The organism is Schaalia dentiphila ATCC 17982 (assembly GCF_000154225.1).
Classification (GTDB): Bacteria; Actinomycetota; Actinomycetes; order Actinomycetales; family Actinomycetaceae; genus Pauljensenia; species Pauljensenia dentiphila.
On the sequence record NZ_DS264586.1, the window covers coordinates 779,408 to 1,240,780 of the forward strand.

General features: G+C 66.1%; 387 protein-coding genes, 7 tRNA genes, 1 other RNA gene and 1 pseudogene (2 of these 396 only partly in view). 224 read left to right on the forward strand and 172 right to left on the reverse strand.

Annotated features, from left to right (window positions below; all coding sequences use genetic code 11):
* From ACTODO_RS03260 to rpmH, 7 genes are all read right to left on the reverse strand, one after another.
* A protein-coding gene (locus tag ACTODO_RS03260; RefSeq protein ID WP_003791360.1) for a ParA family protein crosses the window boundary here: on the reverse strand, positions 1-142 show its 5' portion. It extends 695 nt beyond the left edge of the window; only the first 142 of its 837 coding nucleotides appear in the window; it begins with the start codon at positions 140-142; its stop codon lies off the left edge, out of view.
* A gap of 329 nt (positions 143-471) precedes the next feature.
* A complete protein-coding gene (gene rsmG / locus ACTODO_RS03265) occupies positions 472-1,134 on the reverse strand; it encodes a 16S rRNA (guanine(527)-N(7))-methyltransferase RsmG (protein WP_003791362.1) in 663 nt (220 codons plus the stop codon).
* A gap of 13 nt (positions 1,135-1,147) precedes the next feature.
* Positions 1,148-1,651 carry a Jag family protein gene (locus ACTODO_RS03270; RefSeq protein WP_003791364.1) on the reverse strand — a complete coding sequence of 168 codons (504 nt, stop codon included), beginning with the start codon at positions 1,649-1,651 and terminating at the stop codon, positions 1,148-1,150.
* Positions 1,652-1,734: 83 nt separating this feature from the next.
* Positions 1,735-3,075, reverse strand: a complete 1,341-nt coding sequence (yidC, locus tag ACTODO_RS03275) for a membrane protein insertase YidC (protein ID WP_003791366.1) — start codon at positions 3,073-3,075, stop codon at positions 1,735-1,737.
* Positions 3,076-3,123: 48 nt separating this feature from the next.
* Positions 3,124-3,489, reverse strand: coding sequence for a membrane protein insertion efficiency factor YidD (gene yidD / locus ACTODO_RS03280; protein ID WP_003791368.1), 366 nt, complete (start codon positions 3,487-3,489; stop codon positions 3,124-3,126).
* Positions 3,486-3,839 (reverse strand): ribonuclease P protein component, encoded by a 354-nt coding sequence (rnpA, locus tag ACTODO_RS03285; protein ID WP_034511940.1) that lies wholly within the window; start codon positions 3,837-3,839, stop codon positions 3,486-3,488. The genes yidD and rnpA overlap by 4 nt, the downstream gene beginning before the upstream one ends.
* 9 nt (positions 3,840-3,848) lie before the next feature.
* A complete protein-coding gene (rpmH, locus tag ACTODO_RS03290) occupies positions 3,849-3,989 on the reverse strand; it encodes a 50S ribosomal protein L34 (RefSeq protein ID WP_003791379.1) in 141 nt (46 codons plus the stop codon).
* 449 nt (positions 3,990-4,438) lie between these two features.
* Between rpmH and dnaA the strand changes: the two genes are divergently transcribed.
* The 8 genes from dnaA (at position 4,439) to ACTODO_RS03330 (ending at position 15,924) form a co-directional block, all read left to right on the forward strand.
* The gene (gene dnaA / locus ACTODO_RS03295; RefSeq protein WP_003791382.1) at positions 4,439-5,869 is read left to right on the forward strand and encodes a chromosomal replication initiator protein DnaA; all 1,431 of its coding nucleotides are present in this window, start codon (positions 4,439-4,441) and stop codon (positions 5,867-5,869) included.
* Positions 5,870-6,278: 409 nt separating this feature from the next.
* Positions 6,279-7,415, forward strand: coding sequence for a DNA polymerase III subunit beta (dnaN, locus tag ACTODO_RS03300; protein ID WP_003791385.1), 1,137 nt, complete (start codon positions 6,279-6,281; stop codon positions 7,413-7,415).
* 1 nt (position 7,416) lies between these two features.
* On the forward strand, positions 7,417-8,613 hold the full coding sequence (gene recF / locus ACTODO_RS03305) for a DNA replication/repair protein RecF (RefSeq protein WP_003791387.1): 1,197 nt from the start codon (positions 7,417-7,419) through the stop codon (positions 8,611-8,613).
* The gene (locus tag ACTODO_RS03310; protein ID WP_003791389.1) at positions 8,606-9,394 is read left to right on the forward strand and encodes a DciA family protein; all 789 of its coding nucleotides are present in this window, start codon (positions 8,606-8,608) and stop codon (positions 9,392-9,394) included. Before recF ends, ACTODO_RS03310 begins: the two co-directional genes overlap by 8 nt.
* Before the next feature lie 99 nt (positions 9,395-9,493).
* On the forward strand, positions 9,494-10,393 hold the full coding sequence (locus ACTODO_RS10305) for a hypothetical protein (RefSeq protein WP_003791391.1): 900 nt from the start codon (positions 9,494-9,496) through the stop codon (positions 10,391-10,393).
* Positions 10,394-10,700: 307 nt separating this feature from the next.
* Entirely contained in the window at positions 10,701-12,725 is a 2,025-nt protein-coding gene (gyrB, locus tag ACTODO_RS03320; RefSeq protein WP_003791396.1) for a DNA topoisomerase (ATP-hydrolyzing) subunit B, read from the forward strand.
* 75 nt (positions 12,726-12,800) lie between these two features.
* Entirely contained in the window at positions 12,801-15,404 is a 2,604-nt protein-coding gene (gene gyrA / locus ACTODO_RS03325; RefSeq protein WP_003791397.1) for a DNA gyrase subunit A, read from the forward strand.
* A 127-nt stretch (positions 15,405-15,531) separates the two neighbouring features.
* Positions 15,532-15,924 (forward strand): DUF3566 domain-containing protein, encoded by a 393-nt coding sequence (locus ACTODO_RS03330; RefSeq protein ID WP_003791401.1) that lies wholly within the window; start codon positions 15,532-15,534, stop codon positions 15,922-15,924.
* 1,343 nt (positions 15,925-17,267) lie between these two features.
* Here the strand turns inward: ACTODO_RS03330 and ACTODO_RS03340 are convergent.
* Entirely contained in the window at positions 17,268-18,146 is an 879-nt protein-coding gene (locus ACTODO_RS03340; RefSeq protein ID WP_003791403.1) for an Mbeg1-like protein, read from the reverse strand.
* Between the two features lie 123 nt (positions 18,147-18,269).
* On the opposite strand from ACTODO_RS03340, the gene ACTODO_RS03345 reads away from it, so the two are divergent.
* The 3 genes from ACTODO_RS03345 (at position 18,270) to ACTODO_RS03350 (ending at position 18,595) form a co-directional block, all read left to right on the forward strand.
* Positions 18,270-18,346: transfer RNA gene (locus tag ACTODO_RS03345), tRNA-Ile, on the forward strand.
* Between the two features lie 30 nt (positions 18,347-18,376).
* Complete coding sequence (locus ACTODO_RS10930; RefSeq protein WP_003791404.1) at positions 18,377-18,511, forward strand: DLW-39 family protein; 135 nt, start codon at positions 18,377-18,379, stop codon at positions 18,509-18,511.
* 11 nt (positions 18,512-18,522) lie between these two features.
* Positions 18,523-18,595, forward strand: a tRNA-Ala gene (locus ACTODO_RS03350).
* A gap of 134 nt (positions 18,596-18,729) precedes the next feature.
* Here the strand turns inward: ACTODO_RS03350 and ACTODO_RS03355 are convergent.
* Positions 18,730-20,157 (reverse strand): cryptochrome/photolyase family protein, encoded by a 1,428-nt coding sequence (locus ACTODO_RS03355; RefSeq protein ID WP_003791407.1) that lies wholly within the window; start codon positions 20,155-20,157, stop codon positions 18,730-18,732.
* Positions 20,158-20,816: 659 nt separating this feature from the next.
* Between ACTODO_RS03355 and ACTODO_RS03360 the strand changes: the two genes are divergently transcribed.
* Positions 20,817-26,678 carry an SdrD B-like domain-containing protein gene (locus ACTODO_RS03360; RefSeq protein ID WP_003791411.1) on the forward strand — a complete coding sequence of 1,954 codons (5,862 nt, stop codon included), beginning with the start codon at positions 20,817-20,819 and terminating at the stop codon, positions 26,676-26,678.
* Between the two features lie 575 nt (positions 26,679-27,253).
* Here the strand turns inward: ACTODO_RS03360 and ACTODO_RS03365 are convergent.
* The 6 genes from ACTODO_RS03365 to ACTODO_RS03390 are packed head-to-tail and all read right to left on the reverse strand — an operon-like array spanning position 27,254 to position 35,327.
* Entirely contained in the window at positions 27,254-27,895 is a 642-nt protein-coding gene (locus ACTODO_RS03365; protein WP_003791416.1) for a phosphatase PAP2 family protein, read from the reverse strand.
* 20 nt (positions 27,896-27,915) lie between these two features.
* On the reverse strand, positions 27,916-28,347 hold the full coding sequence (locus ACTODO_RS03370) for a YchJ family protein (RefSeq protein WP_034511947.1): 432 nt from the start codon (positions 28,345-28,347) through the stop codon (positions 27,916-27,918).
* Complete coding sequence (trxB, locus tag ACTODO_RS03375; protein WP_003791419.1) at positions 28,344-29,381, reverse strand: thioredoxin-disulfide reductase; 1,038 nt, start codon at positions 29,379-29,381, stop codon at positions 28,344-28,346. The genes ACTODO_RS03370 and trxB overlap by 4 nt, the downstream gene beginning before the upstream one ends.
* 18 nt (positions 29,382-29,399) lie before the next feature.
* The gene (murJ, locus tag ACTODO_RS03380) at positions 29,400-32,459 is read right to left on the reverse strand and encodes a murein biosynthesis integral membrane protein MurJ (protein WP_003791420.1); all 3,060 of its coding nucleotides are present in this window, start codon (positions 32,457-32,459) and stop codon (positions 29,400-29,402) included.
* Positions 32,456-34,870, reverse strand: a complete 2,415-nt coding sequence (locus tag ACTODO_RS03385; protein ID WP_003791422.1) for a DUF6049 family protein — start codon at positions 34,868-34,870, stop codon at positions 32,456-32,458. Before ACTODO_RS03385 ends, murJ begins: the two co-directional genes overlap by 4 nt.
* The gene (locus tag ACTODO_RS03390; protein ID WP_003791425.1) at positions 34,857-35,327 is read right to left on the reverse strand and encodes an NUDIX hydrolase; all 471 of its coding nucleotides are present in this window, start codon (positions 35,325-35,327) and stop codon (positions 34,857-34,859) included. The genes ACTODO_RS03385 and ACTODO_RS03390 overlap by 14 nt, the downstream gene beginning before the upstream one ends.
* 210 nt (positions 35,328-35,537) lie before the next feature.
* On the opposite strand from ACTODO_RS03390, the gene ACTODO_RS03395 reads away from it, so the two are divergent.
* The 3 genes from ACTODO_RS03395 (at position 35,538) to ACTODO_RS03405 (ending at position 41,132) form a co-directional block, all read left to right on the forward strand.
* Positions 35,538-37,067, forward strand: a complete 1,530-nt coding sequence (locus ACTODO_RS03395) for a CCA tRNA nucleotidyltransferase (RefSeq protein ID WP_003791427.1) — start codon at positions 35,538-35,540, stop codon at positions 37,065-37,067.
* Between the two features lie 103 nt (positions 37,068-37,170).
* Positions 37,171-38,637 (forward strand): NADP-dependent phosphogluconate dehydrogenase, encoded by a 1,467-nt coding sequence (gene gndA, locus ACTODO_RS03400; RefSeq protein ID WP_003791428.1) that lies wholly within the window; start codon positions 37,171-37,173, stop codon positions 38,635-38,637.
* Positions 38,638-38,774: 137 nt separating this feature from the next.
* Positions 38,775-41,132 carry a transglycosylase domain-containing protein gene (locus ACTODO_RS03405; RefSeq protein WP_003791431.1) on the forward strand — a complete coding sequence of 786 codons (2,358 nt, stop codon included), beginning with the start codon at positions 38,775-38,777 and terminating at the stop codon, positions 41,130-41,132.
* A gap of 350 nt (positions 41,133-41,482) precedes the next feature.
* Here ACTODO_RS03405 and rplI read toward each other — a convergent pair whose 3' ends face one another.
* The 5 genes from rplI to ACTODO_RS03430 form a co-directional block, all read right to left on the reverse strand.
* Positions 41,483-41,941, reverse strand: a complete 459-nt coding sequence (rplI, locus tag ACTODO_RS03410; protein WP_003791433.1) for a 50S ribosomal protein L9 — start codon at positions 41,939-41,941, stop codon at positions 41,483-41,485.
* 21 nt (positions 41,942-41,962) lie between these two features.
* On the reverse strand, positions 41,963-42,205 hold the full coding sequence (gene rpsR / locus ACTODO_RS03415; protein ID WP_003791435.1) for a 30S ribosomal protein S18: 243 nt from the start codon (positions 42,203-42,205) through the stop codon (positions 41,963-41,965).
* Positions 42,206-42,299: 94 nt separating this feature from the next.
* Positions 42,300-42,866 carry a single-stranded DNA-binding protein gene (locus tag ACTODO_RS03420; RefSeq protein WP_003791437.1) on the reverse strand — a complete coding sequence of 189 codons (567 nt, stop codon included), beginning with the start codon at positions 42,864-42,866 and terminating at the stop codon, positions 42,300-42,302.
* A 35-nt stretch (positions 42,867-42,901) separates the two neighbouring features.
* The gene (gene rpsF / locus ACTODO_RS03425; protein WP_007589137.1) at positions 42,902-43,192 is read right to left on the reverse strand and encodes a 30S ribosomal protein S6; all 291 of its coding nucleotides are present in this window, start codon (positions 43,190-43,192) and stop codon (positions 42,902-42,904) included.
* A 265-nt stretch (positions 43,193-43,457) separates the two neighbouring features.
* The gene (locus ACTODO_RS03430; protein ID WP_003791440.1) at positions 43,458-44,831 is read right to left on the reverse strand and encodes an MATE family efflux transporter; all 1,374 of its coding nucleotides are present in this window, start codon (positions 44,829-44,831) and stop codon (positions 43,458-43,460) included.
* A 338-nt stretch (positions 44,832-45,169) separates the two neighbouring features.
* On the opposite strand from ACTODO_RS03430, the gene dnaB reads away from it, so the two are divergent.
* A complete protein-coding gene (gene dnaB / locus ACTODO_RS03435) occupies positions 45,170-46,522 on the forward strand; it encodes a replicative DNA helicase (protein ID WP_003791442.1) in 1,353 nt (450 codons plus the stop codon).
* A gap of 921 nt (positions 46,523-47,443) precedes the next feature.
* Here the strand turns inward: dnaB and rarD are convergent.
* Complete coding sequence (gene rarD / locus ACTODO_RS03440) at positions 47,444-48,394, reverse strand: EamA family transporter RarD (RefSeq protein ID WP_003791445.1); 951 nt, start codon at positions 48,392-48,394, stop codon at positions 47,444-47,446.
* Positions 48,391-49,713: a glutamyl-tRNA reductase gene (locus tag ACTODO_RS03445; RefSeq protein ID WP_034511951.1), complete on the reverse strand. Its 1,323-nt coding sequence runs from the start codon at positions 49,711-49,713 to the stop codon at positions 48,391-48,393. The genes rarD and ACTODO_RS03445 overlap by 4 nt, the downstream gene beginning before the upstream one ends.
* A gap of 241 nt (positions 49,714-49,954) precedes the next feature.
* On the opposite strand from ACTODO_RS03445, the gene hemE reads away from it, so the two are divergent.
* Genes hemE through hemL form a run of 6 tightly spaced genes read left to right on the forward strand, consistent with a single transcriptional unit; the run spans position 49,955 to position 56,840 of the window.
* Positions 49,955-51,052: a uroporphyrinogen decarboxylase gene (hemE, locus tag ACTODO_RS03450; RefSeq protein WP_003791448.1), complete on the forward strand. Its 1,098-nt coding sequence runs from the start codon at positions 49,955-49,957 to the stop codon at positions 51,050-51,052.
* Positions 51,049-52,515: a protoporphyrinogen/coproporphyrinogen oxidase gene (locus ACTODO_RS03455; RefSeq protein WP_003791450.1), complete on the forward strand. Its 1,467-nt coding sequence runs from the start codon at positions 51,049-51,051 to the stop codon at positions 52,513-52,515. Before hemE ends, ACTODO_RS03455 begins: the two co-directional genes overlap by 4 nt.
* The gene (gene hemC / locus ACTODO_RS03460; protein WP_003791452.1) at positions 52,512-53,546 is read left to right on the forward strand and encodes a hydroxymethylbilane synthase; all 1,035 of its coding nucleotides are present in this window, start codon (positions 52,512-52,514) and stop codon (positions 53,544-53,546) included. Before ACTODO_RS03455 ends, hemC begins: the two co-directional genes overlap by 4 nt.
* Positions 53,543-54,379 carry a uroporphyrinogen-III synthase gene (locus ACTODO_RS03465; RefSeq protein ID WP_003791455.1) on the forward strand — a complete coding sequence of 279 codons (837 nt, stop codon included), beginning with the start codon at positions 53,543-53,545 and terminating at the stop codon, positions 54,377-54,379. Before hemC ends, ACTODO_RS03465 begins: the two co-directional genes overlap by 4 nt.
* A complete protein-coding gene (gene hemB / locus ACTODO_RS03470) occupies positions 54,376-55,407 on the forward strand; it encodes a porphobilinogen synthase (protein WP_003791456.1) in 1,032 nt (343 codons plus the stop codon). Before ACTODO_RS03465 ends, hemB begins: the two co-directional genes overlap by 4 nt.
* A gap of 35 nt (positions 55,408-55,442) precedes the next feature.
* A complete protein-coding gene (gene hemL, locus ACTODO_RS03475) occupies positions 55,443-56,840 on the forward strand; it encodes a glutamate-1-semialdehyde 2,1-aminomutase (RefSeq protein WP_003791458.1) in 1,398 nt (465 codons plus the stop codon).
* A gap of 123 nt (positions 56,841-56,963) precedes the next feature.
* Here the strand turns inward: hemL and ACTODO_RS03480 are convergent, their stop codons facing one another.
* The 11 genes from ACTODO_RS03480 to ACTODO_RS03530 all read right to left on the reverse strand — a co-directional run bounded on the left by ACTODO_RS03480 (position 56,964) and on the right by ACTODO_RS03530 (position 65,197).
* The gene (locus ACTODO_RS03480) at positions 56,964-57,458 is read right to left on the reverse strand and encodes a hypothetical protein (protein WP_003791460.1); all 495 of its coding nucleotides are present in this window, start codon (positions 57,456-57,458) and stop codon (positions 56,964-56,966) included.
* A 39-nt stretch (positions 57,459-57,497) separates the two neighbouring features.
* A complete protein-coding gene (locus tag ACTODO_RS03485) occupies positions 57,498-57,971 on the reverse strand; it encodes an ATP-binding protein (protein ID WP_003791462.1) in 474 nt (157 codons plus the stop codon).
* A 31-nt stretch (positions 57,972-58,002) separates the two neighbouring features.
* Positions 58,003-58,488, reverse strand: coding sequence for an ATP-binding protein (locus ACTODO_RS03490; RefSeq protein ID WP_003791465.1), 486 nt, complete (start codon positions 58,486-58,488; stop codon positions 58,003-58,005).
* A 43-nt stretch (positions 58,489-58,531) separates the two neighbouring features.
* Positions 58,532-59,002, reverse strand: coding sequence for a hypothetical protein (locus ACTODO_RS03495; RefSeq protein WP_003791468.1), 471 nt, complete (start codon positions 59,000-59,002; stop codon positions 58,532-58,534).
* Positions 58,999-60,321, reverse strand: coding sequence for a hypothetical protein (locus tag ACTODO_RS03500; RefSeq protein ID WP_003791470.1), 1,323 nt, complete (start codon positions 60,319-60,321; stop codon positions 58,999-59,001). Before ACTODO_RS03500 ends, ACTODO_RS03495 begins: the two co-directional genes overlap by 4 nt.
* A 13-nt stretch (positions 60,322-60,334) precedes the next feature.
* Positions 60,335-60,634, reverse strand: a complete 300-nt coding sequence (locus ACTODO_RS03505) for a DUF6317 family protein (RefSeq protein ID WP_003791472.1) — start codon at positions 60,632-60,634, stop codon at positions 60,335-60,337.
* A 552-nt stretch (positions 60,635-61,186) separates the two neighbouring features.
* Positions 61,187-61,405: a hypothetical protein gene (locus ACTODO_RS03510; RefSeq protein ID WP_034511958.1), complete on the reverse strand. Its 219-nt coding sequence runs from the start codon at positions 61,403-61,405 to the stop codon at positions 61,187-61,189.
* 334 nt (positions 61,406-61,739) lie between these two features.
* Positions 61,740-61,949, reverse strand: a complete 210-nt coding sequence (locus ACTODO_RS03515) for a cold-shock protein (RefSeq protein ID WP_003791482.1) — start codon at positions 61,947-61,949, stop codon at positions 61,740-61,742.
* Positions 61,950-62,147: 198 nt separating this feature from the next.
* Entirely contained in the window at positions 62,148-62,948 is an 801-nt protein-coding gene (locus ACTODO_RS03520) for an ABC transporter ATP-binding protein (RefSeq protein WP_003791485.1), read from the reverse strand.
* Positions 62,945-63,973, reverse strand: coding sequence for a FecCD family ABC transporter permease (locus ACTODO_RS03525; protein ID WP_034511961.1), 1,029 nt, complete (start codon positions 63,971-63,973; stop codon positions 62,945-62,947). The genes ACTODO_RS03520 and ACTODO_RS03525 overlap by 4 nt, the downstream gene beginning before the upstream one ends.
* 87 nt (positions 63,974-64,060) lie before the next feature.
* A complete protein-coding gene (locus ACTODO_RS03530; RefSeq protein WP_003791489.1) occupies positions 64,061-65,197 on the reverse strand; it encodes an ABC transporter substrate-binding protein in 1,137 nt (378 codons plus the stop codon).
* 165 nt (positions 65,198-65,362) lie between these two features.
* Here ACTODO_RS03530 and ACTODO_RS03535 point away from each other — a divergent pair, with 165 nt between their 5' ends.
* The 8 genes and pseudogenes from ACTODO_RS03535 to ACTODO_RS03565 all read left to right on the forward strand — a co-directional run.
* Entirely contained in the window at positions 65,363-66,652 is a 1,290-nt protein-coding gene (locus tag ACTODO_RS03535) for an MFS transporter (RefSeq protein ID WP_244262507.1), read from the forward strand.
* A gap of 100 nt (positions 66,653-66,752) precedes the next feature.
* Positions 66,753-67,685: a 5'-nucleotidase gene (locus ACTODO_RS03540; RefSeq protein WP_003791493.1), complete on the forward strand. Its 933-nt coding sequence runs from the start codon at positions 66,753-66,755 to the stop codon at positions 67,683-67,685.
* A 100-nt stretch (positions 67,686-67,785) separates the two neighbouring features.
* Positions 67,786-69,921 (forward strand): ABC transporter ATP-binding protein, encoded by a 2,136-nt coding sequence (locus ACTODO_RS03545; RefSeq protein ID WP_003791495.1) that lies wholly within the window; start codon positions 67,786-67,788, stop codon positions 69,919-69,921.
* Complete coding sequence (locus ACTODO_RS03550; protein ID WP_208853681.1) at positions 69,918-70,793, forward strand: energy-coupling factor transporter transmembrane component T family protein; 876 nt, start codon at positions 69,918-69,920, stop codon at positions 70,791-70,793. The genes ACTODO_RS03545 and ACTODO_RS03550 overlap by 4 nt, the downstream gene beginning before the upstream one ends.
* Before the next feature lie 124 nt (positions 70,794-70,917).
* Positions 70,918-71,001: transfer RNA gene (locus ACTODO_RS03555), tRNA-Leu, on the forward strand.
* A gap of 223 nt (positions 71,002-71,224) precedes the next feature.
* A complete protein-coding gene (locus ACTODO_RS03560; protein ID WP_034511965.1) occupies positions 71,225-72,346 on the forward strand; it encodes an IS256-like element ISAod1 family transposase in 1,122 nt (373 codons plus the stop codon).
* Positions 72,347-73,031: 685 nt separating this feature from the next.
* Positions 73,032-73,358, forward strand: a complete 327-nt coding sequence (locus tag ACTODO_RS10850) for a hypothetical protein (RefSeq protein WP_165478142.1) — start codon at positions 73,032-73,034, stop codon at positions 73,356-73,358.
* A 428-nt stretch (positions 73,359-73,786) separates the two neighbouring features.
* Positions 73,787-74,032: pseudogene (locus ACTODO_RS03565) on the forward strand (LLM class flavin-dependent oxidoreductase); the annotation flags it as partial.
* A 36-nt stretch (positions 74,033-74,068) separates the two neighbouring features.
* Here ACTODO_RS03565 and ACTODO_RS03570 read toward each other — a convergent pair.
* The 6 genes from ACTODO_RS03570 to ACTODO_RS03585 form a co-directional block, all read right to left on the reverse strand.
* Positions 74,069-75,973 carry a heavy metal translocating P-type ATPase gene (locus tag ACTODO_RS03570; RefSeq protein WP_003791503.1) on the reverse strand — a complete coding sequence of 635 codons (1,905 nt, stop codon included), beginning with the start codon at positions 75,971-75,973 and terminating at the stop codon, positions 74,069-74,071.
* On the reverse strand, positions 75,970-76,338 hold the full coding sequence (cmtR, locus tag ACTODO_RS03575) for a Cd(II)/Pb(II)-sensing metalloregulatory transcriptional regulator CmtR (protein ID WP_003791506.1): 369 nt from the start codon (positions 76,336-76,338) through the stop codon (positions 75,970-75,972). The genes ACTODO_RS03570 and cmtR overlap by 4 nt, the downstream gene beginning before the upstream one ends.
* 88 nt (positions 76,339-76,426) lie before the next feature.
* On the reverse strand, positions 76,427-76,591 hold the full coding sequence (locus ACTODO_RS10970; RefSeq protein WP_003791507.1) for a hypothetical protein: 165 nt from the start codon (positions 76,589-76,591) through the stop codon (positions 76,427-76,429).
* A 9-nt stretch (positions 76,592-76,600) separates the two neighbouring features.
* A complete protein-coding gene (locus ACTODO_RS10975; RefSeq protein ID WP_003791508.1) occupies positions 76,601-76,882 on the reverse strand; it encodes a hypothetical protein in 282 nt (93 codons plus the stop codon).
* A 3-nt stretch (positions 76,883-76,885) separates the two neighbouring features.
* Positions 76,886-77,356 carry a hypothetical protein gene (locus tag ACTODO_RS10485; protein ID WP_003791510.1) on the reverse strand — a complete coding sequence of 157 codons (471 nt, stop codon included), beginning with the start codon at positions 77,354-77,356 and terminating at the stop codon, positions 76,886-76,888.
* A 181-nt stretch (positions 77,357-77,537) separates the two neighbouring features.
* On the reverse strand, positions 77,538-78,416 hold the full coding sequence (locus ACTODO_RS03585; RefSeq protein ID WP_003791513.1) for a recombinase family protein: 879 nt from the start codon (positions 78,414-78,416) through the stop codon (positions 77,538-77,540).
* 353 nt (positions 78,417-78,769) lie between these two features.
* Here ACTODO_RS03585 and ACTODO_RS03590 point away from each other — a divergent pair, with 353 nt between their 5' ends.
* From ACTODO_RS03590 to ACTODO_RS03605, 4 genes are all read left to right on the forward strand, one after another.
* Positions 78,770-79,849 carry an LLM class flavin-dependent oxidoreductase gene (locus tag ACTODO_RS03590; RefSeq protein WP_003791516.1) on the forward strand — a complete coding sequence of 360 codons (1,080 nt, stop codon included), beginning with the start codon at positions 78,770-78,772 and terminating at the stop codon, positions 79,847-79,849.
* A 196-nt stretch (positions 79,850-80,045) separates the two neighbouring features.
* The gene (locus tag ACTODO_RS03595) at positions 80,046-81,458 is read left to right on the forward strand and encodes an SLC13 family permease (protein ID WP_003791519.1); all 1,413 of its coding nucleotides are present in this window, start codon (positions 80,046-80,048) and stop codon (positions 81,456-81,458) included.
* A 1-nt stretch (position 81,459) separates the two neighbouring features.
* Positions 81,460-83,565, forward strand: a complete 2,106-nt coding sequence (locus ACTODO_RS03600; protein ID WP_003791521.1) for a sensor histidine kinase — start codon at positions 81,460-81,462, stop codon at positions 83,563-83,565.
* Complete coding sequence (locus ACTODO_RS03605; protein WP_003791523.1) at positions 83,562-84,032, forward strand: response regulator; 471 nt, start codon at positions 83,562-83,564, stop codon at positions 84,030-84,032. The genes ACTODO_RS03600 and ACTODO_RS03605 overlap by 4 nt, the downstream gene beginning before the upstream one ends.
* Positions 84,033-84,104: 72 nt before the next feature.
* Here the strand turns inward: ACTODO_RS03605 and ACTODO_RS03610 are convergent, their stop codons facing one another.
* From ACTODO_RS03610 to ACTODO_RS03620, 3 genes are all read right to left on the reverse strand, one after another.
* Entirely contained in the window at positions 84,105-85,037 is a 933-nt protein-coding gene (locus ACTODO_RS03610) for an Abi family protein (protein WP_003791525.1), read from the reverse strand.
* A gap of 243 nt (positions 85,038-85,280) precedes the next feature.
* A complete protein-coding gene (locus ACTODO_RS03615; RefSeq protein WP_034511974.1) occupies positions 85,281-85,928 on the reverse strand; it encodes a hypothetical protein in 648 nt (215 codons plus the stop codon).
* A 102-nt stretch (positions 85,929-86,030) separates the two neighbouring features.
* A complete protein-coding gene (locus ACTODO_RS03620) occupies positions 86,031-86,780 on the reverse strand; it encodes an NADPH-dependent oxidoreductase (protein ID WP_003791528.1) in 750 nt (249 codons plus the stop codon).
* 23 nt (positions 86,781-86,803) lie between these two features.
* On the opposite strand from ACTODO_RS03620, the gene ACTODO_RS03625 reads away from it, so the two are divergent.
* Together ACTODO_RS03625 and ACTODO_RS03630 are read left to right on the forward strand one after the other, a co-directional pair.
* A complete protein-coding gene (locus tag ACTODO_RS03625; RefSeq protein WP_034511980.1) occupies positions 86,804-87,739 on the forward strand; it encodes an alpha/beta fold hydrolase in 936 nt (311 codons plus the stop codon).
* A gap of 59 nt (positions 87,740-87,798) precedes the next feature.
* Positions 87,799-88,218, forward strand: coding sequence for a hypothetical protein (locus tag ACTODO_RS03630; RefSeq protein ID WP_003791532.1), 420 nt, complete (start codon positions 87,799-87,801; stop codon positions 88,216-88,218).
* Between the two features lie 82 nt (positions 88,219-88,300).
* Here the strand turns inward: ACTODO_RS03630 and ACTODO_RS03635 are convergent, their stop codons facing one another.
* The 9 genes from ACTODO_RS03635 to ACTODO_RS03675 form a co-directional block, all read right to left on the reverse strand.
* The gene (locus ACTODO_RS03635) at positions 88,301-88,819 is read right to left on the reverse strand and encodes a GNAT family N-acetyltransferase (RefSeq protein ID WP_003791534.1); all 519 of its coding nucleotides are present in this window, start codon (positions 88,817-88,819) and stop codon (positions 88,301-88,303) included.
* Positions 88,819-89,127, reverse strand: coding sequence for a type II toxin-antitoxin system TacA family antitoxin (locus tag ACTODO_RS03640; RefSeq protein ID WP_003791535.1), 309 nt, complete (start codon positions 89,125-89,127; stop codon positions 88,819-88,821). The genes ACTODO_RS03635 and ACTODO_RS03640 overlap by 1 nt, the downstream gene beginning before the upstream one ends.
* A 215-nt stretch (positions 89,128-89,342) precedes the next feature.
* Positions 89,343-90,122 (reverse strand): amino acid ABC transporter ATP-binding protein, encoded by a 780-nt coding sequence (locus tag ACTODO_RS03645; RefSeq protein ID WP_003791536.1) that lies wholly within the window; start codon positions 90,120-90,122, stop codon positions 89,343-89,345.
* Entirely contained in the window at positions 90,122-90,994 is an 873-nt protein-coding gene (locus tag ACTODO_RS03650) for an amino acid ABC transporter permease (RefSeq protein ID WP_003791537.1), read from the reverse strand. Before ACTODO_RS03650 ends, ACTODO_RS03645 begins: the two co-directional genes overlap by 1 nt.
* 12 nt (positions 90,995-91,006) lie before the next feature.
* Positions 91,007-91,870 (reverse strand): ABC transporter substrate-binding protein, encoded by an 864-nt coding sequence (locus ACTODO_RS03655; protein ID WP_003791539.1) that lies wholly within the window; start codon positions 91,868-91,870, stop codon positions 91,007-91,009.
* 232 nt (positions 91,871-92,102) lie between these two features.
* A complete protein-coding gene (locus ACTODO_RS10855; RefSeq protein ID WP_003791541.1) occupies positions 92,103-92,255 on the reverse strand; it encodes a hypothetical protein in 153 nt (50 codons plus the stop codon).
* A 144-nt stretch (positions 92,256-92,399) separates the two neighbouring features.
* Positions 92,400-92,849 (reverse strand): cupin domain-containing protein, encoded by a 450-nt coding sequence (locus ACTODO_RS03665; RefSeq protein ID WP_003791543.1) that lies wholly within the window; start codon positions 92,847-92,849, stop codon positions 92,400-92,402.
* Positions 92,850-92,901: 52 nt separating this feature from the next.
* Entirely contained in the window at positions 92,902-94,194 is a 1,293-nt protein-coding gene (locus tag ACTODO_RS03670; protein ID WP_003791545.1) for an amidohydrolase family protein, read from the reverse strand.
* A gap of 83 nt (positions 94,195-94,277) precedes the next feature.
* Positions 94,278-95,744 carry an adenosylhomocysteinase gene (locus ACTODO_RS03675; protein ID WP_003791547.1) on the reverse strand — a complete coding sequence of 489 codons (1,467 nt, stop codon included), beginning with the start codon at positions 95,742-95,744 and terminating at the stop codon, positions 94,278-94,280.
* Positions 95,745-95,848: 104 nt separating this feature from the next.
* On the opposite strand from ACTODO_RS03675, the gene ACTODO_RS03680 reads away from it, so the two are divergent.
* Positions 95,849-96,574, forward strand: coding sequence for an ABC transporter ATP-binding protein (locus tag ACTODO_RS03680; protein ID WP_003791550.1), 726 nt, complete (start codon positions 95,849-95,851; stop codon positions 96,572-96,574).
* Entirely contained in the window at positions 96,571-97,938 is a 1,368-nt protein-coding gene (locus tag ACTODO_RS03685; protein ID WP_003791551.1) for an FtsX-like permease family protein, read from the forward strand. The genes ACTODO_RS03680 and ACTODO_RS03685 overlap by 4 nt, the downstream gene beginning before the upstream one ends.
* A 114-nt stretch (positions 97,939-98,052) precedes the next feature.
* Here the strand turns inward: ACTODO_RS03685 and ACTODO_RS03690 are convergent, their stop codons facing one another.
* The gene (locus ACTODO_RS03690; RefSeq protein WP_034512614.1) at positions 98,053-98,298 is read right to left on the reverse strand and encodes a YtxH domain-containing protein; all 246 of its coding nucleotides are present in this window, start codon (positions 98,296-98,298) and stop codon (positions 98,053-98,055) included.
* A 219-nt stretch (positions 98,299-98,517) separates the two neighbouring features.
* Here ACTODO_RS03690 and ACTODO_RS10490 point away from each other — a divergent pair, with 219 nt between their 5' ends.
* The 10 genes from ACTODO_RS10490 (at position 98,518) to ACTODO_RS03735 (ending at position 103,939) form a co-directional block, all read left to right on the forward strand.
* On the forward strand, positions 98,518-98,709 hold the full coding sequence (locus ACTODO_RS10490) for a hypothetical protein (RefSeq protein WP_003791555.1): 192 nt from the start codon (positions 98,518-98,520) through the stop codon (positions 98,707-98,709).
* 132 nt (positions 98,710-98,841) lie between these two features.
* Positions 98,842-99,129, forward strand: a complete 288-nt coding sequence (locus ACTODO_RS03695; protein WP_003791561.1) for a hypothetical protein — start codon at positions 98,842-98,844, stop codon at positions 99,127-99,129.
* Positions 99,130-99,222: 93 nt separating this feature from the next.
* Positions 99,223-100,086, forward strand: a complete 864-nt coding sequence (locus ACTODO_RS03700) for an HAD-IIB family hydrolase (RefSeq protein ID WP_003791563.1) — start codon at positions 99,223-99,225, stop codon at positions 100,084-100,086.
* A 186-nt stretch (positions 100,087-100,272) separates the two neighbouring features.
* Positions 100,273-100,575, forward strand: coding sequence for a hypothetical protein (locus tag ACTODO_RS03705; RefSeq protein WP_003791565.1), 303 nt, complete (start codon positions 100,273-100,275; stop codon positions 100,573-100,575).
* Positions 100,576-100,603: 28 nt separating this feature from the next.
* Positions 100,604-101,416: a hypothetical protein gene (locus ACTODO_RS03710; RefSeq protein ID WP_244262508.1), complete on the forward strand. Its 813-nt coding sequence runs from the start codon at positions 100,604-100,606 to the stop codon at positions 101,414-101,416.
* Positions 101,417-101,701: 285 nt separating this feature from the next.
* Positions 101,702-101,911 (forward strand): hypothetical protein, encoded by a 210-nt coding sequence (locus ACTODO_RS03715; protein ID WP_003791568.1) that lies wholly within the window; start codon positions 101,702-101,704, stop codon positions 101,909-101,911.
* A gap of 52 nt (positions 101,912-101,963) precedes the next feature.
* Entirely contained in the window at positions 101,964-102,302 is a 339-nt protein-coding gene (locus ACTODO_RS03720) for a hypothetical protein (protein WP_003791570.1), read from the forward strand.
* A 135-nt stretch (positions 102,303-102,437) separates the two neighbouring features.
* Entirely contained in the window at positions 102,438-102,926 is a 489-nt protein-coding gene (locus ACTODO_RS03725; protein WP_034511988.1) for a hypothetical protein, read from the forward strand.
* Positions 102,927-103,152: 226 nt separating this feature from the next.
* Entirely contained in the window at positions 103,153-103,422 is a 270-nt protein-coding gene (locus ACTODO_RS03730; RefSeq protein ID WP_244262509.1) for an inner-membrane translocator, read from the forward strand.
* Positions 103,423-103,477: 55 nt separating this feature from the next.
* Positions 103,478-103,939 (forward strand): iron transporter, encoded by a 462-nt coding sequence (locus tag ACTODO_RS03735; RefSeq protein WP_244262510.1) that lies wholly within the window; start codon positions 103,478-103,480, stop codon positions 103,937-103,939.
* Positions 103,940-104,003: 64 nt separating this feature from the next.
* Here ACTODO_RS03735 and ACTODO_RS03740 read toward each other — a convergent pair whose 3' ends face one another.
* From ACTODO_RS03740 to ACTODO_RS03755, 4 genes are all read right to left on the reverse strand, one after another.
* Positions 104,004-105,149 (reverse strand): S8 family peptidase, encoded by a 1,146-nt coding sequence (locus ACTODO_RS03740; RefSeq protein WP_003791578.1) that lies wholly within the window; start codon positions 105,147-105,149, stop codon positions 104,004-104,006.
* 56 nt (positions 105,150-105,205) lie between these two features.
* A complete protein-coding gene (locus tag ACTODO_RS03745; RefSeq protein ID WP_003791582.1) occupies positions 105,206-106,825 on the reverse strand; it encodes a hypothetical protein in 1,620 nt (539 codons plus the stop codon).
* A gap of 20 nt (positions 106,826-106,845) precedes the next feature.
* Positions 106,846-107,319, reverse strand: coding sequence for a hypothetical protein (locus ACTODO_RS03750; protein ID WP_208853683.1), 474 nt, complete (start codon positions 107,317-107,319; stop codon positions 106,846-106,848).
* Between the two features lie 232 nt (positions 107,320-107,551).
* Positions 107,552-108,154, reverse strand: coding sequence for a hypothetical protein (locus tag ACTODO_RS03755; RefSeq protein ID WP_208853684.1), 603 nt, complete (start codon positions 108,152-108,154; stop codon positions 107,552-107,554).
* 151 nt (positions 108,155-108,305) lie between these two features.
* On the opposite strand from ACTODO_RS03755, the gene ACTODO_RS03760 reads away from it, so the two are divergent.
* From ACTODO_RS03760 to ACTODO_RS03770, 3 genes are all read left to right on the forward strand, one after another.
* Complete coding sequence (locus tag ACTODO_RS03760) at positions 108,306-108,827, forward strand: peptidylprolyl isomerase (RefSeq protein WP_003791590.1); 522 nt, start codon at positions 108,306-108,308, stop codon at positions 108,825-108,827.
* 109 nt (positions 108,828-108,936) lie between these two features.
* A complete protein-coding gene (locus ACTODO_RS03765) occupies positions 108,937-109,815 on the forward strand; it encodes a rhomboid family intramembrane serine protease (protein WP_034511994.1) in 879 nt (292 codons plus the stop codon).
* A 103-nt stretch (positions 109,816-109,918) separates the two neighbouring features.
* Complete coding sequence (locus ACTODO_RS03770) at positions 109,919-110,680, forward strand: Rossmann-like domain-containing protein (protein ID WP_003791597.1); 762 nt, start codon at positions 109,919-109,921, stop codon at positions 110,678-110,680.
* A gap of 135 nt (positions 110,681-110,815) precedes the next feature.
* Here ACTODO_RS03770 and ACTODO_RS03775 read toward each other — a convergent pair whose 3' ends face one another.
* Positions 110,816-111,079 carry a cell division protein CrgA gene (locus ACTODO_RS03775; protein WP_003791600.1) on the reverse strand — a complete coding sequence of 88 codons (264 nt, stop codon included), beginning with the start codon at positions 111,077-111,079 and terminating at the stop codon, positions 110,816-110,818.
* A gap of 123 nt (positions 111,080-111,202) precedes the next feature.
* On the opposite strand from ACTODO_RS03775, the gene ACTODO_RS03780 reads away from it, so the two are divergent.
* The 4 genes from ACTODO_RS03780 (at position 111,203) to ACTODO_RS03795 (ending at position 113,655) form a co-directional block, all read left to right on the forward strand.
* Positions 111,203-111,901, forward strand: a complete 699-nt coding sequence (locus ACTODO_RS03780) for a DUF881 domain-containing protein (RefSeq protein WP_003791602.1) — start codon at positions 111,203-111,205, stop codon at positions 111,899-111,901.
* Complete coding sequence (locus ACTODO_RS03785; RefSeq protein ID WP_003791605.1) at positions 111,894-112,655, forward strand: class E sortase; 762 nt, start codon at positions 111,894-111,896, stop codon at positions 112,653-112,655. Before ACTODO_RS03780 ends, ACTODO_RS03785 begins: the two co-directional genes overlap by 8 nt.
* A 10-nt stretch (positions 112,656-112,665) precedes the next feature.
* On the forward strand, positions 112,666-112,827 hold the full coding sequence (locus ACTODO_RS10860) for a hypothetical protein (protein WP_003791609.1): 162 nt from the start codon (positions 112,666-112,668) through the stop codon (positions 112,825-112,827).
* A 141-nt stretch (positions 112,828-112,968) separates the two neighbouring features.
* On the forward strand, positions 112,969-113,655 hold the full coding sequence (locus ACTODO_RS03795; RefSeq protein WP_003791611.1) for a glutamine amidotransferase-related protein: 687 nt from the start codon (positions 112,969-112,971) through the stop codon (positions 113,653-113,655).
* Here ACTODO_RS03795 and ACTODO_RS03800 read toward each other — a convergent pair.
* From ACTODO_RS03800 to nrdF, 10 genes are all read right to left on the reverse strand, one after another.
* Positions 113,645-115,183, reverse strand: a complete 1,539-nt coding sequence (locus ACTODO_RS03800; RefSeq protein ID WP_003791613.1) for a hypothetical protein — start codon at positions 115,181-115,183, stop codon at positions 113,645-113,647. The two genes, ACTODO_RS03795 and ACTODO_RS03800, sit on opposite strands and share 11 nt — an antisense overlap.
* A gap of 38 nt (positions 115,184-115,221) precedes the next feature.
* Complete coding sequence (locus ACTODO_RS03805) at positions 115,222-115,413, reverse strand: hypothetical protein (protein WP_003791616.1); 192 nt, start codon at positions 115,411-115,413, stop codon at positions 115,222-115,224.
* A 1,036-nt stretch (positions 115,414-116,449) separates the two neighbouring features.
* Positions 116,450-118,477, reverse strand: a complete 2,028-nt coding sequence (pknB, locus tag ACTODO_RS03810) for a Stk1 family PASTA domain-containing Ser/Thr kinase (RefSeq protein WP_003791618.1) — start codon at positions 118,475-118,477, stop codon at positions 116,450-116,452.
* Entirely contained in the window at positions 118,450-120,576 is a 2,127-nt protein-coding gene (locus ACTODO_RS03815; RefSeq protein ID WP_003791619.1) for a serine/threonine-protein kinase, read from the reverse strand. The genes pknB and ACTODO_RS03815 overlap by 28 nt, the downstream gene beginning before the upstream one ends.
* 11 nt (positions 120,577-120,587) lie before the next feature.
* Positions 120,588-122,039, reverse strand: a complete 1,452-nt coding sequence (locus ACTODO_RS03820; RefSeq protein WP_003791621.1) for a peptidoglycan D,D-transpeptidase FtsI family protein — start codon at positions 122,037-122,039, stop codon at positions 120,588-120,590.
* A 3-nt stretch (positions 122,040-122,042) separates the two neighbouring features.
* Positions 122,043-123,422, reverse strand: coding sequence for an FtsW/RodA/SpoVE family cell cycle protein (locus ACTODO_RS03825; protein ID WP_003791623.1), 1,380 nt, complete (start codon positions 123,420-123,422; stop codon positions 122,043-122,045).
* Positions 123,422-124,720, reverse strand: coding sequence for a PP2C family protein-serine/threonine phosphatase (locus ACTODO_RS03830; RefSeq protein ID WP_003791626.1), 1,299 nt, complete (start codon positions 124,718-124,720; stop codon positions 123,422-123,424). Before ACTODO_RS03830 ends, ACTODO_RS03825 begins: the two co-directional genes overlap by 1 nt.
* Position 124,721: 1 nt before the next feature.
* Positions 124,722-125,225, reverse strand: coding sequence for an FHA domain-containing protein FhaB/FipA (locus tag ACTODO_RS03835; RefSeq protein WP_003791628.1), 504 nt, complete (start codon positions 125,223-125,225; stop codon positions 124,722-124,724).
* A 4-nt stretch (positions 125,226-125,229) separates the two neighbouring features.
* Positions 125,230-125,931 carry an FHA domain-containing protein gene (locus ACTODO_RS03840; protein WP_003791630.1) on the reverse strand — a complete coding sequence of 234 codons (702 nt, stop codon included), beginning with the start codon at positions 125,929-125,931 and terminating at the stop codon, positions 125,230-125,232.
* Positions 125,932-126,348: 417 nt separating this feature from the next.
* A complete protein-coding gene (gene nrdF / locus ACTODO_RS03845; protein ID WP_003796962.1) occupies positions 126,349-127,311 on the reverse strand; it encodes a class 1b ribonucleoside-diphosphate reductase subunit beta in 963 nt (320 codons plus the stop codon).
* Positions 127,312-127,652: 341 nt separating this feature from the next.
* Between nrdF and ACTODO_RS03850 the strand changes: the two genes are divergently transcribed.
* Together ACTODO_RS03850 and ACTODO_RS03855 are read left to right on the forward strand one after the other, a co-directional pair.
* On the forward strand, positions 127,653-128,021 hold the full coding sequence (locus tag ACTODO_RS03850) for an ABC transporter permease (RefSeq protein WP_244262512.1): 369 nt from the start codon (positions 127,653-127,655) through the stop codon (positions 128,019-128,021).
* A 185-nt stretch (positions 128,022-128,206) separates the two neighbouring features.
* A complete protein-coding gene (locus ACTODO_RS03855) occupies positions 128,207-128,782 on the forward strand; it encodes a hypothetical protein (RefSeq protein ID WP_003791637.1) in 576 nt (191 codons plus the stop codon).
* Between the two features lie 82 nt (positions 128,783-128,864).
* Here the strand turns inward: ACTODO_RS03855 and ACTODO_RS03860 are convergent, their stop codons facing one another.
* Together ACTODO_RS03860 and ACTODO_RS03865 are read right to left on the reverse strand one after the other, a co-directional pair.
* Complete coding sequence (locus ACTODO_RS03860; RefSeq protein ID WP_034512002.1) at positions 128,865-129,383, reverse strand: hypothetical protein; 519 nt, start codon at positions 129,381-129,383, stop codon at positions 128,865-128,867.
* Positions 129,384-129,413: 30 nt separating this feature from the next.
* Entirely contained in the window at positions 129,414-130,724 is a 1,311-nt protein-coding gene (locus tag ACTODO_RS03865) for an alpha/beta fold hydrolase (RefSeq protein WP_003791641.1), read from the reverse strand.
* Between the two features lie 239 nt (positions 130,725-130,963).
* Here ACTODO_RS03865 and ACTODO_RS03870 point away from each other — a divergent pair, with 239 nt between their 5' ends.
* Positions 130,964-131,557 carry a hypothetical protein gene (locus ACTODO_RS03870; RefSeq protein WP_244262513.1) on the forward strand — a complete coding sequence of 198 codons (594 nt, stop codon included), beginning with the start codon at positions 130,964-130,966 and terminating at the stop codon, positions 131,555-131,557.
* 5 nt (positions 131,558-131,562) lie between these two features.
* A complete protein-coding gene (locus tag ACTODO_RS03875) occupies positions 131,563-132,096 on the forward strand; it encodes an OmpA family protein (protein ID WP_003791645.1) in 534 nt (177 codons plus the stop codon).
* A gap of 115 nt (positions 132,097-132,211) precedes the next feature.
* Here ACTODO_RS03875 and ACTODO_RS03880 read toward each other — a convergent pair whose 3' ends face one another.
* From ACTODO_RS03880 to ACTODO_RS03895, 4 genes are all read right to left on the reverse strand, one after another.
* Positions 132,212-133,135, reverse strand: coding sequence for a sensor histidine kinase (locus tag ACTODO_RS03880; protein ID WP_034512006.1), 924 nt, complete (start codon positions 133,133-133,135; stop codon positions 132,212-132,214).
* On the reverse strand, positions 133,132-133,875 hold the full coding sequence (locus tag ACTODO_RS03885) for a response regulator transcription factor (RefSeq protein WP_003791649.1): 744 nt from the start codon (positions 133,873-133,875) through the stop codon (positions 133,132-133,134). Before ACTODO_RS03885 ends, ACTODO_RS03880 begins: the two co-directional genes overlap by 4 nt.
* 168 nt (positions 133,876-134,043) lie before the next feature.
* Entirely contained in the window at positions 134,044-134,367 is a 324-nt protein-coding gene (locus ACTODO_RS03890; RefSeq protein ID WP_003791651.1) for a branched-chain amino acid transporter permease, read from the reverse strand.
* The gene (locus ACTODO_RS03895) at positions 134,364-135,122 is read right to left on the reverse strand and encodes an AzlC family ABC transporter permease (protein ID WP_003791653.1); all 759 of its coding nucleotides are present in this window, start codon (positions 135,120-135,122) and stop codon (positions 134,364-134,366) included. The genes ACTODO_RS03890 and ACTODO_RS03895 overlap by 4 nt, the downstream gene beginning before the upstream one ends.
* Positions 135,123-135,378: 256 nt before the next feature.
* Between ACTODO_RS03895 and ACTODO_RS03900 the strand changes: the two genes are divergently transcribed.
* From ACTODO_RS03900 to ACTODO_RS03915, 4 genes are all read left to right on the forward strand, one after another.
* The gene (locus ACTODO_RS03900; RefSeq protein WP_003791655.1) at positions 135,379-136,281 is read left to right on the forward strand and encodes a cysteine ABC transporter substrate-binding protein; all 903 of its coding nucleotides are present in this window, start codon (positions 135,379-135,381) and stop codon (positions 136,279-136,281) included.
* 88 nt (positions 136,282-136,369) lie between these two features.
* Positions 136,370-137,029, forward strand: a complete 660-nt coding sequence (locus ACTODO_RS03905) for an amino acid ABC transporter permease (RefSeq protein WP_003791656.1) — start codon at positions 136,370-136,372, stop codon at positions 137,027-137,029.
* On the forward strand, positions 137,010-137,687 hold the full coding sequence (locus tag ACTODO_RS03910; protein WP_003791658.1) for an amino acid ABC transporter permease: 678 nt from the start codon (positions 137,010-137,012) through the stop codon (positions 137,685-137,687). The genes ACTODO_RS03905 and ACTODO_RS03910 overlap by 20 nt, the downstream gene beginning before the upstream one ends.
* On the forward strand, positions 137,675-138,442 hold the full coding sequence (locus tag ACTODO_RS03915; RefSeq protein WP_003791661.1) for an amino acid ABC transporter ATP-binding protein: 768 nt from the start codon (positions 137,675-137,677) through the stop codon (positions 138,440-138,442). The genes ACTODO_RS03910 and ACTODO_RS03915 overlap by 13 nt, the downstream gene beginning before the upstream one ends.
* Positions 138,443-138,965: 523 nt before the next feature.
* On the opposite strand, the gene ACTODO_RS03920 is transcribed toward ACTODO_RS03915, so the two are convergent.
* A complete protein-coding gene (locus tag ACTODO_RS03920) occupies positions 138,966-140,033 on the reverse strand; it encodes a ribonuclease H family protein (RefSeq protein WP_003791662.1) in 1,068 nt (355 codons plus the stop codon).
* Positions 140,034-140,167: 134 nt separating this feature from the next.
* Here ACTODO_RS03920 and ACTODO_RS03925 point away from each other — a divergent pair, with 134 nt between their 5' ends.
* Positions 140,168-141,553 carry a hypothetical protein gene (locus ACTODO_RS03925; protein WP_208853685.1) on the forward strand — a complete coding sequence of 462 codons (1,386 nt, stop codon included), beginning with the start codon at positions 140,168-140,170 and terminating at the stop codon, positions 141,551-141,553.
* A 120-nt stretch (positions 141,554-141,673) separates the two neighbouring features.
* Here the strand turns inward: ACTODO_RS03925 and ACTODO_RS03930 are convergent, their stop codons facing one another.
* The gene (locus ACTODO_RS03930; protein ID WP_003791666.1) at positions 141,674-144,019 is read right to left on the reverse strand and encodes a S9 family peptidase; all 2,346 of its coding nucleotides are present in this window, start codon (positions 144,017-144,019) and stop codon (positions 141,674-141,676) included.
* A 65-nt stretch (positions 144,020-144,084) separates the two neighbouring features.
* Between ACTODO_RS03930 and ACTODO_RS03935 the strand changes: the two genes are divergently transcribed.
* The 12 genes from ACTODO_RS03935 (at position 144,085) to ACTODO_RS03990 (ending at position 158,299) form a co-directional block, all read left to right on the forward strand.
* Positions 144,085-144,660 carry a GtrA family protein gene (locus tag ACTODO_RS03935; RefSeq protein ID WP_003791671.1) on the forward strand — a complete coding sequence of 192 codons (576 nt, stop codon included), beginning with the start codon at positions 144,085-144,087 and terminating at the stop codon, positions 144,658-144,660.
* A 28-nt stretch (positions 144,661-144,688) separates the two neighbouring features.
* Positions 144,689-145,621 (forward strand): patatin-like phospholipase family protein, encoded by a 933-nt coding sequence (locus tag ACTODO_RS03940; RefSeq protein ID WP_003791673.1) that lies wholly within the window; start codon positions 144,689-144,691, stop codon positions 145,619-145,621.
* Between the two features lie 1,591 nt (positions 145,622-147,212).
* Positions 147,213-147,464, forward strand: coding sequence for a glutaredoxin-like protein NrdH (gene nrdH / locus ACTODO_RS03945; RefSeq protein WP_016460788.1), 252 nt, complete (start codon positions 147,213-147,215; stop codon positions 147,462-147,464).
* A 279-nt stretch (positions 147,465-147,743) separates the two neighbouring features.
* Positions 147,744-148,160 carry a class Ib ribonucleoside-diphosphate reductase assembly flavoprotein NrdI gene (gene nrdI / locus ACTODO_RS03950; RefSeq protein WP_003791680.1) on the forward strand — a complete coding sequence of 139 codons (417 nt, stop codon included), beginning with the start codon at positions 147,744-147,746 and terminating at the stop codon, positions 148,158-148,160.
* Positions 148,130-150,286, forward strand: coding sequence for a class 1b ribonucleoside-diphosphate reductase subunit alpha (gene nrdE, locus ACTODO_RS03955; RefSeq protein ID WP_003791682.1), 2,157 nt, complete (start codon positions 148,130-148,132; stop codon positions 150,284-150,286). Before nrdI ends, nrdE begins: the two co-directional genes overlap by 31 nt.
* A gap of 226 nt (positions 150,287-150,512) precedes the next feature.
* Positions 150,513-150,983 (forward strand): hypothetical protein, encoded by a 471-nt coding sequence (locus ACTODO_RS03960; protein ID WP_003791685.1) that lies wholly within the window; start codon positions 150,513-150,515, stop codon positions 150,981-150,983.
* 12 nt (positions 150,984-150,995) lie between these two features.
* Complete coding sequence (locus tag ACTODO_RS03965) at positions 150,996-151,715, forward strand: hypothetical protein (RefSeq protein WP_003791687.1); 720 nt, start codon at positions 150,996-150,998, stop codon at positions 151,713-151,715.
* A 119-nt stretch (positions 151,716-151,834) separates the two neighbouring features.
* A complete protein-coding gene (locus ACTODO_RS03970) occupies positions 151,835-152,317 on the forward strand; it encodes a hypothetical protein (RefSeq protein ID WP_003791689.1) in 483 nt (160 codons plus the stop codon).
* A 123-nt stretch (positions 152,318-152,440) separates the two neighbouring features.
* Positions 152,441-152,914 carry a hypothetical protein gene (locus ACTODO_RS03975; RefSeq protein WP_003791690.1) on the forward strand — a complete coding sequence of 158 codons (474 nt, stop codon included), beginning with the start codon at positions 152,441-152,443 and terminating at the stop codon, positions 152,912-152,914.
* 122 nt (positions 152,915-153,036) lie between these two features.
* Entirely contained in the window at positions 153,037-154,788 is a 1,752-nt protein-coding gene (locus ACTODO_RS03980; RefSeq protein WP_003791693.1) for an ABC-ATPase domain-containing protein, read from the forward strand.
* 179 nt (positions 154,789-154,967) lie between these two features.
* Positions 154,968-155,735, forward strand: coding sequence for an ABC transporter ATP-binding protein (locus tag ACTODO_RS03985; RefSeq protein ID WP_003791695.1), 768 nt, complete (start codon positions 154,968-154,970; stop codon positions 155,733-155,735).
* Positions 155,736-155,764: 29 nt separating this feature from the next.
* Positions 155,765-158,299: an FtsX-like permease family protein gene (locus ACTODO_RS03990; protein ID WP_003791697.1), complete on the forward strand. Its 2,535-nt coding sequence runs from the start codon at positions 155,765-155,767 to the stop codon at positions 158,297-158,299.
* A 269-nt stretch (positions 158,300-158,568) separates the two neighbouring features.
* Here ACTODO_RS03990 and ACTODO_RS03995 read toward each other — a convergent pair whose 3' ends face one another.
* A complete protein-coding gene (locus ACTODO_RS03995; RefSeq protein ID WP_003791699.1) occupies positions 158,569-160,290 on the reverse strand; it encodes an L-serine ammonia-lyase, iron-sulfur-dependent, subunit alpha in 1,722 nt (573 codons plus the stop codon).
* A 658-nt stretch (positions 160,291-160,948) separates the two neighbouring features.
* Between ACTODO_RS03995 and ACTODO_RS04000 the strand changes: the two genes are divergently transcribed.
* The 5 genes from ACTODO_RS04000 to ACTODO_RS04020 all read left to right on the forward strand — a co-directional run bounded on the left by ACTODO_RS04000 (position 160,949) and on the right by ACTODO_RS04020 (position 167,733).
* Complete coding sequence (locus ACTODO_RS04000) at positions 160,949-162,589, forward strand: SpaH/EbpB family LPXTG-anchored major pilin (RefSeq protein ID WP_165478143.1); 1,641 nt, start codon at positions 160,949-160,951, stop codon at positions 162,587-162,589.
* A gap of 121 nt (positions 162,590-162,710) precedes the next feature.
* Positions 162,711-163,673 (forward strand): class C sortase, encoded by a 963-nt coding sequence (locus tag ACTODO_RS04005; protein WP_003791703.1) that lies wholly within the window; start codon positions 162,711-162,713, stop codon positions 163,671-163,673.
* A gap of 70 nt (positions 163,674-163,743) precedes the next feature.
* Entirely contained in the window at positions 163,744-166,374 is a 2,631-nt protein-coding gene (locus ACTODO_RS04010; protein WP_003791705.1) for a SpaA isopeptide-forming pilin-related protein, read from the forward strand.
* A 103-nt stretch (positions 166,375-166,477) separates the two neighbouring features.
* Entirely contained in the window at positions 166,478-167,221 is a 744-nt protein-coding gene (gene mtnN, locus ACTODO_RS04015; protein WP_003791707.1) for a 5'-methylthioadenosine/S-adenosylhomocysteine nucleosidase, read from the forward strand.
* Positions 167,218-167,733 carry a low molecular weight protein-tyrosine-phosphatase gene (locus ACTODO_RS04020; protein WP_003791709.1) on the forward strand — a complete coding sequence of 172 codons (516 nt, stop codon included), beginning with the start codon at positions 167,218-167,220 and terminating at the stop codon, positions 167,731-167,733. The genes mtnN and ACTODO_RS04020 overlap by 4 nt, the downstream gene beginning before the upstream one ends.
* A gap of 81 nt (positions 167,734-167,814) precedes the next feature.
* Here ACTODO_RS04020 and ACTODO_RS04025 read toward each other — a convergent pair whose 3' ends face one another.
* The 8 genes from ACTODO_RS04025 to ACTODO_RS04060 form a co-directional block, all read right to left on the reverse strand.
* On the reverse strand, positions 167,815-169,143 hold the full coding sequence (locus ACTODO_RS04025) for a cytochrome c biogenesis protein/redoxin (RefSeq protein ID WP_003791711.1): 1,329 nt from the start codon (positions 169,141-169,143) through the stop codon (positions 167,815-167,817).
* 87 nt (positions 169,144-169,230) lie between these two features.
* Positions 169,231-169,920, reverse strand: a complete 690-nt coding sequence (locus tag ACTODO_RS04030) for an AAA family ATPase (protein ID WP_003791713.1) — start codon at positions 169,918-169,920, stop codon at positions 169,231-169,233.
* The gene (locus ACTODO_RS04035; RefSeq protein WP_003791715.1) at positions 169,917-170,450 is read right to left on the reverse strand and encodes a phosphoribosyltransferase; all 534 of its coding nucleotides are present in this window, start codon (positions 170,448-170,450) and stop codon (positions 169,917-169,919) included. Before ACTODO_RS04035 ends, ACTODO_RS04030 begins: the two co-directional genes overlap by 4 nt.
* A 132-nt stretch (positions 170,451-170,582) precedes the next feature.
* Entirely contained in the window at positions 170,583-171,092 is a 510-nt protein-coding gene (locus ACTODO_RS04040; RefSeq protein ID WP_003791717.1) for a SprT-like domain-containing protein, read from the reverse strand.
* Positions 171,089-176,023, reverse strand: coding sequence for a DUF3418 domain-containing protein (locus ACTODO_RS10765; RefSeq protein ID WP_131332765.1), 4,935 nt, complete (start codon positions 176,021-176,023; stop codon positions 171,089-171,091). Before ACTODO_RS10765 ends, ACTODO_RS04040 begins: the two co-directional genes overlap by 4 nt.
* A 40-nt stretch (positions 176,024-176,063) precedes the next feature.
* Positions 176,064-177,035 carry an ADP-ribosylglycohydrolase family protein gene (locus tag ACTODO_RS04050; RefSeq protein WP_003791721.1) on the reverse strand — a complete coding sequence of 324 codons (972 nt, stop codon included), beginning with the start codon at positions 177,033-177,035 and terminating at the stop codon, positions 176,064-176,066.
* A gap of 123 nt (positions 177,036-177,158) precedes the next feature.
* Positions 177,159-178,310 (reverse strand): VIT1/CCC1 transporter family protein, encoded by a 1,152-nt coding sequence (locus ACTODO_RS04055; RefSeq protein WP_003791723.1) that lies wholly within the window; start codon positions 178,308-178,310, stop codon positions 177,159-177,161.
* A complete protein-coding gene (locus ACTODO_RS04060; RefSeq protein ID WP_003791725.1) occupies positions 178,307-178,603 on the reverse strand; it encodes a hypothetical protein in 297 nt (98 codons plus the stop codon). Before ACTODO_RS04060 ends, ACTODO_RS04055 begins: the two co-directional genes overlap by 4 nt.
* Before the next feature lie 249 nt (positions 178,604-178,852).
* Between ACTODO_RS04060 and ACTODO_RS04065 the strand changes: the two genes are divergently transcribed.
* Positions 178,853-179,695 (forward strand): alpha/beta hydrolase, encoded by an 843-nt coding sequence (locus ACTODO_RS04065; RefSeq protein WP_034512017.1) that lies wholly within the window; start codon positions 178,853-178,855, stop codon positions 179,693-179,695.
* A 368-nt stretch (positions 179,696-180,063) separates the two neighbouring features.
* A complete protein-coding gene (locus ACTODO_RS10865) occupies positions 180,064-180,327 on the forward strand; it encodes a hypothetical protein (protein ID WP_165478144.1) in 264 nt (87 codons plus the stop codon).
* Between the two features lie 205 nt (positions 180,328-180,532).
* Here the strand turns inward: ACTODO_RS10865 and ACTODO_RS04070 are convergent, their stop codons facing one another.
* Positions 180,533-181,546 carry a PfkB family carbohydrate kinase gene (locus ACTODO_RS04070; RefSeq protein WP_244262514.1) on the reverse strand — a complete coding sequence of 338 codons (1,014 nt, stop codon included), beginning with the start codon at positions 181,544-181,546 and terminating at the stop codon, positions 180,533-180,535.
* Between the two features lie 116 nt (positions 181,547-181,662).
* Between ACTODO_RS04070 and ACTODO_RS04075 the strand changes: the two genes are divergently transcribed.
* The 4 genes from ACTODO_RS04075 (at position 181,663) to ACTODO_RS04090 (ending at position 185,756) form a co-directional block, all read left to right on the forward strand.
* Positions 181,663-182,361, forward strand: coding sequence for a trimeric intracellular cation channel family protein (locus tag ACTODO_RS04075; RefSeq protein ID WP_034512020.1), 699 nt, complete (start codon positions 181,663-181,665; stop codon positions 182,359-182,361).
* A gap of 9 nt (positions 182,362-182,370) precedes the next feature.
* On the forward strand, positions 182,371-183,870 hold the full coding sequence (locus ACTODO_RS04080; protein ID WP_081445772.1) for an amino acid permease: 1,500 nt from the start codon (positions 182,371-182,373) through the stop codon (positions 183,868-183,870).
* 118 nt (positions 183,871-183,988) lie between these two features.
* Positions 183,989-184,726: an HNH endonuclease family protein gene (locus tag ACTODO_RS04085; protein WP_003791737.1), complete on the forward strand. Its 738-nt coding sequence runs from the start codon at positions 183,989-183,991 to the stop codon at positions 184,724-184,726.
* 175 nt (positions 184,727-184,901) lie between these two features.
* The gene (locus ACTODO_RS04090; RefSeq protein WP_003791740.1) at positions 184,902-185,756 is read left to right on the forward strand and encodes a VanZ family protein; all 855 of its coding nucleotides are present in this window, start codon (positions 184,902-184,904) and stop codon (positions 185,754-185,756) included.
* A 4-nt stretch (positions 185,757-185,760) separates the two neighbouring features.
* Here ACTODO_RS04090 and ACTODO_RS04095 read toward each other — a convergent pair whose 3' ends face one another.
* The 13 genes from ACTODO_RS04095 to ACTODO_RS04155 form a co-directional block, all read right to left on the reverse strand.
* The gene (locus ACTODO_RS04095; RefSeq protein WP_003791741.1) at positions 185,761-186,402 is read right to left on the reverse strand and encodes a response regulator transcription factor; all 642 of its coding nucleotides are present in this window, start codon (positions 186,400-186,402) and stop codon (positions 185,761-185,763) included.
* A 74-nt stretch (positions 186,403-186,476) separates the two neighbouring features.
* Positions 186,477-187,580, reverse strand: coding sequence for a sensor histidine kinase (locus ACTODO_RS04100; RefSeq protein WP_003791743.1), 1,104 nt, complete (start codon positions 187,578-187,580; stop codon positions 186,477-186,479).
* Positions 187,581-187,589: 9 nt separating this feature from the next.
* Positions 187,590-188,378 (reverse strand): ABC transporter permease, encoded by a 789-nt coding sequence (locus tag ACTODO_RS04105; protein ID WP_003791744.1) that lies wholly within the window; start codon positions 188,376-188,378, stop codon positions 187,590-187,592.
* 104 nt (positions 188,379-188,482) lie between these two features.
* On the reverse strand, positions 188,483-189,205 hold the full coding sequence (locus tag ACTODO_RS04110; protein ID WP_003791747.1) for an ABC transporter ATP-binding protein: 723 nt from the start codon (positions 189,203-189,205) through the stop codon (positions 188,483-188,485).
* An 869-nt stretch (positions 189,206-190,074) separates the two neighbouring features.
* The gene (locus ACTODO_RS04115) at positions 190,075-191,988 is read right to left on the reverse strand and encodes a dipeptide ABC transporter ATP-binding protein (RefSeq protein WP_003791750.1); all 1,914 of its coding nucleotides are present in this window, start codon (positions 191,986-191,988) and stop codon (positions 190,075-190,077) included.
* Positions 191,985-192,953 carry an ABC transporter permease gene (locus ACTODO_RS04120; protein ID WP_003791753.1) on the reverse strand — a complete coding sequence of 323 codons (969 nt, stop codon included), beginning with the start codon at positions 192,951-192,953 and terminating at the stop codon, positions 191,985-191,987. The genes ACTODO_RS04115 and ACTODO_RS04120 overlap by 4 nt, the downstream gene beginning before the upstream one ends.
* On the reverse strand, positions 192,946-193,872 hold the full coding sequence (locus ACTODO_RS04125; RefSeq protein WP_003791755.1) for an ABC transporter permease: 927 nt from the start codon (positions 193,870-193,872) through the stop codon (positions 192,946-192,948). The genes ACTODO_RS04120 and ACTODO_RS04125 overlap by 8 nt, the downstream gene beginning before the upstream one ends.
* Before the next feature lie 301 nt (positions 193,873-194,173).
* Entirely contained in the window at positions 194,174-195,769 is a 1,596-nt protein-coding gene (locus ACTODO_RS04130) for a peptide ABC transporter substrate-binding protein (RefSeq protein ID WP_003791757.1), read from the reverse strand.
* Positions 195,770-196,029: 260 nt separating this feature from the next.
* Positions 196,030-196,947 (reverse strand): ABC transporter substrate-binding protein, encoded by a 918-nt coding sequence (locus ACTODO_RS04135; protein ID WP_003791759.1) that lies wholly within the window; start codon positions 196,945-196,947, stop codon positions 196,030-196,032.
* Entirely contained in the window at positions 196,944-197,639 is a 696-nt protein-coding gene (locus ACTODO_RS04140; protein ID WP_034512027.1) for an ABC transporter permease, read from the reverse strand. Before ACTODO_RS04140 ends, ACTODO_RS04135 begins: the two co-directional genes overlap by 4 nt.
* Entirely contained in the window at positions 197,636-198,274 is a 639-nt protein-coding gene (locus ACTODO_RS04145) for an ABC transporter permease (RefSeq protein WP_003791764.1), read from the reverse strand. Before ACTODO_RS04145 ends, ACTODO_RS04140 begins: the two co-directional genes overlap by 4 nt.
* Positions 198,271-199,098, reverse strand: coding sequence for an ABC transporter ATP-binding protein (locus ACTODO_RS04150; RefSeq protein ID WP_003791766.1), 828 nt, complete (start codon positions 199,096-199,098; stop codon positions 198,271-198,273). The genes ACTODO_RS04145 and ACTODO_RS04150 overlap by 4 nt, the downstream gene beginning before the upstream one ends.
* Entirely contained in the window at positions 199,095-199,532 is a 438-nt protein-coding gene (locus ACTODO_RS04155; protein WP_034512031.1) for a MarR family winged helix-turn-helix transcriptional regulator, read from the reverse strand. Before ACTODO_RS04155 ends, ACTODO_RS04150 begins: the two co-directional genes overlap by 4 nt.
* Before the next feature lie 265 nt (positions 199,533-199,797).
* On the opposite strand from ACTODO_RS04155, the gene ACTODO_RS04160 reads away from it, so the two are divergent.
* On the forward strand, positions 199,798-200,502 hold the full coding sequence (locus ACTODO_RS04160) for an ion transporter (protein ID WP_034512036.1): 705 nt from the start codon (positions 199,798-199,800) through the stop codon (positions 200,500-200,502).
* 148 nt (positions 200,503-200,650) lie between these two features.
* Positions 200,651-200,797: a hypothetical protein gene (locus ACTODO_RS10870; protein ID WP_165478138.1), complete on the forward strand. Its 147-nt coding sequence runs from the start codon at positions 200,651-200,653 to the stop codon at positions 200,795-200,797.
* Between the two features lie 205 nt (positions 200,798-201,002).
* Here ACTODO_RS10870 and ACTODO_RS04165 read toward each other — a convergent pair whose 3' ends face one another.
* Positions 201,003-202,376 (reverse strand): uracil-xanthine permease family protein, encoded by a 1,374-nt coding sequence (locus ACTODO_RS04165; protein WP_003791773.1) that lies wholly within the window; start codon positions 202,374-202,376, stop codon positions 201,003-201,005.
* 159 nt (positions 202,377-202,535) lie between these two features.
* Here ACTODO_RS04165 and ACTODO_RS04170 point away from each other — a divergent pair, with 159 nt between their 5' ends.
* Together ACTODO_RS04170 and ACTODO_RS04175 are read left to right on the forward strand one after the other, a co-directional pair.
* On the forward strand, positions 202,536-202,982 hold the full coding sequence (locus tag ACTODO_RS04170; RefSeq protein ID WP_003791775.1) for a hypothetical protein: 447 nt from the start codon (positions 202,536-202,538) through the stop codon (positions 202,980-202,982).
* 90 nt (positions 202,983-203,072) lie between these two features.
* Positions 203,073-203,160 (forward strand) — tRNA-Ser (locus tag ACTODO_RS04175).
* Between the two features lie 319 nt (positions 203,161-203,479).
* Here ACTODO_RS04175 and ACTODO_RS04180 read toward each other — a convergent pair.
* Entirely contained in the window at positions 203,480-204,043 is a 564-nt protein-coding gene (locus tag ACTODO_RS04180; RefSeq protein WP_003791777.1) for a YbaK/EbsC family protein, read from the reverse strand.
* A gap of 163 nt (positions 204,044-204,206) precedes the next feature.
* On the opposite strand from ACTODO_RS04180, the gene ffs reads away from it, so the two are divergent.
* Positions 204,207-204,302, forward strand: an RNA gene (gene ffs / locus ACTODO_RS10515) — signal recognition particle sRNA small type.
* Positions 204,303-204,419: 117 nt separating this feature from the next.
* Positions 204,420-204,492, forward strand: a tRNA-Arg gene (locus ACTODO_RS04185).
* Positions 204,493-205,323: 831 nt separating this feature from the next.
* Here ACTODO_RS04185 and gluQRS read toward each other — a convergent pair.
* Positions 205,324-206,238, reverse strand: coding sequence for a tRNA glutamyl-Q(34) synthetase GluQRS (gene gluQRS / locus ACTODO_RS04190; RefSeq protein WP_034512041.1), 915 nt, complete (start codon positions 206,236-206,238; stop codon positions 205,324-205,326).
* A gap of 79 nt (positions 206,239-206,317) precedes the next feature.
* Between gluQRS and ACTODO_RS04195 the strand changes: the two genes are divergently transcribed.
* The 5 genes from ACTODO_RS04195 (at position 206,318) to ACTODO_RS04215 (ending at position 209,956) form a co-directional block, all read left to right on the forward strand.
* Positions 206,318-206,782, forward strand: a complete 465-nt coding sequence (locus ACTODO_RS04195) for a fluoride efflux transporter FluC (protein ID WP_003791781.1) — start codon at positions 206,318-206,320, stop codon at positions 206,780-206,782.
* Positions 206,779-207,150 (forward strand): fluoride efflux transporter FluC, encoded by a 372-nt coding sequence (locus ACTODO_RS04200; protein WP_003791783.1) that lies wholly within the window; start codon positions 206,779-206,781, stop codon positions 207,148-207,150. Before ACTODO_RS04195 ends, ACTODO_RS04200 begins: the two co-directional genes overlap by 4 nt.
* 150 nt (positions 207,151-207,300) lie before the next feature.
* Positions 207,301-208,323, forward strand: coding sequence for a methionine ABC transporter ATP-binding protein (locus ACTODO_RS04205; protein ID WP_034512044.1), 1,023 nt, complete (start codon positions 207,301-207,303; stop codon positions 208,321-208,323).
* Positions 208,320-209,051 (forward strand): methionine ABC transporter permease, encoded by a 732-nt coding sequence (locus tag ACTODO_RS04210; RefSeq protein ID WP_003791786.1) that lies wholly within the window; start codon positions 208,320-208,322, stop codon positions 209,049-209,051. Before ACTODO_RS04205 ends, ACTODO_RS04210 begins: the two co-directional genes overlap by 4 nt.
* 71 nt (positions 209,052-209,122) lie before the next feature.
* A complete protein-coding gene (locus ACTODO_RS04215; RefSeq protein WP_003791789.1) occupies positions 209,123-209,956 on the forward strand; it encodes a MetQ/NlpA family ABC transporter substrate-binding protein in 834 nt (277 codons plus the stop codon).
* Between the two features lie 90 nt (positions 209,957-210,046).
* On the opposite strand, the gene ACTODO_RS04220 is transcribed toward ACTODO_RS04215, so the two are convergent.
* The 3 genes from ACTODO_RS04220 to ACTODO_RS11050 form a co-directional block, all read right to left on the reverse strand.
* Positions 210,047-210,601: a YagU family protein gene (locus tag ACTODO_RS04220; protein WP_003791790.1), complete on the reverse strand. Its 555-nt coding sequence runs from the start codon at positions 210,599-210,601 to the stop codon at positions 210,047-210,049.
* A gap of 240 nt (positions 210,602-210,841) precedes the next feature.
* The gene (gene upp, locus ACTODO_RS04225) at positions 210,842-211,480 is read right to left on the reverse strand and encodes a uracil phosphoribosyltransferase (protein WP_003791792.1); all 639 of its coding nucleotides are present in this window, start codon (positions 211,478-211,480) and stop codon (positions 210,842-210,844) included.
* Positions 211,481-211,489: 9 nt separating this feature from the next.
* Positions 211,490-211,621, reverse strand: coding sequence for a hypothetical protein (locus tag ACTODO_RS11050; protein WP_279625064.1), 132 nt, complete (start codon positions 211,619-211,621; stop codon positions 211,490-211,492).
* 72 nt (positions 211,622-211,693) lie between these two features.
* Here ACTODO_RS11050 and tadA point away from each other — a divergent pair, with 72 nt between their 5' ends.
* A complete protein-coding gene (gene tadA, locus ACTODO_RS04230; RefSeq protein ID WP_081445773.1) occupies positions 211,694-213,025 on the forward strand; it encodes a tRNA adenosine(34) deaminase TadA in 1,332 nt (443 codons plus the stop codon).
* A 1-nt stretch (position 213,026) separates the two neighbouring features.
* Complete coding sequence (locus ACTODO_RS04235; RefSeq protein ID WP_003791801.1) at positions 213,027-213,518, forward strand: MogA/MoaB family molybdenum cofactor biosynthesis protein; 492 nt, start codon at positions 213,027-213,029, stop codon at positions 213,516-213,518.
* A gap of 70 nt (positions 213,519-213,588) precedes the next feature.
* On the opposite strand, the gene moaC is transcribed toward ACTODO_RS04235, so the two are convergent.
* From moaC to ACTODO_RS04255, 4 genes are all read right to left on the reverse strand, one after another.
* A complete protein-coding gene (moaC, locus tag ACTODO_RS04240; RefSeq protein WP_003791807.1) occupies positions 213,589-214,071 on the reverse strand; it encodes a cyclic pyranopterin monophosphate synthase MoaC in 483 nt (160 codons plus the stop codon).
* A gap of 36 nt (positions 214,072-214,107) precedes the next feature.
* Positions 214,108-215,385 (reverse strand): molybdopterin molybdotransferase MoeA, encoded by a 1,278-nt coding sequence (locus tag ACTODO_RS04245; protein WP_003791809.1) that lies wholly within the window; start codon positions 215,383-215,385, stop codon positions 214,108-214,110.
* A gap of 357 nt (positions 215,386-215,742) precedes the next feature.
* A complete protein-coding gene (locus tag ACTODO_RS04250; protein ID WP_003791810.1) occupies positions 215,743-216,759 on the reverse strand; it encodes an endonuclease domain-containing protein in 1,017 nt (338 codons plus the stop codon).
* A 438-nt stretch (positions 216,760-217,197) separates the two neighbouring features.
* The gene (locus ACTODO_RS04255) at positions 217,198-218,238 is read right to left on the reverse strand and encodes a zinc-binding dehydrogenase (RefSeq protein WP_034512048.1); all 1,041 of its coding nucleotides are present in this window, start codon (positions 218,236-218,238) and stop codon (positions 217,198-217,200) included.
* Positions 218,239-218,415: 177 nt separating this feature from the next.
* On the opposite strand from ACTODO_RS04255, the gene moaA reads away from it, so the two are divergent.
* The 13 genes from moaA to ACTODO_RS04320 all read left to right on the forward strand — a co-directional run bounded on the left by moaA (position 218,416) and on the right by ACTODO_RS04320 (position 234,750).
* On the forward strand, positions 218,416-219,480 hold the full coding sequence (moaA, locus tag ACTODO_RS04260) for a GTP 3',8-cyclase MoaA (RefSeq protein WP_003791813.1): 1,065 nt from the start codon (positions 218,416-218,418) through the stop codon (positions 219,478-219,480).
* A gap of 224 nt (positions 219,481-219,704) precedes the next feature.
* Complete coding sequence (locus ACTODO_RS04265) at positions 219,705-221,057, forward strand: MFS transporter (protein ID WP_003791816.1); 1,353 nt, start codon at positions 219,705-219,707, stop codon at positions 221,055-221,057.
* 68 nt (positions 221,058-221,125) lie between these two features.
* Positions 221,126-224,896, forward strand: coding sequence for a nitrate reductase subunit alpha (locus ACTODO_RS04270; RefSeq protein ID WP_003791817.1), 3,771 nt, complete (start codon positions 221,126-221,128; stop codon positions 224,894-224,896).
* A complete protein-coding gene (narH, locus tag ACTODO_RS04275; RefSeq protein ID WP_003791820.1) occupies positions 224,896-226,446 on the forward strand; it encodes a nitrate reductase subunit beta in 1,551 nt (516 codons plus the stop codon). The genes ACTODO_RS04270 and narH overlap by 1 nt, the downstream gene beginning before the upstream one ends.
* Positions 226,443-227,132 carry a nitrate reductase molybdenum cofactor assembly chaperone gene (gene narJ, locus ACTODO_RS04280; protein WP_003791821.1) on the forward strand — a complete coding sequence of 230 codons (690 nt, stop codon included), beginning with the start codon at positions 226,443-226,445 and terminating at the stop codon, positions 227,130-227,132. Before narH ends, narJ begins: the two co-directional genes overlap by 4 nt.
* 5 nt (positions 227,133-227,137) lie before the next feature.
* The gene (gene narI, locus ACTODO_RS04285; RefSeq protein WP_003791823.1) at positions 227,138-227,914 is read left to right on the forward strand and encodes a respiratory nitrate reductase subunit gamma; all 777 of its coding nucleotides are present in this window, start codon (positions 227,138-227,140) and stop codon (positions 227,912-227,914) included.
* 302 nt (positions 227,915-228,216) lie between these two features.
* Positions 228,217-229,212 (forward strand): MoaD/ThiS family protein, encoded by a 996-nt coding sequence (locus tag ACTODO_RS04290; protein ID WP_003791825.1) that lies wholly within the window; start codon positions 228,217-228,219, stop codon positions 229,210-229,212.
* A gap of 101 nt (positions 229,213-229,313) precedes the next feature.
* Positions 229,314-229,733 carry a molybdenum cofactor biosynthesis protein MoaE gene (locus ACTODO_RS04295; RefSeq protein ID WP_034512051.1) on the forward strand — a complete coding sequence of 140 codons (420 nt, stop codon included), beginning with the start codon at positions 229,314-229,316 and terminating at the stop codon, positions 229,731-229,733.
* 1 nt (position 229,734) lies between these two features.
* Positions 229,735-230,559: a HesA/MoeB/ThiF family protein gene (locus ACTODO_RS04300; protein WP_003791827.1), complete on the forward strand. Its 825-nt coding sequence runs from the start codon at positions 229,735-229,737 to the stop codon at positions 230,557-230,559.
* Entirely contained in the window at positions 230,550-231,182 is a 633-nt protein-coding gene (mobA, locus tag ACTODO_RS04305) for a molybdenum cofactor guanylyltransferase (protein ID WP_003791829.1), read from the forward strand. The genes ACTODO_RS04300 and mobA overlap by 10 nt, the downstream gene beginning before the upstream one ends.
* Before the next feature lie 75 nt (positions 231,183-231,257).
* Positions 231,258-233,132 carry a cell wall-binding protein gene (locus tag ACTODO_RS04310; protein WP_050749178.1) on the forward strand — a complete coding sequence of 625 codons (1,875 nt, stop codon included), beginning with the start codon at positions 231,258-231,260 and terminating at the stop codon, positions 233,130-233,132.
* Positions 233,133-233,244: 112 nt separating this feature from the next.
* Complete coding sequence (locus ACTODO_RS10935; protein ID WP_003791833.1) at positions 233,245-233,517, forward strand: hypothetical protein; 273 nt, start codon at positions 233,245-233,247, stop codon at positions 233,515-233,517.
* Positions 233,518-233,586: 69 nt separating this feature from the next.
* The gene (locus ACTODO_RS04320; protein WP_244262572.1) at positions 233,587-234,750 is read left to right on the forward strand and encodes an MBL fold metallo-hydrolase; all 1,164 of its coding nucleotides are present in this window, start codon (positions 233,587-233,589) and stop codon (positions 234,748-234,750) included.
* 61 nt (positions 234,751-234,811) lie between these two features.
* Here ACTODO_RS04320 and ACTODO_RS04325 read toward each other — a convergent pair whose 3' ends face one another.
* Positions 234,812-235,324 carry a molybdopterin-binding protein gene (locus ACTODO_RS04325; RefSeq protein WP_003791836.1) on the reverse strand — a complete coding sequence of 171 codons (513 nt, stop codon included), beginning with the start codon at positions 235,322-235,324 and terminating at the stop codon, positions 234,812-234,814.
* 342 nt (positions 235,325-235,666) lie between these two features.
* Between ACTODO_RS04325 and modA the strand changes: the two genes are divergently transcribed.
* The 5 genes from modA to ACTODO_RS04350 all read left to right on the forward strand — a co-directional run bounded on the left by modA (position 235,667) and on the right by ACTODO_RS04350 (position 244,877).
* Positions 235,667-236,467 (forward strand): molybdate ABC transporter substrate-binding protein, encoded by an 801-nt coding sequence (gene modA / locus ACTODO_RS04330; RefSeq protein WP_003791840.1) that lies wholly within the window; start codon positions 235,667-235,669, stop codon positions 236,465-236,467.
* Positions 236,468-236,476: 9 nt separating this feature from the next.
* On the forward strand, positions 236,477-238,537 hold the full coding sequence (locus ACTODO_RS04335; RefSeq protein ID WP_003791842.1) for an ABC transporter permease: 2,061 nt from the start codon (positions 236,477-236,479) through the stop codon (positions 238,535-238,537).
* Between the two features lie 218 nt (positions 238,538-238,755).
* Complete coding sequence (locus tag ACTODO_RS04340; RefSeq protein ID WP_003791846.1) at positions 238,756-243,324, forward strand: acyl-CoA dehydratase activase-related protein; 4,569 nt, start codon at positions 238,756-238,758, stop codon at positions 243,322-243,324.
* A 117-nt stretch (positions 243,325-243,441) separates the two neighbouring features.
* A complete protein-coding gene (locus ACTODO_RS04345; protein ID WP_003791847.1) occupies positions 243,442-243,771 on the forward strand; it encodes a PadR family transcriptional regulator in 330 nt (109 codons plus the stop codon).
* Positions 243,768-244,877, forward strand: coding sequence for a permease prefix domain 1-containing protein (locus ACTODO_RS04350; RefSeq protein WP_003791850.1), 1,110 nt, complete (start codon positions 243,768-243,770; stop codon positions 244,875-244,877). The genes ACTODO_RS04345 and ACTODO_RS04350 overlap by 4 nt, the downstream gene beginning before the upstream one ends.
* Positions 244,878-244,928: 51 nt before the next feature.
* On the opposite strand, the gene ACTODO_RS04355 is transcribed toward ACTODO_RS04350, so the two are convergent.
* On the reverse strand, positions 244,929-246,557 hold the full coding sequence (locus ACTODO_RS04355) for a glycoside hydrolase family 2 TIM barrel-domain containing protein (RefSeq protein ID WP_050749179.1): 1,629 nt from the start codon (positions 246,555-246,557) through the stop codon (positions 244,929-244,931).
* 299 nt (positions 246,558-246,856) lie between these two features.
* Positions 246,857-248,857 carry an OPT family oligopeptide transporter gene (locus ACTODO_RS04360; protein WP_003791856.1) on the reverse strand — a complete coding sequence of 667 codons (2,001 nt, stop codon included), beginning with the start codon at positions 248,855-248,857 and terminating at the stop codon, positions 246,857-246,859.
* Positions 248,858-249,081: 224 nt separating this feature from the next.
* Here ACTODO_RS04360 and ACTODO_RS04365 point away from each other — a divergent pair.
* Positions 249,082-249,171: transfer RNA gene (locus ACTODO_RS04365), tRNA-Ser, on the forward strand.
* 454 nt (positions 249,172-249,625) lie between these two features.
* Here ACTODO_RS04365 and ACTODO_RS04370 read toward each other — a convergent pair.
* On the reverse strand, positions 249,626-250,531 hold the full coding sequence (locus ACTODO_RS04370; protein WP_050749180.1) for a LysR family transcriptional regulator: 906 nt from the start codon (positions 250,529-250,531) through the stop codon (positions 249,626-249,628).
* An 88-nt stretch (positions 250,532-250,619) separates the two neighbouring features.
* On the opposite strand from ACTODO_RS04370, the gene ACTODO_RS04375 reads away from it, so the two are divergent.
* Positions 250,620-251,681, forward strand: coding sequence for a YeiH family protein (locus tag ACTODO_RS04375; protein ID WP_003791859.1), 1,062 nt, complete (start codon positions 250,620-250,622; stop codon positions 251,679-251,681).
* A 1,296-nt stretch (positions 251,682-252,977) separates the two neighbouring features.
* On the opposite strand, the gene ACTODO_RS04380 is transcribed toward ACTODO_RS04375, so the two are convergent.
* Entirely contained in the window at positions 252,978-253,661 is a 684-nt protein-coding gene (locus ACTODO_RS04380; RefSeq protein WP_003791861.1) for a superoxide dismutase, read from the reverse strand.
* 162 nt (positions 253,662-253,823) lie between these two features.
* Positions 253,824-254,792 (reverse strand): DUF808 domain-containing protein, encoded by a 969-nt coding sequence (locus tag ACTODO_RS04385; protein ID WP_003791863.1) that lies wholly within the window; start codon positions 254,790-254,792, stop codon positions 253,824-253,826.
* A gap of 78 nt (positions 254,793-254,870) precedes the next feature.
* Here ACTODO_RS04385 and ACTODO_RS04390 point away from each other — a divergent pair, with 78 nt between their 5' ends.
* Positions 254,871-256,562 (forward strand): methyltransferase, encoded by a 1,692-nt coding sequence (locus tag ACTODO_RS04390; protein ID WP_003791866.1) that lies wholly within the window; start codon positions 254,871-254,873, stop codon positions 256,560-256,562.
* A gap of 108 nt (positions 256,563-256,670) precedes the next feature.
* Here ACTODO_RS04390 and ACTODO_RS04395 read toward each other — a convergent pair whose 3' ends face one another.
* The 3 genes from ACTODO_RS04395 to ACTODO_RS04405 form a co-directional block, all read right to left on the reverse strand.
* Positions 256,671-256,934, reverse strand: a complete 264-nt coding sequence (locus ACTODO_RS04395; protein ID WP_003791867.1) for a Txe/YoeB family addiction module toxin — start codon at positions 256,932-256,934, stop codon at positions 256,671-256,673.
* Between the two features lie 2 nt (positions 256,935-256,936).
* Positions 256,937-257,206 carry a type II toxin-antitoxin system Phd/YefM family antitoxin gene (locus ACTODO_RS04400; protein ID WP_003791869.1) on the reverse strand — a complete coding sequence of 90 codons (270 nt, stop codon included), beginning with the start codon at positions 257,204-257,206 and terminating at the stop codon, positions 256,937-256,939.
* 494 nt (positions 257,207-257,700) lie between these two features.
* Entirely contained in the window at positions 257,701-258,126 is a 426-nt protein-coding gene (locus tag ACTODO_RS04405; protein WP_003791871.1) for a YjdF family protein, read from the reverse strand.
* A 260-nt stretch (positions 258,127-258,386) separates the two neighbouring features.
* Here ACTODO_RS04405 and ACTODO_RS10875 point away from each other — a divergent pair, with 260 nt between their 5' ends.
* Positions 258,387-258,563 carry a hypothetical protein gene (locus tag ACTODO_RS10875; protein ID WP_165478145.1) on the forward strand — a complete coding sequence of 59 codons (177 nt, stop codon included), beginning with the start codon at positions 258,387-258,389 and terminating at the stop codon, positions 258,561-258,563.
* Here the strand turns inward: ACTODO_RS10875 and ACTODO_RS04415 are convergent.
* From ACTODO_RS04415 to ACTODO_RS04430, 4 genes are all read right to left on the reverse strand, one after another.
* On the reverse strand, positions 258,517-260,226 hold the full coding sequence (locus ACTODO_RS04415; protein ID WP_003791873.1) for an ATP-binding cassette domain-containing protein: 1,710 nt from the start codon (positions 260,224-260,226) through the stop codon (positions 258,517-258,519). The genes ACTODO_RS10875 and ACTODO_RS04415 overlap by 47 nt on opposite strands.
* Before the next feature lie 396 nt (positions 260,227-260,622).
* On the reverse strand, positions 260,623-260,955 hold the full coding sequence (locus tag ACTODO_RS04420) for a DsrE family protein (RefSeq protein ID WP_003791875.1): 333 nt from the start codon (positions 260,953-260,955) through the stop codon (positions 260,623-260,625).
* Positions 260,956-261,040: 85 nt separating this feature from the next.
* Positions 261,041-261,469 (reverse strand): YjdF family protein, encoded by a 429-nt coding sequence (locus ACTODO_RS04425; RefSeq protein WP_003791877.1) that lies wholly within the window; start codon positions 261,467-261,469, stop codon positions 261,041-261,043.
* Between the two features lie 196 nt (positions 261,470-261,665).
* A complete protein-coding gene (locus tag ACTODO_RS04430) occupies positions 261,666-262,691 on the reverse strand; it encodes a DUF1266 domain-containing protein (protein WP_034512060.1) in 1,026 nt (341 codons plus the stop codon).
* Positions 262,692-263,008: 317 nt separating this feature from the next.
* Here ACTODO_RS04430 and topA point away from each other — a divergent pair, with 317 nt between their 5' ends.
* The 8 genes from topA (at position 263,009) to ACTODO_RS04470 (ending at position 274,096) form a co-directional block, all read left to right on the forward strand.
* Positions 263,009-265,753, forward strand: coding sequence for a type I DNA topoisomerase (gene topA, locus ACTODO_RS04435; protein WP_003791882.1), 2,745 nt, complete (start codon positions 263,009-263,011; stop codon positions 265,751-265,753).
* Entirely contained in the window at positions 265,753-266,565 is an 813-nt protein-coding gene (gene tmk / locus ACTODO_RS04440; protein WP_003791884.1) for a dTMP kinase, read from the forward strand. The genes topA and tmk overlap by 1 nt, the downstream gene beginning before the upstream one ends.
* Positions 266,562-267,755, forward strand: a complete 1,194-nt coding sequence (locus ACTODO_RS04445; RefSeq protein ID WP_003791886.1) for a DNA polymerase III subunit delta' — start codon at positions 266,562-266,564, stop codon at positions 267,753-267,755. Before tmk ends, ACTODO_RS04445 begins: the two co-directional genes overlap by 4 nt.
* Before the next feature lie 36 nt (positions 267,756-267,791).
* Positions 267,792-269,408 (forward strand): alpha/beta hydrolase, encoded by a 1,617-nt coding sequence (locus ACTODO_RS04450; protein ID WP_003791887.1) that lies wholly within the window; start codon positions 267,792-267,794, stop codon positions 269,406-269,408.
* 115 nt (positions 269,409-269,523) lie between these two features.
* Positions 269,524-269,596: transfer RNA gene (locus ACTODO_RS04455), tRNA-Thr, on the forward strand.
* Positions 269,597-271,117: 1,521 nt separating this feature from the next.
* Positions 271,118-271,588, forward strand: coding sequence for a Dps family protein (locus ACTODO_RS04460; protein ID WP_034512064.1), 471 nt, complete (start codon positions 271,118-271,120; stop codon positions 271,586-271,588).
* Between the two features lie 188 nt (positions 271,589-271,776).
* Positions 271,777-272,820, forward strand: coding sequence for a ferrochelatase (gene hemH / locus ACTODO_RS04465; protein WP_003791892.1), 1,044 nt, complete (start codon positions 271,777-271,779; stop codon positions 272,818-272,820).
* 73 nt (positions 272,821-272,893) lie between these two features.
* Positions 272,894-274,096 (forward strand): PLP-dependent transferase, encoded by a 1,203-nt coding sequence (locus tag ACTODO_RS04470; RefSeq protein WP_003791894.1) that lies wholly within the window; start codon positions 272,894-272,896, stop codon positions 274,094-274,096.
* A gap of 71 nt (positions 274,097-274,167) precedes the next feature.
* On the opposite strand, the gene ACTODO_RS04475 is transcribed toward ACTODO_RS04470, so the two are convergent.
* Positions 274,168-275,415, reverse strand: a complete 1,248-nt coding sequence (locus ACTODO_RS04475) for a chloride channel protein (protein WP_003791896.1) — start codon at positions 275,413-275,415, stop codon at positions 274,168-274,170.
* Positions 275,406-275,867 (reverse strand): MarR family winged helix-turn-helix transcriptional regulator, encoded by a 462-nt coding sequence (locus tag ACTODO_RS04480; protein ID WP_003791897.1) that lies wholly within the window; start codon positions 275,865-275,867, stop codon positions 275,406-275,408. The genes ACTODO_RS04475 and ACTODO_RS04480 overlap by 10 nt, the downstream gene beginning before the upstream one ends.
* 227 nt (positions 275,868-276,094) lie before the next feature.
* Between ACTODO_RS04480 and ACTODO_RS04485 the strand changes: the two genes are divergently transcribed.
* Positions 276,095-276,424, forward strand: a complete 330-nt coding sequence (locus tag ACTODO_RS04485) for a histone-like nucleoid-structuring protein Lsr2 (protein ID WP_003791899.1) — start codon at positions 276,095-276,097, stop codon at positions 276,422-276,424.
* Between the two features lie 105 nt (positions 276,425-276,529).
* Here ACTODO_RS04485 and ACTODO_RS04490 read toward each other — a convergent pair whose 3' ends face one another.
* Both ACTODO_RS04490 and ACTODO_RS04495 read right to left on the reverse strand, forming a co-directional pair.
* On the reverse strand, positions 276,530-276,994 hold the full coding sequence (locus ACTODO_RS04490) for a DUF3060 domain-containing protein (protein WP_244262515.1): 465 nt from the start codon (positions 276,992-276,994) through the stop codon (positions 276,530-276,532).
* Positions 276,995-277,044: 50 nt separating this feature from the next.
* Entirely contained in the window at positions 277,045-278,256 is a 1,212-nt protein-coding gene (locus ACTODO_RS04495; protein WP_003791903.1) for an OmpA family protein, read from the reverse strand.
* A gap of 272 nt (positions 278,257-278,528) precedes the next feature.
* Between ACTODO_RS04495 and ACTODO_RS04500 the strand changes: the two genes are divergently transcribed.
* From ACTODO_RS04500 to ispD, 3 genes are all read left to right on the forward strand, one after another.
* Positions 278,529-279,266, forward strand: a complete 738-nt coding sequence (locus ACTODO_RS04500; protein WP_034512068.1) for a phosphoglyceromutase — start codon at positions 278,529-278,531, stop codon at positions 279,264-279,266.
* A 274-nt stretch (positions 279,267-279,540) separates the two neighbouring features.
* Complete coding sequence (locus tag ACTODO_RS04505) at positions 279,541-280,059, forward strand: CarD family transcriptional regulator (RefSeq protein WP_003791906.1); 519 nt, start codon at positions 279,541-279,543, stop codon at positions 280,057-280,059.
* Complete coding sequence (ispD, locus tag ACTODO_RS04510) at positions 280,043-280,759, forward strand: 2-C-methyl-D-erythritol 4-phosphate cytidylyltransferase (RefSeq protein WP_003791908.1); 717 nt, start codon at positions 280,043-280,045, stop codon at positions 280,757-280,759. Before ACTODO_RS04505 ends, ispD begins: the two co-directional genes overlap by 17 nt.
* A gap of 261 nt (positions 280,760-281,020) precedes the next feature.
* Here the strand turns inward: ispD and ACTODO_RS04515 are convergent, their stop codons facing one another.
* The 3 genes from ACTODO_RS04515 to ACTODO_RS04525 form a co-directional block, all read right to left on the reverse strand.
* A complete protein-coding gene (locus ACTODO_RS04515; protein WP_131332769.1) occupies positions 281,021-281,620 on the reverse strand; it encodes a hypothetical protein in 600 nt (199 codons plus the stop codon).
* Between the two features lie 111 nt (positions 281,621-281,731).
* Positions 281,732-282,556 carry a hypothetical protein gene (locus ACTODO_RS04520; protein ID WP_003791913.1) on the reverse strand — a complete coding sequence of 275 codons (825 nt, stop codon included), beginning with the start codon at positions 282,554-282,556 and terminating at the stop codon, positions 281,732-281,734.
* A 4-nt stretch (positions 282,557-282,560) separates the two neighbouring features.
* On the reverse strand, positions 282,561-283,313 hold the full coding sequence (locus ACTODO_RS04525; RefSeq protein ID WP_208853686.1) for a hypothetical protein: 753 nt from the start codon (positions 283,311-283,313) through the stop codon (positions 282,561-282,563).
* Positions 283,314-283,668: 355 nt separating this feature from the next.
* Between ACTODO_RS04525 and ACTODO_RS04530 the strand changes: the two genes are divergently transcribed.
* Entirely contained in the window at positions 283,669-285,018 is a 1,350-nt protein-coding gene (locus ACTODO_RS04530; RefSeq protein WP_003791919.1) for an MFS transporter, read from the forward strand.
* A gap of 112 nt (positions 285,019-285,130) precedes the next feature.
* Here ACTODO_RS04530 and ispF read toward each other — a convergent pair whose 3' ends face one another.
* The 3 genes from ispF to ACTODO_RS04545 are packed head-to-tail and all read right to left on the reverse strand — an operon-like array spanning position 285,131 to position 288,692.
* Positions 285,131-285,622, reverse strand: a complete 492-nt coding sequence (ispF, locus tag ACTODO_RS04535; RefSeq protein ID WP_003791921.1) for a 2-C-methyl-D-erythritol 2,4-cyclodiphosphate synthase — start codon at positions 285,620-285,622, stop codon at positions 285,131-285,133.
* 15 nt (positions 285,623-285,637) lie between these two features.
* Positions 285,638-287,191, reverse strand: a complete 1,554-nt coding sequence (locus ACTODO_RS04540) for a hypothetical protein (protein ID WP_003791923.1) — start codon at positions 287,189-287,191, stop codon at positions 285,638-285,640.
* Positions 287,192-287,201: 10 nt separating this feature from the next.
* Complete coding sequence (locus ACTODO_RS04545) at positions 287,202-288,692, reverse strand: hypothetical protein (RefSeq protein WP_003791926.1); 1,491 nt, start codon at positions 288,690-288,692, stop codon at positions 287,202-287,204.
* A 124-nt stretch (positions 288,693-288,816) separates the two neighbouring features.
* Between ACTODO_RS04545 and thrC the strand changes: the two genes are divergently transcribed.
* From thrC to rlmB, 4 genes are all read left to right on the forward strand, one after another.
* Positions 288,817-290,274 (forward strand): threonine synthase, encoded by a 1,458-nt coding sequence (gene thrC, locus ACTODO_RS04550; protein WP_003791927.1) that lies wholly within the window; start codon positions 288,817-288,819, stop codon positions 290,272-290,274.
* Between the two features lie 140 nt (positions 290,275-290,414).
* Positions 290,415-291,872, forward strand: a complete 1,458-nt coding sequence (gene cysS / locus ACTODO_RS04555) for a cysteine--tRNA ligase (RefSeq protein ID WP_003791929.1) — start codon at positions 290,415-290,417, stop codon at positions 291,870-291,872.
* Positions 291,873-293,069: 1,197 nt separating this feature from the next.
* Positions 293,070-293,612, forward strand: a complete 543-nt coding sequence (locus tag ACTODO_RS04560) for a DUF1697 domain-containing protein (protein ID WP_003791930.1) — start codon at positions 293,070-293,072, stop codon at positions 293,610-293,612.
* Positions 293,613-293,721: 109 nt separating this feature from the next.
* Entirely contained in the window at positions 293,722-294,699 is a 978-nt protein-coding gene (gene rlmB, locus ACTODO_RS04565; RefSeq protein WP_003791933.1) for a 23S rRNA (guanosine(2251)-2'-O)-methyltransferase RlmB, read from the forward strand.
* Between the two features lie 425 nt (positions 294,700-295,124).
* On the opposite strand, the gene ACTODO_RS11055 is transcribed toward rlmB, so the two are convergent.
* Both ACTODO_RS11055 and ACTODO_RS04575 read right to left on the reverse strand, forming a co-directional pair.
* A complete protein-coding gene (locus tag ACTODO_RS11055; RefSeq protein WP_003791936.1) occupies positions 295,125-295,250 on the reverse strand; it encodes a hypothetical protein in 126 nt (41 codons plus the stop codon).
* Positions 295,247-295,897, reverse strand: a complete 651-nt coding sequence (locus tag ACTODO_RS04575) for a hypothetical protein (protein ID WP_003791937.1) — start codon at positions 295,895-295,897, stop codon at positions 295,247-295,249. Before ACTODO_RS04575 ends, ACTODO_RS11055 begins: the two co-directional genes overlap by 4 nt.
* An 85-nt stretch (positions 295,898-295,982) precedes the next feature.
* Between ACTODO_RS04575 and ACTODO_RS04580 the strand changes: the two genes are divergently transcribed.
* The 15 genes from ACTODO_RS04580 (at position 295,983) to ppdK (ending at position 322,485) form a co-directional block, all read left to right on the forward strand.
* Positions 295,983-296,477 (forward strand): DUF456 domain-containing protein, encoded by a 495-nt coding sequence (locus ACTODO_RS04580; protein ID WP_003791939.1) that lies wholly within the window; start codon positions 295,983-295,985, stop codon positions 296,475-296,477.
* Positions 296,478-296,573: 96 nt separating this feature from the next.
* Complete coding sequence (locus ACTODO_RS04585; protein WP_003791942.1) at positions 296,574-297,854, forward strand: adenylosuccinate synthase; 1,281 nt, start codon at positions 296,574-296,576, stop codon at positions 297,852-297,854.
* Positions 297,855-298,520: 666 nt separating this feature from the next.
* Positions 298,521-299,441 (forward strand): hypothetical protein, encoded by a 921-nt coding sequence (locus ACTODO_RS04590; protein ID WP_244262516.1) that lies wholly within the window; start codon positions 298,521-298,523, stop codon positions 299,439-299,441.
* Positions 299,442-299,558: 117 nt separating this feature from the next.
* On the forward strand, positions 299,559-300,221 hold the full coding sequence (locus ACTODO_RS04595) for a heme-binding beta-barrel domain-containing protein (protein ID WP_003791945.1): 663 nt from the start codon (positions 299,559-299,561) through the stop codon (positions 300,219-300,221).
* The gene (gene ygfZ / locus ACTODO_RS04600) at positions 300,214-301,383 is read left to right on the forward strand and encodes a CAF17-like 4Fe-4S cluster assembly/insertion protein YgfZ (protein ID WP_003791947.1); all 1,170 of its coding nucleotides are present in this window, start codon (positions 300,214-300,216) and stop codon (positions 301,381-301,383) included. The genes ACTODO_RS04595 and ygfZ overlap by 8 nt, the downstream gene beginning before the upstream one ends.
* Positions 301,383-301,910: a D-aminoacyl-tRNA deacylase gene (gene dtd / locus ACTODO_RS04605; RefSeq protein ID WP_003791949.1), complete on the forward strand. Its 528-nt coding sequence runs from the start codon at positions 301,383-301,385 to the stop codon at positions 301,908-301,910. Before ygfZ ends, dtd begins: the two co-directional genes overlap by 1 nt.
* Before the next feature lie 287 nt (positions 301,911-302,197).
* Positions 302,198-304,666 carry an ATP-dependent Clp protease ATP-binding subunit gene (locus ACTODO_RS04610; RefSeq protein ID WP_034512074.1) on the forward strand — a complete coding sequence of 823 codons (2,469 nt, stop codon included), beginning with the start codon at positions 302,198-302,200 and terminating at the stop codon, positions 304,664-304,666.
* 248 nt (positions 304,667-304,914) lie between these two features.
* Positions 304,915-310,710 (forward strand): Ig-like domain-containing protein, encoded by a 5,796-nt coding sequence (locus tag ACTODO_RS04615; RefSeq protein WP_003791954.1) that lies wholly within the window; start codon positions 304,915-304,917, stop codon positions 310,708-310,710.
* A 77-nt stretch (positions 310,711-310,787) separates the two neighbouring features.
* Positions 310,788-311,753 carry an AAA family ATPase gene (locus tag ACTODO_RS04620; protein ID WP_003791956.1) on the forward strand — a complete coding sequence of 322 codons (966 nt, stop codon included), beginning with the start codon at positions 310,788-310,790 and terminating at the stop codon, positions 311,751-311,753.
* A 20-nt stretch (positions 311,754-311,773) separates the two neighbouring features.
* Entirely contained in the window at positions 311,774-313,000 is a 1,227-nt protein-coding gene (locus ACTODO_RS04625) for a DUF58 domain-containing protein (protein ID WP_003791959.1), read from the forward strand.
* Positions 312,997-315,672, forward strand: coding sequence for a transglutaminase TgpA family protein (locus ACTODO_RS04630; protein WP_244262517.1), 2,676 nt, complete (start codon positions 312,997-312,999; stop codon positions 315,670-315,672). Before ACTODO_RS04625 ends, ACTODO_RS04630 begins: the two co-directional genes overlap by 4 nt.
* Before the next feature lie 17 nt (positions 315,673-315,689).
* On the forward strand, positions 315,690-317,201 hold the full coding sequence (locus tag ACTODO_RS04635) for a serine/threonine-protein kinase (protein ID WP_003791962.1): 1,512 nt from the start codon (positions 315,690-315,692) through the stop codon (positions 317,199-317,201).
* Between the two features lie 136 nt (positions 317,202-317,337).
* A complete protein-coding gene (locus ACTODO_RS04640; protein WP_003791964.1) occupies positions 317,338-318,210 on the forward strand; it encodes a PP2C family protein-serine/threonine phosphatase in 873 nt (290 codons plus the stop codon).
* A complete protein-coding gene (locus ACTODO_RS04645) occupies positions 318,210-319,535 on the forward strand; it encodes an FHA domain-containing protein (protein WP_003791965.1) in 1,326 nt (441 codons plus the stop codon). Before ACTODO_RS04640 ends, ACTODO_RS04645 begins: the two co-directional genes overlap by 1 nt.
* A 232-nt stretch (positions 319,536-319,767) precedes the next feature.
* Positions 319,768-322,485, forward strand: coding sequence for a pyruvate, phosphate dikinase (ppdK, locus tag ACTODO_RS04650; RefSeq protein WP_003791967.1), 2,718 nt, complete (start codon positions 319,768-319,770; stop codon positions 322,483-322,485).
* A 935-nt stretch (positions 322,486-323,420) separates the two neighbouring features.
* Here the strand turns inward: ppdK and ACTODO_RS04655 are convergent.
* On the reverse strand, positions 323,421-324,230 hold the full coding sequence (locus ACTODO_RS04655) for a CPBP family intramembrane glutamic endopeptidase (protein WP_244262518.1): 810 nt from the start codon (positions 324,228-324,230) through the stop codon (positions 323,421-323,423).
* Positions 324,231-324,580: 350 nt separating this feature from the next.
* Here ACTODO_RS04655 and ACTODO_RS04660 point away from each other — a divergent pair, with 350 nt between their 5' ends.
* From ACTODO_RS04660 to ACTODO_RS04700, 9 genes are all read left to right on the forward strand, one after another.
* Complete coding sequence (locus ACTODO_RS04660; protein WP_034512077.1) at positions 324,581-326,239, forward strand: FTR1 family iron permease; 1,659 nt, start codon at positions 324,581-324,583, stop codon at positions 326,237-326,239.
* Between the two features lie 55 nt (positions 326,240-326,294).
* Positions 326,295-326,927, forward strand: coding sequence for an iron transporter (locus ACTODO_RS04665; RefSeq protein ID WP_003791972.1), 633 nt, complete (start codon positions 326,295-326,297; stop codon positions 326,925-326,927).
* 135 nt (positions 326,928-327,062) lie between these two features.
* Positions 327,063-328,382: a DUF2318 domain-containing protein gene (locus ACTODO_RS04670; protein WP_003791974.1), complete on the forward strand. Its 1,320-nt coding sequence runs from the start codon at positions 327,063-327,065 to the stop codon at positions 328,380-328,382.
* A gap of 21 nt (positions 328,383-328,403) precedes the next feature.
* On the forward strand, positions 328,404-329,669 hold the full coding sequence (locus ACTODO_RS04675; RefSeq protein ID WP_003791975.1) for an ABC transporter permease: 1,266 nt from the start codon (positions 328,404-328,406) through the stop codon (positions 329,667-329,669).
* Positions 329,670-329,674: 5 nt separating this feature from the next.
* Positions 329,675-330,862: an ABC transporter permease gene (locus ACTODO_RS04680; RefSeq protein WP_050749191.1), complete on the forward strand. Its 1,188-nt coding sequence runs from the start codon at positions 329,675-329,677 to the stop codon at positions 330,860-330,862.
* A gap of 8 nt (positions 330,863-330,870) precedes the next feature.
* Entirely contained in the window at positions 330,871-331,656 is a 786-nt protein-coding gene (locus ACTODO_RS04685; protein ID WP_176748711.1) for an ABC transporter ATP-binding protein, read from the forward strand.
* Entirely contained in the window at positions 331,653-332,228 is a 576-nt protein-coding gene (locus ACTODO_RS04690) for a hypothetical protein (protein WP_003791980.1), read from the forward strand. The genes ACTODO_RS04685 and ACTODO_RS04690 overlap by 4 nt, the downstream gene beginning before the upstream one ends.
* A 37-nt stretch (positions 332,229-332,265) precedes the next feature.
* Positions 332,266-333,447 (forward strand): FAD:protein FMN transferase, encoded by a 1,182-nt coding sequence (locus tag ACTODO_RS04695; protein ID WP_244262520.1) that lies wholly within the window; start codon positions 332,266-332,268, stop codon positions 333,445-333,447.
* 1,122 nt (positions 333,448-334,569) lie between these two features.
* Positions 334,570-335,187 (forward strand): hypothetical protein, encoded by a 618-nt coding sequence (locus ACTODO_RS04700; protein WP_003791985.1) that lies wholly within the window; start codon positions 334,570-334,572, stop codon positions 335,185-335,187.
* Positions 335,188-335,381: 194 nt separating this feature from the next.
* Here the strand turns inward: ACTODO_RS04700 and ACTODO_RS04705 are convergent, their stop codons facing one another.
* From ACTODO_RS04705 to ACTODO_RS04715, 3 genes are all read right to left on the reverse strand, one after another.
* The gene (locus ACTODO_RS04705; RefSeq protein ID WP_003791987.1) at positions 335,382-338,408 is read right to left on the reverse strand and encodes an FAD-binding and (Fe-S)-binding domain-containing protein; all 3,027 of its coding nucleotides are present in this window, start codon (positions 338,406-338,408) and stop codon (positions 335,382-335,384) included.
* 711 nt (positions 338,409-339,119) lie between these two features.
* Positions 339,120-340,982, reverse strand: coding sequence for an alpha/beta hydrolase (locus ACTODO_RS04710; protein WP_003791992.1), 1,863 nt, complete (start codon positions 340,980-340,982; stop codon positions 339,120-339,122).
* Between the two features lie 3 nt (positions 340,983-340,985).
* Positions 340,986-341,330: a type VII secretion target gene (locus tag ACTODO_RS04715; protein WP_003791994.1), complete on the reverse strand. Its 345-nt coding sequence runs from the start codon at positions 341,328-341,330 to the stop codon at positions 340,986-340,988.
* A gap of 226 nt (positions 341,331-341,556) precedes the next feature.
* Here ACTODO_RS04715 and ACTODO_RS04720 point away from each other — a divergent pair, with 226 nt between their 5' ends.
* Positions 341,557-343,236: a hypothetical protein gene (locus ACTODO_RS04720; RefSeq protein ID WP_003791999.1), complete on the forward strand. Its 1,680-nt coding sequence runs from the start codon at positions 341,557-341,559 to the stop codon at positions 343,234-343,236.
* 92 nt (positions 343,237-343,328) lie between these two features.
* On the opposite strand, the gene ACTODO_RS04725 is transcribed toward ACTODO_RS04720, so the two are convergent.
* The 3 genes from ACTODO_RS04725 to ACTODO_RS04735 all read right to left on the reverse strand — a co-directional run bounded on the left by ACTODO_RS04725 (position 343,329) and on the right by ACTODO_RS04735 (position 347,151).
* Positions 343,329-344,474, reverse strand: a complete 1,146-nt coding sequence (locus ACTODO_RS04725; protein ID WP_003792001.1) for an alpha/beta hydrolase — start codon at positions 344,472-344,474, stop codon at positions 343,329-343,331.
* An 84-nt stretch (positions 344,475-344,558) separates the two neighbouring features.
* Complete coding sequence (gene metX, locus ACTODO_RS04730; RefSeq protein WP_003792004.1) at positions 344,559-345,716, reverse strand: homoserine O-acetyltransferase MetX; 1,158 nt, start codon at positions 345,714-345,716, stop codon at positions 344,559-344,561.
* Between the two features lie 109 nt (positions 345,717-345,825).
* The gene (locus tag ACTODO_RS04735) at positions 345,826-347,151 is read right to left on the reverse strand and encodes an O-acetylhomoserine aminocarboxypropyltransferase/cysteine synthase family protein (RefSeq protein ID WP_003792007.1); all 1,326 of its coding nucleotides are present in this window, start codon (positions 347,149-347,151) and stop codon (positions 345,826-345,828) included.
* A 458-nt stretch (positions 347,152-347,609) separates the two neighbouring features.
* On the opposite strand from ACTODO_RS04735, the gene ACTODO_RS04740 reads away from it, so the two are divergent.
* Positions 347,610-348,935 (forward strand): C40 family peptidase, encoded by a 1,326-nt coding sequence (locus ACTODO_RS04740; RefSeq protein ID WP_034512087.1) that lies wholly within the window; start codon positions 347,610-347,612, stop codon positions 348,933-348,935.
* Positions 348,936-349,000: 65 nt separating this feature from the next.
* Here the strand turns inward: ACTODO_RS04740 and ACTODO_RS04745 are convergent, their stop codons facing one another.
* Complete coding sequence (locus ACTODO_RS04745; RefSeq protein ID WP_003792012.1) at positions 349,001-349,702, reverse strand: 2'-5' RNA ligase family protein; 702 nt, start codon at positions 349,700-349,702, stop codon at positions 349,001-349,003.
* 67 nt (positions 349,703-349,769) lie between these two features.
* Entirely contained in the window at positions 349,770-350,264 is a 495-nt protein-coding gene (locus tag ACTODO_RS04750) for an inorganic diphosphatase (RefSeq protein ID WP_003792014.1), read from the reverse strand.
* Between the two features lie 102 nt (positions 350,265-350,366).
* Between ACTODO_RS04750 and dacB the strand changes: the two genes are divergently transcribed.
* The 10 genes from dacB (at position 350,367) to ACTODO_RS04800 (ending at position 361,448) form a co-directional block, all read left to right on the forward strand.
* A complete protein-coding gene (gene dacB / locus ACTODO_RS04755) occupies positions 350,367-351,722 on the forward strand; it encodes a D-alanyl-D-alanine carboxypeptidase/D-alanyl-D-alanine endopeptidase (RefSeq protein WP_034512090.1) in 1,356 nt (451 codons plus the stop codon).
* A gap of 4 nt (positions 351,723-351,726) precedes the next feature.
* Positions 351,727-352,569 carry a zinc-dependent metalloprotease gene (locus ACTODO_RS04760; RefSeq protein ID WP_003792017.1) on the forward strand — a complete coding sequence of 281 codons (843 nt, stop codon included), beginning with the start codon at positions 351,727-351,729 and terminating at the stop codon, positions 352,567-352,569.
* Positions 352,559-353,668, forward strand: coding sequence for a tRNA lysidine(34) synthetase TilS (gene tilS, locus ACTODO_RS04765; protein ID WP_003792018.1), 1,110 nt, complete (start codon positions 352,559-352,561; stop codon positions 353,666-353,668). Before ACTODO_RS04760 ends, tilS begins: the two co-directional genes overlap by 11 nt.
* Before the next feature lie 172 nt (positions 353,669-353,840).
* Positions 353,841-354,395: a hypoxanthine phosphoribosyltransferase gene (gene hpt / locus ACTODO_RS04770; RefSeq protein ID WP_034512094.1), complete on the forward strand. Its 555-nt coding sequence runs from the start codon at positions 353,841-353,843 to the stop codon at positions 354,393-354,395.
* A gap of 25 nt (positions 354,396-354,420) precedes the next feature.
* Positions 354,421-356,457, forward strand: coding sequence for an ATP-dependent zinc metalloprotease FtsH (ftsH, locus tag ACTODO_RS04775; RefSeq protein WP_003792021.1), 2,037 nt, complete (start codon positions 354,421-354,423; stop codon positions 356,455-356,457).
* Positions 356,454-357,023 carry a GTP cyclohydrolase I FolE gene (gene folE / locus ACTODO_RS04780; protein WP_003792023.1) on the forward strand — a complete coding sequence of 190 codons (570 nt, stop codon included), beginning with the start codon at positions 356,454-356,456 and terminating at the stop codon, positions 357,021-357,023. The genes ftsH and folE overlap by 4 nt, the downstream gene beginning before the upstream one ends.
* A 1-nt stretch (position 357,024) precedes the next feature.
* On the forward strand, positions 357,025-357,891 hold the full coding sequence (folP, locus tag ACTODO_RS04785) for a dihydropteroate synthase (RefSeq protein WP_034512097.1): 867 nt from the start codon (positions 357,025-357,027) through the stop codon (positions 357,889-357,891).
* On the forward strand, positions 357,884-359,956 hold the full coding sequence (gene folK, locus ACTODO_RS04790) for a 2-amino-4-hydroxy-6-hydroxymethyldihydropteridine diphosphokinase (protein ID WP_003792027.1): 2,073 nt from the start codon (positions 357,884-357,886) through the stop codon (positions 359,954-359,956). Before folP ends, folK begins: the two co-directional genes overlap by 8 nt.
* Positions 359,957-360,436, forward strand: coding sequence for a DUF3180 domain-containing protein (locus ACTODO_RS04795; RefSeq protein WP_003792029.1), 480 nt, complete (start codon positions 359,957-359,959; stop codon positions 360,434-360,436).
* 91 nt (positions 360,437-360,527) lie between these two features.
* Complete coding sequence (locus tag ACTODO_RS04800; RefSeq protein ID WP_131332773.1) at positions 360,528-361,448, forward strand: hypothetical protein; 921 nt, start codon at positions 360,528-360,530, stop codon at positions 361,446-361,448.
* A gap of 21 nt (positions 361,449-361,469) precedes the next feature.
* Here ACTODO_RS04800 and disA read toward each other — a convergent pair whose 3' ends face one another.
* Entirely contained in the window at positions 361,470-362,540 is a 1,071-nt protein-coding gene (gene disA / locus ACTODO_RS04805; RefSeq protein ID WP_003792031.1) for a DNA integrity scanning diadenylate cyclase DisA, read from the reverse strand.
* A 36-nt stretch (positions 362,541-362,576) separates the two neighbouring features.
* Positions 362,577-363,962, reverse strand: coding sequence for a DNA repair protein RadA (gene radA, locus ACTODO_RS04810; protein WP_034512624.1), 1,386 nt, complete (start codon positions 363,960-363,962; stop codon positions 362,577-362,579).
* 404 nt (positions 363,963-364,366) lie between these two features.
* Here radA and ACTODO_RS04815 point away from each other — a divergent pair, with 404 nt between their 5' ends.
* The 5 genes from ACTODO_RS04815 to ACTODO_RS04835 all read left to right on the forward strand — a co-directional run bounded on the left by ACTODO_RS04815 (position 364,367) and on the right by ACTODO_RS04835 (position 376,954).
* The gene (locus ACTODO_RS04815) at positions 364,367-370,408 is read left to right on the forward strand and encodes an Ig-like domain-containing protein (RefSeq protein WP_034512101.1); all 6,042 of its coding nucleotides are present in this window, start codon (positions 364,367-364,369) and stop codon (positions 370,406-370,408) included.
* A 4-nt stretch (positions 370,409-370,412) separates the two neighbouring features.
* Positions 370,413-371,648: a DUF58 domain-containing protein gene (locus ACTODO_RS04820; protein ID WP_034512105.1), complete on the forward strand. Its 1,236-nt coding sequence runs from the start codon at positions 370,413-370,415 to the stop codon at positions 371,646-371,648.
* Between the two features lie 77 nt (positions 371,649-371,725).
* Positions 371,726-374,200 carry a transglutaminase-like domain-containing protein gene (locus ACTODO_RS04825; protein WP_003792039.1) on the forward strand — a complete coding sequence of 825 codons (2,475 nt, stop codon included), beginning with the start codon at positions 371,726-371,728 and terminating at the stop codon, positions 374,198-374,200.
* A complete protein-coding gene (locus tag ACTODO_RS04830; RefSeq protein ID WP_003792040.1) occupies positions 374,200-375,717 on the forward strand; it encodes a serine/threonine-protein kinase in 1,518 nt (505 codons plus the stop codon). Before ACTODO_RS04825 ends, ACTODO_RS04830 begins: the two co-directional genes overlap by 1 nt.
* Positions 375,718-375,736: 19 nt before the next feature.
* Positions 375,737-376,954 carry a S8 family peptidase gene (locus tag ACTODO_RS04835; protein WP_131332775.1) on the forward strand — a complete coding sequence of 406 codons (1,218 nt, stop codon included), beginning with the start codon at positions 375,737-375,739 and terminating at the stop codon, positions 376,952-376,954.
* 80 nt (positions 376,955-377,034) lie between these two features.
* On the opposite strand, the gene ACTODO_RS04840 is transcribed toward ACTODO_RS04835, so the two are convergent.
* From ACTODO_RS04840 to ACTODO_RS04870, 7 genes are all read right to left on the reverse strand, one after another.
* A complete protein-coding gene (locus ACTODO_RS04840) occupies positions 377,035-378,267 on the reverse strand; it encodes a S8 family peptidase (protein ID WP_034512108.1) in 1,233 nt (410 codons plus the stop codon).
* Positions 378,268-378,269: 2 nt separating this feature from the next.
* Positions 378,270-379,502 carry a S8 family serine peptidase gene (locus ACTODO_RS04845; RefSeq protein ID WP_034512627.1) on the reverse strand — a complete coding sequence of 411 codons (1,233 nt, stop codon included), beginning with the start codon at positions 379,500-379,502 and terminating at the stop codon, positions 378,270-378,272.
* Positions 379,503-379,504: 2 nt separating this feature from the next.
* Entirely contained in the window at positions 379,505-380,746 is a 1,242-nt protein-coding gene (locus ACTODO_RS04850) for a S8 family peptidase (protein WP_003792046.1), read from the reverse strand.
* Entirely contained in the window at positions 380,725-382,341 is a 1,617-nt protein-coding gene (locus tag ACTODO_RS04855) for a hypothetical protein (protein WP_034512111.1), read from the reverse strand. The genes ACTODO_RS04850 and ACTODO_RS04855 overlap by 22 nt, the downstream gene beginning before the upstream one ends.
* 31 nt (positions 382,342-382,372) lie before the next feature.
* Entirely contained in the window at positions 382,373-382,879 is a 507-nt protein-coding gene (locus ACTODO_RS04860; RefSeq protein WP_003792051.1) for a hypothetical protein, read from the reverse strand.
* 56 nt (positions 382,880-382,935) lie between these two features.
* Positions 382,936-383,478 carry a hypothetical protein gene (locus ACTODO_RS04865; RefSeq protein WP_003792053.1) on the reverse strand — a complete coding sequence of 181 codons (543 nt, stop codon included), beginning with the start codon at positions 383,476-383,478 and terminating at the stop codon, positions 382,936-382,938.
* Positions 383,479-383,543: 65 nt separating this feature from the next.
* Complete coding sequence (locus ACTODO_RS04870) at positions 383,544-387,590, reverse strand: type VII secretion protein EccC (protein WP_003792054.1); 4,047 nt, start codon at positions 387,588-387,590, stop codon at positions 383,544-383,546.
* 138 nt (positions 387,591-387,728) lie between these two features.
* Here ACTODO_RS04870 and ACTODO_RS04875 point away from each other — a divergent pair, with 138 nt between their 5' ends.
* Together ACTODO_RS04875 and ACTODO_RS04880 are read left to right on the forward strand one after the other, a co-directional pair.
* The gene (locus tag ACTODO_RS04875; protein WP_003792056.1) at positions 387,729-389,165 is read left to right on the forward strand and encodes a hypothetical protein; all 1,437 of its coding nucleotides are present in this window, start codon (positions 387,729-387,731) and stop codon (positions 389,163-389,165) included.
* Positions 389,165-390,610 carry an FHA domain-containing protein gene (locus tag ACTODO_RS04880; RefSeq protein WP_003792058.1) on the forward strand — a complete coding sequence of 482 codons (1,446 nt, stop codon included), beginning with the start codon at positions 389,165-389,167 and terminating at the stop codon, positions 390,608-390,610. The genes ACTODO_RS04875 and ACTODO_RS04880 overlap by 1 nt, the downstream gene beginning before the upstream one ends.
* A gap of 320 nt (positions 390,611-390,930) precedes the next feature.
* Here ACTODO_RS04880 and ACTODO_RS04885 read toward each other — a convergent pair whose 3' ends face one another.
* Together ACTODO_RS04885 and ACTODO_RS04890 are read right to left on the reverse strand one after the other, a co-directional pair.
* Complete coding sequence (locus ACTODO_RS04885) at positions 390,931-391,212, reverse strand: WXG100 family type VII secretion target (RefSeq protein ID WP_003792060.1); 282 nt, start codon at positions 391,210-391,212, stop codon at positions 390,931-390,933.
* A 22-nt stretch (positions 391,213-391,234) separates the two neighbouring features.
* On the reverse strand, positions 391,235-391,540 hold the full coding sequence (locus tag ACTODO_RS04890; RefSeq protein ID WP_034465071.1) for a WXG100 family type VII secretion target: 306 nt from the start codon (positions 391,538-391,540) through the stop codon (positions 391,235-391,237).
* Positions 391,541-391,735: 195 nt separating this feature from the next.
* On the opposite strand from ACTODO_RS04890, the gene eccD reads away from it, so the two are divergent.
* The 8 genes from eccD to ACTODO_RS04930 all read left to right on the forward strand — a co-directional run bounded on the left by eccD (position 391,736) and on the right by ACTODO_RS04930 (position 401,391).
* Complete coding sequence (gene eccD, locus ACTODO_RS04895) at positions 391,736-393,097, forward strand: type VII secretion integral membrane protein EccD (RefSeq protein ID WP_034512116.1); 1,362 nt, start codon at positions 391,736-391,738, stop codon at positions 393,095-393,097.
* Positions 393,098-393,100: 3 nt separating this feature from the next.
* Positions 393,101-394,555, forward strand: a complete 1,455-nt coding sequence (locus ACTODO_RS04900) for a type VII secretion protein EccB (protein ID WP_003792065.1) — start codon at positions 393,101-393,103, stop codon at positions 394,553-394,555.
* Positions 394,552-395,970 carry a S8 family serine peptidase gene (locus tag ACTODO_RS04905; RefSeq protein WP_244262522.1) on the forward strand — a complete coding sequence of 473 codons (1,419 nt, stop codon included), beginning with the start codon at positions 394,552-394,554 and terminating at the stop codon, positions 395,968-395,970. The genes ACTODO_RS04900 and ACTODO_RS04905 overlap by 4 nt, the downstream gene beginning before the upstream one ends.
* Positions 395,967-397,154 carry a S8 family peptidase gene (locus tag ACTODO_RS04910; RefSeq protein WP_244262523.1) on the forward strand — a complete coding sequence of 396 codons (1,188 nt, stop codon included), beginning with the start codon at positions 395,967-395,969 and terminating at the stop codon, positions 397,152-397,154. Before ACTODO_RS04905 ends, ACTODO_RS04910 begins: the two co-directional genes overlap by 4 nt.
* Positions 397,155-397,335: 181 nt before the next feature.
* Positions 397,336-398,424 (forward strand): S8 family peptidase, encoded by a 1,089-nt coding sequence (locus ACTODO_RS04915; protein ID WP_244262524.1) that lies wholly within the window; start codon positions 397,336-397,338, stop codon positions 398,422-398,424.
* A 134-nt stretch (positions 398,425-398,558) separates the two neighbouring features.
* Positions 398,559-398,954 carry a YbaB/EbfC family nucleoid-associated protein gene (locus ACTODO_RS04920; RefSeq protein ID WP_003792073.1) on the forward strand — a complete coding sequence of 132 codons (396 nt, stop codon included), beginning with the start codon at positions 398,559-398,561 and terminating at the stop codon, positions 398,952-398,954.
* On the forward strand, positions 398,951-400,180 hold the full coding sequence (locus tag ACTODO_RS10770) for a hemophore-related protein (RefSeq protein ID WP_003792076.1): 1,230 nt from the start codon (positions 398,951-398,953) through the stop codon (positions 400,178-400,180). Before ACTODO_RS04920 ends, ACTODO_RS10770 begins: the two co-directional genes overlap by 4 nt.
* On the forward strand, positions 400,177-401,391 hold the full coding sequence (locus ACTODO_RS04930) for a hypothetical protein (RefSeq protein WP_003792077.1): 1,215 nt from the start codon (positions 400,177-400,179) through the stop codon (positions 401,389-401,391). Before ACTODO_RS10770 ends, ACTODO_RS04930 begins: the two co-directional genes overlap by 4 nt.
* A 175-nt stretch (positions 401,392-401,566) precedes the next feature.
* Here the strand turns inward: ACTODO_RS04930 and ACTODO_RS04935 are convergent, their stop codons facing one another.
* The 3 genes from ACTODO_RS04935 to ACTODO_RS04945 all read right to left on the reverse strand — a co-directional run bounded on the left by ACTODO_RS04935 (position 401,567) and on the right by ACTODO_RS04945 (position 406,319).
* Positions 401,567-402,244 (reverse strand): potassium channel family protein, encoded by a 678-nt coding sequence (locus ACTODO_RS04935; RefSeq protein ID WP_003792081.1) that lies wholly within the window; start codon positions 402,242-402,244, stop codon positions 401,567-401,569.
* A gap of 899 nt (positions 402,245-403,143) precedes the next feature.
* Positions 403,144-404,046 (reverse strand): DUF559 domain-containing protein, encoded by a 903-nt coding sequence (locus tag ACTODO_RS11080; protein WP_347876180.1) that lies wholly within the window; start codon positions 404,044-404,046, stop codon positions 403,144-403,146.
* A gap of 710 nt (positions 404,047-404,756) precedes the next feature.
* Positions 404,757-406,319 (reverse strand): TrkH family potassium uptake protein, encoded by a 1,563-nt coding sequence (locus ACTODO_RS04945; RefSeq protein ID WP_034512122.1) that lies wholly within the window; start codon positions 406,317-406,319, stop codon positions 404,757-404,759.
* Between the two features lie 142 nt (positions 406,320-406,461).
* On the opposite strand from ACTODO_RS04945, the gene ACTODO_RS04950 reads away from it, so the two are divergent.
* The 3 genes from ACTODO_RS04950 (at position 406,462) to ACTODO_RS04955 (ending at position 407,596) form a co-directional block, all read left to right on the forward strand.
* Positions 406,462-406,680, forward strand: a complete 219-nt coding sequence (locus tag ACTODO_RS04950) for a helix-turn-helix domain-containing protein (protein ID WP_003792089.1) — start codon at positions 406,462-406,464, stop codon at positions 406,678-406,680.
* Between the two features lie 84 nt (positions 406,681-406,764).
* Complete coding sequence (locus ACTODO_RS10575) at positions 406,765-406,863, forward strand: 30S ribosomal protein bS22 (protein ID WP_003792170.1); 99 nt, start codon at positions 406,765-406,767, stop codon at positions 406,861-406,863.
* A 64-nt stretch (positions 406,864-406,927) separates the two neighbouring features.
* Positions 406,928-407,596, forward strand: a complete 669-nt coding sequence (locus ACTODO_RS04955; protein WP_003792171.1) for a histidine phosphatase family protein — start codon at positions 406,928-406,930, stop codon at positions 407,594-407,596.
* Positions 407,597-407,683: 87 nt separating this feature from the next.
* On the opposite strand, the gene ACTODO_RS04960 is transcribed toward ACTODO_RS04955, so the two are convergent.
* Both ACTODO_RS04960 and ACTODO_RS04965 read right to left on the reverse strand, forming a co-directional pair.
* Positions 407,684-408,076 carry a PLD nuclease N-terminal domain-containing protein gene (locus ACTODO_RS04960; RefSeq protein ID WP_003792172.1) on the reverse strand — a complete coding sequence of 131 codons (393 nt, stop codon included), beginning with the start codon at positions 408,074-408,076 and terminating at the stop codon, positions 407,684-407,686.
* 76 nt (positions 408,077-408,152) lie between these two features.
* Positions 408,153-409,058 carry a ribokinase gene (locus ACTODO_RS04965; RefSeq protein WP_003792173.1) on the reverse strand — a complete coding sequence of 302 codons (906 nt, stop codon included), beginning with the start codon at positions 409,056-409,058 and terminating at the stop codon, positions 408,153-408,155.
* Between the two features lie 185 nt (positions 409,059-409,243).
* On the opposite strand from ACTODO_RS04965, the gene ACTODO_RS04970 reads away from it, so the two are divergent.
* Positions 409,244-410,677, forward strand: coding sequence for an MFS transporter (locus ACTODO_RS04970; protein ID WP_034512125.1), 1,434 nt, complete (start codon positions 409,244-409,246; stop codon positions 410,675-410,677).
* Between the two features lie 77 nt (positions 410,678-410,754).
* On the opposite strand, the gene ACTODO_RS04975 is transcribed toward ACTODO_RS04970, so the two are convergent.
* From ACTODO_RS04975 to ACTODO_RS04995, 5 genes are all read right to left on the reverse strand, one after another.
* Positions 410,755-411,222, reverse strand: coding sequence for a DUF4853 domain-containing protein (locus tag ACTODO_RS04975; RefSeq protein WP_244262525.1), 468 nt, complete (start codon positions 411,220-411,222; stop codon positions 410,755-410,757).
* 152 nt (positions 411,223-411,374) lie between these two features.
* Positions 411,375-411,959, reverse strand: a complete 585-nt coding sequence (locus tag ACTODO_RS04980; RefSeq protein WP_003792176.1) for a DUF4853 domain-containing protein — start codon at positions 411,957-411,959, stop codon at positions 411,375-411,377.
* Positions 411,956-413,545, reverse strand: a complete 1,590-nt coding sequence (locus ACTODO_RS04985; protein WP_244262526.1) for an alpha/beta hydrolase — start codon at positions 413,543-413,545, stop codon at positions 411,956-411,958. Before ACTODO_RS04985 ends, ACTODO_RS04980 begins: the two co-directional genes overlap by 4 nt.
* A gap of 237 nt (positions 413,546-413,782) precedes the next feature.
* Positions 413,783-414,676, reverse strand: a complete 894-nt coding sequence (locus ACTODO_RS04990; RefSeq protein WP_003792179.1) for a 1,4-dihydroxy-2-naphthoate polyprenyltransferase — start codon at positions 414,674-414,676, stop codon at positions 413,783-413,785.
* A 43-nt stretch (positions 414,677-414,719) separates the two neighbouring features.
* Complete coding sequence (locus tag ACTODO_RS04995; protein ID WP_208853687.1) at positions 414,720-416,042, reverse strand: AMP-binding protein; 1,323 nt, start codon at positions 416,040-416,042, stop codon at positions 414,720-414,722.
* Positions 416,043-416,248: 206 nt separating this feature from the next.
* Here ACTODO_RS04995 and ACTODO_RS05000 point away from each other — a divergent pair, with 206 nt between their 5' ends.
* On the forward strand, positions 416,249-417,691 hold the full coding sequence (locus ACTODO_RS05000) for a L,D-transpeptidase family protein (protein ID WP_003792181.1): 1,443 nt from the start codon (positions 416,249-416,251) through the stop codon (positions 417,689-417,691).
* A 732-nt stretch (positions 417,692-418,423) separates the two neighbouring features.
* Here the strand turns inward: ACTODO_RS05000 and ACTODO_RS10780 are convergent.
* The 3 genes from ACTODO_RS10780 to ACTODO_RS05020 all read right to left on the reverse strand — a co-directional run bounded on the left by ACTODO_RS10780 (position 418,424) and on the right by ACTODO_RS05020 (position 421,381).
* The gene (locus tag ACTODO_RS10780) at positions 418,424-419,236 is read right to left on the reverse strand and encodes an IS3 family transposase (protein ID WP_131332746.1); all 813 of its coding nucleotides are present in this window, start codon (positions 419,234-419,236) and stop codon (positions 418,424-418,426) included.
* A 32-nt stretch (positions 419,237-419,268) separates the two neighbouring features.
* On the reverse strand, positions 419,269-419,550 hold the full coding sequence (locus ACTODO_RS05010; RefSeq protein WP_016460308.1) for a transposase: 282 nt from the start codon (positions 419,548-419,550) through the stop codon (positions 419,269-419,271).
* Positions 419,551-420,250: 700 nt separating this feature from the next.
* Positions 420,251-421,381, reverse strand: coding sequence for an ROK family transcriptional regulator (locus ACTODO_RS05020; protein WP_244262527.1), 1,131 nt, complete (start codon positions 421,379-421,381; stop codon positions 420,251-420,253).
* A 138-nt stretch (positions 421,382-421,519) separates the two neighbouring features.
* Here ACTODO_RS05020 and ACTODO_RS05025 point away from each other — a divergent pair, with 138 nt between their 5' ends.
* The 5 genes from ACTODO_RS05025 (at position 421,520) to ACTODO_RS05045 (ending at position 427,959) form a co-directional block, all read left to right on the forward strand.
* On the forward strand, positions 421,520-422,824 hold the full coding sequence (locus ACTODO_RS05025; protein WP_003792184.1) for an extracellular solute-binding protein: 1,305 nt from the start codon (positions 421,520-421,522) through the stop codon (positions 422,822-422,824).
* A 69-nt stretch (positions 422,825-422,893) separates the two neighbouring features.
* Complete coding sequence (locus tag ACTODO_RS05030; RefSeq protein WP_003792185.1) at positions 422,894-423,829, forward strand: carbohydrate ABC transporter permease; 936 nt, start codon at positions 422,894-422,896, stop codon at positions 423,827-423,829.
* A complete protein-coding gene (locus ACTODO_RS05035) occupies positions 423,826-424,671 on the forward strand; it encodes a carbohydrate ABC transporter permease (RefSeq protein WP_003792187.1) in 846 nt (281 codons plus the stop codon). The genes ACTODO_RS05030 and ACTODO_RS05035 overlap by 4 nt, the downstream gene beginning before the upstream one ends.
* Positions 424,668-426,239: a glycoside hydrolase family 66 protein gene (locus ACTODO_RS05040; RefSeq protein ID WP_003792188.1), complete on the forward strand. Its 1,572-nt coding sequence runs from the start codon at positions 424,668-424,670 to the stop codon at positions 426,237-426,239. The genes ACTODO_RS05035 and ACTODO_RS05040 overlap by 4 nt, the downstream gene beginning before the upstream one ends.
* A complete protein-coding gene (locus tag ACTODO_RS05045) occupies positions 426,226-427,959 on the forward strand; it encodes an alpha-glucosidase (protein WP_003792190.1) in 1,734 nt (577 codons plus the stop codon). Before ACTODO_RS05040 ends, ACTODO_RS05045 begins: the two co-directional genes overlap by 14 nt.
* A 69-nt stretch (positions 427,960-428,028) precedes the next feature.
* On the opposite strand, the gene ACTODO_RS05050 is transcribed toward ACTODO_RS05045, so the two are convergent.
* A complete protein-coding gene (locus ACTODO_RS05050) occupies positions 428,029-429,009 on the reverse strand; it encodes a 1,4-dihydroxy-2-naphthoyl-CoA synthase (protein WP_003792192.1) in 981 nt (326 codons plus the stop codon).
* 374 nt (positions 429,010-429,383) lie between these two features.
* On the opposite strand from ACTODO_RS05050, the gene ACTODO_RS05055 reads away from it, so the two are divergent.
* The 3 genes from ACTODO_RS05055 (at position 429,384) to ACTODO_RS05065 (ending at position 433,705) form a co-directional block, all read left to right on the forward strand.
* Positions 429,384-430,415: an o-succinylbenzoate synthase gene (locus tag ACTODO_RS05055; RefSeq protein ID WP_003792193.1), complete on the forward strand. Its 1,032-nt coding sequence runs from the start codon at positions 429,384-429,386 to the stop codon at positions 430,413-430,415.
* Between the two features lie 9 nt (positions 430,416-430,424).
* Positions 430,425-432,086, forward strand: a complete 1,662-nt coding sequence (menD, locus tag ACTODO_RS05060) for a 2-succinyl-5-enolpyruvyl-6-hydroxy-3-cyclohexene-1-carboxylic-acid synthase (protein ID WP_003792194.1) — start codon at positions 430,425-430,427, stop codon at positions 432,084-432,086.
* Between the two features lie 122 nt (positions 432,087-432,208).
* A complete protein-coding gene (locus ACTODO_RS05065) occupies positions 432,209-433,705 on the forward strand; it encodes a S1C family serine protease (RefSeq protein WP_003792196.1) in 1,497 nt (498 codons plus the stop codon).
* A 69-nt stretch (positions 433,706-433,774) separates the two neighbouring features.
* On the opposite strand, the gene ACTODO_RS05070 is transcribed toward ACTODO_RS05065, so the two are convergent.
* Positions 433,775-435,061: an isochorismate synthase gene (locus ACTODO_RS05070; protein ID WP_003792197.1), complete on the reverse strand. Its 1,287-nt coding sequence runs from the start codon at positions 435,059-435,061 to the stop codon at positions 433,775-433,777.
* Here ACTODO_RS05070 and ACTODO_RS05075 point away from each other — a divergent pair.
* The 4 genes from ACTODO_RS05075 (at position 435,060) to ACTODO_RS10585 (ending at position 439,085) form a co-directional block, all read left to right on the forward strand.
* Entirely contained in the window at positions 435,060-435,767 is a 708-nt protein-coding gene (locus ACTODO_RS05075; RefSeq protein WP_003792198.1) for a class I SAM-dependent methyltransferase, read from the forward strand. The two genes, ACTODO_RS05070 and ACTODO_RS05075, sit on opposite strands and share 2 nt — an antisense overlap.
* 158 nt (positions 435,768-435,925) lie before the next feature.
* A complete protein-coding gene (locus ACTODO_RS05080; protein ID WP_131332777.1) occupies positions 435,926-436,369 on the forward strand; it encodes a hypothetical protein in 444 nt (147 codons plus the stop codon).
* Between the two features lie 17 nt (positions 436,370-436,386).
* Positions 436,387-437,907, forward strand: coding sequence for a TrbL/VirB6 family protein (locus tag ACTODO_RS10580; protein WP_034512129.1), 1,521 nt, complete (start codon positions 436,387-436,389; stop codon positions 437,905-437,907).
* Positions 437,901-439,085 carry a S8 family peptidase gene (locus tag ACTODO_RS10585; protein ID WP_081445776.1) on the forward strand — a complete coding sequence of 395 codons (1,185 nt, stop codon included), beginning with the start codon at positions 437,901-437,903 and terminating at the stop codon, positions 439,083-439,085. Before ACTODO_RS10580 ends, ACTODO_RS10585 begins: the two co-directional genes overlap by 7 nt.
* Before the next feature lie 151 nt (positions 439,086-439,236).
* Here ACTODO_RS10585 and ACTODO_RS11060 read toward each other — a convergent pair whose 3' ends face one another.
* Both ACTODO_RS11060 and ACTODO_RS05095 read right to left on the reverse strand, forming a co-directional pair.
* Positions 439,237-439,371, reverse strand: coding sequence for a hypothetical protein (locus ACTODO_RS11060; RefSeq protein ID WP_003792209.1), 135 nt, complete (start codon positions 439,369-439,371; stop codon positions 439,237-439,239).
* Between the two features lie 39 nt (positions 439,372-439,410).
* A complete protein-coding gene (locus ACTODO_RS05095) occupies positions 439,411-440,121 on the reverse strand; it encodes a hypothetical protein (protein ID WP_244262528.1) in 711 nt (236 codons plus the stop codon).
* A gap of 494 nt (positions 440,122-440,615) precedes the next feature.
* Between ACTODO_RS05095 and ACTODO_RS05100 the strand changes: the two genes are divergently transcribed.
* The 5 genes from ACTODO_RS05100 to ACTODO_RS05120 are packed head-to-tail and all read left to right on the forward strand — an operon-like array spanning position 440,616 to position 445,419.
* Positions 440,616-441,791: a Gfo/Idh/MocA family protein gene (locus tag ACTODO_RS05100; RefSeq protein WP_081445532.1), complete on the forward strand. Its 1,176-nt coding sequence runs from the start codon at positions 440,616-440,618 to the stop codon at positions 441,789-441,791.
* A 42-nt stretch (positions 441,792-441,833) separates the two neighbouring features.
* Positions 441,834-442,706, forward strand: coding sequence for an SIS domain-containing protein (locus tag ACTODO_RS05105; protein WP_003792215.1), 873 nt, complete (start codon positions 441,834-441,836; stop codon positions 442,704-442,706).
* On the forward strand, positions 442,703-443,596 hold the full coding sequence (locus ACTODO_RS05110; protein ID WP_003792216.1) for an ROK family protein: 894 nt from the start codon (positions 442,703-442,705) through the stop codon (positions 443,594-443,596). Before ACTODO_RS05105 ends, ACTODO_RS05110 begins: the two co-directional genes overlap by 4 nt.
* On the forward strand, positions 443,593-444,534 hold the full coding sequence (locus ACTODO_RS05115; RefSeq protein WP_003792217.1) for a 1-phosphofructokinase family hexose kinase: 942 nt from the start codon (positions 443,593-443,595) through the stop codon (positions 444,532-444,534). The genes ACTODO_RS05110 and ACTODO_RS05115 overlap by 4 nt, the downstream gene beginning before the upstream one ends.
* Positions 444,535-444,570: 36 nt before the next feature.
* Positions 444,571-445,419 (forward strand): class II fructose-bisphosphate aldolase, encoded by an 849-nt coding sequence (locus tag ACTODO_RS05120; RefSeq protein ID WP_003792218.1) that lies wholly within the window; start codon positions 444,571-444,573, stop codon positions 445,417-445,419.
* Between the two features lie 55 nt (positions 445,420-445,474).
* Here the strand turns inward: ACTODO_RS05120 and ACTODO_RS05125 are convergent, their stop codons facing one another.
* Together ACTODO_RS05125 and ACTODO_RS05130 are read right to left on the reverse strand one after the other, a co-directional pair.
* Positions 445,475-446,635 (reverse strand): ROK family transcriptional regulator, encoded by a 1,161-nt coding sequence (locus tag ACTODO_RS05125; RefSeq protein ID WP_003792219.1) that lies wholly within the window; start codon positions 446,633-446,635, stop codon positions 445,475-445,477.
* Positions 446,636-446,731: 96 nt separating this feature from the next.
* Positions 446,732-448,417, reverse strand: a complete 1,686-nt coding sequence (locus tag ACTODO_RS05130; RefSeq protein ID WP_003792220.1) for a DUF4832 domain-containing protein — start codon at positions 448,415-448,417, stop codon at positions 446,732-446,734.
* A 297-nt stretch (positions 448,418-448,714) separates the two neighbouring features.
* Here ACTODO_RS05130 and ACTODO_RS05135 point away from each other — a divergent pair, with 297 nt between their 5' ends.
* The 12 genes from ACTODO_RS05135 to ACTODO_RS05195 form a co-directional block, all read left to right on the forward strand.
* Complete coding sequence (locus tag ACTODO_RS05135; RefSeq protein WP_003792226.1) at positions 448,715-449,578, forward strand: carbohydrate ABC transporter permease; 864 nt, start codon at positions 448,715-448,717, stop codon at positions 449,576-449,578.
* 10 nt (positions 449,579-449,588) lie between these two features.
* Positions 449,589-450,467, forward strand: coding sequence for a carbohydrate ABC transporter permease (locus tag ACTODO_RS05140; protein WP_003792228.1), 879 nt, complete (start codon positions 449,589-449,591; stop codon positions 450,465-450,467).
* A gap of 33 nt (positions 450,468-450,500) precedes the next feature.
* Complete coding sequence (locus ACTODO_RS05145; RefSeq protein ID WP_003792229.1) at positions 450,501-451,859, forward strand: ABC transporter substrate-binding protein; 1,359 nt, start codon at positions 450,501-450,503, stop codon at positions 451,857-451,859.
* Between the two features lie 109 nt (positions 451,860-451,968).
* Positions 451,969-453,465: a glycoside hydrolase family 36 protein gene (locus ACTODO_RS05150; protein WP_003792230.1), complete on the forward strand. Its 1,497-nt coding sequence runs from the start codon at positions 451,969-451,971 to the stop codon at positions 453,463-453,465.
* 318 nt (positions 453,466-453,783) lie between these two features.
* A complete protein-coding gene (locus ACTODO_RS05160) occupies positions 453,784-455,052 on the forward strand; it encodes a geranylgeranyl reductase family protein (RefSeq protein ID WP_003792232.1) in 1,269 nt (422 codons plus the stop codon).
* Between the two features lie 28 nt (positions 455,053-455,080).
* A complete protein-coding gene (locus ACTODO_RS05165) occupies positions 455,081-455,440 on the forward strand; it encodes an NADH-quinone oxidoreductase subunit A (RefSeq protein ID WP_003792234.1) in 360 nt (119 codons plus the stop codon).
* Positions 455,441-455,462: 22 nt separating this feature from the next.
* Complete coding sequence (locus ACTODO_RS05170; protein WP_003792236.1) at positions 455,463-456,017, forward strand: NADH-quinone oxidoreductase subunit B; 555 nt, start codon at positions 455,463-455,465, stop codon at positions 456,015-456,017.
* Positions 456,014-456,751 (forward strand): NADH-quinone oxidoreductase subunit C, encoded by a 738-nt coding sequence (locus tag ACTODO_RS05175; RefSeq protein WP_003792237.1) that lies wholly within the window; start codon positions 456,014-456,016, stop codon positions 456,749-456,751. The genes ACTODO_RS05170 and ACTODO_RS05175 overlap by 4 nt, the downstream gene beginning before the upstream one ends.
* A complete protein-coding gene (locus ACTODO_RS05180) occupies positions 456,751-458,097 on the forward strand; it encodes an NADH-quinone oxidoreductase subunit D (protein WP_003792238.1) in 1,347 nt (448 codons plus the stop codon). The genes ACTODO_RS05175 and ACTODO_RS05180 overlap by 1 nt, the downstream gene beginning before the upstream one ends.
* On the forward strand, positions 458,094-458,804 hold the full coding sequence (gene nuoE / locus ACTODO_RS05185) for an NADH-quinone oxidoreductase subunit NuoE (protein ID WP_003792239.1): 711 nt from the start codon (positions 458,094-458,096) through the stop codon (positions 458,802-458,804). The genes ACTODO_RS05180 and nuoE overlap by 4 nt, the downstream gene beginning before the upstream one ends.
* Positions 458,801-460,105 carry an NADH-quinone oxidoreductase subunit NuoF gene (gene nuoF, locus ACTODO_RS05190; RefSeq protein WP_003792240.1) on the forward strand — a complete coding sequence of 435 codons (1,305 nt, stop codon included), beginning with the start codon at positions 458,801-458,803 and terminating at the stop codon, positions 460,103-460,105. The genes nuoE and nuoF overlap by 4 nt, the downstream gene beginning before the upstream one ends.
* Positions 460,102-461,373: the beginning of an NADH-quinone oxidoreductase subunit G gene (locus tag ACTODO_RS05195; RefSeq protein ID WP_003792241.1), read on the forward strand. Its footprint extends 1,290 nt past the window's final position; only the first 1,272 of its 2,562 coding nucleotides appear in the window; its start codon is at positions 460,102-460,104; its stop codon lies off the right edge, out of view. Before nuoF ends, ACTODO_RS05195 begins: the two co-directional genes overlap by 4 nt.

A 461,373-nucleotide genomic window follows, 5' to 3' on the forward strand; every position in this document is an offset into this window, starting at 1 on the left:
AGCCACCCATCGCGAGGCCGGCCGCGAGGTTAACGGCCGACGTCGTCTTACCTACGCCACCCTTCTGGTTCGCGACGGCGATGATGCGCGTGTGCTGAGGGCGCGGGAACGTTGCGCGTTCGAGCATGGCCAGATCGCGCATGTTGCGCTCGATCTGATTCGACAAAGGGGTGTTGTTGGTACTCACGTGACACCTTCCTAGATACTGCCCCTAGTTTACGGGCAGACGCCCACACTTCCAGCACGAAAGGCCCGGGATGCATCCAGGCGCACACAATCTCAGCGCACCGCCGTGAAACAAAGAAAATTTCGTTCTGTAGGATCGATTCTCCCAGCGAAGAGCGATAGCGCGACAAACCGTCAATCGAGGGAATCGATCTGACACAACACCACACATATGTGGTGCGCGTCACTATGTGAGAGGAGCGCCGCAGCAACCGCCACGACGCTCCTCTCCCCACTGGGGACGCGTTACTTGATCCGATTGCAGACGACCACGTACGTCGACTCGTCCTCCATGATGGAGGGCACCTCGTGGATCTCAGCGCGCAGGTGGTGACGACGGAGCTCCGCCGAGGCCTCGTCCACCTCGATGGGTGCGCGGCGGCCCTTGAGGGCCACGAGCGTGCCGCCGGGGGCGATCAGCTTCGACGTCATGCGCACGAGCTTGCTCATGTTCGCCACGGCGCGGGCGGTGACCACGTCGGCCTTGCCCTTGCCGCGCAGCTCCTCGGCGCGCGCCTGGTGGATGGTGACGTTGTCGAGACCCAGGTCTTCCACGACGTCCATGAGCCACTCGACGCGGCGCGCCATGGGCTCAGCCAGGTGCACGTCGAGCTCGGGGCGGCAGGCAGCGATCACGATGCCGGGCAGACCGGAACCGGAGCCGACATCAAGGACCTGACGACCGTCCTTACGGGGCATGAAGTCCAGGACGGCAGCGGAGTTGACGATGTGGCGCGACCAGATGCGCTCCATGTCGCGCGGGCCGAGGAGGCCGCGAATCTCGCCTTCCTCCTCGAGCATGCGCGCGTATTCGGCGACCTCGGCGAAGGCCGGTCCGAAGAAGTCGCGGACGGCCTGCGTGGGCTCTTCTGGGACGAAGGGGTCGCCAACCTGGCGACCCCTTCCCATCCCGTTCGGGTTCTCACTCACCGTCGGTGTCCTCGGGGAGGATCACCACGCGGCGGTGGGGCTCGGCGCCCTCGGACTCGGAGGTGAGGCCCTCGTCGGCGACCACGTCGTGGCACACCTTGCGCTCAAACGGGTTCATGGCGTCAAGCTTGACGGCCTCGCCGGTGGCGCGCACGCGGGCGATCGCCTCACGGGTAATGTCCTGCAGCTCTTCCTTGCGCTCGGCGCGGAAGCCGGCGATGTCGAGCATGAGGCGCGAGCGCTCGCCGGTCTCGGTCTGGACGGCCAGACGGGTCAGCTCCTGGAGGGCGTCCAGGACCTCGCCGTCGTCGCCCACGAGGCGGTCGAGGGCGTCGGGGTCGTCGGCGACGATCTCGACCGAGGCGCGGCCGTTTTCGACGTCGATCTCGATGTCGCCGTCAAGGTCGGCGATGTCAAGCAGCTCTTCCAGGTAGTCGGCGGCAATTTCGCCTTCTTCTTCGAGGCGGGTCAGCTTGTCTGCGTTGTCGTCACTCATGACGTGTCCTCCGTAGTGGGGAATGGGGTCTTGCTGGTGTCCAGGTTACCGGCTGGGGGCCTGGAACCGTGAATCTATGGTGGTCAGCGCTTGTTGCCGCGGCGGCGGGCCTTGCGGCGCTCGATGCGGCGACGCTCGATCTCCTCGGCGCTCAGCGAGCTGTGGCCGGAGGTCGATTCGCTGGCCTCGGACGCATCCTTAGACGAGGCCTTGGCGGACTCACGCTCGAGGGTGCGGCGGTCGCGGACCTGCTTCTGGAGCTCGGCGCGCTGGGCGGAAGCTTCCTGCTTGGCCAGGCGCTTCTCGACGGCCAGGGTGAGGCCGTGCATCCACTGCTCGTCGGGCAGGGTCGTCCACTTCTGGGTGGCCAGGTTGCGGTAGACGGTGATGATTTCGCCGGCGCTCATGGAGGCCGGGAAGTCGGAGGCGACGCGCTGCTTCTTGGCCTTAGAGCGCAGCTCGGCGAGGGTGCGCTCGTTGAGTTCGTCGATGCGCGGGTCGGAGCCGGCAACGCCCAGGGCGGCGCGCTCACGGTCGTAGTTCTGGAAGTAGGGCTTGGCCCATTCCTGGTAGGCGGCCTCGCGGGAGGCGAGGAGGTCGGCGTAGGCCGGGGAGCCGGGGGTCGGCATGACCTTGATGGTCCAGAGGGACTGGGCGAGGGCCCAGAAGGAGGCGGTCACGGTGTAGATGACGACGCCCATCTGGAAGAACGCGCCGGAGAAGATGAACATCAGCGGCATCACGTACATCATGGAGCGCTGCGACTGAGCCATCGGGTTGTCGCCCATGTCGGGCATGTTGCGCGAGAAGGACAGTCGCATGGAGACGAACTGCAGGACGACCATGAGGACGATCGCGGCGATGAAGACGGCAACGATCGTGGGCTGGCCCCAGGATTCGCGCAGGGTGTGAGAGAGCGGAACGCCCAAGACGGTGGAGTTCACGATCTCGGTAGACACGGACTCGGTGAGCGGGCCGAGGTGATCGGTGGCCTCACCGCGGTAGGTGTAGGTGCCGTTGGAGATGGAGGAGACCGCGATGATGGCTCGGTACATGCCGAAGAGGACGGGCATCTGTACGAGCATGGGCAAGCAGGAGGCGAAGGGCGAGACCTTGTGCTTGCGCTGGAGGGCCTGGGTCTCTTCCATCATCTTCTGACGGCTGACCTGGTCCTTCTTGCCCTTGTACTTCTCCTGGATCTTGCGCATCTCAGGCTGGATGGCCTGCATGGCGCGCGAGGAGCGGATCTGCTTGAGGAACAGCGGGATGATGGCGATACGCACCAGGATGGTGAGCAGCACGATAGACAGGACCCATGCCATGCCCGATCCGGAGGACATTCCGAGCAGCACGAGGAGGTCGTGGATCCAGACCCACACGTAGGAGATCGCCCACGCGAAGGGGTGGAGGATTGCGTCGAACATAGTTTTCGCTTTCGCCGTGGCGCGGGAGCGCCGCTGTTTCGTTGTTCCTTAGAGTCCCGAGGCCGTGTCCGGCTCGGTCAGGTCGTGCTCCGGGTCGAGTCCCATGGGGTCGGGGCGTACCCAGTTGTCGTGCCCAGCCCAATCCTCGGGTGGAATCCAGGGGTCGGGCTTCCAGCGTCCACGCTCTGGTACGTGGTCCACTCCCCCGTGGCTCCAGGGGTTGCATCTGAGCAACCGCCAAGTCCCGAGGATGAGTCCCTTGATGGGTCCGTGGACGCGAATGGCCTGGAGAGCGTAGGTGGAGCAGCTGGGTGCGTATCGACACCGGGGGCCGAGGGCCGGGGAGATGTAGCGCTGATAGGCGACGATGGGTGCGGACACGAAAGCGCGAAGCGCCCGGCCCGCCATGTTCATCGTGCGTCCCACTTACGCCACGCTCGCGCCATCACGCGGTCAAGGTGTTCGCCGAGTTCCTTGGAGGGGACGCCGAGAGCCTTGGACGAGGCCCTCACGACGACCCGGGCTCCTTTGGGGAGGTCGGCGATCCGTTCGCGCATGAGGTGGCGCAGCTGCCGCTTGACGCGATTGCGTCCGTTGGCGCGCTTGATTTCCCGCTTGGGTACGACGAAACCGACGAGGCGACTGTTGCGTTCCTCGTCGGCTCGGACGTGGACGACGACCAGCGGATCCCCTGCTCGCGTTCCCTGTCGGATCGCGGCGGTGAAGTCCGCTGGGTCAACCATGCGGTGCGCGCGCGGCAGCACCGGGGTGTCTCAGGCGGACAGCTTGGCGCGGCCCTTGCGGCGGCGGGCAGCCAGAATGGCGCGGCCGGCGCGGGTCGACATGCGCAGACGGAAGCCGTGCGTCTTGGAACGACGACGGTTGTTGGGCTGGAAGGTCCGCTTGGTGGTCACGGCAATTCTCCTCGGCGGGGAGTGGTTTCCCACTCGGTATCGGTTGGGCTATCAACACGTAAGCACGCGCGATAGCGGGGACGCACGCCCGAAATGGGCGCAAACAAAGACCAAGACTAAGCGGATTGGGGCCACACGTCAACGCGGCGGCGTTACCCACCGCGTCACACACAGTATCCACAGCTGTGCAAATCACTGTGGATCTCATCCGTCCACAGAGCGTGGATGACAACAGTTATCCACAGGCTATGCGTATTTTTGCTTTCCGCATGCTGCTGCGGACCCAAAGTTGTAACTACAAAGCTGTGATTCTGTGATAGTTCTCCACAGGTTCATCCCCAGTCTGTGCATAACATGTGCGCGGACTACACTTCGATAATGTACGAGCGTCACGCACATCACCGATTAGTCGTGACCGAACTCACCTGAATTTGTGACCGGAGGTTGCCGTGGAGTCGGATTCCCTCACACGCGCGTGGGCTGCGGCCCTGGACGCAGTCCCCACCGACGAGCTGGGGCCCGTCGCCACGTCGATGCTGCGCTCGGCCCGTCCCCTCGGCGACATCGAAGGCACGATCCTCCTCGCCGTCCCCAACGATTTCACCAAGCAGTGGATTGAAGACAAGGCGCAATCGAAGCTGACGACCGCCCTGTCCGTGCACCTGGGCCGCACCGTCCGCATCGCCATCACCGTCGACCCCACGCTCGTGGTCGTCACGGAAGAAGAGGAACCCACCCCCGCCGCGCCTGCGGACGCCCCGACCTCGTCGACCGATGAGGACGAGGAACACCACTCCCCCGCCCTCGTGACCGCGCCCACGGACTCCGGCCCGACCCACCTCAACCCGAAGTTCACCTTCGACACCTTCGTCATCGGCCCGTCGAACCGTTTCGCGCACGCCGCCGCGCTGGCAGCCTCTGAAACCCCGGGCACCGCCTTCAATCCCCTCTTTATCTACGGCGATTCCGGACTGGGCAAGACGCACCTGCTCCAAGCCATCGGCCACAACGCGCTGTCGATGATGCCCCACCTGAAGGTCCGCTACGTCAACTCCGAAGAGTTCACGAACGAGTTCATCAACGCGATTCGACTCAATAAGACGGATAACTCCCAGGTCGAGGCCTTCCACCGCCGCTACCGCGAGCTCGACATTCTCCTCATCGACGACATCCAGTTCATCGGCGACAAGGAACAGACGGTCGAAGGCTTCTTCCATACCTTTAATGCGCTGCACAGCGCCAACAAGCAAATCGTCCTGACCTCCGACCTGCCCCCCGCCCAGCTCAAAGGCTTCGAGGACCGCATGCGGTCGCGCTTCTCCTCGGGCCTGCTCGTCGACGTTCAGCCACCGGACCTGGAGACCCGCATCGCGATCCTACATAAGAAGGCGGACGCCGAGGGCCTCGAGGTGACCCCTGAAGTCTTCGAATACGTGGCCTCGCGTATCTCCTCGAATATCCGTGAGCTGGAGGGCGCGCTCGTGCGCATCGGCGCATGGGCGTCGCTGTATCAGGAGCGCATCGACCTGAACCTCGCGCAGATGATGCTCAAGGATTTCGTGTCCAACCCAGACGACAACGAGATCACCGTCAGCCTCATCATGAGCCAGTGCGCCGTCTACTTCGGCGTCACAATCGAGCAGATGGGTTCGTCGGAGCGCAGCCACAACGTCGTCGAGGCCCGCCAGATCGCCATGTACCTGTGCCGCGAGCTCACCGACCTGTCGCTGCCAAAGATCGGGCAGGCCTTCGGCCGCGACCATACGACGGTCATGCACGCGAACAAGAAGATCTCGAAGCTCATGAAGGAGAAGCGCGAGACCTTCAACCACGTGTCGGAGCTTACAAATAGGATTAAGCAGAAGGCCAGGGAGTCGTGAAAATGGCGCGGGCGCTGACGAAAATCGGCGCCCGCACGAGATTCACAGGAGTTGTGCACAGCTGGTGGACGAATACGCGTCGGCTGTGGAGAAAAGGGCCTTGCCTGTGGATCTCAAAAAGTTGTCATTTGCTTCGTGCACAGGTGGTCGTGACACATCCACAGCCTCGTCCCGGAATGACATCACAGAGATTTGACTGAAATTCCAACGCATAAGGGAGTTATCCACAGAACTCACAGACCTTATGATGGAGGGGACAGTCACATGACAAATTTTTTTCACAGGCCTCCGCACAACAACGTCGCCACCGACGCAACGCGATGGCGCACGCAAGGCAAATTTCCTGCCCCACGTGGGCACACTTGTGGGTAAAGTAGTGTCCGATCCGTTTTGTGTTTTGGAGGCAGCTATGAAGTTCACCGTCGCCCGCGATGTTCTGGCCGAAGCCGTATCGTGGACCGCCCGCGCGCTCCCCGTGCGTCCGGCCTCGCCGATCCTGGCCGGCGTGCGCATCAAGGCCGAAGGCGACGAGCTGACCCTGTCCTCCTTCGATTACGAGGTCTCCGCGAACTCGCACATTCCCGCGACCGTCGACGAGGCCGGCGAGGTCCTGGTCTCCGGTCGTCTGCTCGCCGACATCTCCAAGTCGCTGCCCTCCAAGCCCGTCTCCGTCGAGCTCGATGGCCAGAAGGTGAACCTGGTCTGCGGCTCCTCGCACTTCACGCTCGCGGTCATGCCCCTCGACGAGTACCCGCTGCTGCCCTCGCAGCCCACGGGAGTCGGCGCGATCGATTCCTCGACACTGTCGCAGGCCGTGTCCCAGGTGTCGATCGCCGCGTCGCGCGACGACACGCTGCCCCTGCTGACGGGCGTGCGCATCGAGATCAACGGCCCTGCGATCACGCTTCTGGCTACCGACCGCTACCGTCTCGCCATGCGCGAGCTCGACTGGGAGCCCACCGACACCTCGATCGAGGAGGTCGCCCTGGTCAAGGCCCGCATCCTTCAGGACGTCGCTAAGTCGATGACTTCTGGTGCCAAGGTCGAGGTCGGCCTGTCCGGCGAGTCCCAGCCCGGCGCCTCGTCCCTCATCGGCTTCACCGCCCAGGGCCGCCGCACGACCTCGACCCTCATGGACGGCGACTACCCCGCCGTGCGCCGACTCTTCCCCGATACGACGCCGATCCAGGCCGTCGTCGATCGCCACGCCCTGCTCGAGGCTGTTAAGCGTATGTCGCTGGTCGCCGAGCGCAAGACCTCCGTGCGCCTGGCCTTCACCGAGGGCCAGCTGGTCCTCGAGGCCGGCCAGGGCGACAACGCCCAGGCCTCCGAAGCCATCGAGGCGACCCTGAACGGTGACGACATCTCGACCGCGTTCAACCCGCAGTTCCTCATCGACGGCTTGCAGGTCCTGGACACCGACTACGTGCGCTTCGGCTTCACGCACCCCACAAAGCCGGCCGTCATCACGGGCCAGAAGAAGGCCGACGAGGGCGAGGTCACGCAGTTCCGCTACCTGCTGATGCCCATCCGCTTCGGCATCTGACGTGCGCGTCTCCCACCTGGCCCTCGACGACTTCCGCTCCTGGAAGCACGGGGTCGTTGAGCTGCCCGAGGGCCCCACGGTCCTCGTGGGTGCGAACGGCCAGGGAAAGACGAACCTCGTCGAGGCGCTCGCCTACCTGTCCACGTTTTCGTCGCACAGGGTCGGCGCGGAGGGTGCCCTCGTGCGCATCCCCATCGACGAGGCCGAGGCCGCCCCGGGTGGTGCCGTCATCCGCGCGCGGGTCGTGACCTTCGGTCGCGAGCAAGTCATCGAGCTGGAAATCGTGCGCGGGAAGGCCAATCGCGCGCGCATCAACCGCGCGCAGGTCAAGCCCCGCGAGATTCTGGGCATCGTGCGCACGGTCGTATTCGCCCCCGAGGATCTGTCACTCGTGCGCGGCGACCCGTCGGTGCGCCGATCCTTCCTGGACGACCTAGCCACGCAGCTCTCCCCCATTCACGCCTCCGTGCGCTCCGACTTCGATCGGGTCGCGCGCCAGCGTGCGGCGCTCATGAAGGCCGCCCAGGCCTCGCTCCGCCGCGGCCAGTCCCCCGACCTGTCGACCCTCGAGATCTGGGACCAGCAGTTCGCCGCCCTCTCCGCGCGCATCACGGCGACGCGAGCATCCATCGTATCGCGCCTGGAAGAGCCGGCCGCGCGCTCCTACGACGACGTCGCCGACTCCCCGCGCCACCTGCACCTCGCCTTCGATGCCTCGGTCGACCGCGTCATCGGCACCGACCCCGACAACCCGGCCAGCGCCGACCTCACCGACGTGGACGCTCAGACCGAGCGCATGCTCGCGGCCCTCGCGTCAGTACGAGAGAAGGAAACCGAACGCGGCGTTAACCTCGCCGGCGCACACCGCGACGACCTGGCCCTCAGCCTCGGCGCGATGCCCGTCAAGGGCTACGCCTCGCACGGCGAATCATGGTCGGTCGCCCTCGCGCTGCGCCTCGGAGCCTTCGAGCTGCTCAGCGACGACGGCGACACTCCGATCCTTATCCTCGACGACGTCTTCGCCGAACTCGACTCCTCGCGCCGTGAGGGCCTCGCCGCCCTCGCCTCGAAGGCAGAGCAGATCATCGTCACCTGCGCGGTCGCCGGCGATCTGCCCGCCTCCCTCGACCACCACGCCCTGCACGTGCGCCTCGACCCCGAGCGCGGCACCGTCATCGACGAGGCCGACGATGAGTGAGCGCGAGGACATGGCCGCCGACGAGCTGAGCGGAGCTGTGGCCCCCGGCGAAGAAACTGACGCCGACGAGTTCGTCGTCCGCGCCCTCGAGCGAGCCCAGAGCGTCGCCCGCACGCACGGCTATACGAGGTCCACCCTGCCCTCGTGGGGCCTCGACGAAACACGTCCCCGCCGCAGCCTCGACGGATCCAGCGAATACGCGGCCATCGAAACCGACGGATTCGGCCGCCTTGCAGACGAGAAGAGCGTCGCTGCGCGCGCCGCAGCCCGAGCCGCCGCCTACCGCCACGGAGGCGGGATCGAAGCCCCGGCCTCGTCGACAGAAGAAGACCCCGAGGGCGACCTCGCGGCCCTGCGCCAGGCCCTGGAGGGAACCGGCGCCTCGTGGAGCCGCGCCCCCGGCCTGGCAGCCATGCGCCCGCGCTACCGCAGGGCCAACTCCCTGGGCGCCATCCTGGCGCGCACGATCAAAACCCGAGAATGGGACACCCCCACCAAGATGGGGTCAATCATGGCGAAATGGCGCGACATCGTCGGCCCACAAGTCGCCGAACACGCCCGCATCGAGACCTTTGAGGGGCACCGCCTGGTCGTGCGCACCGACTCCACCGCCTGGGCCAAACAGCTCCAGCTGCTCCTACCCACCATCGAGCGGCGCATCGCCGAAGAGGTAGGATCAGGCGTCGTCGAGCAGGTCATCATCCGAGGACCCGTCGCCCCCTCGTGGCGCAAAGGCCCCTACGTCGTGCGCGGCCGAGGCCCGCGCGCCGACTACGGGTGACAGCGCCGGGAACGTCTGCGTCCAAATGTGTTTCTGACCGCGCGGTCTCTGATACGCTGTTCCGTTAGCCCGCGTGTGAGGGCTTGTTAAGGAGACATCATGAGCAATCCATTCGCCAGGAACGAAGGAAGTACCCCGGGATTTGGCCAGCAGGGCGGATACCCCGGCGGAGCCCAGGGCGGATACCAGCAGGGATACGGCCAGCAGGGTGGGTACGCCCCCGGCCAGTACCAGGGTGGATTCCCTCAGGGTGCACCCCAGCAGGGATACGGCCAGTGGAACCCGCAGGGTGGCTACGGCGAGCAGGGTGGCTTCCCCCAGGGCGCGCCCCAGCAGGGCAGCAAGTCCAAGACGCCGCTCATCATCGGCATCATCGCGGCTGTCGTCGTCATTGCGATCGTCGTCGGTGTCGTCATCTGGGCGATGTCGGGATCTGACTCCGATGATTCTTCGAACACCTCCACCCCGGCACCCGGCACCTCCGCCCCGGCGAACCCGGGGAATGGCAGCGCAAACCCGGCAAACCCCGCGCCCGGCAACCCACAGGCGCCGAACAACACCAACCCGTCCGCCGCACCCACGCAGGGAAACGGAACGGGAGCCAACGGCTTGCTCAGCATGTTTACGCAAGACACCAATTGCCTCTACGAGATGACCGACATCTCCTACGGGCCCAAGGCCGACAACAACGAGCAGACTCTCAAATACACCTTCAATGTCACCAACAAGGGAAGCGCCTCGAGATCCTGCAGTCTGATGCCGCTGCCCTACCAGAACAACGATCAGCTCGGCACGCCTAACTTCTTCATGACTCAGAAGCCCGACGACTTTGAGTATGTGCCTGGCGCTAGCGGGGTTCCCGCCGGACAGACGCAACAAGTCGTCGTCTACCGGGTCATTGAGAATAAGAGGGACCCCATCGAGTTCCGCGACCCGAGCTGGCCCCTCCTTCAGGGCCAGGGCAAGGATTACCAAAAGTGGACCTGGCAGCCGAAGTAATCCACTGATCAGGCGTCGCGCACGCATCCGCTCAGAGCTCTGTATCAGCATCGTACGGGGCATCCTGGCGCGCGAATCGTCGCTGCTGAAGAGTGAGTGACGGGGCCGCCCTCCCAGCCGGGAGGGCGGCCCCGTGCATCCCAGCCGCAACCACAATCGGCATGTGACTGATCACAGTCGACTTTTCGTTGGAATCACGCAGTTTGTAAAGTAACCCTGCGATCCTGTCAATCCCGGGAACAAGCGCCACTTTTGGTAGAATCTACAAGGTTAAACATCTATTTTCGCGCACTGCGAGGGGAGCCACGTGGCTGACAACGAGAAGAACGCCGAAGGCGAGCAGTCCTACGGCGCATCGGACATCACCGTCCTCGAGGGCTTGGAAGCCGTCCGCAAGCGCCCGGGCATGTACATCGGATCCACCGGCGAACGCGGCCTACACCACCTGGTGTACGAGGTCGTTGACAACTCCGTCGACGAGGCCCTGGCCGGCTATGCCGACCACATCGAGGTCACGATCCAGGAAGACGGCGGCATCAAGGTCGTTGACAACGGTCGAGGCATCCCGGTCGACGAGCACCCCACCGAGCACAAGCCCACTGTCGAGGTCGTCATGACGATCCTGCACGCCGGCGGCAAGTTCGGCGGCGGCGGCTACGCCGTCTCGGGCGGCCTGCACGGCGTCGGCATTTCTGTCGTCAACGCCCTGTCCACCCGCGTGAACACCGAGATCCGCCGGCAGGGCTACGTGTGGCGCATGTCGTTCGCAAACGGCGGCACCCCCATCACCCCCCTTGAGCGCGGCGAAGAAACCGACGAGACCGGCACCACCCAGGTCTTCTACCCGGACCCCGAGATCTTCGAGACCGTCGAATTCGACTTCGAGACCCTGCGTCAGCGCTTCCAGCAGATGGCCTTCCTCAACAAGGGCCTGCGCATCACCCTGACCGACGAACGCGAGTTCGCCACCGCCGAAGGCGACGAGATCGCCGGCGGCGAGGAGGCCTTGGACAAGAAGACCAAGGGCCACCGCACCGTCTCCTACTGCTACGAGCACGGCCTGCGTGACTACGTCGAATACCTCGACTCCGCCAAGAAGTCCGAGACGATCAACAACGAGATCATTGACTTCGAAGCAGAAAACGACGAAGGCACCATGAGCGTGGAAATCGCCATGCAGTGGACCACCGCCTACTCCTCGTCCGTCCACACCTTCGCCAACACCATCAACACGACCGAAGGTGGCATGCACGAGGAGGGCTTCCGCACCGCGCTGACCTCCCTCGTCAACCGCTACGGCCGCGAAAAGGGCATCATCCGCGACAAGGACGACAACCTCACCGGTGACGACGTCCGCGAAGGCCTGACCGCCGTCATCTCGATCAAGCTCACCGAGCCCCAGTTCGAGGGCCAGACGAAGACGAAGCTCGGCAACACCGAAGCCCGCACCTTCGTTGCCCAGCAGGTCTACTCCAAGCTCACCGACTGGTTCGACGCCCACCCCGCTGACGCCAAGGCCATCATCAACAAGGGCCAGGCCGCCCAGGCCGCCCGCGTCGCCGCCCGCAAGGCCCGCGAGGCCACCCGCCGCAAGGGCGTCCTCGAGTCGGCTTCGATGCCCGGCAAGCTGCGCGACTGCTCCTCGCGCACTCCCTCCGAGTGCGAAATCTTCATCGTCGAGGGCGACTCCGCTGGCGGCTCCGCCGTCGGCGGCCGCGACCCCGAGCGTCAGGCGATCCTGCCGATCCGCGGCAAGATCCTCAACGTCGAAAAGGCGCGCCTGGACCGAGCCCTGTCCTCGGACACCATCCGCTCCCTCATCACCGCCTTCGGCACCGGCATCGGCGAAGACTTCGACATCTCGAAGCTGCGCTACGGCAAGATCGTCATCATGGCGGACGCCGACGTCGACGGCCAGCACATCGCCACGCTGCTGCTGACCCTCCTCTTCCGCTATATGCGACCCCTCATCGAGGGCGGCCACACCTTCATCGCCATGCCCCCGCTGTACCGAATCAAGTGGACCAACGCCGAGCACGAATTCGCATACTCCGACAAGGAACGCGACGAACTGCTTGCCGCCGGCTCCGCCGCGAACCGCCGCCTTCCCAAGGAAGGCGGCATCCAGCGCTACAAGGGTCTGGGCGAGATGAACGACCACGAACTGTGGGAGACCACCATGGATCCGGCCAGCCGAATCCTCAAGCAGGTCACCCTTGACGAGGCCGCAGACGCCGACGAGACCTTCACGATCCTCATGGGCGACGACGTCGACCGACGCCGCACGTTCATCCAGCGCAACGCCACCGACGTGCGCTTCCTCGACATCTGACATCACCCACGACCAGCCCAGCCCCAGCCTCGTACCGGGCGGGCCTGATCGAGCAGAAACAACGTAAGGAAAAACGTGAGCGACGAGCAGACAACTAACGCGCGGCACATCTCGGACACCGAGCGCATCCGCCAGGTCGACCTGCAAAAGGAGATGCAGCGCTCCTACCTCGACTACGCCATGAGCGTCATCGTCGGGCGCGCCCTGCCCGACGTGCGCGACGGCCTCAAGCCCGTCCACCGTCGCGTCCTGTACGCCATGTACGACGGCGGATACCGCCCCACCTCCTCGTTCTCCAAGTCCTCCCGCGTCGTCGGCGAGGTCATGGGTAACTACCACCCCCACGGCGATGCCGCGATCTACGACGCCCTCGCGCGCCTCGTGCAGCCCTGGTCGCTGCGCTACCCCCTCGTCGCCGGCCAGGGTAACTTCGGTACCCCCGGCAACCTGGGCCCCGCCGCACCCCGTTACACCGAGTGCAAGATGGCGCCCCTGGCCATGGAAGTGGTCCGCGACATCGACGAAGAATGCGTCGATTTCCAGGACAACTACGACGGCCGCAACCAGGAACCCACCATCCTGCCCGCGCGCTTCCCGAACCTCCTGGCCAACGGCTCCGAAGGCATCGCCGTCGGCATGGCCACCCGCATCCCGCCGCACAACCTGCGCGAACTCGCGCGCGGCGTCGAATGGGCCCTCGAGCACCCCGACGCGTCCCGCGAAGAGCTCCTCGAAGCGCTCATCAAGCTGATCCCCGGACCCGACTTCCCCACCGGCGCCACCATCCTGGGCCACAAGGGCATCGAAGACGCCTACCGCACCGGCCGCGGCTCCATCACGCAGCGCGCCGTCGTCAACGTCGAGGAAATCCAGGGCCGCCAGTGCCTCGTCGTCACCGAGCTGCCCTACCAGGTCAACCCCGACAACCTGGCCGACAAAATCGCCCAGCTTGTGCGCGACGGAGCGATCGGCGGCATCGCCGACATCCGCGACGAGACCTCCGGGCGCACCGGCCAGCGCCTCGTCATCGTCCTCAAGCGCGACGCCGTCGCCAAGGTCGTCCTCAACAACCTCTACAAGCGCACCAGCCTGCAGGAGAACTTCTCCGCCAACATGCTCGCGCTCGTCGACGGCGTGCCCCGCACCCTGTCGATCGACGGCTTTATCCGCCACTGGATCAACCACCAGATCGACGTCATCGTGCGCCGCACGAAGTTCCGCCTGCGCAAGGCCCTCGAGCGCCTGCACATCCTCGAAGGCTACCTGAAGGCCCTCGACGCCCTCGACGAGGTCATCGCCCTCATCCGCCGCTCCCCCACGGTCGATGAGGCCCGCGCCGGCCTCATCGAGCTGCTCGACGTGGACGCCATCCAAGCCGACGCGATCCTGGCCCTCCAGCTGCGCCGCCTGGCCGCCCTCGAGCGCCAGAAGATCATGGACGAGCACGCCGAACTCAAGGCCCGCGTCGACGACCTCAACGACATCCTCGCCAAGCCCGAGCGTCAGCGCGCCATCATCTCCGCCGAACTCGGCGAAATCGTCGACAAGTTCGGCGACGAGCGCCGCACCCGCATCCTCCCCTTCGACGGGGAAATGTCGATGGAAGACCTCATCCCCGAAGAGGACGTCGTCGTCACCATCACCCGCGACGGCTTCGCCAAGCGCACCCGCACGGACAACTACCGCTCGCAGAAGCGCGGCGGCAAGGGCGTGCGCGGCACCCAGCTGCGCGGCGACGACGTGGTCGAACACTTCTTCGTCACGACCACGCACAACTGGCTGCTCTTCTTCACCAACCTCGGCCGCGTCTACCGCGCCAAGGCCTACGAGATCCCCGAAGGCGGTCGCGACGCCAAGGGCCAGCACGTCGCCAACCTGCTGGCCTTCCAGCCCGACGAGCACATCGCACAGGTCCTCGCGATCCGCACCTACGAGGACGCAGACTTCCTGGTCCTGGCCACCAAGCGCGGCCTCGTCAAGAAGACCCCGCTGAGCCTGTACAACTCGCCCCGCTCCGGCGGCATCATCGCCATCAACCTGCGCGAGGACGAGGACGGCAAGCCCGACGAGCTCGTCTCCGCCCAGACCATCATGGCCGACGAAGACCTCATCCTCGTCTCCCGCGACGGCCAGGCCGTGCGCTTCACCGCCACCGAAGACCAGCTGCGCTCCATGGGCCGCTCCACGTCCGGCGTGCGCGGCATGAAGTTCCGCGGCGACGACGAGCTGCTCAGCATGGAGGTCCCGCGTGATAACACCGACCTGCTGATCGTCACCGAGTCCGGCTACGCCAAGCGCACCCCCGTCGATGAATACCCGACCAAGTCGCGCGGCACCCTCGGCGTGCGCGTCGGCAAGCTCGTCGACGAACGCGGCGGCCTCGTCGGTGCCCTCGTCGTGCGACCCGATGAAGACGTCATGGTCATCACCGAGTCCGGCAAGCTCGTCCAGGTCAACGCCTCCGACGTGCGACCCACCGCCCGCAACACCATGGGCGTCATCTTCGCCCGCCCCGACGAGGGCGACCGCATTATCGCGATCACTCGCAACCCCGATTCGGGTGACGAGGACGAGACCGACGAGTCCGAGAACACCGAGTCTATGGAAGGGACCGACGCCCCCGCGGACGAGGCTTCGGCCCCCGCAGGTGGCGACGACACCGCAGACGCTGACAAGTGACGCATGATCACGGGACGAGGCCCCCGCCTCGTCCCGTGATCAATCTGCCAAAGCGGCGCGGAACCAGCGCCGGTGCCAGGCGATGCGGTAGCCTGGCAGGTAGGAAGTGCGACCTGGAAGGAAACCCATGAGCGACCACGTCTCGAGCACCCGCAGCGACGCTCCCCGCCGAGTTGACCTGGCCATCGCGCGCATCGACGCGTGGACCGTCATGAAGGTGGCGTTCCTGCTGTCCGTCGCCCTGGGTATCGCAATGGTCGTCGCCACGATCGTCCTGTGGCTCATGGTCGACGCCATGCACGTCTTCAGCCAGCTTGAGGAATTCCTCAAGACCATGGGCGCCGGCCGCTACGCGGACCTCCTGGACTATGCTCGCCTGCCGCGGGTCATCTCCTACGCGACCATCGTCGCGGTCATCAACGTCGTTCTGCTCACCGCCCTGTCGACGCTGGGAGCCATGCTCTACAACGTCGTCGCCTCGCTGGTGGGTGGCGTCAAGGTGTCCCTCATGGATGAGTGAGGGCACTCGCCCAAAGGGGTCGGCTGATGCCGGCTCCTTTTGCTATGCCCTGCGTCGGTTATCGCGCTGCTTTGTGGGGCCCGGCCGCTGTGTGTGCCGGTGGGCGGCGGCCCGCCCGCGAGATCGCCACACGCGAGCCTGACGGCTCGGAGTGGTCGATCTCGAGGCCCGCCCTGGCCCTGCCGCCACCCACCGGCACCGCGGCCAGGCCCCCGCCGCCCACGGCCGCCGCAGCCTGGCTCATTTCATATCCGGGCCACTGCACCCTCATTGGCGAGTCCACACCCAATTTCGCACGTAATTCCCCTGGGGCTGTTTTAGGTTTTGAATCATGATCGTTGGTATTTCAACGTTTCTGGGTGCAGTTGAGGGATAGCTTCGATCGAATTACGTGCGAGTTATCTGAGGAGCGGGCATGTGGCTGCGCGCGGAGCGGATGTCTGAAACCGGCATCGCCTTTGTGGGCCGTTGAGGTGGGCCCGTTGAAACCGTCATCGCCTTTGTGGGCCGTTGAGGTGGGCCCGTTGAAACCGTCATCGCCTTTGCGGGTGAGAAATCGGTGTTTTTAGCGTGTTTTTCGGTTGCAGAGGTGTTGTCGGTTTCAATGGCTGCTGTTGAGGGCTGAGCAGTGGTGATGGCGGTTTCACGTTGGTCTGCATCAGCGGTCGCAGAGGTGATGGTGGTTTCACAGTTGCCACGTGGCTGTGTCCTGTGTGCGAAAAAGTTCTCCCTGCTCGGCCTGATGGTGGGCGTGAGCGCGATAGAGTTCGCCCTGCGTACGAAAAATGGCCCGAAATCGGCGTTTTATTGCGTGCTGGGCGAATTTTGTCGCGGGTTGAATAGGGGAGAGGGGCTGCGTTGGGCGAATTTTGTCGCGCATGCCGGCACCGCGGTCTGGCCTTGTGGTCCGTCCGGTGCCCTCCACGCCGATGGTGGTGGGGGTTTTGCAGCATTAGAGGCTGCCTGTCGGCGTGTCGTGGTTCTAATGACGCCATTTCCCCCGTTTGGTGGGTGAGTGTGAGGGGTGTGGTGCCCAAAGTGCAGACCACCTCGGCGAAAAACGCTGAAAACGGGAGGTTGTGGGCGAGGTGGTCTGCGTTTTGGGCGCAGTGGTGTCTGGCGCGGTGTGCGTGCTCGCAGGTGAGGCCATTATTCTGAGTGCTCACCCGATAGATCGCACGTTAATCCGCTGGCCTGCACGTTAACCTTTTGATACGCACATAAACCCCTCAACATGCGCTTGGGCGGCGTTGCCCACGCGCATCTCATCGGGTTAACGTGCGGGGGAAGGGGCCCACGTGCGCATCAAAGGGCCCAGGTATCCATCTCAAATGCCGGTGTTGCTAGTTGGTGCCAATCCGCGTCGGGCGCGCCCGCAAGACCGACGCAAGGATGTTGCGCAAGATGACTCCGGACCGCGATTGCCGCCGGTGATCGGGAGCAAGCAAAGGACCCTCCGGGCACCACGCATACGGGTTGTGGCTGAGTGGCCCCGGCCATCTCGACGCAACGACGGTGGCCGGCGCGGGCAAGGGGAGCAGCGGACTCACCCAGGATCCCGCCGTCACGTAGATGTGCATCAGCCCGTCGATGCTCGCGAAGAATCCACCGTCAACAACCGGCGCTGGAAAACCCACGGGATCAAACGCATAGACGCGCGCGAGTGCCGGGGGAGTGGTGGCCGCCGCCGCGTACAGCGCGAGATTCGCACCCTTTGAATGGCCGACCACGGTGAGTGGCCCATCGGCCCGCGCCGCCGCAAACGCCAGGTAGTTGGCGGCCCACAGCTGTGAATCCGTCGGGAAATCAAGGCCGAAGCGGGCATCCTCCGCCCACCCGACCGCGCTTGCATCCGTCCCGCGCAAGACCACGTAGGTCGCCCCGGCCTCGTCGACGAAGGTGACGGCGCCGAACTGAGCAAGCGGCCGCGACGTCAGCCGTGTGACCGCATCGCGCACGCGCAGACCCCCGAAGCGCGCGCTCGCACCGGCGGACTCGAGGAGGGGACGATCGGCGTGGGACGCCAACGAATAGCGATACAGAGACGGGATTGACGAGGCCTGGGCGACTTCTCGGAGCAGGCAACCGTGCGGGGAACGAGGCCCGGGCAGCGCGTGAAAATCCACGTAGACCAGGCACGAGAGAACGAGAGCATCGGCGGGGGAAAGGTCCGCTCGCAGCGGTGTGCGCGCGTCTCGGGCGTGCTTGATGACGGTGGTCACGAGGCCTCCTCCTCTCCGTCGATGGCCGGACAATCGCGGTCGTGTTGGACGTCACCAACGCTCGATTTTGCCGGATGGCCCTGTGCTGTGTACTATATCCGAGTGCCCGAAAGGGTGCCGGTTGGGCCTATAGCTCAGTAGGTTAGAGCGCAGTCCTGATAAGACTGAGGTCGGTGGTTCGAGCCCACCTAGGCCCACCATCCGCAGGCGAGCGAAAGCGGAGGATCATCATGAAGAAATGGGTCACCTGTTGTGTGGCTGTCGGATCCGTCGTGGCCGTCGGCATCGCCGTCCGACAAATTCTCGTTGATCTTTCCGATAACGCTGACCTGTGGACGTCCGTCACGGACGCCGTGGAGGACTGAGTTCCTCCTACGGGGCTATGGCGCAATTGGTAGCGCACCTGCTTTGCAAGCAGGGGGTTACGGGTTCGAGTCCCGTTAGCTCCACTCTACGTACAAGGCTCGAATCCTTGCCATCTTGGATGGTTTCGGTTCGGGCCTTTTTGCTGTCTTAGGCCCGGCCCGGGCAAGGGCGTTGGTGAGGTGGCTTTGGCGTCGGCGTCATCCCGAGGACACTCACCTTAACCACGTTGAGGCTTGGCATGGGAGCCGGATAACCCGTGTACTTGCTCGTAAGCGGCGAGCGCCTCGCGTCGCGACTCGGCCAGGTCGACGACGGGCACGACAGGCCGAGCGAGTCCCTCCGGGATCCAGCGCCTGACATAGCGGCTGCGCGGATCGAAGCGGGTGCGCTGGAGGTCAGGGTTGAAGATGCGGAAGTAGGGCGCAGCGTCTGCGCCGCAGCCGGCCACCCACTGCCACGAGATAGGATTGTTGGCCTCGTCTGCGTCCACGAGAGTCTCCCAGAACCACTGCTCGCCGTCTTGCCAGGGCTGGAGCATGTTCTTGGTGAACAGCGATGCCGCGACCATGCGCACCCGGTTGTGCATCCAGCCTGTCTGCCATAGTTGCCGCATTCCAGCGTCGACGAGGTCGATGCCGGTGCGGCCCTGTCGCCAGGCCCGCGCCAGGTGGTCGTCGGGATAGTAGGGGAATTCCGCGAAAGCTGGACGCATGGGGGTGTCCTCTAGATGTTCGCGGTGGTGGAGCAGGTGCCAGCTGAACTCGCGCCAGTAGAGTTGCCTGGTCCAAGCGACGATATCCTCGCCCGAGGCCGTGCTGGTACGGGCTGCGGCTACGGCTTGGCGCGGCGATAGTTCCCCGCACCGCAACCTCGGCGAGATTCTACTGGTGGATGTTTCCTCCCCGGGCAGGTCACGGCGTGTGGCATAGCCGGGTAACCAGCTGTCGATGGCGTCCAGTTGCTGCCGGGCTGCCAGTTCACCGGGCTCCCAGTGCTGTGCGAGAGTCTCTTCCCACCAGGCGGGGCCCTCGTCGAGCAAGCCAATGTCCTCTAAGTTCTGCAGGACACCGTCCTCCCGCAACGTGGCGAGGGCTGTGTCCGCACCGCCCCGCTCGCCGATCGGTGAGGGCTCGGGCAGGAGGGGACCGAGGGGCAGGTCGGCTACGGCGTGGCTGAACGGTGTGAAAACTTGGTAGTGGGAGCCGTTGACCGTCTGCATCAGCCACGGTTCGGCGAGAAGGCTGCCGGGGTGGCTGTGCACCTCGGTGCGGGATTTCAACTCTTGCTTGATGGCGGCGTCCAATCGGCAGGCTGCCGGGGCGTAGCGTCGTGTCCAGTGAACGACGGTAGGTTGCAAGGCGTCCACGACTTGGCGCATGACGTTAGCGGCGTCACCCCGGGCGAAGACGAGTGGAATGCCAAGGTCAGCAAGCCGCGGTGCCAGCTGTTGCAGGCTGCGGTGGTACCACCACCGGGTGGCCGCACCGAGCGGGCGTGGGCCGTGCCGATTGTTGTCCTCATCGGTCCTGCGGGTTTCGTGGATCCACAGTGCCACCACGGGTCCATCTGCTGCTGAGCAGGCGGCTGTCAGCGCCGGGTGGTCAGCTAGACGGAGGTCGTCGCGAAGCCAGATCAGTGTTGTCATGGAGGATCCTTGGGAGGGTTCAGTGCAGGAATTGGCCGGCGATCGTGTCGGCGAAGGCTGTGAGGGGCATCGGCTGCTGCTCCCGATCAAGGAAGTGGTCCACCCAAACCCAGGTGTAGAGTGCTGGGGTCATGCACGTTATCGTCGCTGGTCATCGTACTTGATAGGCGACTGGCGCCACAAGACACGTCGGAGGTCTGTGGACGGCGCGTGGCCGAGCCAAAGTTCTCCGCCTGTCTACGGAGATCCACGTGTCACCCGCAACCTGGCGGTTGCGGGTTTTCTGTTTGTGAGCTTCGACAATTTGAGCAGGTCAGCGGCACCGCTGACGCCATATTGTGCGCTTGGATAAAAGTTGTCCGACCACCTGGTTATAGGTGGTGAATCAGGGTGCCCCGTCACAAAAATTGTGCAAAGTGGTCCGTCAGCTGCAGTGAAACACCGTAGTTGTCCACAGTACTATGCACAGTTGTGTATAAACCGTATGGATGGTTGTTTGTTGGCGCATCACCATTGTTTGAAAACTGACCTGTACAGGTGAAGTTGGAAGGCTTCTCATCTCGGAAATCAGCGTCTTCACACTTGTTGAGGAACTCGTAGAATCGGTTTGAAATGCACGCTTTTCGCACATTCAGGAGTAGGCTGTGCACACCAATCACATGTGGTCGAAGGCTTCCAAGCCCGCCCAGCTGCTTGCCATGCTGGTCACGACCGCCCTCGTCATGCTTGGCGTCACGACGCTGCCCACATATGCGGCGGCTCCGAGGCTCAAACTCGCTATCACACCCGACGAGACCTCGTACCTATCCGGTGTTGAGCAGCGCTACGTCGTCGAGTTCGCCTGTGCCTCCACCACGGAGGACTGCGTTGACTCGGTCGTCACCATCACGCTGCCCCACACGGTGACCCCCGCGGGTGACCCGAACCCCGACTCGGCGCCCTACGGCGTCAACGCCACGGCCACCGCCGGCAAGAAGGTCGTCACCCCCACGATCAAGGCTCCGACCGCCAACGCTGACGGCCTCGTCACCTACAACCTCGGAACAGTCGCCGCCGGCTCCTCGTTCCAGACGGTCCTGACCTTCACCGCCCTGCGCGGCGTGACCCCCGGCGGCTCCACCGTCACCCCGGTCGCGACCTTCACCTCGGGCGAGAGCAAGGAAACCTCCCAGGCGACCGTCACGATCAAGTCCGAGCCGACGCCCCTCCTGAGCAAGACCGGCCCGGTTGCCAGCCCCAAGAACGTCGACGTGACCTACCAGATCACGCCGAAGTACGACACCAACGTGGACGGCCTCAACGGCAAGTCCAACATGACCGATGTCGTCATCACCGACCCGCTGCCCAAGTGCGCGACGTACGTGTCCTCCTCGGCCTCGGGTAACACCAAGACGATCACGGCCGCGACCGTCGAGAGCTCCTACGACGCCGCGACCCACACCGTCACCTGGAACGTCGGCGACGTCAACCCCGCGTTCATGAACCTCGTCCTGTCCGTCACCGTCCACTACGACGACACCTGCACGGATGACACCGTCACCAACACCGCGAAGCTCACCGGCAAGGAGATGAACAACGAGACCAACGTTGTCACCGCCGATGCTTCCTTCACGCACCGCTTCGACAGCGAGATCCGCTACGGCGGCGGCTTCAACAAGCGCGCCATGAGCCAGTTCGAGCGCGGCAAGCAGGGCAACTGGCTGTACAGCTACTCCAACAACTCCAACGTCCCGGTCGTCATGGAGTACACCGACTACCTGACCTGTGGCCTCGTGTCCCCGACCGACGGCTCCAAGGACTGCGACAAGCCCCTCATGAGCGTCAAGACGATCGACACCCAGACCACGACGCCCATCGAGATCACCTACTGGACCAACAAGGGCAATACCGGCACTCAGACCGTCTACCACGGCAAGGCATTTGACTTCTCCTCCTTCGCCGCCGACGAGTACCTGACCGTCTTCCACTACAAGCAGACGATCCCCGCCGGTGAGTCCTCCATCCTCAACGTTGCCGGCCCCGTCGGCGCAGGGACCCCCACGACCGAGGACGGCACGACCTACGTCGAGGCCGACACCAACTCCGCCGCATGGAAGGCCGGCAAGTCCGACCAGTATGTGCGCGTCCAGAACTGTGTCACCGACTGGTCCATGAAGTCCCTTGACGGCTCCCGATCCATCCAGATCCCCGCCGACGACTACTGCGACATCCTCACCCTGGGCACCGCGCTGCCCAAGTACTACAACGTCAAGTCCACCATCAAGGGCAACCTGGCGTCCACCGGCTCCGAGGTCACCTTTAGCGTCACCGCGAATAACACATCGACCGTCGTTGACTCCCAGCCCGTCATCTCCGACCTGCTGCCCTGCGGCATGACCTTCGTCGAGGACTCCGTCACCGGTGGTCCCGCAGGTAAGGAAAAGACCGTCACGGTCCGCGATGTCACCGACGCCACCGGCTGCACCCGCCAGCTCGTCCAGGTCACCTGGCCCGGCTACCAGACCAAGGGTGGCACCACCATCCAGCTGCGGGGCAAGGTCGGCCCCTCGATGAGCGCCGGCACGCACAGGAACGAGGCCTACATCTCCGCGGCCGAGCCCGAGTACGCTCTGACCTCCAAGTCGACCACGATCTGCTTCTACGGCTCTACCGATGACACCTACGATGTCAACAGTGATGGCTCCACCGCTGACCAGGTCTGCCCCGTCTCCTCGACCTTCACGGTCTCCGAGCAGGCCGGTGCCGACGTCGTCCTTGAGGGCCTTGGCTCCGTGGAAGGCTCGACCTACAAGAAGTACGTCGACGGCGTGTCCATGATCCGCCAGGGTGAAGACGGCAAGTACCGCATCACCCCCACCAACTCCGGTAACGCGGACCTGTCCGACATGACCGTCTACGGCATCCTGCCCCACGTTGGCGACACCTCGATCCAGGGTTCTGATCCTCGTGGCTCCGAGTGGGCACCCATCCTCACCGGCCCCCTTCAGGTCGGCGCAGGATCGGGCATCGACCCCTCGCAGGTCACCATCGAGTACTCCACCTCCTACAACCCCTGCCGCGGCGAAGTCATGAAGCAGGGTGACGCGATGGCAGCCGGCCCCGCAGGATGCGACAACAACTGGACCACTACCCCGGTCTCGTGGGCCGACGTGAAGTCCTACCGCATCTACATCAACGGCAAGGCCACCCCGATCAAGGCCGGCGCATCGATCCCGATCATCGCGCCCATCAGGGCCCCCGATAACGCGACCGGCATCGCCTACGAGTCCGTCGCGATCGCGGCCACCCAGGCCTCGAACAACCGCGCCATCCTGCCCGCCGAGCCGATCAAGGTCGCCATGACCCTCGGGCTCGACGTCGCCCTCAACAAGACCGTCGTCTCCGACGCTTCCAACCTGAAGCCCGGAGACCAGGTCACCTACCGCATCGACGCCGGCAACATCGGCCAGAGCAAGGCCCCCGACCTCAAGGTCAAGGAAGACTTCCCCGCAGGCACCACCTTCGTGTCCGCCGAGACGCACAAGTGCGCCTCCGGCTACACGACCGGCCTACCGCAGGAATGCAAGGGCACCGACGAGGCCGGCACCTTCGACGGCACCACGTGGACGATCGGCGACATGCTCGCCGGCGAATACGCCTCGCTCTTCGTGACGGTCACGCTGAACGCCGACACCGACGGCAAGATCCTGAACAACACGGCTGCCTTCGTGAACCCGCCCGAGTACGACCTCGTGCCCGGCAACAACTCCTCCTCGGCGTCCATCACCGTCAAGCACCGCCTCTCCGGCAAGGTGTACTACGACGCGAACGAGTCCTCCTCGTCCGACAACGGTGAGGACCCCTTCAAGGACATCACGATCGAGCTGGTCGGTGCCGACGGTAACGTCGTCGCCACCACCAAGACCGACGCGGACGGCAACTACTCCTTCACCGGCCTCGACGCCGGAACCTACACGGTCAAGGTCACCAAGGCCGGCGACATCGCCGAGCTGACCCAGACCGAGGATCCGGACGGCACGAAGGACAACGCCTCCGGCGTGATCACGCTCAATGCCGACAACCCGGTCCGCGAGAACGTCAACTTCGGCTACATCAAAAAGCACGCGATCTCCGGCAACGTCTACCTCGACCAGAACCGCGATAAGACGAAGAACACGGCCGATATCGACCTGTCCGGCATCACCGTGAAGCTGCTCGATAAGGACGGCAACGTCGTGGGTACCACCAAGACCGACGTGGACGGCAACTACTCCTTCACCGACCTTAACGACGGCACCTACACCGTCCAGGTGGACAAGACCGGCCCGCTGGTGGACAAGGAGCAGACCGAGGACCCCTCCGGTCAGGCGGACTCGCGCTCGCAGGCCATCACCTTCACGCGCACCGACCCGGACGTCACCAACGTCAACTTCGGCTACGCCGAGGACTACACCGTCTCCGGCACCGTCTACTACGACAAGGACCGCTCCGAGACCCTCAACAACTCTGAGCCCGGCTTCGACGGCATCACCGTGACCCTGCTCGGCGAGGACGGTGCGGTCGTCGCGACGACCACGACGAAGGCAGACGGCACGTACTCCTTCTCCAAGCTGCCCGCCGGCAAGTACACCGTCAAGGCGGAGCCCTCCGACCTCCTCAAGAAGCTTGAGCAGACCGAGGATCCGGACGGCACCAAGGATCACACCTCCGGCGTCATCCAGGTGGGCCACGACAATCCTTCCGTGAAGAACGTGAACTTCGGTTACGCCACGAACTACACGATCAAGGGAACCGTCTACCGTGACGCTGACCGCTCCGAGTCCCTCGAGGACGGCGAGAAGCTCTACCAGGGTGTGACCGTCGATCTCCTCGACGCGGACGGTAACGTCGTGGCCACCACGACCACCGACGCCAAGGGCGCCTACGCGTTCACCAACCTTGAGGAAGGCACCTACAAGGTCCGCGTCCACAAGGAAGGCCCCATCGCCGACCTCGTCCAGACCGAGGACCCCGACGCCACCAAGGACAACACCTCCGGTGACATCACCCTCGAGCTGAACGACCCGATCAGGGAGAACGTCAACTTCGGGTACATCTCGAACAACTCGATCTCCGGCACGGTCTACCGCGACGACAACCGCTCCAACTCCCTCAACGGGGGAGAGGCCGGCTACCCCGAGCAGACGGTCCAGCTTCTCGATAAGGACGGCCAGGTCATCGCGACCACCAAGACCGACGCCAACGGCAAGTACTCCTTCTCCAAGCTGCCCGACGGCACCTACTCCGTCAAGGTCGTCAAGGACGGCGAGCTCGCCGACACCGACCAGACCGAGGACCCGGACGGCACCAAGGACAATGCCTCCGAACTCGTGACCCTGGGCGAGGACAACCACACCAAGGACAACATCGACTTTGGATACGTCCCCGACTACTCGATCCACGGCCTCGTCTACCGCGACGGTGACCGCGACGAGACGCACGGCGCAACCGAGAAGGGCTACGCCAACCAGGCCGTCGAACTGCGCGACAAGGACGGCAAGGTCGTCGCGACCACCACGACGGACGAGAACGGCGCATACTCCTTCGAGAAGCTGCCCGCCGGCGACTACACCGTCAAGGTCATCAAGGACGGTGCCCTCACCGACCTCGACCAGATGGAGGATCCGGACTCCACCAAGGACTCCACCTCCGGCATCATCTCGCTGAGCAACGACCACCGAACCGAAACGGACGTCAACTTCGGCTACATCGCCAACAACTCCATCAACGGCACCATCTACCGCGACGGTGACCGCGATGGAAAGAAGGGCGACACCGAAGGACGCTACTCCGGCGTGACGGTCCAGCTCCTCGACAAGGACGGCAAGGTCACCGCCACCACGACGACCGACAAGGACGGAAAGTACTCCTTCGAGCACCTGCCCGACGGCACCTACTCCGTCAAGGTCGTCAAGGACGGTGCCCTCACCGACACCGATCAGACCGGCGACCCCGACAACAAGCTGGACAACGCATCCGAGCCGATCACCCTCAACGAGAAGAACCCCACCAAGGGTGACGTCGACTTCGGCTACGTTCCGGACTACTCGATCGCCGGTCGCGTCTACCGCGACTCCGACAAGTCCGGCTCCTACACCGACGGTGAAGAGGCTTTCTCTGGCGTGACGGTCGACCTGCTCGACAAGGACGGCAACGTCGTGGCCACCACGACGACCGACAAGGAGGGCAAGTACTCCTTCTCCAAGCTGCCCGCGGGCACCTACCGCGTCAAGGTCCACCCGGACGGCGACCTCGCCGGCCTGGACCAGATCGAGGACCCGGACGGCATCGCCGACTCCATGTCCGGTGAGATCACGATCGGCTTCGACAACCAGAAGGTCACCGGCGTGAACTTCGGTTACGTCGCACCCGACGTCCCGGTCACCAAGCCGAAGCAGGGCCTCGCCCGCACCGGCTTCGACGGCCTGATCGGCGGAGCGGGCCTGGGAGCGGCCGTCGTTGGCGGCATGTTCCTGTGGATGCGTCGCCGTCGCCAGGACTGAGGATCAGTCGGCCTGAGCATCGACGAGGCAATGGCTGAGTGAGCCGACAAGGGGCGGGTACTTCGGTACCCGCCCCTTTGGCGTACCCGCCCCCACGGCGTTCCCGGGTGGGCTTGAGGTTCTTCCTTGTGGCGCCGCTGGTGTTTCGGGCGCCGGAGGGCACGGCCGCCCGCGAGATTGCCACACGCGAGCCTGACGTGGGTGTGAGCGCGAAAAAGTTCGCCTAGCGTACGAAAAATTGCTCAACAATGCCGTTCTATGCCGTGCTGGGCGAGTTTTCTCGCGGAAATGCCGCAAACAGCCTCACGTTGGGCGAGCTTTATCGCGGGTGTGAGTACGAAGGCCTCGTGTTGGGCGGCACATGCACGGTCTTGCCCCAGTGTGTAAGCCTCGGCGCGACCGCGTGCGACGGGTGCCGCGGGTACCTGAAGGAGGCATCACAGGCAGAGGATGAACCTGTTACACACGCAAACCTTCGCGCACCACTGGAAGCCCCGCACGGCCATACACAGCGCACGCACAAGCGCCCGGGGCCATGGCCCCGGGCGCTCCCTGCAACAATTGAGTTCCGATAACTAGCGGAACAACTTCAGGGCGTTAGGTCCAATCATGAACGGCGCCAAGATCATCGACGAGCCCAGACCCACGCTGAAGCCGCCAATCACGTCGGTCACCCAGTGGACGCCCAGGTACAGGCGCGTCACGCAGATAAACACGATGAACGTCAGCGCCGCGGCCCATAGTAGGTAGCGCAGACGGCGACCGACGCGCGTGGTCGTCAGCACCAGGACCAGCGACACGAACAGCGCGGTCACGGCCGTCGCGTGACCCGACGGGAACGAGTAGCCGTCCTCGGTGATCAGGCGCAGCGCCTCCTCGGGGCGAGGACGCTCGTACACGTGCTTGATGATGAAGCTGTTTGCGGCCGAGAACACCACGGAACACAGGATGTACAGGGCGTTCATGACCTTCTTGATGAACCACCACACGGCGACCGCCACGGCCAGCGCCACGACGACCGCGCGCTTGGGGTCGAACAGCCACGAGGCGCCCGTCATAAACGAGTTCATCGCCGGCGTGCGCGACGCGACGAAGTCAGACCACACCGTGGTGTCGATCGATAGGGGACTCGTAATGAATCCGCCCGCGACGGCGACAGCCGCGACGAGGAGAAACCCGATGATCACGGGGGGAGTCAGAAGACGACGAGCAATCATAGTGAAATCCTACCGTAGTGTCAGTCGTTGGCGCCGTACTCGTACATCCAGCGCCCGGCCCGGCGTGAGAAGCGCGAATGCTCCCGCATCTGCCCGGATTCGCCAGTCGATGTGTCCCGCCACGAGGCCACAAACGTCACCGTGCCCTCCTCGTCGGAAGGACCCCCGGCCTCGGCCTCCAGGATCTGCAGACCCGTCCACTGCGTCCCCTCCACCCAGTACGGGGGAGCGGGGCGCGTGCGCGGGTGCCACGTGCGGAACAGGTAGTCCTCGTCGCGCAGCGCAAACGCCGTGTAGCGCGAACGCATGAGCGCCTCGACGGTCGGAGCCACCTCGCCGTCCATGTAGCGCCCGCAGCACTGCGCCAGCAACGCCCCCGACCCGCACGGGCAGGTACGAGGCCGGGGCACGCCAGCGCTCGCAGCGCCGGGAGCAGCGGGGGAAGAGGTCACGCCTGGTCGCCCAGGGAGGCCAGCCAGCGCTCCGCATCCAGGGCCGCACGGCAGCCGGAGCCGGCCGCCGTGATGGCCTGGCGGTACGTGTGGTCCACGGCGTCACCGCAGGCGAAGACGCCCGCGACGGACGTGCGCGTCGACGGTTCGTCGACCGTGATGTAGCCGGCCTCGTCGAGGGCGACCTGGCCGCGCAGGAAGCCCGTGCGGGGAAGGTGACCGATCGCGACGAACACGCCGTCCACGGCGATCTCGCGCGTGGAGCCATCCACCGTGGAGACCAGGCGCAGGCCGGTCACGGCATCGTCGCCCAGGACCTCGTCGACGGTCGCGTTCCACTCGAAGGAGATCTTAGGGTTGTTCAGGGCGCGCTCGGCCATGACGCGCGAGGCGCGCAGGGCGTCGCGGCGGTGCACGACAACGACCTCGGACGCGAAGTTCGTCAGGAAGGTGGCCTCCTCCATCGCGGAGTCGCCGCCACCAATGACGGCCAGGCGACGATCCTTGAAGAAGAAGCCGTCGCAGGTCGCGCAGTAGGAAACGCCGCGGCCGGAGAACTCGTCCTCGCCGGGCACGTTCATGTGACGGTACTCCGAGCCGGTCGCCAGGATAACGGCGCGCGCGTAGAAGACCTCGTCCTCGGTCGCCACGGCCTTCACGTTGCCCTCGAGGTTGACGGCGACGACGTCCTCGTAGCGAACGTCCGCGCCGAACTTCTCGGCCTGCTCGCGCATGTTGTCCATGAGCTCGGGGCCCTGAATGCCCTCCGGGAAACCGGGGAAGTTCTCGACCTCGGTCGTGTTCATCAGCGCGCCACCCGCGGCCAGCTGACCGGCCAGCACGATGGGGGCGAGGCCGGCGCGGGCCGTGTAGACCGCAGCCGTGTAGCCGGCCGGACCCGAGCCGACGATGACGACGTCGTGGACGGTGGCGCCCTCGGGCACCTCGGCCGACGGGATCTGCACCTCGGCGGTCTCAGCGGTGGTATCGGTGGATTCGGCCGTCACCAGGCCAGGAATCGTCATGAAAGACATGCGTACCCTCCTTCAGGGTTACTGAACTGTAAGTTCGGAGATCCACGCCCAGTTGCGTCCGTCCTGGCCCTTGGGCATGGAGCGGAACTGCAGCGCGATCGAGTCGGTGTCGACGGCCGCGGGCAGCTGAATCGTCGTCGACGGAGACAACGCCGACATGGCCAGCTCTGTTCCACCGCGCGGGTTCGCCGGGTCCGTGACGTTACGCACGACGACCTCACCGCCGGACGTCGCCGGATCCATGGTGAGCGTCACCGAGGACACGGTGGCCTTCTGCTGGAGCTTCACGACGATCGTCACGGAAGTCTCGTCGCGGAACTGGTTGTTGTCGAACCAGCGCGAGGACCAGGATGTCGCCGGGTTTGAGTCGATCATGTTGATCGCACGGTCCGGGTGGTCGCCGTCGTCATTGTTCCACGATAGGACCTGCACGGAGGAGATCACGGGGGTTGTGGTCGGAGCCGGCGGGGGCGTCGTGGTGAGCGCGGGGCTGGGCTCCTCGTTGGACTGCTGATGGGAGACGCCGGCGCGCAGGGACTGGGTCAGATCCAGGTCGGTGACCGGTCGGGTGGCCATCCACGGACCCCAGATCGCGCCAAAGAGCACCAGGACGACACCGAAGATCAGCGCGGGCTTCGTCGGGTCGACGAGCGTGCCGGAGCGCTTGGAGGAGCCCTCCTCGTTCGACGAGGCCGGGGCGTCCTGCACGGGAGCGGCAGGTATCGGGGGGACGGGGTCCATGACCTCGGTGGCATCTTCGACCGGGGGAGCGGGCACCGCCTCGGATGCCTGCACGCGCGGAATCTGATGCGTCGAGGGGCCGTCCATCAGGGGAGCGGGATGGGGGTAGTCCTCGGGATTGACCTCAGCGTCGCGCTCGTATCCGCTGGCGGCGGGGGCCGGCGGCGGGGGAGCGAGGGGGAACGCGGGGGCCTCGACCTGCGCGGCGTCCACCTCATCCGTCACGGGCTCGATGCCGTACTCCGCGAGGGACTCGGGAATTGCCTGTGCCTGCGCGGCCTCCGTGGCCTCGGCGATGTCGTCGACGATGGGCGCGGCCACGGCCTCGGCGACCAGCGGGTTTTCGACGGGTGCCTGCGTCGCGGGGCCGAGGGTCGGGACCTCGGCGGGCGCGGGGGCCGGTGGCATGTCGACGAGCTCCTCGGCCGCATTGTCGGCCAGTTCCTTAGCCTCATCGGCTGCGGGGGCCGTGGGAGGCTCGGGGGGCGCGGGGATCGGCGAGGTGGAGAGCACCTCGTCAAACGACGGCAGCTTCTCGTCGTCGCCGCTGCGTTCGGGCGTGGGAGCCATCGGTTCCTCCGTCTCGTCGGGTGTGTGTCCCGTCATTATCTCAGCTGGTGCGGGGGTGGGCGTGGAGGACGCTGCCAGGATGTTCACCACAGCACCCGGAACGCGCAGGCGGGTGAGCAGCGGGCGCATCATGACGGCGGATTCGCCGGGCGCAGCGAAGCGCAGGACCAGGAGGTACACGAGTCCGGTCATCGCGGACACGAGCGAGAGCTTCACGCCGGCCAGTGCCATGCGGCCCAGCGTCGACGAAATCTCGGTGTGGATGCCCATGAGCCACAGGAGGCCGAAGCCCACGATGCTAGCGACGATCGCCGCGGCCAGGTAGGACGCGTAAGAGCGCAGCAGGCCCGCGCGGTCGACGTAGCGGTTCTCGCGCGAGACCCACACGACCGCGATAATGCCCTGGGTCAGGCGGCACATGGTCTCGCCGAGTGCGGCCGCGACGACCCACCAGCGGGCGCCGGTCAGGGCGTACATCGACCAGCCGACAATCACCTGGAGGATCGTGGGACCAATGCCCATGAGGAAGACGGGCTTGACGTCCTCGTAGGCGAAGAAGACGCGCTGGCTCATGAGGACCATGCCGGTCGAGGCGACGCCGGGCATGAGCGAGGCGAGGACGAGGGCGTAGCCGGTCACGGCCTCGGGATCCCCGCCCTTGGCCGCCATCGCGATCTCCATCATGGGGACGGAACCGGCTATCAGCATGGCTGCGGCGACGAGGGTCAGCGACGTAATAGTGCGCACGCCCAGGTGGTAGTTGTCGGCCACCGCGCGGTCGTCGCCGTCAGCAACGGCACCGGCCATGCGGGTGAAGATCGCGGTCGTCAGCGACACCGTGATGAGCGACTGGGGAACCATGAAGATCATGAACGCCGTCGAGTAGGCGAGGATGCCGACGACGCCGCCCTGAGTGCCGTTGCGGCCGATGAAACCGTCGGCCATGGCAGCGAGGTTGTTCGTGGACAGGACGCCGACCTGGGACACGCTCAGGGTTGCGAACGTCCATCCGGCCACGCGCGGCATTGACCCGAAAGAGGTTCCGCGGAAGTGGAAGTCCGGCTTGAAGGAGACTCCCGCCCGGCGCATCGGCCACAGCAGGCACAGGGCCTGGCAGATGACGCCGAGGGTCGCGGATCCGGCGAGGACCCAGAACTGTGCGCCCGTCAGATCGCCCGCGGGAATGCCGCCGTCCGGTGCGCCGCCCCAGATGGCGAGGAAAGCGCCGAGGCCCGCGATGCCTACGACGTTGTTGACGACAGGCGCCCACATGTATGGCCCGAAGATCTCGCGCGCGTTGAGTAGCTCGCCGAGCAGGTTATACAGGCCGTAGAAGAAGAGCTGCGGCAGACACAGGAGGGCAAAGAGAATCGCGAGGTTGCGAATGTCCTCGGTGTAGCCGGCCGCTGTGATCATCACCAGGACGGGGGCGAGCACCATCGTCGCGAAGGTGACGAGGAAGAGCAGGGTTCCCGCGAGGGTCAGCAGGCGGTTGACGTAGGTGTCACCGTCGTGGCGGCGCTTGATGGCGCCGACGATCTGCGGGACTAGGACGGCGTCGAAGATGCCGGAGGCCAGCAGGTTGAAGACCGTGTTGGGCAGCGTGTTCGCGGTCTGGAAGGCGGCGCCGACACCGCCGGCCGTCGCGCCGACCGCGGCGATAAGCATCGCGTTGCGCACGAAGCCGAGGATGCGCGACACCATGGTGCCCGACGCCATGAGCGCCGATGCCATCAGGATCGATCGGCGAGGCGTGTTCGAGCTCATGGGGTCTCCTTCGTCGTTGCTGTCTCGGTTTCAGTGGTGATGTCTGTCGTGTCGGCGTCGCCGGATGCAGCCTGCGCCTTGCGTGCCGCCCTCTTGCGTAGCGAACGCGTGATGCCGGCCAGGAAGAGCAGGCCGAAGAGCGAGGCGATGACGGCCGTGATCGCATCCTCCCACCCGGCGCGCATGCGCACGGTCACGGTCTGGGAGTCGTCGAGGACAACGCCGTTGGGCGTGGTGACCTTGTACGTGACCTTGATGTCGCCACTGCCGATTGCACCCACGGGTACCTCGACCGTCGTTGCGCCCTGCGCGGCGAGCGTCTGGGATTGGGCGGGGATGGCGCGCAGACGCGGGTCGTCGGGCACGAGGGTCACGTCGACGCGCACCGGCCAGGGCAGGTTATTGCGTACGAGAACGGGGAAGTTTGCGGACTTGTTAATGAGGTTGATGGCCGAGGAGGGCTCGACGGTCACGGCGGAGAGCATCGTCGTGACCTGCGAGGTGACGGCAGTCGCCGCGTCGAGCTGCTCGGAGGGGGTGAGCTGCGCGGACAGGGCCGGGAGAATCTGGGGGGTGACCGAGGCATACACCGCGTCGGCGTCGTCCGTCGCATTCGCAAGTGGTGTGAGCATGGTCAGGGACGAGGCCATGGCCGAGATCGCGGTCTCCGTGTCGGTAGCGAGGACACCGGCCCCGACGGTCTGGCGGTCGACGTCGGTGGGTTCACTGGCGGCCATCTCGCTGAAGGACATGGCGCTCACCCAGCGGGGTGAGAACAGCGCCTTCGTGCGACTGGTGAGCCGCTCGTTGATGACGGTTCCGCGCTGGGCCGCAGCGAAAATGGTGCGCGAAGAGGCGGGGCGCTCGCGGGTGATGATCGCGGTGATTGCGGTGAGGGCCTGTTCGGCGTCGAGTTCGTCGCCGCCGGACGCGTTCCACGACAGGAGCGCCGCGATGTCGCTCTGCTGGGCGAGGGTGTGCGCGCCCGTCCCATCCGTTGAGGTCTCGCCGGTGGCAGGGTTGACGTTGACGCGCGCGTAGGAGGTGAAGGGAACGTCCTCGGCAGGGGTCAGGGCGCCCACCGGGGCGATTGTGATCTGGTTCGAGGAGGAGAATCCGGACAGGAACGACGTGCCGAAGGTCGTGTCCGCAGGCCAGGCGACGTTACGCAGGATCGAGGGCCCGGAGTCGGGCGAGAAGGTCGTCGTGGCGGACTGGCCGGCGGTACTCGTGGATGCGCTCGGCGTGGGCGTGGCCTCGGGTGTCCCGGAAGGGGAGGGGGTGGCCGAGGCCGAGGGGCTCGGGCTGGCCGGAGAGTTGGCGGGTGCGACCCACCCGGCCTTGCGCAGCGTGTCGGGGAAGTCGGCCATCGAGCGCGAGGCGCGGTCCCAGAAGCCGGTGTTGCCCGACAGCGACAGGGCACCGAGGTCGGCGTCTCCCTCGGGTAGGGCGATGATCTCGGTCGCGTTCGACAGGAGCGCCGCGACGAAGGCCTCGGACTGGAGGTCACGCGCGCGCTGCGCCGGGTCCGTGGCCGTGGGGGCGGGCGTCGGGGTGGGGGACGCGCTCGGCGAGGCCGTGGGGGCGTCGGACTGACCCGATTCCGCGTCGGACTGGCCGGACTGGGCAGGGTCAGATCCGGATTGGCCAGCGTCGGCCGAGGGGGAAGTCGAAGGGGAAGCCGAGGGGGTCGGTGTGGCCGTGGGCTGCGGGCCGCGCGGGATCAGCAGCGGGTCGACGGCCAGGGTGACGCCGCTGGCGGAGGCGAGGCTGAGGACCGCCGAGCGTTCACCCTGGTCCTGGGTGGTGCTCGTCGAGGTCCAGGGGATCACGGTGCTCACGCGCGAGGCGGAGACCTGCGCGCCCGAGTCCCACACGATGATCGATCGGTCCTTGCCCGAGTATTCGCCGGAGGTCGCAGTCACGGTTGTGACGCGCGGGCCCCACTCCTCGGCGTCGGTGAGGGGCAGTGAGGACGTGGGAATGCGGATCTCGAAGGAAGTCGTGGCTCCTCGGGCGACGTCCGTGAGTGATGAGGAGGCCGCGTGGGTGGCGTCCGGCTCGTCGTCGGAGAGGGCGGTCGTCAGCGCGGGGACTGAGATCGGGGTCTCGTTGGCGACGAACACCTCGAGGGAGATATTCGCGAGCGTCGTCGGTGAATCGTTACGGACCGTTCCTGTGATAACGAGTTCGTTTTCATCTGTGATGATTCGAGGCGACAGCGAGTTAATGGAAACGGAAAGCCCAGAATCTTCTGAGACTGTGCCCATGACGGTGGGGCGCGACTCGTCCGACTGCGAGGTCGCGGTGGGCAGCGGGGCGGCCCCGGCCTCGCTTAGACCGAGGCCGAAGGGAAGAGCCATCGCCGCGCACAGGACGCCAGCCGTCAGCGCGCGCCTAGTCACGGCCATCCCGATACAGCAGGTCCAGGGCGATGCGCACGATGCGGCGCTCGTTGGGGTAGGCCAGCTGGCGCGACACGTCGCGCAGCGGCACCCACGCGGCCTCCTCAGCCTCGTGATCCGGATCCCCATCGACGGAGATCGTGCCCGACTCATACCCCATCAGGTAGTGGTGGACGACCTTGTGAACGCGGCGGTCGTTGCCGGAGAACCAGTAGTCGATCGATGCGAGGTGGCGGATGATGCGCCCGTGGATGCCAGTTTCCTCGGCGACCTCGCGCAGCGCGGCCTGCTGGGGAGTCTCGGAACCCTCGAGGTGGCCCTTGGGCAGGCACCACTCGATGCGACCCGCTCGATTGCGTCGCGCGATCAACGCCGCATAGGGAATTCCGTCACGCACGTCCACGACGATGCCACCCGCGCTGGTTTCCGCGGAAATCGGCAGGTGAGAGCGGCCAGCGCGCACAGAAGCGGACCGACGCGGGGGTCGGGGCACCCCGCCTCGGCGGTCAACTGGACGTGCAGGCATGACTCCACTGTAGCCGGTACGCGGCCCCCGGTAGTCGGCCAGGGTGCTTTCCTGGCATGCTTAAGGGCGATGAGTACCCAGTCAGCTTCCCCGAATAACGGCCCCGTGACCGCGCAAAACGCCGGAACAACGGACATTCCTACCCTCATGGCGAACGCCACGAGGACCTTCGCCGCGCTCCCGCCCGCGATTATGGAACTCGGCACGATTTTTGACGAGGCCGGGGAGGAGCTCGCGCTCGTCGGCGGGCCCGTGCGCGACGCGTTCCTGGGAGTGACTCCGCACGACTTCGACATGACGACCTCCGCGCGCCCCGAGCGCACCGAGGAGCTCCTGGCGCAGTGGGGCAACGCGACCTGGGACATCGGCAAGGAGTTTGGCACGATCGGCGGGCGCCGCGGCGACCTGGTCGTCGAGGTGACGACCTACCGTACCGACGAGTACGAGATTGGCTCGCGCAAGCCCGAGGTGACCTTCGGCGACACGCTCGAAGGTGACCTGACGCGCCGCGACTTCACGGTCAACGCGATGGCGATGCGCCTGCCGCAGATGGCCCTCGTCGACCCGTGCGGCGGCCTCGCCGACCTCGCGGACGGCAACCTGCGTACCCCCGTGTCCGCCGAGCAGTCCTTCGACGACGACCCGCTGCGCATCATGCGCGCCGCGCGTTTCTCCGCGCAGCTGGGCCTCGACGTCGACATGGACGTCATGAACGCGATGGAGACCATGGCCTCGCGCCTGGAGATTGTCTCCGCTGAGCGCATCCGCGCCGAGCTCGAGCGCCTCATCATTTCGCCCTACCCGCGCCGCGGCATCGAGCTGATGGTGCACACGGGTGTCGCCGACATCGTGCTGCCCGAGGTTGCCGGCCTCGTCTCCACGGTGGACGAGCATAAGCGCCACAAGGACGTCTACGAGCACACCCTCACCGTCGTCGAGCAGGCGATGGACCTGGAGACCGGCCCGGATGGTGCCGTGCCCGCACCCGATTTCATCCTGCGTTTCGCCGCCCTCATGCACGACGTCGGCAAGCCGGCGACCCGCCGCTTCGAGCCGAACGGCACCGTGTCCTTCCACCACCATGAGATCGTGGGTGCGAAGATGACGCGCAAGCGCATGAAGGCCCTGCACTTCGACAAGGCGACGATCGAGGCCGTCTCCAACCTGGTCGCGCTGCACCTGCGCTTCCACGGCTACGGCGAGGCCGCCTGGTCCGACTCCGCGGTGCGCCGCTACGTGGCCGACGCGGGCGACCTCCTCGAGCGCCTCCACCGCCTGACGCGCGCGGACTGCACGACCCGCAACCGCCGTAAGGCCAACTACCTGTCCGCCGCCTACGACGACCTCGAGACGCGCATCGCCGCCCTGCGCGAGCAGGAGGAGCTGGACGCGATTCGCCCCGACCTTGACGGCGATCAGATCATGGAGATCCTCGGGCTGCGCCCCTCGCGCGCCGTGAAGATCGCCCGCGACTACCTGCTTGAGCTGCGCATGGAGCGCGGGCCGCTGGGCGAGGAGGCTGCCCGTCAGGCGCTTCTCGACTGGTGGGCATCGGACGACGTGCGCGCCCTCGCCGAGGAGTACCAGGCTCAGCAGGCCCATTGGGAGGCCAAGGTCGCGGAAAAGAAGGCTCGCAAGGCCGCCGCGAAGGCCGCCCGCGAGGCCCAGGGACAGTGAGACGGGGCGCGGGGCGACAATCGTCACGCCCGCGCATGGTGCACTCCCGGTCATGCCGCCGTACCCTGGGAATTATTCAACTTTTTGTTAGGAGTGTTATCGCATGAGCACGTTCACCCCCGAGAAGGCGTCGGCCGACATCGGCGTGTACGGCCTGGGAGTCATGGGCGCAAATCTGGCCCGCAACCTGGCCCGCAACGGCTACGCGACCGCCGTCTTCAACAGGACCCCGGCTCGCACCGAGAAGCTCATGGCGGAGCACGGCGACGAAGCGACCTTCGTTCCCGCGTCCACGCTGGAAGACTTCGTCGCATCGCTGCGCGCACCCCGCGTCGCGATCATGATGGTCCAGGCCGGCCCCTCGACGGACGCCGTCATGGAGCAACTCGCCGATCTCATGGACGAGGGCGACATCATCGTCGACTGCGGTAACTCCCTGTTCACCGACACGATCCGCCGCGAGAAGTGGGCCGCCGAGCGCGGCCTGCACTTCGTGGGCGCGGGCGTCTCCGGCGGCGAGGAGGGCGCCCTGTGGGGTCCCTCCATCATGCCCGGCGGCACCCCGGCCTCGTACGACCGCCTCGGCCCGATGTTCGAGGCCATCGCCGGCACCTACGACGGCGTCCCCTGCTGCACGTACATCGGCGCGAACGGCGCCGGCCACTTCGTGAAGATGGTGCACAACGGCATCGAGTACGCCGACATGCAGGTCATCGCCGAGGCCTACACCCTCCTGCGTGAGGGCCTGGGCGCGACCCCGGCCGAGATTGCCGACATCTTCGCCGCCTGGAACGAGGGCGAGCTCAACTCCTACCTCATGGAGATCACCGTCGAGGTCCTGCGCCAGGTGGACGCCGAGACGGGCAAGCCCCTCGTCGACCTCATCGTGGACGCCGCCTCGCAGAAGGGCACCGGCAAATGGACGGTCCAGACCGCCCTCGACCTGGCCGTCCCCGTCACAGCGATCGGCGAGGCGACCTTCGCGCGCGGTGCGTCCTCCGAGCCCGCCCAGCGCGCGGCCGGCCAGGCGCTCGTGGGCAACGCCACCGCCCTCGTCATCGAGTCGGACGAGGCCCGGGCCGCGTTCATCGAGGACGTGCGCCAGGCGCTCTTCGCCTCCAAAATCGTCGCATACTCGCAGGGCTTCGACGAGATCGAGGCCGGCGCGAAGGAATACGAGTGGGGCATTGACAAGGGTGCCCTGGCTCGCATCTGGCGCGCGGGCTGCATCATCCGCGCGGCCTTCCTCGACGACATCACCCGCGCCTACGAGGCCGACCCCAACCTGCCGCTGCTGCTGGCCGCTGAGCCGTTCGCGACGCGCTTCCAGGAGTGCACGCCCGCGCTGCGTCGCGTCGTGGCCCAGGCGGCCCTCGCAGGCGTTCCGATTCCGGTGTTCGCCTCGTCCCTGGCCTACTTCGACCAGATCCGCGCGAAGCGCCTGCCGGCCGCCCTCATCCAGGGCCAGCGTGACTTCTTCGGCTCCCACACCTATCACCGGGTAGACAAGGAGGGTGTCTTCCACACCCTGTGGGCGGTCGATGGTCGTCCCGAGGAACAGTGGTCCTGATCTGAGACTGCGGCGGAAGCCGCACGAGGGGGTGGGTGCTCGGCACCCACCCCTTTGTGTTGCAGCCCATACTTTGGGGTTCTTTCGGGAAACCCGGTTAATCTAGGGGTACACCAATCCGCTGAAAGGGCGAATACGTGGCTACTAACAACGGACAGTCTGACTGGAACGACATCATTGAGCCTGGCGGCTCCGGTACGTCAGGGCGGGACTCGCTGCCCTCGCGACGTGCGGCGCGCGCCGCGGCGGGATCGCATGCATCCCGGAAGGCTGCCAAGGCGTCGTCGGCCGGTAAGAACGGCCCGGCGAAGAAGAAGCACCGGTGGGCCAAGCGCATCGGCTACTCAATTCTGACCGTCTTCCTGGGCGTGTTTATCGCGGGCATGGCGGTGTTCCTGTACCTCTACAACACGCTGACCGTGCCCGCGCCGGATGACCTGGCGCTCGCGCAGAAGACCACGGTCTACTACGCCGACGGCACGACCGAGATGGGCACCCTGGGTGACATCAACCGTCAGATCATCGACACGACGACGCTTCCCGACTACGTGTCGAAGACGATCGTGGCCTCCGAGGACCGCACGTTCTACACGAACTCGGGTGTTGACCTGAAGGGCATCTTCCGTGCCCTCGTGAACAACCTGCGCGGCGGCGCCCGCCAGGGTGGCTCGACGCTGACCCAGCAGTACGTGGAGCGCTACTACATCGGCGAGACCACGTCCTACACGGGCAAGCTCAAGGAAGCCGTCCTGGCCATCAAGATCAACCGTGAGAAGTCCAAGGACGAGGTTATCGGCGCCTACATGAACACGATCTACTTCGGTCGTGGCGCGTACGGCATCGACGCGGCCGCCCAGGCGTACTTCGGCCACGGTGCCTCTCAGCTGACCCTGTCCGAGTCGGCGCTCCTTGCGGCCGTCATTCCCGCGCCCTCCGCATGGGACCCCGCCGTCAACCCCGACAAGGCGAAGGAGCGCTGGGAGCGCGACCTGAACCTCATGGTTGAGGACGGCTGGATCACACAGGCCGACAAGGATGCCGCGGTGTTCCCCGAGACGATCGACCCCGACACGCTCAATAGCGCGACGATGACCGGCACGAACGGCTACCTGATGGCCCAGGTCAAGCAGGAGCTCCTCGCGTCCAACCAGTTCGATGAGGACAAGATCAGCCAGGGTGGTCTGCGCATCACCTCCACGATCGTCAAGGAGCACCAGGAGCAGGCGGTCGCGGCCGCCGAGGGCATGAACGAGGTCAAGGGCTGGGATCCCACCCACCAGCACGTGGCCCTGTCCTCCATGGACCCGGCCACGGGCGAGATCCTCGCCGAGTACGCGGGCGCGGATTACGAGAAGCGCCAGCAGAACGCCGTCACGCAGGACATCGCGATGGCCGGCTCGGCCTTTAAGCCGTTCGCCCTGCTGGCGAACGCGCGCCTGGGTGGCACGGTCTACGACACGTACTCGGGTAAGTCCCCCCAGTATTTCCGAGGCATGGGCACCCCGGTCTCGAACGACGGCGGCTACTCCTTCGGTAACGTCACCCTCGTGAAGGCGACCGCGTACTCTATGAACACGGTGTTCGTGGGCCTGAACGACGACGTTGAGCCGGAGAATACGCTCAAGGCCGCCATCGACGCGGGTATTCCCGAGGACACGGTCGGCCTGAACGACGAGCTGCTCAACGTCTTGGGCCCCTCCTCGCCGCACAACATCGACCTGACGACCGCCTACTCGACGATCGCGAACGGTGGCGAGCGCGTCACCGCCCACATCGTTAAGAAGGTCGAGGACTCGAACGGCAAGCTGCTCTACAGCGGCGACGTGGCCCCCAAGCGCGTCTTCGACGTCGAGGAAGTTTCCTCGATCATGCCGGCCCTCGAGGCTGTCACGAAGGGCGAGGGCACGGCCGCCAACGTTGATCCCGCGATCGCGCGACTGACGACGGCCGGCAAGACCGGTACCTCCTCGGACCAGCTCTCCGCCCAGTTCGTGGGCTTCGTGCCCGGCATGGTGACCGCCGTGTCGATGTACCAGTCCGACGATGCCGGTAACTCGGTGCCCCTGGATGACGTGGGCGGCCTCGCTCAGTTCCACGGCGGCGACTGGCCGGTCGACGTGTGGATCGACTACATGAAGCCGGCGACCGCAAACCTGCCGGGCGACGACTTCCCCTGGAAGGTCGAGTCCAACCGCAAGGTGCACAACAACGCGCCCACGCCCGCGCCGAGCGCGACGACCGACGCCCCGCAGTCCGCTGCCGAGCCCACCGAGACGCCTACCCCCACCGAGACGCCCTCCGCCGAGCCCACCGAGAATTCGGAGAACGGCGGCAATGGGAATAACGGCAACGGCGGGAACAATAACGGCGGCAACGGTCCCAACAACGGCAACGGCGGCAATAACAACGGCGGCAACGGTCCCAACAACGGCAACGGCGGGAACAATAACGGCGGCAATAACAACGGCAACAACAATGGCGGCCGAAGAAACTAGCTGCGCGTCCTAGCGCCGATGTTGCGGGCCCCGAGGAGCATCCTCGGGGCCCGCGGTGTGTTCACAGGGGTGTATGCGTACGCGGATAGGAAACGACGATCCGGATAGGTTATGAACATCCGGATAGGTTAATAACCTATCCACAAGCGAATAACCTATCCGGATGCGCACAACCTATCCAGATGTGAGCGTATGTGCTCCCATCATGTGCCCTCTGTTGCCGCGCCCCAGAGGGGACAAGCAATGACGTGTCGTAGCCGAGCGTCAGATCTTGCAGGCAGCAAAAGGGGTGGCCCCCGCTCGCATGAGCGGGGGCCACCCCTTCAGCATTCAACCGATGCGTGAAGCCTTCACTTCGCGGCGGAAACGCGGACCTTGAGGTTCGCGGACACCTCGGGGTGCAGGCCGACGGTCACCGTGTAGTCGCCAACGGCCTTGATGGGCGAGGCGATGATGACGCGACGACGATCGATGGTCTGGCCCAGCTGCTCCTTGACCGCGTCAGCGATCGCAGCAGCGGAGACGGCGCCGAACAGGCGGCCGGAGTTGCCAACCTTGCCGGAGATCTCGACAACGGCACCCTGGAGGGCGTCGCGCACGGCGCGAGCGTCGTCGATCGTGGCGATCTCGTGGCGGCGACGAGCAGCGGCGATCTGATCGATCTGCTTCTGCGCGCCGGCGGTCCACTTGGCGGCGTAGCCGCGGGGGACCAGGTAGTTGCGGGCGTAGCCAGCCTTGACCTCGACGACCTCGCCGGCGTGGCCGAGGTTGGGGACGTCGTGGGTGAGGATCAGTTTCGTGGTAGCCATATCAGCTGTGTCCTTCCCTTATCAGCGGCCGGTCGTGGAGTAGGGCAGCAGAGCCATCTCACGCGCGTTCTTGACGGCGCGAGCGATCTTGCGCTGCTCCTGGGTGGAAACACCGGTCACGCGGCGGGCGCGGATCTTGCCGCGGTCCGAGATGAACTTACGCAGCAGAGCGGTGTCCTTGTAGTCGATCTTTTCGATCTTGGCCGACTTTAGCGGGTTGGCCTTCTTCTTGATGGGCTTGTTGCGAAGTTGGGGCTTCGCCATGATGGTCTCCTAGTGAATCCGGGCGGACTGTGCCGCCCCAAGCGTGTTGTCTTCGACGTGGCGCTTTCCGGCGTAGGTGCCGGGGCGCGCGACTTTAGAACGGGGGCTCGTCGCCGAAGGAGGTGGCGCCGCCAGCGGGGGCGGAGCGCCACGGGTCCTCGGGGGAGCCGCCGGTCGGTGCGCCGTAGTTGGCGCCACCCTGGCCATATCCACCCTGGCCGCCGCCGTAACCGCCGCCCTGCTGGGGCGCGCCCTGCTGGCCGCGGTTGTCGGACTGGTAGCCGCCGCCACCGGAAGGGGCGGTGCGGGTGACCTGCGCGCGTGCGCGGCGCAGGGAGGGGCCGACCTCGTCGACCTGCAGCTCAACGACCGTGCGACGTTCACCCTGCTGGGTGTCGTACGAGCGCTGGGTGAGGCGACCCTGAACGATGACGCGCATGCCCTTGCGCAGCGACTCGGCGACGTTCTCAGCGGTCTCGCGCCACACGGAGCAGCGCATGAAGAGGGTGTCACCGTCGCGCCACTCACCGGCGTTACGGTCGTAGGTTCGGGGGGTGGAGGCCACCGTGAAATCGGCGACCGCGGCGCCGGACTGCGTCCAACGCAGTTCGGGGTCAGCGGTCAGGTTACCGATGACAGTGATGACGGTATCTCCGGCCATGTCGGCTCCTCGGGCTTAGAGGGTGTGGTGTCGGCTCAGTGAGCGTCGGGGCGCAGGAGCTTCGTACGGAGAATGGTCTCGTCGATGCCCATGCGGCGGTTGATCTCGAGAGCGACCTCGGGGGTCGTGGTCATGTCGATGACGACGTAGATGCCCTCAGAACGCTTGAGGATGTCGTAAGCAAGGCGGCGCTTGCCCCAGACGTCAACGTTCTCGACGGATCCGCCGTTGGCAGCCACGGGTGCCAGGTACTTCTCCATCATGGGGGCGACGGTGCGCTCGTCGATCGAAGGATCGAGGATCACCATCAGTTCGTAGTTACGCACGTTGGTTCCCACCTCCTATGGTCTTTACGGTCACGGACGGTCCGTGACAGGAGGGCGTTGCGTATGGCCCGTGAGGGCCTGCTGGACCGGCCGCGGGTGCGGATAGTCCAGCTACCCACTTTACACGGGTGGCAGCGTCTTCGCTAGGGCGTTTCCGGTCACGATTGGGCTCCTCGGGACGAGGCCTGGGCCCGCCCTGCCGGGAGGTCGAACCCCGCGCGACACCGGGGGTGCGCACGAGGCCGGCCCCGGCCTCGTCGATCGGCTACAGCGAGCGGGCGCCGAGCCCGTTGGTGAGGGCCCGCATGCCTGTGTAGACGGCCGAGTAGGTGAGCCAGACCATCGCGAGCGCCAGGGAGGGGCGAGCGGTGAGGGTGGACGAGTGGGCGATGATCCACAGGAGCGGGGCGTAGACGACCAGGTTGACGATGCCGGCGACGGCCAGGTAGCGGCCTCGTCCCGCGCCGATGAGGACGCCGTCGAGGAGGAAGACGTAGCCGGCGATGGGCTGGAAGAGCGCGCCGACGATGATGGCGATGGTCGCGTAGTCGATGACGGTCTGGTCGGTCGTGAAGATGCGGGTAATCCAGGGCGCGGTGATCGCCAGAGCGACGCCGACGGCGACGCCGAAGCCGATGCCCCAGCGCGAGAGGGTGCGCAGGAGGGGGCGCATGGCGCCGCGCTCTCCGGTGCCGGTCGTGAATCCGGCGAGCGCCTGGGCGGCGATTGCGAGCGCGTCGAGCACGTAGGCGGCGAACGTCCACAGGGTCCACACGATCTGGTGGGCGGCCAGGGCTTGGGTGGAGATCGCCGTGACCGCGCTCAGGGTCGCGAGGAGGGCGACGCGCAGCGCGAGGGTGCGCACGAGTAGCGGCGCTCCCTCGAGTGCCGCGCCGAACAGGCCGTACGTGGAGGGGCGCAGGCTCACACCCTCGCGCCGGGCCGCGCGCACGATCATCCACCCGAGGAAGGCCGCCATGAGGGTCTGCGTCATCGCGGTGCCCAGGCCGGAACCCGCCACCCCCAGGTTGAGGGGGTACATGAGCATCCAGTTGGCCACCGCGTTGAAGGCCGCGCCCACGGACGCCGCGACCAGCGGGGTGCGCGTGTCCTGCAACCCGCGCAGGGTGCCCGTGGCCGCCAGGACGACGAACATGCCGACGAGGCCGGGCGCAGAGGCATGCAGGTAGGCCAGGGCGTGCGGCATCGTCGCAGCGTCTGCCCCCAACCAGGTGAGCAGGGGAGAGGCGAAGAAGGCCAGAAGAATCGCTGCGAGGGCGCCGAGGCCTCCCGCTAGCCACATGGCCTCGACCCCCGAGCGGATCGCACGGTCGCGCCGCCCGGCCCCCAGGTGGCGGCCCGCCAGGGACGTCGTGGAGTAGGCCAGGAAGATGAAGAGCCCGACCGCCGTGTTCAGCACGGTCGACGCGATGCCCAGGCCAGCTAGCTGCGGGGTGCCCAGATGGCCGACCATCGTGGAGTCGATGACGGTGAACAGCGGCTCCGCGATGAGGGCCCCCAGGGAGGGCAGCGCGAGGGAGAGGATCATCCGCGTGGTGATCGTCGGGGTCGACGAGGCCGGGGCCTCCCCACGCTTCGCGGGTGAGGTCGGGTCGCTGGGTCCCTGTGTGCTCGTCATGACACTCCGATTCTTTTCCACAATGTGTGCACAGGCCTGTGGAAAGCCGTGCATTAGGAAATTCTAGATGGCCCAATGAATGACAATGATGTGACTGTGATGAGGATATCTGCCCTGACAGATCGGTCGTTTCGCGTTGTGCACAGGCGTCGTCGGCGTTGTGCACAGGTTATCCACAATATGTGCACATGCCCGTGCACAGCGTCGTTCGCGCAATCGCCTACAACGCGTTAGTCTTCGCCTGAAGGCTCTCTATCCACAGGGCTTCAGGCCGCGCTCGCGGCACTCAGCCCAGCCCCGGCCTCGTCCCAGAAAGCCCCGCACCCGAGAGGATCACGATGTCCGACGACCAGTTCGACCGCGTCCCGCCGCAGGACATCGACGCGGAGATGAGCGTCCTTGGATCGATGATGCTGACGACCGAGGCCGCCAACATCGTCTCCGAGATGCTGCGCGGGCAGGACTTCTACCAGCCCAGCCACGAGACGATCTTCGACACCATCGTCGAACTCAACGGCCGCGCGGAACCCGCCGACGCTATCACCGTCGCCGGCGAACTCAAGCGCGCGGGCGTCCTGTCGAAGGTGGGCGGCGCCGCCTACCTGCACACCCTCATCGCCTCCGTGCCCACCGCCGCGAACGCCGCCTACTACGCGCGCATCGTGCGCGAGCGAGCCATCATGCGCCGACTCGTCACCGCGGGCACGCGCGTCGTCCAGCTCGGCTACGCGGACGCGGGCGGCGACGTCGACGAGATCGTCGATCAGGCCCAGGCCGAGGTCTACGCCGTCTCCGACGGGCGCGAAACCACCGACTACGTCTCCATGACGCAGATGAGCTCGGACATCCTCAACGCCCTCGAAGACATCGAGAAGAACCAGGGCAAGCTCAACGGCGTACCCACCGGCTTCACCGACCTCGACGAACTCACCCAGGGCCTGCACGGAGGCCAGATGATCATCGTCGCCGCCCGACCCGCCATGGGTAAGTCCACTCTCGCCCTGGATTTCTGCCGTTCCGCGTCCATGAAGCACGGCATCACCTCGCTGATTTTTTCGCTGGAAATGAGCTCGCAGGAGATCGCGATGCGTATGCTCTCCGCCGAGTCCGGCGTGCGCCTGTCCAAGATGCAGGCCGGCAAAATGAGCGACGTCGACTGGCGCAAGGTCGCCGAAACCACCTCGCGCATGAGCGAGGCTCCCCTGTACGTCGACGACTCCGCGAACATCACCATCTCCGAGATTCGCTCGAAGTGCCGCCGTCTCAAGCAGCAGGAAAACCTGGGACTCGTCGTCATTGACTACCTCCAGCTCATGACGAGCGGCCGCCAGGTTGAGTCGCGTCAGCAGGAAGTCTCCGCGATGTCGCGAAATCTCAAGCTTCTGGCCAAGGACCTCGACATCCCGGTCATTGCAGTCGCACAGCTGAACCGTAACTCCGAGGGCCGCACCGACCGCAAGCCCATGATGAGCGACCTGCGTGAGTCCGGCTCGCTCGAGCAGGATGCCGACATCATTATCCTGCTGCACCGCCCCGACTACTACGACAAGGAAGATCGCCCCGGCGAGGCCGACATCATCGTCGCCAAGCACCGCGCCGGCGCGACCGCGACCGTCACCGCCCTCTTCCAGGGCGACATGGCGCGCTTCGTCAACTACACGGGACGCCCGGAGCCCGGCGGCGGAGAGTAAGGGCTGTTTGCCTGGGCCCCGCCTGATCTCCGGCCGCCGCGTGGCCTGCCCGCCCGCGAGCCGTTGGCGCTGCATGTTGTTGCTGTGTGACACCGCTGGTGTTCCGGGCGCCGTCGGGCCCGGCCGACCGCGAGATCGCCACACGCGAGCCTGGCGGCTCGGAGTGGTCGATCTCGAAGCCCGCCCGTGCCCTCCGGACCCTCCGGCACCCTCCACACCGGCGGCGCTGTGTCGCTGTGCGTGGCTAGCACGCTCACCGCTCGCCCCTAGCAATTTTGCACGTAATTCCCCTCAGACTATTTCAGAATTTGAATTGCATTCGTTGGTATTTCAATGTTTCTGAGTGTTGTTGAGGGGCTGGTCCGATCGAATGACGTGCGGGTTTTCTGAGGAGCGGGTATGTGTCTGAGCGCGGCGCGGTTGTTTGAAACCGTCATCGCCTTTGCGGGCCGGTAAGGTGCGCCAGTTGAAACCGTCATCGCCTTTGCGGGTGAGAAACGGGCGATTTTGGTGCGGTTTTCGGTCGCAGTGGTGTTGTTGGTTTCAATGGTTGCTGTTCAGGGGCGCGCAGTGGTGATGGGGGTTTCATGCTGGCCTGCAGCGGCGGTCGCAGTGGTGGCGGTGGTTGCACCATCGCGACGTCACCGCCTCTTGTGCGCGAACAAGTTCGCCCTGCTTGGTCTGATGGTGGGAGAATGCGTGAATAGGTTCGCCCAGCGCACGAGAGAAGGCCTAGAATCGGTGTTTTGTGGCGTGCTGGGCGAGTTTTTTGCGAAAACACCGTAGTAGGGGCTGCGCTGGGCGAACTTTGTCGCGGGTGAGCCTGTGAAGGCCCCGTGTTGGGCGAATTTTGTCGCGGTGCGGTGGTTGTGGGCGCTCCTCGCAGGCTCGACGTGCCCGACGTAACGGACGTGCCCGGCCTCAGTCCTGGTGACCCGCGCGCGCCAGGCGCTTGGCGCGCACGGAGGAAAGCAGCCAGTCGGCGCTCAGACAGCTCAGCGCCACCCACACGACGCCCATCGCGATCCAGCGGAATGTCGGAACGGTCTCGTGGAAAATGAACACTGCGACGAGGAGCTGCAGGGTGGGCCCCAGGTACTGCAGGAAGCCCATCGTCCCCAGGGTCAGGCCCCTCGCCGCCGAGGCGAACATGATGAGTGGGATCATCGTCAGAGCACCTGCGCCCAGCAGGAGCGCCAGGTGAATCACCCAGGAGACCTCAGAGCTGTCGGAAGAAGCGATCGTGTGGAAAGACGTCGAGGATGTCGCAGCCAGGTAGGCGTAGTAGCCGAGCAGGATGGGCGAGACCGCGGCCGTCTCGATCGCCATGCCCGCGAGCGGGTCGACGCGTGCGGCCACGTCCTTCTTCACGAGGGAATACAAGCCGAACGTCAGAGCGAGCGTCAGCGAGACGATGGGGACTGAACGCTGGCCGATCACGAGGATGACGACGGCGACGACGCCGAGGGCCAGGGCCACCTTCTGGATCGGGGTGACGTGCTCGTGCAGCACGATGAGGCCCAGCGCGATCGTCACGAGGGGGTTGATGAAGTATCCAACCGCCGCATCAGTAGTGTGGCCGGCGAGGACTGCGTACACGTACACCGACCAGTTGATGACGACGAGCCCGCCCGCGACCGCGAGGCGCCACAGGGCTCCCCGGTCGGCGATCAGCGCGCGGATCTTTCCCAGTGAACCCGTCACAGCGAGCGCAACAACACAGAAGAACAGGCCCCACACCGCGCGGTGGACGATCACCTCGACGGCGCCGGCGGGGGAGAGCAGCGAGAAGTAAAGGGGGAAGAATCCCCAGATCACGTAGCAGGAAACGCCGAGGGCGAGTGCGCGTGGTTCGTTCTTCTGGGTGCTCATGCACCCAGTGTATGAACATCGTGTGGGCAGACGCCGCCGCGGGAACGGCCGTGATCACCTGGCGAGAAAGAGTGAGGGGCCGCGTCGTCCCCCGAAATCAGGGTGGTCTCGTCGATGCCGAGGACCACGCCCAGGGCCTCCAGGTAGCGTTCCTGCTGGCTCTCCTCGCCCGCCCTGCGCGCCATGACGGTCGGGTTGTGGATGAGGCGCGCGGCCAGGTGACGCAGTGCTCGGGCCACGTCGTCGGTCGAGAGGGGATCCTCGCCGAGGCGATCGATCTCCTCCTCAACTATGCGGAAAACGCGTGAGCGCAGGTGCCGCACGACCGGGTCCATGGATCGGGCGCCGAGGCCGCGCTCGAAGGAGGAGACCTCCTCGTCGATGATGGCGCGGGCGCGCGTCAGTGCGTCAGCATCGACGGCTGGGACCGACGCCTGGATGGTCGGCAGATCGATGAGAGTGATGTTCGGGAGTGAGGCAACAGAGCTTTCGGTGTCGCGCATGAGCGCGAGGTCCAGGACCACGGTACGCCCGGCCTGGGCGGCCATGTCGCGAGTCAGGATGGGGCTTCCCAGCCCTCGGCACGTCACCACGAGGTGGGCGCGTTCCAGAGCAGAGGGCAGGCCTGCGGCATCAACCCAGCCGATGCCTCGCCCCTCGGCGAATTCGCGTGCGCGCCCGGACGTCGAGTAGACGGCCACGTCCGATGCGCCGAGCGCGTGCAGGGCGCTGACGGTCGCCCCCGCGTAGGCGCCCGTGCCGACGATGAGCACGCGCGCGCCCTCCCACGGTCGCAGGTGAGCCGCAGCCATGTCGAGGCCGACGGCGACGACGGATCGTCCAGCCCCGGCCAGTCCGGTCTCGGTGGCGACGCGGCGGGAGGTCGCAGAGGCCCGTTCGGCGGCGCGCCCCAGGTCGCAGCTGAGGGTCCCGTCCTCCCAGGCTGTGTGCGCGGCGCGGCGCATCTGCCCGGCGATTTCGCGCTCGCCAATGACCATGGACTCCAGTCCCGCCGCCGTTGAAAATAGATCGACGAGGCCGTCGCGACCCCACTGGTGCCGCAGGTGCACGTCCTCGCGCTGCGCGTGCGAGGCCTGGGCTAGCTCGCGCTCGACCGCGTCCTTGAGCGCGTGGGGGTTGGCCGAGGCCGGAGCATCGACGTAGACGGTGACGCGATTGCAGGTGCGCAAGACCATGACTCCGCGGGCCTTTGGCAGCGAGCGCATGAGGGTAGGACCCAGGTCGTTCGCGCCGGAGAGCCGGGCGATGTCATCAAGGGGGGTGTAGCGGTGGTCCGCGGAGAGCACATGAATAGTCACAACGCGTCCATTTAAGGGCACGCGGATAGCGCGGGCAGAGGAGCGAAGCTATTTTTGTTGGTGACGCCGTGTCATTTCGGAATGTTGACGAAATAAATGGTGCTCTCCTGCGGATAAATGGACATAAAGGCACGTAAAATCAAGCATTTGCGACGTGTGAGAAATTGTCTTGAACTAGACTGGAAAACGACGGAAATGCGCGAATTAACGCATGAATACATCATTAAATTAAGGGAGACACATGACAACGCCCCCGCTGATCGCCGCCCTGACCGGGCAACGCGGGCCCACCCCCGTGTGGTTCATGCGTCAGGCCGGACGCTCCCTGCCTGAGTACCGCGAGCTGCGCGCCGACGTCGGCCTGCCCATGCTCGAGGCCTGCCTGCGCCCCGACGTGGCCGCCGAGGCAACGGTGCAGCCCGTGCGGCGCCACGGCGTGGACGCGGGTATCTTCTTTTCGGATATCATGGTCCCCCTGCGCCTGGCCGGGGTGGGTGTCGAGATTGAGCCGGGGGTTGGCCCGGTCCTTGATCATCCCTATCGCACGCGCGAGAGCATCGATGAGCTGCTGAGTCATCGTTACGGGGAGGGGTCCTGGACCGATTCCACCGGTCGCGCGCGTGACTGCGCCGAGGGAGCCCAGTCCGTGCGCGACGGCGTCGCAACGGCGGTGCGCGAGCTGGGCTCCACGTCGCTCATTGGATTCGGCGGCGCCCCCTTCACCCTGGCCGCATACATGGTCGAGGGGCGTCCTTCGCGCGATCACATGGCCGCGCGGTCGCTCGCGGCGTCCGACCCGGGCGCGTGGGATGCTCTCATGAACTGGTGTGCGTGGGTGAGCGCCGACTTTATTACCGCTCAGATCGAGGCCGGCGCCAGCGCCGCGCAGCTCTTCGACTCGTGGGTGGGGTCTCTCTCGCCTCGTACCTATAGGGAATCCGTCGCGCCGTATTCGCGCTTGGTTGCGCAGCGCGTCGCGGGTGCCGTCAGCCCGGTGACCGGTGAGCGCGCTCCGCTCATCCACTTCGGGACGGGCAGCGCGCCGATCCTGGCCGACATGGCCGAGGTCGGTGTCGACTGCGTGGGCGTGGACTGGAAGACGGACCTGTCGTGGGCCGTCACTCAGGTGCCTGGGAAGGCCGTGCAGGGGAATTTGGATCCTGCGCTGCTTCAGGCTCCGTGGCACGTTATCGAACAGGCTGTTCGAGATATTCTCGACGCCGGACGCTCCGCCCCCGGCCATGTCTTCAACCTCGGGCACGGCGTGCCACCCACGACCGACCCGGACGTGCTGACGCGCATCGTGGAGCTGGTGCATGAGCTGGGTGACGAACGATGAACCCCCTGGAGGCCATCCCCAGCCACCCCGGCGCGGTCGTCGTCGGCGGTGGCATCGCCGGCCTCGTGAGCGCGTGGGAATTGGCTCGCGCGGGCGTGCGTCCCCTCCTCGTCGAGGCGCGCGGCTACCTGGGCGGTCTCATCGCTCGGGGCACGGTCGGCGGAGCGAACGTGGACCTGGGCGCGGAGACATACGTCGTGCGTGGCACCGACACCTCCTCGATTGTGGAGGCCCTGGGGCTGACCTCGGTCGAGCCTGCCGGATCGGGCGCCCGCCTCTACGCCCCCGCCCTGCGCGGCGGCTGGGAGCTGCGTCCCTTCCTGCGCGATTCGTTCCTGGGAATCCCGGCCCACCCGGACGCGCCCGACTGCGCCCATGTGCTCGGCGAGGCCGGGGTGCGCCGCGCGCTCGAGGATCGCTCGATGGGTGGCGGCATCGGCATGGACGAGGCCGGGGAGACTCTGGCCGGTTTCGTGGCCGCGCGCATGGGGGAGGCCGTGCTGGAGCGCTCGGTGCGGCCGATCATCGCGGGCATCTACACTGCCGATCCTTCCGTGCTGGCAACCGACACGGTCGCTCCCGGCCTGCGCGCCGACACTGCCCGTCACGGATCCCTGGCCGCTGCGGTCGCTGCGCGTCTGGCCGCCGCCGGATCGCGCCGCACCCCCGAAGCCTGCGTCGAGGGCGGCATGTTCGTCCTCGTCGACGCGCTGAGGGCTGCCATCGAAGAGGCCGGGGGAACCGTCCTGACCCGCGTGGGCGCGTTCTCACTGAGGCGGGAGGCCGCGGGATGGACCCTCGAGTGCGGGCCGACCAAGCCCGGGTCCACCCCCGGAGCTGAACCCGTGCCGAGCGGGCCGGGGGTGAGCGTTACGACGGAGCGCCTCGTCCTCGCCTGCAGCGCCAACGCCGCCCTGCGCTTGCTGACCGAGGCGCGCATCCCCGGCCTCGTGCCCGATATGAGCGTTCCCGAGGGTGCGCCCATCGCGCGCCTCACCCTGGCCGTGCGCGCCCCCGAGCTGGACGACGCGCCCGTCTCCCAGGGCCTCCTGGTTGCGCCCGCCCCCGCCGACGAGCGGCCGGTGGCGGCAAAGGCGCTGTCCCACCTCAACGTCAAGTGGCCCTGGCTCGCCGACCAACTCCCGCCCCACACGCACCTGCTGCGCCTGTCCTACGGGCGCCTCGGCGAGGCCGAACCCGCCGTCACCGTCGAGGGGACCCTGCGCGACATCCGCACGCTCACCGGCGTCACCATCGCCGCCGAGGCCGTCACCGACCACCTCCTCGCCCGCTGGAACGGCACGCTCCCACCCCTGCCGCCAGAGTATCGCGGCTGCGTGAGAGCGCTCGAGGAACAGGTGCGTCCCCTGGGGGGAGTGGCGCTCACGGGCGCCTGGGTCGCGGGAACCGGCATCGCCTCCGTTGTCACACACGCCCGCGCGGGTGCGAAAGGACTGCTATGACCACGCGGACATTCGTTCTGGGAACCAGGGGATCGCGCCTGGCGCTCGCCCAATCCACCACCGTCGCGCGGGCGATCGAAGAGGCCGGGGCCCGCCTCGGCGAGGAGGTGCGCGTCAATCTGGAGGTCGTGCGCACGCACGGCGACGTATCAGCGGCACCCCTGGCAGCGCTTGGAGGCGTCGGTGTGTTCGCCGCGCAGCTGCGGCTCGCCCTCCTCGGAGGAGAATGCGATCTGGCCGTCCACTCCTTCAAAGACCTGCCCACCGCCCCCACGCCGGGCCTGCGCATCGCGGCCGTCCCGCAGCGCGAAGACCCCCGCGACGCCCTGTGCGCAGCCGACGGGGCGACTCTGGCATCCCTGCCGGAGGGCGCGCTCGTCGGCACGGGCTCACCCAGGCGCGCCGCCCAGGTGCTCGCCGCGCGCCCCGACCTGTTTGTCTGCGACCTGCGCGGCAACGTCCCCACGAGGCTCTCGCGCGTGCGCGGCCTCGACCTGGGTGCCGACGCGGGCACCGCGCCCTCCGCCCTCGGTACGGGTGAGCGCCTCGACGCGGTCGTCCTCGCGCTTGCCGGGCTGCGGCGCATCGGTCTTGACGCCCACGCCACCGACGTGCTCGACCCAGCGATCATGATGCCCGCCGCCTCGCAGGGCGCCCTCGCCATCGAAACGCGCGACGAGGACGACCCCCTCCTGCGCGCCCTCCTGGGCACCCTCAACCATCGGCCGACTGCGCTCGCGGCCAGCGCCGAGCGGGCCGTCCTCTCCGCCCTGGGTGCGGGGTGCGCGGCGCCGGTGGGTGCGTTCGCTCGCGTGGACGAGGCCTCCTCGGTCCTCTTGCTCGACGCGCGCGTGATGAGCGTCGACGGGCGCGAGCGGGTCGAGGCGAGTGGCTCGCTCGCGCTCACGGACTCGGTTGGTCTGGACGAGGCCGCCCGCCTCGGCGAGGACGTGGTGCGCCAGCTGCTCGCGGGAGGCGCCGCCGAGGTTACCGACTTGGGAGCGACGAAAGCGCCGAGGCAATCCTCGTGAACGAGCCCCACGCGAGCGCACCCCACGCGAGCGCACCCCACGCGAGCGCACCCCTGACCGGGCGGCGGATCCTCCTGACCCGCGCCAAGTCCGATGACGCCATCGCGCGCGCTCTGCGGACGGCCGGGGCTCAGGTGGATGCTCTCGCCCTCACTGTGTCGACGCCGCTCGACTCCGCGCAGCTCAATGCGGCCCGTGACCGGCTCGCTGACGGCGGATTCGCGTGGGTTGTGTTCTCCTCCTGGAGGGCCGCGCGGGCCGTCGTTTCTGGCCTTCCACAAGCGCGCTCGCTCGGCACGCGCATCGCCGCCGTCGGCGAGGCCACGGCCCGATGGATCAGCGACCACGCGGGTGTGAGTGCGGACGTGACCGGAGCCGGATCCGCCGCCGCGCTGCTCGAATGCTTCCCTGCCCCGGCCTCCGGTGCGCGCCCGATCCTCATCCCCCGGTCGGCGGCAGCGCCCGACACGCTGCCAGACGGGCTACGCGCTCTCGGCTGGAGCGTCGAGGCCGTCGACGCCTACACCACCACTCACGCTGACGCCGCCGATATTCCCGACGATATCGCGGGGAATTTCCGCGCGGGGCACTACGACGCGGCGGTCCTCACCGCCTCCTCCCAGGCGCGCGCCCTCCCCCCGCTTCTCGGCCTGCCGCCCCCCACAACCCGGGTTGTGACCATCGGCGCACCCACCGCAGCCACCGCCAGTCGGCAGGGGATCGCGGTCGCGGCCCAGGCCTCGTCCCCCACACCCGATGCCATCGTCCGCGCCCTCATCGACGCCCTCGACCGCCCCGCCCACGCCGACGCACCTGAAGAAAGAGACTCATGACCACCGTCCCCGAATCCGTTACCTCCTACCTCGCCGAGGCCGGGGTGGACTCCTCCCCGATCCCGACGATTCGCCCGCGCCGCCTGCGCTCGACCCCCGCGATGCGCGCCCTCGTGCGCGAAACCCACGTCGACCCCGCCAAGCTCATCTGGCCCGTCTTCGTGCGCGACGACATCGATGAGCCCCGCGAGATCGCCGCAATGCCGGGCCAGTACCAGCACACGATCGACTCGCTGCGCCGGGCCGCAGCCGAGGCCGCCGAAGCGGGCGTGGGTGCCATCGACCTGTTCGGCGTGCCCGCCCGCCGCGACGCGATCGGCTCCCAGGCGTGGGCGGAGGACGGGATCCTCAACCGCGGCCTCGCAGCAGTGCGCGCCGAGGTCGGCGACGCGCTCGTCGTGTGCGCGGACACCTGCCTGGACGAGTTCACCGACCACGGGCACTGCGGCCTCCTCGATTCCGAAGGGGGTGTCGACAACGACGCGACCCTGCCGCTCTACCAGGCGATGGCGATTTCCCAGGCGCGCGCGGGCGCACACATGGTGTCGCCCTCGGGCATGATGGACGGCCAGGTCGCCGCGATCCGCGCCGCCCTCGACCAGGCGGGACACGCGGACGTCGCCATCCTCGCCTACTCCGCGAAGTATGCGTCCGCCTACTTCGGGCCCTTCCGCGAGGCCGTCGGTTCCACGCTCAAGGGCAACCGACGCACCTACCAGCAGGACCCCGCGAACCGACGCGAGGGTCTCTTCGAGGCGCTGCTCGACGCGGCCGAGGGCGCCGACATGCTGATGGTCAAGCCCGCCGGCCCCTACCTGGACGTGCTGGCCAACGTGGCCGCCGCCTCCGACATTCCCGTCGCCGCCTACCAGGTATCCGGCGAGTATGCGATGGTCGAGGCCGCCGCCGCCAACGGGTGGATCGACCGCACCCGCGTCATCGACGAATCCCTGACCGGCATCTTCCGCGCGGGAGCCGACTCCGTCCTCACCTACTGGGCCCTCGAGGTCGCCCGCCGGACCCGCTGAGCGCGCGTACGCGTGCCGCTATCCCTCTTACCCTGATGAAGGTAGCCGTGACTACTAACGAAACCGCATTCTCCCAAGCAAAATCCGTGATCCCTGGCGGCGTCGACTCGCCCGTGCGCGCCTTCGGTGGCGTCGGCGGCACCCCGCGCTTCATCGCGAGCGCGAGCGGCGCACGCGTCACCGACGTCGAGGGACGCTCCTATGTGGACCTTGTTGGCTCGTGGGGCCCGGCGCTGCTTGGCCACGCGCACCCCGAGGTGGTGGCAGCCGTCCAGGAGGCCGCCTCGCGTGGCCTGTCCTTCGGCGCACCCACCGAAACTGAGACGCTGCTGGCCAGCGCCGTGCGCGAGCGCGTGCCCTTCGCGGAGCGTGTCCGCTTCGTGTCCACGGGCACCGAGGCGACGATGACGGCGATCCGCCTGGCGCGCGGCGCCACCGGGCGTGACCTTATCGTGAAATTCGCCGGCAATTACCACGGCCATTCCGACGGTCTGCTCGCTGCCGCCGGGTCGGGCGTCGCTACGGGTGGCCTGCCCGGTTCTGCCGGTGTCCCCGAGGCCATCACCGCCCAGACGATCGTCCTGCCCTACAACGATGTTGAGGCCCTGCGCGCGTGCTTCGAGCAGGTGGGTGACAGTATCGCCGCCGTTATCTTCGAGGGTGCCCCCGCCAACATGGGCACGGTCCCGCCCCACCCCGGGTGGAACCGCGAGATCCGCCGGCTGTGCACCGCGCACGGCGCGCTCATGATCCTCGACGAGGTCCTCACCGGCTTCCGCGTTGACCCCGCCGGTTGGTGGGGCCTCGAGGCCGTGGCCGGGTGGGTCGACGGCGCGCCCTCGGGCCGCTACAGCGCAGGCTTCGTCGACGCGTCCTGCGTGGAGGGCGCCGACTGGGTGCCCGACCTGGTGACCTTCGGCAAGGTCGTGGGCGGCGGCATGCCCCTGGCGGCCGTTGCCGGGCGTGCGGACGTCATGGACCTGTTGGCTCCCCTGGGCCCTGTTTACCAGGCGGGCACGCTCTCGGGCAACCCCCTGGCCACGGTGGCCGGCCTGCGTACCCTCGAACTGGCTGATCAGGGCGTGTACGACCGCGTGAACGCCTCGGCCCAGGAGATCAGCACGATCGTGTCGGACGCGCTCAGCGCTGCCGGCGTCGCGCACCGTCTCCAGCGCACGGGATCCCTGTTCTCCGTCATGTTTGGCGAGGCCGCGGCCTCCTCGGGCGTGTACGACTACGACCAGGCGCGCGCCCAGGAGGCGTGGCGCTACGCCCCCTTCTTCCACTCCTTCCTGTCCTCGGGTGTGGCCCTGCCGCCCTCGGTGTACGAGGTGTGGTTCGTGTCCGGCGCTCACGGCGAGGCGGAGCTGGATGCTATTGCCGCCGCGGCTCCGGCGGCCGCGCAGGCGGCCGCTGCGGCTCAGCCCGAGTGATCGATCGCGTCGCGTCATCTGTGGCGTGAACGGCTCAGGGGTGGGGATCCTGGTGGGTCCCCACCCCTCGTCTCTACCGTTGGTGGGTGGATTGCGGGTGCTCCGCTGGTGCGGTTGTTGTCGTCAGTGGCCTTGTTGTGCGAAGTTGTTCATCGTGAATGAGGGGTCTGGGTCAAAGCAGAATGTTGCTTTTCCTGGGTTGGGGGTGAACCAGACGATGTCTGAGTGGGCTTCCTTCAGGGTGAAGGTGCCGACCCCCTCGATGGTGGTAGTGTCGCCGAGGTGTAAATCCTCAGCACCCCCGAGGAAGTTGTAGGGTTCGTTGTCGCTGGCAGCGGCGATACTGAAAGAGGCGGTGTCGCGCCCCATGGAGACTTCCCCCCTGCTGCTCATTCGAACCTTTCGCCCGTCGGAGAGAATGCCGAGGAAAATGGATCGTTGCTTGTCGTATGGGGTGAGGTAGTATCGGCCGGTGCAGGCCTCACCTGTGGATTGTTCTTTCCAGGGCCAGGCGTAGGCGATGTGTGCGTAGGTCCAGGGGATGACGAACGCCAGGACGAGGATGGCCACGACGACGGCGCGGATGCGTGCGCGTGCGCGTGCAGGTGTGGTGCTCATGGGTGTGCTTCGGTGGTGATGGTGGTTGCCAGCATGCTGTCAGAAGTAGGGGTTTACGGTAAATGTCGGGTCCGGTGTGAAGCAGAATGTCGCTCCACCGGGATTGGGAGTGAACCAGACGATGCCGGAGTGGGCTTCCTTGAGGGTGAAGGTACCTACCCCCGCGACGGTGGTGGACTCCCCGAGCTGCAGTTCTGGTACGTGAGCGATGTCGTTCACGTGGTTGCCTTCAATCGTGAATAGGGTGAAGCCTGCAGTCTCAGCACCCATACTGATTTCTCCCCAGGCGTCAAGCCTGACCAACGAGTCGTTGGTCAGTGTTCCTAGGCGCGTCGCGTTCTGGTTAGGTTCTGCTCCTACCAGGTACTGGCCCTGGCAGGTGATGCGGGTGCCCGTTTGGAATCGTTTCCAGGGCCAGGCGTAGGCGATGTGGGCGTAGGTCCAGGGGATGATGAATGCCAGGACGAGGACGGCTACGACGATGGCGCGGATGCGTGCGGGTCTGATGCTCATGGGTCGTGCTCCCTGGTGGAGATGGCCGGTGTTAGTGGCCTTGTTGTGCGTAGTCGTAGACGGTGAAGGTGGGGTCTGGGTCGAAACAGAATGTCGCTCCGCCGGGGTTGGGGGTGAACCAGACGGTGCCGGAGTGGGCTTCCTTGAGGGTGAAGGTGCCGACCCCCTCGATGGTTGTAGATTCTCCTAGGTGGAGTTGTGGGGAGTGGGCAAAGTTGTCGATTTCATTCCCCCTCTGTGTAGCCAGGCCGAAGTCACCAGTTTCTACTCCCATGTTGATCTCACCTCCAGCAATAAAATCAACCGGTGCCCCGTCTGATAGATGCCCTAACAGTTCTGGTGGCTTGTTGGGAAAACCTCCCACCACGTATTGGCCGTCGCAGGAAATGAGGGTGCCTGTTTGGAATCGTTTCCAGGGCCAGGCGTAGGCGATGTGTGCGTAGGTCCAGGGGATGACGAACGCCAGGACGAGGATGGCCACGACGATGGCGTGGACGCGTGCGGGTCTGATGCTCATGGGTGTGCTTCGGTGGTGATGGTGGTTGTCGTCCGTGAGTTTGTTATGGGAAGTCACGGAACGTGAATGTGGGATCTGGGTCAAAGCAGAATGTTGCTTTTCCTGGGTTGGGGGTGAACCAGACGATGTCGGAGTGTGCTTCCTTGAGGGTGAAGGTGCCGACCCCCTCGATGGTGGTAGTGTCGCCGAGGTGTAAATCCTCAGCACCCCCGAGGAAGTCGAAGTGGTCGTTGTCGTCGCGTGCCGATAGGCCGAAGGAGCCGATCTGGCGTCCCATGGAGACTTTTCCGGAAATACCGATGTAGACGAGGCGTCCGTCGGAGATGGTTCCCAGTTTCATGGATCGTTGCTTGTCGTATGGGGTGAGGTAGTATCGGCCGGTGCAGGCCTCACCTGTGGATTGTTCTTTCCAGGGCCAGGCGTAGGCGATGTGTGCGTAGGTCCAGGGGATGACGAACGCCAGGACGAGGATGGCCACGACGACGGCGCGGACGCGTGCGGGTCTGATGCTCATGGGATTGTCCCAATCGTGATATCGCCGAAATTGGCGTAGAACTGCTCCCAGCTCATCGTGAAGGTTGCTCCCGTGCTCTTGCCAGTGTTACCGCTGCGATCGTTGTGTCCCCACGGGTTGATGAGGGTGACGCCGTTCTCGTCTGCCGCGGCCACCGTGTAGACGTGGCTGGAAGCGATCGTAATATTCTCTTGACTACCGTCGGCGGTGACATTCGCGTCTCCGGCGAATGGGCTGGACTCGGCGACAATGGGATGTCCCCACTTGATTGCATCAATGGTCCTATATCTGAGGTCTCCATGATTGAGACCAATGTTTGGGATGATGTTTCCCGGAGTGCCGGAGATGTTCTGCATAGTGATTGTGGATAAGCTCGCCGACGCTCCTCCGTGGGTGAGCCTGCCTTTCGTTCCCCCAGGGTGGGACTGAATGAAGGCTTTCTCGAAGATCGAAGCGAGATCTGCCTGGGGCGATTTCCCAGCTGTGTCGCCATACGCCATGACATCCTGGACGAACACGCGCTTTTCGTTTCGCTCGTATCCCGGGAAATCCACGAAGTATCCGTCGATCTTTCCTTGCGCGTTGTAGTGCGGAGTAACCAGGCTCGCCAGGTATTTGCGGCCCTCCTCGGTCTGGTTATAGGCGTTCAGGGTGGACAGTAGGTGGCAGTCGCCGATGTGTCCCTGCTCAATGTTAAACAGTGGCTTCGACGGATCCTGCAGGCGCTTGTGGATGTCCTCGAGCTCCTGCTGCGACATCATGCGCGTGTCCCCAAGGTCAACATCGTCCAGTTTTCCATCGCCATCAATGTCGATGTGGTTGCGATCCTTGGGAGTGAAGTAGAGGGCTTCTCTTAAAGAGGCAGCGGTATTGAGGGCTTCGTCTGAGAGAGTAGCTGTAGCGTCGTCGTAACTAGCCTTCAGCTCCCTTAATTTCGCCTCGTAATCTTCCCGGTGAGCGATGCGATCGAGGAAGGGGAGTGCCCAAAATTCATCCCACAGGTCGTCTGCCTGCCCACGGATGGAATCGACCTTCTGCTTCGCTTCTTCGAGCTTGAAGTAGTAACTCTTCAACGCATCTGCCGCTTGGAGGGTTCCGTCCTCCCAGTTGGCGAGTTCGGTCAGCTCATCGTTCTTGCTCCGTATGAAAGCCCTCTTTGCTTCCCCCTTCCAAGCTGTCAGGGTGGAGGCTAATTGGGAGATGTCGTTCCGGAGCGATCGGACATCGCGTGATTGGTTGCGTAGTTCGTTCTGGCACGACCAGATAGATCCGAGATCGCCAGGAGGCTGAGGGAAGAGTACAGCGAATGGTGAATGCATGGCAGACTCGTTTCTAGAGCTTGGAGAAAATGGACTTGAAGGTCTCGGCGATTTCGTCGTCCATGTCCTCGGTCGCCTGCGCCGTGTCGTGCAGCGCTCCCGAGGTCTTGTCCAGCCAACGTTGCGCCGCATCTATGTGTGCGTTGTACATGCCGGTGAAATAGATAAGTGCGGTGCCGACGGCAGCGTCGCCAGTGTCGACGGCGAAAGGGCTTGCCTTCTTGAGTTTGAACTCGGACATGTTGGCTGAGAGCTGGTGTACCGTGTCCGCTGCGGAGCGCACTCTTTCCGTGTCCATTTGAAAATCGCTCATGGCATCCTCCTTGATGTCGTGCTTAACAGATGGACTTTAGTGGGGGAGAGCACAAAATGCAAATCTCGGGTAAAGGGACGATGGGTGTTGCTGCGCTGCCCAGCTGGACATCAGACCGTGGCGCCTCCTGTTGATCCGTTCAGCGTGCGCGCTGTGCTCAGGACGTTACCTTCGGTCCTTCCGTAGCCCTAGGTGTCAGAGCCTCACTGTTAAACGCCGTGGTGACCGACGCCGGGGGTGGTGTGGGGGTTTTGCGCCATTAGAAGCGCTGTGTCGGCGTGTCGCCGGCGTGTCGCACCCTTGCATGGCGCAATTCCCCCCGTCGAGGGACCTGTCTGTGTTTTGGCCAATCCCGGGGGATGTGAGCTGCTGAAGCCGAGAGCAGGGGGTGGTGCCGCAAGGATGGGAGCACGGGAAACGGCGCTACAGGGATAAGAGAAACAAAGAAGCCAAGACGCAAAGAAGCTAAGAAAGCAACGAAAAAGCGTGACACCTCTGCGGTGTCACGCTGGCGGGGGTGGGGCGCGTGTCGTTCACGCGCCCCGCATAGGCTCAGGCGCGAGTGTGAGCGATCGAGAGAAGAGCGGGGGAAACGATCAGGGCGGTCAGAGCGATGACGATCGCGAAGACGACCGACGCGACGGAAGCAACCTGAAGGGCAGCGAACACGCCGAGGCCCGCGAGGACAACGATCAGGGCGATGAGAACGGAAGCCGAGGCGGTGGCCTGGGACATGGTGGGGGCGGTTTCAGCCTTGACGATCTGGTTCATGGGGTTCTCCTTATGAGTGTCTCCGCGCGGAAGCACGAAGCGCGCCCCGCACGCCAGCGTGTTTGTGAACCTGTTGGTCCGTGCCGCCCGGGTGGGCGACGGCATCAAAAAAGGGGGCTGACTCGTGGTCGCCCCCATTGGTGCAGCACCAATTCTACGCGGATTCCACCGCTCGGTCTATACCGCACAAGCCCTTGTAAGGCATGGCACAGCCATTGCAAAAAGCTATTAAAGCATTGTTTTATCAACGAAAAAGACATGCATGAAGATCAGTGGAGAACATGTTACTTCGTGCAAGTGTGCCCGAGTGGGGACTCCACCCGGGCACACAGTGTCACTCGGCTCGTGCCACATTCATAGCTTGGAGGCCCTTTGGTCCTTCAATCGCCTCATATTCGACCTTCTCGCCCTCTAGAAGAGTACGGCGCCCAGATTGGCCGATGATGTTTGAATAGTGCACGAAGACGTCGCCGGATTCGTCATCAGGAGTGATGAATCCGAAGCCTTTGGCGTCGTTGAACCACTTGATGGTCCCGGTAGCCATGGGCCCTCCTTCGTGTTCGCCCCAACGCTGGGGCACCGTTCGGCCCCGTCTGCGGAGTCGACATGGTCCCGTTGCCCCTGCCCGGCATCGATGCCCCCGGACTGGGCGTGCGGAATCACAGTCATACGGTACCGCACTCGCGGCGAAAATGTGGCTGACCTGCACAATCGTGACGAAGTAGTTTTCCGCGTGACGGCGCTACTTATCTCCACTCAGTCGAACTGGGACGATCGCCTGCACGTCCTCTCCCTCGAAGGCGACGCTCCCGATCGCCACGTCCACGCCAAAGACGCGCGCGAGGGTGTCCGCATTCATGACGGAGGATGCCGGGCCGACCACGGCCTCGTGAGTGGAGGAGAAGAGCGCGACCTGGTCCGCGACGCGCAGGGCGTGTGCCGGGTAGTGCGTGTTCATGATGACGGCGAGGCCTCGGTCCCTCACAAGGCGCTCGAGGAGCCCCAGGACGATCAGCTGGTTGCGGAAATCGAGGCCGGTCTCCGGCTCGTCAAGTACGAGGACGCGCGGGTCGGCGACGAGGGCGCGGGCGATGAGGATCATCTGAAACTGGCCGCCCGACATGGTCGCGCAGGGCATCTCGGCCAGGTGGGAGGCACCCACCTCGTCGAGGACGTCGCGGGCCATGCGTTCCTCGCGCGCTCCGGGCTGTGTGAGGGTGCGCATGTGCGGGGCGCGCCCGACCGTCACCATCTCGAGGCCGGTGAGCGCCACGTTCGATGCGTTGCGGGCCTGCGGCACGTAGGACAGGACGCGGCCCAGCGCGCGGGTCGACATCGACGAAATGGGGGTGCCGTCGATGAGTGTGCGCCCGCTGTCCCACTTCTGCAGGCCGATCATGGTGCGCAGCAGCGTCGTCTTGCCGGCGCCGTTCGGACCCAGGATGGCCAGGAGCGAGCGCTCGGGCACCTCGAAGGACACGTTCGTCAGGATTGGGGAGGGTGCGCCCGGATAGGTGAAGGTCGCGTTTTCGATGCTGATCATCGCGCTCCTCCCGTTCGGCGCAGCAGCACGATAAAGAAGGGGGCACCGATGATGGCCGTCAGGATCGAAATGGGGATCTCCGAGGCCGACAGGGAACGCGCGAGCGTGTCGATGACGATCATGAGCGCCGACCCGAGTAGCAGCGACACGGGGATCACCGCGCGGTTGTTCTGTCCGCACAGCATGCGCGCGCAGTGCGGTACGAGCAGGCCGACCCAGCCGACCTGGCCGCACATCGAAATGACCGAGGCCGTGATGACTGTCGACGCGACGATGAGGATCGCGCGCATGAGGGAGACGTTGACGCCGGCGGAGCGGGCCTCGTCCTCTGAGAGGGAGAGGATGTTGAGCTGCCAGCGCAGCGCCACGATGACGATGACGCCCGCGATGATGAAGGGGGCGCCCAGCGCGATCTGGTGGTAGGTGACCGCGGCGAGCGAGCCCATCAGCCAGTAGGTGATCTCGGGAAGCTGGCTCGTCGGGTCGGCCGTCAGCTTGAGGAGCGAGAGGACAGCGTTCGCCAGGGCGGAGACGATGACGCCGCCGAGCACGAGCGTGATGACGTTGAAGGCGCCCGTGCGAGTGCGTGAAATCGCCGTCGTGAATGCCATCGTCGCCAGTCCCGCGACGAGCGCCGCGGCCTGCACTCCGATCAGGTTCCAGTCCAGCAACAGGGCGATGACCGCGCCGACGCACGTGCCCGCCGCGACGCCCAGGGTGTCCGGTGTGGCCAGGGGGTTGGAGAAGAGCGACTGGAACGAGGCGCCGGCAACCGACAGGCCCCCGCCGATCAGGATCGCCACGATGATGCGCGGCGCTCGCAGGTCAAACACGACCGAGTTGACGCGCGGGGGCACCGCCGGGCCACCCCAGAACCGCGCGCGCACCGCCGCGACCACGTCCTCCAGGGACACGGAAAAACGGCCGATGAGCATGGCTGCCGCCGCGCACACGACGATGAGGGCGATCAGCGTGGGGACCACCCACACACGCAGCCGCCCGTTCCTGGTCAGCACAGACTTCATGATGTCCTCTCCCCGACGCGCGCCGGGAGTAAAGCGCATAAGGGACCCCGGCCTCGTCGATAGGGGAGACGAGGCCGGGGCCGGGTATCAGGACGCGGAGTCCGGGTTGATGATGCGCTGAGCCTGCTCGTCCGTGAGCGTGAAGTTGTACATCTTCTGGTAGTAGTCCTTCGTCATCGACACGAGGTCAACGTCGGAGAACTGCTCCGGGTACAGGGAGGCGCCGATCCAGTTCGCCACGATCGGGGAATCCGGGTTGGGGGTGAACCAGTTCCACATGCCCAGGCCGGTGGAGTAGACGCGGCCGGACTTCACGGAGCTAAGGGTAGACAGGTCCACGCCCTCGACCGAGTTCGTCAGGACAGTGTTCGCCGTCATGTTCGACATGCCCTTGCCGGTGACGAGGAGGACCTGGGGATCCCACGTGAGGACCTGCTCAAAGGTGACGGGCGTGTGCGAGGTGTCGGTGTCGCGCGTGACGTTCGTGTAGTTCAGCGAGTCGGCCCACTCGTTGGTGAACCAGCCGTCCTTGCCGCCCGCGACCGCGAGCTGGCCGTCGGCAGCGCCCATGAGCACCATCGTCGAGACCTTCTGGTCGGCAGGAACCTTCGCGGTGCGGGCTCGGGCGTCGGCGACCAGGTCCTTGCCGAGCGCGATCTTGTCGGCCATGTGGCCGTCCTCGTTGAAGACGTCCTCGAGGAGCTCCATCCACTCCGCGTAGGTCTCCGAGGGGTTGCCCAGCGTCGTGAAGCCGACGGCCGGGATGCCGGCCTTGCGGAACATTTCGCCGTGTTCCTTGTTGAAGGCGTTGTAGAAGACGACGTCGACGTTCAGGTTCAGGAGGGCCTCGGCGTTGAGTTCACCCTTGTCGTAGTAGCTGGTGTCCACCTGCATCATTTCGGGCGCCATCTCGGCGGCGATCGTCTGGCTCATGGCCTTGACGCGGGCGGCGCTCATGCCCACCAGGTAGGGGGCCTTGCCGTCGAAGTAGGCCAGGTAGGTGGATTCGATCGGGATCTGGTCGATGGCGACGCGAGTGACCTTCTCGGGCAGGGTGACTTCGTTGCCCGCGTGGTCGGTGATGGTGCGTGTCGAGGCGGCCGGGGCCTCCTGGGTGGTCGCCCCCGATTGGCTGGTGGCGGAGCCGGAGCCGCCTGCGCAGGCGGTGAGGGCAAGGGTGGCGGTGGCCAGGATAGCGGTCAGGGTGGCGAGGCGTGTTTTCATTGCGTCCTCTCGTGTTTAGGGATTGCGAGGGATATGCTACACAAAATTAGGTGTTCCTCACAAGGGTGAGTGTGGCATTATGACACGGTGTTATATCCCGTCGGCACGACGGTCGGCTCACGTCGTCTGTTGACTGGCTACAAATGCCCGGCTACCCTCGTGGAAATGACTCGAGACACCTCCTCATCCGCGCTGGTTAGCGCCTCCGGACGCACCCTCACGTCGAACTGGTGGCGAGTGGTCGCGATGATCTGGAGCGGTCAGGCGTTTTCCATCATCACCAGCGGCGCGTCGGGATGGGCGATCGTCTGGCACGTCACCACAACCGAAGGATCTGCCCTCAAGCTCGCCATCGTCATGGCCCTCTCTCAGCTGCCCCTCGGCCTTCTGGCACCGCTGGGCGGGGTCGCCGCTGACCGCTATAACCGCCGCACCGTCATGATTATCTCGGACCTGGGTGCGGGTGGAATGTCGCTCGCGCTGGGGGCGCTGGCCTGGCTGGGACACGGGAGCTTCGCACTCATATGCCTCTTTGCTGCTCTGCGCAGCTGCTTCCAGGCCTTCCACTTCCCCGCGATGAGTGCGGCCATGCCGATGCTGGTCCCCGAGAAGCACCTCATGCGAGTCAACACCTTCGACCAGGCCGTGGGGTCCATCGCCAACATCGGTTCCCCCGCCATAGGCATCGCCCTGTACACCGCCTTCGGGCTTCCCTACACCCTGGGTCTGGAGTTCGTCGGAGCGCTCCTGGCGGTCGCCGGCCTGGCGCTTGCGACGATTCCCTCCGTCGAGGCTGAGATGCCCCCAACCATCATGGGGCAGATTCGCGAGGGCTGGCGCGCGCTCAGTGTCAACGTTGGTCTCGTCTACCTCATCGTCGCCCTCACGGCCGGCATGATGGTGTTTGAAGCGCTCGCGGTGGTCTACCCGCTCATGGCGCAGCAATACTTCGGAGCCGACGGGGCAATGGTGTCCGTCGCCGAGGCGATCACCGGGACGTGCATGCTGGTCGGCGCGGTCTTCATGATGGCGTGGGGCGGGGGCAAACGCCTCGCGCTGCTCATCAGCGCCACGACCGTCGTCGTCGGCCTCCCCTTCGCCGCCGTCGGCCTGCTCCCGCGCGGCGGCTTCTGGGCCTTCGTCGCCCTCATGGGATTCGGCTGTATCTTCCTGGCGTGGTTCCACGCCCCCCTGATGACCCTCATCCAGAGGCATGTCGGGGAGGATAAGGTTGGTCGCGCGCTCGGGTTCTTCCAGCTGATGCTCGGGCTCGCGATGCCCGTCGGTATGGTCCTGGGCGGTGCCTTCGCCGAGAAGATGGGAGGCCCCGTGCTCTTCACCGCCTCCGGCGTCTTCTTCTGCGTACTCGGTGCCGCTATGTATGCCATCCCCCGCATCCGCGACCTCGACACCCCCGTGCCCGCCGCTCTTCCTCTCGACGACGAGGACGCGTAGACCCCGCGCGCGCCCCTTTCCCCAGAGCCGCAGGTGTGCACGGCCAGCTATACCCTGTCTCTCAAGGGAAGGAGTATCTGTGAGCGGAAGGAGAGATGCGATGCCCGGCAGTCTTGATCTGGAGCGCGCCCTCGTTATTGGTGTTGCCTCCAGCGCCCTCTTCGACCTGTCGGAGTCGGACGCCGTATTCCGCAACGAGGGCGAGGAGAAGTACCGCGCGTATCAGCGCGAGAACCTCGATGAGATCCTAGAACCGGGGGTTGCCTTCCCCTTCATCCGGCGCCTCCTAGACCTCAACGACCTCTCCGAGGACGAGCGCCTGGTCGAGGTGGTCATCCTGTCGCGCAACGACCCCGAGACGGGGCTGCGGGTCATGCGATCGGTCAAGCATCACGGGCTGGACATCACGCGCGCTATCTTCATGCAGGGGCGAGCACCGTACCAGTTTATGGGGCCGCTGCACATGTCCCTGTTCCTCTCGGCCAACGAAAACGACGTACGTGAGGCTATCTCCTTGGGGTTCGCTGCCGGACGCGTTGTGGGGCGCGCGGTGGCCGACGATGGGGGCACCGACCTGCGCATCGCCTTCGACTTCGACGGAGTGCTGGCCGACGATTCGGCCGAGCGCGTGTATCAAAGCGGCGGTCTGGCAAGGTATCAGGAAAGCGAGAGTGCCCTGGCCAAGGTGCCGCTCTCGCGCGGCCCAATGGCAGATTTCCTGCAGAAGATCAACCGGATTCAAGGGCTAGAGGACGTCAGAAGAGCCGATGATCCGGAGGGCTACAAGCGTCGGGTGCGCGTCGCGGTCGTCACTGCCCGCAGCGCCCCCGCCCACGAGCGGGCGATCAACTCGATCCGAGGGTGGGGCTTGAGCGTCAATGATGCGTTCTTCCTGGGAGGCATCGACAAGGGCCCGATTCTCGAGGTGCTACAGCCGCACATTTTCTTCGATGACCAGCGCCGCAACGTGGATGGGGCGGCTCGCGTTACCCCGAGTGTCCACATCCCCTTCGGGGAGCTGAATGGGGCGTGAGAGGTCGAAGCGCACGCGGTATGTTCAGACTAGTCAAGCAACGCGAGGGGTGTCCGGCCCGGCGGTCGCAGATGTGGGCGGGGCCTGGGAGACTAGACACATGAGCTCATCCGCGCGCGATGCCCGCCGCCTCACCCCCGTTGAGGTGGCGACCGCTGGCGCGCTCTCGGGCCTGGCCGTCACCTTCGGCCTCATCGCCGCGGTCACCCCCGTCTTTCAGCTGTTCTTTCAGGTCGCGACGGCCGTCCCTCTCGCCATGGTCTCCCTTAAACTGCGGCCCCGAGCCGCGTTCGCGGCCTTCGCCTCGACGATCCTCCTGGCCATCGCCGTCGGTGGCGTCGCCACGGCAGGCCGCTCCTTCCAGGCAGCCCTCGTCGGCCTCATCATCGGATTCCTCCACAAGAAGCGCGCCTCCTGGCTCCCCGTCTCCGGGGTCGCCGCCGGCCTCGGCGTCGTGTGGGGCATCGGTACCGGCATCGCCTTTTGGATCCTGTCCGACCTGCGCACCCTCGGCCTTGAAAGCATCCAGAAAACACTCAATGGCTTCCTCATACTCGTTGGCCGTATCCCCTATTCGGGTGCCGTTGTCGATGCCGGCCATCTGCTCGGCCAGTGGTTCGTCGACTGGTGGTGGATCTGGATCCCCATCACCCGCTTCATCGGTGTGGGCTTCCTGGTCCTCGCGGCCCGGTGGCTCCTCGGCGCTATCCTCAGCCGCATCTCCCTCGATGCGGGCTGGGACCCGCTCCTGGACGCAGCCGCCAGCTCGGCGGACCCGCGTGAAGGGGCCGAGGCCTCGTCCCCCCTGCCCCTCACCCTCACCGACGTCGACTTCACCTACCCGGGCGCCGACCACCCCGCCCTGCGCGGCGTCACGCTGAGCCTCGAGCGGCCTGAATTCACGGTCATCGTCGGGCATAACGGCTCGGGCAAGTCCACCCTGGCCCTCCTCCTCGCGGGTGCTGAACCCGGTTCTGGGACGCGCGAGGGTGGCGGCGTCCTTGGGGCTGTCGGTGGGACCGCACTCGTGGGACAGCGCTCTGAACTCCTTGTTCTCGGACAGAGTGTCTCCGAAGATGTCACCTGGGGCATGAACGCCGAGCATATCGCCGGCCTCGACCTCGATGAGCTGCTCGAGCGCGTCGGCCTCGCGGGCCTCGCCGATGCGGACCCGCGCTCTCTGTCCGGCGGGCAGCTTCAGCGCCTCGCGCTCGCGGGTGCCCTCGCGCGCTCCCCGCGCCTGCTCATCTCCGATGAATCCACCGCCATGATCGACCGCGCGGGCCGCGCCGAGATGCTTGACCTCCTCGCCTCCCTGCCCGCGCGCGGCATCGCCGTCGTCCACATCACCCACGACCCCGCCGAAAGCGCGCGCGCCGACCGCGTCGTCACGATCGACGGTGGGCGCATCCTCTCCGACCGCCGCGCGGGGGAGGGGAGCGCCGCCGCGGACGGGCTTCGCATCGACGGGGCCGGGGATCCTCCAGTTTCCCCCGCCCCCGATGCGCCGACTGTGTCTTCTGTGGCGGGCGCGCCCACCCTCATTAAGGCCGCCCACCTGTGGGCCGACCGTGTCGCCCACACCTACGACCTCGGCACCCCCTGGGAGAAGCCGGTCCTGCGCGACGTCAGCCTCATCCTCGACCCCGGCCAGGCCATGCTCATCACCGGGGACAATGGTTCGGGTAAGACGACGCTCTCACGCGTCCTCACCGGCCTGCTCGTCCCCACCTGGGGTCGCGTTACCCTCGGCGGGCGTCCCATGGAGCGCTGCGTCGGCGATGTTGCGCTCTCCATGCAGTTCGCGCGCCTCCAGCTTCAGCGCCCCTCCGTGCGCTCCGACATCCTCGCCGCCGCCGGTCATGGGCCGCGCATCGGCACCGGATCTGTGCATCGCAAGGGTGCCATCAGCCGCGAGGAAGGCGACCGCATCGTCGCTGAGGCCATGGAACTGGTCGGCCTTGACCCGGCCCTGGCGACGCGCGGCATCGACGACCTCTCCGGCGGGCAGATGCGCCGCGTCGCCCTCGCCGGGCTGCTTGCTTCCCACCCGAGCGTCCTCATCCTCGACGAGCCCATGGCCGGTCTCGACGCGGCCTCGCGCGACCTGCTCATCTCCGTCCTGGACGAGCGCCGGCGCGCCGGCCTGTCCATCCTCGTCATCTCCCACGACCTCGAAGGCATGGACTCCCTGTGCGACACCCACGGACGCCTTGCCGAGGGGGTGCTCTCATGATGGAACCCCACTCCGCCTGCGGGGCGACCGGCCCCGGCGGCGGCGCCAGCGAGGGTCGATTCTCGAGGACCCCTCCCGGCCTCGGCGAAGTACCCCCGCGCCCGAAGCCCCGGCGAAGCGCGGGCTTCCCCCTGCCTCGGCCACTGCCCTGGCCGACGCCACTGTCGCGCGCCTGGCCCGGCACCCTTATCGCCTGCTGGACCGTGCTCACCACGTGCGTGATCCTGTCGCCGCGCTGGTCGACGCTCGCGATCGTGGGAGGCCTCCTCCTCGTTGCCTCGCTAGTCGTCCGTCTCCCCCTCAGCGTCGCCCCGCGTCCGCCCATGTGGTTCGTCTCCGGTTTTATCGGCGGCTGTCTCGGTGCTTGGCTGGGGGATGGCCTCGAGCTCTTCCTGCGTGTCTCCACCCTGGCGCTCGTCGTCCTGTGGGGATCTGGGCTCATCGCTTGGGTGACGCCGACCGCCTCGCTCGCGGACGCTCTGCGTTTCTTCCTGCGGCCCTTGCGGCTGCTGGGGGCGCCGGTCGATCAGTGGTCGCTCGTCATGGCCTCCGCCCTGCGAGGCCTGCCGATGCTGCGAGATCAGGCGCAGGCGGTGCTCGATACCGCCAAGCTGCGCCTCGGACAGGACATGGCGGCGCTGTCGCTGCGCGGTTCCGCTCGCTTGAGCGTCGACGTCATTACTGCGATCCTGTCGGCCACCTCCCGCGGCGCGGCCGAAACCGGGCGCGCGATGTCTATGCGTGGGTCCATTGAGGCTCAGGATGGTGCGACTCGTGGGGCGCGCGTTCGACTCGGATGGGTGGATGCTGCTGTGATCGCTGCGAGCCTGTTGGGTATCGCTGGCATCGTTGCGTGCAGGTTGATGCCGTAGTATGCAGGTCGCATCTTTCGGCGAAATAGCGCGGTTTAATCTAGGTTGTACAGGGGCTTGTGCCCTGGGTCATACGGCGCTGATTTGACGCGGGGGGTGTGGTGCCCCTATTCTTTCTGGGTACGCGCGAGTGGCGGAATAGGCAGACGCGCACGGTTCAGGTCCGTGTTCCAGTGATGGAGTGGGGGTTCAACTCCCCCCTCGCGCACGATGAAACCGCAGATCCTTTGAGGATCTGCGGTTTTTGTTTGGGTTATAGGACAAAACGTGTTGGTTTTTGGGCTGTCTTTCGTTGCTACAAAGCCGAAAGGTGGGGGTTGGACTCGTTGTGACTTGAGTTCTTGGTTGGCCAGGTCGTGTTGGTTTTATCCCGGTTTTTGATTGATATTCCGCGGTAAGGTCGGGGTTTGAATCGGCTTGGATTTGGGGGGATGGGAAATCCTCGATGCAAAATCTGTGGTGGCACGACGCAAAAATGGGGCTCAACTCGAGCAGGTAGGCCAAGGTTCCGCTGTCTTGCGTGTAGGGCAAGCCAGTCTCGGCGTAACGATAGCCGTGCCCGGCATTTCAGTGCGTTTTTAGACTTCGTCACCGGCAAATACACCCTGGCCGATTACGGGCCCAAGGGACGCACCATACGACGGCGTAACGAACCATTTTGGCATCTATGGCCAGTTTCTCCATTGGTTGACGAGGTTAACCATGTGATCTTTGTTGACGGAATCTACCTGTCCCACAAGCTGGTGGTTCTTATTGCCTGCACCAAGACCCATGTGCTTGGCTGGTACGTGGCCAAGGGTGAGACCACCCGCGCCTGGCAAGCACTGATGTCTAGGATCGCGACCCCAGATGTTGTCGTGTGCGATGGTGGGCAAGGCATCGCCAGCGCGGTGAAGACCACCTGGCCTACCACCCGGATCCAACGCTGTGTCTTTCACGCCTATAGCGCGGTCAAGCGTAAGACCACCACCCGGCCACGCACTCAGGCAGGTGTTGATCTCTACAGTCTTGCTCAGGCCTTGCTCGAGGTCACTACCTTTGACCAGGCAGTGGCATGGATGAGCAAACTCGCCACCTGGAACACCACCTACAAGGAATTCCTAGCCCAGCGCACCCGGCTACCAGACGGACGTTGGGTTGCCACCCATGCCCGGCTGATCCAGGACAAGAACTCCCTCAACACGCTGGTCAAACAAGGCACGCTGTTTACCTACCTCGATCCCGCCCTTGACCTTAAAGGTGACCCCATTGCCAGGACGTCGAACCTGATCGAGGGCGGGATTAATACCCAACTACGCTGCGTGCTACGAGCCCACCGTGGCATGAGTCTTAATCACCAGGTCAAGACCATGTTGTGGTGGTGCTACCTGCACACCGAGTTCCCTGCCACCCCAGCACACATCCTTAAAACCGCGATCACCGACCAACAGATCATTGACCAATTCGACAAGGCCAGCCACCGCGCCCAAGCACAAGCCAAGATCGACAGGTGGGGAACCGCAGTTAACTGGACCGACTTCCACCACAGCAGAACCTGGCACGAAACCTACTAAACCGAAACCAACACGTTTTGACCTATAAGCCTTGCTTGTGGTCCCACGGGTGTTCCGGGCACCGCGTGGGGCCGGGCTGCTTTGTGTGCCCGTGGGCGGCGACCTGCCCGCTCGCCGTCCGCGCTGCGAGCCTTCGGCTCGGCGCGTCGCCTCGAAGCCCGGCCAGGCCCCGCCACCGCCCACGGGCACCGCAGCCTGGCCCGCCGCTTCCTGGGGGCGTCATGGGGGTCTCGCGTGTTGAGTTTTTGGGGTGCTCGGGTGCGTGTTGTTACAAACGTCGTCAATCCAAGGTGTTTTTCGTGTGGCTTTCTGCCCCGTTGTTACGAACGTCGTCAATCCGAGGGCTTTTTCGCTGAAAATGGCGGTTTTGGGCTTAGATTGACGATGTTTGTAACAGGGGTTCTCGCGGGGTGATTGGAATCGCGTTGGTTTGACGACGTTTGCAACATTGGCCGCCCACTGGTCCCCCGGCCGGGTCCCGCGCCTCGAAGCGTTCCCTATCCTCAGTTTCGCATGCAATTCCCTGACACCTGCAGTTCGTCACTTAGTGAAAAGCCCGGAATTTCAACGATTACGTTTCAAAGCATGAAGTGTACGTGGGGGAATTGCATACGAATATGTGCCGATCGGATCCCACCGCCACCCATGGGTGGCGCCGCCTGGCCCTGTTGACCAGGTGGGCCGGTTGTCTGAAACCGTCATTGCCTTTGCGGGTGCCGGCCGAGCCTCGACTGAAACCGTCGTCGCCTTTGCGGGTGAGAAATGGGTGTTCTTGGTGCAGTTTTCGGGTGCAGAGGTGATGGTGGTTTCAATGGTTGCTGTTCAGGGGCGCGCAGTGGTGTTGTCGGTTTCAACGTCGCCATCTTGTCGTGCCTCGTGCGCGAAGAAGTTCGCCCTGCTTGGTCTGGTGGTGGGCGTGAGCGCGAAAAAAGTTCGCCCTGCACGCTCAAAACACCCCAAAATTGGCGTTTCTACGCTTGCTGGGCGAACTTTTTCGCGGAAATGCTGCTGAAGGGGCCGTGCTGGGCGAGTTTTTTCGCGCCAATCGGCCCTGCGCCCAGGTCTTGTAGGCGACGTGGCGCACGAGGCTGGCTGCGGTGGGGGTTTTGCAGCATTAGAAGCTGGTTGGCGGCGTGTCGCCGGCGTGTCGTACCTCTAATGACGCCATTTCCCCCGTTTGGTGGCGGCCCGGCCGATCCACCACCAGGTGGGTTAACGTGCGCGTGAACGGGCCCAGGTGGCCACATGCCGGGTTTAGGCCGCCACCCATCGGGTTAACGTGCGGATTGGAGGGCCCATGTGCGCGTATCGGGTCCGCGTGCGCGTGAAAGGTCCTTCATGTCAGCTCGGTGCCCGCTGCCGGACACTGGCAGCCCGCATATCTCGCATCCCACACCCCATATAGTTGAAGATTCAATCGCAGCCCCATAGGCTGAACCCATGAAATACTTCGGATTCCTAAGCTTCGGCCACTACTCGAACGGTGGCCGCCACGGCATCACCGCGGCCCAGTCCCTTCATCAGGCGATCGACCTGTCCGTCGCCGCAGATGAGCTTGGCGTCAACGGCGCCTTCTTCCGCGTCCACCACTTCGCCGCGCAGGCGGCCGCGCCCATGCCGCTCCTCTCCGCCATCGCCTCGCGCGCGAAGGCCATCGAGGTGGGCACGGGTGTCATCGACATGCGCTAGCGCATGTCTGAGTTATGGCGTTGGACGGAATACCTATTGCTTGCGGGCACGCGCAGCCCGCAGTCCGTTGGCGATGACGACGACTTCGGCGACCTCGTGCACGAGGACGACCGCTGCCAGGCCGAGCACGCCGGTGATCGCCAGCGGCAGCAGCACAGTGATGATCGCCAAGGACAGCACGATGTTCTGGTTGATGATCCTGCCGCCGCGGCGGGCGTGGCGCAGAGCCTGAGGGATGAGGCCGAGGTCGTGGCCGGTGAAGGCGACGTCGGCGGACTCGATCGCGGCGTCGGAGCCGGTCGCGCCCATCGCGATGCCCACGGTCGCCCCGGCCAGGGCGGGCGCGTCGTTGATGCCGTCGCCGATCATCGCGGTCGGCGACGTCTCCGAGAACCTGGCGACGATGCGAGCCTTATCCTCGGGACGCAGCTCGGCGTGCACGTCGCCGATCCCGGCCAGCTTCGCCAGCGCAGCAGCGGTGCGGGAGTTGTCGCCGGTGAGCATGCTCACCTCGACACCCTGGTCGCGTAGGGTCCGCACGACCTCGGGGACCTCGGGGCGCAGCTCGTCGCGGACGCCGATCGCCCCGGCCAGGAAGCCGTCGACGGTGACGAGCACGCAGGTCTGCCCCTCGGCCTCCAGGTCCTCGACCCGGGCCTTGAGCGGACCGGCGTCGATCCAGCGCGGACTGCCCACCGCCACCCTGCGGCCGTCGACCAGGCCACCGATGCCGTGCCCGGCCTCCTCGGCCACGTCCTGCGCGGCGGGGGTTCCCCGGCCCGCGGCGGCGATGGCGGCGGCGAGTGGGTGCGTCGAGTGCTGCTCCACGGCGGCAGCCCAAGCAAGCACCTGCGCATCGTCGAACCCATGGGCGGCGACGATGGCGGTTACCTCGGGCCGGTTGCGGGTCAGAGTGCCGGTCTTGTCCACGGCCAGGTGCCGGATGCCGCCGAGGCGCTCGAAGGCGGCCCCGCTCTTGATGACGACGCCGAACTTGGTCGCCGCGCCGATCGCGGAGACCACGGTGACGGGCACCGCGATCGCCAGCGCGCAGGGGCTGGCCGCGACGAGGACGACCAGGGCGCGGGTGATCCAGGTCTCCGGGTCGCCGAGCAGGGACCCGAGCACGCCGACGAGGACGGCGAGGACCATCACGCCGGGCACCAGCGGGCGGGCGATCCGGTCAGCGATCCGGGCTCGGTCGCCCTTCTCGGCCTGGGCCTGCTCTACCAGTTCCACGATCGTGGTCAGCGAGTTGTCGGTGCCCGCGGCGGTCGCCTCGACCTCCAGCACGCCGGCGCTGTTGATCGCGCCCGCCGACACCGCTTCTCCGGGCGCGACCTCGACCGGGATTGATTCACCGGTGATCGCCGAAGTGTCCAGGCTTGACCGGCCCGAGCGGACCAGCCCATCGGTCGCGACCCGCTCGCCAGGGCGGACCAGCAGCACGTCGCCGACGGCGATCTCCCTGGCCGGGACCGAGGTGGAGGTCCCGTCGCGCAGCACGGTCGCGGTCTCCGGCACGAGCTTCAGCAGCGCGCGCAGCCCGCCGCGGGCGCGGTCCATCGCCTTGTCCTCCAGGGCCTCGGCGATCGAGTAGAGGAACGCCAGCGCGGCCGCCTCCTCGACGTAGCCGAGGATCACCGCGCCTACGGCGCTGATCGTCATCAGCAGCGCGATACCGAGCTTGCGCTTCACAACGAGATTCCGGATCGCACCGGGCACGAACGTGTACGCGCCCAGCAGCAGGCCCGCCCAGAACGCGACCAGCGCCGCGATGTGCAGCCCCGACCACTCCAGCGCCAGGCCGGTGCCGAACGCGACGCCGGAGAGGATCGGCACGACCAGGCCGGGATCACGCCACCACGGGCGCTCTGCCTCCTCTGCCTCGTCCGCGGGGCTGGTCGTCGGCTCGTCGCAGCCGCAGGCGGCGCTCACGAGGCGTCCCCCGAACTGCTCGCGGCGCAGCAGCTCGGAACCGAGCAGGCCGGGTCGATGCACGGCGCGCTCTCGTCCACGGCGAGGGTCACATCGACCAGTGCCGTCAGCGCCGCGGCCAGGTGCGGGTCGGCGATCTCGTAGCGAGTCTGGCGGCCCTCGGGCTCGGCGACCACGATCCCGCAGTCGCGCAGGCAGGTCAGGTGGTTGGACACGTTCGAGCGGGTCAGCCCCAGCTCGCGCGAGAGCACCGCGGGGTGGCTCGGGCTGTCGAGCAGGGACATCAGGATGCGGGAGCGCGTCGGGTCGGCCATGGCCCGGCCGAGCCGGTTCATGACGTCAAGACGCGAAGCAATGGTCAGCATGCACTGAACTATACAGCAGCCGCTGACCTAATGTCCAGTTGTCGCGGCTGCCGCACGCGCTGCGCGCGCTTGCCCTCGTGAGGCGTGATCACCTCTTGCGCCAGCGGGGCCACTTCGGCATCCCGCGGCCCTTCCAGGTCTCCACGAGACCCGCAACCCAGCGGACGGACGCGAAGAGCCCGTAGCCGGCCCCGGCGAGGCCAGCGCCGACCACGAGCCACCGGCCGATGCCGAGCCACACGCTCCCGTCCACGTCCAGCGCTCACTGAACACCCGTGATGAGCCCGGCGATGCCCATCCAGAGACCGGCGACGACCACGGCCACCGGCAGGAGAACGAGGCACATCGCGGCGGCGGCGGACCAGAGCTGTCGCGCCTCCAGCTTCGCCGTCGCGGCGATGATCCGCTCCGCCCGCGCGTTCGAGGCGTCGAGGCTCGCGATCATCGTGGCCGAAGCCTCCCCGGCGACCTGCTCGACAGCCTTCTGGACCCGTTCCTCGGTGCGCTTCTCGATCCGCTGGACCGCGCCGCCGACCTGGCTCACGAGCTACTGGTTCGCTGTGACCTGCGCCTTCAGACCCTCAATCGCCGAGGCTGTAGCCGTGCGATTCTTCTGCGCCTCCGCGACCAAGCTCTGCGACGCAGCGTTCAAGCTCTCGCTGTTAAGACTCTGCGCGAACTCGCCGAGCGTGCTCGCGATCTCGTTCTGCCTGCTCTCGATACTCGCGATCCTCGCGGACACGTCGCTGGAGGGCGAGGAGGTCGACGCCGGGGCCGTGATCCGCTCCAGCCGCCTCGTCGTCTCCTCGTCCATGACCTTCACGAACCCCGCGAGCTTCTTCTGCTGTTCGGTCAGCGTAGCGATCCTCGTGTTCTGCGCCTCGACGGCGGCGAGGATCGAGGTCAACAGCTCCATCGTCTCCGGACTGCCGAGCTGCTGCTGCGACTGCTCGGGCTCGTTCTGCTGCTTCAGCCTGTCGAGCGCGGATGCGCGGGGAACGTCGATAACGACAGACATCCGAAGTCCTCAGACATGAGTATCTTCCGGTTCCCCGCCACGGTACTTGGGCTGCTTGACCGGCTACTCATCCGGGAGCAGAACCCCGCGCTTCTAAGTCGCGGCCCCGGTGGGATCTTCTTGTCTGCAACCATTCTCCCACGAGTCGTCTCACCATTGCAATGACGAGTCGGCTCATGAGTCAGTCGCGACGCGGCTCTATCCGAATCAGGTCGGGGTCGAATTTCACGTGACCGGGCGTGATGGGCTCGATGGTCACCGTCACCAGCTCGTCCACGAGCATCCGGCGGCGGTCCACGTCCAACACCTTCCACTTCGCCTCGACCACCTCGCGGCGCTCCGCGGTGCCGACCGGCTCCTCGACGTCCGCGAGCAGCTTCGCCGCCGCCGACACCGAACGGTCGAGCAGCTCCGCGTCGATCTCGTCGATGCGGGCCTTCACGTCGTTGATCGCTGCCGTTATCTCCAGGACCGGCTGATGGATGTCGCGCAGCAGCGGGCTCAGCTCCTTCACCCGATCGACCAGGGCGTTCCGCTCCGTCAGCAGCTCCTCGCGATCCGGCCCATCGTCCTCCTGTGGCATCACGAGGTCGTGCACGTCCACCGAGGACAGACGCGTGAGCACCGCCTCGGTGACCATCGCATCGACGGGCTCGCGCTGGTGGGTGAGATGGAACTGCTCGCCGCAGCGGTACGTCGGCTGCTTGCGGCTGTTCGTCCCCGAGACGAGCGTTGCGCCGCACTTCCCGCACAGCCCGATCGTGGACAGGAGATACTTCGGCTGGTTCCCCTGCCTCGCCGACCTCCGCACGTTGTCCTCCAGCTTCGCCACCGCGGCCCGCCACGTCTGCTCGCCGACGATGGGCGGGAACGCCTCGCCCTGAACCGGGTACAGCTCGCCCGACGCGTAGTGCTTGATGTAGCCACAGTAAAGCGGGTTCGCGAGCAGGTAGCGCACAGCATCGACGGAGAACTCCGACCCACGTGCGGTGAAGTGACCGGCGCTGTTCAGGTCCGTGTTCCAGTGATGGAGTGGGGGTTCAACTCCCCCCTCGCGCACGATGAGATCACAGATCCTTCGGGGTCTGCGATTTTTGTTTTTCGCCGTGTGTGGTGGTGGCGCGCTCGGGCAGGCGACGTGCTCCCCGAAGGGGTAGTGGTGGGGTGCCTTGGCTGGCACGGCTAGTGTTTTGGAGGTGGGCGCTGCACCCTTTAGGGGGCGCTGCACCCGATCAGAAGGGGTGTTATGCATACTGATCGGGTGTAGTGCCCGTGTGAACAAGGGTAATCACGGGCCTGTGTGCCGTTTGACGCGCGTAAAGCGAGGGGGCGGCGCCCAGGTGCCCCGCTCCTATCTCGCACCCCACACTCGATATAGTTGAACATTCAACCGATATGGCGTAGGGTGACGTCATGAAATACTTCGGATTCCTGAGCTTCGGCCACTACTCGAACGGTGGCCGCCACGGCATCACTGCCGCCGAGTCCCTTCATCAGGCGATCGACCTGTCCGTCGCCGCAGATGAGCTTGGCGTCAACGGCGCCTTCTTCCGCGTCCACCACTTCGCCGCGCAGGCGGCCGCGCCCATGCCGCTCCTCTCCGCCATCGCCTCGCGCACGAAGGCCATCGAGGTGGGCACGGGTGTCATCGACATGCGCTACGAGAACCCCCTCTACCTCGCCGAGGAGGCTGCCGCCCTGGACCTGATCGCAGACGGCCGCACCGCCCTCGGCGTCTCCCGTGGCGCCCCCGAAATCGCCAACAAGGGATGGGAATCCTTCGGCTACCGCTCCGAAGAGCGAAATGGTGCCGACCTCGCCCGCGCCCACTACGAGCGCTTCCTCGACGCCATCGACGGAAAGCCGATGGCCGAGGCAGCACCCCTGCACGAGCAGTACCCGACGCAGATGAACCCGGGCACGCCCCTGCCGGTCCTCCCGCACTCGCCCGGCCTGCGCTCGCGCATCTGGTACGGCGCGGGATCCAACGTCTCGGCGATTCAGGCGGCCCGCGACGGCGTCAACCTCATGAGCTCGACCCTGGTCTTCGAGCATGGGGATAAGCCCTTCGGAGACATCCAGGCCGAGCAGCTGCGCGCCTACCGTCAGGCGTGGGCGCAGGCTGGCCATGGCTGGACGCCGCGCGTGTCCGTGTCGCGCTCGATCTTCCCGCTCCTGTCCGAGCGCGACCGCGGCCTATATGGCCTGAGCGCCTCGGGAGACCAGGTCGGACACCTCGACTCGAGCATTGCGACCTTCGGGCGCACGTACGCGGCCGACCCCTCGACGCTCATCAAGCAGCTGAGCCAGGATCGCGCCCTCGCGGAGGCCGACACCCTCCTCCTGACGATCCCCAATCAGCTCGGATTCGAGGAAAATTGGTCGATTATCCGCAACTTCGCGGAGTATGTGGCCCCCGCGCTCGGGTGGAAGCCGGCGCGTCCGGGCGTCCTCCCGACGGGCTACGACATCGACGAGGCCGTGGCCGAGTAGGGGGTCCCGTGAGGACCGACTGACGGAGCCGGCGTCAAGCTGGGGTGGGGTATTGGAAAGCCCCACCCCAGTTTTCCTTTTTGTATGCGCTGGCATACACTGGTCGGACACTATCCACGCAAGACGATGAGGTCTTCACATAATGGCTCGACGCTCCAGGGGCGCGGTGTCAATCAATCCGCGCTCCGCTCAGAACATGTCCACGCGACCGGCTGCAATCGCGAAGAAAAAGCAGAGGATCAGCCCGGTCAAGGTATTCGGCGCCGTGGCGGCGCTGGCGTGTATCGTGACCTGCCTGTTCGTGCAGCTACCCGGCCTGGATGTGGCCGGTACGCGCATGTTCGGCATCTTCCTGGCGGCGATTCTGCTGTGGGTGACGGAGGCGGTGCCGCTCGCGGGCACGGCGGTCCTTGTCATTTTCCTGGAGGTCCTGTTCATTTCGGACCACGCTCTGCTGAGCGTGGGCGAGGGCGCCCCGGCATACACGAAGTTCTTTGGTGCGCTGGCTAACCCGGTTATCATCCTGTTCCTGGGCGGCTTCATGGTGGCCGACGGCGCTGCCAAGTACAAGCTTGACCGCGCCCTGTCGGCGGTCCTCCTCAAGCCCTTCATGGGCAAGCCGCGCCTGACCGTCATGGGCGTCATGCTGATCACCGCGATCATGAGTATGTTCATGTCGAACACGGCGACCACGGCGACGATGTTCGCCGTCATGATGCCCGTCATCATGGCCCTGCCCGAGGGCAAGGCGCGCACCGGCATCGCCCTGTCGATCCCGGTCGCCGCGAACGTTGGCGGCATGGGCACGCCGGTCGGCACGCCCCCGAACGCGATCGCTCTGGGCGCGCTGGAAAACGCGGGCGTGAAGGTGACCTTCCTGCAGTGGATGCTTGCGGCCGTCCCGCTCATGCTGGTGCTCCTGGCCCTGTCGTGGGCTTTCATCGCGTGGCGTTACATCCCCACCGACGCCACGTTCGACATCGACACGTCGGCACGCTTCGAGAAGTCGCGCAGCGCGATCATCTTCTACTCGGTGGCGGGTCTGACGATCCTCCTGTGGATGACGGAGTCCCTGCACCATATTTCCGCCAACGTCGTTGGCTTCCTGCCGGTCGTGGTTCTCCTGATGACGAAGGTGATGAGTGGGGATGACCTGCGCGCCCTGGACTGGCCGGTCCTGTGGCTGGTCGCCGGCGGTATCGCGCTGGGTTCGGGTGTGGCCGCCACCGGCCTCGACAAGTGGATGCTTGGCTCGATCCAGTGGGCCTCGATCCCCGGTATTCTTCTGATCTTCGTGCTGGCCCTCGTGGGCTGGGTGACCTCGAACGTTATTTCGCACTCCGCGTCCGCGAACCTTCTGATCCCCATGGGTATGGGCCTGGCGGCGACGGTCTCCGCGAGCGCCGCCGAAATCGCCATCGTCATCGCCCTGGGCTGCTCGCTTGGCATGTGCCTGCCGATCTCGACCCCGCCGAACGCGATCGCGTACTCGACAGGTACGACCCCGACCCGCGAGATGGCGATCGTTGGCATCGTGGTGGGTGTCGTGGGCATCATCCTCCTGGCGTTCATCGCGCCGCTGACCTGGGGATTCATCGGGGTGATGTGACGTGTTCGGGGACGAGGCCACGGTCGGGTCGGGGGCGGCGCGCCCCCGGCCGGGGCTGGCCCACGGGTGGACGCAGGGGCCCGCAGCGGAGGACGCCTCGGTGCTGGCCCGCACGGACGTGCGCAGCGGCGGGCACCGAGCCGGCTACCCGATTCACATGCTGGTCGTGGGCAACGACTCGCGCTCGATCGCCGCGCCCGTCACGAGGGATCTGGCGTACGCCTTCCCGGGCCTGTGCCTGGACCGTATCGACGGGATTGAGGACCTGGCCGGCTACGAGGCCAGCCTGAATGTCGGCGACCACGTGCTCATGGGCCTGGTGACCTCCGAGGTTGACGACATTGACGCGCTCATTGACCGTGCGAGGACCTTCCCGGCGCTGCAGTGCATGCAGTGGGTGGTGGTGACGGATAAGTCCGAGCATCGCGACCTGGCTCGGTGCATGCAGTCCTGCGCGCTCGCCTCGGTCTTGAAGTCTCCGTGGACGGTGCCGCTGCTGGCGGGTCAGGCGTATTCGACGATGGTGCGCTACCTGCAGGGGTGCGGCTATTCGGATAGGCAGATCCGCTCGCTCATCGCTGATCCGCCGCCTTTTGCCGTGCAGGGCCCGCTCTTGGAGGGTCTGGACCGCGACGAGCACGAGGTCGTGATGGAGCTCCTTGCAGGCGTCGAGCGAGTGCTCGGCCAGAGGCCTCGGCTGATTGTCCCCGAGGGGACGCAGCTGGTGACCCAGGGTGAGCCGGTGGGTGCCGTCTACCTGGTCCTTGATGGCCAAGTGTCCCTGCACAGGGATTCGCCGCAGGGCGAGGTCCTGGCGCACCTGGCCTCGTCGGGACCTCTCATCGGCCTCGTGTCGCTGGCCCGCGCCGAGGACGCGTTCTTCACGGGCGAGACGGCGACCGAGGTGACGCTCGTGCGCTTGACGACCGAGCAGCTCCAGATCGTCATTTCCGAGGACCCGTCGATCGGCGCGACGCTGACCGCGCTCGCGATCCGCTCGCTGACGCGTCGCCTCATGCGCGCCGAGGACCTCCACCTGGAGAATGCGATGCTTGCCGAGGACCTTGAGGCCCAGAAGGAGGCCCTCGCTGCCACGCTCGAGGACCTGCGCGCTACCCGCGCCGAGCTGGTTGAACGCGCGCGCTTCGCAATGCTCGGCGAGCTGAGCGCCGGCATCGCCCATGAGCTTAACAACCCGGTGACCGCCCTCGTGCGCGCCGCCAAGCACCTGCACGAGGACGTCGACGCGGCGCTCGCGGCCCCGGCCCCGGCCTCGTCGAGGGAAGCGATGGCCCGGGCGCTGACCGCACCCCCGCGCTCTACGTCGGTTGAGCGCGCCCTCATGAAGGAGCTGCTGCCCGTCGTCGGTGACCGCACGCTCGCCCGGCGCCTCGTGCGCGCGGGGATTCAGGGGGCGGACGGCGCTCGTGCGCTCGCGCAGATTCCGGGAGGCATCGACGCGTACGAGGCCGGGGCGCGCCTGGGCGGGTCCCTGCGCTCGGTGCTCGCCGCGGGTGACCGCGTCATCGAGCTGACTCAGTCCCTCAAGGGATATGCGCGCCCGGACGCTGAGGACCTCAAGCCCGTGGACGTGCGTGAAGGCATCGACGATGTTCTGCGGCTCACCGCTCACAGGGTCCGAGGCATCCGCATCGACTGTGACTATGAGGATGTGCCGGCCGTGCGCGCGCACCCCGCGAAGCTGCAGCAGGTGTGGACGAACCTCATCGTCAACGCCGCCGAGGCCATCGAAGATGAGACAGCCGATCTGGTTGCGGCCGCCGAGGCATCGGGCGGCGTGCCCGAGCTGCCTGCCCGCGGCGAGGCCGAGGCCCTCATCCGCATCACCGTGCGTCCCACGCCCGAAGGCGTGAGCATCAACATCCAGGACAACGGTCCGGGCATCGACCCGGGAATCGTCGACAAGATCATGGAGCCGCACTTCACCACCAAGGCGGGGCGCGTCCGATTCGGGCTGGGCATGGGCATGTCCATCGTCCGATCCATTATCGCCGATCATGGGGGCACCCTCACGATCGACTCTCACCCGGGATCCACGATCATGCGGATCTCGTTGCCCGCCCAATCACACGAGGAGGAATCATGACCCTGACAATCCTGTCCCTTGAGGACGAAGCGGACGTGCGCGACGCGCTCGAGCGTGATCTTGAACAGTTCTGGGACAAGATCCGGCTCGAAGTCGCCGAGGACGTTGACGACGCCTGGACCGTCATTGACGAGATCGTCGACGACGGGGACGAGTTGGCGCTGGTCCTGTCCGACCATCGCCTGCCCGGAAAGTCGGGCGTTGACTTCCTCGTGGAGCTCATGAAGGATGAGCGTTTCGCCGCGACCCGCACGGTGCTGGTCACCGGCCAGGCGGACCAGTCCGACACGATCCGCGCCGTGAACCAGGCGGGCCTGGATTACTACATCGGCAAGCCGTGGAATCCCGAGGAGCTGCAAACGGTCGTGCGCGACCAGCTCACGGAGTACGTGCTTGAGTCCGGCGTGAACCCCCTGCCCTACGTGAGCGTGCTCGACGGCGTGCGCGTCATGGAGGCAATCCGCTAAACCCCACAGTGAAGGGCCGCCGCACAACCAACAACGGTTGCGCGGCGGCCCTTCGTGTCAGCAGTGGGGGCCTCAAGTTGTCGGCTCGCACGACCACAAAGGGAGCGACTGCCAGTTATCGGGCGTGCCCGTCGCTCGCAGGGGGACGATGTCGGTAGCGGGAAAGGTAGCGAGAACCGCGGGGAGGGCGGTCCCGTCTCCTAGGCCCATCGTGCGGATGAGGTACTGGATGAGAGTGAGCTGGTCGAAGCACTTGTTTCTCTTCGGAGACAATTGTGTGATGCCCAGGGTTTCGGCGTCTTTCGGTAGCTTTACCTGGTGGAGTGTTCGATTGAATAAGCGCCCCTGGTGTGCGCAAATGTTTCGCAGAATTCTAAGGTTTTCGAGCCAGGAATTGACCTGTGATCGAGTCAAGTGGAGTGAAGTTGCGATAGTGTCTTGGCAATGAAAAGGTGCCATCTTGAATAGCAGAGCGAGCTTTCCCCACTCGAGGATGTGCACTGCTACCCATACGGGTAGTTTTCCATTGTATTCGTCTCGGTAGTGGCGAATGAAATCTTCTTGCGATCGTTTGCGGCTTTTCTCGTAGGAATATATCCATTTCCTATATTTCTTGGTTTCGTGCTTGTTTTCCTTATCGAAACCTGATGGGCCTAGCCGCGAAGACGCAAGGTGGAGATGGGGATGCTCCTCTCCGAGCGTGTAGCCGATGAGTGCTCGTAATCCCACTTCGATCCGTGAGAGTTCTTGAAAAGTTGTCGCACGGAGTCGCTCATCGAATTTGTAGAGCGCTAAGACCTGTTCTAGCTTCGTGTTGGGAGAAAAAATATCAGAGCGCGTCTGTGTTATGTCATCGTATTGACGAAAGGGATAATAGTAACCAGAAAGCCTGTAGTAGCTGATCGTCTCGAGTGTTTGCTTCGCTGTTTTACTATCGTCAATAGTCATGCCCCGTGATCGAAGTAGGTCGATCTGTTGATCAATACTCAAAAATGGCTTTTCCATTGTTATGCGCCCTTGCATAGAAGAAAACCGGCCCTGGACCTTGCGGCGGAACCGGTGTTGATGACGCAAGTATATCTCTGTCCTGTCAACATGTCAACTAGATGCACGTGTGGTGCATCATGGCACGGCCTTACATGCTGTCGTTGACTCACTTGCTTCGGGTTGCCGGTGACAAGAAGACAGTCCCTGGACCCTTCGGCGAGGAAAGGGCGGTCTTGGCCGGCCACGTGATTCGTGTCAGTTTTACGCCTGCTGGCCCGGGTCGTTGCACATCGTGATGCCCTCGAATCCGGCGGCGCCCAGCACCTGGAAAATCTCGTCGAGGAGGACCATCGGCTCGGCCGTTCCCGCGGCGAACTCGGGGTGACGGATCTCGATGGCGGCCATCCCGCGCGGATCCGTCACCGGCTCGGTGTCGAACTTCTCCGACAGCAAGCGGTTCGCCTCCTCCAGGTCGGTGGGGGAACCGAACGCCCAGGTCACGGCCTTGTTGCCTGCGCCCGTGAGGGTACGCTGAATGTACATGCGCGTCATGAGGATGTGGCGTCCGTGACGGGGGAACACGTCGCCCACGCGGGTGAACAGCGCGATGTCCGCCAAGTCCCCGCCCAGCGACGAATCCACGAGGGCGTATGCGTAGGCGCCGATACCGCGCAAGGTGAGGGCGTCCGCGAGGAGGCCCATGACCTCGTCCCCGAAGGGTTCGGACTGGAAGTACACGCCCTCGCCGACCTCCGGCGCGTCAGGGCCGAGGAGCGTGATATCGAAGCCCGCGTCAGCCAGCGCGTCCCGCACGAGCGCAACGTTGTGCTCCGGGAAGGGGTGCAGCGCGGCCGCGTTCGCGGCGATGCGCTCAATAAACACATAGGTGGAAAAACCAAGCTCAGCCATGCGCTCATTGTAAGCGCGCGACAAGCACGGCATGCGACGAGGCCGTGGAACCCCGGGCGGTTGAACGCTTGGGGAGGCCACGGCCTCGTCAATGACGGAGAATCAGCGCAGGCACAGGCCCTGTTCGTTGAGGATCTCCATGATGGGGGAGACGTGCGCGCCGCCCACGCCGATGTTGGTGGCAACCAGGTGGGTGAAGGACTCGAGGCGCGAACCCGAGCGCAGGTCGTAGTACTCGGTGACCTCGCGGTCGTAGTCGGTGAGCGTCTCGGAGTAGGACTCGACGCGCGGGTACGTGTTCTTCGCGGTGACGACCGACAGGGGCATGCGCGGCTTCTGGCCCGGATCCTGGTCCGGGTGGCCGACTAGCAGGCCGACAATCGGGAAGGTCAGCTCCGGCAGTTCCAGCGCCTTCACGGTCGCGCGCGGATCGGCGAGGATTGAGCCGAGGTAGACGGTGCCTAGGCCTATCGACTCGGCGGCCACGACCACGTTCTGCGCGGCCAGGAGCGCGTCCTCGACGGCGGTGAGGAACAGGTTGATCGAGCCCAGAGCCTCCGAGGAAACACCCTGTTCGGCGCGGATGCGGCTGTTGCGGTACAGATCGGCGACGAAGATGAACAGGTCGCCCTTCGTGCCGCCCACGTAGGGCTGGCCGGAGGCGGTGCTGATCGTCTCGCGCACCTGTGGGTCAGTGATGTGCAGGATCGTGCACGCCTGGAGGAAGGAAGAGGTTGCGGTATGGCGCGCCACGTCCATCAGCGTGGTGACGTCTTCCTCGGTGAGGGGCTGGTCCTTGTAGGCGCGGATCGTGCGGTGGGCGAGCTGGCTCGCAATCGTTTCGTTTGTCATGCGTTCATTCTACGATTGGGAGTGTGAAACGAATTGAGCCCTTTGGACCTTTTGCGTTGGCACCAAACGTCACCCCCGTCGCTGTTCCCTCCCCGGCAGGTGAGCTCAGTGGCCTGCTGACCGGCCCGAGCGCCCCGGTCCTCGTCGACGGCACACCTGCGATCTCTGCCGTCTCGGCCCCGGGTGGCACGGGGGAGAGCCGCGCGCTCCTCGTCCCCGGCTACACGGGATCCAAAGAGGACTACTCGACCGTCCTGCCGTTCCTCGGGGAGGCTGGCTGGGATGTCCTGGCCTACTCGCAGCGAGGCCAGGGCGGGTCCGCCGCGCCTTCGGGCCTGGGCGCGTACGGGATGAGCGACTTTGTCGGTGACCTTATCGCCGTCGCCGAGGCCTGGGCCGGGACTACGGGTCGCGTGCACCTCGTGGGCCACTCCTTCGGTGGCATCGTCGCGCGCGCGGCCGTCGTCAAGCGCCCCGACCTCTTTGCCTCCGTGACCCTGTTCTGTTCGGGTCGGGCCGTGTACGACTGGATGAACACCCTGCCGATCCTTGACCCCCTGCCCACGGGCCCCGGCGCGCGCCAGCAGGTGCTGCGCACCTACTTCCCGGACATGAAGTTCGACGAACTCGGCGTCGGATGGGCGGAGTTTCAACGTATCCGAGCGCTGGACACGGCCTCGGAAAACCTGGTGGGCATCGCCCGCATCCTCTCCCAGCTGCGCCCCGACACCCCGGCGCTCGCGGCCACGGGCGTGCCCGTGCACGTGCTGTACGGGGACCAGGACGAGATCTGGCCGCCCTCGTGGTACGCCGAGGAGGCCGCAGACCTGGGGGCTCGCGAGAGCATCATCCGAGGGGGCACGCATAGCCCGCAGCTGCAGTTCCCGCAGCAGTGGGCGGAGTTTGCCAGCGCGTACTGGACGGACGTGGAATCGGGGGCGCTGGTCTGGTCCATGTGACGCGAGATGCTGTGACATCGTCCCAAAACGGGCCTTGTGATGCGTATCTGTGCGGATGGATGCTTAGTATTGTGTTTATGAACAAGCGTTCCATCCTCACTGCAGTGCTGGCCCTCGGCCTGGGCGTGACCGCCCTGACCGGCTGCGCCACCGATTCCGATTCCGCTCACTCCTACGTGACCCCGAAGGACGTCAAGACGGTCGAGCGTCCCATCGCTCAGATCGACGACAGCGGCATCAAGGTCCCCGAGAAGCGCGACCTGAAGATCAAGCTGGCCGACTCCGACAAGGCCGCCAAGTGGAAGATCGAGGTCTCTGACCCCACGGCCCTCGAGGTCGGCAAGTCCGAGAAGAACGTCGTCACCCTGCACCCGCTGCGTGCGCTGGGCGAGGACGACGACCCGGTGACCGTGAGCCTGACCGATCCGGACGGCATCACCACCGACTTCAAGGTGACCATCACCGAGGGCGCCAACTGATTCCAAACTCACAACGCTTCGGGCCCAGGATCTGCGGATCCTGGGCCCTGTGCGTTGTGTTGCGGCCGTTCGGTGCTGGATGCTACAGAGTATCGATAAACTCCCGCAGGCCGCGCAGTGGCAACACCAGGTGGTTCTCCGCTCCCGGGCAGGGAACAAAGTTCGAGGACTGGCTGAGGTAGAACTCGCGCGCCTGGTCGTTGGCGCAGTGGACCAGGAGGGCAGCGAATCCCACCTCATTGCTGAGCTTGTGGGCTCGCAAGAGTGCGTCTTTGAGCAGGGCTGCGCCGATGCCTCGTCCCTGCGCGCGCTGATCGACGGCGAGGCGCGCAAGGATGAGAACAGGGCATGGGTCCGGGCGTCGTCCCGGTTTGAGAGCCTCTGGGAGGTCGCTCCGTGATACAGCCCCCATGGCCAGGGCATAGAAGCCCAGTGTCTCTGGTTCCTGCGTTGTGACGAAGACGCGCGCGTTTCGGGCTCGGTGGTTCTGCCACGCAAATCGGTGGAACCAGTCGTCGATCTCGGCGTTGCCCGACTGGAATCGTCCTCGTTCATCCTCGTGTTTAAGGAGACGAGGCTCTTGCAGGGCTGATACGTACATCACTGATCAGAAGTGCGCGGAGCAGTCAGATTGATGTGCGTACCGAAGGGCGAGGGGCGCTCGAAAAGCTTGCGCAGCTTGGGGTCGTCCGTCGGCGGGGTCTGCAGGATCTCTTCGAAGCGGGCGTATTGTTCGTCGTTCATGAAGAAGATGCGCTGGTCGGCGAGACGTCGCTGCGCTTCCAGTGTTGCAGTGGAGAGAACGAAATCACTGATGCTACGGGCGTCCTGTTCGGCCGCTCGACGAATGAGCGCATCCTGTTCTTTGGTGAGGCGCAGGTCCAGGCGCTCTGTCTTTGTGGTACTCATTGGAGTCTCTCTTTCTTCTGTACGGCGTTTATCCGTACGTCCGCCTAACGTAGCATAGATCTATGCAAAGAACCACTTCTGTTAGCGCCCTTCAAAGTGTTCTGTCCCATACATGTGAGAGGGTTATATGGTGTCAAGGCGTTGCACGTTAGCGCGCTAGCTAGTACTTTGGTCGCGCAGAGATGAGGCCAGCTCGCAGTCGCCCTGCCCGGTCGTTAGTGCAGAATGCGCGCCAGGAAGTCCCTGGTGGCCTGCTCGCGCGGGTTATCGATGACCTGCTCGGGCGGGCCCTGCTCGACGATCTGTCCGTTTCGCAGGAACACGACGCGGTCTGCCGCCTGGCGGGCGAAGCTGATCTCGTGCGTCGCCATGAGGATGGTCGATCCCTGCTCCTTGATCTCGCGCACGAGGTCCAGGACCTCGCCGACGAGCACCGGGTCCAGCGCAGCCGTGATCTCATCCAGCAGGAGCAGCTCCGGGTTTGTGGCGAGGGCGCGTGCGATGGCGACGCGCTGCTGCTGGCCACCCGACAGGCGATCCGGATACTCCTTCGCCTTGTCCTTCAAGCCGATGCGGTCCAACAGCTCCATGCCGCGCTCGTGTGCGCGTTCCTTCTCCCAGCCGTGTACCTTGCGGGCGGCCAGGGTCACGTTGTCCAGCACAGACATGTGCGGGAACAGGTTGTAGTGCTGGAACACGACGCCAATGCGCGCGCGGATCTGATCCGCGTTCGCGCGCGGGTCCGTGATGTCCTCGCCGGCCAAGAAGATCTGGCCGTCGTCCACCCGCTCGAGCAGGTTCGCGCAGCGCAGCAGCGTCGACTTACCCGAGCCAGACGCGCCCAGGAGGACCACGACCTCGTGCGCTGCGACGTCCAGGTCCAGGCCGCGCAGGACGATGTTGTCTCCGAAGCACTTGACGACGCCGACGGCGCGCAGGACCGGGGTGGTGTTGTCCGAGGTGGGGGAGGCCTCGTAATTCGTGGGGACCGACATCAGACGGTGCCTCCCATCTGCTCGCGCTTACGCAGTCGGGCCGTGTACCAGTCCGACAGGCGAATGAAGGGGAACGACAAGATGATGAACAGCAGGCCGGCGACGACGTAGGACGTCATGTTGTAGGTCTTAGCCTGGACCATCTGTGCCGAACGGATCGCGTCGACCGCACCCAGGACCGAGATCAGGCCGACGTCCTTCTGCATGGAAATGAAGTCGTTCATCAGGGCGGGGGTCACCTTGCGGATCGCCTGCGGAACGATGATCATGCGCAGCGTCTGCCCGTGAGACAGGCCCAGCGAGCGCGCTGCGTAACGCTGGGAGGGGTGCACGGAGTCCAGGCCCGCGCGCAGCACCTCGGCGACGTACGAGGAGTACGTGAGGATCAGCGCGACCGTGCCCAGGAACGCGGTCGGGATACGCGTCGTCGGGTTGAGCGCCGGGATACCGAAGCCGATCAGGTAGAGGACGACCAGGAAGGGGACGCCTCGGAAAATGTCCGTGTACGCGGCCGCCAGGAAGCGGATCGGGAAGAACACGGGACCGGCCAGCGTGCGCGCGGCCGCCAGCAGGGTTGCGAAGACGGCGACGCCCAGCACCGAGATCAGCAGGATCCGGATGTTGAGCCACAGGCCGGCCAGGACCTGGGGGAAGGCTTCGATGAAGTACTTGCCGTTGAAGAAGGTGTTGCGGGTGGCCTCCCACCCGTCGGAGTGGACGACCACGGCGATGAGGACTCCCGCGACCACGATCGTGGAAGCCAGGGAGATGAGAATCGACCGGACCGTCTGCTTGCGCCGATAAGCGCGGCGGCCACGCTCCACCGCCGAAACGGTGAGCGTGGCCGCCGCGTTACTTGAGTAGTCACTCATGAGTGTGGGGCCTCACTTGAGGGTGGGCACGTTCTGTGCCTCGTTCAGCCACTTTTCCTGCAGTTCGGCAAGCTTGCCGGACTCGGCCAGGCGGTCGACCGCGGCGGAGACCGTGGGGGTGAGCTTGGAGCCCTTGGGCAGGACGATGCCGTATTCCTCGCCGCCCGTCGTGTCGTCGAACTGGCCGATGATGACGCCGTCATCGATCTGCGCGGAGACCATGTAGAACGCGGTTGGCAGGTCGACGACGATCGCGTCCACGCGGCCCGTCTGCAGGGCCAGGACCGTGTCGTCGGAGGAGTTGAACATCTGCAGCTTCTGGCTGAGGCCGGACTCCAGGTGATCGGAGGCGAACTGCTGCGATGTCGTGCCGGCCTGGACGCCGATCAGGACGTCCTTGAGGTCAGCGATGGACTTCGCGTCGGCGGCCGGGGTGCCGGCCTTGGTGATGATCGCCGATGTGGTCGTGTAGTACGGGGATGTGAAGTCGACGGCGTTCTTACGCTCGTCGGTGATGGAGAACTGCTGGATGTTCAGGTCCCAGTCCTTGGCGCCGGGGGTGATCGACGCGTCGAAGGTGGCGCGCACCCACTGGACGTTGTCGGCGGTGTAGCCGAGTTCCTCGGCCAGGGCGTAGATGACGGCGGACTCGTAGCCTTCGCCCGAGGCTGGGTCGTTGTCCAGGATCCACGGCGAGTAGGCGGGATCGGAGGTGGCGACGGTGAGCTTACCTTCCGTCACGGTCGGCAGCGCGCCGGGGCCGTAGGTCTGCTCGGCGTCGGCGGAAGAAGAGGAGCTCGTGCCGCCCGTGCAGGCGGCCAGGCCGAGGGCCGCGATGGCGGCGACGGCAGTGAGGGAACGGACAGAGCGGCGCATGGGGCCTCCCGGTGACGTGGGGGATTCCGCCTTGTGGGCGGGTCTGACTCGATGAGCGTATAGGCGCGCCGCACAATGCGCTGGCGTCGTTTCGCTGCACGAAACAATGGAACGAGGCATGGGCTGGGGAAATGTTGGAATCGTTGGGGTTTCGTGGGGTTGGGGGATGGGACACAGTGGTGTGTGGGCATGCGAAAGGGCCGGGCCACGCCGGCCCGGCCCTCCCGTCAGATCACTTCTGGAGCTTGTCCTTCAGATCGGAGACGACCTCGGTCGCCTTGTCCTTGGCAGCCTCGACGGCCTTCTCGACGTTTTCTTCGCCGAAGGTTTCCTTGGCCTTCTCGAGACCCTCTTCAGCCTGCTTCTTCAGATCTTCCAGACCCATGTTTCCTCCTTGGAACGAGCCGCTCGTATTGGTCGAGCGGATGGTCTCACCCTATGCTCGAACCGTGGTGCTCGCGCGTTCAAGGCGTTCCGCGGCGCGTTCGTTCCCTGTGCGTTCAAGGCGTGGGACAGTGTGCCGTCGGGCTTAGGCCCCCTCGGCGAGCTTCCAGTCGTCGAAGGTGAACTCGGGGGAGACGACGCAGGTGGCCAGCGCGTAGTCGCTGCGGGCGAAGGTGCGCTGCCAGGTGCCGGCGGGCACGAGGATCTGCACGGGGTTGCTCGCATCGGAGGCCTGCGTTCCGGCCGGAGAACCCAACGTCACGATGCGCGGGTCGGCCTCGGGGGCGTCCCTGCTGCCTCCCAGGTGCACCTCGAGGGCGCCGGGCCCCGACCAGATCCACAGTTCGTCGGAGTGAACGAGGTGCCAGCGGGCCTCCTCGTCGCGGTCGAGGAGGAAGATGATTGCGGAGGCGCTGTGACGGCTCCCGCGCGGCGTGTCCACCTGCGCGGGCGCGGTCCACGTGCGGCGGTAGTGGCCGCCCTCGGGGTGGGGCGCGAGGCCCATGGCATCAATCAGCGGGGACACGTCGGTCATGCGAAGCTCCAAACGAAGGGAAAGGGAGGCGAGCGAAAGGGAAACGACAGGGTTAGCGCGAGGCCGAGTAGCGCACGCGCCCGGACACGACGGTCTCGACGACGCGACCGGCACCGTGGCGGGCAACGGTATCGATGGTCTCCACGATCGAGGTGACGGGCACGTCGATGACGCACATGTCGGCGACCGCGCCCGACTGGAGCTGACCGAGGCGATCAGGTCCGGTCGCCAGGCCCATCGCGGTGGCACCGCCCAGGGTTGCGGCCTGCAGGAGGCGGCGCGCCAGGTCCTGATCCTCGTAGCCCTGCGCTTGCGCCAGGTCGAAGAGGAGGGCGACGTCCTCGAGCAGGTCGAGGGACGGGGAGGAGGACAGGGAGTCCGTGCCCACCGCGATCATGTTGCCCTCGGTGAGGTAGGCGCCGACGGGCGGCGCGTCCAAGCCGATCACCCGGTTCGAGCGCGGGCACAGCGCCACGGCCGTCTGGCGGGCGCGCAGTCGCCGGCGGTCGTCGGCCCGCATGTACACGCCGTGGGCGACGTGGCAGTCGGGTCCGAGGACGCCCAGCTGGTCGACGAACTGCGTCGACGAGAAGCCACCCCCGCGCGAGCGCATCGCCGTGAATGACGAGGAGTGCTCGCTCTTCCACAGGTCCGCCAGGGCGGTCGTGCGCGTTTCGGACCATTCGGCCTCGGAGTGGGACTCGCCCAGGTGGATGTGGATGCGCATGCCGCGACGCCTGGCCATGTCCGGCAGATCCAGCAGCGGCTCGGCGTCAAGGGAGTAGGGGGCGTGCGGGGAGATGCCCACGGCCGGAGGGGTCGGCATGGCGTCGAGGGATGCGGAGACCTCGCGTTCTCCTCGGGCTCGCCACTCCTCGTTCGACCAGCTCATGACCTCCCAGTAGGTGACGCCGTGCAGTCCGGCGTCGTGCAGGGCCGAGGCCGCGGCCGCGTCCGTCACCACGTCGGCGGCGGCGGTTGTGCCGCTTTCCAGGAGCAGCCGGGCGCCGGCGGCCGCGTCGCCTCCCCAGTCCAGGCCGCCCGCGTCGTAGACCTCGTCGAAGGCACGCGCCCAATCGTCGAAACCGCGGTACTGCCCCGCGCCCACGGACGCCATGCCCGTGTACTGCAGGTGCGTGTGCGCATTGACGAGGCCGGGGAGCAGCACGCCGTCAAAGTGGCGTTCGGTGAAAGAAAGGCCGCGCTGCGTGAGCGTTTCGACGACCCAGTCGCGCGCGCCCACGTGCTCGATGCGCCCGTCGCGCACGGCAACAGCGCCGTCGAGGATCGAGGGGGCGGTGATCGGGATGACCATGCCGGCGGACCAGACGACCACGTCGCTCATGGGGGACCTTTCAGTGGGGGACGCTGACTAACAGTGTAGAAGCGGGGCGGGCGCACCGGCCCGCCGGTGGACGTGAGCTGCGACTATGACAGGGACAGGGCGCCGAGCGCTGCTGCGGCCACCGCGTCGTCGGCCTCGCGCGGCAGGTCATGCAGACCGGGGGCCAGCTCGCCTTCGTGGGTGAGGAGCTCGCGCAGGGACGCCAGCTGCACGCCGAAGCTCATGTCCATAATTTCGATGGGGTTTCCTTCGCCCGCCGTGTAGTTGATGCCCTCCCCGCGCTCGAGGATGCGTAGCGTCTTGCCGGAGGGGCTGGTCAGGGTCTGCACGTGGGGATCGCCCGACTCGGCCATGACCCAGGAGGCGGCTACGGCCTCGTCGATGGATACTTCCCCGTCGACGCCGCCGGCGACCGTGACGATCGCGCCCTCGGGCGCCGCCTCCAGTGCGCTTAGCGGGATCGTCGCCCGCTCGCCCGTCGCGGAGATCAGCATGCCGGCGCTCGCAGCGGCCTCCTGCAGCGAGGCCACGGCGAACCCGTCCATCGACGCCTGCAGGGCACGCACGGGGTCCAGCTCCACGACGGTCACGCGCGCCCCGAGCGCCGCGCCGAAGCGCGCGCAGCCGCGCCCCACGTCGCCGTAGCCGATGACGACGACGCTCATCCCCGCCACGGGCGCACCGACGCCGCGCGGGTCGATCAGGTCGAGGATCGTCGTCCAGCACGACTGGCCCGTCCCGTAGGCGTTGTCGAACAGGGTCTTCGAACGCGCATCGTTCGAGGCTAGGACCGGAATGCGCAGATCGAAAGAACGCAGGGGGCGCAGCCCCGAGGTGGTCTCCTCCGCAGCACCGACCAGCGCGTCCAGGACACCCGGGCAGCGCTGGGTATCGTGCGCCAGGCGGATCAGGTGGGAGCCGTCATCCAGCAGGAATTCGCTGCGCTGGGCCAAAAACTCGCGTGCGAGCTCCCACTCGCGCTCGCGGGAGGCGCGCGAGTCCGCGAAGACGGGGATGCCGGCGTCGCGCAGGCGGGCAGCGACGTCCTCGCGAGTCTCGGATGCCCAGCCGAAGACGCTCACGCGCGCCCCGGCCTCGGAGAGCATGAGAGCCAGGGCCGCCGTTTTCGGCTCCAGGACGAGGGAGAGCCCCACGCTTCGGCCCGCCACCAGGGGAGCCAGGGCGTGTGTCGCCGCCTCGGTGACGGGCATGTGGGCGCGCGCCCACTCGATGCGTCCCTCGTCGCCGGGGCCCGTGATGGTGCGCCCGTCGGGGGCAATGACGGCGCGGAACGTGCCTCCGGGCGCCAGGACCGTGATCGCTCCGGGCGTGGGGGCCGCGTCCTCCTCGAGCGCGAACACGACCGGGGGCGAGGCTGGGGTTCCCTCGGGCTCGGCAATCGGGTGCACGTGGGCGCCGAACGAGCGCAGCAGGGCGGCCAGCGTCGGGTCGTCCGTCGCGAAGGAACGCCCTGCGATGAGCATGTTCGTGGCCCGCGCATAGGCGCGTAGCAGCAGCTGGGCGGCGAGGGGATCCAGGGCGCGGTTCATGCGTCAAACGTAGCAACTGCGGCGTCAATGTCGGGGATGAGCCAGGGGGAGACCAGGGCAGACCCTCATAGAATCGCGCGGGGCTGTGGGCCTATCGTTCAAACATGACACACGACACGGCGGGTCTGGTGACCCGAGCACTGACGAAGACATACATGCGCGGGCACACGCCCGTCCACGCCCTGGCGGGCGTCGACCTTACCCTCCCGCAGGGCACGCAGGTGGCGATCATGGGCCCCTCGGGCTCCGGTAAGACGACGCTCCTGCACTGCCTGGCGGGCGTGCTGCGCCCCAGCTCCGGGTCGATCACCCTGGACGGTGAAGAGATGACGACCATGTCGGAGCGGATTCTCTCCAACCTGCGTCTGCGCCGCTTCGGCTTCGTATTCCAGGATGGCCAGCTCCTGCCCGAGCTGCCCACGGAAGAGAACATCGCGATGCCCCTCATGCTGGCGGGCACGCCCAAATCGCAGGCTATTTCCCGGGCGCGCGAGATCCTGGCGAACCTCGGGCTCGACGGCGCCGGCCCCTACCGCCCCGGCCAGCTGTCGGGAGGACAGGCCCAGCGCGTCGCGATCGGCCGTGCGCTCGCCACCGATCCCTCGGTGATCTTCGCGGATGAGCCCACGGGGGCCCTCGACCAGGCCACCGGCGGCGAGGTCATGTCCCTGCTGACGAGTGCCTGTGCCTCCACCGGGGCATCCCTTGTCCTCGTCACCCACGATCCCGCTGTTGCCGCGCGCCTGCCGCACACGATCCACGTGCGCGATGGCCGCATCTCCCTCGAGGCACGAGGCAGTGGAACCCCCAACCAGGGGGTGGCCCGATGAGCGCGGTACGCGCCGCCGCGGGGGCGCTCCTGCGGTCGCGTGACCGGGCGACGTCCGTCCTCACGGTCGCGGCTTTTGCCCTGCCGCACGCGTTCCTGCTTGCGGTCACGGGTGGTGTCATGGCCTTTGGGGCGAGGGCTGCGGTCGCTGCTGCGTCCGCCACGGCCGACGACCCCTCGAGCCTCGATGGGATGGCCTCGTTCTACGTGATGCTTGCGTACTTCGCGGCCACCCTGCTTATCGTCCCCATCATTTCGATGGGGGCAGCGGCCGCGCGCCTGGGCATGAGTCGGCGCGAGCGCGACCTCGCTGTCCTGCGCCTCGTCGGCCTCGCACCGGGCAAGACGAAGCTCGCCTGCATCCTCGAAACCTGTGTGTTTGCGGTTGTTGGTGTCGTCGTCGGCTCGATCCTGTACGCCGTGACGCTGCCCGTGTGGGGTGCGCTGTCCTTCCAGGGCCGCCCGATGGGGGCCGGCGAGATGTGGGTGGGGGTTGTGGCCCTCCTCGTTGAGGGACTTGCCATGATCGTCCTGGCCGCCCTGTCCTCGTGGCTGGCCATGCGCAAGGTCGCGATTACGCCCCTGGGTGTCGCGCGCCGTACGCAGGCGGTCCGCGTGAGCGTGGTCGGCCCCGTCCTTGGCCTGGTTCTCCTCGTGGTGTGGCTGAGCGTCGGCACCCTCGCGATGAACCTGGGAACTGCTATCGGCATGGCCGTGTTCTTGGGCTTCATGGGTGCGATCTTCCTCATCGTCAACCTGGTGGGCGTCTGGTCGATCAGCCTCATGGGGCGCATCATGGCTCGGGCCTCGCGCAGTCCTCAGATGATGGTGGCCGGGCGTCGTATGGCCGACGACCCGCGCGCCGTGTGGCGCTCCTTCGGGGCGGTGGCCCTCGTCGGGTTCCTTGTGGGCATCATGTATCCCGCGAGTGATGCGATCTCGATGAGCGGGGATAGAACCGACGAGATCGCGCTCATCGTCGTCGGCGACATCAACAGAGGCATGTTGCTCACCTTCGCTATCACCCTCGCGCTGGGCGCTGTGTCGACCGCGGTCAACCAGTCAATCCGCGTCCTCGACTCCGCCGACCAGGTGCGTGCCCTGTCCTACATGGGGTCGCCGCGCGGCTTCATGGACCGCAGCCGTCGCCTCGAGGTCGCGATCCCCGCGTTCGTCATGATCGTTGGCTCGATGCTGCTCGGCATGGTGTTCATGTCGCCGATGCTCGCGGCGGGCGCCGGAAAGGGTGTCCTCATTGCGTTCGCCTCGGCGATTGTGGGCGTCATGCTCATCGTCGTTGCCTCCGAGGCGACCGTTCCGCTGCGCCGCCGCATCCTGTCGAGCGTGCGCGAGGGACGGGAGTAGAGCGCTCGTCGCCAGTCGTGTGGTCCGAGCTACGGGGGAATGTAAAACCGTCGGGCGCGCGAGTGCATGGAGAAGGGGGGGCGAACCTCTTGGTTCGCCCCCCCTTCTGGTAGCTCACTTCTCGAGCTTGTCCTTGATGTCCTCTGCCTTGTCCTTGGCGTCCTCGGCGATCTCCTCTGCCTTGTCCTTGGCGTCCTCGGCGGCCTCTTCGACCTTGTCCTTGGCGTCTTCTGCCTTGTCCTTGGCGTCGCCAGCGAGCTCGGCGAGCTTGTCCTTGGCTTCTTCAGCCTTCTCCTTGGCCGCGTCAACGACCTTCTCGAAGCCTTCTTCAGCCTTCTTGGCCAGATCTTCCAGGCTCATGATTCTCTCCTCAACGTAGGGTCGTTCGATGTTTTGAGCGAACATGGCCAGCCTAACACATAGTGTGACGGGCGGCTCATTTTGCAAGGGGGTGCAAGTCGTTTGCTGGTTCGCGGCTCCGATCAAATTGTTTGGAACTAAAAAATCAAATGTATGTGATGCACGCCTCATGGGTGCTAGGATTGCGCCATTCACACCGCAATAGTCGATGGAGACATCGTGTACCGCTCGCCTTCCCAGTACTCGCAGGCAGAGGGGGTCGGTGGGGCCGCGCGAGGAGCGCAGGTCACCAGGCCAGCCGCGCGTCGCCGGCGCCCCGCGCCGCCCTCGTATCCGCCTGCCGTGCGCCCGAGCGTGCGTGCGCGAGCCGACCTCGACGAGGAGATCTTCTCCCTATCCGCCTCGACCTGATGCTCACTGTCCATGGGCGCGCGGCGCTCTACGAGGCTTGGGGCCTTCGTGGCTGCCGTGCTGCTTGCCGCGGTCGTTACCCTATGGTGATGGTAGTCATCACCCCAGCGTCGGGCAGTGAAAGGATCAGGCATGAATGAGAGTAAGAGCGGAGCGTCCCCTTCGACGAAGAAGAGTGGAAACTACAAGATTCCGCTCATTCTTGGTGCTATTGGGCTTTTGCTGATGATCAGCCCGTTCTTCTATTCGGCGTATGTCGATGCAACCGTCGGTCGGGGTGGTCCCGATGATGTTTCGGCGGGTTGGGCCTTCGTGTGGGCTTTCTATCGCTTCACTCCGGCCGGCGTCATTGTTCTCGTTATCGCCCTGTTCATGGCGTTCGCGGAGAAGATATCCAACATACCGAGCAGCGACAACTAAGGTTCGTCGCCTGGCTGAGCCTGGCAGCGTGAGGTCGCCCCATCCTCGTCCCCGGTGCGAGCACCCGTGCCTCCCGTCGGGCACAATGGACCCATGATGACCCCCACTGACCCTGCGCGTTACGCGGGCGCCGACCTGCGCCTGGCCGCCGTCGACATGGATGGCACCCTCCTGGACGACGATAAGAACTTCCCGCCCGGCATGGACGAGCTGCTCGACCAGATGGACGCGCGCGGCGTCACCTTCGCGCCCGCGTCCGGGCGACAGGTGTGGACACTCATCGACATGTTCCCCGGGCGCCCCGGCATGACCGTCATCGGGGAGAACGGTGGGATCGTCATGCGCGACGGTGTCGAGGTCTCCTCCCACCCGGTGGACACCCCCACGGTGCGCGAGGTCATCCGCCTCGTCCGTGAGGCCACCTCGGGGCCGGATGGGATCGACGGCGGCCTGGTCATGTGCGGCAAGCAATTCGCCTACGTCGAGCGCACCGCCGACCGCTTCGTCGACGGTGTTCTGCCCTACTACCACCGCACCAAGCGTGTGGATGATCAGATCGCCATCATCGACGCCATCGAGGCCGGCGAGATCGACGACGCGATCGTCAAGCTCGCTGTCTTCGTCCTCGGCCCGGTTGAGGCGCTCGCGGAGGCCACCCTGGCCAACTTTGCCGATACTCACCAGTACGCGATTTCCGGCGCGAACTGGGCGGACCTGCAGGTTCGAGGCGTCGATAAGGGCAGTGCCGTGCGCGACCTGCAGCGTTTCCTCGGCGTTGATCGTTCCCAGACCGCCGTCTTCGGCGACGCCGGGAACGACCTGTCCATGATCAGCGAGGGGGACCTGTCCTTCGCGATGGCCAACGCCTCGCAAGACGTCGTCGAGGCCGCGCGCTTCATTGCTCCCTCCAACAACGAGGCCGGGGTTGTACAGGTGCTGCGCACTCTCCTCGGGTGAGCGCGTCGCGTGACACACAGGAGTAGTGAGATGAGTACGCCTCACCCTCAGCAGCCTGAGCAACAGTCTTCGGGACCATACGCGCCTGCGCACTCCGCGTCCGAGGGCTACCTGGTGGCTCCGCAGGGATTCGCTCCGGGTCCTGTTCCCGTGACTCAGGGACCCGTGACTCAGGAGTTGAATTGAGTGTCGATCATCTTGGGTGTTGTCGGGTGGGCCCTCATCGGCCTGACGGTACTGGCCATGTGGCTTTCTATCCGAGCCAGCGCATCCGATCCCGACCCGAGTGGCAAGGAAGCGATCGGATTCTTGTCGCTCTTTGCGCTGATGTTTATTGGCCCGGTGAACCTCGCCGGTGGTGTTATCGGGATTGTTGGGGCAGTGGGGAAGCCGAAGACGCAGAAGCTCAACTGGCTGGGAATCCTCCTGAACGCGAGCCCATACGTCGTCTTCACCGCCTTCATGATCATTCTGATGTTGTTCATGTAGGTCACTGAAGCGTCGGATGGAGATAGTGATGAATGACCACACCGGTCCCGCACCTGTGCCCAACAAGCGAGTGTTGCGAACGATGTGCAGGTTGTCCTTGGCCTGCGCACTCGTGGGACTTGCCGTGATCATCGGGGGTTTCATCGTCCTGTTGACCTCGGTTTTTGATGAGATGAGCGCCGGCGCTAACCTCGTCGTTCCCGGCGACTCTGGGGTGATGAGAGACGACGCGTTTATCCGTTCTGTCCTGCCCGTAGCCAGTGCGGCGGGGATCATTCACCTGGCGGGTGTCATCGCCGGGTTCGTGGGGCGAAAGCACGCCGAGGATCGCGCGGAGCTCGGGCACTGTGCGCTTGGAGTGGGTGTGAATGCATTCTTCCTTGGCTGCGCCGGTATCATCCCTGCCGCGGGTATCGTGAGTAATCCGGGTGATCTTGTTCCCCTCCTCGTTCTGTGTGGTGCTGCGGTCCTGTCCATGTGTGTTTCCCTGTTTGAGCGCTTCTTCAGCAGTGCGGGTGCGACATCGGTGGGGCTGGGGGTCGCAGGCTTGCTGACAATGGGTCAAGCGTTGCTCATCGGTCTGTTTGCGGTCCTTAAGGATTTCGCTACGACATCGGAGGATCCGTTCTTGCCTGGCCTCACTGTCATCATTGTTTGCCTCTACGCGGGCGTCCCGGTGGGCATCGCCCAGCTGACGGGCTTGATCAAGGGAATAGGGGCGCGTCGGAACGCCGATAGCGCGGCCGAGCGGGTGCTCGCTACGTGGGGAATAGTCCTGAATGTGCCCCTGTGCTGTTGCGTTCTGTTCCTTCCCCTGGTGGTTTTTACCTCAATCTCGTAGAGCGCTCATCCCAGCTCATTCCTCCTCGCGTTAACACCCTTTCTCCATTAATTTCAATTCTTGAAATACGTTTCGGAGTGAGGGGGTTCATGGAAGCTCCCGACAGCACGCGTGAGAACGGTGCGCCCGCCCACGAGCCGCCGGGTGTCAATCGTTTGTCCCTGATGTGCGGCATCTCCACATGGGTGATCGTTGCGATCACCTTTTTCGCCCTCTACCTCATCTATGACAGGCATCCTGTCGTTTATGAACGTCGATCACTCCTGGGATCTCATCTAGTACTTTGTGATTGCGGTGATCGGCGGCTTCGTCGCGACATGCATCGGTTTTTCTGGTGTCGTCGTCGGCCTGTCAGGGGTCACCCAACGCGGGGCTTCCAAAAAACAGAGGTATGCCAGCTTCTGGGGAGTCCTCCTGTGTCTGAGCCTGCTCGCCGCCATCGCCCTCTTCATCTACCTGGTGGACGCGGGGGTCATCGACTGGATCAAAGGGTAGTTATCAGGTCGCAGGTGAAGATGCACATATGCATGCTTGAAAGGACAGATGAATGAGCGACTCCAACGACATTCCCGCGCCGAGCACCCCTTCGGTGCCCACCGTTGCCGATGACGGTACGCGCGCGGCAGCGTCCGCCGGCAGCGCGTCCGTTGCCTCGCGGCCCGTGCGCACGCGAAGCACGTGGACCCTCTCCATGGCGTGCGGCGTCGGCGGCTGGCTTTTAATCGCTGGTACGATCGTCTTGGGCGTTTACAACAGCCTCACGGCCGCGAACGAACATGACGCTGTGCTGCGAGAATACGGTTTCGGCTATGCCATCGTCCTCATGCTTCTCCTGGTCTTCGTCATCAACGTCATCGGTGCCTGGGCGTGGTTGGTAGTCTCGTGACGTGAGGAGGCCTCGAGCCTCGTCGGCCTCGTCATCGAGGGCCTGTTACCGCCATGGGAGGTTCCGACTCCCTCTCGTTTAGGATTGTCGTGGTCGCCCGAATGGGCGCGACGGTCAACCTATGAAGGATCAACGATGACGATGCCCAATCCTGTCGGTTCGGGGATGCCCGACTACTCCGGCAGCGTGCCGGGTAATCTGGGCACGGTGCCTGCCTACCCCGGTACCGTGCCAGGAAACCCCTACGCCGACATGCAGCCGGCGCCGGAATTTGCTGCTCCGCCCTGCAAAGCCCTCGGCATAACCTCCATATGCCTTGGTGTTGTTGGGATCGTCCTCTGCGTTGGCGGGCTGTTCTTTGGAGCCTATATCTCGTTCGACGCGGATGACTCCTTTGAGAGGGCTATGGCTCCGCTCGCCTTCATATTTGGCGCCGTAATAATCTACATCCCGGGCGCGATCATGAACATCGTTGGTCTCATCCTTGGCGCGACTGGGCGCAAGCGGGTGCAGGATCCGCGTGGCTGGAAGGTCTACAAGGTCGGGATTTGGATGAATGTCCTCCCGATGATCCTGTTCCTGGCTGCTGTTGTGCTCACCATCCTCTTTGCGATGGCGTACTAATCCATCCGGAATGCCGCTGTTTGATAGCCGCCAACGATTGGAGAAATTTACTGTGACAGCCCCATATTCGAATGGTCCTGGCCCACATGTGTTTCCGGGGCAGGATCCCCAGCAGCTCGCCGTGCCGGGACGCAGCCGAGGAAAGGCCCTCGGTGCGGCGTGCCGCGGATTCGGGATCACCGGACTTGTTGTCTTCGCATTGGTTATCTTCGGGACGCTGGTGTACGTGTTGATTCCCAGGGGTGAGCACGGGCTGGACCTGGCTCCGATTGCCTTCATCTTCATGGCCGGATTCTTCTCTATCCCCGTCGTCGTGGTGAACATTATCGGTCTGGTCCTCGGCATCATTGCGCTCCAAAAGACGAAGAATCCCACCGAACGCGGCTACGTCGCCCGCGGCCTGCTCATGAACGCTGCACCGCTCACGGTTGTCGGCCTCGTCGTTCTTCTGATCCTCTTGATCTACGGGTTCTTCTACCTCATCTCGCTGTTCTAATATCGTCTAATCCGACGACCTCTGCTCCTACACCATCGACCCCCAAGGAACTCCTGTGACAACACCGAATCCCCAGGTCCCCGACCCAAACGCTGTGGCGCGGTACAACCCCCAGCAGGTTCCGGCTCCCCCTCAGGTGGAGTATGCGCCGGTGGAAGCCATGCAACCCGACATGCAGCAGAGTTGGGGGCAGATGCCCGTGGCGGCCGAGATGCAAGCAGGCTTCCCGCAGCCGGGGCCTGGGGTCTACGGACCTACGGTGCCTGCTCGCCGTCGCACGTCATACAAGCTAGCGGTCATTTTGCTCGCAGTTGGCTTGTTACTTGCGGTTTCGCCCTTCCTTGCCGAGGGGCTCATTGGGCTCATTCCCGGCAATCATGGCGATGGTGGAGACGGCTTGTTATGGCTCGCAGTCATCATGTTGTTCTACCTCACGCCGCTCGGCATCATCCTTATCCTGGTCTCTGGAATCGTGGCAATCGTGGTTGCTCTGATGAACTCATCCTCAAAGAGCTGATCCCGAGAGACGACAGACCCCGCGTCGCACCACCAAACGGCGGCGACGCGGGGTCTTTTCTGTCCTACTTGGCGTGGTAGCGGGGGCTGGTGCCCAGGTGGATTGGCACGGTGATGTCTGTGTCTTTCAGAATGCTTTCGTCGATGCCACGGTAGGTGTAGGTGGGGTCTCCGGCGATGCGTCGGGGGTCGACGAGGCCGGCGAGGTACTGCTGGGACTCTTCATTTGTGGGGCCCAGGTCGCTGTAGCCCTTGTCCATGAGCGGGTTCTCGTCGGGGTACTGGGATGGATCGGAGTTAAGCATCGGGCCGATGGCGGCGACTCCATACCCTGTGTATTTGTTCCACTGTCCCTCGTTGTTCAGCGCAGTCTTGGTGAGGAGTTGGAGGAGTTGGTTGCTGGTGGCGTTGGGCCACTTCTGCTTGGCCAGGGCCAGGAATCCGGCGACTAGGGGTGTGGCGTTGGAGGTGCCGTTGGTGCTGATGTTGGTGCCGGTTTCGAAGTCGTGAGCGACCATGGGGCCTCCCACGGCCGCAACGGTCACGCCTTTGCCCCATGAGGAGTATTCGGCGCGCTTGCCGGAGGTGTCGATGGCGCTGACGCTGACCACCCCGGACCACTTGCCATAGCTATCAATAGTATTTTCCTCGTTGTCGTTTCCGGCGCCGCTCACCACAATGACGCCCAGGGCGTTGGCGCGGGCGATCGCCCACTTCACCGAGTCGCTTACCTGTCCATTTGTCGCGGAGATGCTGATGATTTGTGCGCCGTCGGTGATCGCCTGGTTGATCAGCCATTCGGGCTCGTCGAGGTTGTTGCCGTGGTGACCGCGGCAATCGGACTCCGCCTTATCTCCTTGCTTGATGTAGTTCGTACGATAGGACAGGAGTGCTGCATCGGGGGCGACGCCATACTCTTTGGAGACCAGGAGCGATGCCATGGCCGTGCCGTGGCTCTTGGATTGTGTGCCGGAGGTGATGGTGCACGGTGTTTTGTCGATGACGGTGGCGCCGGCCAGCTCGGGGACGCTGGTGTCGACCTCGCCGTCAAGGAGTGCGATGGTGACGCCCTTTCCGGTGTAGCCCTTGGCCCGCGCCTGATCGAGGTGGTAGTAGGCGAAGTGAGGCTGGTCGGCCGCCGTGATGGGGTCGGCGGCGTGCGCGGGAGCGGCGGGCAGGACGATAGCCCCAGCCGCCAGGGCCAGGGTCATCGCGCATACACCCGCAAAGCGCAGCCGCCGACGGTGACCAGAAGTGTGGCTTGTGGTCACCATTGGCGGGGATCCCATCCGTCGTCCTTCTGGGAGGCGGGCTTCAGGTCCTTGTCCGAGCCGTAGGTCTGTGACATCGGATTGACGTAGCCCGGGGGCAGCGCATCGTCCTCGTCGTCCTCGAACTTGAAAGCCTCGTACTTGCGCCGGCGCCCCTTCTTGTCGTCCTTGCCGCCACCGGCGCCCGCACCGGCACCGGCGCCCATGAAGCCGCCCATGCCGGGCCGCCCGGCCGCGCCCGAACCGCCAGAGGCGCTGCCGGCGCCCGTCTTTCCAGCGGCTCCAGCCGCTCCGGCGCCGTTCGTACCCGTCAGGCCGGTTGTCCCGCCCGACGCGCTCGCGCTACCGGGCAGACCGCCGGAGCCAAAACCGCCGCCGGCAGCTGAGCCCCCGCGCAGCCCGCCGAGGCCGCCCGCGCCCAGGCCACCCGCGCCGCCGCGACCCAGCCCGCTGAGTGAAGCGGCACCCAGGCCCGACGCGCCGCGTGCTCCCAGGGCAGCGGCGCCGAGGGCGCCCGCACCGAGGGCACCCGCACCGAGGGCACCCGCACCCGCCAGGCTCGGACGGCCGGAGGCGTCGAAGCGAGTGGAGGGCCCTCCGTTAATGTTCCACAGGGGATGGTGGCGATCGTTTGGAGGCGCGGGGGTGTAGCCGCCGCGAGTGAGGCCGTTAGCGTAGCGCTCGCCACCGATGCGTGAATGCAGCAGGTCGATGTCCTTCAGGTCCTCGGGGTCGGTGATGGGGTTGCTGCGGCTCCCCAGCTCGCCGTCCTTGATGAACTTGTCGGGGATGCGCTGGGACTGGAGCCTGCGCAGCTTCTCGGCGTCCGTTTCCTGTGCGGTCGGGTCATCGAAGCCATTCGGGTAGAGTCCGGAATTGGGGCCGCGCAGGTCCGAGCGACCGTAGTCGGTGTCCCTGTTGCCTGGATACACGCCGGGATCATGCGGGGATACTCCCTTGTAGCCGTCCTCAAGCTGCTGCGCGACGGATGTGTCGGAGGGGTGCGGAAGATCATTCGGATCCCAGTAGATTCCACTATAAGCCTTCAACTCTTCCTGCATCTCCTTGATGCGCGCCGCGTTGTTCGCGAGTCCCTGCATCGAGTCGTTGAGCCGCTGGAGGATATCCGTCGAGCTGGCCTCGCGCTGGTTGTTCGCCTGGGCCGCGATCGCGTCGTAGACGGCCGCGCCGGTCGATGCAACCGCGTTATATGCCATGCCAACGAGGCCGTACTGCTCCATGACCGGGATCGTCACCTCAGCCACGTCGCGCAGTTTGTCCAACCTGGCGTCAACGAGGACGGGAGAGAGCATCTCCGCCTCCTCGCGCGCGTGCTGCATGACGCGGCGCATCTCGACCTCGACCTGCGACGTGGCGAGATACGAAGCCTTCCAGAGCCTGACGCGTCGTTCCGCGTTCTCAAGCCACTTGTTGATGGCGTCGCCGGTTTGGCCCTGGAATCCCTGATACTCCCGGAAATGCTGGATGCGCTCCTCCGCCTCGCGAATGGCCTCCAGGGTGGAGCTGTGCTTGCTGTCGTAGTCGGACAGGGATTCGTTCGCCTTCGCGTCCTCCACGAAACACATGAGGCGGTGGTACATGGGGCTGTGAACCATTGGTATGTCGCTTCCTGGAATCAGATTTCGGGCTGCTCGGAGACGGCAGAGGGCTCATCCTCGCCCTGCAAGCTGTCTGACCATGTATTCGAAGCCTCCGCCGAAGCGGGTGAACCTGCCCCGGCGCCCGCTCCCGATCCGGCGGCAGCGGCGGCGACGGCAGGGTCCTGGGCCATGGCCGCGTTCGTCTGCGAGAAATAACCTGCGTTCTGCTCTTCCATCTGTCGGAAGGCTTCCTCGGACTGGTCAACCTTCGTGCCGAAGTCGAGGAAGTGTTCTTGCTCGCCCTTGAAGCCATCGCGGAGTGTGGAGTATGAGTCCTGCAGTGCGCGGCGTGCAGCGTCGACGCCGGCCTCCTCGCCCCACACGGATTCAACCTGGGCGTCGGCCAAGGTGCCGATGCTGTCGGCGGCAGTCATGAGAGACTCCCCGCCTCTCTCCGCGTCCTGACGCGTCTGATCGTGCTTATTTGAGTCGAAGCTGACGTCGCTCACGAAAACCTCCAGGCGAAACAAGCGCAGGCGCGGCCCGCAGACATCAATGAGATGATGCTCATCATATGACCAACCGGCAAGGCTCGCAAAAATGCTCGGTAACTGCGAGCTGCGTTCCGGAAGAAAGTAACCCTATCAATAAGAGAAGCGTGAGGGTGCCCGCGCGAATGGGCGGGGGCCGCAGCGCAGCGCGCCGCGGCCCCCGAAGCAAAAACCTCTCAGAAGGTTAAATTCACTCGCCCGCCTCGAAGGTGGCCTTCTCAGCCTCGGTGTTCGGCACGAAAGAATCCGTGTCCAGGTCCGCCCAGTACTCCTCGGCCCACGGATCCTCGATCGGCTGCGAACGCTTCCACAGGATGTAGCCCGCGCCGGCGACGGCACCCACCAGGGCCGTCAGGCCGAAGGCGCGCAGCGCGCGGCACTTACGGCGCTTACGCGTGGGGGTGGTGAGGGCGACAGCCGAAGCTTCGGAAGCGCGGCGAGCGCGCTCCGACAGCGAACCGCGAGCTGACAGCGCGGCGCCCGCCTGGTTGACGGCGAGGGAAGCGCGCGGCAGGTAGTCGTCCACGAGGTGCTCGCGAGCGTTCTCGATCGCCGGACCGGCCTGCGCAGCGGCAGCCTGCGCACGAGCGGCGGCGTTCTCGATCGCGGGGGTCGCGTGCTCGATCGCGGAATTCAGCGCGGCCTGGGCGCGAGGCGCGGCCCAGTCAACGCCCTGGCCAGCCAGATCGGCAGCCCGCACGGCAACCTTGCCGGCGTAAATGGCAGCGGCGTCGCGAAGCTGCTGAGACGATGCGCGCAGCTTCTCTGCATCGAAAGTCGGCGAAGTAACCATGATGTCTCCGATTCTGTCCACAATAAACAGGGGCGCGGACGCGCCACTCACTCCTATTGTGCAACAACGGGCTGTGATCTGCAGCCCACCGGCTCGCGTGAGGTGCGTGACGGACAGGAAACACCCAGGAAAAGATGCGACCATTACAGTCATGAAAGCTATTCTTCACACCTCCGCCGGCGACATCACCGTCGAACTGTTCCCCAACCACGCCCCCAACACGGTCAACAACTTCGTGACCCTGGCCAAGGGCGAGCGCGAATGGGTCGACCCCACGACCGGCCAGAAGACCTCCCGTCCCCTCTATGACGGCACCATCTTCCACCGCGTCATCCCCGGCTTCATGATCCAGGGCGGCGACCCCCTCGGCACCGGCACCGGCGGCCCCGGCTACCAGTTCAACGACGAGATCCACCCCGAGCTGAACTTCAACGACCCCTACCTGCTCGCCATGGCCAACGCCGGCAAGCGCATGGGCAAGGGCACCAACGGCTCCCAGTTCTTCATCACCGTGGCCCCCACCCCGTGGCTGCTCGGCAACCACACCATCTTCGGTAAGGTCGCCGACGAGGAGTCCAAGCGCGTCGTCGACGCCATCGCCACCACCCCCACGGGCGCCCAGGACCGCCCCGTGACGGAGCAGGTCATCAACTCCATCGAGATCGTCGACTGACCCTCTCCCCTCATCATCGACGAGGCCGGGGCCGCCCCCGCTGCTGCGTGCAGTGACCGGGATGGTACGCCCCGGCCTCGTCCCTTACCCGCCTGCTGAAAGGGAAGCTATGAGCATGCCGAGCTACGGCCAGCGCTCTGACCCGCACGCCGCCCCCGACTGCCCGCGCCACCCGGGTGTGCGCAGCGTCGACTACTGCAAGCGCTGCAACCGGCCCATGTGCGTGGACTGCGCGATCCCCACCGAGGTCCGCTCGATCTGCGTGGACTGCACGTCCTCGAAGAAGCGGTGGATGGGCTCCGCCTCGCGTGCGGCCGCGACCGGCACGCCGGTCGTCACCTACGCGATGATGGCGATCTGCGTCCTCATGTACGTCGTGACCCTGCTGGTGCCCACCACGAAGCTCAGCCTGGCGCTCGTGCCTGCGCGGCTGATGGCGCACCCGTGGACGGTCCTCACCGGCGCGTTCCTGCACGGGGGTATCATGCACATCCTGTTCAACATGCTCTCCCTGTACTGGGTGGGGCGCGCGATCGAACCGGTCCTGGGCCGGTGGCGCTTCCTCACCCTCTACCTGGTGAGCGCGCTGGGCGGCTCGGCCTTCATTCTCGTCTGGTGCCTCATCCAGCCCTCGGAGATCTTCGTGAGCACCGTGGGCGCGTCGGGCGCAGTCTTCGGCCTGTTCGGCGCTGTGTTCGTTCTCCAGCGCCTGGGCGGCTCAGACACGACCGCAATCCTGACGCTGCTCGGCATCAACCTCGTCTACGGCTTTATGGTCAGCGGCATCTCCTGGCAGGGCCACATCGGCGGGGCGATCGCCGGCGTGTGCGCCACGTGGGTCCTGGTGCACATGGCCCGCCCACGTCCGGGCGTCACGCAGGTGCACCAGAACCGGCGCGAAGCGGTCGTCGCACTCGGCATGATCGCCGGCATGCTCGTGCTCAACGCCCTCGCGTTCCGCGTCCTGTACGAGGTCTACGGCGCGTGACGGGTCAACGGCCGACAGGCACATGACATCTAAGGATGACCTAATATAGGAAGGGTCCGGCAAATAGTGCCGGACCCTTCCTCATGCGCCCATAGGAGAGACCATGACCAGCCCCTGGGACCTGTACGACCAGCTCATCGACGAGATCCCCGCCGACATCACCGTCACCCAGATCCTCACCGACGGCAAATGGCGCCGCGTCGCCTCCAGCGAAGACGGCGTCGGCATGGCCTTCGGCATGAACGTCCAGTCGCGCCCGCGCGCCACCGAGGACCCCTCCGACCTCGTCGGCCGCCCCCTGCGTGACATCGCCGCCCTCGCCAAGTCCTGGAACTTCGAGGACGCCGGCATCGGCATGGCAGCTGTCAACTCCTATCACTCTCACCCCGTACGTGCCCTCGCCCACGGATTCCGCCCCTGCAAGGAAAACAACTGGGCGCGCACCTTCCACCCCTACGCGCCCCTCGTCGCCGGCAAGCGCGTTGCCATCATCGGCCACTTCCCCTTCGCGTCCGCCGCCATGCCCGATGCCGCCGAGCTCAACATCCTCGAACGCAACGTCCTCGAAGGCGACTACCCCGACTCCGCTTGCGAATACCTGCTCCCCGAGATGGACTACGTCTTCATCTCCGGATCCGCATTCGTCAACAAGACGATGCCGCGCCTCCTCGCGCTCGCTTCCGACGCTCACACCGTCGTCCTCGGACCCTCGACACCCGCGTCCCCCGCGATCCTGCACGCCGGCGCCACCACCGTCATGTCCTTCGCCAGCGCGCACCCCGCGCGCCTTGAAGACGGCCTCGCCGGACGCTCCCTCCTTGGCATGTACGACGCCGGCATGAGGGTTGAGCTCAGCAGGCCGTGACCCGAGGACGAGGCCGTGACCCGGAAGTCAGCCACGGCCTCATCGATAGAAATAGTGGGGCGTCCCGGCCACAGCCGGAACGCCCCACACTCACACTCACTGGAGACGGCAGGCTCGCGCCCGCCGCGCCCCCCGTCAACGCCAACGCAGCGTCATCAGGAAGCCGACCATCATCGTGCCCAGACCCACCGCGATGTTCCACGCGCCCAGCTTCGGAACCGGGTAGGTGCCCGACGAAATGTAGTAGACAACAACCCACAGCAGGCCCAGAATCATCAGGGCCACAAACGTGGGCGCCCACCAGGCGGGGCTAAGCGGAATGCCGTCAGTCCAGTTCTGGATGTCGGTATCGTCCTCAACCTCGTGCCCATTCTTCTTACGCTTCTTGGATTCGGCCACGTCGGGTCCTCTCTGCTGGCCCGCGCGGGAAGAAAACCGCCCGGCGGTGATGAATTAGTCGCAACACTAGCGTAGTCTCGGACGTGGAAAGTGCCAAAGCGCAGCGCCACATAAGGGGGAAAGATGCACGCACGCAGCGTCCGCCACATCGCCGGCGTGCTCGCCGTGACCGTCGCCTCCGGCCTCCTCTTCTCCGTCTCCGCGCTCAACGAACGCAAAAACCCCGCGGGAACCTCCGACCTGTCCACCCTCGTGCGCAACCGCCAGGAACAGGTCAAAGCTCTCGAAAACGAAGTCTCCTCACTCGATATGCAGATCCAGAGCTACACCTCCGTCGCCCCCCAATCCGGCGACGAGGACGTCTTCACCGCTCGCTCCACCCAAACCGTCACCGGCCCCGGCGTCCAAATCACCCTCAGCGACGCGCCCCCCGGAGAGATTCCCGAAGGCGCAACCCCCAACGACCTCGTCATCCACCAGCAAGACATCGAAGACACGATGAACGCGCTGTGGAGCGGAGGCACCGAAGCCATGACCGTCCAGGGCGTGCGCATCACCTCGCGCACCGTCATCCGCTGCATCGGCAACGTCATCCTCGTGGACGGAACCAGCTTCTCCCCGCCCTATGTGATCCAAGCAATCGGTGATCCTGCCACCCTGCGCGCGACGGTTACTGCAAACCCACGTATGGTGAATTATCAGGCCTACGTGACAAAGTACGGCCTCGGGTGGGACATGCAGACCAAAGACTCCCTGAGCTTCGCGCCCGCAACTACCCCGCTGACCGTCAACTACGCAACCGTGGAGGAATCGAATGGGTGAACACGTCGCCCCGACCACGCCGGCTAAGAAAAAGCGCTCCAACATCTTCTGGAACATCGTCGGTGTCGTCGGTGAACTGCTCATCACCTTCGCCATCATCGTCGGCCTCTTCTCCGTCTGGCAGCTCTACTGGACGACCTACGAGGTCGCCGGACAGGTCTCCCAGACCATCGCCTCGTACGAAGAAGAGCATCAGCCCTCCAAGCGCGCCCTCGGCGAAGTGCGCACCGATGATCCGCCCGCCTTCGACCGCGAAGTCGGTGACGGCGAGGTCTACGGCCTCGTCCACGTGCCCACCTGGGACTGGATGAAGATCCCCCTCGCCGAAGGCACCACCTCCTACGTCCTCGACCAGGGATGGGCCGGCCACTACGACATGACCACCCAGCCCGGCGGAGTCGGCAACTTCTCCATCGCCGGTCACCGCCGCACCTACGGCAACAACTTCCGCTGGATCGACCGCCTCACTCAGGGCGACAAGGTCGTCGTGGAAGTCGACGACCACTACCTCGTCTACTCCATGGTCTCCTCCGAGATCATCGACGCGACCGACCCCACGCAGATGCGCGTCGTAGCCCCCGTCATCGACGACGTCTCCTGGTCCGAAACCCCCACCGAGCGTTGGATGACTATGACCACCTGCCACCCCGAATACGGCAACTGGCAGCGCTACATCGTCCACCTCAAGTTCGAATCCTGGACCCCCAAGGACACGGGCGTCCCCGCCGAACTCGTCGACGAACCCACGAACTGAAGGACCCCACATGTATGCATGGATCTTCCGCCACCTGCCCGGCCCCACCTGGTTCAAAGTCATTGAATCCCTGGCCCTCATCGGCGCGGCCGTCGCCGCCCTGTTCACCTGGGTCTACCCCTGGGTCCAGTCCTACCTGGAACTGGGACAGTCCTCCGTCGGCGGCGCCTGAGTCGCTCGCTTGAGGATGGGACGAGGTCGGGGCACCCCGGCCTCGTGTCGTATCCACGGACGTCGGTTGGGTGCCGCCGTACGCGACTGCGCGCCCGGAGAGCGGACAGCGCCCGCGCGCCCACTGGGGGAGCGCCCTACGATGGATGCCGGAGAAGAGGCCACAGCCTCGTACATGAAAGGACCCGCGATGGCACGAATCCTCTGCGTCGACAACTACGACTCGTTCGTCTTCACGATCGTGGGCTACCTGCGCCACCTGGGTGCGACCGTCGACGTCGTGCGTAACGACGTCGTGGATCCCGCGTGGTTCGAGGCCGGCTACGACGGCGTCCTCATCTCCCCCGGACCCGGCGACCCCAAGAGTGCCGGCGCGTCCCTGCAGACCATCGCCGACTGCGCCGAGCATGGCATCCCGATGCTGGGCGTGTGCCTGGGGCACCAGTCCCTCGGCGAGCTTTTCGGCGCGACCGTCGGGCACGCGCCCGAGCTCATGCACGGCAAAACCTCCGTCATCACGCATGACGGGCGCGGCGTCTTCGAGGGCGTGCCCTCGCCGCTGACCGTCACCCGCTACCACTCGCTGACGATCGACCCCGCGACCATGCCCGACGAGCTCGAGGTCTCCGCGACCACCGAGTCCGGCATCATCATGGGCGTGCGTCACCGCTCCCTGCCCCTCGAGGGCGTCCAGTTCCACCCCGAGTCTGTCATGACCCAGTCCGGGCACCTCATGTTCGCCAACTGGCTGGCCGCCTGCGGCGACGCCGACGCGCGCGAGCGGGCCGTGTCCCTGAAGCCCGTCGTCGCGGAGCGTTTCAAGCTGTAGGTTCCGCGGGGATTTCTTCCGTTTCGGACTGCGCTGATGTGCCGTTTGGTGCGGATTCCGGATCCTGTGTGGGTTCCGAATCGCCTGGGTCCGCAGCCTCTATGTCGTCCTGAGTATCGGTAAGCTCAGGCTTCGTGGGCGGTAGGAGCTGCATAGGATCATCGACGAGCATTTCTGCGACGCTGCGCGCCTCGACGCGTGCGGTGCTCGGGAAACACCACTCGCGACATTTTTTCTCCCCTTGCGTGAGGTGTAGCTCCGGGAGCGCATCATCTGTGTCCGTGAACGTTGGAGTCACGTCGTTGATGGAGAACTCTTCTTTGACAATGCCCTTCTGAATGAACTTCTGTGGGTCAGCAGTGACGATGCGGCGGTCGGTAACGGCAACCATCTCGGGCGAGACCTTTACTGCTCTTCTGGTAGCGCGTCTGACCCGGCCCAGGCTCCAGTTGGTTGAGTCTTTGGCCTGTGGGAGCATCGACCAGGCCGACGTATTGACTGTATTCGTAAACTGGTCGGCTCCCATGGCTAGAAGGCGATGCGAAAGTCTATCAACGGGGAAAATGAGCGCTTCGAGTTTTTCGCCCTCGTCCAGATACCAGCGCAGGATTTGGGTGTAGGGAGACACATCGTAGTTGGCGGGCGCGCACGTGACATCCGGGTTGGGTACAGGGTTTTCTTTGATGCCCAGTTGCTGCGCAAGCTCGTTGAGCTGCTCAAGTAGTTTCGTCGCCGTGTCGCGGGAAGCTGTCTGGTCTTGCCGTTTCTGAAAGTAGGGGAGTGTCCATTCCCCGGGAAGCTCAGAGATGATATGGAACTCACGCATTAGCTCGCGTAGGAGGGTGCGTTGGATCTGCACATCATCCTCGACTTCTGCGCGTATCTCGTTGTGAGTGAGGGTGGGGCGCTCACCGTTTATCCGGGCACGTTCATGCGCGAGCTCGAAGTAATAGCACCATGTCTGGATGCAGTTGAGGGCAGCAAATGAGTCGAAAAGAATGCTCCCTCGGTGTTCTGTGATGTAGTTACGTCTTTCAGACACATTATTCTGGCAACTCTGTAGTTCTTGAGCGTGCCTGTGAATTCTTTCTTTGTAGTAGTCCCGGTGTCTTTCGATGTCATTGCTGAGTCCGCTGAGCTGTTCCCAGTTCGTATTGGAAACGGTTCCTTCCTCGGTACTCTTGCGGAAAATGCGACGAACTACCCGTTGAGTGCCGTGGAAGTCAGCATTGTTCCAATCTTCAAGCATGCGCTGAGTCTGTAAGACGGTTTGCTGAACCGCGGACACCTGTTTGGAAATGTTGTTGAGTTGCATCTGCACAGCCACCATCGCGACCGCGGGGCCGATGGCTGCGATGGCTCCCGCGATCTGGGGAGCTGACACGGGAATGAGGCGTGCTTGGCGAGTGATTTGCCCACCAGTATTTCTGACGGCACCGATCAATCGACCATCAGCGGTCTTCGTGAGTACGTTGCCTGCGGCTAGTTGTGCCTTGGTGACGGCATCCAGCTTGTAGAGGCCGGACATATGCTGGATGGCGTTGGCCGCCGAGGCGGCGCCTCCGCTCAGTGAGGCTCCCTCACCAATTGACGCGATGAGATCGTTGAGCGCACGGTCCCTACCAGCGAGCCGTCGATCTTTTCAAGGCCTTTGGTGTTGGGGCCAACGACCAGGGCGTAATCGTCTTCGAGGGGGACGATGATGGTCTCATCCTCATTGGGATCCCATTGCTCAAGGTCCTGCGTCGTGTCACTCATATCTGTGCTCCAGGTCTGACTGGGAGCCTTGCCTATGGGTCGCAGTCATATGGTGATGAAGTAACCATCATGCTAGCACGAGGACTGTTGCTCCCCGTGGGTTTGTTTGACGCATGCGTCGCGAGCCTGCGGCTACAGGTGGTTGATCTTGGGGGCGCGCTATCCCTGATGCTGGGTGTGAGTACTGAAACTGTGTTTACCCAGCAGTTTCTCGTGGTTTACGCCGACGGTGATGCACGTTCTGGATAGGAAGTCGTGTTCTGGATAGGAATGGCTCTTCTGGATAGGTTACTTTCCTATCCAGAACGCCGTAACCTATCCAGATTGTCGTTTCCTATCCAGTTCTCAGGGCGCCGTAGCCCAGTCTCCTGATATTCGCTTCTTCAAGTGGGCGGCAGTGGGGGTTTTGCGCCATCTCGAGCCCTGGGAGTGCGCGTCGCCGGCGTGTCGGAGCGCCATATGGCGTCATTCCCCCCGTTTGATGCGAGTTTCTTATAGCGTGGCCGCGAGAGTCCTTGTTAGATAGTGGTGTAATGCTCCCTCACAGGTGTAGTGCGTTGTGAATGCAAACGGGTGTGTCAGCTATGGTGCCGCAGGTGTGCTTGTGGGCGCATGCGTGCGGATAGGTTGCGAGCATCCGGATAGGTTATGCGCATGCGGATAGCTTATTAACCTATCCGCATGCCGATAACCTATCCACATCGTCATAACCTATCCGCGTAGAGGACCGGCTTTCTGGCGCGTTTGATTGTGAGCCCGCGTCGCAGCACAGCACCTGCCAACAGAGCTGGTTATCTGGCGGCCGTGCGTTGTGGAGGAAACGGTTCCACCGTGAAGAGGCGGGCGCACCGGTCCCTGGTATCCGTGCGTTGTCGAGGCCGCCCGCGCACTCCCGCGCGAACGCCCGCGCCCCCGCGCATACGCTGAGGCCCGCGCCGGAGGATTTCTCCTCGCAGGCGCGGGCCTCACTGATCAACGGGACGGTCGTGACACGGCGTCACCCCGACGCGATACAATCGGTACGCGGGTCAGGTGCTCACTTTGGCGTGTTGGTGTTGCCGTTGTTATTGCCGCCGTTGTTTCCTTTCTGGCTGCCCTTCGATACCTTCAGCTTCACGGTCGAATTCTTCTCCACCTTCGAACCCTCGCCGGGCTCGACGGAGAGGACCTGGCCGGCGGGCTGGTTGCCTGCGACCTCTTCGATGGTGACGGTCAGGCCCAGGGCCTTGAGCTGCGCCTCGGCGTCCTCACGGCCCATGCCCACGACGGTGGGAATCTCCACCTGCGCGGCCTTGCCGCTCGAGATGGACACGCCAATGGCGGTGCCCTTCTTGACCTTCGTGCCGGTCGCGGGATCCTGCTCGACGATGCGGTCCTTCTCCTTCTCGGAGTCAACGCTCGTCACGTTGCCCAACTCCAGGCCGACGCCCTTGAGCGTGCTGCGCGCCTGATCCTGGGTCATGCCCGACAGGTCGGGCACGTCCACCTGATCCGAGCCGGAGGACAGGTAGGCGCGGATCGTCTGGCCGGCCTTCACCTTGGAGCCGGGGGAGGGGTTGGTCTGCGCGACCTTGCCCTCGGGAACTGTGTCGGAGGCGACCTTGCTGGAGTCGAGCTCCCACTTCAGGCCAAGGGCCTCGATCGCCTTACGGGCGTCGTCGGGGCTCATGCCAACCAGGTTGTCCGGCAGAGTCACCGAATCGGGGCCGGAGGAGATGGTGACGCGAACGGTCGCGCCCTTCTCGGCCTGCGTGCCCGCAGCGGGGTCGGTGGAGGCCACGGAGCCCTCAGCGACGGTGTCGGAGGCGACCTTGTCGGGGTTGAGCTCCCACGTGAAGCCAGCCTGCTCGATCTGGGTCTTCGCTTCGGCCTGGGTCAGGCCGACGACGTTGGGAACCGCGATCGACTTGGGCTCGGCGGCGCCGTGTGTGAGGGCCCACACCGAGCCGCCAATCAGCAGCAGGGCGATGAGCAACACGGTCGCGATGATCGCCGTGCGGCGCTTGCGGGCCTTGGCTGCCGCGTTCGCAGTGTCATCGGTGGCAACAGCGGGCAGCGACGTGGAGGTCGCGGCCATCGCCGCGGCGGGCGCGTGGCTGGGGACCGCGGCCATCGGCGTGGTCGCGGCGGTGCGTGCGGACGCCATGCCGGCGGCGGGCAGGACCTCGGTCGCCCACGAGTCAGTGGGCGGCGCGCCCACGTCGAGGCCTCGGGCCACGCGCTGCAGGTCCGCGAGCATTGCTGCGGCGCTCGGGTAGCGGTCCTCGCGGTTCTTCGCCAGGGACTTCAGCACCACGCGGTCGAGCGAGTCCGGGATGTCGGACAGTATCGACGAGGGCGTGGGCGGGATCTGCTCGACGTGCTGGTAGGCGACGGCGACGGCCGAGTCACCCTTGAAGGGTGGGCGGCCCGTCAGCAGCTCGAAGAGGACGACGCCGGTCGAGTACAGGTCAGAGCGAGCATCAACGGTCTCGCCGCGAGCCTGCTCGGGGGAAAGGTACTGGGCGGTGCCGACGACGGCGTTCGTCTGTGTCATCGTGGCCTGCGAGTCCGTCAGGGCGCGCGCGATGCCAAAGTCCATGACCTTGACCTTGCCGTCCGACGTCAGCATGATGTTGCCGGGCTTGATGTCGCGGTGCACCAGGTGGTTCGCGTGCGAGTACTGGAGGGCAGACAGGACGCCCGACACGATCTCGATTGCCTCGTTGATCGGAACGGCCGTGCCGTCGGAGATCAGGTCCTTGACCGTGTGCCCCTCGACGTACTCCATGACGATGTAGGGCACCGCGATCGAGCGGCCGGTCGCATCCTCGATGATCTCCTCGCCCGTGTCGTACACGGCGACGATGTTCGGGTGATTCAGCGACGCCGCCGACTGCGCTTCGCGGCGGAAGCGCGCCTGGAAAATCGAGTCCTGCGCCAGATCGCGGCGCAGCATCTTGATTGCTACGACGCGCGACAGGCGAGTGTCGAAGCCCAGGTGGACTTCGGCCATTCCGCCTCGCCCGATGAGCGAGCGGACCTCGTATCGGCCAGCTAGACGGTGGGCCATGGGCTCTGCCATGTCCTAACCTCCTCGATAATGTGTGCTCCCGCACTTGGTTGTATCAGGGAGCCAAGCATGTGTTTGATCGTAATAGCTGCAAGCGCGATGAGCGCAATCACGATGATTGTGACGATGACCGCGCGAATAATCTGCCTGGATGCTGGGACGGGTGGTGCGACGACGCTGCGCGAGTACGCGGTCTTGGCCGCCGGACGGATACGTTGCGCGCTGCGAGCGTCGAGCTCGTGCCAGCGCGGCCCGCGCTTCGCCTTCTCGGGCTGCTGCTCGTAGACCGAGCGTCGCTGGTGCTTTGAGGGCGCGGCTGCGCGAGGCTGGGGAACGGTCCCGTACACGCGCGGCGACGAGGCCGTGGCCGCCTTGTCGCGGCGAGGCGACTCGGAGCGGGCGGGCTGAGGAATGCGCGGGGTTGCCTGGCGCTTGGCTTCTTCGGCCTCGCGGCGTTCGCGGGCTTCACGGCGTTCGCGGGCTTCTTGAAGCTCGCGCTGGCGCCGTTCTTCCTCGCGGGCGACGGCTGCGCGGCGCTGGTCCTCGGCTGCGTCTTCGGCCTGGCGGGCCGCCTCGCGTTGGCGCAGTCGCTCGGCGAGGGCGGCGCGTCGATCCTGCGGCTCGGACGGCAGTGGGGTCTTCGGTGCGGCGGTGTGCGCGGGTGCTGCGCCGGCCGGAGGGGCCGGGATAGGCGCGGAACGCTGCGCGGACGCCGAGGCCTGGGGGCGCTGGGCGGTCCCGCTGCTGGGCTGCGGGACCTGCTCGGAGCGGGCGGGAGCTGCATGTCTTGGGATGGAACCCGTGGTCGTGCGGGCGGTGGCGGCCTGCGCGGGCACAGGAGCAGCGGGGGCCGGGACGGCTGCGTGGCGACCGGTCGAGGTCAGCGACCGGACGGCACCTGACACCGCGGGCGGCTGCTCGCCGGTTGTCTCGGGGTGCAGGCGACGAACCCGGGTAGGAGCGGACGCGGGGCGAGAGACCGGGGGAACCTCGGCCTCGTCGAGGATACGCGGGACGGCGGCGTGGTGACCCGTGATCGGGATCGGGGCCGAGGAGGGGGCGATCGTCGTCGCTTCGTCGAGGATGGGCAGCTTGGCGTGGCGGCCCGTCGTCGCACGCACCTTCGGAGTGAGTCCCGAGGGGGGCTGCAGCATCTCGTCGGGCAGCGTGCGGCGTGTCAGGTGACGCACGGGCGCGACGATCGGCACCGACGGCTGGACGGGCGTGCGCACCTCTTCGGGGCGCTGCGCGGCCTTCGGCAGGGGCAGTGGGCGAGGGGTTACGGACACGCCCATCGCTTTGGCGGCGCTCGCGATTTCGCGCACGGCTGCGGACCCGGACTCGGGGCGCTTCGCGGGGTCCTTCTCCAGCAGGTGCAAGATGACGTCGGCCAGGGGCTCGGGCACGAAGTCCGGCAGCGGCGGAACGGGATCGTTGACGTGCGCGAAGGCGATGTCCACCTGGGTCTCGCCGGTGAACGGGCGTCGACCGGCTGCGGCCTCGTAGGCGATGACACCCAGGGCGTAGAGGTCACCGATGGGGGTGGCGACCTCGCCCATGGCCTGCTCGGGCGGCAGGTACTGGGCGGTGCCCATGACCATGCCCGCGGCGGTCAGGTTGACCTGGCCGTTCGCACGAGAGATGCCGAAGTCTGTCAGCTTCACCATGCCATCAGGGCGAACAATGATGTTCGCGGGCTTGATGTCGCGGTGTACGACGCCCGCGCGCGCGGCAGCGCCCAGCGCCATCGCGACCTGCACGAGGATCGGCAAGAGGTACTCGGGCTCAATGCGGGAGCCGCCGCGCAGGTAATCCGTCAGCGGATGGCCGTCGACGAGCTCCATGATGATCCAGCCGATGCCGTCTTCCTCGCCCGAATCCTGAGTGTTGGCGATATTCGGGTGCGAGATCGACATCGAGTTACGGGCCTCGAGGCGCAGGCGCGAGAGCGAGAGCTCCTCGCCCGTCAGCTCGGGGCGCAGGACCTTCGCGGCGACGATGTGGCCGCTGACGCGGTCGCGGGCTTTCCACACCTCGCCCATGCCGCCCTGGGCGATCGGGGTGAGGAGCGTGTAGCGCCCTCCGAGCACTCGCCCGGCACCGGAAGTCATGCGTGGCGTACTCACTGCAGCCCCGCTTCCAGGAGGGCGCGGGCGATCGGGCCGGCCACGTCTCCGCCGTGGGGCGTGGGATCGTTGTCATCGCCCTCGACAAGGACGGCGAAAGCGATGCGTGGGCTGTCCGCCGGGGCAAAACCGACGGCCCAGGCGTTCGCGCGGTCGCCGTTGCCGGTCTCGGCAGTGCCGGTCTTCGCGGCCACCGCAATGTTCGGCAGCGCCATCGTCGTGCCGGTGCCGTAGGGCTGGGAGACCACGGATTCCATCATTGCGCGCAGCTTCGAGGCCGTCTCCGACGAGATTGGTTTACCGGCGTCGGTCGGGCTGTTCGTGCGCACGACCTGGTTGTCGGCGTCCACGATCGAGTCGATGAGGTAGGGGGTCATCATCTGGCCGTCGTTCGCGATGGCCTGGACGACCTGCGCCATCTGCAGAGGCGTCGTCTGAACCGTGTACTGGCCGATCGAGCTCATCGCGAGCTGCGCGGCGTCCGCGTCGGCGGGGAACACGGAGGGCGTTACCGTCAGCGGAATCTGAGACTCACGGCCAAAGCCGAAGCGGTTCGTCACGTCGAGGAGCTGCTGGTTCGTCAGCTGCTCGGAAGCCAGCACGAAGGTCGTGTTGCATGAGCGCGCGAAGGCCTCGGTCAGCGTCGGTTGGCCGTCGCCGCAGGTGGAGGACTCGATGTTGGAGACCTCGGTCGCCGTGCCCGGCAGGGTCGTCGACACGGGCGAGGGCATGTGCATATCCGGGTCGGCGAGGCCGTTTTCGATGAGGGCGATCGTCGTGAGGATCTTGAACGTCGAGCCGGGGGCGTAGCGCTCGGAGATCGCGCGGTTGAGCAGGGGATTGTTTGGGTCCGAGGAGAGTGCGGAGAACGCGTCGGACACCGCGTTGGCGTCGGAGGAAGCCAGCTGGTTCGGGTCGAAGGTCGGCGACGAGTACATCGCCAGGACCGCGCCGGTACGCGCATCGAGGGCCACGACGGCACCCTTTCGGTTACCGAGGGCCTCGGCCGCAGCCTTCTGCATCTGAGAGTTCAGGGTGAGGGAGACGCCGCCGCCCTGACGATTCTGGCCCGTCAGGAGGTTGCGTAGGCGCTGTCCGAGGAGGGTCTGGGACTGGCCGTCCAGGACGTCCTCCTCGGCGGCCTCAATGCCCGTCGACGCGTTGCCCACCGACGAGAAGTAGCCCGTGACCGGCGCGTATAGCGGCCCCTCGGAGTAGGTGCGCACGTAGCGCTTCGAGTCTTCCTCGCGCTGCGAGGAAGCGACCGCCGTCTTGTCGACGATGATTGGGCCGCGGTCGGTTTCGGCCGCGTGCAGGATCGTGCGCTGGTTGCGAGCGTCGGCGTTGAGTGAGGACGCGGAAATGAACTGCGTGTTCGTGACGCCCACGCCCAGCAGGGCGAACATCAGGAGAACGATGATGAAGATCTTGCGGATCTGGTTATTCACGGCTCACTCACCCACTCCCACGGCAGGCTGGATACCGGAGTTCCACGGCGCGGGGGTCGAGGCCGGGCGGCGAGCAGCGTCCGACACGCGGATCAGCAGCGCGACGGTGATCCAGGAGGACACCATCGACGAGCCGCCCGCGGCCAGGAACGGGGCCGTCAGGCCGGTCAGTGGAATGATGCGCGTGATGCCGCCGAGCACCACGAACAGCTGAATGGCCAGCGAGAAGCTCAGGCCGGTCGCCAGGAGCTTGCCGAAGCCGTCGCGCACAGTCAGCGCCGCGCGCAGGCCTCGCTGGATGAGGATCAGGTACAGGACCAGGATGGCGGCCATGCCGGTCAGACCCAGTTCCTCCGCGAAGGAGGACAGGATGAAGTCGGAGTTCGCCAGCGGCACGAGCTGCGGGTAGCCGCGACCCCAACCGGTGCCCATGAGGCCGCCCGAGGCCTGGCCGAACAAACCCTGAACGAGCTGGTACGAACCTCGTTCGTACACCTCGGGATCCAGGGCGTTGAGCCAGATGTTGAAGCGCGTCTGCACGTGGCTGAAAGACTTCACCGCGATCGCGACTGCCGGCACGAAGAGCGTGAAACCGATGACCAGCCACGACACGCGGTTCGTTGCCACGTACAGCATCGCGACGAACAGGCCGAAGAAGAGGAGCGAGGTACCCAGGTCGCGCTGCAGGACGAGGATCGCGATGCCGATCAGCCACACGACCATGATCGGGCCGAGGTCGCGGGCGCGCGGCAGGCGCATGCCCAGGAACTTGCGGCCGCCGATCGCCAGGTTGTCGCGGTTCGTCACGAGGTATCCGGCGAAGAAGATCGCCAGCGTGATCTTCACGAGCTCACCGGGCTGGACGGAGATGGGACCCAGGTGGATCCAGACGCGCGCACCGAAGGTCTCCTGGCCCAGGCCGGGAATCATCGGCAGGAGCAGGAGGAACAGCGACAGCGCGCCGAAGGTGTAGGTGTAGCGGCGCAGCATGCGGTGGTCGCGCAGCATGATCAAGATGATGGCCGCGATAACGATCGCGATGCCCACGAAGAGCGCTTGGCGGAAGCCCACCACGGCCTCGTCCCTGCGTGCGTACGACAGGTCGAGGCGGTAGATCATCGCCAGTCCCAGGCCCGTCAGCGCGACGGCGACCGGCAGAATCACCGGGTCAGCGTAGGGGGCCAGGAAGTGCACACCGACCTCGGCAATGATGGCGATCGCGACGAGCACGCCGACCTGCGTGAGAAGGTTCGCGGGGATCTCCCCCGTGTAGTTCAGCGAGGTCAGCACGTAGCCGGTGATGCCGACGGCCAGAGCCAGGACCATGAGGGTCAGCTCCAGGAATCGGCGAGGCCGGGCGGGCGCGATCGATACGGTAGCCATTAGGAGGCGCCCCCGCTCTGTGCCCCGGACTGGGCCTCACCGGACTGCGGCGCGCCCGACTGGGGCGTCGTCGACGAGGGGGTGTCGGGATGGACGACCGAGCGGCGCAGGCCCTCGATGTAGGAGTCGATATCGGCGCGCGAGGAGCGTAGCACCGGGGTGTCGAGGCGCTGGCGGTCCACGGGCGCGAGGTCGGACAGCGCGACGTTGGAGACCTCCACGGCGTGGGAGAGCTGCCACGGGCCGATCGACTGGGGGATGCCCTGGTAGATGACGACGTAGCCGTCCTGGCCGATCGCGTAGTACTGGGTCTGCGTCCACTTCCACGACATCCACGACGCGGCGACCACGAGGACCGTCACGAGTGAGACGAACACGGGGGTCCACCACGAGGAGCGGGGCTTGAGCTCGGCGGGGGCCTCGGCCTCGTCGCTGGGGGTGCCCGAAGCCGAGGAGCCCAGGGCAGCAGCGCGCGCGGCCGCTCCGTCTCCGCCGCGCGACTTGGCGTTGCGGTCGATGGCCGCGGCACCCACGATCTGCGGGGGAGCGGGCGGGAACGTGCCGGCGGGGACAATGTCCGCGATCACGCACGTGATGTTGTCGGGGCCGCCGCCCAGGAGGGCTAGGCGGATGAGCTCTTCGGCACACTCGCCCGGATCCTTGAAATCGGCCATAACCTGGCCGATTGTCTCGGGGGAGACGACGCCGGACAGGCCGTCGGAGCACAGCATCCAGCGGTCGCCGACGACGGCCTCGCGGATCGTCTCGTCGGGGGCCACGTCGGCCTGCGCGTCGCCGAGGATCTTCAGGACGACGTTGCGGTTGGGGTGGTGCTCGGCTTCCTCGGGAGTGATCTGGCCGGTGTCGACCAGGTACTGCACGAAGGAGTGGTCGGTCGTGACCTGCGTGAGCGTGTCGCCGCGCAGCACGTAGGCGCGAGAGTCGCCGATGTGGACCATCGCGAGGCGGTTGCCGGAGCGCATGATTGCGATGCAGGTGGTGCCCAGGCCCTCGAGGTCGCGGTCGCGGCTCGAGCGGTCGGTGAGCTCCTCGTGCGCGTCGAGGAGGGCCTCGCGCAGGAGGGGGAGCATCGAGTCTGCCGGGTGCGAGTCCGTGTCGAGGGGGACGAGGTGCGCGAGTGCCACCGAGGAGGCGATGTCCCCGCCTGCGGGACCGCCCATGCCGTCGGCGAGGACCAGCAGGTTCGCGCCGGCGTAGCCGGAGTCCTGATTGTTGGAACGTACGAGGCCCACGTCGGAGCGGGCAGCGTAGTGGAATTGAACCGCGTTTCCTGACATATCAACCCACCAATTCGAGAGTCGTCTGGCCGATGCGGATGACGTCACCGATCTTGAGCTGGCGCGGGGTGTTGAGGCGCTCGTCGTCGATGAAGGTGCCGTTACGGCTGGAGAGGTCTTCGATCCACCAGCCGTCGGACTGGGGGGTGAGTGCCGCGTGGCGGCTGGACGCGTACTCGTCTTCGAGCACGAGGGTGCACGCGGGGGAGCGGCCGATGACGATGGGGGCCTCGCCGAGGGGCAGCATGGTGCCGACGAGTGGACCGCCGGTCACCAGGAGATCCTTGGGAGCCAGGGGGTTCGTGGAGGTGCGCTTCCTGTTGTCCTTGCGCTTCTCACGGGAGGCTTTGCGGCGTGAGGTGGCCTTGTCGCGTCCCTTGCCGCGCGGGGTCACGACGGTGCCGAAGATGTCGCGTCGCAGCATGTTGACGGCCGCGAGCACGAGGAGCCAGAGCAGCACCAGGAACCCGATGCGGAAAACGGTAAATGCGAGGTCTGTGGTCACTTCATTAAACTCCGCTCTGGTCTGGGTGCGTCCAGAAGAGGATCTTGGTGCGTCCGATGACGATCTGGTTGCCGTCAAGCAGGGTCGCTGCGTCGATGCGGTGGCCCTCAACGAAGGAGCCGTTGGTGGAGCCCAGATCAGTCGCGATCACGCCGGTGGGAGTGATGCGCAGTTCGAGGTGGCGGCGTGAGACGCCCGAGTCGTTGACAACAATGTCGGCTTCGGAGCCGCGTCCGATGACGGTGACGGGCTCGGTGAGGAGCCACTTTTCGCCGTCGACGTCGATGATCGGGTGCTCGGGGGACGCGGACGAGGCCGTGGCGGGGGCTGCGGGTCCCCGGCGGTTTTCAGCGTCGACCTTCAGGGTGCCGCTGGGCTCGGAGGCGTCGGCGATGAACTCGATCGTGACGGGGCCGAGGAGGGAGTAGCTGTTCGCTGCGGCGTGTTCGGTGGCCTGCTGGGCGAACTCGTCGGCGAGGACGTCGAGGGACGCCTCGAGGGAGGTGAGGTCGGTGCGCGAGGCGTAGACCGAGAAGTGGTTTGCGGCAATGATGCGCGAGGCGGAGACTTCCTGGACGGATTCGTCCATGGCGCGGCGGATCGCCGTGGTGATGTCCACGGGCTTGATCCCCGACCGGAACACGCGCGAGAAGGCGCCGTTGACGCCTCTCTCGACGGCGCTCTCGAAGCGGTCGAAGATACTCATAGTCGTGCTCTCCTCATTCCCCCGCGCTGTGCGCGCGACGTACGGTGTGGGTGGAAGCGAGGCCGCTCCCAGTCACAGTCTAGCCGCCGCGCGAAGCGGTGTGGCCCCATCTGCCGGGATGTTCCCGATGAGCAAAGGCCTGCGTGCTCGCATCGAAGGTCCGTCATGGCAGGGAATACCTTGCCATGATGCGCCTGTGACATTTGGTGCACATGTTACACGTGTGACGATAGTCGTGTCCGAGCAAACAGAGTGTGGACAGGGCGTGTCGCATTTCTGTTGCTGGTGACGGCGTAGGAGCCGTTGAAAACGATGTGGGTGTGCCCGCCATCTGGCGGGCGCACCCACGTACGTCTTGAGCTGAGGGAGGTGGTCAGGCGGCGTGGTTTGCGCGCCCCGGCCCCGGCCTCGTGAAACTCAGAAGTCCCAGTCCTCGTCCTCGGTGTCCACGACCTCGCCCATCACGTAGGACGAGCCGGAACCCGAGAAGAAGTCGTGGTTCTCGTCCGCGTTGGGGCTCAGGGCCGCCAGGATCGCGGGGTTCACGTCGGTCGCGTCGGCCGGGAACAGGGCCTCGTAACCCAGGTTCATGAGCGCCTTGTTCGCGTTGTAACGCAGGAACTTCTTGACGTCCTCGGTCAGGCCGAGCGGATCGTACAGGTCCTCCGTGTACTGCTCCTCGTTCTCGTAGAGCTCGTACAGTAGCGAGTACGTGTAGTCGCGCAGGTCGTCCTGGCGCTCCTGGCTCGACTCATTCACGGCCAACTGGTACTTGTAGCCGATGTAGTAGCCGTGGACGGCCTCGTCGCGGATGATGAGGCGGATCAGGTCGGCCGTGTTGGTGAGCTTGGCGTGCGAGCTCCAGTACATGGGCGCGTAGAAGCCCGAGTAGAACAGGAAGGACTCGAGCATCGTCGAGGCGACCTTGCGCTTCTCCGGATCGTTGCCGTCGTAGTAGGACTTGACGATCTCGGCCTTCTTCTGCAGGGCCTCGTTCTCGTTCGACCAGCGGAAGGACTCGTTGATTTCCTCCGTGGACAGCAGGGTGGAGAAGATTGACGAGTAGGACTTGGCGTGCACCGACTCCATGAACGCGATGTTCGTGTAGACGGCCTCCTCGTGCGGGGTGCGCGCGTCCGGGATTAGCGACACCGCGCCGACCGTGCCCTGGAGCGTGTCCAGCAGGGTCAGGCCCGTGAACACGCGGTTCGTCATGAGCTGCTCATCCTTAGTGAGGGTCTTCCAGCTCGGCAGGTCGTTGGAGAGCGGAATCTTCTCAGGCAGCCAGAAGTTGCCCGTCAGGCGATCCCAGACCTCAAGGTCCTTGTCGTCTTGGATCTTGTTCCAGTTGATGGCCTCGAACACGGGCTCGGTCGCCATGGGGGCTCCTCTATGTGCGGTGTCGGACGGACGAGGCCGGGGCGGCCTCGCGTATAGGGTCCAGGATAGTGGGTGCGAGGCCCGCGACGAGGCTGGTGACCCGTGTTTCGTGGACGAGGTCACCTCGGTGAAGGCGGGGGCGGTATCGTGTTCGCCGTGACGGCGCCCACCTTCGCCGACGTTGACGAGGCCCTCGCCCTCCACGACTACCGCGCGGCCCTGTCCATCCTCGATTCCCTTGAGGTTGTGGGTGAAGATGCCTGTTACCGTCGTGACGTCCAGGCCGTGGCCTGCGCTGACCGCCTCGGCCGGCATGCGCCTGCACCCCCAATCCCGCGAGATTGCCCGCGAGCTGCCCCTGTGCCTCGGCGACCTGGGACGCCGTCGAGATGGAGCCGGCCGTCACCGAGGCCTACGGGCGGATGCTCAAGCGCGTGACCTTCGCCCTCGACAAAGCCTGGATTTTCGCCATTTTCGCGGGCTTCGGCTGCGGAATCGGCTACGTCGCGACCTTGCGAATCATGATGGATGAGCTCGAGCTCCTCTTCTTCCTCCTGTACGCCGTCATGTCGCTTAGCGGCTACCTCATGACGTTCGCGCAGATCGCGCTCTTCAATCGCGTCCTCCCGCGAGGCGTGCGCCTGACCTTCAGGATCCTGCGCAAGTGCTTCCCGGACCGGGGAGCTCCGTCATGGACTTCATACGCATGATCGTGCTGGCGGGGCTCATCCTCTTCGGGCTGATGGCGCTCACCCGCTGATCCCTGTCGCCGCGCAGTTTCAGTGCTTATGGCGAAAAATGCTCATATCCTGACCAGTCAAAAAGTGTCCAACTGGGCAGCTTGTAGTTGCTTTGTAAGGCGCGAAAAGTTAACGGACAACGCTATTGTGAGGGTGTGACCTATCAGCCGTTGCAATTCGATGCCGCGCCCCGGCCCTACCGCCTGGGGAATGACCAGCTGCGCCGCTACAACCGCGTGCGCGCCGGCCAGCGAACGCAGGGCCGCGTCAACATTGCCATCGACGTCGTCACCATCCTCCTGATCGTCTCCGTCAGCGCCATCGGCGCCATCGTCGAACTTTCCTCCATGCCCGACACGATCCTCGAAAAGCTCGCCGGCCTCGCCCTGAGCCTCATTCTCGGAGGAGGACTCATCCTCCTTGCGCTCCTCGCCGCACTCATCATCGCGGCCCGTCGCTGGCACCGCGAATGGGACGGCAACGAAGACCTCGTCATCTTCTCCGAGTCCCACGCAGCCCTGCACGCCGCCCGGCAAGACGGCGCCATCATGACCGCCTGCGCGCGCATGCAGCTCGCCTGGTTCATCGGATTCCTCGCCGTCGGCTCCATCGCCGTCGCCACCGAATCCGCGCTCCTCGCCGCCCTCGCCTCCCTGCCCCTCGCCATGGGGCTCCTCAACTCCTGGCGATCCTGCCAAGCCCTGCGCCGCATCACCGGACGCACCCTCTGACACGCGTCGGGCCCGCACGCCCACGCGCACGGACCCGATCACTGCGCCCCGGCCTCGTCGGCGCGGGACGATAGACGAAACGTCAGCCCTTCGAAAGCTTTTCTCGCACGGCTCCCGCGCCGAACGTCAGCGCGGTCAGGCCCGCTTCCAGAGCGCCCAGGGCCAGCCCCTGCCTCGTGTGGGCAAAACGAGCGCCCTGCGCACGGCGACCCTCACCGCGGCGGAACAGCCAACGCTCCACGCCGACCGTGATCATCGCCGACCCCAGCGCCGCGCCCGCGAGAACCGCCAGCTCCGCCGGATCCGCCTCAGTGATGCCCTCGAGCGGATCCTCACCCGCGACGGGGGACGACTTCGAGCAATCCACGTCCTCGTCATCGTAGGGCGGAAGTTCCGAGGGCTCCGGCAGCTGCGCCACCATCGACCAGCCGAGTACCCCCAGCAGACCCGCCTTCACGAGGCCGCGCAACGGGCGTGAGCGCACGTAATCGGGCAGGGCGTACCACGCGACGGTCGCACCCACGCCCGCCGCGAACCCCGCGACCCGAGTCGGGTCTACCGAGCCAGCGCACGGACAAGAACAGCTAGATGAGGTGGCCATGGCCAGTCCTTTCAATCGGGAGCGCGCGGATCAATCCGCGAGCAGGTCAAGCAGGTGAGAGACGACCTTTCCGCCCGAATAGGCGGATCCGTCGTGTTGGTACTCATTCGTGATGTAGTGGCGAGCGCCGATCAGCTCACCCGTCTCCACGGACAGCTCGCGCGGCACGAACATGTCGTCGTAATACACGGCCGCAGCCACCGGTACCGTGTTCTCGGCCAGCACATCCGGCAGGTACACGGGCGCCGCCTCCGTCGTCGACGCGAGGATCTCCGCGACGCCTTTCAACGGCGCCAAGCCCGGATCCTCATCGAACACGCGGCGCATGAAGTGCTCGCCCGTCAGGTAGAAGGGCTCGCTCTCATCCAGGGGGTTCGCGTCCTTCGCGAAGCCCGGTATCTCCTCGGCCAGGCGATCCGCCGCCCAGCCCGTCGCCGTGCCCACCAGGTCCGGCGTTGCGCACGCGTAGATGTACTCCTGGAACACGGCGTAAATCGGGGCCACGTCCACCTGCGAGCCGATTGCCGCCAGGAACTGCGACGAGAGCCTGCGCTGGCCACGAACCGACGTCCAGGGGCCCTCGAGCAGGTAGTGCAGCTGATCCGTGTTGCCTTGCCCGCCCAACATCATGCCGATCATGCGCAGACGCGCAGGGGAGAGGCGCTCGCCCGTCGGCAGCGTCTCTTCTGTGTCCGCCAGGTGCGCGCACAGCTCGCGCACCGTCCGCTCATCGCCCGGGTGGCGCTGGAAGTACGCGCGGTTGCGGGCCGCCGTGCGCTCATACGTCAGGCGGTAGATGTCGTCCACATGGACGAGGCCGGGCAGACCTCCCGTGATCAGGCTGGCCTTCAGGCCCTGGGGAGCCAGCGACAGGTACGAGGTCGTGATGAAGCCGCCGAACGACTGGCCGAGCGTTGTCCACGGGTCATCCCCGCACAGCTCGCGACGCAACGTCTCCGCGTCGTACACGATCTGATCCTGGCGGAAGTGGCGCAGGTACGCAGCCTTCTCCTCTTCCGTGTCCAAGCGGGAGAGCGCCTGGGCGTCCATGCGGGTCGACTGGCCCGTGCCTCGCTGATCGAGGAGCACCACGCGGTAATCCTGCAGGAGACGATTCATCCACCCGCCGGTAAACGTGCCGAAACGCGGACTCGGGTAGCCCGGTCCCCCCTGGAGGAACACCGCGTAGGGCGCGTCCTCGCGGCCCTTGCGCACGACCTCGCGCGCGAAAACCTGAATCGTCGGGTTGTCCTCGCCAGTGGGGCGCAGGTGATCAAGGGGAACGTCCAGGCGGTGTTCGTAAACGGTGTGACCGTGGTGCAGGTACGACTCTGTGTGCATGTGCACAATCCTATCGTGTTCGCGTCGCCGAGGAGGGCGCCCCGTCTGGCTGCGGGGTTTCCGACATGAAACTCCGCGCTCTTTCCGGTGTGTGAAACGGTGTCGCAAGACTGCGACACGGCTGCGATCATATGGCTAAACAGCGCAGTTAGAGTTCATACATCGGCGCACCGAGCGCCGGGATACCTACGACTGAACAACACCGGAGGATGATCGACATGAAGGCACAGAGGAGTGGCATGACACGTAGGGCGCTCGCGGCCCTGACCGCGCTCCCCCTGGCGATCGCCATGAGCGGCTGCCAACTCGGCATCAGCAAGCAGGACGAAGGCGGCGGATCCAGTCCGGCCCCGGCCGCGTCCCAATCGAATGGCGCCGGGGGATCTCAGACGACTTCTTCGCCCCAGGTGACGGGCAGCGCCAAGCCCGCCGCGTCCGGGGTCCAAGGCACCTGGGAGGGAGCGATCAACGATAAGAACTTCCGCGTGGACGTGAATTCCGTGGTCGTCAAGAACGGTGTCACGACGCTGACCTTCACCGTCACGAACACCGGTTCCACGGGGATCCTGATGTGGTACGTCTCATTCGGGGGCAACAACCTGCTGTCCGACGATGTGAAGCTCGCTGACCCGCAAAACAGCCTCGTCTACTCGCCCGGAAAGGCGGCAGACAAGTCCTGCATGTGCAGCGAACTCGATGCCTCCTCGCTCGAACCCGGCGAGTCTCGGACCGTCTTCACGACGTTCAAGGAGCTGCCCGACGGGGTGGGTGCTGTCACCGTGACGATACCGAACGTCGCCCCCTTCGAGGGCATCCCGGTGACCAGGGAGTGAGCGCCATGATCACGATGAGGAGGCGCGCGGTAGCAGCCGCTGCCCTCGCGCTCGTGGCCGCCGTGGGCGCGAGCCCCGCCCTGGCGGCGGACAAGGTGGAGTGGCCAGTGGCGACGATCGAGTTCCCCGAACCCGTCAAGATCATCTTCTCCGTCTCCACGATCGACGGTGCGGTCGCCACGGCGGAACAGCCCGATGCCACGGTCACTACGCTGTCGGGGGATGTCAACTTCGAGGTCGACTCTGATCAGCTCACGGCGCGTGCCAAGGAGGTCCTCGACTCCCTGGCATCTGAGTGGACCAAGGCTAAGCCCTCGACGGTCTCCGTCATGGGCCACACCGACTCAGTAGCCGATGACGCCCACAACCTCGATCTGTCCAAGCGTCGGGCAAAGGCCGTGGGCGACTACCTCAAAGGAAAGGTCCCCGGCCTGTCGATTACGACCGATGGGAAGGGGGAAGCCGAGCCCATCGGCGACAACGAGACGGACGAGGGGCGCGCCCAGAACCGGCGCGTCGAGATCCGCGCGCAGAAGTGACACCCACGCTCGGTGACCGGTGTCTCGTGCATCCACCGCGCTGCGAGGCTCGGCCCCAACTCTGACAGCTTGCACCCGGCCCCCACCAGCACGCCGCTGGCGGGGGCCGAGGCGTTCACCTCGGGGGCTGGGGAATCTTCTGCGCCGTAGGAGAGATCTCGTCGGGCAGTGGGAGGGTGAGGACGACGCTGGTACCCACTCCCTCGCGCGAGGTGAGGCGCACGTGGCCGCCGTGTCGCTCAATGACGAGGCGGACGAGCGGCAGGCCCAGCCCCGATCCTGAGCGCCCAGCCGCGTTCGACCCGCGCGCCAGCTCCGACCACACGATCTCGCGTTCCGCCTCGGGAATCCCGATTCCCGTGTCAGCGACCTCAATGCTCACGCCGGTCTCCGACTGGCTGCCGCGTACCTCGATGCTGTCGCCTTCACCCGAGTACTTCACGGCGTTAAACACGACGTTCTGAATCGCGGAATACAGTAGATCGGCGTCCCCGACGACGCGCGGCAGCGGCCACGGGGCGGTTGGGAACACCAGGGTGAAGCTGCGCGCTTCGCCCACGCTGGAGCGTGCAGCCTCCACGGCGTCGCGTGCCGCCTCCTCCAGATCCACGAGCTCGCGCTCCATGGGTGCCGACGACAGATCGGCCAGTTTGCGCAGATCCGTCACGAGCACGCCCATACGCCTGGCCTGGGCCGCCACGAGGGCCGAGGCCTCGTCCTCGCCCGGAGCCGTGGCCGCGAGGATCGCCGTCAGGGGATTCTTCAGCTCGTGGTCGAGGCGGGCCAGAAACTGCCGGTGCTCGAGATCGCGGCGCGCCTGAGCCTGCGCCGCACCCGCGAGGCGCGCCTTCGACACGGCTAACGAGATGAGCAGGAACGCCACCGCAACGGCGGATACGAGAATGCCGAGTGCGGCCACGGCAGCGGGCAAGGAAACGAAGGCGCGCACCCCGAGCCTCGAGCCGAAGAACCACCACACGAGGGCGCACACGCAGGAGATGACCGCGGGAGCCAGGCACAGCATCATTCGGCGCCTCATTGCCCCACCCTCCCAATGAAGCGGTACCCCACGGAGGGAACGGTTTCGATGAACACCGGGTCCGAGGGATCCTCCCCGAGGGCCGCGCGGATCTCACGGATGCGATGGTCGACCGCTCGCGTGGAGGAAGCAAAGTCGATTCCCCACAGCACCGACAGGAGTCGCTCGCGGGTGTGGAGCTCCCCGGGGTGGGTCATCAGATAGTCGAGGAGCCCCATCGCCTTGGGTGTCAGCTCAAGTTCCCTGTCGGCCAGGAAAGCGCGCCGAGCGAGGCGGTCAAGCACCAACTCGCCACTCGTGACGCGCTCGGACGCCGACAGGGGGCGCGTGGAGCGCATCGAACGGCGCAGCACCGCGCGTATACGGGAGACCAGCTCCTGGGGGTCGAAGGGCTTCGACAGGTAGTCGTCGGCTCCCTCATCCAGCGCGGCTGAACGCTCGAAGGAGGTGTCGATCTGGGTCAGCAAAATGACGGGGGTCCACGTGCCACCCGCACGTATGCGGCGCACCATCTCGCGCCCGTCCATGTGGGGCATCATGATGTCGGAGACGACAATGTCTGGGTTGAGCCTGCCGTGGGCTGCCAGCCCCTCCGCCCCGTCCCTGGCCGTGTGGACCGTGAAACCCGAGCGGCGTAGGAAGGGCGCGAGCCCGTCGATGATGGCCGCCTCGTCGTCGACCAGCAGGACGGAGGCCCCCGCGGGGGCGGGCGGGGGAGGGGCCCCGGTGCTCGTCGTCACGGATCTTCTCCTCGGTGTCCGGCTCCGATCATGGGCGCCGACAAGATCGGGCGCTCTCAGCCAGGGTATGCGACCCGCCGGGTGGTTGTCCACGGGCCCGGCGGAGTCGACATTCCGACGACGTCTCCCGTGCGGGTGGGGTATCCCCCTCGTCGCCTGGGAGCCTCGCTACCAGTTCAACAGCGCGACGTAGCACACCGTTCCGATGCCGACGCTCCACAGGAGCTTGCGACCAAAGAGCAGGTGCACAGCGACGGTGACGCCCGTCGCCACCAGGGCCGCCCACCAGTTGCCCGTAGCCTGCGCCCCCTGGGCGAGTGTCGAGAGCACGAGGATCATCATGATGCCCGGCGGCATCCACACCGCCATGTCCGACACGTAACGCGAATCGCGCAGGGGCTCCAGAATCTTGAAAGGTAGAGCGCGCAGCGTCAAGTCGATGATGAAGGTGATCGCAAGGATCGCCAGCAGGTAGCCCAGCGTCGGTGTCACCGCGCGCCTCCTTCGGCCACCTCGTCTGCGGAGTGCCAGATGCCCCGGCGATGAAGAAAGTGGCGGACTGTCAGGCTCGCGACGAACAGCAGGAGTGCCGCCATGAGGTGCTGCCCGGGTGCCACCACCATCGCCACCGCGAAGGATGCGCCGGCCAGGAGGACCGACGGCGCCTCGTGCCTGGTGCGCGCCGCGTCCAGCGTCAACGTGATGAACAGAGCCGTCAGCGCGAAGTCTAGGCCCTCGATCTGCGTGGGAATGAGCGATCCGGCGAGGACGCCGACCACGCCCGACACTAACCACGTCAGGTGGAAGAGTACCTGCATCGCCAGGAGTCGAGGCTTCGTCCACCCGTTGGGGCGGGCGGCGGTGAGCGCGTAGGCCTCGTCCACCAGGGCGTACATCGAGAAGAGGCGGGCGAAACGCCCCTCGATGACGTGCAGTGGGAACGAGAACGCGAAAAACAGGAGGCGGAAATTCACCAGCAGCATCGTCACCGCGATGACGGCTAAAGGCGTATTCTGCGAGGCCAGGGTGACGACGAGGAGCTCGGCCGAGCCCGAGTAGGCGGCCAGGGAGAGCGCTGGCGCCATCCACCACGGCAGCCCCAGCTGGACGACCAGCAGGCCGTAGGCCAGGCCCAGTGGGATGTAACCCGCGGCGACGGGTGCCGTGATGCGTAGACCGTCGAGGATCTCGAGGCGGGTAGGGCTAGCCGGCACGGGGACATTCACGGTGCGCGGTAGCTTGGGCATGGGAGCAATTTTTACGCGCCGCTACGGCCTCGCGCGCGCTGGCGGGGCCATGCGTGACGACTTGCACGTTTTAGTGGGTCGAAGGTCCCGGTGTGGAAACCTGCGGGGGGGGGGGGGGGGGATAGCCCTCGCCTGTCACATAGTTTCAAAACGGGAAACAGCCCTCGCGCAATAGACCGTCCGGTGGAAATATCGTTCCTGTCGCCGAGGAACATCCCCTCGGCGCATCCATTGACAACGCAGATCAGGAGCCCTCATGAGCGCCACTCACGCACGCAAGAAGCCATTCCTTCGACTCGCCACGGCCGCCGTCGCCATGGTCGCAGCCCTCGGCATGGCCGCATGCTCCGGTGGCGCGTCCACTTCCTCGTCCTCCTCGTCGAGTGCGCAGGTCGGCGACCGCAGCCCCGAGCAGATCAAGGAAGCTGGCGAGATCGTCATCGGCATCTTCTCCGACAAGGCCCCCTTCGGCTACATCGACGCCGACGGCAAGCCCGCCGGATACGACGTCGTCTACGGCGACCGCATCGCCGCCGACCTGGGCGTCACCGCCAAGTATGTCCCCGTCGACGCCGCCGCCCGCACCGAGGTCCTCGCCTCCAACAAGGTCGACATCACCCTCGCGAACTTCACCGTCACACCCGAGCGCGCCGAGAAGGTTGACTTCGCGAACCCCTACTTCAAGGTCTCCCTCGGCGTCGTCTCGCCCACCTCGGCTGAAATCACCGACGTGAGCCAGCTGGCCGGCAAGACCCTCATCGTCACCAAGGGCACGACCGCCGAAGCCTACTTCGAGGCCAACCACCCCGAGGTTAAGCTCCAGAAGTACGACCAGTACTCCGACGCCTACCAGGCCCTCGAGGACGGCCGAGGTGACGCCTTCTCCACCGACAACACCGAGGTCATCGCATGGGCGATCCAGCACCCCGGCTTCAGCGTCGGCATCAAGAGCCTGGGCGAGACCAGCTACATCGCGGCCGCCGTCAAGAAGGGCAACACCGCCCTACTCGACTGGCTGAACAACCAGCTCGTTGAGCTCGGCCAGGAGAACTTCTTCCACAAGGACTACGAGCAGACCCTCGCCCCCGTCTACGGTGACGCCGCGACCCCCGACGACCTCGTCGTCGAAGGCGGCGTGGACACCACCTCCACCAACTGACAGGAACGAGGCCGTGGCCCCCGCCGGGGACAGCGCCCACCGCGGGTAAACGCCCCGGCCGGCCACGGTCTCGTCCCAGATTTTTCCTATGAATCTCGACATTCTGGCGCGATACGCGCCCCTGTACGTCGACGCCGCCATCCTCACCTTGAGGATCGCGGCTATCGGCATCGTCGGCTCGCTCGCGGTCGGCCTGCTCGTGGCCGCGATCCGGCAATACCGGATCCCCGTCGCCACCCAGATCGCCGTCGCCTACGTCGAACTGTCGCGCAACACGCCCCTGCTCGTGCAGCTCTTCTTCATCTACTTCGGCCTGCCGCGCGTGGGCATCAAGTGGAGCGGCGAGACCTGTGCGATCGTCGGCCTCATCTTCCTGGGCGGCGCCTACATGGCCGAGGCCCTGCGCTCGGGTCTCGACTCGATCGCCACCATCCAGTGGGAGTCGTCTGCGGCGCTCGGCCTCACCCGCACCCAGACGCTGCGCCACGTCGCCCTCCCGCAGGCCATCGCGACCTCCGTGCCGCCTCTCGCCGCCAACGTCATCTTCCTCATCAAGGAAACATCCGTCGTCTCCGTCGTCGCGCTGCCCGACCTCGTGTACGTCGCGAAAGACCTCATCGGCATGTCCTACAACACCTCTGAAGCGCTGATCCTCCTGGTCATCGCCTACCTGGTGATCCTTCTGCCCGTGTCCATCGCGGCCCGACTCATCGAAAAGAAGGTGCGCCGTGGCGGATTTGGGAATTAACGTCATCTTCGAAGGCCGCAACCTCGTGCGCATCCTCGAAGGACTGGGCGTCACCGTCGGCATCTCCGCGCTGTCCGTCGTGTTGTCGCTGGTGCTCGGCGTGTTCGTCGGCCTCGGCATGCGCTCGCGCTGGCGCCCCCTGCGCTGGCTCATGCAGCTCTACCTCGAGTTCGTGCGCATCATGCCCCAGCTCGTCCTCCTGTTCGTCGCCTACTTCGGGCTCACGCGTGTCGCGGGGATCAACCTGGACGGCATTACCGCGTCCGTCCTCGTCTTCACCCTGTGGGGCGGCGCCGAAATGGGTGACCTCGTGCGAGGCGCGCTCATCGCGATCCCGCGCCATCAGTACGAGTCCGCATACGCGCTGGGACTCACCCCGAGGCAGACCATGCGTCGCGTCATCCTGCCTCAAACCCTGCGCAGGCTCGCGCCCCCGGCCGTCAACCTCATCACCCGTATGGTGAAGACGACGTCCCTCGTCGTGCTCATCGGCGTCGTCGAAGTCCTCAAGGTTGGACAGCAGATCATCGACGCCAACCGCTTCAACTACCCGACCGCCTCGCTGTGGATCTACGGCCTGATCTTCGCGGCGTACTTCCTCATCTGCTGGCCCATCTCGCTCCTCTCACGCCACATGGAGAAAACATGGCAGAACTGACCTCCGACCCGCAGCTGCGCCTCGTCGACCTCGACAAGACCTACCCCGGCGGCCACCACGCCCTGCGCGGCGTCTCCCTCGACGTCGCCGACGGCGAAGTTGTCGTCATCATCGGTCCCTCCGGCTGCGGCAAGTCCACGCTCCTGCGCACGATCAACGGCCTCGAGCCCATCAACTCCGGGCAGATCCTCTTCGACGGGAATGACCTGGCGGCCCCCGGCGTCTCCTGGCCCGAGGTTCGCCGCCGCATCGGCATGGTCTTCCAGTCCTACGAGCTCTTCCCCCACCTGACCGTCATGGGGAACCTGACGCTCGCCCCCGGCCTCGTCGCGGGAGAATCGCGCGCCGACGCGAGCGAGCGGGCGTTGAAACTGCTCGAGCGCGTCGGTCTGGCGGACCGCGCCGACGACTACCCGCGCCAGCTCTCCGGCGGCCAGCGCCAGCGCGTCGCCATCGTGCGCGCCCTCATGATGGACCCCGAGATCCTCCTCCTTGACGAGGTCACGGCCTCCCTTGACCCGGAGATGGTGCGCGAGGTCCTCGACGTCGTCCTGGAACTGGCTCGTACCGGCATGACGATGCTCATCGTCACCCACGAGATGGGCTTCGCCCGCGCGATCGCCGACCGCATCGTCTTCATGGATGAGGGCCGGATCGTCGAGGTCGACCCGCCGCGCAAGTTCTTCGCCGACCCGGCGTCTGACCGAGCGCGCAAGTTCCTCGACATCTTCAGCTTCGAAGGCGCCAAGCTGTAGGGGTTTCCAGGCGAAAGTGCTTCCTGGTGGGGCCTTGGCCGACGGGCTTGTAGTGTCGTCGGTGCGTGTGCAGGTTCCGCGTTCTTCCTGTTGATTTGGGTGCTGCACCCGATCCGTAGGCATTGCACCTCTTCTGATCGGGTGTACCGCGACTGATCGGGTGTACCGCGACTGATTGGGTGTACCGCGACTGATTGGGTGTAGTGCCACTGATTGGGTGTATCGCGTAGGTGCCGTTGGGGCGGGCGGATTGGAAACGGCTATGCGGATAGGTCATGACGATGCGGATACCTTAATGACCTATCCGCGTGCGCATAACCTATCCGCGTGCGCATAACCTATCCGCGTGCGAGCAACCTATCCGCGTAAAGGGCTGCGTTGGACTGGGACGCGTGCGCTGGCCGTCGAGGTGCTTATTCGCGTAGCGGCCCGGTGCCTTGCGTGGTGATCCGGTGCATTGAGCACGCGCGAGTTGAGAACGAGAACGAGCACGCAGAGTCCACCCGCGACAGAACTTCCCGTTTTAGCCGATCAGCGTCGACTGGTGGTGCACCATGATCAGGCGTCCCCCGCCAGAAGTCGCCGGCGCCCACACGCTGGATTCCAGCGAGGCGCCGCCCTCCCAGCGCACCCGGTAGCGCGTCAGGAACGACCCGCCCAGATCGTGCGCGTCGATGCGGCCGATGGATGGGGAAGCGGGCGAGGGCCCCGCCAGCGTCGTGGTCGCGCCGCCACCCGGCCAGATGCGCGTCGTGCGCTCGTCGGTCATGGCCGCCAGCGCCTCCTCGTCGCCGCCGGTCCACGCCAGGATGAACTCGCGCTCGCGGGCGATCGCGTCTTCGGTGGTCATCGCGGGCTCACTCACGGACGAGGCCGGGGCTGCCTCCGCGGGTTCGTTCGCTTCGGTGGGCGTGGAGAAAACGCTGGGATGAGAACGGAATGTCGACGTGGCGGCCTTGTTGGTGGAGGCGTCGTGTGAAGCGGGAGCGCTCCCCAGGGCATCAGTAGTAGCGGGCACGTTGTGCGGCTCGACGGACGCAGCCACAGTGGTCGCGCCCTCATCCGGCTGATCCCCGGATGCCTGATCTGAGGACGCCTGATCCGCCGACGCAGCGCCGCGCGACGCGCCGCCCCCGAACCCTGGGCCCGGCTCGGGTGTGCGCCCCGCCTGGTAGGCCTCGGCGCAGGAGCGTGCCAGGTCGTCGGCGCGCTCGTTCATGCGGTGCCCAGCGTGGCCCTTGACCCACTCGAAGGTGACGCGGCGCCCTTCCATGGCCCGATCGATCTCCTGGATGAGCTCCAGGTTTTTGATGGGCTTCTTGTCTGCCTTCGTCCAGCCGCGCTTCTTCCAGCCGAGCCGCCACTTGGACACGACGTTGATCGCGTACTGCGAGTCGGCGAGGATGTGCAGCTCTTCGCCGGTCTCGGCCGTGGCCTCGAGCAGACGCAGAATAGCGGTCAGCTCACCCAGGTTGTTCGTTCCCTGCGGCCAGCCACCCGCGTCCCATGTGTCCTCGTCCACGTACCAGGCCCACCCCGCGGGCCCGGGATTGCCGAGGGAAGAACCGTCTGCCGCCGCCGTAATTGTCATGCCTTCATCCTATCGGCATCCCGCTTGCCTGATCGGAGGGGGACGAGGCCGGGGCGCGGTGTCGCTGCATTGCGTAGTAGGTGGGGACGAGGCCGGGGCCGCCCGGGCGGAGTGCCCTAGACTCGGGTGCGGGCGTGGCCGCGCCCGCTGCCGCGACGAGAGGAACGACAAGAGAGACGACGCAGGCCGACGACTGGATGGCGCCGGGGGATGATGAGCTGGGATTTGGTGGCCTAGCAAAGTTGAAGCCCGTGTGGAAGTGGGCCCTCGTTATCGTTGCTTTTTCGTTTGCTGCGCTCGCGGTGAGTACTAGTTTTCATCAGGACGTGGTCCGCAGACCGGTCAGTTCTTTGCGGTCGAATGACGCGGTGATCGCTCTGAGGCTGGGACCCGCATATGCCTCGTCGCTGCAGGAGGCTACGAACACTGGCAGTTGGATTGTGCTCCTCAACGCCCAGGGACAGGGCACGGTGGCGTCCGTCGATTCGGTGGCTGGCGGGGACGTGTTGTGGAGTGATCGCGGTGTCTTCTACGGTTCGCGGAGCCGCAACTACGTGACGACGGATAGTGGAACGCAGGTGAGTAAGAGCGACAACGGGACCCGAGAGGAGATTCAACGATACGAGCTTTCCGATGGTCAGCTCGTCACTCTGGTGCCGAAGCATTGGGATTATAACGACGGCAATGTTGAAAGTGACGACAGCATCACGACTGTTGAAACCGCTGGCATTACCGGTGATTTTGGGCAGTGCGGGTCACGGATCCTGGCGATTACGGACACGAAGGAATCCCCGAGTATCGCGGATGCGGCATTCGAGGCCTATGCCGCCCAGGCGAACAACGAAGAACCAGTTCCAGAGGCCCTGACGGCTGTCGTGCAGCTCAATGCTCCTGATGGTGACGCGCCTCGAGTTCTCGCCGTCACGCCGGCCAGTGACAACTTGGAATCGGGACAGCATATGTTCGCCTGTGAGGGGGACGTCATCACGCTGTTGAGCCGCCTGGAAGTAAAGCCTGGCACTCCAGACAACATGACGGCGCATGAACGATACCGATGGGTCCTTCACCAGTGGGACCTATCCACGGGAGAACGTGCGAATATCCCGTTGACCGATGACGACGGCGAGCCCTTCGAATCTACTTCCAAGTGGTTCCTCCAAGGCCACCATGGTGTTCAAGTGGGTAACGAATACAGGATGGTGACGCGGGATGGTGCTGCTTTCGGTGCCGACCTGATGAGCGGCCAGGTGCGGCGTCTGTTCTACACGCATCCGCGGATGACTGTGTCTGACCGCTATTGGATGACGTACCAGGTGGACAAGGATGGTGTCTACGCGCTCGGAGAAAGCTATGAAGGCCATGTCGTCTCACTGTTCTTCATACCGTGGGACGGCAAAGAGTGGCGTGAAATCTTCACCACGGACAAGCTCGCGGGGTATCTCAAGGAGGGGTGGTTCTCGGGTGAATTGAAGATTCAGTCCTTCGCGGTGCGCCCGGACTGGGACGGCGGCGCGCAGTAGCGCAGCGCAGCCACGCCGCATCGTGCGCGGCACGATAGTGGGGGCGGTCTTCCAACGAAGACCGCCCCCACCTGCGTTTGCCGTCAACGGGCACTGACCGCTCGTCGGCAGCCCCAGCCGTCACTGCGTGACGCCCACCTGGCCCAGCGCGAAGGCGAACTCCTCGCAGCGCGCCGCCCACCGGCCCTCGCGCCCTGAGGGGCCGGCGTGCCCGGCGACCATCTCGGTGCGCAGGATGATCGGGCGCTCGAGTGGGTCGCGCGCGGGAACGGACCCAGCCCCGGCCTCGTCCGTGGAGGGAACCTGGCCGGTGGCCTCGCGCAGGCGCTGCACCCACTTGGTGGGCTCGACGAACTCGACGCGCGTGTCGTTGACCGACGTCGTCGCCATGACCGCGGGCAGTAGCGCGCCGTCGGGCACGTTCTCGTACGGCGTGTAGCGGCTCATCGCGTCGAACACGGCGCGCGAGGTCAGCGGATTGCCCCACTCCTCCCATTCGCCGACGGTGAGCGGCAGGGTTGGGTCCAGGATCGTCGAGAGCGCGTCCACGAAGGGCACGCCCGCGAGGATCGCGCGGAAGCGGTCGGGGGCTGCGTTGGTGACCGCGCCCATGAGCAGGCCTCCGGCGCTGCGGCCCTCCGCGACCAGGCGACCGGGTGCCACCCACCCGGAGTTGACCAGCCAGTCGGCCACGTCGATGAAGTCCGTGAAGGTGTGCTCCTTGACCAGCTCCTTGCCGTCCTCGTACCAGGAGCGGCCCATCTCGCCGCCGCCGCGCACGTGCGCGATCGCGTAGACGACGCGGCGCAGGATCGGCAGACGCAGGGTCTCGAACTCGGGGTCGTAGCTGACCTCGTACGAGCCGTACCCGATCTGCCAGCCCGCGTGCGTGCCGTCCGGTCGCGCGTCGCGATGGTGGATGAGGGTGACGGGGATGCGCGTCGCGCCGTCGCGCGCAAGCACCCACACGCGCTCCTCGACGTACTCGGCGGGGTCCCATCCGGGCGCCTCGCGGGTGTGCAGGGTCCGCACGCTCAGCGCCGAGGTCTCGGAGGACGAGGCCGGGGCCGTGTTCGGCAGCAACACCTCGGCGACCGTCGGGGGCACGGTCTGTGACTGGAACTCAACCCGAAGCGGATCCTTCCACGGGGTCGGCACGGTCGCGATTGTACGCACCGGGGCGTCCACCTCTACGCGTCGCCACGTGGGCGTGGGCTCGCGGCGATCCCACACGTCGACCTGCGTGAGAGAGCCCGAACGAAGCGAGAGCGCCACGTAGTCCGCGTGGGCCTCGACGTCGGTGATGCGCTCGCCGGGGCCGGGGCTGCGCAGCGGCTCCCAGGACTCAAACGGGGCGAGGGGCGTGGGCTCGTCCTCCGGCAGGGGAGTGCCCGGCGTGCGATCCGCCAGCGCTTGGCGACTATACGCGGAGGAAGAAGTTACGCCCAACTGTGCCAAGGCCTCGGGCGACCCCCCGGCGGGCAGCATCGCCTGCGCGAGCGAGCCCTCCTGCGTCAGCCCCGTGTGCACGATGAACAGGCGATCCCCCGCCGAATCCGCCGACACCAGCGTGCGCGGGCGCACCGGCATGAGCGGAAGCGGGCGCACGGACGGGTGGGCGGGCAGCCACAGCCACGCGCGGCCCGCCGTCGACGACGAGGCGTGAATGACGACGTGCCCCGGGAAACCCGAGGGAGCGAACCCCATCTCGAAGCCCTCGTCCGGCTCCACCAGCAGCAGCTCGTCGGCCTCACGCGGCGTGCCCACGCGGTGCAGCCACGCGTCGCACGCGCGCCACGCGTCGTCCACGCCCATGTAGATAAAGGAAGCGGAATCATCCGCCCATGCGAAGCCATACCCGGCGTCCACCACGGCCTCGTCGATGACGCGGCCCGACGCCTCCTGCACGACCCACGTGTAGCGCTCATCCCCGCTCGTGTCCCGCGCCCACGCGATCAGACGCCCATCCGGGGACGGGTACATGTCCGCCAGGCGGAAAAACTCCTGCCCGCGCGCCCACTCGTTCTCATCGACGAGGAGCTCCTCGCCCCGCGCTGGCACGCCCGGTTGGGGGACGAGCGGGACCGGTGCCCCGGCCTCGTCGCGCTCCACCGGCGCGCGGTGATGCGTCGCGTAGGACTGGCCCTCCGCGAAACGTCGAAAATACCAGAACTCGCCCTCGCGGATCGGAACCGTCACGTCGGTGAGCGCCGTGGAGGCCTTGACCTCCTCCACGAGGCGCGCGGCCGCCTCGCGCGTCGGCGCCGTCACCGTGTCCGCCCACGCGTTCTCCGCCTCCAAATGAGCCCTGACCTCGGGTTCCTCGCCGTCACGCAGCCAGTCCCACGGGTCATCGAAATGCTGCCCGAAATGGTCGCGCACCCGGTACCCGTACCGCTTGGGGGCGACCGGGGGAGTCGACGAAGGCCGTGTGTTACGCGTGGTCGTGTCAGTCATGGGCACCATCTTAGGGGCGGGGCCAACTGTTGGGGATCCACGAAACAGCGGCGAGGCCGTGCGACACTAGGGGAGTGAGAGACGAACACTGCCTGTGCGGGTCCACTGCCGCGCTCGACCCCGTGGCCGCGCGCCCCCGCGACCCCTCACCCACCCAGCCCGGCACCCGAGGGCAGGCTGAGGGGGGAGCGGCCCCGGCCTCGTCCCTGAGCCTCACGCAGCGACTCCTCGCCTGGGTGCGTGAGTTCATCCAATTCGGCATGGTCGGAGCCACCGCCTACATCGTCGACGCGGGCCTGTTCAACCTGCTCCAGCACGGGCCCCTCGGCTTCCTCGCTGGGCACCCCAACACCGCGCAATTCGTCGCCGCCGCGACCGCGACCCTGTACTCGTGGATCGCCAACCGCCTGTGGACCTACCGCGGCCGCACGCGGGAGAACGCCACGCGCGAGGCCATCCTCTTCTTCTTCGCGAACGCCTGCGGCATCGGTATCTCCCAGTTCTGCCTCCTGTTCACCCACCACATCCTCGGGTTCGCCTCGGCGCTGGCCGACAACATCGCCGTCTACGTCGTTGGCTTCGCCCTGGGCACCGCGTTCCGCTTCTTCTTCTACCACTACGTGGTCTTCACCGGGCATACGCGCGCGTAGGTTCGAGGCGCGGCGGTAGGGTCGAAACGTGAAGGAAACGCCAGAGCACTACCCGACCCCCGAAGAGTCCATCGCCACGATGGTCACCATCGACGACACCGCCCTCGTGTTCGAAGGCGGCGGCATGCGCAACGCCTACACGGCCGCACTCGTGAGCCGACTCATCGCCGAAGGCATCAACTTCCCCCACATCTCCGGCGTCTCCGCGGGCTCCAGCCATCTGTGCAACTTCACCTCCCGCGACGCCGCCCGCTCGCACGACACTTTCGTCGACCTCGTCGAAGACCCCGAGTTTGGCGGGCTCAAGCATTTCCGCAAGGGCCACGGCTACTTCAACGCTGAGTACATCTACGAGCGGATCTGTTACCCCGACGGGATCCTGCCCTTCAACATGGACGCGTTTCTTGCCAACCCGGCGCGCACTCGCGTCGCCGCCTTCAACGCGTCGCGCGGCGAGGTGCGCTGGTTCTCCAAGGAAGACATGAGCACACTGGACACGCTCGGCCCCATCATCCGCGCCTCCTCCACGCTGCCCATCCTCATGCCGCCCGTCGACATCGACGGCGACACCTACGTCGATGGCGCGCTCGGCCCCAACGGCGGCCTGCCCTTCGATCAGCCCCTGCGCGAGGGCTACCGCAAGCTCCTTGTTGTCCTCACTCGGCCCCGCGACTACGTCAAGGGCCCCATGCCCGCCAGCGTTGGTGCCCTCTTGCGCACCGCCTACCGTCAGTACCCCTCCGTGTTCGAGGGCGTGGCTCGTCGTCCCGACCGCTACAACGCGGGACGTCGCCTCCTCTTCGAGCTCGAAGAACGAGGCCAGGCCTACGTGTTCGCTCCCGACAACCTGTGGATCAACAACACCGAGTCGCGGCGTGAACGCCTGGAGGCAACGTATCGTGCTGGCCTCGTGCAGGCCGTGCGCGAGATGCCCGCGATCAAGGCATTCCTGGGGCTGTAGGCTTTCCTTTTCCTGTGGCGGTGCTTGTTGCGCCGCTGGTGTTCCAGGCGCCGGATGGCCCGGCCGCCCGCGTGATTTCCAGCCGCCGCGTGTGCTTTGTGGGGCCGGGCCGCTGTGTGTGCCTGTGGGCGGCGGCCCGCCCGCGAGCCATCCGCGCCGCGAGCCTTCGGCTCGGCGCGTCGTCTCGAATCCCGGCCAGGCCCCGCCGACGCCCACCGGCACCGCGGCCAGGCCCTCCGGTCCCTCCGGTACCCTCCACACCGGCGCCGCCTGGTCCGCATCAATGTCGCACGTCATTCCCCTGCAACTGTTTCAGAATTTGAATTGTCATTGTTGGTATTTCAACGTTTCTGAGTGTTGTTGAGAGGCTGGTCCGATCGAATGACGTGCGAGTTTTCTGAGGAGTGGTCTCGTAGCTACGTGTGGGTGTTGCAGATCCTTCGCGTGAAACTGCTGTCACCTTTGCTCGCTCGTGCCTGTGTGGGGTTGAAACCGCCATCACCTTTGCGGGTGAGAATCGGGCGGTTTTGGTGCGTTTGTTGGTCGCAGTGGTGACGGTGGTTTCAACGGTTGCTGTTCAGGGGCGCGCAGTGGTGATGGGGGTTTCATACTGACCTGCATCAGCGGTCGCAGTGGTGTTGTTGGTTTCAATATCGCCGCGTCGCCGCGTCTTGCGCGCGAAAAAGTTCGCCCTGCTCGGTCTGATGGTGGACGCGAGCGCGAAGAAGTTCGCCCAGCGCACGAAAAATGCCCCAGAGATGGCGTTTTATGGCGTGCCGGGCGAAGTTTATCGCGGGTGAGCCCGTGATGGCCCGTGCCGGGCGAACATTGTCGCGGGGAAGTCGTCGCGGGGCGGTGCCGGGCGTGTTTTGTCGAGTGGCAGAGCCTACTGGTGTGCAGTGCCTGGGAGGTGCTGCCTAGATACAGGGAGTATCCAGGCCCTAGATGTCGGTCGAGCGTTAGCCCCTTGGTCTAGGTCGCGTCCCCCCTAGATGTAGGGCTCTTACGATCCCCTCGATCTAGGGGCACCTCCCGTTGGAGGCGCGCGTCGGCACATCACTCAGGCCCCCTGTGATCGCATTTCCGCGAGATTCCAGCCATTTCGCCGAAAATGCCACTCACCCCTATATCTAGGGGCGCTTAGTCGCCAACGACCCCTAGATGTGCGGGTGCGACACGCCCAAGAGTGCCACTAAAGAGTGTGACGCTCGACATCTTTCAGATGGTTGGCAGGTGGTTATGCACAGGGTGGTGATGCGCTCGTCCACAGGGTGCACAGGTGTGTGTGAGGGTGTTGGTGGCCCCTAGATGTGCCCGTGGGTTAGTTGCAAACCCCAATGTTTGCGCGCATCTTCGCGCACCCGTGCGGAGGTGGCGACAAACCGCAAAGGTCCCTCCGAGATCCTGACCGCTCGCTCCATCCACAGACTGCTCCTGCCGCGTCCACAGTTGGGGCGGCGCACACAACATCTAGGGGTCGCTTGCGTGGGCGGCCACGAGGTGTAGTGTTGTCGTGTTCGCGGCGAACGAGCCGCCAGAAAGACAACGCAGGATGCCAACGTCCGGCCTCGAGCCGCAAGGAGACACGAACATGTCGATCACCGTCTACTCCAAGCCCCGCTGCCCCCAGTGCGACGCGACCTACCGCGCCCTCGACAAGCAGGGCGTCTCCTACGAGAAGATCGACGTCACCCAGGACGCGGAATCCCTCGCCTTCATTAAGGGCCTCGGCTACCAGCAGGCCCCCGTCGTCGTGGCCGGCGAGGACCACTGGTCCGGCTTCCGCCCCGACCGCATCAAGGCCGTCGCTGCCGCAGCTGCCCCCCTGGCGCTGCAGGCCTGAATCGCGCCGACAAGTCCCGGCCGCGAGGCCGGGACTTTCGCGTATCTGGGCGGGAACGAGGCCGGGGCACACCCCTCGGTGGACATGGGGAAATGAGCGGCCAACTGGCCGTGAGGGTCCGCCGCCCACGACCGCATACACACCGCCAACCACCATGTGCGCCCGCTGAGTCGGGCGCGTCGATCATCCCACATGGGACACGCGTGCGAGGCAACCCCGCCCGGGCCTCGGGGGTGAGACACTAGAGGTTCAGTATCCCGCCAAGCAGGAAGGATCATCATGGGCAGCGTCGTCTACTTCTCGTCGGCGACGGGCAATACCCGCCGTTTTGTCGAAAAACTCGGCCTCCCGGCGGCGCGAATCCCGTTGCTTCCCAAGGATGAACCCCTGCGCGTGACCGACGAGTACGTGCTCATCGTGCCCACCTACGGCGGCGGCAATCTCAAGGGAGCGGTGCCCAAACAGGTCATCAAGTTCCTCAATGACCCCGACAATCGGGCCCTGTGTCGGGGCGTCATCTCGTCGGGAAACACTAACTTCGGCAAGGCCTACTGCATCGCGGGCGACATTATCGCGGCCAAGCTGGGGGTCCCCCACATGTATAAGTTCGAGCTCCTCGGTACGCCCGAGGACGTCTCCAGAGTTCGCGAAGGACTGGAACAGTTTTGGCAGAAAACTACACCGACACAGGCGTAGAGGAAGCTCCCTCCCCGGAGCTGGACTACCACGCGCTGAACGCGCAGCTTAACCTGTACGACGCGAACGGACACATTCAGTTCGACGCGGACCGTGCGGCGGCTCGCCAGTACTTCCTTCAGCACGTCAACCAGAACACGGTGTTCTTCCACGACCTGGAAGAGAAGCTGAAGTACCTGGTGGACGAGGGCTACTACGAGAAGCACGTCCTGGACCAGTACGACTTCGCGGACATCAAGGAGCTGTACAAGCAGGCTTACGCGCACAAGTTCCGCTTCCCGACGTTCCTGGGCGCGTTCAAGTACTACACGTCGTACACGCTCAAGACCTTCGACGGTAAGCGCTACCTGGAGCGCTTCGAGGATCGTGTCGCCATGGTGTCGCTGTACCTGGCGCGCGGCGACATCGAGCTTGCTCGCAGCTTCGTGGATGAGATCATGACGGGCCGCTTCCAGCCGGCCACCCCAACCTTCCTCAACGCCGGTAAGGCGGCGCGCGGCGAGCTGGTCTCCTGCTTCCTGCTGCGCATCGAGGACAACATGGAGTCGATCGCGCGCGGCATCAACTCGGCCCTGCAGCTGTCCAAGCGCGGCGGCGGCGTCGCCCTGCAGCTGACGAACCTGCGTGAGTCGGGCGCCCCCATTAAGAAGATTCAGAACCAGTCCAGCGGCGTCGTGCCCGTCATGAAGCTGCTCGAGGACTCCTTCTCCTACGCGAACCAGCTGGGCGCGCGTCAGGGTGCGGGCGCTGTGTACCTGCACGCGCACCACCCGGACATCATGCAGTTCCTGGACACTAAGCGTGAGAACGCGGACGAGAAGATTCGCATCAAGACGCTGTCCCTGGGTGTCGTCATCCCGGACATCACGTTCGAGCTGGCCCGCAAGAACGAGGACATGTACCTGTTCAGTCCCTACGACGTGGAGCGCGTGTACGGCGTGCCCTTCTCCGAGATTTCGGTGACGGAGAAGTACCACGAGATGGTGGACGACGGCCGTATCCACAAGCGCAAGATCAACGCTCGTCGTTTCTTCCAGACGATCGCGGAGATCCAGTTCGAGTCCGGCTACCCCTACATCGTCTTCGAGGACACGGTGAACAAGGCCAACCCGATCAAGGGTCGCATCACCATGTCGAACCTGTGCTCGGAGATCCTGCAGGTATCCGAGGCCTCGACCTACAACGATGACCTGTCCTACGACCACGTCGGCAAGGACATCTCCTGCAACCTGGGCTCGCTCAACATTGCGAAGACCATGGATTCCTCGGACTTCTCGAAGACGATCGAGATGGCGATCCGCGGCCTGACGGCTGTCTCGGACCTGTCGGACATCGGCTCGGTGCCGTCGATCGCCCGCGGCAACGCGATGAGCCACGCGATCGGCCTGGGCCAGATGAACCTGCACGGTTACCTGGCGCGCGAGCACGTGCACTACGGGTCCGAGGAGGCCCTTGACTTCACGAACATGTACTTCATGACGGTCCTGTTCGAGGCCATCAAGGCCTCGTGCAAGATCGCGCGTGAGCGCGGCGAGACCTTCGAGGGCTTCGAGGAGTCGAAGTACGCATCGGGCGAGTTCTTCCGCAAGTACATTGACGAGGAGTGGGCCCCCACCACGGACAAGTGCCGCGAGCTGCTCGCCGCCTCGTCGATCAAGGTCCCGACCCAGGCGGACTGGGAGGCCCTGGCGGCTGACGTCGCCAAGTACGGCATGTACAACCAGAACCTGCAGGCTGTGCCTCCGACGGGTTCCATCTCGTACATCAACAACTCGACGTCGTCGATTCACCCGATCGTGTCCCGCGTGGAGATCCGTAAGGAAGGCAAGATTGGCCGCGTCTACTACCCGGCGCCCTACATGTCGAACGAGAACCTGGAGTACTACCAGGACGCGTATGAGATCGGCCCGGAGAAGATCATCGACACCTACGCTGTGGCCACCCAGCACGTGGATCAGGGCCTGTCGCTCACGCTGTTCTACCCGGATACGGTGACGACGCGTGACCTGAACAAGTCCTACATCTACGCGTGGAAGAAGGGCATTAAGACCCTGTACTACATGCGCCTGCGCCAGATGGCCCTGGAGGGCACGGAGGTCGAGGGCTGCGTGTCCTGCATGCTGTGACGTGACGCCCGTTTGTCGGGTGGTGCGGGGGTCGGGAAACCGACCCCCGCACTTTTTTATGTGGGACGAGGCCGGGGCGAGCCGGGAGCGTCGGCGTGAGGTTGGGGTGGGCTGCGTCGGGTTGTGGTGAGTGGTGAGAAGGGATAATGAGGCGGAACTTCCGTGTTGCAGAGGTTGCTCGTATGATGTGGGAGGATAAGATCCCACATTCTGACCGGAGCTATTCATGAGCGACCCCTCCAATCCCTACGGGTCGGGTGGCACGACCCCCTACGGCGCCCAGCCTGCCTATGGGCAGGCCCCCGTAGTGCAGCAGCCCGCATACGGTACCCAACCCGCATACGGCGCCCAGACCTCGTACGGCGCGGGTGCTTCCTACGGGCAGCCGATGTACGGCCAGGTCGTGTATGCGCTGAACCCCGCCGTCGAACGCGTGCGTTCGAACGCATCCATGGTGCGCATCATGTCTTTCGTTAGCTTTGTGACGGTGGGGCCGCTCCTGTCGTTCGGTGCGTGGTTCTGGAGCATGAACCTCCTTAGTGAGGCCGAGAGGCTGGGTGCCCCCGAGGACGTGCTGAGGGACGTGCGCGGTGCGCGAACGACGGCTCTCATCTGCGGAATTGTCGGGATCGTGCTGTTTGGTCTTCTGATCGCCGCTCCCTTCCTCCTTGTCTGGCTCGTGGAATCTACGAAGTGATTGGTTGTTGAAATGAGTGACGAACAGATGCCCTCGCGGGCAATTCCGGCCGGCTGGGACTGGCCTCAGCAGAGCGACGGACCGGTCGCACCCCAGGCGGGTGCTCCCGCCTCGATGTGGTCGAGCGCTCCCGCCGCACCGCAGGCACCCGCCCCTGCGCAGTTTGCGCCCCCGGTGGGCGCACCCGTACATGTCGCGTCCGCCGCGCCCGCCGCGCAGCAGTCGGCCTACGCTCCCGGACACAGCGGGGTCACGGCCGCCAGCGCGGCACCGGCGTATGGCACCCCTGCTGCGTATCCCCCGCAGGGCGTACCCGCCCAGCCGATGCCGTCCTACGGCCAGCCGAGTGCCTACCAGGCGCAGCCTGCACCCGTCGCTCAGCCGATGCAGCAGGCCGCCGCCCCGCAGTACGGCGTGAATCCGCAGGCCGCGTACGCGAGCCAGCCCGCGCAGCCGTCCACGGATCAGCTCCGGCAGCTGGCCTTCTCCCGCCTCAAGTCCAACGCGACCGTCGCCATCGTGATGTCCTTCGTGTGGTTCTTCACGACGCCGGTCATCCTGCTGCTCGCCAACGCGGTTCGGGCGCAGCGCCTGTGTACCCACGCCCAGGAGATCGACGCTCCGTCCGACGTGACACGGAAGGTGAACATTGCGCGCGGCATTGCGTTCGGCATGCTCCTCCTGCAGGTGAGCCTGATCATCTTGCTGATTGTCTTGGAGAACATGCGTTAGCGATCCAGCGGATGCCACTGTGTTCGCGGTAACTAAAGGCCGTTTTGTTTATTTTTGTACTCTCGCGACGGCTACGATGACAGCCGTATCCGATCGACACAACCCATTTGGAGCAACTCATGAGCGATCCCGTGAACGCCTACCTCGCCGCCGGCCAGGAACAGCCCCAGCAGGCCTACGGTCAGCAGCAGGCCTACGGTCAGCAGCAGGCTTACGGTCAGCAGCAGGCTTACGGCCAGCAGCAGGCTTACGGCCAGCAGCAGGCTTACGGTTATGCGCAGCCGGCCTACGGTCAGCCCGTCTACGCCCTCAACCCCGAGATTGAGAGGATCCGTTCGAACGCGTCGACGGCCCGCATGCTCTCCTTCGTGAGTTTCCTGTTCGGCCACCTACTGCTTGCCGGTGGCATGTGGTTCTGGACTAACAAGCTGGTTGAGGAAGCCAAGATCCTGGGCGCCCCGATGGACGTGATGGCGGATGTGGAGAGCGCTCGCTCGGCTGCGAAGATTTGCTCGATCATCCAGATCGCGCTCGCCGCTGCGGTTTTCTTGTTCCTCATCTTGATGGTGATCATCGGCGCGACTGCGGCCGCCAACAGCTGACGCATCGTTACGTGTGGGGCCCGAGGAAACGGCGAGTTTCCTCGGGCCCCAACGCATAGTGGTTGAGGGCCGCTGCTACGATAGCGCCCATCGTCATCCGCACGGAACTATCTGGAGTGCACCATGAGCGATCCGGCTTACCCCTATGGGGCCAATCCTGCGAGTGCGCAGGATCCCTACTCGCAGCAGACGCCGTATGGCCCGGCCGCATCCGCGCCCTACGGCCAGCCCGAGGCAGCGTACCGCCAGCAGCCTGCCTACGGCATGCCCAATGGGATGGCGTACAGTCAGCCCACGCCGGCCTATGCGCAGCCGTACTATGCGAGTTCACACCTCGTTGCCTACGCGGACCTGCGTTCCCAGGCGCATCTCGCCATGATCTTGGCTGGCGTGAGTTTCCTGACTGCCTTTCTGCTCCTCTCGATCCCCGCGATGGTGTTGTCGTTCATGCAGCGCAGGAAGGCGAAGCGCCTGGATGCCCCGCAGGACATCATGTCGCTGACGAATACCGCGGTGGTCGTCACGTCCATATGCGCATCACTCCAGCTGCTCGTGCCTCTTGCCCTTCTCCTCGCCTTTTTCCTCAGTGATCGATAAGTCATGTGTTGATACCACCCCGCCACCCGTGAGAGTCGCGCGACAGCGCTGACTCCTCACACCCCGGAGCCTGTAGGAACGGTGATGCTGTTTCCGCAGGCTCCGCCTGTATTCTTGAGGGTATGACTCCCCGATACGAAGCACCCTCGCGCGCCATCGCCGGCACCGACGCAGACCTCCTCGACCAGCTGCGATACGCGGACGGACGCCCCTACGGCTTCTACAAGAACGCCCTAGGTGCCTGGGATTACGGGGACTTCACCCTCGCGATCGATCACGTGCAGGCCGATCCCTACGCCCCGCCCTCGTCCCTGCGCGCCTGGTCGACGCCCGAGGCCATGGGACTGCCCGAGGCCGCCCTGGCCTCGTCCGACGCGCGCCTGGCTGCCGCGGACTTTATTGCCCGCTCCTTCGACGAGGCTATCCGCGCCCGCGACACCCGCGACGTGTCGATCGCCCGCGCCGGTGCCCTCATCCTCCAGCGCTCCTACGCGACCGTCCTGCCCGACCGCGTCGAGGTCCGCTTCCAAGTCAAGCTCCCCGCGCGCGGACGCACAATCCTCGGCAAGAGCGCCGCCCGCCTCTTCGACGTGGACGTGCCCAACATCGTCATGGACTGCTTCGACTTCGTCTCCGAGGACCCGGCCACCACCCGCAAGCGCTCCCGCCTCCTCGGCCACGTCGCCGCCTACGAGGACTACCGTGCCCTCCAGGGAATCCTCGAGGAACGCAGCTGGGTATCCTTCGTCGCCGACGAAGCCCTGTTGGCGCGCCGCTCCGGCGTGTCCGAAACGCCCCTGACGGGTGACGGCGTCGTCGCTTTCAATGCCCCCGAGTCCCTGCGCGCCACCGTCACCCTGCCGCACGCCGGCGAGGTGTCCGGCATGGCGATCCCCCCGGGCCTGACCCTCATCGTGGGCGGCGGCTACCACGGCAAGTCCACGCTCCTCGAGGCCATCGCCCAGGGCGTGTACGCGCACATCCCCGGCGACGGCCGCGAGCTCGTCGCCACCGACCCCACTGCCACGAAGGTGCGCGCCGCCGACGGGCGAGCCGTCACAGGCGTTGATATCTCGCCGTTTATCACCCACCTGCCCGGCGGTGCCGACACCACGTCCTTCTCCACCGAAAACGCGTCCGGCTCCACCTCGCAGGCCGCCTCCATCATCGAATCCCTCGAGCTGGGCGCACGCACCCTCCTCATCGACGAGGACACCTCCGCGACCAACCTCCTCATCCGCGACACGCGCATGCGCGACCTCGTCGCCGCCGAGAAGGAACCCATCACGCCCCTCGTCGACCGCGTCACCTCCCTCACCGAGGCCGGCGTCTCCCTCATCATGGTCGTCGGCGGCTCCGGCGCCTTCCTGGACGCCGCCGACCGGGTCCTCATGATGGACAACTACCGTTGCCTCGACGTCACCGCCCGCGCACGCGAGGTCGTGGCCGACCTGCCGCGCCCCCGCACCGACGCCCCCACCATCTGGGAGGCCGCTCCCCGCGTGCCCGCCGCGAAGGCCCGCGTGGACCGCCCGCGCACCAAGGCCTCGGGCACGTCCGTGCTAACCATCGACCGTTCAACCGTCGACATTTCCGACGTTGCCGCAGTCGTCGACCCCGGGCAGGCCGAGGCCATCGCCTGGTGCGTGCGCGGTGTCCTCGAGGAGATGGCAGGCAAACAGTCGATGCCCGACCTCATGGCCAAGCTCGGACGGCGCCTCGCCTCCGAGGGCCTGGACGCCGTCTGCAAGTTTGGCGCCCGCTCCTACCCGGCGTTCCTGGCGCGCCCGCGCCTCATCGATGTTGGTGCCGCCATCAACCGCTACCGCGGCCTGTCCCTGCGTGAGGCCAGTGGCGAGGTTTCCACGTCGTAAGTGTTGCCTGCCCCGCTGGGCTGGGCTGCTGTGTGTGCACGTGTGCGGCGGCCCGCCCACCACGGATCGGATGGGGTGGGCGCACCGAATAGCCCCCTAGCGTGCCCCGGGTAGTCTCGGGGATCAATCAGGGGAAACCTCCGTAGCGGTGACGCGCACCGCAGGCGCACGATGGATGCATGAACACGAACACGACAATCGCGCAGGCCCCCGTGGCCGACCAAGAGGCCCCGGCCTCGTCCATCGTCCGACTCCAGGGCGTCTCCAAGATCTACGGAAGCGGCGACGCTCAGGTGCGCGCCCTCGACGACGTGAGCGTCGGCTTCGGCGCCGGCGAATTCACCGCCATCATGGGCCCCTCCGGCTCCGGCAAATCCACGATGATGCACATCCTCGCCGGCCTCGACGCCCCCACCTCCGGGCACGTCTTCGTCGAAGACACCGACATCACCGCCCTGAAAGACACCGCACTGACCAAGCTGCGCCGCGACCGCATCGGTTTCGTGTTCCAGTCCTTCAACTTGGTGCCCACCCTGGACGCCCGCGCCAATATCCTCCTGCCCATGCGCCTGGCCGACGCCACCCCCGAGAAGGGATGGTTCGACCTCATCGTCAACTCCCTGGGTATCGAGGACCGCCTGAGTCATCGCCCCTCCGAGATGTCCGGCGGCCAGCAGCAGCGCGTCGCCGTCGCCCGCGCCCTCATGAGCCGCCCCGCCGTCATTGTCGCGGACGAGCCCACCGGCAACCTCGACTCACACTCGACCTGCGAGGTCATGGACCTGCTGCGCCGCGCCGTCGATGAGCTCGGCCAGAGCGTCATCATGGTCACCCACGACACCTCCACCGCTGCCTACGCGGACCGCGTCCTCGTGTGTCGCGACGGACGCATTGTCTCCGACCTGCGCGACGTTACCGCCGACTCCCTCACCGCGGCGCTGCGCTGAGCGCGCGTCCACTCCCCAAGGCTCATCTCATGTCTGCAACAAACTCCCTCCTGAGCGCCAACCTGCGCTCCCATGGCCGCCGCTACATCTCCACCGGCCTGGCCGTCGCCATCTCCACGGCCTTCATCGTCATCACCCTCATCGTTATGACGGCGATGACCGCGGGCCTGACCTCCGGCGTCTACAGCCAGTACCGCGGCGGCACGATCGTCGTCTCCCAAAACGCTGACGCGACCGGCGAGTCGATTCAGCGCGCCGAAGAAATCCTGCGTTCCACCAGCGGCGTCACCGCCATCAAGCACATGGCCCAGTGGCCTGCCGATGCCCAGACCGACGCGACGCGTGGCCGACTCTACGTCTCGCCGCTGGCTCCCAAGCCCTTCGCCGGCCTCGACCTGAGCGCCGGAGACGCCCCGACCGCCGACGACCAGATCACTATCCCGGAGCACACGGCCTCGACCCTCTCACTGAAGGTCGGCGACACCGTCCGCGTGCGCGCAGGGTTCACCGAGGGCGACTACCAGACCCTTACCATCGTCGGCACCACACGCTCGAACACGATCAGCATGGGCGTGCCCGCCAGCTATGTGACTGACGGCGGTTTCTCCGCGCTCTTCGAGCGCACCGCGTCCGGACAGTTCATCGTCGCGACTTCTGGAGCGGATACGGACAGCAACGCAAACCCTCCCAGCGCCACCCAGGACGAATGGGTGGCGACAGCGAACTCCGCGCTCAGCACCGTCTCGGGAGTGACCGTGACCAGCGTGCACAAGGCAATTCAGGACGACCTCGACCAGGCGCGCTTGGGAGCGTCCATGACGATGGGCATCATGCTGATCTTCCCGGCGATCGCGGCGCTTGTGGCCTCTATCGTCGTCTCGTCGACCTTCCGAGTGGTGCTCACGCAGCGCACCCGCGAACTGGCGCTGCTGCGCACGCTGGGAGCTACCAGGCGACAGGTCCGCTCGCTCGTGACTCGCGAGGCCCTCGCGATCGGAGCGATCTCGTCCGCGATTGGCGTCGCGCTCGGCTGGCTGATCGGCGCGCTCGCGGAGGCGGGCACCGGTCTGGCCTCTAGCGTCGGCGCGGCGCTGGCGAGTGCCTCCGTTTGGCAGCTTGCGTTCACGTGGCTGGGTGCCACCCTGTTCACGACCCTGGTCGGCGTCTTCCCGGCCCGCGCGGCCTCCCGCGTCGCTCCCGTCGCCGCCCTCGCCCCCGTGAACGAGGCCGGGGCCGCCGCCCGCAAGAAGCACACCGTCCGCTTCATCATCGGCGCGCTCATCGCTGTGGCCGGTTGCGCCGCCGTGGCGGCTGCGTGGCGCTCGGATAGCGGCGGCACGAAGTTCCTCGGGGCTTTTGGCGGGTCGCTCCTGGCGCTCCTCGGTGCGCTGCTCGTCGCCTCGGTTCTGCTGCCAGCCCTCACCCGCGCGTTCGGCGCGGCCTTCCCGGGCACCCTGTCCGCCATGGCCCGCGAGAACACGACGCGCAACCCCGGCCGCACCTCCGCGACCGGCACCGCGATCATCATCGGCGTGACCCTCGTCGTCACCATCATGGTCGGTGCCGCCTCCGTGCGCACCACCCTCACCAACGCCGTGAACGACGCCCGCCCCTTCGACCTCATGGCCGTGTCCACGACTGGGGCGGTCACCGATGACCAGCAGGCCGCCATCGCGGCCACCGACGGCGTCGCCGCCACCGTCGCCCAGTACGCCGCTCCCGGCACCCTGACGACCACCTCGGGCGCGCCCGCCTACGCCGGGCCCGAGGGAGCGGGCTCGGAGGACGAGGCCCAGGCCTCGTCGGTCATGATCACCGGAGAACCCGACTACACGGGCGTCACCCACTCGACCGTCACCCAGCTGGGCGATAACCAGGTGCGCGTCGGCGACGAGGCCCTGGCCGGGCAGACGCTGCGCCTGTGCGCCGACACGTGCGTGGACCTGAGCGCCACCTACGACAAGAACGGCAGCGTCGGGGAGGCCCAGGTCTCCGAGAAAACCCTGCGATCCATCGCGAGCTCGCTCGAGCGTCAGGCGGTCATCATCAAGATGGCCGACGGCGCCGACGCCGAAACGGTCCAGAGTGCGCTGCTCAAGGACTCGCACCTGAGCGTCAACGGCTCCGCGTTGGAGCGTCAGATGTACACGAAGATCATCGACCAGCTGATGCTTGTTCTCGTCGGGCTGCTCGGCGTCTCCGTCCTCGTGTCGCTGGTGGGCGTGGCCAACACGCTGTCCCTGTCGGTCGCCGAACGTACCCGCGAGAACGGCCTGCTGAGGGCGCTGGGCCTGACGCGACGCCAGATGAAGAGCCTCCTCGCCCTCGAGGCGCTGTTCCTGTCCTTGACCGGCGTGCTGATCGGCGTCGGCATGGGTGTCGCCTTCGGGTGGGTAGGCGTCATGAGCCTGCCCATTGAGGGGGCCACCGCCGTGCTGAGCGTGCCGTGGCTGCAGCTGGTCGGCGTGTGCGTCGTGGCCATCGTGTCCGCGCTGATCGCCTCGTGGCTGCCGGGCCGCCGGGCCGCCAAGGTCAGCCCCTCGGAGGCGCTGGCGATGGATTGATTCCTGGTTGATCAACGGGTGTTGATGGGTGTTGACGACGGGTGGGGTACCGGAAGGTGCCCCACCCGTTGTCATGTTGTGCTGCGCTGCCCGCGTGCAGATCATCGGGTTAACGCGTGGGTTATTGGGCCCGGGTGCCTATCTGCTAGGCCCAGGTGTCCACCAATTGGGTTAACGGGCAGGCAGACGCGTGTGCGTGCGTTGCAGCCCGGCCCGCCAGCGTCGCACACGCTGGCGTGGCCTGGTTACTCAGAGTAGCTCGGCGCGCCTCAGCACTCGACGACGTTGACCGCCAGCCCTCCCTCGGATGTTTCCTTGTACTTGGAGAGCATGTCGTTGCCCGTCTGGCGCATCGTTTCGATGACGACGTCCAGGCTCACGGTGTGGCGTCCGTCCCCCCACAGGGCCATGCGCGCCGCGTTGATCGCCTTAACAGCCGCGATGGCGTTACGTTCGATGCACGGCACCTGCACGAGGCCCGCCACGGGGTCGCAGGTGAGTCCCAGGGAGTGCTCCATTGCGATTTCCGCGGCGTTCTCGACCTGCTGGGGGCTTCCTCCCAGCGCCTGGGCCAGGCCGGCAGCAGCCATCGCCGAGGCGGAGCCGACCTCCCCCTGGCAGCCGACCTCCGCCCCCGCGATGGAGGCGTTCGTCTTGATGAGTGCGCCGATCGCGGTGGCCGCGAGTAGGAAATCATGCACGAGGGTGCGGCGATGCTCGTGAGCTGCTGCCCCGTCGGCGAGTTCGGAGCCTTCGGGCGTGGAGTCTACGGGGCGCCCGGTCAAGCGTATGTGAGAGAGCGGGGCGACTGAGCCGTCGCGAGTATCCGGGCCCGCCGCGATTCCTGGGGTCGATCCCGTCTCGGGGCAGTGGGTGACGAGATAGCCCAGGACGGCCGGAATAACGCCTGCCGCGCCGTTCGTCGGAGCGGTCACGACCCTGTGTCCCGCGGCGTTCTCCTCGTTGACGGCGAGGGCGAAAAGGTTGACCCAGTCCATCGCGCGCATCGGATCGGCCGTGGTGGAGACCCACGCCCGCGCGTCGTCGGGCACTCCCTGCCCCGTCTCAGCGGTCGTGGGGGTCGATGGCCCGAGGAGTCGGCGGGCAAGCTTTCCGGCGAGTGCTCGGGCGCGGCGGGGAACATCGAGCCCTCCGGGGAGGATGCCCGTCGCGGACGTCCCCGCGTCCACGCAGTCGAACATCGTGTCGGCGATGCGGTCAAGGTAGGCGTCCAGGGTCTCGCGGGGGCGCACCGCCTCCTCGTTGGCGCGCACCAGCTCTGCGATGCTCTTGCCCTCCGCGTCGCACTGGGCCAGCAGCTCGCTACCCGAAGTGAAGGGATAGGGAGCGGGGACGTCAATGCCGACGCTGGTTTGTCCGGAGGCTAGCGACGAAACCTCGGGGTTGTTGGTGTCGTCGTTGGTCTGGGTCATCACGAAGCCGCCTCCCACCGAGTAGTAGGTTCGTCGCAGGATGATGTGTGTGTCTGCGTCGGTGGCGGTGATGGTGAGAGCGTTGACGTGGTAGGGCAGGACCGTGCGCGCGACGAAGCGGATATCGCGTGCAACATCAAGAGTGACCTGGGCTCCGCTGGGCAGCGTCAGCGTCCCGGTGCTCGCCAGGGTCGGCAGGATCGATTCGACGGTGGAGATGTCGACGGTTTCCGGATCGTAGCCCGCCAGACCGAGGAGGACCGCGCGGTCCGTGGAGTGGCCCCTTCCGGTGGCTCCAAGGGAGCCGAAGAGATCGATTGTGATGTGGGAGGGAGGGGGTAGGGTCGCCAGCTCCGTTGTGAATGCGAGTCCCGCGCGCATGGGACCAACGGTGTGGGATGAGGAGGGACCGATCCCGATACGGAACATGTCGAAGACCGACAGGGGATGGGGTGCGTCATGGGCGGCGATGTGGCCGGACACGATGGCGGCCGGGGTTGGGCGCGAGGGATCGTAGGTGGTGACGGGCGTATCCAGAGCGACGGGGCGTAGGTCCATGGTCTCTATTGTGCAGCAGGGGCGGCTCCCGTCTCGACTGAGGGAGTTTGGGGTAGCGCATGCCGAAGGATGGGTATGGCTGAGATGTTGTGGCAGGATGTAAAGTTAACTCTCATGTTAGTTACCGATGTTCCATAGTCGTTAACTGTCAGTTGTCTAGGTAAATGTTATCCATCAGTGTCATCTATTAAAACGCATGGTAATTAAAGGACGTAGCGATCATTATCCACGCTCGTGGGGGTAGCTGGAAGCGCAATCTAGACAACGATGTGAAACAGATGATGCAAAGTTGCATTTTTCGGTAACCGTGGCGTATGGTTCTCTATGTCAAAGATATCGAGCGATTGCCTAGGTCTCCCAGTGAGGCTCGCAATCGCGACATATGAGCCAATCGAAGGGAAATTCTCGATGGCGATCGGGTGGCGATGAGATCGCGATTCGTTTGAGTGATCGCGTCTCATCGGCGAGCGCCCGATCGTTGCGGGTTAACCCTCGTTGCGGTCGTGTTGACCGGTGGCGACGGCCTGGCCTGCGAGCTGTCAAGAGCTTGCGGCGCCGACGCGCTTGCTGGATGACACTCGCGCTCGTGCTCGGGGGCGTCAGCCTCCCCTTGAAGACTTACGTCTCACACATCACACACAGGAGAATAAGGAAAACAATGAGCACCACGAAGACCCGCCGCAGCGTGAGCCTGCTCGCGGCCTTTGCCGTCGCCGCCGGCGCGCTGGCCCTGCCCGCCGCCGCGTCGCAGGCAACCCCCACCTTCGGCCTGGCTGCCACGACCGAGCGTGCGCCCTCCCTGGTCGACCTCGACCCCGCCAAGACCGGCTCGATCACCATCCATAAGCTGGTCAAGCAGGACGACAACGGCACCAAGGAAGGCAACGGCCTCCTCGACCCGAGCGCGACCGGCAAGCCGCTGGCCGGCGCGACCTTCACCGTCGAGAAGCTGACCTCCGTCGACCTGACCAAGCAGGAGGGCTGGGAGAAGCTCGCCAACTACCGTAAGGGCAAGGGCGACGAGAAGATCTCGGCGAACGCCGCCGCCATCGAGGCAGCCCGCGCCGACGGCACTGGCACGCCCGTCTCCCAGACCACGGGTGCTGACGGCCTCGCCACCTTCAACAACCTCGCGCTCGGCGCCTACATCGTCACCGAGACCCAGACCCCCGCCGGATACACCGGCTCGCGCCCCTTCATCATCACGGTGCCGATGACGCACCCCACCGAGCTGAACAAGTGGGTCTACGACGTTCACGCCTACCCGAAGAACGCCAAGGTCAACGTCGAGAAGGAGGTCGACGACGCCCAGACGCCCGCCGTCGGCTCCCCGATCTCCTACACCATCACCGCCGACGTGCCCGACGCCCCGGTCGTGGACTACTACAACGTCGTCGACCAGTACGACAAGCGCGTGAACCTGCCCGAGAATCAGATCATGCTGCAGATGGTCGAAGCCAAGGACGGCGATGTTCCCCTGGTCAAGGGCGACGACTACACCCTGACCCCGGCCGTGGGCACAGACGGCAAGACCAACTTCTGGACCGCCGAGTTCACCGAGGCCGGCCGCAAGAAGATGATCGCCCAGCGCAAGAGCAACGACACCAAGATCGTCATGTCGCTGGAGGGCACCCTCAAGGAGAAGATCGGCGACGAGGGCCTGGTCGAGAACAAGGCCATCCTCCTGCCCGGCGCTCCCGCCAACAACTGGACGCCCGGCAGCGGCGAGGTTCCCCCGCCGGACTACCCGAACGCCAAGGTCGTCTCCAAGTTCGGCAAGGTGACGATCACCAAGACCTCCTCCGTTGACGACACCAAGAAGCTCCAGGGCGCCGAGTTCCAGGTCTACAAGTGCAAGCCCACCACCAAGCCCGCCAACAACTTCGAGTCGGTGGATGCCTCCCTCGACACCAAGCTGACCGTGGACGGTAAGGACACCTTCGTCACCGACGACCAGGGCAAGGTCACGATCGACGGCCTGCGCAACAACGACTGGGAAGACAACGAGGCAGTGGCTGACCCCGGCTACTACTGCCTGGTTGAGACCAAGGCTCCCGACGGCTTCGAGCTGCAGTCCCGCCCGATCGCCTTCCAGATCCTGGAGTCCAACTCCACCAAGGACAACAAGTACACCCTCGAGACCACCGTCAAGGACGTGCCGAAGAACGGCGGATTCAACCTGCCGCTGACCGGTGCTGCCGGTGTCGGCGTGCTCATCGGTACGGGTGCGCTCCTCGTGGCTGGCTCCGGCGCGATCGTGCTGGCCAACAAGCGCCGTAAGGAGCAGGCTGACGCCTGATCCGCGGTAGCACACGGGGGTGCGGCCTGCGGCCGCACCCCCGTGCATGCAACGAACATTCGCCTCTGGTGAGGCGACATCCCAATGACTCAGCTGGAGTGCCAGCACGAATGGAGAACGCGTGAGTAAGCAAGCGCCCGATCAGTCGAAGATCCCTCTCAAGGTCCGTCTTCTGACGATCGCGCCCCCCGTTCTCCTCCTGGCCGGTATCCTCGTCCTGCTCTACCCGGTCCTGGCCACCCAGTACAACAATCATCGCCAGTCCCAGATCGCCGAGCAGTTCAGTGCGGTCGCCGAGGAGGTTGGTCCTGACGCGGTTGCAGAGAGCCTGAGCCGCGCCGATGAATACAACCGCGCGGCCGCGGAGGCACCCATCCTTGACCCCTGGTTGGATGCGCAGCGCCCCGACACCGTCCAGTACCAGGAATACCTCTCTCAGCTCGACTTGAACGACGTCATGGCGACCGTCAAGATCCCATCCATCGACGTCAATCTTCCGATCTACCACGGAACCGACACCGCGACCCTCGACAAGGGGGTCGGCCATCTGTTCGGCACAGCTCTCCCCGTGGGTGGGGAGTCTACCCACACCGTCCTCACAGGCCACACGGGCCTGGGGACGGCCACGATCTTTGATGAACTCACGAGTGTGCAGATGGGCGAGTTCTTCTACATTGAGACCGCCGGCCGCCACCTGAAGTATCAGGTCACCGACATCCGCGTGGTGTTGCCCAACGAGACAGAGTCCCTGAACAAGGTGGAGGGTAAGGACCTGGCCACCCTGATCACGTGTACTCCCTACGGAGTCAACACGCACCGCCTCCTCGTGACGGGCGAAAGGGTCCCCATGGATGACGGGGACGCGCAGGCCGAGGCCGAGCAGGTTCACTCCCGCGTCCTGCAGCCCTGGATGATCGCCGTCCTCGCCTCCGTTGCAGTGATCCTGTGCGTCGCCGGCTGGATCTGGCTGCGCTCGCGCAAGCGGACCCGGGAAGCGCTGGAGGCACCGCACGCGCCGGAATCGTTGGCTGTGGTGGAGGACGCCGCAGCCCCCAATGAAGACGAAGCGTCAATTGGCGAGTAAGCTCACTAGCACGCTTGTTGTCTGAGCACATATAATTACCTTGGAACTGTAAAAGATACTTGGAGAACTGATGCAGTATCGCCCCAACGCCCGCATTGTGCGAGATGCGAGGGCCGCGATCACGCCTCGTCGGTATGGCGTGCGGATCCTCGTCGCAGCCGCGCTCGCCGCGCTCGTCGCGATGCCCGGCCTGCTGGCCTCCCCGACCCAGGCCGGCCCGACCCTCGAAAGCGCCGGATCAGACGAGGTTGTCTTCGATCGCACCGAGGGCCGCATCGGTCCCGCCATTCTCAACGACTCTCCGACCGACCGCACGACGGCCGTCGCCGACCACGCATTCTTCGGCGTCGTGCGCGGCATGAGCGTCTACGACTCCAGGGACCGCAACCAGTACTCGCAGGCTCACCAGCCGGGCGTGGCCCAGCGCTGGCTGAAGGCCGACGTCGCCAAGCGTGGGGACTACTGGTCCTACATCACCCGAGGCGTCGCGTGGGACTACCACATCAATCCCCACGGATACCAGGGGGAGTACAGGGACAACGTCATCTCCGCCTCAACCACGAGCGCCCTGGGCTACAAGCCCAACAACCCCGGCAAGTCCGCGCTCAACAGCACCTTCCTGATCGGCACCGTTCGACACAACAACTTCCCGATCTGGTCGGAGATCCACTACGTGCACGCCTCTTTCGACATTCGCATCGGAGACCTCGAAGAATCATTCCCCTTCGACCAGCACGAGACCACCAATGATAACGACACGACCGCCGTGGCGAATCAAGGTGGAGCCTACAGGTACTACTCGCAGGCGTACTCCGCCCGCTCGTGCCCCGCGGAGGCACCCTACTACGCCCTCATCCGCGGATACGGGGAGAACACCTGGTTCTGCTTCCAGCACGTGGGCCCCGGCTACGGCAACTACGATATTTACACCGACCAGCCGAACTACTACCCCAACTACGTGGATGTTCCGGGGCACACGCCCGAATCTGACGACGTGCTCACCGTGAATAAGACCACCTCGGACCGCACCCTCGTCGTTGACGGCATCCCCTACCGCCTCTTCCTCTGGGGCTTCGTTCCCAGCGCCGACGGCAACTGCCCCGCCGAGCCGCCCGCGGGTTCGGCTCCCGTCAACACCTTCACCACGAAGGAGAATCAAACCTCCTTTGGATGCCTCTACGGAGAGTTCCGTCAGGAGCGATTCCTGCGCATCGCGAAGAACGTCACCGAGGACTCCGGAGCCCCCGGCGAGGAGATTCCCGCCTTCAACTTCACGACCCTGCCCGCTGGCGACTGGAAGGCCCCCGAGGGAGCGCCCCTGCCCAACGAGGCACAGGCCGACACCTACATCAGTCCCGGATCCTTCTCCGACTTCTCCCTCAAGCCCACCGCCTACGGCAACGGCGGGACGGTTCTGAGCGGATACCAGTCCTTCATCCCCGGAAAGTCCCAGTTCATCGTCGCCGAGACCGGACCCACGATTCCCGGCAGGAACCCGATCGCGCCCGGCCAGCCCGGCTACTACGGCCCCTGGCCAGTCAGCGATGACCCCAACGCCGCACAGTGGAAGCTGTCGGAGGTCACCTGCGTCAACGGAGTTGGCGACCGAGTGAACGTCACGCGCGACCCGGCCACCGGCGGCATCGACTTCTCCGCCGTGCCCCCCGCCTCCTCGGCCAAGGCTCTGCCGGTGACCTGCACCTTCACCAACCAGAAGCAGGCCCCCAAGATCCGCATCGAGAAGAGCATCGAAAGCGTCAAGGACGCTTTCACCCCCAACATCACCGTCACCTATCGCATTACCGCCACCAACGACGGGACCCTGACAGGAACCACCGGACGACTGTCCGACTCCCCCTCCTTCGCTCCGGGACTGAAGGAGCGCTCCGTCAGGATCGCCACGACCCTGGAAGGCCTCGACAGCGCCACCCCAACGCGCTACGGCCCCTACACCCTCACCGAGGGCACGGACCTCGAACCGGGCGCCCAGGCCACCTGGTACATCCGTATGAATGTGGCACGCAACAAGAGGACCCCGGGTTACAGTGAGCCCGCACTGGAGTGCGCCTCCGACAATGGGCACCTGACGCCCAGACGCGGCCTCTATAACTCGGTGAGTGGCCCCTACGATTACGACGGAAGCGCCAACAACGAGGCCTGCGCTCCCGTGCGTCCTCGCTACATCCGCATCGAGAAGGCCGGGACCCAACCCGTTGGCACTCCCAACGATGATGGAACCTACCCGCTGAAGGGCGCTGCCTTCGCGATCTACGACAACGCTGAACTCAAGGGGACGCCCGTCAGCGTCGTCGACGGTGGCCCCACCTTCCTGAGCGCCCCCCTGGCCCCTGACACCAACTACTGGCTCGTCGAGACACGCGCGCCAGCCGGACACGCGCTTCTCCCCAGGCCCGTCCCATTCCGCATCAGCGTCGGAAACGACGCGGAAGCGACCACCGTCCTCACGGCGGAGTTCGGTCCCGATGAGGGCTTTTCCTCCGTGCGCGTCCTGCCGGCGCAGCCCGGGGTGAGCGGTGAGGCGGGGGTCCCCGGCATCCGTATCGTCGACACCCAGGTGGGCACGCTGCCCGTCGCAGGCGGATACGGCGTCTACCCCCACGTCGCGGCAGGAGTCGGCATGATTGCCCTTGCTGGAGCGTGCATGTGGGCGCGTAAGCGCCAGCGCGTCAGCCAGTCCTGACAAGGCCGGTAGGCTAGCGAGACCCCCGAACCACCGGTCCGGGGGTCTCGCTGCGCGCGGGCCGAGCGCGCCCGGGGCGCTGCCGTCGCCTAACATTGAGGGCATGAATCTGCGCATGCCCGAACGCGTCCGCGTCGACGCCGTCATCCAGGCCGCCATGGACATGGAGGCCGCCCCCTTCCTACACGAGCTTGCCCCCCTCGGCGACGCTGAGACACCCGACGCGGTGCTCGGCGGGTCGCGCATGACCCAGCGATTTGCCCTCGGGGAGCTCGAAGGGAAGAGTGTCCTGGTGGTCACCTCGGGCATCGGGCTGGCGAACGCCGCCTGCGCCACCGCCCGCGCCCTCGCACTCGTCGATACTCCCGTGGTGATCGCTGCGGGTACGACCGGTGGACTCGCGCGTGACATCAACGTCGGTGACATCGCCGCTGGAACGACCGCCATCTACGGGCAGGCGGATGCAACTGCGTTTGGATACGCGCCGGGACAGATCCCACAGATGCCCGTTGACTACACCTCATCCGAGGCGGCGGCAGCGCGACTGGACGACCTGTCCGACGTGATCTCCCACCGGGTGCGAATCGGCCAGGTTCTCTCCTCCGACTCCTTCTGCACGCAGGAACACGCCGAACCCATGCGTCGACGCTTCCCCGACGCCATTGCCACCGACATGGAGACCTGCGCGATGGCCCAAGTATGCTGGTCCGCCGGCGTCGACTGGATCTCCCTGCGAGCCGTCTCTGACCTGTGTGAGCCCAGCGCCGACCAGGCGTTCCATATGGATGGCAAACGCGCGGCCTCTCACAGCGCCGACGCGGTTGCCGCCTACCTGAGGATGCTATGAACACCAACGATCGCCCCACCCGAATCCTCATGGTGTGTACCGGCAACATCTGCCGCTCTACGATGGCCCACGCGGTCCTCGAACAGGCCGCCGCGCGCGCCGGTGTGGACGTCATCGTCGATAGCGCCGGCGTCTCCGACGAAGAGCAGGGCAACCCGATCGACCGCCGCGCCGCTCGCGTGCTGCGCGACGCCGGGTACACCGTGCCCGACCATCGTGCGCGCCAGATCCGCGCCGGCGAGCTGGGGGAGTGGGACCTCATCCTGGCCATGACCTCGCGCCACCTGAACGTCCTGGAGCGCCTTGCTGAGCGCGTGGGGGTTGAGCATGAGGGCGCGCCCGCGTCCGCCGCCGAACTGGGGCAGGGGCCGCGCGTGTGCCTGTACCGCGACCTCGACCCCGAGGGCAGCGGTGACGTGCCCGACCCGTGGTACGGCGGCCACCAGGACTTCCTGGACACCCTTGAGGTTATCGAGCGGGTCACCCCGCAGATCCTCGCCCTCGTGCGCTAGGCGCGCGGCGAACCGACGTTTTATGCAGACGAGCGGCCACCCTGCGTGGGGTAGCCGCTCGCTGCGTTAAAGGGTGGCGCCTCAGTTGGGCAGGGACGCTCCCGCCTCGGTGAGGAGGGTGCGAATCTGCTCCTCGAGGCCCGAGGTGCCCCTGCCCATCGAGCGCAGCTGCCCGTCAGGCCCGGCCAGGTAGTGGGTCGGCCACGCGTTTGCGCCGTAGGCCTTGAAGGCCTCCAGCTCCGGGTCCAGCGCCACCGGGTAGGTGATGCCCAGACGCGACGCGGCGCCACTGACGACGGACGCTTCGCGCTCGTGGGCCTGCTGCGGGGAGTGTACGCCGATCACAACGAGGCCAGCGTCCTTGTACTTCTCGTAGATGCGCTCGACCTCGGGAATCTCGCGCGCGCAGTTGACGCACGAACTCGACCAAAAGTCGACGAGGGTCACCGTGCCGTGAGGTTCTCCCAGGGAGTTGAGCCACTCCGTGGCACCGATCGCGGGGAGGGTGCCGCAATCCTTCGCCCCGCTGCGCGCGCACTGCGCGAAGTCGGTGCTCGCCTGGACCTCGTGTTCGGGCTCGCACGCGCCGTCCTCGCAGGCGCCTTCAGTGCTGGCCTCGAGCGAGGCCGTGTAGTCGGGGATCATGCGCTGCAGCGCCATCGGGGCGTCCGTCGCGATACCCAGCGCGAGCGCGATCATCGCGACGCCCGCGGCGATGCGCAGGGGGCGCTGGCGGGTCTTCAGGAAGCGGGCGGCGACACCCGAACCCGCGATCGCGACGATCATCAGCGGGATCGACACGCCGATCGCGAAGGAGATGGCCAGGCCGACGATGTGCCACGTGATCTGCCCGGAGCTGGAGGCCACGATGATCGAGGTCAGCACCGGACCCGCGCACGGCACGAACGCCGCGCCCAGGACGAGGCCGAGGCCGAAGCCCGCGCTGTCGCCCGTCGTGCGAGGTGCCAGGCGCGTGAAGGGACGCTCGAGCACTTCCATGATCTTCGGGATGATCATGCCGATGCCGACGGCCATCAGCAGGACGATGCCGGTCCAGCGGATCAGTGCCTGCGGCAGGTTGAGCAGGCTCAGCAGCGCCGAACCCGCGACCGTGATGATCATGAACGAGGTGACGAGGCCCAGGACGATGAGCACGGGACGACGCGTCACCGAGTCGCTACCGTCGGCCTTCACGGCTGCCTTCTTCGGTGCTTCGCCGCCCAGGTTCACGCCCGGAGCGACGCGGAACAGTGACGGGTCGATGCCCATCTTTCCGTCCTCGGAGGATTGGGGCGCCTCGTTCGAGGTGCGGCCGCCAGCGGCTCCGAGGAACAGTGCGGGTAGGACGGGAAGGATGCACGGGGAGATGCCCGTGATGAAGCCTCCAAGAAGGCCAAGCAAGAGGAACATAGGTTCACCTTACTTGGTAGTAGTTGAAAATGCACGCGAATTGTTGGATGCAAGCGCACAAACGGATGTCAGAGCCCGACAGTGTGCCTACAGCGACAGGACCAGGTCCGCGCGCTCCTTCGTGCGATCGACGAGGGCCATGTTCGCCGCGTCCACCGTGCGCACCCAGTGCGCGGCGTCCGCGCGGTCGCGGCCAAAGCTCATGTGTCGCTCGATTAAACGCGACGCAAGCTCCTCGAATGGAGTGTCAATAAAGACGAGCAGGTCGATGAGGCCGCGCACATCCGCCCAGCCGGGCAGCTCAAGGCCCAAGTAGTTGCCCTCCGTGATGACGACGCCGTCGACCTCGACGGGTAGGGAGGCGGCGATGGGCTCGTGCAGGTCACGCCGGTAATCGGGGGCGAGGACGACGCCGTCCGCGCGGCGAACGCGCCCCAGGAGGGCGACGTATCCGCCCACGTCGAAGGTGTCGGGCGCGCCCTTGTGGTCGGCGATCCCGCGCGCGGCCAGCACCGCGTTGGACATGTGGAAGCCATCCATGGGCGCCAGGCCGGCGACCGGGATGCCTGCCTCGGGCAGGGCGCGCGCCAGCTCGGCGGTGATCGTCGTCTTGCCGGTCCCGGGAGGGCCGGTCAGGCCCAGCACGCGCACGGGGTCACCGCTGCGTGCGCGCTCGGCCACGGCCTCGACGATGCGCCGGGTGATCGACGAGGCCTGGGCGCACTCAGGGGAGGCGGCAGTTGCCTGCCGTCCTGAGCTCGCCCGTGAGGAAGTCACGGCTTGATGACGGGCAGCGTCGACCAGGGGAAGTTGATCCACTTGTCGGTGTACGCCCACACGTAGTCGGGCTCGATGATGGACACGGGCTTCTTGTAGATGACCACGCTGCGCGCCTCGACGCGCACGGCGGCGGAGCCGTCGAGAGAGAGGCCGTGCTCGTCGATGAGGTCCATGACCATCTTGAGGGTCTTGCCGGAGTCGGCGACGTCGTCGACGACGAGGACGCGCTTGCCGTCCATCGCGGAGACGTCCATGAGCGGGGGAAGGAGCTGGGGCTCCTCGAGGGTTTCGCCGATGCCGGAGTAGAACTCGACGTTCATGGTGCCGATAGCCTTGACGTCCATCGCGTAGGCGATGGCGCCGGCCGGGATGAGGCCGCCGCGCGCGATGGCGACGATGAGATCTGGGATCCAGCCGGAGTCGACGATCTGCTGGGTGAGCTCGCGGGACGCGTCGCCGAAGCCTTCCCAGGTGAGGACCTCGCGGTCGGGAGCGGTGGTGGCGTCGGGGCTGGCGGTGGTACCCATGGCTTCCTTCTCTCGGGGGTGTTGGGATCAAGGGTATCGCCGTCGGGTGGGTGTGTGCGCGCCCGTACGGAGAATAAAACTGTGACGTGGGTGGACGCTCGCCTCGTGCGCACTCAGTTGGCGTCGGTAACGCTAACGACGGCGGCGGATCGAGGCGAGTTCGCGCTCGTATGCGCGCCCGGGCGAGGCGGCCTTTCCTCGGTGCTCCCACGTGAGGATCAGCGCCGGGTTGAAGGCGCGCGAGCACACCCCGCACGAGGAGACACGCCTCGGCGCCCGGTACAGGCGGCGGGTGGCCCCGCAGCGCGGGCACGTGCCCACCCAGGGTGCGTCCGGGGAGGGCAGGGACGAGGGCAGCCGCGCGGAATCCGGAGCGCCGAGGGCGCGTGCGGCCCGCTTCCACGCGGCGTCGTGCCCGTGGGAGGGGCCGACGAGGGCGTGGGCGATCTCGTGCAGGATGACGCCCCGGATCGTGCCTTCGTCGTACAGGTCGGTGAGTGGCCCGGACAGGCTGATCGTGCGCGAGGCGTGCGTGCACGCCCCCGCCCGGCGCTTGGCGTGGTCAAAGCGGAAACGCCAGTCCGCCAGTCCAGCCGCGTCCATGAGGGAACGCGCGAGGGCACGTGCCTCCTCGCGCTTCACCGCGCCCCCGCGAGGACGCCGAGCAGGCGCTTCATGGAAACCTTGTTGGGCGTGCCCAGGGTCTGGGCGAACATCGACACGCGCAGCTCCTCGGCCATCCACCGCGCCTGAGTGAGCGCGGCGTCTCGGCGGGCGTCGTAGGGCCGATGCTCCAGGGCATCGCGCGTGGCGGCGATCTCGGCCTCCGCCTGGTGGATGCGGTCCATGTCCTCCAGGTCGCGGGCTAGCGCCCCCGGCGACGAGGCGGCGCGCTCGATGCGCACGGCACCAGCGCGCAGGTAGCGGGCCAGGTGCGGCAGCGCGGAGGCGGGCGTCGCCGACACGAAACCCTCGTCGAGCAGGGTCTTCCCATGCGCCGCGACGTCGCGCGTCGTCTCTTCGAGCGAGGCCTGGGGGTGCGAGCGCACGGCGGCGTCGGCCTCGGCGCTGGCCTCCAGGGCCCGCACGACGTGGGAGAGGATCTGGTAGACGCGGTCCTCGTGGGCATCGCGCGCGGCCGCCACGAGCGTCTCGAAGGCCTCGGGGTCGCGCACATCGGCCGGTGTGCTCAGCTCGTCCACGAGGGCGAGGGCCGAGGCCAGCTGCGCGTCCGCGACCAGGGCTGCCGTGTCCGCGTAGGGGGAGGCCGCCAGCATGAGGGCCTCGCGGCCCGTCCACCGCGTGGTCACCCGGTTCGTCGCCAGTGCGACGCGGGAGAGCAGCAGACGAGCGAGGCCGGCGCGGTGCTCACGGTCGGCCTCGGCGGCGCTGGCCACGACGCGCACGCCCGCAGCCGGGGCCGCGGCGCTACCCTGGGGGACCAGTGCAGGGAAGGCCCGCAGTGTCATCGTGCCCGAGGTCTGGGTGATCGAGCGCGGCAGCGTCGGCATCTGCGTGACGCCGTCCGCGTGGAACGCCGGGTCCTGCGCGGGGGCCGAGGCCCGGGCATCCTTCGGTGCCTGTGTGCCCTTCCCGGCTGCGGACTGCGCGCCCACGTTGGACGCGGATGCGGAGGTGGAGGAATCTTCCCCACCTCGCGCGGTGGCCTTCTCCGAGGCCCCGCGCCCGCGCTTGTTCCTGCGCGCCTGCTTCTCTCCGGCCTCCTCGAGGGCCGCGCGCACGGCCGTGCGCACCGCCTTGTTCGCGTCGCTGGCGAGGGAACGCTGCAGGTAGGCCAGGTCCTTGCCCGCGCCCAGCTCCTTGCCCGACGCGTCGGTGACGACGAAGGTCATGCGCAGGTGGTCGGGCAGGTGGGCGCGCGCGTGCGCCAGGTCTGCCTCGCTGAGGTCCACGCCGCGCAGCACGCGCACCGCGTGGGCGAGGGCGTCCAGGATGGGGCCCTCGGTGAGGGGGCGGGGCTTGGGCGCCTCGGTGGTTGCTTCGGGGTTCTGCTGGGTGGATTCCGGTGCAGGAGCCTCCTTGTGCGCGGCCTTCTTCGGCGCCTTCGCGGGGGAATTGCGCGTCGACAGCTTGCCCGAGGTCGCGCCCCACGCGGCCAGGCGGCCCATCGCGGCGTCCAGGCTCAGCGGGTCTGGCTCGTCGGAATCCTTGGTCTTCTGCGGGCCTGCGGCGGACTCGTCCGCCACTGGCGCCGCCAGGGCCGGCTCGTCGCCCGCCTGCTCGATCCAGCGAGCCACCGACGCGGCCACGTCCGGCGCGGGGGCCAGCAGGCGGCGCACGCCCTTGGGTAGCGCGCGGATTGCCTCGGTCAGCAGGTCCTCGCGCATGCCGGGCACCAGCCAGTCCGTGCCCGCATCGCTGACGCGCTCGAGCACCTCGATTGGGATGCGCATCGACACGCCGTCGCGCGGGCTACCCGGGGCAAACTCGTAACTCAGAGGCAGCGACAGATCGCCGCACTGCCAATGATCCGGGAAACCCTCGCCCGAGGTCGCCTCGCGCGGCATCAGCAGGGACGCCGGGTAGATCAGCAAATCCGGATGCTCCCGGCGCTTGTCCTTCCACCAGCGGTTGAATGCCGCCGCGCTGGTCACGTGCTCGGGGATCAGGTCGTCGAAGAAACGGAAGCGCGCCTGCTCATCCGCGACGAGGCCGTGGGTGCGGCTACGGCGCTCAACCTCGCGGGCCTGCTCCACCAGTGCCTCGTTTCGGCGTTGGAAAGCGTGCCTCTCCCTCCACTGACCATCCACCAGAGCGTTGCGAATGAACATCTCGCGGGCCAGCTCACGCGCCGTCGTCCCTTCGCGCGCGGCCGCCAGCTCCTCGAAATGACGCGGCTCAAACGACCCCGACGACAGCGGATCCTTCGACGCCGACACCAACCCGGCCGCCAGCGCCTCCAACGACCCCGCGCGCGGAGCATGAGAGCGCGAGGCGGCCACGGCCTCGTCGATGACGAGGTCACCCAAGCGACCCAGCAGCACCTCGCGGTCCGCCGCCAGCGTCAGCCCGTAGAGCGTCACGCGCTCGCGGACCATCGCCGCGCCCTTCGCGACCGACCAGAACGGCTCCGAATACGAGCGCTTGAGCAGGCCGCGCGCCGCCGGCTCCACCCACTCCGGGCGGATGCGGGCCACCGTGCGCGCAAACAGGCGCGAGGTCTCCACGAGCTCCGCGGTCATCACCCAGGCGGGGTGCCCGCTCACGCCTGAGCCAGGCCAGATCGTGAAGCGCGTGCCGCGGGCGCCCTCGTAGTCGCGCTTCGTCTCGTCCCACGAACCCAGGTAGGACAGCAGGCCGACCAACAGCGAGCGGTGCACCTGGTCCGCGTCCACGCTCGCCGTGCCCTGCCCGTAGGCCAAGACCGCGCGAACGGCCGCGTCCTGCGCGCCGCCGAACTGGGCGGCCTCCACGACGTCGCCCGTCGACGGCTCGCCCATCGGCCCCGCGGCGATTCCCAGCGCCCGCGCCATCTGGCGCAGCTGGCCGACGACGTCGCGCCATTCGCGCCACCGCAGGTAGTGGAAGAACTCCGCGCGGCACATGCGCCGGAACGCCGAGCCCGACAGGTCGCGGGCCTGCACCGCCAGGTAGCGCCACAGGTTCAGGTAGGTGATGAAGTCCGAATGGGGGTCGGCCAGGCGCGCGTGCGAGGCGTCCGCCGTGCCCTGGTGCTCGGCCGGGCGCTCGCGCACGTCCTGGATCGACAGCGCCGCCACGATGACGAGCACCTCCGAGGCGCATCCCCGGCGCTCGGCCTCCAGCAGCATGCGCCCCAGGCGCGGGTCGATCGGCAGGCGCGCCAGGTCCCGTCCGATGCCGGTGAGTCTGTACTGGGACGAGGCCGGGGCGGCGTCCGCGCTCTCACGATCCTGCGCGAGCGCGCCGATCTCCACGAGGAGGGCCACGCCGTCGCGCACCGCGCGCCGATCCGGGGCGTCCAGGAACGGGAAGTCCTCGACGGCGCCCAGGCCCAGGGACGCCATCTGCAAGATGACGCTGGCCAGTGACGTACGCAGGATTTCCGGCTCCGTGAAGCGCGGGCGCGACAGGTAGTCGGCTTGGGAGAACAGGCGGATCGCCACGCCCTCCGAGACTCGGCCGCATCGGCCCGCGCGCTGGTTCGCGCTGGCCTGACTGACCGGCTCGATCGGGAGGCGCTGCACCTTCGTCTTGTTGGAATAGCGGGAAATACGAGCCAAACCCGGGTCGATGACGTAGCGGATGCCCGGCACCGTCAGCGATGTCTCCGCCACGTTCGTCGCCAGGACCACGCGGCGCAGGCGGTGCGGCTCGAACACGCGATGCTGCTCGGCCGCTGTCAGCCGCGCGTACAGCGGCAGGATCTCGATGTCTCCCGGGTGTGCGCCCTTGTCATCTCCCGCGCGCCGGCCTCGTCCCTTCAAGTGATCGAGGAGGGCCACCTCCGTGTCGCGGATGTCGCGCTCGCCCGGCAAGAAGACGAGGATGTCGCCGTCGCCCTCCGCGCTTAGCTCGTCCACCGCGTGGCAGATCGCGGTCTCCACGTCGATGTCCTCGCCCATGCCGTAGCCCAGCGTCGCCAGCTCGTCGTCCGGGTCCTCCAGGACCAGCTGCATGGGGCCGGAGCTCTGCTCGTCTGCGCTTTCCTCGGGCTCGTCCGCATGCTGCGCTGAGGCCTCGGACGTGTACGAGGAGGGTGTCGTCGGGCCGAGGGGACGGTAGCGGATCTCGACCGGGTACGTGCGTCCCGAGACCTCGATGACCGGCGCCGGCTCGATCAGGCGACCCGAGCCGGGCGTGCCCTCCCACGTGCCGAAATGGCGCGCGAAACGATCCGAATCGATCGTCGCCGACGTGATGATGACCTTCAGGTCCGGGCGCGCGGGCAGCAGGCGTGCCACGTAGCCCAGGATGAAGTCGATGTTCAGGCTGCGTTCGTGGGCCTCGTCGATGATAAGCGTGTCATAGCGGCGCAGCATCGGATCCGACTGAATCTCCGCCAGCAAGATGCCGTCCGTCATGAGCTTGACGAGGGTTGTGGGGCCGACCTCGTCCGTGAAACGCACCTGGTAGCCGACCACCTGGCCGCGCTCGCGGCCCACGGTCTGGCCCAGCTCGTCGGCGATGCGGTCCGCGACCGAACGCGCCGCGAGCCTGCGCGGCTGGGTGTGCCCGATCATGCCGGCCACTCCGCGGCCCAGCTGCATGCAGATCTTCGGCAGCTGCGTCGTCTTACCCGAGCCGGTCTCGCCCGACACGATGACCACCTGGTGGTCGCGGATGGCGCGGGCGATCTCGTCGCGGCGGGAGCTCACCGGCAGGTCGGGGAAGGAGATGACGGGGATAGCTGCGGCGCGCTCGGCTAGCTGCTCCGGCGTGAAGGGCTTGAAGGGGCGCGCGTGTTCGCGGGGCGGGCGGCCCTCGCGGGTGCGCTTCTCTCGGCCCTGGCGGCCTGCCTGGCCTCGGCGGCGCCGCACGCTGTCACGCCCGTTGGCGGGGCGACCCGCGTTGCGAGAACGGGGGCCGCGCTCGTTGGGCTCGGACGGAGGCGTGGGGCGAGAGTCAGGCATGATAGCGCCAGTCTAGTCGCTGGCCAGAGGCGGCCGCCGGTCAGACGGAGGGCGCCTCGTCCTGCAGGTCCTCGTCGAAGCGAGTGACCGGCGGTTCCAGGCGCAGATCGACGAGGTCGCGTGCCAGCTGGTCGATCTCCTCGCCCTGGTACACGCGCTCCCTCCACGAGGCCGGGATGGCCTCGATCCCATACAACGCGCCACCCAGCTGCCCGTAAATCGCGGCGTTCGTATCCGAGTCACCGCCCATGTTGGCGATCGCCAGGGTCGCATCCTTGAAGGAAGGGAAATCCAGCAGGCCGTGCACCGCCAGGCGAAGACCGTTCACGATGTAGCCGCTGGTCTCAGCCTCCCACGACGCGCGAACCTGCGGATCCGGGCTGATCACCCGCGCGGCCATCTCGTCGAACGGCTGACCCGTCGACGCCCAGGACACGTCCATGAGCTGCTCCGGGGACCAGCCCAGCAGCGCGCCAACCAGCAGGGCGGCGAAGACCTCGGTGGCGGCCTCGGCCTCGACGGAATAATGCGTCTCGCGTGCGCTCAAGCGAGCGGTCGCGACGACCTCGCGAGGGGAACGCGAGCGGAACCCAGCGATCACCATGGGCGCCAGACGCATAATTCCGCCGTTACCGGCGCTGTTCGTGCGCTCGGCGGTCACAGGCACACGTGGATCGTGCTCGAAATCGAATAGCGCGGCGCGCACCTGGCCGCCGATGTCGAAACACCTGTCCGTCGACGAACGGTAACCCTCCGAAAACCAACGCTGGTAGCGCTCCATCACGTCGAACGAGTCGTAGCGGCCCTGCGCCAGCAGGGAATCCGCGATGCACAGAGCCATCGACGTGTCATCCGTCCACTGCCCGGGCTTCAGTAGGAAAGGCCCTCCGCCCACCATGTCCGTGATCGGATCGAAAGTGCCCGCCCACTTGAACTCGTTCGTGGTGCCCACCGCGTCGCCGACAGCCAGGCCCATGAGGGCGCCGCGCGCCCGAGAAAGAAAATCCGACATGCCCCAAGTGTCGCACAGGGGCCTCGTGATGGGTCCCGGCGTCCGCAGCGCCTGCCCTCCGCAGGCAGTCGAGGTCAGCGGAGCGCGCGAGTTAGCCCCGGCCTCGTCCCCGGCGTGGAAGACTCAGGCGATCGACGTGCCGAACAGTGAGCCCAGCAGGTACGTGACACCCGCGGCGCCGTAGCCCACAATGAGCTGGCGCAGCGCGCGGGGCGCGGGGGACTGGCCGGACAGGATGCCGACCACGCCGCCCGTGAACAGCAGGGCGACGCCGACGATCACAGCCGCGACCACGATCGCCGCCAGGCCGGTCATGCCCAGCAGGTAGGGAATCAGAGGGAAGAACGCGCCCGCCGCGAAGAAACAGAACGAGGACAGCGCCGCCTTCATGGGCGTGCCCACCTGGTCGCCCGCACCGTCCGACTCGGGGCTGCCGCCCAGGGCGGCACGCACCGCGATCGCGCCGGACTCGCCGGTCGCAGGCTTGGCGAGGCGCGCGAAAACCTGCCTCGCGTGCCGCTCGGCCTCCTCCTCGCTCTCGCCACGCGCACGGAATACGAGCGCCAGCTCGTTCGCGTCCACATCCAGGTCCGGCACCGCCTGATGCGCGTCCGGGTCGGGGATTGAGGCGTCGAGGAGTTCGCGCTGACTGCGCACGCTCACCCACTCGCCGGCCCCCATTGACAGGGCACCCGCGAGCAGGCCCGAAATGCCCGTCAGGAGAACGACATGGGGCTCCACGCCCGTCGCCGCCACACCCAGCACGAGTGCCAGGTTCGACACGAGGCCGTCGTTCGCGCCGAAGACTGCCGCGCGGAACGTGCCCGCCAGGGTCTCGCGGGACTTTGCCGCCAGGGAACGAATGACCTCGGCGTGAATGTGCTCGTCCGCCTGCATGTGCGCGGGCACATCGTCATCCACGTCGCGGGCGGAACGCTGCTCCGCGCGCTGGGCCATCGCCAGAATGAAAATCGTGCCAAAAAGGTGTGCGAGGACGGACGCGGCGCGCGTGCGCAGTGGCGGTTTGGGAGCGGGCAAAGCGTGGTCGCCCAGGCGAGCCAGCCAATACTCCTCGTGGCGGCGCTCCGCCTCCTCGAGCTGCAAGAGGACCGCGCGCTCCTCGCCCGTCCGGCGCTCAGAAAGGTCGCGGTAGGTGCGGGCCTCCATGCGCTCCTCAGCCAGGTGCTTGCGCCAGCGCTTGATCTGCGCGCGTGATGGCTCCTGAGTGTTGAGCTGTGGGTCTGCGCTCACGGCCTCGTTCCCCACCGCGCTCAACGCTGCGTCGTGGAGGAGGTGGCCTGCGCGTCAACCGTCGTCGGCTCGGAGGCGGGGGCGCCGAAAAGGCGTTCCTTCACGGCGTCGGCGACCTTATCGGTCACCTGTTCGCCGCCCGCACGCACGAGGTCGGACATCTTCTGGCCCGCCGCATCCAGGGGGCGTGCGACGATCGGGAGACGGCGCAGCTTCGAGGCGTTCGCGCGGATCTGCTCGTAGCGCTCGCGGCCTGCTCGGGTGCCCAGGACGTATCCGATGCCAACTCCGATGAGGATTCCAGTCTTGGTTCCCATGAATGTCCTTCTCTCGCTGCAAGTCGTGGGGCGTCCCGTTGTGGCGGGTGTTTCGCAATCCCCGTGGGCGCGGCTCTCACCGGCGCGTATGCGTCCCATCTTAGTGGCGCTGCCTGCCGCGCCGCACGATCCTCACCATGAGTGGGGATTATTCACGGATGCTTCTCGTCTCAGATGTCCCCTTGTCACATTCGTGCACAGTGTGGGCCCCTCTTTCGGTGAGTGGTCCGCACGCGCTATGTTTATAGCGTGAGTCAGATAACGATTGAGACGCCCCGGGGAGTGTCCCTCTCCGGTACATTCACGCGTCCCGTGGACTGCCGCGACGCCGCGGTGATCTTTTCTCACACCTTTTTATCGGATCGTCACGCATCGGGCATGTTCGACTCACTCGGTCGTGCACTGCGTCGCGCCGGCTATGCCACCCTCACCTTCGACTACTCCGGCCACGGCGCCTCGGGCGACGAAATCATCACCTTCGACCCCCTCATCGAAGACTTCCGCTCCGCGTCCGGCTGGCTCGCCGACCAGGGCTTCGCGCGCCAAATCTGCGTCGGCCACGAGTTCGGCGCCGCCGTCGCGCTGCGCTCGCGCCCGCCCGCCGTGCAGACATACGTGCTGGTCTCCCCGGTCCTCGGTCCCCTTTCCTACGACTGGAACCTCGTGTTCTCCGACGTGCAGCTCTCCGACCTTGAGCACCACGGGGCCACGACCGTGCCCGACGACTCCGAGTCCGTGCGCCGGCAGTTCACGATCTCCAAGCGCACCCTCGCCGACATGTCCATGGTCTCCGGCGAGGACGCGCTGCGCGGCCTCAGCGTCCCGGTGCTCATCACGCACGACTCCTTCGATGAGGAGACCGGTCTGCTCGACCGCACGCGCGAGGTCTTCCACTTGCTGCCCGACGGCTCCCTCGTCGAAATGACCGCTGCCCCCGACGGCATCGCGGGCGAGTACACGCCGGTCGACGGCGTGCCCATCATCGACGAGGCCGTGGATCGCGCGCTCGCCGCCTCCGGTTCGGCGCACCTGCCTACCCTGGCGGATGTCGCCGCCAAGTGGGCGAGCCGCTGGGTGCCCGTGAGTCGCTGATCGCCCGATTTCCGGCGCTGCTTGTTGCGCCGCTGGTGTTCCGGGCGCCGTTGGGCCCGGCCAGGCCCCGCAGGCCCCGTGGCGGCGTCCAATCGGGCGGGGCTCGGGGCGCGTGTGCTTGCTCTGGCCCCGCCGCCGCCCACCGGAACCGTGGCCAGGCCCACCAATCCCTCCGGCGCCCTCCACACCGGCGGCGCTGTGTCGCTGTGCGTTGCTGGCATGCTCACCGCTACCCCTAGCAATGTCGCAGGTCATTCCGCTGAGACTATTTCAGAATGTGAATTGCATTCGTTGGTATTTCAATGTTTCTGAGTGTTGTTGAGGGGCTGGTCCGATCGAATGACGTGCGGGTTTTCTGAGGAGTGGGCATGTGGCTGCGTGCGGCGCGGTTGTCTGAAACCGTCATCGCCTTTGCTCGCTCGTACGTGCGTGGGGTTGAAACCGTCATCGCCTTTGCGGGTGAGAAACGGGCGATTTTGGTGCGGTTTTCGGTCGCAGAGGTGACGGTGGTTTCAATGGTTGCTGTTCAGGGGTGCGCAGTGGTGATGGGGGTTTCATGCTGGCCTGCATCTGTGGCTGCAGAGGTGTCATTGGTTTCAAAGTTGCCACGTGGCTGTGTCCTGTGCGCATAAAAGTTCGCCCTGCTTGGTCTGATGGTGGGAGAATGCGTGAATAGGTTCGCCCAGCGCACGAGAGAAGGCCTAGAATCGGTGTTTTGTGGCGTGCTGGGCGAGTTTTTTGCGAAAACACCGTAGTAGGGGCTGCGCTGGGCGAACTTTGTCGCGGGCCAGCAGCCGCGGGATCCCGCCGGGCAACTCGTGCCCCGCCAGCGGCCACCTACCAGCCGCGCACCAGCTCAGCGAGAGCCCGGGAAGTCAGCCACTGCCTCGTGCCGAAGGAAGACACAGACACTGCGGCGACGGACGAGGCAAAGCGGATGAGGCGCTCCGGGTCAGCGTCCCCGCCGCGCTCGATCGCCCACACGAAAGCCCCATGGAAAGCGTCGCCCGCCCCCAGCGTTGATGCGTCTGGGACGGCTTCGACGGGAATCTCGCCGCTCGTGCCATCCCACCAGTACTGCACGGTCCGATCCCCGCGCGTGCGCACAGTGCGCGTGATGCCGAAGCCTCGCAGGAACTCGGCGACCTGCGCCCCGTTCGGACGCGCCATCAGCGGCGGCGCGAAATCCTCCGACACGACCGCGATGTCGACGAAGCCCAGCAGGGGAGTGAGCCAGTCCTTCCATGAGCCGCCATCCAGGATGCGCGGGTGCGGCGGGTGAGCCTCGAGTGGGGCGAACGGGTCCTCCCCGTCGACCTCGGGTACGCCCAGCGTGAGGGCCGCGTGCGCGAGCGCCGGGTTGTGCCCGTCGATGAGGACCGCGCCGACCCGCTCGGGCAGATCGGTCGCCACGCGCTCCGCGTCGGCGTCGAGCCGCGCGTTCGTGGAGGCCACCATGCGACCGCTCGGGTGCTCAATGATCGAGGACACTGCGGGCTCGCGCGACGCGGGGGACGAGGCCGGGGCCGTCGCGTCCACGACGCGCACACCCACGGCCGCCAGGTCGGCCGCAAGGAAGGCTGACACCGGGCCTTCGCCGAGCGCTGTCAACAGAATCGGCGTTTCCTCAGAGTCAGCGGGAGCGCCCGAGGCGGCCCCGGCCTCGTCCTCAGGATCAGAAAGAACACGCGAGGCCGCGCACAGCGCCGCGTACGTGACGGCCGCGTTCGTCGCGGGACCGCCTGCGGCCATCGTGAAGTCCGTCGACGTGACCTTCAGGGAAGGGTCCGGCACGTGGTCGAGTCGATGCAGGACATCCAGGGTCGTGAGCCCGGCGAAGAGAGCAGTCATGGGGACATTGTCGCACCCGGTGGCCGCGCGAGACGGGATGGCCATGGCTCTCGCTGATAGGCCGACAAACCCTGTAGCATATGAACAACGACACTCATCGACTCCTCCGGATCGCCATGCACCTGCTCGACGCGCTGAACAACTCCCTGCCCGAGGTCTTCCGAGCCATTGATCTCATGGGCGTTCTCCTCAACGGTATCCTCGGCGGCAAAGTTGCCCGAGAACGCAACTTCGACGCCGTCGGCTTCTGCATTCTCGCTATCATGACGGCGCTCGCGGGTGGCATGATCCGTGACCTGCTCCTGACGACGCGCACCGGAGCGCCCGTCGCCATCACGGACCCCTACTACCTGGGGTTCGCGATCGTCGGCGCTCTCATCGCGATGGCCTTCCGCATGGATTCGCGCGCGTGGTCGGTGCTCCTCGTGATCGCCGACGGCATGGTGCTGGGCTGTTGGAGTGCGACCGGTGCGATCAAGACCCTCGATGCGGGGTTCGCGATCATGCCGGCGATCCTCATGGGCATCATGACGGCGATCGGCGGCGGCATGGTCCGTGACATCTCCGCAGGCCTGGTGCCGCGCGTCTTTGGTGGCAACAACCTCTACGCGACCCCCGCGTTCGCGTGCTCGCTAGTCACCGTCATCTTCTGGCACATGGGCCAGCCGGTCCTGGGCATGGGCGCGTCCATCATCGTGGGCCTCGTGTTCACAGGAATGGCGCACTGGCGCCGCTGGAAGCTCCCCCAGACCCGCGAGTGGACCATCACTCTCACATATTCGCAGTTAAAAGCTCTGCGTGGGGGCAAGCGTTAGTATGGCGGTGTGACTCCCAAATCAACACCCGCTTCTTCAGCTCCCGCCGCGTCGGCCGCCTCCGCGCGTAAGCCGTTCAAGACATGGCACCTGTCGATGATGGCCCTCGGCCTCGCCATCGGTGCTGGCTTCTTCCTGGGCACGGGTTCCGCGATCCATCAGGCCGGTCCGGCTGTCATCGTGTCCTACGCCCTGGCGGCCATCATCGTCGTGTCGGTCATGCTGGCTCTCGCGGAACTGGCCTCGTCTCTGCCGTCGACGGGGTCCTTCTCGTCCTACGCCGAGGCTGGGATCGGTCGGTGGGCCGGGTTCACGATCGGGTGGCTGTATTGGGTCATGCTCATCATGGTGTCGGGTCTGGAGGTGACGGGCGCGGCGACGTTCTTCGTCGGCTGGTTCCCCGCAGTTCCGCAGTGGGTGGTTGCCCTCGTAATTGTCGTTGTTATTGGCGGCATTAACCTGCTGGCGGCCGGGCAGTACGGTGAAATCGAGGCCTGGCTGTCGATGGTGAAGATCGTCGCGATCATCGCCTTCCTGGGCGTGGGCGTGTACCTGGTTGCGCGCACGGCGATCGCCGGCCCCCTGCCGGGTCACGAGGGCGTGCTGCAGAACGTGCTGGGGCACAACGGTTTCGCACCCAATGGCCTGTCGGGTATCGCGGTCGCTCTCCTGGCGGTCATCACGTCCTTCGGTGGCCTGGAGATCGTGACAATCGCCGCCGCCGAGGCCGAGGATCCCCGCGCCGCCATGAGCAGCGCGATTCGCTCGGTCGTCACCCGTATCCTCGTGTTCTACGTCGGGTCCGTCATCCTGCTGATAGCGCTGCTGCCCTGGGACAGCGAGGCGATGAATACGAACGCTTTCGCTGCGATCCTTGAAATGGCGGGCGTCCCTGCGGTCGGTACGCTCATGAACGTCATCATCTTCATGGCGCTGATTTCCGCGTTCTCTGCGAACATCTACGCCTCCTCCCGCATGGCCTACTCACTGTCTGCGCGCGACATGGGACCGCGCTGGCTGCTGGGTGCCTCGGCCTCCAATAAGGCGCGCGCACGTTCCGTCGTTGAGGCGGCCCTCGAGGACGACGAGGCGCTCCTGGCTACCGAGCTCCAGGGTGACATTGAGGCTGGACGGACCCCGAAGCGCGCGGTCGGCCTCGTCGTCGTGCTGGCGCTGCTGGCCGTCCTGGGTAACTGGTACCTGCCCGGTTCGATCCTGACCATGCTCATTAACGCGATCGGTATGGTTCTGCTGATCGTGTGGACGTTCATCATCATCTCGCTGATGCGTTTGCACCCCTCGCTGGAGCGCTCGGGCTCTCTCGTGATTCGTATGCCCGGGTGGCCGTGGCTGCCGTGGCTGGTCCTCGCGGGTCTGGGTGGGATCGGTGTCCTCATGCTCATGAGCGACGAGGGCCGGGCTCAGCTGGTCTCCATGGGTGCGCTCACGCTTGTGATCGTAGCGATTTACTTCGTGCGCCAGCTGGTGGGGTCGCGCAAGAGGGCCTAATTATCCACAGGCACTCGCCGCCGGGACGCAGATGCCGGTGGGTGGGTGCATCATGAGGGCACCCCGAGCGGTCGGGGTGCCCTCATTTTGTGAGTGTTGTGAGAGGAAGAAGAGGGAGATGGCGCGCAAGCGACGCAGGAGCGTTGGGGACACGGTCCTCCTGCTGGTGATTCTCGCGGCGCTCGTGTGGGCGTTCGCGCCCGGCGTCGGCTGGGATCTGCTGGGCCTGCGTTCGCGCCTGGGGTGGCCGCCGCTGCGCACCGGGCAGGCGCTGTCCTCTCTGCCGGATAGCGAGGCTGCCCGCCAGCTGCGTGAGCTCACGGTCCGAGAGTCGGTCGACGATCCGGCCGCGCCGGCGTATGACCGCGAGGCCTTCGGGCAGCGCTGGGCGGACACCGACCGCAACGGCTGCGACACCCGCAATGACATTCTTGCCCGCGACCTGGCGCGCCCCACCTTCAAGCCGGGCACGCGCGATTGCGTGGTCCTGTCGGGCACGCTCGCCGAGCCCTACACGGGTGCCACGATCGAGTTCCAGAGGGGGGACAAGACCTCGTCCCTGGTGCAGATCGACCACGTCGTCGCCCTCGCGGACGCGTGGCGCTCGGGGGCCTGGCAGTGGGACGCGCAGCGCCGCCAGGAATTCGCCAACGACCCGGAGAACCTGCTCGCGGTGGATGGCCAGGCTAACGAGGACAAATCGGCCTCGTCCGCGGATCAGTGGCTGCCGCCCAATGCCGCGTTCCGCTGCGACTATGTGAAGCGCCAGATCGCCGTCAAAAACTCGTACGGGCTGAGCGTGACTCGGGCTGAACAGGACGCGCTCGCCGAGCAGCTGTCTATCTGTTCCGGGTGATGGGCGGGGTGCTAGCCCTGCGCCATGCGCCGTTGTGACGCGCAATTCTGACTAGCAATTTCCAGTGGTTTCCCAGGCGTTTTCTCACGATGTGTCCATCTCGTGTGGAACTGAGCGCACGTCCGCAACATTGCCCGATAAAGCCGGTAATGTTCCCCTCAAGGGGAGGGGTGACATGTACACGGCAATTAACTGGGCGCTTGATCTGGGCCTTTACGTCACTGTCTGCACGATCACGTGCGCGCTGTGGTGGTGGTTCGGGCGCCGATCTGAACCCAGTGTCACTGCGGGGCGTGCCGAGGCCTCGACCGACTCCGTTCAGAGCGCCGGGCAGGTGAGCCGTGCGCGCCTGACCGTCGTTCAAGCATTGCCGCTCATCTATCGTCGCTCGAAACAGACGAGTGCGCTCCTGCCTCGCGAGGAGAACCCGGACACCCCGACGACGGCAGAGATTCCCGCGGTCGCGGTCCCCGCCTCGTCGAAGTGGAGGCTCCCGCGCGCCCTGCCTCTCGCCTGGATTCTGTACGTGGCAGGCCTGCTGATTTTCACGCTGCTGCCACTGCCCTCCGACCCGGTGGCTGCGTGTGCCGCGATCATCCACTGGGATAACTACACGCCGTTCGGATCGTTCGTGGCTGTCGCCGACCAGTTCCGCGACGGCGAGAGTCTGCGTGGCACCCTGTACGCGCTGTCGATCCTGCTGAACATCGCGCTGTTTGTGCCCCTGGGGTCCCTCGTGGAGACCACGTGGCGCATCCGCCGCGTGCGGCGTGCCCCCGAGGGTGCGCCCGCCGACGGATCTCGCCTGGCTCGCTCGATCCCGCACCGCCGCGTCCTGGCGTGGGTGGTGATCGGCTGTGCCGTCTCCTGCCTCATCGAGCTGACCCAGTACACGGGCCTGTTCGGCGTCGTGCCCTGCACCTACCGGGTCGTCGACATCGATGACGTCATTATGAACACGCTGGGCACCTACGCGGGCGTGCGCCTGCTGCCCTTCATGGCACGCAACTCGCGCTTCATGGGCGCGTAGGTGGTTACAGCCAGCCGGCGGCGCGGGCCAGGAACGCGGCCTCGGCGCGGGTGCGCGCGTCCATCTTCAGCATCGACGACGACACGTGGTTGCGCACCGTCCCCTGGCTGAGCCCCAGCGAGTGGGCGATGTCCGCGATGGTGCCGCCGCCCTCGACCTCGCGCAAAACGTCGGCCTCGCGGTCCGTCAGGGGCGAGGAGCCCGCCGACAGCGCCTCGAGGGCCAGGCTCTGGTCGATCGCGCGGCCCCCCGCAGCCACCGTGCGCACTCCGTCGGCCAGGGCTTCGACCGGCGCATCCTTGACCATGAAGCCCGTAGCGCCTGCATCGAGGGCGCGCTGTAGGTATCCCGGGCGCCCGAATGTCGTCACGATGAGCACGCGCACCCCCGGGAAACGTGAGCGAATTGCCTGCGTGGCCGTGATGCCGTCCATGCGGGGCATCTCGATGTCGATGATGGCAACGTCGACGGGGGTGCCCCTGCGGGCCGGGTCGTCCGCTGATGCCACGCGCGCCAGCTCCTCGAGGGCCTGCGCGCCATCGGCGGCCTGCGCGACGACCTTGATGTCGCGCTCCAGGTCCAGCAGCCCCGCCAGGGCACCGCGAATCATCGCCTGATCGTCGGCCACGAGTACCCGAATCGTCACGTCACCCTCCTGTCTGCGCTTGGGGTACCAGGCTAGCGCAGATCAGAGGATCATCTCTCGGGTGTGCCCGCCCCTCAGGACGAGCGAGCGTCGGGTTCGGAGCCGAAGGACAGCGCGAGCGTCCACGTGGAGCCCGACGCGCCCCAGGTGAGCGTGCCCTCGTCGCCGACCAGCTCGGACAGGCCCGCCAGGCCCGACCCTGATCCCGCGCTCGACGCGGCGTAGGCGGCTGAGTAACCGTCGTTGGTGACGGTCACGCCGCCGGGGGAGAGGCGGATGCGGACCCACGAGGGGTGCGCGTGCATGATCGCGTTCGTGACGCCCTCACGGATCACGTGAGCCGCCGCAGCCGAACGAGGACCCGACGGCGGCTCTCCCTCGTTCGTGATGTCGGCGTCGATGCGCGCGACCTCCAGGAGGGCACGGGCCTCCTCAAGCTCCTCGACGGGCGACAGGGCCCGCGTAGCCGCCACGATGCGGCGGACGTCAGCCAAGGCCTCGTTCGACTGAGCCGTGACCGCGCGCAGCTGCTCGCGCGCCTCCTCCACGCGACCCGCCTCCAGGAGACGAGCCGCCAGCTCGGACACCATCGTGATCCCCGTCAGCGAGTGCCCGAGGATGTCGTGCAGGTCCGTGCTCAGGCGCGCACGCTCGGCGGCCTTCGCGCGCTGAATCGCGTCCTGGCGGCGCAGGCGCTCACGGGCCGAGCGTTCCATGCCCCAACGGGCAACCCCCACGAAGCCGATGAGGAGGGCCAGGTACCAGATCATCCACAGTGGCTCTCCCTCGGCATAAGCGGCCACGCCCGCAATGGCGACGATCGGCACGACGCCCGAGGGGACGAAGCGAATTGGCGCCTGGAAAATCCATGCGACCAGCAGATACGACGTCAGCATGAATGCGTACGGGAAACCGACAGCGGTCGCGTAGACGAGGTAGATGGCCGTCGCCGCCGCCAGCGCCGCGTGTGAGAGGATGAATGGCCTCGTGAAAGAGTTGCGTGCGGGAAGGGGATTGGTCAGCCACACCGCCGAGTTAGCGGCCGCGAGGAGGGCGCACAGCCCGATGATGCCCGCGCGCTGGGCGGTATCCGTCAACTCCAGGGCGTAGGCCAGGGGGAAGCCCATGAACAGCATCCACGGGGCCGCCCACGCCAGGGAGATCAAGCGCTCCTTCATGGCAACAGCCTATCGACCCGTGTCGTGGGACGCACCCCACCAGGCGATGCCGGCCGTGATGACCGCCCACCCGGCGATGTTGAGCCACGCGGCGGTCGGCATCGTCACGGTTCCGGCGACGGCGTAGATCGCCTGGACGGAGCCGTACAGAGGTGTGAAGGGCGCGATCTGTGCGACGAAAGGCGGCAGCTGGTCTAGCGGGATGAACATGCCGGACACGAACGCGCCCATCAGCATGACGAACGCGGAGGCGCTGTAGGCGTTCTCACCCTTGATCGTGTATCCGCAGGCCAGGCCGATGAGCGCACCCAGGGCCGACAGGGCGACGACGACCGCGGCGCTGGCCGCCCACGCGCCCGCGGTCATCTGTGCGCCCGTGGCCAGGCCAAAGCTGAAGGTGATGAGTGTGATAAACGCGCTCAGCGCCACGAGGGCCGTGAGGCGCACGAGGAGGATCACCCACGGCTGGATGGGGGTCAGCGCGTACATGCGCGAGATGCCGGTCGTGCGCTCGACGGACAGCGTCGCGCCGAGCGAGCCTCCGACCAGGATGACGCCGTAGGTGGTCATCATCGCGATCATCGCGGCAGCCAGGTTTCCGCGCCCGGTCTGGGTCGTGCGCGCAACATCGGTCATGCCGAACATCGCGTACATGAACATGGGGAGCAGCAGGGCAAACGCCATGTTCCACGGGTTGAGGATGTGGGACAGGAAAGTTGCGCGCCACAGCTTGCCCGCTCCGGTGAAGGGGGAGGGAATCGGTCGGTCGGTGGCTCGTGCGGGTGCCTGGGTGGTCATGATGCCTTCTTCGTGTGTCGTGTCTGCGTTCGTGGGGCGTGGGCCTCGGCGTTGGCCTCGGGACGAGGCTGGGGACGGCTCATCGGGGTGGGCGTTCGTCGCGCTCACTCGGCGTCGGTGTGGGAGGTGATGCGCTCGAAGACGTCTTCGAGGTCCTCGTTGTCGGCGACGACCTGCTCGGTGGGAGCGTCCAGGAGGACCTTCCCGGCGTCAATGATCACGATGCGGTCGGCGTCCTTGCGGGCCTCGGTCAGGTAGTGCGTGGCGAAGAGGAGCGTGCGGCCCTCCGCGGCCTCGGCGCGCATCGTCTCCCAGAAGGCGCGGCGGGCCAGCGCATCCATGCCGGCGGTCGGCTCGTCGAGGATCAGGAATTCCGGGTTGCCGGCCAGTGCGAGGGCGAGGCGCACGCGCTGGCGCTCGCCTCCGGAAAGCTTGTCGAGGGGGCGCTTGGCGAGCTTGGTGAGGTTCGTGCGTTCGAGGAGCTCGTCGGTGGGGATCGGGTTGGCGTGCATTGCGGCGACCAGGTCGATCGTGTTGCGGACCTTCCCGTTGCGCGGCATCGATCCGTTCTGAAGCATCGCGCTCACGAGGGAGCGGCGCACGGCCTCGCGCGGGCTCATGCCGTAGACGCTGATGTCGCCCTGCGTGGGGGTGGCCAGGCCGAGGACGATGTCCAGGAAAGTGCTCTTGCCCGCGCCGTTGACGCCGAGGAGTGCCACGATCTCGCCGGGCATGAGGGTCAGGTTCACGCCGCGTAGCGCGTCGACGTGGCCGAAAGACTTGTGAATGTTTGTCGCCTGGAGGGCGGGCGTTGCTTCTGCGTTCATGGCTCCCAGTCTGCGCCCGTATTAATGGTCCCGGAAGTGCTCTTTGATGCAGGTGGTGCCGTGACAAATGTCAGGGGTGGCGCGTGGGGTGGTCTGTTGTCCGGGGCCCGCTCACCGTCGCATGTCACTCCGCCGTCAGCCAGTGAATGAGTTGTGCGGGAGTGGTGTCCTGACCTGAAAGTCGCATGCAATTCCCCCAAGCGTGTTTTCTGAGATGCTCGGAAACGTTGGAATTGCAGCGGCGCTATTACAATGTGTGAAAGGTTTATAGGGAAATTGCGTGCGACATTGCTTCGGTTGGTGGCTGTTGTCGTTGGCGCGCCCGTCACCACGCACGTGGGCCCGGCTTGTGTAGCGTGGGCCCGATACCTCGCACGTGGGCCCGATACCTCGCACGTTAACCCGATGATATGCGCGTGGGCGGCGCAGCCCAGGCGCATGTCTAGGGGTTTATGTGCGCGTCTAAGGGGTGACGCGCAGGTTCAAGGGCCCACGTGCGAACAACACACGATGACTAAGACCGAAACCACGACAGCGCAGACCCATTCAGCCAAAACAGGCCAGTTTCAGTGTTTTTCGCCCAATGGGTCTGCACTTTGGCGGCCAAACCCCGTCAAGTCGCGAACTTGCCGTCACGAATCGGGGGAATTACGCCATCCAAGGCTCCGACACGCCGGCGACACGCCGTAAGAGGGCTTCGCATGGCGCAAAAAACCCTTTGCTGCCGGTGTGGAGAGCAGCGGAGGCGTCGGTGGGACTGGTTGCGGCGCCCGGAACACCCGTGGGGCCGCAAGCAACCTGGCCCGCGCACAGCGAGGGGCCCGAGGCGCCGCAGCGCCTCGGGCCCCACACTCGCGTGTGTCAGTTGCTCACAGGTTGAGCTGGATGTTGCGGCCGGGGACGGCCTCGATCAGCTCGCGCGTGTAGTCCTGGACCGGGTTGTTGAACAGCTCGTCCGTCGAGTTGGCCTCGACGAGCTTGCCCTTCTCCATGACGATCACGTCGTCGGCGATCTGGCGGACAACGGCCAGGTCGTGCGTGATGAACAGGTAGGACAGGCCCAGCTGTGCCTGCAGGTCGTTGAGCAGGTACAGGATCTGGTTCTGCACCAGCACGTCGAGGGCGGACACGGCCTCGTCCAGGACGATGACCTCCGGGTTGAGCGCGAGGGCGCGGGCCACGGCCACGCGCTGGCGCTGGCCGCCAGAGAGCTCGTTCGGGTAGCGGCGCATGGCGCTACGCGGCAGGGCCACCATGTCGAGCAGCTCGGAAGCGCGCGCGATGCGCAGCTTCTTCGGGTTGAACTCGCCTTTCTCGGCGGCGGTCAGCGAACGCTTCGCGTCGGCGGCCTCGACGAGGACGCGCATCCACTCTTCGGGCTCGCGGCCCGTGGCCTCGGCGCGCTTAATCTCGGCGCGCGCGTACTCCAGGGAGCCGTATCCGTGGATCTTCAGCGGCTCTTCGATCAGGCGGTAGATCGAGTACATGGGATCCAGGGAGCCGTAGGGGTTCTGGAAGACGGCCTGGAGGCGGCGGCGCAGGCGGAAGAGTTCCGCTTCGCTCATCTGCGAGGTGTCCTCGCCGTCGAAGTAGACTTTGCCCTTGGTGGGCTTGAGGAGCTGGAGCACCATGTTCGCGGCGGTGGATTTGCCGGAGCCGGACTCGCCGACGACCGCAAGGGTCGTGCCTCGGCGCAGCTCGAAGGAAACGTCATCGACGGCCAGGAAGGTGTCGTTGCCCTTCTTGGCACCGCGGATGTCGAATTCCTTCGTGAGGTTCTCCACGCGGATGATGGCGTCCGTGGAGGTCGCACCCTTGCCGGCACCGACGAGCTCGTCGTCGGTGACCGCGATTCCCCGCTTGTGGGCGGACTCGATCCGCGCCGAGGCCAGGGAGGGCGCGGCGGACACGAGGCGCTTCGTGTAGGGGTGCTGGGGGTGCTGGAGGATCTCGAGGGCGGGGCCGGACTCGACGATGCGGCCGCGGTGCATGACGACGAGCTGCTCGGCGCGCTCGGCGGCCAGGCCGAGGTCGTGCGTAATGAACAGCACGGCGGTGCCCATCTCGGCGGTGAGCTTGCCGAGGTGGTCGAGGATGCGGCGCTGGACGGTGACGTCCAGAGCGGAGGTCGGCTCGTCGGCGATCAGCAGCTTGGGGTGCGCGGCCATGCCGATGGCGATAAGCGCGCGCTGGCGCATGCCGCCGGAGAACTCGTGGGGGAACTGCTTGGCGCGGCGTTCCGCGTCGGGCAGGCCGGCTTCCTCGAGAAGGGCGGTGACGCGCTGTCCGACCTCGGAGCGGGGTACGACCTCGTTCGCGATGAGGGCTTCCTTGACCTGCTTGCCCACGCGGAGCACGGGGTTGAGGTTGCTCATCGGGTCCTGGGGGACGAGGCCGATGCTGGATCCGCGCAGCTCCACCCACTCACTGGTGGTCAGGTGGGTGATGTCGCGCCCGTCAAACTCGATCTTTCCGCCCGCGACCTTGCCGGTGCCCGGCAGCAGGCCGATGACGGCGGCGGCGGTCGTGGACTTACCGGAGCCGGACTCGCCGACGATGGCGACGGTCTGGCCGGGGTAGATCGTCAGATTCGCGCCGCGCACGGCGGGGACGACGCCGGTCGAGGAGGTGAAAGTGACCTCCAGGTCCGTGATCTTGAGCAGGGGCTGCGCGTCGTCCGGGTGAATGTCGGACGAGGCCGGGGCCGTGCCGGCGGCGACGGCTCGTTCGACGATCTCTTCCATCTCCTTGTCGGAGAGCTGGGGGGTGTTCGTTTCGCTCACTTGCGTGCCTTCGGGTCGAGGGCTTCGCGCACGGCGTCGCCCATCATGATGAAGCTGAGGACGGTCAGGGCCAGGGCCGCGCCCGGGTAGAACAGGACCATCGGGTTGGTGCGCAGGGACGTCTGAGCGGACGAGATGTCAGCGCCCCAGGAGACGACCGACGTCGGCAGGCCGATGCCCATGAAGGACAGGGAGGCCTCGGACACGATGAAGGTGCCCAGCGCGACGGTCGCGTACACGATGATGGGGGCCATCGAGTTGGGGATGATGTGGCTCAGGAGGATGCGTGCGCGGGATGCGCCGGTCGCGCGGGCCGCCGTCACGAATTCTTCGTTCTTGGCGGAGAGGACCGAGCCGCGGGTGATACGCGCGATGGAGGTCCAGCCGAACATGGACAGGACGATGACGACCATGGCGATGGAGCGCGAGCCCTTGAACATCTGCATGAACACGATCGCTGCGAGGAGCAGCGGGATCGCGAAGAACACGTCGGTGATGCGTGAGAGCAGAGCGTCGAACCAGCCGCCGAAGTAGCCGGCCAGGGCGCCGATGGTGCCGCCGATCAGCACGACGGCAAGGGTCGTGAGGATGCCGACGGACACGGATGCGCGGGCACCGTAGACGACGCGGGCGTAGATGTCGCAGCCCTGTTTGTCAAAGCCGAAGGGGTGTCCGGCGGAGGGGCCGGCGAGAGACGAGGAGAGTTCGCAGAACTTCGGGTCTGTCGCGGTAAAGAGCGAGGGGAAGAGCGCGAGGAGCGCGGCGAGCGCGATGATGAACGCGGCGATCCAGAAGGTCGGGCGGCGGCGCAGGCGCTTCCAGGCCTCGCCCCACATGGACGAGGGCGCGCCCTCGTCGGCGACCGCGTCGACGGCACCGAGGCCGGTCTCGTCGATGTCGGAGACGTAGTGGTCCTGGCCCGCGCGGGTGCGGGTGATGTTGGCGGAAGGAATCTGGTCACTCATAGCGGATCCTCGGGTCGAGCACGGCGTACAGGAGGTCGACGATCAGGTTCGCGATGATGTAGACCAGCACGAGCACTGTTGTCACCGACACGACGGTCTGGGGTTCGCCCTTGATAATGGCGTTCCACAGGGTGCCGCCGACGCCGTGGATGTTGAAGATGCCCTCGGTGATGATCGCGCCGCCCATGAGGGCGCCGAGGTCGCCGCCGATGAAGGTGGCGACGGGGATGAGGGAGTTGCGCAGGATGTGGCGCGTCATGACGACGCCGCCGGAGAGGCCCTTGGCGCGCGCGGTGCGCACGTAGTCCGCGGAGACGTTCTCGGAGACGGACTGGCGGGTCAGTCGGATGACGTAGGCCAGGGACACGCCGCCGAGCACCATGGCTGGCATGGTGAGGCTCTTGAGGTCGACGGAGGCCGAGGCCGTGGTCGGAAGGATCGCGAGCTGAACACCCAGGACGTACTGGAGGACGAAGCCCAGAACGAAGGTGGGGACGGAGATCAGCAGCAGGGAGACCACGAGGATCGTGGAGTCGAACCACTTGCCGCGGCGCATGCCCGCGACGACGCCCAGGCCGATGCCGAGGATGGTTTCGATGGCGAGCGCGTAGATGGCGAGCCTCGCGGTCGTCGGGAAGGCGGTCGCCATGATGGACGTAACCTTCTGGCCGTTGAACGCGGTGCCGAAGTCGAGGGTGAAGACTCCCTTAAGGTACAGCAGGTACTGCATCCAGAAGGGCTTGTCCAGGTTGTACTGGGCGCGGATCTGCGCGGCGGCGGCCTCGGAGAGGCCGCGGTCGCCGCCGAGTGCGGCGACGGGGTCACCTGGCATCAGGTAGACCATCGCGAAGATCAGAAAGGTGGCTCCGAAGAAGACCGGGATGGTCTGGAGGAGTCGCCGTCCGATGTAGCGGAGCATGGACAATCCTTTAGTGTTCGTGTCGTGGGAGGGGAGGTTCCGATCCCTGGCGGAGCCTCGCAGGCGAGGCCGACTATGGTCTCATCATAGGGTAAAGAATGGGCAAATGGCGCATCAGTCTCTCAATTTGTATGCCGTATCAATCCCGTGATGCTGTTTTGAGATGAAAGTGTGTGCCGCGTCAATGCGGGTGTGCGGTGCGTCGCTGAGCTGCGTGGATGTGTTTGCGGCTGTCGAGAAGACGCCCGCGGGGCGGGCGGCTTGTGCCGCCCGCCCCGCGGGAGAGGTTAACCTCGTGCGATCACTTCTTGGTGACCTTGTACAGCACGGGCTGGCCCTTCCAGTCGAACTGGACGTTGTCGACGCTCTTCGACCAACCGCCGCTGACGTTGGGGTACCACAGCGGGACGGCCGGCAGGTCCTGGAACAGGATCGTCTGGGCCTTCTGGAGGGTCTTGACGGCGTCCGCGGTGGTGGTGGCGGAGGACGCCTGGATCATCAGGGAGTCGAACTCGCTGTTGGAGTAGTCGCCCTTGTTGGCGTCGGCGCCGGTGGCGAACTGGGGCTGCAGGAAGTTGTACAGCGCCGGGTAGTCGCCCTGCCAGCCGTTACGGAACGCGCCGGTCATCTCGCGCTTGTCCTCGGCATCGAGCAGCGACTTGAAGTCGGCGAAGGGGTTGCCTTCAGCGTCGATGCCCAGGGTGTTCTTGATGGAGTTGGCGGTCGCGTCGACCCATTCCTTGTGGCCACCGTCAGAGTTGTAGGCGATGGTGAAGGTGCCGTCCCACGGGGAGATGGCGTCGGCCTGTGCCCACAGTTCCTTGGCCTTGTTGGGGTTGTAGGTCAGGACATCGTTGCCGGCGATGTTGGCGTCGTAGCCCTCGAGGGTCGGGGCCGTGAAGTCCTTGGCGGGGGTACGGGTGCCGTTGAAGATGGTCTTCGTGATGGTGTCACGATCGACGGCCAGGGAGATGGCCTGGCGGCGCAGGCGGCCTTCCTCACCGGAGAAGTGGGGCAGGTACTGCGGGATCGTGAAGTACTGGACGCCAGCGTAGGGCTGGTTCACGGTGCGGCCGGGCAGCTCGGATTCGAAGGTGGCGAACACGGAGGCCGGAACACTCTCAAGGACGTCCAGGGAGTCGGAGGACAGGTCCTGGTAGGCGGCGTCTAGGCTCGTGTAGAACACGAAGGTGACGCCGTCGTTCTTGGCCTTGGTGTCGCCCACGTAGTGCTCGTTGGGGACGGTCGCGAACTTGACGTTGTGCTCCCACGCGTCGGCGGAGGCCATCTTGTAGGGGCCGTTGCCCACGGGGGCCTGGCCGCCTGCTTCAGGGTTCTCCAGGGTCGAGTCCGGAAGCGGCGCGTAGGCGACGTAACCCAGGCGCGACATGAAGTCCGAGGTGGGGTTCTTCAGCTTCGCGGTGAAGGTGTAGTCGTCAACCTCGGTCAGGCCGGTGATCTCACCGTTGCCCTCGTCGTCGGTGCCTTCGAAGATGTTGAAGAAGGCAGCCTGCTGCTGGTTCTTGGAGGTGATGAGGTTCCAGGCCTTGATGAAGTTGTGGGCCTGGACGGGGGTGCCGTCGGAGAACTTGCGGTCGTTGTGGAGCTTGATGGTCCACTCGGATGCGTCTTCGTTGGGCTCGATGGACTCGGCAACGTCAAGGACGGCGGTGCCGTCGGCCTCGTAGCGGACGAGCTGGCTAAACAGGACGGTCAGGATCTTGCCGCCGCCGTTCTCGTTGGTCAGACCCGGCAGGAGCGGGTTCTGCGGCTCGGAGCCGTTGGCGGTGATGACCTTGTCGCCGGAGCCGGACGACGTGGTGCCGCCGCCGGCGCAGGCGGTCAGAGCGAGCGCGGCAGCCGCGGGGATGACGAGCCATGCCTTCTTCAGGTTCATGGATTCTTCCTCCTGGTTGATGGGTGGAACTGAGGCGGTGCCCTCAGGTATGGTCCGAGATTAACCCGTGCCGCGTGGAATTCATGAAAGATGTCCATCATGTGCGCATTACATTTTGGTTACAAACGTAAAAAGTAGGTCAAATCATGGTGTGGGTCACATAATAGTGGGACTGTTGTGACGAAGTATTCATGCGACGAGGCCGGGGCTGAGCGTGCGGACACACCCGGCCCCGGCCTCGTCGAGTTGATACGTGGGAATTAGGAGAGCAAACCCTCGGAAATAAGCCACTCGCGGGCGATCTGCGAGGCGGACTTCTGGTCCACCGTCGACGCCCGGTTCATCTCCACCAGGTCCTGAGCGTCCATCGCGGCGCTCACCCGATTGATGACCGCGGCGGCCTCATCGCCGACGCGTGACGAGGCCAGGGGTACCACGTGCGAGGCCAGGAACAGGCCCTTCGGGTCATCCAAGACTTTCAGCGTCCCGTCAGCCAGCGCCGGGTCCGAGGAGTAGATGTTTGCCAGCTGGATGTCGCCGTCCTTCAGCGCCTTGACGGTGAGCGGGCCGCCCGAGTCCTCAATCGGAGTGAACCCGACGGTCACGCCGTAGGTCTGCGACAGTCCCGTCGGACCGTAGGGCCGCGTCTGCAACTCCGAGTTGCCACCCAGGGTGAGCGTGCCCGCGCTCGCGAGGTCGCCGATTGAGGTCAGCGAATGCGCGGCTGCGAAATCTGCCGTCACCACGTAGGAATCCTGGTCGGTCGCAGGTGCCTGCTCGAGGGCGCGCAGGCCCGAGGGGAGCGCGGTCTGCAGAGCTGCGTAGACCTCGTCCGTGGATCGCGCGGTCGCGTCAGCATCCAGGTACTGCAGCAGGTTGCCCGTGTACTCGGGGAACACGTCGATCGCGCCGGCCTCGATCTCGGGCATGTAGACCTCGCGCTGGCCGATCCGCAGCTGGCGGTCGACCGTGAATCCCGCCCCTTCGAGGGCCTGGGCGTACGCCTCTGCGATGATCTCGTTGGAGTAGTAGTCCTGCGACCCCACGATGAGCGTCGTCGAGCCGTTCTCCGAACCCCCGGTGCTCGTGTTGCCGCCGACCGACTCTGCCGAACCGCAGGCGGCCAGGGCCAGGGCGGAAGCCGCGACGGCAGCCATTGTGATCATCGTGCGTTTCATAGTGACTCCTTGAGTGAGTTGTTCTCGTTGTCTGAGTAAGAATGTGTGCGGGCGCGTAGGCGCCGGGCGATGAGCGCCAGGAGTGCGTCGGTCACCAGCGCGAGGGCGACGACGACAATCGCACCGCCGATCATCTCCGCGTAGTCGCGGGTCTTGAGCCCCTCGTAGAGGAAACGTCCGAGGCCGTAGTTCGCCGTGTAGGCCGCCAGTGTCGTCGTCGCGATCACCTGGAGGGTTGCCGAGCGGACCCCTGCCGCGACGAGGCCGGCCGCGTGCGGGGCCTCCACCTGCGCGAGGACCTGTTTTTCAGTGAGCCCAATTGCTCGCGCAGCGTCCACAGTCGCGCGCGGCGTCGAGGCGATGCCCGAGTAGGTTGCCGACAGGAGCGGCGGGATCGCCAGAACGAGGAGCGCGAGCGTGGGTGCCGCAAGCCCGATACCCAGCCACAGGCCGGCCAGCGTCAGCACGCCGAGCGTTGGGATCGCCCGAGCCGCGCCCGTCGCGCTCACGAGCCATCGGCCCCTGCCTGTATGTCCGATCCAGGTGCCCAGCGGCAGCGCGATGAGGGCTGCGAGCGCCACGATCAGGAGTGTGAGGCCCAAGTGCTCGGTGGCCCTCACGAGGATCCCGGACTCGCCCAGCCAGTGGGCGGGGATAGCCAACCATTTCAGGGCGTCAAGGAGAATGTTCATGCCCGCCCCCTTCTCATCCACGGAGTGAGGGCCCAGCCGATTCCCTGGATCAGCGCATCGACGACGAGCGCAAGGAGAACCGTCGCAACCAAGCCGGCCACGACCTCGGCGATGAGTCCGCGCTGAAAGCCGTCAGTGAACAGCGTGCCCAGCGAGCGCACTCCGATGAACGCGCCTACTGTCACGAGCGATACCGTCGACGTGGCGACTACGCGCGTGCCCGCGACGATGACGGGTGTCGCCAGGGGAAGCTCCACCTCGACGAAACGTCGAAAGAGGGGATAGCCGCACGCGTTCGCTGCTTGCAGGGTCGCGCGCGGGATCGCGCGGAAACCCTCCGCGGCCTGGCGCACTAGCACCGCCACGCCGTACAGCGTCAGGACGATGATCATGTTGATGGGAGAGCGTAGCGCCACCCCGACGATCACCGGAATGACAATCAGAAGGGGAAGCGACGGCACCGCGTACAGCGCCGACAGGATGGACAGGACCCAGCCGCCGCAGCGTGAAAACGCCGCCCAGCGCGCGATCGGCACGGAAATCAGCACCGACAGTGCGATCGCTGGCAGCGCGATCCACAGGTGAGCAAGAGTCAGGGAGCCAATGAGCCCCCAGTTCGAGGACAGCCAGGTCACGGGCGCTCCCCGGCCTCGTCGGTCGTCAGCGTGCCCACGGGGGTGCCGGCGTCGTCGACGACCAGGCCGCCCGGCCCTGCGATGCGCACCGGGCGCGCGGCACGCGAGGCGCCCACGAACTCCGCGACGAAGGGCGAGGCGGGAGAGGAGAGCAGCTCGGTGGGTGTCCCCACCTGCTCGACGCGGCCACCCGTCGAGAGGACGGCGACCTGGTCGCCCAGCGTGAACGCCTCGTCCACGTCGTGCGTCACGAAGAGGATCGTCGTGCCCAGGGCCCGCTGGATCTCCTTTAGCTCACGCTGCAGCTCCGCGCGCACGATCGGATCCAGCGCGCCAAAGGGCTCGTCCATCAGCAGGATGTCCGCGCGATTGGCGAGCGCCCGGGCCACGCCCACGCGCTGACGCTGGCCGCCCGACAGCTGGGCGGGGTAGCGATCAGCCATCTCGCGATCCAGGCCCACCAGCTCGAGGAGCTCGAGCGCGCGCTCGCGGGAGGCCTGCTTCGTGGCGCCCTCCAGGCGCGGGACGGTCGCGATATTGTCGGCAATGCTTCGGTGGGGGAAGAGGCCGCCCTCCTGCAGGACATAGCCGATCGAGCGGCGCAGGCCCACGGGGTCCTCGCCTGCGACGTCCTGGTCTCGTACGAATACCCTGCCCGAGGTTGGGGTGACCATCGCGTTCACCATCCGCATGAGCGTCGTCTTGCCGCAGCCCGAGGTGCCCAGGAAGACGGTCGTCGACCCCTGCTCGACGGTGAGGGAAAAGTCTTCGACGGCGCGTGTGCCGCCCGGGTAGGTCTTGGAGACGTGGTCGAAGCGAATCATGCGCGCTCCTTGGCGGCCTGGGCGATGAGTGCGAGGCCGCGCGTCAGCTCCTCGCGCTGGGCTGTGGAGAGTGAGGCGAAGAGGCGCTCCTGCTCCTTCTCGACGATCATGCAGGCCTCCTCGAGGTGTGCCAGGCCCTGCTCTGTCACCGTCAGGATGGTCGCGCGCCGGTCGTGCTCGCACGGGGTGCGGTGCAGCAGCCCGTCGCGGTGGAGGCGATCCACGAGGCGCGAGGCCGCTCCCAGGGTGATGCCCTGGCTCGCTGCGACCTCCTGAATGCGGCACGCGGGGGTGTCGCGGACTGTGCGCAGGACGAGTAAGCGGCCGAGTGTCAGCGCGTTGCCCGCCTCGGAAAGTGCGGATTCGACTGCGTTCCACGCGCCCATTTCCGTGTGAATCAGCGCTGTGAATAGCGAGGGTGCACATGTTGCCATGTCCACTACCTTACACGTAAATAGTTAACACGTATGGTTCTTGTTAGCGGAAGTTTGTGCGTCGGCGGATGACATATGTGTAAGTCTGAGTCGTGAGTGTCAGCGGGAATCTGGCTGTGCGTCGGTCCTGCCAAAGCAGTTCAAGCCCAGTGCTACAGTGCGTTGTGGAGGCAGAGGCGTGATCGTGTTCTCGCTTCGAGCCTCGGCGGATGTGAGGCGGCGCGCTTGCGGAGCGGCACGTGCGTCTCGAGGAAGGACGATGCGGATGCGGGAACGGCTCTACTCCCTGGTGAACGGCGACGAGGGGGAGGCGACGTGGTGCGGTCGCGTGATGACCGTGCTCATCGTGGCCAGCCTCGTTCCCCTGTGCTTCAAGGACAGCAATCCCGCGCTCGAGGCAATCGAGTATGCGTGCGTCGTCGTGTTCATCCTCGATTACCTCGCCCGATGGGTGACGGCCGACCTCAAGCTGGGCAAGGGGGCACTGTCCTTCGTCATCTACCCCTTCACCCCCATGGCCATCATCGACCTCCTGTCGATACTGCCCGTCTTCCTCGCCCTCAACGACGCGCTGCGCACCCTGCGAGTGCTCCGCCTGTTCCGGGCGGCGCGGGCATTCAAGCTCATTCGCTACTCCAGGAGCGCCTCTGCCATCTCCGCTGTGTTCGAGAAACAGCGGCAGGCCCTGCTCGCCGTCCTCTGTTTCGCCATCGCCTACATCCTCGTGAGCGCCCTCGTCGTCTTCAACGTCGAGCCGGAAACCTTCAACACCTTCTTCGATGCCGTCTACTGGGCGGTCGTCTCCCTGACGACCGTCGGCTACGGCGACCTCTACCCCTCCTCCGACGTGGGGCGCGCTATCGCCATGATCTCCTCGCTCATGGGCGTCGCCGTCGTCGCCCTGCCCTCGGGCATTATCACGGCGGGCATGCTCGACGAGCTGCGCCGCGACGACGATGAGGATGACTGATTGTGCGGGGTTTCCCCGCGTCCTTGCGGCGCCTGTGAGGCAAAACTCGTGAGGTCTTTTACAATCGGGCCGCAGTGTCCGTGTTGATCTGCGCTTGTCGAGAGTAGTTTGGAGTGCATTCAGTCGACCGTTTGCGAAAGATACCCCTGTGCTGATCCTCGGAATGATCGCGGCCCTCCTGGCCGCCGCCCTCCTGCTCTTCGTTACCTCCCCCAACAAGCGTTCCGCCGCGATCAAGCAGGGGTTCCTGCCTCTCATCGTTGTCGCTGCTCTCGGAGTCAGCGCCCTCCTCTGAACACTCGCACGTAGTTCTCATCCGGTCACTTTGTGGGTGAGCCTATAAACCTTGGAATTCCAGGCATTGTGTTGATGAGATGTGTCAGGTGCCCGGGGAATGACGTGCGGAATTCAGAGAGATAAACGAGGCCGGGGCTCGACCCACCCCTCACCGTGCGGTGAGCGAGTGGTCGAGCCCCGGCCTCGTCTATGAATGCGTCAGATCAGGCGTCAGCCTGCGGCGCGGGGGAGCGATGGCGCTTCGAGTACGCCTCGCCCTCCAGCTCCGAACCCGACGGCGCGGACGCGGGCGTTGCCGCCTCCAGGTTCGTGCCGCGCAGCTTCGAGATCAGGCGCATGCCGTGGTAGATCAGCAGAGCGGCGGCTGTGCCCAGCGCGATGCCGCCGAAGGTCATGTCGCCGACAACCCACGTGAAGTTCGCGATCGCGACGATGAGGGAGACCGCGGCGGTGTTCAGGTTCACCGGGTTGGAGAAATCCACGCGGTTCTGCACCCAGATGCGAACACCCAGCATGCCGATCATGCCGTACAGGACCGTGCCCGCGCCGCCGAGGACGGCGTGGGGGATCGCCTCGATGAGGGCGCCGAACTTCGGCAGCATCGACAGGGCGAGCGCGACGCACGCCGCGACCACGTAGGCTGCTGTCGAGTACACGCGGGTCGCCGCCATGACGCCGATGTTCTCCGCGTAGGTGGTCGTACCCGAACCGCCGCCGCTGCCCGCCAGCATCGTGGAGACGCCGTCCGCCATGAGCGCGCGGCCCGTGATGTCGTCCAGGTTCTCGCCCGTCATCGCGGACACGGACTTCACGTGGCCGACGTTCTCGGCGACCAGGACGAACACGACCGGCAGGAACAGGCCCAGGGTCGAGAAGGAGAAGGCGGGGGTGTGGAACTCGGGGAAGCCGAACCAAGCGGCCTTGCCGACGCCGGAGAAGTCGACCTGACCCTGGATGATCGCGGCCACGTAGCCGATCAGCACGCCGATAAGGATCGAGAGGCGGCCGAGGATGCCCTTGAAGAGGACCGTCACGAGGCAGATCGACACGATCGTCACGACTGCGGTGATCGGGCCTTCCTTGACCCAGTCCCACGCAGCGGGCGCCAGGTTGAGGCCGATGAGTGCGACGATCGCGCCCGTCACGACGGGGGGCATGGCAGCGTCAATCCAGCGCACGCCCGCGAAGTGGACGATCAGGCCGACGAGGGCGAGCGCCGCGCCCACCGCAATGATGCCGCCGAGCGCGTAAGGAGCGCCCAGAGATGCTGTCACTGCCTGGATCGGCGCGATCAGCGCGAACGAGGAACCCAGGTACGAGGGCAGACGGCCTGCCGTAATCAGGAAGAACAGCAGGGTGCCGATCGCGGTGAAAAAAAGCGTTGTTGACGGGGGGAAACCTGTCAACAACGGAACGAGGAACGTGGCGCCGCACATTGCGACCACGTGCTGGGCACCAATACCAATAGTGCGAGGCCACGAGAGTCGTTCATTCGGAAGGACGACGTCGCCGGGGTTAATGGACGTGCCGTCACCGTGAAGCTTCCAACGGAACAGCGAGGTCTTCGTTTCGCTCATGAGCGTAAAAATCCGATCAGTTGATGGGCGGGATGGCCGTACCGGTCGGGATACCAGGGTAGCGCGTCCGCCCCCGTCCCCGCAGGTTTTGCCACGCCTAAACCCCTTCAGCGGGCAAAGTGTGGTGCATGCCCCTCCCGTTATGGAATAGTGGAGCACATGAGTCAGCCGTCCTCGAACATCGCCCCCGCCGTCTCGAGCGTGCCCTGGGCGACCCCGGATGCGACCTCGTCGATGGATGCGCCGGGCGACCGCTTCGGATACGCGCCGGGCCGCCTTCGCGTCCCCAGCGCCGACCTCTCGGGGCCCACGTTCCCCGGGACGCAGTACGTAGATGTTGCTGCGATCTTCGCCGACGGTGGCTACAACTCGCCCAAGCCGATTGGGAATCCCCTCGCGAAGGCTGCCCTGTGGGTCAGCGTCTTCGGAATTTTCTTCCTTCCGATTGTCGTCTCGGTCGTCCTTGCGATCATTGCCCTCGTGCAGGCGCAAAACCTGCCCGGCCGCGTCGGCGCGCGCGAAGCCATCGCAGCCCTCGCATTCGACAGCATCCTGATCGGCGGCGCCGTGATCTTCTATCTGATTGGCTTTTCTGGGCTCTTCTAAGGGGTTCGTGCCGCGCTGTGACCTGCTCCATTGGCTAGGATTGGCGCTGAGAGCCTTTTGTCGCTTATGATTGTCCGGCACGATGTGCACGGAGGATTCGCCTAGTGGCCTATGGCGCACGCTTGGAAAGCGTGTTGGGTGCAAGCCCTCGGGGGTTCGAATCCCCCATCCTCCGCCACCGGACCCCGGGACCGCTTCAGGTTCCGGGGTTTTTGTTGCCTGTGGCGTCGCGTGTTGTTGCTTGTGGTGCCGCTGGTGTTCCGGGCGTCGTCGGGCCCGGCCGCTGTGTGTGCCGGTGGGCGGCGGCCCGCCCGCTCGCCGTCCGCGCCGCGAGCTTCGCTCGGCGCGTCGTCTCGAAGCCCGGCCAGGCCCTGCCGCCGCCCACCGGCACCGCGGCCAGGCCCTCCGGCGCCCTCCACACCGGCGGCGCTTGTGGTGCTGTGTGCACCGGCCGCTAATCGGGCGGTTCCGCGCTGCTGAGCCCAGGCCTCGTCCCCTTAGACTCCGAGGCCCTCGATGATCTCTGCGCCCGGGAGCGCGGCCAGGACCTCGCCCGTCACGAACAGCTTTGAGCGGCGCAGGCCCGAGCCGATGCAGCTCCATCCGACCGCGCACGCCGAGTCGATGAGGAGCCGCCATGAGCCGGGTATGCCCACCGGCGTGATGCCGCCGTACTCCATGCCCGACGCCTCCACCGCGCGTTCCTGCGGCCAGAAACTCGCCTTGCGCACGTCGAGGCGCTTCTTCACGACATGGTTGACGTCCGCGTTCGTCGTCGCGCGCACGACGCACGCCGCGATCCGCTCCTCGCCGGCGCGCTTGCCGGCCACCAGAATGCAGTTCGACGACAGTGCCAGGTCCATGCCGAACTCGCGCGTCATGACCTCCGTGTCCGCGAGCTCCGGGTCGATCGCGACAACCAGTGCGGACGAGGCCGTGGCCACTCCACGCTCGGCCAGCGCGGTCAGTGCAGCGGCGACGGGTGGGGCGAGCAGATCGAGATGGTCAAGTGCGGGTGCCGGCTCCAGTGAGCCGATGCGGGGAATGCTGATGTCGCTCATGGTCTCAGGGTAGGTCTGTTCGCCTTGGGTTGGTGGCGCCTGGTCAGTCCTTAAGCGTGTGTAACGATCGCCGTGTGAGCGGTGCGTGTGGGGTGTTTGTGTGAGGCTGGTGAGTTGCGGTCTTCGCAGCTGCGCGCATGGGGCGAAAACGTGTATGCTGGGGGCCGGTCCTCCGCGTGACGGTATCATCCGAACCTCCCCAGGGCAGGAATGCAGCAAGGATAAGGGTGCGCTGCCGGGTGCGCGGAGGATCTTTGTATATGCTGCTCGATCTTGGTCGGCTGCAGGATGTATTTCTTCGGTGTGGTTCAGGCCATAGCTCTTGATTTTGCATCCTGGTGAAGAGCGTGTAAGCTTATACCCAGCCAAACGGCAAGCGCCCGTAGCTCAATGGATAGAGCATCTGATTACGGTTCAGAAGGTTGGGGGTTCGAGTCCCTCCGGGCGCGCAGCGGCCCCCCTCGGTGCGATCCACCGGTGGGGGTTCTGCATTTCTACCAAGCACTCCCTTCGGGAGTGCTTTTTTCATGCCCATTTCGCGACTGTCACGGTCCCCGCGAGTCGGTTTCCTGTTTGATCCGAAATGACGCTCTCTCCGCAGCGGGTGTGCCTGACTGATGGCGCGACAGAACTCGCCCCACATGTTTCCTTCCGAGAGCCCCGCGACATAGTTCGCCCAATGCTGCCCCTTCAGTGGTACTCTCGCAAAAAAACTCGCCCTGCTCGACAAAAACCACTCATTTTGGGCTGTTTTGAGCGCGCTGCGCGAATTTTGTCGCGTTCTAGGGTGCATCCGTGCTGTGCTGGGCGAGTTTTTTTGCGTTCTGGGGCAACGGAGGCCATCGCTATGAAACCGGTGGCACCTTTGCGAGGGGGTGTGGGCGACTGAATGAAACCGACATCGCCTCTGCGAGCGAGAAACGCGCTCGAAACGGCCGAAAGTGGTGCGCAGAGGTGATGTGGGTTTCAGCGGCAGCGGAGCTTACCCGCGCAAAGGTGCTGTCGGTTTCAATCTGGTGGAAGTGCTCGCCGGTAGGGTGTCGCCGAATTCACCTGAGGTGGCTGCTGTGCCCGTGGGCGGTGGCGGGGTCTGGCCGGGCTTCGAGACGACACACCGAACCAGACAATAGCGACCCGGCCCCACTGGTGTGGAGGGCGCCGGAGGGGCCGGAGAGCACGGACGGTGAGCGGGCGGGCCGCCGCCCACGGGCACACAGAGCAGCCCGGAACAACCGTGGGGCTATAAGCAGCCCGGCCCAGCAGGCATGCGAAGCGAAACCTCAGGAACTGGGAGGTGTTACGACCCACGGCTCGGTTGGCAGGGAACGCAATCCTGTAATCCCCAGGGCATCCGCAATGTCGGAGGCGCAACGCGCCCTGGGCACTCCCAGGGACGACCCGATAAACGAAACGACGTCCTCGGTGGACCAGCCCAGGCCTCGTAGGTCAGAGAGGGTGACGGCGCCGTCGCGCTTGGCCAACCTGGCCCCTGAGGGCGCGAGTGCGAGGGGCACGTGCGCATACGTCGGCTCGGGGGCCCCAAGCAAGTGGGTGAGCTGCGCCTGCGCGGGCGCCTGGGAGAGCAGGTCGAAGCCACGCACGACCTGGTCGACGCCCTGGAACGCGTCGTCGACGACGGCCGCCAGGTTGTAGGCGGGCACGCCGTCCGCGCGGCGCACGACGAAGTGGTCGACAGCCCCCGTGTAGGAGCCGTGCAGCTCGTCGAACACGGTCCACTCGGGCGAGGGGGCGGCCAGGCGCAGCGCGGGGGCGCGCCCAGCGGCGGCCAAAGCCTCGCGTTTAGCCTCGCGCTCGGACTCGCTCAGCGTCAGGCAGGTGCCCGGGTAGTGGCCGGGCGGGACGTGCGGCGCGGAGGCGGCCTCGCGGATGTCGCGGCGGGTGCAGTAGCACTCGAAGATGAGTCCGCGCGCGGCCAGCGACGCCAGGGCAGCCTCGTGCGCGTCGGCCCGCTCGGTTTGGATGAGGGGCTCGCCGTCCCAGTCGACACCGATGGCCGCCAGGTCCTCGATCTGGCGCTTGGCGGACCCCGCGCGTTCGCGGTCGATGTCCTCGATGCGTAGGACGAATCGTCGCCCGGTCGTGCGCGCCCAGGCCCACGCGAGGATCGCGGTGCGCAGGTTTCCCAGGTGGAAGTCGCCCGTGGGGGAGGGCGCGAATCGTCCGGTGTTCGTCATGCGCCCAGTGTACGAGGCGGTGGCCGCCTCCCGGGATCCGTCTCCCCGGGTGGTGGCGCGGCGGGCGTACAGTGGGTGCATGGTGAGTTTTCGGGTGCCCGACTGGTTGGCGGTCTTCGTGGGTGGGGTCGTGGGGACGGCTGCGCGCGCCGGCTTGGACGAGGTCTCGAAGGCATCGCCTGTGCGCGGCCTCTTCCTGTCGTGGTCGACGCTGATGGTCAACGCCGTGGGTGCGTTCCTCCTGGGCGCGCTGGCCGCGTGGGTGGCGGGTCGCCTGGCGCGTGGAGCGGGGGATGCAGCCTCGCTGAAACTCCTAAAGCTCCTGGTCGGCACGGGTTTTGCGGGCGCGTTTACAACGTACGGGACGTACATTGTCGCGTCGGTGGGGTACGCCTCGCTCAATGGAATTGTCGAGGCCGTCTCTCAGTCCCTCGTTCTCCTGGCCCTGGGTGGTGCCTGTGCCTGGGCGGGGATGCGCGTCGGGGAGTGGCTGTGCGCCCCATCGGGCGCGCGCCCTGTCAGCGGTGAGGAGGGGCGAGCATGAGCGGATCGACCTTCCTGTTCGTGGCCCTGGCCGGTGGGGTAGGCGCGTGCGCCCGCTTCTGGCTGGATCGAGGGACTCAGCGAGCCCTGTCGTCGTGGGGTGAACCGGCGGGGGCGAAGCTCGGCATCCTGGTCGTCAACGTGATCGGGTGTTTCCTGGCCGGCGCGGCCACTCAGCTGGTGCCCGCAGGCCTCATGCCGATCGTGTCGACCGGGTTCCTCGGCGGCTTCACGACGTTTTCGACGGCGCTCGTGGACGCGGTGACCCTGTGGGCGGACGGGTTCCGGGGGCGCAGCCTCGCCCTGGCGCTCGGCACGTGGGCGGCCTCGTGGGGCGCTGCGCTCGCGGGCATTGCCTGTGCCGGATAGGCGTTTGTCGCGCAACTGAGGCCACCATGCGGGCTGATGGGTGAGGGTTTAGCCACGATACGGAGTTTTGTAACAGCATTCCGAGCGCTCGCGACGCTGGCCCTCATATGCTGATGTTGCGGGCCGTGCGGCCCAGTAACGGAGATGCACATGATTGACCTCACCGGGGTGTCTAAGGTCTACCCCGTGAAAAACGGCGGCACGGTCGTCGCGCTCGATGGGGTGAACCTGCACGTTGATCGCGGTTCGATCCACGGGATCGTCGGCCGCTCGGGCGCCGGTAAGTCCACGCTTATCCGCTGTCTGACGGCCCTGGAGAAGCCCACCGAGGGCCACATTGTCGTCGACGGCCTCGACCTGGCGACCCTGACGGGTTCCGCGCTGCGCGCCGCCCGTCGTCGCATCGGCATGGTCTTCCAAGCTGCGAACCTCCTGGACGCTCGCACCGCTGCCGACAACATCGGCTACCCGCTCAAGCTGGCGGGCGTGCCCGCCGCGAAGCGCCGTGAGCGCGTTGAGGAGCTCCTCTCGCTCGTGGGCCTCGAAGGCCGCGGCGATTCCTACCCGTCCCAGCTGTCGGGCGGCCAGCGTCAGCGCGTCGGCATCGCCCGCGCCCTGGCCGACAACCCCGCCGTTCTCCTGTGTGATGAGCCGACCAGCGCGCTTGACACCGAGTCGACCGCTCAGATCCTGTCGCTGCTGCGCCACGTGCGCGACGTCGCCGGCGTTACCGTCGTCATCATCACCCACGAGATGGCCGTTGTCCGCGAGATCTGCGACTCCGTGACCCTCCTCGGTCATGGCCAGGTCCTGCAGACCGGTACCCTCGAAGAGGTCGTGGCCGACCCCTCGACACCGCTGGCCCGCGAACTGGTCCCCATGCCGGTTGTCGATTCGGTTCCGACGGAATCCGCCGAGGGCCGCTTCGAACCGAACGCGGTGGGCACCGTCCTCCTCGACGTCGTCTTCACCTCGCACCCGGGCGTGCCCACGGGTGCCACGGTCCTGCGCCTGGCCTCGTCGATGGGCGCGGACGTGACCGCGGGAACCTTCGAGTCTCTCGGGAGCATGCAGGTGGGCCGCCTGGCCCTGACCGTGCCCGCGTACCACGCTGACAAGATCATCGAGCAGCTGCGCAAGAACAACGTCCACGCGGAAGTGAGGGACCAATGACCGCCGCACACACTGCCGCTCATGCGCTGGCGCTCCTGCCCGCAGGCAAAGGCGATCCGACGTGGTTTGACAACCCGGCCCTCACTGACAAGTTCGGTCCGGCAATCCTCGAGACCCTCATGATGACGGGCCTGTCCACGCTCTTCGCGGTCATCATTGGCACGCTCCTGGGCCTCCTCCTGGTCCAGACCGGCAAGGGTGGCCTCACCCCGAACAAGGGCGTGTACCAGGCCGTGTCCTTCGTCGTGAACATCGTGCGCTCCCTGCCCTTCATCATCGGCATCATCATGCTGATCCCGGTCACGAAGATGATTGTTGGCAAGTCCACGGGCTCGCTCGCGACCGTCGTGCCGCTCGTCATCCTCTCCGCGCCCTTCTTTGCGCGCCTCGTGGAGACGAACCTGTTGGCCGTCGATCCCGGCAAGATCGAGGCCGCCCAGATGATGGGTGCCTCCAACCGTCAGATCCGCTGGGGTGTCCTCATTCGCGAGGCCATGCCGGCCCTCATCCAGTCCATCACCACCCTGGCGATCACCCTGATCGGCTACTCCGCGATGGCGGGCGCCGTCGGCGGCGGCGGCCTGGGCCAGATGGCCATCAACTACGGCTACAACCGCTGGCAGGACGACGTCATGATCTCCACCGTCGTCGCCATCATCATCATCGTGCAGATCATCCAGCTGATCGGCGATCTCCTCTCGCGCCTGGTCGACCACCGCGCGCGCTGACAGACCCCGGTCAGGCCACCCCGGCCTCGGCCATCCATCCCATTCAGTACGCAGAAGAAAAGAGAAACACCATGCGTCACCGCTCTCTCGCAGCTATCGGCCTGGCGGCCGTTGCCACCCTGGGCCTGGCGGCCTGCGGCGGCGGCTCCTCCTCCTCGGATGCTTCCGGCTCTTCCTCGGACGTCGTCACCCTGACCGTGGGCGCGACCCCCTCGCCCCACGCGAAGATCCTCACCTACATCAACGACAACCTTGCCGCGGACGCGGGCATCAAGCTCGACATCGTTGAGTACACCGACTACGTCCAGCCCAACACCGCACTGAACGACGGCGACCTGGACGCCAACTTCTACCAGACCGTTCCCTACCTGGAGAACGCGGAGAAGCAGTTCGGCTACAACTTCGAGGCCGGCGAGGGCATCCACCTCGAGCCCCTCGGCGTGTTCTCCAACAAGCACAAGTCCCTCGATGAGCTGCCCGACGGCGGCACGATCGGCATCATCTCCGACACGGCCAACCAGTCCCGTGCGCTCGAGCTCCTGGCCACCCAGGGCCTCGTCTCGATCCCCGAGGGCGACGGCGACGTCAACATAAACACCGTCACCAAGCTGAAGAACTTCGACTTCCGTGAGGTCGAGGGCCCGCAGCTGGTCCGCTCGCTCGACGACTTCGACTATGCGGTCATCAACGGCAACTTTGCCCAGGAGGGTGGCAAGACCATCTCCGGTGACGCGCTCGTCGTCGAGTCCCCCGTGGACAACCCGGCCGTGAACGTCCTCGTGTGGAAGGGCGACTCCAAGAAGGTCGACGCCATCGCGAAGCTCGAGAAGCTCCTGCACTCCGATGAGGTCAAGCAGTACATCGAGAAGACCTGGTCGGACGGCTCGGTCATCCCGGCGTTCTGATCCACGAGGCCGAAAGGTTCGCATAGATAACGGGTGGGCCCCGGAACCATACGGTTCCGGGGCCCACCCGTCTGTCCGCGCAAGCGGCGATCAGTTGGTGCGAGACTCGAGTGGGAACTCGGCGTCCGGCTCGTGCGTGATGCGGTTACGCATGTCGCGGCGGAAGACTTCAATAGCCCACAGCCAGATGATGTGGCCGAGGAACTCGGAGAAGTGCTCCGCGAAAGGCTGGTTCCAGGGTGCCGGGACGGTGCCCATCAGCGGCATGAGGACGACGTGGAAGGCCACGTAGACGAAGATGCCGAAGGCAGCACCCTGCCAGAGCTTGATCTGCGGGAAGCGCTCGGCCAGCACACAGTAGAGAACCGCGAAGCCGATCGAGAACGCGAAGTGGACGATGAAGGAAACCCAGGGGAGTCCTTCGTTACCGTTGTAGGTGTAGGACAGGTGGGTGACGCTCTCCGGGAGGCCCAGCTGTTGGAGCAGTTCCTGGGGCGGGTTGGTGGCGTTGCGCTCGGGCGTACGCGGAGGCAGCGGCACCTCCCAGCCGAACTTCACGATCGCGGAGACGATGCCGCCGAGAACACCCGCGAGTGCTGCGACGCCATAGCGGCGGCGCTTGGGATTGGTCTGAATCAGTGCCATGTGACAAGCATGGAACGTACGCAGGGTGTTTTCGAGGCCTTGGGGTGCTTAGCGCTCAAGGTCACACACGGGTGTGATCAGGGAAAATGGGCCAAAATAGCTAATATGGTTAATTTGCGCCTTTATTGTTGAGTAAATGCGAGGGGTGGGCACGAGACTTTCGTCCCGCGCCCACCCCTCGTGTGGCATTAGCTGCGTCATATCCTCCAGCGCTGCGATGCGCGAGGGGCGCGTGCCTCGTCAGTCGACGATGCCGTACAGGCGGTCGCCCGCGTCGCCCAGGCCGGGGACGATGTACGACTTCTCGTTGAGGTGATCGTCGACGGCAGCGACAACGACGTTCACGTCGGCGCGATCGCCGATCGCGTCCTCAAGGGTGTTGATGCCCTCCGGAGCGGCCAGGATGCACACGCAGGTGACGTCCTTTGCGCCGCGCTCGAAGAGGTAGTTGGTGGCGGCGACCATGGTGTGGCCGGTGGCCAGCATTGGGTCCAGCACGAAGCACTGGCGGCCCGACAGGTCGTCCGGCAGGCGGTTCGCGTAGGTCTCGATCTCGAGGGTGTCGTCGTCGCGGCGCATGCCCAGGAAGCCGACCTCGGCGGTGGGCAGCATACGGGTCATGCCCTCGAGCATGCCCAGGCCTGCGCGCAGGACGGGGACCACGATCGGGCGAGGCTCGGAGAGCTTGAGGCCGACGGTGGGGGCGACCGGGGTCTGGATGGGGGTCTCGGTGACGGCCACTTCGCGCGTCGCCTCGTAGGCGAGCAGGGTGACCAGTTCGTCCACGAGCTGGCGGAACGTCGCCGACGGCGTTTCGCGATCGCGCAGGACGGTGAGCTTATGGGTGATGAGGGGGTGATTAGCTACGTGGAGGCGCATGGTTATAGGCTACCTTGTTCGTCCGCTGGCGCGCATCCAGTGTGTCGAAGACGAGGCCGTGGTCTCCTCGTCGCTTCCGCTGCGCCGGTCGGCGGCCAGGATCGGCAGCGTGTCGGGCCTCGTGTCAAACTCATTCGTCACACGAGCACCATGAGTCACTGTGGACTCCAACTACCCCAACAGTCGTTTGGCCGGTAAGCTAGGAGGGTGACCGTGAATGAGCAGTACCGCGAAGCAATGGGCAAGGCCCTCTTCCTGGCCAACCGCGCCCGCGAAACGGGGGACGTTCCCGTCGGAGCCGTCGTCGTCGACGAAAACGGCCGCATCATCGGACGCGGGTGGAACTGTCGCGAGGCTAACCATGATCCCGCAGGTCACGCCGAAATTGTCGCCCTGCGTGAGGCCGGCCGCTCCAGGGGTACCTGGCGCCTGACGGGCTGCACGCTCATCGTCACCCTTGAGCCCTGCACGATGTGTGCGGGCGCGATTCTCGCCTCTCGCATTGATCGCGTCGTCTTCGGCGCCTGGGACCCCAAGGCTGGCGCCGCCGGATCCCTACGCGACGTCCTGCGCGACGCCCGCATGCCGCACCCGACCGAGGTCATCGGCGGTGTCCTCGCCCAAGAGGCCGCCATGCAGCTGCGCTCCTTCTTCCTCAGCTGTCGCACGCCCAACGAGATGCCCGTCGTCCAAGCTCCCGTCCACGAGCCCAGCGACCTGGTCGCGCCCATCGTCGTCCCCTACGAGGAAGACGAGGCCCCCGAGCAGGTCCACGAGAAAGCCACCCACGATGAGGGCGTTCCCGCGCAGCTCGTTACCCCCGAGGCGCCGGCCGCTCCTGCCGTTCCCGCTCCTTCCGACGAAAACCCTCGCTCTGAAGCCTTCCCCGTGCCTCCCCAGCACGGTCGGGTCAGTCACCGTGGCACCGAGGCCTCGCCCCTGCCTCGTCGAGCAGGACGCCCCTTCTCCGAGCGTGTGTCCGGCAACGCCGACATCCCCGCAGGCTCCTCGCTCCAACCCGCTGCCCCCACTGCCCCCGTCTCGCAGCCGCCCTACCGTAGCGCCGCCCCCGTCCTGCCGGCGGTCTCGCCGAGCACGACGCGCGGTCCCATCACGCGCTCCGTCCCCCAGATTCGCCCCGTCCACGTGCGCCCCACCGCGTCCGTGCTCGAAGGCCTCTACACGCCCGCGCAGCCCGGCCGCCCCGTGGCTCAGCCGCTGCGCGCTAGCGCGCCCCGGCCTCGTCCTGCGGAGCCCGTCACCGCGCCCGCGTCCACGGAGCCGCCGGCCCCCGTCGTGCAGGCCGCACCCGCACCCGTCGAAGAGTCGCCCGCGCCGATCCCCGCGCCGCCCGCGTTCCCGCAGCGCGCCACCTCGCGACAGGGCGCGCGCCCGCAGCGCCCCCTCCCGCAGGCCTTCGAGCCCGAGCCCGCGCGCCGTGTCGACTACGAGCTGTCCCCGCGCCAGTTCAACGACGTTGACCCCATCACCTCCGGTATCCGCGTGCGCCGCTCCACCCGCCGCCGCGGCAACGCTCGTCACTGACGTGATCCCCGCGCGCGTCATCACGGTCTCGGACCGCTGCTCCGCTGGTCTCGCCGAGGACCTCTCCGGGCCCCTCGCCGCGCGCCTCCTCGCCGATCACGGCGTTGACGCCTCGGTCGTGATCGTCCCCGACGATGTCGACGCCATTCGCGCCGCTATCACTGCTGCCGTGGAGGATGGCGCCCGCTTCGTCTTCACGACCGGCGGCACCGGCATCTCTCCCCGCGACGTCACCCCCGAAGCCACCGAGCCGCTCCTCGTCACCCGCATCGACGGCCTCGCCGACGCGATCCGCCTCCGCGGCGAGGAAAAGATTGCCTCCGCTGCCCTGTCGCGAGGCCTCGTCGGCGTGACCGCGCGTTCCCCCGAGGGAGCCCTCGTCGTCAACGCGCCCGGCTCGCGCGGCGGTGTCTCCGATACGGTGGCCGTTATCGGCCCCCTCGTCGCTCACATCGTCGACCAGCTCGCGGGCGGCGACCATCCGCGCGCTTAGAAGCCTGAGATAGCAACGAAAAGGCCGCCCTGCATATACGCTGCGGGCGGCCTCCGCGTACAGTGGGGCGTCAGTCCTGCGGATCCTCCGGGCGCACCCAGTCGCCGCTGCGGCCGCCCGACTTCGCCACGATTTTCGCCTCGCGGATGCGGGCGGAGCGGTCCACGCCCTTGACCATGTCCACGATCGCGAGAGCCGCCACCGTCACCGAGGTCAGCGCCTCCATCTCCACGCCCGTGCGGTCGGCCGTGCGCACGGTCGCGCGAATCGCCACGTGATCGTCCTCCAGGCTCAGGTCCACCGCGCAGCCGTGCACGCCGATCGTGTGCGCGAGGGGCAGCAGCTCGGGGACGCGCTTCGCCGCCGAAATGCCGGCCACGCGCGCCACCGCCAGAACGTCGCCCTTCGGGACGGTGCCGTCACGCAGGGCCTGCATGACCTCGGGTGAGCAATCCACGCGGCACACGGCGCTCGCCTGGCGCACCGTCGGATTCTTCGCGGTCACGTCCACCATGTAGGCGGCGCCGTCCTCGTTCAGATGCGTAAACTTCACGGTTTTCCTCTCGTTAATTCTCTCTCTATGGTGGGGTCAGCCCACGAGCGGGACGACCGCCAGCTCCTGGCCGGGCTCGACCACCTCGACGTCCGGCGCGACCACGCCGATTGCCTCCGCGTTCGCAAGCGAGGCCACCAGGTGCGACTTCGACCCCAGGGGGTGCACCGGCTCCACCCAGCGGGCCCCGACCTCGTCTCCCTCCCCTGAGACGAAACGAAGCGGGATGAACTGCGTCTTTCCGGACGGGCAGTCCCAGCCTACGTGCGCGCGGGCGATCACGCCGCTGGGTACCGTTCCGCCGTGCTCGGGGGCGACGAGGCCGGACATGACCGCTAGCGCGCCCGCCACGTACATGTGGAACGTCGTAAAGACCGAGACCGGGTTGCCGGGCAGGCAGATGACCGGTGTCTCGCGGCCACCCGTGCCCACCTGCGTCGAGCCGACACCCTGCGGGCCGCCCGGCTGCTGCGCAACGTGGTGGAAGCCCGCGTCCGTGCCAAGCGTCAGGCGCACAACCTCGAAGGCTCCCGCCGAAATGCCGCCGGCCGTGAGGACGAGGTCAGCCTCCGGGGCCTCATCGAGGGCCGCCCGCAGCTCGGCTGGGGTGTCCCCCGTGCGCAGGTGCGCGACGATCTGCCCGCCGGCCTCTTCGACGAGGCCGCGCAGCAGGATGCCGTTTGAATCGGGAATCTGTCCGCGCTCGAGGGCCTCGCCGGCGCGCTTGAGCTCCGTGCCCGTCGACACGACGATGACGCGCGGGCGGGGCAGGACTGTGAGGGTGCCGTGGCCGACTGAGGCAGCAGCCGAGAGGGCTGTCCCGTCTAGGATTCGGCCGGCCTCCAGGACCGGGGAGCCTGCAGCGAGAGCCTCGCCCGCCACACGCACATTCGCGCCCAGCTTCGGGGCGACGCGGATCTCGACGGTGTCGGGTGCCTGAGCGATGCCCGCCGCGTGGTCCGTGTCCTCGACTTTCACGACGGTGTCCGCGCCTTCGGGGATCGGCGCGCCCGTCATGATGCGCCACGCCTGCCCCCGCTCGAGGTGATTCTCGCGGGTGTCTCCCGCCGGAATGTCGCCGGCGACCGGCAGAGTCCACGGGCCCTCACCCTCAAGGTCCTCGCGGCGCACCGCGAACCCGTCCATTGCGGAGTTCGTGAACGGAGGGAGGGGGATCAGAGAGGAAACGTCGACCGCCAGGCGGCGACCCAAACATTCCTCGACGGGGAGCGTCTCGTGGGGGAGGACGTGGCTGAGTGCCAGGGCCTCGATCAGCTCGCGATGCTGAGCGGTAGACAGGGCGGGATCGTGCATGTGTCCAGTGTAGGACCAGGTGGGGTGGGCGAGGCGTGTGGGGGCCGCTGAGCGCCCGCTCAGCCGTGACGTGTAGAGGACCGTCGGGTCGGGGAGGCGCGCGGGGGCAGGTCAGGCCAGAGCGTCGGTCCCGGTCCTGAGGGGAGATGATGGTCGGGCGGTTGAACGTGGCCGTCCGTCTCGCGTCCGCTGCACGAGGCATAGGCTGGGTTGGATCGTTGCGGCTCATTTCAGCGACCTGGATATGGATGTCGGGGGGATTTGCGCCATCCAAGGGTTCGACACGCCGGCGACATGCCGTTGGAAGGCTTCGCATGGCGCAAATCCCCCCGTTGGGTCGACAGCTCTCACGTCGTCTCAGCCCAGGCGTGCGGCAAGCGCCGCGCGGACCTGCGCAATGAGCTCGTCTGGATGCTCCAGATCATGCCAGCCGACACGGATGATGTGCCAGCCCTCGGCCTCAAGGTGGCGTTGGCGCTCGCGCTCGCGGGAAAGTGAGGAGTGGATGCTGCGGGCGTCGTCACCGTATTTTGCGCGCCCGTCGAACTCAATGCCGACTTTCTCGGCGGGAAATGCGCAGTCGATGAAGTAACGACGGCCCCTCGTGTGCACCTCGACCTGTGTGCGCATGCCTGTCAGGTCCGCTGCACACAGCTCGTACAGTACGCGTGCTTCTCCGGGTGAGGCACACCCGGCATCTGCGTGGGTGATGATCCACTGTGCTTGAGAGCGGCCCCGAGCACCATTGCCAAGACGCGTGAGCTCTGCGCTCAATAACTCCTTCCAATACTTCTCGTGTCTACGTGAGTCTCTGAGACGGAAGTTATCGAAGTGTGTGAAGGCGTTGCCGATCACGCAGATCTGGGCGAAGGCGGCTCTCTGGTTCGGTGAGGTCCGTGCGACGGTAATCTGCGCGGCTTCGAGGTTCTCAATGAGGAGTCCTCGCGCATTGTCTGCGCGTGGGAGGTGATGAACGTGTGTCGGCTTGACCGTTACCGACGGGAACGAGTGAGGTCCGATTGTTGTGGAGGGGATGCTGATTGGTCGAATCGATGAACGTGTGGCAACCGTGATGGGTGGAAGCACGGGATCACTTCCATAGCCGTGCACCCACAGAGCGCACTGGCCGGTGATCACCATGGCTCGGTGTGTGTGCGTAAGGTGGAAGAGGCGTGCGGCGAGCACGACCTGCGGTAGCTGACGTGTGTCTATATCCGTTAGGCGCGCAAGGTCGAGGTAGGTCTTGCCTGCGATGTTCACAGCCGCCGGTATCTTCGTGAGGCCGTGGTGGCTGGATCGCGGCACGCGAATGATCGCCCGTTCAACGGCGTTGAGGATGAAAGGAGCGTCGTTGCCCCTGTCTTCTTGTTTCATGAGTGAATTCTAGTGCAATAGCTGTCAGTTCGTTGCAGTTTGAATCTTCTGATTTTGTTTGATTACTGAGACGTCCTCGTGCGTTGTGGTGGGGCGCGGGCAGGGGCGTAGGTGCGGCGTTCGTGCCCGGTGTGACGAGGTGTGCGCCGGGTTGGGCGGTTGCGGCAAGTTTCAACGGCCTGGATATGGATGTCGGGGGGATTTGCGCCATCCAGGGGTTCGACACGCCGGCGACACGCCGTTGGAAGGCTCCGCATGGCGCAAATCCCCCATTGCGGAGTGGCGATTGGCGACGTTGCCTGTAAACGACCCCAGGCAGCCCCGCGCGGCGGCGGGGCTGCCCGGGCAACGAAGCTGTGCAGCATGTGACTGCACGGGCTCGGATGTTACGTCAGCGTTCGCGGCTGAAAGCCACGAGGCTGCTGTCGCGCAACAGAATCAGACGGTGAGCATCACCTTCGTGGCGCGACGCTCGTCCATCGCTGCGTAGCCCTCGGCGGCCTGCTCAAGCGGCAGGACCAGATCGAAGACAGCCCCCGGATTGATCTCGCCACGGTAGATCAGATCGATCATGGTGGGCAGATACTTGCGCACGGCCGCAGGGCCGCCGAACATATGGACCTCTGCGCCAAACATGCGGCCCATGTCCAAGGAGACGCCGTGAGGAACGCCCACGAAGGACAGGTGACCACCGGGACGCACGCAGCCGAGAGCCTGATCGAAGGATGCCTCATTGCCGACCGCCTCAACGACGCCGTCGGCGCCCAGGCCGTCGGTCAGTTCCTTGATGCGGGCGATGCCCTCCTCGCCGCGCTCTTCGACGATGTCGGTCGCACCGAACTGGCGGGCCAGTGCCTGGCGGTCCGCGTGGCGCGACATCGCGATGATGCGGGACGCGCCCAGCTGCTTGGCGCCGATGATCGCGCCCAGGCCCACGGCCCCGTCACCCACGACGACGACGGTCTTCCCGGGGGCGGCCCCAGCCTCGTCGGCGGCGAACCAGCCGGTGCCGAGGACATCGGAGGCGGCCAGGAGCGAGGGGAGCTGCTCGGGTGTGGGGGGTGCAGGGGTCTTCACCAGCGTGCCGTCTGCGAGGGCAATGCGGGCGTACTCGGCCTGGGTGCCGCCGGCGCGCATGCCGACGAAGGCGTCGCCCTGGGTGGCTGCGGTCGTGCAGCGCGAGGGGTAGCCGGAGCGGCAGGTCGCGCATTCGCCGCAGGAGATGCAGAAGGAGCCGACGACGAAGTCACCGGGCTCGACGGTCGTGACGGCCTCGCCCACCTCGACGACGGTTCCGACGTACTCGTGGCCCATGCGCTGCTCGTGGACCGGCTCCGATCCGCGGTAGGACCACAGGTCCGAGCCGCAGATGCAGGTGGCAGCCAGCTTGATGATCGCGTCCGTGGGCTCCAGGATGATCGGCATCAGCATCTCTTCGACGGTGACGTTGCCGGGTTCGTGCATGACGACGGCGCGCATGATTCTCCTCATGATTGGCGCATTGGTCGTAGGGCAACGGTACTCCTCACGTCCAGCTGCTCGGCAGTGCTGGACACTGTCTCCTTTCCCTCAGCGACGAGGCAGGGGCGGCGTCTTGCCGTTCGTGCTCGGTTTTTCGAGGGGCGAACACCGGGCAAATCGGGGTAGGGTTGCGCCATGTCTGTCGAGTTCGTTTCCGCCTCTCAGGCGGCAGATGCGGTGGCGTGTGACGCGCCGCTGCGGCTCGTCGACACCTTCGGGCGCGTTGCCCGCGACCTGCGCGTGTCGCTCACCGACCGCTGCAACCTGCGCTGTTCCTACTGCATGCCCCCCGAAGGCTTGGACTGGCTGCCCACTGAGGAAACGCTGACGGACGACGAGGTCTGCCGCCTCGTGCGCGTTGGCGTCGAGCGGCTCGGGATCCGCCAGGTCCGCTTCACCGGCGGGGAACCCCTCCTGCGCCGAGGTCTCGAGGGGATCATCGAAGCATGCTCCCACCTGCGCACCGACGAGGGAAACCCCCTCGATCTGGCCCTCACGACGAACGCGCTCGGCCTGGCCAAGCGCGCCCAGGGCCTGAAGGACGCTGGCCTGAACCGCGTCAACATTTCGCTTGATTCTCTGGACCCCGAGCACTTCGCGGCGATCACCCGCCGCGACCGCCTCGGCGACGTCCTGGAGGGCATCGAGGCCGCCGCCCGCGCGGGCCTGAGCCCGATCAAGGTCAACGCCCTCGTGCTGCGCGGCATGAACGAGGCCGACCTGCCCGACCTGGTCGACTACTGCCTGGACCGGGGCATCGAGCTGCGCGTTATTGAGCAGATGCCGATCGGCCCGCCGGACACATGGGATCGTCAGAACATCATGACGGCCGACGAGATCCTGCACATCATGAGCACTCGCCACACGCTGACCCCCGCGCCCCGCGAGGATCCGCATTCCCCTGCGGGACGCTGGATCGTGGACGGTGACCCGACGAAGCGCCTCGGCGTCATCGCCTCCGTGTCCGACCCCTTCTGTAGCGCGTGCGACCGCACCCGCCTGACCTCGGACGGCATGGTGCGTTCATGCCTGTTCTCCACCGAGGAGACCTCGCTGCGTGACCTGCTGCGCGGCGGCGGGGACGATGCGCAGATCGCCGCCCGATGGGCCGACGCGATGTGGGCGAAGCCGGCCGCGCACGGGCTCAATATCGACACCTTTGCTCGTGCGTCGCGCACCATGAGCCGTATTGGTGGGTAAGCTCCCACTAATTTCGTGATACCGATGTTTTCTAACAGCGGTTAATTGCTTGTTTGTCGTCGGGTATAACGTCCCTAGCGGCAAGACTTTTCCTAGTTCTTGCAAGGGTGATGCACGTCCCAATGTGTTCTTGTGGGTTACGTCATTTCAATTGGTAGCCTCCTTGTTAGAGAATGTCCGGCGCATGCCCGCGCTCGGACGTCCCTTTCAACCCGAGGAGAGCCATGAGCGCGACCGAACCCGCGGCCAAGAAGAGCCGCTACCTGCTCACTGACTGGAACCCCAACGACGAATCCAAGTGGGACTCGAAGCTTGCGTGGCGCACGCTGTGGATCACGACCTACTCGCTGATCCTGGCCTTCTGCGTGTGGTTCCTGCCCAGCGCGATCGCGCCGAAGCTGACGCTTCTCGGCTTCATTCTGGACAAGTCGCAGCTCTACTGGCTCACCGCTCTGCCTGGCCTGGCCGCAGGCATCCTGCGCCTCATCTACATGTTCCTGCCCCCGCTCCTCGGCACCCGCAAGCTCGTGGGTATCACCTCCCTGCTGTGCGTCATTCCGATGCTCGGCTGGTTCTACGTTGTTCAGGACAACACGACCCCCTACTGGGTCCTGCTGACCCTGGCCTTCATGTGTGGCATCGGCGGCGGCGCATTCTCCGGCTACATGCCCTCCACCGGCTACTTTTTCCCCAAGCGTCTCTCCGGCACGGCCCTCGGCCTGCAGGGCGGCATCGGTAACCTCGGCATCTCCGTCATCCAGCTGGTCGGCCCCATCCTCATGGGCTTCGGCCTCTTCGGCATGACCTGGCTGGCTCCGCAGACGCAGGCCACCGGTGACCACGCTGGTGAGCACATCTGGGTCTACAACGCCGCAGCCTTCTTCATCCCGTGGTGCCTCGTCGCCGCGATCCTCGCCTTCATCTGGCTGCGCGACGTGCCCGTCAAGGCCAACATCAAGCAGCAGCTGGATATCTTTTCCAACCCCAACACCTGGTACATGACGATTCTCTACGTCATGACCTTCGGCCTCTTCTCCGGCTTCTCCGCCGTCTTCGGCCTGCTCATCAACAACCAGTTTGGCCGCGAGTCCACCCTCGCCCTGCCGGTCCTGGGTGCCACCTTCGCCTTCCTCGGCCCCCTCATCGGCTCGATCATCCGCATGTCCTGGGGCATCTTCTGCGACCGCATGGGCGGCGCCATCTGGACCTTCATCTCCGGCGTCGGCATGGCCATCACGCTGGCCGGTATCGCCTGGGTCCTGTACAACCCCACCGGTTGGACCGACTTCTACATCTTCATGGCGCTCATGCTCACCATGTTCCTGTTCTCCGGCTTCGGTAACGCCGGTACTTTCAAGCAGATGCCGATGATCATGCCGGCCCGCCAGGCTGGCGGCGCCATCGGCTTCACCTCCGCCATCGCATCCCTCGGCCCCTTCCTCGTCGGCGTCGCCCTCTCCGCGGTCGGCACCGGTGGCGCATGGGCCCTCTTCCTGGGCTGCTCAATCTTCTGCGCCCTGTGCTCGGTCCTATGCTGGGTCATGTACACGCGCAAGAACGCCCCGTTCCCCGGCTGATCCGCCCGGCACTGCGTGGTGCCGATGGACCTGCCACTGCCTCGTCAATCGACTCTTAGGAGCACCCCATGACGAATCTCGAATCCGATATGACCTTCCCGACCTACGGCGGCGAGGTCAAGCCTGCGACCGGCGCGACCCTGTTCGCGCTCGGCTCGTGGCTGCGTCGCGGCAAGGCGTCCGCCGACGCGCGCCAGCTCTTCCTCGAGGGCGGCCGCGACGGCGACTCCTTCTACCGCGACCGCTGGAGCTACGACAAGATCGTGCGCTCCACCCATGGCGTGAACTGCACGGGCTCGTGCTCGTGGAAGATCTTCGTCAAGGACGGCGTCATCACCTGGGAAACCCAGCAGACTGACTACCCGTCAACCGGCGCTGACATGCCCGAGTACGAGCCCCGCGGCTGCCCGCGTGGCGCTGCGTTCTCGTGGTACGAGTACTCGCCGACCCGTATTAAGTACCCCTACGTGCGCGGCGTCCTGCTCGACATGTTCCGCGAGGCCAAGAAGCGCCTCGGGGATCCCGTCGACGCGTGGGCCGCGGTCGTCGAGGACCCGGAGAGGGCGCGTGCCTACAAGTCGCAGCGTGGCCGCGGCGGCATGGTCCGCGTGTCGTGGGAAGAGGCGATGGAGATCGTCGCCGCCGCCTACGTGCACACGATCAAGCAGTACGGCCCCGACCGCATCGCCGGCTTCTCGGTCATCCCCGCCATGTCGATGATCTCCTACGGTGCGGGCTCCCGCTTCCACGAGCTCATCGGCGCCACGATGCTGTCCTTCTACGACTGGTACGCGGACCTGCCTCCAGCCTCGCCTCAGGTGTTCGGCGACCAGACCGACGTGCCCGAGGCCGGCGACTGGTTCAACTCGCAGTACCTCATCATGTGGGGCACGAACCTGCCGCTGACCCGTACCCCCGACGCTCACTTCATGGCCGAGGCCCGCTACCACGGCCAGAAGGTCATCGTCGTGTCCCCGGACTTCGCGGACAACACGAAGTTCGCGGACGACTGGTTGCGCGTCCAGCCCGGCACGGACGGCGCCCTGGCGCAGGCGATGGGCCACGTCATCCTCAAGGAATTCCACGTCGGCAAGCGCGAGCCCATGTTCCTCGATTACATGAAGCGCTACACCGACTCCCCGTTCCTGGTGGAGATTAACGAGGTCGGCGAGGGTGCCCACGAGGGCGTCGCCCCGACGACCCTGGTCCCCGGCAAGTTCCTGACGGCCGCCAAGATGCCCGCAGGCACGACCGAGCGCACCGAGAACAACCAGTTCCGTCCCCTCGTCATCGAGGCCGACGGCACGGTCAAGGACCCGGGCGGCACGCTCGCCGATCGCTTCGGTGAGGAGGGCGCCGGCCACTGGAACCTCAACCTGGATGGCGTCGAGCCCGTCATGTCCATCATGGACACGGACGAGTGGGAAGCCGTCGAGATTGCCCTGCCGCGCTTCGACCTGCCCGCGGCCCCCGGCCAGGCTTCGGTCGGCGGCGGCTACGTGAAGCGTGGCGTGCCCGCGCGCCGCGTCAACGGTCGCCTCGTGACGACCGTGTTCGACATCCTGCTCGCCCAGTACGCCGTCGAGCGTGAGGGCCTGCCGGGTGAGTGGCCCACCGACTACATGGACGCCTCCACGCCGGGCACCCCTGCGTGGCAGGAGGAGTTCACGTCGGTTCCCGCCGCCGCAGCCATCAAGATCGGCCGCGAGTTCGCGCAGAACGCGGTTGAGACGCAGGGCCGTTCCATGATCCTCATGGGCGCCGGCACGAACCACTACTACCACTCCGACGAGATGTACCGTACGTTCCTGGCGCTCACGGAAATGTGTGGCACCCAGGGCCGCAACGGCGGCGGCTGGGCCCACTACGTGGGTCAGGAGAAGGTCCGCCCGATCATGGGTTGGGGCTCCTTCACCTTCGCCCTGGACTGGGCGCGCCCGCCGCGCCAGATGATCTCCACCGGCTGGTACTACATGACCACGGACCAGTGGCGCTACGACGGTGCTGCGGCCTCGGCCATGGGAAACCCGATCAAGTCCTCGAACCTGGACGGCAAGCAGCTGGTCGACACCCTCGTCGAGTCGGTTCAGCGCGGCTGGATGCCCTGCTACCCGACGTTCTCCAAGGGCTCGACCCAGCTGGGCCGCGAGGCCGCCGAGGCCGGCATGGCCCCCGCGGAATACGTGTCCCAGGAGCTGCGCGAGGGTCGCCTCCAGTTCGCGATCGAGGACCCGGACGCCCATCACAACGTCCCGAAGATCCTCGCGAACTGGCGTACGAACCTGCTCGGCTCGTCCGCGAAGGGCACCGAGTTCTTCCTGCGTCACATGCTGGGTACCGGCAACGAGGTCAACGCCGAGGAGCTGGAAGAGGGCAACCGTCCCGCGTCCGTCAACTGGCGTGAGGCTCACCCCGGCAAGCTCGACCTCATGTGGGTCGCGGACTTCCGTAACACCTCGACGACGCTGCACTCCGACGTGGTGCTGCCCGCCGCCACGTGGTACGAGAAGCACGACCTGTCCTCCACGGACATGCACCCCTTCATGCACTGCTTCGACGAGGCCGTGAACCCGCCGTGGGAGGCGCGTACCGACTTCGAGGTGTTCCAGACGCTGGCTCGCCTCGTCGGCCGCATGGCCCCCGGCCACCTGGACACCCAGACGGACGTCGTCGCGGTCCCGCTGGGGCACGACTCCCCGGACGCCATGACCATGGTGGACGGCATCGTTCCCGAGCAGACGTGGACGCCCGGCAAGACCATGCCGAAGCTGGTCCCGATCGAGCGTGACTACACGCAGGTTGGCTACAAGTTCGACCGCATGGGTCCGCTCCTGCTCAAGGCCGGCCTGGCCTCGAAGGGCGTTGCGTACAACGTGCAGGAGGCGTACGAGCAGCTCGGCGAGCTCAACGGCCGTGCCCCCATGGACGGCAACGCCGGCGAGGGTGCGCCCCTGTGCGACACCGCCATCAAGGCGGCGAACATGGCGCTGCGCTTCTCGGGCACCACGAACGGCTCGCTGGCCGTTCAGGGCTTCCGCACGCTGGAAAAGCGCGTCGGCAACGAGATGGCGTTCCTGGCCGAAGGCGACGAAGAAAAGAAGATCACCTACGCGGACACCGTCCTGCAGCCGCGCAGCGTCATCACCAGCCCCGAGTGGTCGGGTTCCGAGCACGGCGGTCGCCGCTACAGCGCCTTCGTGCAGAACGTCGAGTGCCGCAAGCCGTGGCACACGCTCACGGGTCGCCCGCAGTTCTACGTCGACCACGACTGGATGATGGACATGGGCGAGTCCCTGCCGATCTTCCGTCCGCCGCTCGACCTGGCGCACATCTACGGTGAGCGCCCCGTCGGCGACCACCGTCCCGGCCAGCCGGGTCAGGCCGAGGTCGCGGTGCGCTACCTGACGATCCACAACAAGTGGGCCATCCACTCCCAGTACTACGACAACCCGTACATGCTGACGCTGGGTCGTGGTGGCCAGACGGTGTGGATGAGCCCGGCCGATGCCGAGAAGATCGGCGTGCGCGACAACGAGTGGATCGAGGCGAAGAACCGTAACGGCACCGTGTCGGCTCGCGCCGTTGTCTCTCACCGCATCCCTGAGGGCACGGTGTTCATGCACCACGCCCAGGATCGCCAGATCAACACCCCGCTGAACGAGGGGTCCGGCAAGCGCGGCGGTACGCACAACTCGCTGACGCGAATCTTCATTAAGCCGACCCACCTGGCCGGCGGATACGCGCAGTTCGCCTACGCGTTCAACTACTACGGTCCCACCGGCAATAACCGCGACGAGGTCACGGTTATCCGCCGCCGCTCCCAGGAGGTGCAGTTCTGATGAAGGTCATGGCTCAGATCGCGATGGTGATGAACCTCGACAAGTGCATCGGCTGCCACACCTGTTCGGTCACCTGCAAGCAGGTGTGGACGAACCGCGACGGCACCGAGTACATCTGGTTCAACAACGTCGAAACCCGTCCCGGCGTGGGCTACCCCCGCGGTTGGGAGGACCAGAAGAAGTGGAAGGGCGGCTGGAAGCGCACCGCCACGGGCCGCCTCGTTCCCCGTCAGGGCGGACGTGTCGCCTCGCTCGCGAAGATCTTCGCGAACCCGACGCAGCCGACCATGAAGGACTACTACGAGCCGTGGACGTACGAGTACGACAAGCTGCTCCAGGCGCCCGCGAACTCCCGCGCGATCCCGACGGCTCGCGCGAAGTCCAAGATCACGGGCGAGCACATCGACAAGCCCGAGTGGGGTCCGAACTGGGACGATGACCTCGGTGGCTCCATGGAGACCCTGGATCAGGACCCGGTCCTGCACCAGATGAACCTCCAGGTCGCTAAGACCATCGAGGACGCGTACATGTTCTACCTGCCTCGCATCTGCGAGCACTGCCTGAACCCGACCTGTGTGTCGGCGTGCCCCTCGGGCGCGATGTACAAGCGCTCCGAGGACGGCATCGTCCTGGTCGACCAGGATCAGTGCCGCGGCTGGCGCATGTGCGTCTCCGCCTGCCCCTACAAGAAGGTCTACTTCAACCACAACACGGGCAAGGCCGAGAAGTGTACGCTGTGCTACCCGCGCCTCGAGGTCGGCCAGCCGACCATCTGCTCGGAGACGTGCGTGGGTCGCCTGCGTTACATGGGCGTGCTGCTCTACGACGCGGACCGCGTCACCTGGGCCGCCTCCCAGGAGGATGAGCGCGACCTGTACCGCGCCCAGCGCGAGATCCTGCTGGACCCGAACGACCCGCAGGTGGTCGCCCAGGCTCAGGCCAACGGTGTTCCCCACTCGTGGATCACGGCCGCCCAGCAGTCCCCGATCTGGAAGCTCATCACCGAGTACGAGGTCGCCCTGCCGCTGCACCCCGAGTTCCGCACCCTGCCGATGGTGTGGTACGTGCCGCCGCTGTCCCCGGTCGTCGACCAGGTGACCGCGACCGGTTCCGACGGCGAGGACCATAGGGTCCTGCTGTCCGCCATCTCGCAGATGCGCATCCCGATGGAGTACCTGGCCGGCCTGTTCACGGCCGGAGACACGGCACCCGTGGAGTTGGCGCTGCGTCGCCTCGCCGCGATGCGCTCCTACATGCGCGACGTCTTCGTCGACAACCCGACGAACGAGGAGATCCCGGCCTCCGTGGGCATGAGCCCGGAGAAGGTTAAGGAGATGTACCGACTGCTGTCGATCGCTAAGTACGACGACCGCTTCGTCATCCCGACCGCCCACCCCGAGATGCCCCGCGGCATCAAGGAGCTCGAGGGCTGCCCGGTGTCCTACGATGTCGAGGCCTTCCACGGCCTGGCCCCCGCCACGTCGAATCGCCCGATGGGTGGCTCGTCGCCGGAGGGACGCCAGATGCTCCCCCTTGAGGTCGTTCGATGAGTACTTTCGTCGGCATTCCGCGTATTCCTACGGCCGCTCCGGAAACGGAGATGGATCCGCAGGACGCGCGCGGCGTGCGCATGGCGGTCTCGGTCCTCCTGGACTATCCGGGGGATGACTTCGAGACAAAGCTGGACGCGGTCGAGGAGGCTCTGGCGGACCTGCCGGAGTCGGCCTCGGCGCCCCTGGCCTCGTTCGTGAGCTACGCTCGCGCCGCTGGCCTGCGCGCCATGCAGACCACCTACGTGGAGACGTTCGATCAGCGCCGACGCTGCGCGCTCGGCCTGACGTATTACACGCACGGCGACACCCGCGGACGCGGCCAGGCCATCTTGGCCTTCAAGGAGATCCTGCGCCGTGCCGGTTTCGAGATGGAACGCGAGGAGCTGCCCGATCACCTGCCGGTGGTCCTGGAGTTCGCGGCCTTCGACGAGACTGGCACGGCCGAGGGCCTTCTGCGCTCCAACCGCGAGGGTATCGAGGTGATCCGCACGGCGCTGCGCGCCGCCCACTCCCCGTACGCGCCGCTGCTGGACGCGCTGGTCGCGACGCTGCCCGAGCCGGACGAAAAGACCATTGAGGGCTTCCGTAAGCTCATTAGCCAGGGGCCGCCCACCGAACTGGTGGGCGTGGGCGATCTGTCCGCGACGCCCTTCCCGACTTCCGATTCAACGATGGGACGGTAACGTTCATGGAATCCGCACTTTTGCATGCCGCGTCGGCACCTGCGACGCAGTCGCTGTCCTTCCTGGACATTGCCCTGTGGGTGGTCCTGCCGTACGTGTCCTTCGCGATCCTCATTGTGGGCCTCGCGTGGCGCTACAAGACCGACCAGTACGGGTGGACCTCTCGTTCCTCGCAGTGGAATGAGCCGACCATCCTGCGCTGGGCGTCGCCGCTGTTCCACTTTGGTGTTCTCTTCGTGTTCATGGGCCACGTCCTCGGCCTCGTGATCCCGAAGACCTGGACCGAGGCGGCCGGCGTGCCCCAGCACGTGTACCACCTGACGGCGACGATCCCCGGTACGATCGCCGGAATCATGACGATCGTCGGCCTCGCGCTGCTGATCTACCGCCGCCTGGTGGTCAAGTCGGTGCGCGTGGCGACGACCCGCATGGATATCGTCACCTACGTGATGCTGGCGATTCCGGTGCTCCTGGGCGGGGCTGCGACCCTGCTTAACCAGGTGCTCGGTGGCCACGAGGGCTACGACTACCGCGAGACGATCTCCGTCTGGTTCCGTTCGATCTTCTACCTGCACCCGCAGGCGCATCTGATGGTCGACGTGCCCGTCAGCTTCAAGCTGCACATCGTCGCTGGCCTGCTGCTCTTCTGCGTGTGGCCGTTCACCCGCCTTGTGCACGCGGTGAGCGCGCCGGTCGGCTACGTGGCGCGTCCCCCGGTGATCTACCGGTCGCGCGACGAGCACCGCACGCATGAGATGACGCGCGGCGGTATGTCGGACTGATTGACGGCGGTGAGCGCCGCGGTTCCCCGCCCACTGGGCGAGGTCGTGGTGCGGTGATCGCAAGGGCCGGGGGCGAGCGCATGCTCGCCCCCGTGTCTTTATCGGGGTCTCCTCATTTTCATCGGTATGAATCGAGTAATAGGCCCTGCGTAATGCGACCGATTGCTGGCATTGGCCGTGCAAGCGGCCCTCCGTGATGGGTAGAATAAAGCGCACTTTGTAAGTAAGGTAACAGCTTTATTGCCGTTTGGAGATGTCCGTCATGGGTATTTCCGCTGATTATGAGGGAGAGAGGATATGTCATGAGTGATACCTCCCGCGCTCGGCCGCTGGCTGAAACGCTCGCCGCTATGGCGGCGTTGACCCCTGCGCAGCATGCGCTGTTGGAGCGCATCTCGCACCATGTGACGCCCGTGACCGTGGCGGAGCTGGCTCAGGAAGCTGGCTTGCACGTGTCGAGCGTCCGTGAAACCCTCGAGGGCCTCTTTGTCCTCGGTTTGGTCGAGAAGCAGCAGCTTCCCTCGTCGAGGCGAGGCCGTCCCGCTCTGGGGTATTCGACGATGACCCCGGCGGATCCTTCGTTTGCGGCGCAGATGCTGCACCAGCTCACTTCGTCGCTGCTGGCGTGGCTGCGCGTTGACGCGGACGATCCGGCGGCCTCGGTGCGTGAGATTGGCTCGCGTTGGGCGGATGCGGCTCTCGAGACGATGGCGGTGCCTGATCATAGCCATAACCCGAACCGTCGTCCCGTGCGCGACACCTTCAATATTGCTGCCCATCTGGGCAAGGTGCGCCTGTTCATGAACGCCATGGGATTTGCGTCCATCCCGCACGAGACCGATCCGATGGCGGTCGTGCTGACAGCCTGCCCGTTTACGGAGCCGGGTACTGCCGACGACCTGGCACTTGAGCTGCGCCGGGGTATTGTCGAGCGTGTGTTTGAACGGACGGCGACGGGTTTTGCCACCTGGTCACTGGAGACGGATCCGTCCGATCCGCTGCGTCTGACCGTCTATATTCGACGGCTTGATGAGGCGAACCCGAAGCCGCTGTCGACGACCCTTCACTTCTTCGGTGGCGCAGCCGAGGCGGCCGGTGGGTATATGCGTGAACTGCCCTCCGACGAGACCCCCGCGACCCTGGGTGAACTCATCGATCAGCTCAGCTCAGAGAGCCCTGAGCTGGAGCGAATCCTCGCCGTGTCGAGCTACCTGGTCAACGAGCGCTCCGCTCGTCTGGATGCCGAGCTTGCGCCCGGCGCGCGCGTCGACGTGCTGCCTCCGTTCGCTGGCGGGTGAGATTTTTTAGTCATTTGTGTGGGGCGGTCAGGGTTGTAGAATAATTTTGACCGCTCCCTCGTAAGATGAAGGGGAAGACACCCCCGTCCCTGGAGGACCCCATGTCAGCTGAGATTGCAACCGGCATCACCGATGAGCCGCTGGATACTGGCGCGCTGATTGATAGCGCACGTCGGGATACGTGTGGTGCTGTGGCGTCCTTTATTGGTGTGGTGCGTAACCATGACGGCGGAGAGAGCGTGGACGCGATCGAGTATTCCTCTCACCCTTCGTCGCAGCAGATTCTGCGGGACATCGTCATGGAGTTCAAGGATCGTCCGGGAGTGCACCGCATCGTCGCGTGGCACCGCGTGGGGTATCTGGAGATCGGCGAGGACGCGATGGTCGTTGCCGTCGCGGCCGAGCATCGCGCGCAGGCGTTCCGTGCGGTTGAGACCATCGTCGAGGACGTGAAGGCGAAGCTCCCGATCTGGAAGAAGCAGGAATTGACTGACGGTTCGCACAACTGGTCGGGTCTGTGAGATGACGATCGGCGATCCTTATTCCCGTGATGCGGCCGTCTCGGGGCGCACCGTCGCGCTTCCGCTGATCAATCAGCCCGTCCCGTACGAGGCTGGGGATCCTGCGCTGGAACGTTTCCGTCGCAATTGGCTGGTGTCCGGTATTGGCGAGGCCGGCCAGGCGCGCCTGGCGGCCGCACGCGTGCTCGTGGTGGGCGCGGGCGGCCTCGGCTCCCCCGTCCTCCTGTACCTGACGGCGGCGGGCATCGGGACGATCGGCATCTGCGATTCCGACGTGGTCGAGGTGTCGAACCTTCAGCGTCAGCTCCTGCATGGTGAGGGTGACGTGGGGGATCCGAAGCCGGATTCCGCGGTGCGTCACCTGAACGGGCTGAATTCCTCGGTGCGCTTTGAGCGCTACGGGCACGTGACCCGCGAGTGGCTGGATGAACATGGTCGCGAGTGGGACCTGATCGTCGAGTGCACGGATAGCTTCGACTCGAAGTATCTGGTGGCGGACTACTGCGCAGATTCCGGTGTTCCGCTGGTGTGGGGCACGGTCGTGTCGATGGCCTTCCAGGTGAGCGTGTTCTGGTCTGCGGCACCGGCCCCCGTGCCGTCGCTGACGCTGCGGAGCCTGCACCCGGTCAAGCCTGCCCCCGGGACGACCCCGGCCTCGCCGAAGGTTGGCGTGCTCGGTCCCGTGGTCGGCCAGGCGGGCACCGCGATGGCGACGGAGGCGATCAAGCTGCTGGTGGGCTTCGGTGAGCCGCTGATCGGGCGCGTCCTCATGACGGATGCGGCGACGCAGCGCGCCGACGTGCTGACCTTCGCCCCGTGGGGCTGAGCCCCGTGGCCGCGCCGCGCGCTGACGTCGCTGCGATCGTCGTCGGTGGCGGTGGGGGAGAGCGCCTGGGTGGCGTCTCCAAGGCGGATCTGATGCTGGGTGGCGTGCGATTGATCGACCGCGTCTGCGGGGTCTTGACGGAGGCGTGCGCTGCGGGTTGCGTGGCTGTCGTGCCGCCCAGTGTGCGCGTCCCGGATGGCGTCGCACGCACCCTCGAGGATCCGCCGGGCGGCGGCCCGCTGGCCGGTATCGACGCGGGCTTGCGCGCGCTGAGCGTCGGCGACGACGTCCTCGTCGTGGTTGTTTCCGTCGATGCTCCAGGCGTGGGTGCTTTCCTGCCCGCTCTCCTCGAACCCGCGTTGAGGGAGGGGGTCGAGGGGCGCATCGTGCGGGGCGGGGACCCCGAGCCTTTCGACCAGTACCTGATGGGCGTCTACCGGGCCGCCCCCCTGCGCCGCGCCATCGACGAGGCCGTGGCCGCCTACGGCTCGGTTCGGGGCGTGGGGGTTCGTCGGGTGCTGCGCGCCCTCGACGTCGAGCGGGTGAGTGTGGGCGCTGACGTCTGCAGGGACATCGATACCCCTGAGGATGTGGCCTGGTGGGAGACATTTCTGAGCAATTGATTTGTCAGTAACGTGCTTTTGGGTGTAGGTTTAGCTAGTAAGTATCTAGTGACCCATCCCACTTAAGGCGTGCTCATGAATCTTCGTCACGGACAACTGTGGCAGCGACTCGGACTGGCAGTGCTGTCAGGAATTCTTGTCGCCTCCCTCGCTCCCGCCACTGCCGCCGCTCCGACAGATGGCCAGAACATGCATGGCGACATGGAGTCTACCGACCTCGATGCGTCGAGCTCCGACTCCGGCGTTTCCGCCCCCGACACCGCGCAGGACCGTGCGGCCTCGGACGGTGCTGATGCGTCCGATGCCGCCGAATCCGCGGATTCCGCAGACGAGGCCACGGTCTCGTCCGAGGAAGAAAGCGTGGACGGCATCGACGCGCAGGTCTACACCTTCCCCGGCACGAATGGCCCCACCCGCATTCATATCCTGACGACGACGGGTTCGGCGGACGCCATCTTGCTCGAGTCTCGCGGCGTCTTCGCCATGATCGACGGCGCGGAGGGTGTTGGGGCTCCGGATGGCAAGGATCCGCGTTACCCGCTGCGAGAGAGAGTTGTTAATGCTGCTCTCGGTGATACGGACTGGGTGCTTGGCTACATGTCCAACCATGGCGTCACCTCCTCGAACCTCGCGTTCTACCTGGGAACGCACGCGCACTCCGACCACATCGACAACGCGGATGAGATCATCAAGAAGTTCCGTCCGAAGGTCATTCTCAGTCCCGAGTATTCCGATGCGTGGATTACGGATAAGTCCCGCCTGTGGGACAACCAGTGGGTCTACGACAACATGATGGCGGCCGCGCGATGGGCTCAGGGCGCGTACGGAGCCTCGATCGTGCAGAACATCAAGGACTACAACACCCACATCGCGCTGGGTGATATGGATGTTCAGATCATCCCCACGGATCCGGCTGAAAACTACAAGAAGACCGGCGTGCGCGATGCGGACCTCATCGCATATACCGCGAAGGTGAGTGCCTTCGGGCATTCCGCCTACCTGGCCGCCGACCTGGAGACTCGTGGTGGTTACGAGGACCGTATTGCTCCGATTGTTGGGCACGTCGACATGCTCAAGGCCGGTCACCATGGCCTGCCGAGCTCGAATTCGAGTGCCTTCATGAAGGCACTGAGTCCTTCCATGATCGCCCAGACCGGGCCGGAGTGGTACATCCCCGACAATCTGACTGAGAGCGTCATTCATGGAGATTCGTCGTGGGTGCCGATGATGGACCTCTGGTCGAGCGGGCACATTCCCTCGCTCATCGCGACTTTCGCCCCTTCCGGCATTTCATACAACGATCTGTCCGCCGCGTCCTGGGGGCATGAGTACGGCCTGGAAAATCCACGCGCCTGGTGGTTCAAGGGCGGCCGACCCGCGGCTACGACCGGCTGGTGGAAGGGGTCGAGCGGATCCTGGTACTACTTCGCCGGCAAGCCCTCCGCCGAGGCCAGCACCTGGGTGTATGACGGCGGCCAGTGGTACTGGATGGACGCGACGGGCGCGATGGCCGTAGGATGGACCCAGATTGACGGTCAGTGGTACTTCCTGCGTTCCTCGGGGGCGATGGCCACGGGCTGGATGAATAGTGGGAGCAACTGGTACTACCTGAGTGGCAGCGGCGCCATGGCCACGGGCTGGCTTTATGACGCGGGCTCCTGGTACTACCTGGACGCAACGACCGGCGCGATGGTCACCGGATGGAAACAGATCGGCGGTCAGTGGTACTTCCTAAACTCGTCGGGCGCGATGGTCACCGGCTGGATGAATGACGGTGGCACCTGGTACTACCTGACCGGCAGCGGTGCCATGGCCACGGGCTGGATCCTGGACGGTGGCGCTTGGTACTACCTGGGTGACACGGGCGCCATGGCCACCGGTACGCAGGAGATCGACGGTCGCTCCTCGACCTTCTCCCTGTCGGGACGCTGGGTCGGCTACGCCTCCTGATTGAGGCCTCGGCGATTATCCTCACTAAGCGCCGCCCGCCGCGTATTGACGCAGGTGGGCGGCGCTTGCCGGTTGTAGTGTGAGGGGACACATCCTGAGCGAAAGGCCACTCATGACGTTCCTTCGTGCCCGCCTCGCAGCGGCCCTGACGATGACCGTCGCGGCCGCCGCAGCCTCGTCCCTCACCCTCGTCGGCACCGCCCGCGCTGACGACGCCCAGAGCGGGGCCCAGTCGGACTCTCAGTCCGGCTCGTCCTGGGTGCCCGGTACGACCCTCGCACTGGCGAACTCGAAGTCCGTCGAGGCCTCGTCCGTGAGCGCCTCCACCCTGACCTTCGCGTCCAGTACGAGCGAGCAGACGAAGATCTTCGTCCTGTCCTCGTGATCGTCTGACGCAATCCTCATCGAGAGTGGCGGCTGGTACGGCATCATCGACGGCGGCGAGGACTCGGACCTGCCCGACGGCTCCGACCCGCGCTACCCCGTACGCTCCGGCACGGCCGCAGCCACGAACACCAGCACCGAATGGCTCCTGCAGTACCTCGACGACCAGGGCGTCAATGATACGAACGTGGCCTTCTACCTGGGCACCCACGCCCACTCCGACCACATTGCCAACGCCGACGAGATCATCTACAAGTATCGTCCGAAGATCATCCTCAGCCCCGAATACTCCGACGCCTGGATCACCGACGAGAACGGCCTGTGGGACAACCAGTACGTGTACGACCACCTCGTGACCACTGCGAACTGGGCAGTGGACAGCTACGGTGCCACCTTCATTCAGCGCACGGACGGCTACAACACCCACATCACGCTGGGCGGCGCCGACCTGCAGATGATCCCCTTCGACGCCGACGAATACTACAAGACGCGCGGCACGAGCGACGCGAACCTCATGGGTTGGGGCGTGAAGGTCAGCGCCAACGGGCATACCGCCTTCCTGGCCGCCGACCTCATGAGTACCGAGTCCGACTGGGAGACCCCCAACGGCTTCGAGGACCGCATCGCCGATGAGGTCGGCGAGGTCGATATGCTCAAGGCCGGCCACCACGGTGCAGAGTCTTCAAACTCCGTCTCGTTCATGGCCAAGCTGCACCCCGGCGCGATCATCCAGACCGGGCAGGCCGACGATAGCCCCGACCGCCTGTCCTTCCTGGTGATCCACGGGGATACCAAGTGGTTCCCGATGGGCGACATCTGGGACTCGGTCGAGGTGCCCGCGCTGATCTGCGAGTTCAGTGACGACGGCATCACCTACGGCGGCGTTGAGAATTCCGAGTGGGGACATGAGTACGAGACCGAGACTCCGTGCGCCTGGTGGTTCAAGGCGGGCCGCCCCACAGCGACCACCGGCTGGTACGACGGCCCCTCGGGCAGGCGCTACTACTTCAACGATTCCGCCTCGGCCGTGGCCGACCAGTGGCTCGACATTGATGGCGTCTCGTACCACTTCGACGCGACCGGCGCCCTCATCGAGCAGAAGGAAGCCGACGGTACGGTGACCTCTGTGTCCGGCTCGTCGACGCCGTCTTCGACCCGGTGGTGGGCGATCAGCGGTGGCGTGCTGTTGGTCGTTCTTGCCGGAGGCGTGGCACTCCTGCGTCGCCGGGGATGACCTTCCGACCACGACGAGGCCGTGGCGCGCGCCGCGGCCTCGTTCCATGCTGCTTGTTGGATTAGCGCTGTTCGTCGAGCTGGTGGAAGATCGCGGGGAGCAGCGGTGTGACCACCTCGAGGGTGTCGAGCGCGCCGCCTCGCGAGCCGGGAGAGGAGATGATGAGTGCGCCCGAGGAGTCGCGCGCGGTCACGCCGACGACCTCTCGGGACAGACCCGACAGGGGAGTGTTGGCGAGGCCGTGGGCGCGGATCTGCTCGGCGATGCCCGGGATCTCGACCTCGACGATTGAGCGGACAACCTCGGGCGCGTAGTTGCGCACGCCGAAACCCGAGCCACCCAGGACTAGGATGAAGCGTGCGCCGGCCTCGAGCGCGTCGCGAATCTCCGTCTCGAGGATGTCGGCGCTTTCGGGGATCGCCGCGACCGTCACTGGGCCCAGGCCTGCCTCGGCGAGCGCTGCCGTGCAGGCGGGGGTCGCCCGGTCCTCCTTCGTGCCGCGCTGGATGCGGTCCGAATAGGTGATGACATGGGCGCTGATCTGGCTGAGGTCGTAGTCGACGGGCTTGGGCATGGTGTCCTCCGATAATGATGCGTACAAATGTGATCCTAGTCCCTTCCTGCTGTGGAGGCGGGGCTGAGGGCGGGCATGAGTGTGAGGTGATTTTGTGCGCGCGTCGCCCGAGGGAAAAGGGGTGTCTGGATGCTTGAGTGTGTTGATATGCGATTGGAGTGGCCTGAGTGTGGCGACATACCCTGTTTTATTATGGGTGAAAGCAAGTTAAATAACTTTCTGTCTTTCCTCGGAATTAAAAGCAAAAGTGACAACTTGGGTGCGCTCTGACGAACCGTTGCGAGGCGATAATGCCCCTTGTTAGATTAAACGCGTCCCATCCCCACTCAAAAGGAGACTCGCGTGCATTCCCTGCGTGTCCTACCCGTCCTCGGCGCCGCCGCCCTGGCCCTCGCCGCCTGCACTGGCGGGACGAGCCCCGCGACCGACGCCACCGCCTCGTCCCAGGCCACCCGAGCGCCCGCCAAGGAAACCGTCCTCAACGTCTACGCCGCCGCCTCGCTGACCGAAACCTTCGGCGAGCTCGAGAAGACCTTCGAAGCCGCCAACCCCGGCGTCGATGTTCGCTTCAACTTCGCAGGCTCCCAGGACCTTGTCACCCAGCTCGGCGAGGGAGCCGACGTGGACGTCCTGGCCACCGCCAACGAGTCGACCATGAAGAAGGCCGCCGACGCCAACCAGGTCGATACCCAGACCATCTTCGTCACCAACACCCTCACCCTCATTACCACGCCCGGCAACCCGGCGGGCGTGACCGGCCTGGACTCCTCCCTCGACGGTGTCAAGCTCGTCGTGTGCGCCCCCGAGGTCCCCTGCGGCAAGCTCACCAAGACCCTCACCGAGAAGCTCGGCATCACCCTGAACCCCGTCTCCGAGGAACAGGCCGTCACCGACGTGCGCGGCAAGGTCTCCTCCGGCCAGGCCGACGCCGGAATCGTCTACAAGACGGACGCGCTGGCCGAAGGCGACGCCGTCGACACCGTCCCGATCCAGGGCGCCGACGAGGCCGTCAACAAGTACCCGATCGCGCTCGTGTCCGCCTCGGCCAACAAGGAACTCGGACAGAAGTGGATCGACCTGGTCCTCTCCGCCGAGGGACAGGCCGTCCTCGAACGCGCCGGCTTCGCGCCCGCAGCGAAGTAGCATCGACGCGTGAACACGCGCCGCGCCCCCGCCGTGAGCCCCCTGCCCCTGTGGGCGGGGGGCCTCGGCGCGCTCGCCCTCCTCTTCCTGGCTCTGCCCCTCCTCTTCATGCTCGGGCGCGTCAACTGGGCCGACCTCGCCGCCACCCTCGCCACCGACCAGGCGGCCTCCGCCCTCGCCCTGTCCCTGCGCACCTGCCTCCTCGCCCTCGGGGTTGACCTGATCCTCGGCGTGCCCGCCGCCCTCCTCCTGTCGCGCTCGTGGCGGGGCGTGCGCGCCGCCCGCATCCTCGTCGCACTGCCCCTCTCCCTCCCACCCGTCGTCGCCGGCATCGCCCTGCTCGCCGCCTTCGGCAGGCGCTCCACGCTCGGCGTGCTGCTCGGCGGGGCCGGCCTCGACATCGCCTTCACGACGACCGCCGTCGTCATCGCCCAGGTCTTCGTGTCCCTCCCCTTCCTCATCGTCACGCTCGAATCCGCCCTCCGCGCACGCGAGCCGGGGCTCGAGGAGATGGCCTCCTCCCTGGGCGCATCCCCCACGCGCGTCTTCTGGCAGATCACACTCCCCACCGTCCTGCCCGGCCTCGGACGCGGCACTGCCCTGGCGCTGGCCCGATGCCTCGGAGAGTTCGGAGCCACCCTCACCTTCGCGGGGTCCATGCAGGGAGTCACCCGTACGATGCCCCTGCAGATCTACCTCGCCCGAGAATCCGACGCGGACTTGGCCCTCGCGCTCGGCGTCGTCCTGCTCGCCGTCGCGCTCCTCGTCGTCGCGCTCACAGAAACCCCCTGGGGACGCGTTGCCTCCCTGCTGCGCGGGGCTTCCCCCCTGCGCGGGGCCACGAGGCGGGCAGAGGGCGCCGGTGCCGAGGGGACGGCCGACCGGACGCCCTCTCGGGAGGCCCTCGCCCCCGATCGTGCACCGAGTGAACAGGCCCCCGTCACCGGCGAAGGGGCCTCGGCCGAAAACGCCCCGAGTGAACCCGTGCCCGTGCGCGTCGCCGGAACGATCGCCCAGCGCGGCTGGGAGGTGCAGGCCAGCCTGGAGGCGGGCCTCGTCACCGCCGTGGTCGGCCACAACGGAGCCGGAAAGTCCACCCTCGCCCAGGTCGTCGCCGGAACCCTGCGCCTCGAGCGCGGGGAAGTCACCATCGGGGGACGCACCGTCGAGGACGCCTCAACTTTCGTGCCCGCGCGCCGACGCGGCGTCGCCATGGTCTCCCAGGCGCCCCGCATCTTCACGCACATGAGCGTCCTCGCCAACGTCGCGTTCCCGCTGCGGGTGCGCGGCGTCGGACGCGCCCAGGCCCGGGCCACCGCCACCGACCAGCTGCGCGCCGTCGGCATCGCCGACCTCGCCCACAGGTGCGCCTCCGACCTCTCCGGCGGGCAGGCCGCCCGCGTCGCCATCGCCCGAGCCCTTGCCTTCCGGCCCGACGTGCTCATCCTCGACGAACCCACAGCCGCCCTCGACGTCGAGGCCACCGCCCAGGTCTCCGCCGTCTTGCGCGAACGCCTGAGCCAGTCGGGCATCACCACCCTCCTCGTCTCTCACGACATTGCCGAGGTCCTGGCCCTGGCCTCGCGCATGATCATCATGGGGGACGGCCGCGTTGTCGAGGAAGGGGAACCCGCGCGCATCCTCGCCTCGCCCTCCTCGGTGTTCGCCGCACGCCTGGCTGGCCTCAACATCGTCACCGGCGAGGCGATTAGCGGACCCGGCATGGTTGGCGTGCGCGTCGGCGAGGGAGCGCTGTGGGCGGCTTGCGACAGCGTTGCCCCTGGCGAGCAGTCAGCGCGCGTCGCCCTCACCTTCCCGCCCGAGGCCGTGGCCCTGTCCCGCGAGGAGGCCCACGCCTCGCCGCGTTCCGTCCTGCCCGGCGTCGTCGCGGGCATCGATGTCGATGGCTCCCTCGTGAGCGTGCGCGTCGCGCTCGCGGAGGGTGTGTCGGTGAGTGCCCGAGTCACCGCCTCCGCGTGGTCCGAGCTGGGCCTCGGCGTCGGTGATCGCCTCTGGGCGAGCGTGAAGGCCACCCAGGTCCGCGCGATCCCTATTGCGCCCGGCTCCTGATCGTTTCACTGCCTGACGGTGGCGCGAATTTTGTCACGCTTCATATGTTGTAATTTTTGGTTTTCGCATGAGTGGGATCTGGTCCTCCAAAACGCACAAGGCGACCCATTTTCTCGGTTATTCTGCGGTTTTAGTTGCCGTCCCGTCCTCGGCGGTGGACAGTTTTGACTCTGCGAAAGGGGTTTCCTAAGTTGTGGTGAGAACCCAGGAGGTACCTCATGACAACACAGGGTCATCACGAGGCAATACGCCCCTATCAGCTCGGCATCGACGTCGGCTCGACGACGGTCAAGGCCGTCGTCCTGGACGGAAACCGCCGCCTCTTCTCCGACTACCGGCGACACAACGCGGACGTGCGCGCATCCCTGGGAGCCCTTCTCGCCGATGTCGATCGCGCCCTGCCCGGCGCCCGCGTCCACGCTGCCATCACGGGTTCCGGCGGCCTGACCACGGCGCGCGCCATGGGTATCCCCTTCGTGCAGGAGGTCATCGCCGGCACCGAGGCCACCCAGCGCCTCCACCCCGAAGTCGACGTCGTTATCGAGCTGGGCGGCGAGGACGCCAAGCTCACCTACCTGCACCCCACCCCCGAGCAGCGCATGAACGGCACCTGCGCGGGCGGCACCGGCGCCTTCATCGACCAGATGGCAACCCTCCTGCACACGGACGCCGCGGGCCTGGGCGAGATGGCGACCCGCCACACCCAGCTCTACCCGATCGCCTCGCGCTGCGGCGTCTTCGCCAAGTCCGACATCCAGCCGCTCATCAACCAGGGAGCCGCGCACGAAGACCTGGCCGCATCCATCTTCAACGCGGTCGCCACCCAGACGATCGCGGGCCTGGCCTGCGGGCGACCGATCCGAGGCACCGTCATGTTCCTGGGCGGGCCCCTGCACTTCCTGCCCGCCCTGCGCGAGGCCTACAAGGCCCTCCTGCCCAAGGCCGACGCCTTCGTCACCCCCGACGACGCCCAGCTCTACGTTGCGATTGGTGCGGCCCTGCTGGCCGACAAGGAGGCTGCCAAGAGGCAACGCCAGTCCGAGGAGTCCGGTGCCACCTCCGTCGACTCCCGCGGTGACAAGCTCACCACCCTCATGGAACGCCTCGCCGCCGCCCCCGTCCAGGTCGAATCCCCGCGCATGGACCCGCTCTTCGCCTCCCCCGAAGACCGCGACGAGTTCGTGGCCCGCCACAGCCTCGACGTCATCCCCAAGGCCAGCCTCGACGAGGCCCAGGGTCGCTGCTGGCTCGGCATCGACGCGGGCTCGACCACGATCAAGGCCGTCGTCATTGACTCTTGCGACCGCATCGTCTTCACCCACTACGCCTCCAACGAGGGCGACCCTGTCGCGGCCGCCGTCGACATCGTGCGAGCGGTGCGCGGCGCGCTGCCGCAGGGCTGCGAGATTGGGCGCTCCTGCTCCACGGGATACGGCGAGGGCCTGGTGAAGTCCGCCCTCACCCTGGACGAGGGCGAGATCGAGACGATGGCCCACTACCGGGCCGCCGAGTTCATCTGCCCCGGCGTCACCTCCGTCATCGACATCGGCGGCCAGGACATGAAGTACCTGCGCATCCGCGACCATGCTGTGGACTCCATTTCCGTCAACGAGGCCTGCTCCTCGGGCTGCGGTTCCTTCCTGCAGACCTTCGCGCAGACGATGGGCACCGACGTGCGAACCTTTGCGCGCATGGCCATGGAGTCCGAATCTCCCGTGGACCTGGGCACCCGCTGCACGGTGTTCATGAACTCCTCCGTCAAGCAGGCACAGAAGGAAGGCGCGGACGTGCGCGACATCAGCGCCGGCCTGTCCTACTCCGTCGTGCGCAACGCCCTCTACAAGGTCATCAAGCTCAAGGATCCCTCCGACCTGGGGGAGAAGGTCGTCGTCCAGGGCGGCACATTCCTCAACGACTCCGTCCTGCGCGCCTTCGAGCTCCTCACGGGGCGAGAGGTGGTGCGCCCCGACATCGCCGGCCTCATGGGCGCGTACGGCGCCGCCCTGACCGCGCGCATGCACGACACGGGGGAGGGGACCTCGACGCTCGCGACGATCGAGGCCCTTGAGGGCTTCGGCGTCGACACCACGCGCAAGACCTGCCGCCTGTGCCAAAACCACTGCCAGATGACCATCTCGACCTTCTCCAACGGCGAGCGCCACGTGTCGGGCAACCGCTGCGAGCGCGGTGCATCCCTGGAGCGCGTGCCGAAGAGGTCCGACCTGCCCAACCTCTACGACTGGAAGTACAAGCGGATCTTCGGATACCGCCGCCTCACCGAGAAAAAGGCGTTCCGGGGCGACATCGGCATCCCGCGTGTGCTCGGCATGTACGAGAACTACCCCTTCTGGTTCACGATGCTCACCGAGCTGGGTTTCCGCGTCATGATCTCGGGCCGCTCCAACCACGACCTCTTCGAAACCGGCATGGAGTCCATCCCCTCGGAGAACGTGTGCTACCCCGCCAAGCTCGTCCACGGGCACATCGAGTCCCTGCTGGACAAGGGCATCACGACGATCTTCTACCCCTGCGTTGACTTCGAGCAGAAGCTCACCGAGTCCGAAAACTCCTTCAACTGCCCCATCGTGGCGACCTACCCCGAGGTCATCCGCAACAACATGGAGCGCCTCTTGGATCCGGGCACTCAGTTCATCAGCCCCTTCGTCAACTTCGGCAACCGCGAGTACCTGCCCGCCCACCTGTCTAAGACCTTCAAGGAATACGGCTACGACATTCCGGTCGAGGAGATGAAGGCCGCCCTCGACAAAGCTTGGGAGGAGGACGCCGCCGTCAAGGCCGAGATCCGTGCGAAGGGCGTCGAAACCATCGAGTGGATGCGGGAGCACGGCGTGCGCGGTATCGTGCTCGCGGGCCGCCCCTACCACCTCGACCCCGAGATCAACCACGGCATCCCCGAGGTCATCGTGGGCCTGGGTATGGCCGTCCTCACCGAGGACTCCATCGTGGACGCGCGACTCGAGCGCCCCCTGCGCGTCCTCGACCAGTGGTCCTACCACTCGCGCCTCTACGAGGCCGCCGCTCGCGTCGGAGACGAACCCGACCTCGAGATGGTCCAGCTCAACTCCTTCGGCTGCGGCGTCGACGCGATCACCGCCGACCAGGTCCAGGAGATCCTCGAGGGCCGCGGCGACGTACACACCGTCCTCAAGATCGACGAGGTCTCCAACCTGGGTGCCGCCAAGATCCGCCTGCGCTCCCTCGACGCCGCCATCGCCGAGCGCGCCTCCCTCGGCTCCGCGATCGACGAGGCCGGGGACGGGGACGGCGAAAACGGAGCGGATCGAGCGGAACTGGCCCCCGCCTCGTCCGTGGGCCTGGTGTCGGGTTCCGTCGACACCGCCACCCTGCGCGATCCCTCCGGCGACGCCGCCCGCGAGGAGGAGGCCGGGCACATCCAGCCCCGCGCCGTCTTCACCGAGGAGATGCGCGAGGCCGGATACGAGATCCTCGCGCCCCAGATGTCCCCGATCCACTTCCGCTTCCTCACCCCGCTGTTCGCGAGCGCGGGCCTGAAGGTGCGCGTGCTGGAGCACACGAGCCGCACCTCCATGGAGGTCGGCCTGAAATATGTCAACAACGACTCGTGCTACCCGGCGATCGTTGTCATCGGTCAGCTCCTCGACGAGTTTGTTTCCGGGCGCTCCGACCCCGACCGCACGGCCGTCGGCATCACGCAGACGGGCGGCATGTGCCGCGCCAGCAACTACGCGGCCCTGCTGCGTAAGGGCCTGCGTGACGCCGGATACCCGCAGGTCCCCGTCATCGCCCTGTCCGTCCAGGGCTTCGAAGACAACCCCGGCTTCCGCCTGGGCGTCACCCACATCCACAAGGCCATCCAGGCCTTCGTCATCGGCGACGCCATCCAGTCGATGCTCCTGCGCGTACGCCCCTACGAGGTCGAACCCGGCTCCGCGATGGACCTGTACCGCACGTGGGACGGCTACGTCCAGGAGTGGATCTCCTCCGGACGCGTCGCCGCCCTGGGTGGGCGCACCTCGTACTCAAAGATCATCCGCGAGTGCGTGCGCGCCTTCGACGCTCTGCCCCTGCGCGACATTCCGCGCAAGCCGCGCGTCGGCCTGGTCGGCGAGATCCTCGTGAAGTTCCACCCCGACGCCAACAACCACGCCGTCGACGTCATCGAGGCCGAGGGCTGCGAGGCGGAGTTGCCCGGCCTCATGCAGTTCTTCCACAACTCCGTGGCCACCGCCGCGTGGGACAAGGAGAACCTGGGTATCGAGGGCAAGCAGCGCTACATCATGCCGATCGTGCTGTGGGCTCTCAAGAAGTACGAGAAGCCCGTGCACCGCGCGTTTGCGGCGACGAACGGAAAGTTTGAGGCGCACCGGCCCATCGAAGAGATGATTGCGCGCTCCCAGGACATCGCGCGCCTGGGCAACCAGGCCGGCGAAGGCTGGTACCTGACCGCCGAAATGGTCGACATGATCGAACACGGCTGCCCGAACATCATCTGCGCCCAGCCCTTCGCGTGCCTGCCCAACCACGTCGTCGGCAAGGGCATGTTCCGCGCGCTGCGCACCCGCTACCCCGAGGCCAACATCGTGGCCGTCGACTACGACCCGGGAGCCTCGGAAGTCAACCAGCTCAACCGCATCAAGCTGATGCTGGCCACCGCCCTGCAATCCCCCGACGCGCGCGATGGCGACGTCCTGCACCTCGTGGACGCGGAGGAGCCGCCCGGTGGCTTGGGAGCGGTCATGCTCGGAATGCCCACCATCCCCCGTAGGAGGGCCGCGTTCCGCTAGGTCGCAGCAGCCGCGCACTCCGCCTTTACTTCCCTTGGCGTACTACGACAGACGTGCTATGTTTGTCGTGTGGTTGGGAGTGCCCAGCCACGGCCTCGTGAACGGAAGGAGGAATCGATGATCAGTGCCGACGCGATCAGGGGATACATTGACCTCATCGTGCTGGGGCTGCTGCGCGAACGCCCGTCCTACGCCTACGAGCTGGCCAAGACCATCAGCCAGGTGTCTCAGGGGCAGTACGCCATCAAGCAGACGACCCTCTACTCAGCGCTCAAACGACTGGAAGGGCAAGGGGTCACCGAGTCCTACCAGGGTGTCTCAGAATCGGGCAAGACCCGCACATACTACCGCCTGGGCCCTACCGGCCAGGCCTACCTCAACGACAAGATCGCGGAATGGGCCGACACCAAGAACCTCGTCGACCGCTTCGTGGAAGGAAGAGAATGATGGACACCATCGACAATTTCCTCGACGCCATGTTCGCACCCTACCCAGCCTCGACACGACTGACCGACGCCAAAGTCGAACTGCGCGCCATGATGGAGGACGCCTACGCCGACGCCATCGCCTCCGGCATGACGCACAACGAGGCGGTCGGCCGTGTCATCACCGACTTCGGGAACCTCCAGGAGATCGCGCCCGTTCTCGGCATCGCCGACGACCTCACCGCCGCTGAGAAGGCGCCCCAGCCGGAGGCCGCCCCTGCGCCGGCCGGGACCGAGGGGGTCGGGGCCCCGAGCCGGCCCCGCGTCACACTGCCCGAGGCGCAAGAACTCGCCGAGGCGCGCAGACGCGGGGCCGCCAGCCTGGGACTCAGCGTCGCCATCCTGGTCTCGACGGGCATCCCCCTGTTCGCGTTCCGGGGACTGTCGGAGACAGGCCTCGTCCCCTTCAACGAGGACACGGCCACCTTCCTCGCCCTGGCCGTAGACCTGCCCCTCGTCGCCCTCGGCGTCATCATGCTGCTGACCAGGTCACGGTTGTTCACCAACGTCAAACACCTGGTGGACCTGGAGTTTACGCCCGACCCCATCGTCACGGCGTGGGCGGCCAGACTGCGGCTCGAGCACGAGGACCGGCGTATGCGGCGCCTCGCCATCGCCGTCGGACTGTGGATCTGCGCAGCGCTGCCACTCGCAGTGGTCCAAGCGCTGCCGCCCATCGGCGTCGGCATGGGCGTGCCAGCGGGCGCCGACAACGGGACGCTCAACGGCGGCGACCTGTCCGAGCTCGCCCTGGCGCTGTCGGTGGTGCTTGTGGCGCTCGGCCTGTGGATCTTCCTGCCCGCCAACTGGGCCGTGCAAACGCAGCAGACCCTCATCCGCGACGGCCGCCAAGAGTACGACTACAACGAAGAGAACTACCGCGACCCCGTCATCGGGATCGTCGCCAGCGTCTACTGGCCGTGCGTCATCGTCGCTTACTTCGTGTGGGGGGCCGTCTTCAACCAGTGGGACAAGTCGTGGGTGCTCTTCCCCATCTCAGGACTGCTGTTCGGGGTCTTCGCCGCAGCGCGGACGTCGGTCCGCCGTGCCAAGGCCGGTCCCCAGTAGGCGGTGGCGCGGGGGACGGTTCCCGGTGGCCGCCTCCGCGCCGCGGGCTGCCTACCGAAGCCCCTGAGGCGGGGCAGGCATGAAGCCTCGTCCGATCTCGAAGCCCGCCGGAGCCCACCCCGTGCCGTAGGACAGTCGCACCGACACCTCGCGCATGCCCGAGGCCGGCCACTCCACCGGGAAGAACCCCGTCTCGCCGGGCGCGACGTCCAGGAACGCCGGGTACTCCCACGTGACGTGGCCTTCCTCGACCACGTGGCACAGGAACTCCAGATCCGATGTGGACGTGAACGTCATGTGGTTGCGTACCGTCACCCCCGAATACGAGGGCGCCACCGTCACCGGCGCGTAGTGCAACTCCTCGCCTCGCACCTTGCGCAGGTCCGGGAAACGCGCCTGGGAGTACTCCGGGCGCGTCGGATCGAGAGCGTGGGCGGCGCGGACCTCGTCCTCCTCGTCCCCGATCGCCCAGGCGATGACGCTCGGGTGCGCGCGATCCCGACGTATCGCGGCCTCAATGGCCTCGTTGCGTGCCACCCCCGGGCCGTACAGGTTTGACGCGCAGTCGATGACGTACAGGCCGTACTCGTCGGCCAGATCCAGGAATCGGGCGTGCCCGGGCGCGTCAGCGATCACGACCGTGTTGACGCCGTGGCGCTTACACCACACGATGTCGTCGAGCATCTCCGGGATGTTGACGGCCAGGCCCGTGCGCCCGTCGCACTCGTTGCGGGTCACTCCCCGCAGGGCCAGCGCCTTGCCCGCCAGGCTCACCCCCTGGGAGGTCGCCTCAACGTCGCGGAAGCCGAGGTCAAGGGAGACCGTGTCCTTGACTCCCTCCTCGTCGCGCAGCGTCACGATCAGCCGGTACAGCGCCGGCTCCTCCGCGCTCCACGGGATCACGTCCAGACCCCGCGCGGTCACAACCTCATCAGGAGAAGCGACCGCAGACCACAGCCTCTCCTGCTCGGTCTCGTTCACGAGCGCGGCGTGAACCTCGACACCGCCCGTCGTTTCAACCCGCAGCGTCAGCGCGCCCGCGCGACCATCGTGGGACGTCACCGGCACCACGTCCACGATGTGCGCCGGAGGCCTGGCCTCCAACGACACCTCGCGGAACAAACCGTGGCAGTACACCGGCGAATCCATCAGCAACACGACGAGCGTATGCGAGTGAGTAGGCTGCAACGCGCCGGTCACGTCGAAGGCCGCAGGAATGAAACCGTCCGCGCAGAAACCAACGAACGTTCCATCAACCCACGCGTAGAGAGGGCCGGAGAAGCCGCCGAAAGTCAGCGTCATCATCCAGCCGCGCTCAAGCGCCTCCTTCAATGGGGCATCGAAGATGAACTCGCGGCGCAGAATCGAGGCGTGCACCAGGTCGGAGGGCTCTTCGTCGCCGACACGGGAGGCGTCCTCCTCGCGGGCCTGACCCTCACCGCGCATCCACGAGCCGTCCAGCTCGAGGACGCCGGGCACAGACGTCGCGCTGAAATTCTGATGAGTGGGAGCACAACGAATCAGCTCCGAAGCGGTGCCAGTGGCACCGGTAACCTGCCAGGTGCTCGACAGCATTTGAAGCGGCCTGCGCGACCTCCACGTCGAGTGCACCGTCAGGCGGTTCACCGACGCCCCGGGGTCCCGCAGCCACACGACGTCTGGTTCCGGGATATGTTTCATGTAATAAAAGTACCATTTAATCATTAGTCATGAAATGGCATTGTTTTTTGAAATAAAGGTAAATATGCATTGACATGCGGAATATCTACGGGTGACAAGTGGGATGGTGACCACATTCTGGGATTTATGGTCACGCGGATGGACAAAAATGCCTCGTTGTCGGGAGGTTGTGGGACGGCATAACGAACCCCGGCCTTGTCCCTCGGGGGTGCGCATAACGAACCCCGGCCTCGTCCCTGAGAGTAGGAACGAGGCCGGGGGTGATGCGCAGCGAGGCTACCCCTGCGCTTACTGCGTGCTTACTTCGCGGCGGACTCGCGATCCGAGTTGCGCGTGATCTTACGGGCGAAGCCGTAGAGCAGCCACGTCGCGCCCGCGAAGAACAACAGGCCCAGCACGTTCGCAACGGGGGTGAAGCCATCGCCGATGAACGGCAGCGCCAGCGGCGACTCCGAGCCCGTCGCGCCCGCGATGCCCGCGTAGACGACGCCGAACAGGGACTCGCCGACGATCAGGCCGGTCGCAGCCAGCGTGCCGAAGCGCTTCGCGCGCTCCACGTCCGCCTGCTTGTCAGCCCACCTGTTGTACAGGAAGCCGATGAACGCGCCGATCGGGATCAGGACCGTCAGCGAAGCGGGCAGGTAAATGCCCATGCCGACCGCCAGCGGAGGCAGGGCGAGCTTGCCCTTCGAAGCGGGGCGCAGAACCTCGTCAATGATGATGACGACAACGCCGATCGCAGCGCCGATACCCAGGAGCTTCCAGTCGATGCCGCCGCCGAGCACGCCCTTGGCGAGCGAGGAAATCAGCGAGGCCTGCGGGGCCGCCAGCGCGTCGGGGCCGGCGCCGGGAGCACCCTGGAAGCCGAAAGAGTTCTGCATGAGCTCCAGGACCGGGGGAATGATCAGCGCGCCGAAGACGACGCCGATGATCAGGGCGACCTGCTGCTTCCACGGGGTCGCGCCCACCAGCTGGCCCGTCTTGAGGTCCTGCAGGTTATCGTTCGCGATCGTCGCAATACAGAAGACGATAGCCGAGGTGAACAGCGTGTAGGCGATGAGCGCCGTGTTCTCTTCCGTGGTCGAGCCGCGGCCGTGCACCGCCAGGATGACGACCGCCGTGATGACGACAACCAGCAGGCCGACGCCGGAAACCGGCGAATTCGACGAGCCGATGAGGCCGGCCATGTAACCGCAGACCGCCGCGACCAGCAGGCCGACGAGCAGAATGAAGAGCACCGAAATAGCGATCAGAACAGCCGTGTTGTGCTCGATCTGCGTGCCGCGCATGAACCACCACAGCAGGCCAGCGATCGGAATCATGGCCACGAAGATGGAGACGATGACCCACTTGCCGGGGATATCCTGCTCGGTGCGGTCGATCTGAGCGCCCTCTTCCTTTGCGCCGCGCGAGGCGCGCAGCGACTCGGACATTCCGCGGGCGATCGGACCCATGATCTTGATGAGCGTCCAGATAGCGGCGACCGCCATGACGCCCGCGCCGATGAAGCGCACGTCCGACTTGAAGACCGTGGACAGGGCCGAGGTCAGATCATCCGCGCCGTCCAGCTGGCCGTTCGCGTACAGGGGCAGTAGGACACCGTAGGAGGTGACCATGCCGATCAGCATCGCGATGCCGACCGTCATGCCGACCAGGTGGCCCACGCCGATCAGAGCGAGGGACAGAGAGGTGGAGATCATCGTGCCTGTCGAGCCGAACTTGAAGGCCGTGCCAACCTCGGAGGCCACAACCTTCATGTAGCCCAGAAGCGCCATCGCGGCCGAGGCCAGGGCGCCCCACGTGATGGCCAGGAGGCCACGCTTGTTGTCCTCGCCCGCGTCCTGGGCGTCGCCGACCTTCAGAATCTCGGCGCCTGCCACGCCCTCCGGGTAGGGCAGGTCCGAGCCGGTCACGAGCGCGCGGCGCAGGGGGATCGAGTACATGACGCCCAGCGCACCGCCGACCGCACACACGAACATGGTCTCCCAGTAGGGGAAGCCGCTCCACCAGCCGACAATCACGAGGCCGGGGAGAACGAAGATGACCGCCGACAGCGTGCCGGCCGCCGAAGCGATGGTCTGGACGATGTTGTTCTCCTGGACTGTGTGGTCGCCCCAGAAGCGCAGAACCGCCATCGAGATGACGGCTGCCGGGATCGACGTCGCAAACGTCAGGCCGACCTTCAGACCCAGGTAGACGTTCGCGGCCGTGAACAGCAGCGTAATAATTCCGCCGAGGATGATGCCGCGGAGGGTCAGTTCTTTGAGCGACGTTTGCTTCGTCGCGTTTGGCGCAGACACGAAAAATCCTTTCGCTGCCTTGAATAGATACCCTGCAAGAGTAGTGCATTTATGAGTGGGCGTGAATGGTATGCGGTTACTTAATCTCGTTTTCAACCGTTCTAAATGCCGAGGTCGTGCTCGTTGTGCGTGTTCCGTGTGAGCTTTCGGGGTTGTGGCCCTGCTCCCAGCCCGCCCGGTCGATTTGCGTGCGCAGGGGAGGGCGTAGTAGACTATCCGGGTAGGGTAGCGTGTCCGAGCGGCCGAAGGTGCAGCACTCGAAATGCTGTGTGGTGTCACAGCCACCCTGGGTTCAAATCCCAGCGCTACCGCCACTGCCGCCCGGCCCCATTGGGGCCGGGCGGTTTTGTTATGCCTACGTGACGTGTTGTGCTGCCGCTGGTGTTCCGGGTGCCGGAAGCCCCGGCCGCCCGCGAGGCTAGGCGGCCTCACGTCGTTCGGCGCCGCGCCTCGAAGCCCGCCCGTGCCCTCCGGACCCTCCGGCGCCCTCCACACCAGTGGGGCTTGTCGCTGTGAGTGGTCAGCCTGGGGCCAGGCCTCGCCACCGCCCACCGGCACCGCGGCAGGTCCCTCCGGTGCCCTCCGGCGCCCTCCACACCAGTGGTGCCAGGTCTCTGATGTTGCTCGGTGCGTTGGCTTGTTGTTTGGCCAGGCCCCGCCGCCTCCTGTGGGCGTCACGGGGGTCTCGTGTGTTGAGTTTTTGGGGTGGTCTGGTGTGTGTTGTTACAAACGTCGTCAATCTGATGGCTTTTTGGCTGAAAATGGTCGTTACCGGTCAGTTCGCGCGATGACGTCCAGGAAGTCCCGTATGTGAGGGGGCGGAGTCGTCCCGGCCCAGATGGCGGTGAGCGGGCGGGTGATCTGGAGATTGTTGATCCGAACTCGCACGAGTCGGCCGGCGCGGGCGTCCTCGGACACGGCGAGGGAGCTCAACGCGCCGGGGGCTATGCCGGCCATAATCGCGCTGCGAACGCCGAGCGTGGTCGTCAGCACGGCTGCGGGCTCGGCTGCGAGGGGAAAGCCCGCCTCGGTGAGGGCGTTCTCGAGCGCTTGTCGGGTGCCGCTGCCGGTCTCGCGGAGCACCAACCCAGTGCCCGCCAGTTCACGGACGGACACCCGGCGGGTCTTCGCCCATCGGTGACCGTGCTGCACAACGACTTCGATGGTGTCGTAAGCGACGGTGACCGACCGGAGGCCGGCGGGAACGACAGGGGTCTCGACGAGCCCGAGGTCTGCGGTTCCCTCGCGTATGGCCTCGACGACCGTGCTGCTGTTGGCGGCTGTGACTTGAACGACCGGGCCGTCATTGCCGTGAGAGATGCGCCACCGGGCGATCCAATCCGGTAGGAGGTGTTCTGCGATCGTGAGGCTCGCGGCGATGCGCATCATCTTCCCGCGATCCGTGCGGAGCGAGTTGACAGCATCCGAGAACTCGTCGGCCGCTGTCAGCAGCGTTGTTCCCCAGCCAACAACCAGCTCGCCTGCCGGAGTCAGTCGGGAGCCCCGTGCGGAACGCACCAGCAGTCGCATGCGCAGATCTTTTTCCAGGTTCCGGATGCGCAGAGATATCGCCTGCTGACTCACGCCCAACTGCGCGCTTGCCGCCGACATGCTGCTTTCCTTCGCGACGAGCGCCAAGACTCGCAGTGCCTCCAAGTCCGGCTCGTAGTGCATCTTCCGCCTCCCAGCCACAAGCATAACTTGTATAGCGGACCGTATCTGCCTCTACTCGCGCAAGCGAGTCCCAGGAAATAATGGATGCATGACACAGACCCAGAACATTGCCACTGCCCGACCGGAACACACGCTGCTTGCCCGAGTCCGCGCGCTCCTGCCCGGGCTTGTCCTCTGCCTGGCCGCGGCCGGAGCATCGTACGGGGTCAGCCTGCTGCTGCCGGGAGTCAGCCCGCTCATTATCGCGATCGTGCTTGGCGTACTCCTGGCCAACGTCGTCCGGCTGCCAGCAGCGGCCTCCGACGGCATCGACTTCTCCGCGAAAAAGCTCCTGCGCGCCGGCATCGTCTTCCTCGGACTCCAGCTGGTACTGACCGACATCCTCGACCTCGGAGCCCCAATGCTGGTCGTCGTCGTGTGCATTGTCGCCGGCGGTCTGCTTGGCACCGTTCTCCTGGGGAGGCTGCTGCGGGTTCCATCCGGGCTCTCGCTGCTCATTGCCTGCGGATTCTCCATCTGCGGCGCGGCAGCCGTGGCGGGCGCGGCAGGGGTCACCGACCCGGACGACGAGGCCGAGGAAGACACCATCACCGCGGTCGCCCTCGTGGTGATCTTCGGAACGCTGATGATTCCCCTCGTCCCACTGCTCACGAACCTGCTTGGCCTGGACTCCGAGACGGCCGGGATGTGGGCCGGGGGTTCCATCCATGAAATCGCGCAAGTCGTCGCGGCCGGAGGCATCATCGGCGGCGGAGCGCTCACGGTCGCGGTCATCGTCAAACTCGCCCGAGTGCTGCTGCTCGCCCCGGTCGTGGCCATCCTCAGCATCCGGGAGCGCCGTCTCAGCCGTACGGCAGGCGAACCCAGTCAACAGAGGTCGAGTTCGAAGCTGCCGCCCATCGTCCCGCTGTTCATCATCGGGTTCATCGCCATGGTGCTCCTGCGTTCCTTTATCCCTCTGCCGGACTTCGTGCTGACGACCGGCGGGCTGCTGCAGACAGGGTTGCTGGCTGCAGCGATGTTCGGACTCGGCTGCGGCGTCAAGATTCGGAACCTCATCAAGGTGGGCCTCAAACCCTTCGCCCTGGCCGCGCTCTCCACCCTCCTCGTCGCCACCATCGCCTATTGCGGAGTCACCCTCGCCGGCTGAACATGGCTGGCACCAGGGCGTCACTACGCGCCGCAAACGGTGGTTTTTTGGCTTAGATTGACGACGTTTGTAATAGAAGTCCTCGCAAGGCTCTTCAAATTGCTCCGGTTTGACGACGTTTGTAACGCGGTTGCCCACCGGTCGCTCAGTCAGGCAGGCATGCCTCCTCCACATTCATGAAAGTCCTTGTTACGGCGAGACCTACACCCGATCGGGAGGATTCAACCCCTTCTGATCGGGTTGAGTCCTCCCGATGAGGTTGAATCTTCCGAACCTCTGCTCATTTCGACGTCAGTGGTGGGGGTTTGGCAGCATTAGAAGCTGGCTGTCGGCGTGTCGCCGGCGTGTCGGATCTCTAATGACGTCATTTCCCCGTTTGGTGGTGGTGAGGCTGCGACGTGGGTCGGTGTGCTCGCCAAAGTGCAGACCACCTCGGTGAAAAACGCTGAAAATCGGGGTGTTGTGGGCGAGGTGGTCTGTGTTTTGGGTACAACGGTGTCTGTCGCGGAGTGTTGTTTGTACGCGAACCTCTGACCATGCGCGTTGACCCCTTGGTGCGCACGTAAACCCCTAGACCTGCACGTGGGCGGGGCTGCCCACGCTCATCTCATCGGGTCCACGTGCGGGTTGTAGGGCCCAGGTGCAGGTCATCGGGCCCACGTGCGGGTGAGAGAGACCAGGTGTGAAATGGCGGGGCCGGACATGGCTTCAGGGCCCGCGTGCGTATAGGTGGGCCGATGCGCGGTCAGCCAGATGGCCCGGTGGTCTGAAACCGCCATCGCCTTTGCTCGCTTGTGCCTGTGTGGGTTTGAAACCACCGTCGCCTTTGTGGCGAAAAATGGGCGTTTTTGGTGCGTTTTTCGGGCGCAGAGGTGTCGTCGGTTTCAGCGGTGCCTTGTTTGGGGTGAGCAGTGGTGTCGTTGGTTTCATCGTCGCCATGTTTCTGCGCGCTGCGCGCGAAATTTGTCGCCTGCTCGGTCTGATTGAGTGCGAGCGCGATAAAGTTCGCCCCGCAAGCCCAATATGGACGAAAAACGCTGTTTTCAGGCGTGTTGGGCGAACTTTGTCGCGGAGCAGCAGTCGTGGGATCCCGCCGGGCGAGTTGTGTTGTGCCGCGGTCCTGGCAGCCGGTGTCTGTCGCATCTCCAGTGATGCGACGGAGGCGGGACCCCGAAGGATCCCGCCTCTCGTTGCGTGCGGTGGCCGCGCCGTCGGCGCAGGAAAGCCCGCGCTGGACCATCAGTGCCCGAGCCTCAGCTCGGTGACAACGGCCGCGGTCGCGTCAGGCGCGAACGCTCAGTTCTTCCACCAGCCCTTGACGGTGTCGACCGCGTGGGCGCCCAGGTCGGTCAGCGCGGAGTGGGCGTTTACCAGGCCGGAGGACAGGCGGGCGGCCTGGAAACGGGAGGCGACGTTCTCCCAGTTCACCAGGTTCCACCAGGCCTTGACGTAGTCGGCCTTGACGTTGAGGTAATCCAGGTAGAAGGCGTGCTCCCACATGTCGATCATGAGCAGCGGAACGGTTGCGACCGGGATGTTGCCCTGCTGGTCGGTCATCTGGTAGGTCACGAGGCGCTTGCCGACGGTGTCCCACGCGAGGACGGCCCAGCCGGAGCCCTGCAGGCCCAGGGCGGCGGCGGCGAACTGTGCCTGGAAGGACTCGAAGGAGCCGAAGAACTCGTCGATGGCGGCGCCGAGCTCACCCTCGGGGCGCGAGGCGCCCTCGCCGGTCATGTTGGTCCAGAAGATGGAGTGGTTGGTGTGACCGCCCAGGTTGAAGGCCAGGTTCTTCTCCCACAGGTTGATCGCGGCGAAGTCGCCGGACTCGCGGGCGGCGGCCAGCTTCTCGAGGGCGGCGTTCGCGCCGGCCACGTAGTTGGCGTGGTGCTTGGAGTGGTGTAGCTCCATGATGCGGCCGGAGATGTGGGGCTCGAGAGCGGCGTAATCGTAGGGAAGTTCGGGCAGGGTGTAGACGGTCATGATGCTCCTCCTGGGCGTCGTCGTTTGTCTGTTGACTCCAAGGGTAGTACTTAAGTCCCGCCTTGCGTAGGGGTTATGCGTCACCTTTCGCACAGTGCGATCAACGACGAGGCCGGGGCTGGGTCTCGCGACGACGCCCCGGCCTCGTGAAACGACAGACGATCAGACCTTCGTGCGCGCCCGACGCACGAGTGCGGAAGCGCCGACGACGATCCACGCGATGACGGCACCCAGGATGACGCCGAAGATGCCGGACAGGAGAGTCTCGACCAGCCAGGTCGCGAAACCGCCCGCGGCGGACACCGCATGTTCGGCGACTTCGAGGATGTGGTGGAAGACGGGCACGCCGACCTCGGCGAGGTTCTCGATGACCAGGTGGCCGCCGACCCAGAGCATCGCGACCGTGCCGACGACGCCGATCGTGTTGAAGACGTGCGGCATGATGCGCACGATCGTGCGGCCCACGTTGTCGACGGGGCCGGGGCGATTGTCCTCGGGATCCAGTGCGCCCTTGGCGAGGTGGAGGCCGAAGTCGTCCGCCTTCACGAGTAGGGCGACGAGGCCGTACACGAAGAACGTCATGAAGAACGCGACCGCGATGAGGACGGCGACGCGCATGACACCGGTTTCGTTGGACAGGCCGGCCATGGATACGAGCATGATTTCGGCGCTGAGGATCAAGTCGGTGCGGGTCGCGGAGGCGACGATGCCCTTCTCGAGTTCCTCTCCGGAGGTGGCGCCACCCTCGTCGTGCTCCTCGTGGTGGCCGGGCAGCCAGCCGAGCTTCTCGAGGACCTTCTCGCCGCCCTCGAAACACAGGTATGCACCGCCGACGATCAGCAGGAATGGGAGGACCTGCGGGGCCAGCCACGTCAGTAGGAGCGCGATCGGCAGGATGATGAACAGCTTGTTGATGAGGGAACCGCGCGCGATCTTGCCGATGATGGGCAGCTCGCGTGCCGGGCTCAGGCCCGACACATACTGGGGCGTCACCGTGGTGTCGTCGATGACGACGCCCACCGCCTTCGAGGAGGCCTTGACGGCGTTGGCCGCGACGTCGTCGATCGACGAGGCCGTGACCTTTGCGAGGGTCGCGATATCGTCGAGCAGCGCGACAAGTCCACCGGACATGGGTTTCCTCCTCTGAGAGGGGCGTGAGGCTCCTGGTTGGGTACCCGCGCATTGTACGCGTGGGGATAGGCTTGAGTCATGACGACTTCCGTACCCGTCCCCGCCCTCGACCGTAACCTGATTGGCTGCCTGCGCGCCGACGTGATCGCCTCGACGTGGACCGTTGAGAATCTTCAGACCTTGATCAGCGAGGGCGCGCTCTCCGCCCTCATGCGCGACTCGCGACTGCCCGCCCTTGTCGAGCTCGCGGGCGCGACCGACCCCGCTGCGGTCCTCACGCGCTTCTTCATCCTCGGCCTGCCTGAGCGCGCCTCGGCCCTGAACGAGGCCCTACCGACGCTGGGCGCGCACGGCCTGGAGTCCCTCGGCCTCGCGGCCACCATCGACGAGGCCGAGGCCGCCTCCGCGCTCGTCATGCCCCGTGCGGGCGGCGCGCCCAAGCGTGAACCCGAGGAGGAGCGGGAGGAGTCCTCGTCCCCGAAGACGACGAGCGTGCCGACGATGCGCGACCCCGACGAGGAGGCCCCCGAGCCCGAGGTCGAGGAAGATCCGTGGATGCGAGCCCTCTTTGACCTGCGCCCCCACGCTGCGACGCTGCCGGGTGGCGACCACGAGTGGTGGGTGGCCTCGGACCTGGCGGAGGTGCAGACCGGCAAGCCCCTGTCCGACGACCACGTGCTTGGCATCGGCGGCGCGACCCTGACGCTGCTGGAGATGACGGTGCGTGAGCAGGTTGATTCGGCTCTCGACGTGGGTTGCGGCTGTGGCATTCAGGCCCTCTACCTGGCCACGCACGCCGACCGCGTCGTCGCCACAGATCTGTCGTCGCGCGCGTGCGCGCTCACCCAGTTCAACGCCGCCCTCAACGAGGCTGTCATCGACGTGCGCGAGGGCTCCCTCTTCGAGCCCGTCGAGGGCGAAACCTTCGACCTCATCGTCACCAACCCGCCTTTCGTCATCACACCGGACTCGGTGCGTGGCGCGGCCGGCCTGCTCGAGTACCGCGACGGCGGCATGGACCGAGACAACCTGATCCGCGCGGTCCTGCGCGGCGCGCCCGCGTGCATGAACGCGGGCGGCACCCTGCAGATGCTCGCCAACTGGGAGATCCCCGCTGACCGCAACCCCGACACGCAGTGGTCGTGGCGCGTGGATTCGTGGCTCGACGGCCTGCCGGTGGACGCGTGGGTCGTCCAGCGCGACGTCCTCGACCCGGCGCGCTACGTGGACATGTGGATCCGCGACTCGGGCGGTCAGCTCTTGGCCCGCGCCGACTACGAGCGCGCCTTCACCTCGTGGCTGGCTGACTTCCGCCGCGTGGGTACGGGTGCGATCGGCATGGGCTTCGTGGCGCTGCGCAGGCTCGACGAGGCCGAGGCCGCTTCGGGTGGCAAGCGCGCCTACGACCTGTCCCTTGATGGGCACGCCCCTCGCGGGCGCGACGTGGCTTGGGCGCTGGCCTCCCTGCGCGCCCCGGAGCTGTGGGACACCGCGCTGACGCGCGCCTCGGACGTGCGCGAGGAGCGCCACTACGTGCCGGGAAGCCCCGACCCGGAGCTGCTCATCATGCACCAGGGTGGGGGACTGGGCCGTTCCGTGCCCGTCTCGTCGTCGGTGTCGGCGGTTGTGGGCGCTTCGGACGCCGAGCTGACGGTCGGGCAGATCGCGGCGGCCGTCGCGATGCTGACCGAGGCGGACGCCGACGACGTGCGGGCCGAGATTGAGGCGCCCCTGCGTGACCTGATCCGCTGGGGATTCCTGACGTACTGATTGTTGTTGTGTGCGCAGGCGCCGCGGCTGCGGGGGCAGTCGCGGTGCCTGGCGTCGAGGTTTTGTTACTTGTCTTTTGGGGTGGATTCAGCCGGGGCCTCGTGAATGCTACTGGCCGTAGTGGAAGCGGCAGGCAACGATTTCGACCGTATCTTCGGTGATGCGATAAACCAATCTGTTACGTCCGTCGATCCGGCGCGACCAAAAGCCGGTGTATTCGTAGCGGAGAGGCTCAGGCTTGCCGATGCCCTCGTTCCCGTTGCGCTGGATATCCGCAATGAGGGCGTTGATGCGCGTGAGGGTCTTGCGATCCTCGAACTGCCACCAGACGTAGTCGTTCCAGGCGTGTGGGGTCCACACGACTTTGAGCATCGTTAGTTCTCCTCATCAGGGATGTCGATGAGATCGTGCTCTTCGAGGTTGCCGTGTCGCAGCTGTGCGATCGATTCGCGCAGGTGGCGGGCGTTCGCGGGGGACTGCATGAGGTAGACGGTCTCCATGAGGGACTCGTACTCGTCGAGGGCCATGATGACGACGCTCTCGTGGCCCTGGCGGGTGATGACGATTTCCTCGCGGTCGTTGACGACCTGGTCGAGGACCTCGGCGTAGCGTGCGCGCGACTCGGTGTAGGTCATGATCTTCATGGGTGCTCCTCTGCTCGCCTATGTACAGAACATTGTACAGGATGTGAGTGTGTGTGTCTCCAGTCTGCTGGTGATGTGCGGGAGTACTGCCTCCGTGCGGGGGCCAGTTACTGCGGGAGTGCTGGCGCGGGGCCTGTATCGCGGCGTCCTTCACCAGGGAGGGAGCGGGCTGCGCGTTCTGGATAGGAACTGCTGATCTGGATAGGAACTGCTGATCTGGATATGAACTGCTGATCTGGATAGGTTATTTTCCTATCCAAAACGTCGTAAGCTATCCAGTTCGTGGTTTCCTATCCACTTTATTGCTGCGTTCGTACGCGACCGCACGTGGGCCCGATGATGTGCACGTGGGCCCGATGATGTGCGCGTGGGCCCGATGATGTGCGCGTGGGCCCGATGATGTGCGCGTGGGCCCGATGATGTGCGCGTGGGCAACGCCGCCCACGCGCAGGTCATGCGGTTTACGTGCGTGTCGAGGGGCTAATGCGCAGTCCTTAGTGGCCGCGGTGGCGAGCTTTCGCTTTCAGGCGGGCGATGCGGCGTTTCTCTTCAGCTTTCTCACGTTTCTTCTGCTTGGTCGTGGAAGCTCGTTCTCGTGCCATGCGTTTGCGTTCTGCTTGAATCGCTGCCTGTGATGCAGTGGAAGGAAGCGCACAGCGGGCGAGGCGGGACGCTTGGCGCTGTGCGCGCTTGGGGTTGTCGTGCGTCGCCTGGCGTTGGGCCATATCGGAAGCCCAAGCGGCCTCGTCGAGGCCGCACAGGAGAGCGTTAGCGTGAGCGAGAAGGAACTCGTAGAACTCCGCGTCTGAGGGCTGCGCGCCGAACACGATTCTAACGGCGCGAACACGGTCGGCCTCGTGGCGCTCAATGACACCGACCCAGAACTGACCATCGAAATATAGTGTGGACTCCGTCTTCATTACTCGTCTCCAGGTACACCAGGGTGGACCCGATGACGCTGGATTCTGCTCGGGGCAGCGACGGATGCGAGGCATCGCCCAGACTTCCTACTGGACTGTGCGGTTCGCGTATCAGGACTGACGACTCATTATACGTCCCGTGTTCCAGGGTGTTGCTACTGGACGATCGGCTTGCCGCCGATGGACATGGGGGCGGGGGTGCGGACTCCAACAGTTTGGTCAAGGCCCTGGTGGTGCTCGCGGGCGACTATGGCATGAGGGTGAGCGTGCCTGATGAGCTGCGCCCCAAGATGAAGGGATCGAGCGAGCTCGCCAAGGCGCTGCGGGCGCTCGACGCGCTGCCTGATGCTCCGACTGACCTCGCGCGCGAAGCGAGCGCTGCCCTCAGCGCTATCGTCTCTCGTCGAGCCGATGGAGGCGTCCCCACCAGCGGGTGATCAGCCACTCGTCGTGCGTTGAGATAACCAGGGTTCCCGTCCACCGCCGCAGGGCCTCCTCGAGGGACTCCAGGGCGTTCAGGTCCAGGTAGTTCGTGGGCTCGTCGATCACGAGGATCTGAGCGTCGGCCCGCGCCGCGAACGCTAGCTGTGCCCTGCGTTGGTTTCCCGCGGAGAGCTCACCGAGCGGCCGGTTCCACGCCGCCGGGGGAACGAATCCCTTCCCGGCTTCCCCGATGCCCAGGTGCCACGCGTCCTCGGGGATTAGGGGGTCGCCGGGCCGCGGGAGCACCTGGGGCACGAGGACGACCCCGGGGGTGGCGTCGATGCTTCCGTGCGCCCCGCTGGGGGCCCCGCGTGCGATCCACTCCAGCAGGGTGGTCTTGCCCGACCCGTTGGGCCCCGCGACGAGGAGGTGCTCGCCGTAGCACGCCTCGAAGGAGGTCGGCGCGAGGCGTCCCTCCACCGACGCGCCGCGGACGGCCAGGGCGATACCCATTGCGTGTGGGTGTGGTGGCGTCCCGCCCGTGGTGGTCCCGCTGGCGTGGGGGAAGGAGAACGCCGACTCGTCGTAGCGGGGCTTGGGGACTTCGCGTGCCGCGAGAACCGACAGCCTCCTGGAGTCGTCGTTGATGCGCCGCGTCGAGGTGGCCTGGGCGCGGTCGGCGTAGTACTTCTGCGCCATCCTCGTCTCGGTGCGGGGCTTGAAGCGCGCATGCCCCACCACCGCCGAATCCCGCTTGTGGGCAGCGAGTCGACGTTTCATTGCCTGCTGCTCCGCGTAGATGGCGACGTGCCGCGAGCGCGTGGCTGCCTTGTCGCGCAGGTAATCCGAGTAGGATCCGCCCACCCTGTACGCCCCGAAGCACGCGGGCTCTCCCTCGGCGACCGCCAGCGCCCGCCACGGCGTCGGATCCAGGTCGAGCAGTGCCGTTGCCGTGCGCTCAATGAAGGCCCGGTCGTGGCTTGTCATGAGCACCGGCCCCTGCCAGTCATCGATCGCACGCGTTAGGTACTCTCGCCCATCGGCGTCCAGGTGGTTCGTCGGCTCGTCCAGGATGAGGGCGTTCGGGCGCTCAACGAGGACGAGGGCTAGGCGCAGGCGTGCGCGCTGCCCAGGGGAGAGGGACGCGAGGGCACGGGAGCGGTCGACGCCGCCCAGGCCGAGGGCCTCCAGGGTCTGCTCGAGGCGCGTATCGATGGTCCACGCGTCCCGCGCGGTCATCGCCGCCAGGACGCGGTCGTACTCCGCCTCGTCGCGCGGGGAGGCGCCCCGGGCGAGGCGCTCGGTGAGGGCGTCGAAGCGCGCCGCCAGTCCACGGGTGTCCGACGTGGCGGCATCGATGAGCTGTGCGACGGTGCGGGACTCCCTGTCCCCCGCGAGCGGAGGGCGGGACGCCAGAGGGACTCCCGGTGCTGACCGCGTGGCCGCGGGCCGAAGAATTGGGGGAACTAGCTGGGTCGCGGAGAGTGTTGGGCCGGCGATTGTTCCGGAGTCCGGCTGGAGTCGGCCCGCTGCGAGGGCCAGCAGCGTTGACTTGCCGATCCCGTTCGGGCCGACGACGACGAGGCGGTCGGTGGGCCCACACGTGAAGGAGACGTTGCCGAGAACGGGCGTAGCGCCATAGGAAAAGAAGACGCGGGAAAAGACAATCGTAGACATAACACACCTGGGGGAGGAGGGACGAGGGGCGCTATGTCAGGAGTCCATGGGCCCATTGTACCGGGAACGGCTCATTCGTGGGGCGGAGTCCGTCGGGAGGCCGCGAAGCCGCCGTCTCCCGGGGAGTCGTCATGGGTGTTTGCACTGGGAAGGGCGGGGAGGAGGCTCAAGCCTCCTCCCCGCCCCGTGAACATCAGTGAACTACTTCCACATGACTCCTTCGTCTGGTTGGGCGAGTGCTCCCGCGTTATCACCGCGCTGTTGGTGGCGTTACCTGGCTCCTTCGGTGGTCTGTGCGGGATTCCCGCCTCCCTCTTGTCTGACAACAGTTACTGTAGGATGCCAACCTTGGGGAATGGGCGAAGGAAGCCTGGAGAATCCTGGGATTTCGAGCCTTCACGGCTTGATGTATGTGGCCCCGTCCTTCGTCCACTCGCGGATCGCGGGGATGGCGGCGGGCACTTGCCCCAGCCACTCGGGCAGCGTGCCTTCGACGAACTCGTGGTTGGCCAGCGACCTGGCGCAGGCGAAGAAGTCCACGCCAGCGCGGGCCGCCGCCTCCATCTGCGCAGTCCAGTCGTTCGCGCCCTGGAGCGCGTAGACTCCAGTGCCGTTCACGATGACGACGATCCCGTGAGCCAGGCCGAGTTGCGTGAGGTTGCCGAGGTTCGACAGCGCCGCGGGCCAGCGGGCGACGTCAGAAACGTGAAGAATGTAGTCGTAGCTCATAGTGCTGTCTTCCGTGGGAATGACTGGCGCGAGTGGAGTCCCGTCGGGGTACGGGGGAAGGCTACCACGCGGCGATGGACGGCCGCTAGTGACCCCGGTGTCGTGCTTTTGCCTTCTCACGTTCGAGTCGGTACTTGGCATCTGTCGCCTCCCGTTTCTTCTGCTTGGCGTCCGCGGCTCGGCGCTGCGCCGAGCGCTCGCGGTCTGCGTGGATCGCCGCTTGCGAAGCGGTTGATGGGCGCCCCCGGTGGGCGAGGCGGGACGCTTCGCGCTGCGCGCGCTTGGGATTGGGGCGCTTGGTGCGGCGCTCGGCGTCGGCAGAAACAACGGCTGCCTCATCGAGCCGGCGTGTGAGCGCGTTGGCGTGGGCGAGGAAAAACTCATACAGTTCCGCGTCCGAGGGCTGTGTGCCAAACACGATCCGAATCGCCCGGACGCGGCCCGCCTCGTGGCGCTCGATGACGACCACCCAAAAGCGGCCGTCGAAATACAGTGTGGACTCCGTCTTCATCATGTGTCTCCAGGTGCACCAAAGTGGACCTGATGACGCCGGATTCTGCGTTGGGCAGCGACGGATGTGGGGCATCGTCCAGACTTCCTACTGGACCGTGCGATTCGCGTACCAGGACTGACGCTTCATTGTACGTCTGGTTTCCCCAGATCTGGCACTTCGTGGCCGCAGGAGAATACGGACGAGGGGTGAGCGTGCGTTAGTTGACGATCGCCTTGCCGCCGATGGACATGGGGGCGCGGGTGCGGGCCTGTGCATCGAGGTCCTTCTCCCACGCGGAGGCGTCCTCCCAGTTGCTGGAGGACAGCAGGTGCAGAGCGCCCATCTCGCGTAGCGCGTCGAGGAGGATGAAGTGCGGGGCGGGGTAGGGGGCGTTCCACGGGATCGCGGTCCACAGGCCGTTCTTGCCGACGAGGAACTCGCCGCGATTGCGGTCGTGTAGATCGTTGTTCGCGGTCTGCGCGTCGCCCTCAGCGGCCCACAGCCAGCGGGTGATGCGGAAAGCCTCCCACGTCTCCTCCCACGAGGAGTAGGAGAACTGCAGAGCCCGGTTGATGATCGCGAGAGTGTCCCAGGCCTCGTCCTCGCTCAGCCATCCGAGGCCGGCGCCCGCGCGCGTCAGATTCGCGGCACGAATGAGGTCCCACGCGGCGAAATCCAGGGACTGGATGCCGCGGTCATTGTCCAGGAAACGACGGATGCGCCAGCGGCGCTCCCAGTCCTCCATTGACGAGTCGGCGGTTTTACTCAGGCGGGCGATCTCGGTGTCCGCCCAGCTGGGCCTCGCGCAGCGCTCGCGCAGGGCAGCGAAATCCTCGCGGTGTCCGGCGCGCAGCAGCGAATAAATCTGGCGGATCAGGCTCTCGCGGTTGGTGATACCCCAGTCGCGGTCGAGCATGCCCTTCATTCCGGCGGGATCCGACAGCTTCAGCTGGTTAACGACCTCGTCGTTGCACAGCGAGTACACCATGGCCGGGGCCAGCAGGCGAGCCTGCGGATCGGTGGCCATGTCCTCGCGCTTGCCACGCAGCTTCGGGGTGTGGTGCTCGTTGAGCTTGTTCCACTCGCCTTCCTTGCCTGCCTTGCGCACGTCGCGCGGCGCGGGGACGGCGCCCTTTGAGCGGGCAGCAGCCTGCTTGAACTTCTGCGCCGCGAGGACAACGATGACGCAGCCGATCGCGAACCAGATCGGGAACGGAATGTCGGAGAGGAAATTCTGGAGCACAGACTGATTGTGCCCGATGGAAAGCAGATCACACAATTCAGGGGCGCTCGTGCGTGAGACAGGGGACGAGGCTGGGGCTTCCCCCTATTTAATAGGTATCGTCGCGTGCGCCCCCCGATGCGTCGCCCGGGCGCGCCCGCGCGCGAGAATCCGCCACGGCCTCGTGAATGTCAAACCCGAGCGGCGTGAGACGCGCGGAAGCGCTCCCGGTACCCAGATGTGGGTGGGACGCGGTAAGGTCCATCCCAGATGCCTCGCTGGGTGAACCGCGAGCGAGGGTGCTACAAATACTGGGGAAGCGACGGAAGGGACCGGCAATGTCAGCGACGAAGCTCGTGATCGTGGAGTCTCCTGCGAAGGCAGCCACCATCGAGGGATACCTGGGTCCCGACTACCACGTGACCGCCTCCATCGGCCACATCCGCGACCTCCCGCAGCCCTCCGAGCTGCCCAAGGACATGAAGAAGGGGCCCTTCGGCCGCTTCGCCGTCAACGTGGATGACGGTTTCGCGCCGTACTACGTGGTGAACCCGGACAAGAAGAAAAAGGTCACCGAACTCAAGAAGCTCCTCAAGGAGTGCGACGAACTTTATCTGGCAACTGATGAGGACCGCGAGGGCGAGGCCATCGCGTGGCACCTCCTGCAGGTCTTGAAGCCGAAGGTTCCCGTGCGCCGCATGGTGTTCCACGAAATCACGAAGGAAGCGATCCAGCGCGCGCTGGAGAACACGCGCGACCTGGATACGGCCCTCGTGGACGCGCAGGAGACCCGCCGTATCCTTGACCGCCTCTATGGCTACGAGGTCTCGCCCCTCCTGTGGCGCAAGATCCGCCCGTCCCTGTCCGCCGGCCGCGTGCAGTCGGTGGCCACGCGCCTCGTGGTCGCCAGGGAACGTGAGCGCATGGCGCACGTGAGCGCCCAGTACTGGTCGATCGACACGGCGTTCACGTCGGCAGGCCAGGCCTTCGGCGCGCGCGTCTCCTCCGTGGATGGCCATTCGATCGCGACCGGTTCCGACTTCAGTGAGAAGGGCGAGCTGAGCGCGAAGGCGCTCAAGGCCGGCGTCCTCCACCTGGACGAGGCCACGGCCCGCGCGTACGCGCAGGCGCTGTCCGACGCCCCGGCCTCGGTCATCGACTCGGTGACCCGCAAGCCCTACCGTCGCCGCCCGGCCGCCCCCTTCACGACGTCGACCCTCCAGCAGGAGGCCTCGCGCAAGCTGCACTGGAACGCGTCCTCGACGATGCGCACCGCCCAGTCCCTGTACGAGTCCGGTTACATCACCTACATGCGTACCGACTCCACGGCGCTGTCCAGCCAGGCGATCCACGCCGCCCGCGAGCAGGCCACCCAGCTATATGGGGCCGAGGCCGTGGCCGAGTCTCCGCGCCTGTACGGCACCACCTCGAAGGGTGCACAGGAGGCGCACGAGGCGATCCGTCCCGCCGGCGATCATTTCCGCACGCCGGGCGAGGTGGCCGGTTCCCTGTCGAAGCAGCAGCTGGCCCTGTACGACCTGATTTGGAAGCGCACGGTTGCCTCGCAGATGGCTGACGCCCTCGGCTACACGGCGACGATCCGCGTGCTCACCGGCATCGAGGTTGACGGTAAGCGCCACGACGTGCTGTCCTCGGCCTCGGGCACGGTCATCACCTCCCCGGGCTTCCGCCTGGCCTACCAGGAGGGCCGTGACCAGGGGCGTTACGACGCGGAAAAGAACGACGCGGAGAAGACCCTGCCGGACGTCGCCGAGGGTGATCCCGCGACGCTGACCGAGGCCACCCCCGACGGCCACGAGACCCAGCCCCCGGGCCGCTACACGGAGGCCACGCTGGTCAAGACCATGGAGGAGCTCGGCATCGGCCGTCCCTCCACCTACGCGGCTACCATCCAGACGATCGGTGACCGCGGATACGTGACGCACCGCGGCCAGTACCTGGTGCCCACGTGGCTGGCGTTCTCCGTAACGCGCCTGCTCGAGGAGAACCTGGCGAACCTGGTCGACTACGACTTCACGGCCTCGATGGAGGGCGACCTGGACCGTATCGCCGCGGGCGAGGAGAACGGCACAGAGTTCCTGACCAGCTTCTTCTTCGGCCCCGACGGCACGGGCGAGAACGGCGGTCTGCGCCACGACGTCGCCTCCCTGGGTGACGACATCGACGCGCGCGCCGTCAACTCGATCGACCTGGGCCGCGGCGTGACACTGCGCGTGGGACGCTACGGCCCCTACATGGAAAAGGCCGACGGGACGCGCGCGAACGTGCCGCCGGAGGTCGCTCCCGACGAACTGACGGATGAGCTGGTGGACCAGCTCTTCTCCCGCGCCGCCGACGACGGCCGCGAGCTGGGCGTTGACCCCGCGACCGGTCACACGATCATCGTCAAGGACGGCCGCTACGGCCCCTACGTCACCGAGGTCCTGCCCGAGGCAGCCGAGGGCGGCGAGGAAGGCGCGAAGAAGACGAAGAAGGCGGCCGCCAAGCCTCGCACCGCCTCGCTGTTCAAGACCATGGACATCGCCACCGTCACCCTTGAGGATGCCCTGGCGCTGCTGTCCCTGCCGCGCGAGGTGGGCACGGACCCGGCCTCGGGCGAGGTCATCACCGCGCAGAATGGCCGCTACGGCCCCTACCTGAAGAAGGGCACGGACTCGCGCACACTGGCCTCCGAGGACCAGCTGCTGACCATCACCCTGGACGAGGCCCTGGCCATCTACGCCCAGCCCAAGACCCGCGGCCGCGGCACAGCCCGCCCGCCGCTGCGCGAGTTCGGCGAGGATCCGATCTCGGGCAAGAAGGTCACCGTCAAGGATGGCCGCTTCGGCCCCTACGTGACGGACGGCGAGACCAACGTGACGGTGCCGCGCGCCGAGACGGTGGAGGATCTGACGGCCGAGCGCGCCTACGAGCTCCTCGCCGATAAGCGCGCCAAGGGCCCCGCCCCCAAGCGCACGCGCAAGACGGCCGCGAAGAAGACGACGACCAAGAAGACCACCGCGAAGAAGACCACCGCGAAGAAGACGGCCACCAAGAAGGCCGCGACGAAGAAGGACAGCTGATGGCAGCGCGAGGAGTGTTCATCACCTTCGAGGGTGGCGACGGCTCGGGGAAGTCCACGCAGATCCAGTCGGTGCGCGACTGGTTCGAGAGCCGGGGCCGCGAGGTCATCGTCACCCGCGAGCCGGGCGGCACCGAGCTGGGCACAGAGATCCGACGCCTCGTGCAAAACGGTCCCGAGGACGTGGACGCGCGCACGGAGGCCCTCCTGTACGCCGCCGACCGCGCCTACCACGTCGCCACGGTTATTGCCCCCGCCCTCGAGCGCGGTGCGGTCGTGCTGGCGGACCGCTACATCGACTCCTCCCTGGCCTATCAGGGCGCGGCCCGCTCCCTCGGCGTTGACGAGATCGGGTCTCTGTCCGCCTGGGCGACCCGCGGCCTCTACCCGTCCCTGACCTTCCTCCTGGACCTGCCCCCGGAGGTCGGCGCGCGCCGCCGCACCGACGCCCCGGACCGCATGGAGCGCGAGTCCATGGACTTTCACGAGCGCGTGCGCCACGAGTACCTGCGCCTTGCGGACGCCGAGCCCGACCGCATCGTCGTCATCGACGCGGTGGGCACGGTCGACGAGGTGTTCTCCGAGATTCGCGGCGTCCTCGTCGAACGCTTTGAGGGGGGTTCCGTCACGATCGACGAGGCCGACGATGCCCCCCTGTCCGCGCAGGAGGCCCCGGCCTCTTCAGAGCTTCCCGCATCCGCCGAGGCCGCAGACAAGCCGCGCGAAAAGAGCACGGACAAGGGCAGCGCCCGCAAGCCCGCCACCATGGTGGGAGCCCTGGGCGAATCCCAGGGCGCGCTCTGGGATGAATGATGAGTGTCTGGTCCTCGCTCGTCGGACAGGACGCGGCGGTCGCTAAGCTCGGCGAGGCCGCGGTGTCCGCCCGCGCTATCGTCGCCTCCCGAGGCGGCGCACGGGCCTCCGACGACGCGCGTTCTATGAGCCACGCCTGGCTCATCACCGGCCCTCCCGGGTCGGGCCGCTCCGTCGCAGCCCGCGCCTTCGCGGCCGCCCTGCAGTGCACGGGCGAGACCGTGGGGTGTGGTCAGTGCGCGGGATGTCGCACGACGATGGGCCGCACGAACGCCGACGTCGTCTTCGCGGCCACCGAGACCTCGATCATTAACGTGGAGACCGCGCGTTCCCTCGTGCTGCAGGCCCAGTCCTCGCCCTCCCAGGGGCTGTGGCGCGTCATCGTCGTCGAGGACGCGGACCGCCTGGGCGAATCCGGCGCGAACGCCCTGCTCAAGGCCATAGAGGAGCCGCCCGAGCACACCGTGTGGCTGCTGTGCGCCCCCAGCCCCGAGGACATGATCGCCACGATCCGCTCGCGCTGCCGCCACCTCGGCCTGCGTATCCCCACCGCCAGTGCGGTCGCAGACCTGCTCGTGCGCGAAGGCGTCGCCACCCCCGATGTCGCCCTGGAGGCCGCGCGTGCCGCCCAGTCGCACATCGGCCTGGCCCGAGCGCTCGCTCGCGATCCCCAGATGCGCGAACGCCGCCGAGCCATCATCACCGCGCCCGCCTCGGTGCGCAGCGTCGGCGAGGCCGTCATGGCAGCCGACCGCCTCCTCGAGACCGCGAAAGCCCAAGCCGACGCGCAGGTCAGCGAACGAAATGCCCGCGAAAAGGCCGAACTGATGCGACAGCTGGGCATGGACGAGGGCGAGAGCGCCACCAAGGCCTCGCGCACGATGATCCGCCAGCTCGAGGAGGACCAAAAGCGCCGCTCCAAGCGTGCCCTCACCGACGCGATTGACCGCGCCCTCATCGACCTGCTCGCGATCTACCGCGACGTCCTCATGGTCCAGGTGGGCGGGGATGGCGAACTCATCAACACGGATCTGTCCGACCTGGTACACCAGATCGCGCTGGACTCCACGCCCCGTCAGACACTCGCGCGAGTCGACCACATCGAGACCGCGCGCAAGCGCCTCGTGTCAAACGGCAACCCCCTGCTGGTCCTGGAAGACATGGCGATTTCGCTGCGCCCCCAAGCCTGAAAACTGACCCGGCGTTTCTCCGTTACAATCGGGGCCATGAAGACACGCTCCATTGCGGCCTGCGCCGTCGCAGTCCTCGCCGTCGTCGCGATCGTCCTGACCGTCGTCGGCTACTACGGAACCCAACGCAGGGGACCGGCCCCCTCGACGACGGCCTCGGCCACGTCCGCGCCGATCCCCGTGTCCGCGGGGTCCGTGCAGGCCTACTACGATCAGGCGATCGAGTGGGGCGTGTGCGCTGACGGCACCTTCGACACGTTCCAGGGCGTGAACTCCTCGGACGCCAGCGAGTACCAGTGCGCCTTCCTGAAGGCGCCGCTGGACTGGGAGAACCCCGACGGAGACCAGATCACGCTCGCGCTCGCGATCCACCGCTCCGGAGCGAAGGAAGCTCCTGCCCTATTCATCAACCCGGGTGGCCCCGGCGGCGCCGTCGTCTCCTCCCTGCCGTACTACGCGACGCAGGGAATCGGCGAGGCCGTGGTCAACGCCTACGACATCGTGGCCCTCGACCCGCGTGGCGTCGGCGACTCGACCCCCGTGTTCTGCACGACCGACGCCGAGCGCGACGAGCGTAACGCCGGAGAGGACGAGGACGGCACCCCCGGCGACGAGTCCCCGCAGTCCGCGGTCGCCTCGGCCCGTGAGGATGCCCAAGAGGTCGCCGCGGGGTGCCGCGAACACTCTGGCACCCTGTACGAGCACATCGACACCGTGAGCGCTGCCCGTGACTTCGACATGGTGCGCGCGGTCCTCGGTCAGGAGAAGCTCAACCTCCTCGGATACTCCTACGGCACCTTCCTCGGCGCCACCTACGCGGGCCTCTTCCCTGAGCGTGTCGGCCGCTTCGTCCTCGACGGCGCCTTGGACCCCACGCTTAGCGTCAACGAGGTCTCCGCCCTCCAGATGCGAGGCCTCGACGCCTCACTCCAGCACTGGATCTCCGACTGCGCCACCCAGGCCACCTGCCCGATGGGACGCAACCTCCAGGAAGGCATCGAGACCGTGCGCTCGTTCCTCGATTCCCTTGAGGACAACCCGATGCGCACGAACGACCCGAACCGTCCGCTCACCGAAAACCTTGCAGTCACCGCCCTGACCGGTGCCATGTACAACACGCAGTGGTGGCCTCAGCTCACCCAGGCCTTCGGGATGGCGTGGCAGAAGAACGACGGCAGTGGTCTGCTCGCCATCGCTGACACGCTGAACTCGCGCAACCCCGACGGCACCTACCAGGACAATTCCTTTGACGCGATCAACGCGATCAACAACCTCGACTACTCGCCCGAAGGCACCATCGAGCAGTGGGCCGCACAGGTGGAGACACTCAAGGACGAACTGCCGATCCTCGGCAAGTACGTCGGCTACCCGTCGGCAAGCCTTGAGGGCTGGCCCACGAAGCACGCGCCCCGCTCGCGCATCACCGCACAGGGAGCCGATCCCATCGTCGTCATCGGCACGACCCACGACCCGGCGACCCCCTACTCGATGGCACAGGGCCTGTCGGGACAGCTCGCCAGCGGCGTCCTCGTCACCGTCGAAGGCTGGAACCACACCGCCTACCGCCGCGGCGCCAACCAGTGCGTCACGCGTGCCGTCGAAGACTACTTCGTGAAGGGAATCGTGCCCACCGACGGCCTCATGTGCCAGTAGGGACGTGACTCACGACATCCTGCTGTGGGGTGTCCTGGTTTGCGTTCGGCGCGATTCGTCCAGTAGAGTTGTGCCGTTGCCTGCACGCCCCGGAAACGGTGGAACGGCAGGCGCGGCCGCCTTAGCTCAGTCGGCAGAGCGATTCACTCGTAATGAATAGGTCGTGGGTTCGATTCCCACAGGCGGCTCAGATACGCCCACCCGGTTCCGGGTGGGCGTTTTTGTATGCGTTGACGGGCCGGGCTGCTTTGTGCGCCCGTGGGCGGCGGCCCGCCCGCGAGATCGCCACACGCGAGCCTGCGGCTCGGAGTGGTCGATCTCGAAGCCCGGCCAGGCCCCGCCGCCGCCCACAGGCGCCGCAGCCAGGCCCTCCGGACCCTCCGGCGTCCTCCACACCAGTGGGGCTGGGTCGCTGTTATCTGGTTCGGCGCGTCGTCTCGAAACCCAGCCAGGCCCCGTCGCCGCCCGCGGCACTGCGGCCAGGACCTGTCGACCAGGCGGCTCGGTTGTCTGAAACCCATGTCGCCTTTGCTCGTGCGTGTTTGCGTGGGTTTGAAACCGCCATCGCCTTTGCAGGTGAGAAACGGGTGTTTTTGGTGCGTTTTTCGGCTGCAGTGGTGATGCCGGTTTCAGCGGTTCCTTGTTGGGGGTGAGCAGTGGTGTTGTTGGTTTCAATGCCTCCGCGTTGTCGCGCCGTGTGCGCGAAAAAGTTCGCCCTGCTTGGTCTGATGGTGGGCGTGAGCGCGACAAAGTTCACCCTGCGCACGAAAAATGGCACAAAATTGGCGTTTTGTGGAGTGCTGGGCGAACTTTTTCGCGGAAATGCTGCTGGAGGGGCGGTGTTGGGCGAGTTTTTTCGCGCCAACCGGTGCCGTGCCCAGGTCCTGTAGGCGATGCGGCGCACTTCAGGCGGCTGCGATGGGGGTTTTGCGCCATGCGAACCCCTCTAACGGCGTGTCGCCGGTGTGTCGGACCTTTGGATGGCGTCATTCCCCCCGATTGGTGGCGGTGAGCTCGCAGTTTGCGGGGGTGTCGTGGCCAAACTGCAGACCCATTGGGTGAAAAGAACCCAAAACCGACTGCTGTGGCTGAATGGGTCTGCGATTTGGCGGAATCGATCGCTGTCGTGGTGCGCTGTTCGCGCGTAAACCCGCTATTGCGAGTGTTAACCCGTTATTTGGAGTGTGGGCGGGGCTGCCTAAGTTCGCATTAGCGGGTTAACGTGCGGGTTAGAGGGCCAACGTGCGCATTAGCGGGTTCACGTGCGCGTTGAAGGGTTAGTGTGGCCGTTGCTAGGGTCTTGGCCGCCACTCGTTGGATGTGCGTGCGCGCGGGAAGCGTACCGACCGGGGCAGGGCTTCAGCGGTGCTTCAATTCCGCCGTTCCTCTTGAGGCCCTACAACCTCATGAGGACTCGCGACCTTAGCGGGTCTCACGACTGGAGTGCTCCCAGGCATGTGTGGGAGGCAACCGTGGCCTCGGGTAAGATTGGTTAGGCGAACCTGGGTCGAAAAATGAAAACGTCAATGATCTTAAAACGCTGAAATCCGAGGATTATTCCCTCGCAACAACGAGATAGTGAAACATTTGACTAAAGGGCTGTTAGCACTAGAAATCCTGGGACCAAAGGGCCAAGATTGATGTGTCTGAAGGGCATGGCCCCACAAGGGTGAGCCCCGTACCGAATACACATGCAGAGGAGAAACAACATGACCGTTGAGTCCACCGGCTTCAAGGCTTCCGACGTTCTCGCAGGCAACCTGCAGAAGGTCCTCACCGACGTGACCGCTCTGTCCCTCGTGGGCAAGCAGCTGCACTGGAACATCACCGGCGAGGGCTTCCGCTCGCTGCACCTCTACCTCGACGAGGTCGTGGATATCGCCCGCGAGGCCTCCGACGAGGTCGCCGAGCGCATGCGCGCCCTCCAGGTCGTCCCCAATGGCCTGCCCGAGGTCGTCGCCCAGCGCAACACCCTGCCGACCGTCCCCGAGACGATCATCAAGACCTCTGACGCCGAGGAGCTCGCCGTCGCCGTCATCAACGCGACCGTCGGCACCATGCGCGACGTGCACGAGAAGGTCGACGCCGAGGACTCCGCCTCCGCCGACATCCTCAACGACTACATCCGCCGCCTCGAGCAGCAGGCGTGGTTCATCCGTTCGCAGAACGGCCAGGCCTGAGCCTGACTCCTCCGTGAGGAGGGCGCGAGTCGCCTAGGCTCGCATCAAACAACGTGGGGTGCCCCGCCTGTTGCAGGCGGGGCACCCTTGTGCGTGGACGAGGGGCGCGTGCAAGCCGCTCAATCGGTGATCCAGGGAGGTGACACCGCGTCAGCGACACGGGGGAACGTGAACATTAGGCTGGTGGCGTGACGAACTCCCAGGACACAGCAGCCACCACTTCGGCGTCGAACCACGCGCAGCAGGGTGAGGTGCCGCCCGCCCTCGTCCTCGTCAACCTGGGGACGCCGACCGCCCCCGAGCCCGGCCCGGTACGCGCCTTCCTGCGTGAGTTCCTCTCCGACCGCCGCGTCATCGAGATGAGCCCGCTCCTGTGGAAGCCCATCTTGGAGGGCATCATCCTGCGAGTCCGGCCGCGCGAGGTCGCGGGCAAGTACCGCAGCATCTGGATGGACGAGGGCTCGCCCCTCATGCACTACACCCGCGAGCAGGCCCGCCTCCTCGGCGAGCGCCTGCCGGGCGTGCGCGTCGAGGTCGCGATGCGCTACGGCCAGCCCTCGATCGGCTCGGTCCTGGACCGCCTGCACGCCGAGGGAGTGCGCCGCGTGGCGATCCTGCCCGCCTACCCGCAGTACGCGGCCTCGACGGTGACGACGATCAACGACGCGGTCGCCCAGTGGATCGGCCGCAACCGCGACGGCTTCGAGCTGCGCCTGCACCGCTCCTTCCCCGCCGCCCCCGCGTACATAGAGGCGCTGGCGACCGCCCTCGAACGCCATTGGGAGCGAGTGGGACGCCCGAACTTCCTGACGGGGGACCGCATCGTCGTCTCCTTCCACTCGATCCCGGTCGCCATGGACGAGGCCGGGGACCCCTACCGCGCCGAGTGCCGTCATACGGTCGCCGCCCTCGAGTCGCGCCTGGGCCTGGCGATGGGGTCCCTGACGGCCACCTTCCAGTCCGTGTTCGGGCGAGCCGAGTGGCTGGGTCCGCAGACCATCGAGGAGATGGCCGAGCTGGGCGCCGCGAAGTGCCCGCGCGTGGACGTCATCTGCCCGGGCTTCATGGCGGATTGCCTGGAGACTCTCGAGGAGATCGACCAGCTCAACCGCGAGACCTTCGTCGAGGCCGGGGGAGGGGACTTCCACTATGTGCCGTGGGGCAATGACTCGGAGGGCGCGGTCGCGTCCCTGGAGGAGCAGGCGCGCATCGCCCTCGCCGGCTGGGTGTAGGCGCGCGCTGTCACAATTGACCGGCGGACGAAACCCTTCGGCATCGGTGGCCCCGGCCTCGTAGCGTGGAGGCATGAGCACGCCTGACTGTACGACCTTCGCAACGCTGGCCATCCACGCCGGGTTTGACCCGGACCCGATTACGGGCGACGTGGTGCCTCCGATTCACGTCGCTTCGACGTTCGTGCAGGATCGGCCCGGCGAGCTGCGAGAAGGCTACGAGTACGGGCGCTGCGGCAACCCGACGACCAACGCGTTCGCGGGCGCGCTCGCGGCCCTGGAGGGGGCGACGCACGGCTTTGCGTTCCCCTCGGGCATGAGCGCCGAGGACACGGTGATCCGCCTGCTGGCGCGCCCCGGCGACCACGTCGTGCATTCGACCGACGTGTACGGCGGCACCCACAAGCTCCTGAGCGTCATCAAGCCCGCTGAGGGCATCACCTCCGAGGCCGTGGACCTCACCGACCTGGCCGAGGCCGAGCGAGTGATTCGCGGGTCGCGCCCGCAGATCGTGTGGGTGGAGACGCCCTCGAACCCGTTCCTGCTGGTTACGGATATCGCCGCGATCGCGGCCCTCACGCACGAGGTGGGGGGCCTGCTGATCGTGGATAACACCTTCGCGACGCCGGTCCTGCAGCGCCCCCTCGAGCTAGGCGCGGACGTCGTCGTGCACTCGACGACCAAGTACGTGGGCGGCCACTCTGACGTGGTCGGCGGCGCCTTCATTCTGCGCGACGGCCTGGAGCTGCCCGCGCACGTCGAGCCCTTCTTTGGGGAGCGTGACGCCGCCGCCGAGGCCGTCAAGCTGCAGATGGCTCTCGGGCACGTGCCCTCCCCGCGCGACACGTACCTGGCCCATCGCGGCCTGAAGACCCTGGCCCTGCGGGTGGAGCGTCACTGTGAGAACGCGCAGAAGGTCGCCGAGTTCCTGGCCGCCCACCCGAAGGTCACCGCGGTCCACTATCCGGGGCTGGCCTCGGACCCGGGTTACGAGCTGGCTCAGCGTCAGAACCCGGCCGGCGTGGGAGGCGTGCTCTCCTTCCAGGTCGCCACCGAGGAGGCCGCGATCGAGCTGACGACGCGCACGCGCGTCTTTGCCCTGGCAGCGTCCCTGGGCGCGCCGGAGTCCCTCATCGAGCACCCGGCGATCATGACGCACTCGACGCGCGTGGGAGGCGTGGGCGGCGTGCCCGGCACGCTCCTGCGCCTTGCGGTCGGACTGGAGGACGCGAATGATCTGATCGCGGACCTGGATCAGGCGCTCGCGCAGATCTGAGGTTCCTCTCCTCGGGGACGAGGCCGGGGTTCCCCGGGCGGTGACGCGCGGTGAGGGGTGGGACCGGCGGCTCAGCGGACGCTGCGACCTACTGACGTGCGGTTGCTCAGCCAGGTCGCGGCCGCCGTCGCGCCGCCGACGGCGAGGACCGCAGGCACGAGGATCGTGGCGCCCTGGCCGGTAAACTCGATGACCAGGATGAGCCCCGTGAAGGGCGCCTTCATGGACGTGCCGAGGAATGCGGCCGCCCCGATGAACGCAAATGCGGCTATCTCGGATCCGGGCCAGGCGGCCGCCCACGGCAAGCCGATGACGGCCCCCAGTCCCGCGCCGAGTGCGACAGCGGGGGTCAGGACGCCGCCCCAGCCTCCCGCGCCGATCGTCAGGAACGTGGTGGCCGTCTTGGCGAGGAGGATCAACAGCGCGAACGCGAGTCCCGCGCCCGCCGCCCATGTCGCATCGAACTGTGTCTGTGCGCTGGCCTGCCCGTTGCCGAGCACTGATGGAATGCGGGTGGAGACCAGGCCGACGATGACGAACGCGAGCGGCAGGGTGATGAGGATGCGCCAGTCGCGCGGTCGGATCGCGCCGGTGCGTGCGACGGCCTCTTTGAATGCCCGCCCCGCGGCGCCGAGCACCGGCCCCATGAGCGCGCCGAAGACCGTCAGGGATAGCGATGGCGTGAGGGGCGGGACCGTGTAGAAGAAGGCCGGCCTCGTGAATCCTGTGGAGACGAGGACCGCGATCCCCGAGGTGATGAGCGCGGGGGCGACGGCACGCGCGGACAGGGAGACGAGGAGGATCTCGAGGGTGTAGATCGTGCCCGACAGGGGGATCGAGTACACGGCGGCTAGGCCTGCGCCCGCGCCGCACGCGACGATGATGCGCCGGTCCTCGGGGGTGAGGCCGAGGCAGTCGGCGGCGGCCGCGCTGAACGCGGCGGCCATCTCGCGTGGGGCGACCTCGCGCCCCACGGAGGCGCCGAGGCCGACGATGAGAACCTGGGTCAGGGCGTGCCAGGTGGCGCGCAGGGGAGGCATGGGGGTCCCACCCACGGCGCCGGACACCGAAGTGACGGCCGTGTTGCGGCGGAACAGCAGGAACCAGGACAGGGCGCCGACGACACCGGCGAGCGTCAAGATCCCGACGCGACGGGCGGGAGAAACCGCACTCACGGCTTCCAGGAGAGTGCCGCCGTGCATGTCCCAGGCGATCGCCTGGATCCAGTGGAGCAGATGGATGCACGCCAGGCCGACGAGGCCGGCGATGATCCCGGTGAGGAGTGTTGCGACCGCGAGGCGGCGCGTGCTCATGGACATGGCGTATCGGAGTCGAGGCGTTCGCTCACCCGCGTGAACAGGCCGGTGAGCATGTCGATCTCCTCCGGCGTGATGTCGTCGAGGAACAGGCGGCGGATGACATCGCGCTGGACCAGGGCGGCCTCGTCGAAGAGGGTCTTGCCGGCCGGCGTCAGGGAGACGAGGCCTCCGCGGCCGTCGCCTTCGCAGGGGCGGCGCTCGATGAGGCCTCGGGATTCGAGGCGCTTCATCGTGTGGGTGAGGCGCGAGCGTGAGAAGACGACCTGGTGGGCCAGGAGGGAGGGGCGTACGCCTTCCTCGCCGGCGCGGTCGGTCATGAGCAGTACAGAGTATTCGGGCATCGACAGACCGGCCTTGCACTTGAGGGCGGCTTCGATGCGCTCGGTGAGGCGAGCCGTTGTCGTGAAGTAGAGCTCCCAGGCCGCCGCTCGGGGGTGGTGTGCTCGGCTCACTGGATCTCCTCGTTCAATGCTTCCGGGTGAGGCCGAATCGGCCTCGGGCTGCCTACGAGTATAACTTTCAATTAGACCTAGGTATAAATCGGTGCAGCGCACGTCACGTTCTCAGAATGAATGATTGAATGATCTGAATTGTTTGAATTGCGCTACTCTAATTGCAGTGCAATACGCATCTGAACTCGTCAGAGAATGAATCCAAATACTTCGAGAGGAATGAATACATGAAAAAGACGAAGAAGATTGTCGAAATTGTCGACGACTTCGATGGCACCCCCGCCGATCAGACTGTCCGCTTCGCGTTTAATGGCGCGTCGTACGAAATTGATCTGAGCCGCGAGCATTTCGAGGAATTTGCCGAGGCCATTCAGCCCTACATTAAGGCTGGTCGCAAGGTGGGTTCGACCCGCCGCCGTGGCAACGCCGGCAACCCCACGCAGCGCCTGGAGAACGCGAAGATTCGCGCCTGGGCAAAGGAAGAGGGACTCGAGCTGTCCGACCGCGGTCGCATTCCCGCTCCGATCGTCGAGGCTTACCGCAAGGCTCGCGCCTGATTCACGACGCAATTGCGGGCGCACCGAAAGGTGCGCCCGCAATTCTTTGTACACAGGTGAGGGGTGGCACGCGTTGTGCGTGCCACCCCTCAGGTGCGTCGGATGTCAGTCCTTGGAGACGACGTTATTCGCGCCCGAGTCGCTGCCAACCTGAGGAGCCTTTCCGTCGTCGTACTGGACAGCGTTATTGGAGCCGGTGAAGGAGACCTTGTCGGCGGACTTCACCTCGACGGAATTCTGGGAGCCGTTGATCGTGATCTCGGAGACGGCCTCGCCCTCAATGTGGTTGTTCGAGCCGTTGACGACGACGGTCTTCGTGCCTGCGGGGATCTCGACGTGCGTGTTGGACTCGTTGACCGTGAAGGCGCCGGATGCGTCGGACTTACCGGAGTCGGTGGACGAATCGGTCTTGGTGTCCGTGCGCGGGTTGCTCGAGGCCTCGGGGGTGGACGAAGCCGCGGGGGCGGAGGAGTCGCCGCCGGAGACGTTGGCGGTCTGGGTGCAGCCGGTCAGGGCCACGGTGGCGACGGCCAGGGCGGCAGCGGCGGGAAGGAAGGACTTCAGGGACATGGTGTCTCCCTTTCGTATGTTGATCAGTTGGTCAAACGTCAATCAGAGTACTAGAAGGCGGGGATGAAGATCTCGACGCGGCGGTTGAGCGCACGGCCGGCCGGGTTGTCCGAACCATCGGCGTTCTCGTTGGGTGCGACGGGCTTCGACTCGCCGTAGCCGGTCGCATCCAGGATCGCGCTCACGCCGTCCTTCTTCAGCTCGGCGGACACGGCATCCGCGCGCTCCTGCGAGAGCTGGAGGTTGAAGGCCTCGTCCGAGATGGAATCGGTGTGGCCGTAGATGTGGGCGGTGGGAACCTTCGCGTTGTTGAGCACGCCCGCCAGGCTCTTCAGGGTCTGGGCGGCTTCGGGGCGGATGTCGGACTTGCCGAAGTCAAAGAGGACGCCGTCCTCCAGGGTGATGACCGTGCCGCAGGACTCGACGGGCTTGAGGGACTCGACGGCCGGGAACTTGCCGAGCTTGCCGACCTTCTCGACCTTCGGAGCATCGTTGATGGTCACGCCGTTGACGGTGGCCGTGCCGTTGCCGTTGTTCTGAATCGTCAGCTTCTCGTCCGAGTAGCTGCCCGTGCCGTCGCCGTTGTTGATGATCGTGACGGTGCCCTTGGAGAATTGGCCGGAGCCGTCACCGTTGTTGATGATCGACTCCATGGAGGTCGCGTTGGAGTAGTTGCCGCCGCCATTGCCGTCCAGGATGATGCTGGTCGTCGTCGTGGAGTAGGTGCCCGAACCGTCGGCCTCGACGGTGATGGTCACCATGGTGTCGGCGTTGGAGTAGGTGCCCGAGCCGTCGCCGCCGTAGATGATGGAGATGGGGCCCTCGGTGATGACGCCGGAGCCGGTGCCGTCGTTGACGACTGTGCCCTTATCGCTGGAGGAGACGGCGGAGCCGTCGCCGCCCAGGACCGTCGAGCCGGACACCAGGGACGTACCGTCGCACTTGGCGGGGGAGACCGTCACGCCCGGAACGGAGGCAAGGGATGAGGAGGCTGCCTGGACGACGGCCTTGTCTGCGTTCGAGGCGAACACGTCGATCGCGGGAACCGAGAAGAGCGGGATCGGGGGGATCTCGCCGGGGCGGTAACCCGGGACCGTCGGAACCGAGGCGGGTGTTGCGGACTGGGTGGGTGCAGCCGTGGTGGCCTCGGCGGTGGGCGCAGCCGCGGGAGTCTGAGGCTTCGAGGAGCCGCAGGCGCCCAGGGCGAGCGTGGTCGCAGCGACGAGAGCGGAGGCTGTCAGGGTGCGTCGTGTGATGATCATGAACCTAACCGTACGGGAAAATACGAGGGGTGCACATTGTTCTGGTAATCATGTAAAATCGCGGAATCTCAAGGAACTCAGGGGCATTCCGAGGGGCACTCAGGGGGTGATCAGGGTATGGCCGGGGTCTTTGTCCGCACAAGATAAGGGGGCCTCGTTCTGCGTCGTTGGAGGCGGGACCTCGTCCCCCTCGCGGTCCGGTGTCCAAGCTGTGGCGTGATCAACCCCACGGGATATATGAGGAGGGCTGGAACCTGTGGGACAATGGAGACATGAGCTACAAACTGGTGCTGCTCCGCCACGGCGAGAGCGAATGGAATGCAAAGAACCTCTTCACCGGTTGGGTGGATGTTCCGCTGTCGGACAAGGGCCGCGCGGAGGCTACCCACGGTGGCGAGCTCCTCAAGGAAGCGGGCGTGAAGCCCGACCTCCTGTTCACGTCGATGCTGCGTCGCGCCATCATGACCGCGAACCTCGCCCTCGACGCTGCCGATCGCCACTGGATCCCCGTTGAGCGCAACTGGCGCCTCAACGAGCGTCACTACGGTGCGCTCCAGGGCAAGAACAAGAAGGAAATCCGCGACGAGTATGGCGAGGAGCAGTTCATGCTGTGGCGCCGTTCCTTCGACGTGGCCCCGCCTGCCATCGAGGCCGGCTCGGAGTTCTCGCAGGACACCGACCCACGCTACGCCGGCGAGCCCGTCCCCATGAGCGAGTGCCTCAAGGACGTCATCGCGCGTCTGCTGCCCTACTGGGATGAGACCATCGTTCCCGCGATCAAGACCGGCAAGACCGTCATGATCGCCGCGCACGGCAACTCCCTGCGCGCCATCGTCAAGCACCTGGATGAGATCTCCGACGAGGACATCGCCGGCGTCAACATCCCCACCGGCATTCCGCTGGTGTACGAGCTCGACGAGGAAACCCTCAAGCCCATCAAGAAGGGCGGCACCTACCTGGATCCCGAGGCTGAGGCGAAGATCGCCGCGGTCGCCAACCAGGGCAAGTGAGCTGAGCGGAGCCCCGGCATCGTCTGAATGGACGAGGCCGGGGCTCCGTCATGCCCGGAAAACCGGGCTTTTTGGGTTGTGATACCCGTCCTTATGGCGCACGTTTGAACGTGAGCAGGGTCGCATGCTGGGATGAACTGCGGTCGTGCTTGAGGTTGGTTTGTGTCGATCCTTGTATGCGTGTAACGTTGAGCTTTCACACTGTATGGGTCGGTTTTGCTCGCCAGCTGGTAGAATAGTTGTGCTATCCACGCAAGCACTCAGGAGTCCATCCATGTCGTTTGAAATCGGTCAGACGGTCGTCTACCCGCACCACGGCGCAGCCACGATCGAAGAGGTCATGACGCGCACCATTCGTGGTGAGGAGCGGACGTACCTGAAGCTGCGTGTGAATCAGGGTGATCTTGAGATTCAGGTCCCCGCCGAAAACGTCGACATGGTTGGCGTCCGCGACATCGTCGACGAGGACGGCCTCGAAGAGGTCCTCTCCGTCCTGCGTGCCCCCTACATCGAGGAGCCCACCAACTGGTCGCGCCGCTTCAAGGCGAACCAGGAGAAGATCGCCACCGGCGACATCGTGAAGGTCGCCGAGGTCGTGCGTGACCTGACCCGCCGCGACGACCTGAAGAAGCTGTCCACGGGCGAGAAGCGCATGCTGACGAAGGCCCGCGGAATCCTCACCTCCGAGCTGGCCCTGGCGCGCAACATTGAAAAGTCCGCCGCCGCCGAGCGCCTCGACGCCGTCCTGGCTGAGGGTCGCATCGAAGTCGAAGAAGATGCCGTCGAAGAGTGAGTCCTGCGCGGTCCTGACGGCCGCCGGCTCCGGCTCTCGCCTCTGCTGCGAGGGGCCGAAAGCCCTCGTTGAACTCTCGGGTCGCCCCCTTGTCTGGTGGGCGGCCCGCGGCCTACGCGCCGGGGGAGTGGGGGCGATCGTCGTGACGGCCCCGGCCTCGTCCATCGAGGAATTTCGTAGCGCCCTGTCCGATATTGATGATCTGACCGTCGTCGCCGGCTCCGATCGCTCGCGTCAGGAGTCCGTGGCCCTCGGCCTGGCCGCGCTTGGCCGGTGCGAGGCGGACACGGTCGTCCTCGTGCACGACGCGGCGCGGCCCCTGACGCCCCCGCAGGTCACCGAGCGCGTCATCGACGCGGTTGCCGGCGGCGCGGGCGCGGTCATCCCCGTCCTGCCCGTCACCGACACCCTCAAGACCGTGGATGCCTCCGGCGTGGTCGTCGGCACGCCCCGCCGCTCCGACATGGTGGCCGTGCAGACCCCGCAGGGCTTCCGCTGGGACGTCCTCATTCGCGCGCACGAGGAGGGAGCCTCCCTGGGCGCGGACGAGGCCCGGGCGGCCACGGACGACGCCGGCCTCGTAGAGGCCATCGGCGGTTCCGTCCAGACCGTCGCGGGCGACGAACGCTCGATGAAGGTCACGCGCCCCCTCGACCTGGCGCTTGCGCAGATCCTGGTCGCCGAGGAGACGAGTGCCTAAAGGCCTGCCCGGTTGGCGTTGTCGGGTGCGCTCGTAGCTCGCGCCCCACCGCAGCCCGGGCGGTGATATGCGTCAGCGGGCCGTCAAGATCGCGCATGCCATCCTGGCTCCCTCTGAGGAAGCCAGCATTGTAAGCTTTTCCGGCCGATTGTTGAAGTAGGTGACCAGGCTGTCTACCCGCGAAAGCGGTATGGGGATTCCTGTCATGTCGAACTCCATGTCGCGGTTGGCTCCGTCGGCGGACACGTACATGAGCGGAAGCTAATCGCCGATGTCGGGAATTGGACTGAAGCCCTTAATGGTCGGATGGCGATCCCACGGAATACGTGTCGCGGACTTGTCGATGAGAGAACGGAACGCGACATCTTCAGGAGTGAATTCGATGATCGGGCCCTGATGGATGAGCCAGAGCCTGTGGGGTGAGGACATGAACATGAAATAGAACATCGTCGAGAACATGAGGCCCGTGATCAAGCTGAGGACAGCGCCGACGGCCGAGTGGGTCACCAGCACTTCGATGATGATCGCTATCGGAGCGCAGGCTATGCCGATGCCGAAGGCGATCTGTTTCACGCGAACGAGGGCAAGGGTGGGACGTATCGATATTCCCATACCCTCCACGTGCACGATCCATCTGTCGTATCGGCGGAGCATGTGAGTGACTGCGAGGAACGCAGATGCGATGCCTAAGAGCAAGCAGTAGACAGAGAAAAATAGCGCGATGCCGCCTGGAATATAGCCCGACAGTAAGAGGAAGATAACCGCGGTCACCGGGAAGAAGATGGCCGGGCGAACTAAGTTATTCGCCTTTGCATACTGCTTGTCGGCTTCCGAGGGGCTCACCAGCGTGCTGCGTGCCATCGTCTTCTCCTTCCAGGGTGACATACCAGCATATGACATGTGGTCAGGTCGCGCTGGTGGTTCCCCGGCCTCGTCGTGGGGATCCAACGAGAGCTCGGGGGTGGCCGCGTCTCAGGCGTCCGGGTCTTGTCCTCGCAGGAGCGCTCGCACCATGTCGACGCCGGTCTCGGTGCCGAGAACGCGCCGCCGCCGGGGGTTGGAGGCGAAATAGTCAATAAGTCGCTCGAAGGCGACGTAGGAGAGCCCTGGATCCTTGAGGCACAGCCACGTGACACCGTCCTCGCCATCCGAGGTCCAGTGGACGGCGGTCATGCCCTTGATAGTCTCCCCCACGCCGGTCACATCACTCCAGGCTGCCGTTTTGAGCCGAGGAAGAATGTCTTTCTCGGCGAAGGCGAAACCCGAGGGGACGAGAAGGAGCTTCTGTGCTTTGACGTCGCGCGGTTGTGGAAAATACAGATACGTGTGCTTCACGAGAAAGGAAACGATAAGGATGCAGGCCAAGAGTGACATAAGGAAACCATTCTTGGTGCTCGAGGAGAATGCGAGAGGAATGAGGGAAATCAAAACGCCGCTCACTCCCCATGTAAAGCCGGCGAGGCGCCTCTGAGAGAAGGTGGTGTCCCCGATGATCAGCAGCTCTGTGATCGTGCTTTCCCCCTGGCGCGTCGTGGTGTCAGTGACCCTCGGCGGGCGGCTGGGTGCGCGCGCATAGGCAACGGCGGCCGGAATGAAGGCGATGAGGAGGATAAAGACGATAGCGAGCCCGTAACGCAGGCCGAGGGCGGGGAAGCCGAGCGCGATGAGGGCAGCGAGGACGAGTGCTGCCGTGACTCCGACAGCATAGAAGCATGCGGGGACGATCCACGCTCGGCGCATGATGGCGTCGGCTTGTGCTGGGGTGAGAGGTCGGCGGATGAGGGTCAGGGGGAGCATGCGCCTAGCCTGCCGTCAGGATGTCGGTGACGAGCTGCGGTCCCTGCGGTGTTCCGAGCGTTGCTCGATCCTCAGGATGGGCGACAAAATGGTTGATGAGTCGCGCGAGTTGCCAGTAGCAGATGGGCATCCCCTTCATATCGAAAACGAGCGCATCCTCGGAGTCTCGGGTGGATACGTGCATTAACTGGTGTGGCTCATTGGCGACGATGAAAAGCTCGAATCCCTCAATCTGGGGGTTGCGATCCCAACGGATGCGTGTCGGGTTGTCGTGCAGGAGGGGGTGAATAGCCAGTTGCTCGGGGCCGAGCGTGATCAGCGGTGACCGGTGGATGCGTGAGGGGCGATACTCCGTCATCTTGAACATTGTGTATCCGAGGAACGAATAGGAAAATCCCAGGATTAGGCTCATAACAGAATTAGGCTGAATAAGGAACAAGAGAAGTGTGATGGGGCCGCAGCTCAAGAAGAAAACGGAGTTGATCGACGAAACGTAGAAGGGAAAAATAAAGGGGTAGAGGGCGATTCCTTCTGACTCGACGCGTATGAGGACTCCCCGGCGCTGTTGAAGGATCTCGGCGATGCCGAGTGTGAGGGATGAGAGGGCGAGGAGAATCGGCACTGCGACAAAAAGGAACGTGTAGGCGATTGGGAAAAAGCTGCGTATACAGAAAAAGAAAATTGCACAAATAGCGCAAACGGCGGTAATGAAGAAATTTGCACGTGCCTTGGATAGGCGTTCGTCCGCATCGGACACGCTACGTAAATTGTGGTGGTCTACCATGATCCTCCAAACATGTAGTAGGGAAGATGAGAGACAAATGCATCAGCTCTTTCACGATATTCAAGTGGAATCTCCTCGTAAAGAGTGTCACCTCCAGCTGCAGCGACGATACCTGCTGCGACGCCTGTTTAAGGAGGCGCTACATCGGGGTGTGTTAACGGACATCTCTGCCATGTAGACAGCATATGACATGTGGTCAGGTCGCGCTGGTGGTTCCCCGGCCTCGTCCCTGGGGCGGCCCGAGGAGTAAGTGAGCTACGAAACGTGGTAGTTTCACCCTGGACGCACACACGCCTCCGAGCACTCCCCATCGAAGGAGCCCGATCCCATGAGCACAACGCCCACCACCCCACACCGCGTGATCACGCGCCGAGTCGTCGACTGGGCGGCCTGGGACTGGGGCAGCGCCGCCTTCAACGCGGTCGCCACAACCTTCGTGTTTACGACCTACCTGACCAGCGACGGCGTCTTCACCGACGCGGGTACGGCTTCGACCTGGCTCAGCAACGGCATGACGATCGCGGGCATGTTCATCGCCCTGCTGGCCCCCATCACCGGCCAGCGCGCCGATCGACGAGGCCGGGGCGGAGTCTGGCTCGGATGGTTCACAGGCGCGGTCGTTGTCTGCATGCTCGCCATGTACTTCGTGCACCCCGAGTCGGTCCTCGGTCCCCAGGGTGCCCTCATGCTGGGTATTGCGCTGCTCGGCCTGGGTAACGTGTTCTTCGAGTTCGCCTCGGTGAACTACAACGCGATGCTCAACCACCTGGGCGAGAAGGAAGACCGCGGCAAGATCTCCGGCTTCGGCTGGGCAGCCGGCTACATCGGCGGCATCGTCCTGCTGCTCATCCTCTACGTCGGCCTCATCGGCGTCAACCTGCTGAACGTACCCACCGACGCGCACCTGAACATCCGCATCTCCATGGTGATCGCCGCCCTGTGGCTCGGCGGCTTCGCGATCCCCGTCATCCTCCACCCGCCGATGCCCAAGAAGGTCCAGACCGGCGGCGACAACGAGTCGATCATCGACTCCTACAAGCTCCTGTGGCGCACGGTGCGCACCCTCAAGAACGAGGCCCCGCACACCCTCTTCTTCCTCATCGCCTCCGCCGTCTTCCGCGACGGCCTCGCCGGCGTCTTCACCTTCGGTGCCGTCCTGGCTAAGACCGCCTTCGGCTTCAGCGCCAGCGAGGTGTTGATCTTCGCAATCGCCGCCAATGTTGTCGCAGGCCTGGCGACCGTCGCCTTCGGCTGGGTCGACGACAAGATCGGCCCGAAGAAGGTCATCATCCTGTCCCTGAGTGCGATGGTCGTCGCCGGCTTCGGCGTCTTCTTCCTGCACGCCCGCGGCCCCGCCGTGTTCTGGAGCCTCGGCCTGGTCCTCTGCGTCTTCGTCGGCCCCACGCAGTCCGCGTCGCGTTCCTTCCTGTCGCGCATCATCCCCGCCGGCCGCGAGGGCGAGGTCTTCGGCCTCTACGCGACGACCGGCCGCGCCGTGTCCTTCATGGCTCCCGCCATGTACAGCCTCTTCCTCATGCTCGGCAAGCGTATGACGCCCGCCGGCGAGGACTACACCTACTGGGGCGTCCTCGGCATCATGCTGATCCTCGGCGTCGGCCTGGCCCTCACGATCCCCGTGAAGGCAGACCGCGCGACCCTGGACCACATGGAGGGCTGAACGCCTCGCCTCAGACGAGGCGCGTCCCCGACGCATGCGAGTCCAATCTCGCCCGCCGCAGGGAGGCGCAGGCATCTCCGTCGTCGGTGCCGTGCGGCCCCGAGTGGGGGTACTACTCGGCACGCACCATGAGGGCGTTCGCCAGCGCGGCCACGCCCTCGCCTCGTCCCGTGAAACCCAGGTGATCCGAGGTCGTCGCTGACACGGTGACCGTGCCCCCGGCGATCTCGCTCATGACCGCGCAGGCCTCGGGCAGTCGTGCGGCCATACGAGGCCGGTTCCCCACGACCTGAACGGTCGCGTTGCCGAGCACCCAGCCGGCCTCGGCGGTCATGCGGCGAACCTCCTCAAGGAGCGCGCGCCCCGAAGCACCCGCCCACTCGGGGCGATCCACGCCGAACACGGTGCCGAGCTCGCCCAGGCCCGTCGCCAGCAGCATCGCGTCGCATAGGGCGTGCGCGGCCACGTCCGCGTCCGAATGCCCCTCGAGGGGCCGCTCGCCCGGCCACTCCAGGCACGCGACCATCAGAGGGCGCGGCGAGTCGGGGGCGGCGAACGCGTGGACGTCGACCGCTTGGCCGATGCGGAAACGCAGATCAGTCATGGAACCAGGGTAGCGTCACGAGGAAGTCGGCGTGAAGGCGATGAGACCCTCATCCGTCAGTCCGACCAGCAGGTCGTCGAATACCCACGTGTGATTCCGTGCCGACCTCAACTCGGTTGAGGTATGCGTCTTGTTGTTCGCCATGTCGAAGAAATAGACGGTCTGTTCCTTGTACCCGATGTTCAGAATGAACGCAGCGGTTCCGTCGGCGCTCGCACGAGCGTGCGTGGGGGAGAAGGAACAGGGCGGACGGGTGCTGGAAGAAACCCCCACCAACCCCTCCGCGGAGTATTTCGCAATGCCCCCCGAGGTGTGCACCATGAGGGTTTGGCACCTGTCGCCGGTCGCCTCCAGCATGCCCGTCGTCCATGGCGTCCTGCCCGAGTCGAAGAAAGCATCCCACTCACTCAGAGTCGGCATGCGGCCATCTTCTGCGGGGATAATGTACTTAAGGCTCGGCCCAAAAGTGCCCAGGGAATTGCCGGACATGTCGAATTCTTCGAGCAACGTGGCGTTCTTACGCACGATGAGGCCATCCGAGGCTGGATACAGAGCATTGTAGGAATAGGAACGGGCATTAGCTAAACGCCCCTCTTGTCCAAAGGTCGTCACAACACCCGTGTATACGTTGACGATCTGTGGGTTCCTGTAGTCATCGACGGGAACCAAGGCGGAAGCCTCCTCTCCGGTCCCAATCGTACGCGGCCCGTCCCACCGTGAGAGGGAGGAGTTACGGGACTGTTTTCCCGTAATGCTCTGCCACTGCTGTGTCCAGGAACCGGATTCCTGCTTCCACCCGGCGCAGGTTTCCATGCCGGAACAGGTCACCAGGATGTCGTCGACCATGGTGATCGGATGGCCGTCCTCCCACGGCGCCTGTGTCTGAATGCCAGTTGATTTCGAGATCAGGATATTCTCGACGGCGAGCCACTCGCCGATGGAGACGATGGAGAAATCTGTCCCCGAGTATGGGATCTGCATGGACCCGTCGTTGGATGTCCACAGCACGGCGGGCTCGGAGGAAGAGACGTCGATGGCTGCAAGAGAGATGGAATGGGAATGATGGTCCCGGGAGACCATGTAGAGTGTTGTGCCGTCGGCAAACAGGGTGGTTTCGGATGGCTTGTCAATGCCGGTGCGAGGTTCAGGAACGGTCCAGGCGACGCTCACGCCCGCTGCCCAGTCCGACGAGAGAATGTTCGTGTTCGTGGCCGAACCCTTGTAGCCCTGGGAGGCTACCGGCTTTGCGGTGGACTGTGGAATCGCTGTGATGAAACGCGGTAGCGCGAAAAGGAAAGCGATGACCGCGAGGCTCGTGGCGACGATGAGTGCTGCTTTCTTCCTCTGCAGTCGTATGTATGCCTGATGGCCCGCGATACGCTCGGGGTTGGTGCGCGTGCGCGGAGGGCGAGCGCCTTTTCGGGGTGCGCTCGCGGGGGCCGGCGAGGCACTGGTCGAAGCTGCGCGGTCTGCGGGCTGCTCGGTGGCGCTCTGCGTCTTCGGCTCGCTCCCGGGTGCGGGGGTGGAATCCGCGTCCGGGGGAGCCCAGCGAGAAGAATCGTTACTCATGAGTCCTCATTTAGGCCGAGGCCGGGGTGAAGGCGACAACCCCCTGCTTCGTCATGCCGATCACCAGGTCATCGTAGGCCCACGTGAGGCTATGAGCCCCGTTGAGATCCTTCGAGGTGTGTGCCTCCTTCGTGTTGGTGTTCGCGAAGTAGACGCGCTGGTTGGACGGAGAGCCGGCCTCGCTGATGAACAGCGCAGCCCCATCGGCGCTGGCTCGCACGTCGAGCGGCGAGAAGAGGCAGGGCTCCGAGTCGCTGATGGACACGTCCTTGACGCCGTACGCCGAGCGGGGCATGGCATCCGAGGACAGGATGAGGGTCGCCGTGGTGCACTTCGAGCCGGTCATCTCGATCGTTCCCGTCGCCCACGGGGCCTTCGAGTCCTTCAGGTACGAGCGGAGCTGATCGAGGCTCGGCGCGGGGCCGTCGCTCGTGGGGACCGCCCACATCCGCTCGTAATCGATGGTCTCGACGAGCTTGCCCGTCATGTCGTAGACGTCGGCCTTGTCGTAGTCGCTGACGTTGATGTATCCGTCGGAGGCGATGAGGAAACCGCGGCTCTCAAACTTCTTTGCCGGAGCATCGCCCCCGAGGGTGGTGACCGTGCCGGTGTGGATATTAATGATCTGGGGCGCGAAACCATCCTCGGCGGACAGCAGGAACGAGGCGTCCTCCCCGCTGCCCATCATCCGCGTCTTGTTGGGCGCCTCCAGAGCGAGGTCGCGCCCCTGTCGAGACGTGATGCTCTTCCACTGCTGTTTCCAGGAACCGGACTCCTGCTTCCAGCCGGCGCATGTCTCCATGCCGGAACAGGTCACCAGGATGTCATCGGCGGCGGCCATGGGAACATCGCCCGGCCACGGGGCCTGAGCGATCGCCCCGGTCTTCTTATCGATCACAACGTCGTTGTAGGCGAGCGAATCTCCGGCGGAAGCGAGCGTCTGCGCGTCACTCCGCTTCGTCACCGTCGCGTCCGAGCTCTCCTTCAGCCACAGCTTCTCGGGCTTCGCGCCCGAGATGTCGTATGCGGCGGCAACAGCATGGCCCTCACTGTCGCTCCTGGCGGCCACGTACAGGGTCGTGCCCTCCACGAGCAGAGACGGAGCGTCGTAGTCGTCGACGTAAGCGGAAAACTCGTCCAGGGTCCAGGCCACGTCCACGCCGTTGGCCCACGAACTCGCCAGAGTGCCCGTCAGGGTTCCCGACCCCGTGTAGCCCTGCCCGCGCGGACTCGGAGCAACCCGGGGCGCCTTGGTCGCGAAAAATATGACGCCGGCAACCATCGCGACGACCGTCAGCAAGGCGATCAGCGCAACGCGCCACCAGCGCAGCTTCTTGCCGTGCGGCGCGGGGGCCGGTGCGGGAACAGTCCCGGGCGCGGGGGCGCGGAACGCGTTCGGCGGGGGAAACGAAGATTTCGCGTACGTGATCGGCAGCGGTATCGAAGCGGCCGACGCGTCGGAGTCTGTCGGGGCTGGCCACTGGGAATCGTTGATGCTCACACCACGTTTCTACCACACGCCCCGGGGGAGCCTCCCCCGATCCCATGCCCCGGCCTCGTCCCACGCATGTGACGAGGAACGGGCGCCCTCGCAGGCCACGCCCCCTCTCCGATAGGATCGACCCGTGCGCTACATTTCGACCCGACGCGGCCCCAACACGCCCACCCGTTCCTTCAGTGACATCCTCCTGGAAGGCCTCGCCCCCGACGGCGGCCTCTACCTGCCCGAGGAATACCCGACGCTGTCGCAGTCCGACCTGGACGAGCTGCGCATCGTCCTGCGCGAGGACGGCTACGCGGCCATGGCCGCCGGCATCATCTCCCTCTTCGTCGATGACATCGGTACCGACGACCTGAGTGCGATCACGGCCCGCGCCTACCGCACCCCCGCTTTCTCCGACCCCCAGATCGTCCCCGTCGACGCCCTGGAGGGCGCCGACCTGCACCTCGCTCACCTCTCCAACGGCCCCACGGCCGCCTTCAAGGACATGGCGATGCAGCTCCTGGGCGAGCTCTTCGAATACGAGCTCACCCGCCGCGGCGACTGGCTGACCATCGTCGGCGCCACCTCCGGCGACACCGGCTCCTCCGCCGAATACGCGCTGCGCGGCCGACGTGGCCTCTCCGTCGTCATGCTCACGCCCGCCGGCCGCATGACCGCCTTCCAGCGAGCTCAAATGTTCTCCCTCCTCGACGAGAACATCGTCAACGTCGCCGTCGACGGCGTCTTCGACGACTGCCAGGACCTCGTCAAGGCCGTCAACATGGACGCCGACTTCAAGGCCACCTGGCACGTGGGCGCCGTCAACTCCATCAACTGGGCGCGCCTGCTTGCCCAGGTCTGCTACTACGTGGCCACCTGGCTGCGCGTCACCGAGGAAGGGGCCGACGCCTCGTCCACGGTCAGCGTCGTCGTGCCCTCGGGCAACTTCGGCAACGTGTGCGCCGCCCACATCGCCCGCCAGATGGGCGTGCCGCTCGGCACCCTCGTCGTCGCCACGAACGAGAACGACGTCCTCGACGAGTTCTTCCGCACCGGCGTCTACCGCCCCCGCTCCTCCGCGGACACGCTGGCCACCTCCAGCCCGTCCATGGACATCTCCAAGGCCTCGAACTTCGAGCGCTTCATCTTCGACCTGCTGGGCCGCGACGGTGACGCCACCCGCGCCCTCTTCGATGATGCCCTCGCGCGCGACGGCTACTTCGACCTGTCCGGCACACCCGAATTTGCCTCCCTGCGCGACACCTACGGCTTCACCTCCGGGACCTCCTCGCACGCGGACCGCCTCGCGGAGATCGCGCGCACGGAAAAGGAGAGCGGCTACCTTCTCGACCCGCACACGGCCGACGGCGTGCACGTCGCCCGCGCGCTCCGCTCACAGATCGAGGGCCCGCTTGTCGTCATGGAGACCGCCCTGCCCGTCAAGTTCGCCGAGACAATTCAGGAGGCCACCGGCCACCTCCCGCCCGTGCCCGAGCGCTTCGAAGGCATCGAAGGCCGCGAAGAGCGCGTCACGCCGCTGGCCAACTCCGCCGAGGACCTCAAGGCGCTGATCGCCGCGCGCGTGCGCCCCGGCGCCTGAGTTTTCCCTGACTCGCCGAGGCCCGAGCCCCCACCAGCGAAGCCGCGCGGTTCCGCATTGGGGGGCCCGGGCCTCGTTACATACTTCCGCGAATGCGGCCGCGGGCGGAAGCGGGCTAGGTGCCCAGGTAGGATTGAGCCATGCTTCACCTGTACGACTCGAAGAGCGCCCGCGTCCAGCCCCTGACACCGGTCACCCCCGGGAAGGTCGGCATCTACCTGTGCGGCGCCACCGTCCAGGGATCCCCCCACGTCGGCCACCTGCGCGCCGCCGTCTCCTTCGACACGCTGATCCGCTGGCTGCGCCGCAGCGGCTACGAGGTCACCTACGTCCGCAACGTCACCGACATCGACGACAAGATACTGCACAAGTCCGCCGAAGCCGGCTGGGACTGGTGGGCGTGGGCCTACCGCTTCGAGCGCGAGTTCACGCAGGCGTACGAGACCCTGGGTGTGCAGTCCCCCACCTACGAGCCGCGCGCCACCGGCCACATTCCCGAGCAGCTCGACCTCGTTCAGCGCCTCATCGACGCGGGCCACGCTTACAGCGACGGGCACGGGAATGTGTACTTCGACGTCCACTCCCAGCCCGACTACGGCTCGCTCACCCGGCAGCGCCTGGCCGACATGCGCACCACCGAAGACGACGCCCAGATCGACGAGGTCGTCGAAGCCGGCAAGCGCGACCCCCGCGACTTCGCCCTCTGGAAGGTCAGTAAGCCGTCTGAGCCGGCCACCGCCTCGTGGGACAGCCCGTGGGGACGCGGGCGACCCGGCTGGCACCTCGAGTGTTCCGCCATGTCGCGCCGCTACCTCGGCGACGAGTTCGACATCCACGGCGGCGGCATCGACCTGCGTTTCCCGCACCATGAGAACGAGCAGGCCCAGTCGCACGGCGCGGGCTGGGAGTTCGCGCGTCTGTGGGTCCATAACGCGTGGGTGACCACCAAGGGCGAGAAGATGTCCAAGTCGCTGGGCAACGTGCTGTCTATCGGTGCTCTCACCGAGGAGTATCCGGCCGTCGCCGTGCGTTGGGCGCTGTCCACCGTTCACCACCGCTCCGCCATCGAATGGGGCGCCGAGACGCTGCCCGCTGCGTACGCCGCCTGGGAGAAGTTCTCCACCTTTGTAGCTCGTGCCATTGAGGCCGCCGGTGAGGCTCCGGCCTCCGAGATTGCCCTGGCACCCGCCGACCTGCCCGAGGCCTTCGTCGCCGCCATGGACGACGACCTCAACGTCGCAGGCGCGCTCGCGGTCCTGCACGAGCACCTCAAGGCCGGCAACGCCGCGCTGGCTGCCGGGGACCAGGCCGCAGTCTACTGCGAGCAGGTCCTCGTTCGTTCCATGCTGGACGTGCTGGGCCTGGACCCCGCTTCTGAGCAGTGGCGCGGACAGGCAGGCATCGGCGCGGGAAGGAGCGGTGCTGCTGCCGCCGAGCACTCGGCGCTGGACGCGCTGGTCCAGGCCGTGCTGGAGGAACGAGCTGCTGCCCGCGCCGCCAAGGACTGGGCCCGCGCTGACGAGCTGCGCGACCGCCTGGCCGCCGCCGGCGTCACCGTCGCGGACGGCCGCGACGGCGCGACGTGGAGCGTTGGCTGAGCTGCGGTTTCTGACAGCTGTTTCCTGACGTGTGTGCCGCCCGGTCCCGATGGGGCCGGGCGGCTTCGCGTTGCTCGTTGCCTCGACAGATCTCCGGCCGCCGCGTGGCCTGCCCGCCCGCTCGCCGTCCGCGCCGCGAGCTTCGCTCGGCGCGTCGTCTCGAAGCCCGGCCAGGCCCCGCAGGCCCCGCGGCGGCCTCCAATCGGTCGGGGCTCGTTGTTTGTGCGTTGCCCGCCCGCCCACGAGATCGCCACACGCGAGCCTGATGGCTCGGTTGCTTGTGGCCCCACGGGTGTTCCGGGCGCCGGAGGCCCCGGCCGCCCGCGAGGCTAGGGCCTCACTTCGTTCGGCGCCGCGCCTCGAAGCCCGCCCGTGCCCTCCGGTCCCTCGGGCGCCCTCCACACCAGTGGGGCCAGGTCGCTGTTGTCTAGTTCGGCGCGTTGTTTTGCCGCCTGTCCGGGCCCCGCCGCTGCCTACGCGTGCCCCCGTTAGGCACTGCAGGCCAGGTGGTGTGGTTGTCTGAAACCGGCATCGCCTTTGCTTGTGAGTGCCTGCGTGGGATTGAAACCGCCATCGCCTTTGCGCGTGAGAATTAGGTGTTTTTGGAGCGTTTTTCGGTCGCATTGGTGTTGTCGGTTTCAATGGGTGTTGTTCAGGGGCGAGCATTGGTGATGGTGGTTTCACGCCGGACTGTATCAGTGGTTGTAGAGGTGTCGTTGGTTTCACCGTCACCACCTCACTGCGTCCTGTGCGTGAAAAAGTTCGCCCTGCGTGCTCAAAATGGCCCAAAATCGGCGTTTTATGGCGTGCTGGGCGAACTTTTTCGCGGGTCAGGTTGAGAAGGCATGCTGTTGGGCGAACTTTGTCGCGCCTGTGAGCCCGCCACTGCCTCCGTCCCTGGGCCCGGCCCGCCACTTCCTGCCGGCCCCACGGCCAGGCCTTGCGGTGCCTCCGGCACCCTCCACATCGGCCACGGTGGGGGTTTGCACGACACGTAGCTTTCTAGCAGTGTGTCGGTCGGTGTGTTGGACCCCCGTGTCGTGCAATTCCCCTGTTTGGTGGGTGTGAGTTTATGGCTTGGAGGGCCCGCGTGCGGATTGGAGGGATCACGTACGCGATTAGCCCGATGCGAGTCGAGGCCGTACCCTGATAATCAGTCGACGCCGCGAGGCATCACGGCAAACGGAGAGGAACAGCATGGAGTACGTGGCTCTGCTGCGCGGCATCAACGTCGGCGGCAAGAACAAGGTCGTCATGAGCGAGCTGCGTGAGCTCATCGCGCGCGCGGGCTTTGGACACGTGCGCAGCTACATCAACAGCGGCAACCTCCTGTTCGAGGCCGACACCCCAGTTGAGGACGTGGCCCAGATGGTCGAAGACATCCTGGAAAGAAACTATGACTTTCCGATCCGTCTCGCGATTCTGACGGGGGAGGACTACCTCGCGGAACTGGCCGACCTGCCCGACTGGTGGCATGGCGAGGTCGCCCGGCGCGACGCCCTGTTTTACACGAGAGGCCTGGACCGCTCCCACGTGCGCGAGCGCATCGAGGCGATGGAACTGGGTGATGAGGCCGTACACTTCGGCGAGCACGCCGTGTTCTGGGGCAAGTTCGACGATAAAGAATTCCTGAAGACCGCCTACCACAAGCGCCTGCTGCGCGAGGACTTCTACCGCCAGGTGACGATCCGCTCGGGTGCGACGGTCGAGAAGATCGCGGCCATGCTGTCACAGGACTGAGGCTCACCCCGCCCAATCGTGATTTTGGCCCCCGCGCGCGCCCCTGCGGCCCCGATGCAGCCCAAAACCCGTACGCTTGTGTCAGTTCACGAGAAAACGAGGAGACACCATGGCCTCACACAGCGGGCGCCCCGGCGCCATCCGTAAGAAGGGCACCAAGAAGGGCGCGCAGGTCGGCACCGGCGGCCACTCGCGCCGCCGCCTCGAAGGCAAGGGTCCGACCCCCAAGGCCGAGGATCGCACCTACCATCCCGCCCACAAGCGCAAGGTCAAGCGCGAGGCCCGCGAGGCCCAGGAGGCCGCGATCGCGCGCGCCCGCGCCAAGTCGTCGATCCGCGTCAAGCCCGGCCACGAGCTGATCGCCGGCCGTAACCCGGTCGCCGAGGCCGCCCGCGCATCGGTCCCGATCGAGCGCGTATTCGTCCTCGACAACGTGAAGGACGACCGCGTGGAGGAGGTCGTGCGCCTCGCCTCGGCCATGGGTGCCCCCGTTTACGAGGTCACCCGCCGCGACCTGGATGTCGCGACCGACGGTGCCGTCCACCAGGGCGTCGCCATCGAGGTGCGCGGATACGAGTACGCCGACGCCTCGGATCTGATCGCGGGTTCTCTGCAGCAGCTGGGCCACCCGCTCCTCGTCGCCCTCGATCAGGTGACGGACCCCCACAACCTGGGCGCGGTCCTGCGCAGTGCGGGCGCGTTCGGTGCGGACGGCGTCATCATCCCCGAGCGTCGCAGCGCGGGTGTCAACACGACCGCATGGAAGGTGTCGGCCGGTGCGGCTGCCCGCGTGCCCGTGGCTCGCGTGACGAACCTCGTGCGCGCTCTCGAGGAGGCCAAGCAGGCTGGCTACTTCGTGGTCGGCCTGGACGGCGGAGGCGACGCGCCCCTGCGCGGCCTGTCGCTGGCGGATGGCCCCCTCGTCGTCGTGACCGGTGCCGAGGGCGCGGGCTTGTCCCGCCTCGTGCGTGAGACCTGCGATCAGATCGTGTCGATCCCGATCGCGTCGACCGTCGAGTCCCTCAACGCGGCCGTCGCCACGGGCATCGCCCTGTACGAGGTGGCCTCCCTGCGAGCGCAGGACTGAGCCTTCCGAACCATCTGTTGTCTCGCCGTGGGTGCGTCAGCGCCCGCGGCGAGACTCTTTTTTGGCGGCCTGGCGCATTGCGATCACGTTCCGTCCCTCGAAGAGGTGGTCTGTTGGTAGATCGCCCTCGAAGAGGAGTTCTGGCTGCGCGAGCAGTAGCTCATCGAGCTGCAGCGTGACGGCGAGGTCATGGAGGTAGTGGCCGACCAGGGCCGCGCTGCGATGAGGATCCGCGACGTCTGATAGCGAGTGTTTGCGGCAGGCTGAGAGGCAGGCTGCGAGGCAGACTGGGGGAACAGGTCGCTGCGCGCAATTCAGTCAGTCACGGTGGAGAATAGTCCGCCCATCGTATCGAGGCCGTCCTTGATCTCGGTGCCGACCCACCCCTGCTGGGCGAGCTGCTCGCGCATCCCCGGCGTCTCGCCCTAGGCGCCGGTCGACACCCAGTAGCCGATGCACAGGTCGAGGGCCTTCTGCGGGTCGAGCGCGACCCTGGCGTAGAAGTACCTGCGGCGGTTGAAAATCCGGCGCAGTGAGAAACCGGGGGTCATGATCGCTCCTTCGATGGGAGGAACTTGGTGACGGGATCGAGGAAGCTGCCCCGCATCTGGGTGATGTTGGCGGGGGAGAGGGGGTGGTCCTCGGGCAGTTCCTCACTGTCGACGAGGCGCGGGGGGCCCACGAGGACGCCCTGCTGGTGCAGGGCCGTGTGCAGGTACTCGAAGACGCGGGCGAATGGGTCCTTGCCTGGGCGGGCACGCTGAATCGCTGTGTCCCAAGGGAAACACCACAGCTCAGTAGACGCCTGCTCGGCGCCCGGCATCGGGCGGGCGGCGACGATGATCGTCGTCTTGTTGAGGTGGCGCAGCTGCGCGCGCACCGCCTTCGACGTCAGGTAGACGGCGAGGCCTCCCAAGAAGAGGCCCGGGGCAATCTCGCCAAGCTCCAGGAAGGTGTCGTCGAAGCGTCTGCGCGAGGTCGTGACCTGCCCGGGCATGACTGTGACTTCTGTGCCCGACCAGCCGATGTCCGCGAAACGCTTGCATATCGTGGTTGACTCGCGCTTGATGCCGATGGCTCGCCAAAATGCCACGCAGCGCGCGACGGCCTCCGCCGGCGGACACGACACGGTGTACACCGTCATGGGGCGCCTCTTCAGGAGGGAGTCCAACGGTAGGCGCGGGGGAGTGATATCCATCAGCACTCCTGGGGATCGGGGTAACGAGGCCAGGCTATCAGCGTGAGCGTCATCGCACGAAACCCGGAGACGATACGATGAGGCCATGAGCGTCCTTGGAACCGTCATCGTTGGCATCGTCATCCTCATCGGAGTGATCGGTGCGGTCGTACAGATCTGGCCCTCCGCACCCGTTGTCGGAGGCGCGATCCTCGTGTGGTCGTGGATGACCGGCACCCGCGCCGCGTGGATTATTTTCGCCATCGTGGCCGTCGTCCTCATTCTCGGCACCGTGCTCAAGTACGTGATCCCCGCCCGCGGCATGAACAAGGCGGGAATCCCCCAATCCACGCTCGTATGGGGCGCCGTCGGCGGCGTCGTCGGATGGTTCATCGGCCTGCCCCTTGGCCTCGTCCTGGGCATGGTCGCGGCGATTTTCCTCGTCGAATACCTGCGCAGCCGCGACACCGCCAGCGCGTGGACGGCCACCCTCCACGCCCTCAAGGCCTTCGGCTGGACGATCGCCATCGAGCTGATCGCCGCCCTCACGAGCGCCACCCTGTGGGGCGTCGGCGTCGCCCTGGTTGCCGCCGGAAACTGACGCGACCAGCCAGGGCGCCCCGGCCTCGTCGTTCCTCCGGTAGGATGGGTCTGTTGCGCGCGCCCGCGTAACAGACCCAACTAAACGGAGATTCTCATGCCCGCCGTCATCGTGCTCGGCGCCCAGTGGGGCGACGAAGGCAAAGGCAAGGCCACTGACCAGCTCGGCCAGCACACCGACCTCGTCGTGAAGTTCAACGGAGGCAACAACGCTGGCCACACCGTCGTTATTGACGGCGAAAAGTACGCGCTGCACCTCCTGCCCGCCGGAATCCTCTCCGAAGGCGTCACCCCCATCATCGGCAACGGCGTCGTTGTCGACCTGGACGTGCTCTTCGAGGAGCTCGCGGAAATCACCGAGCGCGGCGTCGACTGCTCGCGCCTGCTCATCTCCTCCAACGCGCACATCATCCCGCCCTACAACCGCCTCATGGATCAGGCGAACGAGCGTGCGCGCGGCAACAACCTCATCGGCACGACCGGCCGAGGCATCGGCCCCACCTACGCCGACAAGATGAACCGCATCGGCCTGCGCATCCAGGACCTCTTCCACCCCGAGGAGCTGCGCGCCAAGGTCGAGGCCGCCCTGGCCCCCAAGAACACTATTTTCGAGGCCGTGGACATCCCCACGCTCGATCCCAACGCGGTGTCGGACCACCTGCTGTCCTTCGCGGACCGCATCAAGCCGATGCTGTGCGACGTGTCCCTCGTCGTCAACGATGCGCTGGACCGCGGCGATACCGTCCTCTTCGAGGGTGGCCAGGCCACGATGCTCGACATCGACCACGGCACCTACCCCTTCGTGACCTCCTCCAACCCGACCGCGGGTGGCGCGCTCACCGGCTCCGGCGTCGGCCCGACTCGCATCGACCGCGTTGTCGGCGTGGCCAAGGCGTACACGACGCGCGTCGGCGAGGGACCGTTCCCCACGGAGCTGGACGACGAGGTCGGCGAGGCGCTGCGCACCAAGGGCGGCGAGTTCGGCGTGACCACGGGTCGCCCGCGCCGCACCGGCTGGTTCGATGCCGTCATCATGCGCTACTCCACGCGCATCAACGGCCTGACCGACATCTGCCTGACCAAGCTTGACGTGCTCTCCGGCTACGAGACGATCCCCGTGTGCGTGGCCTACGAGGTCGACGGCGTGCGCACTCAGGAAATGCCCCTCGATCAGGCCGGCTTCGAGGCCGCCGTGCCCGTGTACGAGGAGCTGCCTGGCTGGAGCGAGGACATCTCGCAGTGCCGTTCCTTCGATGAGCTGCCCCAGGCCGCCCAGGACTACATCAAGCGTCTGGAAGAGCTGTCGCGCTGCCGCATCCAGTCCATCGGCGTGGGCCCGGGCCGCGAGGCCACGATCGTGCGCTACCCGCTCATGTGACGGTTTCTGAACGACAGTGGGGGCCGGTGCTGCAACGCAGCGCCGGCCCCGCTGTGTGTGGATAGTTGTTGTCCCGCATGGGTTCCGCACGTGGACCCGATGACCTGCACGTAAACCCCTTTATGCGCACGTAAACCCCTTTATGCGCACGTAAACCCCTCGACCTGCACGTGGGCAGGGCTGCCCAGGTGCATATCGTCGGGTTAACGTGTGGAGGAAGGGGCCCAGGTGCATATCGTCGGGTTAACGTGCGGGGGAAGGGGCCCACGTGAATACAAGTGAGTGCGCGGAAGTCACATGGTGGACAACGTGGATAACCGTGCCGTGAGGTGGTGGTGCGCAGGATGCGCGTCGGCGCGCGGAGATGACGAGGCACGCCGAACCGAATGCGCCTGTCGGCGCGAAGGCCGCTCGTAGCGGCAGAGTTTGGAGCCCGGGGCATACCGGTCCGGCGTGCCCCACAACTGTACGACCAGTCAACGCCCGCGCGCATCCCGTGGCGGCGTGCATCAACCCACACGGGGCGTGCGCCACAGGCCTCCCCTCATCGCCGAGGCCGTGGCAGCGTGAAGCGGGACTGACCCCCGGCCCCGTGCCCGGGAGAGCCGACTCGCGCGAGCGGCCCCTGCCTCGTGAGGTGCGCACATGTGGGACCATGGAAGCGTGATGACATCGACCCCGCCCACGCGGCGCCGCACCGGCTCAGGCCGCGGACGTCGCCGCGACACTCTGGCCAACCGGCACGTGCCCACGATCATCGGTATTCTCACCGTCACCGTGCTGGCTGCGGCCACGATCGTTGCCTGGTGGCTGCCGGAGTCTCGTTGGAGCGTCGGACCCGTCGTCGCGGTCGCGTCCTTCCTGTTGGCTCTCGGCTGGCCGACGCTGGCGCGCCTGCACATGCCGTGGCTCGCGCAGGCGGTCCTCGCCCTGGGTGGTGCGCTGACCCCCTTGGGCGTTGCCTACTGGAAGAACCTCGACATCGCCGTGCCGCTGACGGGTATCACGCTGGTCGCGCTGGTCGCCGCGACGATCCTGGACGCGCCCGCGCCGCGCGATCACTCCGTGGGGCGCACGAGTGAGCACTGGGGCTCCACGGCCCTGAGTGCGGCCCTCGCCTCGTCGGTGACCTGCCTCCTCATCGTCACCTCCGGCTCCATGTGGGTCTCTCTCACCGTCCACGAGCGCTGGTCGGGCATCGTTCCCATGGCGGCCCTGATCGCCGTCATCGGCGCGGCCTCCGCGCGCTTCGGGCGCAGCGCGAAAGTCGGCGTTGCCTTCGCGATGATCGCAGGCCTCGTCGCGGGTCTCGTGGTCGCCTCGATCGCCTGGTTCCTTGGGCAGACCTCGGACCTGCTGCCCGTCGTCTTCCCCTTCATCGCCAAGCGTTTCGGCGAATTCGCCGCCTTCCTGACCCTGGGTGGCGTCACCGGCTTCGGCGTCGGCTTCGCCGTCTCCGTCGTCGACGCGCTGCTGGGAGAGCGCGCGTCCTCCGCCGAGCTCGCCAACATCCTGGGCCGCGGCGCCGCGAAGTTCCTCGTCGCCGCCCTGCCCGTGTACGCGATGATCCGCATCGGCGGAATCTGAGACCCCACGACGGCTGGACGACCGCATAGCCGGGCCCCGGCCTCGTCCCGTTCGCTTCCAGCTGCGCGCGCCCCTGCTCGTGCGGTGAGCGTCCACCCGAGGCGTTAGGCTGGAGGCATGATGGTGATACCTGCTGACCTGCCCGCACTCGTCGCTCCCGTCGCGTGGATGCTTGGAACCTGGGAGGGGTGGGGCATGTACGCCGCCCCCGCCGCCCCCGGCCAGGAAGAACCCACCGAGGATTCCCCCGTCATCGAGGAGATCCGCGGCGACGTCGTCGGCGAGCAGATGCGCCTGGTGACCCGCGTGTACGCGGGCGTCGCCTCCGAGCCGATCGATCCCACGTGGGACGCGGCGAAGGGCCTGTCCGCTATCAAGAAGGGCGACCTGATCAGCGAAGAGACCGTCTACGTCTCCGTCGCCCCCTCCGACGCGCCTCTGCCCCCGCCCGGCCAGTACAACTCCCGCGAATTCACGGCGACCTCCGCGTCCACCGAGGGCCACAGCGCGGTGTGGGACGGTGTGAGCGTCGGCCCGCGCGTGCAGATGGTCTCTGATGCAATCGCTCTCGGCGTGGGCGCCACCCGCGTCACGCACCTGGGCCGCATGTTCGGCCTGGTCGCGGGCGAGCTCATGTGGACGCAGGAGCGCACGCTCGACGGCGAGGATGAGGCCGACGTCGAGATCTCCGGCCGCCTTATGCGCACCGCGCAGGCCTCCACCGAGTCCGGCGAGGTCATCGAAGGCATCGACGACACCCAGGACGGCTTCCTTGTCTGAGTCTGCGTTCGATTCCGAGTTCGTTGACGAGGCCGTGGCATCCTTCGGTGCGACCCCGCACTTCGGGGACCCGTCGGGGGAGCAGTGGGCCCTTGAGGGTGGCCGCGCGCTGGTGCGCCGCCCGGACCTGGCCGTCATCTCTGTGTCGGGGGCCGATCGGCTGATGTGGGTGACGTCGCTTGCATCCCAGATCGTCACCGACCTCGTCCCTGGCGTGAGCCGCGAGCTGCTGATCCTCTCGCCCGAGGGTCGCGTCGAGCACTGGGCCGGCGCCAGCGACGACGGGGAGACGCTGCACCTGATCGTGGAGCGCTCGGACGTGTCGGAGTTTGTGGCGTTCCTCGAGTCGATGCGTTTTGCGCTGCGCGTCGCCGTCTCAGAGAGCGATGTCGTCGTGTTCTCCTCGGTCCGCGCGGGTGCGAATACGCCCGAGTCCGTGGCCGACCTGCCCGGACACGTGTGGACCTGGGAGGACCCGTGGCCCGGCGTCGTGGAAGGCGGGGCCGCCTACTTCCAGGGCGAGCGTCATCCCGGCGCGCGCACCCCGATGATGTTTCACGCTGTTTCACGCGAGGCCGCGGACGAGTTTGAGGCCGCGTGGCTGTCTGCGTGCCCCGAGGACGGCTCGCGCCGCCGCGCCGGATACCTGGCGTGGGAGGCCATGCGCGTCGCCGCGTGGAAGCCGCGCCTGGGTCGCGAGACCGACGCCCGCGCGATCCCGCCCGAGGTGGACTGGCTGCGAAGCGCCGTCCACACGACGAAGGGCTGCTACCGCGGGCAGGAGACCATTGCTCGCGTCCTGAACCTGGGCCGCCCCCCGCGCCGCCTTACCTACCTGCAGCTGGACGGTTCGCGCGGCGACCTACCCGCGCCCGGCACGCCCATCGAGGTGGGCGGACGCCAGGTTGGCGTCATCACCTCCTCGGCCCGCCACGCGGACGAGGGGCCGGTCGCCCTTGCGCTGATCGCCCGGGCTGTGCCCGTGACGACCGTCTTCGACATCGACGGCGTTGCCGCTGCCCAGGAGGAGATCGTGCCCGTTCACGGCAAGTCCTCCGTGTCCCCGGAGACCCGCCCGGGCGCCGACCTCTCGCGCGAGGCCGGCCAGCGCGGCGGTTCCACGGGCTTCGGCGGCCTCGGCTCGGCCCTGGGGTCGCGCTGATGCGCGCCGTCATCCAGCGTGCCACCTCGGGCGAGGTCCGCGTCGACGGCACCGTCGTCGGCCGCCTCGCCTTCGACAGCCTTGACGAATCCGGTGCGCGCCGCGAGACCGCGGCGTCCGGCGTTGGCGGGCAGGACCCAGCAGTCCCGGCGGGGGAGAGCGGCTGCGAGAAGCGCCAGGGCCTTGTTGTCCTCCTGGGGGTCCAGCGTGGCGACGGTGCCGAGCAGGTGGCCACGGTGGCCCGCAAGATCGCCGAGCTGCGTATCCTCGACGGCGAGCTTTCGGCCGCCGACGCGGGCGCGCCGATCCTGGTGATCTCCCAGTTCACGCTGTACGGGGACACTCGCAAGGGGCGGCGCCCCTCGTGGGCACACGCCGCCCCCGGCGAGGAGGCTGAGTCCCTCGTCGACGCGGTGGTCGCCGACCTGCGAGGCCGGGGCCTGCACGTCGAAACCGGCCAGTTCGGGGCGATGATGGAGGTCTCGCTGGTCAACGACGGGCCGTTCACGGTCCTCGTCGAGGCCTAGCACCGTGTCCTAGGCCCCTGACAATCTCGCACGCATTTTCTGCGACAACTTTTCAAGCAACGAAACCGCATCGTTGAAATTGCAACGTTTCTGGACGGAATTGAACGTTTTGGACCATCGAATTGGGCGCGATTTGTGCAGCGGGGAGCACACATTGAGGGCCGCCCATGCGCCCAGGGCGAAAGCGCGCGCACGGCGCGGGAGCTTTTCGTAGGCTGTAACCAGTCAACTGGGACGGGCGTACGCCGAGCTCGGCGAAATGCCCGTCCTGTGAAATGAGGAGAGGCATGTTCGAACGCTTTACCGACCGCGCTCGCCGGGTCGTCGTGCTCGCGCAGGACGAGGCCCGCGGTCTCAAGCACAACTACATCGGCACGGAGCACCTGCTGCTCGGGCTGATCTCCGAGGGTGAGGGCGTCGCAGCCAAGGCACTGGAGACGATGGAGATCAAGGGCGAGGCCGTCCGTGCCTCGGTCATTGAGATCATCGGCGAGGGTGAGAAGCCGGTCGAGGGCCACATCCCCTTCACCCCGCGCGCCAAGCGCGTCTTCGAGCTGAGCCTGCGCGAGGCCCTGCAGCTGGGCCACAACTACATCGGCACGGAGCACCTGCTGCTTGGCCTCCTCAAGGAGGGCGAGGGCGTGGCCGCCCAGGTCCTGACCAAGCAGGGTGCGGACCTGGCGCAGGTGCGTCAGACCGTCATCCAGATGCTCAGTGGCTACCAGCGCGGCGACGACGAGGGCCGCGAGTCTGTCGGCGCGGGCGTGGGTGGCTCGGGTGGTCCCGAGCGCTCCAACTCCGCGATCCTCGAGCAGTTCGGCCGCAATCTGACGCAGGCCGCGCGCGAGAACAAGCTGGACCCCGTCATCGGCCGCCGAGTCGAGATGGAGCGCGTCATGCAGGTCCTCTCGCGCCGCACGAAGAACAACCCGGTCCTGATCGGTGAGCCCGGCGTCGGTAAGACCGCGGTCGTCGAGGGCCTCGCCCAGGCGATCGTGCACGGCGACGTGCCCGAGACGATCAAGGACAAGCAGATCTACAGCCTCGACATGGGGTCGCTGGTGGCGGGCTCGCGCTACCGTGGCGACTTCGAGGAGCGCCTGAAGAAGGTCCTCAAGGAGATCCGCACGCGCGGCGACATCATCCTGTTCATCGACGAGATCCACACCCTCGTGGGTGCTGGTGCCGCTGAGGGATCCATCGACGCCGCCCAGATGCTCAAGCCCATGCTGGCCCGCGGCGAGCTCCAGACGATCGGTGCGACCACGAACGACGAGTACCGCAAGTACATCGAGAAAGATGCTGCCCTTGAGCGTCGCTTCCAGCCGGTCAAGGTCGAGGAGCCCAGCGTCGATGAGACGGTCGAGATCCTGAAGGGTCTGCGCGACCGCTACGAGGCTCACCACCGGGTTATCATCACGGACGCCGCGATCCAGGCGGCCGCCGAGCTGGCGGATCGCTATATCTCAGATCGCTTCCTCCCGGATAAGGCTATCGACCTGGTCGACGAGGCCGGTGCGCGACTGCGCATTCGTCGTATGACTGCCCCGCCAGAGCTGCGCGAGATCGATGAGAAGATCGCCGAGGTGCGCCGCAACAAGGAGGCGGCTATCGATGATCAGGACTTCGAGAAGGCCGCGTCGCTGCGCGACGAGGAGTCGAAGCTGAACGAGGAGCGCAAGGCGAAGGAAGAGGCCTGGAAGGGCGGCGAATCCGACGAGATCGCCGAGGTCGGGGATCAGGAGATCGCCGAGGTCCTGGCCATGTCGACCGGTATCCCGGTCGTGCGTCTCACCCAGACCGAAACCGCGAAGCTACTCAAGATGGAAGACGAGCTGCACAAGCGCGTTATCGGCCAGGATGAGGCCGTCAAGGCGCTTGCCCAGTCGATCCGGCGTACGCGCTCGGGTCTGAAGGATCCGAACCGTCCCGGCGGCTCGTTTATCTTCGCCGGCCCGACCGGCGTTGGTAAGACTGAGCTGGCCAAGGCCCTCGCCGAGTTCCTTTTCGGCGACGAGGACGCCCTGATCCAGCTGGATATGTCGGAGTTCTCCGAGAAGCATACGGCCTCGCGCCTCTTCGGTGCTCCTCCGGGCTACGTTGGCTATGACGAGGGGGGCCAGCTCACGGAGAAGGTTCGTCGTAAGCCGTTCTCGGTTGTCCTCTTCGACGAGGTCGAGAAGGCTCACCCGGACATCTTCAACTCGCTGCTTCAGATCCTGGAAGAGGGCCGCCTGACAGACTCGCAGGGTCGCAAGGTGGACTTCAAGAACACTGTCATCATCATGACGACGAACCTGGGTACCCGAGACATCAACAAGGGTGTCCTCACGGGCTTCCAGACCGCGGACAATTCGACGCACGACTACGGTCGTATGAAGTCGAAGGTTGCGGAGGAGCTCAAGCAGCATTTCCGTCCCGAGTTCCTCAACCGTGTTGATGATACGATCGTGTTCCCGCCGCTGACCAAGCCGGAGATCTCTCGCATCGTGGATCTGATGATCGCCAAGCTGGCCAAGCGCATGGAGGCTCAGGATATGCGCCTGCAGTTGACCGACGAGGCGCGCGAGCTGCTTGCTGACGTGGGCTTCGACCCGGTCCTGGGTGCGCGTCCGCTGCGCCGCGCGATTCAGCGCGAGATCGAGGATGCACTGTCCGAGCGCATCCTCTTCGGAGAATTGCAACCTGGTCAGGTTGTCACCGTTGGTGTCACCGGAGAAGGAAAGGATCGCGCGTTCACCTTCAACGGGGAGTGATTTACTCGCCAATTATTTGAAGCTGACAAAGTGCCTTTTCTAGAGGGCGGCCCTTCGTTCTGCGGCGAGCCGCCCTCTAGTTGTTAAGTAATCCCGCCTCTGATAGATTCTGATTAACTATTAGGCTGGGTTGAAGTTGTGCCACACTATTGTGCGGGCACTACTCAGCAATCGGGAGAGGGTCAATGCGCGCGCACAAGCGACGAAACGTAACCGGTGTGAGGCGACGTCTGCCGGCGTTTGTTCTCATGCTCGTCGTTGCTGCGCTGTGTATCGCAGGCGTCATTTACAAGGGCGCCGAAGTGACTCAGGTCAACGTCAATGATGGCGGTATCTGGGTGACTAACAAGTCCAAGCAGTTGGTCGGCCACCTCGACTACGAAGCCCGCATTCTTGACGGTGCCCTGCGCACCGAGGCTACCAACTTTGACGTCGGCCAGGCTGGCGAAACGGTGACAGTCTCCGACCTCGGCTCACTGACCGTTGCCCCCGTCAACGTCACCCAGGTCGCCCTCGGCTCTCCGACGGCGCTGCCCGCCGGCTCGAGTGCGATGCAGGGGGGTGACGTCCTCGGCGTCCTCAACGCTGCCGATGGCACCCTGTGGACAACGTCTGCGGCGTCTCCGAGCCCCTCCAATCTCGCCGACTCTGCAGCTCTGGCCTCGAACATGGGGGCCAGTGCATTCGTGACCGGCGAGGACGGCTCCGTGTACTCCCTGTCGAACTCGGGAACGCTCACGACCGTCAAGCGCAGCGGGTCAGTCGATCAAGCGAAGACCACTCAGGTCACCGGGATTCCCGATGGTGCCCGCCTTTCCATCACGGTCGTCGGCGATCAGGTTGTCGCCCTTGACTCTGCCTCTAACACCCTCTTTCTGCCCGGGAATAAGACCCTCGACCTCGGCGCGGCCGGTATAGAGGCCGATGCCGTCCTGCAGCAAGCCGGACCGAAGGATGACTCGGTCCTGATGGCCACCGCCACCTCTCTTGTAGCGATTCCACTGACGGGTGGGCAACCCGTGATCACGCCCGCCGCCGAGGGGTCCCCGACCGGCATCCCGGCGGCGCCCGTGCGGCATGAAGGATGTGCCTACGGTGCGTGGAGCGGATCGGGGGCGTATGTGCGCTCCTGCAAGGATCCGGCCTCGAACGAGCAGATGGTCGTCGATACGCTCGTCTCCGCCCGTGAGGTTGTCTTCCGCACCAATCGCAAGGCCATCGTCCTCAACGACGTCGCCGAGGGGAACGTGTGGTTGCCCGACTCAAACATGGTCCTGATGGACAACTGGGATGAGGTCGAGAATCAGCTCGAAGAGAGCGAAGAAGAGCAGGATAGCCCGGAGCTCACCAACGAGGTGGCCGACCCGCAGCAGCGCGAGGAAAATACTCCGCCCGAGGCCGTCGACGACGAGTTTGGTATCCGCCCGGGACGCTCGACCATTCTGCCCGTCCTGGACAACGATTCCGACCTGGACGGGGACGTGCTCACCGCCACCCCGACCACGCAGCCGGGATGGGGTTCTGCGGTCGTGGCTCGTAGCGGGCGCGCCCTGCAAATCGAGGACGTATCAACAGACCAGAGCGGATCCACGTCCTTTACCTACGATGCCTCGGATGGGCGGGCTTCCGCTTCCGCCCACGTTCAGGTCACGATCCACCCCTACGGCCAGAATGAGGCCCCCACTCAGGTGCGTTCTTCCTCCGTCAAGATCGGGGTGGGCGCGCAGATCCAGTACCAGGCCCTCAGTGACTGGCGTGATCCCGACGGTGACCCGATCTACCTCAAGGAGGTCCAGGCTCCGACTGGCCTGAACGTCTCATTCGTCGAAGATGGCACCGTAACCATCGCGGAGGAGGGGGCGTCGGCTGGCCCCAAGACCATCGTCCTGACGGTGGCTGACGACCAGGGTGCCGAGGCCCGCGGAGAGCTCGTGGTCAACGTCCAGGAGGCGGGCAACCTCCCGCCTTCGGCCAACGGCGACCTTTTCCAGGCTCAGCCGGGCGAGATCGTCACCCTTGACCCGCTCAAGAATGACACCGACCCCAACGGCGATCCGCTCTCCCTCGCCGCCGTCTCCGGAGCCCCGTCGGGTGCGACTCTCACCCCGGACCTTGACCGAGGAACCATCGACTTTCGGGCGCAGCAGCCCGGATCCTACTCCTTCGCCTACACGGTCTCTGACGGGATCGCGACGACGCTGGGTATCATCCGCGTGGAGGTTGTGGCTTCCTCCTCGGTGCGTCCTATCGCAGAGAACGACACCGCCGTCCTACCCCAGGGCGGATCTGTCCTGATCAATCCCCTGGGTAACGATTACGACCCCGCCGGAGGCATGCTCTCAGTGACCTCGGTGGATACGACGAAGGCGCCCGATATTGAGGTTGCGCTCATCGAACGCCACCTCCTGCGGATCACCGCCCATGCGGGCATTGACAAGACCGTGACCTTTTCCTACACGGTCTCTAATGGTCAGGGAAGTGCCACCGCCGAGGTGACCGTGATTCCCGGCGCTTCGGATCGCTCCGACATGGCACCCGTGCTGCGGCCGGACCGGGCGAAGGTGCGCGTCGGCGATGTCGGAACGGTCTCGGTTCTGTCCAACGACCGCTCCCCGGCCGGTCTGAACCTCCAGGTCGAGTCGACTCTCGAGTACGACCAGGCCTCGGCGGTCGGAACGCCCTTCGTGACGGGTAACCAGGTGCGCCTTGAGGCCGGAACCAGCCCCGGACTCCTTGAAGTTACCTACTCGGTCATCGACTCCGCCGGCAACCGCGCTTCCAGTACGGTCACCTTCGAGGTCATCCCGGATTCCGACAGCAACGAGGCCCCCCGTCCGAGGACCCTCAACGCGTGGACGAGCGCCGGTCAGGCCGTGACGATCCCTGTCACGCTGAGCGGCATCGATCCCGACGGCGACTCGGTGACGCTGGTCGGCGTGGACTCTTCACCGACGCAGGGCGTGGCCACCGCCTCGGCCACCTGGATCGACTACACGCCCAACCGCGGGGCGGTCGGCACCGACACCTTCACCTACACGGTCGAGGACCGCAAGGGAGCGCGCGCCTCCGCCCGCGTGCGCGTCGCGATCTCCCCCTCACCCACGTCCAACCAGAACCCCGTGGCCGTCCCGGACACCGTGCAGGCCCGCCCTGATCGCGTCCTCAACATCAACGTCCTGTCCAACGACGTCGATCCCGACGGCGACACGCTCACCCTGGACGAGGGTGGCCTGACGACGGCCACGCCCGCGCTCAATCCTCAGGTCCGCTCCGCGACCACGATCTCGGTGCGCACCCCATCCGAACCCGGCAACTACGCGGTCGCCTACACGGTCTCGGACGGCCGAGGCGGCTCCGCGACCGGTTTGGCCACCATCTACGTATCCGAGGACGTCCCCCTCAAGGCCCCCGTCGCCCGCGACGACTACGTGGCCTACACGGAGCTGCCCGAGGACGGGTCGGCCGTGCGCGTGCGCGTCGTCGACAACGACGACGACCCCGACGGGTCGGTGGACGAGCTGAAGGTCACCACCGGCGAGACCGGGGTGAACGTGAGCGGCCAGGACCTGCTCATCCCGGTCTCCGATCAGCTGCGCCTCGTCGTCTACACGATCACCGACCGCGACGGACTGACCAACTCCGCCGTCGTCACCGTGCCCGGACGCAACGCCACCGCGCCCTTCCTGAACAACGCGAACCTCCCGATCGAGGTGGACGCGGGATCCCAGCGCACGATCTCCCTCGCCGACTACGTCATCGTGCGATCGGGGCGTTCTGCGCAGCTGGTGGAGGGGTCCTCTCCGGCCGCCCAGGCGGGGCTGACGTCGGTGAGCGCCGAGGGTGCGACGCAGTTGACGATCAGCGCGGCCGAGAGCTTCTCCGGAAACACGGCATTCACCATTCAGGTCAGCGACGGGGATGACGCGGGCGCTCTGTCATCGAGCCTGTCCGTACCCGTTCGGGTGCGCGCGACCCAGAACCAGCCGCCCACCTTCACCCCGACCGGCGTGCGCGTCGAGGCCGGGGGCGAGGCCGTCACCCAGAACCTGGCGCTCGGAGTCACCGATCCCGAGGGCGGCGACCCCTCGACCTTCACCTACTCGGTGGGCACCGTCCCCGATGGCATCAGCGCCTCGGTGTCGGGTTCGACGCTCACCGTGACCGCGGCCCAGGGCACGGCCCGAGGCCCGGCCGGAAGCATCGCTGTGAGCGTGACCGACACGGACGGCAACTCGGTGTCGGGTTCCGTCCCCGTCGAGGTCGTGGCCTCCTCCAAGCCTCACGTCAGCGCGCCTGACTACCAGGAACGGGCCCGGGTTGACGAAACGGTGCGGGTGGACGTCGCCTCCCGTGCCATCAATCCCTTCCCCGATTCCCCGCTCACGCTCGAGGGCACGGTCGTGGGACTGGGAGCCGGGCGGGTGCACGCCGAGGGGACGGTCGTGTCGATCACCCCCGACGCGGTGGGAACCATCAAGGTCACCTACCGCCTCAACGACTACCTGGGCGACCCGTCTCGCTCGGCCCAGGGCAACATCACCGTCACCGTCGTCGGTGCGCCGGATGCCCCCACGGGAGTGCGCGCCGAGGCCAGGGGGACGAGCGGCGCTCGCGTGACCTTCACCCCGGGTGCGACCAACGGCGCCACCGTCACCGGCTACCGGGTCCTTGACGCTGACTCGGGCCAGCAGGTGTCGGCCACCTGCACCGCCGGCTCGTGTACGGTCGATGGGCTCAGCGCCGGTCGCGGCTACTCCTTCTCCGTTGTCGCCACCAGCAGCGAGGGCGATTCCAAGCCCTCCGCGGCGTCGAATAGGATTACGACGGTCGGAAAGCCCAGCCAGATGGTTGCGCCCAAGGTGGAGGCCGGTGACTCGGTGTTGAAGGTCTCGTGGGTTGCTCCTGAGAGTGACGGCGGGTCGAAGATCGACCACTACGAGGTCCAGGTCAACACCGACGAACCGATCACCGTGCATGGACTGTCGACCACGCTCTCCGTGGTCAACGGGCACGACTACGCCGTTCGGGTCCGGGCCGTCAACGGCGAGGGTCAGGCCGGACCGTGGTCCTCGCCCACCAGCGGGCATCCTCATCCCTCACACGTTGCCCCGGACGAGCCGGTGGTCACCGTGACCACCGAACGCTGGGAGGGACAAGGCGTGATCGTGGCGAAAGTCTTCGTCTCGTGGACGGTCGGCAACAGTGGCGGCAGCGGATGGGGCCAGACAACCATCAACGTTAACGGCGAGTCGCAGAACGTCACGGGGGACACGCGCAAGCTCAAGGTGGTCCTCGAGGATTCGGCGACAACAGCGACCGTGACCGTGACCGTGCGCAACCTTGAAGGTGACGCCACCACGTCGGCCCCCCAGACCGTGCGCATCCCGCCGAACCCGAACACGCCGCCCTTCGAGATCGACCCTCCGACGATCACGGCGACGGGCAACTCCGGCCAGCTCCACGTCACGAACGTCAATGTCAAGCCCGGGCGAGGCTACGTGGCTTCTGACCTCGCCGTGTTCTGGGGCAAGAGCGGTGCCGAGTGTGCCGACAAGGCGCGTGCCAACGACGAAAACCGCAAGGTTCAGGGCACGAACTTTGTATGGAACGGCGGAGCCGGCAGCGACGGGGTCGCGCAGGACTTCTACTTCTGCCAGATCTCGACCTCGGGCCTGGTATCGAGCGCCATCAGGGTTTCCGGTACCCCGAGGAACGACCACGCCGCCGCTCCGGTCCCCCCGGACAAGGATTGGGCGAACATCCCGATTCACGCGGACTATGCGAGCTACCCCGACGGTGGCTTCGCGGTGGGGATCCGTCGCACCAGGGAGATCGAGGGCCTGTGCACCTACGGCTGCCGCCTGAAGGTCGTCGACTCGGCGAGCGGCCAGACGATCTACAAGCAGAGCGACGCCGTCATATCGCCCACTGAGACCCCGGCCCTTCGGGTCCTTGGCTCCGAACTGCCAAACGATGGCGGCTACAAGGTCGCCCTCTTCATCACCCTGTCGACGGGCAAAGAGATCATCAAGTACATGCACTAGGACACGGTCCCGAGCGGGAAAGCCCGGGAACCAGCCCACAGGCAACCAACACAACGACCGAAGAGAAAAGGATACTCATGTCACTGTCCATTGAGGACGCGACGCGTTTCGCCCAGGTGTTCAAGAACCTCGTCAACGGGGTCTCCGTGGCAGTCTTGGACAAGCGCCAGGCGGTGCGCCTCGCGCTCACGACCATGTTTGCCGGAGGACACCTGCTGCTCGAAGACGCACCGGGCACCGGAAAGACCGCCCTGGCGCGCGCGATCAGCGCCGTCATCGATGGCACGCACTCGCGTATCCAGTTCACCCCCGACCTGCTGCCCTCCGACATCACGGGCGTGAACATGTTCAACCAGAAGACCGGCGAGTGGGTCTTCCACGCGGGCCCCGTCTTCGCTGAGATCGTTCTGGCGGACGAGATCAACCGCGCCTCGCCGAAGACCCAGTCGGCCCTCCTGGAGGTCATGGAGGAAGCGCAGGTCACGGTGGACGGCGTGCGTCGCCCCGCACCCCAGCCCTTCATGGTCATCGCGACCCAGAACCCCGTCGAGCAGGCCGGAACATACCCCCTGCCCGAAGCCCAGCTGGACCGCTTCCTCATGAAGACCTCGATCGGCTACCCCTCGCGTAGCGCCATGATCGACGTCCTTGACGGCTCGGCCTCGCCCGACCGATCCAAGAACCTCCAACCCATGGTGTCCGGCCAGGACATCGTCGCATGGTCCGCACTTGCAGCGGATAACCACACGGACCGCGCCGTCCTGGACTACGTGGCCGCCCTCGCGGAAGCCACGCGAGAGGACGAGTCTTCCATGCTGGGTGTCTCGACGCGCGGTGCGATCGGCATGGTCCGATGCACCCGCGTGTGGGCCGCCGCCCAGGGACGCAACTTTGTCCTGCCCGACGACGTCAAGGCGCTCGCCGTCCCCGTGTGGGCCCACCGCATTGTCGTTGACCCCGACGCCGCCTTCTCCGGTGCCACCTCCGAGGGCGTCATCCAGCGCGCCCTCACCTCGGTCCCCGCACCCGCGGTCGGCGCGTAAGGAGCCTCTCGGTAGAAGTGATGGAAGGGAAGCGTTCGGATAGCGCAGACGGGGTCGGGCACCGCAGGGAGCAGACCGGCCGTCCGTGGCCCCTCGCGGCGCTCGCGGGAGCCGTCACGCCGATCGGCTGGGCCGTCATCGTGCTCATCGTCGCCGGCGTCGCGGTCGCCGCGGTGTTCCAGTGGGTCGAGGCGTTGGCGTGCGCGCTTGCTGGCGTCGTCGCGCTCGTGCTGGCGGCCACCCGCGTCGCGTGGAAGCCCCCGCACCTCGTGTCGATCCGCGTCCCCAACGAGCGCATCGTCGCCGGCCAGACTGCCGTCGGGGAGATCACGGTGCGCAACGAACGCAACCGGCCCGTGCGGTCGGGCATCATCGAGCTACCGATCGGCTCGGGCACCGGTGAATTCGTCGTGCCCCCGCTGGGTGCGCGACGGTCGTGGGACGAAATGTTCCTCATCTCCTCGCGTCACCGCGGCGTCATCAACGTGGGTCCGGCGCGTTCGGTGCGCTCTGATGCCCTTGGACTGCTGCGCCGCGTGCGCGTGTGGGACGAGCCCGTCATCCTTCACGTGCACCCGAGAACCGTGCGCGTTCCCTTCGACGCCACCGGCTTCCAGCTGGATGTCGAGGGTGTGTCCACGGGCAGGCTCTCCAGCTCCGACGTGTCCTTTCACGCGCTGCGCGACTACGAGCCCGGGGACGATCGGCGCGCCGTCCACTGGCAGTCGACCGCCCGCCTGGGCAAGCTCATCGTCCGCCAGTACGAGGAAACGCACCGTTCCCACCACGTCATTGTGCTGGACACCTCCCGCGACGTCTGGGATCACGACTCCTTTGAGACGGCGGTCTCCGTCGCCGCCTCGCTCGCTCTGGCCAGCCTGCGCGAGTCTCGTCCCGTGTCGGTCACAACGACGGAGGCTTGGCTGCCGTCGGGTAGCGCCATGCGCCTTCTGGACACCCTTTCCGAGATCAAGGCGGGTTCCGGAGGGGACCTGGCTCTGCGCGTGCGCGAGGCAGTGGCTGAGCGCCCCGGAGTCTCGGCCCTCACCCTCGTGGTCGGCCCGAAGGTGAGCGATGTCGACGCCGCGCACCTGGCGCGGCTGGCTCCCATTGACGTCCCCGTTTCCATCATCCGAATCGGTGGGGCTGAGGGACGAACCAGGCGAGACCTCGGGCGAGGGGTGCTCCTCGACTGCTCGCGCCTTGAGGACCTGCCGCGCATTATCGTTGCCGGAGGGCTTGCATGACCACCAGCGTTGATACCAAGCCTCGCGCACAAAGGGTTGAATCGCAGGCTCAGACGACACCGACGTCCCCCGTTGCAACCGAGGTGCGAGCGTCCTCCGTTCCTTCTGCCTCTTCCCGCGACGGCGACCGTCCCAACGTGGGGCCGCAGGGGCCTCGTCCCAAGACGACGCGTTCGCGCCTCCTGACCGTCACACAGCGTTTCGCGACGTACCGGTCGAGCTTGCCGATATGGTCCCTCCTGGTTCTTGCCTTCCTCTTCGTGGGGCCTGTCGCGGCCTTTGAACCGGTCTTCGGTGGCGGAGTTGGTGCGATCGCTGCCGGAGCAGGAGTGGCCTGCGGCCTGGCGATCGCCGCGGCCTCTACCTACTGGCGGTGGGATGCACTCACGACGGTCTTAAGTGTTGTGGTGACCTACTTCCTGGTCGGCAGCGGTGCCGCGCTGCGCTCAGAGGCGCTGTACGGCTTCCTACCCACGGGGCAGACCCTGCAGGTCATGGTGCTCGGATCCTTCCGTGCCTGGAAGGACCTGTTGACGCTCACGCCCCCGGTGTCGGTCTACTCCGGACCGGCGCTGGTGCCGTGGATGTGCGGCCTGGTCCTGGCGGTCCTGGCGGGCCTGATAACTGCGTGTGCCGGACGGGCCGTCCCGGGGTCCATCCCCGTCGTGGCGATGGCGGTTATCGCCGTGTTTTTTGGGCTCGCTCGCTATCCTCTTCCTCTGTCGCTGGTCCTGGTCTGGTGGGCGCTTGTGGTCGCCTGGTGGGCGAGCGCCGCACAGTACCAGAGAATCACCCTGGGGCAGGATGTGCTCGTGGGACGAGCAAGTTCGCCTGGCGGCGAGGCGACGGTTGGGCGTCGTTCTCGCTCGACCGTCTACGTGGGGAGGCGAGCGCTTGGTGCCATCGTCGTTCTCGCGGTCTCCGTCGGCGTGGCGATGCCGGCTGCGGCGGTCCTGGGGTCCTCCCGCGGGCGCCTTGTTGGGCGCGACCTGATTCAGCCGCCCATTGACGTTCAGGCGTTCCCTTCCCCGATGTCTTCCTTCCGTCACTACACGACGGATCTGAAGGACGAGACGCTGCTGACCGTCTCAGATCTACCTGAGAACCAGCGTGTGCGAATCGCCGCGATGGACGTCTACGACGGTACGACCTTTGGCATGTCCCGGAAGAGAGACGACGGACATACGGGTTACATCCCGGTTCATACGACCATCCCCGGTCGCGCGCAGGGCACGTCAGTGGTGACGCTCACGACCACAGGACTGTCAGGCCCGTGGGTTCCCGTCCTGGGAACTCCCTCGCAGATCGCTTTCACTGGCGGGCAGGCAGCCCAGCAGAAGAAGGGCCTCCATGTCGATACGTGGGCGAATGCGGCTCTGACCACCGGCCCCGTCGGTTCGATGAGCTACAACGTGACCACGGAGTTCGTCGCGCCTGTGCGCGACGAAGAACTGGCTAACCTCGTGGCGGTGTCGGCAACCCTGGAGGACAAGAATGTTCCCGACGGCCTCGCTGATAGGGCCGCCGAGCTCACACAGAACGCGTCGACGCCGCTCGCGGCGGCGCGAGCCATCGAACACTACTTGTCCACCAACGGCTATTACCTCAACGAGAACACTCGTTTTTCGCGGCCGGGCGTGCGCAGCGATCGGCTGGAGCGCATGCTGGCCTCCGACGAGAACCTGATTGGCGACGATCAGCAGTACACGGCTCTCATGGCTCTTATGCTGCACCAGTTGGGCATCAACGCGCGCGTCGTCATGGGAGCCTACCCCGAGGGCGGCTCCCAGGGAGGTGCCGCGACCCTGCGTGGATCCGATATTCGCGCGTGGGTTGAGGTCGAGTTCTCGGGCGGTGTCTGGGGCGTGTTCGACCCGACTCCGCCGCGCGATCATGTGCCGCAGACTCAGGTGCCCAAGCCTCGTTCCGTCCCGCGCCCGCAGGTCCTGCAGCCGCCGGAGCCTCCCGAGCCCCCGGCTGAGATGCCTCCGCCCACACGAGACCAGAACGCCGACCCCCTCAAGCCGCCCGAGGTGGGCCTTCCCTGGGGTCTCATCGCCGCAGGTTCGGGCGCTGTCTTCCTCCTCGCTATTCCACCCCTGGCGATCCTGGTGTTCAAGGCGGGCCGGCGCAGGCGTCGCCGCAGGGCCTCCCCCGGCGAGGCGCTGGTGGGTTCGTGGGACGAGATCGTGGACCTGGCTGCCGACTATGGCCTGCGTATCGATCTGGGACGCACTCGTCAGGAGACCGCGTGGGCTCTTTCCTCCCAGTGGGAACTGGGGCAAGACCCGGGCGATCCCTTTGCGCTGGTGACGGACGAGGTAAACCTTGGCGAGGACGGGGCGACCTCCTCCTCGGATAGTGCAGGCGTCGCCGACAAGGGGCGCTACGTGATTGATGGCTGGAGCCGTTTCGGAGGTGACGTTCCCGCTCCCGTCGTCATCGCGCGCTTCGCAGACGTCGCTAACTTTGCTTCTAATGGTTTTTCGCGCGACAGTGCACGCGCCGCGTGGGCACAGGTGAGGGACCTGCGCGACCAGGTGTCCAAGCGTGCGGGCTTCCTCGCGCGCGTGCGCCGGGCTTTCTCCCTGCGCAGTCTGCGCATGCGCCGCAAGCTACGCAGGGTTACTCCCGTGGTCGGGCGGACGATGCGAGAGGAGAACGATCAGTGAGTCCAGCTGTCGCAGGCATGAGGGGGCCGGATATTCCCGGATTCCGGTGGGTCCGTCCTCTGGGGCAAGGTGGTTTCGCCGACGTGTTCCTGTACCGTCAGGAGCTACCGAGTCGCGATGTGGCTATCAAGGTCGTGCGTGCTCAGGGTGATGCGCGGGGCACGAAGGAACTGCATCGTGAAGCCGATGCGATGACTCTCCTGTCGGGGCACCCCTCCGTCGTGGAGCTACACGGGGTGGGAACGACCGCAGACGGGCGGGCGTATCTCGTCATGGAGTACTGCCCGGTTGCCGACCTCCTCACCCAGGTTCGCGCGCGACCGATGTCGCTTGAGGACGCCCTGGATACGATGATCAAGATTTGCGGCGTCGTCGAGACTTTCCACTGGCAGGGCTACGTGCACCGCGACATCAAGCCCTCGAACATCATGATGGATGCCTACGGCAAGCCGGTCCTGGCCGACTTTGGAGTCGCGTCGAAGGTCGGAGCGTTGGAGGTTGGTGCCTTTGATGGTTTCTCGGTGCTGTGGGCACCCCCGGAGCAGCAGGACGTGACCGCACCCGCCTCGCCGCTGCAGGACGTGTGGGCTCTGGCGTCAACGACGTGGACTTTTGTGACGGGGCGTAGCCCCTTCGAGGACCCAATCGGTGACAATTCGGCGGCGTCGATCGCCAACCGCGTGCAGCGCGGACGCATGCGTGGCCTGGGGCGAGCGGATGCTCCCTGTGAGTTGGAGCGTGTGTTGCGTGCGGCGATGGCGGTGGACCCGGCGGAGCGCACGCCTTCGGCCAAGGAGTTTGGCGAGGGTCTTCAACGGGTTCAGGAAGAGATTGGCTACCCGCGCACGGAGATGGAGATCAAGGAGAAGCGCTCTAAAGCCTCCGTCACCGTCACTGGTGATCAGAAGACGCGCCTGCGTGGCGCGCCGGTCATCGACCCGGATGCGACGCGGCTGCGCTCTGCCACCTACTCATTCGAGGGAGGGGCTGGTTCCGGCGGCGTCGAGGCAGTGGCGGACTCGTGGAAGAGCGATCGCTCTGGGGATGTGGACGAGGTCTCGGCTCGTCGTGTCGTCGAGGGATCCTCGGAGGCTAAGAAGACTATCTCGCCGCTGGCGGGCATGCTGCTGGCGCTGCTGGCCGCGCTGATCGCGGCCGGGCTGGTGGCGGGGATACTCCGTGGACAGGGGTCGTTTACGCGGATCGCTCCCGATCCGGAGAAGACGAGTACCTCGGCGGCCCCGGGTGACGCGTTGGGCGTGGCACCCCCGAAGGTGTCGAATCTGGCCGGCGAGTACTCCGACGGTATGGTGGCCTGGACGTGGACCGCTCCCGAGGGTCCCGCTCCCTCGGACATCGTGTACGCTTACGAGGGCTCGGGGGCGGCCGGTAAATCGCGTGGTCGCGTGGAATCGACGAGTGTGACGATCGATGGGGCCAGTGGCGAGAACTGCATCGAGATCACGACGGTGTCGCGTTCTTCCGGGCGCATGTCAGACCCGGTCCGTGTCTGCGTGGAGGTTCCATGACGCAGATCATTTCGTCGGTTCGTTATTCTTACTTGCGTTCCAGTTTCGTCGATCGAGACGCTGGTCACGCCGGGTGTAAAATAGTCAGTATCGCGCGTAGTCTCTCGCGCTCAACGCAGCTAAAGGATGAAGGCACATGTCTCTAGAAGAACATGCGGAATGGCCCGCAGTTCGATGGGGCGCGTCGACCGACATCGGTCCGGTCCGCTCTGAGAACGAGGATTCCTGGCTGGCGGTTCCCCCCGTCTTCGCTGTCGCAGATGGGATGGGTGGGCACCTGGGTGGTGCCCAGGCCTCGTCGAAGGCTGTCATTACGCTGCGGGAGTTCCTGAGTCCTCAGCGCCTTGGGAATCGTTCCGTTGACCTGGTGGATCTGTCCGTTGCGATCGACGCAGCGGCCACGGCGGTCGCCTCGTTGGCGTCGGTCGATAATCCGATGAGTGCGCCCGGCACGACGCTGTCGGGCCTCATGGTGCTGCGTACCGCCGAAGGGTCGTACTGGCTGTCATTTAACGTGGGTGACTCCCGTGCCTATGTTGTGGGTGGTGGGGGCATTCGGCAGCTCACCCACGACCACTCGGCGCTGCAGGAGGCGCGTGATCTTGCGGCTACCTCTGGGGCTCCTCGTGTGATCCCTCCCGCAAATGTCGTGACAAAGGCACTCGGTGCAGGCCAGGTCGGAAGTGTGAAAGCGGACTATACAATCATGCCGTTGGAAGATGGAGATCGGGCCGTGATTTGCACGGATGGCGTGCACGGTGTCCTGAGTGATTCGCGGATTCATGAGGTTGTTGCGGACGGCGATGGTCCGCAGGGTGCGGCCGACAGACTTGTTCGAGCGTCGCTGGAGGCGGGGACTCGGGACAATGCGACCGCGGTTGTAGTTTACGCAGGAACCAAATCGCGAGTAACATTGACAATGAATGTCATGAATCGGATGATTCAACCAGTACGTCCGGCGTCGATTGAGACCGCTCGCCGGGTTCCTCGTAGAGAAGGCGGTAACTGATGCTTCAGATTGGACGCTTCCTGTGTCGCGGGCAGGGCGCGATGCTCGTCACGGGTCCCCTCGGTGCGGCGCTGGCTCCGCTCGACTTTGCGGATTCCGCCGCCGATGTGGTGTGGGGACGCGCCGACACCCAGGCGTGGCTGTCCCACGTCCAGGCTGAAAAGGGTGACGTCCTGCTGCTGGACTGCGCGGGCGAGCAGCCGTACCTGACTGTGCTGGGCAATATTCAGCTGCGCATGCGTGCCGCCGGCCAGATCACCGAGCAGGTGTGGACCGACCCGATCTGGGCGTGGCCATTTAACCCCGGTGAGTGGCAGACCTTTGAGGCCACCATCGTCGACGGCGACGAGGTCACGTGGATGGTGCCCGCCGCCGATCGCGTCGAAGCTGGGGAGATCCGTATCGGACGCGCACTCGACGAGGTCGAGGCCCTTGCCTCGATGCCCGTCGACACGATGGGCTTCCTGATCAATCCCGATATTCCGGACCGCGAGCGCCGTGCCCGCCGCGAGGCTCGCGAGGAGCTGCCGGAGCCTTCCATACACTCGGCTTCCGTCGATCTGGCCGCTGTTGAGGCCCAGTTCCTCGCCGCGACCAGCAATAGCCCGGTGTCGCTGTGCCCCTCTTCGCGCAACCCTGACGACGAGGAAGCTCCCGAGGCTCCCGAGGTCTCGGATGAGCAGGTTGAGGAAGCTTCGCACGAGGAGGCACCTGCGAAGGATACTGAGCAGCCCTCGGGCGAGCTCTACATCGTTGCTGATGCCGAGGAACCGCCGGTCGACACCGCTGAGTCCGCCGAACGTGCGGGCGGTTTCGGCGAGTCGGGTGTCCCGGCCTCGCCTGAGCCGGCCTCTGGGGAGGTCGTCGAGTCTCCCGCCGTCCCTGAGGCCATGAGCGCCGAGGGCCTGGCTGACCTGGGTGCTGAGACCGATACCGAGGCGACGATCCTGCGCCTGGCTCCCACGAACTCGGGCCCCGCCGCGCCCGTCGCGTTCCTGATTCACGGCGGTACCGTGCCCGTCGAGGTTTCCCGTGACGTCGTCATCGGCCGCGACCCCGACGCCCGTGCGCTGACCGGCCGCCCCGTCGCGACCGTCCTGCGCGTGCCCAGCCCGCAGACCGAGATCTCCCGCTCACACTGCGCCGTCATGATGACGACCCCCGGCTCCTGGGCCCTCATGGACCTGGGCAGCGCGAACGGCACCGTCCTGCGCCACGCCGACGGCTCGTTCCAGGACGTCACCCCCATGGTGACGATCGCCCTGAACGACGGCGACCTCATCGATGTGGGCGAGGGAACCACCATCGAGTTCCGCGTGCGCTGATTGACTCAAACGCTGCAGGTGGGGCGGGCCTTCGGGCTCGCCCCACCTGAGTTTGTCTGTGTTGTTCACGGGGGAGAGGGGAGCGGTCGACTGTCCCGGCCTCATCTATGTAAGGACAATCATACTCGCGCGCGCCTTAAGGTGACCTTGGTCCCTTGAAGCGTGTATCCTTACCCCTGGTAGCGACCCGCTGGTGGGTCGGTCATCGCAAACAAGGAAGTTGAGGACCACGATGGTCAAGTACGTATACGACTTCTCCGAGGGCGACAAGTCCATGAAGGACCTCCTCGGAGGAAAGGGAGCCAACCTCGCCGAGATGACGAAGCTCGGTCTGCCCGTTCCCCCCGGCTTCACGATCACCACCGAGGCATGCCGCGCATACCTCAAGGAGTCGACGGTTCCCGAGTCGCTTGCCACCGAGGTCACCACCGCCCTGCGCGGCGTCGAAGACCAGATGGGCCGCCACCTCGGCGATCCCTCTGACCCGCTCCTCGTCTCCGTGCGAAGCGGCGCCAAGTTCTCCATGCCCGGCATGATGGAAACCGTCCTGAACATCGGCCTCAACGATGAATCCGTTCTCGGCCTCGCGGCCGTTAGCGGTAACGAACGCTTCGCGTGGGACTCCTACCGCCGCCTCATCCAGATGTTCGGCAAGACCGTCCTCGACATCGATGGCGACCTCTTCTCCGACGCCCTCGACGCCCTCAAGGCCGAGCGCGGCGTCACCGGCGATACCGAGCTGACCGCCGAGGACCTCAAGGGCCTCGTCGACACCTTCAAGGGCATCGTCAAGGAACAGACCGGCAAGGACTTCCCGCAGGACCCGCGCACCCAGATGGACATGGGCATCGAGGCCGTATTCCGCTCCTGGAACACCGAGCGCGCCCGCATCTACCGCCGCCGTGAGCGCATCCCCCACGACCTGGGCACCGCCGTCAACATCTGCACCATGGTGTTCGGCAACATGGGCGACAACTCCGGCACCGGCGTCTGCTTCACCCGCGACCCCTCCTCCGGCCACTCCGGCGTCTACGGCGACTACCTCGAGAACGCGCAGGGCGAGGACGTCGTTGCGGGCATCCGCAACACCCTGCCCCTGTCCGCCCTCAAGGAAATCAACAAGCCCGTCTACGACGAGCTGCGCGCCATCATGCGCAAGCTGGAGACCCACTACCGCGACATGTGCGACATCGAGTTCACCGTCGAGCGCGGCAAGCTGTGGATGCTCCAGACGCGCGTCGGCAAGCGCACCGCCGCCGCCGCCTTCCGTATTGCCACCCAGCTCCTGGGCGAAAAGCTCATCACCCGCGACGAGGCCCTGGGCCGCGTCACCGGCGACCAGCTCACCCAGCTGATGTTCCCGCAGTTCGACGCCAAGGCCGAGAAGGAGCTCATCGCTCGCGGCATGGCCGCCTCCCCGGGCGCCGCCGTCGGCAAGATCGCCTTCAACAACGCCCAGGCCGTCGAGGCCGCCGAGAAGGGCATCAAGACCGTCCTCGTGCGTCGCGAGACCAACCCCGATGACCTGCCCGGCATGGTCGCCGCCGAAGGCGTCTTGACCGCCCGCGGTGGCAAGACCTCGCACGCCGCCGTCGTCGCCCGAGGCATGGGCAAGACCTGCGTGTGTGGCGCCGAATCCCTCGTCATCGACGAAGCTGCCGGCACCGTTACCATCGGCGACCTGGTCCTCACCTCCGAGGACACCATCGCCATCGACGGCCAGACCGGTGAGATCTTCCGCGGCGAGGTCCCCGTCGCCGACTCGCCCGTCACCACCTACCTGGCTGACGGCCTCGAGGCCGGCATTGCCGCCGCCGGCGAGGACCAGGGCACCCGCGAGCTCGTCGAGGCCGTCGACAAGCTCCTTGCCCACGCCGACAAGGTCCGCCGCCTGCGCGTGCGCGCCAACGCCGACACTCCCCTCGACTCCAAGCGCGCCATCGCCTTCGGCGCCGAGGGCATCGGCCTGTGCCGCACCGAGCACATGTTCCTGGGTGAGCGCCGCCCGCTCGTTGAGCGTGCCATCCTCTCCGCTCCCGAGTCCGACGAGCGCCAGGCCGCGTTCAACGAGCTCGAGAAGCTCCAGAAGCAGGACTTCCTCGAGATGCTCGAGGTCATGGACGGCAAGGCCATGACCGTGCGCCTCATCGACCCGCCGCTCCACGAGTTCATGCCCGCCCTCATCGAGCTGGAGACGAAGGTCGCCGTCGGCAAGGCCACCGGCACCCTCGACCCCGCCGACGAGGCCATGCTCGTCGAGGTCCGTCGCATGCACGAGCAGAACCCCATGCTGGGCCTGCGCGGCGTGCGCCTGGGCATCTACCTGCCCGGCCTGTTCGCCCTGCAGATGCGCGCCCTGTGCGAGGCGGCCGCCGACCTCGTGGCCCGCGGCCTCAACCCGCGTCCCGAGATCATGGTTCCGCTCGTCGGCTCCGTGCGTGAGCTCCAGCTCGTGCGCGAGGAAGGCGAAGGCATCATCGCCTCCGTCGCCGCTGCCCGCGGCGTGGACCTGTCCGGTGTCTCCATCGGCGCCATGATCGAGCTGCCGCGCGCCGCCATGACGGCCGAGGACCTCGCCGAGGAAGCCGACTTCTTCTCCTTCGGCACCAACGACCTGACGCAGACCGTGTGGGGCTTCTCGCGCGACGACGTTGAGGGCGTGTTCTTCCCGCAGTACATCGAGGCCGGCATCTTCGGCGTCTCCCCCTTCGAGTCCATCGACGTCCATGGCGTGGGCACCCTGGTCTCCGAGGGCGTGCGCCGCGCCCGCTCCACCAAGCCGAACATCAAGCTCGGCGTGTGTGGCGAGCACGGTGGCGACCCGGCCTCGATCCACTTCTTCCACAACGTGGGCGTCGACTACGTGTCCTGCTCCCCGTTCCGCGTCCCCGTCGCCCGCCTCGAGGCTGGCCGCGCCGCAGTCGAGGATCACGTGGACATGACCGCCTGATCGCTGGTGGTGCTTGGTTCGCTGAGCGCCGATGAGTGAGCGTGACGAGGCCGCGGCCGGGAAACCGGTCGCGGCCTCGTTCCGTTGTGGGCGGGGTGTTGTGGGCGGGGGAGCGTGTGGTAGATCGGCCCACCTATCGGCCCATCTACTGGTGGTGTTAACCCACTTGTGCGCAGCTACCCCCATTTACCGGAGGCTGGGCGGGTGTGCCGATGTTGCCACCAGGTGGGTTCACATGCGCAGGGGTGGGCCCACGTTGCCACCAGGTGGGTGAGTGTGCGGGCCTGTGTTCTGTTGTTGCGGGTGGTGCTTGGTGCGCCGGGGGTTGGCGGACTTTTCTCGCCAGTTCTCCTGTGCCGTGTGTGGTGTGAGCTTTCAGATTCCGCGTTTGTTCTTGTTTGAGTGTGCAGTGCACCCGATCCGTAGGCATTACACCCGTTCTGATCGGGTGCTGTGCCCCGTAACGGGTGTAGCGCCCGGTAAAGGGTGCAGTGCCTCGTAACGGGTGCAGCATCCTCGCGGTGTTGCTGGTTGAACGGTCGACTGTGGTGTCGCATTGCCTCACGAACTGGTGCAGCATTGGCCCCTCGCGCGTCGTGTAAGCGGTGCATGTCCGCGCGAATGCTTGTTGATAACTGGTGTTACACCACTTAGGTGGGTATTGCACCAGTTGGGAGGTGGTGTACTGCTCCCTAACTAGTGCAATTCTCGTGGACGCGTGTTGGTTGTGCGCATCTGCTCGAGGTATGAACCCACTTGTGCGCTGCGAGAACCATCTACTGGAGGCTGGGCGGGTGTGACCATGTGTCACCGGGTGGGGTAACGTGCGCAGGCGTAGGGCCGGAGCAGCGGTGCCACGGGTTGCGGCTTTCCGACGGTGGCTGCGCTCAGGGTGCGGCCGGTTGCGGGGCATCGGCGTGGTTCAAGCCGGGGTGTCAGGGAGTAATGCCGATGCTCTGCAGCAGGAAGATCAGGCCCACCATGATCGAGTTGTTCAGAGCGTGGAACGCCCACGAGTAAGCGATGTTCTTCCCTGATTTCACGTAGATGAGGGTCAGGGCGATGGAGATCGGCAGGTAGGCCAGCAGGTCCTGCCACTGGTAGCAATGCATGTAGGCGAAGAGAATGGCGGAGATCGACGCGACGAGCCACGTGGGCACAAACGCGCTGAGCTTGCCGATGAGGATGTGCCGGTAGAAGATCTCCTCAATCATTGGGACGCCGATGGCCACAAAGAAGGAGAACACGATGCTGAGAGCGCCTTCGGACAGGGCGTTCATGACGGCCTGTTGGTTCTGGGCTATCGGCGGATTGGTTCCGTAGATGGAGATGCGCAGCGTGGCTTGCACAATCGTGAGGAGGAACCACATGCCGAATAGCAGTGCGATCTTGAGTGCCGGTCGTGTGCGGAAGTATGAGAAGGCGGGGAAGAACTCGCGCCCGAAGAACGCCAGTACCATGACCAGGAAAATCGAGTCGAGCACGATGTTGACGGCAGTGATGTTCCATGACTCGGGGATGATCGATGTCGGCACGATGCCGAGTAGGAAGAAGGTCGCGTAGGGGATGCCGAAGATCACGATCCGCACCCAGTCGGCGCGACTTGGGCGCGCGGGCCGCATGGGGAACGAGGCCTTGGCTGCGTTATCTGTCGCGGTGACAGTGGGCAGGGGGCTCGGTGCCGGGGTCGCCCCGGTCGATACGGGAGTCGAAGGTGCGCGGTGCGTGCTTGGGTCGGTAGGCATGGAGCTGAGGCCACTTCCTGTTGGGCTGTTGTGCTGCCCGTATATTCTGACAGATTTTGAAATAGAGTGGCGCGCGGATAGTTGAAACGATGTGCCTGGCGCGCAAGCGACGTGGCTCGTTTTCCCTGACGGGGAAAGGTTTTCGTGGCAGCGTGTCAGCAAACGATCGCCCTGGGTCCTTAGTCCCTCAAGGGGGGTGTGTTACCGCGCTAGCACCGTCACAGCATGGTCACAATTTAGGGCGACCTAAACGGACTACTTTCCGCCTGGGCGAGATGTGGCTACGCTCAATGCATAGAAAACGCATTATCCCTGCGTTATCTAATCGCCGGATCGTCAGGAGGCAAGCGGTGACAGTGCTTCGCGCTCACGCGCATAGTATTCGCGCTCACGTACGCAACATCGGTCAGCGACTCAGTCGCGTCCTCATCGTCGCAGTCATGGCAGCTCTGGCCGTGGCGATGTTCGCCTCGCCCTCGCGAGCCGCGGATCAGACGTGGAGCGATGTTTCGACCACGATCAATGGCCTGATCGATCAAGGCGTGTCCACCTTTAAGGCGGGCGACGCCAAGGGCGGCAAGGACAAGGTCAACGACGCCTACTACAAGCACTACGAGATCACCGGCATGGAGAAGCAGGTCATGGCCCGCATCTCCGGCTCGCGCGTCTCCCAGGTGGAGATGGAGTTCTCCCTCCTGAAGAAGGCCATGAGTGACGCCGACAGTGCGGGCGTCGATAACCACGCTACGACCCTCAAGCAGTACATGGTCGAAGATGGCGCATCCCTGGATGGCGTGGCCCCCGGGTCGGCAGCCCAGGCCTCGTCGGACGACTACAGCCCCGGCGCGTGGGGTGAGGTCGCCAAGACGATCAACGGCATCCTCGAAGACGGCGCCAACGCCTACAAGGGCGGCGACGCCAAGGCCGGTAAGGACAAGGTCAACGAGGCCTACTACAAGCACTACGAGATCACCGGCATGGAGAAGCAGGTCATGAGCCGCATCTCCGGCTCGCGCGTCTCGCAGGTGGAGATGGAGTTCTCCCTCCTGAAGAAGGCCATGACCGACGACGACTCGGCGGCGGTCGACCAGCACCTCTCGACACTGACGAACTACATCCGCGAGGACGCCAATAGCCTCGACGGCTACACCGGCAAGGCTGCCGACAAGACCACTGACAGCTCGGGCACCTCCCCGTGGATCGCCCAGTTCCTGCCCTCCCTCCTCGTGATTCTGCGCGAGGGCATGGAGGCGATCCTGGTCGTCGCCGCGGTCTTGGCCTACCTGGCTAAGGCCGGCCACAAGAAAAAGGCCCCCATCGTGTGGGGCGGCGTGGTGCTCGCCTTCGGCCTGTCCATCGGTCTGGCCTTCCTCTTCAGTTACGTCACCTCCCTGGCGGGCGCGAACCAGGAGCTCCTCGAGGGCTTCGCCGCGCTCTTCGCGGTTGTCATGCTGATCTGGGTCTCCAACTGGATGATCAACAAGTCCTCCAACAAGGCGTGGGACGAGTACATCAAGAAGCAGACCGACGCCTCGCTGAGCAGCGGCTCCCTGCTGGGCCTCGCCTTCATTTCCTTCCTCGCCGTCCTGCGCGAGGGTGCGGAGACGATCCTCTTCTACGTCCCGATCGTTGCCGCCGCGGGCGACAAGGTCCACTACGTGTGGATCGGCCTGGCGGTCGGCCTCGTGGCCCTGGTCATCATCTACCTGCTCATCCAGTTCGCGGCGGTCCGCATCCCGCTGCGCCCCTTCTTCACCATTACCTCGATGCTGATGGCCTTCATGGCCTTCACGTTCACGGGTTCTGGTATCGGGGAACTTCAGGAGGCGGACGTCGTGTCCCTGACGCCCATCTCCGGCTTCCCCACCATTGACCTCTTGGGGATCTACCCCCGAGTGGAGAACCTGGCCGCGCAAGCCATCGTTCTCGCCATCATCGTCGGTCTCTATTTCTTCGGAAAAGCTCGCCTCGCCCGCGAGGCCGCCGCCCAGTCGCGGGCCGGGGAATGACACCCTCGAGCGACACCGACGTTTCACCCAACCAACACGCACAGGAGATCATCACATGAAGCGCTCTCTGTTCCGCGTCGGCGCGGCCCTGGCCACGCTGGCCCTCGCAGGCACTCTGGCCGCCTGCTCCAACAACTCCTCCTCGTCCTCCAGCGAGAAGCCCTCGACCTCGTCCTCGGCCGCCGCTGACTCTGCCGCCCCCGCCCCCGGCGAGGACGCTGGCTTCGAAGAGCAGCCCCTCGGCGACGAGGTCCACGTCGGCCCCCTCGTCGTGGGTGGCGTCTACTTCCAGCCCGTCGAGATGGAGCCCCAGGTGGGCACCCCCGCCGCCGAGTCCTCGATGCACATTGAGGCCGACATCGCCGCTGCCGCCGACAACAAGCTCGGCTACGGTGCCGGCGACTTCGTCCCCGGCCTGACCGTGGACTACGCGATCAAGGACAAGTCCGGCAACGTCGTCCAGGAGGGCACGCTCATGCCGATGAACGCGTCCGACGGCCCGCACTACGGCCTGAACCTGCCCAAGCTGGACGCCGGCACCTACGACGTGTCCTTCATGATCAAGCCCCCCAGCGTGTGGCTGCTGCACACCGATAAGACCACGGGTGTTGAGGGTCGCTTCTGGACCGAGCCGCTCGTCGCCGAGTTCCCGGATTGGCAGTGGGATCCCACGGCCGTCTCCTGGTGATCGACGATCGCTTGTAGAGGGGCCGAGGCAGCGGTTCTTTATAGGACCGCTGGCCTCGGCCCTCGCCCCGTGAGGGGACTAGAATCGATACCGTAGCTACGACTTCGGTGAACCTTTATTACGGGAGGAAAGCCAATGCTTCAGCAGATGAGTGAAGCAACCCTAACGCTGCTGTTGACGATGCTCGCGCTCGGCGCCGTCATCCGCTTCATGCCCGCCGCCGGGCGTGGTCGCCGCGGTAAGAAGGCACGCTCGGTCGCCGTGTGGGCCGGTATCGGCCTGGGCATGGTCTCCTCCCTGGCTTTGACGATCATTAACGTCGAGGCCCCCAAGTCCGTGAACCGCCAGACCGTTGGCCTGTTCACCCTCCCCGTCGCGATCGTCCTCGCGGTCCTGTTCCTCGCGCTCATCGCGGTGCGCTCGCGCCGCGTGCGTTCCCTCCTGCCCGGCGACGCCGACGATGAGGCCCGGGCGGCCTCGTCGATGGAAACCGCAGTGAGCGGGGATACCCTCGTGCGTATCGTCGGCGCCCTCTACATTGCGGCCGCCCTGTTCCGCGCAGTCCCCACGGCCATGAACCAGGCCGTCATGATGCTCTCGGGCGGCGTCGAGATCTACTCGACCCCGGTCGTTCTCGCGCTCGTCGGCTACGTGCTGGCGTGGGTGCTCGTCTGCTTCGTCACATGGGTCTCCTACCGCCTGTGCTCGTGGAACAACCGCGTGTGGCCGGCGGCCTTCATCCTGATCTCGCTGCTGGCCAACCACGCCCTGATGATCGTGCGCATCCTCAAGGCCAAGCGCTGGATCGCGATTCCCAAGGACGCGTGGAACGTCATGTCGTGGTTCATCAACCACGAGGCCGTCTTCACGATCGCCGCGGGCCTGGCCCTGTGCGCCGTCGTGTTCCTGACCTGGCTGGCATCGCGCTCGATTCCGACCGTCGGGGCCAACCCCGCCGAGGGACGCCTGGGCCGCGCGCGCTCGCGCCTCTACAAGTCCATGGCGGGCACCGCCGCCCTCGGCTACCTGTGCGGCGCGCTGCTCATCACTGTCGGCGTCGCCTACGGCAGCCAGGAGATCGAGCTGTCCCCGCCCGAGTCCTTCAGCGTCGTCGACGACCAGGTGAGCGTCAACCTCGCCGACATCTCCGACGGTCACCTGCACCGCTACGAGTACACGACCTCGGGCGGCGTGAAGGTGCGCTTCATCGTCATCCAGAAGTCCGGCTCATCCTTCGGCGTGGGCCTGGACGCGTGCGATATCTGCGGCCCCACCGGCTACTACGAGAAGGACGGCAAAGTCATCTGCAAGCTGTGTGAAGTGGCGATGAACATCGCGACCATCGGCTTTAAGGGCGGCTGCAACCCGATCCCCATCGACTACAAGGTCTCCAACGGCACGCTGACCGTGCCGATCTCGGCTCTCGAGGCCTCGGCCTCCGTCTTCGCGAAGTAAGGGGATCGCGTGTTCTTCCGAATGCTGCGCGGTGCCCTCACGAGGCGCGGTAACCGCCACCTGATGATCGCCCTGACCGTCGCGCTGGGCGCCTGCGTCGCCACGTCCATGCTCTCCGTCATGTTCAACGTGGGCGACAAGGTCAACCAGGAACTCAAGTCCTACGGCGCCAACATCGTCGTGCGCCCCCAGGGCGCGGCCGTCCTCGACGACCTCTACTCCACGGGCGAGGCCACCGAGTCCCGTTCCTACCTGCGCGAGGACGAGCTCGGCAACATCAAGACGATCTTCTGGACCTACAACATCCTCGACTTCGCGCCCCTGCTGAGTGTGTCAGTCACGGACGGGAGCGGCGAGCACGTGCCCACGACCGGCACATGGTTCAGCCACCACCTCGAGCTGGCCACCGGCGAGAGCGTCGAAACCGGCCTCGACAAGCTGCGCGGCTGGTGGGGCATCGAGGGGTCGTGGCCCGCGGACGACGACGAGAGCGGCGCCCTTGTTGGCACCACCTACGCGGCCGCCCACGGCCTCGGCGTCGGCGACACCTTCACCCTGACCCGCGAGGGAATCACGCACGAGTTCACGGTGCGCGGCATCCTCACCAGCGGCGATGACGCCGACCGTGGCGTGTTTATTCAGCTGGCGCAGGCCCAGGCGCTCCTCGAGCGCGAGAACGTCGTCGGCAGTGTCGAGGTCTCCGCCCTGACCACGCCCGACAACGACCTGGCCCGCAAGGCCGCGAAGAACCCGAACTCGCTGAGCGTGTCCGAGAAGGAAACCTGGTACTGCACCGCCTACGTCTCCTCCATCGCCTACCAGATCGAGGAAGTCATGACGGACTCCGTGGCCCGCCCGGTCCGCCAGGTCGCCGAGTCCGAAGGCACGATCCTCGAGAAGACCCAGCTGCTCATGGTCCTCGTGACCGTCCTGGCGCTCATTGCCTCGGCCCTGGCCATCGCGAACCTGGTGACCGCGGGCGTCATGGAGCGCTCCAGCGAAATCGGCCTCATGAAGGCCGTGGGTGCCAAGGATAAGCAGATCATCTCGCTGTTCCTGACGGAGACGATCGTCGTCGGCCTGGTCGGCGGCGCCATCGGCTACGGCGGAGGCCTCGCCCTCGCGCAGGCGATCGGCTACATGGTTTTTGGCTCCTCCATTGCCTTCGTGCCCGTCGTCGTCGGCCTCGTCGCCATCCTTGTCATCCTCGTCGTCCTGGGAGCCTCCATCCCGGCGATCCGCTACCTGCTGCGCCTTAACGCGGCGGAAGTCCTGCACGGAAGGTGATGCCCATGTCCAGACGAGCAATGTTCTGGCGGATGGTCACCTCCTCCATCCTGCGCCGTCGCTCCCGCGTCCTCATCGCGATCCTCGCCGTCGCCATCGGCGCGACCACGCTGTCCGGCCTCGTCACGATCGCCGTCGACGTGCCGGCCCAGCTGGCCCGAGAGATCCGCTCCTACGGCGCCAACCTCGTCGTCACCCCCGCCGGTGACGTGCCCATCACGGACGAGGCCGTGGCCGCCGCGACCGCCCAGGTGCCCGCGAGCGCTCTGGTCGGATCCGCAGCGTTCGACTACGAGACCGTCACCATCAACGACCAGCCCTACGTTGCGGGCGGCGCCGACCTGGAGGCCGTGCACGCCATGAACCCGTACTGGTACGTGGACGGGGACTGGCCTGCTGCGACGGGCCAGATCCTCGTCGGTGAGCAGGTCGCCTCGACGATCGACGTGAAGGCGGGGGACACGATCACAGTAAGCCAGCTGGACGCCGGCGCTTCCTCGAAGGGCGCGCAGGTACAGTCCGGCGCCCCGGCGCCCGGCCTCAAGGTCGATCCGCGTACCGTCACCCTGACCGTGTCCGGCATCCTCAAGACCGGAGGCAACGAAGACGGCTACGTGTACATGTCCAGACAGGACATGAGCACGCTGACCGGGCAGACCGGCGCCGTGTCGCTCGCCGAGTATTCGATCGCCCTGGAAGGCGATCAGCTCAGCGCCATCGCCGACGCGATGAACGCCGCGAACCCCGAGATTCACGCCCAGACCGTGCGCCGCCTCGCCCAGTCCGACACGGGCGTGCTGACGATGCTGCGCTCCCTCCTCGTCGTCATCACCGTTATCGTGCTGGCGCTGACTATGATCGGCGTGTCCACGACGATGATCGCCGTCGTCACCGAGCGGCGTAACGAGATTGGCCTGCGCAAGGCCCTGGGCGCCACCGCCCGATCCATCACCCGCGAGTTCATGGGTGAGGGCGTCATGCTCGGCCTCATCGGAGGCCTCCTGGGTGCCGGGGCCGGCTACGGCCTCGCCGTGCTCATTTCCACCTCCGTGTTCCACCGCTCCATCTCGCTGCACCCCGTGATCCTCCTCGGCACGGTCGCCTGCTCGATCCTCATCGCCGTCCTCGCCTGCCTCCCGCCCGTGCGCCGTGCACTGGCCGTCGATCCCGCGCTCGTCCTGCGCGGAGAATGAGAGTCACCATGACCACCTCCACCGCCACCCCGGCCTCGTCGGCCCCCACGGACGCGCTGCTGAGCCTCGAGGGCGTCTCGAAGATCTACGGGGACCTGCACGCCCTCGACAACGTCTCCCTCGAGATTCCGCGCGGCCAGTGGGTCTCCATCGTCGGCCCCTCCGGCTCCGGCAAGACCACCCTCATGAACATCGTCGGCGCCATGGACACCGCCACCAAGGGCACCGTCATGCTGGACGGCCACGACATCTCCGACCTGACCGCCGACGAGCTCACCGAGGTACGCTGCCGCACCATCGGCCTCGTCTTCCAGCAGTTCCACCTCATCGGCCACCTTACCGCCCTTGAGAACGTCATGGTCGCCCAGTACTACCACTCGATGCCCGACGAGAAGGAAGCCCTTGAGGCCCTGGACCGCGTCGGCCTCGCCGACCGCGCCACCCACCTGCCGCGCCAGCTCTCCGGCGGCGAACAGCAGCGCGTGTGCGTGGCGCGCGCCCTCATCAACTACCCCAAGCTGCTGCTGGCCGACGAGCCCACCGGCAACCTGGACGAAACCAACGAGGAGATCGTCCTCGACCTGTTCAACCAGCTCCATCAGGACGGCACGACCCTCATGGTCGTCACCCACGACGCGCTCGTCGCCGAACAGGGCCAGCGCGAAATCCGACTCGACCACGGCAAGGTCGTCAAGGAAACCTGGCACGACCACGACTTCGAACAGCGCGCCTCCGGCCTGGTCCTGCCCGGCCGCGACGGCGACGCGCGCAGCGGAAAGGACAAGGTGCGATGACCACGCCCACCCCTGTTGAGAGCCGATCCCGCTGGGTTGCCCCGGCCTCGTATGCGGTCCTCGGCGCCCTCGGCGCGACCATCCTGGCCGCGTGCACGCCCAACACCGGCCTGGACATGACCAAGCCCATGAGCGACGGCACCTGGACCGCCCAGTCCAACGCCGACGACCAGGGCTCCATCGGCACCATCACCATCACCGTCGAGGGCGGGCGCATCACCGCTACCTCCTACGAGACGACGCTGGCCGACGGCACCGACAAGGGCGCCGAGTACGGCAAGAACTCCGCGGGCGAAGTCTTCAACGAGGACTACTACAAGAAGGCGCAGGCCGCCGTCGCTTCCTACCAGGAGTACTCCGACAACCTCACCAAGGTCGGCGACCCCGCCAAGGTCGACGTCATCACCGGCGCCACCGTCGCCCACCAGCAGTTCGTGCAGGCCGCCATCCGCGCCATCGCCGCCGCCCAGGGCGTTTCCCCGGACGGTGCCGACGACATCAACATCCCCGGCCTGAACGATGCCACCAAGGACGGCGACCTCGACAAGGACCTCGGAGGCTCTGACGGCTGATTTGGCGCGTACTGCCGCCGCGCCGGGGGACGAGGCCGTGGCTGGGTCTCCGGGGGTAGCTCGCGCTGGGGACGCTGCGCCCACGTGGCGATCCTCTTTCCCCGCGATGGGCACCCGCGTCGACATCATCGGCTGGGGCGGGGACGGTATGGCGATCGTCAACGCAGTCGTGGGCGTTGTTGCACGCCACGAGGACATGTGGAGCGTGTTCCGGCCTTCCTCCGAGGTGTCGCGACTCAATGCCGCTGTTGCTTCGACTGGGTGCGGTGGCGGTGCATCCCGTTGCGGGGCCGATTCCGCGGTGGCCGGCCCCGGCCTCGTCGTCGGTGAAGAAACCGACCGGCTGCTGCGTGACGCGCTGGCGCTCGCGGAGGCGACTGGGGGAACGTTCAACCCGTTGATCGGGCCGCTCGTTGCCGCGTGGGACACCAAGGCGATGCGGGCCGCGTACGTCGCGGGTGTGCCCTTGCCGCCCGCGCCGTCTGAGCGCGTTGTGGAGGCGGCGTTGCGGGCGTCATCGTGGGGCTTGCTGTCGCGCGTTGGCGAGCGGCGGTGGGCGATGGGTGCCCCTGCTGAGTCCGTGGGTGGTGTCGATGTGCCCAGTCCGCGCCTCGACCTGGGCGGCATTGCGAAGGGATACACCGCCGACGCGTGCCGTGACCTGGCTGTGGCCCTGGGGGCGCGTGGTGTGTTGGTGTCGGTGGGGACCTCGTCGGTGTCGGTGTTTGGGACTCGCGCCGACGGTTCCTCGTGGCGCGCCGGCCTGCGAGACCCCCATGGCGGGCCCACGTCGGTCGCTGGCGTCGTAGAACTGCCTGCGGGCGGCATGGCGTCCCTGTCGACGTCTGGCGACAACCTGGGGCCGCTGGGCGGTGTGCGTGCGGTTTGTGCGGGGTCTGCGGCGGGGAGTGCGGTGGGTCCTCTGGTGGGGCCTGCGGCGGATCGTCGTGCGCGTGAAACATCGCGTGAAACATCTGTCGGTGGTGGTCGAGTTTTCGACCACCACATCATCGACCCGCGTACGGGATACCCCGCTCATGCAGGTGTGCGACAAGTCAGTGTCGTGGCCTCGTCGGGTGTGCTGGCGGAGGCCCTGTCGACGGCACTGCTCGTCGACCCGTCCATCGATGTTTCGGACGTCGTGGCCCGATGGTCGCGCTTGTCTGGCGCCCCGGCCTCGACGAAGGTTGTGAGCCTTGTGCGTGCCGAGCAGGGATGAGGTCCAGGCGCGGTCAGGCCTGGTCGGTGCCCGCATTACGAGAGGGTGGGGGGCGAGGGACGGGGCTCATGTGGTCTACCCGCCAGGCGTGATGTGACACTGCCGAGACTCGCAACCGAACGCTCGACGGGCGTGTTCGTTCCCGTTGTCGCTCCGTTGACGGCCGCCATGCGGTGGAGGCTATGAGCGCTGGTGCAACCGTGTGTTGTCCTATGCCCCTGTGATCATTCACCCGTCGAGGAAGTACTGAGGCAACTGTGATGACCGTCAGCTGAGCGGTGTGAGGCGCGGGATCGTTGTTGAGGTTGACCTCGACGATTACCGACGTGCATCAGGAGTACCTCCGCGTTATCACCGTTGCGTGTGGACTGGTATGCAGGGGATGAGCCACTGGCAATGCACCCGTTGTGTGGCGCTACACCCGAACAGAAGGGGTGCAACGCCGACGGTTCGGGTGCACTGCCCCTCAGAACACGTGAAAGTGTGGTCGGTGTGCGCAGAGGCGATTGTGTCGCAAAGAGGGTTGAACTAGCTCGCGCTCTATTCACAGTCCCTTGTTCGTGTCGCTGGTTATCCACAGGGGTTGATTGTCTTGATGATCTCAACTCGTGGGGCTGCAAGAATCCACATATGAGCAGCCACCAATTGACAGTTATTCGTACCTCGGAAGCGTGTCGCATGGCGCATGAGGAAATAGAATCAGGCGCTTTCTTGCACGTGATGCGAGGATGCTACGTTCGAGTCGATGACACGCGTCTTCTTGACACTCCGTGGCGCACGTGGATAACAGTGGCGCGAGCTCGTCTCCTTGCCGTCCATGCGTTGGGGAGCGGGGATCGAGTATTCGTTGGTGCAAGTTCACTTGCTTCTCGAGGTATTCCTCTGTGGGAGGCGAACCCGGACATATACGTCTGGGCTCGTACTCGGCGTGGGAGTAAGCCTCTCCGCGCGGTTCGCGCAGCGGGGATCCTCGTACCCGGGGTTTCGGTGCGATGGTCTGTTGTATCACCTCTTCAGGGAGAGATACAGACTGTTGGTGGCGTCCTGGCTGAAGGCGTCATCGATGCGACGGTACGTATGGCTTGTTGGTCTGAGCCCCTGAGTGCATTTGTAGGGATCTGTATGGTGCTGAATACGCAGTCGTCCTTTGACCTCTTTTCGCAGGAAGAGTGTCGCGATCGGGCACATGGGGTTCGGTCAGAGATGCTCGTGAGGCTCACGGAGTGGCGCGAACATAACGACAACATGCCGGCGCGCCGAGCAGAAGCCCTCATTCGAGCCGCTGACCCGGGCTGTGACAACCCTGCTGAGGCTGCGTTGCTGTGGGTCTTGAAGTCGGTGAGTGCCTTCGAGGTCGTGACCCAGTTTGAGATCGTCGTCAACGGGCGACGATACTTTGCGGACATCGCTATTCCGGGACTCATGATCATCTTCGAGTTCGATGGGATTGGAAAGCTCGGAAAGAACGAAGCCGACTTTGCTCGGGCGAAGCGTGACTGGATCCAACGTGAGAATGATTTACGTGGAGCTGGCTGGACTATCTATCGATTCTCGTGGCCAGACTATGAGGATCTGACGCAACTGAGAGCCTGGGTGACTGAGTTGTTAGCGCCGTACCAGGCATCGATCCCCGCATCCGCACAGCGCTTGTGGGCGGTTCCAACGCAGGCCTGCGACGGTCCGAATCGGCGGTTTCACATGGGTACATCCCGACGGTGGTCGCAAGGGTCATGCGCATGATCGGAGGCGCTGCACCCGTTACGTGGCGCTGCACCCGAACAGAAGGGGTGTAATGCCTACGGATCGGGTGTAGCGCACGCCGTAACAAGTAGATTCGCGGCATGGCCGCCGCTCGTCGGCACACAAAGCAGCTCGGCCCCACAGCCGGGCCCGGTGGCACCCGGAAAACCCGTGTGGCCGCGCAGCGCCGGCATTCACCCTGCGCGCCCCGCAAGCAGCGTCGCCAGGTGGACGCCACCGCGGTCCGCCAGCTGCGCGGCCTGGGTACGGCACGAGAAGCCATCCGCCAGGTACACGGCCTCCGGATGTGCCGACAACGTGGGCAGCAGTGAATGCGACGCGACGGCGACAGATAGGTCGTAGTGGCCCGCCTCCATGCCGAAGTTCCCGGCCAGGCCGCAGCACCCCTCGAGCCTCGTCACGCGCGCGCCCAGCGACTCGAGCAGCGCCTGGTCCGCGTCCCACCCCATGACGGAGTAGTGGTGGCAGTGTGGCTGCGCGACGATCTCAACACCCTCCAGGCTCGGCAGGCGACGCTCGGATGCGGGCACCGCAGACAGCACCTCGGCGAGGGTGTGCGTCGCGGAAGACACGAGTCCCGAACGCGGGTCATCGGGCAGAAGATCCAGCAGGTCGTCGCGTAGTACCGCCGTGCACGATGGCTCAACGCCGACGATCGGGATCCCCGACGCCGCGAAAGGCGCAAGAACGCCCAGCAATGATGCCAAGTGTTTCTTCGCCCCCGTCAGCTGACCCGTCGTAATCCACGTGAGACCGCAGCACGCGTCCGGCGCGACGATTGGCGCAAACCCGTTCGCCTCGAGCACGTCGACGACCGCGCGCGCACCCGCATCGTCCAGGGTCTGGCTAAACGAGTCCGCCCACACGAGCGCGTACGGCCGCCCGCTGGGGTCGCGCGGCCCGCTCAAGATCGGGGAGTCCGGCATCGACGAGGCAGTGGCCCCCTCACGCTCGCGGGCAACGGAAACGGGATCCGAGTTGGCAGACGCAGGAACGCTGTCCGCCAACAGGGAGCGGCGGCGCGCCCACGCGGTGAAGGTGCCGGACTGGAGGGTGGGCATGCCTCGTCGAGGATCGAGGCCGATGATGCGGAAGGCGAGCGAGCGTAGGGGAGTGACCGACATGGCGGCGTTCGCGATGCTTGCCAGGCCGGGCACGCGCGCGGTGACGCGGGTGAGGCGAGGCAGCCAGCCGAGCGTGTAGTGGCTGAGGGGACGCATGCGGCCCCGGTAGGTGCGGAAGAGCGCTTCGGAGCGGTAGCGGGCCATGTCGACGCCGGCGGGGCAGTCGGCGGAGCAGGCTTTGCAGGCCAGGCACAGGTCGAGGGCCTCGAGGACCTCGGGGGAGTCGATGGCTTTGACGAGCTGTGAGTTCGCGGCCTCCTGGAGGATGCGGGCCCGCCCGCGGGTCACGTCCTTTTCCTCGCGTGTGGCCAGGTAGGACGGGCACATGAAGGTGCCGGACACTACCGCTCGGCACTTGCCGACGCCGGTGCAGCGGTGGACGGCGGCCGTGAAGTCGCCGCCGTCGTGGGTGAAGGAGAATCCGCCGTCCGCGGGCATCGGTTGGGCGGCCACTCGTCGCAGGTTGCGATCAAGAGAATCGATGCCTGGCTGCAACTCTGCGGGATCGCCGGCGACACCGGCAGTGCGCGCCTTCGAGCGGGAAGAGGCCTCGGCCTCGTCCATGGGTGCGGCGAGGACTCCCGGATTGAGGAGGTTGCCCGGGTCAAAGACGTGCTTGACGCGCGCGAAGAGGTCGAGCATCTCGGGCGAGTACATGAAGCGCAGGAGCTCGCCGCGGGCGCGGCCGTCGCCGTGCTCGCCGGAGACGGAGCCTCCGTGCGCGGCGCAGATACGGGCCGCGGACTGCAGGAATGCGCGCGAGTGGGCCACGCCCTCGGGGGTCTCGAGGGGCATGGAGAGGCGCACGTGTACGCAGCCGTCGCCGAAGTGGCCGTAGAGGAGGCCGTCGATATCGAACTCTTCCATGAGGGCGGTGAAGTCCCGCAGGTAGTCCCCGAGTTTTTCGGGTGGGACGGCCGCGTCCTCGAAGCCGGGCCAGGCCTGCTGGTCGCCGCCGCCCTCGCCGTCTGGGGGTGTGCGTCCGCCCAGGCCTGCGCCGTCCGCGCGGATTCTCCACAGCGCCGAGGCCTGCGCGCCCGGCGGGTACACGACCGTATCGACGGCGGCCGATTCGGCGCACAGGGCGCGTGCGCGCTCGAGGGTGACCTCCAGGTCTTCGCCGGGGGCGCCAACCTCGACGAGGAGCCAGCCGTCGCCCTCGGGCAGGGTGGGGACGGCGCCGGGCCCCTTGTGTGCGCGTACGACGTCGACGAGGCGGCGGTCCATGCCTTCGATGGCGAGGGGCGAGTGGGCGAGCAGCGGGGGCACGTCGTCGGCGGCGTCGATCATGGAGTGATAGCCGAGTGCCGCCAGGACCGGTGCCTCGGGCAGGGGGACGAGGCGCACGGTGATGGACAGGATGAGGGCGAGCGTTCCCTCGGTGCCCGCGAGCATAGCTGCGAGGTTTCGCCCTCCTTCGGGGGTGAGGTGCTCGAGGGAGTAGCCGGAGACTTGGCGCTTGAATCGGCCGAGCTCGGTGCGGATGGGGGCCAGGTTCGAGTCGATGAGCGAGGCTAGTCCCGGCACGTCGCTGAGTGCGCTGTCGTGTCCGGTCGTGGCCGTGAAGCGCCGCCCCTGTCCGTCGACGCAGTCCAGGGACACGATGTTGTCGCAGGTGCGCCCCCACGCGGTCGCGTGTGGGCCGCACGCGTTGTTAGCGACCATGCCGGCGATTGTCGCGCGGTTCTGGGAGGAGGGGTCAGGGCCGAAGCGCAGCCCGTGCGTGCCCGCGGCTGCCTGCAGGGTTGTGCCGACGCATCCGGGCTCCACGGTGGCGGTGCGGGCCTCGGGGTCGATCGAGATGACACGGTTCATGTGGCGCGAGAAATCGAGGACGAGGCCGGGGCCGATCGCGTTGGATGCGCACGAGGTGCCGCCGCCCCGGGCGGTGAGGGGGACGCCGTGGGCGCGGGCGAGGTCGAAGGCCGCGATCGCCTGCTCGGGCGTGCGGGGGAACGCGACGGCCAAGGGTGGGATGCGCGTGAGACCGGCGTCAGAGGAATAACGCGCTCGCGTGCCTCTCGAGGAGTCGACGTCGATCAGTGTGCGCAGGTCCGTCAGGAAGCTCTCGCTCATGAGGCCAGTGTGTCACGATGGCGCAGGAGTGGCCCGGGGTATCCGGTGTGCGGATGGTTGATCGGAACGGTGGCTTGGGCGGATGCGGAGCGCGTAGGTGCGTAACGGGCTGCGGCATGTCGATGCGTGTGGCCCTCAGATTAGGCGGGTTCCGGGTCGTCGCGGAAGAGATGTGGGAAAGGTGTCACGGGGACGGGCATGCGCTCGACAGGAGGAAAGTGAGGGCTGACGGCCTGGTCAGAATGTGGATACATGCGCGGCCATGAGTGAGTGTCCAGGCGGTAGGGAGATAGCTCGCGGCGCGTCTCCTCGGAAGCCGGAACCCGTGGTTCCGGTGCCGAGTATTCAACGATGTGCAGGTCTTTTCTGCCCATTGCTCGCCACCCTGTCTGTTGCTGATACCTGATGCGCAGTAGTCTAACCACTTGGAATATGATCTGTCATCTGTTCCGTGCGCAACACAAGGTATCCTACACGACATTGGTCCTATGTAGGCAGGGAAACGAGAATAGTTGCTCAGAACATGTCAGTGCGTGGATTGCGCCTTCGTGTGAGCTGTACTGACCTGTGCCTGTCGTTGTGTCCATACGCTAACCGCGCTCGCGAGGGCGAGCGCGGTTAGCGTATGCGCGTCAGTGGCCGGGGTTCGACGTCGCGCATGGACGCGGTCTCGGCCTGAGGGGCTGGGATAGCGCCTCGGGGTGGGCTAGTTCACGAGTGGCGTGCGAGTGGATCTCCCGGCATGCTGTCTGGCGTCGTAGGTGGCGGTGTTTCCGCTTCATTGGGTTCCATGTATTGCTTCATCCAGGGATTGCGATCGAGCTCCGTAATTTTGCCTTGAGCAGTTTGGAGCGCTTCCCACTCTTCGTCCGTCGTCTGCTTGCCGCCGGCGATGATGTTGGCGAAATCCTGAGACGTTCGGGTGCCTTCGTCGAAGTAGGACATGTGGTTATCGAACGACAATGCTCCGGTCGCAACCGTATAGTTGGCGGAGCCGGTTGTGTCGCCGCTCAGATGGGTGATGCCCTCCAGCTTGCGGGGATTGGTTCCGTACGAGGCGTCAGGACCCAGTCCTTGGACAGCGTCGCCGTAGGGGGTCGATGACTCGTAGACGTGGCCCTCGGGCAGACCGTAGGCATCGATGTTACGCACGCCTGATCCGGGAGAACCGAACATGACGAAGTTGTCGATGGTCCCCGCGGCCATCATGGGCACCGACTTGCCGGAAGTCGTTGAGCCGTAGGAGTGGCCGAGGAGCGTGTTGGTGAACTGGTGGCCCCGAGCGTCTGCGCTCGCGCGCAGTCCCTCTTCGAAGCGGGCCAGCTTGGGTGCAGCCCGGTCCGCGTAGCCGATGTCCGCCGCCTGAATAAGATCCAGTCCGGAGTTCTTCGGTGCCACGTATCCGAGGTAGGAGATCGTCGCGACGTTTCCGGGGTCGACTCCCGCGTGGGCGGTCTGTGCCCTCAGGCGATCATTGAACTTCATGTAGTATCCGAGGTCTCCACGCACGTTTGTGCCGATGCCGGGGACGGTGGTTGACACGTGGGTCGCGGTGTCGGGGTTGCCGGAGGAAACGATCGCGGTCGTGCGCTTGTACTTCTCGTCGTAGTCAAAGTCAAGCAGGTAGGCGGGGGCGAGGCCGTGAGTCAGTCGATAGCTAGGATCCGTTTGCGACTTGATGGCTACGAGGTCCTGGTATGCCTCTTTTGCTCGATCTAGCTTCTCTTTGGCGGCGAGTTCCTCCGAGTTCATGTGGCCTGATCTCGGTTCGCCGGAGATGCGTGTGCGGGCATCGTCGTATTCCTTTTGTGCGTCCTTGACGGCCTGCTCGGCATCCGCAAGGGCACCCGGTCGATACTTTCCCTTGTTGTCAAAATAGCCGTCGAGGGCGTTGCGGTTAGCCCTGTCTCGCGCCACTGCGGGGAGGCCGTCGAGGTGGCGAACCTCGTCTGGGCAGTGGTCGATGAGGTGCTTCTGCTGCTTCTCGGGTAGTGAGTTCCACCAGGCGGCAACCTGGGAGGGCGTCCAATCCTTCTTTGGGTGGTCGGGAACGCCGGCGACTTTGTTGTCTTTCTTGTCCCCGTCGGTGTAGGTGTCGGTGTTGATGTCGCTGAGCGCGTGATAGAGATCCGTGTCGACCTGGTCGGCCTGTTTGAGGATCTTCCCAATGTTGATGCTAATGGAAGCCAGGGCGATCGACGGTTCCCCTTGCTCGTTCTCTGTGCCCTTCCCGGTGACGCTACCGTCGGAGAGAATCGTGCAGTCGTTCGCCTCAGCGTATGCCTGTAGGGCGTTGATGTTTGCCATGACGGTCGCGACCCCGTCGCGTGCGCCTTCGATGGCGATGAGAGCACCGTTGACGTTGGTGAGCGCGCGCTCAAGCGAGGCGAGGTTCGAGATGGTTGTCGCGCGCATGGCTGTGACGGCGTTGCCCTGCGACTGGACCGCCTGCAGTGCCCCCTCGCCCTGTTCGTAGGCGCTGCGAAGGCCGCTGCTTGCCTCGAGGAGGTCGCTCCCGATGGAGTCAAGGGGGCCTGTCTCCCATTCGAGGATGTCTGCCCACGAGATCGCCATGTTTTACTCTCCCTTCGCGGGGCCGACGGGCGGGCAGGGTTCGGGTGTGCTCGCCATGATCTGTTGGAGTGACTGCTGGTTGATGTCTTCGGTTGCCTGGAACTCGGTGGCTGCCGCCTGAACGTTGTCCGCGAGCCCCTCGAGGGAGGTCTTCAAGGCCGTCAGCTGATCCTCCATGTGTTCGCCCGCGTATTGGGCCTGCTTGTAGGCCGAGCCTCCCGGCATGGCCGACTGGACCTGGGACAGGTTGAGGGGCAGTGTCGTGTAGGTTGCGATGTTCGCCGAGAGTTCGCGCAGCTCAGTGGAAAACTTTTCGAGGTCGCCTTGGCGGATGTCGAGGTCGGGCATCGGAGTTGTGTCCTGGAGTCGAAATTGTGCGTTACTAGTCCACTATTCTACCGACTTGAAGGAGCGTGGTAGCGGCGGGTTCGTGCGGTGAGATGGCAGGCGAATGCATCTCGTTCGCACACATGATTACGTGGTATCTATCGCAATGTCCCCGTGTCACCCAAGTTTCTTTTGGAACGTATGAAACAATGGCCACGAGCGCCCCATACACGTGAAGGAAAGAGCGATGGCCCTGTTTGAGTTCGAGGATGGTCACCTCGTACCCGCTCAATTCGGATACCCGGTCGCCCAAGACCTGGGACCCGACCTCGTCGACGCTATCTGCCAGCAGGTCCTGCAGATCGTCTCGCGTCCCCTGTTCCCCGTGACCTGGCGCGATATGACCGGCCAGGACGACGAGGAGACGCCCCGCCTGACGGCTCTCGACGTGACCGGCCAGATTGTCTCCGTCGAAATCCTCAAAGAACTTGACTCCGAGACCCTCATTACCTCCCTGTCCCGACTGGCAGAGGTCGCCTCGATCTCCTGGTCGGATCTCGCCGCCGAGTACCCGTCCGGCCCCGAGGGCTTCCGCGCCGGTTGGGCGCAGTTCCGCGATTCGATGCCCCCTGCCGTCGGCCCGGGTCCCCGCCTGATCATGGTTGCGGGCGACATCGACCCCTCCGTGCGCCCCGCTCTGTCCGTGCTGGCGACCTCCGGCGTCGAGGTGCACCTCATGAACCTGCGCCAGATGTCCAACGGCCGCCTCTTCCTCGACGTGAACGCGGTTGGCCCGCGCCTCTACGGTCACGCCCCGCAGCTCCTCGCCTCCGCCACGGCCGCCCCCGAGATCACCGCCGCAACCGAACAGCCGGCTCCCTTCGAGGAAAGTGCGCCCGCAGAGTCCGCGATCCCCGCGCCTGCCGAGGAGGGCGCCGAGGCCTTGAACGAGGAGGACTCGGAGACCCCCACGACGCTCCCCACGCCGAAGGTCGCCCCGCACCTGCGCGAGGTCTTCACCTACCCGATCGACGAGGAGCCCCCGGCCCCCTGGAAGCCCGCAGCCGAAGAGTCCTCCACCGAAGACTTCTCCGACGAGCAGCCCGTTAGTGAAACCGACGAGCACGCCGAGCATACCGTCCACGGCGACGACTCCGAGGATGCCGAGGCCGAGCTGGCCGACGAGCTCCTCGATCACGAAGACAACGTCGCTGAGGCTCGGGAGCATGAGGCCGTGGAGGAGAACGCCGACGACGTGGCCGATGAGTCCGCCGTCGACGCTCACGATGACGCCGATGCGCCCGTCGACGAGTCTCACTCCGAGGAAACCCCTGAGCAGGCCGACGAACAGCAGGCCGACGATGCGTGCACGGATGACGCCCAGCAGGCCGATGAACAGCAGGCCGACGAGCAGCCGACCCCCGAGGAGGAAAAGCCTCGCTGGGAACGCCCCGCCCACATGAGCCGCCGCGCCACGCGCCGCGCTCGCGAGGAGTCGAGCGAACTCAACGATGGCGGTGCGACCGACGCGGCCACGGCCTCGTCCGTGGATCGCTCCGAAGAATCCCCCGAGGTCGCCCAGGCACGCGCGGAGGGCCTGCCGGTCCTCGGCCGCGACGAGGCCGGACTGCGCACCCTTGCGGAAATTCTCGGCCAGGACACGCCCCTCGTTGCCCGCAACGAGCTGGGCCTGCCCGCCGACCTGGTGCTCGCCGCGAGTGGCACCATCTCGGGCGCTGGCCTGACCTACCCGTCGCTCGACACCCTGCTCACCGCGCGCGGCCTCGGCCATATCGACGCGTGGGGTCAGGTGCGCATCGGCGACCCCCTGGGCCCGACCCTGGCCGAAGCCCTCGACGAGATCAACCGCGAGATCGTGCGCGAGTACGCGCAGGCTCCGCGCGGACAGCACTCCGCTAAGCACTGACGCGACCGCGGCGGGCGTCCACACAACGCGACGCACACGCACGAAGAGAGGCCCGGGATCACGCGATCCCGGGCCTCCTCGCTACCTGAGGCTCAGTGCACGAAAGCGTCCAGCCAGCCGCGCATCGTCGCGTACACGGCCTCGCGCACGGGAGCGTCCGACAGGACCAGATCGTGCTTGCCGGGGAAACGGGCGATCGTCACCAGGTCCGAGAGGCCCAAGCTCCGCTGGGCGATAACCGTGGGATCCAGGACGGTGTCGGACGTGAAGACGCGCTCGCACCACTCCTCCTCGAAATAGGCCGACGTGGACACCATCGACAGGACCGGGCAGTCCAGGTGTACGCGCTTCTCGATGGTGTCGTGCCCGGCCATGATCGCCTCGAGCCACGAGGCGGGGACCGGGTAAGATTCGGGGCGCTTCCATTCCTGGATGATCGGCCAGCCGGCGACCGACGGGTCCTCTGTTGATAGCCCCTCCGGGATCGGAAGCTCCGAGGAGGCGCGCCCCGCGAGCGATCGGCCGTAGTGGCCGGTCCCGCCCGAGGGCACCTCCCACATGGGGTTGCGCGACGCGATGCGCCCGATGACGGGAGCCATCGCCCCGCGCCAGGCGGCCATCGACTGCATCTCCAGCCAGCCCGAGTTCAGGATGAGGCCAGCCAGGACGCCCGGGTGGCGGTGCGCCCACAGGGTCGCGATCAGGCCGCCCGTCGAGTGGCCCATGAGGACGATCGGCTCGTCTTCGCGCTCGGAACGGATGATCTCGATGGCCTCTCCGATCTCCTCGTCGTACGCGGATAGGTCGTCGGCGTAGCCGATCGTCTGGTGGGGGCGCAGGGAACGCCCGTACTTGCGCATATCCAGCGCGTAGAACGCCGCGCCCGCGTCAACCAGCTGCTGCGCCATCTCGGTCTGGAAGAAGTAGTCGTTGCGCCCATGCAGGTATAGGACTGTCATGCGGGCGTCAGCGGGCGGGGTCGCGCGCACCAGTGTGGCCACGCAGGGCCCCTCCGCGTCGTCGAGGAGCTCGATCGTGCGCGACTCATACCCGTCGCCGAGGATGTCGGCGCGCCACTGAAGCCCGGGAGGGCCGTCCTCTCCCCACGGGGCCATGACGTCGCGCTCGGGGATTCCCTCGGGCGACGAGGCCGGGGTCTCCACCCTGGACAGGTCAGGCAGACCGCTCGTGTCCGGGATCGGCTCGTCTCCGGGCGTGGGATTGCTGGTAACGCTCATGGGGTCAGCATAACGCGCGAGGCCACCCCGGCCTCGTTGATGAGGAGGAGGAACCGGGGCGACCTCACGGAGAAAGGGCGCCGATCAGGCGAAGGAGGACGCGCGCGAGGGGATGCGCTCGTTGAGGAACTCGTCGAGGAGGGCGGTCAGCTGGCCGTGCTCGATGAGGAAGCCGTCGTGACCGTGATCGGAGTGGATCTCACGGTAGAACGCGCCCGAAATACCGGCTGCCATCTGCCAGACCTGCTCGGGGAAGAACAGGCGATCCGAGTCGACCGCGACGACGAGCGTGCGCGCGGTGACGGCCTTGAGGGCTTCGACGACGCCGCCGCGGTCGCGGCCCACGTCGTGGGACAGCATCGTGCGGCACAGCGTCACGTAGGAGCCGGCGTCGAAACGGCGCACGATCTTCTCGCCGTGATAGTCCAGGTAGGATTCGACCGCCAGGCGTCCGCCGTGCAGCGGATCCTCGTCGTTCTGGGGGATGCGACCAAAGCGCTCGTCCAGCTCCGAGGGGGAGCGGTAGGTCGTGTGCGCGATCTGGCGGGCGAGCGCGAGCCCGGCGGTGGGGCCGGGGCCCGCGTAGTAGTCGCCGCCGCGCCACGCCGGGTCCAGCTCGATCGCGCGGATCTGCGTGTGTGTCCATGCCGCCTGGTCGGCGGTCGTCTGCGCGCCCGAGGCCACGACCACGAGGCGGCGCACGCGCTCCGGGTAGCTGACGGCCCACTCGATGGCGCGGTGTCCGCCCAGCGAGGTACCCACGACGATGCTCCACTCGTCGATGCCGAGCAGGTCGGCCAGGCGGGACTCGGCGTAGACCTGGTCGCGCGTGGAAATCACGGGGAATCGCGAGCCCCACGGTGCGCCGTCGGGAGCGGGGGACGCCGGGCCGGTGGAGCCCTGACAGCCGCCCAGAACGTTCGCGGCTACCACGAAGTAGCGGTCTGTGTCGATGATGCGCCCCGGCCCCACGATCTGCTCCCACCAGCCGGGGGTCGGCTGGCCGGGCGCTGCCTCACCGCACACGTGCGCGTCGCCGGTGAGCGCGTGCAGGATGAGGACCGCGTTGGACGAGGCCTCGTCCAGCTCGCCCCACGTCTCGTAGGCGAGCGACACGGAGGGCAGGATCTCGCCGTTCTCCAGGCGCTGAGCGCCCAGGTTTGCGAACTTGCGGAAGGCGACCGGGTCGCCCTCGCGCCACGCGCCAGACGTGGGTGCGGGGGGCAGGTTGTGACGGCTCATGATGTCCTTCTTTCGCAGGGGCGCTTCGCTGTCGCGGGAGACGGGGGAGGGGGTATCGGCGGCCTCGGAGCCTCAGGAGTGTGTATCGCCGAGGCCGCCGACGGGTCTGTTAGGCCGTGGCCGCGCGGGCCGCGGCGAAGCCGAGCTCCAGGTCGGCGAGGATGTCCTTGATGTTCTCCAGGCCGATCGACAGGCGCACGGTGCCGGGCGCGACGCCGGCCTTGACCAGCTCCTCCTCGGTCAGCTGCGAGTGCGTCGTCGACGCGGGGTGGATGACGAGGGACTTCGCGTCGCCGATGTTGGCGACCACCGGCAGGAGCTGCACGCCGTCCGCGAAGGCCCGGCCGGCCTCGTACCCGCCCTTGAGGACGAAGGAGAGCAGGCCGCCCGTGCCCAGCGGCGCGTACTTCTTGCCCAGCTCGTAGTAGGGGGAGGACTCCAGGCCCGCGTAGTTGACGGACTCGACGTCCGGGTGGGCCTCGAGGAAACGGGCGACCGCCAGCGCGTTGGAGACGTGGCGTTCGATGCGCAGGGACAGAGTCTCGATGCCCTGCGAAATGAGGAACGCATTGAAGGGGGAGGTGACGGCGCCCAGGTCGCGGTTGATGAGCGTCTGGATGCGCAGCAGGAACGCCAGGTTCGCGCCCAGCGCGCCGCCCACGCCCAGGTCACGGGCGTAGACGAGGCCGTGGTAGGACTCGTCCGGCGTGTTGTAGAGGGGGAAGCGCTCGGGCTGGGAGGCGAAGTCAAAGTTGCCTGAGTCGACGATCGCGCCCGCGATCGTGGTGCCGTGACCGCCCAGGTACTTGGTGGCCGAGTGGACGACGATGTCGGCGCCCCACTCGATCGGGCGGATCAGGTAGGGGGTGGCGACCGTGTTGTCGACGATGAGGGGCACGCCGACCTCGTGGGCGACCGTTGCGATCGGCTCGATGTCGAAGATGTCGCCCTGTGGGTTGGGGATCGTCTCGCCGTAGAAGGCGACCGTCTTGTCGTCGGCGAGCGCGCGCCAGGCCTCGGGGTCGAGGGGATCCGCGACGAAGCGGGTCTCGACGCCCAGTCGTCCGAGCGTGTTCTTCAGCAGGGTGACGGTGCCGCCGTAGAGGGAGGGGGAAGCGACCACGTTGTTGCCGGCGACGGCCAGGGCGAGGATCGACAGGGCGGTCGCGGATTGGCCGGAGGAGACGAGGAGGCCACCAACGCCGCCCTCAAGGGCGGCGATGCGTGCGGCGACGCCGTCGGTCGTCGGGTTGGTCAGGCGCGTGTAGATGGGGCCCAGCTCCTGCAGGGCGAAGCGGCTCGCTGCCTGCGCGGTGTCTTCAAAGGCGTAGGAGGAGGTCTGGTAGATGGGCAGTGCGGTCGCGCCGGTGGCGGGGTCGAGGTTGTATCCGGCGTGAATCTGCTTGGTTTCGAAGGACCAGTCGTTGGCGGTCATTGTGCGGCTCCTTAGGAGAGGGGTGGTTCGTCTCTGATTCCCCTCCGGCGGGCCGCAGATGCGGTGAAGTGAATATGCGTCGAGGCGCGTCCCGCTGTCGGGGGACTGCGCGGCAGTCGCTTGTGCTGACGCGCAGTCAGCGGCACATTCGACGGTTCATGCCTTCAATTGTTTGTCATTGACGAGGACTGGGCGCGATGGTCCCGGATGGTGGACTTTTGTGACAGGTGGGGGCGTGACGTCGGGCTGTGTGAGAAGGCTCACAGTGGTGGTTGAAATGTTATGAAAGCGCAGGTGTTTGCGCGGTAATCATGGTGTTGGTGTTGCGAATCTTGCGATTGTTGCATGTGTGAAAGTTGAGTTTTATGGTGTGTTTGTTGCCAAGCGTGACGAAAGTGGATAGGCTCTTTCCCAGTACGCGCGCTCCGGCGCACCCAATTGGACGAGATGAGATAACGATGAGACGACGCGGAACCATCCGCATGGGCCTGACGACTATCGCCGCCTGCGCCCTCCTCGTGCTGCCCCAGATGGCGCAAGCCGCCCCCTCTGAGGAAGAGATCGCTGCCGCCCAGGCTGCCGAAGAGGCCGCGAAGATGAGCGTCGCCCAGATCGAGGTCAAGCTCGCCGAAGTCAACGCCAGCGCCGCAACCGCGATGCAGAACGCACAGATGGCGGGCGAAGACCTCAACGAAGCGACCATTGCGCTGCAAGAGGCGACCGCAACCGCCAACCAGGCGTCGGCTGACGCAGACGCCGCCGAGGCCGCCTTCCAGGAGGGCAAGCAGCAGATCGCCTCCGTCGCGCAGGCTGCCTACCGTAACGGTGGTGGCACGCTCGACGCGCTCGCCCCCTACCTCGACTCCGACGGACTGCGCAGCGTCGAGACCAAGCAGGCTGGCATCAGCTCCTTCTCCTCCTCCGCCGAGGCGAAGATGCAGAACGTTGCTGCGCTCGAGCAGGTCGCCAAGGTGACGCGCGACGCCGCGAACACGGCGCTCGCAAACCAGAAGGCCGCCACGGACGAGGTGCAGAAGCGCACCGACGCAGCCAACCAGGCCGCGACCGCCGCCCAGAACGAGGCCGCGATCGTCGCCGCTCAGCGTGGCGCCTACGTGCAGGAACTGGCCACCAAGCAGAACACGACCGTCGAGCTCATCAATCAGCGTGAGGCCGCCCTCGAAGCCGAGCGTCAGGAAGCCGCACGCGTCGCCGCCGAGCAGGCAGCCGCCGCTGCTGAAGCCCAGCGTCAGGCCGAGGCTGCAGCCGCCGCCGAGCGTGCTGCCGCTGCCGCCGCCCAGGCCTCGTCCTCCTATGACGATGACGATGATGACGACTACTCGTACTCCGCGCCGTCTTACTCTGCGCCTTCCTACTCCTACGAGGAGCCCTCGTACTCGGCGCCCTCCTACTCGGGTGGCGGTGCCGACACGGCAATCGCGACTGCGAAGAGCTACCTCGGCGTGCCCTACGTGTGGGGCGGCGAATCCTACGGCGGTGTGGACTGCTCCGGCCTGACCATGCTTGCCTGGGAGAGCGCCGGCGTCGACCTGCCGCACCTGTCGCGTGCCCAGTACAGCTACGGCACGCACGTGCCGATCGGCTCCATGGAGGCCGGCGACCTGATCTTCTGGTCCTCCAACGGTACCCAGTCCGGCATCTACCACGTTGCCATCTACCTGGGCGGCGGCCAGATGATCGAGGCTCCCACCTTCGGCGTGCCCGTGCGCATCACCGGCGTGTACAGCTGGGGCTCGATCATGCCCTACGCCGTGAGGCTCTGAGGACCGGCGCCCCGCGGACCAGTCCATCAGTCCGCGGGACGCCACCGGACGCGGCGGAGCCGGGCTCAGTGCTGAACCGCCCAGTAGACGCCCATCGAATCGAACCGCAGGGCGTGCAGGCGTTCGGGCGCGAGTACGACGGGAAAGCCAGTGACCCGTCCGGTCAGCCGCGCGAGCGCGTCACGGAACTCGCCGGGAGGAAGCGGCACGGGCATCGCCGGCCGGTAGTAGGCCACGGTGACGTGGGGCGTGAACGGCCCGGAGGGGACGACCTCGTCGAACAAGCCCCGGGCCATCAGCAGCTTGCGGTGCTCCTCCTCGTCCACTGCCCTGACCCCGATGACGGCGCTCGTGTTCATCATGTTGAAGACCGCGGTGGCCACCGTGCGGATGGGGCCGATCCCGCGCGCCCGTGCGACCAGTGCGCTCGCGCGCGCCGAGCTGGCCTCCACCAGGGGCCGGACCTGGTCCCGGTCCGGGGAGGCGTGGAGGTCGTGGAGCGTCACGTGCGCCATTTCCACTGGCAGCGGCTCCGACAGCGACTCGCCGAAACGGGCATGGAGGTCGCTCGCGATCGATCCGACGAGATCCCGGACCCGGTCGTCGAGGAAGTAAGCGACCGTGTCCCCGTGGAAGGGCCGCAGCGAGCCGGAGCGCGGGGCCACCTTCTCTTCCAGTGACGGGGGCAGTGCGAACACCGGCTCGTAGGGGACCGAGTCGGTCTGGAACGATCCGATGCGCTCGTCGAACTCGTGGAGTGTTTCCAATGCGGATCCCTCTACGGGTGGGGTTGGCGCTCGTGCGCGCGCGGGGTGCCCCGTCGTAGCGATAGGCTCAGTGCTCGCCCTCGTGCTCCTTCAGGCGCTCGTAGGAGCGGCGAATCTCGGCCTCGGCCTCTTCACGACCCACCCAGTGGGCGCCCTCGACGCTCTTGCCGGGCTCGAGGTCCTTGTAGACCTCGAAGAAGTGCTGGATTTCCAGGCGGTGGAACTCCGACACGTCGTCGATTTCGGTACGCCAGGAGGCGCGCTGGTCCGAGGCGGGAACGCACAGGACCTTGTCGTCGCCGCCCTTCTCGTCGCGCATGCGGAACATGCCGAGCGCGCGGCAGCGGATCACGCAGCCGGGGAAGGTGGGCTCTTCGAGGAGCACCAGGGCGTCCAGCGGGTCGCCGTCCTCGCCTAGGGTGTCGTCGATGAAGCCGTAGTCATCAGGGTAACGAGTGGACGTGAAGAGCATGCGGTCCAGGCGGATGCGGCCCGTCACGTGGTCGATCTCGTACTTGTTTCGGTTCCCCTTGGGGATCTCGATGGTCACGTCAAACTCCATGGCCGCGCCTTCCTCATTAGCCCCGAAACTCGGGGGTCCGGTTGGTTGTGTCGGCGCATGGACGGGTACTGTAGATACCGAAGTAACCACGAAGGGAAATCCATGCATCGCACGTCTATGGGGGCCATTGTAAGCGCTAGCGCCGCACTCGTGGCGACGGCGGCGCTGGTGGGTGCCGGTTGTTCGACGCAAACGGCTACTCCGGCGGACGCTCCCACGGCCTCGACGCTTGAACCCGCAACGATTTCCGGTGATGCGAAGGGCGCGAAGCTGCCGGTTTCCGCCGAGGACGTCCAGGCGCTGTGGGCGCCGGTCGCAGCAGCTGCGGCTGAGGGCGGCTACACGGCGTGGGGCACGGTCGTGGACGCCGAGACTGGTGAGGTCCTCCTGGATGCGGCCGCCGCCACTCCTCACACGCCCGCCTCGACGACGAAGACCCTCGCGGCTTTCTCCGCGCTGCACCACCTGGATCCGACGGCGACGCTGACGACCAGCGCGCTCCTCGGCGCTGACAACCAGACCCTCTACCTGGATTCGGAGGGCGATCTGCTCCTGGGAATTGGCACCTCCGACGAGGTTGAGGTCTCGGGCCGCGCGGGCCTGCAGACTCTCGCGAAGGATACGGCCGCGGCCCTGGCGCAGCGCGGCATCACCTCCGTGACCCTGAATTGGCGCGGCACTCTCTTCGAGGGCGCCTCGCACCTGTCCTCCTGGGACGCACAGGAAGTCGGCTCCTACGAGGGCCACGTCGGCCCCATGGCGATCGACGCCGGACGCACCTACGAGGGCGCCAACGCTTTCTACTCGGACGCGCCGGGACGCGTCGCCGAGGTCTTCTCGCAGGCCCTCAGCGCGGAGGGGATCTCCGCGACCCTCGGCGAGGCCGGGGATCCGCCCGTGGGAGCGGGAGCCGTGGCCCAGGTGAGCTCGGCGACGATGGGGGAGCAGCTGCGCTGGATGCTCGCCCACTCGGATAACACCCTTGCCGACCAGTACTGCCGTTTCGCCGCGCGCGCTGCGGGAGCCCCCTCGACCTATGAGGGCGCGACCGAGACGGTGCGCAAGACCCTGACCGAGGCCGGTGTGCCCACGGAGGGCCTGACCCTCGAGGACTGCTCGGGGCTGTCCAGCAACGACAAGATCAGCGCGCACACCCTCGTCGGTGTCCTCAAGGCCTCGTACGAGGGAACGGGCACCGAGGCCAACACGATGCGCCTCCTGCCGTGGGCGGGCCTGGTAGGCACCCTCTCGAAGCGCATGACCGAGGAGCCCGCGGCCGGAAACGTGCAGGCGAAGACGGGCGCCCTCCAGGAGGTCACCTCCCTGTCCGGTTCCGTCATGACGAAGAGCGGGCGCGTCCTCCTGGTGTCGATCGGTCACGACAACGTCACCGAGGGCGCCTACGCCACGCGCGGCCACCTCGACGCCTTCGAGGAGGGCCTCGCCGGGCTAGACTGAGGCCATGGATATGCCGTTTGGCCCGCGCAACGTCGCGGGAGTTCTCGCTTCGTTGTCCTACGCGGGGCCCTCGGCCTCTCGCGTGGGTGCTTCCGCCGTCGTGGCGCGCCTGCGCCGCTCGGTCGCCTGGTCGGACCGCCGGCTCGCCGAGCTGTCCACCCTGCCCGAGGCCTCCGAGAAGGTGGCCGGCTCCCCGACCCTCGTCGTCGACCGCCGCGGCCTGATTCGTTCGGTCGGCTCGCTCCTGGAGAGCTTCGAGGACACGCGCACGCCCAAGGTCCTGGCCGCCGAGGCCGTCATCCTGCGCGCCCTGGCCAAGGACGCGACGGGCATCTGGGACGTGCGCTCCGGCCGCCGGATCCTCGTGGCCCCCAACGTGCTCGCCGACGCGCAGCGCTACGCCCTGGACCAGACGGACTGGTGCCGATGGGTCTCCCTGTGCACGGGACTGCGCGGCGTCCACCTCACCCACGCCCCCCACCTCGTCCCCTACATCGCCGACCTGATGCGCTCGCTGCCCGAACGCAGCGACGAACTCGTGCGCATCGTCCTGCTCCTGGACGCCCTGCCCACCGCGGAGATGGAGGTCCTCACGCCTCGCGACCTGCCCTCGATCCAGTGGCTGCGCACCCACCGCGCGCACGCCGGGGGTGTCGGCCTGGTGCGCGCGTGTGCGGCGGCCGGAATGCCCCTGGCCGGGGTCGAGGCCCTGCAGGCGCAGACCGAAGGATTTGCGCGCACCGTCGTGCGCGAGGGCGTGATCGCGCAGCTTCTGTCCGGCGTCGAGGCCCTGCCGAGCGCCCGCGAGTACGCGGAGCCGGCAGCGTGGCTGGCGCGTGTGCGCTGACGCCTCCCGCCTCGTGGGTGCGAACCCGCGCGGCCCCCTGCGAGCCTGCTCCCTGGCGGTGCGCGCTTCTCTGACCTCCTTCATCGACGAGGCCGGGGCCCCTCCCGCTCTCGTCGTCGGCCTGTCGGGGGGCGCGGATTCGCTGGCGCTGGCGTTGACGACGATCGACGTGGCCGCGCGCGCGGGAATCCCGGTTGTGACGGTGACCGTCGATCATGGGCTGCGCGCGGGCAGCGGCGAGGAGGCTCGCCGCGTCGCTGATCGAGCGGAATCTCTGGGGGCGCGTGCCGTTGTTGAAACCGTGTCGGTGGAGGGCCCGGGAGGGCCCGAAGGCTCAGCCCGCGATGCCCGCCGAGCCGCTCTGCGAGCGGTCGCCCAGCGTGAGGGTGCCCCGATCCTCCTCGGCCACACGATGGACGACCAGGCTGAGACGGTCCTTCTGCGCCTCGCGCGCGGCTCCGGCCCCTCGTCCCTGCGGGCCATCGCCCCCGTCTCGCGCGACGATGATGGGGTGACGTGGCTGCGCCCCCTCCTCGGGCTGCGGCGAACGGACACGGAGCAGGCGTGTGCCCAGGCGGGCCTCACCCCGATTCAGGACCCGACCAACGACATCGACGGGCCGTGGCGCGCCGCGGACGGCAGCCCCCTGCGCCGCTCGGCGCTGCGCCACGCCGCGATCCCCGCCCTGGCGTCGGCTCTGGGTGTGGACCCGGTTCCCGCGCTGGCCCGCACGGCCGCCCTGTGCGCGGCCGACGACGACGCCCTCACCCAGTGGGCGAGCGCGCTCGCGGCCTCGGTGGAGCCCGGGGAGGAACACGACTCAGAGACAGGACACCCGTCCCTGGCGGTCTCCGGCCTGCTGAGCGCCCCCCGAGCGGTGCGTACCCGGGCGCTGCGTGAGGTCGCCCGCGCCGCAGGAATTCGCGCGTTGTCCAGCACCCACGTGGACGCCCTCGACGACCTCGTGGTCGCGTGGCGCGGCCAGGGGCCCATCGACCTGCCCGGAGGCACCGCCTCACGTGTTGGACGCGGCGCGCACGCGCGCATCGCTTTCGTCGCGCGCGAGGTAGGCGCCCCGACGGCACCAGACCCCGCCTAAACAGCGGGAATACACCGCGATGGACCCCACTGGAGCGGCCCGGCACTGCCTGCACGATCACAGGATGTTGCGCTGACAGTGAGAATCCCGTCCTTCCTGGAACAGGCGAGCGTTTGTGTGGCACGCTTATAGTGGAATCGCTCGCGTAGCTTCGATACGAAAAGAGGACACGGTGGACGCCACCGATATGGGTAACGACCTGAAGGAAATCCTGGTCACCGCCGAGGATATGGACCGTCGGCTCGGCGAAATGGCCGAGCAGATCGACCGCGACTACGCGGGCGAAGAACTGCTGATCGTCGGCGTCCTGCGCGGCGCCGTCATGGTCATGGCGGACCTGTCCCGCAAGCTGCACACCCCCCTCGAGATGGACTGGATGGCCGTGTCCTCCTACGGTTCCGGCACCAAGACCTCGGGCGTCGTGCGCATCCTGAAGGACCTCGACCAGGACGTGGCCGGACGCCACGTGCTGATCGTCGAGGACATTATCGATTCGGGCCTAACCCTGTCCTGGCTGCAGGCCAATCTGCTCGGACGAGGTGCCGCCTCCGTCAAGATCGCGACCGCCCTGCGTAAGCCGGAGGCTGCCAAGGTCGACGTGGACGTTGCCTACGTGGGCTTCGATATTCCCGACGAGTTCGTCGTCGGCTACGGCCTGGATTACGCGGAAAAGTACCGTAATTTGCCTTTCGTCGGCACGCTGCAGCCGCACGTCTACAACAACTGAGAACGCCTACCTGTAGGGGACCCACGTGAACGAGAAGATCAAGAACAAACGCCCCAGCCTGGGGTGGGTGATGGTTCCGCTCATCATGCTGCTCGCCGGTGGCTGGTTCGTGTGGGGCTTCTTCGCCCCTCGTGCCGTGACGACCTCCGAGGGCCTCGCGCTCATCTCGGGTGATACGGTCGAGCGGGTGGTCCTCAACGAGGGCACCCAGCAGGTGAATCTGACGCTGACGGAAAACTACGTCCACCAGAGCACGGGCAGTGGCGACCGCACGGCTGATCTGGGTAAGAACGTCTACTTCACGTACTCCTACGTACAGACCAAGGAGATTCTGGACACGGTGGCCGACAAGGCCCCCGCGAAGGGCTGGAACGCGATGCGTCCCCAGTCCGGCATCCTCGGCGGCGTCGTTCAACTGCTGATCTCGCTGATGATCCTGGGCGTCGCGTTCTACTTCATCATGCGCTCCATGTCGGGTTCGCGGATGATGGGCGGCTTCACGCAGTCACGCGCTAAGGAATTCAACCAGGAGCGCCCGGACGTCACCTTCGCGGACGTCGCCGGTGAGGACGAGGCCGTGGAGGAACTCGAGGAAATCCGCGAGTTCCTGGCCTCCCCGGACAAGTTCCACAAGGTGGGCGCACGCATCCCGCGCGGCGTCCTGCTCTACGGTCCTCCCGGAACGGGCAAGACCCTCCTCGCCAAGGCCGTCGCCGGCGAGGCGAATGCCCCCTTCTTCTCGATCTCCGGTTCGGAGTTCATGGAGCTGTACGTCGGCGTGGGTGCCTCCCGCGTGCGTGAGCTCTTCGAGCGCGCCAAGAAGAACGCGCCGGCCATCATCTTCGTCGACGAGATCGACGCCGTGGGTCGCCACCGCGGCAGCGGCATCGGCGGCGGCAACGACGAGCGCGAGCAGACGCTCAACCAGCTCCTCGTCGAGATGGACGGTTTCGACGAGCGCGCCAACATCATCCTGATCGCGGCGACCAACCGCCCCGACATCCTCGACCCGGCGCTGCTGCGCCCCGGGCGTTTCGACCGCCAGATCGCCGTCGAGGCCCCCGACCTGAAGGGCCGCGAGGCTATCCTGAAGGTCCACGCGCAGGGCAAGCCCCTCACCGAGCAGGTCGACCTGCGCCAGATCGCCAAGCGCACGCCCGGCTTCACTGGCGCCGACCTGGCGAACGTCCTCAACGAGGCCGCGCTGCTCACCGCGCGCTCGGACATGCAGTTCATCGATGAGCGGGCCATCGACGAGGCCATCGATCGCGTGATCGCTGGCCCACAGAAGCGCACCCGCGTCATGAACGACCACGACAAGGCTGTGACCGCCTACCACGAGGCCGGCCACGCCTTGGCCGCCGCCGCCCTGAACTACACGGACCCGGTCACGAAGGTCACGATCCTGCCGCGCGGTCGCGCCCTGGGCTACACGATGGTCATGCCCACCGAGGATCGCTTCAATAAGACCCGCAACCAGCTCCTCGACGACCTGGTGTACGGCATGGGCGGCCGCGTCGCCGAGGAGATCGTGTTCCGCGACCCGTCGACCGGCCCTGCCAACGACATCCAGCAGGCCACGAAGACGGCCCGCGCCATGGTCACCGACTACGGCATGAGCGACCGCATTGGCATGGTCAAGCTGGGCGACGCCGACACCGAGGCCTTCGGTCACGGGTCCGGCGAGGGTCCACGCTCGTTCTCCGACGAGACGGCCGCGATCATCGACGAGGAGGTGCGTCGCCTCCTCGACAACGCGATGCGCGAGGCGTGGCGGATCCTGTCGGAAAACCGCGCGGTTCTGGACACCCTGGCCTCGCGCCTGCTCGAGGAGGAGACCCTCGACGAGGCGCAGCTCGCGGAGATCTTCAAGGACGTTGTCAAGGCCCCCGAGCGCCCCGTGTGGAACTACCAGTCCGATGCGGCCGTCCCCGGCGTGGTCCTGGGCCACCCCGTGGGCATTAAAGCCGAGGACGAGTGGAAGCCCGACATGGAGGAGGACGCCGAGGTGGTGCCGACCGATGCCACCGACGCCTCGGGCGTGGAAGGGGAGCAGGCGTGACCTACGATCCCGCTGGCGTTGAAAAGGCGTCGCGCGACCTGCTCGTCGCAATCGGTGAGGACCCCGAGCGCGAGGGCCTGGTCGGCACTCCCGACCGCATGGCGCGCGCGTGGCGCGAGATGTGCAAGGGCCTGACCGAGGACCCGCGCGAGCACCTGCACACCCAGTTCCACGCCGGCACCGACGAGCTGGTCCTGGTCCGCGACATCACCTTCTTCTCGGTGTGCGAGCACCACCTGCTGCCCTTCTACGGCCGCGCCCACGTGGGCTACATCCCGCGCGGCGGCGTCGTGACGGGCCTGTCCAAGCTGGCCCGCGTGGTCGAAGGCTACGCGCGCCGCCCTCAGGTCCAGGAGCGCCTGACTGCCCAGGTGGCTGACGCGATCGACGAAATCCTTGATCCCCAGGGCGTCATCGTCGTTATCGAGGCAGAGCACATGTGCATGTCGATGCGCGGCATCTCCAAGCCCGGCTCTTCGACCGTGACCAGCGCGCTCCGCGGCATCATGAACGACGGCGCGACCCGCGCCGAGATGATGGCCCTCGTTCTGTCCGGGAGCCGATGACGTGAGTGCCCTGCCCCTGCCCGCCGCCCCGGCCTCGTCCCCGGTCCCGCCACCCCCGGCGCTGCCCGGCGGCCTGAGCCTGCCCAGCGGGCGGACGGCGATCATGGGCATCCTCAACGTCACCCCGGATTCTTTCTCGGACGGGGGACGCTACACGGACGTCGCGGCCGCCCTGCGCCACGCGCGCGCGATGGTGGCCGCCGGAGCGGACCTCATCGACGTGGGCGGGGAGTCGACCCGCCCGAACTCGACGCGCATCAGCGCGGACGAGGAGTGGGCGCGCATCTGCACCATCGTCGAGTCCTTGGCCACTGACGGAGTCATCGTGTCGGTGGATACGCTGCACGCGTCGACGGCCCGCGAGGCCGCGCGCGTCGGTGCGGCGATTATCAACGATGTGAGCGGCGGGCGCTGGGACCCCGAGATGAACGCTGCTGTTGCCGAATCGGGCTGCGCGTACGTCGTTCAGCACTACCGCGCGCTGCCGGGCATGCCGGGGGAGCACTTCGACTACGGGGATGACCTCGTGGGTACGCTCATCGAGCGCGTGGGGTCCCAGGTTCAAGACGCTATTGATGCTGGTGTGACAGCTGATAAAATTGTGGTCGACCCGGGCCTCGGCTTCTCGCTGACGGGCGACCAGTGCTGGCAGATTCTGCGCGAACTGCCGCGCTTCCTGCAGGGCGGATACCCCGTCCTCGTCGGCGCGTCTCGTAAGCGTTTCGTCAAGGCCCTCGACGGCGACGTGGACACGAACAGTGCGGACATCGCCGCCTACTGCGCGGCAGCTGGCGCGTGGGCCGTGCGGGTCCACGACGTAGCAGCCACCGTGGCGGCCATCGCCCGAAAGGAGAACGACGTTGACTAACCGACGCGTCATCATCGCCCTGAAAGGACTCGGGGCGCTGGCCAACCACGGCGTCTACGACTTTGAGCGCGACCGTAACCAGCGCTTCAGTGCGGACATCGTCATGTGGGTCGAGACCGCCGGCACCGCCGACGACATCGCCGCCACCGTCTCCTACGCGGACATTGCCGACGAGGCCATGGCCGTCCTCACCGGCACCGCCGTCGACCTCATCGAGACCCTCGCCGAGACCATCGCCTCGCACGTCATGAGCCACGAGGGCGTCGTCGGCACCGAGGTCACCGTCCACAAGCCCGACGCCCCCATCGACCACCCCTTCGCGGACGTGTCCGTGACCGTGCGCGCGGGCCAGACCGAGGCGATGCCCCTGTCGCTGTCCCTCAAGGGAGTTTACGAGGCCGAGGATGGCTCCGTCCTCACCGGCGAGATCGAGGCCTACGGACGCGCCCAGGCCCCCAGCCCCGCCGAGCAGGAGCAGAGCGGCGCCCTGCCCACGCGTCGCGACGTCCAGGCCGCACACGCCGCGCCCGCCCACGATGCAACGCGCCCCGAGTACCTGCGCTCGCGCCGCGTCGTCCTGGCGATCGGCGGAAACCTCGGGGATGTGCCCGTCACCCTCATGCACACGGTTGAGGCGCTGTCCTACATGGAGGGCTTCCAGATCGACGACGTCTCGCCGATCATGCGTACCAAGCCCGTGCTGGCCCCCGGCCAAGCCCCCCAGCCCGACTACTGGAACGCCGTCGTCGTCGGCTCCGCGATCGCGACCCCCGACGAGCTGTTCGCCCAGACCAGCCGCATCGAGCGCGAGCTGGGACGCGAGCGCCACCAGCGCTGGGGCGCGCGCACCGTCGACATCGACATCATTCAGATCGAGGGCCTGGCCTCCTCCGACCCGGTCCTCACCCTGCCGCACCCGCGCGCAAAGGAACGCGCCTTCGTTCTGGCGCCCTGGATCCTGTGTGAGCCCGACGCCGTCCTCGAGGGCGTGGGCCGCGTGTCCGACCTGCTGGCCGACACCCCCGACCGCGAGGGCATCATCGACGCGGTCGACGACTGGCTGGAGGATCCCGCAGCCGTCATGGCCGACTCCGACCAGCTCCTCGCCCTGCGTGCCGAGCAGGCCAGCGCCGACATGCGCGAGCTCATCGAGGCTCTGACCGGCGAGATCAGCCAGGTCAGCGACCTCGTCACCCGCCCGGGCGAGCCCGCCGAGCCGGTGGAGATTCCCGCTGCCCACACGGTGATCGAGGACTCCGGCGACGACGTTGAGGAGGCCGCAGACTCCGAGTCGGCCCCCGAGCAGGCCGAGGAACCCGAGGCTGCCCCCGTCTCCGCCGCCGAGGCCCCTGCCCCTCGCGCCAGCATCTGGAGCCGCCTGGCCGCCGCCCAGGCTTCGGACGAGGCCTCGAGCGCCGAAGAGCCTGAGGCCAGCGAGCCAGAGCTCGACGAATCCGCGTCGCACGGCATTGACGTGCCCGACGCCGAAGCTCCGGCCGCGGACGCCGCCGCGCCGGCTGACGAAACCGACGCAGCCCCGCAGGGCGAAGCCCCCGCGGACGAGGCCCCGACCGCCCCGGCGGTGCCCGGCCCGCCCCACCGCCAGCGCCGCCGCCGCGCGGACGAAGCCAAGGCCTCGTCGCGCCCGTCCTGGCACCCCGTGTCCTCCGTGCCCGCCGACTCCCCGGCCGGCCGTATGACCCGCAAGATCGGCACCGGCACCTACAAGCCGAGCGGGACCGAAAAGCCCCGCTGGGCCCCCGTGTTCGAGTCCAAGCGAGAGGAGTCCCGCTCCAAGATCGCGCTGCCCGACTGGAACTTCTCCGTGGGTGCCTCCCACGACGTGCGCGTCGTCGACGACCGCTCTGGCCTGGGGCGCGACGACGAGGCTCCCAAGGCCACCGTGCACGCCGACGGACGTTCCACCATCCTCGCCCCCGGGCTGCCCGACAACACCCCCGTCGGCCCCATCCCCGAGGAAGAGGCCACTCAGACTGGCATCCTGCGCCGCGTTGTCGTGCGGCCCACGATGACGGGTGCGGTCCCCATCGTCAAGAGGCGTTAAATGAAACCCCTGTCGATCACCTGGGTGACGCTGGTCGGCTTCGTCTGTGCCCTTCTCAGCTTCCTCGGCTTCTTCGCGCACATGCGCGCGGGAGGCACCCCCATGATCGTCACGCCCGGCCCGGCCGTCGTCTTCGCGGTCGCGACCGCGCTCCTCATCTGGTCCGGCCTGGCCGTGCGCCGCCTGCGCGCCAACAAGGACACGTGGATTGACGCGATTGGCGCGATGCGGGTCGCCGTGTTCGCCAGGGCCAGCGCGATCGTTGGATCCGCGCTCGCCGGTGTCCTCATCGGTGTCATGATCGTGTCCCTCACGCAGCTCGAGGCCTCGGCGATGGTCGGCAACGCGATTGCATCGGGTCTCAGCGGCCTCGTTGGCCTTGTCTGGATTGTCGTCGCTCTTGTCGTGGAACGCTGGTGCGTGATTAACCCCGACGACGACGGATCTTCGAGCTCGCACAAGCGCAGCGCAGCAGCCTAAGCGCCTCGTGTGGGAGTCCTCTCGCGCGCGAAAGTGAGCCCGCCCCGAGCGTTAGTCGCGCCCCGATGGCGCGGGCCGGTATCGTGGACGCGTGGCTGACCAGCGTAAGAATTCCCCCCGGCGACCCTCGTCCCGTCGCTCCGTGTCCGCATCCGGACGCGCCGGCGACCGCGCCTCCCGAGCCGCAACGGGCGGTCGGGGAGCCTTGAGGCGCGCGGCGTCTTCCGCCGGCGCCTCGACGGCCAAGCGGGGGAGCGGGGCAGCCGGGCGTCGGCCTAAGAAGGCCTCCTCGGGCGGTGGACGTCCGCCCGTGAATCTGTGGCCCCGGCGCATCATCACCGGCCTGGGCCTGCTCCTCATCATCGCGCTCATCGTGTGGGGTATCGTCGCCGCTGTGCGAGCCATCGTGGGAGCCTTTAGCGCCGCTCCTGTTCCCCAGTCGACCCCGCAGTCCGTCGTCCAGTCCGGAGCCCTCGACGCCTCCGGATACACGCTCAAGGGCGGCCAGGAGGCCACCGCCGACGGCCTGCTCACCGACGGCACCACGATCGACATTCCTGCCTGCCTGGACCGCGACATCACGGCCACCGCGAAGGCGAGCCCCGTGGCTTCTGGTTCCGCCATGCCCGTGACGCTCACGTTGGAAAACCGCGGCTCGGTCGCCTGCTCAACGTCGCTGACGCGCTTCAACCTGGCGGTGACAACCGGCGACCACCAGGTCTACGACTCCTCGCGCTGTGCCGACAGCCAGCAGTCTTCGATGACGCTGCTGCTGCGCCCGGGCGGCACCTGGTCTGGCTCGCTGAGCTGGGACGGATACGTGTACACCAACGGCTGTACGGCTCCCGCGGGCGGCGCGAGCGCCGCCGCGGCCGGCACCTACAAGGTGGCCGTCACGATGGGCACGCGAGAAGTCGGTTCGACCGTCGTCGACGTGACGCCGGCGCCCACCCCCGCGCCCCAGTCGGGAGCGCAGTCGGGCGCCCAGTCCGGCACACAGTCGGGCCGCTAACGGCTGGGAGTCGGCGAGCGGCTACCAGCCGACGATGCCGGCGCTCACGGCCTGAGCCTGGTGGGCCAGGTTCTCCGTAATGAGCTTCGCCCGGTAGGGGCCGATCCCCTCGAGCTCCTCCAGGTCCTCAACGGTGGCCGCGCGCAGCTGCGGCAGCGAGTTGAAGTGCGCCGACACGACCTTGATGGCGCTCCACGATAGGTGCGGCACCAGAGACAGGGCGCGCACGCCGCGCGGCGTGATCTCGCGATCCAGGTCCGCGACCTCATACACGTCCAGGCCCAGGATGTTCGAAATCGCGGTGAGGTCCACGATGCGCTCGGAGCCGAGCGAGGACAGCTCGGCCTCGACGCGTGCCAGGTCGTCCGGGTTCGCGATGTAGTCGCGCATGACGAGGGCGCGCTCGGACGCGGAGCCGCGCACGAGGTCCTCGACCTGCAGGGCCAGCAGGCGGCCCTCCGAGCCCAGCTCCTCGAGGTACTCCGTGATCTCGGAGGTGATGCGCCGGATCATCTCCATGCGCTGCATGACGGTGGCGACGTCGCGCACGGTCGCGCTGTCGCGCATTTCCAGGATCGTGAGGGTCTGCAGGACCTCGTCGAGGCGCTGGCTGTAGCGGTCGAGCGTGTCAACCGCCAGGTTCGCGCGCGAGAGCAGGGCCTCGGGCTCCTCCACCAGGCGATGCTCGGAGCCCACGTAGATGGAGATCATGCGCATGGACGCGGACAGCGATAGCACCGGCAGGTGGGTCTGGCGGGCGGTGCGCTGCGCGGTACGGTGACGCATACCTGACTCGTCCGTGGGGATCGTTGGGTCCGGGAAGAGCTGCACGTTCGCCTTGCGGATGCGCCACTGGTTGGGATCGATGATGACTGCGCCGTCCATCTTGCACAGCTCGCGCAGGCGCGCGGCCGTGAAAGCAACGTCGAGGTCGAAGCCGCCCGAGCACAGGGCCTGCACCTCCGGGGTGTACCCCAGGACGATGAGAGCACCCGTGTGGGAGCGCTGGATTCGTTCCAGTCCCTCTCGCAGAGGCGTGCCGGGCGCGACTGCGCGCAGTGCGTCACGAAGGATCGCTGCATCGGACGTCAATGTGATTCCCTCCCAGAACAGTCGGTGTGATTCCTATTATTGCGAGTCCGCCGGAAAAGAGACACGAATAGCCGTCGCCAGATCCGACACAGTAAACACGGTGATGCCGTCGACTCCCGACAGGTCTTCGCTGCCCTGGGCGGGCACGATCGCGCTGGAGAAGCCCAGGCGCGCGGCCTCGGCGAGGCGGCGCTGGGTGCCCGTGCAGGCGCGTACCTCGCCCGTCAGCGAGATCTCTCCGACCGCGACGAGGTCGGGGCGTGGAGGAGTGCCCTTGAGCGAGGAGACGATGGAGATGGCCATCGCCAGGTCGATCGCGGGCTCGACCGTGCGTGCACCGCCGACCGTGGAGACGTAGACGTCCGCCCCCGACGTGTCCGCGCCGATGCGGGCCTGAAGGACCGCGAGGATCATGGCGACGCGCGCGTGGTCCACGCCCGAGGTCGTGCGCCGGGGTGACCCGCCCGACGAGGGGGCGACGAGGGACTGGATCTCCGTGGGCAGCGGCCGGCGCCCCTCCAGAGAAACGGCCGCGCACGTGCCGGGCACGCCGCGCGTCGTGCGCGACAGGAACAGGCCGGAAGGGTCGGCGAGGCCGTAGATGCCCGAGTCTGTCAGCTCGAAGCAGCCCACCTCGTCGGTGGGGCCGTAGCGGTTTTTCACCGCGCGCAGTAGGCGCAGGCGCGAATGACGGTCGCCCTCGAACTGGCAGACGACGTCCACGAGGTGTTCGAGGACGCGCGGACCGGCGATGCCGCCGTCCTTGGTCACGTGGCCGACGAGCAGGGTGGGCAGGTCGGACTCCTTGGCGACCCGGATCAGCGAGGCCGCGACCGCGCGCACCTGCGCGACGCCGCCCGCCCCGCCCTCGACCTGGGCGGAGGAGATGGTCTGAACGGAGTCGACGATGAGCAGAGAGGGGTGTGAGGCTTCGATGTGCCCGAGGATGACGCCGAGCTCCGTCTCATCGGCGATCAGGAGGTTCGGTTCGAGCGCGCCGATGCGTTCCGCGCGCCCGCGCACCTGCGCCGCCGACTCCTCGCCCGTCACGTAGAGGACGGGGCCGCGCCCGCCCGCCGCCGCCGTGCGCGCGGCCTTAGCGGCCACGTCCAGCAGCAGCGTCGACTTACCCACGCCGGGTTCGCCCGCCAGGAGGATCACCGCGCCGGGAACGATGCCGCCGCCGAGGACCCGGTCCAGCTCGCTCACGCCCGTCGAGCGCGACGAGGCCCGCTCGCCGTCCACCTCGCCGATCGGCAGGGCGGGGCGACGCGGGGGAGTCGCGGCCGCGCGCGGCCCGCCCGAGGCCTCGCCGGCCTGGTCGACGGTGCCCCACGCCCCGCACTCGCGGCACTGGCCCACCCACTTGGGGGAGGTCCACCCGCACTCGGAGCAGCGGTAGGTGATCTTCTCTTTCGCCATGCACTCACCGTAACCCGACCCGCCCTCATCTGCGGGTCCCGCGCGCGGGTGGGCGCCGTTCTTCGAACCGGCCCAGGTCATTGCACGGGCTTGCGGTTCCCGCGCGCGGGCGGGCGCCGTGACTGCGGCGTTGGGAGAGCGGACCCGTGACCCGCACCGGCCTCGTTCCCGGAGCGTGATCGCCTAAATGCGCGACTGTGGTCAGGTTCTCGCGCATGAGGAATGGATACGCGCCGCCGCGAGAACCCCGTTCGACAGGTTGCAGATTCCTCGGTACCTGTTGTTGTCTGCGGGGTTTATCCATAGGGTTGGTCGGTGTGTATCCTTGGGATGGTTGCCCATACCCTCCGCGGATACAGACAACGCCCCATACCAGTGCGCACATTGAGACTGAGGAAAGCCACATGAACAAGGCGCGTCGATCGCGAAACACCTGGTCGAAGCGGATACCCGCGCTCTCCGTCCTATTGGTGTCCGCGATGCTGTGCGTGCTCGCGGTCGTGTATCGGGGTGTCGAGGTCACCCAGGTGAGCGTCGACGACGGCGGCATTTGGGTGACGAACCAGGACCGCAAGCTCCTCGGGCACCTCAACTACGACGCCCTCATGCTGGACGGCACGGTCTCGGTGAAGTCCGCGTCCTTCGACATCGGCCAGGAGGGCGGCGACGTGACCCTGGGTGAGACCGTGAGTCGCACAGTCACCCCGGTGCGTCCGACCTCCTTCTCCCTCGGTCAGTCCGTCACCCTGCCCGATAACGCTGTTCAGGTTCAGGGCGGCTCGGTCCTGGCGGTCCTCGACCCCAACGAGGGCCTCCTGTGGGTCGGCAGTGCCAACGAGCCCGCCACCATGTCGCTCCTGCGTGAGGACGCGGTCGCCAACGACCTGAGCGACGGCATCGTGACGGTGTCGAACTCGGGCACGGTCTTCGCCTATTCTCCCGGTTCCTCCAAGCTCGTGACCCTGACGAGCGAAGGCCAGGCCTGGCGCGTGAAAACCACTGAGATCAAAGACTTTACTCCCGCCGGGCCCCCGACGATCACCGCGGTCGGCGACAAGCCGGTCGTCTACGACCAGACCGGCAACAAGCTGGTCCTGCCCGGCGGCAAGGTGCGCGACCTGTCCGAGGAACACGTGAGCGGTGCCGTCCTGCAGGCCCCCGGCGACGAGGCCGCCTCGGTCCTCCTCGCGACCGGCGACCAGCTGGTGTCCGTGCCCCTGAACGGCAAGGCGATCGAGCGTCAGGAGGCCTCGGAGAGCGGCCAGAAGGGCACCCCCGCGCCCCCCGTCTTCCACCGTGGCTGCTCCTACGGTGCATGGGCGGGCTCGGGCGCGTTCGTGCGCACCTGCACGGACTCCACGCGCAACCAGGCGCAGACGGTGTCGAGCCTGGCCGAGGCCTCCTCCGCTGTGTTCCGCACGAACCGCACGCGCATCGTCCTCAACGACGTTTCGACGGGCACGCTGTGGCTGCCCGACAAGAACATGGTCGTGGTCAGCAATTGGGATCAGACCCCCACCGAGGAGCAGGAGGAAGAGGACACTCCGACCCCCGACCAGCGTGAGCAGGTCTCCGAGCCGGAGCACAAGGACAAGAACACGCCGCCCGAGGCCGTGGATGACGAGTTCGGCATCCGCCCGGGCCGCTCGACGCTGCTACCCGTCCTGGACAACGACTCCGACGACGACGGCGACGTGCTGACGGCGCGCGCGGTCACCAACCCCGAGTTCGGCTCGATCGTGCGCACGAGGGGCGGCCGCGCCCTCCAGATCACGGACGTCCCCGAGAGCATGACGAGCGGATCGACGTCCTTCACGTACGAGGCCTCGGACGGCCTCGCGGGCGCGACGGCGAACGTGACGCTGACGATCCACCCGTGGAGCCAGAACGAGGGCCCGCGCCAGCTCAAGCACCCGGTCATCAAGGTGGGTGCGAACGCGCAGGTCGAATACAACCTCCTGTCGGACTGGATTGACCCGGACGGCGACCAGTTCTACCTGGTGTCGGCGACGGCCCCGGAGGGCATGGCCGTGCAGTTCTCCGAGGACGGCACGGTTCAGATCCGCGACCTGGGCTCGGGCGCTGGCGTCAAGGCGATCGCCGTGACCCTGTCGGATGGCCACGCCGAGACCACCGGTGAGCTGAAGGTGAGCGTCCAGGAGGCGGGCAATGTGCCGCCGGTGGCGCGCGCCGACTTCTACGTGGCGCGCGTGGCTGAGCCGCTGACGATCGACCCGATCGCCAACGACACGGATCCCAACGGCGACGCCCTGTCCCTCGTGGCTGCGGGCACGGCCCCGGCGGGCACCGCGGTCTCCGCTGACCTCTCGCGCGGCACGCTGACGTTCACGGGCTCGGTGCCGGGATCCTTCCAGTTCACCTACACGGTCTCCGACGGCCCGTCCACGACCGTGGGCGTCATCCGGGTCGACGTGGTCGACGACGACACGAATGCTCTGCCGATCGCCGAAGACGACCTGGCGGTCCTGCCCAGCGGCGGCGCCTCGCTGATCGCGCCGCTGGCCAACGACACGGATCCGTCCGGCGGAGTGCTTGTCGTCCAATCGATCGACGTGCCCGCGAACTCGGGCCTCGAGGTTACGCTCATCGAGCGCCACCTGCTGCGCATTACGTCGCCGGGCGGCCTCACTGACGTGACGACCTTTACCTACACGGTCTCCAACGGCGCGGGTTCCGCGACCGCCCAGGTCAGCGTCATCCCGACGAACGCGCAGAGTGAGGAGACTCCGCCCCAGGTCACGGCCGACACCGCGAAGGTGCGCGCCGACGACATCGGCTCAGTGAGCGTCCTGTCGAACGACCGCTCGCCGATCGGCCTGTCGCTGAGCCTGGACCCGGAGGTGGAGGTCCTGTCGGGCGCCGAGCTGGGCACGGTCTTCGTGACCGGTAACCAGGTGCGCCTGGCCGCCGGCTCCGAAGCCGGCGTGGTGCGCGTGGCGTATACGGCCATCGACTCGGTGGGTAACCGCGCGACGACAACCGTCACGTTTGAGGTCATCGCTTCCTCCGCGGCTAACAGTGCTCCCGTGCCCAAGGCGCTGAGCGCGTGGGCCGTGCAGGGCCAGATGACGCGCGTCCCGGTGCCGCTGACGGGCATCGACCCCGACGGCGACTCGGTCGCCCTGGTGGGCATCGACCAGCCGCCGGCCAAGGGCAGCGTCGTGCTGGGCACGGAGTGGCTGGAATACACGCCCTCCGACGATGCGACCGGCACGGACACCTTCTCCTACATCGTCGAGGACCGCCTCGGCGTGCAGGGACGCGCCCGCGTGCGCGTCGGCATCGCCCCTCCCGGCTCGCAGAACCACAACCCGACGGCCGTTCCCGACTCGGTGACGGTGCGTCCGGGGCGCGAGGTGAGCATCAACGTCCTGAACAACGACGTGGACGCGGACGGCGACACCCTGTACATGGACACGGATCCGGCGACCGTGTCGGTGTCGGATCCGACCGCGACCGTGACGGTGGCCGAGGACCTGGTGACGGTCAAGGCGCCCGCCACGAACGGCGTGTTCGTCGTGGCCTACCAGATCGAGGACGGCCGAGGTGGCCGCGCCCAGGGACAGCTGACCGTGACGGTGGACGCTGAGGCGCCGCTGCGCGCGCCGATCGCCCGCGACGACGTCGTGCCGGTCTCCGATCTGCCCTCGGACTCTAAGCCCGTCAGCGTTGCCGTCCTCGTCAACGACGAGGACCCGGACGGTACCACGGCCGCGCTGACGGTGTCCTCGGACGCCTCGGGCGTGAGTGTGTCGGGGCAGAACCTGTCGATTTCTACGGACGCCCGCCGTCGCCTCGTCGTGTACACGGTGACGGACCCCGATGGCCTGAGCGCGAGCGCGGTCGTGACCGTTCCTGGCACCGACCTGCTGGCTCCGCGCCTGGACACGACGCGCGTCCCGGTGGCGATGCGCGCGGGCTCCACGCTCACCCTCGACATGCACGACTACGTGCTGGTGCGCGACAACTCGCGCTCCCCGATCATCACGGACGCCTCCTCCGTGAAGTTCAGCGGAGGCCTGGACTCGGCCTCGCTCCAGGACTCCACGCACATCACGCTGAGCGCGCCCGACACGGCCTCGGGCAAGGCCTCGGTGTCCTTCACGGTGCGTGACGGTGCCTCGGACGACGCCTCCGCGCTGTCCTCGACCCTGACGATCCCGATCACGATCCAGCCGGCCAGGAACCTGCCGCCGCGCCTGACCCCGACCCCGATCCTCGTGGGCCAGGGCGAGACCGTGACGGTCGACCTCACGCAGATGGTAGACGATCCGGACGACCAGGCGAAGGGATCCTTCGAGTACCGCGTGGTGAAGGCCCCCGGCGGCGTGGACGTGTCCCTGGACGGCCACAACCTGACCGTGTCCGGCAAGAAGGACCAGCCCAAGGGCCCGGTCGGCGCGATCACTGTCAGCGTCGATGACGGCTCGGGCGCGGTCAACGCCGACATTCCGGTGACGATCGTGAAGTCCTCCAAGCCCCTCGTGACGACCACGGAGGCTCGCATCAAGGCGAAGGCCGGCCAGACGGTGGACGTGAACCTGTCGGAGTACACGACGAACCCGTTCCCGGATCCGCTCGTGGTCCTGGATGCGTCGGTGCACGTGGGCCAGGGAACCGCCTCGGGTAACGGCAACGTCCTGTCGGTGACCCCCAAGGCGGGCTTCCACGGCAACATGACCATCGTGTACCGCGTCATGGACGCGACGAACGACCCGGATCGCGTGGTCCAGGGCCGCGTTGTCGTCCAGGTTCTGGATCGCCCTGAACCGCCGCAAAACGTGAAGGCGACCGCGATGGGGTCGAAGACCGCCTTCGTGCAGTTCGATGAGCCCCCCGCAAACGGGGGCACGATTTCTGGCTACAAGGTGACGGACCTGTTCGATGGGCAGACCTACAACACCACCAAGCCGGGTATGCAGATCAAGGGCCTGGAGAATGGTAAGAATCACCGCTTCACGGTCGTCGCGACGAACGAGGCCGGTGACTCCGATCCGTCCGAGCCATCCGCCGAGGTGAACATCGATGTTGCGCCCGAGCAGATGGCGGCACCCACGGTCGTGGGTACGGATAGTGCCCTCGAGGTCTCGTGGGTGGAGCCGCACAACGAGGGATCGCGGATCCTGTCGTACACGGTGTTGCTCAATGGACCCGGCGGCGGTCAGCCGGTTTCCTACTCGGTGGACGCTCCGAAGACCAACCTGCGGATCCCGGAACTGAAGAACGGCACGTTGTATTCGGTGCAGGTCCAGGCGCAGAATGGCGCGGAGAAACCGTCGCTGCCGTCCTTGGCGACCGAGGGCTACCCGCACACGAAGCCAGATCAAGCGACCGGCGTGAGCGCCGTCGCGATCGCCTCTGTGGGCGATCCGAACAAGGCGACGGTTGAGGTTACGTGGAACGTGGGTTCTCCCAATGGCAAGGGATGGGGCCAGGCCACGGTTTCGGTCAATGGCGTCGATGTGTACGTTTCATCAGACGCTCGTACTGCCACGCTGTTCGACGTGCCGACGGGCAGTAAGGTGTCCGCGTCGGTGACGCTGACGAACTCGCACGGGGATACTTCGGACCCTGCCACCACGTTCGTTTCGATCGCGACCGTGCCTCTGCCGATCGATACCCCGACTCTGCAGGGCAACGGCACGCCGGGGCAGCTGGTTGTCTCGAATCTGAGGCCTAAGGAGGGTCACGGCTTCAGCGCATCCGAGCTGACGGTGCGCTACTCGTTGACCCGCGAAGGATGTGCGGACGGAACGCCGGTCTATGAGGGTCAACGAATCGATGTGGGCGGTTGGCAGGATCGTGAAGTCTTCTTCTGCCAGTCTGGCCGGGGCCTCAAGGGGAATGAGGTCACGTCGGGCACCGTTTCGGCCGTTGGCCACCCCACGGCCAAGCCCGATCCGGTCAAGGTGTGGGTTTCGAATGTCGGTAGCACGTCTGCCGTCGTGCGCTGGGATGCGATCGGCGCCAACCCTGCCTTGTCGGGTCTCAAGGTGTACCTGAATAACAGGGAGCAACCCGTCGGGGTTGGCGCCACGGAGGCGACCTTCAGTGACCTGGCACAGGGCACGGAGTACTCGGCCACGGTCGCGGCAACTAACGACTGGGGAACGACACAGATGCGGGCGGACTCATCGTTCGTCACGAAGCTGGACGTGAACCTGACGTGGACGGACGTCTGCCAGGGAGGCGAGAAGCACACGGGCCCGGGTGGATGCCACACCTTTAAGTTCAGCGCTCCGGGGTGGGCTAACACGTCGCTTACTCACAAATGTACGATCCGTTCGGATCTGGACAATTGGACCGAAGAGGTGACTATCGATCGTGCCGGTCCCATAGAGTCGCACATCGCGACGCGGGCGGATTCCGACGCGGCGTTCGCGCGGAACGTGCGCATTGACGGCGATTGTCGCCCGGTGAGGTAAGCCAGTGAAGAAACTACGTCGACTTGTGAGGCATGCGTGGCGCGCCCTGTGCGCCCGCGTGCAGGCGCTGCCCGGCTACGAGGGCGTCGCCCGCTGGCTGGGTGCGCTGACCCCGGTGGGGTGGGCGGTGATCGCGGCGACGCTCGCGGGTACCGTCGCGGCCCTCGCCTTCGGCTGGCTGGAGGGCTTCATCGTGGCCGTGATGGGCCTGGTGGCCCTCGTCGTCGCGGTTGCCTCGGTCGCGTCCCCGTCCCCGCTGTCCGTGTCCCTGCACATGAAGAACGATCGCATTATTGCCGGCCAGGTGGCGGTGGGTCGCGTCCGCGTGGTCAACGAGTCCGGGCGCCGCTCGGGTTCGACCCTCGTGGAGGTGACGATCGGACGAGGCAGTGGCGAGTTCCTCGTGCCCCCGATCAGCGGAAACGGCACGTGGAACGAGTCTTTCTCGGTCATGACGAAGCGCCGCGGCGTCATCAACGTGGGCCCCGCGCGCACCGTGCGCATGGACGGGCTGGGCCTGCTGCGCCGCGTGCGTTCGTGGGATGATCCGATCCTCGTGCACGTGCACCCGCCGACGGTGCGTTTCTCCTTTGACGCGACGGGCATGCAGATGGATGTCGAGGGTGTGGCCAGCGAGAAGCTGACGAGCTCCGACGTGTCCTTCCACGCCCTGCGCGACTATGAGCCGGGCGACGACCGTCGCGCGGTGCACTGGCCGTCGACGGCGCGCTTTGGCCGCCTGATTGTGCGTCAGTTCGAGGAGACTCACCGCTCGCACCACATGGTGCTGCTGGATACGCGTGTGGATGTGTGGGATCGGCGCTCCTTTGAGACGGCCGTGTCGGTTGCCGCGTCGCTGGCCCTCGCCGGCTCGGGCGAGGCCCGCACGGTCTCGATGCACACCGCGGACGAGTGGATCCCCACGGGCTCGCCCATGGCGATGCTGGATGCGCTCTCCGAGATGGAGACGTCGACGCGCTCGGAGTTTGCGGGCATCGTGCGCCGCTGCATCATGGAGCGCGGCGGGATCTCGGTGCTCTCGATCGTCGTCGGCGCTGGCGTGGACGACCAGGAGGCTGCTCGCCTGGCGAATATCGCTCCTGTCGATGTCATCGTGTCGGTGATCCGCGTGGTCCCGGGCCGGGCGCGTCGTCGTCGCAAGATCACGCGCGGCGTCATCATCGACTGCCCCTCCCTCGAAGACCTGCCGATGCTCGTGTCGCGGGGGGTGAACGCGTGAGTACTCCTGCTCGCAACGCCTCGCGTCCGGCACCTCCGCCGCCTCGCTCCCGTCGCCCCGCCGCCCAGGAAACCACGATGGGCGGGTCGATACACCGCGCCGCCATGCCCGCGTGGTCCCTGCTGGTCCTCGCGGTCCTCTTTTCCGGTCCGATCCTCATGTTCGAGTCCGTCTTCGGCGGCGGCCAGGGCGCGATCGCGGCGCTTGCGGGCGTCGTGGTCGGCCTCGTCGTCGCGTGGGCGGCAGCGAAGTGGCGCTGGGACCTGCTGTCGATCGTCGCGGCGGTCGTGGCCTCGCACTTCCTCTTCGGTGGCGCCGCCGCGCTGCGTGAGACGACCCGCTGGGGCGTGGTCCCGACGTCGCGGACCCTCCAGACGCTGGTCGTCGGTTCGGTCGAGGCCTGGAAGGACCTCCTGACGCTGACGCCGCCGGCCGGCTCCTACGTGGGGCCTGCGATGGTGCCGTGGATGGCCTGCCTCGTGTGTTCGGTTGCGGCGGGCGTCGTGACGGTGCGCTACGGGCGCCCCATGTGGGGATCCGTGCCGCTGATCCTCGCTGGCGTGATCGCGATCGTGTGGGGGCCGTCGGGCCACTCTCCGTCCGCCCTCCTCGTCATCGCGTGGTGGGTGGGACTCATCGTGTGGTGGGCGTGGGCCTCGGCGATCGGACGCGCACGACTGGGCGCCGACATCGTCATTGGTATGGCCTCTACGGCGACCACCGCGTCGACGACCGTGGGCGGTTCCTCGCGTCAGATCGTGCACGTGTGGTGGCGCGTGGGCATGGGCGCGCTCATGGTGGGCGTGATGGTTGCTGCGGCGATCCCTGCGGCGTCCCTGCTGGGCCCCACGGCCTCGGACCGCGTCGTCGGACGCGACGTCGTCGAGCCGCCCGTGGACGCGCGCCAGTACCCCTCGCCGCTGTCCAGCTACCGCCACTACAACAAGGACCTCGAGGATGAATCCCTGATCCGCGTGTCCAACATGCCCAAGGAGGCGCGCGTGCGCCTGGGCGCGATGGACGTGTACGACGGGACGACCTTCGGCATGGGCGTCATGAACACGGTGGACGGCACGGCCGGATACCGCCGCGTGGGGTCCACGATCCCGGGGCGCAGCGCCGATACGGCGGGAGTGCAGACCTCGGTGTCGACCTCGCAGCTGCTGGGACCGTGGGTGCCCACGATCGGCCAGGTGTCGGTCCTGCGTTTTGAACCCTCCGCCCCCAACGCGGCCGAGCAGCAGGACGGCCTGAACTACGACCTGTGGGCGGATACCGCCCTGACGACGGGTCCGACCGGCCAGCTGAGCTACTCGCTGAGCACGACGATGCCGCGCGAACACGCAGACTCGGAGTTCGCCAGCGTGAACGCAGCGCGCTACGCCGGGGGAGACACGAACGTCCCGAAGGACGTGGACTCCCTGGCCGCGGATCACACGTCGACCGCGCGCTCGGACCTGGAGAAGGCCCGCGCGATCGAGCAGTTCCTGCACACGGATGGCTATTACTCCAACGAGGACACGATCAATTCGCGTCCCGGCTCCTCTCAGGACCGCATCGAGCGCATGATCAGCGCCGAGGCGCTGGTGGGCGACGACGAGCAGTACGCGACCCTTATGGCCCTCATGCTGCACTCGCAGGGCATCAACGCCCGCGTCGTGATGGGCGCCTACCGCGAGGGCACGTCCGGCAGCGTCGACCTGACGGGTTCGGACATGCACGCGTGGGTCGAGGTGGAGTTCCCCGGCGTCGGCTGGGCGACCTTCGACCCGACTCCGCCGCGCGATCAGCAGCCCACGACGCAGGTCAACAAGCCCAAGTCCGTGCCCAAGCCCCAGGTCCTGCAGCCCCCGGAGCCGCCCGAGCAGCCGGTTGAGCTGCCGCCCGCAACCCGTGACCAGGCGACGGATCCGCACGATCCGAACGGCGTCCATATCCCGTGGATGGCGATCGGCACGGTGTCGGTGTCGCTCCTCCTGCTGCTGGGCCCGGTCCTGGCTGTGCTCCTGGCGAAGTCCCGCCGCCGTAAGAGCCGCCGCCGTGCGCAGGCCGCCGAGTCGGTGCGCGGCTCGTGGGACGAGCTCGTGGATACCGCGATCGACTCCGGCCTCGTCGTCGAGCCGCACTTGACGCGCCAGGAGGTTGCGTGGGCGCTGGCCTCGCAGTGGACGCCCAAGAAATCCGAGAGCGACGAGGAGGGGGATGCTAAGGCCCGCAAGGCGCGCAAGCGCTCGGCCGCGGACGTGCGCGTGCCTGGCTGGTCGCTGTTCTCGGGCGCGGTTCCCCGGGCCGTCACCGTGGCGCGCCGCGCGGACGTCGCGGACTTCGCTGCCGGTGGTGCCCGCCCCGAGGACGCGGAGCAGGCGTGGAACGACGTGGATGAGCTGCGTCGCGAGTGGGCGGCCTCGGTGTCGCTGTTCGCGCGACTGCGGTACGCGCTGTCGCTGAAGTCGCTGCGCTGGCGCCGTCGCGCCCGCCGTCAGGCTGACGCCGCTCGCAAGGGCGGTCGCTCGCTGGCTAAGCGCATGGGCCGTAGGAAAGGGAAACGTTGATGGATAGCGACGCTCGCGTCGGAATGGTGCCGTCGCTGCCGGGTTACGAGTGGATTCGTCCACTCGGGTCGGGTGGGTTCGCGGACGTGTTCCTGTGCCGCCAGGAGCTGCCCAGCCGTGAGGTGGCCGTCAAGGTGGCGCGCAGGGATCGCGGGGCGGACGGCGAGGCCGGTATCGCACGTGAGGCTGACGTGATGGCTCTCGTGTCGGGTCACCCGGCGGTGGCCCAGCTGTACGGCGCGGGGCGCACGCCGGATGGTCGCCCGTACCTGGTGATGGAGTACTGCCCGGTTGCGAACATCCTCGATCAGGTGCGCGCAAACCCGATGTCGACGGACCGCGCGCTGTCGATGGTGATCCGCATGTGCGGCGGCGCTGAGATGCTGCACCGCGCGGGCTACGTGCACCGCGACATTAAGCCCAGCAACATCATGATCAACGCCTACGGGTCGCCGGTGCTCACCGACTTCGGCGTGGCCGAGCCGGTGGGTGCGGACCCGCGCGGCGGCCGCGACGGCTTCTCGGTGATGTGGGCGCCGCCCGAACAGATTGCGGGCACGGCGCGCGCTCACCCGACGCAGGACGTGTGGGCACTGGGCGCGACCCTGTGGACGCTCCTCATGGGCCGCTCGCCCTTCGAGGTGGAGGACGGAGACAACTCGGCCCATGCGGTCGCCCAGCGCGTCGCCCGTGGCCGCGTGTCGCGCATCGACCGCCCGGGAGTGCCCGACGCTGTGACGGCTATCGTGCGCCGCGCGATGAGCCTGGACCCGGAGCAGCGCTTCGGGTCGGCGGCGGCCCTCGGTTACGCCCTACAGACGGTCGAACGCGAGATGCACCGCCCGGTCACGGAGATGAAGCTGAGCGTGGTGGTCTCCTCGAGCGCGCCATCCTCGGCCCTGTCCGCCCCGTCTGCGGCGGCCCTGGACGCGGAGCGCACGCGCACCCGCCGCGGGAGTTTCGCGGATGGTCCCCAGGCCTCGTCGAACGAGGCGTGGGCCGGTAACTCGACGACGAACCGAACCGGGTTGGTCGAGGGGGAGTCGAAGCGTCCCGTGTGGGTGGTGCCGGTCCTCGCGCTCGTGATGGTGCTGGCGACGGCCGGCCTGGTCGTCGCGATGCTCACCGGCGGCGGACACAGCATCCACCTGGGCGGAGGCGGTGGAGGCGGATCCACACCGACCCCTTCCTCAAGCACAGGGGCAGTGAGCAACTCCGATCAGGGCGACGCGGGCGCCGTCCCGCCCGAGGCCGTCACCGGGTTGACGGCCACCCCGAACGGCAACGAGATCCGCTGGGGCTGGGAGGTGCCCGAGCAGGGCCAGTACCAGCCCGGAGCGCTGGAGTTCAAGTACGTGCTCACCCGCCCGGGTGAGGCCGTGGTGGCAGAGACGATGCGTCGCAACAGCCTGACGACTACCGCGGTGAGCGGCGAGAACTGCCTGACAGTGAGCCTCGTCGTGACTTCCACGGGCCGCGAGTCCGCGCCGGTCACTCAGTGCGTGACGGTGCCGTAGGGCGCTGGAAGGGCAGCTGATGAGTCATCCGATGGCGCGCCTCGCGCGGCGCAGCGCCTGCAAGGGGGTCACCCTGGTGGGCACGCTTGCCGTCGCGGCCCTCGTGGTTCCTGCTGCCCCAGCATCGGCGGATGCCGCGATCACGGCGGACGAACAGACCTTCTACGGCTACTACCGCTTGGACGCGATCCACTCGTCGGGATACACGGGCGAAGGCGTGACGATCGCGCTCATTGACGGCCCTGTCAACACGCAGATCCCGGAGCTAGCCGGTGCGCGCATCCAGTCCTACAGCCCCTGCACCGTGGGCTCCCAGGACAAGTACTGGGACCACGGCACCGTTATCGCGCAGGTGATTTCCTCGCCTCAATTCGGCGTGGCCCCCGGCGCGAATCTACGCGCCTACACATTGTCGTTTGCCGGTGACACGACGGGTTCCGACTGCGCGATCGGACAGTGGGGGCGAGGCTACTCCGATCTCGCTCTCCTCATCGAGGACGCGCTCAACGACGGCGTCGACGTGATCACCACGTCGTCGAGCTACCCCAGCGACTACGAGGGCATGCGCTGGGCTCTCGCCCGAGCGATTGCGTCCAAGGTTCCGGTAGTCGCCAGCACGGGCAACGACTCGACCCGCAACTCGACGGAGTGGCTGCCCTCCTGGGGTGGCGTCGTCGGCGTGGGCGCGATCGAGACCAACGGACGCCCCTCCGACTACCAGAACTGGGGTAGGCCGCTGTCGACGGCGGCCCTCGCGCGCCCTCTCGCACGTTCGGGCGTGTCACAGGAGCGAGGCGAGTGGTGGGGGACATCCTTCGCGAGCCCCATCGTGGCCGGCTCCCTGGCGCTGTCCATGCAGCGCTGGCCGAGCGCGACCGGCAACCAGATCCTACAGGGGCTGGCCCGCACAGGCGTGGGCGGCAACGGCGGCGAATGGAACGAATACACGGGGTACGGCGCGCTCGACATCTACGCGATGCTGACGACGAACCCGACGAGCTTCCCGGATGAAAACCCGTTCATGGACAAGGGAACGAACACGGTTCCCAGCCGACAGGACGTGCAGGACTATATCGACGGCGTGGTGGATCCGCGCGTCGTCATGAACGACAACTCGTACGAATATCTGGGGTACGACGAGCGTCTCGCACTCAGCCGCGAGCACGGCTACCCGACGCACCTGGGGACCAGCCCGCGCTTCCACGCGAGCAATGCGAGCAACGCGAAGAAGAAGTAGCGCGTAGGGGAGCGCCCCTGTCATCCACACGCAGTTCACGGTGGGTGGCAGGGGCGCTTCGCTGTGTCGGGTTGCCGAGGCTACTTCCGGTGGTAGCGGGGGCTCGTTCCCAGGTGGATCTCATTCTTTAGCTCCGACTGGTATAGGATGATCTGATCGTCGGCGCCCCGGTACACGTAGGAGTCGTCGAGGTCCCGGTTGCTGGCTGGATTGACAAGCCCGTCGGTGTAGTCGGCAACCTCCTCGGCTGTGGGCTCGGAACCACCCGGCTTCTGGATGATTGGGTTCTCGTCCGGGTACTGTGAAGGATCCGTCTTGACCAGTGCGCCGCCGTCAATCGCTCCATACCCCGTGTACTGTGTCCACTCGTGGTTGGGGTTCAAGCTGGTGTGAACCAGGGATTGAAGGATCTGGTTGGTGGTGGCGTCGGGCCACTTCTGGCGTGCGAGTGCGAGCATTCCTGAGACTAGCGCAGTTGAATTTGAAGTACCTGAGGCGGTCGTGGGGGCTCCGGTGTTCGCGTCGACGGTGTTGACGGGGCCGCCGAACGCGGCGGTCACGACACCGTTACCCCACGAGGAGTAGGATGCAAACGTGCCGTCACTGTTGATAGCGGACACACCGACCACGCCGGACCAGCGGATCAGCTGGGCATAGCTGTTGTCGCGTGCCGTGTTACCGGCGGATGCGACGACGATGACACCTTCGCTTATCGCGCGGGTGAGAGCCCACTGAAATTCCGAATCTCCTTCTGGGGTGCCCTGCGAGATGGAGATGATCTGGGCACCGTCATCGATGGCCTGGTTGATGAGGATAGCCATGGTATCGAGACGTAGTCCGTTGGACTTGCATGTGCCTGACGATACAGCATCAGCGGTGGCGGTCTGGTAGGTGTACAGCGTGGCGTCGGGGGCAACACCCGTATAGGGCGATACGAGCAAGGTCGCCATGTCGGTGCCGTGACGTGCTTCCGCAGGCGAGGCCTCGATTGTGCAGCGGCTCTTGTCGGTGATGTTGGCACCGGCCAGTTCGGGGGCGCTGGTATCCACGGGGCCGTCGATGAGCGCGATGGTGACGCCCTTACCTGTGTACCCCTTTTGCCGTGCAGAGTCCAGATGGTAGTACGAGAAGTACTCCTGGGTGGTGATCGGGTCCGCAGCGTGAGCGGGGGCCGGGGCCACGGTGAGGGCACCGACAGCCAGCGTGAGTGCGGAGGCGGCGGTGGTCAGGGCGCGCGCGGCGCGCCCCGCCCTCCCCACAAAACCGAAGGGAGAACGGGGCGCGGGCTGTGCGCTAGGTCGCGCGTGTGTCATGGTCACTTCCGGTGGTAGCGGGGACTCGTTCCCAGGTGGAGCGGTGTCTTGAGCTCCGCGTGATAGAGGACGACCTGATCGTCGGCACCTCGGTACACGTAGGAATCTGGGACCTCCCGCTCGGCAGCGGGATTGATGAGTCCATCGGCGTAGTCGGCAACCTCGTCAGCCGTGGGCTCAGAACCACCCGGTTTGTTGAGAATCGGGTTCTCGTCCGGGTACTGCGAAGGATCATCGATGACGAGTCCACCGCCGTCAATAGCTCCATAGCCGGTGTACTTGTTCCACTCGTGATTTGGATTCAGGCCCGAATGGACCAGCGACTGGAGGATCTGGTTGGTGGTGGCGTCGGGCCATTTCTGGCGCGCCAGTGCGAGCATCCCTGAAACGAGGGCTGTCGCGTTAGAAGTTCCTTCCGTTGTAGTCGTCTCTCCACTGCTGGAACTCCGGATGGTGACGGGGCCGCCGATAGCTGCTGTCACAACACCGTTGCCCCACGATGAGTATGACGCAAACGTGCCATCGGTATGAATCGCGGAAACTCCGACGACGCCAGACCACCAAGCAAGATGGGCGTTGTTCTCATCTGCTGCCTTATTGCCCATCGACGACACGATGATGACGCCTTGACTCACCGCACGAGTAATCGCCCACTTGAGATCCTTGTCGTGATCCGTGGAACTCAATGAAATAGAGATAATTTGAGCGCCGTCATCGATGGCTTGATTAATCAGGTTTGCGATGGTGTCGAGCTCTTGTGTGCCTTGTTTGCATGAACCGCTAGAGGCTGCACCATCGGTGGCAGTTTGGTAGGTGTAGAGCGTTGCGTCGGGTGCGACGCCGTATTTTTGGGATACCAGAAGGGCAGCCATCGAGTTACCGTGAGTCGAATTCGTTGGCGAAGCGTCCAGTGTGCATCGGCTTTTGTCGACGATGTTGGCGCCGGCTAGTTCTGGGTCGCTTAAGTCAACCGGGGTGTCGATCAGGGCGATGGTGATGCCCTTGCCTGTGTATCCCTTTTGGCGTGCGGAATCCAGGTGGTAGTAGGAGAAGTACTCCTGGGTGGTGATGGGGTCTGCCGCGTGCGCGGGGACCGGGGACACGGCGAGGGCGCCGACCGTCAGCGCGAGTGCGGAGGCGGCGGTGGTCAGGGCGCGCGCGGCGCGCCCCGCCCTCCCCACAAAACCGAAGGGAGAACGGGGCGCGGGCTGCGCGCAGGATTGCGCGTGTGTCATGATCACTTCCGGTGGTAGCGGGGGCTCGTTCCCAGGTGAAGTGGTGTTTTGAGCTCGGACTGGTACAACACAACGGTATCGTCGATGCCCCGGTACACGTAGGAAGCGGGGATACTACGGTGGGCCGCGGGACTAATGAGACCATCCACGTAGTCGGCTACCTCGTCAGCCGTGGGCTCGGAACCACCCGGTTTGTTGAGGATCGGGTTCTCGTCCGGATACTGCGAAGGATCGTCATTGACAAGGGAACCTAAAGCAGCTGCGCCGTACCCGGTGTATTGGTTCCACTCGTGGTTGGGGTTCAGACCCGAGCGCACGAGTGACTGGAGGATCTGGTTGGGGGTGGCGTCGGGCCACTTCTGACGCGCCAGGGCCAGCATGCCGGCGACGAGAGCGGTCGACACAGAGGTACCTCGCGTGGTGACGGGTTGATTTGTCACTTCGTCGCGTGTATTGAAAGGACCGCCCACAGCTGCCGTGACGACGCCGTTGCCCCAGGAGGAGTATGACGCGAACGTGCCGTCCGTGTTGATGGCGGATACGCCAACAACGCCAGACCATCTACCCAAGTGACTGTTGTTTTCGTCGTCTGACGTGTTGCCGGCTGAAGCAACAATGATGACACCGCGTGCAATTGCGTTGGTGATAGCCCACTTGGCGTCGTCACCCAGGTGTCCTGTTCCTTGGGAGATGGAGATGATCTGAGCGCCATCTTCGACGGCTTGGTTGATGAGCGTGCCGAAGTCGTCGAGCTTCTTGCCGTCGACCTTGCAAGTGCCCGCCGACACAGAATTGTCATTCGACACTTGATAGCTGTGGAGCGTAGCATCAGGAGCCACGCCGGTGTACGGAGAAACCAGGATAGTCGCCATATCAGTGCCGTGACGTGCTTCTGCAGGCGAGGCCTCGATGGTACAGCGGCTCTTGTCGGTGATGTTGGCGCCGGCCAGCTCGGGGGCGCTGGTGTCCACGGGGCCGTCGATGAGGGCGATGGTGATGCCCTTGCCGGTGTAGCCCTTCTGGCGTGCGGAGTCCAGGTGGTAGTACGAGAAGTACTCCTGGGTGGTGATCGGATCGGCCGCGTGCGCGGGGGCCGGGGCCACGGCGAGGACTCCGACGGCCAGAGCGAGTGCGGAGGCGGTGGTGGTCAGGGCGCGCGCGGCGCGCCCCGCCCTCGCCACAAAAGCGAAGGGAGAACGGGGCGCGGCGTTGGAGGAGATGTTCACCACTGGCGCGGGTCCCATCCGTCGTCCATGCGCTTCGCCGGCGCGATGTCCTTGTCGGTGCCGGAGGTCTGCGACAGGGGATTCACGTAGCCCGCGGGCAGCTCGTCCTCGTCGTCGTCGAACTTGAAGGCCACGTACCGGTTCTTACGGCCCTTCTTGTCGTCCTTGCCTGCGCCAGCGCCCGCGCCCGCGCCGGCACCCATGAAGCCGCCGCTCGTCGTTCCGCCCTTGCCAGCGGCGCCGGCCGCGCCGGCAGCTCCGCCGCCGTTCGCGCCCGTGGTGCCCGTGACGCCGGAGGAACCCGCAGGGCCGTTCGCGCCGGCCGCGCCCGCGGGGGGAGTGTAGGAGCCAAAGCCGGAACCCGAGTAGGAGCCGACCTTGAGGCCAGCCGCGCCCGAAGCACCCAGGCCGTTCGTCGAGCCTGTCACGCCGCGCATGCCCGCGGCGCCCATGCGACCGGCGCTGGACAGACCACTGGCAGAGCCGGATCCGCCGAGGCCGTTCGCACCGGCACCGCCGAAGCGGCCGAAGACGCTGGATCCACCGAAGCTGCCCGAGCCCATGCGGGCTGCGCCGCGCAGGCCGAGCGCTCCCGCGCCGAGGACGCCCGCGCCGCCGAGGCGGCCTGCCGTGGCGGAGTCGGAGGCCGCGCCGCCGTTGAGACGCCACAGCGGGTGATCCACGTCGGCCGGAGGGGCGGGGGTGTGACCTCCGACGACGCCGTTGCGGTACGCCGTGCCATTCACAGCGGTGTGGAGTAGGTCCGTGCCCATGAGCTCCTGGGGATCCGTGATCGGGTTCGTGCGCGATCCGGTCTCGCCGTAGGCGGGTTCCTGGGTCGGGACGGCACCCGATGCGACGGTACGGTTCTGGGCAGCGGCGGCGTCTGCCTCGCTCCACCACGGCTGAGCGAAACCACCCGGGTACGTACCCGAGGCTGGGTTGCGACCGTCGGAGCGCCCATATGAATGAGAGGCGCTGTCCGCCCATGCCTTCGCAGCATCTACACTCGTCTGTGAAGAGCTCTCGTTGTCAGTTTCCAGCTTCTGAGTGTCTACGAGACTTTGAATCTCTTGCATGCTGCTGCTCAGATCCCCCGTCAAGGAGTTCACTCGCTCGAGGATGCGCGTCGCCGCTGCCTCTCGCTGGGCGTTGGCCTGTGCTTCGACCGCGTCCACGTAGGCGGCGCCGGTCGTAAAGCGCTTGCCCAAGACAGAAACGCCACCTCCTGGGGAGGAGCTAGGAACCATGACAACCGGGTTGTCGCGCATTGCCTCGGTTGCAGAGTCCAAGAGGGTTGGAGACAGGAGGTTAGCCTCGTGGAGCGCCGACGCCATCGCCAAGCGACCAGCTTGGTAGGTGTTGTGACCGCTCCGGTAGGTGTCCGCGTGCGCGTTGATACGCTGAACCGCTCTGTCCACCCACGCGTTCATGGCGTTAGCAGTCTCGCCCACAAAGCCTTGCGAGTCGCGGTACTGCTTGAGGCGCTCAACGGCTTCTTCGAGGCCCTTGATCGTCTGCTGGTGGTCGGCGTCCCACGCGTCCAGGTCTCGATTGGAGCGGGCGGCCTCCATGAAGACCTTGAGGCGCTCGTACATCGGAGAGGAAACCATAACAAATCCTTTCTACAGCCAGAAAAGTTGCTCAGACTTCGGGCTGTGCACCCTGCGTAGGAGCCTGGGTGGTAGATCCACCGGTAGTCGTTGAATGAGTCGTCCCCGATTGCGTGGGCAGTAGAGCCTTAAGTGCTGCGCCTCCGACGACCTGCTCTAGCTCGTGTTGTGCTGCCTTAAGTGCGGCTGCCGCGTCAGACTTGTCGACTCGGTTCAGCGCTTCCTGGATCCTTGCAAGCTGCAGCTTGTTATCCTGCTCCGTGCCCGTGAAGTCCTTCAGAGCGGCGTTGATCTCAGCCTCGAAAGTGGAGATGAGTTCTGCTTCCTTTGCGAGGATGTCTGACACCGTGTCGAACAGCTTGGCGGAGCTGCGGCCCATGGAGCTAGGACCATCTTCGGTTCCCCAGAACATGGACTTTTGGGCGGCGCCCAGGGAAGAGGACCCCTGTGCGGACGAAGTCACGGCATCGCCGCTCTCTACCACGTGGGTGGTCGCCGCTGCCTGCTTCTCGCTGTCGACTCCTACCTGATCAGCCATTTGTAGCTCCTTAAAATCGATGGAAGATGAAAGAGCGCTGCAATGCGCCCGGTTGCTTACTTGGCGACCTTGAAGCGGCGGACCAGCGGCTTATCGGGCTGGTCGGAGCCCTCGATCTTCAGGGTCCACACGTAGGTCAGATCAGAGCCCGAGCCCTCCACGTCCACAGTCCAGGACGAGTAGTACTCGCAGTTCTGCTCCACGCACAGGTCGTAGGTGTCATTGCCCAGCCGCCAAAAGTCGGTGGCCGACATCATCTGGTAGACCATGTCATTCTTGTTGACCACGGTCTGGCCCTTGGGATCCAGCTTGAACTGTTGCGAAGAAATCAGGCTGGGCTCCACACCCACCAGCTGCGCTCCAACCATGTTGTTCAAGGCCACGGCCTTCTCGGCGATCTGCTTCTTCTGATCGCCAGACGCGGACTGCATCTGCTGCACCAGCTGCTGCTTCTGCCCCTGAGGAATGTTGGGCAGCTTGCTGATATCGGTGGCCTTAGAGCCACCCCCACCGAAGAGGGAGCAACCCGACAGCGCGACGGCAGCGAGCAGCAGGGACGAGGTGGCCGCACATGCGCGACGGGACACGAGAGAGGACATATTTTTCTCCTACTTTCAGACTGGTCAATCATATGCGACGAACGGGTCGCCGTGTCAATAAACGGTCAGATTGATGCGGGAGGGGTGTTCACCAGCTGGGCGGCGACGACACCGAGCTCACGGTGGACGACCTGCGCGCGGCCCGGAACCGCTCGCTTGGGCTTGACACCGTTGATGATCGCGCCCTCGCTGGGGTTGCCGGACAGGAGGATGCCGGTGACCGCCAGGTCATTCATCATCTGCAGGACCTTCTCGTAGGCCGCGCGCGACGCGCCACCCATACGGCGGGTGATGATCACGTGCAGGCCGATGTCGGCCGCCTGCGGCAGCAGGTCGATGAGCTCCATGAGCGGGTTGCCCGACGTCGTCGCGACCAGGTCGTAATCGTCGACCAGGATCCACGCCTCGGGACCCGACCACCAGCTGCGGTCGCGAATCTGCTCGGGCGTCACGTCCGAACCGGGCAAGCGCGTGCGCAGGTACCCTGCGAGCTCGCGCATCTTCTTCATGGCCTCGGCGTGGTTCGTCAGGTACCCCAGCTGGTATTCCTTCGGAACCGCGCCCATGAGGGTGCGACGCATGTCGATCGTGAGGATCTTCGCCTCGCCCGGCGTGTACAGGCGCATGACCTCGGAAATGATCGAGCGCAGGAACGTCGTCTTGCCCGTCTTGCCGTCGCCGAACAGGTACAGGTGCGACTCCGCGCGCGTGTTGAACAGGAGCGGACCGAGGCGGGACTCCTCCACGCCCAGGATCATGTCGCCACCGCCGCGCGGCAGGATCTGCTGATCCGACACCTGCTTGAGGATCTCGGGGACCGTGACATTCTCGGGCAGCAGGCGCAGCTTCGGACCGGGGCCGTGGACCAGCGACTCGCGGATCTTCGCCACCGTGCGCGTCACGCCCTGCGACACGGTCGATGGATCCGGATCGTCGTCGGCGCGCGGCAAGCCGATCATCATCTCGTGGCCCACCATGTCGATGCCTCGACCCGGGCGGCCCTTCGGAATACGGGCGGCGCCCTCGCGGTTAACGATCGACTCCTTCGGGTTCGCCGTGTGCAGCTCCAGGCGCGAACCGAAGATGTCCTGCGCCTCCGAACGGATATCCATCCAACGGGCGGCCGACACGATGAGGTGAACGCCCAGCGACAGGCCTCGGCTCATCATCGTCGTCACCTGGCGGTCCACGCCGTCGAACTCGCTGCGCAGCGCGCCCCAGCCGTCGATGACCAGGAACACGTCGCCATAGCCGTCGTCGTAGCGTCCTTCCAGGCGCCCGCGACGGTAGGTGTCCATCGAATCGATGCCGTTCTGACGGAAGTATCGCTCACGGTCGTCCATGATCGCCGCGATCTCGGCGATCATACGCGTACGCACCTCCTCGGTGTCGCGCGTCGCGATACCCGCCACGTGCGGGGCGCCCGCAAAGCCGGCGAACGTGCCGCCACCGAAGTCCATGACGTAGAACTGGACTTCCTGCGGTGTGTAGGTCAGCGACAGGGCCTGCACGATCGTGCGCAGCGCCGTCGACTTACCGGTCTGCGGGCCACCCACCAGCGCGAAGTTACCGCCCGCGCCCGACAGGTCCAGAACGAGGGTCTCGCGACGCTGCTCGAGCGGCAGGTCGACCGTGCCCAGGGGTACGCGCAGAGTGCCGGACTCGCGCCACGCGCGCGAGACGAAGCCGAGCTCCGGGTCCGGGCGCAGGTCGGGCATGAGGGTCGCGAAGGTATCCGGGACCTCCAGCGGCGGCAGCCACACCTGGTGCGCCGGGTAACCCTTGCCTTTCATCTTCGCGACGGCGATGTCCATCTCGGACATGTCCGCCCAGATCTCGTCGCCAGCCAGAACGACTTCCTGGTTCTGGTCGACCTCTTCCTCCTCGCCCAGGTCCTCGCGCGTGATGACGGGAGCGACCGTGAACGGCAGGATCTCGATCGGCGCGGTCGGAGCGCCGGCCGTCGAGGCCTCGGAAATCGACGCGAGCGTACGCGCCGGCGGGGGAGCGGCCACGTAGGACGCGCGGAAACGAACGAGGCCGTCGCCGCCCGCCTTCAGGAAGCCCGAACCGGGCAGCGGGGGCAGCTTCGCGGCGTCGGGAATACCCAGGACCTCACGAGAGTCGTTCTCCGTGAACGTCTTCAGCGCAATGCGGTACGACAGGTGCGACTCCAGGCCGCGCGCCTTACCCAGATCCATCTTCTGCGAGGCGAGCAGCAGGTGCACTGACAGGGATCGGCCCAGACGGCCGATCATGATGAAGACCTCGCCGAACTCTGGCTTGGCCATCAGCATTTCCGTGAACTCGTCCAGGACGATGAACAGGGCCGGCAGCGGCGGGAACTGATGCTTGCCCGCGAGGCGATCCGCCTCGTAGTCGGACACGTTCGCGTAGTTGCCCGCCTGACGCAGGACCTCCTGGCGGCGCACCATCTCGCCCTGCAGGGCGTCCTGCATACGGTCGACGAGGGAGAGCTCCGACTCCAGGTTCGAGATCATGGCCGACACGTGCGGCAGGTCCGACATGCCGGCGAAGGTCGCGCCACCCTTGAAGTCGACGAGAACCAGGTTCAGCTGCTCCGGAGAGTGGGTGAGCGCCAGGGCCAGCACGAGGGTACGCAACACCTCGGACTTACCGGAGCCGGTCGCGCCGATCAGCAGGCCGTGCGGACCCATACCCTGCTGGGCGGATTCCTTAATGTCGAGGACCACGGGCCGGCCCTCGGGCGTGACGGCGAAGGGGGCGGCGAGGCGTTCGCGTCCTTCGCGGCGCCGCCACTGCTTCTCCGGGTCGAAGTCTCGGATATCGCCGATGCCGACGAGCTCCATGAGGTCCATCTGGCGGGCCTCGTCCGAACGGCCCACGGGCGTCTCCGCCTCTTCCAGGTTCTGCTGCGTGGCGAAGGGCGTCATGCGGCGGGCCACGGCCTCGGCCTGAACGGCGGTGAGGCGGTCGGCGAACGCCTGCTCAGGCAGGGAGTCCATGGTGACCACGTCGACCACGTCCGCGCCCTTGTGATCCGGGTTGGGGTGGATGACGAGGCGCAGCGCGGTGTGTGACTTCATGGCCGTCCACTCCCGGACGCGGGACATGATCGTGACGCCGCGCACGCCCACCGCCGAACCGAAGGGGGAGTTTGGCGGGAACTCGGCCCCGTCCAACACGAGGAGGAGGTGGGGCCACTCGGGCATGTCATCACCCGGGTGGTACGCGCCGCGCATCGCGATGTCAGGGCTGATCATCTCGGCGAGCTCGCGTGGGTCAGTCGAGATCATGCGGCCCGGGCCCACCGCGTCGCGCACGATGGACGAGCGAGCCTGGGGCATCCACTTGACCCACTCCCAGTCGCCCAGTCGATCGGCCGAACACAGGACCGCGATCTTGAGCTTGGCGGGGTCGATGAAGCACGCCAGGTGCATCATGATGGCGCGCATTTCGTCGTAGGCGCTCTCGCCGTCGCCGACGACCTCGATGTGGCTGAAGTCGCCCAGGTAGAGGAACTTGCCGACGTTGTCCGTGTGGTCGTGGACACCGATGAATCGGTCCATGGCGGACAGACACACGACGTCCATCTCCGTCATCGGGTCGATCGGGGGACGCTCGAAAATGAGGCCGAGGGGCTGGGTGCCCGAGCCGTAACGGAACGTCAGCAGGTTGTACGTGTTGCCCTCGCGCGACCACAGGCGCGAACCGTTGGCGGCCAGCGTCACGAGGGCGTCGGGGGAGGGGTAGACCCAGTTGTAGTAGGCGCGCTGCTTCTTTGCGACCTTGCGCACGGACTCGCGCGTCTCAGCCAGGTAGGAGAGGTACTCGCGGCGCTGGGTCTTCACGCGCGTGCGGTACTGGGAGAACTGCCGGTACATGTTGAAGCCGACCATGCCCAGCATGGCGACCAACATGCCGCCGCCCATGAGCATCGAGCGCGTATTGTTGGGGTTCTGCATGGCCATGAAGACCATGACGCCCGTCGAACCGAGCATCGGGACGACCATCATCAGGACGTTACCGATCGATGCGGGCTCGGCCTTCTCCGGCGGCATCTGGATCGCTAGGGTTCCGGAGGGCTGCTCCGGAACCGCGGCAGTCCGCCGTTTCTTGCGTGTAACCATCAGGTCTCCTCGCGCTGTGCGCGTACGTGTTCGATGCGACTGCACCCAGTGTAGCTGAGTGGACTTCCAAGTTTTAACCGGCGGTTAGCGTCGGTGCATTACACTGGGCACTGTTGTTTACCTGAGGACGGAGGTTACATGAGCGTCACCATGGTGTCAGTGACTGTTATCGACTCCGATGGCACCTCCGATTTCGCCGCTCCCGAAGGGACGACGGTCGCGGGCCTGTGCGCCATGCTGGAGATCGATCTGTCTCTTCCCTCCGTGCGCGTCTCCTACGCCGATGGGCGTCCCCTCGACGGCGCAGCTGTCCTCGGTCGTGACCTGCCCGCAGGCTCGACGATCGCTCTGTCCAGTCGCGTCCTGTCCGCTCAGCAGGTGAACGAGGCCTCGGAGCGCCAGGAGAACCAGTGGCTGTCCCCGGTCCTCGCCCTCCTCGGCTACTGCTTCATCGTGATAGGTGCGGTTAGCTCGCTGTGCCTCCTGCCGATGCTCGGAGATGCGGCCCTGATTGGCTTTGCTCACCCCGAGGATGGCCCGAAGTGGGCCGTCGAAGTCGCGAAGATCCCGCTGTGGGCGCGCGGCGCGTGTGCCGCCGTGTGCTGCGCTGCTTCCATCCTCCCGCTTTTCGCTTCGCGCATGGTCCGTTCGAGGCCTGCCCTGCTACTCCTGATGCCCGCGCTCGCCGGATATAGCGCGATCGGCTTCGTGTCAATGTCCGGCATCCACGCCCTGTCGGTCGCCCCTGTGATCGGCGTGTGGGTTGCCCTCGCGGTTTCGCTGGCGGTCGTGTCGCTGACGACGACCCCCACCGCGCTCAGCGCCCTCTTCGCGTGGATCGGCGCCACGGCTCTCGTCACGATTGGCGCCTACCCGATGTTCGGCCTCATCGACATCGCTCCGCTGGCTCTCCTCCTCGGAGTGTTCCTGTTCCTGATGGCGCCCCGTTTTGCGCTGCGTGTGCCCGACAGCCAGCTCATTGATTCCGCGTCGGTGCAGACGATCGCGTCGCGCATCCGTCAGCCTCCCGCGCAAAAGCCCAGCACGCTGACCGGCGGCCGTATGGCGGACGCCCTCGGGCACACCGACGCTCGGTACACCCTGCTGGTGGCCGCCTCGACGCTGTTCATCCTGGTCGGCGGCATTCCCCTGGCATATACGGTGACTCCTACGATCACGTTGGGCCGAGGCCTCGGCGGCTTCATCTTCGTCATCATGTCCATCGTGACCCTATTGACGGCACCTCGGGGGATTCGCGCGCATGTCGGTCAGATCCTGCCTCGCGTCGCCGCTGTGGGCGTCGGGTGTGCGTTCCTGTTAGGCAAGTGGTCGCAGTCCTTGGCGGTGGGGACCAGCGAAGCAACGTACTCGCTGTTCCCCCTGCTCCCGTTGTCCATCCTGCTGATTATCGCGATCGCGACGGTCCTGTGGATGACGCTGCACGTTCCTAAGGGCCACGCCGCCCTTTCGGGGACGATCCTCGACTTCTTGCAGACTTTCTGCATCTTTACACTCCTTCCCGCGGCGGTCATCTCCTCGGGTCTCTTCGAGTTTGCTTGGAGGGCAGTCCTGTAATGGCTGATACGACGAAGACTCCTTTCGCCCACGCGCCCGCATCGCGGCTCGTCGGCGCGTATCTCATCGACCTGCTGATCCTCGGGGTCCTGCTTGGTGTGACGTGGTACGTGCACTTCACGGCGTGGACGATTGGAATGGTCACCGCCGAGGCAGTGGTTGCCTCCGCGCTCATGCTCGGCGCATCGGGCCGGACGCCGGGCATGGCCCTCATGCGTGTGTGCCTGATCCGCGACGAGGACGACGCGCAGACTCCGTCGCTCGGCGCGGCGCTGGGCTACACGGCCCTCGCCGTCCTCCTCCAAGTCACCGGCGTGGGCCTGCTTGCCTCGTATGCGATGGTCCACGACGGGCGCACCTGGCTCAGCGGCCCCACCCGCACCCGCTTCGTCGACCTGCGCAAGCACGCGGCGCTCGCGGCTGGCCCTGGCGAGGTTGAGCGCTCCGAGCGTCCGAGCCGGGCTCCCAGCGATTTCGATAGCGTTCGCGGGGGAGCCGATCAGTGGAGTGCCCCCGCTGCGCCGCTGACGCCCGTGCCTTCTTCGGCGCCGGACTACTCGGCACCCGGTCAGCGCGCAAACGACCCCTACGGGGAGGATTACAGCGCACCCGCAACGCCGGCGGTCTCCCCGCTGCCCGCTGCGCCCAGCGTTCCTGCTGTGCCCAGCGTTCCTGCTGCGCTCAGCGTTCCTGCTGCGCTCAGCGTGCCTGCTGCACCGGCTGCTCCCGCAGTGCGCGAGCCCAACGAGTTCGACACACTCCTCGCGCCGCCCCAGGGCGCGCCGGATACTCATCGCCCCGCGCCTCAGCGTCCCGCAGCACTGTCCATGCCCGCCGCTCCCGCGGTGCCCGCTGTGCCTGCCGCGCCTGCCGCTCCCGCCCAGGTTCCCGCCCCGCCCAGCTGGGGAGCTCCCGCTCAGCAGGTGTCCCCTCAGCCCGCCCAAGCCTCGTACGGTGGGGGAGGGCAGTATGCGGCTCCCGCATCCGGTGTGCCTGGCCCTCCGCCGAGTCGCCGCGATGTGCAGACTGTGCAGCGCTCCGGCGCGTCCCAGTGGGGTGGTGCCGGCCAGTCTCAGTGGGGTGTGCCGGTGACGCCGCCGCGCACGCAGCTTCTGTGGCTTATCTTCGACTCTGGGCAGCGCGAGCTCATCGACATGCCGGTGACGCTTGGGCGTGCACCCGCAGCCGTCGAGGGATCGCGAGCGGTCGTCGTCCCTGATGCCACGATGTCGCTATCACGTACGCACATGCGCCTGGGCCCCACGGCCACCGGTGCCTGGATCGAAGACTCCTTCTCCGCGAACGGCACGCAGATTCGCACGCCCGACGGCCGCGTTATGGAACTGACGGGTGGACAGGCGGTCGAGGTGCCCGCCGGTACCGAGGTCATCATGGGTGATCGGCGAGCCACGATCGTCTACGCCGACGCCGATTCGGTGCACTGACCCTGTTGGTGGGCGATCCCTCGCCACGTTGATTCTCTCGTGCGTCGGTCGTGTCTCCGCGTTGATCGTCTTGCTGCGCCGATCCTTTGAATGGTCACCGCCGCCGTCCCGACAGGGGACGGCGGCGGTTGTGTATGCGCTCGCGCCCGTCCCGATTTAACCGACTGGGAAATTCTTGCGGGTGGGGTCGGAAAATACCTAGCTGGTCGCTTGTGTGCACGGAAATGGTCTGTCGTAGCGCGGAATCGGACGCTCGTGGGTACGGATAAGGGCCGCCCCAAAGGGACGACCCTTATCCGTAGCGCTAGGCGCTCATGCTCTCAGAAGCGGGCAGCGTTGGACTGGTCCGTCTGCTGGTAGTTGGAGCGAGCCGAGTCAACGGCGGAGGAGGTGCGGCGCAGCACGTCCTTCAGGCCCTCGAGGCCCTGGTTCCACTGACGCTGAGCAACGTCGTAGGCTTCCTGCGTCTGGCCTTCCCACGACGAGCGCAGCTGGTTCAGCGTCTGCTCGAGATCGTCGAGGCAGTTCTGCAGGTTAGCGGCACCGGTGTTGATGTCAGCGGCAGCGGCGTCAAGAGCGCCGTAATTTACCTGGAAATCCATGTCAGTCTCCTAATCTAATCTCTCACAGGCCGCCGAGCAGCTGAGCGAACGAGTTCTCGGTCTCGGACTCGTTGGCTTCCATCGACGAATCGGTGGCGCGCAGGTTGTCAGCGAGATCCTGAAGAGCCTGGTTAACCTTTGCTGCGTTCTCCTGCCACTGAGCCATCAGCGAAGAGAACTGCACCGACGCAGCGCCCTGCCAGGAGCTGCCGATGGTCGACAGGTCGCCCTCAAGACGCTTGAGGTGGCTGTCGATGTCGGCCTTGGTGGACTCAACCGCCGCGAAACCCTGCTTTAGGGCGCCTTCTGCGGCCCTCTGGTCTGCCATGTGAACCTCCATTTGTATGAGTGGACTCTCTCGCCGGAATGCGTGAGAGCATGGGGACACATGAATACTAACCATGTTTTCATCGTTTTTTTCGATGTTACGGAATAATCATGACAAAACCTGACCGAGAATCTAGACTTACAGGGTTGTGTCGTGTAGCCAAAAACCCCATCACGCGGCATTCGGGAGGACCCAATGGCATCGAAAACATCACGAGGAGTGGCGCTGATTCCGCTCACGATTACGTACGGCGTTGACCGTAGTGACGTGACGCTTCCGCAGTCGATTCCCCTGGTGGAGCTGCTCCCCGGAATGGTTGAAACGGTGGGCGCTTTCACTGATCAGCCAACGAATGATGGCTTCGCGGTGCGCACGGCCTCGGGCCGTCTGCTCGATCAATCCAAGTCTCTGTCCGCACAGGGAGTGCGCGCCGGTGCGGCCCTCACCCTCGAGCCGCTGGGTGAGGGCGCTTCCGATATGGTCTATGACGACCTCACCGAAGCGGTTGGTCAAGTCGTCGAAAGAGTGTCCACTCCTTGGACGCGTGAGGACGCTCGCACTCTTGCCGCGCTCTCCGCGGCGGGCCTCGTCTTCGTCGCAGCCCTCCTCCTGGCGACTACTCCTCCGGACGCCCTCACCGCCCTGGACCCCAAAGCCGTCACGAGGTACAACATCATTGCCGGCGCAATCGGCATCGTCGCGGCCCTGCTCGTGACTGCGACGTCCGCCGTGATGACCCGGAAGCACCCGCAGGCAAGCGGCATCGCGCTCGCACACACTGTCCCCTTCCTGACGGCCGCCGCGGCTCTGCGCCTGAGTCAGAGCCACTGGGACACAGCCGGCTGGGGGTGGACCGGCCTCGGCCTCCTGATCGGCTCCCTCGCCGTTCTCGCGCTGCCCAAGCGGTCCCGTATCTCCATCGCGGCCCCTCTTGTCGTCGGTACGGTCTTGGCTGCCACCGGCCTCCTGGTACGACTCGGCCAGCTCTCTCAGGCCGGTATCTCCGCCATCCTCTTCGCCCTGGTGATCGTTCTTCTTCAGGTCGCGCCCTGGATCGCGCTGGCCCACATCCCCGTGCGCATCCTGGATGCCGACACAACTGAGCAGATTCCCGCGAAGGGCATCACCGACCAGATCAGCACCTCCTTCATGTTCGTCGTTGCCCTGCGCGCCGGCGGGGCAATCGCCGCTCTCTTCCTGGCCGTCGCCCTGATGACGGCACCCGAAACGCGCTCGGTCTCCCTGCCGCTGACTCTCATCGTGCTCGGCGCGGTCTCCCTTGTTCTTCAGACGCGTTCGATCCGCGCTCGCGTTGAGGTGCTTCTCGGTGCTCTCACCGGCCTTATCGTGATCCTCGTTGCCGCTGTGCTCGGCGCCTACGCGGACCCGAGGACCATGCCGTGGCTGACGCTGTCGGCGATCGCGACGGCCCTCGTCCTCGTCATCACGAACGTCGTCGGGCCTCGTGCTCGCCCGCACCTGACGCGCATTGCCGACACGATCTCGGTGCTGTCGCTGTTTGTCCTGCTTCCCCTGGCCGTCTACCTGTGGAGCTGAGTCATGCCGTCGAGTAAAGACATTCTCGAAGCCCAGCGCTTTAATCGAAACCGCCTGATCACGGCCTTCACCTCCGGCACGCCCGACGGGCGCGAAGTCGACACGCCCTCGCCCGTACGCCCCCTTATTTTCGGGCTCGTGGTCGCCGTTATTCTCAGCGTGGTTGGAATCGGCATGCGTGTTTTCGCGCCGAGTCCCCAGCTCGGGGAGGCACAGTACCAGCTGGTTGATGTCAAGGGGACGGGGGCCCGCTATTTCTGGGCAAACGGCGTTCTTCATCCCATTGCGAACGTGACCACCGCTAAGCTCCTCAGCCCCGAATCGAAGCTGCCCTACATCCAGGCCTCAGCGTCGTCACTCGAGAACATTCCGCGCGGTGCGCAGATCGGTCTGCCCGACGTCCCCGATGACGTTCCGCAGCCCGACATGCTGAGTAAGCAGTGGCTCTCCTGCGACATGGAGTCCGGATACCACACGTGGATCGCCAAGGAACTGCCTGCGGCGAATTTTCCGGTGAAGCAGGCGACATCCGCGCTCGTTCAGGCGACCGGCAGTGGAGATAAGTACTTCGTCGATCGGGAAAAAGGCAAGAAGTACTACATCGACTCCAGCGTGAGCCGCCTGGGTGACTGGGCGCTGTCCTTCCAGAACCTCACCAGCTATCCGATCACCGTCGAACCCGAGTGGCTCGACCTCTTCCCTTCGGGCACGCCTCTGCGTCCCTGGAGCTACAACGACATCGAAAACGCGGGGCAGCCTGCCACGAACTTGCCCGGCGACCTGAAGAACGAGGGCATCACCATCGGAATGGTCCTTGACCAGGTCGACTCCACCGGTCAGGTCAAGAACTCCTACCTGGTGATCGACGACTCGAATCTGGTGGTCTTCAACTCGACTGCGGCGCGCCTGTATCAGGACGCCCCGCCCTCGAAGAAGTTCCCCACCGAGATGTTCAAGTACGTCGAGCCCGTCCGGGCCGTCTTCATTGGTGACGATTGGCCTGCCGTCGAGGACTTTGAATCGCCCGAGTGGTTCGACGAGAGCCGCGACGCGGCCAGCCGGACGGTCCTGTGCGCCCAGATGGACACCACTGATCGACTCAATCCGAAGTTCGACCTAGTCACCATGCCTGAAAAGCGTGCGATCGAAGCGTCCTATGACGCGGAATCACTGCAGTCCCCGAAGGGGCCGTCCACGACGCGCAACGTCACTGTTGCGGGCGGATCTGGCGCCCTCCTCGCCCTCACGTCCGGCGGTGGCGGCGAGGCTGCATCCTACGTCTTCATCTCCGATATGGGCTTCCGTCACTCCCTCGGAGATGTTCCGGCCGTCTCCATGAACGCCCTCGAGTGGCAGTCATCCGAGGCTGCGTCGGTCCCGCGCGCATGGGGCGAGCTCATCCCGCCGGGCTCTGAGATGTCTCCGAAGGCCGCCGCCACCTCAGTGGGGATCAAGTGAGTGCCCGCCGCGCGCGTTCCCGGTCTTTGGGCCGAGGCCTCGTCGGGGCCTCGCTGATCGCAGGACTCGCGCTCGTGCCTATCGCCGCGCCGGTCTTCTCGCCTGATGACTCCGGTGCGTTCGGCCCCGGCGTCGCCCACGCGGACCCGGTACCGACCCCGAGCGTGCGTCCGACTCCGACGGCCACACCTTCGTCGTCGGCGACGACGCCCGCAAGCGATTCCGAGGGCGGCGAATGCTCGCAGAACTCGCCCTCGTACATCAAGCAAACGCCCGCCATCTTCGACGCTGTTGGAGTGCGTCGTGCCTGGGAGGTCTCACGAGGCCGCGGCGTGACGGTCGCGATCATCGACTCGGGCGTAGCCGCCGGCAACCAGCACTTCCAGGGGCCGGACGGCCCCGTGGTACTCCCCGGCATCGACCTGACCGGTGAAAACACCGACGGGCGCGTCGACGTCGGCGAACACGGCACCGCCATCGCGGGCGCGATCGCCGCACAGGAGCTGCCCAAGGAGATGGGATCGGGCCTCGTCGGCGTCGCCCCCGAGGCGAAGATCCTCCCGGTGCGCGTCGAGACCGGTCTTCAGGAAAACCGCCCGCAGAAGGAAGGCGAAGAGACCTTCATGTCGAAGGTGGGCCGTGGGATCCAGTGGGCCGCCGACCACGGCGCGCAGATCATCGTCGTCGCGCAGTCAGCCCCCGATGGCGACCCCCAGCTGGAGGCAGCCATCAACGCCGTGCGCGGCCGTGCCCTCGTCGTGGCCTCGACCGGCAACGTATACCAGGGCCAGGAAACGGATCACGTTGTCTACCCGGCCGCGTACCCGGGTGTGCTCGGTGTGACCGCCTCGAACGCCGACGGTTCGGCTTCGGAGCAGCAGGTGCACGGCGCGCACGTCAAGCTCGCTGTGCCTGCGGGCGTCATTCTCACGACCTGGTTCGACCAGGCCGACTGCCTCGTCGGTGGATACGAGGGGGACCAGCCCCTGCCGTCGTCGTCCTATGCGACCGCATATGCGGGCGGCTTCGCGGCCCTTGTGGCCTCGGCGTACCCCGATGAGGGGCCCGACATGTGGAAGTATCGCCTTGAAGTGACCGCCCTGCGCGGTACCGCCGATCAGCGCACTGACGCCCTTGGCTGGGGTGTTGTCGCTCCCTTCGACGCCCTCACCTTCACCGACATCGGCACAAGGTTCGGGCCCGAACACCCCAACGCTGCAGAGCATCCCGCTCCGGCTCGGCCCGCCGTGGCCTCGGCGGACTTGGCGTCCCGCGATAACAACCTGACGATTCGCACCTACATCGTGTCCGCGATTGCGGTCCTCGGGGCCTCGCTGCTCGGAGGCCTCGTGATCCTCTCTCACTTGCGCGGTAGGCCCGCCGTCGTCGAAGACTCCGAAGAGGACCTGTCATGACAACTCGGACAACGCGACGCTGGGGTAGGAGCGTGGGAGTTCTTGCCGGAACCCTCGCGCTCAGCCTCGGAGCGAGCCTTGCCCCCGTTGCGCCGGCTTACGCCGCCGACCCGCCGGTGACCGCTGACAAGCAGGACTACTACAAGTACTACAAGCTCAAGTCCATTCACGATCAGGGAATCACAGGCAAGGGCGTCACCATCGCGGTCCTGGACGGTGCCGTGAACCCGAACATCCCCGAACTCAAGGGTGCGAACATTCAGGATCGGACGCCCTGCGTCAAGGAGTCGGCGCCCGAGAATGCGGCACACGGCACCACTGTCGCGCAGATCCTGGTCTCGCCCGAGTTTGGTGTGGCGCCCGACGCGACGCTCTACACCTACACGATCCCCCTGTACGGCGATAAGTCGAACTGCACGCTCTCCGGCTGGACGGGTGAAGCAGAGAATGACACGCCGCTCCTTATTGAGCAGGCGATCAACGACGGCGCCGACATCATCACGATCTCCAGTAACTTTGACGATAATTCCATCGACCTTCGATGGGCCATGGCCAGGGCGCTTGCCGAGGGCGTCATCGTCGTGGCCGCGATGGGCAACGAGACTACCGAGGACCCCGATGATGCGCTGGCTATCTGGACGGGAATCTGCGGCATCGGAGCGACGACGCGTTACAACACTCTGACGGAGTACACGAACTGGGGCAATGGGTTGCTGACGACCGCCCTGGGAACAGTCCTGACGCGTGACACGTCGACTGGTCGTGTTGAGGAAGCTGACGGAACCTCCTTCGCAACCCCGATTATCGCCGGCTTCTTGGCGCTCGGCTGGCAGCACTTCGCCGAGGACGTCAGCGCAGATCAGATTCTGCAGGCACTGGCCGCAACGGGCAGAAGCGGAAACGAGTGGAACAAGTTTACCGGCTACGGCCCCGCCGACCCGATCGCGTTCCTCCGGTCAGACCCGTCGCAGTATACGGACGAGAATCCGTGCGTACCGCAGGCCAATAATTCGCTGCCCTCATGGGATGACGTTGCCGACTATGCGGACGGCGTCGTGAACCCCATTTTGATTCGTAATGATGATGTCTACGTCTACCGCGGCGTGAACGAAGAGGCTGCACTCAGCCGCGAACACGGCTACCCGACCCACATCGGCACCAGCCCTCGCTACCACAGTCAGTGACAGGCCTCGGCTTACCCGAGTGCCTGAGTGCACGAGTGCCCGAACGAAAGGAACAGACACAATGATGCGATCGATTGGTCGGTCCCGAGGCCTGCGCGCCCTCTCCGTTCTGGCCTCGGCCTGCGCCCTGGCCCTGACGGCCGTGCTCTCGCCTGTCGCTCCCGCTGCCCCTGCGGAGGCGGTGGATCGCAAGGTCACAGCGGCGGATGAGGCGTACTATTCGCGCTACAACCTTGCGTCCTTGCATGCGCAGGGGAAGAGGGGGGATGGAGTCATCATCGCGCTCATTGATGGTCGCGTCGATACGTCGATTCCAGAGCTGCAAGGGGCTGATATTCAAGACAAGACCCCGTGTCAGGTCACGCCCGATGCGGAGTCGAACGATCATGCGACATTTCTCGCTCAGCTTCTGGTCGCCCCGGACTTCGGAGTCGCTCCCGGTGCGACACTCTACAGCTACGCCCAGGCGGGTTCGACGAGAGAAGCGGGCGGAGACTGCAACCTGGGGGCGCGTTCAACAGCCTATGCAGATCAATCCGTGCTTATTGAACAGGCCTTGAATGACGGCGTGGACATCATCTCGATCTCTTCCAACTATGCGTCCAGGGACAGCGAATCATTGAAATGGGCAGTTGCACGCGCTGCCGTCGACGGCGTGCCAATTGTTGGTTCGATGGGCAATGACGGAGAGCGTAATCGCACGGATCGCGTGGGGGCGTGGGGTGCGGTTGTTGGTGTTGGCGCACTTGAAACTGATGGGCGCTATGCGGACTACTCAAGCTACGGTGATGGGGTCTCCATCGCCGCAGTGGGAGAGATGATTGCGCGTCAGGCCAGCACCAATAAAATCGTGACAACAGCGGGTACTTCGAACTCCGCACCTTTGGTTGCGGGAGTGCTAGCCCTGGCGTGGTCCGACTTTGATGACGGAGTGACGGGGTATCAGATTCTGCAGGCGCTGGTTGCGACCGCGAGCGGGTCGGGTGGCAAATGGAACGATCGGACCGGTTATGGTGAGGTCGATCCAGCGGCCCTGTTGGCGTCTGATCCGTCGCGGTATCCAGACGAGAACCCCTTCGAAGAGAAGCAAGGTGATTCCGTCGTGACTCCGGATGACATCGATGATTACTACGATGGGCTCGTGAACCCGAGCTCCGTTTATAACGACGACACGTATGTGTACCGGGGCCTCGATGAGCAGGTGGTGACTTCGGGCGCGTCCGGTTACCCGGCTCACCTGGGCACGAGCCCCCGGTACCACGTGCAGTGAATGATTCCCATGAGCGAGCAATCACTCGCAAATACTGAACGTATTGGTGACTTCCGGTCGCCACAGAGGCGGTCTTACCGTCTCGGTACATGAAGTGGTGCACGTGCGCCAAGGAACTCAGTTAGGATAACCGTATGGTAGAGACGATGGGGAGCACCCCCGAAGAAGTAAGGCAGACTATCCGGGCTCAGATGGAAGCCGCCGAAAAGCGTGCCCAGAATGCCCGTGAACTCGTCGAGATCCTCAAGACGGCGAGGACACGCGGCGTCGACGCTCAGGGTGACGTTGAGGTCGAAATCGACTCGGACGGTCGCCTCGTCAAGCTGTCGATCGATGATGACGCGCTCCAGGGAAGCGCGCGTGAACTCGAGGACTCGATCATGGAGGCCTACGCCGACGCCGGTCGTAACATGCGTGACTACGTGCGCATGCAGACCACCCAGCGGTTCGGCGAGGACGGCGGCTCGCTCGGCGGCTACCTCGAGACTATTTCCTCGAACCTTGGTTCCCTTGGAGCGGGTCAGCGATGAGCGCGAATCTTGGCGTCAATACAGAAGTAATCCGTGATCATGCGACCACGGTGAGTGACTGTGCGTCGACCCTCGATGAGAGCGTGGGCGTCGCCAACTCGACGCAGGGCCAGGTCAACGGCAACGCCTTCGGCCTGATCTGTTCCTTCTTCGTTTCCCCGGTCAATGAGCAGATCACGAACCTCACGAAGATGATCTCGGACTGCTCCGCAGCCGAGAAGCGTCTCGTCAACTGCTTGCTCCAGTGGGCGCAGGAGATGGACGATCTTGAGCAAGACATCGTTGGGCATCTGAAAAAAATCCAAGGCGCCGTGGGCACAGTCACAACGCCTACCACTGGTAACGGCGGTGCCGGTGGCGCTGGTGGTGCTGGCGGAGCCGGCGGTGCTGGTGGTGCTGGTGGTGCTGGCAGCTACGGCGGCGGCGGAGGCGGCACCGGTGGTGGCGGCGGCTTCGGCGGCGGAGGCGGCACCGGTGGTGGCGGCCTGGGCGGCCTCAGCGGACAGTCCACAATGCCCTCCCTGTCAAACAACCCCGGCCTCGGCGATGACTCCGCAAAGGACGGGCACGATGGCAAGGGCGGGCAAGACGGTAAGGACGGCAAGGACGGTAAGGAAGGCAAGGGCGGAGAGTCCGGTAACTCCTTCGACAGCCTCCTCGGCGGCCACGACAAGCTCAACGCCGATGACGACGAGCTGCGTCGCTTCCTCGAGAAGCAGCGCGACGACGAAAACACCGATCTCGCCGAGTTTTACGAGCGCCAGAAGGAAGACCAGAACGAGGCACTCGCGCGCTACGCTGACGCGCACCCCGGTGAAGACATCTCCGAGGTCAAGAGCCTCATCGAGTCCAACCAGCAGGAGCAGCAGGACGCGATGACGGACTTCCTGTCGCGCCAGCGCACCGAAGAAGAAACCCAGATCCGCCAGTACGTGAAGGACAACCCGCAGGCAACGTCCCGCGAGTTCGACGCCTTCATGTCGAAGCAGCGCAACGACCAGCAGGCCAGCTACCGCAGCTTCGTCGAGGAGCAGGAGAAGGCTCAGTCCTCCCGTATCGAAGAGTTCACGAAGGCTCACCCCGATACGAAGACGGACGACGTGCGTTCGCTCTTCGACCGGCAGGATGACCACGGCGATAAGGACATCGAAACGTTCCTGTATCGTCAGCGCCAGGATGAAGAACGCACGCTGCGTCGCTTCCTGTTTGAAGGAGTTCAGAAGTGAGCGTCGAATCCCCCGAATTCACACCGAGTATCGACAACACCACCCCGACCGAGGGCCTGGGTATCGTCGACGAGCTGTACAACGTCGCCCAGGACCTGCGCGCCGGCGAGGTGAACAACCTCGTCAGCTCGGCGAAGGCCATCTACGAGGAAGCAGCTGGGCTCGCCGTTGACCCTATCGGTGGTCTCGTCGGTATGGGCGTCGAGTGGATCTTGCAGCACATCGATCCCCTCAAGACCTGGGTGAACCAGCTGACCGGCGACTCGGCTCAGGTGTACGGCATGAGCTCCAGCTGGGACTCCATCTCGAGCTCCCTCGCCTCCGTTGCTGAAGAGCTGCAGTCCACCGCACAGGCCGCGATGTCCGGCATGCACGGCGAAGCAGTGCGCGCGTACCTGGAGCGCCAGGCCGTCGTCTCCAGTGCGATCGACGGCGTCTCTGCCGCGTCTGGTGCCTTCGGCGAGGCGCTCACGAAGGTGGCAGACTCCGTCGACAGCATCCACGACGCCGTCGTGGGCGCCATCGGCGATATCGTTGGCAGCTGTATTTCCGCAGCGGCCGAGGTTGTCTTCACCCTTGGTCTTGCAGCTCCCGTCGCCGAAGCGCAGGTTGCCAGTAAGGTCGCCAAGTGGGTCGGCCTCATCGGTCCTGTCCTCGATGTTCTCATGGAAGCCGTTCAGGCCATCATGGCGATCTACGCCGTCATGACCTCCGTCGGCGAGAACCTGACCCGCGGCGTCGAGCACATCGGCGAGCAGTGCCAGGCCCCCGGCGGCGGCTGCTGCGGCGAGGGACACAGCAAGGGTGGCGAACGCTACGAGCTGCGCGACGGAAGAAACGTGTACGTCGACGGCGATAACAACGGCACCATCGTGAACGGTGACGTCAATATCGAGCAAGACAATCACACGGAAATCAACCCCAATATCGAGCTCAGCCCCGAGATTAATATCGAGCACGAGCACGATGAGCACCACCACCACGGTAAGCACGACGGGGGCGACGACTCTTCGCACGACAAATCGCGCGGTCGCAAGGCACCGCACGAGCAGCAGCACAACGGCGCTAACGAGCACGGAACTCGCCCGCGCAAGCAGCACGGAGGAAACCACGACAGCGGAAACGACGGGAATCACCATCGTCACAAGGGTGGCAGCAGCAGCGATGGCAGCTCTCACCATCACCGCCGCCGCCACCGTCGTCCTCGCTGATTGGACGACCCTAGCCTCTGGTGACCGACGGTGCCATGCGCGCCGACGGCAAACAGAGGCCAGGGACGCGCTCTGTCTCGCCGCATGAGCGTGAAAGGCCCCGGCCTCGTTCTAACGGGACGATAGGAGGGCCCCGCACAGATCACTGTGCGGGGCCCTCCTGCGTACAGACCGCCTACGGCCTATTCGCGAAGTACTCCAGCAGATGCGAGTCGCCCGACACGATGATCTCGTCGTCAGCGTTAATGCGCGTCGACGAGTCCGCGTACTCGAAGCGCTGCTTGGGACGGCGGATCGCCAGCACGTTCACGCCGTAGCGGCCGCGCAGGTCGAGTTCCTCAAGGGAGAAGCCGCGCACCTCCTGCGGCGGGCGCAGCTTCATGATGGAGAAGCCGTCCTTCTCCATCTCGATGTAGTCGACCATGCGGCCGCCCACCAGGTGCGCCGTGCGCTTGCCGGCGTCCAGGTCGGGGTAGACGACGTGGTGGGCACCCACGCGGCGCAGAATGCGACCGTGCTGGGAAGACGTCGCCTTCACCCAGATCGAGGAAATGCCCATGTCGACCAGGTTCGCGGTGATGAGCACCGCCGCCTCCAGCGAAGAGCCCACACCGACAACGGCGCTGCGGAACTCGCGCGCCCCCAGCTGCTCGAGTGCGTCCTTGGAGGTCGCGTCGGCCTCGACGAGGGGGAAACGACCCGCGAAAGCCTGCACGCGGGCGGGGTTCTTTTCGACGGCCAGGATCTCGTAGCCCAGCTGGTCCTGCGTCACCGCGACGGCGGAGCCGAAACGGCCCAGCCCGATGACGAGCGTTCCCGACTGGAGTTCCTTTGACTCGCGTTCATCTGCCATGCCCCCATTCTTCCCTGCGTGCGCCCCCAACGCGAACGCTGCGGCTGTCAGCGCGGTCCGAGACCTGCCTACATTCGGTCGGGAGGGTGGCGTGGCCGTGAGCGCGATGGTGTTTGCGGTGTCCGTGCCCGGATGGGGCGGTGAGCGTGAAACGCGCGTGAAACACGCTTACTTGGCTGCTAACGTCCCGACTTCGCGCGGATGGCGACCGGAACCTGTGAAAGAAAGACGGTTTTGTGCCGGGCGTAGTTCGAGGTGACAGTGAGGTTGGCTCGCTTGTGAAACCGGCGTCGCCTTTGCGGGTGTGGTTGGCGCGGCGCGTGAAACCGGTGTCGCCTTTGCGGGTGTGAATGGGCCTGTTTTGGGTGGTTGGAGCCGTGCAGTGGTGTCGTGGGTTTCAAGCGCGAGTGTCGGCCGCCGTGCATTGGTGTCACGGGTTTCAAGCGCGAGTGCCAGCCGCCGCGCAGTGGTGCTGTGGGTTTCACGTCGGGCTGTGTGGCGCCTTGTGGTGGTGAGATCGGTTGTGTTTGGCGGCCGTTGGTGAAACCGGGGTCGCCTTTGCGGGTGTGGTTGGCGCGGCGCGTGAAACCGGGGTCGCCTTTGCGGGTGTGCTTGGCGCGGCGCGTGAAACCGGCGTCGCCTTTGCGGGTGTGGTTGGCGCGGCGCGTGAAACCGGCGTCGCCTTTGCGGGTGTGAATGGGCCTGTTCTGGGCGGTTGGAGCCGCGCAGTGGTGTCACGGGTTTCAAGCGCGAGTGCCAGCCGCCGCGCAGTGGTGCTGTGGGTTTCATGCTGGGCTGTATTGCTCGAACCATCTCAAAGTGTTTCCAGCGCACAGCAATATGCTGTCTGGGAATTCAAAGATGGCATGAGTCATGCGCCAATCAGATCGTCGTCTTCTTCAGTGTCCCTTCTTTGCGCGGATGGCGACCAGTACCTGGGCGACGACCTCGTCGATGACGCGCAGATCCGACCAACGGACACGAATGACTGTCCACCCGGCGCGTTCGAGGTCTCTTTGTCGACGCTGCTCGGCCTCAATGCTGTCGTGGACTTCATCGACCGTATCCCCGTATTTGATGCGCCCGTCGAATTCGATAGCGATCTTCAGGTTGGGCAGTGCAATATCGATGAAGTACGTGTGGTCGGCAACCTGGACCTCTTCTTGAGTCGTCATTCCTTCGATCCCCGCGCGCAGCAACGCGAGGAGGACCATGGCCTCGCCGGGAGACTCACATCCAGCGTCGGCACGATCAATCATCCATCGAGCCCGCTCGCGTCCGATGGTGTTGAGGGGAGTGCCAGCCAAGGTCTCGTGGAATTCTCCGCGCGCCTTCTCCTGGCGGGCACGCGACTCATCCTGATGGAAACGATCAAACTGGCACGCCCGGGCCAACCCTGCGCAGGCGATGGGAAACCCGTGCTGTTCGTTTAGTAGACGAGCGCAATCAACGACAACTCGCGCAGGTGTCGCGATGCGGAAGCCTAAGTACTCGATTGCTGGAACAGGATGGTTTGGTCGGCATGTGCTGATTGTAGTTCCGGGAACTTTAGTTCCATCAGGAGCTACAACATGAGGAAATACGATCCTTCGTGTTCCACTAGGGCTGCCTGTGTACACAAACAGATCCTTCAAGCGGCACTCGATCGGTAACCCCAGGAGAAAAGCGGCACTCGGTCCACTCAGGACATACGTGGGATAGCGGATACTCAGGGCGGCTAAACGCGCGATGAATGTAATTTCTTGGCGTTCGGTTGATGAGGTGTTGGTGAGGATTCCCGCTGGCAGGTAAATGCCTGGCATAATCCTCAAAACGTCGCCGTTCTTTCTGAGGCGATGTAGTTGTACTTTCGTTCCATGAGTGCCAACAACGCGAAGCGACGATCTGACGAATGTGACGAGTTCAGGTAACAATTGGACACCACCATGTGTAGCTGCGGATATGGGCCTGATTGATGGATGATCGCTCTCCGAGAGTGAGATGAGAAGCTGGAATTGTGCCCCTGTGGATAACTGGCGTTCAGCATCTCGCCTGTGGATAAGTCACGGTGATGGGAGTCGGCGGCCTGGGGGCGGTGCCGCCGGTTGTGTTTGTCGGCCGTTCGTGAAACCGGTGTCGCCTTTGTGGGTCTGGTTGGTGGGGGTCGTGAAACCGGTGTCGCCTTTGCGGGTGTGAATGGGCCTGTTTTGGGTGGTTGGAGCCGTGCAGTGGTGTCGTGGGTTTCAAGCGCGAGTGTCGGCCGCCGTGCATTGGTGTCACGGGTTTCAAGTGTGAGTGTTGGCCGCCGTGCATTGGTGTTGTGGGTTTCATGCCGGGCTGTGTGGGGCCTTGTGGTGGTGAGATCGGTTGTGTTTGTCGGCCGTTGGTGAAACCGGTGTCGCCTTTGCGGGTGTGGTTGGCGCGGCGCGTGAAACCGGTGTCGCCTTTGCGGGTGTGAATGGGCCTGTTTTGGGTGGTTGGAGCCGTGCATTGGTGTCACGGGTTTCAAGTGCGAGTGTTGGCCGCCGTGCAATTAGCCGATGATTGGCCGTTCTTCGGGCATGCGGATGACGCGGGAGCGCTCGCGCAGGGCGAGGGCCGCGGCCACCGTCATGGAGCCGGTACGGCCGGCGAACATGAGGAAAATAAGCACGTACTTGGCGCCGACGGGCAAGGCCGGGGTAATGCCGGTGGACAGGCCTACGGTCGCGAACGCGGAGGCGGTTTCGAACAGGATGATGTCGAGAGAATAGTTCGTTATTGACAGCAGCAGGACGACGGACACGGCCACGAGGGCCAGGCCCAGCAGCGACACGGCAACCGCCAGTCGGACGGCGCTCGTGGGGATGCGACGCCCGAAGGTCTCGATGTCGCGGTCGCCTCGAGCCTCCGCGATGACAGCCAAGACGAGAACGGCAAAAGTTGTGACCTTCACGCCACCCGCTGTGGATGCGGAGCCGCCGCCAATCATCATGAGGATGTCCTGCACGAAGTGGGTCTGGGACCGCATGGCGCCGACGTCCAGGGCGGACAGGCCGGACGAGCGCGAGTTAACGCCGGCAAGCATGGCGTTGAGGATCTTAGAAGGAGTGTCGATCGCACCCAGGGTTGCGGGGTTGTTCCACTCGGTGAGCGCGAGGGCGAGCGCCCCCACGAATGCAAGGATCAGGTAGGTCGACAGGGTGAGCTTGGTGTGGAGTCGCCAACGCCGCGGTGTGCGCAGGTTCTTCGCGACGTCCATGATGACGGGGAAGCCGATGGCGCCCACGGTGGTGCCCAGGATGATGGGGATGAGCATCCACCAGTCGGTGACATGGGGGGAGAGGCCTTCGGGCAGGATGACGAAGCCAGCGTTGTTGAACACGGAGATCGCCATGAAGACGGAGTCCCACACGGCGCGCACGGGGTCGATGCCCATCGATAGGAAGCGCGGGAGGAACATGGCGGCCAGGAGGGCCTGCATCGTCAGCGATGTCGCGATGACTGCTTTGAGCAGGAGGGAGATCTGGCCCATGGCGCCGGTGCCGGTTTCCTGCGTGGCGAGCATACGCTGGGTGAGGCCGAGGTGGCGTGAGACAGCGAATCCGAGGATCGACGCAAGGGTCATGACGCCCAGGCCGCCGACGACGATGCCGGCGGCGATGACTGCCTGCCCGAAGGGGGACCAGTAGGTCGCGGTGTCGACGGTGGTCAGGCCGGTGACGCAGACGGCGGACACGGCGGTGAAGAGAACGTCGACGAAGGGGGCGGACGTGTCGGACGAGGAGGAGATTGGCAACATCAAGAGCGCCGTGATGACGCCGATGATGAGCGCGAATGTGCCCAGAGCGAGGCGTGCGGGTGAATAACGGGCCTGCTTGGACAGCCACGCGCGCACGCGCTGCACAGTTGTGGTGGGTACCTCGCCGTGCGGGTTCTGGGGGCCTTCGGCGACTCGGCGTACGACGGGGGAGGGCTGCGGGTTCAGCGGTTCCTCCGAGAACACAGGGGACGAGGCCGTGGCGCGTCCGTGCATCAGGGACCGGGTGGCGCCGGGTTCGGGACGTAAGCGAGGGTTCTTGCCTCGCTGCTGACGACCCTTGTGTGCCGGTGCCATCGATGCTCCTTAACGACTCTGCAACAAAAGTGGATAAAGTTGCAGTTTCCATGCGGTTAGGCATTAGTATATTTCGTGAGGCTACGTAAGCGGTGAACGAATCGGGTTTAGCGCGCCTCGCGAGCATATCTGGGAGTCATTAATGGAACAGCAGTCGGCGCCGCGCTTTATGACTGTCACGGAAGTGGCGGACATCATGCGCGTCTCTAAGATGACTGTGTACCGCTTGATTCACAGTGGCGAAATGCCCGCGATTCGCGTCGGAAAGAGCTTCCGAGTCCCGGAGGCTGCGGTCGCCCAGATGATCCAGGCCGGTATGGCAGATCACTCTGGTGACCAGGCTCGCGTCATTGGCGGGTAGTATAGGCACGATGTGCCCGGCTCGGGCACCCATCATCCATCAGCGGTAGTACCTCTGCCGCACACACTACGAGGGAGGAACCCCATGGGCTCCGTCATCAAGAAGCGCCGCAAGCGCATGGCGAAGAAGAAGCACCGCAAGCTCCTGCGCAAGACGCGTCACCAGCGTCGCAATAAGAAGTGAGCGAGCGGAGGCCCGACCTTTTGGTCGGGCCTCTCGTGTATTCGGGGCCCTATACTTGGGTGTCATGGACCGCACCATTATTCACGTTATGCGCCACGGCGAGGTGGACAATCCCGACGGTGTTTTGTATGGGCGGCTGCCCGGTTTTGGGCTGACGGAGCTGGGGCATGCGATGGCTGCCCGCGCCGCTGAGTACCTGGTGGATTCGGGTGCGGATATTGCTCGCGTGATTTCGTCGCCGCTGCTGCGTGCGCAGTTGACGGCGGCGCCGACGGCGGCCGCGTACGACCTGGGCATTCAGTCGGATCCGCGCCTCATTGAGTCGGACAACGTCTTCGAGGGTCTGCCGGTGAACACCAACCGCGCGATGCTGGCGAACCCTAAGTACTTCAAGTACTACTGCAATCCGCTGCGTCCCTCGTGGGGTGAGCCCTATCGGGATATTGCGTCGCGTATGAGTGCGGCCCTCTCCTCGGCGCTGCGTGAGGCCCGGGGGCGTGAGGCACTCGTCGTGTCCCATCAGAATCCGATCGTGACGCTGACGCGCTTCGTGAACGGCCAGCCGCTGGCGCACGCGCCGAAGTCGCGCCACTGTGCGCTCGCGTCGATCACGTCGTTTATTTTCTCGGGTGCGACGCTCGTGGGTACGTCCTACGCGGAGCCCGCGGCTGACCTGGTTGCGATGGCGAAGGACATGACGCCGGGGGACTCGCAGGCGGACTTGCGCCGCTGACCGTGCTGGCCGGGGCGCCTCGCGTCGTGCCGCGACCGCGTCGCACCGCAGTGGGGTAGTGCCCGCGGCAGATGGCGTGAGCGTCGCTTAGTTGGCCTCGTCGCTGGAATCCTCGGCGGGGTCGGTCTCCTCATCCTTGGAACTCTTGCGCTGTTCCTGCGCGCGGCGCTCGTCCTCGCGGCGCTTGCGCTGGATGTCGCGCTCGAGACGGAACAGGAACTCCGGGTCGTCGTCGGGAGAGGAGGGGCGCTTGGGGGCTTCGGGCGCTCGGGTCTGCTTCTTTTCCTCGCGCGATACCCACCGCAGGACGAGCCAGGCGATGGGGCCGATGGCGGCGATCGTCGCGGTGAAGAGGATGATCATCAGCCAGATGGGCTTGGCGATCTTTCCGGGCATCTCGTCTTCGGGCGTGCGGTGCCAGTCGGCGGCAGCGTAGATGGTGACTGCGAGCATTGCGACGACAAAGACGATCCTGGCCATGCCCCTAGCATAGGGGCGTGGGCCGTCTCACGCTGGCGCGTTCACTCCCGGAGCAATCGGAGGAGTCGCGCGGCGTTTAGGCGCGCGTGACGCGGGGGAGTGCTGCGTACGAGGGGGCGGCACCCGGTGCGAGGACCGCCGTCGACCCGGCACGGATGCCGTCGGCCACGGCCTCGGCGAAAGGCTTGCCGAGGGCCATGGCGGCCGCCAGCGCGCCCACGCACGCGTCCCCGGCCCCCGTGGTGTCCACGGCCTCGCCGAGCGTGAGGGCGGGGAAGTGCCCGGCCTCGCTGCCCGACGCCCACGCCGCGCCGTCCGCGCCGAGCGTCACCATGACGTGCTTGGGGCCGAGGCCTCGCAGCGCCCATGCGACGCCGATCGCCTCGGTGGGGCCGGCGGGGGCGGGCATGCCCAGCGTCAGGCCTGCCTCCGTCTCGTTGACGACGAGAACGTCGACGCGCGCCATGAATGTGGCGTCGGTGGGGCGGGCGGGGGCCAGGTTGAGCAGGATGCGCGCGCCAAACGAGTGTGCCCACGCGAGGGCTTCGGCGTTGGCCTCGGCAGGGATTTCGGCCTGGAGGACGACGATGTCGGCGGGGGCGGGGAACAACGAGGCCTTGGCGGGCTCGACGGTCACGGTCGCGTTCGCCCCGGCGTCGAGGATGATCGTGTTCTCACCCGAGGAGTTGACAGTGATGAGCGCGGTCCCGGACGGCCCGTCGACCGCGCGTAGGTGGGTGACGTCCACGCCGTGAGACGCCAGCTCCGCGCGCAGGCGCTGGCCCGAGGGATCCGCGCCGACCGCGCCCACGAAGAAGACGGGGACCCCCGAATGCGCGGCGGCGGCCGCCTGGTTTGCGCCCTTGCCGCCGAGGCCGTAGGTGAGCGAGGTGCCCGAGAGTGTTTCGCCGGGGTTCGGGAAACGGTCGACGGTGACCGTGACATCCTGGTTGATGGAACCGACAACGATGACGCGAGACATAGTGCTCCTTTGCGAGGGATGATTCATTGTGCCACGTCAGGGGCGGGACAGTGGCGACATTGAGCCCTGATGGACGCGCATGCGTGCGGGGAGTGATGGGCTATCAGAGTGTTAAGTTGAGCTTTATTTGCGCGCTAGTTTCCTGCAATACTGCTAAACGGTTGATTTGTGGTGAACTAATCGCCGTGCGCACGCTCCGCTTCTTCATCTCCTCTCGATCGGCAGGTCCCACCTGCCGCGTCGCCACCGTCCCCTCACAGGTCATCCGAGGGGCGGCCTCGGCCCCCGCGGTCAACTTGCGCACTGTCGCCACGGACGGCGAATACGCGGACGGGCCGGCGCGCGTGCTCCTGCCGCTTCTCGGCATCTACGCGCTCGGGACCGTCTCCCTCCAGGGGTTCAACCTGGTCTACCTGCGCGTCGCCCAGGACATTGGCGCGGGGGATGCCTCCGGCCTCATCACGGCGATCCCCGGCATCGTCCTCGGCGTCGCCTGCTTCCTGTACGGAACCCTCGGTGACTTCATTCCGCTGCGCCGCATCGTCGATGCGGGGATCGCGCTGATCGTCGCGGGCTCCCTGCTCGGCTTCGTCTTCTCCTCGTCACTGGTCGGCGTCGTCGTCGCCCGAGCGCTCCAAACCCTCGGATACCAGGCCGCTGCCTCCGCGTACATGATCCTGGCGACAGCCATCCGTGACCCGAAGAAACGAGGCCTCTACGTCGGCCTCATGTGCGCGGCCTTCCAGGGCGGCACGGCGATCGGCATGCTGGCCGGAGGCATCCTCGCCGACATCAACTGGGCTCTGCTCCTCCTCATTCCCCTGGCCGGCCTCGCCTGCCTGCCGATCATGGGGCGTCGTGTCCCCGCGCGTGCCCGCGCCGGGCGTGTCGACGTCGTCGGCCTCGCGATCTTCTCCTCCCTGGCCCTGCTGCTCACCCTGGTCGCCGCGAACCCGCGCTGGTGGCTCATTGCGGGCCTCATCCTCGGCGGGGTCCTCTTCTGGCGCTACATCGGGCGTGCGCGCGCCCCCTTCATCACGCGTTCCTTCTTCACGAACGTGCCGTGGGCGCGCTCGATCAGCCTCATCGTGATTGTCTACTGCATGAACTTCACGGTTGCGCCCCTCATGAACGGAATCGGCGCAGCCAACTACGGGCTCACGCCCGCCCAGGTGTCCGTGCGCCTCCTGCCCGCCTACTGCGTCGCCCTGGCCACCGCCATGACGTCGGGTGCCGTGATGGCTCGCATCGGGCGCGGGCGGACCGTGCGCGCATGCGTGACCCTCATCCTCGCGGGTACCGCCCTCATTGCGCTGTGCATGAGCATGGGCCCGTGGGTGATCACCGCCGCCATGTGCTTCATCTACGCGGGCTTTGGTGCCCTGTTCACGCCCATCTACGACACGGTCTTCGCGACCGTCGCCCCCGGGCAGAACGGGCGTGCTGTCGCCATGAACGACCTCGCCATGCAGGGCAGCGCCGCGATCGGCATTGGCGTGTTCACGCCGATGCTCGCGACGGGCGCCTTCCGGGCCGTCGCTCTCGTCTGCGTCATCGCAGCAGCGACCGGCATCGCGGGTGACTGGCTGCACGAGTACCTGTACCGCCGGGGGCGCTGACGGCGGGGGAGCGCAGAGCAGCACCGGCCTCGTTGCTAGGACAGGAGCAGCGCGAGCACGCGTGGTCGTGATGCCTGTCAGGTCGTGGGGGTAGGGATGAGCCAGTCGGGTCGGCGGCCCGGGATGTCGGCGAGCTGCTGAGGGTCGTCCGTTGATCCATCGGAGCTGAGCATTTCGGTCTCGTAGTGGAAGGAAGAACGCTTGGAATCACGGATGTAGGCGCTGGCGCTAATCCCGTAGGTGGGGTTCCGTGCGACGATCCAAGTCAATTTTCCTTCCTTGTCCGTCATTTGTTCGTCCACCGTGACCGTGAAGCCGAGAGGGGTCAGATGACTTTCAAACGCCGTCCGTGCCTTGTCGACATTGTCTTCAAGAAAATAAATGGTTGGGGAATTGAGGCTGTAGAGTGTTTGATCTCCCGTTGGTTGGCTGGAAATCGCGTCGTCTCCATGGCGCAGCTCAAAGCTGTTCTCGTTGATGAGCTCGTTACGTACCTGGATCAGGGCCGGCTCGATATCGCGTCCAAAGTCCTCGATGGAGTGCATCTGCCCAGCCTGCTGAAGCTGCTCAGCGTGCCATGGATTCATCCCCGGAGTACCACCGAAAAACTCCGCGCATGAGGCGGTGCACAGCGCCAGGAGGGCGCAGGCGAGGAATGCGAGTGGTCGTGCTCCTCGGTGTGCCGGTGCCTGTTGTGTCATTTCTGGTCTGCTGGAGGGAGGTTGGGGTCGAACCAGTCGGGGATGCGTCCGGGCTGGTCGATGAGCTGCGGTGGGTTACCAGTGGATCCGTCTGTAGGGGTCCCCTGCGTGTAGTAGAACATGGCGGTCTGTTCTCCGAGACGTGTCGTTGATGTCACTACAGCGTGGTACTCCTCGTTGGTCCACAGGAAGTTCGCGAGTTCGACTCCACCCGATGTCCAGCGTTTTTCGGAGAGTTTGAATCCGAGGGGGAGGAGGTGCTTGTTGTAGGTGTCGCGGATGTGGTCTGTGTCCAGCTCGGCGAAGAAAAAAGTGCGTGACTGGAAAGAACAGATGGTTTCGCCACGTTTGGAATAAGTGTCGATTTGATAGCCGTTTTTGTACGCCATGAAGTTCTCAGCAGTGAGAAGCTCGTTGCGCGCGGCAATGATGGTGGGCTCAAGGTCGCGCTGGAACGCTTCAACAGTTTTGACCTTGGGGGGAAAGGGGTTCATGAAACCTCCGCAATAGAGTGTGATTGCACTGACGGTAAATAAGACGACTGAGAAAATCGAGAGAATGAGGGGGAGTGCTTTTTTCATACGTTTGGGTTACCTCCAATGACGCTGGCAATGTCACGGTTCGCCTGCGTCTCCTCTTCAAAGTAGCCGCTGTGCTGAGCGAAAGGCTTGGGGATGGGGATCGGGATCACGCCAATTGGTAGGAGGCCCCATTTAGTAGGACCGACGTCGCCTGACAGATGCTTATAGCCGTCCATAGTGTCGGGATTCTTACCGAACCAGGGGTTTGGTCCGAGTCCTTGGACCATGTCGTTCTCGTAGGGAGCAGCACTCACGTACGTGTGTCCTTCGGGGACGTGGAACTCGCTCACATCCTGCACGCCCGAGCCGGGCGAACCGAATTGAACCAAGTCGTCGATGACGCCATCGTTAACCAGCGTCGCGGCGATACCCGCCGTGGTCGAGCCGTAGGAGTGGCTGGCGACGGTGATGTGGGCGTCACCGGCCCCGTGCTCTCGCACCGCGTCGATGCCGTTCAGGAAGCTGGCGAGCTTCGGTGCACCATTGTTAGCCATGATGGTGAAGGAAGCCTCGGCAGGGCCGGGAGGTGCGTCGTAGCCGAAGAATTCGACCATGGCGACCTTTTTGCCGTTTGTCGCCGCAGTTTCTGCCGATTTACGCAGGGTTGTCGCATGCCCGTCATATTCGCCCAGGGAGTCTGCGACGCTTGTTGTCATACCGGGAACGATGACGCCGATGTGATCGGCATCATCCGGATCATTCTGGGAGACGGCCGCGAGAATGTTTGGTCCGGAGGCATCCAACTGCATCAGGTAGCGTGGGACTGGGGGATTCTCTGTATTCTCTCGCTCCAGAGTTTCTTCGATCTGCTCGAGGGCTGTCACGCGGTTCTTCAGGCGATCTCGTTCAGAACGCAGAGCTGGCTCGATATACGGCCCATTGTCATCGTAGAACTTTTGAAGGTCAGCCTCGGCCTGTTCCTTAAGACGAGGCAGCATGATGCGATTCGCTTCGTTACGCGACGTGTAGTCGACGCCCTCGAGGTTGCCGATGACGTCGGGGTGCTCGTGGATCATCCACTGCTTGTCCTCGTCGGACAGGGAACTCCACCAGGATGCGACTTCCTGCGGGGAGGCGTCGGCTGGGGGCAACGTGGGGCGACTCTTGATCGTTGCGGAGTAGTGCACGTTGTTGTCGAAGGTACCTGCCTCGAGGGCCGCGAGCTTCTGCGAGAGAGACTCGACGAGTTCCTGGGCCTGCTTGAGGGCAGTGTTGACACGTTCCTGAGCGGTTTTAACCAGGGACTTCAGCTCGCTCCTGCTCTTGCCCTCGTCGACGAGCTTTTGTACCTGGGTGGCATCCATCGACACGTTTCCGCTCGCGTCAATAGACATGCCCCACGTGTTGGCCAGCTGGAGTGCGTCGTCGATATTCGCGCGAAGCCTGTCGATCCCATGTGCGCCCGCGCTACAGATCTCAGCCGTGCTGATGAGGTGATTCACCTGCCGCTCGATCGAGGAGATTTGCTGACGGAGCGAGCTGCGAGCGGCCTGGACGGTCTGTCCGCTCCCCGACAGGCTTTCAAGGTCTGCAGCGAGGTTGTCACCTTCTGCCTGCAGCTTGCGCTGCTTATTTTCACACTCCACTGCGTACGCATGCAGCGGCGCCGACTCCCATTGCTGAATGTCTGTCCATTTCACGGTTTCATCACCGAACCCAGGGCGACCTCGCCCATCGGGGCGTGCTCGCCCGGCGTGTAGGAATCGTTGCTCATCGTGGCCTCTGCTAAACGGTGAGTAGTGTTGTAGGTCATCCTATATGACAGATGGTCGTTTTTCGCTACTCGGGGAGAGCTTGTGAACGGAGTGACCCCGGCCTCGTTCCTAGGACAGGAGCAACGCGAGTGCAGCCAACAGCGCCCACGCCAGGGTGAAGAACCCCGTGTTGCGCAGCACCGTGATGAGCTCGCGGCGCGAGGCACCGGTGAGGACCGGGAGGCTCACGCCGGCCGCCCACGCTCCCGCGCCCACGCCCAGCGCGCTCGTCGCGAAGGGGTGCAGCCCAACCGCGACGCCCAGCACGACGATCAACGCGACGGGAATCCACGCGCACGCCGCAAACGCCCAGCGCGACGGGTGATCGCCCAGGCGCACGGCGGCTGTCATCTTGCCCGACTCGCGGTCCGTCGGAATATCTCGGATGTTATTGGCCATCAGCAGTGCCACCGAGAGCAGACCCAGCGCCGACGCGCTCATCCACAGCCACCACGGAGCCGACTGTACCTGCGTCCACGCCGTGCCCACGCACGCGAGGAGACCGAAGAACACGAAGACCATCAGCTCGGACAGGCCGATACCCAAGTACGCATACGGGTGCTTACCGCCCGTGTAGAACCACGCGGCCACAACCGCCGCGGCGCCCGCAGCGATCAGCCACCAGGTACCCGATACGGCAACCAGGGCGAGGCCCGCCACGCCGGCCACCGCGAACGAACCGAGCGCGGCCGCCAGCACCGTCTTCGGCTTGGCGAGGCCGCCGCCCGTCAGGCGCGCGGGCCCCTTGCGGTTGTCGTCCGTGCCCCGAATGCCATCCGAATAGTCGTTCGCGTAATTGACCCCCACCTGCAGGGCCAGCGCCACCAGCAGCGCCAGGGCAGCGCGCGCCGCGCTGAAACCCCCCAGGTAGTGCGCGGCCGCAGAGCCCACGATCACGGGCGCGGCGGCAGCAGGGAGGGTGCGCAGGCGAGCGCCTTCAATCCAGTCAGAAACGGAAGCCATGCCCACCAGTGTAGTTGGAGCGGGCGCGGGTCCGAGCAGCGGGTTAGCGCACCCACTCCCGCTCGGTACCCGAGGCCTCGGCCGCAGCCTGCGCGGCGGCGGCGCGGTCGATCTTGTCGAAGCCCAGGTAGGGGAGGGACTCGACGGCCACAATCCGGCGAGGAGCCTGCGCGCGCCCGATGTGTGCCGCCGCATGCTCGCGGATCGCCGAGCCGAGCTCCGCCATCTCCAGCGAATCCGACGGCATCTGATCGACAACCACGAGCGCGGTCACCACGTGGCCCCACTTCTCGTCCGGGGTGCCCATAATCCACGCGTCCGACACGCCCTCGAAGGAACGCACCGCGGGGCGCACCGGACCCGGCGCGATCGACAGGCCGCCCGAGACGATCACGTCGTCGGCGCGGCCGCGCACCTCCACCGTCCCCGAAGCCCGGATAATGCCCAGGTCCCCGGTGAGCAGCCAACGGTGGCCGCCCTCGTCGAAGAAGGGGCTCTCCGCGTCCAGGTAGCGGGTCATGAGCGTCGGGCCGTGGATCGCCAGGCGCGTGCGCCCGTCCCAATCCACCGCGCGCACTGACGTGCCCGGCAGCGGCTTGCCGTCGTACACGCAGCCGCCCGCCGTCTCCGTCATGCCGTAGGTGAGGCGCACCTTCAGGCCCGCCTCGGTGGCGCGTGCCAGCAGCTGCTGGTTGGTCGCCGCCCCACCCACGAGGATCGACGCCAGGGAGCGCATCGGTCCCACGACCTCCTCGCCAGCGTCGAGGCACTGGGCGAGCTGGGTGGGAACGAGCGACAGGTAGCCGGGCATGTCGTCCTGCGTGGCGCCCTGAATCGCAGGCAGGAGGGCGCGGGGGTCAAAGCCCTCGGAGGTGTCGACGATCTGCGGGTTCGTCTCCGCGACGGCCGCGCGCAGCAGGATCATCGCGCCCGCGATATGGTGCGCCGGCATCGCCAAGATCCAACGGCCCGGGCCCTCTAGGGCCAGCTCGGTCGCCTTCGCCGAGGCCATGAGCGCCTCGATCGACAGGCCAACGAGGCGCGGGCTGCCCGCGCTCGACCCCGACGTCGGGACAACCAGGTCAATACCGTCGAAGAAATGCGGGTCCGCGTTGATCGCCTCGGCGAGGCCGGGGTAACGGTCCTCCGGGAAAGCCTCCTCGGGGGCTACCGCGGAGCCGCGTAGTGTCGCCGGTGGCACATCCTCGGGGGTGCGCAGGATGACGACCGTGTGCGGCGCCGGATGATTCGGGTCCGCCTGGCGCTCCTCGTGGAGCTCCACGAGCTTATGAATCGACGCATTCGCCAGCGCGACCGCGCCGATAGCGGTGCCCCCGGGCACAACAAGAAGTCGCGGCGCAGTCATGATGAGCCTCCCAAAGTCGACAGCGAACGCATACACAACCAGGATAAGCGCTCGTGTTCGCGCAGGTGGAAGGGGGCCTCGCGGCAATAATCACGTTTGTCGGTTGAAACGGCGAACTAATGCCTCTTTCCCTGTGGTAGACAACGCAGCTGAAAATTCAACGTTATGTGCCCGCAACTGCACGCGAGGCTATACGATAGGTGACGATGCTCAAAGTACTATCCCTGAGAACCAAGTGGGCGATCGGCGTTGTGAGCGCCCTCGTCCTCCTCGTCGTGTGCGCCGGCGTCGTCTACGCCGCCAACTACTCCGGACGCGCCCTGCCCGGAACCAGCGTCGCTGGGACCTCCGTGGCGGGCATGACCCGCGACCAGGTCGTCTCCACCGTGAACCAGCGCGCCGACGCCACCAACGTGACCCTGACCGTCGAAGGCAAGACCACCAAGGCCTCGCTCAACGAAGCGGGTATTTCGGTCGACGCCGACGAAACCGCCGACGCCGCGATGAAGGGCTCCACGTCCTTCCCCGCCTTCGTGAGCGCCCTGTTCTCCGAGCGCGACATTGAGCCCGTCGTCACCGTCAGCGAAGAGTCGATCAAGAAGCTCGCGGCGAGTGCGAACTCGACCCTCACCTCGGAAATGAAGGACGCCTCGGTCATCGTCGCCCAAGATGGCCAATCCTTCACCGTCACCCCCGCGCAGATGGGCAACGGCGTGTCCGCTGAGGACGTGGCCGCCGCCGTGAAGCAGGCGGGTGCTACCCTCACCTCCGTCACCCAGGACCTGAGCGTGCACCAGATGGAGCCCTCCATCACCACTGAGAACGCTCAGGCCGCCGCCGAGAAGGCCAACGCCCTCCTCGAGACGAACATCGAGATCTCCGACGGTATCGACACCTTCAGCGCCGAGCGCTCCGACAAGGTCCAGTGGGTTGAATTCCTCACCAAGGATGACGGCAGCCTGGATACTCCCTCGATCAGCACCGTCAAGGTCGCCGACTGGGTGAACGCGCTGGCCGCCACCACCGACGTCAAGCCACAGAACCGCGTCGACAACGTCGATTCCTCCGGCAACGTTCTGACTGTCGCCCGCGAGGGTAAGAAGGGCCTTAAGACCAACAACACCGAGCAGGTCACCAAAGACATCATCGCCGCCATGACCGACGGCAAGGCTTACGAGGGTCTGTTCCACTACGACGATGTTGAGCCCGGCTCCGAGACCAAGCAGGTCGCCGAAGGCACCGAAAACCTGGTCTACCAGGCAGCCGAAGGTGAAAAGTGGGTCGACATTAGTCTCGCCGACAACTCCGTGACCGCCTACATTGGCGGCAAGGTCGCCGGCGGCCCCTACTACATGGTTCCCGGCGCACCTGACACCCCGACCGTCACCGGTACCTTCCACGTGTACCTCAAGTACGACGTGCAGACCATGCGCGGCGAGAACGCCGACGGAACCAAGTACGAGACCGAAGGTGTCCCGTGGGTCACCTACTTCACCGGCTCCTACGCGATGCACGGCGCCCCCTGGCGCTCCTCCTTCGGCTGGAGCGGCTACGGCGGCTCCCACGGCTGCGTGAACATGCCCGTCGACGCCGCGAAGTTCATCTACGACTGGACCGACATGGGCGACACGGTGGTCGTGCACTACTGACAGCTGACTGCTGTGGTGCACTGGTGATCACCTGCCGCGTGGCGCCGATACATGTCGCGTAGCGCCAATAATCACTGTGCATCGAGGGTGGGCCGGAACCGAGGGGTTCCGGCCCGCTTTGTTGTGTTTGTGTTCGTGTTTGTGGCCCCGTTGGTGTTCCGGGCGCCGTCTGATCCTGCTGTGGGGCCGGGCTGCTTGGTGCACCCGTGGGCGGCGGCCCGCCCGCGAGATCGCCACACGCGAGCCTGACGGCTCGGAGTGGTCGATCTCGAAGCCCGGCCAGGCCCCACCGCCGCCCATGGGCGATCTTTCTTTCGTAGTCCACCATGTCTCGGCGGCGCACTTGGCGCCATCGCTGGTGTGTTTGCGCTCCGCGATGAGACCGACAGCACCTTTGCTGGCGCTTCCTTGCAGTGGAATGAAACCGCCATCACCATTGCGGGCGATGAAAGGCCATTTTCGGGCCAATTCCAACCTGCAAAGGTGTTGGCGGTTTCAATGGGGCGCGCAGCGTGGCGTGCAAAGGTGTTGGCGGTTTCAATGGGGCGCGCAGCGTGGCGTGCAAAGGTGTTGGCGGTTTCAATGGGGCGCGCAGCGTGGCGTGCAAAGGTGTTGGCGGTTTCAAAGTTGGTCCGTCATCGCATCCTCTGCGCGAAGAAGTTCGCCCCGTATCTCCCGTTCCTGTGGCCTGGTCTGGTTTTGTGGGCCGGGTGTTTTGAGGGTTGTTGGTTGTTATTGGTGGTGTTGTGCCCATTGGTGCACGTATTGGTTGGGTGAGAGCCAGCCCAGCGCACTGTGGGGGTGTTCTTCATTGTAGCGGTGGGACCAGGCGCCGATGAGGGCGCGCGCGTGGTTGAGGTCTTCGAACATGTTGTCTTCCAGGAGTTCATCGCGCATGCGGTTGTGTAAGGACTCTACGAACCCGTTATGCCACGGCTGGCCCGGTGGGATGAATGCTTGGAGCGTGTCGTGCTCGCTGGCCCAGCGCCCCATGGCTGCGGCGATGAATTCAGGCCCGTTATCGGCGCGCAGCACCTGGGGTGCTCCATGGGTTAGGGCAGCCAGGTCAAGCATTTCGATCACGTCGGCCGCTCCCATGCGCCGCTCGACGCGGAAAGCCAGGTGCTGGCGCGTGAACTCATCGATGAGGTTACAGACCTTGAACACGCGTCCCTTCCAGTCCGAATCGAACTGGAAATCAATGGCCCACACCTGCCCAGGGGCGCTGGCCTTGACCAGGCGCTGTAGGCGCGGCGCAGTGCGGGGCTTGTGGGCTTTGCGCGGGCGCACGCGCAGCCCTTCGGCGCGCCACAAGCGCCGGAACGTATCACGCCCCACGATGATGCCCTCGCTCTTGGCCCGCGCCCAGGCGCGTTTATAGCCCCAGCGTCGATGCGTGGTGGCAAAATCGTTCATCCACTGGCGCACAGGCCCATGATCACGCAGCGTTTTCGCCCCGCCCGCCGCGCGGGTCCGGCAATACGCTGACCGCGACAGCCCGGCAACGCGGCATGCAAGACGCTGAGAAAACCCCTGACCAACCAGGTGGCTGACAGCGTCGTGCCTGCGCGCCGGGCTTAGAAGTTTCCCTCCGCCAACTCTCGCAGTGCTGCCTTCTCCAGCTCTGCTTGGCCCAGCAACTGTTTGAGGCGCGCGTTTTGCTCGCGCAACTCACGCAGTTCCTTGGCCTCACTACGATTCATTGACCCATAACGCTGGCGCCACCGGCACAACGTCGCCTCGCTGATACCCAGCACGCGGCAGGCCTGGGCCGTACTCATGCCCTCACCTCGCAATGCTTCGGCCTTCTCCAGCTTCACGACAATCTGCTCAGGCGTGTGCTTCGAGAACTTCCTCATGGTCATCCATTCTGCCCGGCCACAAGCAGCCGGGACTACTCAGAACAACCCTCTCAAAACAAACGGTCCGAAAAACCCAGACCCCTCCACCTGCCGTGGTGCCCGAAAAAGTTTGCCCTGCAAGCCCAAAACGGGTGAAAAACGCTGCTTGTTGGTGCGCTGGGCGAGTTTCTCGCGGAAGAACCGCTGCAAGCTCTCATCGTGAACGTGTCTATGTGCGCCCGCAGTCCTTGCGGTGGTCGCTCATCAGCCGGGGAGAAAGGTCACATGCAATTCCCCTGAATGTATTTCAAAATCTGAACTCAGATCGTTGAAGTTCTGCGGTTTGTGGGTCATCGCGAGTGTGAGCCCTCAGGGAATTGCATGCGGAATTGTGGGGGCATGTCACTCAGGGGCGCCGGACCGATGCCGATAGTCGCGTCGATGAGCCGAATCGGTGGCAGCGTGCGTGTGGTTGCGGGTGGGCTGGTCCGGCGCTCGGCTGGTGCGGCAGATGGTGGTCGGCCATGGTGGCAGGCGACAGGCGGTGGTCGGCCATGGCGGCAGGCGACAGGCGGCAGACGGCGGGCAGCGGACGGCCAGGGCAGCAGACGGAAGGCCGCAGGTGGCAGACCGTGGGCGACCTGGCGGGCCCGCCGACGCAGCCAGCCGACGCGTCAGACCTGCCGCTGCAGCAACACCAACGCCGCAAGGGGGCCGGCTACGCGGCTCGGGCCGCGATGTAGCCCTGCAACGCAATGACGCCGGCACCACGAGACCAGGCCTCGTTGGAGCCGTCGGAGAGGGTGACGCGAATCGAGGTGGCTCGCGGGTCGCGCACTTCGCCGATGCCCTCCCGGACGGCATCGCCGCTCAGGGATGCGAGAGCGACCCCCTCGCCGCCGATGATCACGAGCTCGGGCGCCGTCAATGACGCCACTAGGCCGATGAGCCTGCCGAGGGCGCGCCCCGACGCCGCCAGAATTGCCTCCACCGCGGGGTGCTTCTCAGAAGCGAGGGTGATGACGTCATTCCATTCGAGGGGTCGGCCGACGGCGGCCGACGCGTCCCGGCAGATTGCGGGGGTCGTCAGCATTGCTTCGGCGCAACCCCGGTGCCCCTGGGAGCAGATGGGCCCGAGGGGATCCAACGGCCAGTGCCCGACGAGGCCGATGCCCGAGTCCTCGTTCTCCAGGCGCGCCCCGTTCGCGACGCACCCGTAGCCCACGCCCACGCCGACCGTGATGACGGCGAAGTTGGAGTGGCCGGTGCCCGACCCGAACCAGTGCTGGATCTGCGTGTAGGCAGACAGGTCGTTTGCGACGAAGGCGGGCAAGCGGGTCGCCTCGGAGACGAGGGAAGCGAGCGGGACGTCGTGCCACTTGAGGAAGGGTGCCGACTCGACGGTGCCGTCGGCGTTCACGATGCCGCCGACAGCGATGCCGATCGCGTCGATGCGGTAGGCCGAGCGGGCACGGTGGGCCAGGTCTGCGATCGCCCGGATGACGCGGATGGGCGTGAGGGAGTCGAGGGGGACTCGGTAGGAGTCGCGAGGGGTCGCCTTCAGGTCGATGACGGTGGCGTCGAGTGCGCTATCCGTCAGCTTGATGCCCAGGAAGTAGTGCGAGGAGGGGACGACGTCGAGGGGGATGGTCGGGCGACCGGAGGTGCGCTGGGTCGCTTCGGGAACCTCGGCGAGGAGGCCCGAGGCGATGAGCTCCGTCGAGATGCGTGTGAGCGTCGCGGGGGCCAGGCCGAGGCGTCGGGCCAGTTCAGCGCGGCCGAGCGGGCCGTGGATGAGGACTTCGAGCGCGACCGCAGAAGCGAGCTCGTCTTTGGGCTGCCAGGTCATGACCATTCCTTTCTGGTGAAAAAAAGATTACACGTAAATCTCAAATTTGCCTAGCGTATTGACAAGACTAATTTTGCGTGGTGAAATTATCTCCAAGCGGCCAAAGGTGGTCGCGATCACGAGAAAGATCACAGTGCAATGAAGCAGAAGCGTCTCCTCACCGTCGGTGTCACCCTTTTCGCTGCGGCCTCGATGCTCGCAGCCTGTGGCGGTAACACTGCCGACCAGTCATCATCCTCCGACTCCGGATCCGGCTCCTCGACCGTCGAACTGACCCTGTGGGGCACGTACGGCGCGGGCTCCAACAGCGCACAGAAGGACGCGCTGGAGAAGGAAATCATCCCCGCCTTTGAGAAGGCAAACCCCGGAATCACCATCAAGTACGTCGACATGCCGTACGACGGCCTCAAGCAGAAGCTCACGACCGGCGCCGCGGCCGGAGAACTGCCCGACCTGATCCGTACCGACCTCGGTTGGAACGCTCAGTTCGCCAAGCTGGGCGTCCTCAAGCAGCTCGACGGAAACATGCCGAACTATGACGCGCTCGCGGCCAAGGTGTATCCGGGCCTGCTGGGCACGACTCTGTACAACGGCCACCACTACGGCCTGCCCCTGGATACGAACACGCGCGTGCTCATCTCCAACCCCGATGCCCTGTCGAAGCTCGGCGTCGACAAGGCTCCTGAGACCTTCGACGAGCTGAAGGACCTCGCCGCCAAGGCCAAGGATGCGGGCGGCGCGGTCTACGCGTTCGCAGACGGCGACATCTCGCAGTGGAACATCATGCCGTGGATCTGGAGCGCGGGCGGCGACATTGCCGACCCGGACCAGACCAAGGCCTCGGGCTACCTGGACTCCGATAAGTCCGTGGCCGGCGTCCAGTTCCTCGTCGACCTGTACAAGGAGGGACAGATCCCCAACGCGATTATCGGCAACGAGGGTGCGACCAAGACGCAGGACGGCATGCCGAATGGCGAGTACGCGACGATCCTCGATGGCCCATGGATGGACCAGATCTGGGCGGGCTCCTACCCGGACTTCAAGCCCACCTACTCGAAGGTCCCCGCCGGTGAGGGCGGATCGATCTCGGTCGTCGGCGGCGAGTCCATCGTCATCACGGAGCAGACGAAGGACCTCGAGGCCTCGTACAAGTTCCTCGAGTTCACCCAGTCGCGCGAGTTCCAGCTGCCGATGAGCAAGGCCGGCCAGATGACGGTCGTCGCCGAGTATGCGGCCGAGGAGGCCGAGGCGACGCCGGGCACCAAGATCTTCTCCGAGCAGCTCAAGACCGCGAAGTCTCGCCTGTCCATCCCCGATTCCGGGAAGGTCGACGAGATCCTCAAGACTGAGCTGACCCCCGCCTTCGAAGGCAAGGTGACCGTCAAGGAAGCCCTGACGAAGGCCGCGCAGCAGATTGACCCGCTCCTGAGCGCCGCCAAGTAACCTGGCGTCGCTCCTGCAACCGGGCCCGGCTCCCACACGCACGGGGCTGGGCCCGGGAAAGGACTCCTCATGAGCACCCCCACCGCGGACGAGGCCGTGGCGCCTCGCGCGCGTCGGCGTTCCTCCCGGAGGAACCCGGTGGCCCCCTACCTTTTCTTGGCGCCGGGAATGATCCTGTTCGCCCTGTGCGTCCTGTACCCCATGGTGCGTTCGGGGCAGATGAGCTTTTACGACTGGAACATCGTGAAGGGCTCGAACTCGGACTTTGTAGGCCTGGACAACTATGTGAAGGCCTTCCATGACCCATCGTTTTGGACGGGTCTGGGTAACTCTGGGATCTACATGGCGCTGACGGTGCCCCCGCAGATCATCCTCGGCCTCGCCGTTGCGATGCTGCTGCGCTCGAAGGCGCCGCTGCAGCCCCTGTTCCGGGTGCTCTACTACCTGCCCGTGGTCACGTCCTGGGTGGTTGTGTCGCTGCTTTTCAAGTACCTGTTTGCCGACCAGGGGCTCATTAACTACATGCTGGGGAGCGCCCACCTGGGCGCGGGGGACACGTCGTGGCTGTCGAACCGTTGGACGGCGATGATCGCGATCTGCGCGCTGGGGGTGTGGAAGGGCATCGGCTGGTCGATGATGATCTTCCTCGCCGCCCTCCAGGGGGTACCCAAGGAGCTGGAGGAGGCCGCCCTCGTCGATGGGGCGAACTGGTGGCAGCGCTTTAAGGCCGTGACCGTGCCGGCAATCTGGCCGGCCACCGTCTTCGTCATCGTGATGCTGGTGATCGGCGGGCTGAACGTCTTCACGTCGGTGCTGCTCATGACGAAGGGCGGGCCCAATGGCCAGACCGAGGTCCTGCTCACCTACATGTATCGCCTGGCGTTCTCCGACTTGAACTTCGGGTACGGCTCGGCGATCGCGGTCGTCCTGACGATCCTCGTGTTCATCATTTCGATTGTTCAGCTCAAGGTGTTGAACCGTGACGACGAAAGGGCGGGAGCATGAGCACGTCACGCAAAACGATGCACGCCGCCGGAACGTCGCTGCGCTTCGTCGTCCTGACGGTCGGCGCGATCGTCATGATCCTGCCGTTCGCCTACATGGTGTCGACAGCCTTCAAGCCGCAGGCCTATGTCCTGGAGACGCCACCGAAGTTCATTCCTGACCCGGGCACGGTCGACAACTTCGTGCAGGCGTGGACGACGCAGGATTTTTCCCGCTACGCCCTGAACTCAGCGTTCGTGTCCGTGACGTCGACGGTGCTGGCTGTCTGGCTCTCCTCGATGATGGCCTACGCGTTCGCGCGCTTCGATTTCCCGTGCAAGGAGTGGTTCTTCCGGGCCCTCCTCCTCGGCCTGATGATCCCGTCGATGATGCTCATCATTCCGCAGTTCGTGCTCACGAAGCAGCTGCACCTCATCGATAACCTGTGGGCCCTCGTGCTGTTCTACGTGTCGGGAAACTTGGCGCTTAACACGTTCCTGCTGCGCAGTTTCTTCGAGGGGATCCCCCGCGAGCTTGACGAGGCCATGGAGGTTGACGGCGCGAACGTGTGGACCCGCTACTGGCGCCTCGCGATGCCGCTGGCCAGGCCGGCGCTCGCGACGACCGTTATCTTCACTTTCCTGGCCACCTGGGACGAGTTCGCGTGGGCACTCACGGTCATTTCGACGGAAACGAAGCGCACTCTCCCCATCGCCATTCAGCTGTTCCACGGGCAAAACTCCACCCAGTGGGGGCTCGTTTTTGCCGCGTCCCTGATCGCGATTCTCCCCGTCATCGTCGTGTACCTGATCTTCCAGCGCCACTTCGTCGCGGGCCTGACCGCAGGAGCCGTGAAAGGATGACTCCCTTGCTCCTCCCCACCCAATCCGTCTACCTGCCCGGGCAGGCCGTCCTCGTCGAGGCCTCCCACCCGGGCGACCTCGTCATCACACACCTGGGCGAGACCGTGCGCGAGGTCCCGTGCGAGCGCCCCGGCCTCGTCGATCTGGGGGAGCTCCCGGTCGGTGGGTACGGCGTCGCCCAGCCCGCGGCCGGCGCGTCGAGCGCTCTCCAGGTGTGCGAGTCCGCGTCGGACCGACTGCGATACGGTTTCGTCGCGTCCTTCCGTCCGGGAAAGGACGTCGAGGTCGTGGCCCGTTTCGCCCGTCGCCTGCACCTGACCGCCATCCAGTTCTACGACTGGGCGTATCGGCACGCGGATCTGCTGGGCGGGGGAGAGGAGTACCTCGATGCCCTCGATCAGCCGATTTCCCTGGCGACCGTGCGCGCCCTCATCGAGGCACTGCGGGCGGTGGGCACGCGCTCCATCGGCTACGCGGCCGTGTACGGCGTCGGCAATGACGAGTGGGAACAGTGGGAGGATGCGGCCCTGCTGGATCCAGCGGGGGAGCCGTACTCGCTCGCCGACTTCCTGCGCATCGTCGATCCTGCGCACCCGCGCTGGCTCGCCCACTTCGCGGCAGACGTTGCGGCGGCCGCGCGCGAGGTCGGCTTCGACGGCTTCCACCTCGACCAGTACGGCTGCCCGAAGGCGGCCGTCCGCCCCGATGGGGAGGTCGTCGACGTCGCCTCATCCTTCGACACCCTCATCCGAGGCGTGCGCGAGGCGGTGCCCGGCTCGACCCTCGTGTTCAACAACGTCAACGACTTCCCGACCTGGTCCTCGCCCAGCGCCCCGCAGGACGCGGTCTACATCGAGCCCTGGGAACCCGTCACCACGTACGAGGCCCTGGCTCGCGTGGCGACGAGGGCCCGCCTCGTCGGGGGTGGGAAGCCGGTCGTCCTGGCGGCCTACCAGTCCATCTACGACAAGGCCGCCCGGGACGTGGGTGACGCGTCCACGCGGCTCACGATGGCGACGCTCTTCTCGCACGGAGCCACCCAGCTCCTTGCCGGAGAGGACGGCCACATCCTCGTCGACCCGTACTACGTGCGCAACATGCCCGCTGAGGATGAGACCCTCGACATGCTCGCCAGCTGGTACGACTTCCTCGTCGCAAACGACGAGATCCTCGTCGATCCCGGGATCGTCGACGTGACGGCCTCGTACGTGGGCGCGTACAACGCGGATATCGACGTGTCCTTCGACGAGGCCCCCGTGTGCTGGGAGGCCGCCCCCGGATGCGTGTGGCGACGCGTCACCCGCGCGGGGGACGCGCTCGTCGTCCACCTCATCAACCTGGTGGGACAGTCCGACACGGTGTGGGACGGGTCCCACCGCTCGGCGATCGCGCTACGAGGCGGTACGCTGCGTCTGAAGCCCCTGTTCGGGCGCGTACCGCGCGTGGCGGCGGCGGATCCCGATGCGGGCTCGACGCTCATCCCTCTAGACGTGCGAATCGTCGACGGCCAGGCCGTTGTTTCCCTCCCCGACCTCAACGTATGGCAGGTGCTCCATGTTCTTCTGTAATGATGCGCTACACTCCCACGGCAACGGCCTCGGCCCCGACGAGTGGTGGAAGGGCGCGGTCATCTACCAGATCTACCCGCGCTCCTTCAAAGACTCCAACGGTGACGGCATTGGCGACCTTGAGGGCATTCGTTCCAAGCTCGACTACCTGCAGGCCCTCGGCGTCGACGTCCTGTGGCTCTCGCCGATCTACGCCTCCCCGCAGGCGGACAACGGCTACGACATCGCCGACTACTACGACATCGACCCGATGTTCGGCACCCTGTCGGATTTCGACCGCCTGCTGGAGAGCGTCCACGAGCGGGGCATGCGCCTCGTCATGGACCTGGTCGTCAATCACTCCTCCGACGAGAACCCGTGGTTCGTCGAGTCGCGGTCCTCGCGGGAGAGCCCGAAGCGTGACTGGTACATCTGGCGCGATCCTCGTCCCGGGTGCGTGGGCGGCGAGGCTGGGGCTGAGCCCAACAACTGGGGGTCCTTCTTCTCCGGCTCGGCCTGGGCCTGGGATGAGGCCACGGGCCAGTATTACCTGCACCTGTTCCACAGGAAGCAGCCCGACCTGAACTGGGACAACCCCGACGTGCGCTCCGCCGTCTACGAGATGATGAACTGGTGGCTCGACCGCGGTGTCGACGGCTTCCGCATGGATGTCATCAACCTGATCTCGAAGGACCCGGGCATGCCCGACGGCATCGTCTACTCCGGGCGCGCGTGGGGTGAGGGTTTCCCGCACTTTTCTGAAGGTCCGCACCTGCACGAATACCTCGCCGAGATGCGCCGCGAGGTGTTCGATGGCCGCAGCGGCACGATGACGGTTGGCGAGTGCCCCGGCGTGCGCCGCGACAACGTCCTGCTGTTCACGGATCCTGCCCGGCGTGAGCTCGACATGGTGTTCCAATTCGACCACGTCGACCTCGGCCTCGAAGCGGGGAAGTTCCACCCGCGCCCGCTGCGCCCCGGTGAGCTCGCCGACTGCCTGAGCGCTTGGCAGGAGGCCCAGGGCGAGGTTGGCTGGAACAGCCTCTACCTGGACAATCACGACCAACCGCGCGCCGTCAGCCGCTTCGGTGACGAGGCGTGGCGCTACGAGTCGGCAACGGCCCTGGCTACGGCCCTGCACATGCTGCGCGGGACGCCCTACGTGTATCAGGGCGAGGAACTCGGCATGACCAACAGCGTCTTCGGGGGCATCGACGACTACCGAGACGTCGAGGCGCTGCGCCACTACCGCGAAGCCGTGGAGTCGGGCGAGAGCCCCGAGTCAGTCCTGAAGGGGCTGGCCTTCACCGGTCGCGACAACGCGCGCACCCCCGTCCAGTGGGACGCGAGCGAGAACGCCGGCTTCACGCAGGGCACCCCGTGGATCGGCATCACCCCGAACTATCGCGACATCAACGCCGCCTCCCAGGTCGATGATCCGTCCTCCGTGTACGCCTACTACCGCGCGCTCGCGGACATCCGCCACGGCCTGCCGGTTATCGCGGCCGGCTCATTTGAGCGCATCGAGACCCCCTCGCCCGGGATCTTCGCCTACCGCCGCACGCTCGGCGAGGCCGTGGCAACCGTCCTCGTCAACCTCTCCTCCCAGCCCGCCTCCCTCGGTGATGCGACGCGCGGGGTGAGTGGGGACCTCCTCCTGGCCAACCGCGACCTGCCCGAGGGGGACCGGGGAGTCCCGGAAACCCTCGGAGAATGGGAGGCGCGCGTCTATCTCGCGTGAGCGATACGGGCCCGGGATCGAGGAGATCCCGGGCCCGTGGGTCGCTGAGTGTCGGTGAGTAAAGCGGTCTCAGTAGTAGTAGGGGTAATCCTCCCAGCGGGGGGCGCGGTGTTCGAGGAAGGCATCGCGCCCCTCCTGGGCCTCGGCCGTCATGTAGGCCATGCGCGTGGCCTCGCCCGCGAAGACCTGCTGGCCGGCCAGGCCGTCGTCGGCCAGGTTGAAGGCGAACTTGAGCATGCGGATGGCCTGCGGGGACTTTGTTGCGATGGTCGCGGCCCACTCCAGGGCGGTCTCCTCGAGCTCGGCGTGGGGGACGGCCCGGTTGATGACGCCCCAGCGCTCGGCAGTTTTGGCATCGTAGCGCTCGGCGAGGAAGAAGATCTCGCGTGCCCGCTTATCCCCGGCCTGGCGGGCCAGGAGCGCCGAACCGTAGCCTGCGTCGAAGGATCCGACGTTCGCGTCCGTCTGCATGAAGGCCGCGTGTTCGATGGAGGCGACCGACAGGTCCGCGACCACGTTGAGGGAGTGACCGCCGCCAGCTGCCCAGCCGGGGACGGCCGCGATGACGACCTTCGGCATCGTGCGGATGAGGCGCTGGACCTCAAGGATGTGCAGGCGTCCGGCGCGCGCGGGGTCGATCTGCTCGCGGCGCTGGGCGGTGGCCACCTCGGGGTCCGCGCCCTCGACCTCGTAACGGTAGCCGTCGCGGCCTCGCACCCTCTGGTCGCCGCCGGAACAGAAGGAGTATCCTCCGTCGCGCGTCGAGGGGCCGTTGCCCGTCAGGATGACGGCTGCGACCGAGGAGGTCTGGCGCGCGTGGTCGAGCGCGCGGTACAGCTCGTCGACGGTGCCGGGGCGGAAGGCGTTGCGGATGTCGGGGCGATCAAAGGCGATGCGCACGACCGGCATGTCGGCGCCCTCGGGGCGGCCGTCGGCCTCAGGGCCGCGCGAGATGCCGCGATGGTAGGTGATGTCGGCGAAGTCGAATCCCTCGACCTCGCGCCAGCGGGTCGGGTCGAAGGTGTCGGACACGAAGGGGAGAGCACTCATGTGTCGGATTCTAATCGACGAGGCAGTGGCAGGCGTCGGGGCGTGCGTGCTCGAGAGGGGTGGCGGCGTTGCCGACCAGCCTCGGCTGAAGGACACACGTGGGGCTATGGGGTGCGCAACCTAGCCAATCGGAACAAAGGCTACTTGCTTGTAACCGTATTATATGGCGTCTAGACACTTGGAGGTGTGTCCTGCGAGACGTGCCTGCTTGCCACGTGTTCAACCGTTTCAAAGAGTCTGTCACTTTGTGGCACTTACTGCGCAATTGGTTACAAGTTGATGCGTGTAGGATTTGTCGATAGCGTGAGGTTGCGCGACAATATTACCGGTAAGTAAGGAGGGTTCTTGTGAACGCAGCGCAGCAACCGACGCTGATGCGCATCCCGATGCGCACGCTCAGCCGTCAAACGCGTTATGCCCTCGAAGGCGTCGACGACATCCTTGTGTACAAGGTGGGGATGACGACGCGCTTCCGCGGCGTGACTCGCCGCGAGGGGCTCCTCCTGCACGGACATGCCGGTTGGGGAGAGGCTGCGCCCTTCTGGAACTATGACGATCTGGAGTCCTCGCGCTGGCTGGCCGCAGCCCTCGAGTCGGCTCGCCGTTTCCCGCCGGTGCCTCGACGCAAGTTCGTGCCCGTCAACGTCACGATCCCCGTCATATCGCCGGAGGAAGCCCATGAACGCGTGAAGGGCTCGGGCGGGTGTGCGACCGCGAAGATCAAGGTTGCGGAGCCGGGCGTCAGCGTTGGGCGGGACTGTGCGCGCATCGCCGCGGTCGCCGACGCCCTGCGTGAGACCGTGGGCGGGCAGGCGATGATCCGCCTCGACGCCAACGGCGCGTGGGAGGTCGATCAGGCTCGCGAGGCAATCCCGGCAATGGCTGCGGCCGCCGGCGTCGTTCCCATCGAGTACGTCGAGCAGCCCTGCCTGACGGTGGATGAGCTGGCCCAGGTGCGCCGATCTGTGGACGTGCCGATCGCTGCCGATGAGTCGATCCGCCGCGCTGAGGATCCCCTGGAGGTGGCCCGTAAGGAGGCCGCCGACGTCGTCATCATCAAGGTCGCGCCACTCGGAGGCGTGCGCGCCGCACTCAAGGTTGCCCGCAAGAGCGGCCTCGGCGTCGTCGTGTCCTCCGCCCTCGAGACGTCCGTCGGCCTGTCGGTCGGCGTCGCCGCTGCTGCCGCCGTGCCCGGTGTGCCCCGGGCAGCCGGACTAGCCACTGCCTCGTTGCTGGTGGGCGACGTGACCCAGCCCCTGATTCCCGAGCGTGGCTGCCTGCCCGTGGGGCGCCTCGAGCCGGACCAGGAGCTCATCGACCGCACCCCGGTCGACGGCGATCTCGTCTCCCGCTGGGGTATGCGCCTCGAAGGCATGGCTGAGCACCTGAGGGTGGGCTCCCGGTAGGCTGGGCGTATGCCCTCCGTCGATACCGCCAGCGCTATCCTCTCGTCCCTGGATACCCTGGGCGTCACGCACGTCCTGTACTGCCCGGGTTCGCGCTCCGCGCCCTTCGCCTACGCCCTCGAGGCGGGGTCTTTCAGCGGGGATGCGCGCCCCATCCTGGATGAGCGCGGCGCCGGTTTCGCGGCTGTCGGTCTGGCGCGAACCGGCGCGCTGCCCGCCATCGTCGTCACCTCCGGCACCGCCGTCGCCGAGCTGGCCCCCGCCGTTCTCGAGGCCTCGCACGCGCGCCTGCCCCTGCTGGTCGTGAGCGCCGACCGCCCCGGCGAACTGCGTGGCGTTGGAGCCTCCCAGGCGACCCACCAGTCCGGCTTCTTCGGCATGCACGTGCGTGCGAGCATTGATCTGGAGCCTCAGGAGGCCTCGCCCTCCCTGGTCGGCCACCTCGCCCGCGCGGTCGCGGCCGCCTGCGGGGCGCTGAGCGGCACGCCCGGACCCGTGCAGATCAACGTCGCCTTCCGCGACCCGCTGACCCCCGTCCGTCCCGCCTCCGACTCAGGGGACGAGGTCAGGGCGTCGTTCGTCCCTCGGCCGACCCGGGTGATGGGCGCGCCTGCCGTGCCCGCGCGATGGGAGGACGTGGTTGGTCCTGCCGTCGCCGGTCTGATTGTCGCGGGTGAGGGGGCCTCGCCCCGTGCCCGCGAGTGGTCGGAGGCCTCTGGCTTCCCGCTGCTCGCCGAACCGGCGTCGGGCGCGTGGCGCGGCGGGGGAGTGACCCCCTTCGAGCAGTCCCTCGTCAGCTCGCCGCTCGGGCGTGAGGTCGACGCGGTCGTCGTGACCGGGCGCCCGACGTTGTCCCGCCCGATTCAGGCTCTACTCGCGTGCCCCGGCGTGCGTGTCGTCGTTGTCGATGCGCACGCCCCGTGGGTGGACATCTCGGGCAACGCCTCGGTTGTCGTCGCCGACCTCGAGCCAGCTCGCGAGCTGATCCGCGCCGCTCAGGCCGAGTGGGCCTCTCGCGTGCGCGAAGCCGCTCGCGACGCCGACGAGCGCATCGAATCCCTGCTCGCCTCTGGCTCCGGGCGCACGATGCTTGACCTCGCTCGAAGCGTTGCCGCCTCGACGAGCGGCCCCCTCGTGCTGGGCGCCTCCAACCCCGTGCGAGCCTTCGACCTCGCCGTCCCCACGCTGGAGGGGCGCATCGTCCACTCCAACCGGGGACAGGCCGGCATCGACGGCACCGTCGCGACCGCCGTCGGTATCTGCATGGGCTCCGGATACGCGGGCGAGGCCTCGGCCCCCGCGGGCGAGAGCGTCACCGCCGTCATGGGCGATCTCACGGCCTGCCATGACGCCTCCTCCCTCGCCCTGGCGGCGAGTGTGGATGCTCACCTCGACATCATCGTCGCGGACGACCAGGGTGGCGGCATCTTCGCCACCCTCGAACACGGGCGCGCCGCCAGCGCCGAGGCCTACGACCGTTGGTTCGGCCTCGCTCAGTCGGTGGACTACGAGGCGCTCGCGGCCGCGTACGGCGTGGCCTTCGCGCGAGCCGACGCGCCTCGGGAACTGGAGTCGTTGCTCGCCCACCCCGCCAACGGACCGCGGTTGATTCACGCGCCCGTCGAGCGCGCCGCGCACCTGTACCCGGCCGTCCGCGACGTACTCTCCTGACGGGACGCGTGTTCGCTGTGAGGTTGAACGGTTTACAGGAAACTTCCAGGGGGCTTTCAGTGGCCCTTTGAGGAAACGGCCCATACTGGTGGGCAGATAACGAACTGACACTAGAGGAAACCATGACTCAGCCTCATATTCCGGCCCACGACGCCGACTCGGCGCGCGACGCTGAGACGGCCTTGGCCACCAGCTACCCGCAGCGCTCGACGGCTCAAGACCACTCGGCCACCCAGGAGCTTCCGTCCGCGCAGGACGCCACGCGCGAGATGCCCTCCGCCACGACGATCCCCGTGCCGCCCGCTGGCACGGTTCCGCCCGCCTCGGCACCGGCTGCACCCGCCACGCCGGGCGCCCCCGCCGTGCCGGCGGCCCCCGCCCCCTCCGCCCAGGAAGCCCCCGCGTCCGGCGGCACATACTCTGCCCCCTCTGGCGAGCCCTACGGTGGATACGCGGCCCCTGCCTCGCCGGACGCCTTCGCGTCGCCCACCGTTGTCGTGACGAAGAAGGGCCCGGGATGGGTCGCCCTCGTCGGCGCGATGCTCCTGACGATCGGCCTGACCCTCGGTGCCGTGTTCTACGCGCGCCCCGCGATGCTGCGCGCGTCCACGCCCACGAACCTCAACGGGGGAACGGTGGCCACCGTGCCCGTCTCGAATAGCTCCGGGACGGACTGGACGGCCGTCGCCGCCGCCGTGTCGCCCGCCGTCGTGACCATTCAGGCGCAGGGCGCATCCTCGGGCGGTACCGGCTCCGGTGTCATCTACGACGCGCAGGGCGACATTGTCACCAACTACCACGTCATCGCGTCCGCCCTCGGCGGCGGACAGATCCAGGTGACCCTCGCCGACGGGCGCCTGTACAGCGCCGTGGTCGTCGGCCACGACAAGACCACCGACCTGGCCGTCATCCGCCTGGAGAACCCGCCCTCGGACCTCACCGTCGCGCGCTTCGCGACCTCGGCGAACCTCGAGGTCGGTGCCCCCGTCATGGCGATCGGCGCGCCCCTGGGCCTGTCGAACACGGTGACGACCGGCATCGTCTCCGCGCTCAACCGCCCCGTCGAGGTCTCGATGGACGAATCCGCGACCTCGGAGGACGGCACGCAGGCTTCCTCGGATCTTGTGGTGACGAACGCAATCCAGATCGACGCGTCCATCAACCCCGGTAACTCGGGTGGCCCGCTCTTCGACGCGAGTGGCGCGGTCATCGGCATTAACTCCTCGATCAAGTCGCTCTCCTCGTCCTCCGACGGGCAGGCGGGCTCGATCGGCCTGGGCTTCGCAATCCCCTCCGACCTGGTCGTGTCCATCGCGGACCAGCTCATTGCCTCCGGCAGCGCCTCGCACGGCATGCTTGGCGTGACCGTCAAGGCCGCGACCACGACCGTCGGCTCCGACACCTACGTGGGTGCCGAGGTCCAGGACGTCTCCGCAGGTTCCGGCGCCTCCGCGGCGGGCATCCGCGCCGGCGACGTCATCGTCAAGGTCGAAGGCCAGGAAGTGACCAGCCCCAAGCAGCTGATCGGCTACGTGCGCCGCTACAAGGCCGGCGACACCGTCACCATGACGATCGTGCGTAACGGCGCCACGCAGGACGTGTCCGTGCGGATTCAGTGAGCTGCGCGCGCTGACGAGGCCCGTCGTCCCTGTGAAGGGGCGGCGGGCCTTTGCGCGTCGACGAGTCGCTTAGACCCCGAGGGCGTCCAGGAGCGGGCGCATCTTCGCTTCGGTCTCGGCCAGCTCGGTGTCCGGGTCGGAGTCCGGCATGATGCCGGCACCGGCGAAAAGGCGCAGACGCGTGCCCGAGGTGAGTCCGCAGCGCAGCGCGATCGCAAACTCGCCGTCGCCCGCCGTGTCGACCCAGCCCACGGGCCCCGAGTAGCGGCCGCGCTCGGTGTCTTCCAGCTCTTCGATGAGTCGCATCGCCGCGGGGCGCGGGGTGCCGCACACGGCGGCTGTCGGATGCAGGGCGGCCACCAGATCCAGGAGGTGGGCCTCGCCCAGGCGTGCGTGCACGTCCGTCGCCAGGTGAACGACGTTGGGCAGCGACAGGAGGAACGGCCCCTGAGTCGTCACCGAGGAGCACAGCTGCATCAGGATCGAGGACACTGACTCGGAGGCCAGGTCGTGCTCGCGTAGATCCTTCGCGCTCGACGCGAGCATCTCTCCCTCGCCGGGCTTGCACGTGCCCGCCAGGACGCGAGAGCTCGCCGTACCGTGCGAAGCCGCGATCAGCATCTCCGGGGACGCTCCCACCAGCGAATCCACGCAGAAACGCCACGTCGACGGATACAGATCGCTCAGGCGCTCAAGCAGGAAACGCTCGTCGAATCCGTGTGGGCACCGCACCGTCATATCGCGCGCCATGACGGCCTTGTCGGCGGCCCCATCGCGCAGGCGCTGCGCCATCGCTCGCACCGAGTCGCGCCACTGGCCGCGCGACATCGACCCGTGACCGAAGGTCAGAGACTCCGGCACGCGCGGTGCGGGCCTCGCCTCGGCCAGGGCCTCATCAACAGCCGCCAGCGGATCCGGGGCGTCCCCGATGCCCGCCGTGATCGCCCAGCGGGCCCCGGCCTCGTCGATGAGAGTCAGCGCGGGCACGAAGGCAACCGAGCGGGCGGGGGAGCGGAACGCGAAGGACGCGAAAAGGACGGGGGAGGGGGCTCCCTCGACGCAGGACGAGGCGGGGGCGGCCTCCCACGCGCGGCGCACGTCGGCGATCGCGCTCGAGGTCGCGGGCTCGATAGTGAGCGCCCGTCCCAGGCCGATCATCTGGCGGCGCTCACCCAGCCAGGCGGTGCCCCCGGAGTCGCGAAGCAGAGACGTCAGTGAGCAAGTAGACCCCGGGTGCTGCGGGGGTAGGACCAACGCCCGAAAGACGAGGCGCGAGCATCCGAAGTCGTTGTGCATGGGTTCCATGGTAGGAGCAGGGGCGGCGGCGCGCTGGAAGACGTGCGAGTATTGACGCATGACTGAATCCCCGCGCGCGGACCTGAACAAGGATCCCAAAGAGATCGCCTCGATGTTTGACTCCCTCGCCTCGCGATACGACGTGATGGATGCGCTGATGACGGGCGGTTTGGACAGGGTGTGGATGACCGCCCTGCGTAAGGCTGTCGCCCCCCACCCCGGCGAACGCATCCTCGACCTGGCGGCCGGCACCGGCGCGTCGTCGGCCGCGCTGGCTAAGGGGGGCGCCGAGGTCGTCGCCTGCGACCTGTCCGAAGGCATGATCGAGGTCGGCCGTGAGCGCCACCCCGAGATCGAGTTCGTGCATGGCAACGCCATGGACCTGGACTTCGAGGACGGCTCCTTCGACGCGGTCACCATCTCGTGGGGCCTGCGCAACATCCCGGACCCGGAGCTCGCGCTGCGCGAGATGGCGCGCGTCGTGCGCCCGCGCGGCCGCCTCGTGGTCCTGGAGTTCTCCACCCCGCCTTCGCGCGTCTTCCGCTGCATGTACAACGCCTACCAGTCGACCGTCATGCCTGCGATTGCGCGCCTGGTCTCCACGAACGACGGCGCCTACGACTACCTGGTTGAGTCGATTCGTGCGTGGCCGGCCCAGGAGGAACTCGGCCGCATGATCGCCGCCAACGGCTGGAGCGAAGTCGAGTACCGCAACCTCACCGGCGGCATCGCCTGCATGCACCGCGCGGTCAAGCCGCTGCCGTAATCGCTGACACGACGAGGCCGGGGCAAGACCTCGCGATTGCCTGTGTTCTCGGGTGTCTGGACTGATTGTGAAGTTGTTGCGCGTGGGCCTAGACTAGGTCAGGTAAGTGAATCCTGACCGGCGGTGTTGTTCGGTTGCTGACAGGAGGATGAGTATGAGTGCTGATTACGGTTTCGATGAAGAGCAACACGCTCAAACGAACGGTGATATGGATGAGGGGGGGGCGCGGTCTCACCGAGTCGAATGATGCTGCCGGTTCGCTGAATCGCGCCCAAACCGCAACCCGTTGGACCGACGAGCAAGGCGCGCAGGATTTTCGCAATAGTGCAGTGCGGTTCTTTGACTCTGTTGACGAGATGCTTGCCGATGAGCGCGCTATCTTCGATACCTTTCAGATGAACCTGGCGGATGCTGTTCGTGAAGCCGTCAACAGCGAGGAAGCAAACGCGTCGGTTCTCGAAGCAATCAATCGAGCGCTTCAGTCCGATCCTTCGGTCGCTGTTGCCTCCTCTACTGCTGGAACGACGAGTGCGCCTTCCGCAGCCCCGAGCACGCAGCCCGATGATGCGCCTACCGCAGCCGGCGCAATGCCCGAGTTCTGAGAATCAAAGGACAACACATGGTTTCTTCACCGATGTATGACCGGCTTATGACTTTTGCTGCGCAAGCGGACTTCAATGCAGAATTGCATTCCTGGGATAGCGAACATAAGCGTGTCATTGACGGCTTCGATCAGGCGATCGAGCGGGTGCAGCATTTCCAACAGCACCAGGGCTTTACAGGAAAGACTGGAGAAGCCCTGAAGGCGTGGGCGGATCAGACTGTCGCGCGTCTGGAAGCGAAGCGCTCGTACTATATGGGCGGGATTGCGCGCTATGTTGCTGCACGTCAGGCTATTGCGCAGGCCGCTGCGGACGCGCGTCGTCTTTCTCCGACACTCATCGACTCGAAAACGGCTGCAATGCGCGATGCCGCGAAGATGGTACTGCCCTATACGCCCGCTATTGGCGTCGTGACGGGAGGACTGCCAGGACTGGTTGCAAACACTGTGTTGTCGACGGGATCGGCTTATGTTGACGCTGTGGAGGCACAGGCGAATGCCATGCGCGAGGTGGCCGCAACGGAAATCCTTGAGCGTCTGAACGGCGGGCTCAATGAGCTCAGCGCCGGCGTCAATACGCTGACGCAAACCGGCATTAGTGACAGTTCTAAAGGCTCTCGAAGAACGATTCCGTTTCTCAGTGAGGATACTGCTACGAATTTGGCTCGTGGTTATGTCAGTGTTTCTGCGTACGACCGAGGGGTTTATGGTCGTAGCGCTGAGGATGACTATGGGCGTGCCGCTCTGCGCTCCGATAAGTCACTCTACCCGGATGGGTATGCTGATCCGGAGACCGACGAGTTTGCCCGCCACCGCGCGCTGGCATCACAGCAAGTCTCCAAGCGGTACCTGCCGCCCGATGTCGACGGTTCCTACGATCGTCCTATTACAAACGCGCAGGATCTGATGGGTATGGATCTCATGCACACGAGGGTGGATGCACATCACCACCGAAACGGAGTTGTGTGGGGTGGTCATGTACCTGCGAACCCCACTGATATCGATCACCCACTCTGGCGAATCAATGGAGGCCCCGCTGCTGATAGCGGTTCTGCCGGACGCCTTGCTGGGCTTGGATCGCTCGGAGCCGGTGCCCTTGGCTTGCGCGGAGCTGCGCGCATGGGAACGGGTTCTCTCGGGGGCTCTGGAGCTTCTGCTCTGACTGCTGGAACATACAGTGGGAAAGGACTTGGAACTTATTTGGCCCCTTCGCAGGCGGGAAGCGGAAGTGCAGCTGGAACTGGCGTGAGTGGAACGACTGCTTCTCCTGGAGCAGCACGCGCTTCCGCTGCTCAGAGTGGCGGTTCTGGTGCTGGCCGGGGTTCTTTCGTGGGCAGCGGCATGGGAGCGGGTGCGGGTGGCTCGAAGGAAGAGAAGAAAGCCAGGAGGCGCAAGTATCAGCCGTACAGGTACCTGGATGATGATCCAGATGCTCTGCCCGAAGGCTACGTGAATCCCCTGTCTCAGACCTACGGCTCGGACAAGGACCTGACCCCCGCGAAGCGCGAGGACGACGGATGGGATCCCCGCCAATGGTGACCCCCACCCACAAGGTCTCGCGCGTCTCGCTCGCTGTTGCCTCTGCGTCAGCTTTCGTCCTGGGACTTGTCGCAGTTCCCGTTGCCCCGGCGCAGGCCGCGGATACCATTACCGCAGCCGATCAGCCCTACTTTGCGTACTATCACCTCGAGCAAGCGAGAGCTAAAGGCTACACGGGTCAAGGTGTCACGATCGCGATGATTGATGGGCCAGTTGATGTGACTGCTCCGGAGCTGCGTGATGCACACATTACCGATAAGAGTCCATGCACTGTCGACGCAAGCATAGAAAGCAAGAATCACGGTACTGCGGTTGCGTCCGTATTAGTTGCCGGTGAATATGGCGTAGCGCCGAAGGCTTCTCTACTGTCGTACGTGAATGTGGATAAGACGAGCGCTGTGGGGAGTGACTGTGTAACCCCTGAGGGACTTGACCTCACCTCCGTCGCATCTCTCATCAATCATGCGATTAACGATGGTGCGTCAATCATTACTAATGCAACAGGCTCGAAAGACCACGGTAACGGGATAAAGTGGGCAGTCGCCCGAGCTATTAGCCAAGGGGTTATCATTACTGACGCCATTGGTAACGAAGCTCGAGATGAAACCGCAGATGGACTGTCGTATTGGTCAGGTGTCGTGGGTGTGTCTGCGGTTGATACAAACGGTGCGCGGGCAACATATTCCTCCTGGGGACAGGGGGTCACAACTGCGGCGGTGGGCGGTCCGTTAACTGCTCGTGAGTATCCGAGCGGGTCGTTAGCTCAAAGTAATGGAACATCCATTTCCACCCCCATCGTTGCAGGATTCCTCGCAATGGCTCGCCAGAAGTGGCCCGATGCGACATCGAACCAGCTGCTGCAACTCCTGGTGCACACGACTGTGAACCCGGACGGCGGCTGGAATCAGTACACCGGCTACGGCGTCGCGAGCCCCGCAACAATGTTGAACACCGATCCCAGTCAATACCCCGACGTCAACCCCCTCGCGGACAAGGGAGGCAGGTCCAGCCCGACCCCCGAAGAGATCGCGCAGTACGTCGACGGCCTCGTCCCGCCGGCGGAAATCGTCTTCGACAACTCATATACCTACCGTGGCCTGGACGAATCCGTCGTCGGAGCAACCACGAACCCGTACCCGACACACCTCGGTACGAGCCCGCGCTACCACGCGAAGTAGAAGAAACCTGCGAGACGCAGTGATAGGCCGGGGCCCCTTGTGTGGGGTCCTGGCCTCTCGCGTTGGGTACGGAAGGCGCAGCCGCGCCGCTGGGCGGGGCAGGGGCGCACACCCTCGTACGCGTGACGTGCGCCTCGCCCCGGCCTCGTCGTTAGTTCTTCGGCGCGCGGCCCCGGGTGAGCTTCCCCAGTTCGAGGTAGTCGGGCAGCGGCAGGCGCGCGGTCACCTTCCCTGTCTGGTCCGGGAGGATCGAGGGCAGGGTGGACTCGATGGTCTGGCTGGTCACGATCTCATTGTTCTCATCGACGAGGATGACCTCGAGCGGCTACATCGCGTAGAACGGTGCGACGCCGGTGTTCTTGATCTCCACGACCACGGTGGCCTTCACCTGGTTGTACGTCACCGACGTGCGGGTAGCCTGCAGCGTGTAGCCCATGGCTGCGCTCGCGACTTTGGTACGCGTCAGCTCGCCGCCGATGGGGGAGTGCTGCCAGGCATCCCCCTCGCCCTGCTTCTTCAGCTTGGGGATGAAGTGCCAGCTGGTCCCCTCCAGGGTCGCGTAGCCGAGGGAATCATCGTAGTAGCCCATGCCGTGAGTCTTCGTGGCAGCGGTGGGGTAGAGGTTCTGGACGAAGGTGTCGTCAAGGCCTCGTCCCAGGCCTCGACGAGGCGGGCGTGGACCTCGTTCGACGGCATCCAGTTGATGGCCTTCGGGTTTTGGTTGTTGACGTAGCTGCTGTACGGGTAGGTGTGCTCCTCCCCCCCCCCAGAAGCCGTACAGGCCCGCGGTGATGAAGCCGATGCGCGGATCCCCGTCGTACCTATCGCCCAGGGCCGCGACGAAGCGCAGGAGCTTCTCCTGGACCTTCGGGTCGTTGTAGTTGGGGGAGAAGGAGATCCTCTTGTTGTCGTAGAAGTCGTAGGTGTCGCGTCCGGTGACGACGGTGTTCACGGGGACGGGTGCCCATTCGAGCGTGTAGGGCAAGGCGTTTGCGACCGCGCCGGGTGCGCCTCCGTCCTTGGGTGCCCACGGCATGAAGCCCTTCATCGGGTTCGAGACCGTGGCTGGCGCTTCCTTGAGCGTCGTCCGCTGGGTGGTGGCGGCCGACTAGGCCGTGGCCGGCAGGGTGGCACCCACCAGTCCTGCGGCCGCCGCTAGAGCGATGGCGATGGCGATGCGAGTAAATGTTCTCATCGCGAGGGTCCTCTCAGTCATAAGTGCTGCGGCTGGGGACAGGTGCGGCGTGGGCGCGTCGCGTGGGACCTGAGTGCGTAGCATCGTCGTTGCGCGTGGGCGATGCCTCCACAGCTGTCAAGTGAATCATGTTGTCATCAATGCGTGCAATATTACGGAAAAGTGTGTCGGTAAGTGATTTTATGACAAGTGTATGTGTGTGGGTGTGCGGGCTGTGTGTTGCGGCTGATGTGAGGGGGTTTGTCGAGGCTATTTGTTAAGGGTCTTGCATAAGTGGGGTGATTGAGCGCATAATGGTTGCGTCAAGGAAGACCTCCCGCCCAAAAGGAGAACCCATGAACGCGCCATTACGCGTCGGTGTTGTCGGACTTGGGGCCCGATCATCAATCGCTCACCACCTCGCGTCGGTCACCCACCCTGCAGTCCTCGTCGGAGGATGCGACCCCAACCCCGCAATGCGGGAGCGCGCGACGCGCACACTCGGGGAGGGGCAGTGGGTGGCCACGCTCGAAGAGCTCCTCGGTCTGTCGATCGACGCCGCCATTGTCACCAGCCCCGACGACACCCACGAGGATGTCACCTGCTCGCTGCTCGAGGCAGGGGTCGCGGTCTTCCTCGAAAAGCCGATCGCCATCACGATCGAAGGAGCCGACCGAGTCCTGGAGACCGCGTACCGGACATGCACGCCCCTGTACGTCGGCCACAACATGCGCCACATGGACGTGGTGCGCACGCTGCGCCGCGTCATCCAGGAGGGGCGCATCGGCGAGGTGAAAGCGATCTGGTGCCGCCACTTCGTCGGCAACGGAGGCGACTACTACTTCAAAGACTGGCACGCGGATCGCAGCCGCACGACGGGCCTCCTTCTGCAAAAGGCAGCGCACGACATCGACGTCATGAACTGGCTGTCCGACTCGGTGCCCACCCGCGTCGTCGCAATGGGAGACCTGATGGTCTACGGGGCGCTCGCGGACCGCAGCGGCCAGAGCGACGGAGCGGTCATGGAGGACTGGTTCTCCTTCGATAACTGGCCGCCCGAGACGCAGACCGGATTGAACCCCGTCATCGACGTCGAAGACCTCTCCATGCTGCTAGCGCGCCAGGAAAACGGCGTCATGATCTCCTACGAACAGTGCCACTTCACCCCGGATTACTGGCGTAACTACACCGTCATCGGCACGCGCGGCCGAGCCGAAAACTTCGGCGACGGCGAAGGCGGGAGCGTTCGCGTGTGGGCGCATCGCAGCGGCTACGAGCCCGTTCCCGACCTCGAGATCCCCCTGCGCGGGGACGCGGGTGGCCACGGCGACGCCGACGTGAACACCATGGACGAGTTCATCCGTTTCGTCGTCAACGGTGACGTCACGGACACGACGCCTCTCGGCGCGCGCGAGGCAGTCGCCGCCGGAGTGGCCGCCACGACCTCGCTCAGGGGCGGAAACGTCCCCGTGGACGTGCCTCGAGTCCGCCCTGAGATCGCCGAGTATTTCAACCGAAACCAGCTGCGATAGTGCCCCCATTCCTCAGTTATTCCACACACCAGGAGAACAACAATGTCGTGTACTCACGATGAAATCGTCAGCCAGCCCGACCTGTGGCGCCGCGTCGCCGAGCTTTCCACGGACCCGCTGCCCGCCGACGGCGAGCACATCGCCGTCGTTGGATGCGGCACCTCGTGGTTCATCGCGCAGGCCTACACCGTGTACCGCGAGCGGGCGGGCAAGGGTGCGGGAGACGCCTACACCGCCACCGAGTTCCCGTGGGGACGCACGTTCGATCGGGTCATCTGCCTGTCGCGCTCCGGCACGACGACGGAGATCATCCAGGTCATGAAGCGCCTGCACGAGGAGGGCCGTCCCGCGCTCCTCATCACTGCGGTGGCGGGCGGCCCTGCCGCCGAGTACGCCAGCGAGGAGGTCGTCCTCGACTTCGCCGACGAGACCTCCGTGGTCCAGACCCGATTCGCGACGAGTGCCCTGCAGTACTTCCTAGGCTCCCTCGGACACGACGTCGGGGCCTCGGCCGCCGACGCTGAGCGCGCGCTGGCGATGGAGATTCCTTCGCGCTGGGTCGACGCGGATCAGATTTCCTTCCTCGGCACGGGATGGACGATCGGACTGGCCGCGGAAGCCGGACTCAAGCTGCGTGAGGCCTCGCAGTCGTGGACCGAGGTCTACCCCGCGATGGAATACCGCCACGGCCCCATATCGATCGCCCAGCCCGGACGCCTCACCTGGGTCTTCGGCCCGGTCCCGGACGGCCTCGCCGAGCAGGTCCACGAGACGGGCGCGGAGCTCGTCACATTCGACGGGTGCCCGATCGCTCACCTGGTCCTCGCTCAGCGCCTAGCCGTCGAATGCGCACTCGCGCGCGGCCTCAACCCCGATACGCCCCGCAACCTCACCCGATCCGTCATCCTGCCGTGAACACGCTGGGAGTCGGAGTCGACGTCGGCGGAACCACCATCAAGGCGGTTCTCGCCGGCGATGACGGGGTTGTGCGCGAGCGCGTCGATCCGGCACCGACCCCGCACACCGGGGCCGAGGACGTTGCCCGGGTGGTCGCGTCCATGGCGAAGCCCCTCCTGGCACTCGCGGGTCCGGGGGCCGCCCTGGGAGTGTGCGTGCCGGGGATCGTCGATGAGGAACGAGGCATGGGTGTCTTCTCCGCCAACCTCGGCTGGCGTCGCGCGCCCCTGCGTGACCTTATCGCCCACCTGTGCGGGTGCCCCGTCGCCTTCGGGCACGACGTGCGCTCGGGGGCCCTCGCCGAGGCCCGCTGGGGCGTGGGCGTCCCCGACTGCCTCTACGTGGCAGTGGGGACAGGGATCGCCTCGGGCCTGGTACTCGGCGGCCACCTGTCCCCGTCGCGCCCGTGGACGGGTGAGATTGGGCAGGTCGGTGTCGCGCACCCCGCCACCGGAGTGATCGTTCCCCTCGAGTCGGTGTCCTCGGCCTCGGCGATCGCCGGGAGGGCCGCGGACGCTGGTATCGTCCCCGAGGGGGCGGGAGCGTGCGACGTGGAAGACGCGGCCGTCACGGGTAGCCAGGAGGCGGTGCGGATCCTCGACGAGGCGATGGGCGCCCTCGGGCACGTCCTCTCCGTCGTCGCCCACCAGGTCGGATCCATCCCCATCGTCCTGGGCGGTGGGCTGTCGCGCGGAGGAGAACTCATCTACGGGCCGCTGCGCCGGGCGCTCACGCTCGGCTCGATCGTCGCACCCCCGCCCGCGCTGCTGCGCGCCCGCCTCGGGGCCGACTCGCAGGCCCTCGGTGCGGTCGCGCTCTCCCTCGAACTCGAGGAGGTGTACGCATGATCTACACCGTGACCCCCAACCCCGCGCTGGACATCACCTGGGGCGTGCCCGGGTGGGAACGCGGATCCACGACGCGCGTCACCGACATCATGGAGAGCCCCGGCGGGAAAGGCCTCAACGTTGCCCGAGTGGCGGACCAGCTGGGTGCCTCGGCGTGTGCCCTGGGTCCCCTCGGCGGTGCGACCGGAGAACGGGTTCGCGAGCTCTTCGCGAGCCTCGCACCTCGGGTGCAGACCCGCTGGGTAGCCTCCCCGGTCCCCACGCGCAGGTCCGTGGCCCTCGTCGATGAGCAGGTGTCGATCTTCAACGAGGCCGGGCAGGCCCCTCCGCGTGAAGTGTGGTCCCGCTGCGCCGAGTTCCTCGCCTCCGTGCTCACGCCCGGCGATGTCTGCGCGATCTGCGGGTCACTCCCGGGAGACAGTTGTGCCAGCGATATCACCCCCATTTTCGAGGCAGCGAAAGCCTCGGGTGCACGCATCATCCTGGACACCTCCGGGACCGCCCTCGTCGACGCCGCCTCGTATGCGGATGTCCTCAAGCCCAACGAGCACGAGCTACGGGCCGTCACCGGATGCTCAACCATCGACGAAGGAGCGCGCATGCTCCTGGGACTCGGGGCCTCCTGGGTGTTCGTCTCCCGAGGTGCCGACGGCATGGACCTGTACTCGCACGGCGGATCATGGTACGCCTCGAGTGACCCGACAATCACCGGAAACCCGACCGGGGCAGGCGACGCTGCGGTGGCAGCAATCGCGACGCACCTCGAAGGGCGGTTGCTCATGACCGAAAATGACGGCGTCATGGCGCTCACCGACGCGGTCGCCACCTCGACGGCCGCAGTTGTGCGCCCAACGGCGGGAGAGATCGACATGAGCGTGCGCGCCAGCGTTCTTCAATCCACGGCGCCCGTCCGCCTCTCGCCCTTGCCCATCCACTAACCTCCACCATTTTCAGACCAACGAAAGGAGCGAATAATGCTCGCAGATACCGCAGAACTCGCCCGCGACGCAGCGCAGCGAGGGCAGGGTCTGGCAGCCTTCAACGTCGTTCTGCTGGACCACGCCGAGGCGTTCATCGACGCGGCACAGGAGGCGCAGCTGCCCCTGGTCCTCCAGCTCTCGCAAAACGCTGTGGCGTACCACGGAGGCCGACTCGCACCGATCGGACGGGCGCTCATCGAACTCGCCTCCGAGGCCACCGTCCCCGTCTCCGTCCACCTGGACCACGCCGAATCGACCGACCTGTGCCGCGCAGCCGTCGACCTGGGCTTCACCTCAATCATGTACGACGGCTCCGTCCTGCCCGATGACGTCAACCGGGCGACGACCGCGGCGATGGTCGAGATGGCTCACGCCTCGGGGGTAAGCGTTGAGGCTGAGCTCGGGGAAGTCGGAGGAAAGAACGGCGTCCACGATCCCAAGGCGCGCACGAAGCCCGAGGATGCCGCCCAGTTCGTCGCCGACACGGGTGTCGACCTCCTGGCCGTTGCCGTCGGCTCCTCCCACGCCATGGCCACGCGAGACGCGGTCCTGGACACCGAGCTTATCGCCGCCATCAAGCGTGCCGTCCCCGTCCCCCTCGTCCTGCACGGCTCCTCCGGCGTGCCCGACGACGGAATGGTCGCCGCGATCAACGCGGGAATGACAAAAATCAACGTCTCCACCCACCTCAACGTCGTGTTCACCAGCCGCATCCGCGACATCTTGCTGCACGATCCAGGCCTGGTCGACCCGCGCAAGTACGTCGGCCCCGCAACCGGAATCGTCCGCGACGAGGTGCGCCGCCTCATGGAGCTCTACGCCCCATGGTGCGCAGTCGCCTGACGCAATGCATCAGAAAGGCGGGTGGCCCGGTGGCCACCCGCCTTTCGCGTCGATGTCAGTGCTGCTCGTCGAAGAGTACCTGAGGTCCTCTCAGCGTATCCCCGAGCGTGAGAGCCTCGATGTGGTTGAGGCCTCGGCGCACGGCTCCGAGGACGACGGCCTGGGACCCCAGGTTGGACGTGCGCACATCCGGGACTCGCAGGACCAGCTCCGTGAGGCGCTGCGTGAAAGCATCCATCCACACATCGGCGGAGGCCGAAATGCCGCCGCCTACGATGAGGGCCTCCGGGTCGACCGTGAGGACCAGAGCGGAGGCGCCGACGGCCAGGTTGCGACCAAAGGAGCGCGCGATCTTGATAGCCTCGCGGTCCCCCTCGCGCGCCTGATCGCACACCCACTGGGCGGCCCGGTGCGTCGCGATGTCGGCTGGCAGGCGCGAGTGCGTGAGGAACACTGCCGGAGTGGAACTCCACTTCAGCGCCTTCAGGGCGCCGACCTCGCCGGCAGCCCCTCCCGCGCCCCGGCACACCGTCCCATCGATCATGAAAGACGCGCCGATACGCGCGCCCGCCACGATGTACGCGGCGGATGACAGGTCCTGCGCCTGGCCGGTCCAGGCCTCGGCCGCGAGGGCGCACTTACAGTCGTTCTCGACGAAGACCGCGCAGCCATAACGGTCGCGCAGCTCCCGGGAAATATCGACCGAATCCCACCCGGGCAGGGGAGTGCCGTAGGGGGAACGTCCCTCGGCATCGACGGGACCTGTGAGCGCAACGGAGATGACGGTCAGGCGCTCGCGCACGACGCCCTGGCCCTCCAGGATGGAGTCGAGGAGGGCGAGCGCCGCGCCTAAGCGCTGAGGTGCCGGCTCGTCCGGAGACACGTCAGCTCGCGCCGAAGCGAGCGAGGCGCCGATAAGGTTCGTTGCCATCACGTCAATGTGGTTCGCGCCGATGTCCAGACCGACGACCACCCCGGCCTCGGACTGGAAACGATAGCGCTTCGCCGGACGCCCGGTGATCGAGGGAGCCGGGGGCAGCGATGCTACCCAGCCGAGTTCCTCGCAGTCGGCGATCGTTGCGCCCACCGACGTGCGCGACAGTCCGGTCTCCTGAGCAATCTGGCTCACCGTGGCCTCGTCGACGCTGCGTAGATAGTCGAGAATCGCGAGGGAATTGAGCTCACGAATGCGGTCGGGGCCGTGCGTGGCGCTCATGGGTCCTCCTAACCTCGTAGATGTCGACGGGATAACACCCCCAGGGTAGGCCCTTTTGTGCCCGTTTGGAACCTACCCCGGGGGCATGTGCGCGGGTCAGCGCCTGTGAGCGCGCCTGTAGAGGAACGTTCCGGCTCCGGCCATCGCCGCGATGCAGACGAGAGAAGCCAACGCGTTCGTGCCGGTGCGAGCCAGCGAGGTGGTGGGCTGCGTCGCCTGCGGTGCGCTCGCGGCCGCGGGGGCGCTGCTCGGCGCGGGTGACGAGGCCGGATCACTCGGTGCGGCCGTTTCCTGCGGCGTCGGGCTGGGAGCGTTGGTCGCATCCATGCGCTGGACGGCCGTCAGTGTGAGGGCTCCGGGCAGCATCGTGTTCATGTCGCGGTTGGCGAAGAGGACGGGAGCGCCGTTCGGCAGCGGGTTGACGACGCGGATCGTCGCGGTCAGTTCATCGGCCACCGCGCGAGCTCCGCCCCGGGCTGCGGGGACGGTGACGTGCGCCGTGACCGTGCCGGTGGTCCCGGGAGTGATCGACGGCAGCGGGGATTCGACGATCTGGCTGGCGACCGTGGAGCCGACGCCGTCAACCAGGGACACCTCGATCGGCCAGGACGCGTAGAAGGGTGCGACGCCGGTATTCGCGATCTCGACGGAGACGGTGGCGTCATTGCCGGTGATGGAGGCCGCGGCCTTCGTCGCCTGGAGGGTGTAGCCCATTGCGGCGTTCGCCTCCTCGGCGCGCTTCATGTCATCGCCCTGGTATCCAACCGTGAATGCCTTCTCGTTGATGAGCCAGGTGGCGTGCGTGGCCTTGATCGAACCCATCATGTCAAAGTTGCGGCCCTGGGCGCGCTCGGCCTCGGCTCCCGCGCAGTTGAGGGGCTGGGAGAAAATGCATGTCTGCAGCGGCGGGTAGACCTCGCCGCCGATCGGGGCGCTTTGCCACGCGTCCGTCTCGTTCTGGTTCTTCATGTGGGACATGAAGTGCCAGTCGACGTTATCCAGCGTGGAATACGCGAAGGAGTCGTCGTGGTAACCCATGTGGTGTTCCTTCGTCGCAGACGTGGGCAGTCGATACTGCACGAAGGTCTTATCGAAGGCCTTGTCCCACGCGGCGACCAGGCTGGCCCGGAACTCGTCCGAAGGCATCCAGTTCTCGCCCTTGGGGTTATCGGCGCTCTTCTCGCCGTTCATCGGCCACGTGTGGTCCTCTCCCCAGAATCCGATGAGCCCCGCGGTGATGTAGCCGATGCGGGGGTCGCCGTCGTACTTCTTGCCCAGGGCGTCCACGAAGTGCAGGAGCATCTCCTGGACCGCCGGGTCGTTGTAGTCGGGGGAGAAGGAGATGTTGTTGTTGTCGAAAACCGTGTAGCTGCGCGACGTGTCGATGCCCGCGTCGATGAGGTACTGGGGGACGCCGGTGGGGCGCGTGGGGTAGTCGAGATAGAAGCGGATTGCCGACTGATCGCCTCGAGCGGCGATGGCGTCGAGGAGCGCGTCGACCTTCGTGAAGTCGTAGGTGTCGCGCCCGGTCACGACCGCGTTGACGGGGAAGTATGCCCACTCCATCGTGTAGGAGAGTGCGCCGTCGACGGCCTTGGGGGCGGAGCCGTCCTCCGGTGCGAATGGGAAGAAGCCCTTGAGGGGGTTGGCGATCGGCGCGTCGGCCGCTTCGAGCGCCGTCCATTTGACGGTGTCATTCTCTGTCGCCGAGGCCGGCAGGGCCGCGCATGTCAGGCCTGCCGTGGCCGCCAATGCCACGGCGAAACGGGGGAAACGTCTCATCGTTGAGACTCCTTTCGGTGCTGGGACACGCGACACACTAAAGTGTCGCAGTGCACACAGTGAAGCACGTGAGCAGCAACTTTGTCAACGGTCTTGACAAAGTTTGTTAGAGCTGTTTTATAATTACGTGTCGCATCACTGGAGGTGTTCTCGATGACGAGTACAACACTTACAAAAGGGGGCGGAGTTGCTCCCGACCTAGCAGGAACTACAAGCGGTTCCAAGGCCTCGGCCCGCAAGCGTGCGGGTGTCGCCAGCTCGCGTTTCGGCGAGAAGTCTGGCGAGGGGAAAAAGCGTGTGCGCGACGACCGAGTCGCCGCCGCTATCTTCCTCATTCCCACCTTCGTCGGCTTCTTCGTCTTCTACGTCTACCCTGCCCTGCGAGGCCTGTGGTATTCCTTCACCGACTTCAACCTGATCGGGGACGCCCACTACGTCGGCCTCGACAACTACGCGAAAGCAATCGGGGATAAGGAAGTCTGGAACGCCTTCGCGGTGACCATCGCCTACGCCCTCTACAACATCATCGGGCAGACGTTCCTGGGACTCCTGCTCGCCGCTCTCATGCAGCGCTTCGCCCGATCGACCTGGGTGCGCTCGTTGCTGCTGCTCCCTTGGCTGGTGCCCAACGTCGCGATCGCCCTGATCTGGGGCTGGCTCCTCGACTCCAACATCGGATACGTGACGCACCTGCTGAGCTACGTCGGCATCGACGGGGTGACCTTCTACAACGCCCACGCCGCCATGCCGATCGTCGCCGGTATCAACATCTGGGCCTACACCGGGTACACCGCGCTGCTCCTGTATGCGGGCATGCTCCAAATCCCCGGCGAGCTCTACGAAAGTGCAGCGCTGGACGGCGCGGGAGAAACGCGCATGTTCTTCAGCATCACGCTGCCCCTGCTGCGCCCCGTCCTCGTCCTCGTGTTGGTCATGGGACTCATCGGAAGCTTCCAGATCTTCGACACCGTCCAAATCGGATACGCCGGGCACCCCATCCCCGCCGTCCGAGTCATCTACTACTACATCTACCAGCAGGGCTTCACATTCCTGAAGATGGGCTACGCGTCAGCCGTCGCCATGCTGCTGGTGCTCGTTCTGGCCATCTTCACCGCGATCCAGCTGCGCCTCATGCGTGCCGGTTCCTCTGATCTGGCATAAGGAGCTCATCATGAATCGCACAGCCCTCCCTCAGCGCATCGTTGCCTGGGTGATCCTCGGGGTCGCCATCCTGTGCACCGTCTTCCCGTTCTACTGGATGATCCGCACGGCCATGACTCCCCAAGCCGACCTCATCGCCGAATCGACGCAGCTGTGGCCCTCGCACCCCACGCTCATCAACTTCAAGCGCATCCTCGGCCTCGTCTCCGTCGAAGAAGCTCAGGCGGCCGGCGGCAGCGGGGCGACGATCAACTTTGCGATCGCGACGACCAACTCCCTCATCTACGCGGGAGGCATCGCGATCATCCAGACCTTCTTCGCCGCGTGTGCGGCCTACGCCTTCGCGCGTCTGCGCTTCCCCGGTAAGAACCTGCTCTTCGGGTGCGTCATTGGCGCGCTTATGGTGCCCGGCATCTTCTCCCTGCTGCCCAACTACGTGCTCATCAAGCAGCTCGGCTGGCTCAACACCATGCAGGGCATGATGCTCCCCGCTCTCTTCATGGCCCCCTTCTCCATCTTCTTCCTGCGCCAGTTCTTCCTCTCCCTGCCGCGTGAAGTCGAAGAGGCCGCCATGATCGACGGTCTGGGACCCGTCTCCCGCTTCTTCAAGATCACCATCCCAATGTCGGCAGGCCCCGTCATGACGATGACCCTCATCACCATCATCGGCATGTGGAAAGACTTCCTCTGGCCGCTGCTCACGGGGCGCGAGGGGGCCCAGCTGCTCACCGTCGCACTCGGGATCTTCCAGCAGCAGTCTCCCAACCGTGCTCCCGACTGGACGGGCCTGATGGCGGGGTCCACCCTCTCCGTCATTCCCGTCCTCATCCTCCTCATCCTCATGGGACGCAAGCTCGTTGAGTCCCTGAACTTCTCCGGAATCAAGTAATGCACCTTCGGGTGCCCAACCGAAAGAACAACCATGAAGACACGAGTCGCCCTTGGCGTTTTCCTCTCCGCAGCGATGGCGCTGCCCCTGGCCGCCTGCAACGCGAACACCGCTGCAACCGGTGGTGGTGAATCCTCCGCAGACAGCGGCGTCACCATCAACTACTGGCTGTGGGATGACCGCCAGGCTCCGCTCTACCAGCAGTGTGCCGACGACTTCCATGCCGCCAACCCCAACATTACGGTGAAGATCACCCAGACTGCGTGGGGCCAGTACTGGGATACCCTCACCACCCAGCTCGCCGCCTCGAACGCGCCCGACACCTTCGTCGATCACTCCACCCGCATGCTGCAGTTCATCGACTCGGGCCAGATCATGGACATCACCGAAGCGGCCAACAAGGCTGGAATCGATGACTCGATCTACCAGCCCGGACTGGCTGACCTGTCCAAGTACGAGGGCAAGCGCTACGGCCTGCCCAAGGACTGGGACACGATGGGCCTGCTCTACGACACGGAGGTCGCAGCCGAGGCCGGCTACACCAAGGAGGACATGGCGGCCCTGACGTGGAACCCCACGGACGGTGGCACCTTCGAGCAGTTCATCGCGAAGACGACCCTGGACGCCAACGGCCACAACGGCCTCGACCCCGAGTTCGATAAGAACAACGTCGTGCGCTACGGCTACCACCCCGAGTGGTCCGACGGAGCAATCGGCCAGAACGGCTGGGGTGAGCTCGCGGCCGCGAACGGCTTCACCTACGGCGACCGTTCCGTCAACCCCACGAAGTTCAACTTCGGCGACAAGTCCCTCGTGGACACGGTCGCGTGGATCAAGGGCCTGATTGACAAGGGCTACGCGCCCAAGTTCGACAAGACCTCGTCCCTGGGTACCGACGCCGTGATGAACAACGGTAACGCCGCCTCGACGATCGTCGGTTCCTTCACGACCTCCGTCTACCTCGGCCCCGACGCCAAGAAGAAGTTCGCCTACGCGCCGCTTCCCACCGGCCCCGCCGGTCGCCGCTCCGCGATGAACGGCCTGCACGACGTCGTGTGGAGCGGAACTAAGCACCCCGAGGAGTCCTTCCAGTGGATCGCTTACATGGCCTCCGAGCAGTGCCAGATGAAGGTCGGCGAGTCCGGTGTCATCTTCCCGGCCGTCACCAAGGCCACCGAAGCGGCCCTCAAGGCTCGCGAGGCTCAGGGCCAGGACAACAGCGCATTCACGACCGTCGTGGACAACAAGGAAACCTTCCCGGTGCCCGTCTTCGCGCACGGTGACGAGGTGAACGCCCTCATCCAGGACGCGATCCAGGCGATCGCCACCGGAGCAGACCCCGCCTCGACCCTGCAGGAAGCCAACGACAAGGCCAACGCCCTGCTCAAGTAATCGCGAGCGGCCCGGCGTGCGAGCGACGCGCGCCGGGCCCGAGCATTTTCCCTCCCACCCCCTCACCACTGCCCGCATCGGCGAATCGCCGTGTTCCCAGGAGCCTCCCATGGATCGACTCACCATTCCTCTGCCCACCGGAGTTGCGTGCGCATCCCCCGATGCGACGCTCGTCGAGAGAGGGGAGGGGTACGCTCTCATCCGCTCCTCGCGCCTAGCGGTCCTCCACGGCTGCGCGGATGGCCAGTTCTACCGCAGCGGGCACAACTCCTGGTCGCCCTCCGGATGGAACGACCTAGCGGGTCCCCCGCTGCGCATCCCCACCGACGAGCGTCGGGCGACCGCAGACGATCCGGCGGCCGACGATACGGTCCGCCACCACGGGTCCTGGATGGGCGCCGTCGTCGACGAGGTGGACGGCAGCGGCGTCCTCGTCGGAGCCCTCGAGGGTGGCCACCCCCGCGTGCGCGCCGACGAGGATCATCTGGCCGCGTTCGATGAGACTCGCCCCGCCCTCTGGCTCCTCGCGTGGGGGAGCGAAGCCTCGATCTTCGACGCCTACGTGCGTTTCCTGAGCGATCGTGCTCGCACTCCCGGGCGCGCTCCCCGGGTGTGGTGCTCGTGGTACTCCTACTACGAAAAGGTCTCATGGGACGTCCTGTTGGGCCAGCTGCCTGGGCTCGCGCAGCTGGGCTTCGACACGCTGCAGATCGACGACGGCTGGCAGAAGGGCGTGGGCGACTGGCGCGCCAACGAGAAGTTCGGCGAGGACCTGGGTGCGCGCGCCTCGGACATCGCCGCGCTCGGGGTGACCCCGGGCGTGTGGGTGGCCCCCTTCATCGCGCGGCCGGGCACGCCCTTCCTCACCGAGCATCCCGAAGCCTTCGTGCACGCCCCCTCGGGGGAGCTCGCCATCGCCGGCTACAACTGGGGAGGCCCCTACTACGCACTTGACACGACTCACCCGCTCGCTCAGGAATACCTGCGTGACCTCGCGCGATCCCTCGTCGACGCGGGCATCGGCTACGTGAAGGCCGATTTTGTTAACGCCGCCGCCATCGACGGCGTGCGCTACGAGGCCGATGTGACGGGAGATGACGCCTACGTCATCGGTTCGCGACTGTTGCGAGAGGCTCTGGGGGATGACGTCTACCTGCTCGGTTCGGGCGCACTCATCATCCCCTCGATCGGCATCTATGACGGCATCCGCGTCGGCTGCGACGTGGCGCCGATCTGGAAAAACTACGCGACGGAGGACCGCTCCGATGCTGAAGCGCGCAACGCCTTCATGACGTCCGTCGCTCGCCTGTGGCTGCGTCCCCTCATCGACTGCGATCCCGACGTTGTCTTCTTCCGGCACATGAAGAACCTGCTGGGAGATCGGGAAATCTCCTGGCTGCAGGATGTCGCCGCGGTCGCCGGCTTCAAGTCCTCCTCCGACCCGCTCGAGTGGCTGACAGAGCAGGAGCGCTCCGAGGTGGCCCAGTGGCTCGCTCGACGCGAGACCGTCGAGGTCGTTGGGCGCACGCGTTTCCGCCTCGATGGGCGGGATGTGGACTTCGCCCCCGGCCTCGAAGAACCCGAACACTGCTACCCGGTGTCGTAGTCGGGCAGTAGGAGTCTTATGCGTGTGGCGCCAGGGCTGGTCGGTCCTGGCGCCTTTCGCTGTGTGGTGTCGCCTCATCGACGAGGCCGGAGCCACCATTTACGACAGAGATTCGTTGCGCAAATGGGTGCTGTGGGCGAGCCTGGTCCCGGCCTCGTTCGTTGAAACGGTGGGAGAAAGTGCGCTCGCTCGCCGAGGTGAGGGGCACCTAGCTAGGGTTGCGTGCGGAATGAAGTGATGTGCACGCTTCATCCACCTTGCACACTCGCGCGGATGCACCCGCGCACCACATGACGGAGGAATGCCGTGGCATCCACCATGCCTAGCGACATGAGCGCTGACGTTGTCGTCGTCGGCGCAGGCCCTGGCGGGTCCTCCACCGCCTACCACCTGGCCAGAGTAGGCCTCGATGTCGTCCTCCTGGAGAAAAGCCCCTTCCCGCGCGACAAAATCTGCGGCGACGGGCTCACCCCGGCCGCCGTCCACGAGCTCATCGCGATGGGCGTGGACACCACCGGCTGGATGCGAAACCGCGGCCTGACCGTCATCGGCGGCGGCCACACCGTCCACATGGACTGGCCCGATCAGAAGTCCCTGCCCGGCTACGGCATGACCCGCGCCCGCATGGACCTCGACCACACGCTCGCCCGGCGCGCCGTCGAAGCCGGGGCCCGCCTCTACGAGGGCGTCACCGTCATCGGAGCCATTCAGGACGGCTCCGGCCGCGTCGTCGGCGTGCAAGTCAAGAGCGGGCGCGGCAAGAACGCCGCCACCTTCGAGGTACGCGCCTCCATCGTCGTCGACGCCGGGGGAGTGGCCGCCCGACTGGCCACCAGCCTCGGCCTCGAAAAGAAGATGAACCGCCCCATGGGCGTGGCCGCACGCGCCTACTTCCACAGCCCCCGCGGCGACGAGGAATGGATGGAATCCCACCTCGAACTGTGGAGCGGCACCCCCGGCGCCTCCGACCTGCTGCCCGGCTACGGCTGGATTTTCCCCATGGGCGACGGCATCGTCAACGTCGGCCTCGGCTCCGTCGCCTCGCGCGCCGGCGCCACCAACCTGCCCTACCGCGAGGTCTTCAAGACCTGGACCGCGAACCTGCCCGAAGAATGGGGCTTCACCCCTGAGAACCAGATTGGTCAGCTTCGCTCCGCCGCCCTGCCCATGAGCTTCAACCGCAAGCCTCACTACACCCAGGGCCTCGTCCTCGTGGGCGACGCCGGCGGCATGGTCTCCCCCTACAACGGCGAAGGCATCGCCCCGGCCATGAAGGCCGGACGCTACGCGGCCTCGTGCATCGCGCAGGCCCTCTCCCGCTCCCACCGCGCCGGCATCGACCGAGCCATGAGCGAATACCCCCACATGCTTCGCGACGAATACGGCGGCTACTACCAGCTGGGCCGCATCTTCGTCGCGCTCATCGAAAACCCGGCAATCATGCGCACCTGCACGAACGTCGGGCTGCCCATTCCGCGCCTCATGACGCTCGTCCACAAACTCCTGTCGGACGGGTACGAGAGGACCGGGGGCGACTTCGACGACCAACTCATCACAATGCTGACCAAGGTGGTGCGCCCCGCATGACCACCACCACCGATAACCGGGAGGAACGATGACGAATCCCTACGTGCCGCTGCTCATCATGTCGGCAGCTGCCCTCGTACTAGCCTTCGGAGGCCTGGTCGCCTCCGCGATCCTGGGCCCCACCAAGAAGTCCAAGACCAAGGCCGACAACTACGAGTGCGGTATCCAGCCGACCAGCGCTCACCTCACCGAGGGTCGCTTCCCGGTGCGCTACTACCTGGTTGCCATGACGTTCATCATCTTCGACATCGAAGTTGTGTTCATGTACCCGTGGGCCGTCAGCTTCAACCAGCTGGGCCTGTTCGGACTGGTCGTCATGATGAGCTTCCTGGTCACCCTCTGCGTCCCCTACGCCTACGAATGGCGACGCGGCGGCCTGGACTACTGAGATATAAGTAAGGAAAAGACAAGTGGGACTTGAAGAATCCTTGCCCGCGGGTATCGCGCTCACCAGCGTCGAAAAAGTCCTCGGGCTCGCACGCAAGTACAGCCAGTGGCCCGTCACCATGGGTCTGGCGTGCTGCGCCATCGAGATGATGGCCGCCGGTACCCCCCGTTTCGACATGGCGCGCTTCGGCCTCGAGGTCTTCCGTGCCTCGCCGCGTCACGCCGACATGATGATCGTGTCGGGCCGTGTCTCGCACAAGATGGCGCCCATCATCCGCCGCGTCTACGACTCGATGCCCGAACCTAAGTGGGTCATCTCCATGGGTGCGTGCGCGTCCTCCGGCGGCGTCTTCAACAACTACGCCGTCGTCCAGGGCTGCGACCACATCGTCCCCGTCGACGTCTACCTGCCCGGCTGCCCGCCCCGCCCCGAGGCCCTCATCCACGCGGTCCTCGTCCTGCGTGAGCAGATCGGCAAGGAACCCCTCGGCGTCCACCGCCGCGAGATCGCGCGCCGCGCCGAGCAGGCCGCCCTCGAGGCGACCCCCACCCACCAGATGAAGGGACTCCTCGCATGAGCGACCTTTCCATCCCCGAGGACAACACGCCCGCCGAGGTCACCCAGGCCTCGTCGCAGCGCGGTTTCGCCCTCCCCGAGCCCATCGCCCACCGCGAGGGCCTCTTCGGCGCGGGCACCGACTCCTCCACCTCCGGCTTCTCCGGACTGGTCTCCGACTCCTTCCTGCCCGGCGAGGCCTCCCGCCCCTACGGCGGATGGTTCGACCAGGTCGTTGACGTCCTCGAAGAGCTCATCGTCGCCGATGGCCTTGAGGTCGCCGACGTCATCGAGAAGGTGACCGTCGACCGCGGACAGCTCGGCATCTTCATCGCCCGCGAGTACATCGCGCGCGTCGCCAAGTACCTGCGCGACGACGCGGACCTGCGCTTCGAAATGTGCCTGGGGACCAACGGCGCGCACTACCCCCTCGACAAGGGGCGCGAGCTGCACGCCATCTACCCCCTGTACTCGATCACGCACAACCGCATGATCCGCCTCGAGGTCACGTGCCCCGACGAGGACCCCCGCATCCCCTCCATCGTCTCCGTCTACCCCGGAAACGACTGGCAGGAGCGCGAGACCTGGGATCTCATCGGCATCGTCTTCACCGGGCACCCCTCGCTCACGCGCACCGCGATGCCCGACGACTGGGTCGGACACCCCCAGCGCAAGGACTACCCGCTGGGCGGCATCCCCGTCGAATTCAAGGGAGCCGTCACTGCCTCCGCCGACGTTCGTAGGAGTGTGAACTGATGACCACCGCCTTCCACGCGCCCGCCGGCGCGACCGACCTGCCCATCGAGGACATCCCCGAGGTCCTCGCCCAGGGCGGCGACTGGGACGACGTCCTGCACGAGATCGAGGCCATCACCTCCGAGCGCATCGTCGTCAACCTGGGTCCGGTTCACCCCGCGACCCACGGCGTTCTGCGTCTGATCCTCGAGCTCGACGGCGAGAAGGTCCGCGAGACCCGCGTCGACACCGGCTACCTGCACACCGGCATCGAGAAGAACATGGAGTACCGCACGTGGGCCCAGGGCGTCGCATACTGCACGCGCATGGACTACGTCGCTCCCTTCTTCCAGGAGGCCGCGTACTGCCTCGGCGTCGAGAAGCTCCTCGGCATCGAAGAGGACATTCCCGAGCGCGCCTCCCTGATCCGCATCCTCATGATGGAGCTGTGCCGCATCGCCTCGCACCTGGTCGCCATCGGTTCGACCGGTAACGAAATGGGCGCCACGACGATCATGACGATCGGCTTCCGCGCCCGCGAGGAAATCCTGCGCATCTTCGAGCGCATCACCGGCCTGCGCATGAACCACGAGTACATCCGCCCCGGCGGCGTCGTGCAGGACATCGGCGAGGGCACCTCGGACTACATCCGCGACCGCCTGCGCCGCGCCCGCAAGGACATCGGCGAGCTCCAGGACATCCTCGTGGAGAACCCGATCTTCAAGAAGCGTCTGTGCGACGTGGCCGTCATGCCGCTGAGCGGTCTCATGGCCCTCGGCACCACCGGCCCCGGCGTGCGCGCCGCCGGCCTGCCCCTGGACCTGCGCAAGAGCCAGCCCTACTGCGGCTACGAAAACTTCGAGTTCGACGTTCCCACCCGCGACAAGTCGGACGTCTACAACCGCACGATGATTCGCTTCGACGAGTGCTACGAGTCGATGCGCATCATCTGGCAGGTTCTCGCCAAGCTGGACCAGTGCGAGGGCGCGCCCACCATGGTCGCCGACCCCGAAATCGCCTGGCCCGCGCGCCTGGCGGTCGGCACCGACGGCCAGGGCAACTCGGCCGAGCACGTCCGCGAAATCATGGGGGAGTCCATGGAGTCCCTCATCCACCACTTCAAGCTCGTCACGGAGGGCTTCCACGTGCCCGCCGGCCAGGTCTACCAGACCGTCGAGCACGCGAAGGGCATCCTGGGCGTTCACCTCGTCTCCGACGGTGGCACGCGCCCGTTCCGTGCGCACTTCCGCGACCCCTCCTACGCCAACCTGCAAGCGCTGGCCATGATGACCGAGGGCGGCCAGCTGGCTGACGTGGTCGTCGCACTGGCAGCTATCGACCCCGTTCTCGGAGGCGTTGACCGATGAGCTACACACCCGACACCCTGGCACGCCTGCAGGCGGATGCCACGCAGATTATCGCCCGCTACCCGGACGGTCACTCGCGCTCCGCGCTGCTGCCGATGCTGCACCTGATCCAGTCCGTCGACGGCTACGTCAGCCCGGACGGCATCGACTTCATCTCGGCCACGCTGGACCTGCCCCGCGCAGAGATCAGCGCCGTCGCGACCTTCTACACGCAGTACAAGCGTCACCCCACCGGTGAGTACCTGGTGGGCGTGTGCACGAACGCGCTGTGCGCCGTCATGGGCGGCGACGAGATCTGGGAAAAGGTCTCCGAGAAGGTCGGCGTCGGAAGCGACGAGACCAGCGAAGACGGCAAGATCACGCTCGAGCGCATCGAGTGCAACGCGGCGTGCGATTACGCGCCCGTCGTCATGGTCAACTGGGAATTCTTCGACAACCAGAGCCCCGAGTCGGCGCTGGCGATGATCGATGACATCCAGGCCGGCCGCGACATCCACCCGACGCGCGGCCCCATCGTGGCCCCCACGTTCAAGGAGAACGAGCGCGTCCTGGCCGGCTTCCTGGACGGCCACGAGAATGAAGGCCCCTCCGCGGGTCGCGCCACCCTGCTGGGCCGCGAGATCGCCGCAGCGAACGGCTGGACCGAGCCGGTTGCCGTCGAGGTCGCCGACGAGGCCACTGACACGAAGGGAGAAGAGGCGAAGTGAGCACCGCATACGTTGCGCCCGGACCGCTGACCCCGATCCTCACCAACGGGTGGGGAGAGGAGCGTTCCTGGACGCTGGACTCCTACCGGAGCCGCGGAGGCTACCAGGGCCTCGAAAAGGCCCGCACCATGGAGCCCGCCGACATCGTGCAGGCTGTCAAGGACTCCGGTCTGCGAGGCCGTGGTGGCGCAGGCTTCCCGTCCGGCCTCAAGTGGTCCTTCCTGCCCCCGGCCGACGGTGGCCCCCGCTACCTCGTGGTGAACGCCGACGAGTCCGAGCCGGGCACCTGCAAGGACATTCCGCTCATCATGGGCAACCCGCACGTCCTCATTGAGGGCATTGCGATCACGTCGCGCGCCATCGGCTGCGACCACGCGTTCGTCTACCTGCGCGGCGAGGTCACCCACGTGTACCGCCGCCTGCTGGAGGCCGTGCGCGAGGCGACCGAGGCCGGCGTGCTCGGCGACCTGCGCATCACCGCTCACGCGGGCGCCGGCGCCTACATCTGCGGTGAGGAGACGGCTCTGCTGGACTCCCTCGAGGGACGCCGAGGCCACCCGCGCCTCAAGCCCCCGTTCCCCGCGGTCGCCGGACTGTACGCCCGTCCCACGGTCGTCAACAACGTCGAGACCATCGCTCAGGTGGCGGGTATCTTCCGCAACTCGCCCGAGTGGTTCGCCTCGATGGGCACCGAAAAATCCAAGGGCCACGGCATCTTCTCCGTGTCGGGTCACGTGAACAACCCCGGCCAGTTCGAGGCTCCCTTCGGTATCACGATGCGCGAGCTCATCGAGATGGCGGGCGGCATCCGCGACGGCCACAAGCTGAAGTTCTGGACCCCCGGCGGCTCCTCCACCCCGATCTTCACCGAAGACGAGCTGGACACGCCCCTCGACTACGAGTCCGTGGGTGCGGCCGGTTCGATGCTGGGTACGCGTGCCCTTCAGGTGTTCGACGAGACCGTCTCGGTGGTCCGCGTCATCACCCGCTGGTCCGAGTTCTACCAGCACGAGTCCTGCGGTAAGTGCACGCCCTGTCGCGAAGGCACCTACTGGATGAAGCAAATCATGCTGCGTCTCGAGCGAGGCGAGGGCCGCCCCGGCGACGTCGACCTGCTCGACGAGATCGCACACAACATCGCGGGCCGTAGCTTCTGCCCGCTCGGCGACGCCGCAGCAACCCCGATCATGTCGGGCATCAAGCGCTTCCGCGACGAGTTCGAGGCCGGCCTCACCACGCCCGCCCGCGAGCTTTTCCCCTACGAGGCGTCCGCTAACTACGCGCGAGGAGGTGGCCGATGAGCGACGCACCCAACATGATCGACGTCACCATCGACGACGTTCAGGTTTCTGTCCCCCAGGGCACGCTCGTGATCCGCGCGGCCGAGCAGGCCGGCATCCGGATCCCGCGTTTCTGTGACCACCCGCTGCTGGCCCCGGTGGCCGCATGCCGCCAGTGCCTCGTGGAGGTCGGCATGCCCGACCGCAACACGGGCGAGCTGCGCTTCATGCCCAAGCCCCAGCCCTCGTGTGCGCAGACCGTCACCCCGGGCATGGTCGTCAAGACCCAGCACACCTCCGAGGTGATCGACCGCGCTCAGCGCGGCGTCATGGAGTTCCTGCTCATCAACCACCCGCTGGACTGCCCGGTCTGTGACAAGGGCGGCGAGTGCCCCCTGCAGAACCAGGCACTGACGGAGGGTCGCGGCAAGTCCCGCTTCACCGACGCCAAGCGCACGTTCAAGAAGCCGCTGCGCCTGACCTCTCAGATCCTGCTGGATCGCGAGCGCTGCATCCTGTGCCAGCGCTGCGTGCGCTTCGGCAAGGAGATCTCGGGCGATGTGTTCATGGACCTGCAGGGTCGTGGCGGCGGCACCGCCCCCACGGAGCACCACTACTTCATGGGCGAGCAGGTCGGCGGCTTCGACTCGACCACGCTCGACTTCTTTGATCCGAAGGCCAAGGAGGCCTCGACCTCGTCCCTGTCGTCCCCGTACGGCACGGATGCGATTGTCGGTTCCATCAACGAGGGTGAGCTTTCCGTCGCCGAGCGCGACGTGTCGGGCCGAGCCTTCGCGTCCTACTTCTCGGGCAACATCATCCAGATCTGCCCGGTCGGTGCCCTGACCGCAGCGTCCTACCGCTTCCGTGCGCGTCCCTTCGACCTCGTGTCGACGGCGTCCGTGACCGAGCACGACGCGTCGGGCAGCGCGATCCGCCAGGACGTGCGCCGCGGTGAGGTCGTGCGTCGCATGAGCGGCAACGACCCCGAGGTCAACGAAGAGTGGATCACCGACAAGGACCGCTTCGCCTTCGAATGGGACAAGGTCGATCGCCTGACCACCCCGCTCGTGCGCGAGGACGGCAAGCTGGTTCCCACCTCCTGGTCCGACGCGCTTGACCGCGTCCGTGTGGGCCTCGAGCAGGCGGGTTCGTCCGTGGGCTTCCTGCCCGGCGGCCACCTCACCTTCGAGGATGCCTGGGCTTGGTCGAAGTTCGCGCGCACCGTCGTGGGCTCCGACTCGATCGACTTCCGTTCGCGTCGCTCCAGCGAAGAAGAGCGTTCCTTC

Excerpts from the sequence above, each read along its gene's own strand:
- rsmG (WP_003791362.1), bottom strand. The coding sequence starts at position 1,134 with ATGGGAAGGGGTCGCCAGGTTGGCGACCCCTTCGTCCCAGAAGAGCCC.
- ACTODO_RS03270 (WP_003791364.1), bottom strand. The coding sequence starts at position 1,651 with ATGAGTGACGACAACGCAGACAAGCTGACCCGCCTCGAAGAAGAAGGC.
- yidC (WP_003791366.1), bottom strand. The coding sequence starts at position 3,075 with ATGTTCGACGCAATCCTCCACCCCTTCGCGTGGGCGATCTCCTACGTG.
- yidD (WP_003791368.1), bottom strand. The coding sequence starts at position 3,489 with ATGAACATGGCGGGCCGGGCGCTTCGCGCTTTCGTGTCCGCACCCATC.
- dnaN (WP_003791385.1), top strand. The coding sequence starts at position 6,279 with ATGAAGTTCACCGTCGCCCGCGATGTTCTGGCCGAAGCCGTATCGTGG.
- ACTODO_RS03310 (WP_003791389.1), top strand. The coding sequence starts at position 8,606 with ATGAGTGAGCGCGAGGACATGGCCGCCGACGAGCTGAGCGGAGCTGTG.
- ACTODO_RS10305 (WP_003791391.1), top strand. The coding sequence starts at position 9,494 with ATGAGCAATCCATTCGCCAGGAACGAAGGAAGTACCCCGGGATTTGGC.
- ACTODO_RS03330 (WP_003791401.1), top strand. The coding sequence starts at position 15,532 with ATGAGCGACCACGTCTCGAGCACCCGCAGCGACGCTCCCCGCCGAGTT.
- ACTODO_RS10930 (WP_003791404.1), top strand. The coding sequence starts at position 18,377 with ATGAAGAAATGGGTCACCTGTTGTGTGGCTGTCGGATCCGTCGTGGCC.
- ACTODO_RS03355 (WP_003791407.1), bottom strand. The coding sequence starts at position 20,157 with ATGACAACACTGATCTGGCTTCGCGACGACCTCCGTCTAGCTGACCAC.
- ACTODO_RS03360 (WP_003791411.1), top strand. The coding sequence starts at position 20,817 with ATGTGGTCGAAGGCTTCCAAGCCCGCCCAGCTGCTTGCCATGCTGGTC.
- ACTODO_RS03365 (WP_003791416.1), bottom strand. The coding sequence starts at position 27,895 with ATGATTGCTCGTCGTCTTCTGACTCCCCCCGTGATCATCGGGTTTCTC.
- trxB (WP_003791419.1), bottom strand. The coding sequence starts at position 29,381 with ATGTCTTTCATGACGATTCCTGGCCTGGTGACGGCCGAATCCACCGAT.
- murJ (WP_003791420.1), bottom strand. The coding sequence starts at position 32,459 with ATGAGCTCGAACACGCCTCGCCGATCGATCCTGATGGCATCGGCGCTC.
- ACTODO_RS03385 (WP_003791422.1), bottom strand. The coding sequence starts at position 34,870 with ATGGCCGTGACTAGGCGCGCGCTGACGGCTGGCGTCCTGTGCGCGGCG.
- ACTODO_RS03395 (WP_003791427.1), top strand. The coding sequence starts at position 35,538 with ATGGCGAACGCCACGAGGACCTTCGCCGCGCTCCCGCCCGCGATTATG.
- gndA (WP_003791428.1), top strand. The coding sequence starts at position 37,171 with ATGAGCACGTTCACCCCCGAGAAGGCGTCGGCCGACATCGGCGTGTAC.
- rplI (WP_003791433.1), bottom strand. The coding sequence starts at position 41,941 with ATGGCTACCACGAAACTGATCCTCACCCACGACGTCCCCAACCTCGGC.
- rpsR (WP_003791435.1), bottom strand. The coding sequence starts at position 42,205 with ATGGCGAAGCCCCAACTTCGCAACAAGCCCATCAAGAAGAAGGCCAAC.
- ACTODO_RS03420 (WP_003791437.1), bottom strand. The coding sequence starts at position 42,866 with ATGGCCGGAGATACCGTCATCACTGTCATCGGTAACCTGACCGCTGAC.
- ACTODO_RS03430 (WP_003791440.1), bottom strand. The coding sequence starts at position 44,831 with ATGACGAGCACACAGGGACCCAGCGACCCGACCTCACCCGCGAAGCGT.
- dnaB (WP_003791442.1), top strand. The coding sequence starts at position 45,170 with ATGTCCGACGACCAGTTCGACCGCGTCCCGCCGCAGGACATCGACGCG.
- rarD (WP_003791445.1), bottom strand. The coding sequence starts at position 48,394 with ATGAGCACCCAGAAGAACGAACCACGCGCACTCGCCCTCGGCGTTTCC.
- hemE (WP_003791448.1), top strand. The coding sequence starts at position 49,955 with ATGACAACGCCCCCGCTGATCGCCGCCCTGACCGGGCAACGCGGGCCC.
- ACTODO_RS03455 (WP_003791450.1), top strand. The coding sequence starts at position 51,049 with ATGAACCCCCTGGAGGCCATCCCCAGCCACCCCGGCGCGGTCGTCGTC.
- hemC (WP_003791452.1), top strand. The coding sequence starts at position 52,512 with ATGACCACGCGGACATTCGTTCTGGGAACCAGGGGATCGCGCCTGGCG.
- hemB (WP_003791456.1), top strand. The coding sequence starts at position 54,376 with ATGACCACCGTCCCCGAATCCGTTACCTCCTACCTCGCCGAGGCCGGG.
- hemL (WP_003791458.1), top strand. The coding sequence starts at position 55,443 with ATGAAGGTAGCCGTGACTACTAACGAAACCGCATTCTCCCAAGCAAAA.
- ACTODO_RS03480 (WP_003791460.1), bottom strand. The coding sequence starts at position 57,458 with ATGAGCACCACACCTGCACGCGCACGCGCACGCATCCGCGCCGTCGTC.
- ACTODO_RS03485 (WP_003791462.1), bottom strand. The coding sequence starts at position 57,971 with ATGAGCATCAGACCCGCACGCATCCGCGCCATCGTCGTAGCCGTCCTC.
- ACTODO_RS03490 (WP_003791465.1), bottom strand. The coding sequence starts at position 58,488 with ATGAGCATCAGACCCGCACGCGTCCACGCCATCGTCGTGGCCATCCTC.
- ACTODO_RS03495 (WP_003791468.1), bottom strand. The coding sequence starts at position 59,002 with ATGAGCATCAGACCCGCACGCGTCCGCGCCGTCGTCGTGGCCATCCTC.
- ACTODO_RS03500 (WP_003791470.1), bottom strand. The coding sequence starts at position 60,321 with ATGCATTCACCATTCGCTGTACTCTTCCCTCAGCCTCCTGGCGATCTC.
- ACTODO_RS03505 (WP_003791472.1), bottom strand. The coding sequence starts at position 60,634 with ATGAGCGATTTTCAAATGGACACGGAAAGAGTGCGCTCCGCAGCGGAC.
- ACTODO_RS03510 (WP_034511958.1), bottom strand. The coding sequence starts at position 61,405 with ATGAACCAGATCGTCAAGGCTGAAACCGCCCCCACCATGTCCCAGGCC.
- ACTODO_RS03515 (WP_003791482.1), bottom strand. The coding sequence starts at position 61,949 with ATGGCTACCGGGACCATCAAGTGGTTCAACGACGCCAAAGGCTTCGGA.
- ACTODO_RS03520 (WP_003791485.1), bottom strand. The coding sequence starts at position 62,948 with ATGATCAGCATCGAAAACGCGACCTTCACCTATCCGGGCGCACCCTCC.
- ACTODO_RS03525 (WP_034511961.1), bottom strand. The coding sequence starts at position 63,973 with ATGAAGTCTGTGCTGACCAGGAACGGGCGGCTGCGTGTGTGGGTGGTC.
- ACTODO_RS03530 (WP_003791489.1), bottom strand. The coding sequence starts at position 65,197 with ATGAAAACACGCCTCGCCACCCTGACCGCTATCCTGGCCACCGCCACC.
- ACTODO_RS03535 (WP_244262507.1), top strand. The coding sequence starts at position 65,363 with ATGACTCGAGACACCTCCTCATCCGCGCTGGTTAGCGCCTCCGGACGC.
- ACTODO_RS03540 (WP_003791493.1), top strand. The coding sequence starts at position 66,753 with ATGCCCGGCAGTCTTGATCTGGAGCGCGCCCTCGTTATTGGTGTTGCC.
- ACTODO_RS03545 (WP_003791495.1), top strand. The coding sequence starts at position 67,786 with ATGAGCTCATCCGCGCGCGATGCCCGCCGCCTCACCCCCGTTGAGGTG.
- ACTODO_RS03550 (WP_208853681.1), top strand. The coding sequence starts at position 69,918 with ATGATGGAACCCCACTCCGCCTGCGGGGCGACCGGCCCCGGCGGCGGC.
- ACTODO_RS03560 (WP_034511965.1), top strand. The coding sequence starts at position 71,225 with ATGGGAAATCCTCGATGCAAAATCTGTGGTGGCACGACGCAAAAATGG.
- cmtR (WP_003791506.1), bottom strand. The coding sequence starts at position 76,338 with ATGCTGACCATTGCTTCGCGTCTTGACGTCATGAACCGGCTCGGCCGG.
- ACTODO_RS10485 (WP_003791510.1), bottom strand. The coding sequence starts at position 77,356 with ATGTCTGTCGTTATCGACGTTCCCCGCGCATCCGCGCTCGACAGGCTG.
- ACTODO_RS03590 (WP_003791516.1), top strand. The coding sequence starts at position 78,770 with ATGAAATACTTCGGATTCCTGAGCTTCGGCCACTACTCGAACGGTGGC.
- ACTODO_RS03595 (WP_003791519.1), top strand. The coding sequence starts at position 80,046 with ATGTCCACGCGACCGGCTGCAATCGCGAAGAAAAAGCAGAGGATCAGC.
- ACTODO_RS03605 (WP_003791523.1), top strand. The coding sequence starts at position 83,562 with ATGACCCTGACAATCCTGTCCCTTGAGGACGAAGCGGACGTGCGCGAC.
- ACTODO_RS03610 (WP_003791525.1), bottom strand. The coding sequence starts at position 85,037 with ATGGAAAAGCCATTTTTGAGTATTGATCAACAGATCGACCTACTTCGA.
- ACTODO_RS03615 (WP_034511974.1), bottom strand. The coding sequence starts at position 85,928 with ATGGCTGAGCTTGGTTTTTCCACCTATGTGTTTATTGAGCGCATCGCC.
- ACTODO_RS03620 (WP_003791528.1), bottom strand. The coding sequence starts at position 86,780 with ATGACAAACGAAACGATTGCGAGCCAGCTCGCCCACCGCACGATCCGC.
- ACTODO_RS03630 (WP_003791532.1), top strand. The coding sequence starts at position 87,799 with ATGCTTAGTATTGTGTTTATGAACAAGCGTTCCATCCTCACTGCAGTG.
- ACTODO_RS03635 (WP_003791534.1), bottom strand. The coding sequence starts at position 88,819 with ATGTACGTATCAGCCCTGCAAGAGCCTCGTCTCCTTAAACACGAGGAT.
- ACTODO_RS03640 (WP_003791535.1), bottom strand. The coding sequence starts at position 89,127 with ATGAGTACCACAAAGACAGAGCGCCTGGACCTGCGCCTCACCAAAGAA.
- ACTODO_RS03645 (WP_003791536.1), bottom strand. The coding sequence starts at position 90,122 with ATGTCGGTCCCCACGAATTACGAGGCCTCCCCCACCTCGGACAACACC.
- ACTODO_RS03650 (WP_003791537.1), bottom strand. The coding sequence starts at position 90,994 with ATGAGTGACTACTCAAGTAACGCGGCGGCCACGCTCACCGTTTCGGCG.
- ACTODO_RS03655 (WP_003791539.1), bottom strand. The coding sequence starts at position 91,870 with ATGCGCCGCTCTGTCCGTTCCCTCACTGCCGTCGCCGCCATCGCGGCC.
- ACTODO_RS10855 (WP_003791541.1), bottom strand. The coding sequence starts at position 92,255 with ATGGGTCTGGAAGATCTGAAGAAGCAGGCTGAAGAGGGTCTCGAGAAG.
- ACTODO_RS03665 (WP_003791543.1), bottom strand. The coding sequence starts at position 92,849 with ATGACCGACGTGTCCCCGCTGATTGATGCCATGGGCCTCGCGCCCCAC.
- ACTODO_RS03670 (WP_003791545.1), bottom strand. The coding sequence starts at position 94,194 with ATGAGCGACGTGGTCGTCTGGTCCGCCGGCATGGTCATCCCGATCACC.
- ACTODO_RS03675 (WP_003791547.1), bottom strand. The coding sequence starts at position 95,744 with ATGAACCGCGCCCTGGATCCCCTCGCCGCCCAGCTGCTGCTACGCGCC.
- ACTODO_RS03680 (WP_003791550.1), top strand. The coding sequence starts at position 95,849 with ATGACACACGACACGGCGGGTCTGGTGACCCGAGCACTGACGAAGACA.
- ACTODO_RS03685 (WP_003791551.1), top strand. The coding sequence starts at position 96,571 with ATGAGCGCGGTACGCGCCGCCGCGGGGGCGCTCCTGCGGTCGCGTGAC.
- ACTODO_RS03690 (WP_034512614.1), bottom strand. The coding sequence starts at position 98,298 with ATGAGCCTGGAAGATCTGGCCAAGAAGGCTGAAGAAGGCTTCGAGAAG.
- ACTODO_RS03695 (WP_003791561.1), top strand. The coding sequence starts at position 98,842 with ATGAATGAGAGTAAGAGCGGAGCGTCCCCTTCGACGAAGAAGAGTGGA.
- ACTODO_RS03700 (WP_003791563.1), top strand. The coding sequence starts at position 99,223 with ATGATGACCCCCACTGACCCTGCGCGTTACGCGGGCGCCGACCTGCGC.
- ACTODO_RS03710 (WP_244262508.1), top strand. The coding sequence starts at position 100,604 with ATGAATGACCACACCGGTCCCGCACCTGTGCCCAACAAGCGAGTGTTG.
- ACTODO_RS03720 (WP_003791570.1), top strand. The coding sequence starts at position 101,964 with ATGAGCGACTCCAACGACATTCCCGCGCCGAGCACCCCTTCGGTGCCC.
- ACTODO_RS03725 (WP_034511988.1), top strand. The coding sequence starts at position 102,438 with ATGACGATGCCCAATCCTGTCGGTTCGGGGATGCCCGACTACTCCGGC.
- ACTODO_RS03740 (WP_003791578.1), bottom strand. The coding sequence starts at position 105,149 with ATGACCCTGGCCCTGGCGGCTGGGGCTATCGTCCTGCCCGCCGCTCCC.
- ACTODO_RS03745 (WP_003791582.1), bottom strand. The coding sequence starts at position 106,825 with ATGGTTCACAGCCCCATGTACCACCGCCTCATGTGTTTCGTGGAGGAC.
- ACTODO_RS03755 (WP_208853684.1), bottom strand. The coding sequence starts at position 108,154 with ATGGTTACTTCGCCGACTTTCGATGCAGAGAAGCTGCGCGCATCGTCT.
- ACTODO_RS03760 (WP_003791590.1), top strand. The coding sequence starts at position 108,306 with ATGAAAGCTATTCTTCACACCTCCGCCGGCGACATCACCGTCGAACTG.
- ACTODO_RS03765 (WP_034511994.1), top strand. The coding sequence starts at position 108,937 with ATGAGCATGCCGAGCTACGGCCAGCGCTCTGACCCGCACGCCGCCCCC.
- ACTODO_RS03770 (WP_003791597.1), top strand. The coding sequence starts at position 109,919 with ATGACCAGCCCCTGGGACCTGTACGACCAGCTCATCGACGAGATCCCC.
- ACTODO_RS03780 (WP_003791602.1), top strand. The coding sequence starts at position 111,203 with ATGCACGCACGCAGCGTCCGCCACATCGCCGGCGTGCTCGCCGTGACC.
- ACTODO_RS03785 (WP_003791605.1), top strand. The coding sequence starts at position 111,894 with ATGGGTGAACACGTCGCCCCGACCACGCCGGCTAAGAAAAAGCGCTCC.
- ACTODO_RS10860 (WP_003791609.1), top strand. The coding sequence starts at position 112,666 with ATGTATGCATGGATCTTCCGCCACCTGCCCGGCCCCACCTGGTTCAAA.
- ACTODO_RS03795 (WP_003791611.1), top strand. The coding sequence starts at position 112,969 with ATGGATGCCGGAGAAGAGGCCACAGCCTCGTACATGAAAGGACCCGCG.
- ACTODO_RS03800 (WP_003791613.1), bottom strand. The coding sequence starts at position 115,183 with ATGTCCGGCCTCTACAAGCTGGATGCCGTCACCAAGGCACAACTAGCC.
- ACTODO_RS03805 (WP_003791616.1), bottom strand. The coding sequence starts at position 115,413 with ATGAGTGACACGACGCAGGACCTTGAGCAATGGGATCCCAATGAGGAT.
- pknB (WP_003791618.1), bottom strand. The coding sequence starts at position 118,477 with ATGGCAGAGCCCATGGCCCACCGTCTAGCTGGCCGATACGAGGTCCGC.
- ACTODO_RS03815 (WP_003791619.1), bottom strand. The coding sequence starts at position 120,576 with ATGACTTCCGGTGCCGGGCGAGTGCTCGGAGGGCGCTACACGCTCCTC.
- ACTODO_RS03825 (WP_003791623.1), bottom strand. The coding sequence starts at position 123,422 with ATGGCTACCGTATCGATCGCGCCCGCCCGGCCTCGCCGATTCCTGGAG.
- ACTODO_RS03830 (WP_003791626.1), bottom strand. The coding sequence starts at position 124,720 with ATGTCAGGAAACGCGGTTCAATTCCACTACGCTGCCCGCTCCGACGTG.
- ACTODO_RS03840 (WP_003791630.1), bottom strand. The coding sequence starts at position 125,931 with ATGAGTATCTTCGACCGCTTCGAGAGCGCCGTCGAGAGAGGCGTCAAC.
- nrdF (WP_003796962.1), bottom strand. The coding sequence starts at position 127,311 with ATGGCGACCGAGCCCGTGTTCGAGGCCATCAACTGGAACAAGATCCAA.
- ACTODO_RS03860 (WP_034512002.1), bottom strand. The coding sequence starts at position 129,383 with ATGGCCACCTCATCTAGCTGTTCTTGTCCGTGCGCTGGCTCGGTAGAC.
- ACTODO_RS03865 (WP_003791641.1), bottom strand. The coding sequence starts at position 130,724 with ATGCACACAGAGTCGTACCTGCACCACGGTCACACCGTTTACGAACAC.
- ACTODO_RS03870 (WP_244262513.1), top strand. The coding sequence starts at position 130,964 with ATGACACGTAGGGCGCTCGCGGCCCTGACCGCGCTCCCCCTGGCGATC.
- ACTODO_RS03875 (WP_003791645.1), top strand. The coding sequence starts at position 131,563 with ATGATCACGATGAGGAGGCGCGCGGTAGCAGCCGCTGCCCTCGCGCTC.
- ACTODO_RS03880 (WP_034512006.1), bottom strand. The coding sequence starts at position 133,135 with ATGAGGCGCCGAATGATGCTGTGCCTGGCTCCCGCGGTCATCTCCTGC.
- ACTODO_RS03895 (WP_003791653.1), bottom strand. The coding sequence starts at position 135,122 with ATGCCCAAGCTACCGCGCACCGTGAATGTCCCCGTGCCGGCTAGCCCT.
- ACTODO_RS03900 (WP_003791655.1), top strand. The coding sequence starts at position 135,379 with ATGAGCGCCACTCACGCACGCAAGAAGCCATTCCTTCGACTCGCCACG.
- ACTODO_RS03905 (WP_003791656.1), top strand. The coding sequence starts at position 136,370 with ATGAATCTCGACATTCTGGCGCGATACGCGCCCCTGTACGTCGACGCC.
- ACTODO_RS03915 (WP_003791661.1), top strand. The coding sequence starts at position 137,675 with ATGGCAGAACTGACCTCCGACCCGCAGCTGCGCCTCGTCGACCTCGAC.
- ACTODO_RS03920 (WP_003791662.1), bottom strand. The coding sequence starts at position 140,033 with ATGACAATTACGGCGGCGGCAGACGGTTCTTCCCTCGGCAATCCCGGG.
- ACTODO_RS03930 (WP_003791666.1), bottom strand. The coding sequence starts at position 144,019 with ATGGTGCCCATGACTGACACGACCACGCGTAACACACGGCCTTCGTCG.
- nrdH (WP_016460788.1), top strand. The coding sequence starts at position 147,213 with ATGTCGATCACCGTCTACTCCAAGCCCCGCTGCCCCCAGTGCGACGCG.
- nrdI (WP_003791680.1), top strand. The coding sequence starts at position 147,744 with ATGGGCAGCGTCGTCTACTTCTCGTCGGCGACGGGCAATACCCGCCGT.
- ACTODO_RS03960 (WP_003791685.1), top strand. The coding sequence starts at position 150,513 with ATGAGCGACCCCTCCAATCCCTACGGGTCGGGTGGCACGACCCCCTAC.
- ACTODO_RS03965 (WP_003791687.1), top strand. The coding sequence starts at position 150,996 with ATGAGTGACGAACAGATGCCCTCGCGGGCAATTCCGGCCGGCTGGGAC.
- ACTODO_RS03970 (WP_003791689.1), top strand. The coding sequence starts at position 151,835 with ATGAGCGATCCCGTGAACGCCTACCTCGCCGCCGGCCAGGAACAGCCC.
- ACTODO_RS03975 (WP_003791690.1), top strand. The coding sequence starts at position 152,441 with ATGAGCGATCCGGCTTACCCCTATGGGGCCAATCCTGCGAGTGCGCAG.
- ACTODO_RS03980 (WP_003791693.1), top strand. The coding sequence starts at position 153,037 with ATGACTCCCCGATACGAAGCACCCTCGCGCGCCATCGCCGGCACCGAC.
- ACTODO_RS03985 (WP_003791695.1), top strand. The coding sequence starts at position 154,968 with ATGAACACGAACACGACAATCGCGCAGGCCCCCGTGGCCGACCAAGAG.
- ACTODO_RS03990 (WP_003791697.1), top strand. The coding sequence starts at position 155,765 with ATGTCTGCAACAAACTCCCTCCTGAGCGCCAACCTGCGCTCCCATGGC.
- ACTODO_RS03995 (WP_003791699.1), bottom strand. The coding sequence starts at position 160,290 with ATGGACCTACGCCCCGTCGCTCTGGATACGCCCGTCACCACCTACGAT.
- ACTODO_RS04000 (WP_165478143.1), top strand. The coding sequence starts at position 160,949 with ATGAGCACCACGAAGACCCGCCGCAGCGTGAGCCTGCTCGCGGCCTTT.
- ACTODO_RS04010 (WP_003791705.1), top strand. The coding sequence starts at position 163,744 with ATGCAGTATCGCCCCAACGCCCGCATTGTGCGAGATGCGAGGGCCGCG.
- mtnN (WP_003791707.1), top strand. The coding sequence starts at position 166,478 with ATGAATCTGCGCATGCCCGAACGCGTCCGCGTCGACGCCGTCATCCAG.
- ACTODO_RS04020 (WP_003791709.1), top strand. The coding sequence starts at position 167,218 with ATGAACACCAACGATCGCCCCACCCGAATCCTCATGGTGTGTACCGGC.
- ACTODO_RS04025 (WP_003791711.1), bottom strand. The coding sequence starts at position 169,143 with ATGTTCCTCTTGCTTGGCCTTCTTGGAGGCTTCATCACGGGCATCTCC.
- ACTODO_RS04035 (WP_003791715.1), bottom strand. The coding sequence starts at position 170,450 with ATGGGTACCACCGCCAGCCCCGACGCCACCACCGCTCCCGACCGCGAG.
- ACTODO_RS10765 (WP_131332765.1), bottom strand. The coding sequence starts at position 176,023 with ATGCCTGACTCTCGCCCCACGCCTCCGTCCGAGCCCAACGAGCGCGGC.
- ACTODO_RS04050 (WP_003791721.1), bottom strand. The coding sequence starts at position 177,035 with ATGTCGGATTTTCTTTCTCGGGCGCGCGGCGCCCTCATGGGCCTGGCT.
- ACTODO_RS04060 (WP_003791725.1), bottom strand. The coding sequence starts at position 178,603 with ATGGGAACCAAGACTGGAATCCTCATCGGAGTTGGCATCGGATACGTC.
- ACTODO_RS10865 (WP_165478144.1), top strand. The coding sequence starts at position 180,064 with ATGTGGCTGCGTGCGGCGCGGTTGTCTGAAACCGTCATCGCCTTTGCT.
- ACTODO_RS04070 (WP_244262514.1), bottom strand. The coding sequence starts at position 181,546 with ATGACTGCTCTCTTCGCCGGGCTCACGACCCTGGATGTCCTGCATCGA.
- ACTODO_RS04075 (WP_034512020.1), top strand. The coding sequence starts at position 181,663 with ATGCACCTGCTCGACGCGCTGAACAACTCCCTGCCCGAGGTCTTCCGA.
- ACTODO_RS04085 (WP_003791737.1), top strand. The coding sequence starts at position 183,989 with ATGGCGCGCAAGCGACGCAGGAGCGTTGGGGACACGGTCCTCCTGCTG.
- ACTODO_RS04090 (WP_003791740.1), top strand. The coding sequence starts at position 184,902 with ATGTACACGGCAATTAACTGGGCGCTTGATCTGGGCCTTTACGTCACT.
- ACTODO_RS04100 (WP_003791743.1), bottom strand. The coding sequence starts at position 187,580 with ATGAAGGAGCGCTTGATCTCCCTGGCGTGGGCGGCCCCGTGGATGCTG.
- ACTODO_RS04105 (WP_003791744.1), bottom strand. The coding sequence starts at position 188,378 with ATGACCACCCAGGCACCCGCACGAGCCACCGACCGACCGATTCCCTCC.
- ACTODO_RS04110 (WP_003791747.1), bottom strand. The coding sequence starts at position 189,205 with ATGAACGCAGAAGCAACGCCCGCCCTCCAGGCGACAAACATTCACAAG.
- ACTODO_RS04120 (WP_003791753.1), bottom strand. The coding sequence starts at position 192,953 with ATGAGTGACCAGATTCCTTCCGCCAACATCACCCGCACCCGCGCGGGC.
- ACTODO_RS04125 (WP_003791755.1), bottom strand. The coding sequence starts at position 193,872 with ATGCTCCGCTACATCGGACGGCGACTCCTCCAGACCATCCCGGTCTTC.
- ACTODO_RS04130 (WP_003791757.1), bottom strand. The coding sequence starts at position 195,769 with ATGAACCTGAAGAAGGCATGGCTCGTCATCCCCGCGGCTGCCGCGCTC.
- ACTODO_RS04135 (WP_003791759.1), bottom strand. The coding sequence starts at position 196,947 with ATGAAACGCACGATGATCACAATGGCTGCCGTCGCGGCTTCCGCCCTG.
- ACTODO_RS04140 (WP_034512027.1), bottom strand. The coding sequence starts at position 197,639 with ATGAACATTCTCCTTGACGCCCTGAAATGGTTGGCTATCCCCGCCCAC.
- ACTODO_RS04150 (WP_003791766.1), bottom strand. The coding sequence starts at position 199,098 with ATGATTCGCTTCGACCACGTCTCCAAGACCTACCCGGGCGGCACACGC.
- ACTODO_RS04155 (WP_034512031.1), bottom strand. The coding sequence starts at position 199,532 with ATGGCAACATGTGCACCCTCGCTATTCACAGCGCTGATTCACACGGAA.
- ACTODO_RS04160 (WP_034512036.1), top strand. The coding sequence starts at position 199,798 with ATGCGGGAACGGCTCTACTCCCTGGTGAACGGCGACGAGGGGGAGGCG.
- ACTODO_RS04165 (WP_003791773.1), bottom strand. The coding sequence starts at position 202,376 with ATGAGCGAAACGAAGACCTCGCTGTTCCGTTGGAAGCTTCACGGTGAC.
- ACTODO_RS04170 (WP_003791775.1), top strand. The coding sequence starts at position 202,536 with ATGAGTCAGCCGTCCTCGAACATCGCCCCCGCCGTCTCGAGCGTGCCC.
- ACTODO_RS04180 (WP_003791777.1), bottom strand. The coding sequence starts at position 204,043 with ATGAGCGACATCAGCATTCCCCGCATCGGCTCACTGGAGCCGGCACCC.
- gluQRS (WP_034512041.1), bottom strand. The coding sequence starts at position 206,238 with ATGACGAACACCGGACGATTCGCGCCCTCCCCCACGGGCGACTTCCAC.
- ACTODO_RS04195 (WP_003791781.1), top strand. The coding sequence starts at position 206,318 with ATGGTGAGTTTTCGGGTGCCCGACTGGTTGGCGGTCTTCGTGGGTGGG.
- ACTODO_RS04200 (WP_003791783.1), top strand. The coding sequence starts at position 206,779 with ATGAGCGGATCGACCTTCCTGTTCGTGGCCCTGGCCGGTGGGGTAGGC.
- ACTODO_RS04205 (WP_034512044.1), top strand. The coding sequence starts at position 207,301 with ATGATTGACCTCACCGGGGTGTCTAAGGTCTACCCCGTGAAAAACGGC.
- ACTODO_RS04210 (WP_003791786.1), top strand. The coding sequence starts at position 208,320 with ATGACCGCCGCACACACTGCCGCTCATGCGCTGGCGCTCCTGCCCGCA.
- ACTODO_RS04215 (WP_003791789.1), top strand. The coding sequence starts at position 209,123 with ATGCGTCACCGCTCTCTCGCAGCTATCGGCCTGGCGGCCGTTGCCACC.
- ACTODO_RS04220 (WP_003791790.1), bottom strand. The coding sequence starts at position 210,601 with ATGGCACTGATTCAGACCAATCCCAAGCGCCGCCGCTATGGCGTCGCA.
- upp (WP_003791792.1), bottom strand. The coding sequence starts at position 211,480 with ATGCGCCTCCACGTAGCTAATCACCCCCTCATCACCCATAAGCTCACC.
- ACTODO_RS04245 (WP_003791809.1), bottom strand. The coding sequence starts at position 215,385 with ATGCACGATCCCGCCCTGTCTACCGCTCAGCATCGCGAGCTGATCGAG.
- ACTODO_RS04250 (WP_003791810.1), bottom strand. The coding sequence starts at position 216,759 with ATGAAACAAGAAGACAGGGGCAACGACGCTCCTTTCATCCTCAACGCC.
- ACTODO_RS04255 (WP_034512048.1), bottom strand. The coding sequence starts at position 218,238 with ATGCGCGCCGTCGTCATGCACGAACCCGGCAACGTCACCGTCGAAGAG.
- moaA (WP_003791813.1), top strand. The coding sequence starts at position 218,416 with ATGTCTGTCGAGTTCGTTTCCGCCTCTCAGGCGGCAGATGCGGTGGCG.
- ACTODO_RS04265 (WP_003791816.1), top strand. The coding sequence starts at position 219,705 with ATGAGCGCGACCGAACCCGCGGCCAAGAAGAGCCGCTACCTGCTCACT.
- ACTODO_RS04270 (WP_003791817.1), top strand. The coding sequence starts at position 221,126 with ATGACGAATCTCGAATCCGATATGACCTTCCCGACCTACGGCGGCGAG.
- narH (WP_003791820.1), top strand. The coding sequence starts at position 224,896 with ATGAAGGTCATGGCTCAGATCGCGATGGTGATGAACCTCGACAAGTGC.
- narJ (WP_003791821.1), top strand. The coding sequence starts at position 226,443 with ATGAGTACTTTCGTCGGCATTCCGCGTATTCCTACGGCCGCTCCGGAA.
- narI (WP_003791823.1), top strand. The coding sequence starts at position 227,138 with ATGGAATCCGCACTTTTGCATGCCGCGTCGGCACCTGCGACGCAGTCG.
- ACTODO_RS04290 (WP_003791825.1), top strand. The coding sequence starts at position 228,217 with ATGAGTGATACCTCCCGCGCTCGGCCGCTGGCTGAAACGCTCGCCGCT.
- ACTODO_RS04295 (WP_034512051.1), top strand. The coding sequence starts at position 229,314 with ATGTCAGCTGAGATTGCAACCGGCATCACCGATGAGCCGCTGGATACT.
- ACTODO_RS04300 (WP_003791827.1), top strand. The coding sequence starts at position 229,735 with ATGACGATCGGCGATCCTTATTCCCGTGATGCGGCCGTCTCGGGGCGC.
- ACTODO_RS04310 (WP_050749178.1), top strand. The coding sequence starts at position 231,258 with ATGAATCTTCGTCACGGACAACTGTGGCAGCGACTCGGACTGGCAGTG.
- ACTODO_RS10935 (WP_003791833.1), top strand. The coding sequence starts at position 233,245 with ATGACGTTCCTTCGTGCCCGCCTCGCAGCGGCCCTGACGATGACCGTC.
- ACTODO_RS04325 (WP_003791836.1), bottom strand. The coding sequence starts at position 235,324 with ATGCCCAAGCCCGTCGACTACGACCTCAGCCAGATCAGCGCCCATGTC.
- ACTODO_RS04340 (WP_003791846.1), top strand. The coding sequence starts at position 238,756 with ATGACAACACAGGGTCATCACGAGGCAATACGCCCCTATCAGCTCGGC.
- ACTODO_RS04345 (WP_003791847.1), top strand. The coding sequence starts at position 243,442 with ATGATCAGTGCCGACGCGATCAGGGGATACATTGACCTCATCGTGCTG.
- ACTODO_RS04350 (WP_003791850.1), top strand. The coding sequence starts at position 243,768 with ATGATGGACACCATCGACAATTTCCTCGACGCCATGTTCGCACCCTAC.
- ACTODO_RS04355 (WP_050749179.1), bottom strand. The coding sequence starts at position 246,557 with ATGAAACATATCCCGGAACCAGACGTCGTGTGGCTGCGGGACCCCGGG.
- ACTODO_RS04370 (WP_050749180.1), bottom strand. The coding sequence starts at position 250,531 with ATGCACTACGAGCCGGACTTGGAGGCACTGCGAGTCTTGGCGCTCGTC.
- ACTODO_RS04375 (WP_003791859.1), top strand. The coding sequence starts at position 250,620 with ATGACACAGACCCAGAACATTGCCACTGCCCGACCGGAACACACGCTG.
- ACTODO_RS04380 (WP_003791861.1), bottom strand. The coding sequence starts at position 253,661 with ATGACCGTCTACACCCTGCCCGAACTTCCCTACGATTACGCCGCTCTC.
- ACTODO_RS04385 (WP_003791863.1), bottom strand. The coding sequence starts at position 254,792 with ATGTCCGGTGGACTTGTCGCGCTGCTCGACGATATCGCGACCCTCGCA.
- ACTODO_RS04390 (WP_003791866.1), top strand. The coding sequence starts at position 254,871 with ATGACGACTTCCGTACCCGTCCCCGCCCTCGACCGTAACCTGATTGGC.
- ACTODO_RS04395 (WP_003791867.1), bottom strand. The coding sequence starts at position 256,934 with ATGCTCAAAGTCGTGTGGACCCCACACGCCTGGAACGACTACGTCTGG.
- ACTODO_RS04400 (WP_003791869.1), bottom strand. The coding sequence starts at position 257,206 with ATGAAGATCATGACCTACACCGAGTCGCGCGCACGCTACGCCGAGGTC.
- ACTODO_RS04405 (WP_003791871.1), bottom strand. The coding sequence starts at position 258,126 with ATGAAGACGGAGTCCACACTATATTTCGATGGTCAGTTCTGGGTCGGT.
- ACTODO_RS04415 (WP_003791873.1), bottom strand. The coding sequence starts at position 260,226 with ATGTCTACGATTGTCTTTTCCCGCGTCTTCTTTTCCTATGGCGCTACG.
- ACTODO_RS04420 (WP_003791875.1), bottom strand. The coding sequence starts at position 260,955 with ATGAGCTACGACTACATTCTTCACGTTTCTGACGTCGCCCGCTGGCCC.
- ACTODO_RS04425 (WP_003791877.1), bottom strand. The coding sequence starts at position 261,469 with ATGATGAAGACGGAGTCCACACTGTATTTCGACGGCCGCTTTTGGGTG.
- topA (WP_003791882.1), top strand. The coding sequence starts at position 263,009 with ATGTCAGCGACGAAGCTCGTGATCGTGGAGTCTCCTGCGAAGGCAGCC.
- tmk (WP_003791884.1), top strand. The coding sequence starts at position 265,753 with ATGGCAGCGCGAGGAGTGTTCATCACCTTCGAGGGTGGCGACGGCTCG.
- ACTODO_RS04445 (WP_003791886.1), top strand. The coding sequence starts at position 266,562 with ATGATGAGTGTCTGGTCCTCGCTCGTCGGACAGGACGCGGCGGTCGCT.
- ACTODO_RS04450 (WP_003791887.1), top strand. The coding sequence starts at position 267,792 with ATGAAGACACGCTCCATTGCGGCCTGCGCCGTCGCAGTCCTCGCCGTC.
- ACTODO_RS04460 (WP_034512064.1), top strand. The coding sequence starts at position 271,118 with ATGACCGTTGAGTCCACCGGCTTCAAGGCTTCCGACGTTCTCGCAGGC.
- ACTODO_RS04470 (WP_003791894.1), top strand. The coding sequence starts at position 272,894 with ATGAGCACGCCTGACTGTACGACCTTCGCAACGCTGGCCATCCACGCC.
- ACTODO_RS04475 (WP_003791896.1), bottom strand. The coding sequence starts at position 275,415 with ATGTCCATGAGCACGCGCCGCCTCGCGGTCGCAACACTCCTCACCGGG.
- ACTODO_RS04485 (WP_003791899.1), top strand. The coding sequence starts at position 276,095 with ATGAAAAAGACGAAGAAGATTGTCGAAATTGTCGACGACTTCGATGGC.
- ACTODO_RS04490 (WP_244262515.1), bottom strand. The coding sequence starts at position 276,994 with ATGTCCCTGAAGTCCTTCCTTCCCGCCGCTGCCGCCCTGGCCGTCGCC.
- ACTODO_RS04495 (WP_003791903.1), bottom strand. The coding sequence starts at position 278,256 with ATGATCATCACACGACGCACCCTGACAGCCTCCGCTCTCGTCGCTGCG.
- ACTODO_RS04500 (WP_034512068.1), top strand. The coding sequence starts at position 278,529 with ATGAGCTACAAACTGGTGCTGCTCCGCCACGGCGAGAGCGAATGGAAT.
- ACTODO_RS04505 (WP_003791906.1), top strand. The coding sequence starts at position 279,541 with ATGTCGTTTGAAATCGGTCAGACGGTCGTCTACCCGCACCACGGCGCA.
- ispD (WP_003791908.1), top strand. The coding sequence starts at position 280,043 with ATGCCGTCGAAGAGTGAGTCCTGCGCGGTCCTGACGGCCGCCGGCTCC.
- ACTODO_RS04515 (WP_131332769.1), bottom strand. The coding sequence starts at position 281,620 with ATGGCACGCAGCACGCTGGTGAGCCCCTCGGAAGCCGACAAGCAGTAT.
- ACTODO_RS04520 (WP_003791913.1), bottom strand. The coding sequence starts at position 282,556 with ATGCTCCCCCTGACCCTCATCCGCCGACCTCTCACCCCAGCACAAGCC.
- ACTODO_RS04530 (WP_003791919.1), top strand. The coding sequence starts at position 283,669 with ATGAGCACAACGCCCACCACCCCACACCGCGTGATCACGCGCCGAGTC.
- ispF (WP_003791921.1), bottom strand. The coding sequence starts at position 285,622 with ATGACTGATCTGCGTTTCCGCATCGGCCAAGCGGTCGACGTCCACGCG.
- ACTODO_RS04540 (WP_003791923.1), bottom strand. The coding sequence starts at position 287,191 with ATGAGTAACGATTCTTCTCGCTGGGCTCCCCCGGACGCGGATTCCACC.
- cysS (WP_003791929.1), top strand. The coding sequence starts at position 290,415 with ATGCTTCACCTGTACGACTCGAAGAGCGCCCGCGTCCAGCCCCTGACA.
- ACTODO_RS04560 (WP_003791930.1), top strand. The coding sequence starts at position 293,070 with ATGGAGTACGTGGCTCTGCTGCGCGGCATCAACGTCGGCGGCAAGAAC.
- rlmB (WP_003791933.1), top strand. The coding sequence starts at position 293,722 with ATGGCCTCACACAGCGGGCGCCCCGGCGCCATCCGTAAGAAGGGCACC.
- ACTODO_RS11055 (WP_003791936.1), bottom strand. The coding sequence starts at position 295,250 with ATGACCCCCGGTTTCTCACTGCGCCGGATTTTCAACCGCCGCAGGTAC.
- ACTODO_RS04575 (WP_003791937.1), bottom strand. The coding sequence starts at position 295,897 with ATGGATATCACTCCCCCGCGCCTACCGTTGGACTCCCTCCTGAAGAGG.
- ACTODO_RS04580 (WP_003791939.1), top strand. The coding sequence starts at position 295,983 with ATGAGCGTCCTTGGAACCGTCATCGTTGGCATCGTCATCCTCATCGGA.
- ACTODO_RS04585 (WP_003791942.1), top strand. The coding sequence starts at position 296,574 with ATGCCCGCCGTCATCGTGCTCGGCGCCCAGTGGGGCGACGAAGGCAAA.
- ACTODO_RS04590 (WP_244262516.1), top strand. The coding sequence starts at position 298,521 with ATGACATCGACCCCGCCCACGCGGCGCCGCACCGGCTCAGGCCGCGGA.
- ACTODO_RS04595 (WP_003791945.1), top strand. The coding sequence starts at position 299,559 with ATGATGGTGATACCTGCTGACCTGCCCGCACTCGTCGCTCCCGTCGCG.
- dtd (WP_003791949.1), top strand. The coding sequence starts at position 301,383 with ATGCGCGCCGTCATCCAGCGTGCCACCTCGGGCGAGGTCCGCGTCGAC.
- ACTODO_RS04610 (WP_034512074.1), top strand. The coding sequence starts at position 302,198 with ATGTTCGAACGCTTTACCGACCGCGCTCGCCGGGTCGTCGTGCTCGCG.
- ACTODO_RS04615 (WP_003791954.1), top strand. The coding sequence starts at position 304,915 with ATGCTCGTCGTTGCTGCGCTGTGTATCGCAGGCGTCATTTACAAGGGC.
- ACTODO_RS04620 (WP_003791956.1), top strand. The coding sequence starts at position 310,788 with ATGTCACTGTCCATTGAGGACGCGACGCGTTTCGCCCAGGTGTTCAAG.
- ACTODO_RS04625 (WP_003791959.1), top strand. The coding sequence starts at position 311,774 with ATGGAAGGGAAGCGTTCGGATAGCGCAGACGGGGTCGGGCACCGCAGG.
- ACTODO_RS04630 (WP_244262517.1), top strand. The coding sequence starts at position 312,997 with ATGACCACCAGCGTTGATACCAAGCCTCGCGCACAAAGGGTTGAATCG.
- ACTODO_RS04635 (WP_003791962.1), top strand. The coding sequence starts at position 315,690 with ATGAGGGGGCCGGATATTCCCGGATTCCGGTGGGTCCGTCCTCTGGGG.
- ACTODO_RS04640 (WP_003791964.1), top strand. The coding sequence starts at position 317,338 with ATGTCTCTAGAAGAACATGCGGAATGGCCCGCAGTTCGATGGGGCGCG.
- ACTODO_RS04645 (WP_003791965.1), top strand. The coding sequence starts at position 318,210 with ATGCTTCAGATTGGACGCTTCCTGTGTCGCGGGCAGGGCGCGATGCTC.
- ppdK (WP_003791967.1), top strand. The coding sequence starts at position 319,768 with ATGGTCAAGTACGTATACGACTTCTCCGAGGGCGACAAGTCCATGAAG.
- ACTODO_RS04655 (WP_244262518.1), bottom strand. The coding sequence starts at position 324,230 with ATGCCTACCGACCCAAGCACGCACCGCGCACCTTCGACTCCCGTATCG.
- ACTODO_RS04665 (WP_003791972.1), top strand. The coding sequence starts at position 326,295 with ATGAAGCGCTCTCTGTTCCGCGTCGGCGCGGCCCTGGCCACGCTGGCC.
- ACTODO_RS04670 (WP_003791974.1), top strand. The coding sequence starts at position 327,063 with ATGCTTCAGCAGATGAGTGAAGCAACCCTAACGCTGCTGTTGACGATG.
- ACTODO_RS04675 (WP_003791975.1), top strand. The coding sequence starts at position 328,404 with ATGCTGCGCGGTGCCCTCACGAGGCGCGGTAACCGCCACCTGATGATC.
- ACTODO_RS04680 (WP_050749191.1), top strand. The coding sequence starts at position 329,675 with ATGTCCAGACGAGCAATGTTCTGGCGGATGGTCACCTCCTCCATCCTG.
- ACTODO_RS04685 (WP_176748711.1), top strand. The coding sequence starts at position 330,871 with ATGACCACCTCCACCGCCACCCCGGCCTCGTCGGCCCCCACGGACGCG.
- ACTODO_RS04690 (WP_003791980.1), top strand. The coding sequence starts at position 331,653 with ATGACCACGCCCACCCCTGTTGAGAGCCGATCCCGCTGGGTTGCCCCG.
- ACTODO_RS04700 (WP_003791985.1), top strand. The coding sequence starts at position 334,570 with ATGGTGCTGAATACGCAGTCGTCCTTTGACCTCTTTTCGCAGGAAGAG.
- ACTODO_RS04705 (WP_003791987.1), bottom strand. The coding sequence starts at position 338,408 with ATGAGCGAGAGCTTCCTGACGGACCTGCGCACACTGATCGACGTCGAC.
- ACTODO_RS04710 (WP_003791992.1), bottom strand. The coding sequence starts at position 340,982 with ATGGCGATCTCGTGGGCAGACATCCTCGAATGGGAGACAGGCCCCCTT.
- ACTODO_RS04715 (WP_003791994.1), bottom strand. The coding sequence starts at position 341,330 with ATGCCCGACCTCGACATCCGCCAAGGCGACCTCGAAAAGTTTTCCACT.
- ACTODO_RS04720 (WP_003791999.1), top strand. The coding sequence starts at position 341,557 with ATGGCCCTGTTTGAGTTCGAGGATGGTCACCTCGTACCCGCTCAATTC.
- ACTODO_RS04725 (WP_003792001.1), bottom strand. The coding sequence starts at position 344,474 with ATGAGCGTTACCAGCAATCCCACGCCCGGAGACGAGCCGATCCCGGAC.
- metX (WP_003792004.1), bottom strand. The coding sequence starts at position 345,716 with ATGAGCCGTCACAACCTGCCCCCCGCACCCACGTCTGGCGCGTGGCGC.
- ACTODO_RS04735 (WP_003792007.1), bottom strand. The coding sequence starts at position 347,151 with ATGACCGCCAACGACTGGTCCTTCGAAACCAAGCAGATTCACGCCGGA.
- ACTODO_RS04740 (WP_034512087.1), top strand. The coding sequence starts at position 347,610 with ATGAGACGACGCGGAACCATCCGCATGGGCCTGACGACTATCGCCGCC.
- ACTODO_RS04750 (WP_003792014.1), bottom strand. The coding sequence starts at position 350,264 with ATGGAGTTTGACGTGACCATCGAGATCCCCAAGGGGAACCGAAACAAG.
- dacB (WP_034512090.1), top strand. The coding sequence starts at position 350,367 with ATGCATCGCACGTCTATGGGGGCCATTGTAAGCGCTAGCGCCGCACTC.
- ACTODO_RS04760 (WP_003792017.1), top strand. The coding sequence starts at position 351,727 with ATGGATATGCCGTTTGGCCCGCGCAACGTCGCGGGAGTTCTCGCTTCG.
- ACTODO_RS04795 (WP_003792029.1), top strand. The coding sequence starts at position 359,957 with ATGAAACCCCTGTCGATCACCTGGGTGACGCTGGTCGGCTTCGTCTGT.
- radA (WP_034512624.1), bottom strand. The coding sequence starts at position 363,962 with ATGGCGAAAGAGAAGATCACCTACCGCTGCTCCGAGTGCGGGTGGACC.
- ACTODO_RS04815 (WP_034512101.1), top strand. The coding sequence starts at position 364,367 with ATGAACAAGGCGCGTCGATCGCGAAACACCTGGTCGAAGCGGATACCC.
- ACTODO_RS04825 (WP_003792039.1), top strand. The coding sequence starts at position 371,726 with ATGGGCGGGTCGATACACCGCGCCGCCATGCCCGCGTGGTCCCTGCTG.
- ACTODO_RS04830 (WP_003792040.1), top strand. The coding sequence starts at position 374,200 with ATGGATAGCGACGCTCGCGTCGGAATGGTGCCGTCGCTGCCGGGTTAC.
- ACTODO_RS04835 (WP_131332775.1), top strand. The coding sequence starts at position 375,737 with ATGAGTCATCCGATGGCGCGCCTCGCGCGGCGCAGCGCCTGCAAGGGG.
- ACTODO_RS04840 (WP_034512108.1), bottom strand. The coding sequence starts at position 378,267 with ATGACACACGCGCGACCTAGCGCACAGCCCGCGCCCCGTTCTCCCTTC.
- ACTODO_RS04845 (WP_034512627.1), bottom strand. The coding sequence starts at position 379,502 with ATGACACACGCGCAATCCTGCGCGCAGCCCGCGCCCCGTTCTCCCTTC.
- ACTODO_RS04850 (WP_003792046.1), bottom strand. The coding sequence starts at position 380,746 with ATGGGACCCGCGCCAGTGGTGAACATCTCCTCCAACGCCGCGCCCCGT.
- ACTODO_RS04855 (WP_034512111.1), bottom strand. The coding sequence starts at position 382,341 with ATGGTTTCCTCTCCGATGTACGAGCGCCTCAAGGTCTTCATGGAGGCC.
- ACTODO_RS04860 (WP_003792051.1), bottom strand. The coding sequence starts at position 382,879 with ATGGCTGATCAGGTAGGAGTCGACAGCGAGAAGCAGGCAGCGGCGACC.
- ACTODO_RS04865 (WP_003792053.1), bottom strand. The coding sequence starts at position 383,478 with ATGTCCTCTCTCGTGTCCCGTCGCGCATGTGCGGCCACCTCGTCCCTG.
- ACTODO_RS04870 (WP_003792054.1), bottom strand. The coding sequence starts at position 387,590 with ATGGTTACACGCAAGAAACGGCGGACTGCCGCGGTTCCGGAGCAGCCC.
- ACTODO_RS04875 (WP_003792056.1), top strand. The coding sequence starts at position 387,729 with ATGAGCGTCACCATGGTGTCAGTGACTGTTATCGACTCCGATGGCACC.
- ACTODO_RS04880 (WP_003792058.1), top strand. The coding sequence starts at position 389,165 with ATGGCTGATACGACGAAGACTCCTTTCGCCCACGCGCCCGCATCGCGG.
- ACTODO_RS04885 (WP_003792060.1), bottom strand. The coding sequence starts at position 391,212 with ATGGATTTCCAGGTAAATTACGGCGCTCTTGACGCCGCTGCCGCTGAC.
- ACTODO_RS04890 (WP_034465071.1), bottom strand. The coding sequence starts at position 391,540 with ATGGCAGACCAGAGGGCCGCAGAAGGCGCCCTAAAGCAGGGTTTCGCG.
- eccD (WP_034512116.1), top strand. The coding sequence starts at position 391,736 with ATGGCATCGAAAACATCACGAGGAGTGGCGCTGATTCCGCTCACGATT.
- ACTODO_RS04900 (WP_003792065.1), top strand. The coding sequence starts at position 393,101 with ATGCCGTCGAGTAAAGACATTCTCGAAGCCCAGCGCTTTAATCGAAAC.
- ACTODO_RS04910 (WP_244262523.1), top strand. The coding sequence starts at position 395,967 with ATGACAACTCGGACAACGCGACGCTGGGGTAGGAGCGTGGGAGTTCTT.
- ACTODO_RS04920 (WP_003792073.1), top strand. The coding sequence starts at position 398,559 with ATGGTAGAGACGATGGGGAGCACCCCCGAAGAAGTAAGGCAGACTATC.
- ACTODO_RS10770 (WP_003792076.1), top strand. The coding sequence starts at position 398,951 with ATGAGCGCGAATCTTGGCGTCAATACAGAAGTAATCCGTGATCATGCG.
- ACTODO_RS04935 (WP_003792081.1), bottom strand. The coding sequence starts at position 402,244 with ATGGCAGATGAACGCGAGTCAAAGGAACTCCAGTCGGGAACGCTCGTC.
- ACTODO_RS11080 (WP_347876180.1), bottom strand. The coding sequence starts at position 404,046 with ATGCCAGGCATTTACCTGCCAGCGGGAATCCTCACCAACACCTCATCA.
- ACTODO_RS04945 (WP_034512122.1), bottom strand. The coding sequence starts at position 406,319 with ATGGCACCGGCACACAAGGGTCGTCAGCAGCGAGGCAAGAACCCTCGC.
- ACTODO_RS04950 (WP_003792089.1), top strand. The coding sequence starts at position 406,462 with ATGGAACAGCAGTCGGCGCCGCGCTTTATGACTGTCACGGAAGTGGCG.
- ACTODO_RS10575 (WP_003792170.1), top strand. The coding sequence starts at position 406,765 with ATGGGCTCCGTCATCAAGAAGCGCCGCAAGCGCATGGCGAAGAAGAAG.
- ACTODO_RS04955 (WP_003792171.1), top strand. The coding sequence starts at position 406,928 with ATGGACCGCACCATTATTCACGTTATGCGCCACGGCGAGGTGGACAAT.
- ACTODO_RS04960 (WP_003792172.1), bottom strand. The coding sequence starts at position 408,076 with ATGGCCAGGATCGTCTTTGTCGTCGCAATGCTCGCAGTCACCATCTAC.
- ACTODO_RS04965 (WP_003792173.1), bottom strand. The coding sequence starts at position 409,058 with ATGTCTCGCGTCATCGTTGTCGGTTCCATCAACCAGGATGTCACGGTC.
- ACTODO_RS04975 (WP_244262525.1), bottom strand. The coding sequence starts at position 411,222 with ATGCACTCCATCGAGGACTTTGGACGCGATATCGAGCCGGCCCTGATC.
- ACTODO_RS04980 (WP_003792176.1), bottom strand. The coding sequence starts at position 411,959 with ATGAAAAAAGCACTCCCCCTCATTCTCTCGATTTTCTCAGTCGTCTTA.
- ACTODO_RS04990 (WP_003792179.1), bottom strand. The coding sequence starts at position 414,676 with ATGGCTTCCGTTTCTGACTGGATTGAAGGCGCTCGCCTGCGCACCCTC.
- ACTODO_RS04995 (WP_208853687.1), bottom strand. The coding sequence starts at position 416,042 with ATGACTGCGCCGCGACTTCTTGTTGTGCCCGGGGGCACCGCTATCGGC.
- ACTODO_RS05000 (WP_003792181.1), top strand. The coding sequence starts at position 416,249 with ATGCTCAAAGTACTATCCCTGAGAACCAAGTGGGCGATCGGCGTTGTG.
- ACTODO_RS05010 (WP_016460308.1), bottom strand. The coding sequence starts at position 419,550 with ATGAGGAAGTTCTCGAAGCACACGCCTGAGCAGATTGTCGTGAAGCTG.
- ACTODO_RS05020 (WP_244262527.1), bottom strand. The coding sequence starts at position 421,381 with ATGACCTGGCAGCCCAAAGACGAGCTCGCTTCTGCGGTCGCGCTCGAA.
- ACTODO_RS05025 (WP_003792184.1), top strand. The coding sequence starts at position 421,520 with ATGAAGCAGAAGCGTCTCCTCACCGTCGGTGTCACCCTTTTCGCTGCG.
- ACTODO_RS05030 (WP_003792185.1), top strand. The coding sequence starts at position 422,894 with ATGAGCACCCCCACCGCGGACGAGGCCGTGGCGCCTCGCGCGCGTCGG.
- ACTODO_RS05035 (WP_003792187.1), top strand. The coding sequence starts at position 423,826 with ATGAGCACGTCACGCAAAACGATGCACGCCGCCGGAACGTCGCTGCGC.
- ACTODO_RS05040 (WP_003792188.1), top strand. The coding sequence starts at position 424,668 with ATGACTCCCTTGCTCCTCCCCACCCAATCCGTCTACCTGCCCGGGCAG.
- ACTODO_RS05045 (WP_003792190.1), top strand. The coding sequence starts at position 426,226 with ATGTTCTTCTGTAATGATGCGCTACACTCCCACGGCAACGGCCTCGGC.
- ACTODO_RS05050 (WP_003792192.1), bottom strand. The coding sequence starts at position 429,009 with ATGAGTGCTCTCCCCTTCGTGTCCGACACCTTCGACCCGACCCGCTGG.
- ACTODO_RS05055 (WP_003792193.1), top strand. The coding sequence starts at position 429,384 with ATGCGCATCCCGATGCGCACGCTCAGCCGTCAAACGCGTTATGCCCTC.
- menD (WP_003792194.1), top strand. The coding sequence starts at position 430,425 with ATGCCCTCCGTCGATACCGCCAGCGCTATCCTCTCGTCCCTGGATACC.
- ACTODO_RS05065 (WP_003792196.1), top strand. The coding sequence starts at position 432,209 with ATGACTCAGCCTCATATTCCGGCCCACGACGCCGACTCGGCGCGCGAC.
- ACTODO_RS05075 (WP_003792198.1), top strand. The coding sequence starts at position 435,060 with ATGACTGAATCCCCGCGCGCGGACCTGAACAAGGATCCCAAAGAGATC.
- ACTODO_RS05070 (WP_003792197.1), bottom strand. The coding sequence starts at position 435,061 with ATGCGTCAATACTCGCACGTCTTCCAGCGCGCCGCCGCCCCTGCTCCT.
- ACTODO_RS10580 (WP_034512129.1), top strand. The coding sequence starts at position 436,387 with ATGGTTTCTTCACCGATGTATGACCGGCTTATGACTTTTGCTGCGCAA.
- ACTODO_RS10585 (WP_081445776.1), top strand. The coding sequence starts at position 437,901 with ATGGTGACCCCCACCCACAAGGTCTCGCGCGTCTCGCTCGCTGTTGCC.
- ACTODO_RS05095 (WP_244262528.1), bottom strand. The coding sequence starts at position 440,121 with ATGCCGTGGGCACCCAAGGACGGAGGCGCACCCGGCGCGGTCGCAAAC.
- ACTODO_RS05100 (WP_081445532.1), top strand. The coding sequence starts at position 440,616 with ATGAACGCGCCATTACGCGTCGGTGTTGTCGGACTTGGGGCCCGATCA.
- ACTODO_RS05105 (WP_003792215.1), top strand. The coding sequence starts at position 441,834 with ATGTCGTGTACTCACGATGAAATCGTCAGCCAGCCCGACCTGTGGCGC.
- ACTODO_RS05115 (WP_003792217.1), top strand. The coding sequence starts at position 443,593 with ATGATCTACACCGTGACCCCCAACCCCGCGCTGGACATCACCTGGGGC.
- ACTODO_RS05120 (WP_003792218.1), top strand. The coding sequence starts at position 444,571 with ATGCTCGCAGATACCGCAGAACTCGCCCGCGACGCAGCGCAGCGAGGG.
- ACTODO_RS05125 (WP_003792219.1), bottom strand. The coding sequence starts at position 446,635 with ATGAGCGCCACGCACGGCCCCGACCGCATTCGTGAGCTCAATTCCCTC.
- ACTODO_RS05130 (WP_003792220.1), bottom strand. The coding sequence starts at position 448,417 with ATGAGACGTTTCCCCCGTTTCGCCGTGGCATTGGCGGCCACGGCAGGC.
- ACTODO_RS05140 (WP_003792228.1), top strand. The coding sequence starts at position 449,589 with ATGAATCGCACAGCCCTCCCTCAGCGCATCGTTGCCTGGGTGATCCTC.
- ACTODO_RS05145 (WP_003792229.1), top strand. The coding sequence starts at position 450,501 with ATGAAGACACGAGTCGCCCTTGGCGTTTTCCTCTCCGCAGCGATGGCG.
- ACTODO_RS05150 (WP_003792230.1), top strand. The coding sequence starts at position 451,969 with ATGGATCGACTCACCATTCCTCTGCCCACCGGAGTTGCGTGCGCATCC.
- ACTODO_RS05160 (WP_003792232.1), top strand. The coding sequence starts at position 453,784 with ATGCCTAGCGACATGAGCGCTGACGTTGTCGTCGTCGGCGCAGGCCCT.
- ACTODO_RS05165 (WP_003792234.1), top strand. The coding sequence starts at position 455,081 with ATGACGAATCCCTACGTGCCGCTGCTCATCATGTCGGCAGCTGCCCTC.
- ACTODO_RS05175 (WP_003792237.1), top strand. The coding sequence starts at position 456,014 with ATGAGCGACCTTTCCATCCCCGAGGACAACACGCCCGCCGAGGTCACC.
- ACTODO_RS05180 (WP_003792238.1), top strand. The coding sequence starts at position 456,751 with ATGACCACCGCCTTCCACGCGCCCGCCGGCGCGACCGACCTGCCCATC.
- nuoE (WP_003792239.1), top strand. The coding sequence starts at position 458,094 with ATGAGCTACACACCCGACACCCTGGCACGCCTGCAGGCGGATGCCACG.